Annotated in this window: 348 protein-coding genes, 9 tRNA genes, 1 rRNA gene and 4 pseudogenes (1 of these 362 running past the window's edge); 130 read left to right on the forward strand and 232 right to left on the reverse strand. The window is 56.7% G+C overall.

Features of this window, described 5'->3' with window-relative positions:
* The 3 genes in view from SPG90_RS10390 to SPG90_RS10400 are tightly spaced (each overlapping or abutting the next) and all read right to left on the reverse strand, a layout consistent with a single transcriptional unit that may run on beyond the window.
* Positions 1–1855 carry the 5' portion of a polysaccharide biosynthesis tyrosine autokinase gene (locus SPG90_RS10390; protein WP_322408117.1) on the reverse strand. Its footprint begins 326 nt before the window's first position, so the window shows 1855 of its 2181 coding nt (coding positions 1–1855); its start codon is at positions 1853–1855; its stop codon lies off the left edge, out of view.
* Positions 1855–2304: a protein tyrosine phosphatase gene (locus tag SPG90_RS10395; protein ID WP_163354013.1), complete on the reverse strand. Its 450-nt coding sequence runs from the start codon at positions 2302–2304 to the stop codon at positions 1855–1857. Before SPG90_RS10395 ends, SPG90_RS10390 begins: the two co-directional genes overlap by 1 nt.
* The gene (locus SPG90_RS10400) at positions 2304–3443 is read right to left on the reverse strand and encodes a polysaccharide export protein (RefSeq protein WP_322408162.1); all 1140 of its coding nucleotides are present in this window, start codon (positions 3441–3443) and stop codon (positions 2304–2306) included. The genes SPG90_RS10395 and SPG90_RS10400 overlap by 1 nt, the downstream gene beginning before the upstream one ends.
* Before the next feature lie 485 nt (positions 3444–3928).
* Between SPG90_RS10400 and SPG90_RS10405 the strand changes: the two genes are divergently transcribed.
* Together SPG90_RS10405 and SPG90_RS10410 are read left to right on the forward strand one after the other, a co-directional pair.
* Positions 3929–4261 carry an RcnB family protein gene (locus tag SPG90_RS10405; RefSeq protein ID WP_023336316.1) on the forward strand — a complete coding sequence of 111 codons (333 nt, stop codon included), beginning with the start codon at positions 3929–3931 and terminating at the stop codon, positions 4259–4261.
* Positions 4236–4691, forward strand: a complete 456-nt coding sequence (locus SPG90_RS10410) for a GNAT family N-acetyltransferase (protein WP_322408118.1) — start codon at positions 4236–4238, stop codon at positions 4689–4691. The genes SPG90_RS10405 and SPG90_RS10410 overlap by 26 nt, the downstream gene beginning before the upstream one ends.
* Before the next feature lie 95 nt (positions 4692–4786).
* On the opposite strand, the gene apbC is transcribed toward SPG90_RS10410, so the two are convergent.
* Complete coding sequence (gene apbC, locus SPG90_RS10415; protein WP_163354014.1) at positions 4787–5896, reverse strand: iron-sulfur cluster carrier protein ApbC; 1110 nt, start codon at positions 5894–5896, stop codon at positions 4787–4789.
* A 166-nt stretch (positions 5897–6062) separates the two neighbouring features.
* Between apbC and metG the strand changes: the two genes are divergently transcribed.
* Positions 6063–8096: a methionine--tRNA ligase gene (gene metG, locus SPG90_RS10420; protein ID WP_248201085.1), complete on the forward strand. Its 2034-nt coding sequence runs from the start codon at positions 6063–6065 to the stop codon at positions 8094–8096.
* Between the two features lie 106 nt (positions 8097–8202).
* Here metG and SPG90_RS10425 read toward each other — a convergent pair whose 3' ends face one another.
* Genes SPG90_RS10425 through SPG90_RS10435 form a run of 3 tightly spaced genes read right to left on the reverse strand, consistent with a single transcriptional unit; the run spans position 8203 to position 11118 of the window.
* A complete protein-coding gene (locus SPG90_RS10425; protein WP_045402911.1) occupies positions 8203–8673 on the reverse strand; it encodes a DUF1456 family protein in 471 nt (156 codons plus the stop codon).
* Positions 8674–8719: 46 nt separating this feature from the next.
* Positions 8720–9439, reverse strand: a complete 720-nt coding sequence (btsR, locus tag SPG90_RS10430) for a two-component system response regulator BtsR (protein ID WP_322408119.1) — start codon at positions 9437–9439, stop codon at positions 8720–8722.
* Positions 9433–11118 (reverse strand): sensor histidine kinase, encoded by a 1686-nt coding sequence (locus SPG90_RS10435; protein ID WP_213751412.1) that lies wholly within the window; start codon positions 11116–11118, stop codon positions 9433–9435. The genes btsR and SPG90_RS10435 overlap by 7 nt, the downstream gene beginning before the upstream one ends.
* A gap of 217 nt (positions 11119–11335) precedes the next feature.
* On the opposite strand from SPG90_RS10435, the gene mlrA reads away from it, so the two are divergent.
* Both mlrA and SPG90_RS10445 read left to right on the forward strand, forming a co-directional pair.
* Entirely contained in the window at positions 11336–12076 is a 741-nt protein-coding gene (gene mlrA, locus SPG90_RS10440) for an HTH-type transcriptional regulator MlrA (RefSeq protein WP_047174116.1), read from the forward strand.
* Between the two features lie 69 nt (positions 12077–12145).
* The gene (locus tag SPG90_RS10445; protein ID WP_008500895.1) at positions 12146–12259 is read left to right on the forward strand and encodes a protein YohO; all 114 of its coding nucleotides are present in this window, start codon (positions 12146–12148) and stop codon (positions 12257–12259) included.
* On the opposite strand, the gene SPG90_RS10450 is transcribed toward SPG90_RS10445, so the two are convergent.
* From SPG90_RS10450 to bglX, 5 genes are all read right to left on the reverse strand, one after another.
* A complete protein-coding gene (locus tag SPG90_RS10450) occupies positions 12234–12971 on the reverse strand; it encodes an ABC transporter permease (protein ID WP_322408120.1) in 738 nt (245 codons plus the stop codon). The two genes, SPG90_RS10445 and SPG90_RS10450, sit on opposite strands and share 26 nt — an antisense overlap.
* The gene (locus SPG90_RS10455) at positions 12955–13905 is read right to left on the reverse strand and encodes an ABC transporter ATP-binding protein (protein ID WP_045402898.1); all 951 of its coding nucleotides are present in this window, start codon (positions 13903–13905) and stop codon (positions 12955–12957) included. The genes SPG90_RS10450 and SPG90_RS10455 overlap by 17 nt, the downstream gene beginning before the upstream one ends.
* Positions 13898–15055 (reverse strand): ABC transporter permease, encoded by a 1158-nt coding sequence (locus SPG90_RS10460; RefSeq protein ID WP_126303459.1) that lies wholly within the window; start codon positions 15053–15055, stop codon positions 13898–13900. Before SPG90_RS10460 ends, SPG90_RS10455 begins: the two co-directional genes overlap by 8 nt.
* Positions 15056–15067: 12 nt before the next feature.
* Entirely contained in the window at positions 15068–15985 is a 918-nt protein-coding gene (locus SPG90_RS10465; protein WP_023312449.1) for an ABC transporter substrate-binding protein, read from the reverse strand.
* 145 nt (positions 15986–16130) lie between these two features.
* Positions 16131–18428 (reverse strand): beta-glucosidase BglX, encoded by a 2298-nt coding sequence (gene bglX, locus SPG90_RS10470; RefSeq protein ID WP_126303460.1) that lies wholly within the window; start codon positions 18426–18428, stop codon positions 16131–16133.
* 189 nt (positions 18429–18617) lie between these two features.
* Between bglX and dld the strand changes: the two genes are divergently transcribed.
* Positions 18618–20366, forward strand: a complete 1749-nt coding sequence (dld, locus tag SPG90_RS10475) for a D-lactate dehydrogenase (RefSeq protein WP_322408121.1) — start codon at positions 18618–18620, stop codon at positions 20364–20366.
* Between the two features lie 112 nt (positions 20367–20478).
* Entirely contained in the window at positions 20479–21033 is a 555-nt protein-coding gene (locus tag SPG90_RS10480) for a GNAT family N-acetyltransferase (protein ID WP_032658926.1), read from the forward strand.
* Positions 21034–21127: 94 nt separating this feature from the next.
* Here SPG90_RS10480 and pbpG read toward each other — a convergent pair whose 3' ends face one another.
* Both pbpG and SPG90_RS10490 read right to left on the reverse strand, forming a co-directional pair.
* On the reverse strand, positions 21128–22051 hold the full coding sequence (gene pbpG, locus SPG90_RS10485; protein ID WP_023312453.1) for a D-alanyl-D-alanine endopeptidase: 924 nt from the start codon (positions 22049–22051) through the stop codon (positions 21128–21130).
* A gap of 167 nt (positions 22052–22218) precedes the next feature.
* Positions 22219–22806, reverse strand: a complete 588-nt coding sequence (locus tag SPG90_RS10490) for a Yip1 family protein (RefSeq protein ID WP_023312454.1) — start codon at positions 22804–22806, stop codon at positions 22219–22221.
* Between the two features lie 157 nt (positions 22807–22963).
* Here SPG90_RS10490 and SPG90_RS10495 point away from each other — a divergent pair, with 157 nt between their 5' ends.
* Positions 22964–23536 (forward strand): DedA family protein, encoded by a 573-nt coding sequence (locus SPG90_RS10495; RefSeq protein WP_045402886.1) that lies wholly within the window; start codon positions 22964–22966, stop codon positions 23534–23536.
* A 49-nt stretch (positions 23537–23585) separates the two neighbouring features.
* Here SPG90_RS10495 and SPG90_RS10500 read toward each other — a convergent pair whose 3' ends face one another.
* The 7 genes and pseudogenes from SPG90_RS10500 to dusC form a co-directional block, all read right to left on the reverse strand.
* Positions 23586–24350: an SDR family oxidoreductase gene (locus SPG90_RS10500; protein WP_072254611.1), complete on the reverse strand. Its 765-nt coding sequence runs from the start codon at positions 24348–24350 to the stop codon at positions 23586–23588.
* Between the two features lie 50 nt (positions 24351–24400).
* Positions 24401–25819, reverse strand: a complete 1419-nt coding sequence (mdtQ, locus tag SPG90_RS10505; RefSeq protein ID WP_322408122.1) for a multidrug resistance outer membrane protein MdtQ — start codon at positions 25817–25819, stop codon at positions 24401–24403.
* 326 nt (positions 25820–26145) lie between these two features.
* Positions 26146–27540 (reverse strand): 6-phospho-beta-glucosidase, encoded by a 1395-nt coding sequence (locus SPG90_RS10510; protein ID WP_322408123.1) that lies wholly within the window; start codon positions 27538–27540, stop codon positions 26146–26148.
* A 12-nt stretch (positions 27541–27552) separates the two neighbouring features.
* Positions 27553–29519, reverse strand: a pseudogene (gene bglF, locus SPG90_RS10515) (PTS beta-glucoside transporter subunit IIABC).
* A gap of 24 nt (positions 29520–29543) precedes the next feature.
* Positions 29544–30377, reverse strand: coding sequence for a BglG family transcription antiterminator LicT (gene licT, locus SPG90_RS10520; RefSeq protein WP_045402873.1), 834 nt, complete (start codon positions 30375–30377; stop codon positions 29544–29546).
* A 155-nt stretch (positions 30378–30532) separates the two neighbouring features.
* Positions 30533–31879: a carbohydrate porin gene (locus tag SPG90_RS10525; RefSeq protein WP_045402869.1), complete on the reverse strand. Its 1347-nt coding sequence runs from the start codon at positions 31877–31879 to the stop codon at positions 30533–30535.
* Between the two features lie 301 nt (positions 31880–32180).
* Positions 32181–33113, reverse strand: a complete 933-nt coding sequence (dusC, locus tag SPG90_RS10530; protein ID WP_045402866.1) for a tRNA dihydrouridine(16) synthase DusC — start codon at positions 33111–33113, stop codon at positions 32181–32183.
* A gap of 167 nt (positions 33114–33280) precedes the next feature.
* Between dusC and SPG90_RS10535 the strand changes: the two genes are divergently transcribed.
* The 5 genes from SPG90_RS10535 (at position 33281) to SPG90_RS10555 (ending at position 37738) form a co-directional block, all read left to right on the forward strand.
* Positions 33281–33676 carry a CidA/LrgA family protein gene (locus tag SPG90_RS10535; RefSeq protein WP_023312463.1) on the forward strand — a complete coding sequence of 132 codons (396 nt, stop codon included), beginning with the start codon at positions 33281–33283 and terminating at the stop codon, positions 33674–33676.
* Entirely contained in the window at positions 33673–34368 is a 696-nt protein-coding gene (locus SPG90_RS10540) for a CidB/LrgB family autolysis modulator (RefSeq protein WP_029740398.1), read from the forward strand. The genes SPG90_RS10535 and SPG90_RS10540 overlap by 4 nt, the downstream gene beginning before the upstream one ends.
* Before the next feature lie 129 nt (positions 34369–34497).
* Positions 34498–35382 carry a cytidine deaminase gene (cdd, locus tag SPG90_RS10545; RefSeq protein WP_126303466.1) on the forward strand — a complete coding sequence of 295 codons (885 nt, stop codon included), beginning with the start codon at positions 34498–34500 and terminating at the stop codon, positions 35380–35382.
* Positions 35383–35508: 126 nt separating this feature from the next.
* Positions 35509–36225 carry an outer membrane permeability protein SanA gene (gene sanA / locus SPG90_RS10550; RefSeq protein WP_008500918.1) on the forward strand — a complete coding sequence of 239 codons (717 nt, stop codon included), beginning with the start codon at positions 35509–35511 and terminating at the stop codon, positions 36223–36225.
* Between the two features lie 124 nt (positions 36226–36349).
* Positions 36350–37738, forward strand: a complete 1389-nt coding sequence (locus SPG90_RS10555; protein ID WP_047635164.1) for a glutamine synthetase family protein — start codon at positions 36350–36352, stop codon at positions 37736–37738.
* Between the two features lie 49 nt (positions 37739–37787).
* On the opposite strand, the gene mglC is transcribed toward SPG90_RS10555, so the two are convergent.
* From mglC to SPG90_RS10590, 7 genes are all read right to left on the reverse strand, one after another.
* Positions 37788–38798, reverse strand: a complete 1011-nt coding sequence (gene mglC, locus SPG90_RS10560) for a galactose/methyl galactoside ABC transporter permease MglC (protein WP_008500921.1) — start codon at positions 38796–38798, stop codon at positions 37788–37790.
* A 15-nt stretch (positions 38799–38813) separates the two neighbouring features.
* Positions 38814–40334, reverse strand: a complete 1521-nt coding sequence (mglA, locus tag SPG90_RS10565; protein WP_248201090.1) for a galactose/methyl galactoside ABC transporter ATP-binding protein MglA — start codon at positions 40332–40334, stop codon at positions 38814–38816.
* Positions 40335–40414: 80 nt separating this feature from the next.
* Positions 40415–41413, reverse strand: a complete 999-nt coding sequence (gene mglB, locus SPG90_RS10570) for a galactose/glucose ABC transporter substrate-binding protein MglB (protein ID WP_322408124.1) — start codon at positions 41411–41413, stop codon at positions 40415–40417.
* Between the two features lie 294 nt (positions 41414–41707).
* Positions 41708–42730 (reverse strand): HTH-type transcriptional regulator GalS, encoded by a 1023-nt coding sequence (galS, locus tag SPG90_RS10575; protein WP_045402849.1) that lies wholly within the window; start codon positions 42728–42730, stop codon positions 41708–41710.
* Positions 42731–42885: 155 nt separating this feature from the next.
* The gene (yeiB, locus tag SPG90_RS10580; protein ID WP_045402848.1) at positions 42886–44043 is read right to left on the reverse strand and encodes a DUF418 domain-containing protein YeiB; all 1158 of its coding nucleotides are present in this window, start codon (positions 44041–44043) and stop codon (positions 42886–42888) included.
* A 19-nt stretch (positions 44044–44062) separates the two neighbouring features.
* Entirely contained in the window at positions 44063–44731 is a 669-nt protein-coding gene (folE, locus tag SPG90_RS10585; protein ID WP_023312471.1) for a GTP cyclohydrolase I FolE, read from the reverse strand.
* A gap of 102 nt (positions 44732–44833) precedes the next feature.
* Positions 44834–45982 (reverse strand): YbfB/YjiJ family MFS transporter, encoded by a 1149-nt coding sequence (locus tag SPG90_RS10590; RefSeq protein ID WP_126303469.1) that lies wholly within the window; start codon positions 45980–45982, stop codon positions 44834–44836.
* Positions 45983–46120: 138 nt separating this feature from the next.
* Here SPG90_RS10590 and fghA point away from each other — a divergent pair, with 138 nt between their 5' ends.
* Positions 46121–46948 carry an S-formylglutathione hydrolase gene (gene fghA / locus SPG90_RS10595; protein WP_047174133.1) on the forward strand — a complete coding sequence of 276 codons (828 nt, stop codon included), beginning with the start codon at positions 46121–46123 and terminating at the stop codon, positions 46946–46948.
* A gap of 111 nt (positions 46949–47059) precedes the next feature.
* Here fghA and cirA read toward each other — a convergent pair whose 3' ends face one another.
* From cirA to yieE, 3 genes are all read right to left on the reverse strand, one after another.
* Positions 47060–49030, reverse strand: coding sequence for a catecholate siderophore receptor CirA (cirA, locus tag SPG90_RS10600; RefSeq protein ID WP_322408125.1), 1971 nt, complete (start codon positions 49028–49030; stop codon positions 47060–47062).
* Between the two features lie 224 nt (positions 49031–49254).
* Positions 49255–50724: an amino acid permease gene (locus SPG90_RS10605; protein WP_047174135.1), complete on the reverse strand. Its 1470-nt coding sequence runs from the start codon at positions 50722–50724 to the stop codon at positions 49255–49257.
* Between the two features lie 180 nt (positions 50725–50904).
* Positions 50905–51771 (reverse strand): DNA-binding transcriptional regulator YeiE, encoded by an 867-nt coding sequence (gene yieE / locus SPG90_RS10610; protein WP_045402831.1) that lies wholly within the window; start codon positions 51769–51771, stop codon positions 50905–50907.
* A gap of 97 nt (positions 51772–51868) precedes the next feature.
* Between yieE and SPG90_RS10615 the strand changes: the two genes are divergently transcribed.
* The gene (locus tag SPG90_RS10615; RefSeq protein WP_045402829.1) at positions 51869–52915 is read left to right on the forward strand and encodes a YeiH family protein; all 1047 of its coding nucleotides are present in this window, start codon (positions 51869–51871) and stop codon (positions 52913–52915) included.
* A gap of 64 nt (positions 52916–52979) precedes the next feature.
* Positions 52980–53837, forward strand: a complete 858-nt coding sequence (nfo, locus tag SPG90_RS10620; RefSeq protein ID WP_045354228.1) for a deoxyribonuclease IV — start codon at positions 52980–52982, stop codon at positions 53835–53837.
* A 74-nt stretch (positions 53838–53911) separates the two neighbouring features.
* Here nfo and fruA read toward each other — a convergent pair whose 3' ends face one another.
* Genes fruA through fruB form a run of 3 tightly spaced genes read right to left on the reverse strand, consistent with a single transcriptional unit; the run spans position 53912 to position 57682 of the window.
* Positions 53912–55597: a PTS fructose transporter subunit IIBC gene (fruA, locus tag SPG90_RS10625; RefSeq protein ID WP_045402826.1), complete on the reverse strand. Its 1686-nt coding sequence runs from the start codon at positions 55595–55597 to the stop codon at positions 53912–53914.
* A 16-nt stretch (positions 55598–55613) separates the two neighbouring features.
* A complete protein-coding gene (gene fruK / locus SPG90_RS10630) occupies positions 55614–56552 on the reverse strand; it encodes a 1-phosphofructokinase (RefSeq protein ID WP_023312480.1) in 939 nt (312 codons plus the stop codon).
* The gene (gene fruB, locus SPG90_RS10635; RefSeq protein WP_322408126.1) at positions 56552–57682 is read right to left on the reverse strand and encodes a fused PTS fructose transporter subunit IIA/HPr protein; all 1131 of its coding nucleotides are present in this window, start codon (positions 57680–57682) and stop codon (positions 56552–56554) included. Before fruB ends, fruK begins: the two co-directional genes overlap by 1 nt.
* Positions 57683–58043: 361 nt before the next feature.
* Here fruB and setB point away from each other — a divergent pair, with 361 nt between their 5' ends.
* On the forward strand, positions 58044–59225 hold the full coding sequence (gene setB, locus SPG90_RS10640) for a sugar efflux transporter SetB (RefSeq protein WP_045402820.1): 1182 nt from the start codon (positions 58044–58046) through the stop codon (positions 59223–59225).
* Here the strand turns inward: setB and SPG90_RS10645 are convergent.
* The gene (locus tag SPG90_RS10645; RefSeq protein WP_023312483.1) at positions 59222–59476 is read right to left on the reverse strand and encodes a YkgJ family cysteine cluster protein; all 255 of its coding nucleotides are present in this window, start codon (positions 59474–59476) and stop codon (positions 59222–59224) included. The genes setB and SPG90_RS10645 overlap by 4 nt on opposite strands.
* Before the next feature lie 164 nt (positions 59477–59640).
* Between SPG90_RS10645 and yeiP the strand changes: the two genes are divergently transcribed.
* Positions 59641–60213: an elongation factor P-like protein YeiP gene (gene yeiP, locus SPG90_RS10650; RefSeq protein ID WP_008500940.1), complete on the forward strand. Its 573-nt coding sequence runs from the start codon at positions 59641–59643 to the stop codon at positions 60211–60213.
* Between the two features lie 121 nt (positions 60214–60334).
* Here yeiP and uxuA read toward each other — a convergent pair whose 3' ends face one another.
* Positions 60335–61525, reverse strand: coding sequence for a mannonate dehydratase (gene uxuA / locus SPG90_RS10655; RefSeq protein ID WP_248183808.1), 1191 nt, complete (start codon positions 61523–61525; stop codon positions 60335–60337).
* 205 nt (positions 61526–61730) lie between these two features.
* On the opposite strand from uxuA, the gene SPG90_RS10660 reads away from it, so the two are divergent.
* The 9 genes from SPG90_RS10660 (at position 61731) to yejF (ending at position 73327) form a co-directional block, all read left to right on the forward strand.
* Entirely contained in the window at positions 61731–63197 is a 1467-nt protein-coding gene (locus SPG90_RS10660) for a fructuronate reductase (RefSeq protein WP_322408127.1), read from the forward strand.
* A gap of 124 nt (positions 63198–63321) precedes the next feature.
* Complete coding sequence (locus tag SPG90_RS10665) at positions 63322–64308, forward strand: GTP-binding protein (RefSeq protein ID WP_322408128.1); 987 nt, start codon at positions 63322–63324, stop codon at positions 64306–64308.
* Between the two features lie 33 nt (positions 64309–64341).
* Entirely contained in the window at positions 64342–65043 is a 702-nt protein-coding gene (locus SPG90_RS10670; protein WP_322408129.1) for a phosphatase PAP2 family protein, read from the forward strand.
* A 427-nt stretch (positions 65044–65470) separates the two neighbouring features.
* On the forward strand, positions 65471–66040 hold the full coding sequence (gene mepS, locus SPG90_RS10675; RefSeq protein ID WP_008500946.1) for a bifunctional murein DD-endopeptidase/murein LD-carboxypeptidase: 570 nt from the start codon (positions 65471–65473) through the stop codon (positions 66038–66040).
* A 127-nt stretch (positions 66041–66167) separates the two neighbouring features.
* Positions 66168–67724, forward strand: coding sequence for a cyclic di-GMP phosphodiesterase (locus tag SPG90_RS10680; protein ID WP_322408130.1), 1557 nt, complete (start codon positions 66168–66170; stop codon positions 67722–67724).
* Between the two features lie 74 nt (positions 67725–67798).
* A complete protein-coding gene (locus SPG90_RS10685; RefSeq protein ID WP_322408131.1) occupies positions 67799–69604 on the forward strand; it encodes an extracellular solute-binding protein in 1806 nt (601 codons plus the stop codon).
* A 9-nt stretch (positions 69605–69613) separates the two neighbouring features.
* Positions 69614–70711, forward strand: a complete 1098-nt coding sequence (locus SPG90_RS10690) for a microcin C ABC transporter permease YejB (RefSeq protein WP_322408132.1) — start codon at positions 69614–69616, stop codon at positions 70709–70711.
* Positions 70711–71736 carry an ABC transporter permease gene (locus tag SPG90_RS10695; RefSeq protein ID WP_045402798.1) on the forward strand — a complete coding sequence of 342 codons (1026 nt, stop codon included), beginning with the start codon at positions 70711–70713 and terminating at the stop codon, positions 71734–71736. The genes SPG90_RS10690 and SPG90_RS10695 overlap by 1 nt, the downstream gene beginning before the upstream one ends.
* 1 nt (position 71737) lies before the next feature.
* Positions 71738–73327 carry a microcin C ABC transporter ATP-binding protein YejF gene (gene yejF, locus SPG90_RS10700; RefSeq protein WP_047174141.1) on the forward strand — a complete coding sequence of 530 codons (1590 nt, stop codon included), beginning with the start codon at positions 71738–71740 and terminating at the stop codon, positions 73325–73327.
* Between the two features lie 3 nt (positions 73328–73330).
* Here the strand turns inward: yejF and SPG90_RS10705 are convergent, their stop codons facing one another.
* The 3 genes from SPG90_RS10705 to rsuA form a co-directional block, all read right to left on the reverse strand.
* A complete protein-coding gene (locus SPG90_RS10705) occupies positions 73331–73675 on the reverse strand; it encodes a YejG family protein (RefSeq protein ID WP_045334337.1) in 345 nt (114 codons plus the stop codon).
* Positions 73676–73954: 279 nt separating this feature from the next.
* A complete protein-coding gene (locus SPG90_RS10710; protein WP_008500953.1) occupies positions 73955–75151 on the reverse strand; it encodes a Bcr/CflA family multidrug efflux MFS transporter in 1197 nt (398 codons plus the stop codon).
* 15 nt (positions 75152–75166) lie between these two features.
* Complete coding sequence (gene rsuA, locus SPG90_RS10715; protein WP_208763098.1) at positions 75167–75874, reverse strand: 16S rRNA pseudouridine(516) synthase RsuA; 708 nt, start codon at positions 75872–75874, stop codon at positions 75167–75169.
* A gap of 152 nt (positions 75875–76026) precedes the next feature.
* Here rsuA and SPG90_RS10720 point away from each other — a divergent pair, with 152 nt between their 5' ends.
* A complete protein-coding gene (locus SPG90_RS10720) occupies positions 76027–77787 on the forward strand; it encodes a DEAD/DEAH box helicase (protein WP_322408133.1) in 1761 nt (586 codons plus the stop codon).
* 125 nt (positions 77788–77912) lie between these two features.
* The gene (gene rplY / locus SPG90_RS10725) at positions 77913–78197 is read left to right on the forward strand and encodes a 50S ribosomal protein L25 (protein WP_023312497.1); all 285 of its coding nucleotides are present in this window, start codon (positions 77913–77915) and stop codon (positions 78195–78197) included.
* 52 nt (positions 78198–78249) lie between these two features.
* Here the strand turns inward: rplY and yejK are convergent, their stop codons facing one another.
* Positions 78250–79257, reverse strand: coding sequence for a nucleoid-associated protein YejK (gene yejK / locus SPG90_RS10730; RefSeq protein ID WP_021241524.1), 1008 nt, complete (start codon positions 79255–79257; stop codon positions 78250–78252).
* Between the two features lie 134 nt (positions 79258–79391).
* On the opposite strand from yejK, the gene SPG90_RS10735 reads away from it, so the two are divergent.
* The 3 genes from SPG90_RS10735 to SPG90_RS10745 all read left to right on the forward strand — a co-directional run bounded on the left by SPG90_RS10735 (position 79392) and on the right by SPG90_RS10745 (position 81548).
* Positions 79392–79619: a YejL family protein gene (locus SPG90_RS10735; protein WP_008500958.1), complete on the forward strand. Its 228-nt coding sequence runs from the start codon at positions 79392–79394 to the stop codon at positions 79617–79619.
* A 19-nt stretch (positions 79620–79638) separates the two neighbouring features.
* Positions 79639–81399, forward strand: coding sequence for an LPS biosynthesis-modulating metalloenzyme YejM (yejM, locus tag SPG90_RS10740; protein WP_322408134.1), 1761 nt, complete (start codon positions 79639–79641; stop codon positions 81397–81399).
* Between the two features lie 72 nt (positions 81400–81471).
* A tRNA-Pro gene (locus tag SPG90_RS10745) sits at positions 81472–81548 on the forward strand.
* A gap of 36 nt (positions 81549–81584) precedes the next feature.
* On the opposite strand, the gene SPG90_RS10750 is transcribed toward SPG90_RS10745, so the two are convergent.
* A complete protein-coding gene (locus SPG90_RS10750; RefSeq protein WP_322408135.1) occupies positions 81585–82772 on the reverse strand; it encodes an MFS transporter in 1188 nt (395 codons plus the stop codon).
* Positions 82773–82909: 137 nt separating this feature from the next.
* Entirely contained in the window at positions 82910–83170 is a 261-nt protein-coding gene (locus tag SPG90_RS10755) for a DUF2534 family protein (RefSeq protein WP_008500962.1), read from the reverse strand.
* Between the two features lie 209 nt (positions 83171–83379).
* On the opposite strand from SPG90_RS10755, the gene eco reads away from it, so the two are divergent.
* Positions 83380–83883 (forward strand): serine protease inhibitor ecotin, encoded by a 504-nt coding sequence (gene eco / locus SPG90_RS10760; protein WP_045402768.1) that lies wholly within the window; start codon positions 83380–83382, stop codon positions 83881–83883.
* A 135-nt stretch (positions 83884–84018) separates the two neighbouring features.
* Here the strand turns inward: eco and mqo are convergent, their stop codons facing one another.
* On the reverse strand, positions 84019–85668 hold the full coding sequence (mqo, locus tag SPG90_RS10765; RefSeq protein WP_029740950.1) for a malate dehydrogenase (quinone): 1650 nt from the start codon (positions 85666–85668) through the stop codon (positions 84019–84021).
* 187 nt (positions 85669–85855) lie between these two features.
* Here mqo and SPG90_RS10770 point away from each other — a divergent pair, with 187 nt between their 5' ends.
* Positions 85856–87145 carry a SulP family inorganic anion transporter gene (locus tag SPG90_RS10770; protein WP_248161802.1) on the forward strand — a complete coding sequence of 430 codons (1290 nt, stop codon included), beginning with the start codon at positions 85856–85858 and terminating at the stop codon, positions 87143–87145.
* On the opposite strand, the gene mgtE is transcribed toward SPG90_RS10770, so the two are convergent.
* The 6 genes from mgtE to SPG90_RS10800 form a co-directional block, all read right to left on the reverse strand.
* Positions 87108–88544, reverse strand: a complete 1437-nt coding sequence (mgtE, locus tag SPG90_RS10775; RefSeq protein ID WP_248161795.1) for a magnesium transporter — start codon at positions 88542–88544, stop codon at positions 87108–87110. The two genes, SPG90_RS10770 and mgtE, sit on opposite strands and share 38 nt — an antisense overlap.
* Positions 88545–88692: 148 nt before the next feature.
* The gene (locus tag SPG90_RS10780; protein WP_248161793.1) at positions 88693–90336 is read right to left on the reverse strand and encodes a multidrug ABC transporter permease/ATP-binding protein; all 1644 of its coding nucleotides are present in this window, start codon (positions 90334–90336) and stop codon (positions 88693–88695) included.
* A gap of 69 nt (positions 90337–90405) precedes the next feature.
* A complete protein-coding gene (alkB, locus tag SPG90_RS10785; protein WP_163354033.1) occupies positions 90406–91062 on the reverse strand; it encodes a DNA oxidative demethylase AlkB in 657 nt (218 codons plus the stop codon).
* Positions 91062–92120 carry a bifunctional DNA-binding transcriptional regulator/O6-methylguanine-DNA methyltransferase Ada gene (gene ada, locus SPG90_RS10790; protein ID WP_047744218.1) on the reverse strand — a complete coding sequence of 353 codons (1059 nt, stop codon included), beginning with the start codon at positions 92118–92120 and terminating at the stop codon, positions 91062–91064. The genes alkB and ada overlap by 1 nt, the downstream gene beginning before the upstream one ends.
* Positions 92121–92192: 72 nt before the next feature.
* Entirely contained in the window at positions 92193–93248 is a 1056-nt protein-coding gene (gene apbE, locus SPG90_RS10795; protein ID WP_023312507.1) for an FAD:protein FMN transferase ApbE, read from the reverse strand.
* Between the two features lie 114 nt (positions 93249–93362).
* Positions 93363–94475, reverse strand: a complete 1113-nt coding sequence (locus SPG90_RS10800; RefSeq protein WP_045402762.1) for a porin OmpC — start codon at positions 94473–94475, stop codon at positions 93363–93365.
* Positions 94476–95218: 743 nt separating this feature from the next.
* Here SPG90_RS10800 and rcsD point away from each other — a divergent pair.
* Positions 95219–97891, forward strand: a complete 2673-nt coding sequence (rcsD, locus tag SPG90_RS10805; protein ID WP_248196219.1) for a phosphotransferase RcsD — start codon at positions 95219–95221, stop codon at positions 97889–97891.
* Positions 97892–97907: 16 nt separating this feature from the next.
* Positions 97908–98570: a response regulator transcription factor RcsB gene (gene rcsB / locus SPG90_RS10810; protein ID WP_322408136.1), complete on the forward strand. Its 663-nt coding sequence runs from the start codon at positions 97908–97910 to the stop codon at positions 98568–98570.
* Here rcsB and SPG90_RS10815 read toward each other — a convergent pair.
* Positions 98458–98724, reverse strand: a pseudogene (locus tag SPG90_RS10815) (histidine kinase); the annotation flags it as partial. The gene rcsB and the pseudogene SPG90_RS10815 sit on opposite strands and share 113 nt — an antisense overlap.
* 135 nt (positions 98725–98859) lie before the next feature.
* A complete protein-coding gene (gene gyrA / locus SPG90_RS10820) occupies positions 98860–101496 on the reverse strand; it encodes a DNA topoisomerase (ATP-hydrolyzing) subunit A (RefSeq protein ID WP_045354270.1) in 2637 nt (878 codons plus the stop codon).
* A 146-nt stretch (positions 101497–101642) separates the two neighbouring features.
* Here gyrA and ubiG point away from each other — a divergent pair, with 146 nt between their 5' ends.
* From ubiG to yfaE, 4 genes are all read left to right on the forward strand, one after another.
* On the forward strand, positions 101643–102371 hold the full coding sequence (gene ubiG / locus SPG90_RS10825) for a bifunctional 2-polyprenyl-6-hydroxyphenol methylase/3-demethylubiquinol 3-O-methyltransferase UbiG (RefSeq protein WP_045402755.1): 729 nt from the start codon (positions 101643–101645) through the stop codon (positions 102369–102371).
* A 347-nt stretch (positions 102372–102718) separates the two neighbouring features.
* On the forward strand, positions 102719–105004 hold the full coding sequence (gene nrdA / locus SPG90_RS10830) for a class 1a ribonucleoside-diphosphate reductase subunit alpha (RefSeq protein ID WP_023312513.1): 2286 nt from the start codon (positions 102719–102721) through the stop codon (positions 105002–105004).
* Positions 105005–105053: 49 nt separating this feature from the next.
* Positions 105054–106184, forward strand: coding sequence for a class Ia ribonucleoside-diphosphate reductase subunit beta (nrdB, locus tag SPG90_RS10835; protein ID WP_023312514.1), 1131 nt, complete (start codon positions 105054–105056; stop codon positions 106182–106184).
* Entirely contained in the window at positions 106184–106438 is a 255-nt protein-coding gene (gene yfaE, locus SPG90_RS10840) for a class I ribonucleotide reductase maintenance protein YfaE (protein ID WP_008500234.1), read from the forward strand. The genes nrdB and yfaE overlap by 1 nt, the downstream gene beginning before the upstream one ends.
* 105 nt (positions 106439–106543) lie before the next feature.
* Here the strand turns inward: yfaE and glpQ are convergent, their stop codons facing one another.
* Positions 106544–107602, reverse strand: a complete 1059-nt coding sequence (gene glpQ, locus SPG90_RS10845; protein ID WP_047174149.1) for a glycerophosphodiester phosphodiesterase — start codon at positions 107600–107602, stop codon at positions 106544–106546.
* An 11-nt stretch (positions 107603–107613) separates the two neighbouring features.
* Positions 107614–108966, reverse strand: a complete 1353-nt coding sequence (glpT, locus tag SPG90_RS10850) for a glycerol-3-phosphate transporter (RefSeq protein WP_045354273.1) — start codon at positions 108964–108966, stop codon at positions 107614–107616.
* A 252-nt stretch (positions 108967–109218) separates the two neighbouring features.
* Here glpT and glpA point away from each other — a divergent pair, with 252 nt between their 5' ends.
* Genes glpA through glpC form a run of 3 tightly spaced genes read left to right on the forward strand, consistent with a single transcriptional unit; the run spans position 109219 to position 113241 of the window.
* Entirely contained in the window at positions 109219–110847 is a 1629-nt protein-coding gene (gene glpA / locus SPG90_RS10855) for an anaerobic glycerol-3-phosphate dehydrogenase subunit A (RefSeq protein ID WP_047174150.1), read from the forward strand.
* Positions 110837–112054 (forward strand): glycerol-3-phosphate dehydrogenase subunit GlpB, encoded by a 1218-nt coding sequence (glpB, locus tag SPG90_RS10860; RefSeq protein ID WP_047174151.1) that lies wholly within the window; start codon positions 110837–110839, stop codon positions 112052–112054. Before glpA ends, glpB begins: the two co-directional genes overlap by 11 nt.
* Entirely contained in the window at positions 112051–113241 is a 1191-nt protein-coding gene (gene glpC / locus SPG90_RS10865; protein ID WP_047174152.1) for an anaerobic glycerol-3-phosphate dehydrogenase subunit GlpC, read from the forward strand. Before glpB ends, glpC begins: the two co-directional genes overlap by 4 nt.
* 33 nt (positions 113242–113274) lie before the next feature.
* On the opposite strand, the gene SPG90_RS10870 is transcribed toward glpC, so the two are convergent.
* The 10 genes from SPG90_RS10870 to SPG90_RS10915 form a co-directional block, all read right to left on the reverse strand.
* Positions 113275–114474: a nicotinamide mononucleotide deamidase-related protein YfaY gene (locus tag SPG90_RS10870; protein WP_047174153.1), complete on the reverse strand. Its 1200-nt coding sequence runs from the start codon at positions 114472–114474 to the stop codon at positions 113275–113277.
* A gap of 93 nt (positions 114475–114567) precedes the next feature.
* Positions 114568–115107 carry a YfaZ family outer membrane protein gene (locus SPG90_RS10875; protein ID WP_029740927.1) on the reverse strand — a complete coding sequence of 180 codons (540 nt, stop codon included), beginning with the start codon at positions 115105–115107 and terminating at the stop codon, positions 114568–114570.
* A 124-nt stretch (positions 115108–115231) separates the two neighbouring features.
* Complete coding sequence (gene menE, locus SPG90_RS10880) at positions 115232–116593, reverse strand: o-succinylbenzoate--CoA ligase (protein ID WP_126303485.1); 1362 nt, start codon at positions 116591–116593, stop codon at positions 115232–115234.
* Positions 116590–117555 (reverse strand): o-succinylbenzoate synthase, encoded by a 966-nt coding sequence (menC, locus tag SPG90_RS10885; protein WP_047174155.1) that lies wholly within the window; start codon positions 117553–117555, stop codon positions 116590–116592. The genes menE and menC overlap by 4 nt, the downstream gene beginning before the upstream one ends.
* Positions 117555–118412 carry a 1,4-dihydroxy-2-naphthoyl-CoA synthase gene (menB, locus tag SPG90_RS10890; protein ID WP_023312524.1) on the reverse strand — a complete coding sequence of 286 codons (858 nt, stop codon included), beginning with the start codon at positions 118410–118412 and terminating at the stop codon, positions 117555–117557. Before menB ends, menC begins: the two co-directional genes overlap by 1 nt.
* Entirely contained in the window at positions 118409–119185 is a 777-nt protein-coding gene (menH, locus tag SPG90_RS10895) for a 2-succinyl-6-hydroxy-2,4-cyclohexadiene-1-carboxylate synthase (protein WP_126303486.1), read from the reverse strand. The genes menB and menH overlap by 4 nt, the downstream gene beginning before the upstream one ends.
* Entirely contained in the window at positions 119182–120852 is a 1671-nt protein-coding gene (gene menD, locus SPG90_RS10900) for a 2-succinyl-5-enolpyruvyl-6-hydroxy-3-cyclohexene-1-carboxylic-acid synthase (protein ID WP_126303487.1), read from the reverse strand. Before menD ends, menH begins: the two co-directional genes overlap by 4 nt.
* Before the next feature lie 88 nt (positions 120853–120940).
* Positions 120941–122236 carry an isochorismate synthase MenF gene (menF, locus tag SPG90_RS10905; RefSeq protein ID WP_126303488.1) on the reverse strand — a complete coding sequence of 432 codons (1296 nt, stop codon included), beginning with the start codon at positions 122234–122236 and terminating at the stop codon, positions 120941–120943.
* Between the two features lie 86 nt (positions 122237–122322).
* Positions 122323–122628, reverse strand: coding sequence for a stress response protein ElaB (elaB, locus tag SPG90_RS10910; protein ID WP_008500219.1), 306 nt, complete (start codon positions 122626–122628; stop codon positions 122323–122325).
* A 53-nt stretch (positions 122629–122681) separates the two neighbouring features.
* Positions 122682–123143 (reverse strand): GNAT family N-acetyltransferase, encoded by a 462-nt coding sequence (locus SPG90_RS10915; protein ID WP_045354297.1) that lies wholly within the window; start codon positions 123141–123143, stop codon positions 122682–122684.
* Positions 123144–123214: 71 nt separating this feature from the next.
* Here SPG90_RS10915 and rbn point away from each other — a divergent pair, with 71 nt between their 5' ends.
* A complete protein-coding gene (rbn, locus tag SPG90_RS10920) occupies positions 123215–124132 on the forward strand; it encodes a ribonuclease BN (RefSeq protein ID WP_023312529.1) in 918 nt (305 codons plus the stop codon).
* A gap of 64 nt (positions 124133–124196) precedes the next feature.
* Positions 124197–125201, forward strand: a complete 1005-nt coding sequence (locus tag SPG90_RS10925) for a chemotaxis protein (RefSeq protein WP_023312530.1) — start codon at positions 124197–124199, stop codon at positions 125199–125201.
* A gap of 92 nt (positions 125202–125293) precedes the next feature.
* On the opposite strand, the gene nuoN is transcribed toward SPG90_RS10925, so the two are convergent.
* The 14 genes from nuoN to lrhA form a co-directional block, all read right to left on the reverse strand.
* The gene (gene nuoN / locus SPG90_RS10930) at positions 125294–126751 is read right to left on the reverse strand and encodes an NADH-quinone oxidoreductase subunit NuoN (RefSeq protein ID WP_023312531.1); all 1458 of its coding nucleotides are present in this window, start codon (positions 126749–126751) and stop codon (positions 125294–125296) included.
* Positions 126752–126757: 6 nt separating this feature from the next.
* Positions 126758–128287, reverse strand: a complete 1530-nt coding sequence (gene nuoM, locus SPG90_RS10935) for an NADH-quinone oxidoreductase subunit M (protein WP_023312532.1) — start codon at positions 128285–128287, stop codon at positions 126758–126760.
* Between the two features lie 76 nt (positions 128288–128363).
* Positions 128364–130205 (reverse strand): NADH-quinone oxidoreductase subunit L, encoded by a 1842-nt coding sequence (gene nuoL / locus SPG90_RS10940; RefSeq protein WP_023325763.1) that lies wholly within the window; start codon positions 130203–130205, stop codon positions 128364–128366.
* Complete coding sequence (gene nuoK, locus SPG90_RS10945; protein WP_003861496.1) at positions 130202–130504, reverse strand: NADH-quinone oxidoreductase subunit NuoK; 303 nt, start codon at positions 130502–130504, stop codon at positions 130202–130204. The genes nuoL and nuoK overlap by 4 nt, the downstream gene beginning before the upstream one ends.
* On the reverse strand, positions 130501–131055 hold the full coding sequence (gene nuoJ, locus SPG90_RS10950; RefSeq protein ID WP_023312534.1) for an NADH-quinone oxidoreductase subunit J: 555 nt from the start codon (positions 131053–131055) through the stop codon (positions 130501–130503). The genes nuoK and nuoJ overlap by 4 nt, the downstream gene beginning before the upstream one ends.
* Before the next feature lie 10 nt (positions 131056–131065).
* Positions 131066–131608, reverse strand: coding sequence for an NADH-quinone oxidoreductase subunit NuoI (gene nuoI / locus SPG90_RS10955; protein ID WP_003861491.1), 543 nt, complete (start codon positions 131606–131608; stop codon positions 131066–131068).
* Between the two features lie 13 nt (positions 131609–131621).
* On the reverse strand, positions 131622–132599 hold the full coding sequence (gene nuoH, locus SPG90_RS10960) for an NADH-quinone oxidoreductase subunit NuoH (protein WP_008500211.1): 978 nt from the start codon (positions 132597–132599) through the stop codon (positions 131622–131624).
* Complete coding sequence (gene nuoG / locus SPG90_RS10965; protein ID WP_023312535.1) at positions 132596–135319, reverse strand: NADH-quinone oxidoreductase subunit NuoG; 2724 nt, start codon at positions 135317–135319, stop codon at positions 132596–132598. The genes nuoH and nuoG overlap by 4 nt, the downstream gene beginning before the upstream one ends.
* A gap of 55 nt (positions 135320–135374) precedes the next feature.
* Positions 135375–136712, reverse strand: a complete 1338-nt coding sequence (gene nuoF, locus SPG90_RS10970; protein ID WP_126303489.1) for an NADH-quinone oxidoreductase subunit NuoF — start codon at positions 136710–136712, stop codon at positions 135375–135377.
* The gene (gene nuoE / locus SPG90_RS10975) at positions 136709–137209 is read right to left on the reverse strand and encodes an NADH-quinone oxidoreductase subunit NuoE (protein WP_006176513.1); all 501 of its coding nucleotides are present in this window, start codon (positions 137207–137209) and stop codon (positions 136709–136711) included. The genes nuoF and nuoE overlap by 4 nt, the downstream gene beginning before the upstream one ends.
* Before the next feature lie 2 nt (positions 137210–137211).
* Positions 137212–139014: an NADH-quinone oxidoreductase subunit C/D gene (gene nuoC / locus SPG90_RS10980; protein WP_023312537.1), complete on the reverse strand. Its 1803-nt coding sequence runs from the start codon at positions 139012–139014 to the stop codon at positions 137212–137214.
* An 89-nt stretch (positions 139015–139103) separates the two neighbouring features.
* A complete protein-coding gene (gene nuoB, locus SPG90_RS10985; protein WP_003861482.1) occupies positions 139104–139778 on the reverse strand; it encodes an NADH-quinone oxidoreductase subunit NuoB in 675 nt (224 codons plus the stop codon).
* A 15-nt stretch (positions 139779–139793) separates the two neighbouring features.
* Positions 139794–140234, reverse strand: coding sequence for an NADH-quinone oxidoreductase subunit NuoA (gene nuoA, locus SPG90_RS10990; protein ID WP_014171000.1), 441 nt, complete (start codon positions 140232–140234; stop codon positions 139794–139796).
* Between the two features lie 631 nt (positions 140235–140865).
* Positions 140866–141804 (reverse strand): transcriptional regulator LrhA, encoded by a 939-nt coding sequence (lrhA, locus tag SPG90_RS10995; protein ID WP_029741933.1) that lies wholly within the window; start codon positions 141802–141804, stop codon positions 140866–140868.
* A gap of 937 nt (positions 141805–142741) precedes the next feature.
* On the opposite strand from lrhA, the gene alaA reads away from it, so the two are divergent.
* Together alaA and yfbR are read left to right on the forward strand one after the other, a co-directional pair.
* Positions 142742–143956 (forward strand): alanine transaminase AlaA, encoded by a 1215-nt coding sequence (gene alaA / locus SPG90_RS11000; protein WP_126303490.1) that lies wholly within the window; start codon positions 142742–142744, stop codon positions 143954–143956.
* Positions 143957–144050: 94 nt separating this feature from the next.
* Positions 144051–144650, forward strand: coding sequence for a 5'-deoxynucleotidase (gene yfbR / locus SPG90_RS11005; RefSeq protein ID WP_023312539.1), 600 nt, complete (start codon positions 144051–144053; stop codon positions 144648–144650).
* A gap of 81 nt (positions 144651–144731) precedes the next feature.
* Here the strand turns inward: yfbR and SPG90_RS11010 are convergent, their stop codons facing one another.
* The 4 genes from SPG90_RS11010 to yfbV form a co-directional block, all read right to left on the reverse strand.
* Positions 144732–146564, reverse strand: a complete 1833-nt coding sequence (locus tag SPG90_RS11010; RefSeq protein WP_047174247.1) for an SLC13 family permease — start codon at positions 146562–146564, stop codon at positions 144732–144734.
* Between the two features lie 75 nt (positions 146565–146639).
* Positions 146640–147299 carry a sugar phosphatase gene (locus SPG90_RS11015; protein ID WP_045402709.1) on the reverse strand — a complete coding sequence of 220 codons (660 nt, stop codon included), beginning with the start codon at positions 147297–147299 and terminating at the stop codon, positions 146640–146642.
* An 11-nt stretch (positions 147300–147310) separates the two neighbouring features.
* Positions 147311–147805 carry a YfbU family protein gene (locus tag SPG90_RS11020; RefSeq protein WP_023312542.1) on the reverse strand — a complete coding sequence of 165 codons (495 nt, stop codon included), beginning with the start codon at positions 147803–147805 and terminating at the stop codon, positions 147311–147313.
* 92 nt (positions 147806–147897) lie between these two features.
* Complete coding sequence (gene yfbV / locus SPG90_RS11025) at positions 147898–148353, reverse strand: terminus macrodomain insulation protein YfbV (protein WP_023312543.1); 456 nt, start codon at positions 148351–148353, stop codon at positions 147898–147900.
* A 337-nt stretch (positions 148354–148690) separates the two neighbouring features.
* Between yfbV and ackA the strand changes: the two genes are divergently transcribed.
* Together ackA and pta are read left to right on the forward strand one after the other, a co-directional pair.
* The gene (gene ackA, locus SPG90_RS11030; protein WP_023312544.1) at positions 148691–149893 is read left to right on the forward strand and encodes an acetate kinase; all 1203 of its coding nucleotides are present in this window, start codon (positions 148691–148693) and stop codon (positions 149891–149893) included.
* A 76-nt stretch (positions 149894–149969) separates the two neighbouring features.
* Positions 149970–152111 carry a phosphate acetyltransferase gene (gene pta, locus SPG90_RS11035; protein WP_322408139.1) on the forward strand — a complete coding sequence of 714 codons (2142 nt, stop codon included), beginning with the start codon at positions 149970–149972 and terminating at the stop codon, positions 152109–152111.
* A 72-nt stretch (positions 152112–152183) separates the two neighbouring features.
* Here pta and SPG90_RS11040 read toward each other — a convergent pair whose 3' ends face one another.
* The 5 genes from SPG90_RS11040 to SPG90_RS11060 all read right to left on the reverse strand — a co-directional run bounded on the left by SPG90_RS11040 (position 152184) and on the right by SPG90_RS11060 (position 156166).
* Positions 152184–153137: a transketolase family protein gene (locus SPG90_RS11040; protein ID WP_047174244.1), complete on the reverse strand. Its 954-nt coding sequence runs from the start codon at positions 153135–153137 to the stop codon at positions 152184–152186.
* Complete coding sequence (locus tag SPG90_RS11045) at positions 153130–153960, reverse strand: transketolase (protein WP_047174243.1); 831 nt, start codon at positions 153958–153960, stop codon at positions 153130–153132. The genes SPG90_RS11040 and SPG90_RS11045 overlap by 8 nt, the downstream gene beginning before the upstream one ends.
* Positions 153957–155348 carry a PTS ascorbate transporter subunit IIC gene (locus tag SPG90_RS11050; RefSeq protein ID WP_115875900.1) on the reverse strand — a complete coding sequence of 464 codons (1392 nt, stop codon included), beginning with the start codon at positions 155346–155348 and terminating at the stop codon, positions 153957–153959. The genes SPG90_RS11045 and SPG90_RS11050 overlap by 4 nt, the downstream gene beginning before the upstream one ends.
* Positions 155349–155369: 21 nt before the next feature.
* Positions 155370–155642: a PTS sugar transporter subunit IIB gene (locus SPG90_RS11055; protein WP_003861447.1), complete on the reverse strand. Its 273-nt coding sequence runs from the start codon at positions 155640–155642 to the stop codon at positions 155370–155372.
* Positions 155643–155722: 80 nt separating this feature from the next.
* Positions 155723–156166, reverse strand: coding sequence for a PTS sugar transporter subunit IIA (locus SPG90_RS11060; RefSeq protein ID WP_047174241.1), 444 nt, complete (start codon positions 156164–156166; stop codon positions 155723–155725).
* 234 nt (positions 156167–156400) lie between these two features.
* Between SPG90_RS11060 and SPG90_RS11065 the strand changes: the two genes are divergently transcribed.
* Entirely contained in the window at positions 156401–157420 is a 1020-nt protein-coding gene (locus SPG90_RS11065; protein ID WP_023312550.1) for a LacI family DNA-binding transcriptional regulator, read from the forward strand.
* A gap of 3 nt (positions 157421–157423) precedes the next feature.
* On the opposite strand, the gene yfcD is transcribed toward SPG90_RS11065, so the two are convergent.
* From yfcD to yfcF, 3 genes are read right to left on the reverse strand one after another with little or no spacing between them, the layout of a single operon-like run.
* Complete coding sequence (yfcD, locus tag SPG90_RS11070) at positions 157424–157978, reverse strand: NUDIX hydrolase YfcD (RefSeq protein ID WP_023312551.1); 555 nt, start codon at positions 157976–157978, stop codon at positions 157424–157426.
* A 55-nt stretch (positions 157979–158033) separates the two neighbouring features.
* On the reverse strand, positions 158034–158585 hold the full coding sequence (yfcE, locus tag SPG90_RS11075; protein ID WP_045402695.1) for a phosphodiesterase: 552 nt from the start codon (positions 158583–158585) through the stop codon (positions 158034–158036).
* 56 nt (positions 158586–158641) lie between these two features.
* On the reverse strand, positions 158642–159286 hold the full coding sequence (gene yfcF / locus SPG90_RS11080; RefSeq protein ID WP_045402694.1) for a glutathione transferase: 645 nt from the start codon (positions 159284–159286) through the stop codon (positions 158642–158644).
* A gap of 141 nt (positions 159287–159427) precedes the next feature.
* Here yfcF and yfcG point away from each other — a divergent pair, with 141 nt between their 5' ends.
* The 4 genes from yfcG (at position 159428) to SPG90_RS11100 (ending at position 161971) form a co-directional block, all read left to right on the forward strand.
* Positions 159428–160057, forward strand: coding sequence for a GSH-dependent disulfide bond oxidoreductase (gene yfcG / locus SPG90_RS11085; RefSeq protein ID WP_023312554.1), 630 nt, complete (start codon positions 159428–159430; stop codon positions 160055–160057).
* 75 nt (positions 160058–160132) lie between these two features.
* Positions 160133–160501 (forward strand): dihydroneopterin triphosphate 2'-epimerase, encoded by a 369-nt coding sequence (gene folX, locus SPG90_RS11090; protein ID WP_023312555.1) that lies wholly within the window; start codon positions 160133–160135, stop codon positions 160499–160501.
* A gap of 13 nt (positions 160502–160514) precedes the next feature.
* A complete protein-coding gene (locus tag SPG90_RS11095) occupies positions 160515–161408 on the forward strand; it encodes a TIGR01777 family oxidoreductase (protein ID WP_322408140.1) in 894 nt (297 codons plus the stop codon).
* A gap of 44 nt (positions 161409–161452) precedes the next feature.
* On the forward strand, positions 161453–161971 hold the full coding sequence (locus SPG90_RS11100) for a GNAT family N-acetyltransferase (protein ID WP_045402687.1): 519 nt from the start codon (positions 161453–161455) through the stop codon (positions 161969–161971).
* Positions 161972–162133: 162 nt separating this feature from the next.
* Here SPG90_RS11100 and hisP read toward each other — a convergent pair whose 3' ends face one another.
* The 15 genes from hisP to pdxB form a co-directional block, all read right to left on the reverse strand.
* On the reverse strand, positions 162134–162907 hold the full coding sequence (gene hisP, locus SPG90_RS11105) for a histidine ABC transporter ATP-binding protein HisP (RefSeq protein WP_045354320.1): 774 nt from the start codon (positions 162905–162907) through the stop codon (positions 162134–162136).
* Between the two features lie 8 nt (positions 162908–162915).
* On the reverse strand, positions 162916–163632 hold the full coding sequence (locus SPG90_RS11110) for an ABC transporter permease (RefSeq protein WP_008502590.1): 717 nt from the start codon (positions 163630–163632) through the stop codon (positions 162916–162918).
* Positions 163629–164315, reverse strand: a complete 687-nt coding sequence (locus SPG90_RS11115) for a histidine ABC transporter permease HisQ (protein WP_014832782.1) — start codon at positions 164313–164315, stop codon at positions 163629–163631. Before SPG90_RS11115 ends, SPG90_RS11110 begins: the two co-directional genes overlap by 4 nt.
* 88 nt (positions 164316–164403) lie before the next feature.
* Entirely contained in the window at positions 164404–165186 is a 783-nt protein-coding gene (hisJ, locus tag SPG90_RS11120; RefSeq protein WP_023336423.1) for a histidine ABC transporter substrate-binding protein HisJ, read from the reverse strand.
* 226 nt (positions 165187–165412) lie between these two features.
* Complete coding sequence (gene argT, locus SPG90_RS11125; RefSeq protein ID WP_047174239.1) at positions 165413–166195, reverse strand: lysine/arginine/ornithine ABC transporter substrate-binding protein ArgT; 783 nt, start codon at positions 166193–166195, stop codon at positions 165413–165415.
* 284 nt (positions 166196–166479) lie between these two features.
* Positions 166480–167049: a UbiX family flavin prenyltransferase gene (locus tag SPG90_RS11130; RefSeq protein WP_045354327.1), complete on the reverse strand. Its 570-nt coding sequence runs from the start codon at positions 167047–167049 to the stop codon at positions 166480–166482.
* Between the two features lie 89 nt (positions 167050–167138).
* Positions 167139–168656: an amidophosphoribosyltransferase gene (gene purF, locus SPG90_RS11135; protein WP_021241570.1), complete on the reverse strand. Its 1518-nt coding sequence runs from the start codon at positions 168654–168656 to the stop codon at positions 167139–167141.
* A 33-nt stretch (positions 168657–168689) separates the two neighbouring features.
* Positions 168690–169178 (reverse strand): colicin V production protein, encoded by a 489-nt coding sequence (gene cvpA, locus SPG90_RS11140; protein WP_000262116.1) that lies wholly within the window; start codon positions 169176–169178, stop codon positions 168690–168692.
* A 165-nt stretch (positions 169179–169343) separates the two neighbouring features.
* Positions 169344–170042, reverse strand: a complete 699-nt coding sequence (dedD, locus tag SPG90_RS11145) for a cell division protein DedD (RefSeq protein ID WP_045402682.1) — start codon at positions 170040–170042, stop codon at positions 169344–169346.
* Positions 170032–171300, reverse strand: a complete 1269-nt coding sequence (gene folC, locus SPG90_RS11150; RefSeq protein WP_126303493.1) for a bifunctional tetrahydrofolate synthase/dihydrofolate synthase — start codon at positions 171298–171300, stop codon at positions 170032–170034. The genes dedD and folC overlap by 11 nt, the downstream gene beginning before the upstream one ends.
* A 70-nt stretch (positions 171301–171370) precedes the next feature.
* Positions 171371–172276: an acetyl-CoA carboxylase, carboxyltransferase subunit beta gene (gene accD / locus SPG90_RS11155; protein WP_023312564.1), complete on the reverse strand. Its 906-nt coding sequence runs from the start codon at positions 172274–172276 to the stop codon at positions 171371–171373.
* Positions 172277–172430: 154 nt separating this feature from the next.
* Positions 172431–173090 (reverse strand): DedA family protein, encoded by a 660-nt coding sequence (locus SPG90_RS11160; RefSeq protein ID WP_045402676.1) that lies wholly within the window; start codon positions 173088–173090, stop codon positions 172431–172433.
* 28 nt (positions 173091–173118) lie between these two features.
* Positions 173119–173931 (reverse strand): tRNA pseudouridine(38-40) synthase TruA, encoded by an 813-nt coding sequence (gene truA / locus SPG90_RS11165; RefSeq protein WP_023312566.1) that lies wholly within the window; start codon positions 173929–173931, stop codon positions 173119–173121.
* The gene (locus tag SPG90_RS11170; RefSeq protein ID WP_126303494.1) at positions 173931–174944 is read right to left on the reverse strand and encodes an aspartate-semialdehyde dehydrogenase; all 1014 of its coding nucleotides are present in this window, start codon (positions 174942–174944) and stop codon (positions 173931–173933) included. The genes truA and SPG90_RS11170 overlap by 1 nt, the downstream gene beginning before the upstream one ends.
* 67 nt (positions 174945–175011) lie before the next feature.
* Complete coding sequence (gene pdxB, locus SPG90_RS11175) at positions 175012–176148, reverse strand: 4-phosphoerythronate dehydrogenase PdxB (protein WP_126303495.1); 1137 nt, start codon at positions 176146–176148, stop codon at positions 175012–175014.
* A gap of 113 nt (positions 176149–176261) precedes the next feature.
* On the opposite strand from pdxB, the gene flk reads away from it, so the two are divergent.
* On the forward strand, positions 176262–177266 hold the full coding sequence (gene flk / locus SPG90_RS11180) for a flagella biosynthesis regulator Flk (protein WP_126303496.1): 1005 nt from the start codon (positions 176262–176264) through the stop codon (positions 177264–177266).
* An 84-nt stretch (positions 177267–177350) separates the two neighbouring features.
* Here flk and SPG90_RS11185 read toward each other — a convergent pair whose 3' ends face one another.
* Together SPG90_RS11185 and fabB are read right to left on the reverse strand one after the other, a co-directional pair.
* Complete coding sequence (locus tag SPG90_RS11185) at positions 177351–178529, reverse strand: MFS transporter (protein WP_322408141.1); 1179 nt, start codon at positions 178527–178529, stop codon at positions 177351–177353.
* Positions 178530–178736: 207 nt separating this feature from the next.
* Positions 178737–179954 carry a beta-ketoacyl-ACP synthase I gene (fabB, locus tag SPG90_RS11190; protein WP_045402666.1) on the reverse strand — a complete coding sequence of 406 codons (1218 nt, stop codon included), beginning with the start codon at positions 179952–179954 and terminating at the stop codon, positions 178737–178739.
* Between the two features lie 158 nt (positions 179955–180112).
* Here fabB and mnmC point away from each other — a divergent pair, with 158 nt between their 5' ends.
* A complete protein-coding gene (gene mnmC, locus SPG90_RS11195; RefSeq protein WP_126303498.1) occupies positions 180113–182110 on the forward strand; it encodes a bifunctional tRNA (5-methylaminomethyl-2-thiouridine)(34)-methyltransferase MnmD/FAD-dependent 5-carboxymethylaminomethyl-2-thiouridine(34) oxidoreductase MnmC in 1998 nt (665 codons plus the stop codon).
* Between the two features lie 56 nt (positions 182111–182166).
* On the opposite strand, the gene SPG90_RS11200 is transcribed toward mnmC, so the two are convergent.
* From SPG90_RS11200 to prmB, 6 genes are read right to left on the reverse strand one after another with little or no spacing between them, the layout of a single operon-like run.
* Positions 182167–182445 (reverse strand): YfcL family protein, encoded by a 279-nt coding sequence (locus SPG90_RS11200; RefSeq protein WP_045402655.1) that lies wholly within the window; start codon positions 182443–182445, stop codon positions 182167–182169.
* Between the two features lie 13 nt (positions 182446–182458).
* Positions 182459–183004, reverse strand: coding sequence for an elongation factor P hydroxylase (locus SPG90_RS11205; protein ID WP_126303499.1), 546 nt, complete (start codon positions 183002–183004; stop codon positions 182459–182461).
* Entirely contained in the window at positions 183004–183813 is an 810-nt protein-coding gene (locus tag SPG90_RS11210) for a sulfite exporter TauE/SafE family protein (protein WP_045402650.1), read from the reverse strand. Before SPG90_RS11210 ends, SPG90_RS11205 begins: the two co-directional genes overlap by 1 nt.
* Positions 183813–184637, reverse strand: coding sequence for a penicillin-insensitive murein endopeptidase (gene mepA, locus SPG90_RS11215; protein ID WP_045402648.1), 825 nt, complete (start codon positions 184635–184637; stop codon positions 183813–183815). The genes SPG90_RS11210 and mepA overlap by 1 nt, the downstream gene beginning before the upstream one ends.
* A gap of 2 nt (positions 184638–184639) precedes the next feature.
* Positions 184640–185725, reverse strand: a complete 1086-nt coding sequence (aroC, locus tag SPG90_RS11220; RefSeq protein WP_047174231.1) for a chorismate synthase — start codon at positions 185723–185725, stop codon at positions 184640–184642.
* A 60-nt stretch (positions 185726–185785) separates the two neighbouring features.
* Entirely contained in the window at positions 185786–186718 is a 933-nt protein-coding gene (prmB, locus tag SPG90_RS11225; protein WP_023312578.1) for a 50S ribosomal protein L3 N(5)-glutamine methyltransferase, read from the reverse strand.
* A gap of 145 nt (positions 186719–186863) precedes the next feature.
* Between prmB and smrB the strand changes: the two genes are divergently transcribed.
* Positions 186864–187415 carry an endonuclease SmrB gene (gene smrB / locus SPG90_RS11230; protein WP_023312579.1) on the forward strand — a complete coding sequence of 184 codons (552 nt, stop codon included), beginning with the start codon at positions 186864–186866 and terminating at the stop codon, positions 187413–187415.
* Positions 187416–187460: 45 nt separating this feature from the next.
* Here the strand turns inward: smrB and sixA are convergent, their stop codons facing one another.
* The 4 genes from sixA to SPG90_RS11250 all read right to left on the reverse strand — a co-directional run bounded on the left by sixA (position 187461) and on the right by SPG90_RS11250 (position 192134).
* Complete coding sequence (sixA, locus tag SPG90_RS11235) at positions 187461–187946, reverse strand: phosphohistidine phosphatase SixA (RefSeq protein WP_023312580.1); 486 nt, start codon at positions 187944–187946, stop codon at positions 187461–187463.
* A gap of 209 nt (positions 187947–188155) precedes the next feature.
* Positions 188156–190303: a fatty acid oxidation complex subunit alpha FadJ gene (fadJ, locus tag SPG90_RS11240; RefSeq protein WP_126303500.1), complete on the reverse strand. Its 2148-nt coding sequence runs from the start codon at positions 190301–190303 to the stop codon at positions 188156–188158.
* Positions 190303–191613, reverse strand: coding sequence for an acetyl-CoA C-acyltransferase FadI (gene fadI / locus SPG90_RS11245; protein WP_047174229.1), 1311 nt, complete (start codon positions 191611–191613; stop codon positions 190303–190305). The genes fadJ and fadI overlap by 1 nt, the downstream gene beginning before the upstream one ends.
* A 236-nt stretch (positions 191614–191849) precedes the next feature.
* On the reverse strand, positions 191850–192134 hold the full coding sequence (locus tag SPG90_RS11250; RefSeq protein ID WP_126303501.1) for a YfcZ/YiiS family protein: 285 nt from the start codon (positions 192132–192134) through the stop codon (positions 191850–191852).
* Positions 192135–192506: 372 nt separating this feature from the next.
* Here SPG90_RS11250 and fadL point away from each other — a divergent pair, with 372 nt between their 5' ends.
* The gene (fadL, locus tag SPG90_RS11255; RefSeq protein WP_023312584.1) at positions 192507–193829 is read left to right on the forward strand and encodes a long-chain fatty acid transporter FadL; all 1323 of its coding nucleotides are present in this window, start codon (positions 192507–192509) and stop codon (positions 193827–193829) included.
* A gap of 44 nt (positions 193830–193873) precedes the next feature.
* Here fadL and mlaA read toward each other — a convergent pair whose 3' ends face one another.
* Positions 193874–194626: a phospholipid-binding lipoprotein MlaA gene (gene mlaA, locus SPG90_RS11260; RefSeq protein WP_023312585.1), complete on the reverse strand. Its 753-nt coding sequence runs from the start codon at positions 194624–194626 to the stop codon at positions 193874–193876.
* A 315-nt stretch (positions 194627–194941) separates the two neighbouring features.
* On the opposite strand from mlaA, the gene SPG90_RS11265 reads away from it, so the two are divergent.
* Positions 194942–195871, forward strand: a complete 930-nt coding sequence (locus tag SPG90_RS11265) for a formate/nitrite transporter family protein (protein ID WP_029740160.1) — start codon at positions 194942–194944, stop codon at positions 195869–195871.
* Between the two features lie 75 nt (positions 195872–195946).
* A tRNA-Arg gene (locus SPG90_RS11270) sits at positions 195947–196018 on the forward strand.
* A 49-nt stretch (positions 196019–196067) separates the two neighbouring features.
* Here SPG90_RS11270 and SPG90_RS11275 read toward each other — a convergent pair.
* From SPG90_RS11275 to SPG90_RS11300, 6 genes and pseudogenes are all read right to left on the reverse strand, one after another.
* Positions 196068–197399: a VasL domain-containing protein gene (locus SPG90_RS11275; protein WP_126303502.1), complete on the reverse strand. Its 1332-nt coding sequence runs from the start codon at positions 197397–197399 to the stop codon at positions 196068–196070.
* A 97-nt stretch (positions 197400–197496) separates the two neighbouring features.
* On the reverse strand, positions 197497–197973 hold the full coding sequence (locus SPG90_RS11280) for a hypothetical protein (protein WP_126303503.1): 477 nt from the start codon (positions 197971–197973) through the stop codon (positions 197497–197499).
* Positions 197974–197987: 14 nt separating this feature from the next.
* Positions 197988–198440 (reverse strand): type VI secretion system baseplate subunit TssE, encoded by a 453-nt coding sequence (gene tssE / locus SPG90_RS11285; RefSeq protein WP_023308683.1) that lies wholly within the window; start codon positions 198438–198440, stop codon positions 197988–197990.
* A complete protein-coding gene (tssJ, locus tag SPG90_RS11290; RefSeq protein WP_023308684.1) occupies positions 198433–198969 on the reverse strand; it encodes a type VI secretion system lipoprotein TssJ in 537 nt (178 codons plus the stop codon). The genes tssE and tssJ overlap by 8 nt, the downstream gene beginning before the upstream one ends.
* 151 nt (positions 198970–199120) lie before the next feature.
* Positions 199121–199576, reverse strand: a pseudogene (gene tssB / locus SPG90_RS11295) (type VI secretion system contractile sheath small subunit); the annotation flags it as partial.
* A gap of 633 nt (positions 199577–200209) precedes the next feature.
* Entirely contained in the window at positions 200210–200347 is a 138-nt protein-coding gene (locus tag SPG90_RS11300) for a hypothetical protein (protein ID WP_162184392.1), read from the reverse strand.
* Positions 200348–200359: 12 nt separating this feature from the next.
* Between SPG90_RS11300 and lpxP the strand changes: the two genes are divergently transcribed.
* On the forward strand, positions 200360–201280 hold the full coding sequence (gene lpxP / locus SPG90_RS11305) for a kdo(2)-lipid IV(A) palmitoleoyltransferase (RefSeq protein ID WP_322408163.1): 921 nt from the start codon (positions 200360–200362) through the stop codon (positions 201278–201280).
* A 356-nt stretch (positions 201281–201636) separates the two neighbouring features.
* Positions 201637–201708 (forward strand): membrane protein YpdK, encoded by a 72-nt coding sequence (gene ypdK, locus SPG90_RS11310; protein WP_099458937.1) that lies wholly within the window; start codon positions 201637–201639, stop codon positions 201706–201708.
* A gap of 52 nt (positions 201709–201760) precedes the next feature.
* Here ypdK and alaC read toward each other — a convergent pair whose 3' ends face one another.
* Together alaC and SPG90_RS11320 are read right to left on the reverse strand one after the other, a co-directional pair.
* Positions 201761–202999: an alanine transaminase gene (gene alaC / locus SPG90_RS11315; protein ID WP_023308710.1), complete on the reverse strand. Its 1239-nt coding sequence runs from the start codon at positions 202997–202999 to the stop codon at positions 201761–201763.
* Positions 203000–203017: 18 nt separating this feature from the next.
* The gene (locus SPG90_RS11320; protein WP_100245663.1) at positions 203018–203266 is read right to left on the reverse strand and encodes a hypothetical protein; all 249 of its coding nucleotides are present in this window, start codon (positions 203264–203266) and stop codon (positions 203018–203020) included.
* Positions 203267–203385: 119 nt separating this feature from the next.
* Here SPG90_RS11320 and SPG90_RS11325 point away from each other — a divergent pair, with 119 nt between their 5' ends.
* Together SPG90_RS11325 and SPG90_RS11330 are read left to right on the forward strand one after the other, a co-directional pair.
* A complete protein-coding gene (locus tag SPG90_RS11325) occupies positions 203386–205092 on the forward strand; it encodes a sensor histidine kinase (RefSeq protein ID WP_126303510.1) in 1707 nt (568 codons plus the stop codon).
* A 3-nt stretch (positions 205093–205095) separates the two neighbouring features.
* The gene (locus SPG90_RS11330) at positions 205096–205821 is read left to right on the forward strand and encodes a LytR/AlgR family response regulator transcription factor (RefSeq protein ID WP_023308712.1); all 726 of its coding nucleotides are present in this window, start codon (positions 205096–205098) and stop codon (positions 205819–205821) included.
* Positions 205822–205856: 35 nt separating this feature from the next.
* Here the strand turns inward: SPG90_RS11330 and glk are convergent, their stop codons facing one another.
* On the reverse strand, positions 205857–206822 hold the full coding sequence (glk, locus tag SPG90_RS11335) for a glucokinase (protein WP_023332935.1): 966 nt from the start codon (positions 206820–206822) through the stop codon (positions 205857–205859).
* Positions 206823–207027: 205 nt separating this feature from the next.
* Here glk and SPG90_RS11340 point away from each other — a divergent pair, with 205 nt between their 5' ends.
* Positions 207028–208263, forward strand: a complete 1236-nt coding sequence (locus SPG90_RS11340; protein ID WP_126303511.1) for an ion channel protein — start codon at positions 207028–207030, stop codon at positions 208261–208263.
* On the opposite strand, the gene ipdC is transcribed toward SPG90_RS11340, so the two are convergent.
* Complete coding sequence (gene ipdC, locus SPG90_RS11345; RefSeq protein ID WP_322408143.1) at positions 208264–209922, reverse strand: indolepyruvate decarboxylase; 1659 nt, start codon at positions 209920–209922, stop codon at positions 208264–208266.
* 184 nt (positions 209923–210106) lie between these two features.
* Here ipdC and mgrA point away from each other — a divergent pair, with 184 nt between their 5' ends.
* Together mgrA and SPG90_RS11355 are read left to right on the forward strand one after the other, a co-directional pair.
* On the forward strand, positions 210107–211105 hold the full coding sequence (gene mgrA, locus SPG90_RS11350) for an L-glyceraldehyde 3-phosphate reductase (RefSeq protein WP_045354374.1): 999 nt from the start codon (positions 210107–210109) through the stop codon (positions 211103–211105).
* 127 nt (positions 211106–211232) lie between these two features.
* Positions 211233–211586 (forward strand): DUF2502 domain-containing protein, encoded by a 354-nt coding sequence (locus tag SPG90_RS11355; RefSeq protein WP_023308717.1) that lies wholly within the window; start codon positions 211233–211235, stop codon positions 211584–211586.
* A 32-nt stretch (positions 211587–211618) separates the two neighbouring features.
* Here SPG90_RS11355 and SPG90_RS11360 read toward each other — a convergent pair whose 3' ends face one another.
* Positions 211619–212857: an Nramp family divalent metal transporter gene (locus tag SPG90_RS11360; protein WP_023308718.1), complete on the reverse strand. Its 1239-nt coding sequence runs from the start codon at positions 212855–212857 to the stop codon at positions 211619–211621.
* 348 nt (positions 212858–213205) lie between these two features.
* Here SPG90_RS11360 and SPG90_RS11365 point away from each other — a divergent pair, with 348 nt between their 5' ends.
* Positions 213206–214393 carry a NupC/NupG family nucleoside CNT transporter gene (locus SPG90_RS11365; protein WP_008501591.1) on the forward strand — a complete coding sequence of 396 codons (1188 nt, stop codon included), beginning with the start codon at positions 213206–213208 and terminating at the stop codon, positions 214391–214393.
* A 44-nt stretch (positions 214394–214437) separates the two neighbouring features.
* Here SPG90_RS11365 and SPG90_RS11370 read toward each other — a convergent pair whose 3' ends face one another.
* From SPG90_RS11370 to SPG90_RS11380, 3 genes are all read right to left on the reverse strand, one after another.
* The gene (locus tag SPG90_RS11370) at positions 214438–216630 is read right to left on the reverse strand and encodes an EAL domain-containing protein (protein ID WP_064790922.1); all 2193 of its coding nucleotides are present in this window, start codon (positions 216628–216630) and stop codon (positions 214438–214440) included.
* A gap of 213 nt (positions 216631–216843) precedes the next feature.
* Positions 216844–216919: transfer RNA gene (locus tag SPG90_RS11375), tRNA-Ala, on the reverse strand.
* A 41-nt stretch (positions 216920–216960) separates the two neighbouring features.
* A tRNA-Ala gene (locus SPG90_RS11380) sits at positions 216961–217036 on the reverse strand.
* Between the two features lie 217 nt (positions 217037–217253).
* Here SPG90_RS11380 and SPG90_RS11385 point away from each other — a divergent pair.
* Positions 217254–217616 carry a YfeC-like transcriptional regulator gene (locus SPG90_RS11385; protein WP_023308720.1) on the forward strand — a complete coding sequence of 121 codons (363 nt, stop codon included), beginning with the start codon at positions 217254–217256 and terminating at the stop codon, positions 217614–217616.
* 1 nt (position 217617) lies between these two features.
* On the forward strand, positions 217618–218010 hold the full coding sequence (locus SPG90_RS11390; protein WP_045402603.1) for a YfeC-like transcriptional regulator: 393 nt from the start codon (positions 217618–217620) through the stop codon (positions 218008–218010).
* 43 nt (positions 218011–218053) lie between these two features.
* On the opposite strand, the gene gltX is transcribed toward SPG90_RS11390, so the two are convergent.
* Positions 218054–219469, reverse strand: a complete 1416-nt coding sequence (gene gltX / locus SPG90_RS11395; RefSeq protein WP_045402600.1) for a glutamate--tRNA ligase — start codon at positions 219467–219469, stop codon at positions 218054–218056.
* A gap of 258 nt (positions 219470–219727) precedes the next feature.
* On the opposite strand from gltX, the gene SPG90_RS11400 reads away from it, so the two are divergent.
* From SPG90_RS11400 to SPG90_RS11425, 6 genes are all read left to right on the forward strand, one after another.
* A tRNA-Val gene (locus tag SPG90_RS11400) sits at positions 219728–219803 on the forward strand.
* Positions 219804–219844: 41 nt separating this feature from the next.
* A tRNA-Val gene (locus tag SPG90_RS11405) sits at positions 219845–219920 on the forward strand.
* Between the two features lie 29 nt (positions 219921–219949).
* Positions 219950–220025 (forward strand) — tRNA-Val (locus tag SPG90_RS11410).
* A 29-nt stretch (positions 220026–220054) separates the two neighbouring features.
* A tRNA-Val gene (locus tag SPG90_RS11415) sits at positions 220055–220130 on the forward strand.
* 4 nt (positions 220131–220134) lie between these two features.
* Positions 220135–220210: transfer RNA gene (locus SPG90_RS11420), tRNA-Lys, on the forward strand.
* A 180-nt stretch (positions 220211–220390) separates the two neighbouring features.
* Positions 220391–220732, forward strand: a complete 342-nt coding sequence (locus tag SPG90_RS11425; RefSeq protein ID WP_045355365.1) for a FlxA-like family protein — start codon at positions 220391–220393, stop codon at positions 220730–220732.
* On the opposite strand, the gene SPG90_RS11430 is transcribed toward SPG90_RS11425, so the two are convergent.
* Positions 220729–221664 (reverse strand): LysR family transcriptional regulator, encoded by a 936-nt coding sequence (locus SPG90_RS11430; protein ID WP_032668258.1) that lies wholly within the window; start codon positions 221662–221664, stop codon positions 220729–220731. The two genes, SPG90_RS11425 and SPG90_RS11430, sit on opposite strands and share 4 nt — an antisense overlap.
* An 89-nt stretch (positions 221665–221753) precedes the next feature.
* Between SPG90_RS11430 and SPG90_RS11435 the strand changes: the two genes are divergently transcribed.
* Positions 221754–222749, forward strand: coding sequence for a bile acid:sodium symporter family protein (locus SPG90_RS11435; protein WP_023308725.1), 996 nt, complete (start codon positions 221754–221756; stop codon positions 222747–222749).
* On the opposite strand, the gene SPG90_RS11440 is transcribed toward SPG90_RS11435, so the two are convergent.
* The 3 genes from SPG90_RS11440 to zipA all read right to left on the reverse strand — a co-directional run bounded on the left by SPG90_RS11440 (position 222746) and on the right by zipA (position 226019).
* Positions 222746–222961, reverse strand: a complete 216-nt coding sequence (locus SPG90_RS11440) for a DUF3820 family protein (RefSeq protein WP_045894690.1) — start codon at positions 222959–222961, stop codon at positions 222746–222748. The two genes, SPG90_RS11435 and SPG90_RS11440, sit on opposite strands and share 4 nt — an antisense overlap.
* A gap of 1 nt (position 222962) precedes the next feature.
* Positions 222963–224978: an NAD-dependent DNA ligase LigA gene (gene ligA / locus SPG90_RS11445; protein ID WP_045399767.1), complete on the reverse strand. Its 2016-nt coding sequence runs from the start codon at positions 224976–224978 to the stop codon at positions 222963–222965.
* Positions 224979–225047: 69 nt separating this feature from the next.
* A complete protein-coding gene (gene zipA, locus SPG90_RS11450; protein WP_045399764.1) occupies positions 225048–226019 on the reverse strand; it encodes a cell division protein ZipA in 972 nt (323 codons plus the stop codon).
* Positions 226020–226249: 230 nt separating this feature from the next.
* On the opposite strand from zipA, the gene cysZ reads away from it, so the two are divergent.
* The 5 genes from cysZ to crr all read left to right on the forward strand — a co-directional run bounded on the left by cysZ (position 226250) and on the right by crr (position 231043).
* Entirely contained in the window at positions 226250–227011 is a 762-nt protein-coding gene (cysZ, locus tag SPG90_RS11455; protein WP_045399761.1) for a sulfate transporter CysZ, read from the forward strand.
* Between the two features lie 163 nt (positions 227012–227174).
* A complete protein-coding gene (gene cysK, locus SPG90_RS11460; protein WP_014884739.1) occupies positions 227175–228146 on the forward strand; it encodes a cysteine synthase A in 972 nt (323 codons plus the stop codon).
* A gap of 317 nt (positions 228147–228463) precedes the next feature.
* The gene (gene ptsH / locus SPG90_RS11465) at positions 228464–228721 is read left to right on the forward strand and encodes a phosphocarrier protein Hpr (RefSeq protein ID WP_000487600.1); all 258 of its coding nucleotides are present in this window, start codon (positions 228464–228466) and stop codon (positions 228719–228721) included.
* Between the two features lie 44 nt (positions 228722–228765).
* Positions 228766–230493: a phosphoenolpyruvate-protein phosphotransferase PtsI gene (gene ptsI, locus SPG90_RS11470; RefSeq protein WP_023332954.1), complete on the forward strand. Its 1728-nt coding sequence runs from the start codon at positions 228766–228768 to the stop codon at positions 230491–230493.
* A 40-nt stretch (positions 230494–230533) separates the two neighbouring features.
* Positions 230534–231043, forward strand: coding sequence for a PTS glucose transporter subunit IIA (gene crr / locus SPG90_RS11475; protein WP_003861316.1), 510 nt, complete (start codon positions 230534–230536; stop codon positions 231041–231043).
* Between the two features lie 44 nt (positions 231044–231087).
* Here the strand turns inward: crr and pdxK are convergent, their stop codons facing one another.
* The 10 genes from pdxK to SPG90_RS11525 form a co-directional block, all read right to left on the reverse strand.
* A complete protein-coding gene (gene pdxK, locus SPG90_RS11480) occupies positions 231088–231924 on the reverse strand; it encodes a pyridoxine/pyridoxal/pyridoxamine kinase (protein ID WP_039263699.1) in 837 nt (278 codons plus the stop codon).
* A 5-nt stretch (positions 231925–231929) separates the two neighbouring features.
* A complete protein-coding gene (cysM, locus tag SPG90_RS11485) occupies positions 231930–232841 on the reverse strand; it encodes a cysteine synthase CysM (RefSeq protein WP_045399757.1) in 912 nt (303 codons plus the stop codon).
* 118 nt (positions 232842–232959) lie between these two features.
* Entirely contained in the window at positions 232960–234054 is a 1095-nt protein-coding gene (gene cysA, locus SPG90_RS11490; protein ID WP_045399754.1) for a sulfate/thiosulfate ABC transporter ATP-binding protein CysA, read from the reverse strand.
* Positions 234044–234919 (reverse strand): sulfate/thiosulfate ABC transporter permease CysW, encoded by an 876-nt coding sequence (gene cysW, locus SPG90_RS11495; protein ID WP_163354061.1) that lies wholly within the window; start codon positions 234917–234919, stop codon positions 234044–234046. The genes cysA and cysW overlap by 11 nt, the downstream gene beginning before the upstream one ends.
* Positions 234919–235752 (reverse strand): sulfate/thiosulfate ABC transporter permease CysT, encoded by an 834-nt coding sequence (cysT, locus tag SPG90_RS11500; protein WP_004123378.1) that lies wholly within the window; start codon positions 235750–235752, stop codon positions 234919–234921. The genes cysW and cysT overlap by 1 nt, the downstream gene beginning before the upstream one ends.
* Positions 235752–236765, reverse strand: coding sequence for a sulfate ABC transporter substrate-binding protein (locus tag SPG90_RS11505; RefSeq protein ID WP_023308734.1), 1014 nt, complete (start codon positions 236763–236765; stop codon positions 235752–235754). Before SPG90_RS11505 ends, cysT begins: the two co-directional genes overlap by 1 nt.
* Positions 236766–236937: 172 nt before the next feature.
* Positions 236938–237837, reverse strand: coding sequence for a Dyp-type peroxidase (locus tag SPG90_RS11510; protein WP_047173915.1), 900 nt, complete (start codon positions 237835–237837; stop codon positions 236938–236940).
* A gap of 92 nt (positions 237838–237929) precedes the next feature.
* Entirely contained in the window at positions 237930–238505 is a 576-nt protein-coding gene (locus SPG90_RS11515; protein WP_047173914.1) for an RpoE-regulated lipoprotein, read from the reverse strand.
* A 63-nt stretch (positions 238506–238568) separates the two neighbouring features.
* The gene (locus tag SPG90_RS11520) at positions 238569–239018 is read right to left on the reverse strand and encodes a DUF2919 domain-containing protein (protein WP_047173913.1); all 450 of its coding nucleotides are present in this window, start codon (positions 239016–239018) and stop codon (positions 238569–238571) included.
* Positions 239005–239430 carry a GNAT family acetyltransferase gene (locus SPG90_RS11525; RefSeq protein ID WP_023308738.1) on the reverse strand — a complete coding sequence of 142 codons (426 nt, stop codon included), beginning with the start codon at positions 239428–239430 and terminating at the stop codon, positions 239005–239007. The genes SPG90_RS11520 and SPG90_RS11525 overlap by 14 nt, the downstream gene beginning before the upstream one ends.
* 212 nt (positions 239431–239642) lie before the next feature.
* Here SPG90_RS11525 and amiA point away from each other — a divergent pair, with 212 nt between their 5' ends.
* Positions 239643–240518, forward strand: coding sequence for an N-acetylmuramoyl-L-alanine amidase AmiA (gene amiA, locus SPG90_RS11530; RefSeq protein WP_023308739.1), 876 nt, complete (start codon positions 239643–239645; stop codon positions 240516–240518).
* Positions 240518–241417, forward strand: a complete 900-nt coding sequence (gene hemF / locus SPG90_RS11535) for an oxygen-dependent coproporphyrinogen oxidase (protein ID WP_023308740.1) — start codon at positions 240518–240520, stop codon at positions 241415–241417. Before amiA ends, hemF begins: the two co-directional genes overlap by 1 nt.
* A 47-nt stretch (positions 241418–241464) precedes the next feature.
* On the opposite strand, the gene maeB is transcribed toward hemF, so the two are convergent.
* Complete coding sequence (gene maeB / locus SPG90_RS11540; RefSeq protein ID WP_023308741.1) at positions 241465–243744, reverse strand: NADP-dependent oxaloacetate-decarboxylating malate dehydrogenase; 2280 nt, start codon at positions 243742–243744, stop codon at positions 241465–241467.
* Between the two features lie 289 nt (positions 243745–244033).
* Between maeB and tal the strand changes: the two genes are divergently transcribed.
* Both tal and tkt read left to right on the forward strand, forming a co-directional pair.
* The gene (tal, locus tag SPG90_RS11545; RefSeq protein ID WP_023308742.1) at positions 244034–244984 is read left to right on the forward strand and encodes a transaldolase; all 951 of its coding nucleotides are present in this window, start codon (positions 244034–244036) and stop codon (positions 244982–244984) included.
* Positions 244985–245003: 19 nt separating this feature from the next.
* Positions 245004–246992 (forward strand): transketolase, encoded by a 1989-nt coding sequence (gene tkt / locus SPG90_RS11550; RefSeq protein WP_047173911.1) that lies wholly within the window; start codon positions 245004–245006, stop codon positions 246990–246992.
* A gap of 96 nt (positions 246993–247088) precedes the next feature.
* Here the strand turns inward: tkt and SPG90_RS11555 are convergent, their stop codons facing one another.
* The 3 genes from SPG90_RS11555 to aegA all read right to left on the reverse strand — a co-directional run bounded on the left by SPG90_RS11555 (position 247089) and on the right by aegA (position 250870).
* A complete protein-coding gene (locus SPG90_RS11555; RefSeq protein ID WP_045399741.1) occupies positions 247089–248132 on the reverse strand; it encodes a DUF1176 domain-containing protein in 1044 nt (347 codons plus the stop codon).
* Positions 248133–248233: 101 nt separating this feature from the next.
* Positions 248234–248827: a GDP-mannose pyrophosphatase NudK gene (nudK, locus tag SPG90_RS11560; RefSeq protein ID WP_023308745.1), complete on the reverse strand. Its 594-nt coding sequence runs from the start codon at positions 248825–248827 to the stop codon at positions 248234–248236.
* 66 nt (positions 248828–248893) lie between these two features.
* Positions 248894–250870, reverse strand: coding sequence for a formate-dependent uric acid utilization protein AegA (gene aegA / locus SPG90_RS11565; protein ID WP_126303514.1), 1977 nt, complete (start codon positions 250868–250870; stop codon positions 248894–248896).
* 152 nt (positions 250871–251022) lie between these two features.
* On the opposite strand from aegA, the gene narQ reads away from it, so the two are divergent.
* Both narQ and acrD read left to right on the forward strand, forming a co-directional pair.
* Complete coding sequence (gene narQ / locus SPG90_RS11570; protein WP_045399789.1) at positions 251023–252717, forward strand: nitrate/nitrite two-component system sensor histidine kinase NarQ; 1695 nt, start codon at positions 251023–251025, stop codon at positions 252715–252717.
* 142 nt (positions 252718–252859) lie between these two features.
* Positions 252860–255973, forward strand: coding sequence for a multidrug efflux RND transporter permease AcrD (gene acrD, locus SPG90_RS11575; protein WP_045399737.1), 3114 nt, complete (start codon positions 252860–252862; stop codon positions 255971–255973).
* A 109-nt stretch (positions 255974–256082) separates the two neighbouring features.
* Here the strand turns inward: acrD and ypfM are convergent, their stop codons facing one another.
* Positions 256083–256142 carry a protein YpfM gene (ypfM, locus tag SPG90_RS11580; protein ID WP_015572204.1) on the reverse strand — a complete coding sequence of 20 codons (60 nt, stop codon included), beginning with the start codon at positions 256140–256142 and terminating at the stop codon, positions 256083–256085.
* 387 nt (positions 256143–256529) lie between these two features.
* On the opposite strand from ypfM, the gene SPG90_RS11585 reads away from it, so the two are divergent.
* The 3 genes from SPG90_RS11585 to SPG90_RS11595 are packed head-to-tail and all read left to right on the forward strand — an operon-like array spanning position 256530 to position 258240.
* The gene (locus tag SPG90_RS11585) at positions 256530–256880 is read left to right on the forward strand and encodes an ArsC family reductase (RefSeq protein WP_023308749.1); all 351 of its coding nucleotides are present in this window, start codon (positions 256530–256532) and stop codon (positions 256878–256880) included.
* 10 nt (positions 256881–256890) lie between these two features.
* Positions 256891–258018, forward strand: a complete 1128-nt coding sequence (gene dapE / locus SPG90_RS11590) for a succinyl-diaminopimelate desuccinylase (RefSeq protein ID WP_045355343.1) — start codon at positions 256891–256893, stop codon at positions 258016–258018.
* Between the two features lie 24 nt (positions 258019–258042).
* On the forward strand, positions 258043–258240 hold the full coding sequence (locus tag SPG90_RS11595) for a hypothetical protein (protein ID WP_023308751.1): 198 nt from the start codon (positions 258043–258045) through the stop codon (positions 258238–258240).
* Positions 258241–258277: 37 nt separating this feature from the next.
* Here the strand turns inward: SPG90_RS11595 and ypfH are convergent, their stop codons facing one another.
* The 6 genes from ypfH to dapA all read right to left on the reverse strand — a co-directional run bounded on the left by ypfH (position 258278) and on the right by dapA (position 264738).
* Positions 258278–258973: an esterase gene (ypfH, locus tag SPG90_RS11600; protein WP_023308752.1), complete on the reverse strand. Its 696-nt coding sequence runs from the start codon at positions 258971–258973 to the stop codon at positions 258278–258280.
* Between the two features lie 73 nt (positions 258974–259046).
* Complete coding sequence (locus tag SPG90_RS11605) at positions 259047–260993, reverse strand: tRNA(Met) cytidine acetyltransferase TmcA (RefSeq protein WP_248161692.1); 1947 nt, start codon at positions 260991–260993, stop codon at positions 259047–259049.
* The gene (locus SPG90_RS11610; protein ID WP_322408144.1) at positions 260993–261865 is read right to left on the reverse strand and encodes a neutral zinc metallopeptidase; all 873 of its coding nucleotides are present in this window, start codon (positions 261863–261865) and stop codon (positions 260993–260995) included. The genes SPG90_RS11605 and SPG90_RS11610 overlap by 1 nt, the downstream gene beginning before the upstream one ends.
* 120 nt (positions 261866–261985) lie before the next feature.
* Positions 261986–262699: a phosphoribosylaminoimidazolesuccinocarboxamide synthase gene (gene purC / locus SPG90_RS11615; RefSeq protein WP_023308755.1), complete on the reverse strand. Its 714-nt coding sequence runs from the start codon at positions 262697–262699 to the stop codon at positions 261986–261988.
* Between the two features lie 109 nt (positions 262700–262808).
* Entirely contained in the window at positions 262809–263843 is a 1035-nt protein-coding gene (gene bamC / locus SPG90_RS11620; RefSeq protein WP_023308756.1) for an outer membrane protein assembly factor BamC, read from the reverse strand.
* A 16-nt stretch (positions 263844–263859) separates the two neighbouring features.
* A complete protein-coding gene (dapA, locus tag SPG90_RS11625; protein WP_023308757.1) occupies positions 263860–264738 on the reverse strand; it encodes a 4-hydroxy-tetrahydrodipicolinate synthase in 879 nt (292 codons plus the stop codon).
* A 145-nt stretch (positions 264739–264883) separates the two neighbouring features.
* Between dapA and SPG90_RS11630 the strand changes: the two genes are divergently transcribed.
* Positions 264884–265453, forward strand: a complete 570-nt coding sequence (locus SPG90_RS11630) for a glycine cleavage system transcriptional repressor (RefSeq protein ID WP_023308758.1) — start codon at positions 264884–264886, stop codon at positions 265451–265453.
* Positions 265453–265923, forward strand: a complete 471-nt coding sequence (bcp, locus tag SPG90_RS11635; protein ID WP_023308759.1) for a thioredoxin-dependent thiol peroxidase — start codon at positions 265453–265455, stop codon at positions 265921–265923. The genes SPG90_RS11630 and bcp overlap by 1 nt, the downstream gene beginning before the upstream one ends.
* A gap of 95 nt (positions 265924–266018) precedes the next feature.
* On the opposite strand, the gene SPG90_RS11640 is transcribed toward bcp, so the two are convergent.
* Positions 266019–267083 carry an AI-2E family transporter gene (locus SPG90_RS11640; protein ID WP_033146172.1) on the reverse strand — a complete coding sequence of 355 codons (1065 nt, stop codon included), beginning with the start codon at positions 267081–267083 and terminating at the stop codon, positions 266019–266021.
* 221 nt (positions 267084–267304) lie between these two features.
* Here SPG90_RS11640 and bepA point away from each other — a divergent pair, with 221 nt between their 5' ends.
* On the forward strand, positions 267305–268768 hold the full coding sequence (bepA, locus tag SPG90_RS11645) for a beta-barrel assembly-enhancing protease (protein ID WP_047652649.1): 1464 nt from the start codon (positions 267305–267307) through the stop codon (positions 268766–268768).
* An 18-nt stretch (positions 268769–268786) separates the two neighbouring features.
* On the forward strand, positions 268787–269143 hold the full coding sequence (arsC, locus tag SPG90_RS11650) for an arsenate reductase (glutaredoxin) (protein WP_023308762.1): 357 nt from the start codon (positions 268787–268789) through the stop codon (positions 269141–269143).
* Here the strand turns inward: arsC and SPG90_RS11655 are convergent.
* Positions 269140–269964, reverse strand: coding sequence for a helix-turn-helix domain-containing protein (locus SPG90_RS11655; protein ID WP_213751373.1), 825 nt, complete (start codon positions 269962–269964; stop codon positions 269140–269142). The two genes, arsC and SPG90_RS11655, sit on opposite strands and share 4 nt — an antisense overlap.
* A 146-nt stretch (positions 269965–270110) precedes the next feature.
* Between SPG90_RS11655 and celB the strand changes: the two genes are divergently transcribed.
* The 3 genes and pseudogenes from celB (at position 270111) to SPG90_RS11670 (ending at position 273848) form a co-directional block, all read left to right on the forward strand.
* A complete protein-coding gene (gene celB / locus SPG90_RS11660) occupies positions 270111–271430 on the forward strand; it encodes a PTS cellobiose transporter subunit IIC (RefSeq protein WP_219940073.1) in 1320 nt (439 codons plus the stop codon).
* 3 nt (positions 271431–271433) lie between these two features.
* Positions 271434–272391: pseudogene (locus tag SPG90_RS11665) on the forward strand (N(4)-(beta-N-acetylglucosaminyl)-L-asparaginase).
* Complete coding sequence (locus SPG90_RS11670) at positions 272391–273848, forward strand: leucyl aminopeptidase family protein (protein ID WP_322408164.1); 1458 nt, start codon at positions 272391–272393, stop codon at positions 273846–273848. Before SPG90_RS11665 ends, SPG90_RS11670 begins: the two are co-directional and overlap by 1 nt.
* A 48-nt stretch (positions 273849–273896) precedes the next feature.
* On the opposite strand, the gene SPG90_RS11675 is transcribed toward SPG90_RS11670, so the two are convergent.
* The 4 genes from SPG90_RS11675 to SPG90_RS11690 all read right to left on the reverse strand — a co-directional run bounded on the left by SPG90_RS11675 (position 273897) and on the right by SPG90_RS11690 (position 278352).
* Complete coding sequence (locus tag SPG90_RS11675; protein ID WP_211438414.1) at positions 273897–274598, reverse strand: DnaA inactivator Hda; 702 nt, start codon at positions 274596–274598, stop codon at positions 273897–273899.
* A 96-nt stretch (positions 274599–274694) separates the two neighbouring features.
* On the reverse strand, positions 274695–275984 hold the full coding sequence (gene uraA, locus SPG90_RS11680) for a uracil permease (RefSeq protein ID WP_045399708.1): 1290 nt from the start codon (positions 275982–275984) through the stop codon (positions 274695–274697).
* Positions 275985–276067: 83 nt separating this feature from the next.
* Complete coding sequence (gene upp, locus SPG90_RS11685) at positions 276068–276694, reverse strand: uracil phosphoribosyltransferase (RefSeq protein WP_023308769.1); 627 nt, start codon at positions 276692–276694, stop codon at positions 276068–276070.
* 227 nt (positions 276695–276921) lie between these two features.
* Positions 276922–278352: a 6-phospho-beta-glucosidase gene (locus SPG90_RS11690; protein WP_039263718.1), complete on the reverse strand. Its 1431-nt coding sequence runs from the start codon at positions 278350–278352 to the stop codon at positions 276922–276924.
* Between the two features lie 266 nt (positions 278353–278618).
* On the opposite strand from SPG90_RS11690, the gene purM reads away from it, so the two are divergent.
* The 4 genes from purM to ppx all read left to right on the forward strand — a co-directional run bounded on the left by purM (position 278619) and on the right by ppx (position 284104).
* On the forward strand, positions 278619–279656 hold the full coding sequence (gene purM / locus SPG90_RS11695) for a phosphoribosylformylglycinamidine cyclo-ligase (RefSeq protein WP_008501643.1): 1038 nt from the start codon (positions 278619–278621) through the stop codon (positions 279654–279656).
* Positions 279653–280294 (forward strand): phosphoribosylglycinamide formyltransferase, encoded by a 642-nt coding sequence (purN, locus tag SPG90_RS11700; protein WP_023308771.1) that lies wholly within the window; start codon positions 279653–279655, stop codon positions 280292–280294. Before purM ends, purN begins: the two co-directional genes overlap by 4 nt.
* 207 nt (positions 280295–280501) lie before the next feature.
* Entirely contained in the window at positions 280502–282562 is a 2061-nt protein-coding gene (ppk1, locus tag SPG90_RS11705; RefSeq protein ID WP_109845431.1) for a polyphosphate kinase 1, read from the forward strand.
* Positions 282563–282565: 3 nt separating this feature from the next.
* Positions 282566–284104: an exopolyphosphatase gene (gene ppx / locus SPG90_RS11710; protein ID WP_163354067.1), complete on the forward strand. Its 1539-nt coding sequence runs from the start codon at positions 282566–282568 to the stop codon at positions 284102–284104.
* 4 nt (positions 284105–284108) lie between these two features.
* Here ppx and SPG90_RS11715 read toward each other — a convergent pair whose 3' ends face one another.
* Entirely contained in the window at positions 284109–286349 is a 2241-nt protein-coding gene (locus tag SPG90_RS11715; RefSeq protein ID WP_248161666.1) for an EAL domain-containing protein, read from the reverse strand.
* A 352-nt stretch (positions 286350–286701) separates the two neighbouring features.
* On the opposite strand from SPG90_RS11715, the gene SPG90_RS11720 reads away from it, so the two are divergent.
* Positions 286702–286890, forward strand: coding sequence for a YfgG family protein (locus SPG90_RS11720; RefSeq protein WP_050582901.1), 189 nt, complete (start codon positions 286702–286704; stop codon positions 286888–286890).
* Here SPG90_RS11720 and SPG90_RS11725 read toward each other — a convergent pair.
* Positions 286887–287777 (reverse strand): LysR family transcriptional regulator, encoded by an 891-nt coding sequence (locus SPG90_RS11725; RefSeq protein WP_248183591.1) that lies wholly within the window; start codon positions 287775–287777, stop codon positions 286887–286889. The two genes, SPG90_RS11720 and SPG90_RS11725, sit on opposite strands and share 4 nt — an antisense overlap.
* 97 nt (positions 287778–287874) lie before the next feature.
* Here SPG90_RS11725 and SPG90_RS11730 point away from each other — a divergent pair, with 97 nt between their 5' ends.
* Genes SPG90_RS11730 through SPG90_RS11740 form a run of 3 tightly spaced genes read left to right on the forward strand, consistent with a single transcriptional unit; the run spans position 287875 to position 290383 of the window.
* On the forward strand, positions 287875–289104 hold the full coding sequence (locus tag SPG90_RS11730; RefSeq protein WP_322408145.1) for an MFS transporter: 1230 nt from the start codon (positions 287875–287877) through the stop codon (positions 289102–289104).
* A gap of 50 nt (positions 289105–289154) precedes the next feature.
* A complete protein-coding gene (locus SPG90_RS11735) occupies positions 289155–289628 on the forward strand; it encodes a DUF6130 family protein (RefSeq protein WP_322408146.1) in 474 nt (157 codons plus the stop codon).
* Positions 289629–289639: 11 nt separating this feature from the next.
* Positions 289640–290383 carry an alpha/beta fold hydrolase gene (locus tag SPG90_RS11740; protein WP_163354070.1) on the forward strand — a complete coding sequence of 248 codons (744 nt, stop codon included), beginning with the start codon at positions 289640–289642 and terminating at the stop codon, positions 290381–290383.
* 10 nt (positions 290384–290393) lie between these two features.
* Here the strand turns inward: SPG90_RS11740 and SPG90_RS11745 are convergent, their stop codons facing one another.
* The gene (locus tag SPG90_RS11745; RefSeq protein WP_045399683.1) at positions 290394–290837 is read right to left on the reverse strand and encodes a winged helix-turn-helix transcriptional regulator; all 444 of its coding nucleotides are present in this window, start codon (positions 290835–290837) and stop codon (positions 290394–290396) included.
* A 115-nt stretch (positions 290838–290952) separates the two neighbouring features.
* Between SPG90_RS11745 and SPG90_RS11750 the strand changes: the two genes are divergently transcribed.
* Positions 290953–292167, forward strand: coding sequence for an MFS transporter (locus SPG90_RS11750; protein WP_047173897.1), 1215 nt, complete (start codon positions 290953–290955; stop codon positions 292165–292167).
* Here SPG90_RS11750 and iolB read toward each other — a convergent pair.
* From iolB to SPG90_RS11800, 10 genes are all read right to left on the reverse strand, one after another.
* Positions 292133–292957, reverse strand: coding sequence for a 5-deoxy-glucuronate isomerase (gene iolB, locus SPG90_RS11755; protein WP_126303525.1), 825 nt, complete (start codon positions 292955–292957; stop codon positions 292133–292135). The two genes, SPG90_RS11750 and iolB, sit on opposite strands and share 35 nt — an antisense overlap.
* A 9-nt stretch (positions 292958–292966) precedes the next feature.
* Positions 292967–293857, reverse strand: coding sequence for a myo-inosose-2 dehydratase (iolE, locus tag SPG90_RS11760; protein ID WP_047647087.1), 891 nt, complete (start codon positions 293855–293857; stop codon positions 292967–292969).
* 11 nt (positions 293858–293868) lie between these two features.
* Positions 293869–295773, reverse strand: coding sequence for a bifunctional 5-dehydro-2-deoxygluconokinase/5-dehydro-2-deoxyphosphogluconate aldolase (locus tag SPG90_RS11765; RefSeq protein WP_126303526.1), 1905 nt, complete (start codon positions 295771–295773; stop codon positions 293869–293871).
* 12 nt (positions 295774–295785) lie between these two features.
* Complete coding sequence (locus SPG90_RS11770) at positions 295786–296919, reverse strand: Gfo/Idh/MocA family protein (RefSeq protein WP_063927751.1); 1134 nt, start codon at positions 296917–296919, stop codon at positions 295786–295788.
* A gap of 8 nt (positions 296920–296927) precedes the next feature.
* The gene (locus SPG90_RS11775; RefSeq protein ID WP_023308786.1) at positions 296928–297956 is read right to left on the reverse strand and encodes an ABC transporter permease; all 1029 of its coding nucleotides are present in this window, start codon (positions 297954–297956) and stop codon (positions 296928–296930) included.
* An 11-nt stretch (positions 297957–297967) separates the two neighbouring features.
* Positions 297968–299515 (reverse strand): sugar ABC transporter ATP-binding protein, encoded by a 1548-nt coding sequence (locus SPG90_RS11780; RefSeq protein ID WP_023308787.1) that lies wholly within the window; start codon positions 299513–299515, stop codon positions 297968–297970.
* 54 nt (positions 299516–299569) lie between these two features.
* A complete protein-coding gene (locus SPG90_RS11785; protein ID WP_023308788.1) occupies positions 299570–300499 on the reverse strand; it encodes a sugar ABC transporter substrate-binding protein in 930 nt (309 codons plus the stop codon).
* Between the two features lie 31 nt (positions 300500–300530).
* A complete protein-coding gene (gene iolG / locus SPG90_RS11790; RefSeq protein ID WP_047173893.1) occupies positions 300531–301517 on the reverse strand; it encodes an inositol 2-dehydrogenase in 987 nt (328 codons plus the stop codon).
* A gap of 300 nt (positions 301518–301817) precedes the next feature.
* Complete coding sequence (gene iolD, locus SPG90_RS11795) at positions 301818–303743, reverse strand: 3D-(3,5/4)-trihydroxycyclohexane-1,2-dione acylhydrolase (decyclizing) (protein ID WP_047173892.1); 1926 nt, start codon at positions 303741–303743, stop codon at positions 301818–301820.
* An 11-nt stretch (positions 303744–303754) separates the two neighbouring features.
* Positions 303755–305260: a CoA-acylating methylmalonate-semialdehyde dehydrogenase gene (locus tag SPG90_RS11800; RefSeq protein ID WP_047173891.1), complete on the reverse strand. Its 1506-nt coding sequence runs from the start codon at positions 305258–305260 to the stop codon at positions 303755–303757.
* 292 nt (positions 305261–305552) lie between these two features.
* Here SPG90_RS11800 and SPG90_RS11805 point away from each other — a divergent pair, with 292 nt between their 5' ends.
* Entirely contained in the window at positions 305553–306383 is an 831-nt protein-coding gene (locus tag SPG90_RS11805; protein ID WP_008502123.1) for a MurR/RpiR family transcriptional regulator, read from the forward strand.
* A gap of 57 nt (positions 306384–306440) precedes the next feature.
* Here the strand turns inward: SPG90_RS11805 and guaA are convergent, their stop codons facing one another.
* Together guaA and guaB are read right to left on the reverse strand one after the other, a co-directional pair.
* Positions 306441–308018 (reverse strand): glutamine-hydrolyzing GMP synthase, encoded by a 1578-nt coding sequence (gene guaA / locus SPG90_RS11810; RefSeq protein ID WP_006811514.1) that lies wholly within the window; start codon positions 308016–308018, stop codon positions 306441–306443.
* A 69-nt stretch (positions 308019–308087) separates the two neighbouring features.
* Positions 308088–309554, reverse strand: coding sequence for an IMP dehydrogenase (gene guaB, locus SPG90_RS11815; RefSeq protein ID WP_322408147.1), 1467 nt, complete (start codon positions 309552–309554; stop codon positions 308088–308090).
* Positions 309555–309712: 158 nt separating this feature from the next.
* Here guaB and xseA point away from each other — a divergent pair, with 158 nt between their 5' ends.
* Genes xseA through SPG90_RS11830 form a run of 3 tightly spaced genes read left to right on the forward strand, consistent with a single transcriptional unit; the run spans position 309713 to position 312515 of the window.
* Positions 309713–311086: an exodeoxyribonuclease VII large subunit gene (gene xseA, locus SPG90_RS11820; protein WP_047173890.1), complete on the forward strand. Its 1374-nt coding sequence runs from the start codon at positions 309713–309715 to the stop codon at positions 311084–311086.
* Positions 311087–311144: 58 nt separating this feature from the next.
* Positions 311145–312164: a M4 family metallopeptidase gene (locus SPG90_RS11825; protein WP_126303527.1), complete on the forward strand. Its 1020-nt coding sequence runs from the start codon at positions 311145–311147 to the stop codon at positions 312162–312164.
* Positions 312165–312515 (forward strand): protealysin inhibitor emfourin, encoded by a 351-nt coding sequence (locus SPG90_RS11830; RefSeq protein WP_023308795.1) that lies wholly within the window; start codon positions 312165–312167, stop codon positions 312513–312515. It abuts the gene before it with no gap.
* Here the strand turns inward: SPG90_RS11830 and SPG90_RS11835 are convergent.
* The 12 genes from SPG90_RS11835 to SPG90_RS11890 all read right to left on the reverse strand — a co-directional run bounded on the left by SPG90_RS11835 (position 312512) and on the right by SPG90_RS11890 (position 331051).
* Complete coding sequence (locus SPG90_RS11835) at positions 312512–312733, reverse strand: zinc ribbon domain-containing protein (protein ID WP_047173888.1); 222 nt, start codon at positions 312731–312733, stop codon at positions 312512–312514. The genes SPG90_RS11830 and SPG90_RS11835 overlap by 4 nt on opposite strands.
* Before the next feature lie 58 nt (positions 312734–312791).
* The gene (locus SPG90_RS11840) at positions 312792–314333 is read right to left on the reverse strand and encodes a peptide MFS transporter (protein ID WP_023308797.1); all 1542 of its coding nucleotides are present in this window, start codon (positions 314331–314333) and stop codon (positions 312792–312794) included.
* 300 nt (positions 314334–314633) lie between these two features.
* Positions 314634–316106 carry a ribosome biogenesis GTPase Der gene (der, locus tag SPG90_RS11845; RefSeq protein WP_023308811.1) on the reverse strand — a complete coding sequence of 491 codons (1473 nt, stop codon included), beginning with the start codon at positions 316104–316106 and terminating at the stop codon, positions 314634–314636.
* A 112-nt stretch (positions 316107–316218) separates the two neighbouring features.
* Positions 316219–317397: an outer membrane protein assembly factor BamB gene (gene bamB / locus SPG90_RS11850; RefSeq protein WP_008502135.1), complete on the reverse strand. Its 1179-nt coding sequence runs from the start codon at positions 317395–317397 to the stop codon at positions 316219–316221.
* Between the two features lie 10 nt (positions 317398–317407).
* Positions 317408–318028, reverse strand: coding sequence for a YfgM family protein (locus SPG90_RS11855; RefSeq protein WP_126303528.1), 621 nt, complete (start codon positions 318026–318028; stop codon positions 317408–317410).
* Between the two features lie 13 nt (positions 318029–318041).
* Positions 318042–319316 (reverse strand): histidine--tRNA ligase, encoded by a 1275-nt coding sequence (gene hisS / locus SPG90_RS11860; RefSeq protein WP_045399646.1) that lies wholly within the window; start codon positions 319314–319316, stop codon positions 318042–318044.
* A gap of 80 nt (positions 319317–319396) precedes the next feature.
* The gene (ispG, locus tag SPG90_RS11865; protein ID WP_047173885.1) at positions 319397–320515 is read right to left on the reverse strand and encodes a flavodoxin-dependent (E)-4-hydroxy-3-methylbut-2-enyl-diphosphate synthase; all 1119 of its coding nucleotides are present in this window, start codon (positions 320513–320515) and stop codon (positions 319397–319399) included.
* A gap of 26 nt (positions 320516–320541) precedes the next feature.
* Positions 320542–321555: a cytoskeleton protein RodZ gene (gene rodZ, locus SPG90_RS11870; RefSeq protein WP_126303529.1), complete on the reverse strand. Its 1014-nt coding sequence runs from the start codon at positions 321553–321555 to the stop codon at positions 320542–320544.
* 293 nt (positions 321556–321848) lie between these two features.
* Positions 321849–323015, reverse strand: coding sequence for a bifunctional tRNA (adenosine(37)-C2)-methyltransferase TrmG/ribosomal RNA large subunit methyltransferase RlmN (locus tag SPG90_RS11875; protein WP_014171168.1), 1167 nt, complete (start codon positions 323013–323015; stop codon positions 321849–321851).
* Positions 323016–323184: 169 nt separating this feature from the next.
* The gene (ndk, locus tag SPG90_RS11880; protein ID WP_003860625.1) at positions 323185–323616 is read right to left on the reverse strand and encodes a nucleoside-diphosphate kinase; all 432 of its coding nucleotides are present in this window, start codon (positions 323614–323616) and stop codon (positions 323185–323187) included.
* Positions 323617–323772: 156 nt separating this feature from the next.
* Complete coding sequence (gene pbpC, locus SPG90_RS11885; RefSeq protein ID WP_322408148.1) at positions 323773–326097, reverse strand: peptidoglycan glycosyltransferase PbpC; 2325 nt, start codon at positions 326095–326097, stop codon at positions 323773–323775.
* A gap of 1 nt (position 326098) precedes the next feature.
* Positions 326099–331051 (reverse strand): alpha-2-macroglobulin family protein, encoded by a 4953-nt coding sequence (locus tag SPG90_RS11890; RefSeq protein WP_126303531.1) that lies wholly within the window; start codon positions 331049–331051, stop codon positions 326099–326101.
* 286 nt (positions 331052–331337) lie between these two features.
* On the opposite strand from SPG90_RS11890, the gene SPG90_RS11895 reads away from it, so the two are divergent.
* The 4 genes from SPG90_RS11895 (at position 331338) to SPG90_RS11910 (ending at position 335971) form a co-directional block, all read left to right on the forward strand.
* Positions 331338–332882: a PTS transporter subunit EIIC gene (locus SPG90_RS11895; protein WP_126303532.1), complete on the forward strand. Its 1545-nt coding sequence runs from the start codon at positions 331338–331340 to the stop codon at positions 332880–332882.
* Positions 332883–332894: 12 nt separating this feature from the next.
* A complete protein-coding gene (locus SPG90_RS11900) occupies positions 332895–334262 on the forward strand; it encodes a 6-phospho-alpha-glucosidase (protein ID WP_126303533.1) in 1368 nt (455 codons plus the stop codon).
* A 90-nt stretch (positions 334263–334352) separates the two neighbouring features.
* The gene (sseA, locus tag SPG90_RS11905; protein ID WP_047173879.1) at positions 334353–335201 is read left to right on the forward strand and encodes a 3-mercaptopyruvate sulfurtransferase; all 849 of its coding nucleotides are present in this window, start codon (positions 334353–334355) and stop codon (positions 335199–335201) included.
* Positions 335201–335971 carry a MurR/RpiR family transcriptional regulator gene (locus SPG90_RS11910; protein WP_045399628.1) on the forward strand — a complete coding sequence of 257 codons (771 nt, stop codon included), beginning with the start codon at positions 335201–335203 and terminating at the stop codon, positions 335969–335971. Before sseA ends, SPG90_RS11910 begins: the two co-directional genes overlap by 1 nt.
* 17 nt (positions 335972–335988) lie before the next feature.
* Here the strand turns inward: SPG90_RS11910 and sseB are convergent, their stop codons facing one another.
* From sseB to trmJ, 11 genes are all read right to left on the reverse strand, one after another.
* Entirely contained in the window at positions 335989–336765 is a 777-nt protein-coding gene (gene sseB, locus SPG90_RS11915) for an enhanced serine sensitivity protein SseB (RefSeq protein ID WP_045399624.1), read from the reverse strand.
* Positions 336766–336839: 74 nt separating this feature from the next.
* A complete protein-coding gene (pepB, locus tag SPG90_RS11920; protein WP_047173878.1) occupies positions 336840–338126 on the reverse strand; it encodes an aminopeptidase PepB in 1287 nt (428 codons plus the stop codon).
* A 60-nt stretch (positions 338127–338186) separates the two neighbouring features.
* On the reverse strand, positions 338187–338387 hold the full coding sequence (gene iscX / locus SPG90_RS11925) for a Fe-S cluster assembly protein IscX (RefSeq protein WP_003860650.1): 201 nt from the start codon (positions 338385–338387) through the stop codon (positions 338187–338189).
* A 1-nt stretch (position 338388) separates the two neighbouring features.
* Positions 338389–338724 (reverse strand): ISC system 2Fe-2S type ferredoxin, encoded by a 336-nt coding sequence (gene fdx, locus SPG90_RS11930; protein ID WP_003860652.1) that lies wholly within the window; start codon positions 338722–338724, stop codon positions 338389–338391.
* A gap of 1 nt (position 338725) precedes the next feature.
* Complete coding sequence (hscA, locus tag SPG90_RS11935) at positions 338726–340576, reverse strand: Fe-S protein assembly chaperone HscA (RefSeq protein ID WP_126303534.1); 1851 nt, start codon at positions 340574–340576, stop codon at positions 338726–338728.
* Between the two features lie 14 nt (positions 340577–340590).
* Entirely contained in the window at positions 340591–341106 is a 516-nt protein-coding gene (gene hscB, locus SPG90_RS11940) for a co-chaperone HscB (RefSeq protein WP_024908642.1), read from the reverse strand.
* Between the two features lie 79 nt (positions 341107–341185).
* Positions 341186–341509 carry an iron-sulfur cluster assembly protein IscA gene (gene iscA / locus SPG90_RS11945; RefSeq protein WP_003860659.1) on the reverse strand — a complete coding sequence of 108 codons (324 nt, stop codon included), beginning with the start codon at positions 341507–341509 and terminating at the stop codon, positions 341186–341188.
* A gap of 13 nt (positions 341510–341522) precedes the next feature.
* Entirely contained in the window at positions 341523–341909 is a 387-nt protein-coding gene (iscU, locus tag SPG90_RS11950) for a Fe-S cluster assembly scaffold IscU (RefSeq protein ID WP_003860661.1), read from the reverse strand.
* A gap of 24 nt (positions 341910–341933) precedes the next feature.
* A complete protein-coding gene (iscS, locus tag SPG90_RS11955) occupies positions 341934–343148 on the reverse strand; it encodes a cysteine desulfurase (protein WP_008502157.1) in 1215 nt (404 codons plus the stop codon).
* A 119-nt stretch (positions 343149–343267) separates the two neighbouring features.
* Positions 343268–343759 (reverse strand): Fe-S cluster assembly transcriptional regulator IscR, encoded by a 492-nt coding sequence (iscR, locus tag SPG90_RS11960; protein ID WP_045399615.1) that lies wholly within the window; start codon positions 343757–343759, stop codon positions 343268–343270.
* A gap of 216 nt (positions 343760–343975) precedes the next feature.
* The gene (gene trmJ / locus SPG90_RS11965) at positions 343976–344701 is read right to left on the reverse strand and encodes a tRNA (cytosine(32)/uridine(32)-2'-O)-methyltransferase TrmJ (RefSeq protein WP_111965142.1); all 726 of its coding nucleotides are present in this window, start codon (positions 344699–344701) and stop codon (positions 343976–343978) included.
* A 131-nt stretch (positions 344702–344832) separates the two neighbouring features.
* On the opposite strand from trmJ, the gene suhB reads away from it, so the two are divergent.
* A complete protein-coding gene (gene suhB / locus SPG90_RS11970) occupies positions 344833–345636 on the forward strand; it encodes an inositol-1-monophosphatase (RefSeq protein ID WP_023308828.1) in 804 nt (267 codons plus the stop codon).
* Positions 345637–345695: 59 nt separating this feature from the next.
* On the opposite strand, the gene SPG90_RS11975 is transcribed toward suhB, so the two are convergent.
* The gene (locus SPG90_RS11975; protein WP_126303535.1) at positions 345696–346676 is read right to left on the reverse strand and encodes a nickel/cobalt transporter; all 981 of its coding nucleotides are present in this window, start codon (positions 346674–346676) and stop codon (positions 345696–345698) included.
* Positions 346667–347305: a DUF1007 family protein gene (locus SPG90_RS11980; protein WP_126303536.1), complete on the reverse strand. Its 639-nt coding sequence runs from the start codon at positions 347303–347305 to the stop codon at positions 346667–346669. Before SPG90_RS11980 ends, SPG90_RS11975 begins: the two co-directional genes overlap by 10 nt.
* A 125-nt stretch (positions 347306–347430) precedes the next feature.
* Here SPG90_RS11980 and csiE point away from each other — a divergent pair, with 125 nt between their 5' ends.
* On the forward strand, positions 347431–348708 hold the full coding sequence (gene csiE, locus SPG90_RS11985) for a stationary phase inducible protein CsiE (protein WP_045399600.1): 1278 nt from the start codon (positions 347431–347433) through the stop codon (positions 348706–348708).
* Here the strand turns inward: csiE and SPG90_RS11990 are convergent.
* Together SPG90_RS11990 and SPG90_RS11995 are read right to left on the reverse strand one after the other, a co-directional pair.
* Positions 348703–349848, reverse strand: a complete 1146-nt coding sequence (locus SPG90_RS11990) for a 3-phenylpropionate MFS transporter (RefSeq protein ID WP_045399597.1) — start codon at positions 349846–349848, stop codon at positions 348703–348705. The two genes, csiE and SPG90_RS11990, sit on opposite strands and share 6 nt — an antisense overlap.
* 116 nt (positions 349849–349964) lie before the next feature.
* Positions 349965–350456 (reverse strand): DUF2569 domain-containing protein, encoded by a 492-nt coding sequence (locus tag SPG90_RS11995; RefSeq protein ID WP_045399594.1) that lies wholly within the window; start codon positions 350454–350456, stop codon positions 349965–349967.
* A gap of 149 nt (positions 350457–350605) precedes the next feature.
* Here SPG90_RS11995 and SPG90_RS12000 point away from each other — a divergent pair, with 149 nt between their 5' ends.
* A complete protein-coding gene (locus SPG90_RS12000) occupies positions 350606–351028 on the forward strand; it encodes a DoxX family protein (RefSeq protein ID WP_032667909.1) in 423 nt (140 codons plus the stop codon).
* Between the two features lie 53 nt (positions 351029–351081).
* Here the strand turns inward: SPG90_RS12000 and glyA are convergent, their stop codons facing one another.
* Positions 351082–352335: a serine hydroxymethyltransferase gene (gene glyA / locus SPG90_RS12005; RefSeq protein ID WP_008502165.1), complete on the reverse strand. Its 1254-nt coding sequence runs from the start codon at positions 352333–352335 to the stop codon at positions 351082–351084.
* 304 nt (positions 352336–352639) lie between these two features.
* On the opposite strand from glyA, the gene hmpA reads away from it, so the two are divergent.
* Positions 352640–353830, forward strand: a complete 1191-nt coding sequence (hmpA, locus tag SPG90_RS12010) for an NO-inducible flavohemoprotein (protein WP_023308834.1) — start codon at positions 352640–352642, stop codon at positions 353828–353830.
* A gap of 79 nt (positions 353831–353909) precedes the next feature.
* Here the strand turns inward: hmpA and glnB are convergent, their stop codons facing one another.
* The 5 genes from glnB to purL form a co-directional block, all read right to left on the reverse strand.
* Positions 353910–354248, reverse strand: a complete 339-nt coding sequence (gene glnB / locus SPG90_RS12015; RefSeq protein ID WP_003860685.1) for a nitrogen regulatory protein P-II — start codon at positions 354246–354248, stop codon at positions 353910–353912.
* Positions 354249–354313: 65 nt separating this feature from the next.
* Complete coding sequence (glrR, locus tag SPG90_RS12020; protein ID WP_023308835.1) at positions 354314–355651, reverse strand: two-component system response regulator GlrR; 1338 nt, start codon at positions 355649–355651, stop codon at positions 354314–354316.
* A complete protein-coding gene (gene qseG / locus SPG90_RS12025; protein WP_023308836.1) occupies positions 355638–356375 on the reverse strand; it encodes a two-component system QseEF-associated lipoprotein QseG in 738 nt (245 codons plus the stop codon). Before qseG ends, glrR begins: the two co-directional genes overlap by 14 nt.
* 1 nt (position 356376) lies before the next feature.
* A complete protein-coding gene (qseE, locus tag SPG90_RS12030; protein ID WP_045355302.1) occupies positions 356377–357804 on the reverse strand; it encodes a two component system sensor histidine kinase QseE/GlrK in 1428 nt (475 codons plus the stop codon).
* 534 nt (positions 357805–358338) lie between these two features.
* Positions 358339–362226 (reverse strand): phosphoribosylformylglycinamidine synthase, encoded by a 3888-nt coding sequence (gene purL, locus SPG90_RS12035; protein WP_322408150.1) that lies wholly within the window; start codon positions 362224–362226, stop codon positions 358339–358341.
* Between the two features lie 267 nt (positions 362227–362493).
* Between purL and mltF the strand changes: the two genes are divergently transcribed.
* The gene (mltF, locus tag SPG90_RS12040) at positions 362494–364044 is read left to right on the forward strand and encodes a membrane-bound lytic murein transglycosylase MltF (protein WP_045399587.1); all 1551 of its coding nucleotides are present in this window, start codon (positions 362494–362496) and stop codon (positions 364042–364044) included.
* Here mltF and tadA read toward each other — a convergent pair.
* Genes tadA through murQ form a run of 4 tightly spaced genes read right to left on the reverse strand, consistent with a single transcriptional unit; the run spans position 363932 to position 367400 of the window.
* Entirely contained in the window at positions 363932–364438 is a 507-nt protein-coding gene (gene tadA, locus SPG90_RS12045; RefSeq protein ID WP_045399585.1) for a tRNA adenosine(34) deaminase TadA, read from the reverse strand. The two genes, mltF and tadA, sit on opposite strands and share 113 nt — an antisense overlap.
* A gap of 56 nt (positions 364439–364494) precedes the next feature.
* On the reverse strand, positions 364495–365130 hold the full coding sequence (gene yfhb / locus SPG90_RS12050) for a phosphatidylglycerophosphatase C (RefSeq protein WP_023308841.1): 636 nt from the start codon (positions 365128–365130) through the stop codon (positions 364495–364497).
* Between the two features lie 3 nt (positions 365131–365133).
* The gene (locus SPG90_RS12055) at positions 365134–366495 is read right to left on the reverse strand and encodes a PTS transporter subunit EIIC (RefSeq protein WP_045399583.1); all 1362 of its coding nucleotides are present in this window, start codon (positions 366493–366495) and stop codon (positions 365134–365136) included.
* Between the two features lie 11 nt (positions 366496–366506).
* The gene (murQ, locus tag SPG90_RS12060; RefSeq protein ID WP_045355297.1) at positions 366507–367400 is read right to left on the reverse strand and encodes an N-acetylmuramic acid 6-phosphate etherase; all 894 of its coding nucleotides are present in this window, start codon (positions 367398–367400) and stop codon (positions 366507–366509) included.
* A gap of 117 nt (positions 367401–367517) precedes the next feature.
* Here murQ and SPG90_RS12065 point away from each other — a divergent pair, with 117 nt between their 5' ends.
* Complete coding sequence (locus SPG90_RS12065; protein ID WP_023308844.1) at positions 367518–368366, forward strand: MurR/RpiR family transcriptional regulator; 849 nt, start codon at positions 367518–367520, stop codon at positions 368364–368366.
* 46 nt (positions 368367–368412) lie between these two features.
* Positions 368413–368673, forward strand: a complete 261-nt coding sequence (locus SPG90_RS12070) for a YfhL family 4Fe-4S dicluster ferredoxin (RefSeq protein ID WP_008502177.1) — start codon at positions 368413–368415, stop codon at positions 368671–368673.
* On the opposite strand, the gene acpS is transcribed toward SPG90_RS12070, so the two are convergent.
* From acpS to rseD, 12 genes are all read right to left on the reverse strand, one after another.
* On the reverse strand, positions 368670–369050 hold the full coding sequence (gene acpS / locus SPG90_RS12075) for a holo-ACP synthase (protein WP_047173869.1): 381 nt from the start codon (positions 369048–369050) through the stop codon (positions 368670–368672). The two genes, SPG90_RS12070 and acpS, sit on opposite strands and share 4 nt — an antisense overlap.
* Positions 369050–369781 carry a pyridoxine 5'-phosphate synthase gene (gene pdxJ / locus SPG90_RS12080; RefSeq protein ID WP_047173868.1) on the reverse strand — a complete coding sequence of 244 codons (732 nt, stop codon included), beginning with the start codon at positions 369779–369781 and terminating at the stop codon, positions 369050–369052. Before pdxJ ends, acpS begins: the two co-directional genes overlap by 1 nt.
* A 75-nt stretch (positions 369782–369856) precedes the next feature.
* Positions 369857–370564 carry a DNA repair protein RecO gene (recO, locus tag SPG90_RS12085; RefSeq protein WP_023308846.1) on the reverse strand — a complete coding sequence of 236 codons (708 nt, stop codon included), beginning with the start codon at positions 370562–370564 and terminating at the stop codon, positions 369857–369859.
* Between the two features lie 88 nt (positions 370565–370652).
* Positions 370653–371558 carry a GTPase Era gene (era, locus tag SPG90_RS12090; RefSeq protein WP_023308847.1) on the reverse strand — a complete coding sequence of 302 codons (906 nt, stop codon included), beginning with the start codon at positions 371556–371558 and terminating at the stop codon, positions 370653–370655.
* Positions 371555–372235, reverse strand: a complete 681-nt coding sequence (rnc, locus tag SPG90_RS12095; protein WP_003860711.1) for a ribonuclease III — start codon at positions 372233–372235, stop codon at positions 371555–371557. The genes era and rnc overlap by 4 nt, the downstream gene beginning before the upstream one ends.
* Before the next feature lie 222 nt (positions 372236–372457).
* Positions 372458–373432 (reverse strand): signal peptidase I, encoded by a 975-nt coding sequence (gene lepB / locus SPG90_RS12100; RefSeq protein WP_023308848.1) that lies wholly within the window; start codon positions 373430–373432, stop codon positions 372458–372460.
* A gap of 15 nt (positions 373433–373447) precedes the next feature.
* Complete coding sequence (lepA, locus tag SPG90_RS12105) at positions 373448–375247, reverse strand: translation elongation factor 4 (protein WP_109845519.1); 1800 nt, start codon at positions 375245–375247, stop codon at positions 373448–373450.
* 185 nt (positions 375248–375432) lie between these two features.
* Entirely contained in the window at positions 375433–375909 is a 477-nt protein-coding gene (gene rseC, locus SPG90_RS12110; protein WP_045399436.1) for a SoxR-reducing system protein RseC, read from the reverse strand.
* Entirely contained in the window at positions 375906–376859 is a 954-nt protein-coding gene (rseB, locus tag SPG90_RS12115) for a sigma-E factor regulatory protein RseB (protein WP_023308851.1), read from the reverse strand. The genes rseC and rseB overlap by 4 nt, the downstream gene beginning before the upstream one ends.
* The gene (rseA, locus tag SPG90_RS12120; protein ID WP_008502186.1) at positions 376859–377509 is read right to left on the reverse strand and encodes an anti-sigma-E factor RseA; all 651 of its coding nucleotides are present in this window, start codon (positions 377507–377509) and stop codon (positions 376859–376861) included. Before rseA ends, rseB begins: the two co-directional genes overlap by 1 nt.
* A 31-nt stretch (positions 377510–377540) precedes the next feature.
* Positions 377541–378116 (reverse strand): RNA polymerase sigma factor RpoE, encoded by a 576-nt coding sequence (gene rpoE / locus SPG90_RS12125; protein WP_006176728.1) that lies wholly within the window; start codon positions 378114–378116, stop codon positions 377541–377543.
* On the reverse strand, positions 378113–378196 hold the full coding sequence (gene rseD / locus SPG90_RS22380) for a rpoE leader peptide RseD (RefSeq protein WP_223605340.1): 84 nt from the start codon (positions 378194–378196) through the stop codon (positions 378113–378115). The genes rpoE and rseD overlap by 4 nt, the downstream gene beginning before the upstream one ends.
* Before the next feature lie 344 nt (positions 378197–378540).
* Between rseD and nadB the strand changes: the two genes are divergently transcribed.
* Positions 378541–380160 carry an L-aspartate oxidase gene (gene nadB / locus SPG90_RS12130; protein ID WP_047173867.1) on the forward strand — a complete coding sequence of 540 codons (1620 nt, stop codon included), beginning with the start codon at positions 378541–378543 and terminating at the stop codon, positions 380158–380160.
* On the opposite strand, the gene trmN is transcribed toward nadB, so the two are convergent.
* On the reverse strand, positions 380145–380882 hold the full coding sequence (trmN, locus tag SPG90_RS12135; protein ID WP_045399428.1) for a tRNA(1)(Val) (adenine(37)-N(6))-methyltransferase TrmN: 738 nt from the start codon (positions 380880–380882) through the stop codon (positions 380145–380147). The two genes, nadB and trmN, sit on opposite strands and share 16 nt — an antisense overlap.
* A gap of 132 nt (positions 380883–381014) precedes the next feature.
* Between trmN and srmB the strand changes: the two genes are divergently transcribed.
* Positions 381015–382343, forward strand: a complete 1329-nt coding sequence (gene srmB, locus SPG90_RS12140; RefSeq protein ID WP_023344704.1) for an ATP-dependent RNA helicase SrmB — start codon at positions 381015–381017, stop codon at positions 382341–382343.
* Positions 382344–382393: 50 nt separating this feature from the next.
* Here srmB and grcA read toward each other — a convergent pair whose 3' ends face one another.
* Positions 382394–382777, reverse strand: coding sequence for an autonomous glycyl radical cofactor GrcA (gene grcA, locus SPG90_RS12145; RefSeq protein WP_029741127.1), 384 nt, complete (start codon positions 382775–382777; stop codon positions 382394–382396).
* A gap of 314 nt (positions 382778–383091) precedes the next feature.
* On the opposite strand from grcA, the gene ung reads away from it, so the two are divergent.
* The gene (gene ung, locus SPG90_RS12150; protein ID WP_023308856.1) at positions 383092–383781 is read left to right on the forward strand and encodes a uracil-DNA glycosylase; all 690 of its coding nucleotides are present in this window, start codon (positions 383092–383094) and stop codon (positions 383779–383781) included.
* 48 nt (positions 383782–383829) lie between these two features.
* On the opposite strand, the gene SPG90_RS12155 is transcribed toward ung, so the two are convergent.
* Entirely contained in the window at positions 383830–384960 is a 1131-nt protein-coding gene (locus SPG90_RS12155; protein WP_029741125.1) for a tRNA/rRNA methyltransferase, read from the reverse strand.
* Positions 384961–385164: 204 nt separating this feature from the next.
* On the opposite strand from SPG90_RS12155, the gene trxC reads away from it, so the two are divergent.
* From trxC to SPG90_RS12185, 5 genes are all read left to right on the forward strand, one after another.
* Positions 385165–385584 carry a thioredoxin TrxC gene (trxC, locus tag SPG90_RS12160; protein ID WP_023308858.1) on the forward strand — a complete coding sequence of 140 codons (420 nt, stop codon included), beginning with the start codon at positions 385165–385167 and terminating at the stop codon, positions 385582–385584.
* A 69-nt stretch (positions 385585–385653) separates the two neighbouring features.
* Positions 385654–386352 (forward strand): tRNA-uridine aminocarboxypropyltransferase, encoded by a 699-nt coding sequence (gene tapT, locus SPG90_RS12165; RefSeq protein WP_126303539.1) that lies wholly within the window; start codon positions 385654–385656, stop codon positions 386350–386352.
* Between the two features lie 35 nt (positions 386353–386387).
* Positions 386388–389051, forward strand: coding sequence for a bifunctional acetate--CoA ligase family protein/GNAT family N-acetyltransferase (locus tag SPG90_RS12170; protein ID WP_045399420.1), 2664 nt, complete (start codon positions 386388–386390; stop codon positions 389049–389051).
* A gap of 110 nt (positions 389052–389161) precedes the next feature.
* The gene (gene pssA / locus SPG90_RS12180; protein ID WP_047173864.1) at positions 389162–390517 is read left to right on the forward strand and encodes a CDP-diacylglycerol--serine O-phosphatidyltransferase; all 1356 of its coding nucleotides are present in this window, start codon (positions 389162–389164) and stop codon (positions 390515–390517) included.
* Positions 390518–390562: 45 nt separating this feature from the next.
* On the forward strand, positions 390563–390886 hold the full coding sequence (locus SPG90_RS12185; RefSeq protein WP_032659514.1) for a YfiM family lipoprotein: 324 nt from the start codon (positions 390563–390565) through the stop codon (positions 390884–390886).
* On the opposite strand, the gene SPG90_RS12190 is transcribed toward SPG90_RS12185, so the two are convergent.
* Both SPG90_RS12190 and rrf read right to left on the reverse strand, forming a co-directional pair.
* Complete coding sequence (locus SPG90_RS12190; protein ID WP_045355288.1) at positions 390883–392178, reverse strand: MFS transporter; 1296 nt, start codon at positions 392176–392178, stop codon at positions 390883–390885. The two genes, SPG90_RS12185 and SPG90_RS12190, sit on opposite strands and share 4 nt — an antisense overlap.
* Before the next feature lie 209 nt (positions 392179–392387).
* Positions 392388–392503, reverse strand: a 5S ribosomal RNA gene (gene rrf, locus SPG90_RS12195).

The following is a 392503-nucleotide window of genomic DNA, read 5'->3' on the forward strand; positions in this document are numbered from 1 at the left end:
GTTGGGGTCCGCAGGTCAATACATCAAAACCGCCTTTCTCAACGCGTTGAACAGCCGCCTGCCATTCAACGTCTCCTCCGAGCACGCAGGATAATCCCCGATGATTGCTCAGTTTGAACACATTGTGGACATATCCCTTGCGCATATCCGCATCAATAAACAGCACACGCTGTCCAGCCTGAGAGGCAATCGACGCAAGTGACGTACTAACCAGCGTCTTTCCGCAGTCCTGCGTGGGGCCTGACACCACGACGATCCGGTTTGCGGCATCCATCATTGTAAAATGCAGGCTGGTGCGCAACCCGCGCACCGCCTCGACAAACATGTCTGCAGGACGGTCAATGGGCAGAAAAGGGATGTTCGACGTCCTATGCTTCCAGTGGGAATCAAACAGGTTTCTCCTGCGCAGGTGCGTTTTTTTCCAGAGCCACACCGAGCGCGGGAGCGTCGCCAGAAGCGGTATCCCCAGCACTTCCAGTTGTTCAGACGAGGTAATGCCCCGCTTAAAGGCTGAGCGGACTAAAACCGTTCCAGCAGAGAGCATCAAGCCCATCAGCATACCCAGCACGATAATGAGCGCTTTGCGCGGCTTGATTGGGGCCGGCTGCGTCACTGCCGGATCAATAATCCGCACGTTCCCGATAGCGCTGGAGCGCGAGATATTCAGCTCTTGCTGACGCGTCAGCAGCTGCAGGTAGATGGTTCGTCCGGATTCAACGTCGCGACTCAGGCGTAAGATTTCCTGCTGAGTGGAAGGCATGGATGAGACGCGGCTATTCAAACGTGCGCGCTCACGCTCAAGCGTTTGTTTCTTCTCCAGTAAAGCACGGTAGGTGGGATGGTCCTTTTTGAAAAGCTGGGAAACTTCTGCTTCGCGAAACGTCAGTTCGTTAAGCTGGTTTTCCACGTTAACTACCTGATCGAGAACCGACTTTGCCTCCAGAGACAAGTCGACAGAATCGCGCTGCTCTCTGTAGGCATTCAGTCGCGCTTCGGCTTCATCCAGCTCCCGGCTGATCTTAGGTAATTGATCCTGTAAAAACGTGAGGCTGCGGGAATCTTTCGCTTCCTGACGCGCAATATTCTGGCTAAGAAAATTTTCAGCAATCGTATTAAGCACCGTGGCGATTTTGCCAGGGTCTTCACCCGTTAACGTTAATGCGATCATACCACTCTGTTTCGACGACTCAACAACCGTAAGCTTGTTCTGAATGGCGTTGATCGCGTCAAGCCTTGCTACGGTTTCGAGGGTAAACTGGGTGCCGGGTTCCGCGCTGAGGGATGTCACCAGAAGCGATATGCTGTCTTTAGCCAGGGTTTTTCCCACAACGCCGTCTGCCTCAAGCGTTTTTCCCTCAAGATGATACCGCCCATGCTCCTGAACGGTGAGTATTAGCGTTTGTGGCTTCCCTTCCAGAAGAGGAATATTCAGCGCGCCAATCGTTATTTTGTCGGATTTACCTCCCCGCACGTGCTCCCAAAAAGGCCCAATTACAGGCAACACTCGCCGCTTAACGTTATAAGTCAGCCCTAACCGATCGACGGTTTCTCCCAGAATCATTCGTGATTTGAGGAGTAAAAGTTCTGGCGCGACATCTGGCGAGAGTTCGGCCCCGAACGAGGCCAGGTTCTTGAGCAGCGAGTTATCCTGCTTCGCTTCAACCTGTACCAGGGCATCAGCCTGATAAACTGGTGTGATGCTGAACGCGTAGATCCCTGCACATAACGTGAGCAGGAGCGTGACGCATGCGATCGTCACCCGGTTATCAAACATCTCAGCAAGCAACTGAAGAAGATCGATCTCATTATTCTGCGGTGTCGCAGCATTATATTTGTCTGATTTAGAAGACGACATTACTGCTTCATTCCTTGTTGACTCAAACGACGAGCCCATTCCTGACTGGCTTTTCCCAATTGCTCGAAAACATATTCATAGGCTTCACGACTTTTGTGGTACGGGTCGGGAATTTCCCTGGTTTCCAGCCATTGTCCAAAGAGCAACGATTTTCCCCGGTTCTCCGGGGCCATAGCGGCTATGTAACGGAGATGTTCCGGCTCCATCACCAGAATCAAATCGGATTTTTGCAACAGGCTGCGCGTAATTTTGCGGGCAACATGACCTTCCAGCGAAACACCATGACGCCGGGCCACAGCCTGCGCAGTCGCATCCGCCGGATACCCTTCAAGCCCCAAAATCCCTGCCGAGGTCACCTGCTTGCCGGGCAATTGCTGACGCAACAGCCGCTCACCCATCGGTGAACGGCAAATATTGCCGGTGCAGACCACTAAGATTGACTGGAACATTACTGCGGCCACGACCTAATGTAACGAACGGTTTCGGTCAGGTCATGAACGCCGCTGATGGTAGGCACCAGTTGGGAGATCACGCGATTCCAGCGAGATAACGGTGCGGTGGTGACGTAGACAATGTCATACGGTTCCAGCTGGAATTCCGTACCCAGCACCATGGCTGACGCATCTTCCGCATTCAGTTGAAAGATGTTGGCAATTTTGTCCGTGTCGCCTTTTTTAGATACCTGCCGAATAACAAAAATGCCGGTTGCATCTGCCATATTTTGGTTAATTCCACCGGCATTTCCCAGGGCTTCGGCCAGCGTCATACCGCTACGATCCATCTTAAGCGTACTCTGCTTGACCACCTCGCCCATCACAAACACCTTCAGCGCGTCGTTCCGGGGAATAAACAGGATATCGCCAGGATAAAGCAGCTTGTTTTGGGTCAAATCGCCATGCTGCATCAGCGCATAGAGCGAAAGGCGGGAGTCCTTGCCATCATGCGTGAGCACGACGTTACGCCAGTCGGCATCCGCAGAAAGACCGCCAGCGGCGTTAACCGCATCCATTACCGTCAGTGGAATATTGGTTATGGGTTGTTGGCCCGATTTTTCGACCTCTCCGGTGACATAGACTTTTTGGGAACGAAAGGCGGCAATGCTAACGTCCACCTGCGGGCTCTCAATGACTTTATCCAGTCGCGCTGTAATCTCTTCACGTACCTGTGAAACCGTTTTTCCCGCCACCCGCAACTTACCGACGTAGGGATAAAAGAGCGTACCATCGGCGTTGACCCAGTTGCCTGCATCGCTCGCACTACGATATTGTCCCGCGGGCGTCGTTAATTCAGGGTGATCCCAGACGGTGACCGTCAGGATGTCGCCTGTGCCAATGCGGTATTCCCAGTTTTTGATCTGCTCATCCAGATTAGGATTTGCCTGAGATTTCGATACCGCCGGACGTAGTTCTTCAATCAATCCCGGCGTCAGAGAAAAAACTTCCACGCGCTTATCAAGCTGATAACTGGCGTCTTCCGCAGCAATGACTTTTTTCCCGGATACACTTAAGTTCTGCCCGGGGGAAAATACACACCCTGTTAATTGGCTAACAGTAAGAAATAACAGCGAAAATGCAGTTGTACCTTTCATTATATAAAAATTTCTTTTTAACGTTGCGTTCATCGTCAGTCTTGCAAAAAGACTTAGAACAAGCCTTTGAAATTCAATAAATTATTATTCAGCAATATGAAATTCTGACAGTGTAAGATGTGACCAAATCGCTCTTCAGAAAACAAAAGCAATACTCATCCTTGTAAGAAAAACGGAATTAAGACCGCTTCACACGAAGGCAATATTAAATCTTCTTCTGCAGGAAAGCATTCATACAACAGTCCAATTTTAACGTTAAAAATTATTTTCAGAATTAATTGGTAAAATAATAAATATTAAAAATATAAAGCACAGATAATATTCACCACAATAATAAACATCATCCACGTCGACTACACAAAACCGTGTACTTTTGTTACATTTTTTTCAAACATACCTTGTGTTGATACTTAAAATGGACTGTCTGCTCCGCTTTGCACGACTTGCAGACGACAAGTATCTGTAACGATATCACTGGAGAAAAAATGGCTAAGCGTAAATTGCTGCTTCTGGGTGTATTACTGTCTCTGGCGGGATCCGCATTCGCTGCCCCGCAAACGGCCGCTGCGCCATCCGGCATCAAGGCCTATGAAGAACAAGAGTTCATCGCTGACTTTACGAAATTCAAGATTGGCGACACGGCGCCGGCGCAGTATCAAACGCCGGAGTACACCATCAAACAGTACCAGTTACGTAACCTGCCGGCTCCGGATGCCGGAACCCACTGGACCTATATGGGTGAGAACTACGTGCTGATCGGCGATGCTGATGGCAAGATCTACAAAGCCTACAATGGAGATATTTTCTATCACCGCTAACGCAATTGTGATTCGCCCCTGGCAGGAAAGTGACCGCCCTTTCCTGCGCACGCTCTACCTCCACGCCCGGCGTGAAGCCTGGCCATGGCTGGACAGTGCAGACTGGCAGCTTGAAGACTTTGACGCGGTCACCCGTGACGAAGTGATTTGGGTTGCCACGCAAAACGGCCATCGACTGGGTTTTGCTTCCATCTGGACGAACGATAATTTTCTGCACAACCTCTTTGTTGACCCGCAGTATCAAAGCCACGGCGTCGGGAAAATGCTCCTGGAACAGGTGCAGAAGACGTTTACCAGTATGGGTTCGCTTAAGTGTCTGGTGAAGAATGCGCGGGCTGTCGCGTTTTACCAGCGGCACGGCTGGCACATTGAGGCGACGGGGGATTCTCCGGACGGAGAGTATTATTTGATGCACTATCGGTTGGGTTAAAGTCGGGTGGCGGCTTCGCCTTACCCGACCTACGTGATAGTGCCAGTTGTAGGCCAGGTAAGCGAAGCGCCACCCGGCAATTCAACGCGAAGGCGTTACACCGCGCGGAACGCGATTTCGCCCGGGATCACTTCGCCCTGCCAGTAAAGCTGCGCCGCAACGCGACCCGCTAGCTGACGATACATCTCTGCAAATTCGCTGTCCGGACGTCTGACCACTGTCGGCTTTCCGCTGTCCAGATCTTCACGGAGGGTAATGTGCAGCGGCATCTGCCCCAGCAGCTGAGTGTGATACTTCGCAGCCAGTTTTTCTGCACCACCCGTACCGAAGATAGGTTCGTGGTGACCGCAGTTGCTGCAGATGTGCACGCTCATGTTCTCGACGATACCGAGCACCGGCACTTCCACCTTCTCGAACATCACGATGCCTTTTTTGGCGTCGATCAGCGCAATATCCTGCGGCGTAGTCACGACGACCGCCCCCGTGACCGGAATGTTCTGCGCCAGCGTCAGCTGAATGTCACCGGTGCCCGGCGGCATGTCCAGCACCAGATAATCCAGATCCGGCCACATCGTCTCCTGCAGCATCTGCAGCAGCGCTTTGCTGGCCATCGGGCCGCGCCAGACCATGGCGTTATCGTCGGTCACCAGGTAACCGATCGAGTTGGTCGCCAGACCGTGAGCCATAATTGGCGCCATATGGGTCCCGTCCGGCGAGGTTGGGCGCTGGTTTTCCGCGCCCAGCATGTTCGGAATAGACGGACCGTAGATATCGGCATCCAGAATACCGACCTTTGCCCCTTCCGCTGCCAGCGCGAGCGCCAGGTTAACGGCCGTAGAGGATTTCCCTACCCCGCCCTTGCCCGAGCTGACGGCAATGATATTTTTCACGCCGTTCACGCCAGGCTGGTTTTTCACGCGCTTCAGCGTGGCGATGCTGTGGCTCAACTTCCAGTCGATCGCCTTCGCACCGGTAATGCGCAGCAGCTCAGAGCTGGTCTGCTCTTTCAGCGCATCAAAGGCGCTGGTCCAGACGAACGGCATCTGCAGCTCAATGTGCAGGGTATCGTCCAGCCAGGCAACGTGGTGTAACGCTTTCAGCGTAGTGAGATTGTGCTTCAGGGTTGGATGCTGAAAGTTAGCCAGCGTCCCGGCGACCATTGCTCGTAAGGCTTCCGGTGATTTGGCCTGGGATTGAGAACTCATCCCGACTCCTTTGTAGTTGTTCTGAAAAAAGACGTGTAATTACCAAGTTTACCCCAGAGGTAACAATTATTCATTTATGGATTAATGCCCTTATCACTTGGCGTAGTTATTACCTTTCGGGTAACATCAAAAACCCTTTTCACAGTTAAAAGAAGTAATGCCTACTATGACTCAAGTCGCGAAGAAAATTCTGGTAACGTGCGCGCTGCCGTACGCCAACGGCTCAATCCACCTCGGCCACATGCTGGAGCATATCCAGGCTGATGTCTGGGTCCGTTACCAGCGAATGCGCGGCCACGAGGTTAATTTCATCTGTGCGGACGATGCTCACGGCACGCCGATCATGCTGAAAGCGCAGCAGCTGGGGATCTCCCCCGAGCAGATGATTGCCGAAATGAGTCAGGAGCATCAGACCGATTTTGCTGGCTTTGACATCAGCTATGACAACTATCACTCCACGCACAGCGAAGAAAACCGCGAGCTGTCGGAGCTGATCTACACCCGCCTGAAAGAGAACGGTTTTATCAAAAACCGCACCATCTCTCAGCTTTACGATCCGGAAAAAGGCATGTTCCTGCCGGACCGTTTCGTCAAAGGCACCTGTCCGAAATGTAAATCCCCGGACCAGTACGGCGATAACTGCGAAGTGTGCGGCGCGACCTACAGCCCGACCGAGCTTATCGAGCCGAAATCCGTGGTTTCCGGCGCCACGCCCGTCATGCGTGACTCCGAGCACTTCTTCTTCGACCTGCCGTCCTTCAGCGAAATGCTGCAGGCGTGGACCCGCAGCGGCGCGCTGCAGGAGCAGGTGGCGAACAAAATGCAGGAGTGGTTCGAATCCGGCCTGCAGCAGTGGGATATCTCCCGCGATGCGCCGTACTTCGGCTTTGAAATCCCGAACGCGCCGGGCAAATACTTCTACGTCTGGCTGGACGCGCCAATCGGCTACATGGGCTCCTTCAAGAACCTGTGCGACAAGCGTGGCGACACCGTCAGCTTCGACGAATACTGGAAGAAAGATTCCACGGCAGAGCTGTATCACTTTATCGGTAAAGACATCGTTTATTTCCACAGCCTGTTCTGGCCGGCGATGCTGGAAGGCAGCAACTTCCGCAAGCCAACTAACCTGTTCGTACACGGCTACGTGACGGTGAACGGCGCGAAGATGTCCAAGTCTCGCGGGACGTTCATTAAGGCCAGCACCTGGCTGAACCACTTCGACGCGGACAGCCTGCGCTACTACTACACCGCGAAGCTCTCTTCCCGCATCGACGACATCGACCTGAACCTGGAAGATTTCGTGCAGCGCGTGAACGCGGACATCGTCAACAAGGTGGTGAACCTGGCCTCCCGTAACGCGGGCTTTATCGCCAAACGTTTTGACGGCGTGATGGCGGCTGAACTGGCCGATCCTGACCTGTACAAAACCTTTACCGACGCGGCAGCCACCATTGGCGACGCGTGGGAAACCCGTGAGTTCGGCAAAGCGGTGCGCGAAATCATGGCCCTGGCTGACCTGGCGAACCGCTATGTGGACGAGCAGGCACCGTGGGTTGTCGCGAAACAGGAAGGCCGCGATGCCGACCTGCAGGCCATCTGCTCCATGGGCATCAACCTGTTCCGCGTGCTGATGACGTACCTGAAGCCGGTTCTGCCACAGCTGGCAGCCCGCGCCGAAGCGTTCCTGAACACCGAACTGACCTGGGATGCCATGGCGCAGCCGCTGCTCGGCCACAAGGTGAACACCTTTAAAGCGCTGTACAACCGCATCGAGATGAAGCAGGTTGAAGCCCTGGTGGAAGCGTCTAAAGAAGAGGTGAAGGCGGCTTCGGCACCGGTCACCGGCCCGCTGGCAGACGATCCGATTCAGGAGACCATTACCTTTGACGATTTCGCCAAAGTTGACCTGCGCGTGGCGCTGATCGAAAACGCGGAATTCGTGGAAGGATCTGACAAGCTGCTGCGCCTGACGCTGGATCTGGGCGGAGAGAAGCGTAACGTCTTCTCCGGCATCCGTTCAGCCTACCCTGACCCGCAGGTGCTGATCGGTCGTCAAACCGTGATGGTGGCGAACCTGGCGCCGCGCAAAATGCGCTTCGGCATCTCTGAAGGGATGGTGATGGCCGCAGGCCCTGGCGGGAAAGATATCTTCCTGTTAAGCCCTGACGAAGGCGCGAAGCCTGGCCAGCAGGTGAAATAACAAAAAAGCCGGAGATTCTCTCCGGCTTTTTTTATGGCGTTTTGTTTTCTCCCTCTCCACGTGGGAGGGGGTCGGGGTGAGGGCATCAGGTCGCACCCTACCGCCTTTACGCCTTGGGGTGATGCACCCGGTGGGTCAGCCCGCGCAGGAAATTTCGCAGAAACTGATCGCCGCACTCGCGGTAATTTTTATGATCCGGCGCGCGCATCATGGCGGTCACTTCCGGCACGGATACGCGGTATTTTTGCTCCGTCATGATCGCCACGATATCGTCCGTTTTCAGCGAGAACGCGATGCGCAGCTTTTTCAGTACCGTGTTGTTGTTCACGCGACGCTCCAGTGCCAGTTCTGGCGCAGCCGGATCTTTGCCACGCTTATCGTAAATCAGGCCGTTCAGGAAACCCGACAGAATAATGTCCGGGCAGCGAACGAAGCCCTCTTCGTCTTCTTTGGTCATCCAGGTATCGAAACCTGCAGACGTGGATTCCATGTGCGACAGCGCAAGAATGCGCACCATGTCATTATTGTTTGCTTTCAGGGTGTAGCGCAGGCTACGAAGAATGTCGTTACTTAGCATAGAGCCTTCGAATGTCGATGATGCAATGGCGCGCAGTGTACCAGTTTTACAGCCCAATCGCCTCTTTCAAACTCTTGAGATAGCGACGGCTGACGGGTACCGTTTGCCCGGCACGCAGCACCAGCTCGGCCTGGCCGTTATCTTCCAGGCGAATCTCTTTCAGGTGCGCCATGTTCACCAGATACTGGCGATGGCAGCGGATCAGCGGCGTGCGGCTCTCCAGCGTGCGCAGGGTCAGCTCGGTAAATCCTTCATTCCCTTCCGCGCTGGTGACAAACACCCCGCTCAGGCGGCTGCTGACAAACGCCACATCATCCATCTGCAGAAGATAAATCCGGCTGTGCCCGGTGCAGGGGATAAACTTCAGCAGCTGCTGGTTTTCCGGCAGCAGCGTGACGTCCTGTACGGTTCGCTCCTGGCGTAAACGGGTGAGCGTTTTTTCCAGACGCTTCTCTTCAATCGGCTTGAGTAAATAGTCAAACGCGTGCTCCTCAAAGGCCTTAACGGCATATTCGTCGAACGCCGTCAGAAACACGATATAGGGGCGATGCGCCGGGTCGAGCATGCCGACCATCTCCAGCCCGCTGATGCGGGGCATCTGAATATCGAGGAACAGCACGTCCGGGCGCAGCTTGTGCACCGCGCCGATGGCCTCAATGGCGTTCGCGCACTCACCCACAATCTCAATATCTGGCTGCTCCTGCAGCAGAACGCGCAGGTTTTCTCGTGCCAGCGGCTCGTCATCCACGATCAGCACTCTTAACATGCGTTTTCCTCCAGCGGCAGTCGTACGGTAATACGGGTAAATCGGTCTGGCTCACAGGCGACGCTAATCCCACAGTCGTCGCCAAAATGGGCGCGCAGGCGTTTATCCACCAGGCTCATCCCCAAACCGCCGGAGGCGGAAGGCTGATAAAGCCCGGCATTATCTTCAATATCCAGCACCAGATGGTGGTTGAAACGGCTGGCGGCAATGGTTATCTCCCCCGTTCCCAGAAGCTGTGACGTGCCGTGTTTAATGGCGTTTTCGACAATAGGCTGCAGGGTAAAGGCCGGGAGATGCTGATACGCCAGCTCGTCCGGAACGGAGAGCGACACCTGCAGGCGCGACTGGAAACGCGCCTGCTCGATCTGCAGATAGGCATTCACGTGCTCAATCTCATCGGCGAGTGTCACGATCTCGGACGGCCGTTTCAGGTTCTTACGGAAAAAGGTCGACAGAAACTGCACCAGCTGCGCGGCCTGATCGCTGTCGCGGCGGATCACCGCTTTGAGCGTGTTGAGGGCATTAAACAGGAAATGCGGGTTGACCTGAGCATGCAGCAGCTTAATTTCGGACTGCGTCAGCAGGGCTTTCTGCCGTTCATATTGCCCGGCGAGGATTTGCGCGGACAGCAGCTGGGCTATCCCCTCCCCCAGCGTGCGGTTGATGGAGCTGAACAGACGGTTTTTGGCCTCATACAGCTTAATAGTCCCCATAACCCGCTGATTTTCCCCGCGCAGCGGAATTACCAGCGTGGAACCCAGCTTGCACTGCGGATGCAGCGAACAGCGGTAAGGCACTTCGTTACCGTCGGCATACACCACCTCACCGGTTTCGATGGCGCGCAGCGTATAGGCTGAGGAGATCGGTTTACCCGGCAGATGGTGATCGTCCCCGGTGCCGGTAAAGGCCAGCAGCCGCTCGCGGTCGGTTATGGCCACCGCGCCGATATCCAGCTCTTTGTAGAGCACCTGCGCGACCTTCATGCTGTTCTCTTCGTTAAACCCCTGGCGCAGGATCCCTTCGGTCGAGGCGGCGACCTTCAGCGCCGTGGCGGAAAACGCCGAGGTGTACTTCTCAAACATGGCGCGCTTGTCGAGCAGAATGCGCATAAACAGCGCCGCGCCTACGGTGTTGGTGACCATCATCGGGGCGGCAATACTGCTGACCAGATGCAGCGCATCCTCAAACGGACGGGCAATGAGCAGAATGATCGCCATCTGCGCCACTTCGGCCACAAAGGTAATGGCACCGGCGGTAAGCGGGCTAAAGACTTTATCCGGGCGGCCGCGTTTGATCATGTAGCTGTGCACCAGCCCGCCGAGCAGCCCTTCCACGATAGTGGAGATCATGCAGCTGAGCGCCGTCATCCCGCCCATGGAATAGCGATGCAGCCCCCCGGTTAAGCCGACAAGCCCACCGACGACGGGACCGCCCAGCAGCCCGCCCATCACCGCGCCGATAGCGCGCGTGTTGGCAATAGAGTCTTCGATATGGAGACCAAAATAGGTCCCCATAATGCAGAAAATAGAGAAGGTAACGTAGCAGAGCAGCTTATGCGGCAGGCGTACGGTAACCTGCATCAGAGGGATAAACAGGCGCGTTTTGCTCATCAGCCAGGCTATGACCAGAAACACGCACATCTGCTGAAGCAACAGCAGCACCAGATTAAACTCGTACATACTCAAAACCGCACACGCTAAAAACGCGTAACATACACTGATGCGGGTTTACTTTCTTTGAAGCATCCCAAAAAAGCGCAAAATCGTGTCCGTTATCACACCTTTTTCTGAATATCGCGCATGCTTCGCATTGTTTGTTCAAAAATCAATCAATCCTTCCTGGTTCGTCAAAGTGGGTCTACAGTTAAGCTGGGAACGCGTAAGCCAGGGGGCGAATATGGCGCTTTACACGATAGGTGAAGTGGCACTCCTTTGTGATATCAATCCCGTTACCCTACGGGCGTGGCAGCGACGGTATGGATTGCTTAAACCGCAGAGGACCGACGGTGGGCATCGCCTTTTCAATGAGGCCGATATCGACCGCATCCGCGAAATTAAAAGCTGGATCGACAACGGAGTGCAGGTCGGCAAAGTGAAGTCCCTGCTGAGCCATAATGACCCGGACACGCAACACCTCTGGCGCGAACAACAGGAAACATTGTTGAGACTCCTCCAGGCGGGCAATCTTCAGCGCCTGCGCGGATGGATAAAAGAGCAGGGTCGCGATTATCCGGCGCAAACGCTGATCTCCCATCTTTTCATTCCGCTCCGGCGACGCCTGCAGTGCCAGCAGTCCACCCTGCAGGCGCTGCTCAGCATGCTCGACGGGGTGCTGATCAACTACATTGCCGTCTGCCTTGCCTCAGCGAAGAACAAGGCCGGAAAAGATGCGCTGGTTGTCGGCTGGAACGTGCACGATACCACCCGCCTGTGGCTGGAAGCGTGGATTGCGACCCAGAAGGGCTGGCGCGTGGATGTTCTGGCGCACTCGCTGGCGCAGCTCAAACCTGAGTTTTTCGACGGCCAGACCCTGCTGGTCTGGTGTGGAGAAGTGCCCTCCGCCTCGCAGCAGCAGCTGCTGACGGAATGGCGTGAGAATGGTTACCCGGTCTATTCCCTTGGCCCGGATGAGCCATAACGGCATTTAATGGTTCATTAACAGCTGCGCTTCACCGTATAATTGTTCCGTTAACAACAGGAGCACATGATGAAGGCAACCAAACTGGCCATTATTACCCTTTTTGTCCTGATGGCCGTGAGCGGTATCGGCGGCGTGATGCTGGCAGGGTACTCGTTTATTGTTCGCGGCGGTGTCGGCTGAGGTAAAGCGTCAGCCGCTCAAAAAGGCGATCGACGACGATGGCCGCCAGCGCGACCAGCACCGCCCCCTGCACAATATAAGCCGTATTAAACCCGCTTAAGCCGATAATGATCGGCGTCCCCAGCGTATTGGCACCGACCGTCGACGCAATGGTCGCCGTCCCGATGTTAATGATGACCGACGTGCGGATCCCGGCAATAATAACCGGCGCCGCAAGCGGCAGTTCAACCTTGCGCAGCCGCTGGCCGCGACTCATCCCCATCCCTTCTGCCACGCTCAGCACTGACGCCGGTACCGCCGCGAGGCCCGCCAGCGTGCCCTGCAGCACCGGCAATACGCCGTATAGAATCAGCGCAATGATCGCCGGCTGCTGACCAAAGCCCATCACCGGAACCGCTATCGCCAGCACCGCCACCGGGGGAAACGTCTGGCCAATCGCCGCTATCGTCTCCACCAGCGGGCGAAACTCCCGACCCGCAGGCCGCGTGATCGCGATGCCCGCCCCCACGCCCAGCACGATCGCGACAGCGCTTGAGAGCGCCACCAGCCAGAGATGCGCCAGGGCGAGATTAATAAAGCTCTCCTGCTGATAAACCGGCCGCGGCAGCCCCGGAAAAAGAGTGTTAAACAGCGCCGCGCTGTGGGGCATCAGAAACAGTAAGGCGACAAAGAGCGCTACCAGCCAGAGGAGCGGATCACGCAGTGCATTCACGCGTCACCTCCCCGGCTAGCAGATCGCGAAAATGTAAGGTTCCGCATGGCGTACCGCGCGAGTCCGAGACGGGCAATACCTCGCACTGGCGCGCGACAAACGCCGAGAGGGCATCCCGCAGGCTCATCTGCGCCTGCAGCGGTTCGCCGCTGACCGGCACCTCCTCCCGACGCATATAGTCGCTGACCGTCCGCAGGGAGAGCAGCCTCACGCCCAGCTCGCTGCGGCCAAAAAACTCGCGCACAAAGTCGTTCTTCGGCCATGTTAATAGCTTAAGCGGCGAGCCCTGCTGCACCACTTCGCCATGATCCATCAGCACCAGATGGTCGGCCAGGCGCAGGGCTTCATCAATATCGTGCGTCACGAGAACGATCGTGCGCCCGAGAATGCGGTGAATGCGGGTCATCTCCGCCTGCAGCGCGCCCCGTGTGACCGGATCCAGCGCGCCGAAGGGTTCATCCATCAGCAGCACCTGCGGGTTAGCCGCCAGCGCGCGCGCCACGCCCACGCGCTGCTGCTGGCCTCCGGAAAGCTGGTGCGGATAGCGATCGCGCAGCGCGGGCTCCAGGCCCAGGAGCGCCATGAGTTCATCCACCCGGTCAGCGATTTTTGTCCGCGACCATTTCTCCAGCTGCAGCACGGTGGCGATGTTCTGCGCCACCGTCCAGTGGGGAAACAGGCCGATAGACTGAATGGCATAGCCCATCCGGCGACGCAGCTCCAGCACCGGCAGGCTGCGGATCTCTTCTCCGGCAAAGCGGATCACCCCGCTGTCATGCTCAACCAGGCGGTTGATCATCTTCAGGGTGGTGGATTTTCCCGAGCCCGAGGTGCCAATCAGCACGGAAAACGCCCCCTCGGCAAAGTTCAGGTTCAGATGGCTCGCCGCCGGGCGACCGGCAAAGGTTTTACTGACATCATGAAATTCAATCATTGGCTCTTCTCCTGAGCAGCGCGAGCCATAAGGCAAACAGCGCGTCGACGACAACCGCCAGCGCAATCGTGGGCACCACGCCCAGCAACACAAGATCGAGGGCACTGCTGAGCAGCCCCTGGAACACCAGCGCGCCAAAGCCGCCCGCACCAATCAGCGCCGCAATCACCGCCATGCCGACGGTTTGTACCACCACCACCCGCAGGCTGCGCAGCAGCAGGGGCAGCGCCAGGGGGAGCTGAATTTTCCAGAAACACTGCCGCGCGCTCATCCCCATCGCATGGGCGCTTTCAAGCACATCCGGCGCGACCTGGCTCAGGCCCGCGACCACGCCGCGCACCAGCGGCAGCAGCGCATACAGCACCAGCGCGATAAGCGCGGGCGTTAACCCCGTTCCGGCTATGCCAAGCGTTCCCAGCACCGGAAATGACTTCACCAGCCCCGCCAGCGGGGCAATCAGCAGGCCAAACAGCGCGACGGAAGGTATGGTCTGGATCACGTTGAGCACGGCAAAGACCCCACCCTGGCGTGAAGGATGACGATAGCACCACATGCCGAGCGGTATCCCGATCAGCAGAGCCGGGATCAGCGTGCCAAAAAGGATCGTCAGGTGTTGCGCCAGGGCATCATCAAACACCTCCTGACGGTTGGCGTACTCTTTCAGCAACGAGAGATTGTTCAGCTCACCGCTGAACAGCAGGAACAAGGGAATACACCATATCTGCGCGTTGAGCACCCAGCGCCAGACGGCGCTGGAGATGAGTCGACGAATGGCATCGCTGCTGGCCAGCAGACACAGCGCCAGCCACAGCCAGAGGCCGCTGCCCACCGTGGTTCTCGCCAGCGGGCTTTCCGCCGACGCCATATGCGTCGCCGCCTGCCCGGCTCCCCAGAAGAGGAGGATAAACAGCCCTTCAGCAAGGAACAGCGTCAGCCACTGCGCCGTGCGCCCTTGCCAGAGCGATAGCGCAACCCACGCGCCCAGCGCCGCGGCCAGCCACCACGGCGTGAACGCCCACACTTCCCAGAGATAGCGCCCTTCCCCCGACATCAGGCGGTTTGGGGCAACGTTGACAAACGGTAACGCGACCGCCGCGATGGCCACGCAGGCCAGCAGCAGCAGTACGCGGTTATGACATTTTATTGGCACAGCCCTTTCCCGTTACTTCACAAGCCCTTGTTGTTTCAGGAAGTCGGCGGCCACTTTTTTGGCATCCAGCCCCTCGACGGCAATGCTGGCGTTCAGCTGCTGCAGCGTTTTTTCATCCAGTTTTTCGAAGACCGGTTTGAGCCAGTCGGCAATCTCCGGATAGGCTTTCAGCACCGACTCACGTACGACCGGGGTCGGAGCGTAAATCGGCTGTACGCCTTTTGGATCGGTCAGGGTTTGCAGGCCGAGCGCCGCAACCGGGCCGTCGGTGCCGTAGGCCATTGCCGCGTTAACGCCGGAAGTTTGCTGCGCCGCCGCCTTGATGGTTACCGCCGTATCCCCGCCCGCCAGCGAGAGCAGCTGCGCCTGGTCGAGCTTGAAGTCGTAGGCTTTTTCAAACGCCGGGAGCGCGTCAGGACGCTCGATAAACTCCGCGGACGCAGCCAGCTTAAAGTCGCCCTTCTCTTTCAGATAGCGGCTGAGATCCGCCAGAGACGTCAGCTTACCTTTCTCCGCCACGTCCTTGCGCACGGCGATAGTCCAGGTGTTGTTGGCCGGGGCCGGCGTCAGCCAGACCAGCTTGTTCTGTTCCGCGTCGAGTTTTTTGACTTTCTCATACCCGGCTTTGGCGTTTTTCCATGCCGGATCGTTTTCATCTTTGAAGAAGAATGCCCCGTTGCCGGTGTATTCCGGATAGATATCCAGCTCGCCGGAGGTGATCGCCCCGCGCACGACGGGCGTGGTGCCGAGCTGAACTTTATTGACGGTTTTCACGCCGTGGCTTTCCAGCACCTGCAAAATAATATTGCCGAGCAGCGCGCCTTCGGTATCGATCTTTGAGCCCACTTTTACCGGCTCCGCCGCCTGTAACGGCAGGCTTAGTGCCGCCAGCAGCACCGCAGATCCCAACATCCCCTTTGCAATCGTCATTCCGCTATCCTCATTTTTTTATCGCCTTTTTCAGAGGCTTGAGAGAAAAGCGTAGCTTAAAACAGCGGATTTACCCGGCAAAATGCCTTTTTAGCATAACGTAAGACGCATCCCCCGGAAGTCGGGGGATGCAAAGGAGGGAAGGTTACAGCAGCTCGAACTCGCCTTTATTCACGCGGGCGGAATCCACCCCGATAAAGACGTTAAACTTGCCTGGCTCCGCATCGTATTTCATCTGCTGGTTCCAGAACTTCAGCGCCTCCACGTCAATCGGGAAGCTGATGGTTTGGGTTTCGCCAGGCTTCAGATTGACCTTCTCGAAGCCGCGCAGCTGCTTAACAGGACGGCTCATCGAGGCGGTGACATCCTGGACGTACATCTGAATTACCGTTGCCCCTTCGCGCTTGCCGGTGTTGGTCACCTCAACGCTGGCGGTAACTTTGCCGTCACGCTTCAGGGTCGGCGCCGACATTTTCACGTCAGAAACCTTGAAGGTGGTGTAGCTCAGGCCGTAACCAAACGGATACAGCGGGCCGTTAGCTTCGTCGAAGTAACGGGACGTGTACTTGTTCGGCTTATCGGCGTTATACGGGCGACCGGTGTTCAGGTGGCTGTAGTAGACCGGGATCTGCCCGACGGAGCGCGGGAAGGACATCGGCAGCTTGCCCGACGGGTTGTAATCACCAAACAGCACGTCGGCGATGGCGTTACCGCCTTCGGTACCGGCAAACCAGGTTTCCAGAATGGCGTCAGCCTGCTGGTCCTCTTTCACCAGCGCCAGCGGACGACCGTTCATCAGCACCAGCACCAGCGGCTTGCCGGTGGCTTTCAGGGCGGCGATCAGATCGCGCTGGCTCTGCGGGATGGTGATGTCGGTACGGCTGGAGGCCTCGTGCGCCATACCCTGCGCTTCGCCCACAACTGCGACAACGACGTCAGACTGTTTCGCGGTATTCACCGCCTCGTCGATCATCTCCTTCGGCGTGCGCGGATCGACCTTCACCGCTTCCTCGTACTGGTTGAGGAAGGTGACGATGTCTTTGTCGTTGGTGACGTTCGCCCCTTTGGCGTACACCACTTTCGCGTTATCACCCACGGCACTCTTAATCCCGGTCAGCACGGTCACGGACTGATCGGCCACGCCTGCCGCAGACCAGCTGCCCATCACGTCGCGCTTGCTGTCGGCCAGCGGGCCCACTACGGCAATGGTGCCGGATTTTTTCAGCGGCAGCGTGTCGAGGCGGTTTTTCAGCAGCACCAGGCTTTCGCGCGCCACGTCACGCGCTTCTTTGCGGTGCAGGCGGCTTTCAGCGTTGGTATCTGCCGGGTCAGAGTCTTTCGGGCCCAGGTGGCTGTACGGATCGTTAAACAGCCCCATGTCGTATTTCACGTTCAGCACGTGGCGCGCGGCATCGTCCAGCTCCGCCATCGTTACCTTGCCGCTCTTCACCAGCCCCGGCAGGTATTTGCTGTAATACTCGTCGCTCATGCTCATGTTGATGCCGGACTTGAGCGCCACGCGCACCGCGTCTTCCGGATCGGACGCGGTACCGTGTTTAATCAGCTCTTTAATCGCGCCGTGGTCAGAAACGGTGATGCCCTTAAAGCCCCACTGGTCGCGCAGCACGTCTTTCAGCAGCCAGGAGTCAGAGGTCGCAGGCGTGCCGTTCAGCGAGTTCAGCGCTACCATCACCGCGCCGCTGCCCGCATCCAGCCCCGCCTTGTACGGCGGCATGTAGTCGTTGAACAGGCGCTGCGGGCTCATGTCGACGGTGTTGTACTCTTTCCCGCCTTCAACCGCGCCGTAGGCCGCAAAATGCTTCACGCTGGTCATCACCGAGTAGCGGTCCGCCGGACTTTTGCCCTGCATCGCTTCCACCATGGTTTTACCCATTGTGGCCGTTAAATACGTATCTTCACCAAAGCCTTCCGACGCGCGGCCCCAGCGCGGATCGCGCGAGACGTCCACCATTGGCGCCCAGGTCATGTTCAGGCCGTCGTCCGCCGCTTCATAAGCCGACACGCGCCCGACGGTTTTCACCGCGTCGAGGTTAAAGGAGGAGGCTAAACCGAGGCTAATTGGGAAAACGGTACGCTGACCGTGCACCACGTCATAGGCAAAGAACAGAGGAATTTTCAGGCGGCTGAGATCCATCACCTGATCCTGCATCTTGCGGATATCCTGGCGGGTGACGGTATTAAAGATGGCCCCAACCTGCCCGTCTTTGATCATCTCGCGGATGGCCTCTTTCGGGTTATCCGGACCGACGCTGATAAGACGCAGCTGGCCGATTTTCTCATCAACCGTCATTTTCTTGAGCAATTCAGTGACAAACGCGTCCCGTGCTTCAGGCGTGAGCGGGTGATTACCAAACAAATCCTCTGCCAGCGCAGGTTGCAGCGCCAGGCTGACGGCGACACCTACAGAACATAGCCATTTCATGTCGTTTTACTCTCTCATCAATAACCGCCGGACGATCTCGGCCATACCGTGCGAAAAGCGCAGTGTGCCACAAACCCTCGAAACGTTGCAGGGTTATTCTCTGATTTTTCTCGTGAATACTCGACCGCTTAACAGTTAATCGCGCTATGCTTTACAGCGAGAAATTTGCCCCACCACAAGGAGTGGAAGATGACTTCTGTTCGAAGAAACGATAACACGGCTTTTATTAACGAACTGTCGCGCCTGGTTGGCTCCTCTCACCTGCTTACCGACCCGGCCAAAACCGCCCGCTACCGCAAAGGTTTCCGCTCCGGTCAGGGTGAGGCGCTGGCGGTGGTCTTCCCCGGCACGCTGCTGGAGCTGTGGCGCGTGCTGAGCGCCTGCGTCGCCGCCGACAAGATTATTTTAATGCAGGCCGCCAATACCGGCCTGACCGAAGGCTCCACGCCGAACGGCAACGATTACGATCGCGACATCGTGATTATCAGCACCCTGCGCCTCGACAAGCTGCACCTGCTGGATAAAGGCGAGCAGGTGCTCGCGTTCCCCGGCACGACGCTCTACTCCCTGGAAAAAGCGCTTAAGCCGCTGGGCCGTGAGCCGCACTCGGTGATTGGCTCCTCCTGCATTGGCGCCTCGGTGGTCGGTGGGATCTGCAACAACTCCGGCGGCTCGCTGGTGCAGCGCGGCCCGGCCTACACCGAGATGTCGCTGTTTGCCCGTATTGACGAAAACGGCAAGCTGACGCTGGTGAACCATCTGGGAATCGATCTCGGCGTGACGCCAGAGCAGATCCTCAGCAAGCTTGACGACGATCGCGTGAAGGACGAAGACGTGCAGCACGACGGCCGCCACGCGCACGATCACGACTACGTGACCCGCGTGCGGGATATCGACGCCGATACGCCGGCGCGCTACAACGCCGACCCGGACCGCCTGTTTGAATCCTCCGGCTGCGCCGGGAAGCTGGCCGTGTTTGCCGTGCGTCTGGATACCTTCCCGGCGGAGAAAAAGCAGCAGGTGTTCTACATCGGTACCAATCAGCCTGAGGTTCTGACCGAAATTCGTCGTCATATTCTGGGCGAATTCACCCATCTGCCGGTGGCGGGCGAGTACATGCACCGGGACATTTACGACATCGCCGAGCGTTACGGCAAAGATACGTTCCTGATGATCGACAAGCTCGGCACCGACAAAATGCCGTTCTTCTTCACCATGAAGGGACGCACCGACGCGATGCTGGAGAAAGTGTCGCTGTTCAAACCCCACTTCACCGACCGCTTTATGCAGAAGCTGGGCAACGTTTTCCCGGCGCATCTGCCGGAGCGAATGAAAACCTGGCGCGATAAGTACGAGCATCACCTGCTGCTGAAAATGGCCGGAGACGGAATTACCGAAGCGCAGTCCTGGCTGACCGAATTCTTCAAAACCGCCGAAGGGGATTTCTTTGCCTGCACGCCTGAAGAGGGCAGCAAAGCGTTCCTGCACCGTTTTGCCGCCGCAGGTGCCGCCATTCGTTATCAGGCGGTGCATTCCGAAGAGGTGGAAGATATTCTGGCGCTGGATATCGCCCTGCGACGTAACGACACCGAGTGGTTTGAGCACCTCCCGCCGGAAATCGACAGCAAGCTGGTGCATAAGCTCTATTACGGCCACTTTATGTGTTATGTCTTCCATCAGGATTACATCGTCAAAAAAGGGGTCGATGCGCACGAACTGAAGGAGCAGATGCTCGCCCTGCTGCGTGAACGCGGCGCACAATATCCTGCGGAACATAACGTCGGGCATCTTTATAAAGCCCCTGACGCACTTAAGCAGTTTTATCGCGAGAATGACCCTACAAACAGCATGAACCCCGGCATTGGTAAAACAACGCGGAAGAAATACTGGAAAGAAGAGGCAGATGCGGAGCAGCGCGTAACGCAAGCGTCTGATTAATTCCTACAGCCAAATTTGAGAGATTGTTTAGCGTGCCTTAATCGTAATAGAGTAACCGTCTGACGCCGGAGGAACGTTTCTCCGGTTTTCTATAACGAGGAGCAGGCACATCATGTCGGCTATTGATGTTTTATCCGAGACCGAACTGGAAGTGCGCGATGCCCTTCCCGATGATGTGCATGCCATCGCCGCCATCTATGCCTGGCATGTGCTGCACGGGCGCGCGTCATTTGAAGAAGTCCCCCCTACCATCGACGAAATGCGTCAGCGTATGAAAAGCGTGGCTGAGAGCGGTTTGCCGTGGCTTATCGCGCTGTATCGCGGCATCGTGGTGGGCTACTGCTACGCCACGCCCTACCGCCCGCGACACGCCTACCGCTATACCCTGGAAGAGTCGATTTACGTGGATGCCAGCATCACCGGGCGCGGTTTTGGTTCGGCATTAATGGATGCGCTAATCGCCCGCTGCGAGCAAGGCCCGTGGCGGCAGATGATTGCCGTTGTGGGAGATGGCAACAATAATGCCGGCTCATTGCGGCTGCATAAAAAGCATGGCTTCGTGATTGTCGGTCAGCTGCGCAGCGTAGGCTATAAGAAAGGTGACTGGCGGGATACGGTGATTATGCAGCGCTCGCTCAACGATGGGGACTGGACACTACCGGAATAAACGCAAAACGGTAACCTGGGTTACCGTTTTTAGTGTTTTCTCCCTCTCCCTGTGGGAGAGGGTCGGGGTGAGGGCATCAGCGCACACAAACGGCTCAGTCGTTCTGCGCCGTCGCCATCTGTTCCGCTTTCTGCTTTTTATACGTCAATGCTGCGGCCGGAACGGGCTGCACTTTCCCGGTTTCAATCCAGGTACGCAGGCGGCTCGCGTCCGCGAAGTGGGTATATTTGCCGAAGGCATCCATCACCACCAGCGCCACCGGTTTACCGTTAAACACGGTGCGCATCACCAGGCAGTGTCCTGCCGCGTTGGTAAAGCCGGTTTTGGTTAACTGAATATTCCAGTTATCGCGGTATACCAGATGGTTAGTGTTGCGGAACGGCAGCGTATAGGCCGGGTTCGCAAAGGTCGCCATCTCTTCACGGGTGGTGCTGAGCTGACCAATCAGCGGATACTGTTTGCTGGCAATCAGCAGTTTCGTCAGATCGCGGGCCGTGGAGACGTTGTTGATCGACAGTCCCGTCGGTTCAACATAATGCGTATTGGTCATCCCCAGCGCTTTGGCTTTTGCGTTCATCGCGCGGATAAAGGCGTCGTAGCCGCCCGGATAGTGGTGCGCCAGGCTCGCCGCCGCACGGTTTTCAGACGACATCAGCGCCAGCAGCAGCATATTTTTACGGCTGATTTCACTGTTCAGACGCACGCGAGAGTAGATCCCCTTCATCTCCGGCGTATGGCTGATATCCACTTTCAATTTTTCGTCCAGCGGCAGATGTGCATCAAGCACCACCATCGCGGTCATTAATTTGGTAATCGAGGCTATCGGGCGCACCAGGTCCGGATGGCTGGCGTAGATCACCTTATTGGTGTTGAGATCGACAATCATCGCGCTGCCGGACGCAATTTGCGGCTGAGCGGCAGCGGCGGTCACCGCAGGCGTTTTAGCGACGGCCGGCACGGCAGCGGACGCGCCCAGCAGCAGCGCCAGGCTAAGTAAAGAGACTCGGAATTTCAGCATGGTGAGACTTCTGATAATTATTCACGCACGTCATGACGTACACCGCCTGTATCAACGGATAAACACAGGCTGGCTTCGGCATCATAGCGGTCACCGGGCGTTGTCGCCAGCGGATAATCGTGAACAGATGCTGCATTGCTGGCATTTACGCCAGCAATGCAGTGAACTCAGAAGAGACGGTATCCGTAACCCCAAAGAATAACCGTCAGCGCCAGTAGCGCCTCCAGTACCAGCACCCCAATAGCGAGTGTTGAACTGGAAAAACTCAGGCCTTCTTCTTTATTGATATTCAGGAAGGTTGGAACCCCCAGATACAGCAGATACCCGGTGTAAAAGAGGGCAATAGTACCGATCAGCGCGCACAGCCAGACCAGTGGATAGAGCGCAACAATACCGCTTAAGAACAGCGGGGTCGCGACATATCCGGCAAAGACCATACAGTGCGCCAGCGATGGACGTTGCGGGTAGTTACGCGCCATCCAGTGAATGACACGCCCCATTACCGCCACACCCGCCAGCATCAGGCCATAAAAAACGATGGCCAGATAGAGCCCGGTAAACCAGGAAAGCTGAACAACGGTGCCGTCACCGAAGTTCCAGCCGATTTGTGTTGTTCCGATAAAGGCGCATATTACCGGCACCGCAGCCATCAGCAGCACGTGGTGCGTGTAATGATGCGAGACCGTTTCGTTCTCACTTTTAATGACATGCATCTCACGATCGGGATGGGAGAAAAGTCCCCAGACATGGTTCATAGCGCCCCCTTGTTGTCGGCCCGTCAGCGATACCTTAAGTATAATGCAGGCTTTAGATTATTTTCTGTACAGTGGGAAATTTCCGTTGATTTCCCCGCTGTTGATTCATGGGGTATATGATTAAACGAGGTAAGCAGAGGGAGATTACATTTACGTAATGGATATTAACGCACTCATTGAACAATATGGATATGCCGCGCTGGTCGTCGGTAGCGTGGCAGAAGGTGAAACCATCACGCTGTTAGGCGGCGTCGCCGCGCATCAGGGATTGCTGAAATTCCCGCTGGTCGTCGCAGCGGTCGCGCTCGGTGGAATGATTGGCGATCAGCTGCTCTACTTTCTCGGGCTGCGCTTCGGGCCCACGCTGCTTAAGCGTTTCGCAAAGCATCAGAAGAAAATTCGTCGCGCTCAACGGCTCATTCAACGTCATCCCTATCTGTTCGTCATCGGCACGCGCTTTATGTATGGCTTTCGCATTATCGGGCCGATACTGATTGGCGCCAGCCATCTGCCGCCAAAAATTTTCCTGCCGCTCAATGTTCTTGGTGCGATTGCCTGGGCGATGATCTTTACGACGCTCGGCTACGTAGGGGGCGAAGTGATTGGCCCGTGGCTGCATAATCTCGACCAGCATCTGAAGCACTGGGCGTGGCTGATTCTGGTGGTGGTGGCGGTGATTGGGGTCAGGCTGTGGCTGAAGCATCGGGAAAAGACGCGGAATGAGGAGTAGCCGGGTGCGGCCTGATGCCCTCACCCTCTCCCACAGGGAGAGGGGAAAACTACCCCTCCTGCTTAAACTGCGGGTTCGCCAGCATAAAGCCCCCGTCAACAATAAACGATTGCCCCGTCGTGTAGCTGGCGTCGCTGTCGCACAGCCATGCCACCAGGCTGGCTATCTCTTTGGTGTGGCCCGGCCGCGCCAGCGGGATTTCCGGCATTGAACCCTCCTTCACTTCGCTGTCGTCCATGTCGTTCATCGGTGTGGCAATGGCGCCCGGCGCGACGGCGTTCACCAGAATGTTGTGCTTAACCAGTTCCATCGCCATGGATTTGGTTAACCCGCCGAGCGCGTGTTTTGCCGCCGTGTAGGCGCTCGCCTCTGGCAGCGGCGTGTGCTCATGCACCGAGGTAATGTTCACAATCCGCCCCCCTTCCCCTTGCTTCACCATCTGGCGGGCGGCAATTTGTGAACAGAGAAACGCGCCGTCCACGTCGACGGTGAAAATGTTCCGCCAGTCGTCAAACGGCATCTCAAGGAACGGCGCTTTGGTCATCGCACCCGCATTGTTGACCAGCACGTCCAGCCGACCAAAACGCGCAATCAGCGTTTCAATACCCTCTGCGCCTTCCGGCAGCGTGCTTAAATCAAGATGGATAGCCTCTGCGCGCTGCCCCTGCGCTTCAACTTCGCGGCAGGTTTCCAGCGCTCCTTTTTCATCCGAGTGCCAGGTGACGCCAATATCAAACCCGCGCTCTGCGAGCATCAGCGCCGTGGTTTTACCAATCCCGGAATCCGATGCGGTCACTATCGCTACTCTGGTCATACTCACCTCCTGAAAAACTGCAAAGAGGTAAGTATAGATAATGACCATTTTTAGCCATGATGATAACCGCCGCCCAGCGCCGAGGTGAGCTGCAGCGTGGCGTCGACATACTGGCCTTTCAGCATCAATCCGGCGAGGTCTTGCCTGAGGGCCGGGATCCTGGCTTCACTGACCCGCGAGCCCGCAACGATCCCCGCGCTGAAACGCGCCTGCGCCAGCGCCACAACCCGCGCCGCATCTTTTTCAACCTGCTGCTGATGGCGGTTCTTCGCCGTCAGCGTTTCGACTTCGCTGGCCGTGCGCGCCACCTGATTGACCGCTTCGACCACCGCTTTGTTGTAGTTTGCCACCGAGAGATTATTTTGCGCCTGGGCGATATCCAGACTGGCGTTCAGCCTGCCGCTGTCGAAGATCGGCAGCGTCAGCCCGGCGGTCACGCCCATCTGCTGCGCTGAAGCGCGAAACAGATCGCTCAGATGGAGGGCATCCTGCTGTAGGAACGCCATCAGGTTCACGTCAGGATAGAAAGCCGCTCTCGCGGCCTCCACCTCGCTCATAGAGGCTTCGATATACCAGTGTGCCTCCTGAAGATCCGGGCGGCGTGCCAGCAGTTCATAACCGAGCGTCGACGGTAGCGCGGCGTCGACCGTCGGCAGCGCATGCCGCGTAAGCGTTACGGAGGAAGAATTCGTCAGCGCGACCAGACGCGCCTCGACGGCTTTCATCTTCCCGTTGACTTCTGCCAGCTGCTCTTCGGTTTTGTTGGCGTTGATATCAGTTTCCACCCCCTCCACGGAGGAGGTGATCCCATGCTGATACAGTTCGCGATCGGCACCAATGATGTTGTCCTGCTCATGTTTGATCTGCGCGAGAACCTCCCCCGCGGCGGCCTGAGTTTGCCACTCCCAGTAGAGCCGCGCCACGCTGCTGGCCAGCAGCTGGCGGGTTTGCTCCAGCTCCGCTTTTTGCGCATTCACTTTGCCAATCCGGGCCTCGACCCGGGCGCGATTTTTTCCCCACAGATCGAGTTCCCAGCCTGCGGTCAGGCCAAAGGTGCCGTTGGTGTACCACGGCCCGGTGGTGCCTGCAGCCGGGTCGGTAAAGGCAAAAGGCCCCATCAGCCCTTCGGCGGACATTTTCTGGCGTTCCGCATCGGCGGAAAAATCAATCTGCGGACCGTCAGCGGCCATCGCGGCTTTGGCCTGGGCTTCGGCAAGCGTAATGCGCTGACGGGCAATCTGCATATCCGGTGCATCGCTCAACGCTTTCGCAATCAGCCCGTTAAGCTGGGGATCGTTATACGCTTTCCACCACTCATTTTTCGGCCAGTCCTGATGATTCAGAACCGTATTCACCGACGCCGCCGCGGTTTGCGTTTTAAGGGGAGATACCGTGGCATGTTCAGGCGCACAGGCTGCCAGAATAAAAGCGAAGGGAGCACTCAGAGATAAAATAAGAGAACGTTTCATTACGCCATAAACTCAAAAAATAAAGGCGCACGTTACGCTCGATATCGTTCATTTTTTTAGTAACGCGTGGCAATCCGCAAATTGTCATACATTTTAATACCCGGAAATTTATTCCCAAAGAGAATGATTAAATCCAATGCATTCACGCCAAATATAAATACGCTGCTACACTTATTCAGGACATCCATGAGCGGGAGAAAGGAATGAAAATATTACTGTGGGTTATTTTAATTATATTTCTGATAGGGCTCTTAGTGGTCACCGGCGTATTCAAGATGATTTTCTGATCTATTTGCCCGGCTCTGCGCCGGGCAAGGTTCCTGATATCAAACTTTCAGCGAAGCCCCTTTCGTAGCAATAACCTCTTTATACCAGTAGAAACTTTTCTTACGGCTGCGCGCCAGCGTGCCCTTTCCGCTGTCATCGCGATCGACGTAAATAAAGCCGTAGCGCTTAGAGAGTTCAGCTTTAGACGCGCTCACCAGGTCGATTGGCCCCCAGCTGGTATAGCCAATCACCTCAACGCCGTCGTCAATCGCTTCACGCACCTGCACCAGGTGGTCGTTAAGGTAGCTGATGCGATAGTCATCCTGCACCACGCCGTTCGCATCCGGTTTATCCTTCGCCCCCAGGCCATTTTCCACGATAAACAACGGCTTCTGATAGCGATCCCAGAGCACGTTTAACAGGGTACGCAGGCCGATGGGGTCAATCTGCCAGCCCCATTCGGAACTTGCCAGATGCGGGTTAGGCACCATGCTCAGGATGTTGCCGCGCGCCTGCTGGTTGAGGGCCTCATCCGCGGTGACGCAGCCCGTCATGTAGTAGCTGAAGGAGATAAAATCGACGGTCGATTTCAGCGCCTCGCGGTCGGCATCCGTTACCTCAAGCTGAATACCGTTGTCGCGGAAGAAGCGCTGCATATACCCCGGATAGGCGCCACGGCACTGCACGTCGCCAAAGAATTGCCACGCGCGGTTTTCCTGCAGCGTCTCCAGAACATCTTCCGGTTTGCAGGTCAGCGGGTACATCAGGCCGCCCAGCAGCATGTTGCCGATTCTGGCATCCGGGATAATCTCGTGGCAGGCCTTCACGGCCAGCGCGCTGGCCACCAGCTGATGGTGGATCGCCTGATACACCTCCCCTTTGCTGCTGGTTTCCGGCAGGCCCACGCCGGTCATCGGCGCGTGCAGAGACATATTGATCTCATTGAAGGTCAGCCAGAGCTTCACCTTCTCCTTGTAGCGCGCAAACACGGTGCGGGCGTAGCGCTCGAAGAACCCAATGGTCTGGCGGCTGCCCCACCCGCCGTACTGCTTCACCAGCCCCCACGGCATTTCGTAATGCGAGAGCGTCACCAGCGGGGTAATGTTGTGCGCGGCCAGCTCGTCAAACAGCCGGTCGTAAAACGCCAGCCCCGCTTCGTTAGGCTGCTGCTCGTCGCCGTTCGGAAAAATACGGGTCCAGGCAATGGAGACGCGCAGGCAGCTAAAGCCCATCTCAGCGAACAGTTTGATGTCTTCCGGGTAGCGGTGATAGAAGTCGATGGCGACGTCCTTGATGCCGCTGTCGCCCGCCACGCGCTCAACCACCGGGCCGAAGACACCCTGCGGCTGAACGTCTGAGGTGGACAGCCCTTTCCCCTCCTCCAGATACGCGCCTTCTACCTGATTCGCGGCAACCGCGCCGCCCCATAAAAAATCGTCCGGGAAAGTTTTCATCACGTTCTCCTGTTATTGATGGCTTACGCTGAGTAACGGCGCACCGGCACTGACGGACGTTGCCGCCACGGTCACCACGTCACGATACTCATCGCTGTTACTGATAATGATCGGGGTCGCCAGGTCGTATCCGGCATCGATAATCGCCTGTCGGTCAAACTCCAGCAGCAGATCGCCGGGCTGCACCCTGTCGCCCACCTTCACGTGGGCGGTAAACGGCCTGCCGTCGAGCTTCACGGTGTCGATCCCCACGTGGATTAACACTTCAATACCGCTGTCGCTGAGCAGGCCGATGGCGTGTTTGGTCTGAAACAGCGAGGCCACCACGCCGGCAAACGGGGCCACCACTTTGTTATCGGAGGGAATAATCGCGGCACCGCTGCCCAGCAGGCCGCTGGCAAACGTGGTATCCGGCACCTGGTCGAGTGCCAGAACGGTGCCGGTCATCGGTGCCAGCACATCGTTTTCACCCGCTGGCACAACCGCCTCGGGCGCTGCGCGTCCCGGCATGCCCGCCACCAGCGTCAGGCCGCAGCTCAGCACCAGCGCTACCGCGGTGCCGATCACGCCGCCCCACAGCGTGGCGTTTACCCCGCCCGGCGGAATCATCTGGGCGATGGTAAAGATATTGGCGAAGCCGAAGGAGTAAACTTGGGTATCGCTGAAGCCGACAATCGCGCCGCCGATAGCTCCCGCCACGCAGCCAAAGATAAACGGGCGGCGCAGCGGCAGGTTTACCCCATAAACGGCCGGCTCGGTAATACCAAATATCCCTGCCGTCACCGATGAACCCGCCAGCATTTTCTGACGGGCATCGCGGGTACGCAGGAAGATCCCCAGCGCCGCCCCCACCTGACCAAACACCGCGGGCAACAGCATCGGCAGCATGGAGTCATGCCCCAGCACCGCCAGGTTGTTAATCATCAGCGGCACCAGCCCCCAGTGCAGGCCAAAAATAACGCAGACCTGCCACAGCGCGCCCATCGCCGCGCCCGCCAGCCACGGTGCCAGAACGTAAATACTCTGATAGCCGTTCGCCAGCATCTGGCTCAGCCAGGTCGCCAGCGGCCCGATAACGAGGAAAGTCAGCGGCACGGTCACGCCCAGACAGATCAGCGGCGCGAAGAAGTTTTTCATCGAGGACGGCAGCAGCCTGGTGCTCTGTTTTTCCAGCCAGCAGCTCACCCACGAGGCGAGAATAATCGGGATCACCGACGAGCTGTAGTTAAACCAGGTGACAGGAATGCCCAAAAAGGCGTCCGATACCGCGCCCGGCTGCTGGCTGGCGTTAAACGCCGCAATCATCATCGGATGAGTGAGCGCCCCGCCGATCACCATGGTAATAAACGGGTTGCCGCCGAATTTTTTCCCGGCGGTATAGCCCAGCACCAGCGGGAAGAAGAAGAACAGCGCGTCGCTGGCGGCGAACCAGATTTTATAGGTGCCGCTTTCGGTGGTGAGCCAGCCGCAGACAACTGCCAGCGCCAGCAGTCCTTTCAGAATACCGGAGGCCGCGAGAATGCCGATAAACGGGGTGAAGATCCCGGAGACGATGTCAATCAGGCGGCCCAGCAGATTCCCTTTTTCTCCCTTCTCTTCCACGACGGGCGCGTCATCGGTAAGGCCTGCCTCATTGCGCACCGCCTGCCAGACGTCGTGGACGTGGTTGCCAATCACCACCTGAAACTGGCCGCCGCTTTCCACCACCATGATCACGCCCGGGTTTTTCTTGAGCCCTTCCGCATCCGCCCGTTGATTCTCTTTCAGTTTGAAGCGAAGCCGTGTCGCGCAGTGTACAAGACTGACGATGTTCTCTTTTCCGCCAACGTGGCCGAGAATATCCTTCGCTAAAGCCTGGTATTCCATCTCGATTTCCTTACATCCGATGCCTGCAGGCACCTGTTGACTGAGTACAAAAAATAAAAAAACCCGAGAACGTCCTTCTTACGAAAGCCGCGCTCAGGTTTTGCCTGCGTGATGCAGTAACAATCCTGTTTTGAGGCTTAACGCCCCTCTTTTCTCACCCGCTCGATATGAATGGCGAGGAACATAATTTCTTCGGTCGTCAGCTCACGCTGATAGCTTTTGTTCAGGTGCTGGGCGATTTTCTCGGCGCATTTCCACGCTTTCGCGTAGTTGTCTTTTACCGCCGTATGCAGCGAGACGTCGTCATCTTCCACCACGGTGCGGGTGAGCATCCGCTGGGCAAAAAACTTCAGGTGGGTGACGAAACGCTGATAGCTGAGCGAGTCTTCATCGTACTCAAGCTGCAGCTGATACTTCACCAGCTGCAGGATCTCCTGCATCACCCGCGTAACGTGCATCACTTCCGGCATTTCGCTGTTCAGCTGCGCGGTGACCAGATGCAGCGCGATAAACCCGGCCTCATCCTCCTCCAGCTCGACGTTCAGGCGTCTGGCGATAATGGCCCGCGCCTCCTGCCCTAATTCGAACTCCTTCGGATACAGCCGTTTAATATCCCACAGCAGCACGTTTTTGATGGCCAGCCCGTTCTTCTGCCGCTCAATCGCAAAGTAGCAGTGGTCGGTGAGGGTGATATACAAACTCTCCTGCAGCTTGCCCAGCCGCTGCGCCGCCAGCGCGATGATGCGGTCGCAGGTGGTCATTACCTCCAGCGGAATTTGACTCAGCAACTCCCCGAGTCGACGCACCAGTTCATCGCTTTGTAACGCAAACACCTTTTCAACCAACGCGGTATCCAGCGCTTCACCGACGCGCTTCTGAAAGGCCAGCCCACGACCCATCACCACCTGTTCGCGCCCGCGCTCATCCTGAACAACCACCACGTTATTATTGAGTATCTTGGCGATTTTCATCTGAACCCCAGAAACAAAAAAACCTGACCTCCGGCAGATGCCAGAAAATCAGGTTTTGCCTGCCTAAGCAGTAACAATCCAGTTCTGGCACTCTATCAGTTTCATTCATAGCCTCAATGCATCACGCGTCAGAAACGTGACGCGGATCGACATTGCTAGAACGTCACGACAGTTTTCAGCTCCGTCACCCAGGCATCCTGCGTCCGGGATACGCCGCCGGGATGGTGCCAGTACTGAATGCCCGGCTGCAGCTCCAGCCACGACACCGGACGGAAGCGATAATAAAACTCACCGTTCAGGGAGTGGCCCGGCACCGGGTGATACGCCGGATCGTTATAGTCCGACACGCCGCTCAGGCTGTTCATATAGCGCTGGTTGCGGGCGTACTGGCTGCTCATATCAATCCAGGTCAAGCCAAAGCCAATCCAGTCTTCCGGTCGCGCGTCAAACATCCCGCGGTAGCGCAGCGAGGCGGCGTAAACCTGGTGCATGTAGTTGGTACTCTGATCCGCAAGGCTCATGCTGAAAGAGGTGCTCAACCCGCGATTCGGATCATCCTGATGCTGCGTAAGCTGCTGGTTCAGCCCGGCGTACATGAACCAGGTCCGGCTGTGGGTATCAAAGCCGTTCGGGTCCGTCGCGCCCGCACCGCCGGATTTGCCGCGATAGAGATCGGTTTGCGGCGCGTTGGTAAACACCACGCCCAGGTTGTACGCGCCCGGCAGGCCGTTAATCAGCGGGCGCGCTTCGATTTCAACCGGCAGTAAAACCCCTTTGCTGCCCTTCGTCGACCAGCTCCAGGCGTGGCTGCGGCTGGAGGCCTCGGGATTTTGCTCCATCACGCCACCTTTTAAGGTCAGCGTCGGCGTTAATTTATACGCAAGCGTGGTGCCCCAGGTGTGAACGTTCCAGTTGTTCCACGTCAGCGAGTTGGCTGACTTGCCGCCGCACTGCGAAAGCAGCTGGAAATCACAGGGGATGATTTGATCGAAGGTTTGCACCTTGTTCATCATCCCGATGCGCCAGGTCAGACGCCGGTCGTCAAAGCTGCGGGCAAAGGTCAGCCAGCCCAGGCGGGTAATGGACTGTCCGCCCCAGCTCTCTTGGGTCAGATCGTTAAAGTTAACGCGCGGGTCCTGCACGCGTTTGGTGGTGAGGTCGTCATTGTGGTTACGGTTGACGATATTCCCTTCGATACGCGCGTCCGGGATACCGGTCCAGCGCTCAAGATCCTGGTTGAAGGTCAGCGCAAACTGGTCAATATAGGCCACGTGGGAGTCGTGGTTATAGCCACCGCCTCCGTTCCAGCCAATTTCATTCAGATATCCGAGATTCCAGGTAAAACCGTTATCGTTGAGGATTTTACGTATGCCGAGCATATCGCCCAGAACAGGCTCCGGAGGAGCCTCAAAACCTAATACCGTTCCATTCCAGTCCTGCGCCACCGACAGCGGGGATATCGTCAATAAGGCGAGCGCATAGAGTTTATTTTTATATGCCATGATAACAACCTGTGATTGAGTATTTTGTGCGTAACCGGCCGCAGGAAATTTTTCTATTTCCTGTCGATATTTCATTTTTTAAAATCAGTAAAAAGCGCTAAGCCAAATTTCTCTCCTGAGTAAACGAGAGGCAAAAAAAAACCTAAGCGCTCCACAGCGAAAATGCTGTGAAACGCTTAGGTTTTGCCTGTTAGCCAGTAACAATCCTGCGTTGAAAACAGTGGCACCTTAACACCGTCGCGCCACGTTGAAAACCAGAACTGTTTTCTGCTTTAAAAAAGTGTGAGCAATTTAACGCTTATTATTTTGACTGAATCACCCGGGCAATATCAGACGAAGTCTGTAATGTCCGAATCTCCTGAAATAATCCCAGCGCTTCATCGTACTCTTTGCGTAAATAACTCAGCCACTGTTTAATTCGCGCGACGTGATACAAACCGGTATCGCCCTGCTTTTCCAGTCGGCTGTATTTTTGCAGCAGCGTAACGACGTCTGCCCACGGCATTCGCGGCTCGTTATATTTCACCACCCGGCTGAGGTTCGGCACATTCAGGGCGCCGCGACCGATCATCACCGCATCGCAGCCGGTGGCCTGCAGACAGGCCTGCGCGCTCGCGTAGTCCCAGATTTCACCGTTGGCGATCACCGGAATGGAGAGGCGCTTGCGGATCTCGCCGATCGCCTGCCAGTTAATGCGCTCGGCCTTGTAGCCATCTTCTTTGGTGCGGCCATGCACCACCAGTTCGGTGGCCCCGGCCTGCTGCACCGCATCGGCGATTTCAAACTGCCGCGCGTCGCTGTCCCACCCCAGGCGCACCTTCACCGTCACCGGCAAATGCGAAGGCACGGCCTCACGCATGGCCTTCGCGCCGCGGTAAATCAGCTCAGGATCTTTCAACAGGGTCGCCCCGCCGCCGCTGCCGTTAACCAGCTTCGACGGACAGCCGCAGTTGAGATCCACCCCGTAAGAGCCCAGCTCAACCGCGCGGGCGGCGTTCTCCGCCAGCCATTCGGGATACTGGCCGAGCAGCTGAATACGCACCAGCGTACCGGAAGAGGTCCGGCTCTGGTTGTGCAGCTCGGGGCACAGGCGGAAGAAGGATTTTACCGGCAACAACATATCGACCACGCGCAGAAATTCCGTCACGCAGAGATCGTAATCGTTCACCTCGGTCAGAAGCTCGCGCACGAGGGAGTCGAGCACACCTTCCATTGGGGCCAGTAAAACACGCATAGCAGTACCTGTGGAAAAAGACGCGCTATAGTATCTGCTCTGTATGTATGTGGAAAGCGCGACTTTCCATTCTGGAATGTCTGGTATGCTCAAATTTCATGATGTGATCCGTGGCACATTTTTGAGTTTAATTGTATGATGAATGCGTTTCAGCAAGGACTATCACCATGAGCAAATCATTGAACATTATCTGGCAATATCTGCGCGCATTCGTCCTGATTTACGCCTGCCTGTATGCCGGGATTTTCATCGCGTCGCTGCTGCCGATCGTCATTCCCGGCAGCATTATCGGTATGCTGATCCTCTTTGTTTTGCTGGCGCTGCAAATCCTGCCCGCAAAATGGGTCAATCCCGGCTGCTTCGTCCTTATTCGCTATATGGCGCTGCTTTTTGTGCCTATCGGCGTCGGGGTCATGCAGTATTTTGATTTGCTCAAGGCCCAGTTCGGCCCGATTGTGGTCTCCTGCGCGGTCAGTACGCTGGTGGTTTTCCTGGTTGTGAGCTGGAGTTCGCATCTGGTGCATGGCGAACGTAACGTGGTCGGGGAGAAAACAAAAAAATGATGGCCAATATCTGGTGGTCGCTGCCGTTAACCCTGGCGGTGTTCTTCGCCGCGCGCAAGCTTGCCGCACGTTTCAAAATGCCGTTGCTGAACCCGCTGCTGGTGGCAATGGTGGTGATTATTCCGTTCCTGCTGCTCACCGGCATTCCCTACGAACGCTACTTTGCCGGCAGCAAAATTTTAAACGACCTGCTGCAGCCTGCCGTTGTGGCGCTCGCCTTTCCTTTATATGAGCAGCTGCACCAGATTCGCGCCCGCTGGAAATCCATCATTACCATCTGTTTTGTGGGCAGCCTGGTGGCGATGATCACCGGCACGTCGGTAGCGCTGTTGATGGGAGCCTCCCCGCAGATCGCCGCCTCTATCCTGCCTAAATCGGTGACCACGCCTATCGCGATGGCGGTCGGTGGCAGCCTTGGCGGGATCCCGGCCATCAGCGCGATGTGCGTCATTTTCGTCGGTATTCTCGGGGCGGTGTTTGGTCACACCCTGCTGAACGGGATGCGTATTCATACTAAAGCGGCACGGGGGCTGTCGATGGGGACCGCCTCCCACGCCCTGGGCACCGCCCGCTGTGCGGAGCTGGATTATCAGGAAGGGGCGTTTAGCTCCCTGGCGCTGGTGATCTGCGGGATTATCACCTCCCTGCTGGCCCCGTTCATTTTCCCGCTGATTCTGGCGGTGATGGGCTAAAATTTGCGATGCGTCGCGCAAATTTCATTTTGATTTCATAAGTTGCATACATAATGAGAAGTGGATCACATATAAAGCCCTGACGGCTCCGTAAACTACCGATCCATTAACCTTTATGAGGCATACGCCATGCACCCACGTTTTCAAGCTGCTTTCGCCCAGCTTGCAGAGAATTTGCAGTCAGCCCTGGCTCCCGTTCTGGCAGATGCACACTTCCCCGCCCTGCTGAACGCGGAGCAGGTCACGATGCTGAAACAGGCAACGGGACTGGACGAAGACGCGCTGGCTTTCGCACTGCTTCCTTTGGCCGCCGCCTGCGCGCGGGCCGATCTCTCCCATTTTAACGTCGGGGCCATTGCGCGCGGCGTCAGCGGAACCTGGTACTTCGGTGGCAATATGGAGTTCCTGGGCGCGACCATGCAGCAAACGGTTCACGCCGAGCAGAGCGCCATCAGCCACGCCTGGCTGCGCGGTGAAAAAGCCCTGAGCGCCATTACCGTTAACTACACCCCCTGCGGCCACTGCCGTCAGTTTATGAACGAGCTGAACAGCGGGCTGCAGCTGCGCATCAATCTGCCAGGCCGCGCGCCGCATACGCTGGGGGACTATCTGCCTGACGCGTTTGGCCCGAAAGATCTGGAGATCAAAACGCTGCTGATGGACGAGCAGGACCACGGTTACGCCCTGTCCGGCGATGACCTGAGCCAGGCGGCCATTCGCGCGGCAAACAAAAGCCACACGCCGTACAGCAAGTCACCAAGCGGCGTGGCGCTACAGTGCCGCGATGGCCGGATCTTTAGCGGCAGCTACGCGGAAAACGCCGCGTTTAACCCAACTCTGCCACCGCTGCAGGGCGCGCTTAACCTGCTGAGCCTGAACGGCTATGACTATCCGGACATTCAGCGCGCTATTCTGGCAGAAATTGCCGATGCGCCGCTGATTCAGTGGGATGCGACCGCCGCGACGCTTAAAGCGCTGGGCTGCGCGACGATTGACCGCGTACTGCTTGCGTAATCCTTCCGGCGGGCAGAAATGCCCGCCAGTTTGCTGAAAAACCCCTCAGTTGAGTCGCTGTTTCTTGCGCTAACCAGGCGGGTAAAGTAGCCTGAGTTAAATTTCATCCACGAACGAGCCATCTCCATGTTAAAGCGCGTTTTTTACAGCCTGTCTGTCCTGGTCGGCATACTGCTGTTGATCGTGCTGGGTCTCGACCGCTGGATGAGCTGGAAAACCGCCCCCTACATCTTTGATGACCTGCAGGACCTGCCATATCGTCAGGTTGGCGTGGTGCTCGGCACCGCCAAGTATTACCGCACCGGCGTGATCAACCAGTATTACCGTTACCGCATTCAGGGCGCGCTGAACGCCTACAATAGCGGCAAGGTGAACTACCTGCTGCTGAGCGGCGATAACGCCCTGCAAAGCTACAATGAACCGGTGACGATGCGGAAGGACCTGATTGCGGCGGGCGTGGACCCTGCCGATATCGTGCTCGACTACGCCGGATTCCGCACCCTGGACTCCATCGTGCGCACGCGTAAAGTCTTTGACACCAACGACTTCATCATCATCACCCAGCGCTTCCACTGCGAGCGCGCGCTGTTTATCGCGCTGCATATGGGGATTCAGGCGCAGTGTTACGCGGTGCCGTCGCCAAAGGACATGCTGAGCGTGCGCGTCCGTGAGTTCGGCGCGCGCTTTGGCGCCCTGGCCGATCTGTATATCTTCAAACGCGAACCGCGCTTTTTAGGCCCGCTGGTGCCGATTCCGGCGATGCACGAAGTGCCGGAAGACGCGCAGGGTTACCCGGCCGTCACGCCCGAGCAGCTGCTGGATATGCAGAAAAAAGAGAAATAACAGGGCCGCCTTTATACTTTCTTTACGCCGGGCCTGACGCTTTTTACCTCCCCTTTACGTCGGCTCTTTTAAGCTGAGTTCACTGCCGCTACGGCTTCATTGAAGAATGACTATGAACTCAATAATGAATGCGTTTTTCCTCAAAAGTCTCCGCCCGTATTTTAACTTTCCCGGTTTATCACTTCCTGGCGCACTCAATTCCGGTCTCTGGCTTGATGAAAAAATTGATGCCCTGCAGCACAACGTTTCAGTGGAAGTGGCAGATTATCTGGAACGTTACCCGCAGACGAAACATGTAGACGTTTACCTCAACGATATCAACGGCACGATGCGCGGCAAGCGTCTGTCGGTGGAGAGCATGCTGAGCCTGGAAAAAGGCTGTTATTTTCCCCTTTCGGTCTACTCGATGGATCAGAAAGGAAAAATCGCCGCCCCGCTTCATGATGAGCCGGACCGACTCTGCGTTCCTGTCGCCGGCTCCCTGCGCCCCTGCCCGCAGGATCCGCAGCACAACGCGCAGATCCTGCTGACGATGAAAGACAGCGACGATACCCCCTGCCCGCTTGAGCCGCGCGTGATACTGCAGAACGTGCTGGCCCGCTTCCACCAGCACGGCCTCTTCCCGGTGATTGCCCCGGAAATCGAGTTCTATCTGACGGGGCATGACGATCGGGATCCGCAAAATCAGGGCTGTTTTCATATGGATACTACGACGGCCCATGCGGTACTGTTTGACGAGCTGGAACAACTGGCGCACCTGCAGCGCATCCCGCTGTCCGGGATCGTGGCGGAAGCCGAGTCCGGTCAGTACGAATTAAACCTGAAGCACAGCCATCGCGTGGTTGAGGTCTGCGATAACGTGCTGGCGCTTCGTCGCCTGACCCGTTACGTTGCCGAGAAGCACGGCCTGCAGGCCAACTTTATGGCTAAACCTTTCAGCCAGCTGTCCGGCAGCGGCCTGCACTTCCATTTCAGCCTGAACAATCGTCACGGCGAAAACGTCTTTGCTTCCCCGGTGAACGCGCTTAACAGCATGATGCGTTTGTGCATCGCGGGGCAGCTGGCGCTGATGCCCGCCTCTGTCGCCATTCTTGCGCCGGGCGTTAACGCGTTTCGTCGCCTGCGTAAAAACCTGACGGAGCCCGTATTTAACTCCTGGGGCTATAACACCCGCTCCGCCGCCCTGCGTATTCCCTGCTCGGATGACCACAACCGTCGTATCGAGTACCGGCTGGCCGGGGCCGATGCCAATCCGTATCTGGTGGCAGCCACTGTCCTGACCGGTATGCTGTACGGGCTGGAAAACACCGACGACGAGGATTTGCCCGAACCGCAGCACGATCGTCCCGAGCTGCCGCTGTTTCAGCAGGAGGCGATTGAGACCTTTGCCCGCTGTCAGTACCTCACCGACAGCCTGGGCGACGCCTTTTCTGAACAGTGGGTCGCCTGCAAACTCTCTGAACTCGACTGGTTTGAGCGCATTGTGACCCGAGAGGAGTCACAGCTGGCATAAGGCATAAAAAAGCCCGCTCGGTGAGCGGGCTGGATAACGCGAGGAGCAATTACTTCTTACGCGCGTACTTCAGTGAATCCAGCGCAACCGCGAAGATAATGATGGCGCCTTTGATGATGTACTGCCAGTACGGGTTCACGCCGATATAGGTCAAGCCGTAGTTGATGACGGTGAAGATGATCACACCGGTCACCACGCCCAGTACCGTACCCACGCCGCCGCTGAAGGAGACGCCGCCCACCACGCAGGCTGCGATCGCATCCAGCTCGTACATGAAGCCAAGGTTGTTGGTTGCAGAGCCGATACGACCCGCTTCCAGCATCCCGCCGAAGGCGTAGAACACGCCGGACAGGGCATAAATGATGAGCAGGTTCAGGGCAACGTTCACGCCGGAGACTTTCGCCGCTTCCGGGTTACCGCCGATTGCGAAGATGTTTTTACCGAAGCGCGTTTTGTTCCACAGGATCCAGACGAAGGCCACCGCAATCAGCGCATAGAAGGTGATATACGACAGGCGGAAGCTGCCCAGCGCGATGAACCCTTGCGTAAAGGTCGAGAAGCCGCTGTCAAAACCCGAGATTGGGGAAGCACCGACAAAGTCGTAGTACAGGGAGTTGATACCGTAAACGATGATCATCGTACCCAGCGTGGTGATAAACGGCGTCACGTTCAGGTAGGCGATGATAATACCGTTGATCAGACCAATCACCGCACCGATGGCGCAGACAATCAGGATCACCACGAAAATCGGCATGGTGGCCATTTCCGGGAAGACCTTGTTGGCGTTTTCCATCGACTGCAGCAGGGTTGCCGCGATAACCGCCGCCAGCCCCACCTGACGACCAGCAGAAAGGTCGGTCCCCTGGGTTACGATCAGGCCCGCCACGCCCAGCGCAATGATAATACGCACGGAGGACTGGGTCAGAATGTTACTCAGGTTCAGCAGGCTTAAGAACGTAGGGTCCTGGAAAATGATGATAGCCAGCAGTACTAAAAGAACAACGTAAATACCGCCTTCTTTCAGGTAAGTGAGAAAACTTTTTTTATTTAACGCACTCATGAGGAGCCCCTGATCTTAAAGGTGCAAAGACGCAAGACGCAAAATTTCGTTTTGCGTTGTCGTTTTGGTGTCAACAATACCGGCGACGAGACCATTGCTCATAACCAGAATACGGTCCGTGATCCCTAACAATTCCGGCATTTCGGAAGAAATAATAATGATCCCTTTATTCTTTTTCGCCAGCTCGGCAATCAGCTGATAAATTTCAAACTTCGCGCCGACGTCAATACCGCGGGTCGGTTCATCCAGCATCAGAATTTCTGGCTGGGTTAATAACCAACGGCCGATAATCACTTTCTGCTGGTTACCGCCTGACAGCGAACCAATTTGGGTGCGATGGCCTGGCGTTTTCACGCGCATGGAGTCAATCACCCATTGGGTATCACTCTTCATGCGGGAGTTATCCAGCAGCCCGACTTTGTTTTTGTAATTGCGAATGTTAGAAATTAACGAGTTAAAGTTAATATCCAGATAAGCATAAATACCGGTCGACCGACGCTCTTCCGTCACCAGCGCGAAACCATTATTAATAGCTTCGTTGGCGTTGTGGTTGTTAATTTTCTTACCGTGCAGCGTAATGGTGCCTTGAGCCTTCTCACGGATACCAAACAGGGTTTCGACGATATCGGTACGTTTTGCCCCGACCAGGCCGGCAATCCCCAGGATTTCACCTTTATGCAGGTCGAAGGAGACATCGCGTATAGACGGCTGACGTAACGAGGTCAGGTTGCGCACTTCCAGAATCACTTCACCCGGGTTGTTTTCTTTGTCAGGGAAGCGCTGGTTCAGGGAACGGCCGACCATCATGGCGATGATCTTGTCCATGTCCAGCCCTTCCAGCGGCTGCGTGGCAATCCACTGACCGTCGCGCAGGATGGTGATCTCATCGCACAGCTGGAAGATCTCTTCCATTTTGTGGGAGATGTACACAATGCCGCAGCCGCGATCTTTTAGCTTACGAATAATGGTAAAAAGGTGGTTAACCTCTTTTTCCGTTAATGACGATGTCGGTTCGTCCATGATGACGATTTTCGCATCATAGGAGAACGCTTTGGCGATTTCGATCATCTGCATCTGGGAGACGGATAATGTTCCCACGCGGGCGCGCGGATCGATATCAATATCCAGCTCGTCGAAAATCGCTTTGGTGTCGCGATACATTTTGTCCTGATCGACAAAGACACCTTTGGTTGGATAACGTCCCAACCACATGTTATCCATAACTGAACGCTGCAGCACCAGGTTTAATTCCTGGTGAACCATCGAGATACCGTTTTCCAGTGCTTCTTTCGCTGAATGGAAATCGATCTCTTTCCCCTGAAAAAGAATGCTGCCAGAATCTTTTTGATAGATCCCAAAAAGACATTTTAATAATGTTGATTTACCCGCACCGTTCTCCCCCATTAAAGCATGAATAGAGTGAGGACGAACTTTTAAATTAACATTATCGAGTGCCTTAACGCCGGGAAATGACTTGTTGATACCGCTCATTTCCAACAGGTATTCACCGGATGACTGAGTTGTTGTGCTGACCATAATTATACCTTGTTGGCCTCGCATATCGCGTTATAAAAGGGCGCAACGAATTGCGCCCAGTGGAGACAGTACCGCTAAACTTATTTACCGATAAACTCAGCCAGGTTGGACTGGTCTACGCCCACGTAAGGTACGCGAACGATTTTGTTGTCAATTTTCCAGTTGGTGCCATCTTCCGCGCCTTTGCCATCGGCGAGGTTTTTCGCCAGATCGAAGGTGGCTTTCGCCTGGTTGTTGGCATCGTTCAGCACGGTACCGGCCATCGCACCGGATTTAACCAGCGCCAGCGCTTCTGGCAGAGCATCTACGCCGAACACAGGAATGGAGGATTTGTTGTGTGCTTTCAGCGCTTCTACCGCACCCATTGCCATCGCATCGTTGTTCGCGATAACCACTTCGATTTTGTTCGCGTTAGGGCCGGACAGCCACGCGTCCATCTTATCTTTCGCCTGAGCGGTATCCCACATCGCGGTATCTAACGCCAGCTGCTGGGTTTTCAGACCCTTGTCGTTCAGCTCTTTGATAACGTAAGTGGTACGGGCTTCAGCATCCGGGTGACCGGGTTCGCCTTTCAGCAGCACGAACTGAATCTGACCGTCTTTGTTAAGGTCCCAGTTCGGGTTCGCCGCCCAGTGTTTCGCGATCAGATCGCCCTGAATAATACCGGACTCTTTGGAGTCGGTACCGACGTAATACGCTTTGTCGTAGCTATCCAGCGCTTTACGGGAAGGTTCTTTGTTGAAGAAGACGATTGGCACGTTCTGGCCGCGCGCTTTTTCAATAACCGTGCCTGCTGCAGCCGGGTCAACCAAGTTGATGGCCAGGGCTTTCACGCCTTTCGCCAGCAGAACGTCGATCTGGTCGTTCTGTTTGGACTGGTCATTCTGGGAGTCGTTCATCAGCAGCTGAACGTCTGGCGCTGCTTTCGCATCTTTCTCAATCGCTTTACGCACAACAGACATGAAGTTGTCGTCGTATTTATAGATGGTCACACCAATACGGGTATCCGCAGCGTGCGCTGCTGCACCAAAAAGCATGCTTGCCATTACAGCAGACAGGGTCAACACCTTCTTATTCATGGTATCTCCGGTTTTTTTATGCAGGGTAGTTCTTGTGAATAACGATCGGCGGGCAGGTGTTAATAAAACGTTACTGACAGCCGAAGTTCACTTATAAAATTTCTATCTTCCGTGTTCGGTAACGCTCCAGAAATGCGTTTTATTCGTTGTTTGCGGCACATTGGCTATAGTGAAAGTGAATAATCACTGTTACATAGCGTTTCAGCCCCTAAAACGCTGACATCATAGTCAGCACCTTGTTAAGATACTGTGAATTTACTCACAGATTGAAAACGGTTACATCACCTGATCTAATCAGTTAGTGATCGGAACCACAATTTGCCGGGCCGCGACGGAGTGGCGACGTACTAAAGTCGGCATGAAACAGTGCGTTGCGCCCGGATCCAGCAGCCCTGCCGCTCCCTGTAATGCCAGCTCAGTCGCCAGTTTCGCCATAGAGGCAATGGGGTAGCGCACCGTTGTCAGCTGCGGGTCGGTGTAACGGGCAATCGGGATATCATCAAAACCAATGAGTGACAAATGCTGTGGCACCGCAATGCCGTTATCTTTCAGCGCCGCCAGGGCGCCTGCCGCCATGCTGTCGTTATAGGCAAACACCGCAGTAAGCTGCAGATTGCGGCCCAGCAGCTCCACCATTGCCGCCTCGCCGCCCTGCATGTCCGGCGTACCGGTGCCCGTCCAGCTTTCTGACGGCGTAATGCCGTGCTCTTTCAGGGCGTTTTGCCACCCCTCGCGCCGCAGGTCGTCATCTTCAATATGATGGCTGGAGGCCAGATAACCGATCCGCTGATGCCCGTTGTTGATGAGCATTTTCGTCGCCATCATGGCGCCGCTGACGTTATCCAGCCCGACGCAGCGGTGGGCATAGCCGGGGACGATGCGGTTGATCAGCACCATGCCCGGGATCTGATCCATAAAGCCGGTTAGCTCTTCATCGCTCAAAGCTTTTGAGTGGACAATCAAGGCGTTACAGCGCTGACGGATCAGCACTTCAATGGCATGTCGCTCCTTTTCCGCCTCATGATAGCTATTGCCGATCAGGACATATTTCTGATGCTGCTGGGCCACCACGTCGACCGCTTTGACCAGCGCGCCGAAAAAGGCATCCGAGACGTCCATCACCACCACGCCGATGGTGTCGCTGACCTGCGTCGCAAGCGCCTGGGCATTGGCATTTGGCCGGTACCCGAGCTGGGTCACGGCTTTCATTACGATTTCACGGGTTTCAGGGCTGACCAGCGCGCTATTGTTCAGCACGCGTGAGACGGTAGCCACAGAAACGCCCGCCTGACGGGCGACGTCACGAATGGTGATCATATTCACCATCCTTCAAAGGATTGCAGCAACTCACAGACACCCCCTGTGTTTAGCAAGGTGGCTATTTTGGCAGCGAGAGAGAGGGGACTACGTGAAGAAGCTCACACTCATGAAAACGCTTACATCCGTTTTGTTAATGATTGTGATCCAGATCGTTATCTGGATGTGTTCCTCAATGATACCCCTGAAGCATGTGCGGTTAACTGACGCCACACCCACTCCAGCGGTCCCTGGCGGAAATAGCGTAGCCAGAGAACAGAAAACGCCAGGTTAATCACCCAGACCGGAATAACAAACGCCAGCAGCGTGAGGCGGTCGAATTTCATAAACAGGCCAAATCGATAGAAAAGCGTGGTGCAGAGAAGCGTTTGCAGGAGGTAATTGCTCAACGCCATGCGGCCCACGCAGGCGATAGCGCTGACGATCCACAGGCGGGAAAGCGTTGGCCAGAAGCCATAGATCAGCGCCGCGTAGCCGATGGTCTGGAACGGCGCGCTCAGTTCGCGCGGCACCTGGAGCAGGAACGCGCACCAGCGGTAATCCCAGTGGATGTGCCACTGCGTGATTATCGCCGGGAGGTTAATCAGCACGCCGATCAGTACCAGCCCGACACCCGTTCGCCGATAGTGACGCAGGCTGAACTCCCCTTTCAGCCAGCCGGTGCGCATCAGTGACGCGCCCATCAGCATCATGCCCGCCAGCTGCCAGCCGTATTGCGCCCCCAGCGCAAGGAGGTTATCCCCCAGCATATCCGCGCGGTTGCTTATCGCTTCCGTACCGCCCTTCAGCTTCCAGTACTGTTCGTACTGCAGGTTAGCGGCATCCGGGATCCAGGAACGGTTTGTCGCTTCGCCGGAGATCATCCCCAGCAGCAGCAGGACCCCAAGCCCCATGACGTAGAGCATCACGCCGGTGTTAAACAGGCTTTTTACGCTGTGCGCATCGCGAATCAGACGCCAGCAGATGAGCCCGACTAACCCATACGCGAGAAGAATATCGCCGTCCCAGAAGAACAGGCCGTGGATAAAGCCGAGGAGAACCAGCAGCGTCAGGCGCGACTGGATCCAGCGCGTACCGCGTTTGAGGAGGAGTTGCAGACCTGCACCAAACAGCAGGGCAAACAGCGTGAGGAATTTAACCTGCGCGAAGAGATCGAGGACAGCCCAGGTCCAGGCATCGCTGCGCGTGATGTCGCCATACCAGGCAGGATTGAGGTAAGCCGCCTTCGGCAGGCCGAAGGCGCTGATATTAAGCAGCAGGATACCGAGAATGGCGACGCCGCGAACAAAATCGAGCGTGACGTTTCGCTCCATGGTTCCTGCCCTGTAAGACTTAGTTGTGGTGACGTACGGCGCGCAGGAACTCCTGGCGGGTATTCTGGCTAGATTTAAACAGGCCGCCCAGCGACGTCGTGGTCGTTGCACTGGTCGCATCACGCACGCCGCGCGCCTTCACGCAGTAGTGAACCGCATCGATAGAAACGGCCACGTTATTGGTGCCCAGCAGCGTTTGCAGCGCGGTCAGGATCTGCTGCGTCAGACGCTCCTGCACCTGCGGACGCTGGGCAAAGAACTGCACGATGCGGTTGATCTTCGACAGGCCAATCACCGTATCTTTTGGGATATACGCTACGGTCGCTTTACCGTCGATGGTCACGAAGTGGTGTTCGCAGGTGCTGGTCAGCGTGATATCGCGTACCGTCACCATCTCGTCCACTTTCATCTTGTTTTCAATGACGGTGATTTTCGGGAAGTTGGCGTAATCCAGCCCGGAGAAAATTTCGTCGACGTACATTTTCGCGATGCGGTGCGGCGTCTCCATCAGACTGTCGTCACTCAGATCGAGATTCAGCAGCTCCATGATCTCGGTCATATGACCGGCAATCAGACGCTTGCGGGTTTCATTGTCCAAATCCTGTACGGGCGGACGCAGTGGCGTTTCAAGACCGCGCGCAACCAGGGCTTCGTGGACCAGGGCAGCTTCTTTACTGAGTGATGACATTTTGTTCTCCTGCAGGTGTGGCGTCTTTTGCCCTCGTTGTGGCAAAAGTATGCGCTCATTGTGCGTGAGGCGACGCACATAATCCAGTATTCACGACGATAATTATTGCAATTGCTGTTGCCTTTCAGCGTGACGATTCCAGACCAGCGCTCCTCCAGCGAACAGCGCAATGCCCGCCAGGCCAAGCGCGGGCTCCAGCCGGTGGGTAAGCCAGGTTGATAACGCCGAGGTGACAGGCCCAATCAACTGACCTATTGCATACCCGGTGGTGAGCAGGCCGGCCATATAGCGCGTGTGGTTTGGCGCCAGCTCGCGACCGTACAAAAGCGAGAGCTGCACGGCACACAAAAAGCCGCCGCCCACCAGCAGCCCGCCCGTCAGCAACCCGCCAATCCCCGGCAGCAGCCAGGCCGCCAGCACGCCCGCCCCCTGTAACCACAGTACGATAGCCAGCCTGCGGTTAGCCGTTGAGGTGTGGCGTAAAAGAATACTGAGCGCTATCCCCACCACGGCGGCGATACCAAAAATCGGCCAGACGAACTGCGCAAACAGGCTGCCGGGAAAACGCACCGCCGCCATTTGCGACAGGAAGGTCGCGGGGAGGATATAGCCAAACCCGGCCAGGCTATAGCTCCAGACCAGGCGTTTTAAATCCGCCGTCAGCACCAGCGGCTCGGGTGCAGTGCCCGGTCGATGGAGCTGACCGGATCGCGGCAGGTAGCGCGCCACCAGCGCAATCAGCACCAGCGCCAGCACGCCATAGATTTGCCATGCCGCCCCGGCCGACAGGGACTTCGCCTGGATATAGACGGCGAGCAGCCCGCTCAGGGCAATGCCCGCTCCCGGTCCGGCAAATACGGCAGCGCTCAGGCCCGGTTTACCCAGCTGCCCAAGCCGTTCGTTAGTCCAGGCGGCAATCAGTACCATCGACCAGCCGCTCATGCAGCCAATCACAAAGCGCAGCAGGCCGTGTATGACGGCGTTGTCCGCCGCCGCGGAGAGCAGCGTCAGCGCCACCGCGCCGGTGATGCCAAGCCAGAGGCGCGTTTCCACAAAGCGGTGCGCGCGCATGGCATCCCATGCGCCCACCAGATAGCCCAGATAGTTCATCGCCGCGACCAGACCCGCGCTGGTCAGCGTAAGCTGTCCGGCAGCAATCATGAGCGGTACCTGAGGCGTAAAGGCAAAGCGCCCTATCCCCATCGCCACCACCAGAACGACAAACCCACTGAGCGCAATACGCAGCGCCATGACCGCTCCAATTGTTAAAGAAAAGTAAATTTATGATGCAGCATCTGGGCGTCAGGCGAAAGTGAAAGTTACTCACAGGTCAATGAAAAGGCTGTATTATGGTTTTTATGAATACGCATTCTCATTAAGGAGCCCTGCATGGAACTGCTCGAAGAGCACCGTTGTTTTGAAGGTCGACAGCAGCGCTGGCGGCATGACTCCACCGTCCTGAACTGTGCGATGACGTTCAGCATTTTCCTGCCGCCGACGGAAAATCCGCCGGTTCTGTTCTGGCTTTCAGGCCTGACCTGCAACGACGAAAACTTCACCACCAAAGCGGGCGCGCAGCGTATTGCCGCCGAGCTGGGTATTGCGCTGGTGATGCCTGATACCAGCCCGCGTGGCGATGATGTAGCCGACGATGCAGGATACGACCTGGGTAAAGGCGCCGGGTTTTATCTCAATGCGACCGAGCAGCCCTGGGCGCACCATTACCGCATGTATGACTACATTCGCGACGAGCTGCCCGCGCTGATTCAGTCCGGGTTTGCGGTAAGCGACCGCTGTGCCATCAGCGGACATTCTATGGGCGGTCACGGGGCGCTGATCATGGCGTTAAAAAATCCGGGAAAATACGCCAGCGTGTCGGCGTTTGCGCCAATTGTGAGCCCAACGCAGGTACCGTGGGGGCAGAAAGCCTTCGCGCACTATCTGGGTGAAGATGAAGCAAAATGGCAGGAATGGGACAGCTGTGCGCTGATGCTGGCCAGCAGCTCGGCAAATGCGATCCCGATGCTTATCGATCAGGGCGATGCGGACCAGTTCCTCGCCGGACAGCTGCAGCCTGCGGTGCTGGCAGAAGCGGCACGCCAGAAGGACTGGCCGCTGACGCTGCGCATTCAGCCGGGGTATGACCACAGCTATTACTTCATCGCATCCTTTATTGAGGATCATCTCCGCTTTCATGCGGAGCATTTGTTTGGGTAAGTGCGGCTGCGTGCGCTCTGATGACCTCACTCTGGCCCTCTCCCAAAGGGAGAGGGAACAAACACTAAAAACGGCAACTTACGTTGCCGTTTTGCTTTTACCCTGGCCGCATCAGAACTTATAATCCACGCCCACAAAGTAGCGACGGCCGTCTTCCGTATAGCTGTAATCGTCGCGGCTCAGATCTTTATCCAGCAGGTTCTGCACGCCAGCACGCAGCTTCACGCTTTTCGTCGCCTGCCACGCGGCGCCGGTATTCCAGATGACATAGCCACCCGGCGTTGGTGCACTGCTGGTCAGCGCGCGTTTCTCACCGGTGTAGTTGCCCTGAACGTAGAACGACCAGTCCTGCGTTGCCTTCCAGTCAACGGTACCGTTGGCGGTGTGGAACGGCAGATCCGACAACGGCTTGTTGCCGCCGTTGCTGATATCACGACCGTCGTTATAGGTATAGTTAAGGGTCAGTTTCCAGTCGTCCGCCAGCGGGAATTTCAGCTCGGTTTCCACCCCGCGGATGCGCGCCTTGTTAACGTTGTAGTAGCGGAAAATTGGTTCTCCGTCCGCATTCAGTCCAACGTAGTTAGGGTAGCCCTGGGCCTGTTTTGCATTGGCCGTACGGCTGATGCTGATGCGGTCATCCACGTTATTCTGGAAGGTGGTGACGCTGGCCTGCACGCCCTCTAACCAGCCCTCTTCCCCGCTGTAGTACAGTCCGAATTCGAAGCTCTCGCTGGTTTCCGGTTTCAGATCCGGGTTACCGACTATCTCACAGGCACCGCGACACGAGCCGGTGACCCAGTCCGGGCTAAGCTGGAGCAGCGACGGCGCTTTAAACGCGGTGGCCCAGCCCCCTTTCACCGTTACGGTATCGGTCGCGTTGTAAACCAGATAGGCGCGCGGGCTCCAGTGATCGCCGTAGGTATCATGGTCATCCATACGGATGCCGGTGGTCAGCGCCAGAGGTTCAAAGATACGCCACTCATCTTCAAGGAACAGGGCATACTGGCTTGTCGACGTACTGCTGCTGGAACCGCCCGTCAGGTTGACAGGATCCTTCAGCTTATCGTGACGCCATTCGCCGCCGAAGGTCATCAGCTGGTTGATTTCGCCCAGCGGCAGCACGTATTTTCCGTCCACCGTGTTGCTCTCGGAGGTGATAGGATTGCTGTTGCCGGGGTTTTTGTTATCCACCTTTTCGCCGTAAACCTTCAGCTCGCTGTTGCCGACGCCCCAACGACCGTTGTGGCTGAGAGAGTAGTTCTGACGCTCAAGGCGGTTTTTGTCGAGGGAATCCGAGTCGCGATCCTGACGGTCGAAACCGTAGCCCGCCGTAAAGTCGTGATTTTCAGACGGCGTCCAGGCGAATTCCACATTCGCATCGCGGCTGGTGAAGCCTTCAATGCGCGGCGTTTCACCGCTCGCCGTGGTGGAGGATTTCTGCTGACCGTCTTTCTCACGCTTCGCGAGGCTACCGTAGGCTTTCAGCCCCAGCAGGCCGTCAACCAGCGGACCGCTGGTATAGAACTGGCCGTTGTACGTGTCTCCACGGTCGCGGTGTTCCTGAATCGTGGAATCGGCGCTCAGGGTGCCCGTCCATTTCTGGCCGATTTTTTTGGTGATAATGTTCACCACCCCGCCCAGCGCATCGGAACCGTACAGAGAAGACATCGGTCCGCGCACCACTTCGATGCGTTCGATGGCGTCAACCGGCACCCAGTTGAGATCGAAATCATTATGGCGGAATACCGCGTTACGCGAGTTAACGCGCTTGCCGTCGATCAGGATCAGCGTATAGCTGCTGTCCAGTCCACGAATACTTACCCCTTTACGGTTGTCCCCTTCGCTCGTGAGCTGAACGCCCGGCACCTCCCGTAACACATCTTTCAGATTCTGAACGGGTTTGCGCTGCAAATCTTCCTGGGTAATTACGCTGATGCTTGCCGGTGCGTCTTTCAGGTTTTGCTCGGTCGCGGAGGCCGTTACAACCATTGTGTCGCCGGATTCCGCTGCGATAACAGGCAGGGCCAGGGACATTGCGGACGCACAAAGTCCTCCCCTGACGAAGGGATTCAACCTAAACATTCCATATCTCCATGAGGTAAATACAACTAAATCAAATCATCATTGCTCACAGCGTCTTCCTTTCCGCCCACGTCTGCGGTGGGTCGGTGACACGCTTATTTTTGATAACGATAAAGAAAACGATAATTATTATCAATTAAATTGTTAAGAAATATATCTTTGTTTCAGGATGCGGGCATAAAAAAACCCGCTCGAATGAGCGGGTTAAAAGAGAGGAAGTGCGATTATTGTTTAAATCTTTCCGGGAATTCCATTTCACTGTAGCGAACGAAGTGTGTTCCTTTCGTCAGCTTGTAGCCAAACCAGATGACGAGGAACAGCGGAATACCAATGTAGGTCGCCGTCACGGCGCCCCAGTCAATGGTGTCCGCCAGGAACGCTTCATAGTTCTGTCCCAGCGTAATGATCAGGCACAGAATGAAGGCGAAAATAGGACCCAGCGGGAAGAAGCCGGAGCGATACGGCAGCGAGTTAACATCGTGACCCTGCTTGACGAAGCCGCGGCGGAAACGGTAGTGGCTAATAGCAATCCCCAGCCAGGCAATAAAGCCCGTCATCCCGGACGTGTTAAGCAGCCACAGGTACACCGTCTGGTTGCCAAACATAGAGGTCAGGAAGCACAGACCGGCAATCACCGTTGTGGCATACAGCGCGTTACGCGGTACGCCGCCACGGGACAGCTTCGCGAAGATACGCGGGGCTTTACCGTCGCATGCCAGCGTGTAGAGCATACGGGTGGACGCGTACATCCCGGAGTTACCGGCTGAAAGCACAGCGGTCAGGATAACGGCGTTCATCACTGCCGCAGCTGAAAGCAGACCGGCGTGCTGGAAGACCAGCGTGAACGGGCTGACGCTAATGTCTTTTACGTCATTACGCAGCAGGCTTGGATCGGTGTACGGGATGATCAGGCTGATAATCAGGATCGCGAACACATAGAACAGCAGGATACGCCAGAATACCTGACGGACCGCACGCGGAATATTTTTCTCCGGGTTCTCTGACTCACCGGCGGCGATACCAATCAGCTCAGTCCCCTGGAAGGAGAAGCCGACAATCATCGCCACGCCAATCATCGCCGAAAGGCCACCGGCAAACGGCGCATCGCCTGTTGTCCAGTTACTCCAGCCCGCAGGTTCTGCACCTTTGAAAATACCAACGATCATCGCCACACCGACGACGATAAAGATGATGACGGTTGCCACTTTGATCAAAGAGAACCAGTATTCCGCCTCGCCGAAACCGCGCACGGAGATGTAGTTCAGCAGGAAGATGACGGCCAGGAACAGGGCGCTCCAGATCCAGCCCGGCGTATCCGGGAACCACCAGTTCATCACCAGCTGTGCGGCGACAAGGTCAACGGCGATAGTGACCGCCCAGTTGTACCAGTAGTTCCAGCCCAGCGCGAAGCCGAAGCCTTCTTCAACGTATTTTTGACCGTAGGTCGAGAACGAACCGGATACCGGCATGTACGCGGCCAGTTCGCCGAGACTGGTCATCAGGAAGTACACCATCAGGCCAATCAGGATATAAGAGAAGAGCGCCCCACCCGGGCCTGCTGCCGAAATCGTTGCGCCAGAGGCAACGAAAAGACCTGTACCGATTGAGCCGCCAATGGCGATCATCGTCAGGTGACGCGCCTTGAGTTCACGACGTAGCGTGGGCGCTTCTGTGGTTTTAATTTCTGAAACCATATGAAAATGCTGTCCATTTAATAAATGAGGCGCGATTGTAGCAGACGATCCGCGTTCCTTCCGGCAGAAATACTCAGTTATAAGAGAGCTTCATGACTCGGCCAGGATTATAAGTAAAGCATAAAAATGTGGGGTGACAGGCGCGCGTAGCACCGGTAAGCGAAGCGCCACCGGGGAACGTTAAATGGTGCAGTAGCGCAGAAAACGCTGCAGAGAGCTGGAAAGGTGTTTCTGACGATGATGGATGCACCATAGCGTGCGCACTAGCTTCGGCAATGGAACCGGAATTTCAACCAGCGACCCCGTTTCAAGCTGTTCGGCAATGACGCGCCGGGAAAGACAGCTGATTCCCAGGCCGTGACGCACCGCGTGCTTGATAGCCTCAGAGTTCCCCAGCTCCATCCCTAGCTGGAAATGTGGCAGATGGGAAAGCAGCAGATAATCGACAATTTCACGCGTGCCGGAGCCCTGCTCGCGCAGGATCCACTGCGCCTGCGCCAGGCGCTCCAGCGTCACCTCGCCCTGCAATAACGATGAGGCCGGGGATGCAAACACCACAAGTTCATCCTCCAGCCAGGGCTCGGCAATGATATCGACGTTATGGCAGGGCCCTTCGATGAGGCCGATATCCACCCGGAAATCGATCACCGCGTTGATAACGTCCTGGCTATTGCCCACGCTCATCTCCAGCGGCAGGGTCGGGAAATCCCGGCGGTAGCGCGCAATCACTTCCGGCAGAATGTAGTTCCCAATGGTGCTGCTGGCGTAGACGCGGATCGCACCGTTGTCTTCGCGGAACAGCTGTTCGATTTCGATAGCCTGCTCCAGCAGCGCCAGCGCGCGTGGATAAAGAAGACGACCGTGCTCGTTGACCACCAGACGCTTCCCTACCCTGTCGAACAGCTGCACGCCCAGCTGTCCTTCTAGATCGGTCAACGCCGCGCTGACCGCAGACTGCGAGAGCGCCAGCATTTGTGACGCCTGGGTCGTCGAGCCGCTTTTCAGCACCTCGGCAAACACTTCCAGCTGACGCAATGTAATGTGCATGGTTGCTTACCACTTATATAGATTGATTATAAGTATATAATCAATTTTATTTTTAAGCCAGAGCGCCGTAACCTTTAGCCAGACAAAGGAGAAGGTTATGTCAGAAATCACCTTACAACATCATCGTACAGTGTGGCACTTCGTGCCGGGCCTCGCGCTTAGCGCAGCAGTGACCGCCGTAGCATTATGGGGCGGCAGCATCCCGGCTATCGCGGGCGCAGGTTTCAGCGCGTTGACGCTGGCCATTTTGCTGGGCATGGTCGTGGGAAATACCGTTTACCCACACATCTGGAAATCCTGCGACGGCGGCGTGATCTTTGCCAAACAGCACCTGCTGCGTCTCGGGATCATCCTTTACGGCTTCCGTCTCACCTTTTCGCAGATTGCGGACGTGGGCGTGAGCGGAATCGCTATCGACGTCCTGACGCTGACCAGCACCTTTTTGCTGGCCTGCTTTATCGGCCAGAAAGTCTTTGGCCTGGATAAGCAAACCAGCTGGCTGATCGGTGCCGGGAGCAGTATCTGCGGGGCCGCGGCGGTGCTGGCAACAGAGCCCGTGGTTAAAGCCGAAGCCAGCAAGGTAACCGTGGCGGTGGCGACGGTGGTGATCTTCGGTACTCTGGCGATCTTCCTCTACCCGGCCATGTATCCGCTGGTTGCCCACTGGTTTAGCCCGGAAACCTACGGCATCTATATCGGTTCGACCATGCACGAAGTGGCCCAGGTGGTGGCGGCAGGACATGCTATTAACCCTGAAGCCGAAAACGCGGCGGTGATTGCCAAAATGCTGCGCGTAATGATGCTGGCACCGTTCCTGATTTTCCTTGCTGCGCGGGTTAAACAGCTTGCACCGGCGGACAGTAATCAGAAAAGTAAAATCACCATTCCGTGGTTTGCGATCCTGTTTATCGTGGTCGCTATCTTTAACTCCTTCCACCTGCTGCCCAAATCGGTAGTGGATATGCTGGTGACGCTGGATACCGTACTGCTGGCGATGGCCATGGCGGCCCTGGGGGTGACTACACACGTCAGCGCGCTGAAAAAAGCCGGTGCGAAGCCGCTGCTGATGGCGCTGGTACTCTTCATCTGGCTGATTGTCGGCGGCGGCGCGATTAACCTCGCGGTCCATAGCCTGATGGCATAAACCATCTCGTCCTTCTCCTGCTAACCCGCTATCATAAGCGTTTCGGGTTAGCAGGAGTTTTTTTATGAAATATGTTGGAGCGCACGTCAGCGCTGCAGGCGGCCTTGCGAATGCCGCCATTCGCGCCGCCGAAATCGAGGCGACCGCTTTCGCCCTGTTCACCAAAAACCAGCGCCAGTGGCGCGCCGCGCCGCTCACCGCTGACGTGATTGATGATTTTAAAGCCGCCTGTGAGAAGTATCACTATGGGCCAGGCCAGATCCTTCCCCACGACAGCTACCTGATCAACCTCGGTCACCCGGTTGAAGAGGCGCTGGAAAAATCCCGCGAGGCGTTTCTTGATGAAGTACAGCGCTGCGAACAGCTGGGGCTGACGCTGCTGAACTTCCATCCGGGCAGCCATCTGATGCAAATCGATGAAGATGCCTGCCTGGCTCGCATTGCCGAGTCCATCAACATCACGCTGGACAAGACCAAAGGCGTCACCGCGGTAATTGAGAATACCGCCGGTCAGGGCAGCAACCTCGGCTTTAGGTTTGAACATCTGGCGGCGATTATCGACGGCGTGGAGGACAAATCCCGCGTTGGCGTATGCATTGATACCTGCCACGCGTTTGCCGCCGGATATGACCTGCGCACCACCGAAGCAACGAAAAACACGTTCGATGAGTTCGAGCGCATCGTGGGCTTTAAGTACCTGCGCGGAATGCACCTGAACGATGCGAAAAGCGCGTTCGGCAGCCGCGTTGACCGCCACCACAGCCTGGGCGAAGGTAACATCGGCCACGATGCGTTTCGGTTTATTATGCAGGACGCCCGCTTCGACGGTATTCCGATGGTGCTGGAAACCATCAATCCGGATATCTGGGCAGAAGAGATAGCCTGGCTGAAGGCACAGCAAACCGCTGAACAGGCGGCATAAAAAAAGCCGGGTGCATAATGCAACCCGGCTTTTTTATAGGTCGGGTAAGGCGAAGCCGCCACCCGACACCTTGTTTACGCTGCTTTCGCCACAACTTCCGCTTCAGGACGTTTCAGCACTGCGTATGACAGACCCGCCACCAGCGTACCGGCAACGATGGCCAGCAGGTAGCCCAGGACCGGGGTGATAGCGCCTGGGATCAGCAGGACAAACAGACCGCCGTGTGGTGCCATCAGCTTCGCGCCAATCGCCATGGAGATCGCACCCGTCACTGCACCACCCGCGATACAGCACGGCAGTACACGCATTGGGTCACGAGCCGCGAATGGAATCGCCCCTTCGGTAATGAAGCACAAGCCCAGAACCAGCGCCGCTTTGCCGCCTTCCTGCTGCGCTTTATCGAACTTACGACGGGCAATAATCGTCGCCAGGCCGAGCGCCAGAGGAGGTACCATACCTGCCGCCATGATGGCTGCCATTGGCGCGTAGGTCTGGGTACTCAGCAGGCCAACACCAAAGGCGTACGCCGCTTTGTTCACCGGACCACCCATGTCGGTACACATCATGCCGCCGAGGATTGCACCCAGCAGAACCGCGTTCGCGGTACCCATGGTTTGCAGCCAGTGGGTCAGACCCGCCAGAATGCCCGCAACCGGCTTACCAATCAGGTAAATCATCGCCAGACCGACCACCAGGCTGGAAATCAGCGGGATGATCAGAATAGGCTTCAGCGCTTCCATACTCTGCGGCAGCTTGAGCTTCGAACTGATGAGCTTCGCGACGTAACCGGCCAGGAAGCCCGCGATAATACCGCCGATAAAGCCAGAACCGGTGCTCACGGCCAGCATACCGCCGATAAGGCCCGGCGTCAGGCCAGGACGGTCAGCAATGGAGAAGGCAATAAAGCCTGCCAGAACGGGGACCATCAGCGCGAACGCGGAACCGCCGCCAATCTGCATTAACGCAGCGGCCAGCGTGCCTTGCTCTTTAAACGCAGTAATACCAAATGCGAACGAGAGGGCGATACACAGACCACCCGCAACCACCATCGGCAGCATGTAAGACACGCCGGTCAACAGATGGCGATAGGCGCCTGCAGACTCTTTCTTACCTTCCGTCGCGGTTTGACGCGCGCCGGTAGCCTGATACGGCTTCGCTTCTACCAGCGCTTTATCAAACTCCTGCGCGGTCTTTTTCAGCGCCAGGCCGGTAGACGTGCGGTACATTGGCTTACCGGCAAATTTTGCCAGGTCCACTTCGATATCCGCCGCCACGATAACCAGATCGGCTTCAGCCACTTCTTCAGGGGTGATCGCGTTGCCGGCACCGACGGAGCCGCGCGTTTCAACTTTTACCCACCAGCCGCGTTTTTTCGCTTCGGTTTCAATGGCTTCTGCCGCCATAAAGGTGTGAGCCACGCCCGTCGGGCAGGCCGTCACCGCAACAACGCGTTTCGGACCCGTGGCCGCAGCCGGTGCCGTCGCGACAGGCGCGCTGTAGACAGACGCGTGCCCTTTCGCTTCGCTCAGGAAAAGTTCCGGGTGTGCCACCGCGCGATTAATATCGCCCAGCCACACTTTCTTGCCGTTCAGCGCACTGTCAGCCGGGATTTTGTCGCCCAGTACAATGGCCAGTTCTGCATCGCCTGGATTATCGATAATGTCCAGATGTGCTTTTTGTGCCGCCGCGCCCAGCAAGGTCTTCGCCATATAGGCGCGGGCCTGTCCGAGACCGGAGTCAATGATCAGCAGCGTTTTCATTATTCCTCTCCTGCTGTTAGTTAAAAGGTTTTAAGTCAACGCGCGCCATCATCGCGGCTAACTGGGTACGATCGGTAATACCGACATTGCTCTGGCTTACGGCCAGGGCAGCAACGGCGGTGGCAAGACGTAAAGTATGTTCACTGGATTCACGCATCAGCAGACCATAAATCAGGCCGCCAACCATGGAATCCCCTGCGCCAACGGTGCTGACAACTTCCATTGACGGCGGTTTGGCGATCCATTCGCCAGACGCGTTAACCCACAGCGCGCCTTCTGCACCAAGAGAGATCACCACGTGAGCGATACCCTGCTCGCGCAGCGCATGGGCAGCGTCAATCACATCTTTTAATTCTGGCAGCTTACGACCCGCCCAGATCTCCAGCTCGCGGCGATTCGGCTTCACCAGCCACGGAGAGGCTTTCAGACCCGCAACCAGCGCGTCGCGGCTGCTGTCAAAAATGATGCACGGGCACTGGCTGCGCAGGCGCGTCATCCAGTCGGTAAACGCTTCCGGGCTGACGCCGGACGGCAGGCTGCCGCTGACGCAAACCATGTCAAACTGACCGAGCCAGGTCAGAGAGTCGTTAACAAAACGCTCCCAGTCCGACGGCGTCACTTCGAAGCCAGAGAAGTTCAGATCGGTCACTTCACCGTCTTTCTCCGTCAGCTTGACGTTGATGCGGGTACGGCCCTGAACAATCTGAAAACGGTTGGCAATGCCCAGCTCGCTGAACAGCTGCTGGAAACCATCCTGGTTATCTTTACCGAGGAATCCACCCACGGTGACGTCGATACCGAGATCCTTGAGCACTTTCGCGACGTTAATCCCTTTACCCGCAGCATGCAGGCCAGTGGTACGCACGAGGTTGACTTCGCCGCGCTCAATTTCCGGGCAAAATCCTACCAGGTCATAAGCCGGGTTCAGCGTAATAGTCGCAACACGTCTGCTCATTATGCGCCCTCCCCCAGACCCGCCGCGATGGCGTCGCCAATCGCTTTCAGCGCCTGTTCAGCATCGGCACCCTGCGCGGTGAAACGCAGACGATGTCCTTTCTTCACGCCCAGCGCGACAACTTTCATCAGACTACGGCCGTTGGCCGGTTTGCCCGTGCCGTCAAGATTCGCCACGGTGATCTCACTCTCGAATTGTTTAATGGTATTCACCAGCATGGTGCCCGGACGGGCATGCAGGCCGTGCTCGTTGCGTACCACGAACTCAGCGGTCTGCACGTCTTCGGTCGGCGCATCATCACTGGTCAGAAGTGCCAGCACGGTGGAGGCATCAGCGTTCAGCAGTTTTTCAGCTTTGTTGTTCAGCAGCAGATCGCCCAGACGCTTCAGCACGGAAACCGGCTGATCGTCGTTCATCGCCACGGTCACCAGCATGGCCGCACGCTCGCCTTCCACGTCAAACGCATTGGCCGCGCGGCTCACGGCGATAGCGCTGCGCAGGTTGCCTTCAGCACTGTCGTTCAGCCAGATACCCTGACCCAGATTCAACGGCTTATCGTTAATCACGCGCGTCACAAACGTGGCATCCGCCGCGCCGGCTTCTTTCAGACGACCCGCGTTCAGCGCCTGCAGCGTCACCAGATCGGAGGCAATCACGTCCAGCGTCAGCGTTTCATTATCCAGTTTCAGCGCTTCGCTCTGTTTTTCGCCCATTAGCAGGGCGCGCAGCTCTTCAGCTGTGGTAGCGGACTTGAGCTGCTCAGCCACGTCGTCATCGCTCAGGACATGCGTCAGCTGACGCAGCAGGCCTAAGTGTTCGTCGCTGCTGGCCGCGATACCGATAGCCACATACGCCACCTGACCGTCGCCCCAGAGCACGCCCTGCGGGAACTGAAAAACCTGAACGCCGGTTTTCAGCACCTGATCGCGGGTGTCGGTTGTACCGTGCGGAATGGCAATGCCATTGCCGAGGAAGGTTGAGGTCTGCTGCTCGCGGGCCAGCATGCCGTTTACATAGCCGTCCGCGACGTTACCCGCCTGCACAAGCGCAGCGGCAACCTGGCGAATAGCCTCTTCTTTATCCCCGGCCTGAGCGCCCGGGTGGATATCCTGAACAGATAACTGGAACATGGTTCTCCACTCCTGCTGAACTTGAATCGTTTCAGCTTTAATGAGAAAAAATGCGCTAGCCTGCTCCGTTTGTTAAAACAAGATAGCGCTGAAACGTTTCAAAAAGTCTTGCGCTTTCTGCAATGTCTTGCAAGTAAACTCGTATTTCTGATATCAGAATTTAGAGATACAGCACATTTCTTCTTCATTGAGCTGAATTTTGCTGAAGTTCAGCAAGTCAGTTTCAGCTAAGGTCAGCCGACGAGGATGCAAGATGAAATGCCATTTTGATTTTTCGTGGCATCATTGACCGCACCCACTGTTTATTTTTTAGCTGACGGCGTACACTCCGCCCCTCTCTGCTACTCGCTAATTATAAAACATGCATAACACCCCTGCGGCCGTCTCGCCGAAGCCCTTTGACTTGACCTCAGCGGCCTTCCTGATTGTTGCCTTTTTCACGGGCATTGCCGGCGCGTTACAGACGCCGACGCTGAGCTTATTTCTGACCAATGAGGTTCATGTTCGTCCGGCAATGGTCGGCTTCTTTTTTACCGGAAGCGCCATCATCGGCATCCTGGTCAGCCAGTTTCTGGCGGGACGATCCGACAGAAAAGGCGATCGTAAAAGCCTGATCGTTTTCTGCTGTCTGCTGGGGGTCATGGCCTGCGTTCTGTTCGCCTGGAACCGCAACTATTTCATTCTGCTCTTCGTCGGGGTATTCCTGAGCAGCTTTGGCTCAACGGCGAACCCTCAGCTGTTCGCCCTTGCCCGCGAACACGCCGACCATACTGGGCGTGAAGCGGTGATGTTCAGCTCTGTCCTGCGTGCTCAGGTGTCGCTGGCGTGGGTGATTGGTCCGCCGCTGGCCTACGCGCTGGCGATGGGTTTTGGCTTTACGGTGATGTACCTGAGCGCGGCAGTCGCGTTTGTGGCGTGCGGCGCGCTGGTGTGGTTCTTCCTGCCGTCCATGCGCAAAGAGCCGAAGGTGGCAACGGGCGTGCTGGAAGCGCCGCGCCGTAACCGCCGCGATGCCTTGCTCCTGTTCGCGATCTGCACGCTGATGTGGGGCACCAACAGCCTGTATATCATCAATATGCCGCTGTTTATTATTAATGAACTGCACCTGTCGGAGAAGCTAGCGGGCATCATGATGGGCACCGCGGCCGGGCTTGAGATCCCGACGATGCTCATTGCGGGCTATTACGCAAAGCGCTTCGGAAAGCGTTTTTTAATGCGCATCGCCGCCGTCGCCGGTCTGCTGTTCTATATCGGTATGCTGACGGTAAATACGCCGGGGCTGTTGCTGGCTTTACAGCTGCTGAACGCCATCTATATTGGCATTCTCGCCGGGATAGGTATGCTCTATTTTCAGGATCTGATGCCGGGCCAGGCAGGCTCTGCCACCACGCTTTATACTAATACCACCCGCGTGGGCTGGATTATCGCGGGCTCAATGGCCGGTGTCGTTGCAGAAATCTGGAACTATCACACGGTGTTCTGGATTGCGCTGTTGATGTGTACCCTGACGATCGGCTGTCTGGCGAGAATTAAAGACGTTTAGGGCGCGGTGAGCGCTTCCAGCTCAAGAAGGTACGTCATCGCCTGCCCTCGCGTGCTGCCACACATTTCGGCAGTGGGCTGAAGCCCGGAGCACACTTTCGGGCGCAGCGGTGAGCCAAAGATCATGCACAGGTTCGTTTCCGAGAGCTGAACGCAGCGGGTATTGGCAGGCTTGCCCTCCGGCATTCCTGGAATGGGGCTTGAAATGGACGGTGCAGTACAGCACGCGCCACAATCGGGACGGCAATCCATAAATGCTCTCTTTCGCTGACGATCGCCCGCGCAGTCGGGCATCGCGCGCACAGTAACACCTTTTGCGTATTGATAGCAAAAGCCACGAATTCCTCTTGCCTGAAAGGCCGCGCGCGAGTAATTTGGCGCGATATTTTTTACCTCCCGTAAACAGGATTACTGCAATGCCAAGAGCGAACGAAATAAAGAAAGGTATGGTGCTGAATTACAACGGCAAACTGCTGATTGTGAAAGATATCGACATTCAGGCACCCAGCGCCCGTGGTGCAGCAACGCTGTACAAAATGCGTTTCGCCGATGTGCGTACCGGCCTGAAGGTGGAAGAGCGCTTTAAAGGTGACGATATCGTCGATACCGTGACCCTGACCCGTCGCTACGTTGATTTCTCCTACATTGACGGCAACGAATACGTGTTCATGGATAAAGAAGACTACACCCCGTACATCTTCACCAAAGATCAGATTGAAGAAGAGCTGCTGTTCATCCCTGAAGGCGGCATGCCTGACATGCAGGTCCTGACCTGGGACGGCGTGCTGCTGGCGCTGGAGCTGCCCCAGACCGTCGATCTGGAAATCGTTGAAACCGCACCTGGCATCAAAGGCGCATCCGCAAGTGCCCGCAACAAACCGGCTACCCTGACGACCGGCCTGGTTGTGCAGGTGCCGGAATACCTCTCCGCTGGCGAGAAAATCCGCATCCATATCGAAGAAAAACGCTATATGGGTCGCGCCGACTGATTGCGGCGTTTTTCGGGTGGCGGCTTCGCCTTGCCCGACCAACAAAAACACAAAAACCGGCTTTCAGGCCGGTTTTTTTTTTTGTAGGCCCGGTAAGCTTAGCGCCACCGGGCAACAGCGCTTACAGAAGCTCCGGATACTTCGTCATCTTCAGCGCCAGCTCGACGCCGCGCACTTCCGCCATCCCTTTAAGACGGCCAATCGCCGAATAGCCTGGGTTGGTTTTCTTACGCAGATCGTCCAGCATCTGGTGGCCGTGATCAGGACGGAACGGAATAGGACGCACATCGCCAATCTGCTTGCGACGCGCCTCTTCCGCCAGAATGGCGTCTACCACCGCCACCATATTCACATCGCCGCCCAGGTGCGCCGCCTCGTGGAAGGTTTTTGGGTTCTCCTCGCGGCAGGTCGCACGCAAGTGCGTGAAATGAATGCGATCGCCAAAGGTTTCAATCATCCGCACCAGGTCGTTATCCGCCCGCACGCCGTAGGAGCCGGTACACATGGTGAAGCCGTTATAGATGCTGTTTACCGTCTCTTTCAGCCACTGCATATCTTCAATTGTGGAAACAATGCGCGGCAGGCCGAGGATAGGACGCGGCGGATCGTCCGGATGCACGGCGAGGCGTACACCTGCCTCTTCAGCAACCGGCACGATAGCGCGCAGGAAATACGCCATGTTTTCACGCAGCTGCTGCTTATCAATATCGCCGTATTCCGCCAGGCGCGCGCGGAACTGATCCAGGGTATACCCCTCTTCAGCTCCCGGCAGGCCCGCAATGATATTACGGGTCAGCTTTTCGATGTCTGCGTCACTGGCGGCGTTAAACCACGCAAGCGCCTGCTGCTGCTCTTCCGCAGTGTAATCCGCTTCGGCACCGGGACGTTTCAGAATGTGCAGCTCAAACGCCGCGAAGGCGATCTGGTCGAAACGCAGCGCTTTCGAGCCGTCCGGCATCTGATATTCAAGATCGGTACGCGTCCAGTCGAGGATGGGCATGAAGTTATAGCAAACCGTATCAATGCCGCAGGCCGCCAGGTTGCGAATGCTTTGCTGATAGTTAGCAATCCAGGTCTGGTACTCCCCGGAATGGGTTTTGATGTCTTCGTGAACCGGGATGCTCTCTACCACAGACCAGGTTAACCCCTTCTCCGCCAGCAGCGCCTGACGCTGTTGAATTTCTTCAACCGGCCATACCTGACCGTTAGGAATATGATGCAGCGCCGTGACGACACCCGTTGCGCCAGCCTGGCGCACATCATCAAGAGAAACCGGATCGTTCGGCCCGTACCAACGCCAGGTTTGTTCCATTGCCTCACCCTCTAAAGTTGTTATACCAATATGCGTTACTGCAATGACGACTACCATACATGTTTGCCGCCAGGGGTCAATATACCGTCTCACATTGATTGATCAAACTCACAGAACGGGGATATTTACGGCTCACCAATTTTATTTGCTGTCATATAACTTTACACTGGCATTGTTAATTAATGGTTAATCAGGTGTGTATCTCATGAAGACAATTGCCTCCACCGCCCTTCCTGCCCGGGTTCAGCAACCTCGCTACGATCGCGCGCAATTACGCTCACGCATCGTCCATTTTGGCTTTGGCGCGTTCCACCGTGCGCACCAGGCATTGTTAACAAATCGGGTGCTGAATGAAAAAGGCGGCGACTGGGGTATTTGTGAGATTAGCCTCTTCAGCGGCGACGTGCTGATGAGCCAGCTGCGCGCGCAGGATCACCTGTTCACCGTGCTGGAGAAAGGGGCAGAAGGCAATGAGGCGATTATCGTCGGTGCCGTCCATGAATGCCTGAACGCAAAGCTGGACTCTCTGCCCGCCATTATTGAGAAATTTTGCGAGCCTCAGGTCGCTATTGTGTCGCTCACCATCACGGAGAAAGGCTATTGCATCGATCCCGCGACCGGGAAACTCGATCTGCACAACGCCCGGATAATCCATGACCTAGAAAACCCCTCAGAGCCACATTCCGCACCCGGGATCCTGGTCGAAGCGCTCCACCGCCGCCGCGAGCGCGGCTTGCCTGCGTTTACCGTGCTCTCCTGCGACAATATCCCTGATAACGGGCACGTGGTGAAAAACGCGGTGCTGGGCATGGCGCAAAAGCGTTCCGCAGCGCTTTCTGAATGGATTGACAGCCACGTGAGCTTTCCGGGGACGATGGTCGACAGAATTGTGCCCGCCGCGACGGAGGCCTCGCTGGCGGAAATCACCGACGCGCTCGGCGTTGAAGATCCGTGCGCCATCAGCTGTGAACCGTTTATTCAGTGGGTGGTGGAAGATAATTTTGTCGCCGGCCGTCCGGAGTGGGAAGTAGCGGGCGTTCAGATGGTGCTGGATGTTCTGCCCTGGGAGCAGATGAAATTGCGCATGCTAAACGGCAGCCACTCTTTCCTGGCGTATCTGGGATACCTCGCGGGCTACGCCCATATTAATGAATGCATGGAGGACGCTGCGTTCCGCGAAGCCGCCCGTCGGCTGATGCTGGACGAACAGGCGCCGACGTTACGCATTAAGGATGTCGACCTCACCGCCTACGCAGATAGCCTGCTGGAGCGCTTTGCCAACCCGGCACTCCAGCATCGGACCTGGCAAATCGCGATGGACGGTAGCCAGAAGCTGCCCCAGAGAATGCTTGACGGGATCCGCGTTCATCTTGAGCGAAATACACCGTGGTCGCTGCTGGCCCTGGGCGTGGCCGGCTGGATACGCTACGTCAGCGGTACCGACGACCATGGCAATGCGATTGACGTTCGCGATCCCCTCAGCGATAAAATCCGCGCCATCGTTGACGCCAGCAGCGATACCGACCGCGTTAACGCGCTGCTGGGGCTGAGCGAGGTCTTTGGTCACGATCTCGCGCAAAACAGCGCGTTTGTGGAGGCTGTCAGCCAGGCATACCAGCGCATCACCCGCCACGGCGCGCGTCAGGCTGTTATCGAAACGTTAAATGTTTAACGATTATTGCGCTTAACGCGAACGGATGAGATCTCCGTTCGCCCTTCCCCTTCTCACCGGTCACGTTTTTCGCCAGGATAGAGAGAATAGTGTTATAGCATCACCATTCTCATCTGGAGCGCATGTGACCAAAACCAACCTCATCACCGGTTTTCTCGGCAGCGGTAAAACCACCTCAATTCTCCACCTGCTGGCAAATAAAGATCCGGCCGAGAAATGGGCCGTGCTGGTCAATGAATTTGGCGAGGTGGGCATTGACGGCGCGTTGCTGTCATCCAGCGGCGCGATGATTAAAGAGATCCCCGGCGGATGCATGTGCTGCGTCAATGGCCTGCCGATGCAGGTCGGGCTCAATACGCTGCTGCGTCAGGGCAAACCTGACCGCCTGCTGATTGAACCCACCGGGCTGGGTCACCCCAAGCAGATCCTCGATTTACTCACCGCCCCGGTTTACGAGCCGTGGATCGATCTGCGCGCCACCCTGTGCCTGCTCGATCCGCGTCAGCTTCTGGATGACAAGGCGGTGGCCAATGAGAATTTCCGCGATCAGCTCGCCTCGGCTGACGTTATTGTCGCGAATAAAGCAGATCGCGCCACGCCTGAAAGCCAGGCCGCGCTGGACGCATGGTGGCAACATTTCGGCGGCAACCGCACGCGGGTGCAGGCCACACAGGGGAATATTGATAGCGCCCTGCTTGACCTTCCTCGTCTGAATCTCATCGAGCTGCCTGCCAGCGCGGATCATTCGCACAGTCATCCGGTTAAGCAGGGTTTAGCCGCTCTCAGCCTGCCGGAACATCAGCGCTGGCGTCGTAACCTGAACAGCGGCCAGGGATATCAGGCCTGCGGATGGATATTTGATGCTGAAACCGTTTTTGACACCATTGGGATCCTGGAGTGGGCCCGACTTGCTCCCGTCGATCGCGTGAAAGGGATCATGCGCACCCCAGACGGGCTGGTAAGGATCAACCGTCAGGGTGACGATTTCTTTATTGAAACGCAGAATGTGGCGCCGCCTGACAGCCGAATAGAGTTAATTAGTGCGGTTAACGCCGACTGGAATGCCCTCCAGTCCAGCCTGTTGAGGATTCGTTTAAGTTCGGGCGGCTAACGTTGCCCCAGTTTTCACTCTATGCAGAACGTTATGACAACTCGATTTCCCCTGATATTACTGCTTAATGTCGCCGGTCTGGCGCTTTTCTTCTCCTGGTATATCCCGGCGGATCATGGTTTCTGGTTCCCGCTGGATTCTGCCATTTTTCACTTCTTCAACCAGGAGCTGGTGAAGAGCAACGCGTTCCTGTGGCTGGTGGCAATTACCAACAATCGCGCCTTCGACGGCTTCTCGCTGCTGGCCATGGGCTGCCTGATGCTCTCTTTCTGGCTGAAAGAGGATAAAGCCGGGCGTCGGCGTATTCTCACTATCGGTCTGGTAATGCTGCTGTTTGCCGTCGCCATTAACCAGCTGGCAACCGCGATTATTCCGGTTAAGCGCTCAAGCCCAACGCTATTCTTCACCGATATTTATCGCGTCAGCGAACTGCTGCATATTCCAACAAAAGATGCGTCGAAAGACAGTTTCCCCGGCGATCACGGTATGATGCTGCTTATTTTTTCCGCCATTATGCTTCGCTATTTTGGCAGAAAAGCCTTTGCCATAGCCCTGATTATTTTTGTGGTTTTTGCCTTCCCGCGCGTAATGATTGGCGCTCACTGGTTTACCGATATTGCCGTCGGTTCGCTCTCCGTGGCGCTGATTGCGCTGCCGTGGTGTTTAATGACCCCACTGAGCGACAGGATAATAGCGCTGTTCGATCGCTATCTTCCCGGCAGGGCGCAACAATAATTAAACAAATAACTAACCTAAATTAACGTGAGCTATCAGGGATCGACATGATCCCTGATAGCGTTCTCGCCGCGATCGTTTCTCACTGTCATATTCCTGTCATCACATTCATGATAAAAATGAATCAATTACGCGATTACGCGGCGGATCTGCCGGTATTTTGAGCATTTCCATGTTTTTACTTTCTGTATCACATTTTCTTATAAAAAAAAGGCTTTTTTTACTCGCATTACCCCAGGCAATCGGTTAATCTCGAACTCGTTTTGCCCCATAGAGATAATTATTTCAATGGCAAATAATTTTGTGCGCTGAGCCACAAATGTGACCAGAAAGAATTGTCTCAATGTGAACAGATAATTAGTCTCGTCACGTTTGGCATTTTTATAACGATATTTGTCGTTAAGGACTTCAAGGGATAATAAACAAAATGGTCAAATCTCAACCGTTTCTGAGATATATCTTACGGGGGATCCCGGCGATAGCAGTCGCGGTACTGTTGTCTGCATGTAGTACATCTAACACCGCAAAGAATATGCATCCTGAGACGCGTGTTGTGGGAATGGAAGATTCCTCGTCACTGCAAGCCTCTCAGGATGAATTTGAAAATATGGTACGTAATCTGGACGTGAAGTCCCGCATTATGGACCAGTATGCTGACTGGAAAGGCGTGCGCTATCGTCTTGGCGGCAGCACAAAAACAGGTATTGATTGTTCCGGTTTTGTACAGCGTACGTTCCGTGAGCAATTTGGGTTAGATCTTCCTCGTTCAACCTATGAACAGCAGGAGATGGGCAAGTCGATTTCACGTACTAAACTGCGCACCGGTGATTTAGTCCTGTTCCGTGCCGGTTCTACAGGTCGACATGTTGGCATCTACATTGGTAATGACCAGTTTGTACATGCCTCCACCAGTAGCGGTGTGACCATTTCCAGCATGAATGAACCGTACTGGAAGAAGCGCTACAACGAAGCACGCCGCGTACTGACCCGCAGTTAATATGACTATTGTATCGTTGGTTATCCCTTGGCTGGCGATATGATGAAAAAAAGCACTGCTTCGGCAGTGTTTTTTTTTGCCCGTTACACTGAATACATCCAGCGGCATTTCAGGAATCACGACGTCTATGTTCACCCGCTATTTCTCCAGCAATCGCAAAATACTGATCCTCAGCATCATCACAGGCCTGATCGCCGCCCTGCTCCTGGGTTCGTTGCAATTTTTCTGGAGCTACCACAAGCGGGAAGTCAAATTCGACACCCTGATCCACGATGTGAGCATCTATATGAAGAGCTATTTCGATGAGTTAAAAAATTCTATCGATGTGCTCCAGCCGCTCACGTTAAACAGCTGTCACGACGTCAATCAGGAACTTACCTCGCGCGCTGCCTTTAGCGTTAACGTTCGCGCATTTCTGCTGGTCAGAGACAAAATGGCGTTCTGCTCTTCTGCCACGGGGCCGATGAATGTCCCCATGGAGGAGCTGATCCCCGAGCTGCACATCGACAAACAGATTGATATGGCGTTACTTCCAGGCACCCCAATGTTGCCCAACAAGCCAGCGATTGCCATCTGGTACCGTAACCCGCTAGTGAAGGACGGCGGCGTCTTTACCTCGGTGAATCTCAATCTGACGCCTTACCTGCTCTACACCGCTCGCCAGGACGAATTTGCCGGTATTGCCATCATTATTGGCGATCATGCGTTGTCAACGCGGTCCAGCACGCTGGTGCTTGCGCATGATCTACATGAAGCGCCGGCCCGTACCGCGACGCTGAAAGACGTTCCCCTGACCATCAACCTGTATGCGGACGCATGGACCAGCGATGAAATCCTCTACGCGCTGTTCTTTGGGCTGGTATGCGGCATTTGTGCCGGATCGCTCAACTACTATATCCTCAGCATTCGCCTCAATCCGGGTAAAGAGATTTTAAGCGCGATTAAGCGCGGTCAGTTTTATGTGGTTTATCAGCCCGTCGTCGATGCTAAATCGCTCCAGATGACCGGGCTTGAAGTGCTGATGCGCTGGAAACACCCGACGATGGGGGAAATTCCGCCGGACGCGTTTATCAACTTTGCCGAAGCGCAGAAGCTGATTGTCCCGCTGACGCTGCATCTCTTTGATCTTATCATTCACGATGCGCCAGTGTTACAAACCCTGTTACCTCCGGGGGCAAAGGTGGGCATCAACATTGCGCCGGGGCATCTGCATGCAGAAAGCTTCAAAGACGATATGCGCACCTTTAAAGCGTTACTGCCGCCGGATTACTTCCAGATCGTACTGGAAATTACCGAGCGCGACATGCTCAATCATCGGGAAGCCAACAGCCTTTTCGAATGGCTACACAACGAAGGGTTTGAAATCGCCATTGATGATTTTGGCACCGGCCACAGCGCGCTGATTTATCTTGAGCATTTCACCATGGACTACCTCAAAATCGACCGCGGTTTTGTTAATGCAATTGGCACTGAGACCGTGACGTCGCCGGTGCTGGATGCCGTCCTGACGCTGGCAAGACGACTGAATATGTCGACCGTCGCTGAAGGGGTGGAAACGCCGGAACAGGCCGCCTGGCTACGCGAACACGGTGTTAATTTCCTGCAGGGATACTGGATTAGCCGCCCGATGCCGCTGGCGCAGTTCCGCGAATGGCGGCCTGATATTTCGCCCGGGGGTGATTAATTTCACATTGCCCGTGACGTCACTTATTATTCAGCTTAACCGAGTCGGACTGTAAAAGAGGGAGCCGCCGCGAGATGCTTATGCGCTTCATGTTGCTGATGTTGGCACTAACGAGCCTGTCCAGCCAGGCGCAAGCCATCAAAGAAAATATCGCCTTCGCGGTGATTGGCGAGCCGAAATATGCGGTCAATTTTACGCACTTCGATTACGTTAACCCTGCCGCGCCGAAGGGCGGAAAGGTCACGCTTTCCGCCACGGGAACATTCGACAACTTCAACCGCTTCGCCCTGCGCGGCGTGGCGGCCGCGCGAACGGAATCGCTTTACGATACGCTCTTCGTCACCTCGGATGATGAGCCCGGCAGCTACTATCCGCTTATTGCCGAGAACGTGCGTTACGCCGATAACTTCGCCTGGGCGGAGATCTCCCTTAACCCTCGAGCTCGTTTTCATGACGGTACGCCGGTTAAGACCAGCGACGTTGCGTTCACCTTTCATAAATTTATGACCGAAGGCGTTCCCCAGTTCCGCATCGTGTATAAAGGCGCGTCGGTCAGAGCCATTGCGCCGCTTACCGTGCGCATCGAGCTGAGCGAACCAAATAAAGAGAACATGCTCAGCCTGTTCTCGCTGCCGGTGATGCCGGAATCGTTCTGGAAAAACCACAAGCTGAGCGACCCGCTTTCCACGCCTCCTCTGGCTGGCGGCCCCTACCGCATCACCGACTGGCGCATGGGGCAATATGTCGTCTATTCCCGCGTCAAAGACTACTGGGCAGCCAATCTGCCGGTAAACCGCGGACGCTGGAACTTCGACACCCTTCGCTATGATTACTACCTTGACGATAACGTGGCGTTTGAAGCGTTCAAAGCGGGGGCCTTCGATTTGCGGGTCGAGAGCAGCGCCAAAAACTGGGCGACCCGCTATATCGGCAAAAATTTCGCCAAAGGCTATATCGTCAAAGACGAGCATAAAAATGAGTCTGCGCAAGACACGCGATGGCTGGCGTTTAATATTCAGCGTCCGGTATTTAATGACCGCCGGGTGCGTGAGGCCATCTCCCTGGCCTTTGATTTTGAGTGGATGAACAAAGCGCTGTTTTACGGGGCTTACAGCCGCGCCAACAGCTATTTCCAGAACACGGAATATGCCGCGCGCGATTACCCGAAAGCCGACGAGTTGATTCTGCTGGCCCCCCTTAAAGCAGAGGTACCGCCAGAGGTGTTTACAACGGTGTTTCAGCCGCCTGCTTCAAACGGTGACGGCTACGACCGCGACAATCTGCTCAAAGCCAGCAAGCTGCTGGATGACGCGGGCTGGCATCTGAAGAATCAAAAACGTGTTGATGCCAAAACGGGAAAGCCTCTCAGCTTTGAGCTGCTGCTCTCGTCCGGGGGCAACGACCAGTGGGTGCTGCCGTTTAAGCACAATCTTGAGCGGCTGGGCGTGACCATGAACATTCGCCAGGTGGATAACGCGCAGATCACCAGCCGTATGCGCAGCCGTGATTACGACATGATGCAGCGCCTGTGGCCCGCCCAACCATGGCCCAGCTCGGACCTGCAAATCTCCTGGGCCTCCAGCTACATCGACTCCTCGTACAATGCGCCGGGGGTAAAAAGCCCGGCGATTGACGCGCTGATTGCGAAAATCGTGGCGGCGCAGGGGGATAAAGAAAAGCTCCTGCCGCTCGGGCGCGCCCTCGACAGGGTCTTAACCTGGAACTACTACATGCTGCCGATGTGGTATATGGGCGAAGATCGCCTTGCGCGCTGGGATAAGTTCTCCGTGCCTGCCGTGCGCCCTGTCTACTCCCTGGGCTTTGATACCTGGTGGTATGACGTTAACAAAGCCGCCAGACTTCCCGCTGAGCGGCGATAAGGAATCATCATGGTTGCCTATCTTATCCGTCGTCTTCTGCTGGTCATCCCCACCCTGTGGGCCATCATCACGATTAACTTTTTTATCGTGCAAATTGCTCCCGGCGGCCCGGTCGATCAGGCGATTGCCGCCATTGAATTTGGCAACAGCGGCGGCATGCCCGGCGGCGGCGGCGGTGAAGGCATGGGCGCAAGCCATGCGCGAACCGGCGTAGGGAATATCAGTGAAAGCCATTATCGCGGCGGACGCGGGCTGGATCCGGAGGTGATCGCCGAGATCACCCACCGCTACGGCTTTGACAAACCGATTCACGAGCGCTATTTCAAGATGCTCTGGGATTACATCCGCTTTGATTTTGGCGACAGCCTGTTTCGCAGTGCGTCAGTATTAACGTTGATTAAGCAAAGCCTGCCGGTTTCGATAACGCTGGGGCTGTGGGGAACGCTGATTATCTATCTGGTCTCTATACCGCTCGGGATCCGAAAAGCGGTGTATAACGGCAGCCGGTTTGATATCTGGAGCAGCACGTTCATCATTATCGGCTACGCCATCCCGGCGTTTCTGTTTGCCGTCCTGCTGATTGTCTTTTTTGCCGGGGGGAGTTATTTCGACCTCTTCCCGCTGCGGGGGCTGGTCTCCGCCGATTTCAGCTCCCTGCCGTGGTATCAGAAAATCACTGACTATCTCTGGCATATCACGCTGCCGGTGCTGGCCACGGTCATCGGCGGGTTCGCGGCCCTGACCATGTTGACCAAAAACGCCTTTCTCGATGAAATTCGTAAACAGTACGTCGTCACGGCCCGCGCCAAGGGCGTGAGCGAGAAGCAGATCATGTGGAAACACGTGTTCCGCAACGCCATGCTGCTGGTGATCGCCGGATTTCCGGCCACGTTCATCGGCATGTTTTTTACCGGCTCGCTGCTGATAGAGGTGATGTTCTCGCTCAACGGCCTGGGGCTGCTGGGCTATGAAGCTACCGTGTCGCGCGACTATCCGGTGATGTTTGGCACACTCTATATTTTCACCCTGATTGGCCTGCTGCTGAATATCATCAGTGATATCAGCTATACGCTGGTCGATCCCCGAATCGATTTTGAGGGCCGCTGATGTCGCGTTTAAGCCCCGTCAACCAGGCCCGCTGGGCCCGCTTTCGCCACAACCGCCGCGGCTACTGGTCGCTGTGGATTTTTGCCGTGCTGTTTGCCTTAAGCATGTGTTCGGAGCTGATCGCCAACGACAAGCCGTTGCTGGTGCATTTTAACGACCGCTGGTACGTGCCGGTTATCGCCAACTACAGCGAAAGCGACTTCGGCGGCCCGTTTGCAACACCGGCGGAGTATCAGGATCCGTGGCTTCGCCAGCAGATCGAACAGCACGGCTGGGCGCTCTGGGCGCCGGTGCGCTTTGGCGCCAACAGCATTAACTTTTCCACCACGACGCCGTTCCCTTCCCCGCCCTCCGCGCAAAACTGGCTGGGAACGGATGCTAACGGCGGCGACGTGCTGGCGCGCATCCTGTACGGCACGCGAATCTCGCTTCTCTTTGGGCTGATGCTGACAATATTCTCCAGCGTAATGGGCGTCGTGGCGGGCGCCGTTCAGGGCTACTACGGCGGGAAAATTGATCTGTGGGGCCAGCGGGTGATTGAAGTCTGGTCAGGCATGCCAACGCTGTTCCTGATCATCCTGCTTTCCAGCGTGGTGCAGCCCGGCTTCTGGTGGCTGTTAGGCATCACCGTCCTGTTCGGCTGGATGGCGCTGGTGGGCGTGGTGCGCGCGGAGTTCCTGCGTACCCGCAATTTCGACTACATTCGCGCCGCGCAGGCGCTTGGCGTGAGCGACCGGGGGATTATCTTCCGCCACATGCTGCCCAACGCGGTAGTGGCAACGCTCACCTTCCTGCCGTTTATTCTGTGCAGCTCGATCACCACCCTCACCTCACTGGATTTTCTTGGTTTCGGGCTACCGCTGGGTTCCCCGTCGCTCGGCGAACTGCTGCTGCAGGGTAAAAACAACCTGCAGGCGCCGTGGTTAGGCATCGCCGCCTTTCTTTCCGTGGCCGTGCTGCTGTCGCTGCTGATTTTTATTGGCGAAGCCGTGCGCGATGCCTTCGATCCGAACAAGGCGGTATAAAATGACCCAGCCTCTTCTCAATATTGATAACCTGTCGATTGCTTTTTCCAAGCAGGGCGAGACGCGCACCGTGGTCACCGACCTGTCGCTGAAGATCCAGACCGGTGAAACGCTGGCCCTGGTGGGCGAGTCGGGTTCAGGCAAGAGCGTTTCGGCACTCTCTATCCTGCGCCTGTTGCCGTCCCCGCCGGTGAGCTACCCGCAAGGGGATATTCTGTTTCACGGCAGCTCGCTGCTGCATGCCGACGAACATACCCTGCGCGGTATTCGCGGCAACAAAATCGCCATGATCTTCCAGGAGCCGATGGTTTCACTTAACCCTCTGCACAGCCTCGAAAAACAGCTTTATGAAGTGCTCTCCCTGCACCGAGGGATGCGCAAAGAGGCCGCGCGGGGAGAAATTCTGGATTGTCTTGAACGCACAGGCATACGCAATGCGCCCAAACGGCTGAATGATTTTCCGCATCAGCTCTCCGGCGGCGAACGCCAGCGCGTGATGATCGCCATGGCACTGCTCACGCGACCCGAGCTGTTGATTGCCGACGAGCCTACAACGGCGCTGGACGTGACGGTACAGGCGCAAATATTGACGCTGCTGCGGGAGCTGCGTGACGAGCTGAACATGAGCCTGCTGTTTATAACGCACAACCTGAGCATTGTGAGAAAGCTGGCCGACAGCGTCGCGGTGATGCAAAACGGACGCTGTGTTGAACAGAATACGGCGTCCGCGCTGCTGAGTGCCCCACAGCACCCCTATACGCAGCGCCTGCTCGACAGCGAACCCTCCGGCGACCCGATTCCTCTCGATGCGGACAGCACGCCGCTGCTGCGCGTTGAGGATCTGTCCGTCTCGTTCCCGATCCGCAAAGGTATTTTGCGACGCATCGTCGACCAGAATCCGGTGCTGAAACACATCCGCTTCTCGCTGCGCCCGGGAGAATCTCTGGGGCTGGTGGGTGAATCCGGTTCGGGCAAAAGCACCACCGGTCTGGCGCTGCTGCGCTTAATTGCCTCGCAGGGCGAGATCCTCTTTGACGATATGCCGCTGCACCGCTGGAACCGCCGCCAGATGCTGCCCGTGCGGCCCCGCATGCAGGTGGTGTTTCAGGATCCCAACTCCTCGCTTAATCCACGGCTCAGCGTGTTACAGATTATCGAAGAGGGTCTGCGCGTACATCAACCCGGCCTGAACGCTCAGCAGCGAGAGCAGGAAGTTATGCGGGTGATGGCCGAAGTGGGCTTAGATGCCGGGACGCGCCACCGCTATCCGGCTGAATTCTCCGGCGGGCAGCGCCAGCGTATCGCCATTGCCCGCGCGCTGATCCTGAAGCCGGAGCTGATTATTCTGGATGAACCGACGTCGTCGCTGGACAGAACCGTTCAGGCGCAGATCCTGGCCCTGCTGAAAGGGCTGCAGGAAAAGCACAGGCTGGCCTATATCTTTATCAGCCACGATCTTCAGGTGGTGCGGGCGCTATGCCATCAGGTGATTGTGTTGCGACAGGGAGAAGTGGTCGAGCAGGGTGAGTGCCAGCGCGTATTTAGCGCGCCAACGCAGCGCTACACGCGCCAGCTGTTGTCGGCAGACTAGCGGTCAGAACGGGTACTGGCCGGAGAAAGGCTCCGCGATGGCAACGCCAAAATTCTTCAGACGGCAGGTGGCGGCAAACTCGTCCTGGCTCTTCACAAACAGGCACGGCTCACCTTCACACTCCAGCACGGAGCTGTCCACTTCGATATCCGTCAGGGCCTGACTGAGACGCTCCATCACCCGCCATGCATTTTCGTCGCTCGGGCTCAGCAGCTTGAGTGCCACAAGGCAGTTTTCACAGCCCGCGACGTTTTGCGGAATCGGTTCAACTTTCGAACCTGCAAAACCCGTCGACCAGCGATAGCTCTGGGGCAAGCGATGGACAATGGAGAGTTGTAATGTATTCACGTTCGTTCCCCGGAAGCAAAATTTACTTCACAATTTATTTACATTTATAGTAACACATCATCGCCAGCCTGCACTATTCAGCGCTTTTTTATCCGTTTCCTGGCTCGCGTCGGCGCTATATGTACCCGTTTCTGCGATCTAACTCAACCTTTTTGAATACAATGATGTGACTTTTTACACAAATAGATTTTACATAAAATAAACAAACACGGAATAAACGAACGGGGGTTTGGTTGATATGCATCAACAAAAAAGGCCCTGCCGGGCCTTCTCTGTGTTTTAGTGGGCCGCTTTTCGCGGTCGACTGGCGTAAAGATAGAAGAGTATCGAGCTGGTTGCGCAAAAAGCCATCGCCCACAGCATGGGCCATGCCGTCGTAAAGGTGGCCATCGAAAGCAACGCGCCAACGATAGCGCCGATGCCGAAGCGGAACGTCCCTGCCAGAGATGATGCGGTCCCCGCCATGTGCGGGAACTCATCCAGGATCACCGCCATCGCATTGGATGACACCATCGACACGCAGCCGACAAAAGCCGCCACGCCGACCACCAGCGCCCAGAAGCCCACGCCCAGAAACGCGCTCACCACCAGCCAGATCGCCATCACAAACTGTATCCACAGCCCGGCGCGGAACATGTTCAGAGCCCCCACCCGCCGGACAAAGCGGCTGTTGATGATGGTCATGATGAACAGGAAGACGATGTTAAGCGCAAAGTAATAGCCGAAGTGCTGCGGCGAAACGTGGTTCAGTTCGATGTAGACAAACGGCCCGGCGCTCAGGAAGGAGAACATTCCGGCGAAGCTGAACCCGCTTGCCAGCATATAGCTGAGCACGCGCTTGTGGCGAAACAGCGAGGCAAAGTTGCCGATGGTGGTACGGATGTGGAATTTCTGACGGCGCTCGACGGGAAGCGTTTCATCAATAAAGAAGAAAATCATCGCGGAGGCCAGCAGCGCGGCCAGGGCCAGGATCCAGAAAATCACATGCCAGCTAAACCACACCAGCACCGCACCACCGGCCATCGGGGCCACCAGCGGCGCAATCGTCGTCACCAGCATGACAAACGACATCATGCGGGAGAACTCTTCTTTCGGGTAGATATCGCGCATCAGGGCGTTAATCACCACGCTTGCCGCTGCCGCCGCCAGACCGTGGAAGAAGCGCATGATAATCAGATGATCGATGGTCTGCGCCAGCGCACAGGCCACCGCTGCGGCTGCAAAGACCAGCGTCCCGCCCAGAATAACGGGCTTGCGTCCAAGGCTGTCCGCCATCGGGCCATAAAACAGCTGGCCGAGGGCAAAGCCGAGAATATAGGTGCTGAGCGTCATCTGCGCGCTGCCCGCCGGGACGCCAAACTGTGCAGAAATCACCGGCAGCGCAGGCAGGTACATATCAATAGACAGCGGCATCAGCATGGCCAGCAGGCCAAGAATGAAGACGATTTTGAACGACGAGTGTGGCCTGGTGGTCACAGAGTTCTCCTGAAATTAGTGCGAAGGCAGACCGACGCTGGCGATCTCTTCTTCCGTTAACGGGCGATATTCGCCTGGCGCCAGCTCGGGATCGAGTTCGATCGCACCAATCCGCTCACGATGCAGGCCAACAACGTGGTTCCCCACCGCGGCAAACATACGTTTCACCTGATGGTAGCGCCCCTCGCTGATGGTCAGGCGGACCTCCGTCGGGGTGATGACTTCGAGCACCGCCGGTTTGGTCAGATCTTTTTCATTATGCAGCTGAACGCCTTTCGCGAAGTGCTCTGCCGTGTCATCCGACACCGGCGACTCCAGCGTCACGAGGTAGGTTTTCTCGCAGTGGTGTCGTGGAGAGGTGATGCGGTGCGACCACTGCCCGTCGTCGGTCATCAGCACCAGACCGGTGGTGTCGATGTCGAGGCGGCCTGCGGCATGCAGCTTGTGCGCCACCGGTTCGTCGAGGAAATAGAGCACCGTCGGGTGATCCGGATCGTCCGTTGAGCAGACGTAGCCTTCCGGCTTATTGAGCATGAAGTAGCGCGGACCGTGCTGCTGGGTCAGAGGATTGCCGTCATACTCCACCTGATGGTCAGGTTGCAGTTTGAACGCGCTGTCTCTCACAATGTCGCCATCCACGGTAACGCGGCTGGCGCGAATTTCGCGCCCGGCAATAGCGCGGCTTACGCCGAGTTGCTGAGCGATAAACTTATCAAGTCGCATGAAATCTTTTTAGCCTTAATGGTGCAGGAAGTCGGACAACAGGTCCGATAAAAGAAGCAGTCTGGAACGGTTCAGTATAATGGTCTGGTTGCGCCACTCAAGGGAAAAAGTTTCGTGGCATACTATGTGCGGAATAACGAAACCGAGACCCCATGACTTTTACACTTCGTCCCTATCAGCAGGAAGCCGTTGACGCCACCCTCGCCTGGTTCCGTAAACATCGCGAGCCGGCGGCGATTGTGCTCCCGACCGGCGCAGGCAAAAGCCTGGTCATTGCCGAACTGGCGCGTCTGGCCCGCGGCCGCGTGCTGGTGCTGGCGCACGTTAAAGAGCTCGTCGCGCAAAACCATGCCAAGTATTGTGCGCTTGGGCTGGAAGCCGATATTTTCGCCGCCGGGCTAAAGCGTAAAGAGAGCCACGGCAAAGTGGTGTTTGGCAGCGTGCAGTCGGTGGCGCGCAATCTGGACCTGTTTCGCAACGAATTTTCGCTGCTGATCGTCGACGAGTGTCACCGCATCAGCGATGACGACGACAGCCAGTACCAGCAAATCCTGGCTCACCTGAAAGCGGTGAATCCTCACCTGCGCCTGCTGGGCCTGACGGCAACCCCGTTTCGTCTGGGTAAAGGCTGGATCTATCGTTACCATTATCACGGCATGGTGCGCGGCGATGACAAGGCCCTGTTTAGCGACTGCATCTACGAGCTTCCGCTGCGCTACATGATCAAACATGGCTACCTGACGCCGCCTGAACGGCTGGATATGCCGGTGGTGCAGTACGATTTCAGCCGCCTGCAGGCGCAGAGCAACGGGTTATTCAGCGAAGCGGATCTTAACCAGGAGCTGAAAAAGCAGAAGCGCATCACGCCGCATATCATCAGCCAGATTGAGGAGTTTGCCGCGACGCGCAAAGGGGTGATGATTTTTGCCGCCACCGTTGAGCACGCGCGAGAAATCACCGGATTACTGCCCCCCGGCGACGCGGCGCTCATCACCGGCGAGACGCCCGGCCCGGAGCGCGACCGCCTGATTGAGGCCTTTAAAGCCCAGCGGTTCCGCTATCTGGTTAACGTGTCGGTATTGACCACCGGCTTTGACGCCCCGCACGTCGACCTGATCGCCATTTTGCGCCCGACCGAATCGGTCAGTCTGTATCAGCAGATTGTTGGCCGCGGCCTGCGTCTGGCCCCGGGAAAAACCGACTGCCTGATTCTGGATTATGCCGGTAACCCGCACGATCTCTATACGCCTGAGGTCGGCGCGCCAAAAGGGAAAAGCGACAACGTGCCCGTGCAGGTCTTTTGCCCTGCCTGCGGGTTTGCCAACACCTTCTGGGGAAAAACCACCGCCGACGGTACGCTGATCGAACACTTTGGCCGCCGCTGTCAGGGCTGGTTTGAAGATGATGACGGGCATCGCGAGCAGTGCGATTTCCGCTTCCGGTTCAAAAACTGCCCGCAGTGCAACGCCGAAAACGACATTGCCGCCCGCCGCTGCCGGGAATGCGACGCGGTGCTGGTTGACCCGGACGACATGCTGAAAGCGGCGCTAAAGCTGAAAGATGCCCTGGTGCTGCGCTGTTCCGGCATGGCGCTGCAGCCCGGCGCCGATGAAAAAGGCGAGTGGTTGAAAATCACCTATTACGACGAAGACGGGGCGGACGTCAGCGAGCGCTTCCGGGTTCAGACGCCTGCCCAGCGAATGGCCTTCGAACAGCTGTTTATCCGCCCGCATACCCGCACGCCGGGCGTGCCCCTGCGCTGGATCACCGTGGCCGATATCGTGCGCCAGCAGATGCTATTGCGCCATCCGGATTTTGTCGTCGCCCGTAAGAAAGGCCAGTTCTGGCAGGTGCGCGAGAAGCTCTTTGACTACGAAGGTCGCTTCCGTCGCGCCAACGAATTGCGAGGTTAGCGGGACTTTTCATTGATGTGAGGGGCATTTGAGTATAAAATGCCGCCCGCTTCACATCCGTGAGGCAGAACACTCACCTGCTGCTGGGTCGCCTGTAGTAGGGTTTTAAATACAGAGAGAAATCAATGTTCACTATCGAAGCAGAAGTACGTAACGTGCAGGGTAAGGGTGCGAGCCGCCGCCTGCGTAACGCTAACAAGTTCCCGGCTATCGTTTACGGTGGCGAAGCTGCTCCAGTTGCAATCGAACTGGATCACGACAAACTGTGGAACCTGCAGACCAAAGCTGAATTCTACAGCGAAGTTCTGACCATCGTTGTTGGCGGTAAAGAAGAAAAAGTGAAAGTTCAGGCTGTTCAGCGTCACGCGTTCAAGCCAAAACTGACTCACATCGACTTCGTTCGCGCGTAATCGCAAACTCGTCGAAAAAAAACCCCGCTTCTGCGGGGTTTTTTTATGGCTGTTATTTCCCACCCGAGGTGCGGCGCTGAAGCTGATCGCGCAGGTTCGGCGGCGTACCTTTAATGGTCAGCGTATCGGTGGCCGGATCCCAAAAGATGCGTTCACCCAGCAACATCGCGTCAAAGTTGATGGTTAACCCACCGCCGCTGCCGGCAAACTTGGTTAACTGACGCAGCGTACTGCGATCGGCCGGGAAGCTCTCTTCAAGCTCATAGCCTTTCTCCGCGGTGAATTCCTGGAAGCTGACTTCGCTGACGCCCGCCAGCTCTTTTGACAGGGACTCCAGCTCGATCTCCTCCCCTGCCTGCAGCTGTTCGTTGCAGTAGCTGTAGACCTGCTGACGCACGGTCTGGCGCTCAGATTTATCGAGCTGCGCTTCAGCCGTGAAGTCGTCAACCGCCTGGAGCAGCCCTTTGTTCTGCGCCTTGGCGTTAAGACCTTCGCTGGCACCGAGGAAATCCATAAAGAAATCCGCCACTTTGCGGCCCACGCGCCCCTTCAGGAATGTCAGGTAGCGGGTCGACTCCGGGTTGGTTTCCCATTCGGTCAAATCAATACGCGCCACGATATCCGCATGGTTAATGTCCAGATAGTGCGTCGAGCTGATATCCAGCTGCTCGTTCACGCGCATGCTGCTTAAGTTATTCAGCACGGTAACCAGCAGATACTCGACCGCCAGGTAGCGATAGTGGCAGAACAGCACGATCCCGCCGTCGGCGAACGGATATTTCGCCAGTTCGTCGCGCAGACGCCCGGTTGCGGCACGGCTAAACGCCAGGAAATCCTCTTCGCCCTGACGCTGCAGGCGCAGACTATCGGCCAGTTCACTCTCTTCGTTGAACAGGCCATAGGCTTTATTTTTGGCGCTATAGACGCGATGCAGCTCTGCCATCATCTCCACCACGGTCGCCGTGGGTTCCAGTAACGAATCGCGCAGCACCACTTCAAGGGTTTGCTCATCACGCTTGATAAGCTGGTGCAAGGCAATCTGGTTGATTTCCAGACTCATGATAAACTCTCCTTTTAGACCGGGCGGTATTCAACCACCACCAGGACATGTGTGCAACAACAGATAAAAAAGGGGAAAAAAAGCTGTTGCTACGGTAATATGTTGCCCTTTCATCAACAAACTGATTTTGATTTATGCCACAACATTCCCGCTACAGTGATGAACACGTTGAACAACTGCTCAGTGAGCTGGTCAACGTACTGGAAAAACATAAAACGCCGACCGATCTCTCCCTGATGGTTTTGGGAAATATGGTCACCAACCTGATTAACACCAGCGTTGCTCCGGCTCAGCGTCAGGCGATCGCAAAATCGTTCGCCCAGGCTTTACAGTCGTCCGTCAGCAACGACCCGGCCCATTAAGGGATACGAACAACAGTTTATGGTGACGAATCGTCAGCGCTACCGTGAAAAAGTCTCCCAGATGGTCAGCTGGGGGCACTGGTTTGCCCTGTTCAACATTCTGCTGGCGACGGTCATTGGCTGTCGTTATCTGTTTGTCGCAGACTGGCCAACAACGCTAACCGGGCGTATCTACTCCTGGATGAGCGTTGTGGGTCACTTTAGCTTTTTGGTTTTCGCCACCTATCTGCTGATCCTGTTCCCCCTGACGTTTATCGTCATGTCGCAGCGTCTGATGAGGTTCTTGTCCGCCATCCTTGCGACGGTCGGGATGACGCTGCTGCTTATCGACAGTGAAGTGTTCACCCGCTTCCACCTGCACCTCAACCCCATCGTCTGGGAACTGGTGATTAACCCCGACCAGAACGAAACGGCCCGTGACTGGCAGCTGATGTTTATCAGCGTCCCGGTGATCCTGTTGATTGAGATGCTGTTCGCTACCTGGAGCTGGCAAAAGCTCCGCAGCCTGACCCGGCGACGCCATTATGCGAAGCCCGTCGCCGCGCTCTTTTTCGTCTCCTTTATCAGTTCGCACATCATGTATATCTGGGCGGATGCGAACTTCTATCGCCCTATTACCATGCAGCGCGCGAACCTGCCGCTCTCGTACCCGATGACGGCCCGTCGCTTCCTCGAGAAACACGGCCTGCTAGATGCGCAGGAGTACCAGCGCCGTCTTATCGAGCAGGGTAACCCGGAAGCCGTCAGCGTTCAGTATCCTCTGAGCGACCTGAACTACCGCGATATGGGGCGCGGGCAAAACGTCCTGCTGATCACCGTCGATGGCCTGAACTATTCCCGTTTCGAGAAGCAGATGCCGGCGCTGACCGCTTTCGCGAGTCAAAACGTCTCGTTTACTCAGCATATGAGCTCCGGTAACACCGCCGATGCGGGCATCTTTGGCCTCTTCTATGGCATTTCAGCTGGCTACATGGACGGCGTACTGTCTACCCGCACACCTGCGGCGCTGATCACCGGGCTGAATCAGCAAGGCTATCAGTTAGGGTTGTTCTCCTCCGATGGCTTTAACAGCCCGCTCTACCGCCAGGCGCTGCTGTCCGATTTCTCACTGCCGACGGCGCAAAAACAGTCCGACGCGCAGACCGCCAGCCAATGGATAAACTGGCTGCAGCGTTACGCCCAGGAAGATAACCGCTGGTTCTCATGGGTTGCCTTTAACGGCACAACGCTTGCTGACAGCAATAAGAGTGACTTTGCGCGCCGCTACGGTCGCGCGGCTGGCGATGTTGATGCGCAGATAGGCCGCGTGCTTGATGCGCTTCGCGAGTCGGGCAAGCTGGACAATACCGTGGTGATCGTGACCGCGGGCCATGGCGTGCCTTTAGGTGACGAGACGAAGAGTATGAGCTGGTCTCGCCCGAATCTGCAGGTTCCGCTGGTGATCCACTGGCCAGGCACACCGGCGCAGCGCATCAATATGCTCACCGAGCATAAAGATGTGATGACAACCCTGATGCAACGCCTGCTGCACGTCAGCACGCCAGCAAACGAGTATTCGCAGGGGCAGGATCTCTTCAGCGCCGCGCGCCGCCACAGCTGGGTGACGGCAGCGGGGAATAATACGCTGGTGGTGACCACGCCGAAGCTGACGCTGGTGCTGAACAGCAACGGGAATTATCAGACGTATAATCTGCAGGGTGAACGGCTGAAAGATCAGAAACCGCAGCTGAGCCTGCTGCTTCAGGTCCTGACGGATGAGAAGCGCTTCATCGCTAACTGATTAATAATAAACCAGTTAGCGACAGATTCCCTTGCATTCAAAACGGAATCGAGTAGTATTCTTTTTATGCGTCGGCACGTAGCGCAGCCTGGTAGCGCACCGTCATGGGGTGTCGGGGGTCGGAGGTTCAAATCCTCTCGTGCCGACCAAAAACACACTGAAAACCAGCCTGATGGCTGGTTTTTTTATTTCGCCTCGTCCGGCGTTTTGCGCAGATACACAAGCGTAGCCAGACAAATCACCGCTCCGGCATAAAACGTATATTCCGCGCCAAACGTTTCCCATATCGCGCCGGCTGCCACGCTGGCGATTAATAATCCCACGCCGCTTACCAGACTAAAAATACCGAAAGCCGTGCCGCGCAGATCGCGCGGTGCGGTTTTAGCGATCATTGCCGCCAGTAATCCCTGGGTCATACCCATATGTATTCCCCAAAGCGCAACGCCTAAAATGACTCCCATCCAGTGGCTGCTCAGCGCCAGAACAACATCTGCGCCAATCAGCACCATTAGCCCCCACTGCAGAAGTCGGGTGTGGCTCATGCCATCAGAAAGTTTGCCAAAAGGGTAAGCCGAAAGGGAATAGAGTACGTTCATGACCACCATCACCAGCGGAATAAGGGCCAGAGGAACGCCCGACTGCTGCGCACGAAGGACGAGAAAAGCCTCGCTAAACCGGGCAAGCGTGAGCACCGCACCAAGGCCAATCACCCACCAGCACGCTTTACCCAGCCGCCTTAAATTCTCTCGTTTAATGGGATTAGTACGTTTATGTTCGAGGGGAGTTTTCGGCTCCTGAAGGCCGAAATAGAGCAAGGCAACTGAAAGCAGACCGGGGATAAGAGCTATCCAGAAAACAGTGCGAAAATCATTGTCCAGCAACAGCATTAAGCTTACGGCCAGTAATGGGCCAAGAAATGCGCCTGTGGTATCCATTGACTGACGCAGGCCATATGCCGCACCACGCATTTCCGGCGGCGTGACGTCTGCAACCAGCGCATCCCGCGGGGCGCCCCGTATTCCCTTCCCCGTACGGTCCATGAGACGTGCGCCTAAAACCATCCCGGAAGAGGACGCTAATGCGAAAAGGGGTTTGCTTAGGGCCCCCAGGCCACACCCTAACAGGGCCAGCCCCTTACGTTGACCCAGGTAGTCGCTGATCGCCCCCGAAAAGACCTTAATAAAAAGCGCAGTGGCCTCCGCCAGCCCTTCAATCAGGCCGATTAACAGCACGCTCGTACCGAGGGTGGTCATCATAAAAAGTGGCAGCAGGCTGTGAATACTCTCTGACGAGATATCCATCAGCATACTGACGCCCCCCACAACCCAGACGCCTTTGGGGATCTGGCTGAGCACTGGAAATCTGGAACGCATCTACCGCTCCTGCTTTAAAAACAGTTGCCTGAATGCTTACAGGATAGGATATCGCGGATTAAAAAAACCTGAGGAGAGTGGGATGAGACCATAAAAAAGCCATCCGGCAGGATGGCTTAGCTATTGCGAGTCAGCGCTTAATGCTTCTCACGTCCGCCCAGGAAGAAAATGCCCAGCGGGATGGCCAGCAGAACGGTGAACACCAGGCTGTAGACGAAGATCATCGCCGACTGCAGGACATACATGCTGGTTGTCCAGGCAGAGAGGGGGATATTGTACTGTTCGATAACGCCAACAATGGTTGCCCGCCCCACGCACGCGGCAGCAATCATAAATACGACCAGCAGCGCCAGGAGGAACTTGCGGCCTTCAGGCGTTTTCAGTTTTGCACGAACCATCTCTCTTCCCTTTTACAGATGAATAACAATATACAGGGTCTAAAATAACACGAACTGACACCTGACTCCACACCAGCATAAACAACCACTAAACAGGCAAATTAAAAGCGTATAACGCTACCCATATTGAAAATGTAAGTAAATAACACCGTTCATTCATCGTTGTTATGTTAACCTGCGCAGGATCGTTTTGACATAAAGGAATGACAATGAAAAACGCACCTAAATTTGCCATCGCCCTCATTGCCGCCGCGTGCGTCAGCAGCAGCGCTTTCGCCAGCGAAACTCCAAAAGAGCAGCCGCTGGAAAAAGTGGCTCCTTACCCGCAGGCGGACAAAGGGATGAAGCGTCAGGTGATTCAGCTGCCGGTTCAGCAGGATGAAGCGAACTTTAAAGTGGAACTGTTAATTGGTAAGACGCTGGAAGTGGACTGCAACCAGCACCGTCTGGGCGGTCAGCTGGAAAGCAAAACCCTGGAAGGCTGGGGTTACGACTATTACGTCTTTGACAAAGTGACCTCTCCGGTCTCCACCATGATGGCCTGCCCGGACGGCAAGAAAGAGAAGAAATTTGTAACGGCGTATCTGGGTGACAACAGTCTGCTGCGCTACAACAGCAAGCTGCCGATCGTGGTCTATACGCCTGAAAACGTAGAAGTGAAATATCGCATCTGGAAGGCTGATGAGAACATCGGACAAGCCGTAGTACGTTAAAAATAAGTCGGGTGGCGGCTTCGCCTTACCCGACCCGGAAAGGGTGCGCTCTGGTGCCCTCACCCCAACTCTCTCTCACCGGGAGAGGGAGAAAACACTAAAAACGGTAACGGATGTTACCGTTTTGCTTTTACCTTACAGCGCGATATCCGCAACCGGTTTGTTTTCCGGCTGAGGCTTCAGCTCCGCTTTTGGCGCAGCATCCGCAGCCTGTGGCTTGATGTATTGCAGCTGCAGTACGCGGCTGGTGTATTCCAGCTCCTGCTCCGTCGCGCTCACGTTGCCGTTCAGCTTCGTGCCGTAGGATGGAATAATGGTTTTCAGCTTTGCCTGCCATTCCGGGCTGGCGACTTTGTCTTTAAACACTTTTTCCATCAGGTGCAGCATGATTGGCGCAGCGGTAGACGCGCCCGGCGACGCCCCCAGAAGCGCGGCAATGGTGCCATCCTTATCGCTTACCACTTCGGTACCCAGACGCAGCACGCCACCCTCTTTCGGATCGCGCTTGATGATCTGTACGCGCTGACCCGCCTGCCACAGACGCCAGTCTTCTTTCTTCGCCTGCGGATAGTACTCTTTCAGCGCCTCGAAGCGGTCGTCGTCAGAGAGCATCACCTGGCTGATCAGGTATTTCACCAGGTCGAAGTTATCCAGACCCACATCCATCATCGGCTTGACGTTAGAGGTGGTCGTGGCGCTGAGCAGATCCCACAGGGAGCCATTTTTCAGGAACTTCGTGGAGAAGGTCGCGAACGGCCCAAACAGCACCACGCGTTTGCCGTCAAGCATACGGGTGTCGATGTGCGGAACAGACATCGGCGGTGCGCCAACGGAAGCCTGGCCGTACACTTTTGCCAGATGACGGTTCACCACTTCCGGGTTTTCTGACACCAGGAACTGACCGCCGACCGGGAAGCCCGCGTAGTCGTCAGCTTCCGGAATACCGGACTCCTGCAGCAGCTTCAGCGCCGCGCCGCCCGCACCGATAAAGACAAACTTCGCCTTAATGACGTGCTCGGCTTCGTTGTTTTTCAGATCGGCAACGGTCACGCTCCAGCTGTTATCCGCGTTGCGCTTGAAACCGCGCACTTCGGTGCTGAGCTGCAGGTTGAAGTTCTCTTTTTTCTTCAGAGACGTCACCAGCTGACGGGTAATTTCACCGTAGTTAACGTCGGTACCAATTTCGGTACGGGTCGCCGCCACTTTCTGGTTCGGGTCACGACCTTCCATGACCAGCGGAGCCCACTCTTTAATCTGCGCGTGGTCTTCAGAGTATTTCATCCCGCGGAACAGCGTGCTCTGCTGCAGAGCGGCGTAGCGCGCGCGCAGGAAGTTGACGTTCTGCTCTCCCCACACAAAGCTCATGTGCGGCACGGTGTTGATGAAAGAGTGCGGGTCGTGCATCACGCCGCTGTTGACCTGATGAGACCAGAACTGGCGAGAAACCTGGAATGCTTCGTTGATCTCTACCGCCTTCTCGATACTAATGGAACCGTCCTTTTTCTGCGGCGTATAGTTCAGTTCCATGAGTGCCGAATGTCCGGTACCGGCGTTATTCCATCCGTTCGAACTCTCCTGCGCCACGCCATCAAGGCGCTCGACCATGGTCATAGACCAGTCCGGCTGCAGTTCTTGCAGATAGGTTCCCAGCGTGGCGCTCATGATACCGCCACCAATTAAAAGGACGTCCGTTTCCTGCTCTTTTGGTGCGTCAGCTTTCGCCGCCATGGAGACGGTGTTAAGCCCCACGGCCAGAGAAAAGAGCATGGCAGTCATTTTTTTCATAATTTATGCCTTAGTGTAAAAGTGCTTGATGCGTGGAAATTGCAGGTGAAAAAAGCTGCGGGGGCACGGTAACAACTTTTAAATATTGTTTAAAGGTTACGAAATTATTGTAATTGTGAAATTTAATGATGGATTGTTTGTGAGGAATTATCGATGCGTCTGGTAAAGCGCGGTTTTACTGGCTAGTATGTTGCGTTTTGTGATCGCGCGCACGGAAGCCTGCCCTAACCAGCGAACTGTTATGTCCTTACCCCATTCTGCTGTATCCCCCGAAGACCGCGTGGCCAACGTGCTGCGTTCCCCAAAGCAGCTGACGCGTGAAACGCTGGCAGGCGTGATTACCGCCCTGGCGCTGATCCCCGAGGTTATCTCATTTTCGGTGGTGGCGGGCGTTGACCCGAAGGTCAGCCTGATCGCCTCCGTGGTGCTGTGTCTTACCCTGTCGGTACTGGGTGGCCGCCCGGCGATGGTCACGGCAGCGGCCGGTTCCGTGGCGCTGGTCATTGGCCCGATGGTGCATCAGCACGGCGTACAGTACATTCTTCCCGCCGTGCTGATGGCTGGCGTGATTCAGATTCTGTTTGGCGTGCTGGGCATGGCAAGACTGATGCGCTTTATACCCCAGTCGGTCATGACCGGGTTTGTTAACGCCCTGGGCATTTTGATCTTCTTCGCTCAGGTACCGCATTTCTGGAGCCGAAGCCCGGTGATTGTGGGCCTATTCGTCCTGACGCTGCTGATCGTGCTGTGGGTGCCGCGCTATATCAAAAGCATCCCTTCCCCGCTGATTGCGATTGTTGTGCTTACCTTGTTTACCGTTTCAACCGGTCAAATCCTGCCGACCGTGGGCGATGAAGGCTCCATGAGCGGCGGTTTGCCGGGTCTTACCGAGCTGCTGGTCCCGCTCAATGTGCAGACGCTGAGCATTATCTGGCCGTGCGCGCTGAGCATCGCGTTTGTCGGCCTGCTGGAATCCCTGCTGACGGCAAAGCTGGTGGATGAGCTGACCGCAACGCCGTCGAGCAAGCGCCGTGAGAGCATCGGGCTGGGCGTGGGTAATATTCTGGCCGGATTTTATGGCGGAATTGCAGGCTGCGCGATGATCGGACAAACCATCGTCAACGTGGAGATGGGGAAAGGTCGAAGCCGCATTTCAACCTTTGCGGCGGGCATCGTGCTGCTGATCCTGGTGACGGCGCTCAGCGACGTGATGGCCAAAATCCCGATGGCGGTGCTGGCGGGTATTATGGCGATTGTCGCCGTCAAAACCTTCAGCTGGCACAGCCTTCAGCCAGCCACGGTGAAAACGGCCCCGATTGCAGAAACGGTCGTCATGCTGGTCACCGTAGCCGCCACGGTATCAACCGGCAATCTGGCGATTGGCGTGCTGGGCGGGATTATCGTCATGGCACTCCTCCCCGCCCGCATTAAGCGTCGGCTTAAAGCAGAAAAATCGTCGCCAGCCCAAGAAAAATAAAGAAACCGCCGGTATCGGTGATGGCGGTGATCATCACGCTCGACCCGACCGCGGGGTCGCGGCCCAGTTTGGTCATCGTCAGCGGGATAATCACGCCCATTATCGACGCTACCAGCAGGTTCAGCACCATCGCCAGCATCATCACGCCGCCCAGGGCCATATCGTCGTACAGCCACCAGGTGATGCCGCCCATAATCCCGCCCCACACCAGGCCGTTAATTAGCGCGACGCCCATCTCTCTAAAAATGAGCCACGAAAAGTTACCTGGCTGAATGTTTTCCAGCGCCAGCGCGCGAACGATCATGGTTATAGTCTGGTTTCCGGTGTTGCCGCCGATTCCGGCCACAATCGGCATCAGCGAGGCCAGCGCCACCAGCTGCGAAATGGTGTGTTCAAACCCGTCGATCACGCGGGAGGCGATAAACGCGGTGCACAGGTTAATGGCCAGCCACGCCCAGCGCGTTTTTACCGCCTTGCCGACGGAGGCATGGACATCATCTTCGGCGCTAATCCCGCCGAGCGCGCGCAGGTCGTTGTCGGTTTCTTCATAGACCACGTCAACGATCTCATCGATGGTCAGACGCCCCATCAGTTTGCCGACGGAATCCACGACGGCGGCACTCACCAGGTCGTCACGCTCGAAGGTACGCGCCGCTTTCTCCGCATCGTCTTCCGGGGAGAAGACCATCGGCTCGTTTTCCATCACCTCGCTCACCTTCCGCTGGGTGCTGTTAAGCAGGATGGTTTTCAGCTCAAGTTCGCCAAGCAGGGTTTTATCCCGGGAGGTGACAAACAGTTTATCGGTGTTGTCCGGCATTTTGCCCAGGCGACGCAGATAGCGCTGCACGGTACCGAGCGTCACGTCCGGTCGCACCGTGATAACGCCGAACTCCATGATCGCGCCGACGCTGTTTTTCTCGTAGTGCATCACCTGACGCACGCGCGCCCGCTCCTCCGCAGGCAGTGACGCCAACAGGCGGCCGGTCAGGTTTCGCGGCAGGTGCTGAACGAGGTAAATCTGCTCGTCGATATCCAGGGTTTGCACCGCGTCGAGAATATCCCGATCGCTCATCTCGTCGATCAGGTCGTCCCAGACGTTTTCGGAGGCCTCAAGCAGCACCTGCCCGCGCTCGTGATCCTGCACCAGACGCCACAGGGCGTGACGCTCTTCCGAGGGAAGCGCTTCAAGGGTATCCGCCAGATCCGGCGGGGGTAAATGAGCAACCAGCGCACCTACCTCAGCAATATCGTCGGTCAGGGTGCCGACATCATATTGCTCAGCCAGGGTGAGTTTGCCTAAAAGCGTAGAAGTGACCGCTTTATCGGTCGTGAGAAGCCAGATGAGTCGCGCGCGCTCCTGGTCACGCTGTCTGGCGCTGTTTTTCTTTAATACCGACATCAATCATAAATCCATTAAATGAGTTGGGGTTAAGCATAGCGCGGGGATATGTAAATAAGAATAAACAACGGGACGGGATGGGGAAAAAAGCGGCATTACGGCCACGATCTATCCCCTCTCCCTGTGGGAGAGGGTTAGGGTGAGGGCATCAGGCCGTACGCGCTACCGCGTCACGCGAGGCCGCATCTCGATCTTCACCGGTCAGCTCGCTCAGCTTGCCGTCGCGCATCTCCAGCAGGCGGTCAGCATGAATGAAGTAGTGATCGTCGTGGCTGATGGCGAAAATGGTTTTACCCATCTCCTGCATCAGCGGCAGCAGTACCTGATAAAACTCGCGGCGGAAATGCGGGTCCTGATCCGCAGCCCACTCGTCCAGCAGGATGATGTCACGCTCTTCCGCCAGCGCCAGCAGCAGCGCCACGCGCTTTTTCTGCCCTTTGGAAAGCTTCAGATTGAGAATTTTACCTTCCTGAAGTTCCAGCTTGTGCGACATCTGCAGCTGCGCCAGCCATTTTTCCACCAGCGCCGGATTGGCCTGTTGCCCTTCCGGCCCCAGCAGCCGATCGAACAGCCAGACGTCGGTGAACACCGCCGAGAAAAGCTTACGGTAATCCTCGGGCTTCTCAGCGCTTAGCGCCTTGCCGTCCAGCAAAATCTCGCCCGACTGCGGCTGATAGAGTCCGGTCAGCAACATCGCCAGCGTAGATTTACCGCTGCCGTTACCGCCGATGAGGAACAGCAGTTCACCGCGGCGGATCGTCAGGTTGACCGGTCCCACGGAGAAAGCGCTGTCCTGATAGCGGAACTTGACGTTACGCAGCTCCAGCGTCTGCCAGTTCGGGAAGGCCTGCGGGCGTGGGAATTCGGCCTTGAACGGCGCGAGATCGAATTTTTTGAGCTTATTAAAGGCCACCTGCGCACTCAGTAAGGTGGGCAACGCGCCGACCGCCGAGAGCAGCGGCGTGCGTAAAAACAGCAGCGTCAGCGAGTAAGTTGCCGCTACGTTGGTGTCGGCCCAGCCCAGGCCATTCGCCATCCAGAATACCAGGCCAATGGCACCCAGCATCATGATGTTTGACCAGTTCACCGCGCTCAGGTGGAAGGTGTCGGCGCGAATAATATGATGACGGTATTCGCGCGCGTCCGGGATATAGAGATGATTAAAGATATGCTCGGCGCGCTCGCGGTTCAGGGTGAGCTCTTTGCGCCCTTCCAGCACCGTCTGGTAATCGTTATAAAGCTTATCTTCGGTTTCGCGCAGTACCGCCATGTGTTTATAGACGCGCGACACCAGCATAAAGCCGCCCCAGATGGTAATGACAATCCACAGCGCGGTCACCGCCAGCATTTTGCTGGAGAGCCAGGCGAGATAGGCCGCCGAGCCAAAGGTCAGAATGATCCCCTGCACCAGCTCCGGCAGACGAACGAACGCGATGGTAATGGCGCGCACGTCGCTGGTCAGCCCCGCCAGCAGGGAGGCGCTGCCGAGCTGCTCAACGCGCTCTACCTGAGTATCGAGGATCCGCTTGATAAACTCACTGCGCAAACGGAAAACGAAATGGTGCCCGAGCGTGGTCAGTGCCAGCTGGGAACCGAGCGTAACCGCCATCAGCAGGAGCAGCAGGCCGAGAAACTCCGGCAGAACGGAGAGCGAAGTGTCGGTCATTTCAATCAACCGCACGTTAATAAACGCGATCAGGCCAATCCCCAGCGCGGCGCTGGCAAGGCTTAACGCCATTACTGCGATGAAGGGCCAGCGATACTGACGCCAGACGAGGAGAAGTAGTTGCATGCAGGCAATCCGGACAATAAAAATCAGCCAGCAGTGTAAACTGCCCTGCGTGTACATCAAGAATAATTCTTATTTTAGTTTACTGTGCCCCGCCTGACGGAAGGTCAGGTTGAAACGGTACTCGCCCGTGAGCGGGTGAACCCCGGGCTTCAGCGGCTGAATGCCGTGATAATAAAGCCGCGACTCCCTGCCCCACACCACCACATCGCCATGTTCCAGCATAATGCGCTTGAGCGGGTCGTTGCGGCGTAATCCCCCAAACTGGAAGACGGCAGGCAAACCTAACGATACCGAGACGATAGGCGCGCGAAGATCGGGTTCATCCTTATCCTGATGCAGCGAGAGCTTTGCGCCAACGGCATAGCGGTTAATCAGGCAGGCATCGGGCCGAAAATCAGGATACTCGGCTGCCCCGGCGGCCTCATGGCAAAGCGCCTGAAAAACCGCAGGCATCGGAGGCCAGGGCTGGCCGGTCGCAGGATCGTTCGGGGCATACAGATAGCCCCGCTCGTTCGTCGCCCAGCCCAGTTCGCCGCAGTTGGCCATGGCCACCGACATGGTGTAGCCGCCCGGCGTCACCATATGGCGAAACGGTGAAACCGCTGTGACTTCTTCAATTCCAGCAAGCAACGCCTCCGCACGGGAGAGAGCAAAGCGACGCAGAATAACCGCCCCCGGCGCAAGCGGCTCCTGCCAGGGTTCAGCATCCGCAAAAAGATCGAGCATTATCCCTCCTGACGTTTCGCCTCACGTTTCAGTAATAGCGCCTTTCGCGCCGAGCCCCAACGGTAACCCGACAGCGCGCCGTCGTTCCGAACCACGCGATGACAGGGGATCACAATCGCCAGCGTGTTTGCCGCACAGGCTCCGGCAACGGCGCGTACCGCACTGGGCTGGCCAATCGCCTGCGCCACCTGCCGGTAACTTGCCGTTTCGCCGCAGGGAATGTTGCGAAGGGCCTGCCAGACGCGCTGCTGGAACGCGGTTCCGCGAATATCCAGCGGCAGCGCAAGTGGTACATCGCGGTTATCAATACTGGCAATCACCTGCTGGATCCGCTGTGCGAAATCCTCTTCCAGCGGCGCATGCGCTGCTTTTGGAAAATGCGCGGCAAGCTCTTCGGCTAATTCTTCATCGCTGTCACCCAGCAGGATCGCGCAGATCCCCCGCTCGCTTTCTGCAACCAGACAGCGTCCTAACGAGCAGTCGCTGATGGCATAACGCACTGCCGCATCCCCTTTGCGGTACTGCTTCGCCGTCATGCCCAGGGCATCGTTGGCTTTGCGATAATAGCTGCTGCTGTCGGGAAACCCCGCCGCCAGCACGGCGTCGGTAATTTTGTCTCCCTGTGCAAGCGCGGTGCGCAGGCGCTGGCCTCGCGCCGCCTGCTGCCAGGCCTTTGGCGTCATGCCGGTCACGGACTTAAACAGACGGTGGAAATGGAAAGGACTCATGGCGACCTGCTGCGCCAGCCCCTCCAGGGTTAGCGTGGGATCCTGCTCCAGAAGACGGCAGGCGTGTTCCACTTTTGCCAACTTCTGCGCCTGCGGATCGCGTTTGTCCGGCATGCAGCGCTTGCACGGGCGAAACCCTGCCTGAACGGCATGGTGGGCATCGGGATAAAAGCGGACGTTTTTACGCAGCGCGTGGCGGGCGCGGCATGACGGGCGGCAGAAAATACCCGTCGTCTGCACGGCGAAGACAAACTGTTCGTCAGCGAGCGGATCGCGGGCCAGCACGGCCTGCCAGCGATCCTCATCGGTAATAAAGGTTGAGTTTCTCATTATCGGCTCCTCTTATAAGCATACATAGAGCCTGCCTGAGTGCCACTGATAAAAAACCCGCAACCTTGCTTTTTAATTTTTGTCGCGCACCAGGAAGCTATTGAACTGCGGCGAGCTCCAGGTTTTGAACCCGTCGCCCTCTTTGGTGATCATATAAACCGCCAGCCCTTCCTGGCGAACCACCTCTTTGGCTTTTTCCGGGCCGAGAACCATTAAGCCAGTATCCCAGGCATCCGCTTCCAGCGCGGTTGGGGCGATGACCGTCACCGAGACCAGGTTATGCGTGATGGGACGCCCGGTCTGCGGATCGATAACATGGGAAATACGCTTCCCGTCAAGCTCGTAATAGTTACGATAGCTCCCGGAGGTACTGATGCCATGTCCGTTGATATCCACTATCGCCTGTACGGCATTTTGCCGATCGGTCGGCTTTTGAATCGCTACGCGCCACGGCTTATCGCTGGCGTTCATCCCCCGGCTGACTAGCGCGCCGCCCACGGAGACCAGATAGCGGGAAATGCCTTCCTGGGCCATCAGCGCTGCAAGATGATCCGCCGCATAGCCTTCCCCTACCGTCGACAGATCGACAAACAGATCGGGGATATCCTTTTGCAGGTACTGTTGTCCGTACTGATTGATCACCGTCAGATGCTGCAGCCCTGTCCGGGCGCGGGCGTCATCAATGGCCGCCTGTTCGGGCGTGGTCACCGGCTGTTTGTTAGGTCCAAATCCCCAGAGGTTTACCAGGGGTCCGACGGTCACATCCATCGCGCCGTTGGTTTTATAACCCACGCGTATAGATTCGGTCACGATATCGGCCATCGCCTCGCTCACCGGCCACAGGGAGGTGCTGGTGGAGAGGTTAAAGCGCATCAGCGCCGAGTCATTTTTATAGGTTGAGAGCAGCTGATCGTCGGCATCCAGCTGAGACTGGATTTTGCCGCGTAGCTCATCTGTGCGTGTTTTATCGAGGTTCATCACGCTGACGCGCCAGAAGGTGCCCATCGTTTTGCCTTCGAGCACCGTCGCGGCGGGTGCGTCGGCTTTCGCCACGGGCGCGGAATCGTCACACGCGGTCAGGAAAAAAAGCATAGCCAGAAAGCTGGCGCGTAAAAAAGTCATGTCCATTCATTATTATCCTCATGCCAGGGCGGCAAGAGTACACCAAAACGGGTGAGTTGTTCGAATCTGCGAGACACAAAAAAGGGGCCAGCAGGCCCCTTACGTCACACGATGAAGCGATTAGAACTGGTAAACCAGGCCCAGCGCTACGATATCGTCAGTACCGATACCCGCCTGACGGGTGAATTCATTTTCATCAACCAGGTTGATTTTGTAATCCACGTAGGTGGACATGTTTTTGTTGAAGTAGTAAGTCGCACCAACATCAACATATTTCAGCAGATCCTGATCGCCGTAACCTTCGATGTCTTTCCCTTTAGACTGCAGGTAAGCCACGGACGGACGCAGGCCGAAGTCGAACTGGTACTGAGCAACCACTTCGAAGTTCTGCGCTTTGTTAGCGAAGCCGTAAGCGGTAGTCGGGCTGCTGCCGTTAGAGGTACCGAAACGGGTTGCGTTGTAGGTCTGAGAGTACTGCGCTGCCAGATAGATGTTGTTGGCATCGTATTTCAGGCCACCAGTATAGACTTCTGCGTGATCGCCATTACCGTATACGCCCGGTGCGTTCTGGTCAGCGGTACGTTTGGAGGAGGACATCGCACCACCTACGCTGAAGCCTTCGCCAAGGTTATAGGTCAGGGATGCACCGTAGCCGTCGCCGTTCTGTTTCAGGGTGCTACGACCGGTGTCGTTTTCACCGCTTACGCTGCCGTTTTTACCCTGATACTGCAGGGCAAAGTTCAGGCCATCCACCAGACCAAAGAAGTCCTGGTTGCGGTAGGTCGCCACGCCGTTAGCACGGGACTGCAGGAAGTTGTCCGCACCGTAAGTATCGCCGCCAAATTCTGGCAGAACGTCGGTCCAGGAGGTTACATCGTAGATTACGCCGTAGTTACGACCGTAATCGAAAGAACCCGCGTCAGCGAATTTCAGACCCGCGAACGCCACACGCGTCCAGGCCTGGTTGTCGCTTTCAGAGGTGTTGCCCTGGATCTGGTATTCCCACTGGCCGTAACCGGTCAGCTGATCGTTAACCTGAGTTTCGCCTTTGAAGCCAAGACGCATGTAAGTCTGGTCGCCGTCGGCACTCTTGTCGTCAGAGAAATAGTGCAGACCATCGACTTTACCGTACAGATCTAATTTGTTGCCATCTTTGTTATAAATTTCGGCCGCATTTGCTGCGCCTGCCACCAGGAGTGCTGGTACCAGGAGGGACAGTACTTTAACTTTCATTTTATTAACCCTCTGTTATATGCCTTATAATTGCCACTGCTTACTGGTTAACCCTCATTAACCAGTCGGCAATTTCATTCTCCGCAAAATTACAGAATAATCCAATGCGAATATGATACGAAAACTTTGAAGATGTTTCATTTACCTATCAACATGTTTCAGAATGTAAATATCGAGGAACTTTTACAAAGCACAAATAGCTTAGAAAATTAGCACTTATAATCAAACATGAAAATCACAACATACAAATCAAATAGTTACAATAAAACCCATTACAGCACTGAATGACAAAACAAGATTGCACCTAATCTCTAAAATAACTCTCGCTATCATCATTAACTTTATTTATTACCGTCATTCAGTTTTGAATGTCTGTTTATCCCTAATTGAACCGGATGCTTCGCATTCGGTTTTTTTTTACCTTTCTTTACGTAACTTCTCTTTTTTTGTGCTACCGCACCGTAATTGTAACGACTATTAACTAAATTCTCTTCGGGTATTCTTCGAAGTCCATAAATTGGTACAAGACTTAATTTCTTGTTAATTCGTGCTATTTATTGACGGCGTGGGTCGATTATTTGTACGCGCATGGCGAGTTTGTACATGTTTTCTGCACTCCCCGCCGCCGATATTGTCCGGAGAAAAAGTCGCCTCTTCCCGGACAGTCGCGCTGGAAATTCAGTTATTACCCTTTATACTGCCCTATCGCCACAGAGCACGACCATAACGGGTTAAAGATATCAATGAGTCAGACTGAAACTACCGCCCCGAGCAAATTCTCCCTTCTCCCCGGGAGCATCACCCGTTTCTTTCTTCTTTTGATCGTTGTGCTGTTAGTCACCATGGGGGTGATGGTACAAAGCGCGGTTAACGCCTGGCTGAAGGATAAGAGCTATCAGGTCGTGGATATCACCCACGCCGTGCATAAGCGCATAGACACCTGGCGCTACGCCACCTGGCAGATTTACGACAATATCGCGGCTGCCCCGACCTCCTCGTCCGGGGATGGACTTCAGGAGACGCGACTTAAGCAGGATGTCTATTATCTCGAAAAACCGCAACGTAAGACCGAGGCCCTTATCTTTGGCTCTCACGACAGCGCGACGCTTGAGATGACGCAGCGTATTTCGACCTATCTGGATACCCTCTGGGGGGCCGAAACGGTACCGTGGTCGATGTACTATCTGAACGGTCAGGACAACAGCATGATCCTGATCTCTACGCTGCCGTTAAAAGATCTCTCGTCCGGCTTTAAAGAGACAACCGTGGGCAGCATCGTCGATTCCCGCCGGGCAGAGATGCTGCAGCAGGCGAACGCCCTTGATGAGCGTGAGAGCTTCTCTTCCCTGCGTCGTCTGGCCTGGCAAAACGGTCATTATTTTACCCTGCGCACCACGTTCAACCAGCCAGGGCATCTGGCGACGGTGGTGGCCTTCGATTTACCGATTAATGATTTAATCCCGCCGGATATGCCGCTCGACAGTTTCCGCCTGGAGCCAGACAGCAGCACCCAGAACATGCGTGCGGCGTCCGACAAAGAGGCCGCAGAGAGCGTATCGATCTCCTTTAACGGCTCGAAAATCGAAATTGCCTCATCGCTGAACTCGACCGGCATGCGTCTCGTGTGGCAGGTGCCGTTTGGCACGCTGTTGCTCGACACCCTGCAAAATATTCTGCTGCCTCTGCTGCTAAATATCGGTCTGCTGGCGCTGGCGCTGTTTGGCTACAGCACCTTCCGTTTCCAGACGGGGCGTCAGAGCGACGCCTCTGCGGTTCCGGCCGGTACCAACAATGAGCTGCGCGTATTGCGTGCACTGAATGAAGAGATTGTTTCCGTGCTGCCGCTTGGGGTCCTGGTTCACGACCAGGAGGCGAATCGTACGGTGATGAGCAACAAAATTGCCGACCATCTGCTGCCTCATCTTAACCTGCAGAACATCACCACCATGGCGGATCAACACCAGGGGGTGATTCAGGCCACCATCAACAATGAACTGTACGAGATCCGTCAGTTCCGCAGCCAGGTGGCTCCCCGCACGCAAATCTTCATTATTCGCGACCAGGATCGCGAAGTGCTGGTCAATAAAAAGCTCAAGCAGGCGCAAAGGCTGTATGAGAAAAACCAGCAGGGGCGCGCCGCATTTATGCAGAACATTGGCGATGCCTTCAAGCAGCCGTTAAAAACGCTGGCGACCCAGGCGGCGGCGTTAAACACCTCTGAAAGCCACCAGCTTGCCTGCCAGGCCGATTCGCTGGTCAGAATGGTTGATGAGATCCAGCTGGCGAACATGCTGGAAAATGATTTCTGGAAGGGAACACCAGCCCTCTTCTCCATCCAGGATCTGATCGATGAAGTGGTGCCGGAAGTGCTGCCCGTCATTAAGCGCAAAGGGCTGCAGCTGCTGATCAATAACAATCTCCCTGCGAATGACGAACGCCACGGCGATCGCGAAGCGCTGCGCCGCATTCTGCTGATGATTATTCAGTACGCCGTGACCACCACGCAGATCGGCAAGATCACCCTTGAAGTCAGCACCGAGGAGTCGGCAGAAGATCGTCTGACGTTCCGCATCCTGGATACCGGGGAAGGCGTCACAACAAGTGAAATTGATAATCTGCACTTCCCGTTCCTGAATGACACGCAGAGCGATCGCTACGGCAAGGCCAATGCCCTGACCTTCTGGCTGTGCGATCAGCTGGCGCGTAAGCTTGGCGGCCACCTGAATATCAAAGCCCGTGAATCCCTCGGCACCCGCTATTCTCTGCATGTGAAAATGGCGGTCAATCCGCAGGAAGAGGATGAAGAACGTCTGCTGGATGACGTCGTGGTGATGGTCGATGTGACCTCGAACGAGATCCGCAATATTGTCGTTCGTCAGTTAGAAAACTGGGGTGCGGCCTGCATCACGCCGGATGAAAGACTTGCAAGTCAAGAATTTGATCTGTTTTTAACTGATAATCCGTCTAATCTTACTGCCTCCGGCTTGCTTTTAAGCGATGATGAGTCAGGCGTGCGGAAAATCGGCCCTGGCCAGCTGCGCGTCAACTTTAATATAAGCAATGCGATGCAGGAAGCTGTACTACAACTAATAGAAGAGCAGCTGGCGCAGGAAGAGATAACGGAGTCACCGTTAGGCGGCAATGAAAATGCCGAGCTTCACGCCAGCGGATACTATTCACTCTTTGTTGATACAGTACCAGATGATGTTAAGCGGTTGTATACTGAGTCCGCTGCGAATGATTTTGCAGCGCTGGCACAGACAGCACACCGGCTTAAAGGGGTGTTTGCCATGCTTAATCTGGTTCCCGGCAAGCAGTTATGTGAAACGCTGGAACATCTAATTCGTGAGAAAGATGCCTCTGGCATTGAAAAATACATCAGCGACATTGACGCCTACGTCAAAAGCTTGCTGTAGCAAGGTAGCCTTATACATGAACAATATGAACGTAATTATTGCCGATGACCATCCGATTGTACTGTTCGGTATTCGCAAATCACTTGAACAGATCGAGTGGGTGAATGTAGTCGGTGAATTTGAAGACTCTACAGCACTGATCAATAACCTCCCAAAGCTTGATGCACACGTGCTCATTACCGATCTCTCCATGCCTGGAGACAAATACGGTGATGGGATCACGCTCATCAAATACATCAAACGTCACTTCCCGGATATCTCGATCATTGTTCTGACCATGAACAACAACCCGGCGATCCTGAGCGCGGTGTTGGATCTGGACATTGAAGGGATTGTGCTGAAACAGGGCGCCCCGACCGATCTGCCAAAAGCGCTCGCTGCGCTGCAGAAAGGCAAGAAGTTCACCCCTGAGAGCGTCTCTCGTCTGCTGGAAAAAATCAGCGCGGGTGGCTACGGTGACAAACGCCTGTCCCCGAAAGAGAGTGAAGTTCTGCGCCTGTTCGCAGAAGGTTTCCTGGTGACCGAGATTGCCAAGAAGCTGAACCGCAGCATTAAAACCATCAAAGCGCAAGGATGCCGTTTTCCGCCGTCAGACGATTTTCGGCAATATACTTCAGCTCCTTCATCACGTCAGACGTTCGCTGAATGTAGCGCTGGGCCTGGTCGGAGCTTAAGTTAAACTCCTGGCGGATCTCCGCTTCTTTCTGGTGCAGCGCGTTAACGATGTAAAACACCGAGAACAAGGCCACCAGCAGCCAGAGCAAGAGCGCCAGCGCCCGAAACAGATAGCGAGAAACTTTCAGCGTAGTACGAAAGGAGACGAGGTATTTCAAGGGGGCGAGGCTCCGCCGTCGGGGTCAAAAGAATGTGGTTAAGGTAGCGGTAAACGCGCCAGGTCGCAACGTTGACTTATCTGCTTGTGCAAAAGAAAAGGGCCGGAATCCGGCCCTTTTTTGCATCAGGAGACATTACTCGTCAGCGTCATCCGCTACGTCATCGTCGGTGTCGGCTTCCGGCGCGATATCATCATCGCCTTCCGCAACGCTACCGTCGATGGAATCGAGCTCTTCGTCATCCACCGGCTCAGCAACGCGCTGCAGACCCACCACGTTTTCATCTTCCGCTGTACGGATGAGGATCACGCCCTGGGTGTTACGCCCCACCACGCTGATCTCAGACACGCGGGTACGCACCAGCGTACCGGCATCGGTGATCATCATGATCTGGTCGGCATCGTCTACCTGCACCGCGCCCACAACGGAACCGTTGCGCTCGGTCACTTTGATAGAGATAACGCCCTGCGTGCCGCGAGACTTGGTTGGGTATTCCCCTTCCGCCGTACGTTTACCGTAACCATTCTGCGTCACGGTCAGAATAGCCCCTTCACCGCGCGGAATAATCAGAGAAACAACGCTGTCTTCGCCAGCCAGTTTGATACCACGAACGCCCGTAGCGGTACGCCCCATTGCACGGACGGCGTTCTCTTTAAAGCGCACCACTTTACCGGCCGCAGAGAACAGCATCACTTCATCAGAACCGGAGGTCAGATCCACACCGATCAGCTCGTCGCCTTCGTTCAGGTTCACCGCGATGATCCCGGCGGAACGTGGGCGGCTGAACTCGGTCAGCGCGGTTTTCTTCACGGTACCGCTGGCGGTCGCCATAAAGACGTTCACGCCCTCTTCGTACTCGCGTACCGGCAGGATGGCGGTGATACGTTCGTTCGCTTCCAGCGGCAGCAGGTTGACGATTGGACGGCCACGCGCCCCGCGGCTCGCTTCCGGCAGCTGATAAACTTTCATCCAGTACAGACGACCGCGGCTGGAGAAGCAGAGGATCGTGTCATGGGTGTTCGCCACCAGCAGGCGGTCAATGAAGTCTTCTTCTTTAATACGCGCTGCAGACTTGCCTTTACCGCCACGACGCTGTGCTTCGTAGTCGGTCAGCGGCTGATACTTCACATAGCCCTGGTGAGACAGGGTGACCACCACGTCTTCGCGGTTGATCAGATCTTCAATGTTGATATCAGAGCTGTTCGCGGTGATTTCGGTGCGGCGCGCATCGCCGAACTGATCGCGGACCAGCTCCAGCTCTTCACGGATCACTTCCATCAGACGCTCTGCGCTGCCCAGGATATGCAGCAGTTCAGCAATCTGTTCCAGCAGCTCTTTGTATTCGTCGAGCAGTTTTTCGTGCTCAAGGCCGGTCAGTTTCTGCAGACGCAGATCCAGAATCGCCTGAGCCTGCTGTTCAGTCAGGTAATACTGACCGTCACGCACGCCGAATTCAGGTTCCAGCCACTCTGGACGCGCTGCGTCATCGCCCGCACGTTCCAGCATCGCGGCAACGTTACCCAGATCCCACGGACGGGAAACCAGGGCTGCTTTCGCTTCCGCCGGGGTTGGCGCACGACGGATCAGTTCGATGATCGGGTCGATGTTGGCCAGCGCAACCGCCAGCGCTTCAAGGATGTGCGCACGGTCGCGCGCTTTGCGCAGTTCGAAGATGGTACGACGGGTCACCACTTCACGGCGGTGACGCACGAACGCGCTCAGGATCTCTTTCAGGTTCATGATCTTCGGCTGACCATGGTGCAGCGCAACCATGTTGATACCGAAGGAGACCTGAAGCTGAGTCTGGGAGTACAGGTTGTTCAGCACAACCTCACCCACCGCGTCGCGTTTGATCTCAATCACGATGCGCATACCATCTTTGTCAGACTCGTCACGCAGCGCGCTGATCCCTTCAACACGTTTTTCTTTTACCAGCTCGGCGATTTTTTCAATCAGACGCGCTTTGTTCACCTGATACGGGATCTCGTGAACAATGATGGTTTCACGGCCGGTTTTAGCGTCCGCTTCCACTTCAGCGCGGGCACGGATGTAAATCTTGCCGCGGCCGGTGCGGTACGCTTCTTCAATACCGCGACGACCGTTGATGATCGCCGCCGTTGGGAAGTCCGGACCCGGGATGTGTTCCATCAGCCCTTCAATGCTGATGTCTTCATCGTCGATATAGGCCAGGCAGCCGTTGATCACCTCGGTGATATTGTGCGGCGGAATGTTGGTTGCCATACCGACCGCGATACCGGATGAACCGTTAACCAACAGGTTCGGGATCTTGGTTGGCATCACATCTGGGATGCGCTCGGTGCCGTCGTAGTTATCGACGAAATCAACGGTCTCTTTTTCCAGGTCGGCCATCAGCTCATGAGCGATTTTCGACATACGGATTTCCGTATAACGCATCGCCGCAGCGGAGTCGCCGTCGACTGAACCAAAGTTACCCTGACCATCTACCAGCATGTAACGCAAGGAGAATGGCTGCGCCATACGAACGATGGTGTCATATACGGCGGTATCACCATGCGGGTGATATTTACCGATGACGTCACCGACGACGCGGGCAGATTTTTTATAGGCTTTATTCCAGTCATTGCCCAATACGTTCATGGCGTATAGTACGCGACGGTGTACCGGCTTAAGGCCATCGCGGACGTCCGGCAGCGCACGGCCAACAATGACCGACATCGCATAGTCCAGATAGGAGCTCTTCAGCTCTTCCTCGATGTTAACCGGTGTAATTTCTCTCGCAAGGTCGCTCATCTAACCGCTATCCCTCTACTGTATCCCGGATTCAAAGGTCGCAAATTATAACACAGCCGAGGTGATTGAGGTAAACCTATACGCTTTATTCACGGGGATTGCCTGATATACTCCTTTGTCTTGCTAAATAAGGAGTAAAAGCGCCCATGAATGCCGAAAAATCCCCGGTGGCTCACAACGTTGACCACGAAGAGATTGCCAAATTTGAAGCGGTGGCGTCCCGCTGGTGGGATCTCGAAGGTGAGTTCAAACCGCTGCATCGCATTAACCCGCTGCGTCTGGGCTATATCGCGGAGCGTTCCGGCGGTCTGTTCGGTAAGAAAGTGCTCGACGTCGGCTGCGGCGGCGGCATCCTGGCTGAGAGCATGGCGCGCGAAGGGGCGAATGTTACGGGCCTGGATATGGGCTTTGAACCGCTCCAGGTTGCCCGCCTTCACGCGCTGGAGTCCGGCATACAGGTGGAATACGTGCAGGAAACCGTGGAAGAGCACGCGGCAAAACACCCCCATCAGTACGATGTGGTGACCTGCATGGAGATGCTGGAGCACGTACCCGATCCGCAGTCGGTGGTACATGCCTGTGCAAAACTGGTGAAGCCGGGCGGCCAGGTCTTCTTCTCAACCATCAACCGTAACGGTAAAGCCTGGCTGATGGCCGTCGTTGGCGCGGAGTATGTACTGCGCATGGTGCCGAAAGGGACGCACGACGTGAAGAAATTCATCAAGCCTGCGGAGCTGTTAAGCTGGGTTGACCAGACGTGGCTCAAAGAGCAGCACATCACCGGCCTGCACTACAATCCGCTAACCAATAAATTCAAACTCGCACCGGGCGTTGATGTTAACTATATGTTGCACACAACCGCCAAAAACGACTAACGTCATTCGTTATTCTTATAAAGATTGCGCGACATCATGTTGCGCAATTCTGACCTCCCGTTGAAGAAATCAGCACTCGATCAAATTTTGAATTTTTTTTCTTAATTATTGACATGTCTTCCAGGCCTTACGGTACGAGGACTTAGCCTTTTTTACCCTTTCACAACCTCAATTTAACGCCAAAATCAACCCTTGTGCTGAAAAGATTCGATACTAGAATACTCACCATATAGCGTTTTTCTTATCGCAAACCCCCTACATGTAGTATTTATCCACAGAGTTAGTCACAAGACGGATCTGTGGATAAACGGGGGATATTTTTTATTTCACGGACAGGTAAAACCCACATGAATCAGAGTCTGCTGGTGACAAAGCGCGACGGTACTACCGAGCGTATCAATCTGGACAAAATCCATCGAGTTCTCGACTGGGCAGCAGAAGGACTGAACAACGTATCTATCTCCCAGGTTGAACTGCGTTCTCACATTCAGTTCTACGACGGCATCAAAACGTCTGATATCCACGAAACGATCATTAAAGCAGCGGCAGACCTCATCTCCCGCGAAGCACCGGATTATCAGTACCTCGCTGCACGTCTGGCGATTTTCCACCTGCGTAAAAAAGCCTACGGTCAGTTTGAGCCGCCGAAGCTTTACGATCACGTGGTGAAAATGGTTGAGCTAGGCAAATACGACACGCATCTGCTGGAAGACTATACGGAAGAAGAGTTCGAGCAGATGAACGGGTTTATCGATCACTGGCGCGACATGAACTTCTCCTACGCGGCGGTGAAGCAGCTCGAAGGCAAATACCTGGTTCAGAACCGTGTAACCGGTGAGATCTACGAAAGCGCCCAGTTCCTCTATATTCTGGTGGCCGCCTGCCTGTTCTCTAACTACCCGCGTGACACCCGTCTGGAATACGTGAAGCGTTTCTACGATGCGGTATCCACGTTCAAGATTTCTCTGCCGACGCCAATCATGTCTGGCGTGCGTACTCCAACCCGTCAGTTCAGCTCCTGCGTACTGATCGAGTGTGGTGACAGCCTGGATTCCATCAACGCCACCTCCAGCGCCATCGTGAAATACGTCTCCCAGCGTGCCGGTATCGGCATCAACGCCGGTCGCATCCGTGCGCTGGGCAGCCCGATTCGCGGCGGTGAAGCGTTCCACACCGGCTGTATCCCGTTCTATAAACACTTCCAGACGGCCGTAAAATCCTGCTCTCAGGGCGGCGTGCGCGGCGGTGCTGCGACCCTGTTCTACCCGATGTGGCACCTGGAAGTGGAAAGCCTGCTGGTCCTGAAAAACAACCGCGGCGTGGAAGGCAACCGCGTGCGTCACATGGACTACGGCGTGCAGATCAACAAGCTGATGTACACCCGTCTGCTGAAAGGCGAAGACATCACCCTGTTCAGCCCGTCCGACGTTCCGGGCCTGTACGACGCGTTCTTTGCCGATCAGGACGAGTTCGAACGTCTGTACACCAAATACGAAAAAGACGACAGCATCCGCAAGCAGCGCGTGAAGGCGGTAGACCTGTTCTCCCTGATGATGCAGGAACGTGCCTCTACCGGCCGTATCTACATCCAGAACGTGGACCACTGCAACACCCACAGCCCGTTTGATCCAGTAGTTGCGCCAGTGCGCCAGTCTAACCTGTGCCTGGAGATCGCCCTGCCGACCAAACCGCTGGAAGACGTGAACGACGAAAACGGCGAAATCGCGCTGTGTACGCTGTCCGCGTTCAACCTGGGCGCGATTAAGAGCCTGGACGAGCTGGAAGAGCTGGCCGTGCTGGCGGTTCGCGCGCTAGACGCCCTGCTGGACTACCAGGATTACCCAATCCCGGCCGCTAAACGCGGTGCGATGGGCCGCCGTACCCTGGGTATCGGCGTGATCAACTTCGCCTACTGGCTGGCGAAAAACGGCAAGCGTTACTCCGACGGCAGCGCTAACAACCTGACGCACCAGACGTTCGAAGCGATTCAGTACTACCTGATGAAAGCCTCTAACGAGCTGGCGAAAGAGCAAGGCGCGTGCCCGTGGTTCAACGAAACCACCTACGCGAAAGGCATTCTGCCAATCGACACCTACAAGAAAGACCTGGATGCGATCGTCAGCGAGCCGCTGCATCTCGACTGGGAAGGCCTGCGCGAGTCCATCAAGACCCACGGCTTGCGTAACTCTACGCTCTCTGCCCTGATGCCGTCCGAGACCTCTTCGCAGATCTCTAACGCCACCAACGGTATTGAACCGCCGCGCGGCCACGTCAGCATCAAAGCGTCGAAAGACGGCGTGCTGCGTCAGGTGGTACCGGACTACGAAACGCTGGGCAACAACTACGAGCTGCTGTGGGAAATGCCAAACAACGACGGCTACCTGCAGCTGGTGGGTATCATGCAGAAGTTTATCGACCAGTCGATCTCTGCCAATACCAACTATGACCCGACGCGCTTCCCGTCCGGCAAGGTACCGATGCAGCAATTGCTGAAAGACCTGCTCACCGCCTACAAATTTGGCGTGAAAACCCTGTACTATCACAACACCCGTGACGGTGCGGAAGACGCGCAGGACGACATGGTACCGTCAATTCAGGACGATGGCTGCGAAAGCGGCGCATGTAAGATCTAATGAAGGGCGGGGATATCCCCGCCTTTATTTCGTAAGACAGGACACACTCATGGCATATACCACCTTTTCACAGACGAAAAACGACCAGCTCAAAGAGCCGATGTTCTTCGGCCAGCCGGTCAACGTGGCACGCTACGATCAGCAAAAATATGACATCTTCGAAAAGCTGATTGAAAAGCAACTCTCCTTCTTCTGGCGCCCGGAAGAAGTGGACGTCTCCCGCGACCGTATTGATTACCAGTCGCTGCCGGATCACGAAAAACATATCTTCATCAGCAACCTGAAGTACCAGACGCTGCTGGACTCCATTCAGGGTCGTAGCCCGAACGTGGCGCTGCTGCCGCTGATCTCCATTCCGGAGCTGGAAACCTGGGTGGAAACCTGGGCGTTCTCCGAGACTATCCACTCCCGCTCTTACACCCACATCATCCGCAACATCGTGAACGATCCGGCGGTGGTGTTTGACGATATCGTCACCAACGAGCAGATCCAGAAGCGCGCGGAAGGCATTGCCCATTACTACGACGAGCTGATCGAGATGACCAGCTACTGGCATCTGCTGGGCGAAGGTACGCACAACGTGAACGGTAAAACCATCACCGTGAACCTGCGCGCGCTGAAAAAACAGCTTTACCTGTGCCTGATGAGCGTCAACGCGCTGGAAGCGATCCGCTTCTACGTGAGCTTCGCCTGCTCCTTCGCCTTTGCCGAGCGCAAGCTGATGGAAGGCAACGCCAAAATCATCCGTCTGATCGCCCGCGATGAAGCCCTGCACCTGACCGGTACCCAGCACATGCTGAACCTGCTGCGCAGCGGTACGGACGATCCGGAGATGGCGGAAATCGCCGAAGAGTGCAAGCAGGAGTGCTACGACCTGTTCGTGCTGGCGGCTCAGCAGGAGAAAGAGTGGGCCGACTACCTGTTCCGTGACGGCTCCATGATTGGCCTGAATAAAGACATCCTGTGCCAGTACGTTGAGTACATCACCAACATCCGCATGCAGGCCGTCGGTCTTGACCTGCCATTCCAGACGCGCTCTAACCCGATTCCGTGGATCAACACCTGGCTGGTGTCCGATAACGTGCAGGTTGCGCCGCAGGAAGTGGAAGTAAGCTCTTATCTGGTCGGTCAGATTGATTCTGAAGTCAACACCGACGACCTGAGCAACTTCCAGCTCTGATGTCACGCGTCACGTTAAGTCTTTCCGGCACTGAGGTGCTGTGTCGGGAGGAGCACCCTTCTCTGCTGGTGGCGCTTGAGGCGCATCAGGTAGAAGTAGAGTACCAGTGTCGTTCCGGCTACTGCGGCTCCTGCCGCTGCCGCCTGGTCGCCGGCCAGGTGGACTGGCTGACCGAGCCGCTGGCCTTTATCAACGAAGGGGAAATTTTGCCCTGCTGCTGCCGGGCAAAAGGCGATATAGAGATCGAGATGTGATGTTGTCCTTATCCCCTCTCCCGGTGGGAGAGGGTTAGGGTGAGGGCATCAGGCCGCAGAGCCAGATTGTCGGGTGGCGGCTTCGCCTTACCCGACCTGCCAAACCTACTTCCGGTGAATGAATTCGACCGCTTTATCCGGGAAATCCGTAAACAGTCCGTCCACGCCCGCCTGGTTATACAACACCTCATAAAGCTGATTCACGTCCGTGGCATACGGCGGCAGCTGGTCTGCACGCACGGTATACGGATGTACCTGCATCCTGCTGGCGTGCGCCTCTTTCACCATCGCCGTCAGCTTCACGTGGCCCGGCGCTGAGCCTTCCGCCACCAGCATGTGGTAATCCGGCCCGATGCCGTCGGCGTACTGCGCAATCTGCTTCATCGCGCCCGGCTTAAACATCCAGTCGTAGTTATAGTTCACCCATTTGCCGTCCGGCTGCTTCTCCTGGGTTTCATTCCAGTCGGTATAGGCAATCAGCTGCACCAGATTGAGGTTCATCCCCATCTTCGGCTCCAGCTCGGTTTTGATGCGCTTCAGCTCGGCGGCGTCAAAACACTGCAGGTAGACTTTGTCCTTCTTGCTGGTGTAGCCGTACTGCTTCAGCACCTCCAGCGTCTTCGCGGCAATGTCTTTGCCTTCCTGATGGTGGAACCACGGCGCTTTGATCTCCGGGTAGATGCCGATATTTTTACCGGTTGAGTGGTTCAGCCCCTGAACAAACTCAATCTCTTCCTGGAAGGTATGGATCCGGAAGTCAGATTTGCCCATCGGGAAACGTCCCGGATAGACCTGCACCTTTTTGCCGTTTTCGATCTCGAAGCCTTCGGTAAACTTCAGGGAACGGATCTCCGCCAGGGTGAAATCAATGGCGTAGAAACGACCATCTTTGCGCGCGCGGTCCTGGAAACGCTCCGCCACGTCCGTCACGCGGTCCAGATAGTGATCGTGCAGGACGACCAGCTGGTCGTCCTTGGTCATCACCAGATCCTGCTCCAGATAATCCGCGCCCTGGGCATAGGCCATCGCTTTCGCCGGGAGCGTATGCTCCGGCAGATAGCCGCTGGCGCCGCGGTGGGCGATAACGATTTTATCCGCCGCCAGCGCGGAGCCTGTCATCAGGCCCGCCAGCAGCAGGCCGGTTGTTACGTAAGATAATTTCATCGCAATGCTCCTTATTGACGACGCGCCAGCACTTCCGCGTGGTGACGTTTCTCACCGATCATGACCACAATGAGCAGCAGTACCGCCAGCACGCTGCCGCCGATCATCACCATAAAGCCGCCGTCCCAGCCGAAGAAGTCTACGGTGTAGCCCACAATGGCGCTCGCCGCGACCGAACCGCCGAGGTAGCCGAACAGGCCGGTAAAGCCTGCCGCCGTGCCCGCCGCTTTTTTCGGCGCCAGCTCCAGCGCGTGCAGGCCGATCAGCATTACCGGACCATAAATCAGGAAGCCGATAACGATCATGCAGGCCATGTCTACTGATGGGTTGCCCGGCGGGTTGAGCCAGTAAACGACGGTCGCGATGGTGACCAGGGTCATAAAGAACACGCCCGTCGCCCCGCGGTTGCCTTTAAACACTTTGTCCGACATCCAGCCGCAAAGCAGCGTGCCCGGGATCCCGGCATATTCATACAGGAAATAGGCCCAGGAAGACTTATCCAGCGCGAAGTGCTTAACCTCTTTCAGGTAGGTTGGCGACCAGTCGAGGATGCCGTAGCGCAGCAGGTAAACGAACACGTTTGCCACCGCGATGTACCACAGCAGCTTGTTCGGCAGCACGTACTTCATGAAGATCTGTTTGGCGGTCAGCTCTTCTTCGTGCTCCTTGCTGTAATCATCCGGATAATCGTTTTTGTACTCTTCAATCGGCGGCAGGCCGCAGGACTGCGGCGTATCGCGCATCAGGGCGAAGGCAATAATCGCCACCAGAATGGCGCCAAAGGCAGGCATATAGAGCGCCGCGTGCCAGTCGTTGAACCAGGCCATCCCCAGCAGGAACAGCAGCGGCGGAATACCGCCGCCCACGTTATGCGCGCAGTTCCACACCGACACGATGCCGCCGCGTTCCTTCTGCGACCACCAGTGCACCATGGTACGTCCGCACGGCGGCCACCCCATCCCCTGGAACCAGCCGCAGAGGAACAGCAGCACGAACATAATCGCAATACTGGACGTCGCCCACGGCACAAAGCCCATGAACAGCATGACCGCGGCCGCCAGGATCAGGCCGGCGGGCAGGAACACGCGCGGATTCGAGCGATCCGACACGGAACCCATGATGAATTTGGAAAAACCGTAGGCGATTGAGATCCCCGACAGCGCGAAACCCAGATCGCCGCGGGAGAAGCCCTGCTCCACCAGATACGGCATGGCGAGCGCGAAGTTTTTACGTACAAGGTAGTACGCCGCGTACCCGAAGAAAATTCCCAGGAAAATTTGCCAGCGCAGACGGCGGTATAGCGGATCAATTTCTGCCTCTGGCAGACGCGCCCTGTGCGGCGCAGGTTTGAAGATACTGAGCATAACAGCCTCCGTGGCCTTGAATTGAATGGGCAGGTGGCTCGCACCTGAATTCCAGAGGCGGGGATGTTAAGAAATCACGGTGATTGTTACTGTGAATCAACGCACAGATTGTTACAGAAATATGACAGAATGCGCAAAAAAGCGCATGAAATCACGTTTCACTTTCGAATTTCGCGCGTTTATGTTCGAAATCAAACAAACCACACTATTGATATGGCTAAATGACAAAAAAACGAACATAGAGGGTAAACAATGACCATTCACGATCCTCGCTACAGCGATGTGATAATCATTGGCGGTGGCGCAACCGGCGCCGGGATCGCACGCGACTGCGCCCTTCGCGGCTTAAGCGTTACGCTGCTGGAGCGCCACGATATCGCCACGGGCGCAACCGGGCGTAACCACGGCCTGCTGCACAGCGGCGCCCGGTATGCGGTTACCGACGGTGAATCCGCGCGCGAATGTATTGCTGAAAACCAGATCCTCAAGCGTATCGCCCGCCACTGCATTGAGCCAACCAACGGCCTCTTTATTACTCTTCCCGAAGATGATCTCGCCTTTCAGGACACCTTTATTACCGCCTGCACTGCGGCGGGCATTCAGGCTGAGGCAATGGACCCGGCGCTGGCGCGGCGGCTGGAACCGTCGGTTAACCCGGCGCTTATCGGCGCGGTGAAAGTGCCTGACGGCACCGTCGACCCCTTCCGCCTGACCGCCGCCAACATGCTGGACGCCCGCGAGCATGGCGCGCGCATCCTGACCGGGCACGAAGTGACCGGCCTTATCCGCGAAGGTCACCGCATCTGCGGCGTGCGGCTTTTTAATGCGCAATATAATGAACACAGCGAGCTGTATGCCGCCGTGGTGGTCAACGCGGCGGGGATCTGGGGGCAGCGCATCGCGGAATACGCGGACCTGTCGGTGCGCATGTTCCCGGCGAAAGGCTCGCTGCTGATCCTCGACCACCGCATTAATAATCACGTGATTAACCGCTGCCGCAAGCCGTCCGATGCCGATATCCTGGTGCCGGGCGACACCATTTCGTTAATCGGTACCACCTCAACCCACATCGACTACAGCGAGATTGACTACAACCGCGTGACCGCCGAAGAGGTGGATATCCTGCTGCGGGAAGGGGAAAAACTGGCCCCGGTGATGGCGCAGACGCGTATTCTGCGCGCCTACGCGGGCGTGCGTCCGCTGGTTGCCAGCGACAACGACCCGAGCGGACGTAACGTCAGCCGGGGCATCGTGCTGCTCGATCACGCCGAGCGCGACGGCATGGACGGGTTTATCACCATCACCGGCGGCAAGCTGATGACCTACCGCCTGATGGCCGAGTGGGCGACCGATGCCGTCTGCCGCAAGCTGGGGAATACCGAAACATGCGTGACGGCAGACCAGCCGCTGCCCGGCTCGCGTCAGTCCACCGAAAAAACGCTGCAAAAAATCATCTCCCTGCCCGCGCCGCTGCGCGGATCCGCAATTTACCGCCACGGCGACAGAACGCCGCAGTGGCTCGGTGAAGGACGCCTGAGCCGCAGCCTGGTATGCGAGTGCGAAGCCGTCACCGCCGGTGAGGTGCAGTACGCGGTGGAGAGCCTGACGGTCACAAGCCTGCTCGATCTTCGTCGCCGCACCCGCGTGGGAATGGGTACCTGTCAGGGCGAGCTGTGCGCCTGTCGTGCCGCCGGGCTGCTGCAGCGTTTTCATACCACCACCGCCACCCAGTCGCTCGATCAGCTCAGCGCGTTTTTAAACGAGCGCTGGAAAGGCATTCAGCCTGTCGCCTGGGGCGATGCCCTGCGCGAAAGCGAATTTACCCGCTGGGTCTACCAGGGGCTTTGCGGTCTTGAGAAGGAGCAACGCGATGAAATTTGATACCGTAATCGTCGGCGGCGGGCTGGCAGGCCTGCTCTGCGGCATCAAGCTCTCGAAGCAGGGTCTTCGCTGCGCCATTATCACCCGGGGCCAGAGCGCCCTGCACTTCTCGTCGGGCTCGCTGGATCTGGTGGACGATGCGTACCGCGATAAGCTGCCGCCGGAGCACCCGTATCACCTGATTGGCGCCCAGCATATTGACCGCTTTGCGCTGGAAACCGAAGCGCTGCTGGCGGACTGCGGCGCGCGTCTGAAGGGAAGCGCCCGGCTCAATCACCAGCGCGTCACGCCGCTCGGCACCCTGCGCTCTGCCTGGCTCAGCCCGGAAGAAGTGCCCGTTGCTCCCTTCAATGCCGCACGCGTCCGGGTCGTGGGCATTAGCGGCTTTCTGGATTTTCAGCCCCATCTCGCGGCCGCGTCGCTCTGTCGCCAGGGCGTCAATGCCGAAACGGCAGAGATAGAGCTGCCTGAGCTTGATGTCCTGCGCGACAACCCGAGCGAGTTTCGCGCGGTGAATATCGCCCGTTTTCTGGATAACGAGGACAAATGGCCGCTGCTGTATGACGCGCTCAGACCGCTCAGCGATAGCTGTGATGCCCTGCTGATGCCCGCCTGCTTCGGTTTACGCGACAACCGGCTCTGGCGCTGGCTCTCGGATCGTCTGCCCTGCATGCTCGGCCTGCTGCCAACCCTGCCCCCTTCCGTACCCGGCATTCGCCTGCATACCCAGCTCCAGCGCCAGTTTGTCGCGCAGGGCGGCGTGTGGATGGCGGGCGATGAGGTGAAAAAAATCACCCTGACCGACGGCGCGGTGAGCGAAATCTGGACGCGCAACCACGACGATATTCCGCTTCGTGCCCGCTATACGGTGCTGGCAAGCGGCAGCTTCTTCAGCAACGGGCTGCTGAGCAGCCGGGAGGGCATCCGGGAAGCCATCATGGGGCTGGATGTTCGTCAGCGAGCCTCCCGCGCGGACTGGTATCAGAGCGATTTCTTCTCGCCGCAGCCCTGGCAGCAGTTCGGCGTGATTGTCGATAGCCAGCTGCATCCGCAACTTTCCGGGAAGCCCGCCAGTCATCTCTTTGCCATCGGCTCGCTGCTGGGCGGGTACGATCCCATTGCCCAGGGATGCGGTGGCGGAGTCTGCGCCGTCACGGCTCTGTATGTGGCAGAGCAGATTAGCCAGCGCACGGAGGCTGAACAATGAACGACACCCGTTTTGAAAGCTGCATTAAATGCACGCTGTGTACCACCGTCTGCCCGGTGAGCGGCGTGAACCCACGCTATCCCGGGCCAAAGCAGGCCGGACCGGACGGCGAGCGTCTGCGTCTGAAGGACGGCAAGCTGTACGACGAGGCGCTGAAATACTGCATTAACTGCAAACGCTGCGAAGTCGCCTGCCCGTCGGATGTGAAAATCGGCGATATCATCCAGCGCGCCCGGGCGCGCTACAGCACGCAAAAGCCGACGCTGCGTGACGCTATTCTGAGCCACACCGATCTGATGGGCAGCGTCTCGACGCCGTTTGCCCCGCTGGTGAATGCCGCGACCTCTCTCAAACCGGTGCGCCAGCTGCTGGATGCCACGCTGAAGATAGACCATCACCGCAGCCTGCCGAAATATTCTCACGGTACCTTCCGCCGCTGGTACAAGTCCGTTGCGGCGGAGCAGGCGCAGTACGCCGATCAGGTGGCCTTCTTCCACGGCTGCTATGTGAACTACAACCACCCGCAGTTGGGTAAAGACCTGCTGAAGGTGCTGAACGCCATGGGAACGGGCGTTCAGCTACTGAACAAAGAGAAGTGCTGCGGCGTGCCGCTGATTGCTAACGGGTTTACCGATAAAGCGCGCAGTCAGGCTCGAAGCAATGTCACCTCCCTGCGTGAAGCCATCGTCGACAAAGGCATACCGGTGCTGGCGACCTCGTCCACCTGTACCTTCACCCTGCGCGATGAGTATCCGCATCTGCTGGACGTAGATAACACCGGCCTGCGAAAGCACATCGAGCTGGCAACACGCTTCCTGTGGCGCAAGCTGGACAGCGGGCAGACGTTGCCGCTGGGGAAATTGCCGCTGAAAGTGGTGTACCACACGCCGTGTCATATGGAGAAGATGGGCTGGTCGCTCTATACGCTGGAGCTGCTGCGGTTAATCCCGGGGCTGGAGCTGACGGTGCTGGACTCGCGCTGCTGCGGGATTGCGGGAACCTACGGCTTTAAGCGTGAAAACTACGAAACGTCGCAGGCGATTGGCGCTCCGCTGTTCCGTCAGATTGAAGAGAGCGGCGCGGATATCGTGGTAACGGACTGCGAGACCTGCAAGTGGCAGATTGAGATGTCCACCAGCAAGCGCTGCGAACATCCCATCACCCTGCTGGCGAAGGCGCTGGGCTGAATATGGCCGGGGCAAAAGGCCCCGGCACAGGCGTTACTCCACGAACAGCGACTCAACCACGTTAATCCAGCCGTGCTCGCTGGCAACCTCTTTGCCATTCAGCCAGCGGCGCAGCATGTTCAGCGCCATCATGGCGCAAACCTCCTGACGCACCGCCAGGCTGTGGCGGGTGATGCTCATTTTTACCCGCAGGGCCCAGGTGCCTTCCGGCGTCGCCAGCGCGAAGTTAAGGTGTTCCTCGTCCAGCCCCCCGACGAACAGCGCCAGACCGGCAAAATGCTTCACCCTTCTCTCGGAAGCCCAGCGGGCGGTTTGCGCCAGGGTCTCCTGCTGGAACGGCACCACTTCGCTGGCCAGCAGCGGCGCGTTGACGCGCGACAGCTGCAGCGCCAGCAGGCCACCGGTGAACTGTTCGCTTAAGGTCACGCTCAGCTGACGCGACTGCAGATGCATCGCAATCTGCGCGGGCAGCCCTTCCGTCCCTTCAAAGATCAGGCTTTCGCCCGCCACGCGCTGCACCTCGGGCCACAGGGCCAGCATCGCCTCTTTCTGCTCGGCCGGGCCTGTCAGCTTGAGTTCAATGATCGGCATGGAGGAGCGGTAGCCCATGGAGACGCCCGGCGGCAGCGGGAGAGGGTCAAGGCTCTGGGCCAGATCGCTTTCCGAGCGGCCAAAGGTGGTCAGACGCAGGCACAGCGGCGGTTCAGGCAGGGTAAAACGATCGCGAAGGCGCGGCAGGATCTGCTGCTCGACCATCACTTTAAATTCTGAGGGCACGCCCGGCGTAAAGAACATCAGGCAGCGGTTCAGCTGCATGGCAAACCCGCACGCGGTACCCACCGGGTTATCGACCAGCTCGGCGCTGGCGGGAATTTCAGCCTGTTTGCGGTTGCTGGGGGCCATGACGCGGCCACGTTCGGAGAAAAAGCGCTCCATCTGCGAAAGCCACGCCTCGTGCAGCACCAGCCCTTCGCCTTTTGCGGTCGCGGCGGCCAGCGCGCTGAGATCGTCACCGGTGGGGCCGAGTCCGCCATTCACAATCAGCACGTCGCAGTGTTCGCTGCGCTCGCGCAGAATAGCGACCAGCGACTCAAGATTGTCGCCCACCGTATTGCGGCGCGTTAACGGTAATCCTTGCTCAAAGAAAAGATCGGCAAGCCAGGCAGCATTGGTATCAATAATTTGTCCATGCAGCACTTCGTCGCCGGTGGATAACATCTCCACGTTAATCATTATGTTCTCCCGCTTATTTGGTCAAAACACTATAGCGCAAACGCGGGGTGGAGAAGAGAGAAACTGGCGCGACAGAACGCCGCGCCGGAGTGATTAGAAGCCTGCGCTGACGCCCACGTACGGGCCGTCGGCCAGCGCGTTGTCGCGGTTGCCGTCTTTGCCGGCCAGGTTCAGATAGCGATAGCCCGCTTCGATGGTAATCGGACGCATGATGGTCCAGCGTGCGCCGGCGTTGGCCTCTTCATAGCTTTCGATACCGCTTGAGAGGGAGTCCGGCGAATAGTAGTACTCACCAAACAGGCCGAAGCTGTCGCCAATTTTCCACTGCAGGCCGCCGCCCACTGCCGCCGCGTACCCTTCGTCACCGTCATTTGGGTTGGTATAGATACCTTTACCGCCGACGGTGGCCAGGAACGGGCCAAGAGGAACGTTCAGACCCAGGCCGAGGCTCGCCGCGTCGCCGTCGTCATCGTTATGCGTCCAGCCGCCGGTCATCGCCAGACCGGAAGTCTCGGTACCCATGCCAAATCCCAGGTGGGTATAATCCTGACCCGCCGAGCCGTTAATGCTGATGGCGTTAGCCGCCGCAGATACAACCATCAGGCCGAAGCCCACTAATGCCACTTTTTTCATTGTCGTGATCCCGCACAATTATTATAAAGAAGTCCCAAAACCGCGAGATTTTAACCGGAGTCTCCCGGGGATCAAGCACTCTGCGTGCGGCAGGTCAGTAGATTGTAATTATTTGAAACGGCTATTATCCCTTCAGCGAGGCGTTCACCCACTGCTGCAACGCGCGGCGCGAGACTTTAATCCCGCCATTTTTGAGTTCGGTCGGCAACAGCAGCCAGCGGACGGGTTGCTCAAAACGCGCCACCTTATCCCTGACCCAGTCAGGTAAACAGCTGATATCCGTTCCCGGCTCGCACTCCACCACCGCCACCGGACGCTGTCCAAACTCGGCATCGTCCAGCGGGACGATAAACACCTGGTTAATCTGCGGATGGCGGGCGATAACACGCTCAAGGCTCTCCGGCTGGATCCCTTCTCCGCCGCTAAAAAAGAGGTTATCCATGCGGCCGAGGATCGTCAGGCGGCCGTCATGCCATTCACCGCGATCGCGGGTGGCGAACCATCCCTGCGCGTTGGTCAGCGGAACCAATTCGCCGTCCCGCCAGTAGCCTGAGGCCATACTCTCTGCCCGGATCCAGACCTCACCGTTAACTACCTGCACCTCTCTGCCCGGCAGCGCATAGCCTACGTCCGGCTCGCCGTCCGCCGCTTTTGCGCAGACGGTAGAGGCAAACTCGGTCAGGCCGTAGCCGCAGAAGGTGCGAATTCCCTGCTCGCGCGCCTGCTGCGTCAACTCCACAGGGATGGCGGCACCGCCCAGCAGCACCGCTTTCAGTGTGACAGGCTGACGGGTATTAAGCAGACGCCAGAGCTGGGTCGGCACCAGCGAGGCGTGGGTACAGTCGCGCAAAGCCTGCGCCAGCGGCTGTTTCTCGCGCACGGTTAACCGCGCGCCGGCCTGCAGCCAGCGCCATAAAATCCCCTGACCGGAAACGTGAAACAGCGGCAGCGAAAGCAGCCAGTCGTCGTCTTCGCCGTAGGGCATCAGCGCCAGCACGCCGCGCGCGCTGGCGAGATGGGCGTCGCAGGTATGCACCGCCGCTTTCGGCAGCCCGGTGGAGCCGGAGGTTAGCGTCATCGACGCCAGCCGCGCCGGCTGCCACGCAACGCGATATTCCCCCGCGCGCTCGCGCATGCTCAGGGCAGGAAGACCGTCAAAGGTACCGTCCAGCACCAGCGCAAAGCGCAGCGTCATCTGCGGGAGCAACACGTCCAGCAGCGGGCGAGGCAGCTGCGGATTAACGGGAAGAATACGCGCCCCGCACTGGAGCAGGGCCAGCCACGCAAGCAGGGTTTGCGGGTGGTTATGGGCCAGCAGCAGAACGCCGTTGCCCTCCTCCACGCCCTGCCGGTGAAAGCCTGCCGCAAGGCGGTCGATGCGCACGCACAGCTGTTGCCAGCTGAGCACCTCGTCGTTCAGCCTCAGGGCCGGTTTATCAGCAAACTGCGCGCGCCAGTGCCGCCACGGCCAGTCGGTAAAACTCATAACAACGGCTCCAGCGCCGTGACGTCGAGGCACGGCAGCGCGCTGTCCGGCCACGTGCGGATAAGCTGGGCCTGCATCAGGTTCAGCGTGTCGAGGCCGGGGATCGTATCCGGCGTTAGCCAGGCGGCAATGCGCGCCAGCTGGGTCAGCCCAAGGCTGGACTCAATCGACGAGCTGATGACCGCCGTCAGCCCCGAGGCGTGCGCCGCCGCGACCTGCTCGCGCACCTTCGCCAGGCTGCCGGTCAGCGTCGGCTTAATCACCACCGCGCTGACGCCGGGCTCGGCGATAAATTCAAAATCGTCCTCACGCAGGCTTTCATCCCAGGCGATGGCAATCCCCGTTTCGCGGGCAAACGCGCGCGAGTCATCGCGGGTTTTGCATGGCTCTTCCAGGAAAGCAATGCGGCTGCGGTACGCCGGGTTGACGTACTTTGCAAACTGCTGCGCCTTAAGCGGCGTCCAGGCGCGGTTAGCATCCAGACGCAGATGAAGGTCGGGGATCGCCTCCAGCAGCAGGTTAGCGACCATGCCGTCGCGCACCGCTTCGTAGAGACCGACTTTAATTTTCGCCACTTTCTCGCCCGGCATGGCGGAGAGCAGCGCGAACAGCTCGTCAGGATCGCCCGTACAGAGCGGTGCCGCGCGGTAGTTAGCCTCTTCCGGCAGGCTGTCGTCCAGCTCCGCCAGCGCGCAGCTGATACCAAAAGCCGCGGAAGGCACGTCCGGCAGCGCCGGATCCGCCCCCTCGCGCCACGCGTCCGCCCACGCCAGCAAGGCCGTCTGAGCGTCATCCAGCGACTCCTGGCTAAAGCCCGGCAGCGGTGAAATCTCGCCCCAGCCTTCCCGCTCGCCCTGCTGCAGATGCACGAAGAAGCCATCACGGGTTTTTAACCGCCGTTCACGCAGCACCACGCCCGCGTCCATCGGTATCTGCCAGCGGTAAACCTGCGCGCGACGCATTACGGATTCCGTTTGTATTTGCTGAAGTCCGGCTGGCGTTTTTCGTTAAACGCGTTGCGCCCTTCCTGACCCTCTTCGGTCATGTAGAACAGCATGGTGGCGTTACCCGCCAGCTCCTGCAGACCCGCCTGTCCGTCGCAGTCGGCATTGAGTGCCGCTTTCAGGCAGCGCAGCGCCATTGGGCTGTTTTGCAGCATTTCACGGCACCAGCGCACGGTCTCTTTTTCGAGATCGGCAATCGGCACCACGGTATTCACCAGGCCCATATCCAGCGCTTCCTGGGCGTTGTACTGACGGCAAAGGAACCAAATTTCGCGGGCTTTTTTCTGCCCGACGATGCGCGCCATATAGGAGGCACCCCAGCCGCCATCGAAGGAGCCCACTTTCGGGCCGGTCTGGCCGAAGATGGCGTTCTCGGCGGCGATGGTCAGATCGCACATCATGTGCAGCACGTGGCCGCCGCCGATGGAGTAGCCCGCCACCATCGCCACCACCGGTTTTGGACAGGTGCGGATCTGGCGCTGGAAATCGAGGACGTTCAGGTGGTGGGTACCCGCATCGTCCTGGTATCCGCCGTAGTCGCCGCGCACTTTCTGATCGCCGCCGGAGCAGAACGCTTTATCGCCTTCGCCGGTCAGGACAATCACGCCGATGTTGTCGTCATAGCGCGCATCCGCCAGGGCCTGAATCATCTCTTTCACGGTCAGCGGACGGAAGGCGTTACGCACCTGCGGACGATTGATGGTGATTTTGGCAATGCCGTCGGTGGATTTGTGGTAACGAATGTCGGTGTAGCCTTCGGAGCAGTCCTGCCATTCAACCGGGGCGTAAAGCATGTTTTCATCAGGGTAGATCATAGAGTGTCCTTTATTCGATAACGCATTATCTGAGCCAGACGCGCGATAACCGCATCGGGGTTTTCCCGGTGGGCGTTGTGTCCAGCGTTGGGAATGACATGGCGAACGGCGTTCACTTCCGCGGCAAGGGCCGCGAACTTCTCATCGCGTTCGCCATAGAGATAATCAAAAGTGAAATCACGTGCGCTAAGCGCGGCACGCAAATCTGGCTGCACGGCCAGCGAGGTCGCCTCGAGCATCATCGCCAGCGTCGCGCCGTTGTTCTGGCTGCGCAGGGTAATCAGCGCCTCGCGCTGTGCGGCCGTGAGGGAGGCGAACAAGGGCTGTTGATACCAGTCAGCGAACACCTTATCGAGCGGTTCGCTGCGGAAACGCGTTGCCCAGCGGCGGTCGGATTCCAGCCGCGCCTGTCGCGCATCGGCCGCCTGCAGGCCCGGATGCCCACCTTCAACAATCACCCCGAACAGCCCCTTCGGCTGCTGGCAGGCATGGAACATCGCAATGCGGCCGCCGAGGGAGTACCCGATGAGCCAGAATTTAAGTATGTTGTAACTAAGCAGAGTTTGAGTGAGCAACGTGCTCATCTCGTCAAACCCCGTCACGCCCAGATTCCGGGATCCACCGTGACCCGGCAGATCTAGATAGAGCCGGGGATAATCGTCGAGCCCTTCACCGACCCTCTGCCACTCGCGGCAATCTCCAGAAAAACCGTGCAAAAAGACCAGCCAGGGATAGCCTGTCTTACCGGCCTGCTGCACGCCCGAGAGGATCACAGCTGGCTCACCTGCGCCAGCAGGCTTTGCAGGGCCTGCGCACCGTCAGCCTCGTTCACCACCAGCTCAATCAGCGTCGCGCCCGGCTGTTTCCAGGCGCTGCTTAACGCCGCGTCCAGCTGTTCCCAGCTTTCCGGGCGATGGTATTTCAGGCTAAACATCGCCGCGGCGTGTTCGAACTGCACGTTCTGCGGCATCAGATAGAAGCGCTCGCGCTCGCTCTGGGGCGTTGGCAACAGGGAGAAAATCTGCCCGCCGTTGTTGTTGACCACAATCAGCACAAACGGGGCTGACGCCTGACGCAGCAGCGCCAGCGCGTTGAGATCGTAGAGCGCGGAGAGATCGCCCACGATCGCCAGCGTCGATTTCGCGCTGGCGCGCTGCACGCCCGCCGCCGTCGAGATCAGCCCGTCGATGCCGCTGGCGCCGCGGTTGCTGTACACCGGGTAGCCCGCGGGCAACTTCGAGAAAGCGTCAATCAGCCGCACGACCAGGCTGTTGCCGACAAACAGCTGCCCCTGTTCAGGCAGGTACTGACGAATGCGGTGCGCCAGCCCGGCTTCGCTAAACGCTTCACAATGCGCTTTGGTCAGTTCCCACGCCTGGCGCGAAAGGTCCGGTATAGCCACCGCCCAGGGCTTGCGTTTTTCAGCCGGATGAAGCGTCAGCCAGGCGTCGATGCTGCTGACCAGACGACGGCCGCGGTGGTGCGCCGGGTCAAGCCGTCCTTCCAGCGAATCCACCAGCCAGTACTCTTCCGGCGTGCAGGTGGCCTGCCACTGCAGTAACCGTTTGCCGGTTAAACTCGATCCAAGCTGGACCACAATCTGCGCCTGCGCAAGCTCGGTGACCGCTTTCGCGTTACCCAGCCAGAGATCGGCGCACGGCAGCGGCTGACCGGTCTGCGAAAGCACGTCGCCAATCAGCGGCCAGCCAAGGGTTTGCGCCCATTCGGCAACCAGTTTGCCTTCAGCGGCGCTCATGCGCCCGGCAATCACCACGCCGCGCTTCTGCCGCCAGAAGAACCAGTCGCGCTGTTTCGCGCTCTCAAGATGCATCTGCTCGCGCAGCCACGGTTTTTCACTCTGCCACCAGTCGCCGAGGGACTGCTGCCAGTCAAGACCCGTGTCGTCCAGCTCGCCGTACAGCGGCTCGGCAAACGGGCAGTTGATATGCAACGCCCCGCTGCGCAACGTCTCCATGGCGTGATCGACGGTGGAGACCAGCCAGCTTGCCGGAATATCCTGGGTGGGACGCGGTAACGAAATCGTCTGCGAAGGATGCGAAGAAAAGAGCCCCGGCTGGCGAATGGCCTGATTGGCACCGCAGTCGATAAGCTCAGGGGGACGATCGGCCGTCAGTAAGATCAGCTTTTCACCGGTTAACCCGGCTTCAATCAGGGCCGGATAGAGGTTCGCCACGGCGGTACCGGAGGTGACGATCACCGCCACAGGTTCTTTGCTGACTTTCGCCAGACCCAGCGCAAGATGCCCGAGACCGCGTTCATCAAAGTGGGTGTGGTGAATCAACGCCCGGTTTTCAGCGGCCGCCAGCGTCAGCGGCGTTGAGCGAGAACCCGGTGCAATACACACGTGCCTGACGCCATGGCGCGTCAGGGCTTCAAGGATCACCGCCGCCCAGCGTCGGTTAAAAGAACTTACTGACATGAGATTGTCCGGTATCAAGAATGCGACACAGTATAAATAATAGAAAAAATTGGAATTTTGATATGAATCGGGATTGCGCGAATCTGTATTAATCCCTTAGGAGCAGAGAGCGCAATCCGGCGGCTTTGTTTTCGATCTCCTGCCACTCCTGCTCCGGGTCAGATCCGCTGACAATACCGGCGCCGGCGTAGAGCCGCAGTGAGTCCTCCTGAACGCGCGCGGAGCGCAGCGCCACGCAGAACTCACTCTGTTCGGGGGATAAGTACCCGGCCGAACCGGCGTACCACTCGCGGTTAAAGGGTTCAACCTTCTGGATAAACTCGCGCGCGGGCTGTCGGGGTAATCCGGCAACGGCCGCGGTCGGCTGCAACATGAGCAGACACTGCTCGTCGTCGGCCTGTTTCAGCTCGGTCCAGATACAGCGGCGCAAATGCTGCACCTTACGCAGGCGTACCACCTGGGGGGGCAGTACCTCAAGCGTCTGCGTAGAGTGCTGAAGACGTTGGCAGATATCTTCCACCACCAGCATATTTTCGCGCTGGTTTTTATCATCATTCAGCAGCCACTCGCCGAGACGCTGCGCCTGGCTATCATCGCTATGGCTGGCGACGGTTCCCGCGAGCGCTTCCGTGCGCAGCAGCTTGCCGCGCCGCCGCCAGAGACGCTCGGGTGTAGAGCCGAGAAACGCGTTGCGGGCGTCGAATACCATGCAGAAATGATAGCAATGTAAATTGAGGGCGCGGCTGGCGGCCATTAGCGCGACAGGGTTAACGCGCTGCGTAAACTGCAGATCGGTTGCCCTGGCGAGCACCACTTTTTCAAAATCACCGCGCGCGATGGTCTCCGTCGCCCTGCGTATAAGCTTCAGCCATTCGGCCTGCTGCGGCTGATGGGTTTCGTGCTCAACCTGCACGGAGAGCGGACGGATAGATCTCGCAGGACGGAGCTGCTGTAAAAAATCCTGCGCGACGCGGGCATCCTCGACAAGCGAGCGGTCGCTCCACAGCTGCAGGCGCAGCGTGGCGTTGCCGGCGGTGCGTCGCCAGAGCAGTCGCGGTAAAAAGAGGCTGCCCTGTTCGGGATTAAAGGCGTTCAGGCCGCAGATGCGGGTATCACCTGCCGCGTTTTGCGCGCGCAAAAACTGCGAGGCTAATGCCAGAGAGGAAAATTGGGTGACCGCCCCCAGCGCGGCCAGCTCTTCATCGCCGTTACGCTGCTGCCAGTAAAACTGCGGATAACACTGCTGCTCGCCCAGCCAGGCGAGGGGATCGAAGGCGTCGTTTAACGGGAAAGAGACGTCGAAATGACGTATGCCGGGTGCTGCGGGTAACGCTTGCGAAAGCTGGGTACGCAGTTGCTCCAGCGCGAGGAAAATCGAATTCACGCGAACCTCTCCCTGTTAAAACCTCGTATTATACGGGGTACTGGCCATAAATAGCAGTACCCACGTATAGGGAGTGGTTAAGCGGCTTAACGACGGGCTAACAGCAGCCCCAGCACCAGCCCCACGGCAGCACCCACCCCAATACCCTGCCACGGTTTTTCATGCACGTAATCATCGGCACGATACACCGCTTTTTTGGCACGGTAGTAGTAAGTATCTGAGGCATGGCTGACGCGGTTTTTCACTTCATGCAGCGCCTGCTCGGCGCGGGCTTTTAGCTCAATATATTTCTGATCGGCAGGGTCACCAGAGGAACGTAACACCTCTTCCAGCGTTTCGCTCAGCAAGGCCAGGTCGTCGTCGATACGGGTATCCCAGGATTGAAATGACATATTTTTCTCCATGTTAGTACACCAGTCCGCTAACTATAGCCAACGACTCGCCATTACGCCTGCTTCGTTTCCCGCGCCATGCCGATATGCGGAATACCATCTTCATCGTATACCTCCGTTACCGGCGTAAAACCAAAATGGCCGTAGAAGGACTGCAGGTGCGCCTGCGCGCCCAGGTATAACGCCTTGTCCGGCCACTGTTTCCGGCACGCCTCCAGCGTTTTTTCCATCAGCTGATAGCCCAGCTTTTCACCGCGCGCCTTGCCGCTGATGATGACGCGGCCAATGACGACAGGCTCAAAATCGTCTTCGCTTTTCAGAATCCTCGCATACGCCACCAGCTCGTTATCCCGCCAGCCGAGGATATGGCGGTTCTCACCAACGAGGTCATCGCCGTCGATGTCCTGATACGGGCAGGTCTGTTCTACAACAAACACTTCACAGCGCAGCTTCAGCAGGGCATAAAGTGAATGAACGGTGAGTTCGCTATGATGTAAATCTTGCCACTGGATCATGTCAGTCTCCTTCCTGGGGTTCATCACGTTATACTAAACCCCTCCCCGTTCGGCAAAGGTCTGATTGCGTTATGGAACTGATTTTTCTGGGTACGTCCGCTGGCGTGCCAACCCGCTCACGAAACGTGACGGCGATCCTGCTGGATCTTAAGCATCCCACCCGCGGCGGGCTGTGGCTGTTTGACTGTGGTGAAGGGACGCAGCATCAGCTGTTACACACCGCTTACCACCCCGGCAAGCTGGATAAAATTTTTATCACCCATCTGCATGGCGACCACCTGTTTGGTCTTCCCGGCCTTCTGTGCAGCCGCTCGATGGCCGGTAACGCCAACCCGCTGACGATTTACGGGCCAGCGGGTATTCGTGAATTTGTTGAAACTACGCTACGCCTGAGCGGGTCATGGACCGATTATCCGCTGGAGGTCGTTGAGATTGCCGAAGGGCTGGTATTCGATGACGAGGATTATCGGGTTACTGCTCAACCGCTCAATCATCCTGTGGAGTGCTATGGCTACCGTATTGATGCGCATGATAAACCCGGCGCGCTGGATGCCGCCGCGCTGATGGCCGACGGCGTAAAACCCGGGCCGCTGTTCCAGCGTCTTAAGCACGGAGAGACCGTCACGCTGGAGGACGGACGCGTCATTAACGGCCAGGATTATCTCGCCGCACCGCAGCCCGGCAAAAAGCTGGCGATTTTTGGCGATACGGCCCCATGCCCGGCAGCGCTCACGCTGGCTCAGGGCGTGGACGTGATGGTGCATGAAGCGACGCTTGAAACGGCGATGGAAGAGAAGGCCAACGGCCGGGGCCATAGCTCCACGCGACAGGCGGCACAGCTTGCCCGTGACGCGGGCGTCGGGCGGCTCATCGTCACTCATGTCAGCTCGCGCTACGACGCGCGGGGCTGCGAAAAGCTGCTGGCAGAGTGCCGCGCGCTGTTCCCGGAATGTGAGCTGGCCGAAGATTTCGCTCAGGTTAGCGTTTAGTCCTTCATTTTTCCTTCAGGATGCCGATAACGATTAAAAGGTCAGCATTTCTCTCGAGGGTAGAATGGATAATTTCCAGAAAGATATTGATGACAGGGCGAATCTGACCCTGTCGAACCGTTTTGAACTGTTGCTGTTCCGTCTTGGCACCTCTCTGAACGAAAATAAATCTGAGCTGTTTGGCATTAACGTCTTTAAGCTGCGTGAAATTGTGCCGATGCCGGAGTTCACGAAACCCGCCGGGATGAAATCGCCGCTGATGGGAATGGTGAATATTCGCGATCAGGTGATCCCGGTGATTGACCTGGCCGCCGTGGCGGGCTGTAAGCCCACTACCGGGCTGAACATCCTGCTGATCACCGAATATGCGCGCAGCGTGCAGGCGTTTGCCGTGGAATCGGTTGAGAACATCATGCGTCTGGACTGGAAGCAGGTGCATGCGGCGGAAACCGCCGTCAGCGGTCGCTACATCACCAGCATTGCGTGTCTTGACGAGAAGACCGATACCAACGATCTGGCGATGGTGCTGGACGTTGAGCAGATCCTGTATGACATCACCCCGGCCAATCACGATCTGCACGCCACGAATCTAAAGACCACCAAATTCCATATCAAGCCAGGCGCTGTCGCTATCGTTGCAGAAGATTCCAAGGTGGCGCGCTCGATGCTGGAGAAAGGTCTGCAGGCGATGGAGATTCCCGCGCAGCTGCATATCACCGGCAAAGACGCGTGGGAGAAAATTGGCGTGCTGGCCGCACAGGCGCAGGCTGAAGGAGTTCCCATCACCGATAAGATCGCTCTGGTGCTGACCGACCTCGAAATGCCTGAGATGGACGGTTTTACGCTCACGCGCAAAATCAAAACCGACCCGGTATTGAAGGACATTCCGGTAGTGATCCACTCTTCCCTTTCCGGCAACGCCAACGAAGACCATATTCGCAAGGTGAAGGCCGACGGGTACGTGGCGAAGTTTGAGCTGAACGAGCTGTCGTCGGTGATTGAGGAAGTGCTGGACCGCTCGATGAAGAAGATTGACGGGCCGTTGATTAGCCGCAAGCAGCTGGCTTAAGCATGGTGCGGGCTGGTGCCCTCACCCCGGCCCTCTCCTACTGGGAGAGGGGGAAAACCATAAAAAAACCCGCCGAGGCGGGTTTTTTGTTTTTACATCAGCGGCATCGCTCGCTGCACGATATCAATCAGCGGCTGCGGATAGATACCGAAGATCAGCACCAGCAGTGCGGAGATAAGCACGACGATACCACCGGCGCTGTACTGCCAGTTGGTTGGGGCATCACGGTTGAGCTGCTGAGGCGCACTCAGGTACAGGCTCACGGCCACGCGCAGGTAGTAGTAGAGACCAATCGCGGAGCCGATAACCACGCCCGCGGTCAGCCACCACAGGTGCGCCTGCACACCGACGGCCAGCACGTAGAACTTACCGATGAAGCCAAGCGTCATCGGGATACCTGCCAGAGAGAGCATCATCACGGTCATTACCGCGGACAGGATCGGACGGTGCCAGAACAGACCACGGTAGGAGAACAGTGAATCGGCATCCGGGCCACGGTACGGGCTGGACATCAGGCTCACCACGCCGAAGGCGCCGAGACTGCTGAACAGGTAACCGGCCAGATACACGCCTACGGTTTCCATCGACATCTCGCCGCTCTGCAGCGCAATCAGCGCCACCATCAGGTAGCCCAGATGAGAGATAGACGAGTAGCCCAGCAGACGCTTGATGTTGGTCTGGCTCAGCGCCATCAGGTTACCGAAGATGATGGAGACGAACGCGATAATGCCCAGCACCACGCGAACCGCTTCGCTGTCACCCACAGGCGCGTACAGGAACAGACGCATGACCACACCGAAGATAGCGATCTTGCTCGCCGTCGCCAGGAAGGTCGACACCGGAGCCGGGGCGCCCTGGTATACGTCTGGCGTCCACAGGTGGAACGGCACCAGAGAGAGTTTGAAGCCGAGGCCAACAATCATCATGCCCAGACCTGCCAGCAGCAGCGGCTCATGCAGCATGCCGTCACCGAGGCTCTTGCCGAGCGCCATAAAGGAGAGGTTACCGGACTGTGCGTACAGCAGCGCAATACCAAACAGCAGGAACGAGGACGCAGCAGCAGACAGAATGGTGTACTTGATGCTTGCTTCCAGGGAGCGCTTCTGACGGAAGGCGTAACCAATCAGGCCGAACAGCGGCAGAGAGATCAGCTCAATACCGAGGAACAGCGCGGCCAGGTGGTTCGCATTCGCCAGCAGAATGCCGCCCAGCGCGGCAATCAGAACCAGCAGGTAAAACTCTTCTTTGTTGTCGTTGTAGCCTTCGAGCCACGGGTACGCAAAGGTACAGGTTGCCAGGCTCGCCAGCAGCACCAGACCGGTATACAGCATGGCGTAACCGTCAACGCGCATCAGCGGGGTGACGTCCATCGCCCCACCCTGGCCAACAAACCAGAGAGAGACTAACGCGGCGTTCAGGCCGATGACCGACAGCGTGGCATTCAGGAAGTGATTGCGTCGCCACGCAATGGAGAGCATCACAACCACCACCGTCAATCCGACGATCAGCAGCGGTAGCAGCGCGATCAGTTGTTGTGGAGTTATTGTCATGGCGAATTACGGCCTTGTAGTAGAAGCAGAATTAACAAACCACTGCTGGATGTTGCCCATCGCGCTATGCGAGGTATCCAGAATCGGCTGCGGGAAGAAGCCCAGCAGCACCAGCAGTACGACCAGCAGCAAGATGATGAACAGCTCACGCAGCGACATCCCCGGCAGTTCTTGTGCAGCAATTTCGCTCTTCGCTTTACCGAAGTAGGCGCGGTGCAGCATCGCCAGCGAGTACACGGAAGCGAACACCAGACCAAAGGTGGAGATCACGGTAATCACCGGTACCACTTTGAAGCTGCCGAACAGAATCATAAATTCGCCGACGAAGTTACCGGTACCCGGCATCCCCAGGGTAGCCACCGCGAAGAACATGGACAGCGCTGGCAGCCATTTAATTTTGCTCCACAGGCCGCCCATCATGCGCATGTCGCGGGTATGCAGACGCTCGTACAGCTGACCGCACAGGATGAAGAGGCCGGCTGCGGACAGACCGTGCGCAATCATCTGGATCACCGCGCCCTGGTACGCCAGCTGGCTGCCGGTGTAGATAGCAATCAGCACGAAGCCCATGTGGGAAACGGAGGTGTAGGCAATCAGACGCTTGATGTCGTACTGCGTGAAGGCCATCCAGGCACCGTAGAAGATACCGATCACACCCAGCCACATGGCAATCGGTGCGAACTCTGCGGAGGCATTCGGGAACAGCGGCAGTGCGAAACGCAGCAGACCATAGGCGGCCGTTTTCAGCAAGATGCCCGCCAGGTCAACGGAACCCGCCGTTGGTGCCTGAGAGTGCGCGTCTGGCAGCCAGCCGTGCAGCGGAACGACCGGCATTTTCACCGCGAACGCGATGAAGAAGCCCAGCATCAGCAGGTATTCAACGCCGTGGGACATTGGCGTCTTCAGCAGATCTTCGTAGTTGAAGGTCCAGGTACCGGTCGCGTTGTGGTGAACAAACACCAGCGCCAGAATAGCAATCAGCATCACCAGACCACTCGCCTGGGTATAGATGAAGAACTTGGTTGCCGCCGTGATACGCGTTTTACCGTCGGACGCCTTGTGGCCCCACAGCGCGATCAGGAAGTACATCGGCACCAGCATCATCTCCCAGAAGAAGAAGAACAGGAACATGTCGATGGCAAGGAACACGCCGATCACGCCGCCCAGGATCCACATCAGGTTCAGGTGGAAGAAGCCCTGGTATTTTTCGATTTCTCGCCAGGAGCAAAGTACCGCCAGAACGCCGAGCAGACCGGTCAGCACCACCATCAGTAGCGACAGACCGTCAATCGCCAGGTGGATCGTAATGCCGAAACGCGGGATCCACGGCAGGATGAACTCAGACTGCCACTGCGGAATGCCCGCAGACTGGGTCAGTGAGTAACCGCCCTGCAACCACAGTTGCAGGCCAAGCGCGAGCGTCAATCCCATGGTGATCAGCGCGATCCAGCGCGGCATCTTCACGCCAAAGCGTTCAGTCTGCCAGCACAGGAAGCCGCCGATGAAGGGAATTAATATTAGCCAGGGTAGTAACATGGCGATTTACATTCCTTTTTAAGGCCCCCAGCAGGGGCCTGATTTTCAACGAATTCGAATAAAATTCACTTAACGATCAACGCAACACCATCAGCAGCGCCAGCACGACAACCGCACCGATGCTCATGGACGCCACATACCAGCGCAGGTAACCGTTCTCGCTGTACAGCAGGCCTTTACCTGCAAAGCGGGAAAGGATCGCCGGGATATTCATCAGGCTGTTCAGTGGGTCGCGCTTCAGCAGCCACGCAATGCCCAGGAACGGCTTAACGAAGATCATGTCGTACAGCCAGTCGAAGCCCCACGCGTTGTACCACCAGGTGCCCAGCAGACGGCCCGGCGCACTGTTGGCAACGGCAGTCACCAGCGTACGTTTGCCCAGCCACAGCCATGCAGCGATCAGGATGCCCGCGATAGCGACCACACCGGAGGTGATTTCAAGCGTCAGAACGCGACCGTGCTCAAGCTCGGTGGTGTCTGGCAGTACGCCCTGCAGCGGTGGCACAATCATCGCGCCAACGAAGGTGGACAGTACCAGCAGCACAATCAGCGGCAGGTGGTGGGTAATCCCCTTCCCTGCGTGAGCGTGAATTTGTTCTTTACCGTGGAATACGATGAAAATCATACGGAAGGTATACAGGGAGGTCATGAACGCACCGACCAGACCCGCAACCATCAGATTGATATGACCATTCGCCATGGCACCCGCAAGGATTTCGTCCTTACTGAAGAAGCCCGCGGTGATCAGCGGCAGTGCCGCCAGCGCCGCGCCGCCTACCAGGAAGCAGACATAAACCAGTGGAATGGACTTACGCAGTCCGCCCATCTTGAAGATGTTCTGCTCGTGGTGGCAGGCCAGGATCACGGAACCAGATGACAGGAACAACAGCGCTTTAAAGAACGCGTGTGTCATCAGGTGGAAAATGGCTGCGTCCCATGCCTGAACGCCCAGCGCCAGGAACATGTAACCGATCTGGCTCATGGTGGAATACGCGAGAACGCGTTTGATGTCGGTCTGCACCAGCGCGGCAAAGCCTGCCAGCACCAGCGTGACCGCACCGACGATACCCACCAGATGCAGAATTTCCGGGGTCATCAGGAACAGGCCATGGGTACGCGCAATCAGGTAGACACCGGCGGTTACCATGGTCGCGGCGTGGATCAGCGCGGAGACAGGGGTTGGACCCGCCATCGCGTCGGCCAGCCATGTCTGCAACGGCAGCTGCGCGGATTTACCCACGGCGCCACCAAGCAGCATCAGCGTTGCCCACCACAGCATGTTGTTGCCTGCAGCGAAGTGCGCCGGCGCCAGTTCCACCATTTCGCGGAAGTTCAGCGTGCCCAGTTCGTTGTAAAGAATGAACAGCGCGAAAGCGAGGAAGACGTCACCCACGCGGGTCACGACGAACGCCTTCATGGCCGCTGCGCCATTCTTCGGATCGGTGTAGTAGAAACCGATCAGCAGGTAAGAACACAGACCTACGCCTTCCCAGCCCAGATACATCAGCAGCAGGTTATCGGCCAGCACCAGAACCACCATGCTGGCGATAAACAGGTTGGTGTAGGCGAAGAAGCGGGAGTAACCCTCTTCACCGCGCATATACCAGGAGGCGAACATGTGGATCAGGAAGCCAACGCCGGTGACCACGGAGAGCATGGTCAGCGAGAGGCCGTCCAGCACCAGGTTGAAGCCGATGTTGAAATCACCGACCGACATCCAGGTCCACAGCGGTACGCTGAAAGGCTGACGCCCGTTGTTAAAGAAGTCGATACCCGCATACGCCGTCACCAGCGCGGCCAGGCCAACAGAGCCCATGCCGACGGTCGCAGACAGATTCTCAGACCAGCGGCCGCGAGAAAACGCCAGCAGCACGAAGCCAATCAGCGGAAAAATAATGGTTAAGGCAAGCATGTTCATCCACGCAACTCACTTACTGAATCGATGTTCAGATTCTGGCGGCGACGATGGAGCTGCAGCAACAGCGCCAGGCCAATACTCGCTTCGGCAGCCGCGAGGCTGATGGCGAGAATGTACATCACCTGACCATCGGTCTGGCCCCAGTAGCTTCCGGCGACCACGAAGGCCAGCGCGGAGGCGTTAATCATGATTTCCAGACCGATCAGCATAAACAGCAGATTGCGGCGGATAACCAGACCGGTCAAACCCAGAACGAATAAAATCGCAGCGAGGATCAGTCCATGTGTTAAGGGGATCATGCGCGCTCCTCCGTTTTTCTTTTCGCGCGGTCGTCAGTGCGGTTGCTCAGCACCTCACCAGCACGCTCTTCGCGGCCAACGTGGAAAGCAACAACCAGACCTGCCAGCAGCAGCATTGAGGCCAGTTCAACCGCCAGAACGTATGGGCCAAAGAGGGTAATACCGACCTCTTTAGCGCCGATCGGCGTGCCGTCGATGCCCTGATCGTTGACGCCCAGAATGGCGTAAACAATCACCGCCAGCATGATGGCCGACAAAATTGCCGGACCAATCCACACCTGCGGTTTTAACCACTGACGTTCCTGCTCAATTTCAGAGCCGCCCAGGTTCAGCATCATCACCACGAACACGAACAGCACCATGATGGCCCCGGCGTAGACGATGATTTCCAGCGCACCGGCGAAGTGCGCGCCCAGTGCGAAGAACACCCCGGAAATGGCCAGCAGCGAAATGATTAAGTACAGCAGCGCATGCACCGGATTGGTGTGCGTAATCACTCGCAGCGTAGCCAGGATGGCGATAAGGCCACAGATATAAAAAGCGAATTCCATTGCCCTCTCCTTACGGTAACAGGCTCTTGACGTCGATAGGCTTAGCTTCGTTCTCTGCTTCGCCCTTATCTTTGCCGTCGATTGCCATACCCGCCATCCGGTAGAAGTTATATTCCGGGTATTTGCCCGGACCGGAAATCAGCAGATCCTCTTTCTCATACACCAGGTCCTGACGCTTGTACTCACCCAGCTCGAAGTCTGGAGTCAGCTGAATCGCCGTGGTTGGGCACGCTTCTTCACACAGACCGCAGAAGATGCAGCGTGAGAAGTTGATGCGGAAGAACTCAGGGTACCAGCGGCCGTCTACCGTCTCTGCTTTCTGCAGAGAGATACAGCCTACCGGACACGCTACCGCACACAGGTTACAGGCAACGCAGCGCTCGGAACCGTCCGGGTCGCGCGTCAGCACGATACGGCCACGGTAGCGCGGCGGCAGATATACCGGCTCTTCCGGGTACATCCGGGTTTCGCGTTTGGCAAACGCGTGCAGGCCGATCATCCAGATACTGCGTACCTGGGTACCGAAGCCTACCAGTAATTCTTTTAAGGTCATGGTCTATAGCCCCTTATGGCTGCTGCCAGAGAATGACAGCGGCCGTTACCAACAAGTTGACGAGCGTCAGCGGCAGGCACACTTTCCAGCCGAAGGACATTACCTGGTCGTAACGCGGACGCGGTAACGCTGCGCGAATCAAAATGAACATCATCATGAAGAACGCGGTTTTCAGCGCGAACCAGATGAACGGCGGTAAGAACGGGCCATGCCAGCCACCGAAGAACAGCGTTACCATCAACGCGGAAATGGTGACGATACCGATGTACTCGCCCACGAAGAACAGACCGAATTTCATACCGGAATATTCGATGTGGTAACCGTCCGCCAGTTCCTGTTCGGCTTCTGGCTGGTCAAACGGGTGACGGTGACACACCGCCACGCCCGCGATAGCAAAGGTAATAAACCCAAAGAACTGCGGGATAACGTTCCAGATGTCGGCCTGGTTGTTGACGATGTCGGTCATGTTGAATGAACCGGCCTGCGCCACCACGCCCATCAGGGAAAGTCCCAGGAACACTTCGTAGCTCAGCGTCTGCGCGGAAGCACGCATCGCACCCAGCAGCGAGTATTTGTTGTTACTGGACCAGCCTGCGAACAGCACCGCGTAAACCGCGAGGCCTGCCATCATCAGGAAGAACAGAATGCCGATGTTCAGATCAGCGACCACCCAGGTCGGGCTGACCGGAACGATAGCAAACGCCAACAGCAGCGAGGTGAAGGCGATCATCGGTGCCAGAGTAAAGATCACGCGGTCAGAGAAGCGCGGGATCCAGTCCTCTTTAAAGAACATCTTGATCATGTCCGCGACCAGCTGGAGTGAACCACCCCAGCCCACGCGGTTCGGTCCGTAACGGTTCTGGAACAGACCGAGCAGACGACGTTCACCAAAGCTCATGAACGCGCCGCAGGTGACCACCACCAGCAGAATAACAATCGCTTTCAGAATGCTCAGCAGGATGTCGATAAGATCCGGCGTTAACCAACTCATGCTTTTGCCTCCTGCAGATTATCAAGACGCGCACCCGCCAGAACCGGCGCGATGCCAGGCATACCCATCGGCAGACCCACCTGCCCTGCTGTCAGACCTTCGGAGATAATCAGCGGCAGGCTGATTGTCTGGCCGTCATAGCTAAAGGCAATGTTTGCGCCCGCGTTAACGCCAAGCTTCGCGGCATCCGCCGGGTTGAGCTTGATGTACGGCTGCGGCATACGAGTCTGGAAGACAGGTGAACGCTGGGACAGCTCGTCGCTACCGAACAGATGGTAGTACGGCGCGATACGCCAGCTACCGTCCTGCGCCTGGAAGCTCGCCGGCACGGTGGTGAAGAAGTCCAGACCGGTTTCGGAAGCTTCAATCAGACGCACGCCCGGATCGCCGTGGCGCAGGGAGCCACCCACTTCAGCCTGGAACTTGTTCCATGCCTGCGGGGAGTTCCAGCCTGGCGCCCATGCGAACGGGATTTGCGAACGCGGCGCAGACGGCTGGTTGTTCCCTTCCATGGAGAAGGCGAACATGGTGTCTTTATCCTGCGGCTGGCGCGGTTCGTGCACGCTGATGTTGGCGCGCATCGCGGTACGGCCGCTGTAGCGGTGCGGTTCACGCGCCAGTTTCTGGCCGCGAATGCGGAAGCTTGCTTCAGGTGCGGCATCTTTAATGCCTGCCAGCTGAGGCAGTTTTTCCACTACCGCGTCGATAACGTGGTCGAGCTGCGTCCAGTCCACTTCACGGCTCTGCACGGTGCTGTGCAGGGAGTGCAGCCAGCGCCAGCTTTCCAGCATCACGGTGTTGCTGTCGTAGTACGCCGGGTCGTAAACCTGGAAGAAACGCTGCGCGCGGCCTTCGTTGTTGATAACGGTACCGTCGCTTTCTGCGAAGCTTGCCGCAGAGAGCACCAGGTGCGCTTTATCCATAATCGCCGTGCGCTGATGGTCAATGACCATCACCAGCGGCGCTTTGGAGAGCGCGGCGTCAACGCGAGCGGCAGAGGCGTGGCGATGCAGGTCGTTTTCGAGCACCACAACGGCGTCAGCGGCACCGGATTCCAGTTCGCTTAACGCTTCTTCCAGCGAGCCGCCGCCGATCATGCCCAGACCAATGCTGTTCACCGCACGGGCAATCATGGTCACACCGACGTCCGCACCGCGGCCTTTCAGGGCTTTGGCAACGTTGGCTGCCGCCTGAATGATCTCGGCGCTACCGGCGTTGGTACCGGAAATAATCAGCGGTTTTTTCGCACCCGCCAGGGCCTGAACAATCACGTCGACCTTGTTCTGCAGGTCGCGATCCAGCTCAACGGCCGGCGAGCTGCTATCCAGCGCGTGGGCAATCGCAAAGCCAAGACGAGCCTGATCTTCAACCGGCGCGCAGTAGGTCCACGCCGCGATATCGTCCAGACGGGTGTTATCGACGTTGGTCACAAACAGAGGATGCTTCGCGCGCTGGCCGATGTTCAGGATCGCCGCAATCTGCCAGTCAGCCACTTTCTGCGCCGCTGCCATTTCACGTGCTTTACCCTTCACCGCCTGACGAACCGCCAGAGCCGCGCGTGCGCCCGTCTGCGTCAGGTCTTCACCCAGCACCAGGACCGCATCATAAGATTCGATTTCGCGCAGCGCAGGGGTATGAATACCGCCTTCACGCAGCACTTTCAGTACCAGCTGCAGACGTTCCTGCTCGCCCTGAGCGATACCGGTATAGAAGTTTTCCGCTCCAACCAGCTCGCGCAGCGCGAAGTTGCTTTCGATGCTGGCGCGCGGGGAGCCGATACCGATCACTTTCTTCGACTGACGCAGAATATCTGCCGCGCCCTGCATCGCCTGCTCAGCGTTCAGGGTAATGAAGTCGTCGCCACGGCGCTGAACCGGCTGACGCGGACGGTCTTTCAGGTTCACATAGCCATAGCCGAAACGACCGCGGTCGCACAGGAAGTAGTGGTTAACGGTGCCGTTGTAACGGTTTTCGATACGACGCAGCTCGCCGTAACGCTCACCCGGGCTGGTGTTACAGCCGAGGGAACACTGCTGGCAGATGCTTGGCGCAAACTGCATGTCCCATTTACGGTTGTAACGCTCGGAGTGAGTTTTATCCGTGAATACGCCTGTCGGGCAGATTTCTACCAGGTTACCAGAGAATTCGCTTTCCAGCGTACCGTCTTCCGGACGACCGAAGTAGACGTTATCGTGCGCGCCATATACGCCCAGATCCTGACCGTCTGCGTAGTCTTTGTAGTAACGCACGCAGCGGTAGCAGGCGATGCAGCGGTTCATTTCGTGAGAGATGAACGGCCCCAGGTCCTGGTTACGGTGGGTACGCTTGGTAAAGCGATAGCGACGGAAGCTGTGGCCGGTCATCACGGTCATATCCTGAAGGTGGCAGTTACCGCCCTCTTCACAGACCGGACAGTCGTGCGGGTGGTTGGTCATCAACCATTCCACAACGCTTTCGCGGAACTGTTTGGCTTCTTCGTCATCAATCGAAATAAAAGTGCCTTCGGTGGCTGGCGTCATACAGGACATCACCAGGCGACCACGCGTGTCTTCCGCGTTTTGATATTGCTTCACCGCACACTGGCGGCAAGCACCGACGCTGCCCAGCGCCGGATGCCAGCAAAAGTACGGAATATCGAGGCCAAGAGACAGACAAGCTTCCAGCAGGTTGTCCGCCCCGTTGACTTCGTATTCTTTGCCGTCTACATGAATCGTAGCCATTAGCATGCTTCCAGTTGGCTCGGTCGAAACCGAGCGTTAATCAAAATTCTTGTCGTTACCAGCGCGCTTTAAGCAGGTTCGGCTGAATCCCATTAATCGCATGGGTATTACTGAACGGCTGCTTGATACCTGCTTCGAACTCGTCGCGGAAATATTTGATCGCGCTCTGCAGAGGTTCGACGGCACCCGGTGCGTGGGCACAGAAGGTTTTACCCGGGCCTAAGAATCGACACAGCTGCTCAAGCGTCTCGATATCCCCTGGCTGGCCTTCGCCACGTTCGATTGCACGCAGGATCTTCACGCTCCACGGCAGACCATCACGGCACGGTGTACACCAGCCGCAGGACTCGCGGGCGAAGAACTCTTCCAGATTACGCACCAGCGAGACCATGCCGATCTCGTGGTCGACGGCCATCGCCAGCGCCGTACCCAGACGGCTGCCTGCTTTACCAATGCTTTCGAATTCCATTGGCAGATCAAGGTGGGCTTCGGTCAGGAAGTCTGTCCCTGCCCCACCCGGCTGCCAGGCTTTGAATTTCAGGCCATCGCGCATGCCGCCAGCGTAGTCCTCAAGAATTTCACGTGCGGTGGTACCGAACGGCAGTTCCCAGACGCCAGGATTTTTAACGCGACCAGAGAAGCCCATCAGCTTGGTACCAGCATCTTTGCTTGAGGAGATGCCCTGATACCACCCCACGCCGTTGGCGAGGATAGCCGGAACGTTACACAGGGTTTCAACGTTGTTTACGCAGGTCGGTTTACCCCATACGCCGGAGCTTGCCGGGAACGGTGGCTTGGAACGCGGGTTCGCGCGGCGGCCTTCCAGGGAGTTAATCAGCGCGGTTTCTTCACCGCAGATATAACGTCCTGCGCCGGTGTGCACGAACAGTTCAAAGTCAAAGCCGGTACCCAGAATGTTTTTACCCAGCAGGCCCGCTTCGGTGGCTTCGGCAATCGCGCGACGCAGGTTTTCCGCCGCTTCGATGTATTCACCGCGCAGGAAGATGTAGCCACGGTAGGCTTTCAGCGCAAACGCGGAGATCAGCATGCCTTCCACCAGCAGGTGCGGCAGTTGTTCCATCAGCAGGCGGTCTTTATAGGTGCCCGGCTCCATTTCATCGGCGTTACACAGCAGGTAACGGATGTTCATGGATTCGTCTTTCGGCATCAGACTCCACTTCAGACCGGTGGAGAAGCCCGCACCGCCGCGCCCTTTCAGGCCGGAGTCTTTCACCGCGTTAACGATGTCGTCCGGCGCCATGCCGCCAAGGGCTTTACGCGCGCCGGCATAGCCGTTTTTGCTCTGGTATTCATCGAGCCATACCGGCTGTTTGTCATCGCGCAGACGCCAGGTCAGCGGATGCGTCTCAGCAGTACGAATTACAGTTTTCATTTGTACTGCTCCAGCAGGTCAGGAATCGCTTCCGGCGTCAGATGGCTGTGAGTGTCCTCATCAATCATCATGGTCGGCCCCTTGTCGCAGTTACCCAGGCAGCAGGTTGGCAGCAGGGTAAAGCGTCCATCGAACGTGGTCTGGCCCGGCTTGATATTGAGCTTTTTCTCAATCGCAGCCTGAATGCCCTGATAACCGGTGATGTGGCAGACAACGCTGTCACAGTAGCGGATCACATGGCGGCCTACCGGCTGACGGAAGATCTGGCTGTAGAACGTGGCTACGCCCTCTACGTCACTTGCCGGAATACCCAGCACTTTCGCGATCTCATAGATCGCCCCATCCGGCACCCAACCACGCTGTTTCTGTACGATTTTCAGCGCTTCAATGGACGCCGCACGCGGGTCTTCGTAGTGGTGCATCTCGTGCTCAATGGCGGCACGTTCTGCTTCACTCAGCTCAAAAGCCTCGGTTTGTGGTTGTTGATTCTCGTGCATAATTAGCGGTCCACATCTGACATAACAAAATCGATACTACCCAGATACACAATCAGGTCGGAGACCAGACTGCCGCGGATGGCGGACGGGATCTGCTGCAGGTGCGCAAAGCTCGGCGTACGTACGCGGGTACGGTAGCTCATGGTGCTGCCGTCACTGGTCAGGTAGTAACTGTTAATACCCTTGGTCGCTTCAATCATCTGGAAGGATTCTTGCGCCGGCATGACCGGACCCCATGAAACCTGCAGGAAGTGGGTGATCAGGGTTTCGATATGTTGCAGCGTGCGCTCTTTCGGTGGCGGCGTCGTCAGCGGGTGATCCGCCTTGAACGGGCCTTCCGGCATGTTGTTGAGGCACTGCTCAAGGATGCGCAGACTCTGGCGCAGCTCTTCCACTTTCAGCATCACGCGGGTATAGCAGTCGGAAACACCGCCGCCCACCGGGACTTCAAAGTCGAAGTTCTCGTAGCCAGAGTAAGGGCGCGCTTTACGCACGTCGAAATCAATACCGGTCGCACGCAGACCTGCACCTGTCGTACCCCACTCCAGCGCTTCTTTCGCGCCGTAGGCAGCAACGCCCTGGGAACGGCCTTTCAGGATGGTGTTACGCAGCGCGGCTTTCTCGTAAGAGGCCAGACGTTTTGGCATCCAGTCGAGGAACTCACGCAGCAGACGGTCCCAGCCGCGCGGCAGATCGTGTGCCACACCGCCGATACGGAACCAGGCCGGGTGCATACGGAAGCCGGTAATCGCTTCGACCAGATCGTAAATTTTCTGACGGTCGGTAAAGGCGAAGAAGACCGGGGTCATCGCGCCGACGTCCTGAATGAACGTGGAGATGTACAGCAGGTGGCTGTTGATACGGAACAGTTCTGACAGCATAACGCGAATCACGTTAACGCGATCCGGCGTAACGATACCCGCCAGTTTCTCAACGGCCAGCACGTATGGCATTTCGTTGACGCAGCCGCCGAGGTACTCGATACGGTCGGTATACGGAATGTAGCTGTGCCAGGACTGACGCTCGCCCATCTTCTCAGCACCACGGTGGTGGTAGCCGATGTCCGGAACGCAGTCGACAATCTCTTCGCCATCAAGCTGAAGAATAATACGGAATGCACCGTGCGCAGACGGGTGGTTTGGACCGAGGTTGAGGAACATGAAGTCCTCGTTGTCGGTACCGCGCTTCATGCCCCAGTCTTCCGGTTTGAAGGTCAGCGCTTCCATTTCCAGATCCTGTTTGGCTTTGGTCAGCTCAAACGGATCGAATTCGGTTGCACGTGCCGGGTAGTCTTTACGCAGCGGGTGGCCGGTCCAGGTCTGCGGCATCATGATGCGCGTCAGATGCGGGTGGCCGTCGAAGGTCATGCCGAACATTTCCCAGGTTTCACGCTCATACCAGTTCGCGTTCGGGAAAAGTTTGGTGATTGTCGGCAGATGCATGTCGTTTTCAGACAATGCCACCTTGAGCATGATATCCGTATTACGGTCTATTGAGATCAGGTGGTAGAAAACGGAAAAATCCGCAGCAGGGAGACCCTGGCGGTGGGTACGCAGACGTTCATCCATGCCGTGTAAGTCAAACAGCATGACGTACGGTTTTGGCAATTTCTTGAGGAAATCGACAACTTCCAGCAATTGCTCACGCTTCACCCAAACAACGGGTACCCCGGTGCGGGTAGCCTGAACAGTAAAGGCATCCGGCCCAAAACGGTTGCGCAGTTCGCCAATGACTGGGTCATCCAGATGATCCCGGGTCTGCCAGGCGGCTTCTTGCGCGGTTAAGTCGGTCATATTGTTCACCATTGCAAATGGTCCGTGGTGACTGTTGAGCCTGGCTTCGCGCTATTTGAGTAGTGATATGCGAAGGTGTTCTCCAGGCCTACAGGCGCAAATTAAATTTCGTCAGGCGTACGCAGGTTGGTGACGGCAATACGTTCACCACGTTTACGCTCGCGCTCAGACTGCATGTTCGCGCGATACACACCCTGATCGCCAACAACCCACGACAGTGGGCGACGTTCTTTACCGATAGATTCCTGCAGCAGCATCAGCGCCTGCATGTAGGCTTCCGGACGTGGCGGACAACCCGGGATGTACACATCCACTGGGATAAATTTATCTACGCCCTGCACGACGGAATAAATGTCGTACATACCGCCAGAGTTTGCACATGCGCCCATGGAGATAACCCATTTTGGCTCCAGCATCTGGTCATAAAGACGCTGAATAACAGGTGCCATCTTGGTAAAGCACGTACCGGCTACCACCATCAGGTCAGCCTGACGCGGGGAAGCACGGAGTACCTCGGCCCCAAAACGCGCAACGTCATGCACCGCAGTGAATGACGTCACCATTTCAACGTAGCAGCAAGAAAGGCCAAAGTTGTAAGGCCAGATGGAGTTCTTACGACCCCAGTTGACCATATCGTGCATGGCATGTTCGAGCTTGCCCATGTACACGCTTTTATTGACTTCTTGCTCCAGGGGGTCGGTTACGATCTCCTGTTTTTGCAGGGGGTAACGGTCATTCTCACCGTTAGGATCTATGCGGGTGAGCGTATAATCCATCTTATTGCCTCGCTGTTACTGCTGACGATTAGAGATACTGTTTTCCGGGTTGATGTGTTCACGACGTGAACGCGCAGGCGTCCAGTCAAGCGCGCCAATACGCACCAGATAAACCAGACCGGCCAGTAGCACTAAAATGAAAATTGCGGCCTCGACAAAGCCCACCCAACCACTTTCGCGGATGGACGTTGACCATGCGAAAAGGTAAAGCGCTTCCACGTCGAAGATGACGAAGAACATGGCTACCAGATAGAACTTGGCAGACAGGCGTAAGCGAGCGGAACCTACTGAATCAATACCTGATTCGAAAGGTGTGTTTTTGTGCCTTGCACGGGCGCGACCGCCCAGGAACCAGCCGCCGACTAACATCAGGCAGCACAGGCCAATGGCTACAATAAGAAAGATTGCGAATGCCCAGTGATGAGCGATGACTTCTGTGGATGTTGACATACTCATTGCTTACTCATCAAAAGTGATACCAACGACACTGCTCTTGCTGGCAGATGGGCATCACATCGATTCATGGGGAGGAACAAATAACCTTACACTAACTGTCAGAAATGAGACGTAGACAGCAAAATGATGGGGTTTTTTACTCCTTTCTATAACCTATTGTCAACTTTAACAAAGGTTTCTTCACATTAAATTACATCGAGCGATTCTCATTAACATTTGGTGCCCTTTAACCCTGGTGGGTGCATGACTTTCCGTCAAATGTATGTTGTTGAATCGTGTCCGTTTCGGAAGTAAAAAAAATAACCCTCCTATTTTGACAGGATTTGCCAACGATTCCTCCCCCCAAATAGGAGTATTTTCTTGATCTGCGACACGCTTTTGTTAATTCAACATGGAAAACGGCAACATATTTCCTGTTTTTTTAACATGAGATGGATATGGGCGAAGTTAGAACGGAAAACGGACAAGTTTTAAGCAAAAGTATTCAGCTTATTGATAAATAAGAGAGTATCCTGAAAACCCTTGCGCCATAAGCGGGTATTATTGCGTAAAAAAAGCCACTGCATGTGAAAATCACACGAGTGGCTGTTTTTTACACTTACATTTTGTTACCAGAATATTGAGCTATCGATCACTCAAAATCCCCTTCGACGATCAGGGAGTCATCCCCCCCTTCGGAGGTAACGCGCTCGAACTGCCACGGGTTATGGTAATTTTCCATCGCCTCGAACACCACTTTTGCCAACTCGTTATGGCTGGACGAATTGTGGCAGAGCAGATACTCCGTATCCGGCAGCGCAGGAAGACCATCGGATTTCCCCAGAACGCGCAGATCGGGGCTCATCATCTCTACCGGACGGGCCGTTACGCCCAGACCGGCCTTCACGGCGGCACGAACCGCTGGCAGCGTGGAAGCCACATACGCCAGACGCCACGGAATGTTGGCCTCATTCAGCGCCGTGAGCACCATATCGCGGAACGGGCTCGGGTCATCCAGTAATACCAGCGGAACCGGCTCCCCTTTTTGCAGCACATACTCGGCTGCACAATACCAGTGCGTAGGCGATGTGCGCAGCGTCAGGCAATCAAACTGCCCGGGACGATGCGTCGTCACCACCAGGTCGACTTTATGCTCATTTAACATCTCAACCATAAAGGCATTACGTTTTACGCTAACGTCAAGCGCAAGCTTCGGATAAACCGAACTAATACGATTGAGAAGAAACGGCAATATAGTATCCGCTGACTCATCAGATGCGCCTAACGTTAGCACTCCTTGAAGGTTGCTAAACATTAATGACATACATGCTTCATCATTAAAGCGAAGAATTTTCCTGGCATAACCCAGTAGCTGAATACCGTGTTCCGTTAAGAGCTTATTACGTCCGTGACGTGCAAAAAGCTCTTTACCGACCAGCTGCTCCAGCCGCTGCATTTGCTGGCTAACGGCGGACTGAGTTCGGCAAACGGCGGCAGCAGCTGCTGCAAAAGTGTTGAGATCGGCGACCGCAACAAACGTTCTCAGCAGATCGAGGTCGAGATTCATTATCGGACGATTTGCATTTATCATATCTATTCACTTTCAGGTTGCTCGTGCGGAGCTGCCCGGGTTGAAGCTGTGTGTAACAGTTAAGCAATTCCCTCTGAAGGTTTTCCCTCGCATCCCGGCCCGGCAGACTGCCTGACAGATAGTTATTGTGCTGCTTTATATCAACAGTCAGAAAGCACGTTTCATGACGTTATTTTTATTCTCTTAAACGTTCAGGATATTTAGATGTTCGCAGGTTTATGTAAATTACATTAAAGGTATAACACCTTTTCTGCCATCTTTATCGCAGCGCTGTCAACGTAGCAGGAGATGTGCGACACATTCCAGCCAGAGATAACTCCAACAATAACAATCAATTAATTCGAAAAGCCAGTGCCAGATATACAAAATTCTTGCATCTGTCCTCTGCTTTCCTGAAAGACATCTTAACCCAAATCCACTTTATTTATAAGTCTTATTGCAATATTGAGGATTAAAGAAGAATGTTAAGCCTCTAAACTAATTTTATTAAAATTAACTAAAGTTGCATTTTATAGGTTAATAATAAATAAATTTTAATTTAGATTAAGACCATTCATTAATGGCACTTAACATTAATTTCACATGAGTAACTTTTAGCCACATTATGCTTTTACAGGAACATGTATCAAGCATTCAGGTTTTACGAAAAGTCACGCAGGGTGATTGCTACCCTTGTCAGGTTCACCACTTATTTTTCCCAGCACAATATACAGAATTTTGACAAATGAATAGCACGTTTAACCTATCATCGTGCTATGCGCACAACTTTAAGACAGTAAAAAAGCTAACGCACAGCGAAAAAGATTTATCAAAATTTTGCTTCCGGCACAAAATCTTCTACTGCACACCCTTCAAAACGAAGCGAGGGGGGAGTACATTATTCCGTGCTGACTTCCACGGCAGGGAGTGGCAATAATAGCGAAAAGGTTAAAGGTTCATGTCCCCTATCGAAAAATCCAGCAAGCTAGATAACGTCTGTTATGACATCCGCGGCCCGGTTCTGAAAGAGGCAAAACGCCTTGAAGAGGAAGGCAACAAGGTTCTGAAACTCAACATTGGTAACCCTGCGCCATTTGGTTTTGAAGCGCCGGATGAAATTCTGGTTGATGTGATCCGCAACCTTCCTACTGCACAAGGCTATTGCGATTCAAAAGGACTTTACTCCGCACGTAAAGCCATCATGCAGCACTACCAGGCACGCGGTATGCGTGATGTTACCGTTGAAGATATCTATATCGGCAACGGCGTTTCCGAACTGATCGTGCAGGCGATGCAGGCGCTGCTGAACAGCGGGGACGAAATGCTGGTGCCCGCGCCGGACTATCCGCTGTGGACGGCTGCCGTATCACTGTCGAGCGGTAAAGCCGTGCACTATCTGTGCGACGAGTCCTCCGGCTGGTTCCCGGACCTCGATGATATTCGCGCGAAAATTACGCCCCGCACGCGCGGGATAGTGATCATTAACCCTAACAACCCAACGGGCGCAGTATACTCAAAAGAGCTGCTGATGGAGATCGTCGAGCTCGCCCGCCAGCACAACCTGATCATCTTTGCCGACGAAATCTACGACAAGATCCTGTACGACGCGGCACAGCACCACTCAATCGCTGCGCTGGCTCCGGACCTGCTGACCGTCACCTTTAACGGCCTGTCTAAAACCTACCGCGTGGCCGGTTTCCGCCAGGGCTGGATGGTACTGAACGGTCCGAAAAAGCACGCCAAAGGCTATATTGAAGGGCTGGAGATGCTGGCCTCCATGCGTTTATGTGCCAACGTTCCGGCGCAGCACGCGATCCAGACGGCGCTCGGCGGCTATCAGAGCATTAGCGAGTTCATCGTTCCCGGTGGTCGCCTGTATGAACAGCGCAACCGCGCGTGGGAGCTGATCAACGATATTCCGGGCGTCTCCTGCGTGAAGCCGAATGGCGCGCTCTATATGTTCCCGAAAATTGACGCGAAGCGCTTTAATATTCACGACGACCAGAAAATGGTGCTCGATTTCCTGCTGCAGGAAAAAGTGCTGCTGGTTCAGGGTACGGCGTTTAACTGGCCGTGGCCGGATCACGTGCGTATCGTGACGCTGCCGCGCGAAGATGATCTCGAAATGGCCATCAGCCGCTTCGGGCGCTTCCTCTCCGGATACCATCAGTAATCTTAAAATCAGGCTACTTCGGTAGCCTGATTTGCATCTTCCCTCCCCTCCCCGCACAATGAACGCCTGTCGCAGTGAAGACAAAAGGTAACCTATGAGTCAGAGTCATTTCTTCGCCCACCTCTCTCGCCTGAAACTCATCAACCGCTGGCCGCTGATGCGCAATGTCCGCACGGAAAATGTCTCAGAGCACAGTCTGCAGGTTGCGATGGTCGCTCACGCGCTGGCCGCCATTAAAAACCGCAAATTCAACGGTCAGGTCAATCCAGAGCGCATTGCCCTGCTGGCGATGTACCACGATGCGTCAGAAGTGCTGACCGGCGACCTGCCTACGCCGGTGAAATATTTCAACTCGCAGATTGCGCAGGAATACAAGGCCATCGAAAAGATTGCCCAGCAGAAGCTGATTGACATGGTGCCGGACGAGTTGCGCGACATCTTTGAGCCGCTCATCGATGAGCATCAGTACACGGAAGATGAAAAGTCGCTGGTCAAACAGGCCGACGCGCTCTGCGCCTACCTGAAGTGCCTGGAAGAGCTGTCTGCAGGGAATAACGAATTTTTACTGGCGAAAACGCGTCTGGAAAAAACGCTGGAATCCCGCCGAAGCGAAGAGATGGACTATTTTATGCAGGTGTTTGTGCCGAGCTTCCATCTGTCTCTGGATGAGATCAGCCAGGATTCACCGTTGTAATCTGTTTGCCCCGCAGCGCTGCGCTTGCAGGGCCTACGGGTTGTTGGCCGGGTAAGGCGCAGCCGCCACCCGGCAAAATTATCAGAACGGGAACAGAACCGGTATTAATACCACGCACACCACCATCACCAGCACGGTGAACGGCACGCCCAGCTTCACGAAATCACTGAACCTATAATTCCCGGGCCCCAGCACCAGCGTATTCACCGGTGAAGAAACTGGCGTCATAAACGCCGCGGAGGCCGCCATTGCGACCATCATCGCAAAGGGATACGGCGACACGCCCATGGATTTGGCCATCGCCAGCGCAATCGGCGCCATCAGTACCGCCGTCGCGGTGTTGGAGATAAACAGACCGATGGTGGCGCACATGATAAACAGACAGACCAGCATCATGTACGGCCCATACCCGCCCCCAACATCCATTAAGCCTCTAACGATCAGATCCACCCCGCCGGTTTTTTGCAGCGCCAGGGCGAAGGGCATCATCCCGACAATGAGGATAATGCTCGGCCAGTGAATGGCTTTATAGGCGCTTTCGGCGTCAATGCAGCGGAATTTCCCCATCAACAGGCAGGCGATGATTGCCGCGACCGGATTGGGGATTTCATCGGTCAGCATCAGCGCCACCATCAGCACCAGACAAAAAATCGCGTGGGGCGCCTGGCTGTGCGCCGGGGAGGCGTCGCTCTCCTCGACAGGCATGTTGAGTACCACAAAATCGCGCCCTTTTTGCCCGAGCTGGCTTATCAGCTTCCAGTTACCGACAACGAGGAAGATATCGCCCAGCAGGATCGGCTCATCCACCACCGCCCCTTCCATCGCCACGCCATCGCGCTTCAGCCCCACGACATTCAGGCCATAGCGGGTTCGGAATCCCATTTCCCGCACGGTTTTGCCCAGCAGTTCCGATTCCGGGATCAGCGATACTTCGGCCATGCCGACATCCAGCGCCTGATCGGAGAAATACTCCCCGCGCAGCACCATCGGTTCCAGCAGCTGTTCGCTGCAAAACTCGCGCAGATCCACGTCCGCGGTGGACATATCAATCAGCAGGACGTCCCGCGCGCGGAATTCCGACACCCCGTTGACGTTGACGATCACCCGGCGAAAACGACGCCAGCGCTCCACGCCGATCACGTTCGCGCCATAGCGCTCACGCAGCTTCAGGTCGTCAAGACGCTGTCCCACCATCGGCGAGCCGGGGCGAATAGCCAGACGGCGCGCGCGCCCGGTGAGACGGTACTCTTTAATCAGATCGCGGAAGGTGCGTCGCTTCCACCCTTCTTTATTTTTGTCCTGTTTTTCACCTTTCAGGGCAAACCGGGTCAGCAGCATGTAGACCACGCCCAACACCAGAATGACCAGCCCAAGCGGGGTGACGCTGAAAAAACTGAAGCCCTGAAATCCTTCCCGGATAAGCTCGCTGTTGACGACCAGGTTCGGCGGCGTTGCCACCAGCGTCATCATTCCGCTGATCAAACCGGCAAAACTCAGGGGCATCATCAGGCGCGACGGCGAGATCTGCATCCGCATGGAGACGCTCAGCACCACCGGGATAAAGATGGCGACCACGCCCGTTGAGCTCATAAACGCCCCCAGCCCGGCGACGGTCACCATCAGGTAGATCAGCATTTTGGTTTCGCTGCTGCCCGCCACCCTCACCAGCCACGACCCCATGATGGTTGCCACGCCGGTACGCACCAGCCCATCACCGATAATAAACAGGGCGGCAATCAGGATAACGTTGGGATCGCTAAACCCGGAGAAGGCTTCCGGCAGCGTGAGCGTACCGCTCAGCACAAACGCGACGATGACAAACAAGGCGACGGCGTCCATGCGCACCTTGCCCGTTGCAAAAAGAAGGATGGCGATTAAAAGCAGGCTCAGGACCCAAATCAGTTCACCGTTCACAACATGTCCTTGTCAGTGGGGGATGAGGAATTTTGCCATAAAAAAGCCCCAGCAATGTGGGGCTATATCATGTGATTACATTTTTAGCGAGACGGTTACAACCCCGTCAGAGGCTTTCGAAACAGCCAGCGCCGTCAGTGAATCCAGCACAAAGTCTGCCTCCTCCAGACGGGGAGATCCCGCCGGAACGTTAACGGCGATAACGTGGCTTCCGGCGTTCAGCCCAGCCAGTACACCAGCGGCCGCATCTTCCACCACCACGCACTCTGCGGGCGCGAGGCCCAGCAGTTCAGCGCCCAGTAAAAACGCGTCGGGCTCCGGTTTACCGCGCTTTACGCGCTCCGCAGTGATAAACACTTCCGGCTTCGGTAAACCTGCCGCCTTATGACGGGCGTGGGCGACGGGAATGGAGCCTGAGGTGACGATAGCCCACGGGATCTGCGCCTCGTTCAGATGCTCAAGCAATTCGCGCGCGCCCGGTAACGCAGTAATGCCGTCCGTATCCGTGGCTTCAATATGTTCCAGGTATTTGAACTCCGCCTGAATTTCGTCCTCAGAGCGTCCGGCAAGGAAGTGCCGTAGCGAGGTGATGGCCTGTTTGCCATGGATAAAATTCAGCACGTCCTGATGGTCGATGCCATGTCGGTCAGCCCAATGGCACCACGAACGCTCCACAACCGGCAGCGAATCCACCAGCGTACCGTCCAGATCAAACAGAAAACCTCTACACTGCACACGCACCTCCGTCAGGCATTAATGATTTGTTGAATTTCGTTGCTGCTTAAATGGTACTGGCGCGGGCAGGCGTGCCACGCGCTTAGCATACGCTGATATTTTTCCCACATTGGGGTCTGCGCGTTGAAGCCGTGGGTGCCCGCGTCAAAGTGGGTATAACGCCCTTCTGTATTCACCATAAAGCGAACATAGCTCAGATAACGCGCTTCCGTTGCGGCATCAAAGCCTAAGAAAGTCACGCGGCGCTCGTCAATGGACTGCTGATCTTTGAGATTCGTCCAGGAGACGTGCAGAGCGTGATACATCTCCATAATGTCGATCACGATGCGACAGGTTTCTTCTTTCAGCTCGCCAAACTCGCGGTCCAGTTCGCGCATTTGCAAACCAAAACCGCGTTCGACGATGGTTTGCAGGCGGCTGTAGCGCGCAGCGTTATCGGGATCAAGCATAGTCATCATCTTGTACTGGTTAGACAAAATCAGACGTTGAGCATGGGTCATTTCCATCTTTCGACTCCTGTAGCGCATTGCACTTTAAAAAAAAGACACGGTAACTGATTGTTACTGTGCCTTCTTTTCGTCGTCGTTTCGATGATCAATCACAAGTCATCGAGGAATGTTTTATCCAGTTGCTTAAAAGCGCGCTTTAACGTGTCCGCCAGCGCCTGGTAGTCCGGCTTGCCTTCAACCGGGGCGAGCGCCTGCCCGGCCTCCTCCAGTTTTCCGCGCACTTCATAAAACCAGTGTAAAATAGATGGGGGAAGTGGCGTGATGGAGCGTTTACCTAACCACCACAGGCCCTGCATCGGCAGGCTTAATGCGAAGAGCGCCGTCGCGACGGCAGGGCCAAGCTGGCCGCCCAACGCAATCTGCCAGCACAGCGTAAAGACAGCGACTGGCGGCATAAAGCGAATCGCATAGCGCGTGGCGCGAATGGTGCGATTCTCAATGAACATCGGCGCAAGGCGCTTTTCCATCGGCCACGTCTTTGCGTAATGCTGTCCCCGACGAAACAGACTAAAGAAATTTACGGACGGGTTCTCTGGTGTCGACATGGCTGTACCTCAACTTCACATATAAAAATTAAAATTTTCGTGCAAAACCACAACAAGCTATGACAACGTTCAAAATATTTTGTCATCTCTACCCCGTATCGGGTATCCTGTGCCAGCCTGATAGGGCCTTAGACGAGAATCATTAACTCGTCAAATTATTGCATATTATGCCATTGGCTGAAAATTGTGCAAAATGGCATAAAATCATAGTTATTTCTTCCATCATGCCACAATGTTCGTTTGGCATGATGTTAATCATAAATGTCTGCGTCATCATGCGTTACGCTGTTAGACTCACTGACGTTTTTTTAGCCACGTATCAATAATAGGTACTTCCATGTCGAGTAAGTTAGTACTGGTTCTGAACTGCGGTAGCTCCTCACTGAAATTCGCCATCATCGATGCGCTCAACGGTGACGAATACCTCTCTGGTTTGGCCGAATGTTTCCATCTGCCTGAAGCACGTATCAAGTGGAAGATGGACGGCAGCAAACAAGAAGCGGCTTTAGGTGCAGGCGCCGCTCACAGTGAAGCGCTGAACTTTATCGTTAACACTATTCTGGCACAAAAACCAGAACTGTCTGCTCAGCTGACTGCGATTGGTCACCGTATCGTCCACGGCGGCGAAAAATACACCAGCTCCGTCGTCATCGACGAATCTGTGATCCAGGGCATCAAGGACTCTGCGTCCTTCGCACCGCTGCACAACCCGGCTCACCTGATCGGTATCGCTGAAGCGCTGAAATCCTTCCCGAATCTGAAAGACAAAAACGTGGCCGTATTCGACACCGCGTTCCATCAGACCATGCCGGAAGAGTCTTACCTCTATGCCCTGCCATACAGCCTGTACAAAGAACACGGCGTACGTCGCTACGGCGCGCACGGCACCAGCCACTTCTATGTGACTCAGGAAGCCGCAAAAGTTCTGAACAAGCCGGTTGAAGAACTGAACATCATCACCTGCCACCTGGGCAACGGTGGTTCTGTTTCCGCTATCCGCAACGGTAAATGTGTTGATACCTCCATGGGTCTGACCCCGCTGGAAGGTCTGGTGATGGGTACCCGTTCCGGTGACATCGACCCGGCGATCATCTTCCACCTGCACGACACCCTGGGCATGAGCGTTGACCAGATCAACAAAATGCTGACTAAAGAGTCTGGCCTGCTGGGTCTGACCGAAGTCACCAGCGACTGCCGTTACGTTGAAGACAACTACGCAGAGAAAGAAGACGCTAAACGTGCAATGGACGTTTACTGCCACCGTCTGGCGAAGTACATCGGCTCTTACACTGCGCTGATGGAAGGCCGTCTGGACGCGGTTATCTTCACCGGTGGTATCGGTGAGAACGCGGCAATGGTTCGTGAACTGTCCCTGGGCAAACTGGGCGTTCTGGGCTTCGACGTTGATCACGAGCGTAACCTGGCTGCCCGCTTCGGCAAGTCTGGCTTCATCAACAAAGAAGGCACCCGCCCTGCTCTCGTTATCCCAACTAACGAAGAACTGGTCATTGCGCAAGACGCGCACCGCCTGACTGCCTGATTCCACACCGCCAGCAATGCTGGCGGTGCTGTTTTGTAACCCGCCCAATTGCGGCGGTAACGAAAGAGGATAAACCGTGTCCCGTACTATTATGCTGATCCCTACCGGAACCAGCGTCGGCCTGACCAGCGTCAGCCTTGGCGTTATCCGTGCTATGGAACGCAAAGGCGTTCGTCTGAGCGTCTTTAAGCCAATTGCCCAGCCACGTGCCGGTGGCGATGCGCCAGACCAGACCACCACCATCGTTCGCAAGAACTCCAATCTGCCAGCGGCTGAACCGCTGAAGATGAGCCACGTTGAATCACTGCTGTCCAGCAACCAGAAAGACGTGCTGATGGAAGAGATCATCGCCAACTACCATGCTAACGCGCAAGACGCGGAAGTGGTGCTGGTTGAAGGTCTGGTCCCGACGCGCAAACACCAGTTTGCCCAGTCTCTGAACTTTGAAATCGCGAAAACCCTGAACGCAGAGATCGTTTTCGTGATGTCTCAGGGCACCGACACCCCAGAGCAGCTGAACGAGCGTATCGAACTGACGCGCAGCAGCTTCGGCGGCGCGAAAAACACCAACATCACCGGCGTGATCGTGAACAAACTGAACGCACCGGTGGATGAGCAGGGCCGTACTCGCCCTGACCTGTCCGAGATCTTCGACGACTCTTCCAAAGCGAAAGTCATCAAAGTTGACCCGGCTAAGCTGCAGGAATCCAGCCCGCTTCCGGTTCTGGGCGCGGTGCCATGGAGCTTCGATCTGATTGCCACCCGTGCAATCGATATGGCGCGTCACCTGAACGCCACTATCGTTAACGAAGGCGACATCAACACCCGCCGCGTGAAGTCCGTAACCTTCTGTGCACGCAGCATTCCGCACATGCTGGAACACTTCCGCGCTGGTTCCCTGCTGGTGACCTCCGCAGATCGTCCTGACGTGCTGGTTGCCGCCTGCCTGGCAGCGATGAACGGCGTGGAAATCGGTGCGATCCTGCTGACCGGTGCCTACGAGATGGACCCACGCGTCAGCAAGCTGTGCGAACGCGCGTTCGCCCCCGGCCTGCCGGTCTTCATGGTGAATACCAACACCTGGCAGACCTCCCTGAGCCTGCAGAGCTTCAACCTGGAAGTGCCGGTTGATGACCACGAGCGTATCGAGAAAGTTCAGGAATACGTTGCGGGCTACATCAACGCAGACTGGATCGAATCCCTGACTGCGACCTCCGAGCGCAGCCGTCGTCTGTCTCCTCCAGCATTCCGTTACCAGCTGACCGAGCTGGCGCGCAAAGCGGGCAAACGCGTTGTTCTGCCAGAAGGCGATGAACCACGTACCGTTAAAGCAGCGGCTATCTGTGCAGAGCGCGGCATCGCGACCTGTGTGCTGCTGGGTAACCCGGATGAGATCAACCGCGTAGCGGCATCTCAGGGCGTTGAGCTGGGCGCTGGCATCGAAATCGTTGACCCAGAAGTGGTTCGCGAAAGCTACGTTGCCCGTCTGGTTGAGCTGCGTAAGAGCAAGGGCATGACCGAAGCCGTTGCGCGCGAGCAGCTGGAAGACAACGTAGTGCTGGGCACGCTGATGCTGGAGCAGGACGAAGTTGACGGTCTGGTTTCCGGTGCGGTTCACACCACGGCGAACACCATCCGTCCACCGCTGCAGCTGATCAAAACCGCGCCAGGCAGCTCTCTGGTTTCTTCCGTGTTCTTCATGCTGCTGCCTGAACAGGTTTACGTTTACGGCGACTGCGCGATCAACCCGGATCCAACTGCAGAACAGCTGGCCGAGATCGCTATCCAGTCCGCGGACTCCGCGATTGCCTTCGGTATCGAACCGCGCGTGGCGATGCTCTCCTACTCCACCGGTACCTCTGGTGCAGGTAGCGACGTAGAGAAAGTGCGTGAAGCGACCCGTCTGGCACAGGAAAAACGTCCTGACCTGATGATCGACGGCCCACTGCAGTACGACGCCGCCGTAATGGCTGACGTTGCGAAATCTAAAGCGCCGAACTCGCCGGTTGCAGGCCGCGCTACCGTGTTCATCTTCCCGGATCTGAACACCGGTAACACCACCTACAAAGCGGTACAGCGTTCTGCCGACCTGATCTCCATCGGGCCAATGCTGCAGGGCATGCGTAAACCTGTGAACGACCTGTCTCGTGGCGCACTGGTAGACGATATCGTTTACACCATCGCGCTGACGGCGATCCAGTCTTCGCAGCAGCAGTAATGTTAAAAAGCCCGGTGGCGCTAGCGCTTACCGGGCAAGAAAGGCGACCACTTAACCGGTCGCCTTTTTTATTTACAGCAGCTCGCGCGCCGCCGATACAATGTCATGTGCCGTCAGGCCATACTCTTTCTGCAGAAAATCCTGCGTCCCCACCTGGCCGTAACGCTCCTTAACGCCCACCCGCCGCATCGGCACCGGGCAGGTTTCCACCAGCACTTCCGCCACCGCCGACCCGAGGCCGTTGTGAATGCTGTGGTTTTCACAGGTGACGATGCGCCCGGTCTTCTCGGCGTAGTTTTTCACCAGCATCCGGTCGATAGGCTTCAGGGTAAACATGTCGATGACCGCCGCGCTGACGCCCTCCTGCTCAAGCTGGCGCGCAGCTTCCAGCGCTTCCGACACCATGATGCCGTTGGCAATCAGGGTAATATCGGTTCCTTCGCGCAGCACGTTGCCTTTGCCGATTGTGAAGGTTGAGCCAGGCGCATACACGCTCGGAGCCTGCTTACGGATGGTCCGTACCCAGTAGAAGCCGTCGAGATCGATAAGCTGGCGCAGCACGTCCTCGAACATCACCGCGTCGGTCACCTCCAGCACCACCGAGTGCGCCAGACCGCGCACGATGCCCATATCCTCAAACGACATATGCGTTCCGCCGTTGTGGCAGGCCGTCACGCCCGCGTCTGAAGCAATCACCTTCACGTTGTTGCGCTGATAGTCCAGGGACATAAACAGCTGGTCAAAACAGCGGCGGCTGGCAAAGGCGGTGAAGGTGTGAACGAAAGGCTTGCGTCCGGTAAGCGACAGCCCCGCCGCCGTGCCGATGACGTTGGCCTCCATAATGCCGCAGTTAATCACGTGCTGCGGATAATCTCGCGCTACGCCGTCCATCGCCATCGAGCTCATCAGGTCTGCTTCGAGCGCAATGATGTCACTTCCGGCCTCAATCTGTTTTGCCACGAAGCCAGCGTAGACCTTACGCATCTCAACGGCGTCTTTCTGTCCTGCCGGTGCAACCTTAATCATGTGAAGCCTCCAGTTGGCGAATCGTCTCGTTGAGGGCCGCTTTGCTCTCCGCGGTCAATCGCAGGTGGTGCGAGTTGCTGAGCTGCTCCAGATACGGCACCCCCTGGCCTTTGATGCTGTCGAGGATGACGACTAACGGACGCGCATCGGCTGCCAGGATCCGCGACGTCACTGCCAGCAGACCCGGAATGTCGTCCCCCTTCACCGTCGCCACGTCAAAGCCAAAGGCGCGGAATTTCCCCTCAAGGTCGAACGCGCTGATGATCTCGTCCAGCTCGCCGTCGAGCTGCTGTTTGTTCCAGTCGACAAATACCGTCAGGTTGTTCAGGCGATGGTGAGCAATAAACTGGAATGCTTCCCAGCACTGCCCCTCGTTCAGCTCGCCGTCGCCGACGATGCAGAAGACCCGATTCGGTCGCCCGGCCAGCCTGTGCGACAGCGCCATACCGCCGGCGATGGAAATCCCCTGCCCCAGCGAACCGGTGGTAGCATCTACGCCGCGCGTTTTCAGACGGTCCGGATGGCTCGGCAGGCGCGTGCCGTTCTGGTTTAGCGTGCTTAGCTCTTCCACCGGGAAGTAGCCCTTGATTGCCAGCGTGCTGTAGAGCGCCGGGCCCGCATGGCCTTTCGACAGGACAAAATAGTCTCGCTCCGGCCAGTCCGGATCCGCCGGGTCGATTTTCATCACCGCGCCGTAGAGCACGGCCAGCGTTTCAACCACCGACATGCTGCCGCCATAGTGTCCAAAGCCCAGCTGCGTCAGAGACTTCAGCGTCTCAAGACGGATCTGACGCGCGAGTTCGGTTATCTCTTTCTCATTCATGATTTGGCTCCGGTGTTTTCCTGCGCGTTACCGCCTGCAGGTTTGTTTTTCGCGAAGATGTTGTACGCCACCAGCAGCGCAAACAGCGCCACGACCAGCCCGGTGATGGCCAGCGGCGACAGGAAGCGCGCCAGGTTGCCGAGCACAATCCCGACCGCGCCGAAGTCGGCGTCCGAGAAGGTGGTGTTGGCAAAACCAATGGCGCCCAGTACCGGCAGCAGCAGGACCGGCAGGAAGGTGATCAACAGGCCGTTGGCAAACGCACCGATCATCGCCCCGCGACGTCCACCGGTGGCGTTACCGAACACGCCCGCCGTTGCGCCGGTGAAGAAGTGCGGCACGACGCCCGGGAGGATCAGCACCCAGCTAAACTGACCGCAGATGAACAACCCCACAATCCCGCCGAGGAAGCTGAACAGGAAGCCAATCAGCACCGCGTTTGGCGCATAGGGGTACACCACCGGGCAGTCCAGCGCAGGACGCGCGTTCGGCACCAGTTTCTCCGAGAAGCCGGTAAAGGCCGGGACGATTTCTGCCAGAATCAGGCGTACGCCCTGCAGGATAATGAACACCCCCGCCGCAAAGGTGATTGCCATGATGATGGCGTAGACGAGGTAGTTCTGGCCGGCGCTGAAGGTAGCCTCGACGTACTCGCGCCCGGCGCTCACCGCCATGATCAGGTAGATAATCATCATGGTCAGGGAAATGGAGATCGAGCTGTCGCGCAGGAAGCTCAGATTCTTCGGCAGGTTCATCTCTTCGGTTGAGCGGGAGCCTTTGCCGACCTTGCTGCCAATCCAGCCCGACAGCACGTAGCCCAGCGTGCCAAAGTGGCCGAAGGCAATCTCATCGTTGCCGGTAATGCGCTTCATGTAGCGCTGCGCAATCGCCGGGAAGAAAGCCATGATCAGGCCGAGGATCAGCGAGCCGGTAAAGACCAGACCCACGCCCTCAAAGCCTGCTACCGTCAGGATCACGCCAATCATGCACGCCATGTAAAACGTGTGGTGCCCGGTCAGGAAGATGTACTTCAGGCGAGTAAAGCGCGCGACGATAATATTCGCCACCATGCCGAAGGCCATAATCAGCGCGGTCGCTGCACCGTATTTCTCCAGCGCAATTGACACAATCGCTTCATTGTTTGGAATAATGCCCTGAATCGTAAAGGCGTGCTCAAACATACCGCCCAAAGGATTTAATGACCCCACCAGCACCGTAGCGCCGCCGCCCAGCACAATAAAGCCGAGAATGGTTTTAATCGTCCCTTTCACCACGTCCGAAAACGCTTTTTTCTGCGCAACCAGACCAATAAGCGCAATTAAGCCGACCAGCACCGAAGGGACTTTTAAAATATCAACAACGAAATTCAGCGTTTCAAGGATAAACATATCCACCTCGCCTTATCAGGGTTATTGTCTTTCGAACCAGGCGCGCAGCTGCGCTTCAAGTTCGTTGATGTCGATGATGTTGTTAATCACCACCAGCTGGCTTTCCGGCACGCTGGCGCTGGCCGCAATGTCTTTTGCCATCACGAACAGATCGGCCGCGCCCGGCGTGGCCGAGGAGAGATCGGAATGTTCAACCTCAGCCTCAATCTCCAGTTTTTTAAGCACCTTTTTAATATTCATTTCGACCATAAAACTGCTGCCCAGGCCGGAGCCGCAAATAGCCATGATTTTCATTGTTGTCCCCTTATTTTGAGTAGAGCACGCCCCATCACGCTGTCGCGTAATGTTGTGAATAATCGGATTAAAGAATTAAATCAGAAGCGGTCAATAATCGTTTTAATTTCCTCCAGGGTATTCGCCTGATGCAGTTTCTCCATATCCTCGTCGCTGGAAAATAATTCTGCGAGTGCGGATATCATTTCGATATGGCTATGTTTATCCGGTGCTGCGAGCATAATAATCACATCGACAGGGTCAAACTCACCGGCACCAAACGAGACGCCCTGTTTTAGTTTTAATAAAGACAACCCCAGTCCTTTGGCGCCTTCCTCCGGCCGCGCATGCGGCATCGCCAGCCCTGGTGCCAGCACATAATAGGGTCCTAACGTGTGGTGCTGCTGGATGATGGCCGTGACGTATTCAGGCTCAATCACCTGCAAATCCAGAAGCGGCTTCGCGCACAGCTCCAGCGCCTGCGGCCAGTTTTCCACGCTATCCTGCAGCGCGATGGTTGTATCATATATCCATTTTTTGAGCACTTTTCACTCCCGCTACACGCTAAAGATGAGCAAACTTTATTCAACACATCGCTGGATGACTGCGATCGCGATCACAAAGATAGCGCTACCAATACTTAACATGCAGAAATGTGATAGCGCTATCAAATTGCAATCACGGCGCTAAATCACAGCAAAAAAAGGGATTTAAGGCGTATACTGCCTGTCACGTGAAGCGAAGGAAATGAAGAACGCGTCTGGTCAGCAGGAAGGTGTATGTCTCTAACCCGAAAACGGCGCAGTACTGGTAAAGTGACACTCGCCGATGTCGCACAGCTTGCCGGTGTGGGCACGATGACCGTGTCCCGTGCACTCCGCACGCCCGAACAGGTTTCCGATAAACTACGAGAAAAAATTGAAGCTGCCGTGCAGGAGCTGGGTTATATGCCGAATCTTGCCGCCAGCGCGCTTGCCTCGGCGTCATCGTGGACGATAGCCATGGTGGTGCCTAACCTCTCCGAAGCCGGCTGCTCGGAGATGTTCGCCGGGCTACAGCAGGTGCTACAGCCTGCCGGGTATCAGATCATGCTGGCAGAGTCCCAGCATCGTCTTGAGCAGGAGGAGAAGTTGCTGGAGACGCTGCTGGCGTCGAATATTGCCGCCGCTATCCTGCTCAGCGTTGAACATACCGACACCGTTCGCCACTGGCTGAAAAACGCCTCTATTCCGGTGATGGAGATGGGCGCCATGCGCGCCGACCCGATTGATATGAATATCGGGATTGATAACGTAGCGGCCATGTATGAACTCACGGAAATGGTGATTAAGCGCGGCTACCAAAATATTGGCCTGCTGTGCGCCAACCAGGAGCAGTGGATTTTCCAGCAGCATTTGCAGGGCTGGTACAAAGCCATGCTTCGCCACCATATGTCGCCGACCCGTGTAATTAACGCGGCGATGCCGCCAAGCTTCTCGACAGGCGCGGCACAGCTGCCTGAATTCCTGCTGGCGTGGCCGGAGCTGGATGCGCTGGTATGCGTCTCAGATGAGCTGGCCTGCGGGGCGCTGTACGAGTGCCAGCGCAGGCGAATCAAGGTGCCGGACGACCTGGCGGTGGTAGGTTTTGGCGATAGCGACGTGAGCCGCGTCTGTCAGCCGCCGCTGACGACGATGGCGGTGCCGCATCGTAAGATTGGAATTGAAGCCGGGAAAGCGTTGCTGGAGCGTCTGAATGACGGTGACTGGCGCGATCAAAAGCCCATCGCGTCCAGTCTGTGTCTGAGAGAAAGTTGCTGAATATTACTCAGCCTCTTCCTCTTTCTCTGATTTGGTCGATTCGTTTTTGGCGTTGCGGGTCATCCACAGCGCCAGCGCTTTTAACGAATCCGGCGTGAACTCGTCGCAGCGCGCGGTGATCTCTTCCGGCGTCATCCAGCTGACTTCACTCACCTCTTCTTCCTGCAGAGCGAACGGCCCGTGGGAGACGCAGCTAAACAGCCCGCCCCAGACGCGGCAGTTTTCGTCTTCGAAATAGAACTGGCCGTGCTCGGCAAACGGCACGCCGGCGATACCTAACTCTTCTTCTGCTTCTCGACGCGCGGAATCCAGCAGCACTTCATCTGCCTGGACAACACCGCCTGCGGTGGCATCCAGCATACCCGGGAGAAAATCTTTGGTGTCCGTGCGGCGCTGGACCAGAATTTTGCCCATACCGTCATGCACAACGATGTACGTTGCGCGGTGGCGCAGACGCTCCGCACGCATTTGTTCGCGGCTGGCCTGCGCGATCACTTCATTCTCTTCGCTGACAATGTCAACCCACTCTGTACTTGCCAAATGACTCTGCTCCACCATCGGGAAACCTTCTCTTCTAAGCGCTCTTTCGGCGCGTTTGCAGTTGAGGTGTAACTTACGGATTAATCGCTACCTGCGCAATAACTTGCTGATCATTAAGTGCGATAACGCGCAGGGTATTTCCATCCAGCATGCCATAGCTCGCTGGATAACCGCCTTTCGGTATGCTGACCGATCCCGGGTTGAAGTGATAAATCTCACCGCGCTTTTCAGCAACCGGAATATGAGTATGACCGTAAACCAGGACATCGCCAGCCGCGAGCGCCGGGAGATTATCCGGGCTAAAAAGATGCCCGTGCGTCAGGAACAGGCGGCTTTGTTTCAGCAGCACCTGCTGCCATGGCGCGGTAAGGGGAAAATGCAGCAGCATCTGGTCCACTTCGCTGTCGCAGTTGCCGCGAACGGCGATGATTCGTGAGGCGTACGGGTTGAGCTTTTCCGCGACCTGCGCCGGAGCGTAGCCGTCCGGCAGCGCGTTGCGCGGGCCGTGGTTGAGCACATCCCCCAGTATAATCAGCCACTGCGCGCCGCTTTGTGCAAACAGGGAAAGGACACGCTCGGTAGCGGGCAGCGATCCATGGATATCCGACGCAAACATCAGTTTCATCAGTCACTCCTCGGGAAAACAGACTGCCCCCATCATACCTGAAGCGTCCGGGCTTATCAGCCCGCGCGCCTGGCAGATAGTGCCACATAGCGCTGCACGGAGGCACGCTGCCACTGAAACGCGGCATAATCCACCAGCAGCTGCGGCACCTCATCGCCGTTGAGGATCAGGCGGTTTAGCATCAACGCAAGATCGGCGTCGGCAATGCACCACTCGCCGAACAGGTTCGGGTTGCCGTGTGCGAGGAGCGAGGTGGCGCTTTCAATGAGTTTTTGCGCGCTTTCACGACCTTCAGCGCTGAGCGCTGGCTTTTTCACCCCGGCGAACACGACGTCCGTTGAGCGTTCCACGCGAATTGGCACCAGATCGCTTCGCAGCCACGCCTGGATCTGCCGCGCCCGCGCGCGTTTTTGCAGGTCGTGAGGATAGATGCGCTCCCACTCGGGCGGCGCGAACCGATCTTCCAGATATTCATCAATCGCCGACGATTCGCTCAGGGCAAAACCGTCAATCTCCAGCACCGGCACGCGTCGGGTCAGGTCGTAACCCTGCCACTGTGGCTTGAGATGCTCACCGCCGTCGAGATCAACGGATTTCAGCGTAAAAGTGAGTCCTTTTTCGGCCAGCGCAACGTATACGCTCATAACATAGGGAGAAAAGAAATTCGCATCGGACCACAACGTGATTACGGGCTGGTTCATAACATCCTCATCGGCTGATCGGGTTTTTACTCAACATATAATCTCTTTGCGTCGCTGTCACTTGATGAAAACTCACGATTTACAACAACCACCTATACTCATTTGTCATGGCACCACTATTCGCATGGACAGGAGTTGAGAATGATCGACCTTTATTACGCCCCTACCCCAAACGGCCATAAGATCACCCTCTTTCTTGAAGAAGCCGAGCTGGATTACAGGATCATTCGCGTGGATATCAGCAAAGGCGAACAGTTCAGCCCTCTCTTTCTGGCTATATCGCCGAATAATAAAATCCCGGCCATTATTGATAACCAGCCGGCGGACGGGGGCAGGCCGCTGAGCCTGTTTGAATCCGGTGAAATTTTGCTCTACCTGGCGGAGAAAACCGGCAAACTGCTGAGCGGCGAACTGCGCGAGCGTCACCATACCCTGCAATGGCTCTTCTGGCAGGCGAGCGGGCTGGGGCCCATGCTGGGGCAAAATCATCATTTTACCGCTTACGCCCCGCAGCCCATTCCCTACGCGATCGAACGCTATCAGGTTGAGACTCAACGGCTGTATGACGTTCTGAACCGTCGGCTGAAGAAAACGCCGTGGCTCGGGGGCGATCATTACAGTATTGCCGATATCGCCTGCTGGCCGTGGGTGAATACGCATGAAAAACACCGAATTGACCTGGCCGCTTACCCGGCGGTGAATAACTGGTTTGAGCGCATTCGGACCCGCCCGGCCACCGAGCGGGCGATGCAAAAAATCCAGCAGATTTAACCCCCTATGAGGCTGGGTGCCCGCGAGCCTCTCATGTATGATGAGCGTGAAATACTGACACGGAGAAGACCTGCAATGTCACAGCCAGACGCTATTATTCGCATAAAAAATTTACGCTTGCGCACCTTCATCGGTATCAAAGAGGAAGAGATCGCCAACCGTCAGGATATTGTCATTAACGTAGTAATTCACTATCCCGCAGACAAAGCGCGGGCCAGCGAAGACATCAACGACGCGCTGAACTACCGCACAATTACTAAAAACATCATTCAGTACGTGGAGAATAACCGCTTCTCTCTGCTGGAAAAATTAACTCAGGATGTGCTCGATATCGCACGCGAACATCACTGGGTCACTTATGCTGAAGTTGAGATCGATAAACTTCACGCCCTGCGCTACGCCGATTCCGTCTCCATGACGCTAAGCTGGCGACGCCAGGCGTAACCCTGGAGGTTGTATGAAGATTTTGCTGACCGGCGGCACGGGCCTGATTGGTCGTCACCTCATTGCGCGTCTGCAGGCCTTGCATCACGACATTACCGTGGTCACGCGCAGCCCGGAGAAAGCGCGCCAGGTGCTGGGGGCGGGTATCGACATCTGGAAAAATCTGGCCGAGCAGCAAAATCTGGACGGCTTCGACGCCGTTATTAACCTCGCGGGTGAACCCATCGCCGATAAGCGCTGGACGGAAGAGCAAAAACAGCTGTTATGCAGCAGCCGGTGGAACATTACCGAAAAGCTGGTCGAGCTGATCCGCAATAGCCATACCCCGCCTTCGGTGCTGATTTCGGGTTCAGCGGTAGGCTATTACGGCGATCTCGGTGAGGTGGTGGTGACCGAGGAAGAGCCGCCGCATAACGAGTTTACCCACAAGCTTTGCGCCCAGTGGGAGCGTATCGCCTGTGCGGCGCAGAGCGATCGCACCCGCGTCTGCCTGCTGCGGACCGGCGTCGTGCTTGCGCCTAAAGGCGGTATTCTGGCGAAGATGCTTCCCCCTTTCCAGCTCGGACTCGGCGGCCCTATCGGCAATGGCCGTCAGTATCTGGCCTGGATCCATATCGACGATATGGTCAACGGGATTCTCTGGCTGCTGGATAACGATCTGCGCGGGCCGTTCAATATGGTTGCGCCGTATCCGGTGCGTAATGAACAGTTTGCTCACGCGCTGGGGCATGCCCTGCACCGCCCGGCGATATTGCGCGTGCCTGCCACGGTGATTCGCCTGATGATGGGTGAAGCGTCTGTGCTGGTATTAGGCGGGCAGCGGGCGCTGCCAAAACGGCTGGAAGCGGCCGGGTTTGCGTTCCGCTGGTATGAATTAGAAGAGGCCCTGGGGGATGTTGTGCGGTGAATATGTTACAGTGACAGGCCATGTTCCGAAGATATGGCGTAACAATGGCAACGATCACCACTCCCCGGCTTCACCTCACTCCTTTCGAACCCACTGACTGGGCCTTCTTCCGCTCGCTGCGTGAAGATCGCAGCATCATGCGCTACATGGCCGCCATCGCGCCGGAAAAAGAGACCCGCCGCGTGTTTGCCGCGCGGCTGATGGCGGAGCATGTCTTCGTGATCCGCTCTCTGGAGGACGATACGCCGCTGGGCGATATTGGCCTGCAAATCAGCCCTGAGAATAGTGAAGAGGCCGATATCGGCTATACGGTTGTGCCTGCCGCGCAGGGAAAAGGGATTGCCAGCGAGGCGCTGCGCGCGGTGTGTGATTATGCGTTCAACCAGACCGGCTTAAAGGCGATTAACGCGTACGTCCTGGCGGACAACGGCGGTTCGGTGCGCGTGCTGGAGAAAGCAGGGTTTGTGCGTACGCAGGTGCTGGAAAAGGCGTATGAAATTGACGGCGTGCGCTATGACGACTGGGTGTATCGGCTGGAGTATGCCGGCCGGCATCGGAATTAGTAGACCCGGTAAGCGAAGCGCCACCGGGCGATTAGGCTTCACTGCGGCCTGATGCCCTCACCCCGACCCTCTCCCACAGGGAGAGGGAGAACATCCAGCCCGCAGGCTCGGTAAGCGAAGCGCCACCGGGCGATTGGGCTGCACTGCGGGCTGATGCCCTCTTTACTTCAGAGATCCTTTGAGGAACTGCTGCAAACGCGGGCTTTGCGGGTTCGCCAGCACTTCGTCCGGGTGCCCCTGCTCTTCAATTTTCCCCTGATGCAGGAAGATGACGTGGTTCGAGACGTTTCGGGCGAAGCCCATCTCGTGCGTCACCACCACCATCGTTTTGCCCTCTTCGGCCAGCTTCTGCATGATGCGCAGCACTTCGCCGACGAGTTCTGGATCGAGCGCGGAGGTCGGTTCGTCAAACAGCAGCACTTCGGGCTCCATCGCCAGCGCGCGCGCGATAGAGACACGCTGCTGCTGACCGCCGGAGAGATGCACCGGGTATTTCATCTGCTGGCGCTCGTCGATACCCACTTTCGCAAGGTATTTCACCGCGCGCTCGCGGGCTTCCTGCTTGCTCAGGCCCAGCACCTGAATCGGCGCTTCCATCACGTTCTCCAGCACCGTCATGTGGCTCCAGAGGTTGAAGTGCTGGAACACCATCGTCAGGCGCGTACGCAGCAGTCGCAGCTGGTTCTTATCTGCAACCTTCAGTTGACCGTCTTTATCACGTACCAGATTGATATTCTGCCCGCTCACCACAATCGAGCCTTCACTCGGTTTTTCGAGGAAGTTAATGCAGCGCAGGAAGGTACTTTTCCCCGAGCCGGATGAGCCGATGATACTGATCACGTCGCCCGCATTCGCCTGCAGCGACACCCCTTTCAGCACTTCATGTTCGCCGTAGCGTTTGTGCAAATCAATAACGTTTAATTTGTTCTCAGCCATCATCTTTCTCAGTGCGTCGAAGAAGGTTTTATATGCTGCAACCAGCGTTTTTCAGCCTTACGGAACAGGCTTATCAGAACATAAGAGATAATTAAATAGAGCACCGCCGCAATGCCAAACGCGGTAAACGGCTGATAGGTCGCGGAGTTAATATCGCGCGCAATTTTGAGCAGATCCGGCACCGTCGCGGTAAAGGCGAGCGCGGTAGAGTGCAGCATCAAAATCACTTCGTTACTGTACGCCGGTAGTGCGATACGCAGCGCCGACGGCAGAATAATGCAGCGATAAAGCTTCACTGAGGAAAAGCCGTACGCGCGCGCCGCTTCAATCTCACCGTAAGGGACAGAGCGAATTGCTCCGGCGAAAATCTCGGTGGTGTAGGCGCAGGTGTTGAGCGTCAACGCCAGCACCGTACAGTTCAGGCCGCTGCGGAAGAACGCATTCAGCATCTCAGTGCCTTTTACGATCTCAAGCGTATACATCCCCGAATAGAACACCAGCAGCTGCACGTACAGCGGCGTACCGCGAAACACGTAGGTGAACAGCCAGATCGGGAACTGGATAAATTTATTGTTCGATACGCGGCCAATGGCAAGAAACACCGCCAGAATGCCGCCCATCACCACGGAGGAGATCAGCAGCCAGAGCGTAATCGCCACGCCGGTAAAGCGGTAGCCATCCGTCCACAGCAGCGACTTCCAGTATTCCTGAATAATCTCAATCACAGGTCAGCCCTCTTCACACCCACGGAGTAGCGACGCTCGAGCAGAAGCAGCACACCATTGGAGACGGTCGTAAAGACCAGATAAATCACGCCGCAGACCACCGCAAAGTAGAACGGCTCCCAGGTGCTCTTGCCCGCCAGCTGAGTCGCTTTCACGACGTCTTCCAGACCGAGCAGCGAGACCAGCGCTGTCGCTTTGAGGATAACCTGCCAGTTGTTGCCGATGCCCGGGAGCGCATAACGCATCATGGCCGGGAACATAATCCGACGAAACGTTTGTGAAGAGGTAAAACCAAATGCGGTTGCCGCCTCAATATGGCCTTTCGGCACGGCCATGTAGGCACCACGGAAGGTTTCGGTGAAGTAGGCACCGTAGATAAAACCGAGGGTAATAATACCGGCCACCATCGGGTCGATATCAATTTGTCCCATGCCCATCGCGTCCGTTACGCTGTTAAGCGCAATCTGCAGACCGTAAAAGATAAGCAGCATCAGCACCAGATCGGGAACGCCGCGAATAAGCGTGGTGTAGCCTTCAAATATGAGCGCCAGCGGTTTGTTAGCCGAAAGCTTCGCCCCTGCGCCCGCCAGACCTATCAGCACCGCCAGCACCACGGAGCTTATAGCCAGCTCAAGGGTGACAAGCGCGCCCTGTAAAATAACGCCAGAAAATCCGTACAGCATACCGCGAGCCCTGTCGTATCGTGAGTGGTGGAACCGTGTCTTTTCCCCTCCCACATCGGGAGGGGCCGCACGTTATTTGACGGGGCGATTAGCCGCCGTAAACATTAAAATCAAAGTACTTTTTCGCCAGCTTGTCGTAGGTGCCGTCAGCGCGCATTTCAGCAAACGCTTTGTTCAGCGCCTCACGCAGCTCGTTGTCTTCTTTGCGCAGGCCCATACCGGTGCCCACACCAAACAACTTCACGTCCTTAATAGACGGGCCGCCAAACTTGTAATCTTTACCCACCGGCGTTTTCAGGAAGCCTTCGCTTGCCGCAACTTCATCCTGGAATGCCGCATCAATTCGGCCTGCCGTCAGGTCAGCGTAGATATTTTCCTGACCCTGATAGGAGACGATTTCAATCCCCTTCGGCGCCCAGTGTTCGTTGCCGTAGGTTTCCTGCGTGGTGCCCTGCAGCACGCCGACGCGTTTGCCTTTTAGCGACTCCAGCGTTGGCTGAATATCAGAAGCTTTAGCCACCACCAGACGAGAATCGGCCGCGTAGAGTTTGTCGGTGAAGGCAATCTCCTGCTGGCGTTTTTCGGTGATGGAGAGCGAGGACATGATCACGTCGATTTTTTTCGCTTTCAGGGATGGGATCAGCGCATCCAGCGGGTTCTCAACGTAGGTACACTGTGCTTTGATGCGTTTGCACAGCTCATTGGCCAGATCAATGTCAAAACCGACCAGTTCACCCTTTGAATTCTTCGATTCGAACGGCGCATAGGTTGGATCGGTACCAATTCGGATTTTCTGCGGAATGGCTGCGAATGCCGCGGTGGCGCTGGAAAAGGCCAGTACCAGAGATAGTGACAACACGAGTTTTTTCATATTTATCCTCAACAAACTGTCTTCATACGGGATTTTTACGACGACGGGGTGGTGCTAATGTGCCATTAATCCCCTCAGTCAGGCAAAGATTAATGCCTTTCAGGCGGGAATTTTTGCATTATAAATGCGTAAGTATGCACAAAGCGATCCAGTACGGTGCAACACATGCACCGTACTGGGTCAACCGCTCCCGTAACGCACCTTTGCTGTGCGTTAGCGTCAGGTATTATTCACCGTATACGTTGAAGTCGAAGTATTTCTTCGCCAGTTTGTCGTAAGTCCCGTCTTTACGCAGCTCTGCAAAGGCTTTGTCGAAAGCGGCTTTCAGCTCGGTATCATCCTTACGCAGGCCAATACCGGTGCCGTCACCAAAGTATTTTTTGTCTTTTACCGACGGGCCAGCAAATGCATAGTCTTTACCCGCAGGCTGCTTCAGGAAGCCTTCGCTCGCGGCGACTTCATCCTGGAATGCCGCATCCAGACGGCCTGCCGCCAGGTCAGAATAAATCAGATCCTGGTTCTGATAGGCCACCACGTCTACGCCCTTCTCACGCCAGTTAGCATTGGCATAACCTTCCTGCGTCGATCCCTGAAGCACGCCGACGTGTTTGCCCTTCAGCGAATCGATGGTGGGCTTAATCGGGGAACCTTTCGCGGCAATCAGACGCGAATCCGCAGCGTAGAGCTTGTCAGAGAAGGCAATCTCCTGCTGGCGTTTTTCGGTGATGGAGAGAGAAGAGATAATGGCATCGATTTTCTTGGCTTTCAGCGACGGGATTAACGCGTCAAAGTCGCTGCCCACCCATGTGCATTTCACAGCAATGCGTTTGCACATTTCATTTCCCAGATCGATATCAAACCCCACGAAATCGCCTTTCGCATCCTTGGAAGAGAATGGCGCGTAGGTTGCGTCTGTACCGATACGAACCGTCTGTGGAAGCGCTGCGTAGCTACCTGCCGCCGCACTTAACCCCACGAGCAAAGACAGAGCCAGAACCGTCTTCTTCATACATTTACCCTCAAGTACCGTGATTTTATTATGTATTGTGTTGTGTTGCAGGCTTCATCTTGCAGGTCTTATGCCACATTGCCGTCTGGTCAAAACTTCGACGTTAAATATGTTAATAAAACGTTGCGATATTGCCTTAGTGGTGAAAGATAGCAGGTCTGCCGAACGAACCGGAAAGAGAAAAAGGGAAAAAACGAATTAAATGTCGAGGATATGATCGCCGTTGCATAATTGCCCTGAAACAGGGCAACGTCTCTTTTCATGCACTCTGTTTGTGCAAAGAATCAGGCACCTTGCCAGCGGGTGAAGAGATCTTCGGGCAGGTCGATGTCAAACTGATCCAGCACGCGGTTAACGGTCTGATTAATCACGTCATCCAGCGAGGTCGGGCGATGATAAAACGCCGGAACCGGCGGCATGATGATGGCCCCAAGTTCGGCGGCCTGGGTCATTAAACGCAGATGACCGAGATGCAGCGGCGTTTCCCGCACGCAGAGTACAAGAGGACGACGCTCCTTCAGCACCACATCCGCCGCACGCGTTACCAGGGTGTCGGTATAGCTGTTCACAATGCCGGAGAGCGTTTTAATTGAACAGGGCAGGATAACCATGCCGGCTGTTTTAAACGAGCCTGAGGAGATGCTGGCGGCGATATCACGGGCATCGTGAACCACGTCCGCCAGTGCCTGGACATCGCGCAGGGAGAGATCGGTTTCCAGAGAGAGGGTCTGCCGCGCCGCCTGGCTCATCACCAGATGGGTCTCGACTTCCGCCACGCTACGCAGAACCTGTAACAAACGTACGCCGTAGATCGCGCCGCTGGCGCCGCTGAGCCCAACAATGAGTCGTTTCATGATTTTCGCCCTTACTGATTTCAGGGCAGACTGTGCAGGATTTTGCGGGGAGTTGCAAGTGAGGGCATTCGCCCTCACCTGCCGGAGCATCAACCTTCGTTGTGCATCTCTAAGCTTTCGAGATCGTTCTGCAGCTGGACGGCTTTCGCATCGTCGTTGCGCAGCGAATCAAGATAGTCGAGGTACTGCTGGTCAACGTCTTTGGTTACGTAAATACCGTTGAACACTGAGCATTCAAACTGCTGAATTTCCGGGTTCTCGGCACGCACCGCGTCGATGAGATCGTTCAGATCCTGGAAAATCAGGCCGTCGGCACCGATGATCTGGCGAATTTCATCCACTTCACGGCCGTGAGCGATCAGCTCGTTGGCGGTTGGCATATCGATGCCGTACACGTTCGGGAAGCGAATCTCCGGCGCGGCAGAGGCCAGGTAGACTTTCTTCGCACCCGCTTCGCGCGCCATCTCGATAATCTGCTCAGAGGTGGTGCCGCGAACGATGGAGTCATCCACCAGCAGAACGTTCTTGTCGCGGAATTCCGCGCGGTTGGCATTCAGCTTGCGGCGCACGGACTTACGGCGCAGGTGCTGGCCCGGCATGATAAAGGTGCGGCCAACGTAGCGGTTCTTCACGAAGCCCTGACGGTATGGCTTATCCAGAATGCGGGCGATCTCCAGCGCGATATCGCAGGAGGTTTCCGGGATAGGAATAACCACGTCGATGTCGAGATCGTCCCACTCGCGGGCAATTTTCTCGCCCAGCTTCGTGCCCATGTTGACGCGCGCGCTGTAGACGGAAATCTTGTCGATGAAGGAATCCGGGCGGGCGAAGTAAACGTATTCAAACAGGCACGGGTTGCTGACCGGATTATCGGCACACTGGCGGGTAAACAGCTGGCCCTTCTCGGTGATATACACCGCTTCGCCCGGCGCAACGTCACGCAGGAACTCGAAGCCCAGGGTATCCAGCGCCACGCTCTCAGAGGCAACCATGTATTCGGTACGGCCATCGCCAAGGTCGCGCTTGCCGAGCACCAGGGGACGAATGCCGTTTGGATCGCGGAAGGCTACCATTCCGTGACCGATAATCATCGCTACGCAGGCGTACGCGCCGCGGATCTGGCGGTTGGTCGCGGCAATGGCAGCAAAGATGTTGTCTGCTTCCAGCGGGTAGTGACGGAAGTTATCCAGCTCGCTGGCGAACACATTGAGCAGGATTTCAGAATCAGAGGTGGTGTTAATGTGGCGACGTTTCTCTTCGAACAGCTTTTTACGCAGCTCATGCGCGTTGGTCAGGTTGCCGTTATGAGCAAGGGTGATGCCATACGGTGAGTTGACGTAGAAAGGCTGTGCCTCAGAGGCGCTGGAACTGCCAGCAGTAGGATAACGAACGTGACCGATCCCCATATTACCTTGCAGACGCTGCATATGGCGGGCTTCAAACACATCGTTTACCAGGCCATTCGCCTTGCGTAAACGGAAGCAGTTGTTTGCATCAATGGTGATGATACCCGCAGCATCCTGCCCACGGTGCTGAAGCACCGTTAACGCGTCATAAATCGACTGGTTTACCGGCATGAAACCGGCGATACCGACAATACCGCACATTCGTCTTTTCCTCGTTAAGCCACATCTCAGGGTTTATGCCCTGGGCAAAAAACTCGACGAGCTTTGCAGATAGTCAAAGAACCATCTGATGATGAAGCTGAACTCTGGAATGAGCTGCGATTTCTGCCAGTCTTCGCTTTTGGAGAACCCGGTGAAGGTATCCAGGAAGAACAGGATCGCGGCCACAATCAGCACGCCTCGCAACGCTCCGAAACAGATCCCGAGCACCCTGTCCGTTCCTGACAGACCGGTTTTCTCGACCAGCTGACCTATCACGTAATTCACGATAGCGCCGACAATCAGCGTTGCGATAAACAGCACCGCGATGGCAATTCCGTTTCGGACCAGTTCATCTTCAAAGCCCGTGAACCAGACAGACAGGTAAGTGTAGTAATGACTGGCGACAAAGAAAGCACAACCCCAAGTCACCAGCGATAACGCTTCACGAACAAAGCCACGGATCAGGCTAACCAGACAGGAAAAACCAATCACCGCAATGATGGCGTAATCAATCCAGACCATATGTGTCCCACGATTAAACGCCCTGTCATCCAGTTCGGGGCGAATTCTAACAGAAAAAGAAAACGTTTGCGTAGGGATTTCCTTCCCGCGCGTAAATAAAAAAGGCGCTGAAAAAATGTTCAACGCCGTGGCTTATCGCCTCTCTCTTAAAGGAGCAGGTCGTACTTAGTTTGCGCTGTAGCCCATCACCACACCGCTCAGGCCGGAGATCTGCTTCAGCTCACCCAGCGACCCTTTCAGTTTGTCTTTAGACGCTTCTGGCCCCACGAGGATACGGGTAATTTTACCCTGCACCGGCGTGGAAGGTGAAGTGTAAACACGGTATCCCGCACTTCTCAGTTTGCTCACGACCTCGTTGACTTTGTCGGCGTTTTTCAGCGCACCGAGCTGCACCACGTAGGCTTTACCCGTTGGGGCAGCAGCTTCCTGCTGCGCCGGTTTTGCTGGCGGTGGGGTTTCTGACGCCGCGGCGAGCTGTTCTGCCGTTTTATCGCGCTGCGGTTTCGGCTGCGGCTTCTCAACCGGCTTCGGTTTTTCAACCGGTTTAGGCTGCTCTACCGGCACCGGATCGATATCGCTGCTGCTCGCTGCCGCCAGGCGAGACGGATCGAGCGACGGTGCTGCGGCATCGCCCGCGCGCACCTCTTCCGCCGCGCCTTCCGGTGGCTGAGCAGGCAGCGCCTGCGTCGCCGCGGGCAGCATATCCGGCTCATCGCGGTCACCCGGTTTAGGCACCAGCGGAATAGCGGCAAACTCATCCTGATAATGCTTTTTCTGCCCGTCGAGCAGCCCGGGAAGAATAATCACCCCGAGCGCGACCAGCACAATGGTTCCTGTTAAACGGTTCTGAAACTTACTCGCCACCGGTTCTCCCCGCGTCCATCACTTCCATGACATGTGCCACCGTGTGGAATGAACCACACACCAGCACGGTATCTTCTGGTTTAGCATCCGCCATCGCGGCATGCCAGGCCTGAGCCACGCTACTGTAGATTGCGCCTTTGCCGAGATGTTCCATCAGCTGCTCGGCCGTCGCGCCGCGCGGCCCTTCCAGAGGAGCACAATACCAGCTATCGACCACACTCTCCATGCAGGCCAGCGTCCCGCCGATATCTTTATCATGAAGCATACCGATAACCGCCAGCACGCGCCCGATTTTTGGTAACGATTTGAGACGTCCCGCGAGATACGCCGCCGCATGCGGGTTATGCGCCACGTCCAGAATCAGGCGCGGTGACTCGCTGACAATCTGGAAACGCCCGGGCAGAATTGCGCTCTGAATGCCGTTGCGGATTGCCTGCTCGCTCACCACCAATCCGCTGGCGCGCAGTGCCGCCAGCGCGGTGGCCGCGTTCGGCTGCGGAACCTGCGGCAGCGGCAGGTTGTCCAGCGCACCCTGCCCATCGCTGAAGCGCCAGCCGTTATCCTGAACCTCATACTGCCAGTCAACGCCGCGGCGCAGCAGACGCGCGCCCTTCTCGTTTGCCACGTCAGCAATGGTGTACGGCATGTCCGGCTCGCCGACCACGGCGGGTTTATTCGCCCGGAAAATACCTGCCTTCTCGCGGCCAATGCTTTCACGATCCGGTCCCAGCCAGTCGATATGGTCCAGCGCGATGCTGGTGACCACCGCCACGTCCGCATCCACCATATTGGTCGCATCAAGACGTCCGCCGAGGCCGACCTCAAGGATCACGACATCCAGCTGCGCCTGTTTGAACAGCCACAGCGCCGACAGGGTGCCGTATTCAAAATAGGTTAATGAGATCTCACCGCGTGCGGCTTCAATTTCCGCGAACGACGCCGTATGCGCCGATTCCGGCAGCTCGCTGTTCTGCACGCGAACGCGCTCGGTGTAGCGGACCAGGTGTGGAGAGCTGTACACGCCAACTTTGTAACCCGCGGCCATCAGGACAGATTCCAGCGTGCGGCAGGTCGTGCCTTTACCGTTGGTGCCCGCGACGGTGAACACGAAAGGTGCCGGTTTGAGCACATCAAGACGCGCGGCGACCTGGCTTACGCGCTCAAGCCCCATATCGATGGTTTTACTGTGCAGGTTTTCCAGATAAGAAAGCCACGCGGCCAAGGGCGACGTGGCTTGGGGAATGCTTTTATTTTCCATAATGCCCGGTTGTCATTAACAGATTAGAAAGCAAAAGGGCAGCGCCAACCGGCCCTGCCCTTTTCAGTTATCAGGCCTCGGGTTCCTGATCCGGTACCACCACGCCTTCGCGCGGCTCATCCGGGTTCGGCGCTGGCAGATTCATCAGCTTCGCCAGGATGCTCGCCAGCTTCAGGCGCATTTCCGGACGGCGGACAATCATATCGATAGCGCCTTTCTCAATGAGGAACTCACTGCGCTGGAAGCCCGGCGGCAGTTTTTCACGAACGGTTTGTTCGATAACGCGAGGACCGGCAAAGCCGATCAGCGCTTTTGGCTCAGCGATGTTCAGATCGCCCAGCATCGCGAAGCTCGCGGAGACGCCGCCCATGGTTGGGTCGGTCAGCACGGAGATGTACGGCAGACCGCGCTCCTGCATCTTCGCCAGCGCAGCAGAGGTTTTCGCCATCTGCATCAGCGACATCAGCGCTTCCTGCATACGCGCACCGCCGGAGGCAGAGAAGCAGATCAGCGGACAGTTGTCTTCCAGCGCCTGCTCAACGGCACGCACGAAGCGCGCACCGACCACGGAGCCCATTGAGCCGCCCATAAAGGAGAACTCAAACGCAGCGGCAACAGCCGGCATCCCATGCAGGGTGCCTTTCATAACGACCAGCGCATCTTTCTCGCCGGTCTCTTTCTGTGCAGAGGCCAGACGATCTTTGTATTTTTTGGAATCGCGGAACTTCAGCACGTCTTTTGGCTCAAGTTCGCTACCCAGCTCTACCAGAGAGCCTTCGTCCAGCAGGCTATGCAGGCGGTTGCGCGCCGACATACGCATATGGTGGTCACACTTCGGACACACCTCAAGGTTGCGCTCCAGCTCTGCGCGGTACAGAACCTGACCGCAGCTATCACACTTCGTCCATACCCCTTCAGGAATGCTCGCTTTGCGCGTTGGGGTAATGTTGCTTTTAATTCGTTCAATCCAGCTCATTGATAACCTTTCTGCCTGAACCTGGTCGTATGCCAGTTTTGCTATAAGAGGCGAATAATGCCATTTTTGCCTCCAACAGACCATGAATGTTGCACATTAAAACATAACAGCCCGAAACTTTGGATAAAAAAGTGGTCGAACCGCCAGCGTGCATTTACTTCGCTTGTTTTGCCGCCGCACGTTTGTGACGAATGATTTCGATAACGCCCGGCAGTACGGAAAGCACAATAATCGCTACAATCAGTAACTTAAGGTTTTCCTGCACCACCGGGAGATCGCCAAACAGATAGCCTGCGTAGGTAAACAGCAGTACCCACAGCAGCGCGCCAACCACGTTGTATGCCGCAAAATGACGATAGGACATATGCCCCATTCCCGCCACAAACGGTGCAAATGTACGCACAATAGGCACAAAACGCGCAAGGATAATGGTTTTTCCACCATGGCGTTCATAAAACGCATGGGTTTTGTCTAAATAGCTGCGGCGGAAAATTTTCGAATCCGGATTGCTGAACAGCCGCTCACCGAATACCCGTCCAATCGTGTAGTTGACCGCATCACCGACAATGGCGGCAATCACCATCAGTATCACCATAAGGTGCACGTTCAGATCGTTAGTGGGCAGCGCCGAGAGCGCCCCGGCAACGAACAGCAGTGAATCCCCTGGCAGGAATGGGGTAACGACCAGTCCGGTTTCACAAAACAGAATGAGGAACAGAATGGCATAAACCCAGACGCCATACTGCGCGACCAGCTCCGCCAGGTGAACATCAATATGCAGGATGAAATCAATCAGAAAACGTATTACGTCCATATTGTCTAAGCCCTAATTGCACCTTTGTTTAGTCCGCTAAAAATAGCGGGCCCATTGGCGGTTTCGGCAGGTCAAATCGATCCGGATAGTCTACTGAGACCAGATACAATCCTTCCGCTTTCGCCGTGGCTGCCGCAAGCGTTCTGTCCTTCGCTGCCAGCAGGTCTGCAATCCAGCTCTCCGGCTGGTGTCCGGCACCCACTTCCATCAGGCTGCCCACAATATTCCTAACCATATGATGTACAAAGGCATTGGCTTTGATATCCACCACCACATACGCGCCAAAACGGCTGACGTTTATGTGCATGACGTTTCGCCACGGCGTGCGGGACTGACACTGCACCGCACGAAACGACGTAAAGTCATTTTCACCAATCAGACACTGCGCCGCGCGATGCATACGTTCCGCATCAAGCGGTTCATAAAAATGCGTCACGCCCTGGCTTAACACCGCCGGACGCAGGCGCTGGTTATAGATGACATAACGGTAGCGACGCGCCGTGGCGCTGAAGCGCGCGTGAAAATCATCCGGCACAGCTTTTACCCAACGCACCGCAATGTCACCAGGCAAATTCGCATTTACACCCAGCGTCCAGGCGGCATCCTTACGCACGGCGGTGGTTTCAAAGTGAACCACCTGCCCCGTACCGTGAACACCCGCGTCCGTACGGCCCGCGCACAGGACGTTGATCGGCTCGTTTGCCACCTGAGAGAGCGCTTTTTCCAGCTTCTCCTGGACGCTGCGCACCTCGTTCTGACGCTGCCAGCCATAATATTTACTGCCATCGTACTCAATTCCGAGGGCAATTCTATGGACCGGCTTTTGTTCCACGTCTGACATCAGTACAGGTACTCCTGCACCAGCTTTTCAGCGATTTTGACCGCCATCAGCGCGCCGCCGAAGCGAACGTTATCGGCAACGGACCAGAACTGAACCTGCTCCGGCATGCCGTAGTCGTTACGCACGCAGCCAACGGAAAGATGCGCGCTACCGGTGGCATCGCCAACCTGGGTCGGGAACTCGCTCTCTTCAGAGAGCACGATGTCTTCACCGCGGCCAAACGCGTCGCGCGCCTCTTCTGCCGCCAGCGGACGAAGGGCTTCAAAGCCGACCATCTGCGCGTGGCCGTAGAAGACCGGGGACTGCACGACGTTCGCGGAGATCATCAGGCCATCGTCCTGCAGAATTTTACGCACTTCATCGACGATACGACGCTCTTCGCGCACGGAGCCCTCGCGGTCCGGCAGCAGCGGCAGCATGTTGAACGCCAGCTGGCGACCAAAGAAATCATCTTCGTCAATCGGGATACCGTTCAGCAGCTTCGCGCTCTGCCCGGCCAGCGCGTCAACGGCCTTTTTGCCGTTCGCGGACGCGGACAGCAGGCTGGTGACGGTAATGCGCGACAGGCCGCCGTCGTCGATTAGCGGTTTCAGCGCGGTCAGCAGCTGGCTGGTGAGGCTGTTCGGAACCGCAATAACGTTACGGTTGCGGTAGTCAGCCAGCACAAACGGGTTCACGTCCGGCACCACCAGCGGCACATCCGCCTCCATTGAGAACAGACCGCTCAGGTCGATCACCAGGCAGCCTGCGTTAGTCGCCTCTTCAACGTACGCAGCCGTCGCTTCAGCGCCCGCGGCGAAAAACGCCAGCTGCGCCTGCGTCCAGTCGAACGCGGCCGCGTCCTGGACCATGACGGATTTACCGTTAAAACGCAGATGCTCACCTGCGCTGTCGGTACGGGCCAGCGCATAGATATCGCCCACCGGGAACTGACGCTCAGCAAGGGTTTCGAGCAGGGCTTCGCCCACGGCACCCGTGGCACCTAAAATGGCAATGTTCCAGCCTTCAGACATGGTGGTTTACTCCAGAAATAAAAAAGCGTCCCTGTCGGAGTATCCGACAGGGAGCATTAAGAAGACATTAATGCGCCGGGTGATGAACGGCGTTAAATCCCAGCTTATGCAGCAGCGTCGCCGCCGACGCGTCGTCGCACATTACATACAGGGAAGACCACTCGCGGCGCTCAACGTAGTTCTTGCGCAGCTTATCAAACTCACCCGGGATCCCCGCCACTTTACGCAGCAGCGCATCATCGCGGCGCACATCATACACCAAATGCACCAGCCTTTTCAGCGTTGCCTGATCGAGCGGGCCGTGCAGGGTAATGCGGCCAAATTCAGGCGCGGGGAGTAAGGTATCCAGCGCCACCTGCTGCGGATGGCCGATAAAAGCGCTGTAGGCTTCGAAGACCTGCGTGGTACCGCGTGCTTTGCCTTCCAGGGTATAACCGGCGATATGCGCCGTGCCCACGTCCACCTTGTTAAGCAGCTCAACGTTGAGATCCGGCTCCGGCTCCCAGACGTCCAGCACCACGCTGAGGTGTTGTCCTTCGTTCAGGCATGTCAGCAGCGCGGCGTTATCTACGACCGGGCCACGGCAGGCATTTATCAGAATAGTGCCAGCCTTCAGACGACGGATCAGCGCCCCGTCAGCAAGATGCAGCGACTTATACGGCCCCTCTTTAAACAGCGGCGTGTGGAAAGTCAGCACGTCACACTGTTCAACCAGCTCATCCAGCGAGCGGAAATCCCCGTCATCGCCGTTGTCTTTACGCGGCGGATCGCACAGCAGCGTGCGGATCCCTAACGCTTCCAGGCGCTTTTGCAGGCGCCCGCCGACGTTACCCACGCCGACAATCCCCACGGTGCGGTCCTTCAGCGCAAACCCGTCGCGCTCGGCCAGCATCAGCAGGGAGGAGAAAACGTATTCCACAACGGCGATGGCGTTACAGCCCGGCGCTGCGGAAAAACCGATTCCGGCCTGCTTCAGCCATTTATCATCCACATGATCGGTCCCTGCCGTTGCGGTTCCGACAAACTTAATCGCTTTACCGGCGAGCAACGCCTCATTTACTTTAGTCACCGAGCGCACCATCAGCGCGTCTGCGTCATCCAGTTCGTTGACCGGGATCGGGCGACCAGGGACAGCCTTAACGTTACCCAGGCGGCTAAACAGCTCACGGGCGTAAGGCATATTTTCATCAACGAGGATTTTCACGTCTGAGTACCTGTTTGAGAGGAAGAAAACCTGCCAAGTGTGCCATAATCTCGCCGCCAGGCATATATGTATGCCTGGTTTACGCTGAGTTTTGACTTTAAGGATTTTTGACGATGCAGCCCATTTCAGGTACGCCGCCACGCCCTCCGGGTGAAGGCCCTGTCACGCCAAACGTTGCCGGTGAACAACCGCTATCCACGCAACAGCGCACCGTGCTGGAGCGACTGATCACGCGCCTGATTGCGCTGACTTCACAGCAAAACGCGGAAGTCTGGGCCGGGGTAAAGCATGATTTAGGCGTGAGGAACGACGCACCTCTGCAGTCGCGCCATTTCCCTGCGGCCGAGCAAAACCTGAACCAGCGTATTAATACCGCGCAGCAGAACCACACCACGCGCCAGATTGTTGCTCAGCTGACGGAGCTGCTGGGCCAGGGTAATAACCGCCAGGCGGTGAGCGATTTTATTCGCCAGCAGTATGGTCAGACCGCGCTGGGCCAGCTGACGCCCGACCAGCTCAAAACCGTGCTGACCCTGCTGCAGAACAACGAGCTGTCAATCCCGCAGCCTCAGGTGCGCCCGGCAACCGAGCGTCCGCTGCTGCCAGCCGAGCACAACACGCTCAAGCAGATGGTGACGAAGCTGGCTGCGGCCACCGGCGAACCGACGAAGCTTATCTGGCAATCCATGCTGGAGCTGTCCGGCGTGAAGGCGGGTGAGTTAATCCCGGCCAAACAGTTTACTCATCTGGTGACCTGGCTCCAGGCGCGCCAGACGCTCAGCACCCAGAATACCCCTACCCTGCATACCGTCCAGGCGGCACTGAAGCAGCCGCTTGAGCCGCACGAATTTGAAGTCATCCTGGATTACGCCCAGCAAAACTGGCAAGCCACGCCGCAAACGGTACTGACCACCGCGCAGGTGCAGGATCTGCTCAATCAAATCTTCGTTCGCCGCGCCGAGCGCGAGGGCGGCGTGCCGGAGGTGAGAAACATTCAGCCGATCTACAGCCCGCTGTTTGCGCCGGTCGTCGAGACGTTCAGAACGCTCTCTGCGCGTCCGGGGTTGATGTTTATTGCGCTACTGATTGCGCTGGCGATTTTCTGGCTGGTTGCTTAACACTGCCGGGTGGCGGCTTCGCCTTACCCGGCCTACGGCTAGTGCGGTTGTAGGCCCGGTAAGCGAAGCGCCACCGGGCAAAAACTACGATCTGCGAAACGCCACCAGCGTGACCACGATCCCAACCACCGCAGAAACCGCACCGGCCAGAAAGACGGACGGATAGCCAAACGAGGTGGCTAACACCCCGGCCAGCGGTCCGGTTACCCCGTATGAGATATCCTGAAACGCCGCATAGCCGCCCAGCGCCGTACCGCGCACCTGCGGGGCCACGCGCTTCACCACTTCAACGCCCAGCGCCGGGAAGATCAGTGAACAGCCGCAGCCGGTTAGCGCCGCGCCGAGCAGCGCAACGGATGCCACGGGTGCATTCCACAGCAGCAGCAGACCGATAGTCTCAATCACCAGCGACGCCACCGCCATCTTCACGCCGCCGAAGCGATCCGGCATCCAGCCGAAGAAGACACGCATCAGCACAAACGCGCCGCCAAACGCGGTAAGCGTAAAACCGGCCATCGCCCAGCCGCGGCTCATAAAATAGAGCGAGACGAAGGTACCGATCACCGCAAAACCCACCCCCTGCAGCGCCAGGCCAAGACCCGGCTGCCAGATCTGGCCTACCACGCTCCACAGGGAAGGTCGCTCGCCTTTGTGCGCGGGCACCTTACGCACCGAGCCGTTAAACGCCCACGCCAGCAGGGGTAAAGCCATCGTGGTGGCAGCCAGCGCCGCAAACCCAAACTGGCTATTGATCAGCAGTCCAAGCGGTGCGCCTGCGGCCAGCGCGCCATAGATGGCCATACCGTTCCAGGACATCACCTTGCCGGAGCGTGCGGGCCCCACCAGCCCCATTCCCCAGGTCAAGGTGCCGGTCAGCAGCTGGCTTTCACCAAAGCCAAGGATTAAACGGCCCAGCACCAGCAGCGCAAACTTATACGCGGCATCTACCGGCAGGAGAGCAGCCAGCAGCCATGCGCCGCCCGCCAGCCCACAGGCAAACATTCCCTGTAACGCCGAGCGTTTTGCACCGTGCTGATCCGCCAGCCGTCCGGCGTAGCCGCGGGTCAATACCGTGGCTAAAAACTGAATGCCAACGGCAATGCCGACCATGGTGTTGCCATAGCCCAGCTCCTGATGAACGAACAGCGGGATCACCGGCAGCGGCAGGCCAACGGTCATATAGGTCAGAAATACCGCGAAAGCGATACGGAACAGCGAGACGTTCGCTGAAGGGGTTGTTTCTGTTTGAGTTACTGCAGTCATGCTTTACTCCGAAATGAAGAGTAAGGCGGGGAAATGCCACGCCCCCTCTACCTGATAATCAGGATTAAGGTGCGTTGGTTGACGTTAAACGCTTACGCATTATCGTGAGGATAATGTTGAGGGGTGAAGTTTGCCTGTGAGATCAGCCGCTTGTCAATGCATAAAAAAGGGAGCCTTATGGCTCCCTTCCGGAATCAAACGTAAAACTTATGCTTTCAGCTTACGCATAACCAGCGTGGCGTTGGTGCCACCAAAGCCGAAGCTGTTTGACATGACGGTGGTCAGCGTCGCGTCCATTGGTTTGGTCACGATGTTCAGGCCAGCAGCCTGCTCGTCCATCTCATCAATGTTGATGCTTGGCGCGATAAAGCCGTTTTCCAGCATCAGCAGAGAGTAGATCGCTTCCTGCACGCCAGCCGCACCCAGCGAGTGGCCGGTCATGGCTTTGGTCGCGGAGATCGCCGGGCTGTTGTCGCCGAAGACTTCACGGATCGCACCCAGTTCTTTCACGTCGCCTACCGGAGTAGAGGTACCGTGGGAGTTCAGGTAGTCGATTGGGGTGTCAACGCCGTGCATCGCCATCTTCATGCAGCGCACCGCGCCTTCGCCGGATGGCGCAACCATGTCGGCGCCGTCAGACGTCGCACCGTAGCCCACGATTTCAGCGTAGATATGCGCGCCACGTGCCAGGGCATGCTCCAGCTCTTCAACCACAACCATACCGCCGCCGCCCGCGATAACGAAACCGTCACGGTGCGCATCATAGGTACGGGAAGCTTTGTCCGGGGTCTCATTGTACCTGGTGGACAGTGCGCCCATCGCGTCGAATTCACAGGCCATTTCCCAGCCCAGCTCTTCGCCGCCGCCAGCAAATACGATGTCCTGTTTACCCAGCTGGATCTGCTCAACAGCATTACCGATGCAGTGCGCGGAAGTCGCACACGCGGAGCTGATGGAGTAGTTCACACCGTGGATTTTGAATGGGGTCGCCAGGCACGCGGAAACCGCAGAACCCATGGCTTTTGTTACCACGTACGGACCTACTGCTTTCAGACCACGCGGGCTACGCATTGCGTCAGCGCCGAATACCTGCGCTTTTGATGAGCCGCCGGAACCGGCGATCAGACCCACGCGCGGGTTGTTCTGATAAACCTCTTCGCTCAGGCCGGAATCTTTGATCGCTTCCTGCATGGAGAGATAAGCATAAATAGAGGCATCGTTCATGAAACGAACCACTTTGCGGTCAATCAAACCGGTGGTGTCCAGTTTGACGTTACCCCATACGTGGCTACGCATACCTGAATCTTTAAACTCTTCAGAGAAAGTGATCCCGGAGCGTCCTTCACGCAGAGATGCCAGGACTTCCTGCTGGTTATTACCGATGCTGGAAACAATGCCCAGGCCAGTAATCACTGCACGTTTCATTCAATACCTCTGTAAGTCGCACTATAGTAAGTTTCGAGTCGCACAATAGCGTACACTTGTACGCCGAACAAGTCCGATCAGACATTTTCTGCGGAAATTTGCACCGATGGACTCACATCGTTAAGATCGTGCCACTGCCTGTCAGACGAGTAACTTACGTGAAACAAAACGCTATACAACCCGCCAACCTCGAATTCAACGCTGAGGGTACACCTGTTTCCCGAGATTTTGATGATGTCTATTTTTCTAATGATAACGGACTCGAAGAAACTCGCTATGTTTTCCTCGACGGAAACCAGCTCAGCACCCGCTTCCCGGAGCATCCGCGGAGCCTGTTTGTGGTCGCGGAAAGCGGATTCGGCACCGGGCTCAATTTTCTGACCCTCTGGCAGGCGTTTGACCAGTTTCACGCTGCCCACCCTGAGGCTACGCTACAAAGATTACATTTCATCAGTTTCGAAAAATTCCCGCTCACCGCGCACGATCTGCGGCTCGCTCATCAGCGCTGGCCAGAGCTTGCAGCCTGGGCGGAGCAGCTTCAGGCGCAGTGGCCGCCCCACATCGGCGGCTGCCATCGTCTGATTCTGGACGGCGGACGCGTGACGCTGGATTTATGGCTTGGCGACATCAATGACCTGACCGATACGCTCGATGATTCGATGAATCAGACGGTGGACGCCTGGTTCCTTGACGGCTTTGCCCCCGCCAAAAACCCGGACATGTGGAGCCAGCATCTGTTTAGCGCGATGGCGCGGCTGGCGCGCCCGGGCGCAACGCTTGCCACCTTCACCTCGGCAGGCTTTGTCCGCCGCGGACTGCAGGAGGCGGGCTTTACCATGCAGAAAACCAAAGGTTTTGGCCGCAAGCGCGACATGCTGGTCGGCAGAATGGAGCAGACGCTGAATATCCCCGCCAGTGCACCCTGGTTTGCGCGCCGCGCCAGCGCATCCCGTGAGGTGGCGATAGTTGGCGGGGGGATCGCCAGCGCCCTGCTGTCTCTCGCGCTTCTCCACCGCGGCTGGCAGGTCACGCTCTACTGTGCTGACGACGCGCCAGCAAGCGGCGCGTCCGGCAACCGCCAGGGGGCGCTCTATCCGCTTTTAAGCGTGCACGACCCGGCCCTGTTCCGTTTTTTCCCGGCGGCATTTACCTTCGCTCGTCGCCTGTACGATGCCCTGCCGGTGGCGTTTGACCATGACTGGTGCGGCGTGACGCAGCTCGGCTGGGATGAAAAGAGCCAGCAAAAAATCACGCAGATGCTGTCGCTGGGTCTGCCTGACGAGATTGCCCGTGCGGTAAGTGCGCAAGAGGTGGCAGAGACCGCTGGCGTGGAAACCGGGTGTGGGGGCATTCAGTATCCGCTCGGCGGCTGGCTGTACCCGGCTGAACTGACCGCGGCAGCCATTGCCCTGGCGCAGTCGCGCGGGCTGACGGCGCATTATGCTCGCAAGGTTGAATCGTTGAGCCGGACAGAACGCTGGAATCTGCGTTTTGCCGATGGCAAAGAGGCGAGTCATGCCAGCGTTGTGCTGGCAAACGGGCATCACATCAGCCAGTTTATCCAGACAGAGTCATTGCCGGTTTATCCGGTCGGCGGCCAGGTAAGCCATATTTCCACCGCGCCTGCGCTCGGCAAACTGCGCCAGGTGCTTTGCTATGACGGCTATCTGACGCCGCAAAATCCGTCTAACGGCCACCACTGCATTGGGGCCAGCTATCATCGTGGCGAAACGGATATGCGCTACAGCGAAGCGGATCAGGCCCAGAACCGCCAGCGCCTGATTGACTGTTTCCCGGATGCGACGTGGGCGAAAGAGGTTGACGTCAGCGAGGGTGACGCGCGCTGCGGCGTGCGCTGCGCCACCCGCGATCATCTGCCGATGGCGGGAAATGTGCCGGACTATGATGCGACGCTTGAGGCCTATCAGGATCTTGCTGAACGCAAGGAAACGGCGGCGGCCTCGCCGGTGTATCCGGAGCTGTTTATGCTGGGTGGATTAGGATCTCGCGGGCTGTGTTCCGCGCCGCTGCTGGCAGAAGTATTAGCCGCGCAAATGAGCGGCGAGCCGATCCCACTGGACAGGGTTACGCTTGCGGGGCTGAATCCGAATCGATTGTGGGTACGGAAACTGCTGAAGGGGAAGAAGGTTAAGTAGGGTGCGGTCTGGTGCCCTCCCACGTCCCTCTCCCAAGGGAGAGGGACGTGAAACACTTACTTCGCTTTCGCCTGCTGGAACAAAGTGTCCCACATGCCTAACACCAGAGACTGATCGCGCGGAGAGAGCTCCCCGGCCTGAATGGCTTTCTCCAGACTGCGGGTCACTTCCTCATGAACAGCGTCGGCAGAGTGATCGTCACCTGCTTCCAGCTCGGCTACCGCGAGCGTCAGGTGACCACGCAGATAACCGCTGGCGAACAGCTCATCATCGCTGGCGTGTTCCACCATGTCATCAATTAACGCCAGAATGCGTGATTCAAATTCTGCGATCATCTTCTTTCCTCTGTTAAAGATCTTCCGGCCAAGGGAAGCATTCCGCCGTGATAACCGGCGTGTGGTAATAATTCTGTAAGGCCTCGATCAGGTGTGCCGGACGTGCCGGGATGCCTTTCTCAAGGTATTCCATCACCTGCGCGTGAACGCGGCGCTGGAAGACGATACGGTCTGGCTCGAAGTCGCCTTCGAGGTTGTCACAGCTGACGTTGAACGGGAAACCCGCCGCGACGCAGAATAGCCATTCCAGCGCCTGCGGTTTCACTTCCACATCTTCAAACTGGCCCTGAGTGGCGGCATCACGTCCGTCCGGGCAGTACCAGTAACCGAAGTCCACCAGCTCGCGCCGCGCTTTCCCCGCGATGCACCAGTGCGAAATCTCGTGCAAGCCGCTGGCATAAAAGCCGTGGGCAAAGACGATGCGGTTATACGGAACATCTGCATCAGCAGGAAGATAGATCGGTTCGTCGTCGCCTTTAATCAGACGGGTATTAAAATCGTCAGCAAAACAGCCGTCGAAAATCTCAATCAGCTGTTCGTATTTATGCGTACTGTTCATTAGTGCATCCCCAACCAGATGAGGATCTCCTGTCCATGGCTGTCATAAAGAAGTTTGGCGCTCATTACGGCCGAGACGATGACGATCATCGGGCGAATAAGTTTTTGTCCTTTGCTTAATACCAGACGCGAGCCCGCGCGAGCGCCCAGGAACTGCCCTGCCATCATCACAAATCCGGTTGCCCAGATAACCTTGCCGCCAATGATAAACAGCAGCAGGCCGCCGACGTTTGAGGTCGCGTTGAGCACTTTGGCATGGGCGGTGGATTTGGCGAGGTTAAACCCGGCCAGCGTCACGAACGCCAGCGCATAAAATGAACCCGCCCCCGGCCCGAAGAAACCGTCGTAAAAACCCACGCTGCCCCCGGCAACCAGGGCAAACGGCAGGCCGTACAGGCGACGCTGGCGGTCTTCTTCACCGAGCTTTGGCATCAGCAGGAAGTAAAGCCCGATGCAGATGACCAGAATCGGCAGGATCTGGCGCAAAATATCGGACTGCACGTGCTGAACCAGCAGCGCGCCCGACGTGGAGCCGATAAAGGTCATCAGGATATTGAGCTTCTGATCGGCCAGGCTCACCACCTTACGGCGGATAAAATAGAGCGACGCCGAGAGCGAGCCGCCGCAGGCCTGCAGCTTGTTGGTGGCAAGCGCCTGCGCCGGGCTCATGCCCGCCGCCAGCAGCGCGGGCACGGTTAACAACCCGCCGCCGCCCGCGAGCGCGTCGATAAAACCGGCCAGCATGGCCACAAAGAACAGCACCACCAGTAGCAGCGGTGACACCATAAACAGATCGACGAAATTATCCATTAAAGTACATGCTCATCCAGTAGCGCCTGGCAGGAAGGCGGCAACGGAGGCGGTGTCTTCTTCTCAGGCTTAGAGGTTCCAGGTTTTGCCGGTTCAAACCAGCTTTGCAGTTCGTAACCGCAACCATCGCCAGGCGGTGGCAGCGGCTGATCCTCACATTCCAGGCTGTTCGCCGGGCAGCGCAGACGAACGTGCATGTGCGCACGATGCTGGAACCACGGGCGCACTTTACGCAGCCAGTCGCGATCGGTTCCGGCATCCAGGCAGAGCTGCTGCTTGATGGCCGGGTTGACGAAAATCCGCGTGACGTCATTATCTTCTGCCGCCAGCTTGATCATGCTGGATACGTCCCGCGTCCAGAGTGATGGCACAACGCGCTTACCGTCGCTCGCCACCAGATCCAGCGCCTGCGGTTTCAGCAGTTGGGCGGAGGTCCAGCGGGCTTTCGGCAGCTGCAGGAAGATATCGACATCCAGTCCGGTCTGGTGGCTGGCGTGTCCACCGTTAAAACGGCCGCCGGCAGGCATCCCCATATCGCCAATCAGCATCGTGCCCAGCCCCAGGTTATGCACCTGATTGCCCAGCCGCTGGATGAACAGCACCAGATCCGGGTGGCCGAAATAACGTCGCTGATCGGTGCGCATCACCTGATAGGTATCAGACTGGAGAGGAAGCTCCTGGGCACCGACGATACAGCCGTTGGAAAAGGCGCCAATGGACTGCGCGCTCCCCGCCACCGGATGAGTGATTTTTTGCCATGGCGTCGCGGCCAGACTGGCTCCACTGGCAAGCAGCGCCAGCAGAGCAATTGCGGTTTTTTTCATGTTTACCAGCGTGGAATGGTGGTCGTCACATCCGCATTCTGCGCGCGCTGGCGCAGGAAGTGATCCATCAGCACGATCGCCAGCATCGCTTCCGCGATCGGCACCGCGCGGATCCCCACGCACGGATCGTGACGTCCTTTGGTGATCATCTCAACTTCTTCGCCATCGCGGTTAATCGTGTGGCCCGGCACGGTAATGCTGGAAGTTGGCTTCAGCGCGATATTGGCAACAATCTGCTGCCCGCTGCTGATACCGCCCAGGATGCCGCCCGCATGGTTGCTCTGGAAGCCCGCTTTCGTAATCTCATCGCGGTTTTGGCTGCCGCGAAGCTGAACCACGTCAAAGCCGTCGCCAATCTCTACGCCCTTCACCGCGTTGATGCTCATCAGCGCGTGGGCAATGTCGGCGTCGAGACGGTCAAATACCGGCTCGCCCCAGCCCGCCGGGACGCCGTCTGCCACCACGGTCACTTTCGCGCCAATGGAGTCGCCCTCTTTTTTCAGGCCGCGCATCAGTTCGTCCAGCGCCTCAAGCTTGTCGGCATCGGCGCAGAAGAACGGGTTTTGTTCAACCTGCTCCCAGTCCTTGATCGCCAGCGGAATGTCGCCCATCTGGGTCAGACAGCCGCGGATAACGATGCCAAATTTCTGCTGCAGGTATTTCTTAGCAATCGCCCCTGCCGCCACGCGCATCGCGGTTTCACGCGCGGAAGAACGTCCGCCGCCGCGATAGTCGCGGAAGCCATACTTTTGTTCGTAGGTGTAGTCGGCGTGGCCCGGACGGAAGACGTCTTTGATGGCGCCGTAGTCCTGGGAGCGCTGATCGGTGTTTTCGATCAGCAGACCGATGCTGGTCCCGGTGGTGCGACCTTCAAAGACGCCGGAGAGAATTTTGACCTGGTCCGGCTCGCGACGCTGCGTGGTGTAGCGAGAGGTGCCCGGGCGACGACGGTCGAGGTCGTGCTGTAAATCGGCTTCGGTCAGTTCGATGCCTGGCGGTACGCCATCAACGATACAGCCCAGCGCCAGCCCGTGTGACTCGCCAAAGGTGGTCACGCGGAATAACTGTCCAATACTGTTTCCTGCCATCACGGCTCCGATGTTGTTGTTTGTGTTTGAGCGTTGTGAAACGGGCCGAAGCCCGCTGGATTAATCTTTATAGATGCTGAAGTGTTCGCGCGCGTCGAGCAGCTGCGCTTTGGTCAGCATAAAGACGCCGTCACCGCCGTTGTCGAACTCAAGCCAGGTGAACGGCACATCCGGGTACTGCTCTATCAGATGTACCATGCTGTTGCCCACTTCACAAATCAGAACGCCGTCGTCGGTCAGGTAATCCGGCGCGCAGGCCAGAATGCGGCGCGTCAGCTTCAGGCCGTCAGAGCCTGACGCCAGACCGAGCTCCGGCTCGTGACGGTATTCGTTCGGCAGATCGGACATGTCTTCCGCATCGACGTACGGCGGGTTGGTAACGATCAGATCGTACTGCAGCGTCGGCAGATCGCGGAACAGGTCGGAGCGAATCGGCGTAACGTGATGGATCAGACCGTGCTCTTCAATGTTGTGCTCGGTCACGGCCAGCGCGTCGGTGGAGATATCGACGGCGTCAACTTCCGCTTCCGGGAAGGCGTAAGCACAGGCGATGGCGATACAGCCGCTACCGGTACACATATCCAGAATATGCTGCGGCTGATGGTTAATCAGACCTTCGAAATGGTTGTTGATCAGCTCGCCAATCGGCGAGCGCGGCACCAGCACGCGTTCATCGACATAGAACTCGTGACCGCAGAACCAGGCTTTGTTGGTCAGGTAGGCGACCGGAATGCGCTCGTTCACGCGGCGGATCACACGCTCAACGATGCGGTGTTTTTCGCTGGAGGTCAGGCGCGCGGTGCGCATGTCTTCAGGAATATCCAGCGGCAGATAGAGAGACGGCAGCACCAGCTGCACGGCCTCATCCCACGGGTTATCGGTACCGTGTCCGTACCAGATATTGGCGGCGCTGAAGCGGCTAACCGACCAGCGCAACATGTCCTGTATGGTATGCAGCTCGTTTACTGCTTCATCGACAAATATTTTATCCACTCTTTCCTCCAGGGCATGCTCGCATAATTTTCGGCGGCTAGTTTGCCATGAAGACGGCGATAAATCAGCAATGACGCGTACTGCTTGAGGTTAAAAAATGCGTTTAGTCGGGTACACTATCGGAAATACGAGATGAGAATGACGAATGAAAAAGAAAACATCGCTCAGCGAGGAGGATCAGGCGCTCTTCCGCCAGCTAATGACCGGGACGCGGAAAATCATGCAGGACACGATTGTCCATCGCCCGCAGCGCAAAAAAATCAGCGAAGTCCCGGTCAAGCGTCTGCTGCAGGAGCAGGCGGATAACAGCCACTATTTTTCAGATGAATTTCAGCCGCTGCTCAATACGCAGGGGGCCGTGAAGTACGTGCGCGAAGACGTCAGCCATTTTGAGCTGAAAAAGTTACGCCGCGGAGATTACTCGCCGGAGCTGTTTCTCGATCTCCACGGCTTAACGCAGATGCAGGCGAAACAGGAGCTGGGCGCGTTGATCGCGGCCTGTCGCCGCGAACACGTTTTTTGCGCCTGCGTGATGCACGGCCACGGTAAACATATTCTGAAGCAACAGACGCCGCTGTGGCTGGCTCAGCACCCACACGTAATGGCTTTTCATCAGGCACCGAAAGAGTACGGCGGAGATGCCGCGTTGCTGGTGTTGATTGAAGTGGAAGAGTGGCAGCCGCCAGAGTTGCCCTGACAGAATGGCGGGAAGCACATTGCCCCCGCCATATCGCACGTCACGTCAGATCGCTTTTGCCATCTTCAGGTTGCACGGGCTCATTTGCCAGTTGAAGACGCCTTTGCCCGTTTCGTCGAGAGAAACATTGGCAATGGCGGATGTCGTGAACATCGGCGGGGTCTCGCCCGGGCACAGCTCAGATACCAGATAGCCAACCAGTGGCAGGTGGGAAATGACCAGCGCGGAAGCGACACCTTCATTGCACAGCGCCTGAAGATAAGCGCTGACAAGGCCTACATCGCCACACGGGGTGAGTTCAGGCAGAACATCCACACTGGTCGGCAGGTTCATACACTCCCCTACCACCTCCAGCGTCTGTTCTGCACGCAGGAACGGACTCACCAGAACGCGTTCAATGTCCACTTTTTGACCGTTAAGCCAGGTCGCCATCAGACGAGATTCGTCGCAGCCGCAGACGGTCAAAGGACGTACTGAGTCACTGGCGGCATCGAGTGCCGCGTCGCCGTGACGCATGATAAAAACTTGCATATTGCACCGCTTTTGTTAACCAGAATCACCGGCGTTAACTACCCGCGATAAATGCTGAGAGGTAGAAAACCCGATGGCCGGGCATTGTGCCTGATCCATTCGGTGAATGAAACGCTGTTTTTTACCTCAATGGCGTAAGTATAGTCAATCTCTGTTTACAAAATCGCCAGAACAGGTCCATTCACTTCAGGATTTACCCTTCTTTGACCTCAGCTTACGAGGACAGTTTCCCTTGCAGGCCAAAATGTCTGGCCGCGTTCCGCCATCTGCAATAATTCGTCACACGGTGTAAACCGTGGACCATATTGCGAAGCCAGACGTTGCAGGATAGCAACCACTTCACCCGCGCCGAGCGTATCCATGTAACGGAACGGGCCGCCAAGGAACGGCGGGAAGCCAATGCCAAATACCGCGCCAATGTCGCCATCGCGCGCGCTCTTGATTACCTGCTCATCAAAACAGCGCGCCGCTTCATTGAGCATCATCATCACGCAGCGCTCAGCGCACTGAACGGCGGAGAGTTTTCCCTGACCCGTAGTCGAAATGAGTCCATATACCGAAGGGTCGACCTGTTTCCTGCTTTTACGCCCTTTCGCGCCGTAAAGATAGAAACCGCGTTCATTTTTTCTGCCTTTGCGATCGTCCTTCAAAATCGCAGAAACAATGTTTGCAGGTGGGCTAAAACGATCGCCATATGCGGCTTCAAGCACTGGTATAATTTTAGTGCCGGTGTCTATTCCCACCTCATCCAAAAGTTGGATTGGGCCAACGGGGAAACCAAACTTTACCAGCGCCTCGTCGACGTGCTCAATCTTCTCCCCTTCCGTCAGTAACCGCATTGCTTCATTAATGTAGGGAGCCAGAATGCGGTTGACGTAGAAGCCAGCTTTGTCCGCTACCACAATCGGGGTTTTGCCCTGTTTTTTCGCCAGCTTCACCACGGTGGCAACAGTTTGCGGACTGGTAGTCGCGTGCGGAATAACTTCCACCAGCGGCATTTTTTCGACCGGGCTAAAGAAGTGCAGCCCAATCACCTGCTCAGGACGCGCGGCTTTCGCCGCGATATCGCCAATCGGCAATGACGACGTATTGGAGGCAAAAATGGTATGCGGGGCGCAATGTTGCTCAACGTCTGCCACCATCTGTTGTTTAAGCGCCAGATCTTCAAATACGGCTTCAATCACCAGATCGCGGTGCGCAAAACCGCTGTAATCCGTCGTACCGGAGATCATCGCCAGGGTTTTATCACGCTCGCTTGCCTTGATATGGCGGCGCTTGACCTTTTGATCAAGGTTCTGCCAGCTGTACTGCAGGGCGTGGTTGATCCCCTTAGGATTAATGTCTTTGATTCGTACAGGCAATTTGCCTTTGCTGGCGGTAACAAAAGCGATACCACCGCCCATAAGCCCCCCACCCAGTACGCCAACGGCACGCAGCGGCGCAGGCTCAGCCTCGCTGCCCGGATCTTTTTTCACGTCCGTGCTGGCGAAGAAGATGCTGCGCAGCGCCTGTGACTGCGGCGTCATCGCCAGTTCGCCAAAGGCTTTGGCCTCCGCTGCATAGCCGCTGCTGCTGCCCTGCGACAGCCCGGTTTCGATCACTTCCAGGATCCGCTTTGCCGCCGGGTAATTGCCTTTGGTTTTTTGTTCGGTCTTTTTGCCCACCATGTTGAACAGGAGCGTTCTTCCCAGCGGACCGGCCAGCACGCGCTCGCGTACCGGCAGAGGACGTTTTGCCTGACGCCCTTTCAGCGCAAGCTCAACGGCGGCCTCCAGCAAAATGGACTGCGGCACGACGTCATCGACCAGACCGGCTTTCAGCGCCTGACGGGCACGCAGCTGTTTACCGGTTAAGATCATCTCCAGTGCCGTGCTAACGCCCACCAGACGCGGCAACCGTTGCGTTCCGCCGGAGCCAGGCAGCAGGCCCAGCTGCACTTCCGGCAGGCCCAGAATCGTTTTCGCATCGTCGGTGCAAATCCGGCTGTGACAGGCCAGCGCCAGCTCAAGCCCACCGCCCAGACAAGCGCCGTGGATTGCGGCAATGACCGGGATCGGCAGGCCGCCGATCTCCGCCATCACCTGCTGGCCCTGACGCGCCAGCTCTTCGGCTTCCAGAGCGCTTTGCGCCCGGGCGATCATGTTGATATCCGCGCCGGCGATAAAGTTATCCGGCTTGGCAGAGATAAAGACCAGACCACGAATCGCTTTGTTGTCGCGGATCTGCTTTAGCATCGCGCGCACCTGAACACCAAATTCGGCCTTCAGGGTATTCATCTTTTCATCAGGCACATCAATAGTGATAACGGCCACGTTATCGAGGCGAACCGTCAGATTAAATGCAGATGGCATATCCATTATTCAGCCTCCAGAACCATTGCTGCGCCAAGGCCACCCGCCGCACAGGCGGTAACGAGGCCAAACCCTCCGCCGCGGCGACGGAGTTCATGTAATGTTTGCGTGATCATCCTCGCCCCTGTGGCGGCAAACGGATGACCGTAGGCGATAGAGCCGCCCAGCACGTTGAATTTACTCTGATCCACTTCGCCCGTGGCATGGGCGCGGCCCAGCACATCGCGCGCGAAACGCTCGCTTGCCAACAGCTGTACGTTTGCCAGGGTTTGCGCGGCAAACGCTTCGTGCATATCAATCAGGGTTAAATCGGCCAGCGTCAGCCCCGCGCGCTCCAGCGCCAGCGGAGTGGACCACGCCGGACCTAACAGCATGTCCTGCCAGACATCAATGGCGGTGAAGGCATAGCTGCGTAAGTAGCCCAGGGGAGTGATGCCCAGCTCCTTCGCGCGGGATTCGGTCATCAGGATCACGGCGGCGGCGCCATCCGTCAGCGGCGTACTGTTCGCCGCCGTCACCGTGCCGTGCTTGCGGTCAAACGCCGGGCGCAGTTTGGCGTAATCCGCCAGCGTTGAGGTGCCGCGAATATTGTTGTCCTCCGCGAGCGGTTCACGGTAAGGGGGGATATAGGCGGTCATGACCTCGTCGGTCAGCTTGCCTTCCGACCAGGCTTTTGCCGCAAGCTGGTGCGAGCGATGCGCCAGGGCATCCTGCTGCTCGCGGGTAATGCCGTACGTTTTTGCCATCTGCTCGGCGGTATCGCCCATGCGCAGGCCGGTGGAGTATTCCGCTACGGCAGGCGGCACGGGCATGAGGTCGCGCAGGCGTAAACGCGAGAAGAGCTTGAGTTTCTGACCCGTCGTGCGGGCTTTATTGACATCCACCAGGATGCGCGCCAGCTTTTTACTCACGCCAATCGGCAGCACCGAAGAGGAATCCGCTCCACCCGCGATCCCGGCGCGAATCGTACCCGCCATCAGGCTTTCAGCGACGTTAGCCACGGCCTGGAAGCTGGTCGCGCAGGCGCGACTGACGCTGTAGGCATCGGTATGGACGTTCATCCCGGTACCCAGGACGATTTCACGCGCAATGTTGGGAGCTTCAGGCATCTGCACGACCTGGCCGAAGACCAGCTGTTCGATAACCTCCGGCGGAATTTCGCTGCGAGCCAGCATCTCCCCCACTACCATTTTGCCCAGGTCAACGGCCGGTATGCCATGAAACGCCGTTGCCTGACGCGCAAACGGCGTGCGCAATCCACTGACTATGGCAATGCGATCGCCCTGACGGGTAATAAGCGGTAATGCCTGACTCATAACACTCCCCTGTAAAAAATTTTCGCCAACATAAAGTGGTCTGACCTGATAATAGTCTTAACCATTTTTTTACATTCAGCCAATCGGGGAAACGAAAAAGTGCGAGCTAAAACACAGAGAAGAAAAAGAAAATGCCGGCGTGATAAAAGCAAAACGGTAACCCTGAGGTTACCGTTTTTGATGTTTGAGCCCTCTCCCGTGGCAGAGTGTTAGGGAGAGGGATCCGACCGCAGAAATTAACGCAGGCCCAGCTGGAAAATCAGCGTTTCCGCTTCGCAGGCGAAAACAAAGTCAATATCCAGCTTCACGCCGCCTTCCACTTCGGTAAAGGTTGACTTGATTTCACACGGATCGGATTCAACGTCACGCGCACGCTTGCTCAGCGCGGTCAGGGTCTCTTCCGCTTCAGCGTGGGTAGCGAACACGCGGCTGTAAGACGCGGTGCAATCGGAGTTGTCCATGATGGTCCCAACATCCATACAGCAGCAAACCGGGGTTTCATCAGCACTGCATTTACTCATAGCTCAATTTCCTCTGTATTCGCGCAGAGCGCGAGATAAACACGATGCTGATATTTTACGCCCCGGCGCGGGCTCTCTCCAGCCGTTAATGGCGCAAAACCGGTTAAGTGACCAATATCACACTAAAAAATGATCTAAAACAAAAACCACCCTTTTGGGTGAGTCGCGATGGTCACAATTTTGCCAACCAGATCTCGTTTCACGAAACATGTTTGAAAATATTAATAAACAAACTTGCAACATTCAGGCTGGTCGGACCTATACTCTGGCCACTGGTCTGATTTGTCTGTCATACCTCAGACCCTACACTTCGCGCTCCTGTTACGGTATGTAACAATTATTGAATAAAAATAACTCAATGAGGTTATGGTCATGAGCCAGAAAACCCTGTTCAACAAGACTGCGCTGGCAGTCGCAGTGGCACTCGTCTCCACTTCCGCCTGGTCAGCGGGCTTTCAGTTAAACGAATTTTCTTCCTCTGGCCTTGGCCGCGCGTATTCAGGGGAAGGCGCCATTGCTGATGATGCGGGTAACGCGAGTCGTAACCCCGCGTTGATCATGATGTTCGATCGTCCGACCTTCTCTGCCGGAGCAATTTTTGTCGATCCAGGTGTTGATATCTCGGGCCGTTCTCCGACAGGTGCCGATCTGAAATCGGATAACATTGCCCCAACGGCATGGGTTCCAAACATGCACTTTGTGGCGCCGATTAACGACCAGTTCGGCTGGGGCGCATCCGTGACCTCTAACTACGGTTTAGCAACCGAGTTCAATAACGACTATGCAGCTGGGGCGTTTGGCGGTAAAACCGACCTCGAAACCCTGAACCTGAACCTGAGCGGTGCTTACCGTCTGGATAATCACTGGAGTTTCGGCGTTGGCTTTGACGCTGTGTATGCTAAAGCGAAGATCGAACGTTACGCGGGCGATCTGGGCAAAGTCGTCGCTGGCTCAGGCGCACTTCCACCAGCCCTGGCACAGCGTGTGGCTGGTATCCCAGCAGATACTCAGATCGCTTATCTGAAGGGCGATGAGTGGGGCTTTGGCTGGAACGCCGGTATCCTTTATGAACTCGATAAAAACAACCGTTACGGCTTAACCTACCGTTCCGAAGTAAAAATCGACTTTGATGGAGATTACAAAAGCAGCCTCCCTTCTGCTTATAACCAGATCCTCGGCAACTTCGGTCTTCCGATGGGAACCAATGGACAAACCACTGGCGGCTCTCTGAGCCTGCACTTACCAGAAATGTGGGAATTGTCAGGTTATAACAAAGTGGCGCCACAGTGGGCAGTTCACTATAGCCTGACCTACACCAGCTGGAGCCAGTTCCAGGAGCTGAAGGCGACCAATAGCAACGGCGACACGCTCTTCTATAAAGATGAGAGCTTCCGTGATGCTTACCGCATCGCGCTGGGGACAACCTACTATATGGATGACAACTGGACATTCCGCACCGGTATTGCCTTCGATGATAGTCCGGTACCAGCAGACAAACGCTCTATCTCGATTCCCGATCAGGACCGCTTCTGGCTGAGCGCTGGTGCGACCTATGCATTCAACAAGGATGCTTCTATTGATGCGGGCATATCTTATATGCACGGTCAAAAAGTTAACTTCAAGGAAGGTCCGTATGAGTTCTCTTCCGAAGGTAAAGCCTGGCTGTACGGCATGAACTTCAACTACGCGTTCTAATCGCGCTGGAATCAAAAAAGGTGAGCATTGCTCACCTTTTTTATTTACTCCGAATCGATATCTTTTAGTTCGTTTTCGATCGCTTTCGCGTTTGGATTCTCTTCCGGCTTCAGCTTGCCGCCGTTGGCAATAAAGTCATGATTCTGGAAGTACGCTTCGCGCACCATAATGTACGGATCAGAAGACTGGCGCAGCAGACCATCAGAGTCGAGCAGTTGCGCGCGAGTTTCAATCCCTTCCACCGTCCATTTACCCACCGACAGCGGCCAGGTCAGCCACGACAGGACCGGATACAGCGTATCCACCATATCGCCGCCATCATCACGGAGGGTGAAACTACCGTAGAACGGTAAATGCACGTACGGACCATACCCGACGCCATAGTGTCCCATCGTACTGCCGAAACGGTGCGGCTGTTCACGCTGCAGCTTCTGGTTAGCCATACCTGCAACATCAATAAAGCCACCCATCCCCAGAATGGAGTTCAGGAAGAAGCGAGTAAAGTGGACCATCCCCTGATACGGGTCGCCCTGCAGGAAGTAGTTCACCATGACCGCAGGCTCTTCGAGGTTGCTGGTAAAGTTACTTAACCCGTTACGCGCGGGTTGTGGAACATAATCGCGCCATGCTACTGCCACCGGACGAACCACATACGGGTCCAGTACGTTGTAGTTGAAGCTATACATTGAGCGGTTAAATCCTTCGAGAGGATCGGAGCGTCCCGTTTGCTCCCCGGAGCTGGCGCAGCCCACAAGCATCGTCGCGCCAAGCGCAAGCGCCGACAGCCGAAGTTTCATAAATATCTCCCTGTTCAGTATGGCTATCGTTGATTGCCATCCGTAACGGAGCCGTTGACGCTCCGTCTGTAAACGTGCAAGTGATTGTAACAGCACGTTTACCGATGTCTATGAGCACAATTACGGGCAGTAACCACCGTGACTCTGATCTCAGCATAGCCTGGCTTTTGGAATTCGTTTCGCTGGCAATTTTATAATGTCTTTGAAAGAGATGTATCACCTTTGTTGTCATTGCAGCCAAATTAAGAGCATCCCCACAGGCATCCCGACAAAAGCCGCTACGCTTAACAGAAAGATCAACCTCCGGGAGCAGATATGAAAGATGTAGGCGAAGAAAAAATTGGCGAGAGCACTGAGGAGCTTGAAATTGAAAGCGAGGAGAAGGCGCGCGGCGAGAAGATAGAAATTGATGAAGATCGCCTCCCCTCCCGCGCAATGGCCATCCACGAGCATATACGCCAGGATGGTGAAAAAGAGATGGAGCGCGACGCGATGGCCCTCTTCTGGTCAGCCATCGCTGCCGGGCTATCAATGGGCGCATCTCTGCTTGCGAAAGGGATATTTCATGTGCAGCTGGAAGGCGTGCCCGGTGGTTTTTTACTGGAAAACCTCGGCTATACCTTCGGCTTTATTATTGTCATCATGGCCCGCCAGCAGCTGTTTACCGAAAACACGGTGACCGCCGTTCTGCCGGTGATGCAAAACCCCACACTCGGTAATTTCGGCTTATTGATGCGGCTCTGGAGCGTGGTCCTGCTGGGTAATATTATCGGCACGGGCATCGCGGCATGGGCGTTTGAATATATGCCGATCTTTGATGAACCCACCAGGGATGCGTTTGTGAAAATCGGCATGGACGTAATGAAAAACACGCCGGTCGAGATGTTCTCAAACGCCATCATCTCTGGCTGGATTATCGCCACGATGGTCTGGATGTTTCCTTCAGCGGGAAGCGCCAAAATTGTGGTGATCATATTGATGACCTGGCTGATTGCGCTGGCGGACACCACGCATATTGTGGTCGGTACCGTTGAAATCCTCTATCTGGTCTTTAACGGTACGCTTCACTGGAGCGATTTCTTCTGGCCGTTTGCCCTTCCGACGCTGGCGGGAAACATTTGCGGCGGAACGTTTATCTTCGCGCTGTTAAGCCATGCCCAAATTCGTAACGACATGTCGAACAAACGCAAAGCTGAGCTTAAGGCACGGGAAAATGATGATAAATCGACAAAAAAATCGACCTGAATGGTGACTCTTTGAGCAGTCAGGCGGCGATGCGCTTAACGCAAAGTGTAAATAAGGCTATACTCGTGCCGCCTCGTCCCCTTAGTTAAATGGATATAACGAGCCCCTCCTAAGGGCTAGTTGCAGGTTCGATTCCTGCAGGGGACACTTTACCCTCCCACTTTTTCCAGTACATTCGTTTGCCCACCGCCAGAATTCACTGAGCAGAAGAATCCTGTTTTATTTGAGCGTAACGCGTTGCCAGCTGTTTAAGACGCAACTCCAGTTGAGTCTTTTCTGCTTCAGGAAGCGCGTCTCCTGCTGGGTGCTGCGACAGGCGCCTGAGTTGTTCTTCAGCCGGTATCGTCTGGTTAAATGACTGTATAGTCGAAAAAACTACGGATTTAAGCTCGCTTACCGTGATGTATTTTCCTTTTTGCTCGTCCAGGCTACTCAGCCGATGACTCAGCTGTTGAAGCGTCATCATTCCCTGATACCAGCTGTTCATTGCGTCGACAGGTAACGCTGCCGCGTTAAATTTTTGCTTCCAATGCATTGTGAGCGGTTTCGCCTCCTCCGGCCATAATGTCTGGAGCTGCTTTAACAGCTGAAGGCTGTAGGAAATATTCCAGTCAGGAGGCAGTTTATCCAGGCGGGCAAGCTGCTGCTGCGTGTCTGTGATAAACGTGGACGGTAAAGTACCTCGCAGTGTTAACGCGTTTTGCTGCACAGGCGTGAGCGCTTCGGGTAACGGAGCCAGAGAGGCAAAAGCCTGAGTCGCCAGGGGGTCGGGTCTGGACAAAGAAACCCATCCCCACGCCACAGCGATACAAACCACCAGCGTGGAACACATCCCGGCAAAAAAGGGCTTCCACTGTCTGACAGACACGGGGGCTGTCGTGCGATCCTCCCCATTCGGCTGATTTTCCTGATGCACAACATATACCCATTTCACCTCTTCGATCGGTTCGGCTTTCTCCAGAGGCGATTCGCTATCGGGCTTCATGTTCACATTCAAATCGGACGTCTCATTACTGCTTTCCAGCCGTTCAGCATTTGAACGTATCAACGTTCGTAACGTATCGAGCTGGCTAAGGTGTTTAAGCTCAAGGCGCTGGAGCACCGCGCTCAGGCTGGTAAGTAACGCTTCAGCACGATAAAGCTCACTAAGATGGCTGCTGTTGAATGGAAGCATACGCATGCGCTGCTGCAGGCGCTGGCTCAGGCCGCTAAGGATTTCCATACGAGCGTGTTGTGTCTTCGGCCATAAAGTTTCCCACTGGCGGCTAATCAGGGCCTCCAGAATCGCCAGCCCTTCATTCAGGCCAGCTAATCCAGACTGGTGAGTACGGGCAAGGGTGTACCAGGCTGCTGTCTGCAACTCCACACCGTTCTGTTCAAACATTGATAGACAGAGTCTTTGGACATATTGCCAGTTCACATCAGGGCGAGCAGGATGTGTAAGCTTACTGAGTTCATCGCGGAGGGCGGCATAATCTGGCAGCGTACGCGGGTCGCCGCCGGTTTTTAACGTTATATGTTTGGTCATTCTGCAGGGCCTGCATATCCGTGTCGGTTAATATCGTCAGTTGATGTGTAAAGCAATTTTGCGTATAGAAACGCAATGACTAATAAAGGAATGTATGTTATTGCCAGGGCAGCAGCGCTAAAATCAGACCGAAAAAAACACCTTCATCAAATAGTTGTCCTGACTGAGGTGATGTATCAGGGGGAGTAAAGATCCAGTCATATACACTCCCCACCCGCATGAACAGGCGTCCTTGAGAAATCGAGCTGTACCCGGAAAAAAAAGTCACCTCGACACAGCCTGCAACTCCCTGTCCATACAGGAATATCGGCATAAACTTAACCGCCCGGTTACCATAACGCAGGACGATACCGGAAATATCAAAAGCCCCACCCTCCACCAGCAGGTCCGGAACATATACCGCCAGTGCCTCTGCATTCAGTCCGGTATCTGTCAGCCACGCGTCCATTTGATCCTGAAGCTGAGCCATTCGCTGGCGAAACGCTGCAATATCAGCCTGACTCTTGCTAACTGCGGGAACAGGTGAAGGTTGTCGCGCCTGCAGCTTCTTCAGGAACTGTGATTTTACTGACATGGTGTTATCTGACCTTATATACGGGGTGTTGTGTCGAGATACTGCTGTTGCCTGAGATGCCGCAACAGGACCCGTCCTTCGGGCATAAACTCAGTCCCGTAGCGCACCAGGCCAATCCCTTTAAGTTCAGCGTCAATGGCATAGCGCAGCTCGCCGGGAATGTTCTGATCCAGCAGAACAACGTCTATTTTTTTCAGGCGTGGCTCATATTTGAGCAGAACGGCAGACAATGTGCCCATAAGCTCATGAGCCGTTCCGGGCATCCCCTGCAGGATTTTTGTCATATCGGGCAGCCCGTAATCAGGCAGATGCGCCAGCGTGCCGGCGCGACAGTTGAGAACGCGCTGCATGTTGTCCAGAACCGAAAGGATGACCTGGTTTTCTTCACTGACCTGATGCAGATCGAACCCACCGGTAAAATTGCCAAATAGCGTCTCGTACAGCGAGGAACGGGGCGTCTCATTCATCTTTCAGTGCCTGCATGGTCAGCTGGTTGTTCCCCGCCTCAATGACGCGTGCCTTATCCGGATCAAGGTCATCCCGACTCATTACTACACGCCAGGTATTGTTCTCCTGGTCCGGTGACATAAACATCCCGGCCACCGCCACGTACTGCGCATTTTCCTCCATTGGCATATCGACCGTGACCGCCCCGCCCGGCTGCAGGAGGATATCTTTCTCCACCAGCAGGTCTGCTTTGATGACCTGACTGTCCTCTTTAAACAGTGACGGATAGTCAGTACTGTCGAACGTTTTGCGATCCTTAAGCTGGTAGATGCGCACCACCGTCGACAGTGCCACGCCGCCAGCATTGCTGTTAACGGCCTCACGGGCTCGAATATCCAGATGCAGGGCCTTTATCTGCTTATAAAAAATCGATTTGGTCACAGCAACGGTGCCATCTGTTACTTTTTGACTCAGCCCACAGCCAGCCAGCATCAAGGTGATACCAGCGGCCAGCGCAGCCAGAGGAAATTTACCAGCGGTAATCGCCATCTTCATCGGTCTCCCTGCGGTGAATATTTTCCTGTACCCGCTCATAGCGGCCAAGATTGATGGTTATGGTTTTGGAGTGCGTGACGGTGTTCGCTGCATTCAGCGGCCGCATCACTGCGGTGCGGCCCAGTTGCACTGCGCCAGCGTTGGGTTTACTGCTCATTGTCGCGTCCGGCAGCAGGCTACGGTCGACACACAGCTGCAGGCGTACATCGAAGCGGGAGCCAAGATAGACATGCAGCAGCGTCATCAGGTCCGTGTGGAGCTCCCCGCCCGGTATCTGAGCAGCCACCTGCTCTGGCGTGAAATCTTTCATGCTCTGAAAAGTCAGCTGAATAGAGTCCTCACCACCATCCTCGGACAGCGTATTTTTAACGGTTAGATTAAGTTTTGGGGAATATTCAGAAAGAACGCTGTCGAAATTATTTTTCGTGATGTTAACCTTCTCACGCTCAGATATTTGAGCAGACTCCTGACCATTACTGAAATCACCCGCAACCAGTAATTTCAACGGTAATTCCATTTTCTTACTTGCCCCGCCCGTATGCAGGTCAAGCTTCAGGTTTATACGTGCCTTAGGCACCTCATTTTGAAAACTGTCAGCCATTTCATCATCCCTCTGTGTTTTTGCTACGCCAACTTCACGGTATCGTTCTTGATGCGCAATATTAGAATAATGATCGACGTAAAATCAAATATGCAGATCATTTACCCTCAATAAGAAATTTCTTAAGAATTTTCCACTAAGACATTATTGCGAATTATCCTTTAGTCTTAGTAAAAGACACTGCCTTCTTCATGCAAAGCGAATATTTGTATCGTAAAAAGGATCACAAGCAGAGAGATGCTAATAAAACCATTTTGTTTTGATTTACATCACGGCATGATATCAAAAAAAGATGAATGAACAGCGACAGGTTATTGCGAGCAGATAAAAGACAGAGGTTAATGAATAAATACAAGCGACGAATTGATTTATGGCATGAATAATAGATAAGAATTTTCACAAAGAAAATTCTTATCTATTATTCGAAGGGAAAATAAAACGTATATTAAGGTCCGAAAATAAACACTGCTGCTCTTTTTTCGGCTCACTCCTGCTTACGCAAAGGCTTCAGTTCTCCCCTCAGGCATGAAAATCGCTCTCACTTCTTGAGCTTATACAGTGGAAAATCAAACACCTCCAGAATCGCCGCTTTTTTAATCAAAAACGAGTAATAGCACATATCGTATAACGGTGCTACATTACGCCGCCCACCCAAATCAGCAGTGGCCAGGCAACGCCGTAAAGTTCGGTAAAGCCTGCAACCATCACCTTGAAGAACGGTCTTATCGGCACGTCGTATCGCAAACTCTGCGCTACCTTTACAGGCTTCACATAGGTTCTACTATTTTGTCTCAATCCAAATTTCAACGTGCGTTTTTACACCCACGTTACTGGTTTACATGGTTTGGTCTTGGCGTGCTCTGGCTGCTGGTTCAACTTCCATACCCTGTCCTGCGCTTGCTGGGGTCAAAACTGGGCAGCGCTTCCCGCGTTTTTCTGAAACGTCGCGAATCGATCGCGCGTAAAAATATTGAGCTTTGTTTTCCGCAGTACAATGCCGAAGAGCGCGAGAAACTCATCGCGGAAAACTTCAAGTCTATCGGCATGGCGCTGCTTGAAACCGGAATGGCCTGGTTCTGGCCGGATGAGCGTGTCCGCAAATGGTTTGACGTGGAAGGACTGGATAACCTTAAACGCGCGCAGATGCAAAAACGCGGCGTGATGGTCGTCGGCGTTCACTTTATGTCGCTGGAGCTGGGCGGCCGGGTGATGGGGCTTTGTCAGCCAATGATGGCGACCTACAGACAGCACAACAGTGCGTTGATGGAGTGGGTGCAGACGCGAGGCCGCATGCGTTCCAATAAGGCGATGATCAGCCGTAATAACCTGCGCGGCATGGTCGGTGCCCTGAAGAAAGGTGAGGCCGTCTGGTTTGCGCCCGATCAGGATTATGGACGTAAAGGCAGCAGCTTTGCCCCCTTCTTTGCGGTGAAAGATGTTGCGACGACTAACGGCACCTTTGTCATTTCTCGTTTATCGGGCGCCTCCATGCTGACCGTGACGATGGTGAGAAAAGCAGATAAGTCAGGCTATCGTCTGCACATCTCTCCTGAAATGGCTAACTATCCGGAAAATGAGTGCGAAGCCGCGGCGTTTATCAATAAAGTTATCGAAACTGAAATCATGCGTGCGCCCGAGCAGTATCTGTGGATGCACCGTCGTTTCAAAACCCGCCCTCTTGGCGAAGCCTCACTCTATATTTAGCCCTTCATCAGGTTAGTTTCGCTAAGAAACTAACCTTTTCAATGACCTGTCTTCCCGCTGAGTAACTGTCTTTCAATGCGTCGCCCAAAGTGAATTTATTGCGAAGTGAAATCAAACTGTCGCCGTTCCACGACACTCGTAAGTGACGGAAATTATTTAAAAAAATCCCTCTTGTCACCTCTCATTTTTAAGCGTACATTAGCGCCGTCTGGCAACAGGAAAGCACAGAATTCTGAGCTGGAGTTAACGGCGTAACGGGAAAATTCTCATTTCCATTTTAACCGGATTTCAGTTCTCTATAATCAGGTGGACTCTGTTTTTAAATGCGTACCACAAGATACGCGGAGCGATGAAACGTGAAATATTTCTTTATGGGCATTTCGGTGATTGTTTTAGTCTGGGCCGGAACCTTTGCCCTGATGATCTAGTGAAGAACATGCTGTCAAAAAAACAGGAGCCATCGGCTCCTGTTTTTTTATGTCATGACGACGCGGGGTGTTCAGCGACGCTCTTTGAGGTCAGAAGACCGTCGGCCCGGAACATACTCTTGATGCCCCTCACCGCCTGACGAATACGGTCGCTGTTTTCAATAAGGGCAAATCGCACATGGGTGTCGCCATAATCACCGAATCCAATGCCTGGCGAGACACACACTTTTGCATCCTGAAGCAGCTTTTTAGCAAACTCCAGCGATCCCATCGCCGCATAGGGCTCCGGAATTTTTGCCCAGACGTACATGGACGCTTTCGGCATTTCCACCATCCAGCCCGCTTCATGCAACCCTTTTACCAGCACGTCGCGGCGGCGCTTATACTGGGCGGCAATCTCGTGAACGCACTGCTGGTCGCCTTCCAGGGCAGCGATAGCCGCGACCTGCAGCGGCGTGAAGGTACCGTAGTCGTGATAACTCTTAATGCGCGCCAGGGCACTCACCAGCGTTTTGTTACCCACCATAAAGCCAATACGCCAGCCCGCCATGTTGTAGCTTTTCGACAGGGTAAAGAACTCTACCGCCACGTCACGCGCGCCCGGGACCTGCATAATCGACGGGGCTTTCCAGCCGTCATAGACGATATCCGCATAGGCTAAATCGTGAACCACCAGCACGTCATAACGCTTGGCCAGGGCTACCACTTTCTCGAAGAAATCGAGTTCCACGCACTGCGCCGTTGGGTTCGACGGGAAACCGAGGATCATCATCTTGGGTTTCGGATAGCTTTCGCGAATCGCACGTTCCAGTTCGTTAAAGAAATCGACACCTTCCACCAGCGGCACAGAACGGACCTGCGCCCCGGCAATCACCGCGCCGTAGATATGGATCGGGTAGCTTGGATTCGGCACCAGCACCGTATCGCCGTGATCCAGCGTGGCCAGCATCAGGTGCGCCAGCCCCTCTTTCGAGCCGATGGTGACAATCGCTTCACTTTCAGGATCGATATCAACCTGATAGCGATCCTGATACCAGCGCGAGATCGCGCGGCGTAACCTGGGAATACCGCGAGAGGTTGAGTAGCCGTGCGTATCCGGGCGCTGGGCAACCGTGCAGAGCTTTTCAACGATATGCGGTGGCGTTGGGCCATCTGGGTTACCCATGCTGAAATCGATAATATCTTCGCCACGCCGACGCGCAGCCATTTTCAGTTCAGCAGTGATATTGAAAACATAAGGGGGGAGACGATCGATACGCGTAAAACGGCGTTCAGGACTGAATTCAGCCATAGATTCCTCAGATTAACGTTAGCGCCCGGACCGTCCGAGCGACGCTGCCACCGATGTGGCATGTTTAGAAAATAACCTGAAAAAAATCATGCTGTCGAGAGGGAAATGAAAAAAAAGCGCTCGACTAAAAACCGGAACCCGGCTGCGCCTAAAAGCGGAAGCCCCTGTTTCGGGATCGGCTGTCTGATAGCTGTTATTTAACAGGATGATATCAAACCAGTTACCTGATGATGCGCCGTTCAGAAAAAAACAGGACGCCTCGGTCATCGCCAGATAATCCCCTTTGTAAATTATGGTTTTTCCTCATTTGATAAACCTGACGGATAGCTGGTCAATACGCGCCAGGTTTTTTATCATGGTTCTTTCCCGTTTTCCCAGGTCTACTCGTGCACGAAATATTCACTATGCTGCTGGCGGTTTTTGACCGTGCAGCATTAATGCTGATTTGCCTGTTCTTCCTGATTCGCATTCGCCTGTTTCGCGAGCTGTTGCACAAATCGGCCCACTCGCCAAAAGAGCTGCTGGCCGTTACCGCCATCTTTTCGCTGTTCGCCCTGTTCAGCACCTGGTCAGGCGTGCCGGTAGAGGGTTCGCTGGTAAACGTGCGCATTATCGCCGTCATGTCCGGCGGGATTTTGTTTGGTCCTTGGGTGGGCGTCATCACCGGCCTGATTGCCGGGACGCACCGCTATCTGATTGATATCGGTGGCGTAACGGCGGTGCCGTGCTTTATCACCAGCATTATCGCCGGGGTGCTTTCCGGCTGGATCAGCCGCAAAATACCGAAAAAACAGCGCTGGCGCGCCGGGATCGTCGCCGGCATGGTGTGCGAAACGCTGACCATGATCCTGGTCGTCGTCTGGGCCCCCACCACCGAGCTGGGGCTGGATATCGTTTCGAAAATCGGTATTCCGATGATCCTGGGCAGCGTGTGCATCGGTTTTATCGTGCTTCTAGTGCAAAGCGTTGAAGGGGAAAAAGAGGCCAGTGCCGCCCGTCAGGCCAAGCTGGCGCTGGATATCGCCAACAAAACGCTGCCGCTTTTCCGCCACGTGAACGCGGAATCGTTGCGTCAGGTCTGCGAAATTATCCGCCACGACATCCACGCTGACGCCGTCGCCATCACCAATATTGATCACGTGCTGGCCTACGTTGGCGTCGGGGAGCACAACTATCGCGACAACGATGACACCATAAGCCCGACCACCAGACAGGCGATTAACTACGGTAAAATCATTATTAAAAACAATGATGAAGCCCACCGAACGCCGGAAATTCACTCGATGCTGGTCATCCCGCTGTGGGAGAAAGGCGTCGTGACGGGCACGCTGAAAATTTATTACTGCCACGCGCATCAGATCACCTCAACGCTGCAGGAGATGGCCATCGGCCTGTCGCAGATTATCTCTACCCAGCTTGAGGTTTCGCGGGCGGAACAGCTGCGCGAGATGGCAAATAAGGCAGAACTGCGCGCGCTGCAGAGTAAAATCAATCCCCATTTCCTGTTTAACGCGCTGAACGCTATCTCCTCGTCCATTCGCCTAAATCCGGACACCGCGCGCCAGCTGATTTTTAACCTGTCGCGCTATCTGCGCTACAACATCGAACTGAAAGATGACGAGCAGATCGACATCAAAAAAGAGCTTTATCAGATCAAGGACTACATCGCGATCGAGCAGGCCCGCTTTGGCGACAAGCTCACGGTCATTTACGATATTGATGAAGAGGTCAACTGCGTGATCCCAAGCCTGCTTATCCAGCCGCTGGTCGAAAACGCAATTGTTCACGGTATTCAGCCCTGTAAAGGCAAAGGCGTCGTCGCCATCAGCGTTACCGAAAGCGGCAACCGGGTGCGGATTGCCGTGCGCGATACCGGCCACGGGATTGATCCAAAAGTCATCGAGCGCGTGGAGTCTAACGAGATGCCGGGGAATAAAATCGGCCTGCTGAACGTACATCACCGGGTTAAGCTGCTTTACGGCGATGGACTGCATATTCAGCGTCTTGAGCCGGGCACCGAAATTGCTTTTTACGTCCCGAATGAGCGCTCGCGCGCGCATACGACGACATCACTATTGCCCCAGGTGGAGTAACCCATGAAAGTTATCATCGTAGAAGATGAATTCCTGGCTCAGCAGGAACTCACCTGGCTTATCAAAACCCACAGCCAGATGGAGATTGTGGGTACGTTTGATGATGGTCTGGACGTGCTGAAATTTTTGCAGCATAACCGGGTAGACGCCATTTTCCTGGATATCAATATCCCGTCGCTGGATGGCGTATTGCTGGCGCAAAACATCAATCAGTTTGCCCATAAGCCATTTATCGTTTTCGTTACCGCCTGGAAAGAGCACGCCGTAGAGGCCTTCGAGCTGGAGGCTTTTGACTATATTCTTAAGCCTTATCAGGAGTCGCGGATTGTCAGCATGCTGCAAAAGCTGGAGGCCGCCTGGCAGCAGCAAACCGCCCCCGCCAGCCCGACGGTACGCGAAAACGACACCATAAATCTGGTCAAAGACGAGCGCATCATCGTGACCCCGGTCAACGATATCTACTACGCCGAAGCGCACGAAAAGATGACGTTTGTCTATACCCGGCGGGAATCGTACGTGATGGCGATGAACATTACCGAATTCTGCAGCAAGCTCCCGGCTGCCCACTTTTTCCGCTGCCACCGGTCGTTTTGCGTAAATTTAAATAAGATCCGCGAGATCGAACCGTGGTTTAACAACACCTACATTTTACGTCTGAAAGATCTGGATTTTCAGGTGCCGGTAAGCCGCAGCAAGGTGAAAGAGTTCCGCCAGCTCATGCATCTGTAAAGAAAAAGCCCTCTCCTGCAGGAGAGGGCTTTGCGTCAAAGGATTTGACCGAGAACCTGACGCAGGTGAGCACCCGAGCCCAGCAGGCCTGGGTTATCATGCACGATCAGATAAACCGGAATGTCCTGCACGTAGCTTCTGAAGCGCCCTTTATCTTCAAACCCGCCGCGGAAGCCCGAGGCTTTAAAGAAGTCGAGGAAGCGCGGTACGATCCCGCCCGCGATATAGACCCCACCGAAGGTGCCCAGCGTCAGCGCCAGGTTGCCGCCGAAACGTCCCATGATCACGCAAAACAGCGACAGGGCACGACGACAGTCAATGCAGCTGTCCGCCAGCGCGCGTTCGGTGACGTCTTTCGGCTGCAGGTTTTCCGGCAGACGTCCGTCTGATTTCACAATCGCGCGGTACAGATTCACCAGCCCCGGACCTGAAAGAACGCGCTCGGCGGAGACGTGGCCGATCTCAGCGCGTAACTCTTCAAGGATAATGCCCTCTTCTTCGCTGTTAGGCGCAAAGTCAACGTGGCCGCCTTCACCCGGCAGGCTTACCCAGCGCTGAGCAACATGCACAAGATGCGACACGCCGAGGCCGGTACCGGCTCCGTAAACCGCAATCGGTTTGCCTTCGACCGGTTCAGCGCCGCCGAACTGGATCAGATGTTCAGGCTTCAGCATCGGGATCGCCATAGACACCGCGGTGAAGTCATTGATGATTTCAAGATGTGAAAAACCGAGGTTTTTTTTCATCTCGGCGATGGAGAATGCCCAGGTATGGTTGGTCATTGCGACCCAGTCGCCGGTTATCGGGCAGGCTATCGCGATGCAGCCGTCTTCAACGCTAACCTGATGCTCGTCCAGGTAGACGCGGACAACGGCTTCAAGGCTTGGATAATCCAGCCCGGAATAGGTTTTCGCCCGGGAAATCTCACCGCTACTAACATCGCACAATGCGAGGCGCGCGTTGGTGCCGCCCACATCACCTACCAAAGCATACTTTGTCATTCTTCTACTGCTCCGCTAAAGTCAGAATAAATCTTTGGGACACTGTAAATTCAAGGCGTGATAACAACAACGGCCATAAGGTGAATGCCCATGGATTATCGATCTTCGTCACAGAATAACTCTACCGTTTCAGCACCTTTTGCACTATTGCCATAAAGCTTAATGTGCAAAGTAACGTAATGCCGTTTTGTACAAGGAAATCATCATGCTCCACCCGCGAGCCAGAACCATGCTGTTGCTGGCAATTCCGGCGCTAATTATTGGCGTGGCCTCAAGTCTGGTGCTCATTGTCGTGATGAAAGTCGCGTCGGTGCTGCAAGCCATGTTATGGACGGCGCTTCCGACAAAACTGGGCGTCACCGCTGATTCTCCAGCCTGGATCGTTGTGATGCTGACGTTGACCGGTATTGCGGTAGGCCTGGTGATCCGCTTCAGTCCTGGCCATGCCGGCCCCGATCCGGCGCAGGAACCGCTGATTGGCGCCCCGGTTCCCCCTTCGGCACTGCCCGGGCTGCTCATTGCGTTGATTATCGGTCTGGGCGGCGGCATCAGCCTGGGGCCGGAGCATCCAATTATGGCGGTGAATATTGGCCTGGCGGTTTTCCTCGGTTCACGCATTTTGCCCCGCGTCGGCGCGCTGGACTGGACCATCCTCGCCTCCGCAGGCACCATCGGGGCGCTTTTCGGCACGCCCGTCGCTGCCGCACTGATCTTTTCTCAGACGCTCAGCAGCAATAACGACGTCCCGCTGTGGGATAAGCTGTTTGCCCCGCTGATGGCCGCAGCCGCCGGGGCGCTCACGACCAGCCTGTTTTTCCATCCCCACTTCTCACTCTCCCTCCCCCACTACGGCCAGATGCAAATAGCCGATATTTTCAGCGGCGCCATCGTCGTCGCCATCGCCATTGCGCTGGGAATGGTGGCGGTATGGTGTCTTCCTCGCCTGCACAGGCTGATGCATAAGCTCAAACACCCGGTGTTGATTCTGGGGGCCGGCGGTTTGATTCTCGGTATTTTAGGGGTAATCGGCGGGCCGGTGACGCTGTTTAAAGGTCTGGACGAGATGCAGCAGCTGGCCTTCAGCCAGGTGTTTAGCGTCTCCGACTATCTGCTGTTTGCCGTGATTAAGCTGGCCGCACTGGTGGTGGCTGCAGCCTGCGGTTTCCGCGGTGGACGCATTTTCCCGGTGGTCTTTGTCGGCGTCGCGCTGGGGCTGATGCTGCACGAGCATGTCGATGCGGTCCCGGCGGCGATTACCGTCTCTTGCTCTATTCTGGGACTGGTTCTGGTGGTTACGCGCGACGCGTGGCTCAGCCTGTTTATGGCTGCGGTGGTGGTACCGGATTCAACGCTTTTCCCCCTGCTCTGTATCGTGATGTTGCCCGCCTGGCTCCTGCTGGCGGGCAAACCGATGATGATGGCCTGGCGAAACGACAAGTAATCAGGCGCTATTGCGCGCTTCCAGCGCTTTGGTGATCGCCCCCAACAGCGGCGGGATATCCGCCTTCGGCAGCATCACCTCAATCAACGAGAGCCGCTCGTGGTGCGCCACTTTTTCAAGGACGTCCGCCAGCTGCTCCGCTTCACTGACCCGCCAGCACTGGGCCTGAGGATCAAGGCTCAGGGCCTGCGGGATTTGCGTCCAGTTCCATAGTGCAATATCGTTATATCGCTGTTCCGCCCCGTGAATCGCTCTTTCCACCGTGTACCCTTCGTTGTTAAGGACCAGGATGATGGGGTGTTGTTTATCCCGCAGCATCGAGCCAAGCTCCTGTATGGTGAGCTGCGCCGCGCCATCCCCCGTCAGCACAATCACGCGCCGGTTTGGGCAGGCGGTTTGCGCGCCAAACGCTGCGGCCAGGGTGTAGCCGATCGATCCCCACAGCGGCTGGACGATAAAATTCACATCAGCCGGAAGACGAAGGTCGATCGCGCCGAAGGCCGAGGTGCCCTGATCCGCAAGGATGATGTCTCCCGGGCGGATAAACGTCTGCAACGTTTTCCAGAAATTGTCCTGCGTCAGCGAGCCATCCGGCTGCGGATAGGCCATAGCGCTTTGAGACGACGGTGCCGGCGCATCGTGCACGTGCTGTTTACACAGCTCCACCAGCGTTTCGATTGCCTGAAGCATGGGGATGCCGGTAAACCAGACGGCACCAACGCGTGATGCATGAGGCTGAACTTCAATTGTTTGTGACGGGGTTAGCTGATGCGTGAAGCCGGCGGTCAGGGTATCGGTAAATCGCGTCCCGATGCACAGCACCGTGTCTGCCCCTTCAATCGCCTCTTTTACCGCCCCGGCGCTTGCCGAACCGCTATACGTGCCGTAAAACCCGGCGTGACGCTCGTCAAATATCCCTTTACCCATCAGCATAGTGGCGTGTGCCATCGGCACGTCCTTGACCCATTTCTGTAGGGCATGCTTCAGGCCGTGGCGCAGGACAAGGAAATCGGCCAGCAGCGCAGTACGCTTGCTCATGGCCAGCCTGTTCTCAGCGGCATCCCGAAACGCTTTCAGGCAGGCGCTATCGGCATGCGCGTGCCTGAGAGTGAGAGCGTTTACAGGAGGCGTGGCGGCTTTTTTTGCCACATCCGCAGGCAGCATCAGATAGCCGGGACGACGCTCCCGGAGCATGGTAGTCAATACCCGGTCAATCTCGTAACAGGCGTTTTGTTCGGTCAGAATCGCCTGTGCAACGGTGATCGGTTCGCTCATATGGTAAAAATGACGAAACTCACCGTCGCCCAGCGTATGGTGCAGCAACTCTCCTCTTTGCTGTGACGCCGTACCCGGCGCGCCCACAATATGCAGCACCGAAACGTGCTCGGCGTAGCTGCCCGCAATGCCGTTCATGGCGCTTAACTCTCCTACACCAAATGTCGTCAGCAGCGCGGCAAAACCCTTACATCGGGCGTATCCGTCCGCGGCATAAGAGGCGTTTAACTCGTTGGCACAGCCCACCCAACAGATATCCGGGCTGTCTATCACATGGTCGAGAAACTGCAGGTTATAGTCGCCCGGCACGCCAAACAGATGATCGGCTCCACAATCTGTAAGACGGTCCAGCAGGTAATCGGCGACGCAGTATGGGGTACGCATGAACAGGTATCCTTCTAATGTTGACCTCACCTTGAGTATTAAATAAGCGTGATAACTGTCCAGAATTGGCGATAAGAAGAGCATGGAAAGAATGCTTTACAAAAAAGGCTGCGCTATGCTGCTTTTTTTCGCGTTAATGTAAACGCATACACTGATTTTTTCTTCAGCGCCAGAGGTCATGAGAATGGGTTATCAGCCGGACAAAAATCGTTATCGGACAATGGAATATCGCCGCTGCGGGCAAAGCGGACTCAGGTTGCCCGCCATCTCGCTTGGGCTGTGGCATAACTTTGGCGACACCACGCTTATCGAAAACAGCCGTCAACTTTTACAGCGCGCGTTCGATCTGGGCATTACGCATTTCGACCTTGCCAACAACTATGGCCCGCCGCCGGGATCGGCCGAACGTAATTTCGGCCGTATTTTGCAGGAGGATTTCCTGCCCTGGCGAGACGAGCTGATCGTCTCTACCAAAGCAGGTTATACCATGTGGGATGGCCCTTACGGCGACTGGGGGTCACGCAAATATCTGCTGGCAAGCCTGGATCAGAGCCTGAAGCGCATGGGGCTGGAGTATGTGGATATTTTCTATCATCACCGTCCTGACCCACAAACGCCGCTGCTGGAAACCATGAAAGCGCTTGACCATGCGGTGCGCCAGGGAAAAGCCCTGTATGTCGGGTTATCCAACTACCCTGCAGAACTGGCCCGCAAGGCGATTGATATCCTTGACGATCTCGGTACGCCCTGCCTGATCCACCAGCCGAAATACTCTCTTTTTGAACGTGCGCCGGAAGAGGAACTGCTGAACGTGTTGCAGGAAAAAGGGGTCGGCTGCATCCCCTTCTCGCCGCTGGCCGGTGGACAATTGACAAACCGCTATCTGAACGGCATTCCGGCAGACTCACGCGCGGCAAGCGGCAGTCAGTTCCTGAACCCTGACCAGATCACCGAAGAGAAGCTGGAGAAGGTAAGAAAACTGAACGCCATGGCGGAAGAGCGCGGTCAGAAGTTGTCCCAGATGGCGCTGGCCTGGGTATTACGCCATGAGAACGTGACGTCAGTGCTGATTGGAGCAAGTAAAACGGCTCAGATTGATGACGCCGTGGGGATGCTGGAAAACCGCCATTTCTCTGCTGAAGAACTGGTCCGTATTGATACAATCCTGAACAGCTCAAAATAAAATCACTTTTAGCAAAAAGTGCTCTCATTCAGCAATTCGGAGTTGAGGCGATGAAACGAGGCTTTACCAACTCGTAATATTGCGTTAACAGGCTCCACAAGGGCCCCGATCGTGAAGGAGAAAGAGTATGTTCAGGTCACTGATTCTTGCAGCGGTATTACTGGCTTCAGCCCCGCTGATCGCCAATGCGGGCGAAATCACCCTGTTGCCATCAGTAAAATTACAAATTGGCGATCGTGACGACTACGGCAGATACTGGGACGGTGGCTACTGGCGCGACCGTGACTACTGGAACCGTCACTATGAGTGGCGCGGAGACCGCTGGTGGAAACATGATAACGGCAGACACCGCGGCTGGTATAAAGACAACGCGTATGAGCGCGGCTACCGCGAAGGCTGGAACGATCGTGACGACCGTCGCGGCGGCTGGGATCGCGGCGGGAAAGGACGCGGCCACGGTCATGGCCACGGTCACCATTAATGCAAAAAGGAGCCTCCCGGCTCCTTTTTCTTTTAGAGACCCAACGCGGTGCCAACCAGCAGCCACAGGTTCAGCGCCACCACCACCACCACGATGGCCCACCCGGTCCGTTTCACCAGGGTCGAGTTGACCAGTTCGCCCATCAGGTTTTTGTTGCTGGTAAAGATCAGCAGCGGCACCAGCGCCAGCGCGATACCAAAACTCAGCAGCACCTGGCTCATGACCAGAATTCGCGTAGGATCGAGCCCCATCAGGATCACGATAAATGACGGTAGCATGGTGACGGAGCGACGAACCCACAGCGGAATATGGAAGCGGACAAACCCCTGCATCACCACCTGGCCTGCCAGCGTGCCCACCACCGTAGAAGAGAGACCGGCAGCCACCAGGCTGAGACCAAATATCGTGGCGGCAGCATGGCTCAGTAAGGGCTCCAGCGTGAGATAAGCCTGGTCGAGATCGGCAATACCGGTGTGGCCGTTAAAGTGGAAAGCGGCGGCAGCGGTAGCCATCATCGCCAGATTGACAAACCCCGCGATGGTCATGGCAATCGCCACGTCCCATTTGGTGGCGGAGTAACGCTCTTTGCGCGTCCCACCGTGGAGATGCTGAGTCAGCGAGGAGTGCAGGTAAATCACATGCGGCATGATAGTCGCCCCCAATACCCCGGCAGCCAGGAACACCGCTTCCGAGGTTGGCAGGCTTGGGATTGCCATACCTTTACCGAGCTGCACCAGATTCGGCTGTGAGAAAATCAGCTCCACGATATAGGCCGCCGCGACAAACAGCAGCAGACCGCCGATAACCTTCTCCAGCGGCTTTTGACCTCGACGCTGCAGCATCAGGATCAGGAAAGTGGCAATCCCGGTCAGTACCGCCCCCTGCAACAGCGACACGCCCAGAATCAGTTTAAACCCGATCGCTGCGCCAATAAATTCAGCGAGGTCAGTGGCCATGGCTATGATTTCCGCCTGAACCCAATAGAGCCAGACGGCCGGACGCGGATAATGGTCGCGAATTTGCTCTGCCAGGTTTTTACCTGTGGCAATCCCCAGCTTTGCGGAGAGCATCTGAATCAGCATCGCCATCAGGTTTGCCCAGACGACCACCCACAGCAGCTTATAGCCGAAGCTGGCCCCGGCCTGAATATTGGTCGCAAAGTTACCTGGATCGATATAGCCAATGGCAGCGATGAACGCAGGTCCCATTAATGCGAACCGCAACTTGCGCGCGGCTCTGCCACTGCTACCCTCTACGCGACTGTTTGTCATTTCTGCCTCTGAAATATAGCCTTTGCTATGTTTAATCCTATCAAAATGAGAATGATTATCAAGATCATTTATGCTGTTTGCAGTGATTTCTCTGATAGCTTTGAACGATAGACGGGCGGGTAAGTGGGGCGATCTAACAGAAACTGAAATCGCGCGCGCTTTTGTGAAGACTAGCACACAAACTTAACTTTTCACTCATTTACCTAACATAACAAAAATGTATTGTGGATCACTATTTTTGAGACTCGTCACAGGATGTAACTATAGTGTGTCCTCGATCTCGTTTTCTTTTCGCTTGTTACATAGAATGTGCACGAAAATTAAACCTGCCTCATATTTGGAGCAAATATGGACCGCGTCCTTCATTTTGTCCTGGCACTTGTTGTCGTTACTGCACTTGCATTGCTGGTCAGCACAGACCGCAAAAAAATTCGTATCCGTTATGTTGTCCAGCTGCTGGTCATTGAAGTTTTACTTGCGTGGTTCTTCCTGAACTCCAACGTAGGCCTCGGCTTCGTGAAAGGCTTCTCCGAAATGTTTGAAAAACTGCTCGGATTCGCTAATGAAGGGACCAACTTTGTCTTCGGTAAAATGAACGACGAAGGCCTGGCGTTCTTCTTCCTGAAGGTTCTCTGCCCTATCGTCTTCATCTCCGCGCTGATCGGTATTCTGCAGCACATCCGCGTTCTGCCGTTCGTTATTCGTGGAATTGGTTTCCTGTTGTCCAAAGTGAACGGCATGGGCAAGCTGGAATCCTTCAACGCCGTCAGTTCCCTGATCCTCGGTCAGTCTGAGAACTTCATCGCGTATAAAGATATTCTCGGCAAAATGTCCCGCAACCGCATGTACACCATGGCGGCAACCGCAATGTCTACCGTTTCCATGTCTATCGTGGGCGCGTATATGACCATGCTGGAGCCAAAGTATGTTGTTGCGGCGCTGGTTCTGAACATGTTCAGCACCTTTATCGTTCTGTCGCTGATCAACCCGTACCGCGTTGATGCCAGCGAAGAGAACATCCAGATGTCTAACCTGCACGAAGGCCAGAGCTTCTTCGAAATGCTGGGTGAGTACATTCTGGCGGGCTTCAAAGTGGCGATTATCGTTGCCGCCATGCTGATCGGCTTCATTGCGCTGATTTCTGCGCTGAACGCCCTGTTCGCAGCGGTGCTGGGTATCTCCTTCCAGGGTATTCTGGGCTACATCTTCTACCCGGTTGCATGGGTGATGGGTGTGCCAGCTCACGAAGCGCTGCAGGTGGGCAGTATCATGGCAACCAAACTGGTTTCTAACGAATTCGTTGCGATGATGGATCTGCAGAAAATTGCCAGCACGCTTTCTCCGCGCGCGGAAGGCATTCTGTCCGTGTTCCTGGTCTCCTTCGCGAACTTCTCGTCCATCGGGATTATCGCGGGCGCGATTAAAGGTCTGAACGAAGAACAGGGCAACGTGGTTTCTCGCTTTGGCCTGAAGCTGGTTTACGGATCTACGCTGGTGAGCGTCCTGTCTGCTTCTATCGCGGCACTGGTGCTCTAACCTTTAGCGTTAAACAAAAACCGGGAGCCTGGCTCCCGGTTTTTTTATGCCCGCAATTCTTCCAGCGGCTGGGGTTTGCCTATCAGGTAGCCCTGCAGATAATCCACGCCGAAACGAAGCAGCATCTCCCGCTGCGCCGGTGTTTCGACGTATTCCGCTACGACGCACAGCGATTTCGTCTTCGCCAGATTACACATCGACTGCACGATCATCGCATCCATATCATCAGTACAAATGTCTTTAATAAAGCAGCCATCAATTTTAATGATGTCCGCCTGCAGGCGCCTGAGGCGCTCGTAGTTGGCGTAGCCGGTACCAAAATCATCAATGGCAATCCGGAAACCGTAATCCCGCAGCTGCTGAATATTGTGGATGCTGCAGCCTGAATTTGAGAAGGCCTGCTCTTCGGTAATCTCAATCACGACGGACTGAGGCGCAACGCCGTAGCGTTCAAAGAGCGCGCAAATCTCGGTCGCCACCTCTTTTTGCATCAGCGTGAGCGGCATCAGATTAACGGAGAAACGGGCGCCAGCCTGCGTTGAAGGGTGATCGCGCAGCCACAGCAGTAATTTCTCCATGACGCACATATCAAACCGGTGGCTGAGGTTGAACTGGGCAATCAACGGAATAAAGCGGTCAGGAGTGAAGATCTCTCCCTCGCTCTCCATACGCGCCAGAATTTCGTAGTAGCCGCTCCCGTCCGCCTTCTGGATCGGTTGCGCGTACAAATGGAACTGGCCCGCCTCCAGGGCATGCTTAATCCGCGCAAGCATCAGGACTCGCTCTGTCGTTTGCCCTGATGCCGCCTCGAGGCTATTCGTGAGCGCAAGCACGTTGTTTGTTGTTCCGCAGGATTGCTCGGCCAGCCAGCTCAGTTGCCCCAGCGTGTGGTGCAACTTTTCGCCGTTTTCCACCATTCCCCAGGACGCGCCAAATTCAATATCCAGCCCGGTGTTGTTCCAGAAAATCTTACGGCTGTTCAGCCGATCAACCATATGCTGTAAGCGCTCAGCGGTTCCCGGGCCCAGTAATACCAGCACAAGCTCGCTTCCGGGGAGCTGGAAGAGCGTCTCATCTTTTTGCAGGAGAGGCTGCAGCGACGTGGCGATCGTGCGTTTGCAGTGGACCCGCATCAGGATCCCATAGTGGCGACTCAAAAATTCCAGGTTATCCATACGCAGAATGCTCACTTTTGCATCCGGGTGAATCTCAAGATAATCCTCCAGCGCACGAATATTGGGCAATCCGGTCAGCGGATCGGTGAGCGCCCTCCCCTGCCAGCCCCGCTTAAGCCACTCGCTGCGCTGGTAAATACGCGACATATAGAGCAGGCAGATCGCGAACGAGATAAGCACGGACAGAATAAAAGAGAGCGAATGGCCCGATTCCACCCCGTTAAGGAAGTTGTAGTTGTAGGTCAACAGCAGGAGCGCAGATACAGCCCAGAGCAGAGAAATCAACGCATAGGTCAGTCGGCTTATCGCTAAGGTAAAAAGAATAAAAATCAGCGGCATCAAATAGCCCGCAATGACGGGAGATTCAAAAGGACCACATAAAATGATGAGAATGAAACTTAAAAGCAACAGCCAGGCAAAAATATATAATGAATTCTTGTGAAAAAACACGGGCTTCACGCTTCGTCGCCAGAAACTTATTGCATAACGAGGATTAATTATCATTCTTAACGGGTAATAGAACATCATGGTAAAAATCAATGCCGCACATATCAGGCTTTGTATATCCACAACGTTATAAATTACCGTTCCTTCACCGAAAAAGGTCGAAATTGTCACCGGAAAATCAAACAAATAGCCTGCCAAATACATTGACAGCTTAATCCCTATTGGCACCATAAAACCGAGCCAGAATATCCGTAATCCGATGTGCTTGTTAGGGATGCAGTAACGCCAACGCTTACCCAGCATGATACGCAGAAGGCCGCACGCCGCGAACAACGCAAAGGTCTGACAGAACAGTAATACTAAATATTGTAGCGGTGCTAAATTTATATAGAATAAATTAGTGACAGTAAAACCTAACAAAATGGGAAGAATAGCCCTGCGCCCAAATAGCAGGATTACCGCCAGCATCACGCTTAAAGGTAACCATGCTAAATAAACGTCGTGACCATTAACAATTGCGCGGGGAGAAAGATAACGGGAGACAGGCACCGCAATCAGGCATAAAGCCAGAGCAATCATAAATATCTTTACATTATTGTAAGCTTTTCTATTCATTAACCGGGGCGTTATTTTCCGAGAGAATTATTGACCGGATGGATAATAGGTTTATTAATTGCGCGAATCAAGTTCAAGTCTATTTTTAGACTGGTTAATTGATGCCGATTGAGGTGAGGTATGGGAATACCTTCTTTTTGATAACAAAATGCGGGAGAGTGTGTTACAAACACATAAAAAAAACCCTCGTCTTTTGACGAGGGTTTACAATTTTGGTGGAGCTAAGCGGGATCGAACCGCTGACCTCTTGCATGCCATGCAAGCGCTCTCCCAGCTGAGCTATAGCCCCACATGTTACTTTACTGACCGCACTCTGTTGGGTTCAGAGTTTGGTGGAGCTAAGCGGGATCGAACCGCTGACCTCTTGCATGCCATGCAAGCGCTCTCCCAGCTGAGCTATAGCCCCATCGTAAAGCTGTCATGTTGACGGGCGGCATAATATGAATTCCGCCGCGGGGTGTCAACGGCAAAATCAATCCCAGCCATTCAATCGCCGAAAAATCATGCAAATGAATCACTTTGCGAGCCTGCTCGCAGCCAGGAGTTAAGCCTGTCACGTTTTCACGTAAAACGGTGCTATAAAATGAGCCGTTAATTAACCCTACTGATATTCAGGAAATTGCATGATCAAGGAACGAATGACGCCAGAAGAGTTAGCCCTTCTCACTGGCTATAGCCGCCAGACCATCAATAAATGGGTACGCAAAGAGGGTTGGATTACGTCACCAAAACCAGGCGTCCAGGGCGGGAAAGCGCGCCTGGTACATGTGAACGACAAAGTCCGTGACTTTATTCGCAGCGCACGTCGGGCAAGCGAAACATCCGAACTGCCTGGAGGCAGCAGTCATGATAGTTCGCTTCACACGCTGCTCCTGACGCTGGCCAATGAAATGACGCCGGAAGAGCAGAAACAGATGACATCGCTGCTACTGCGGGAAGGGATTACCGGCTTGTTGCAACGTTTAGGGATTCGCGATCGGGACTGATATGAAAAAATTACGCAGCAAAATGACCACGGAAGAGCTGGCGGAGAGTTTGGGCGTTGCCAGACAAACGGTTAATCGCTGGATACGCCAGCAGGGATGGAAAACCGAAGGCCTCAACGGCGTGAAGGGTGGTCGCGCGCGGCTCATTCATATTGATGCGCGCGTGAAGGAACATATTATGAGCCTCCCTGCGATCCGTAACCGTCAGGCGGTTTACCATCTCGCTGAGGTCACCGCTTCATACAGTGAACCCTCTTCAAACCTGTCTCCGGGCATTATTGAGACGCTGGAGAGTATGACTCAGCCAGAACAGAGGCGTCTGGACGCCTTATTGAAACGCGAAGGCATACACGGTTTTCTTACGCGGCTCGGTATCGCGGAAAAAGAGGCATAAAAAAACGGCAGGTTCCCCTGCCGTTTTTTTATCTGAGACGTTATTACTGCTGATTTTCACGTTCAGCGATAAAGTCCAGCGCCTTGTTAATACGCGCCACGCTGCGTGATTTGCCGATCGCGTGAACCGTCACATCCAGCGCCGGAGACTGCCCCGCCCCGGTCACCGCAACGCGCAGTGGCATGCCGACTTTACCCATACCGACTTCCAGCTCGTCTGCCGTCGCCTGAATCGCTTGATGCACATTCTCAGCGGTCCACTCGGAAAGGGCCGCCAGCTTGTCACGCACCACTTCCAGCGGCTGACGCGCAACCGGACGGAGGTGTTTCTTCGCGGCGTCCGCGTCGAACGTATCAAACTCTTCATAGAAGTAGCGGCAGCTTTCGGCAATCTCTTTCAGCGTTTTGCAGCGCTCGCCGAGGAGTTTCACCAGGTCAGCCAGCTCAGGGCCAGTGCGGGTATCAATATTTGCCTGCTCAATGTGCCACTGCAGGTAAGTCGCCACATATTCCGGCGGCATGGTGTTGATGTAGTGATGGTTCAGCCACAGGAGCTTGTCGGTATTAAATGCGCTCGCTGATTTGCTTACAGAGCTCAGAGAGAACAGTTCGATCATCTCTTCGCGGCTGAAGATCTCCTGGTCACCGTGAGCCCAGCCCAGACGCACCAGATAGTTCAGCAGCGCTTCTGGCAGATAACCGTCGTCGCGATACTGCATGACGCTGACCGCGCCGTGACGTTTAGACAGCTTTTTCCCGTCGTCGCCGTTGATCATGGAGACGTGCGCATAAACAGGCACAGGGGCGTTCAGCGCCTTCAGGATGTTGATCTGACGTGGCGTGTTGTTGATGTGGTCTTCACCACGGACAACGTGAGTAATTTCCATATCCCAGTCGTCAACCACCACGCAGAAGTTGTAGGTTGGGGAACCATCGGTGCGGCGGATGATCAGATCGTCCAACTCCTGGTTGCTGAATTCGATCGGGCCACGGATCTGGTCGTCAAAGATCACAGACCCCTCTTGCGGGTTAGCAAAACGCACAACGCAAGGCTCATCAGCAGCATGCTCGCTGTGGTCATGGCGGCAGCGGCCGTCATAACGCGGCTTTTCACCATTCGCCATCTGCTCTTCGCGCAGCGCATCCAGACGCTCTTTGGAGCAATAGCACTTATACGCCGTGCCCGCGACCAGCATTTCATCAATGACGGCGTTATAGCGGTCAAAGCGTTTGGTCTGGAAATAAGGGCCTTCGTCCCATTCCAGATTCAGCCAGTTCATCCCATCCATAATGGCTTCAATTGCTTCCGGCGTGGAGCGCTCAAGATCAGTGTCTTCAATACGCAGCACGAACTCACCTTTGTTGTGGCGTGCGAAAAGCCAGGAATAGAGAGCGGTACGTGCACCACCGACGTGCAGATAGCCTGTCGGGCTCGGCGCGAAGCGAGTTTTGATTTTCATGAAATGGCCTTACGTTATAAAGATGCCGGCAATCGGCAAATCCTGGGGAAAAAACGATGGGCAATATTCTATCACTGTGGGGGGATTCCTCAATGTTGATCCCTTTATCGTGATCGAGTTTGCGATTTTTGTTTAGAAATCATGCGCCATTGCCCGTTTCGCGATCGTTTTGCTTAATTTTACGACGAACGAATAAAAACTTTAGAAAATGCGTTGACTCATTTTCAACTCTCCCTATAATGCGACTCCACACAGCGGGGGTGATTAGCTCAGTTGGTAGAGCATCTCCTTTACACGGAGGGGGTCGGCGGTTCGAGCCCGTCATCACCCACCATCTACTTCGGTAGACTCGCAGTGTAGATAAGAATTGAGATTGGGCGATTAGCTCAGTTGGTAGAGCATCTCCTTTACACGGAGGGGGTCGGCGGTTCGAGCCCGTCATCGCCCACCATTCTCACCTTATCGCAGTAGTTCCGAAATGGGCGATTAGCTCAGTTGGTAGAGCATCTCCTTTACACGGAGGGGGTCGGCGGTTCGAGCCCGTCATCGCCCACCATTCTCACCTTATCGCAGTAGTTCCGAAATGGGCGATTAGCTCAGTTGGTAGAGCATCTCCTTTACACGGAGGGGGTCGGCGGTTCGAGCCCGTCATCGCCCACCATTTCGGGTCGTTAGCTCAGTTGGTAGAGCAGTTGACTTTTAATCAATTGGTCGCAGGTTCGAATCCTGCACGACCCACCAGTGTAAAAAAGCGCCCTAAAGGCGCTTTTTTGCTATCCGCAGTTTGTCTACTTTCGACCTCCAGTAACGCATCATTAATACTGATTGCGTATCGATGTTACTCCCCGCCAGATATGGCAGTTTTGCTCAAGCTAATCCCGTTAGTGCCGATACCTCTGTTTTATAACGCGAGGAAAGACTATGACGACCATTCAGGCTTCAACCCAGATGATTCAAACCAGCAGCGGTGGGAGTGGTGCTTCTGGCAGTAACGACATCGCTTCCCAGATCAGCAGTATTATTGACAAGATCAAAAAGCTGACTCAGCAGTTAAAAGAGCTGGCGAACAGCACCGGCAGCGCTGATGAGAAGAAGAAGCAGCAGGAACTTATTCAGACCCAGATCAAAGTGCTTCAGGCGCAGCTCGCCTCACTGCAGCGCCAGCAGGCAGAAGAGGCCCAAAAGAAGCAGGATCAAAAGCTGGGCAAAGTGGAAGGTGTGAATAACCCTTCAGACAATAATCAGATTGATATCTACATCTAATCTTCTGATGCGTTAAACAGTGGGTCGCGTATGCGGGCTTCGGTTAATCGTTGTGCCTGGATACGCACCACTTCCCAGATAGCCTGCGCCGCCCCCGAGAGTGAGCGATTTTTTCGCCGCACCAGCATCAGCTTTCGCTCAACAACGGGCGCTAATCGCCTGACGGCCAGCCGGCTTCCCTGCGGCAGGGGAAGCGCCAGGGCGGGCAACACGCTGATGCCAATGCCGGCTTCCACCATGGGAAACAGCGTCGCCGGGTGACCAATCTCCTGCACGATCGTTGCTTTTACGCCCTGATTCACCAGCGCGGAATCAATCAGCGGACGACTGCCCGAGGCATAATCCTGTAAAACCAGGTTCGCGCCCGTCAGACACTGCCAGCTGACTTCCGGCAACGTGGCCAGCGGGTCGTCGTCACGGCAGAGCAGCAAGAATGGCTCGGAAAGTACGCTTTCACACGCCAGATCGCTCGCCTGGCCGGGATCGATCACAATACCAAAATCCACATCGCCCTGGCGGATGCTCTCCAGCACCCACTGCTGCGGCCTGTCATGCAGGACAAAATCAATATCCGGATAGCGGTGGCTTCCCTCGGCAATACACTGCGGGATAAGGTGCGCTGAGATCGTCTGGCTGGCCGCGACGCGCACGGTCCCCGAAAGCTGCTGCCCCAGCCTCCCCACGTCTCTGAGCGTGCTGTTTAGCTCATCCAGCAGCCGTTCGAGGCGCAGGGCCAGCTGCTGCCCCGCTTCGGTCAGCACCACTTCGCGCGTGGTGCGGTCAAGCAATTTCACCCCGGTCTGATTCTCCAGCTCTTTCACGCTGTGGCTGACCGCCGACTGGCTCAGGCCAATCTTCTCGCCTGCCCGGCTAAAGCTGCGGGCGTGGGCGACGGTGACGAAAATACGAAGCTGACGTAAGGAATAATTCATCTGTTTCATTCATGAATGGATGCAATAAATCAATTTTATTTCTCAAATAGAAAAAAGCACAATAGCGACATCTGATTTCAGGAGTCATTATGAAACTATTTCGTATTCTTGATCCGTTCACGCTTACCCTGGTGGTTACCGTTTTACTGGCCTCGTTTTTCCCCGCCCGCGGGGGCTTCGTCCCGTTTTTTGAAGGGCTGACGACGGCCGCCATCGCGCTGCTGTTCTTTATGCACGGTGCAAAACTCTCCCGCGAAGCCATTATTGCCGGCGGTAGCCACTGGCGGCTGCATCTCTGGGTGATGTGCAGCACGTTCATTCTGTTCCCAATCCTCGGAGTGCTGTTTGCCTGGTGGGCGCCGGTTAACGTCGACCCGGCGCTCTACACCGGTTTCCTGTATCTCTGTATTCTGCCGGCTACCGTGCAGTCCGCCATTGCCTTTACCTCTCTCGCGGGAGGAAACGTTGCGGCCGCGGTTTGCTCGGCATCGGCATCCAGCCTGTTAGGGATTTTCGTTTCCCCGCTGCTGGTGGGCCTGCTGATGAACATGCACGGCGCGGAAGGCAATCTCGAGCAGGTTGGAAAAATTTGCCTGCAGCTGCTGCTGCCGTTTGTCCTGGGGCATCTATCCCGTCCATGGACCGGGGCGTTCGTGGCTAAGCACAAGAAATGGATCTCAAAAACCGACCAGTCGTCGATTCTGCTGGTGGTCTATTCCGCCTTCAGCGAAGCGGTCGTTAACGGGATCTGGCATAAGGTGGGCGCAGGCTCGCTGCTGTTTATCGTGGTGGTCAGCCTCGTTCTGCTGGCGATTGTGATTGCGGTAAACGTATTTGTGGCACGCAGGTGCGGCTTCAGCAAAGCAGATGAAATCACCATTGTCTTCTGCGGTTCCAAAAAGAGCCTGGCGAACGGTATTCCGATGGCCAATATTCTGTTCCCGACCTCGGTGATTGGGATGATGGTGCTGCCGCTGATGATTTTCCACCAGATCCAGCTGATGGTCTGCGCGGTGCTGGCGCGTCGCTACAAGCGCCAGACTGAAAAGCTGGCGCAGAAAGAGACCCGCGCCGCGAAGGCTTAAGGACGTTTCAGGGGCTGAACCAGCTGGGTCAGCCCCTCGGTTTTGATCAGTAACGTGATAGCCATCAGCTCGCCCAGTCGCCCTGTCGGGAATTCATCCTTACGGGCAAACCACAGCAGATACTCCTCCGGCAAATCAATCAGCCTGCGGCCCTTGTATTTACCGAACGGCATCTCCGTATTGGCAATCTCAACGAGCTGTTCTTTCTCCACGTTACTCTCCTAACAGACGCATCATTTCCGCTTCGTCGATAACCTCAATGCCGAGCTCCTGGGCTTTCGCCAGCTTCGAGCCCGCCGCTTCCCCGGCGATCACCAGGTCGGTTTTCTTCGACACGCTGCCCGCCACTTTGGCCCCCAGCGCCACCAGGCGCGCTTTCGCATCGTCGCGTGAAAGCTGGCTCAGGCTGCCGGTCAGGACTACCGTTTTACCGGCGAACGGGCTGTCGATCTCTTCGGCGTTAACCACTACCGGCGCGGGCCACTTAATGCCCTCTTCCAGCAGCTTGCCGATAACTTCACGGTTGCTCTCTTCGGCGAAGAAGTTAAAGACGTGCGTGGCGACCACAATGCCAACGTCAGGGACTTTCTGCAGCTCGTCGATGCTTGCCTTTTCCAGCGCCTCCAGCGTACCAAAATACGCCGCCAGGCCCGCCGCCGTTGCCTCACCCACTTCACGAATGCCCAGCGCGTACAGGAAGCGGGCAAAGGTGGTCTCTTTGGCGGCTTCGAGCGCGTTAACCACATTCTGGGCTGACTTTGGCCCCATGCGATCCAGGCCGGTCAGTTTTCCTGCCGTCAGCCTGAAGAGATCCGCTGGCGTATGGACATACTCTTTCTCAACCAGCTGATCGATAATCTTGTCGCCCATGCCGTCGACGTCCATCGCCCGACGGGAGACGAAGTGCTTCAGCGACTCTTTACGCTGCGCACCACAGATTAAGCCTCCCGTACAGCGCGCCACCGCTTCGCCTTCCACACGCTCAACGTCGGAGCCGCACACCGGGCAGTGGGTCGGGAAGACGATCTCGCGCGTATCGGCAGGACGCTCTGACTCCACGACGTTAACCACCTGCGGAATAACGTCGCCCGCGCGGCGAATCACCACTTTGTCACCAATGCGCAGGCCGAGGCGTTCGATTTCATCGGCGTTATGCAACGTGGCATTACTCACCAGCACGCCCGCGACCTGCACGGGCTCCAGACGTGCGACCGGGGTAATCGCCCCCGTACGGCCAACCTGGAACTCCACGTCGCGAACGAAGGTCATCTGCTCCTGAGCAGGGAATTTAAACGCCACCGCCCAGCGCGGCGCGCGCGCCACAAAGCCCAGCTGCTCCTGCAGCGCCAGTGAATTCACCTTGATGACGACGCCATCAATATCAAAACCGAGCGTCGGGCGGTCCTCTTCCACCTTGTGGTAGAACGCCAGCACCGCTTCCGGCGAGTCGCAGAGCTGAACGCGGTTGCTCACCGGCAGACCCCACGCTTTAAACTGCAGCAGACGTCCGAGGTGCGTATCCGGCAGCTCGCCGCCCTCCAGAATACCGACGCCGTAGCAGAAGAAAGTAAGCGGTCGCTTCGCGGTGATACGTGGATCAAGCTGGCGCAGAGAGCCTGCCGCCGCATTACGCGGGTTAGCAAACACCTTTCCGCCGGTGCGACGCGCCTCTTCGTTAATTTTCTCGAAGCCCGCCTGGGGCAGGAACACCTCGCCGCGCACTTCCAGACGTGCGGGAATGTTGTCACCCTGCAGCTTCAGCGGGATCGCGCGGATGGTACGCACGTTGGTGGTGATGTCTTCGCCCGTTGTACCGTCGCCACGCGTTGCGGCACGCACCAGCACGCCGTTTTCGTAGAGAAGGCTGACCGCCAGGCCATCCAGCTTGAGCTCGCAGCACCAGGTGAGGGAGTCGCTGCTTTTCAGGCGATCCTGCACGCGCTTGTTAAACGCGAGGAAGCTCTCTTCATCGAAGACGTTATCCAGCGACAGCATCGGCACCTCATGGCGCACCTGGCTGAAAGCGCCCAGCGGCTCAGCGCCGACGCGCTGGGTGGGGGAATCCGGCGTGATGAGCTCTGGATGCTGCGCCTCTAACTCGCGCAGCTCGCGCATCAGGCGGTCATATTCCGCATCCGGGACTTCCGGCGCGTCCATAACATGATAGAGGTATTCATGATGGCGAAGCGTGGTTCGCAGTTCAGTGAGTTGTTTTTCGATTGAGTCCATATCGCACCATCAATGAGAAAAAACCCCCGACAGGCGGGGGTTGAGGAGGAGTTGAAGTAAACGCGACGATTACGCGTTAGCTTCCTTAACTTCGCGGATGCGGTCCTGATACTCGCGCAGCTTCTGCGGGGTCATCATTCGACGCTGATCGTCAAGCACCACGCCACCGACTTCGTCAGCGATGTGCTGAGCGGACTGCAGCATCAGCTTAAAGTTTTGCAGTTCGTCGCCGTAAGAAGGTACCTGCATAAAGATAGTGACGCCCGGGGTCACGAAATCACCGGTCATTTCCGGATCAAAGGTACCAGGGTTAACCATGTTGGCCAGGCTGAAAAGCGCCGGGCCGCTACCGTCAGGGCTCAGGTGGCGATGGAAAATGTTCATATCGCCAAACTTGAATCCTGCCTGTTGAATACTGTTGAGCAGCACATCACCGTTGAGATGGCTGCCGTGATGCGCGGCCACGTTCATGATGATCACCGCTTCTTTACGCTGTGGTTTTTCAACAACCGGCTCTGGCTCTACAACGGGCTCAGGCTCAACGTGCGGGGCCGGAGCAGGCTGAGGCGCAGGCTGTACGTGAACAGGCTGCTGCGGTTGTTGTACCGGCTGAGCAGGCTGTTGCTGCACGGGCTGCTGTTGAACCGGCTGTGGCGCAGCAGGCTGCTGATAAACAGGCTGTTGCGGCGGCTGGCGCACCGGTTCTTCCACAGGCTGCGGCGCTGGCTGGCGCGGCTGTGCAGAAGCATACGGCGGTTGATACTGGTGCTGCGAAGGACGAGGCGCTTCATGCTCCCCATGGCCTGCGCCGGGCGCAGTATTGACCCGATGAACACGAACTTCACCCACGCCGTCGTCATCGCTGCCGTCGATGTCATCTTCACTGTCATCGTCGTCACGACTGGACTTCATGCGCTTCAGTGGGCGATCGCGGAACATCGAGGAACGCTCTTTACGGCTGGTCCAGAAACCATGTACCAGTAAAGCGATTATGGCGATCGCGCCAACAATGATTAATATCAGACGCAAATCCTGCATCATTATATTCTCTGTTGTTCTAACACCTTGCCACCACGGCAAACATTTACTCACTAAGAGTATTTGCCGTTTACGTCAAGTGCAAGTGTGTGCAGAGCATTCACAGCATAAAGATGAAGGAAATCGTGCTTTTTGCTGGTTTTTCGAACATTTCCGAACTGGTCATTGCTCCGTAAGTGGATAATATAGGCGGGCAATTCCACTGGTTGTGTAAAAAGGAGTACAGCCTGGCTATGGTTTCAACATCTTCTTCTCCCCCGCGCAGCGGCGTCTGGTATTTTTCTCAGGGCTGGAAACTGGTCTCCCTGCCGGGGATTCGACGCTTCGTGATTCTGCCGCTGTTGATCAACATTATTCTGATGGGCGGCGCGTTCTGGTGGCTATTCACAAAGCTGGAGAACTGGATCCCGTCGCTGATGAGTTACGTTCCGGACTGGCTGCAGTGGCTTAACTACCTGCTCTGGCCGGTGGCGGTAATTTCCGTGCTGCTGGTGTTTGGGTACTTCTTTTCGACGATTGCCAACTGGATAGCCGCACCGTTTAACGGTCTGCTGGCGGAACAGCTTGAAGCGCGGCTTACCGGCGCGACGCCGCCGGACACGGGCGTACTGGGGATCATGAAAGACCTGCCACGCATCATGAAGCGCGAGTGGCAGAAGTTTGCCTGGTACCTGCCCCGCGCGATTGTGCTGCTTATCCTCTACTTTGTGCCAGGCATTGGCCAGACGGTGGCACCGGTGCTGTGGTTCCTGTTCAGCGCCTGGATGCTGGCCATCCAGTACTGCGACTATCCGTTCGATAACCATAAGGTGCCGTTTAAAGAGATGCGCACTGCCCTGCGCAGTCAGAAGGTCGCCAATATGCAGTTTGGCGCGCTGACCAGCCTGTTCACCATGATTCCCTTCCTGAATCTGTTCATCATGCCCGTCGCCGTCTGCGGCGCGACGGCGATGTGGGTCGACTGCTACCGTGCTAAGCACGCGTTATGGAAATAATGCAAAAATGTGTAAAGCAGGGGTGGCTTATGCCGCCCCTTATTCCATACTGATCCCCATTATTTCCTTGCAGTATATAGATATGCGAATTCCTTACTTCCCCCTACCTGCTCAACAGGTATGCTGGGTCGGTATCCCAATTTCATACAGTTAAGGACAGGCCATGAGTAAGATTTATGAAGACAACTCGCTGACTATCGGTCATACGCCCCTGGTTCGACTGAACCGTATCGGTAATGGACGCATTCTGGCGAAGGTCGAATCACGTAACCCGAGCTTCAGCGTAAAATGCCGTATCGGTGCAAACATGATTTGGGATGCTGAAAAACGTGGCGTACTGAAGCCTGGCGTTGAGCTGGTGGAACCGACCAGCGGTAACACCGGTATTGCTCTGGCCTATGTTGCTGCCGCACGCGGCTACAAGCTGACGCTGACTATGCCAGAAACCATGAGCATCGAGCGTCGTAAGCTGCTCAAAGCGCTGGGCGCGAACCTGGTGCTGACCGAAGGCGCGAAGGGCATGAAGGGCGCCATTCAGAAAGCTGAAGAGATTGTGGCCAGCGATCCGGCGAAATATCTGCTGTTGCAGCAGTTCAGCAACCCGGCTAACCCGGAAATTCACGAGAAGACCACCGGTCCGGAAATCTGGGAAGATACCGACGGCCAGGTTGACGTATTTATCTCCGGCGTGGGTACCGGCGGTACGCTGACCGGCGTGTCACGCTATATTAAAGGCACAAAGGGTAAAAAAGACCTGATCACCGTTGCCGTTGAGCCAACTGACTCACCGGTTATCACCCAGGCACTGGCGGGTGAAGAGCTTAAACCAGGCCCGCATAAAATTCAGGGTATTGGCGCAGGCTTCATTCCGGGCAACCTGGATCTGAAGCTGATCGATAAAGTGGTGACCATCACTAACGAAGAAGCCATTTCTACCGCGCGTCGCCTGATGGATGAAGAAGGCATTCTGGCGGGTATCTCTTCCGGTGCAGCCGTTGCGGCAGCACTCAAGCTTCAGGAAGATGAAGCCTTTACCAACAAGAATATTGTGGTTATCCTTCCTTCTTCGGGCGAGCGTTACCTGAGCACCGCACTGTTTGCCGATCTGTTTACCGAAAAAGAACTGCAACAGTAGTGCCAGCATGTTAATAACGCGTAAAAAAGCACCTTTTCAGGTGCTTTTTTGTGGCCTGCTTCAAACTTTTGCCCCTCCTGGCATTGCTTCACCCCGTTGGGTCTGGTATTTAAACCAGCAATTATTTTGATGCGTGAAATTAATCGGTGAATGAAATAGCCTTGCTGAATCGATTTTATGATTTGGTTCAAGTCTTGCTTTCGCTGCATAATGTTTAATGACGATCGAAACGTCAGCGCTAACAATACAGGCTAAAGTTCAGTCGCCAGGCTAGACTTTAGTTCCACAACACTAAACCTATAAGTTGGGGAAATACAATGTTCCAGCAAGAAGTTACCATTACCGCTCCGAACGGTCTGCACACCCGCCCTGCTGCTCAGTTTGTTAAAGAAGCAAAAGGCTTCACTTCTGAAATCACTGTGACTTCCAACGGCAAAAGCGCGAGCGCAAAAAGCCTGTTCAAACTGCAGACTCTGGGCCTGACTCAGGGCACCGTTGTCACCATCTCTGCAGAAGGTGAAGACGAGCAGAAAGCAGTTGAGCATCTGGTAAAACTGATGGCTGAGCTCGAGTAAGTTTCCGGGTTCTTTTAAATATCAGTCACAAGTAAGGTAGGGTTATGATTTCAGGCATTTTAGCATCCCCGGGTATCGCTTTCGGCAAAGCACTGCTGCTGAAAGAAGACGAGATCGTCATCGACCGGAAAAAAATTTCTGCCGACAAGGTTGATCAGGAAGTTGAACGTTTTCTGAGCGGTCGTGCCAAGGCATCTGCGCAACTGGAAGCAATCAAAACTAAAGCTGGCGAAACTTTCGGTGAAGAAAAAGAAGCCATCTTCGAAGGGCACATCATGCTGCTCGAAGATGAGGAGCTGGAGCAGGAAATCATAGCCCTGATTAAAGATAAAGGCATGACGGCCGACGCGGCTGCGCATGAAGTTATCGAAGGTCAGGCAACTGCCCTGGAAGAACTGGATGATGAATACCTGAAAGAGCGTGCGGCTGACGTACGTGACATCGGTAAGCGCCTGCTGCGCAACATCCTGGGTCTGGCCATCATCGACCTGAGCGCGATTCAGGATGAAGTCATCCTGGTTGCCGCTGACCTCACTCCGTCTGAAACCGCACAGCTGAACCTGAAAAAGGTCCTCGGTTTCATCACCGACGCGGGTGGCCGTACTTCCCACACCTCTATCATGGCGCGCTCTCTGGAACTGCCAGCCATCGTGGGTACCGGTAGCGTCACCTCTCAGGTGAAAAACGGCGACTATCTGATTCTGGATGCCGTAAACAATCTGGTTTACGTCAACCCAACCAATGAAGAGATCGATAAACTGCGCGCGGTTCAGGAGCAGGTTGCGACTGAAAAAGCGGAACTCGCTAAGCTGAAAGACCTGCCAGCCATCACCCTGGACGGCCATCAGGTAGAAGTGTGCGCAAACATCGGTACCGTCCGCGACGTTGATGGCGCTGAGCGCAACGGTGCGGAAGGCGTCGGTCTCTATCGTACAGAATTCCTGTTCATGGACCGCGACGCGCTGCCAACGGAAGAAGAGCAGTTTGCTGCTTATAAAGCCGTGGCTGAAGCGTGTGGCTCTCAGGCGGTTATCGTCCGCACCATGGACATCGGTGGCGACAAAGAGCTGCCGTACATGAACTTCCCGAAAGAAGAGAACCCGTTCCTGGGCTGGCGTGCAATCCGTATCGCGATGGATCGTAAAGAGATCCTGCGTGACCAGGTTCGCGCGATCCTGCGTGCGTCTGCTTTCGGTAAACTGCGCATCATGTTCCCGATGATCATCTCTGTTGAAGAAGTGCGTGCACTGAAGAAAGAGATCGAAATCTATAAACAGGAACTGCGCGACGAAGGTAAAGCGTTTGACGAGTCAATCGAGATCGGCGTGATGGTGGAAACACCTGCGGCGGCGACCATTGCGCGTCATTTAGCCAAAGAAGTTGATTTCTTTAGTATCGGCACCAATGATTTAACGCAGTACACCCTGGCAGTTGACCGTGGTAATGATATGATTTCACATCTCTACCAGCCAATGTCACCGTCCGTACTGAACTTGATCAAGCAAGTTATTGATGCTTCTCATGCAGAAGGTAAATGGACTGGCATGTGTGGTGAGCTTGCAGGCGACGAACGTGCTACACTTCTGTTGCTGGGTATGGGTCTGGACGAATTCTCTATGAGCGCCATTTCCATCCCGCGCATTAAGAAGATTATCCGTAACACGAACTTCGAAGATGCGAAGGTGTTAGCAGAGCAGGCTCTTGCTCAACCGACAACGGACGAGTTAATGACGCTGGTTAACAAGTTCATTGAAGAAAAAACAATCTGCTAATCCACGAGATGCGGCCCAAATTACTGCTTAGGAGAAGATCATGGGTTTGTTCGATAAACTGAAATCTCTGGTTTCTGATGATAAGAAAGACTCCGGAACTATTGAGATTGTTGCTCCGCTCTCCGGCGAGATCGTCAACATCGAAGACGTGCCGGATGTAGTGTTTGCTGAGAAAATCGTTGGTGATGGCATTGCTATCAAACCAACTGGCAACAAAATGGTTGCTCCAGTTGACGGCACCATCGGTAAAATTTTTGAAACCAACCATGCGTTCTCTATCGAATCTGATAGCGGTATCGAACTGTTCGTTCACTTCGGTATCGACACCGTTGAACTGAAAGGCGAAGGCTTCAAACGTATCGCGGAAGAAGGCCAGCGTGTTAAAGTTGGCGACCCGGTAATTGAATTCGATCTGCCACTGCTGGAAGAAAAAGCCAAGTCTACCCTGACGCCGGTTGTTATCTCCAACATGGACGAAATCAAAGAACTGATCAAACTGTCTGGCAGCGTCACCGTGGGTGAAACCCCGGTTATCCGCATCAAGAAGTAATTCTTGCCGCACAGAAAAATGGCGCCTTCGGGCGCCATTTTTGTTTATGCGGGGAGGATAAGCTCGTCGTAGCCTTTCGACTGGGTATAAAGCATCACGTCAGTCACCCGATCGCCGGCCATGCGGATAGCATCGGCAACGGTTTTCCCCTCTACAATTCCGCTCACCAGCTCTGAACAGAACAGGTCGCCCGTCCCTTTCAGATCGGTTTCTACGCGCGGATGCGCGCTGACGGTCACGCCTTCATTCGTCACCAGCACTACGTGGATGTTTTCCGGGTCATCGGCCACCGGCGCGCTGGTGATCGCCACCCATTTCAGGCTGTCGGAGAGCAGTCCCTGCGCCGCAGAGATGGCGCTCTCAGGCGTACGGCACGGTTTGCCGCTTAACACTTCCAGCTCATAGACGTTTGGCGTGATCCCCTGCGCCAGCGGCAGCAGGTGCTCCCGATACGCCTGCGGGATCTCAGGCTTCACGTACATACCGCTGTCGATATCGCCGATAACCGGGTCGACCAGCACCAGCAGGTCAGGATGCTGCGCTTTGACCGCCTTCAGCCATTGAGCCAGCAGGACGATCTGGCTGGCGCTGCCCATATAGCCGGTGGTGACCGCCTTAAGCTCGCGCAGGATCTCGCGCTCTTCCAGTGCCTTAAGATAGCCGCTGAACCACTCGTCGGGGATCACCCCACCATAAAACGTGTCGTAGTGCGGCGTGTTGCTAAACAGTACCGTCGGCACGGCGGTAACGTTCAGCCTGTGGGTACGAATATTCGGTACCGCAATGCTGTTCCCCACGCTGCCGTAAACCACCTGCGACTGCACGGCGACAATGTCGGTTTGCTGCGCCCGGGTGTTATCCCGGAATAGAATCATCTCCATGACGCTTAAATCCCCGCCCCCTGCGAATAACTCTCTTCACCAAAGACGCCGGTAGACAGATAGCGATCGCCGCGATCGCAAATAATCGCCACCACTACGGCACCCGGGTTTGCCTGCGCTACCCGAATCGCACCCGCTACCGCGCCGCCCGAGCTGACGCCGCAGAAGATACCTTCGCGCACGGCCAGCTCACGCATGGTATTTTCCGCCTCGCGCTGGTGAAGATCCAGCACCTGATCCACCAGCTGCGCATTAAAGATGCCGGGCATATACTCCGCCGGCCAGCGGCGAATGCCCGGAATGCTGCTCCCCTCTTCCGGCTGGAGGCCAACGATGGTGACGGCTTTTACCTGCTCGCGCAGAAAACGCGATACCCCGGTAATGGTGCCGGTGGTGCCCATGCTGGAGACAAAATGGGTGATACGCCCGTCGGTTTGCTGCCAGATTTCCGGGCCGGTGGTGGTGTAGTGCGCGTACGGGTTGTCCGGATTGTTGAACTGATCCAGCAACTTACCTTCACCGCGTTCAGCCATCTCCAGCGCTAAGTCACGCGCCCCTTCCATCCCCTGCTCTTTGGTCACCAGAATCAGCTCCGCACCGTAAGCTCGCATAGCCGCGCGGCGCTCCTGACTCATGTTGTCCGGCATCAGCAGCTTCATGCGGTAGCCTTTCAGCGCCGCAATCATCGCCAGGGCGATACCGGTGTTGCCGCTGGTGGCCTCTATGAGCACGTCGCCTGGCTTAATTTCTCCGCGTTTTTCGGCCTGGACAATCATCGACAGCGCCGCTCGGTCTTTCACCGACCCCGCCGGGTTATTGCCTTCGAGTTTGACCCAGATTTCGCTGCCGTTGTCCGGCCCCATGCGCTGAAGCTTGACCAGAGGAGTGTTGCCGATGGTGTGTTCGAGTGTATTCACGATTTTTACTCAATAAAAAAGCCGGGGCGCGCGCAGCGATCCCGGCCTACAAGACGCAGTGATAACTGTAGGCCCGGTCAGCGCAGCGCCACCGGGCGATAAACATCCTAATAACCTATCAGGCTGACTCCGCCAGAGCAATATCCTCGCGCGTCTCGATGCGCTCCTTCCCGTGATAAATCCGGGCATGCTGCAGCCCGACAAACAGGCGCTCACCCCGGTGCGGCGGCACGTCGTCGCGCATGACCACGGTCAGCGGCTCGGTATACCAGCCCAGCGGCTGTACCACCAGTTGGGTGTAGTGACCTTTAGGGCTCGCCTCCAGCACCTGCACCGGCAGCGGTGAATCCAGGCTGGTTCGACGGCTCACGTCCACTTCCCACGGACGCAGGAACAGATCGACCGGCCCCTGATGCGCGGAGGTATAGCCCAGCGGCCAGCGGTGCGCGCCCACGTGGAACTGTCCACCGCGAATAGTCCCCTGAAGACGGTTTACCTCGCCCATAAACTCCAGCACGAAGCGGGTCGCCGGTTCACGCCAGAGCTGCTCCGGCTCGTCAACCTGCTCAATGTTGCCCTGGCTCATGACCACCACGCGATCCGCGACTTCCATCGCCTCTTCCTGGTCGTGGGTCACGAAGACGCTGGTAAATTTCAGCTCTTCATGGAGCTGGCGCAGCCAGCGGCGCAGCTCTTTACGCACCTGCGCATCCAGCGCGCCGAAGGGTTCATCCAGCAGCAGAATTTGCGGCTCAACGGCCAGCGCGCGCGCCAGCGCCACGCGCTGTTTCTGCCCGCCGGACAGCTGGGCCGGGAAACGGTCCGCCAGGTGAGCCAGCTGCACCATCTCCAGCAGTTTGGTCACTTTGGCCTTAATGGTTACCGTATCCGGACGTTCGCGACGCGGCAGCACGGTCAGGCCAAACGCGATGTTGTCGAACACGGTCATGTGGCGGAACAGCGCGTAATGCTGGAATACAAATCCTACTTTACGATCGCGGGCGTGCAGGCGGCTCACGTCGGTGCCGTGAAAGCGGATGTGCCCGCTGGTCTGATGCTCAAGCCCGGCGATAATACGCAGCAGCGTGGTTTTGCCCGAGCCGGACGGCCCCAGCAGCGCCACCATTTGTCCGGAAGGGATATCCAGCGAGATATCATTCAGCACCTGGGTGCGACCAAAAGACTTCTTAATATTGGCAATCTCAATGCTCATGATTTCCCTCCTGATGCTGACGTTTTTCCTGATTTTCTAAACGCCACTGCACCACACTCTTCAAAAACAGGGTCAAAATGGCCATCAGCGTCAGCAACGCTGCGGCAGTAAACGAGCCGATGGTGTTGTAGTCCTGCTGCAGCAGCTCAATCTGTAGCGGCAGCGACAGGGTTTCACCCCGGATGGAGCCGGAGACGACGGAAACGGCACCGAACTCACCGATCGCGCGGGCGTTGGTCAGCACCACGCCGTAAAGCAACGCCCAGCGGATATTCGGCAGCGTCACGCGACGGAACATCTGCCAGCCGGAAGCGCCCAACAGCACCGCCGCTTCGTCTTCGTTGCTCCCCTGGCTTAACATCACCGGCACCAGCTCGCGCACCACAAACGGACAGGTCACGAAGATGGTGACCAGCACCATGCCCGGCCAGGCGAACATGACCTGCAGGTTATGTGCATCCAGCCAGCCGCCCAGCGGGCCGTTGGAGCCGTAAAAGAGCAGGTACACCAGACCCGCCACCACCGGCGATACGGCGAAAGGAATGTCCAGCAGGGTCAGCAGCAGCTGACGTCCCGGGAAGTTAAAGCGGGTTACCAGCCAGGCCAGCAGGGTCCCGAACACGAGGTTCACCGGCACGGTGATCAGCGCAATCAGCACCGTCAGCCAGATGGCATGCAGCATATCCGGGTTCGCCAGATTTTCCAGCGCGGGCATCAGCCCTTTGCTGAACGCCTGGACGAAGATATAAACCGTCGGCACGACGAGAATGAGGGCGGAAACCAGCACGCCCGCCCCAATCAGAAACCATTTACCCCAGTTGATGCGGGGTGCATCGTATCGCTTCAATTGCGTAACTTCCGCCATCAGTGACCTACCACACGTCGACCAAAGCGACTTTGCAGAGTGTTAATCGAGTACAGCAGCAGCAGCGAGGCCGCCAGGATCACCGAGGCAATCGCGCTCGCCGCCGGATAATCAAACTCCTGCAAACGGATGAAAATCATCAGCGAGGTTACTTCCGTTTTCCAGGCGATGTTCCCGGCGATAAAAATCACCGCGCCGAACTCACCGAGGCTGCGGGTAAACGACAGCGCAACGCCCGCCATCAGCGCCGGAGAGAGCTCCGGCAGAACCACCTTGCGGAAGCTCTGCCAGCGCGTGGCACCCAGCGTTTCCGCCGCTTCTTCGTATTCCGGACCCAACTCTTCCAGCACCGGCTGCACGGTACGGACCACAAACGGGATGCTGGTAAAGGCCATCGCCACCGCGATACCGAGCCAGGTGTAGGTCACTTTGATATCAAATTTCGCCAGCCACTCGCCGTACAGCCCGTTCACAGAGAAGAGCGACGCGAGGGTTAAGCCCGCCACCGCCGTCGGCAGCGCAAACGGCAGATCCATCAGGGCGTCAAGCAGCGTGCGGCCCGGGAAGCGATAGCGGGTTAAGATCCACGCCATCAGCAGGCCAAACACGCCGTTAAAAATGGAGGCAACAAACGCCGACAGCAGCGTCACCTTGTAGGCCGCCACCACCTGCGGGTTGGTGACCACGTCCCAGTACTGCGCCCAGCTCATCTGAGCAAGCTGCATCACCAGCGCGCTGAGCGGCAACAGCAGGATCAGGCAGACGAACAGCAGGCTTGTCCCGAGGCTTAAGGTAAAGCCCGGCAGCACGCGTTTTGTCGAAACTGCAAACATTACTTATGCCCCGCCGCCAGCAGTTTGTCTAACTCACCGCCGCTGGCAAAATGCGTTTTCATCACATCAGGCCAGGAGCCGAAATGATCTTCGACGCGGAACAAATCGGTCTGCGGGAACTTATCTTTCAGCTTGTTCATTACGTCCGGGTTGTTCACGCGGTAGTAGTAATCGGTAATGATGGTCTGCGCCTGCGGGCTGTACAGGTAGTTGAGATAGGCTTTTGCCGCTTTCTCGGTACCGTTTGCCTGCACGTTTTTATCCACCCACGCCACCGGGAACTCGGCCAGGATGTTGGTTTTCGGGATAACGACCTCGAAGCCCTGCGCTTCATACTGTTTGCGGATGTTATTCACTTCCGATTCAAAGCTGATCAGCACGTCGCCGAGACCGCGTTCCGCGAAGGTCGTTGTCGCCCCGCGGCCGCCGGTATCAAACACTTCGACGTTTTTCAGGAACTGGGTCATGAACTGCTCGGTTTTGGCTTTATCATTACCGTCAGCCTTGTCGGCCGCGCCCCACGCGGCTAAATAGGTGTAGCGCGCGTTACCGGAGGTTTTCGGGTTCGGGAAAATCAGCTTCACGTCGGAACGCACCAGGTCGCTCCAGTCGTGGATATTCTTCGGGTTGCCCTTACGCACCAGGAAGCCCATGGTGGAATAGAACGGGGAGCTGTTGTTCGGCAGACGACTCTGCCAGTCCGCCGGGATGAGCTTGCCTTTGTCATGCAGGATCTGCACGTCAGTCACCTGGTTGTAGGTCACCACATCCGCTTTCAGGCCCTGCAAAATCGCCAGCGCCTGCTTGGACGATCCGGCGTGGGACTGCTTGATGGTCAGCTTGTCGCCGTTATTGTCTTTAGCCCACTGCTGTTCAAACGGGGGATTAAGGGCGGCAAACAGCTCGCGGGAAACGTCATACGAACTGTTTAACAGTTCAGTCGCCTGCGCCTGTGCCACCAGCAGTAAACCTGCCAGCGCCAGAGTTCCTTTTTTCAGTACAGTAACGGCCATTGCGCACCCTTATAAATGTGATGACTATCTTATAGTCATAATATTTATAACGGGGATGAAAGGAGTAACGGTTTTATATACCGTTTGGTGATTTAGAAGCAGAAAAGGGAATAAGGGTGAGGCCTGATGCCTTCACCCCAGCCCTCTCCCGCAGGGAGAGGGAGAAAGGAAATTACAGCGCCAGCAGACGCTCAACGGACGGCGCAAAGTAATAGCCGCCGGTCACCGGTTTGGTGAAGCGCAGCATGGCGTCGCGCTTGCCGTCGGTATCACCGAACATGCTCAGCAGCTGCTGCTCAATGTTATACAGGCGCGCGCAGTACGCGCAGAAGTAGAGGCCGTGCGTGCCGCTTGCCGTGCCGTAAGGCAGGCTCTGGCGAACAATCTTCAGCCCTTTGCCGTCTTCTTTGAGATCAACGCGGGACAGGTGAGAGGTTACTGGACGGTCGTCGCCGTCGATCTCTTCGTTGGCTTCTTTAGTGCGGCCAATCATCATCTCCTGATCGTGCACGCTCATGCGGTTAAGCTGCTTGAGGTTGTGCTCCCAGCGCTGCACGAACACGTAGCTGCCGCCCGCGTCCACGCCGTCTTTGATCACCGCCACGTCGCGACGCGTCTCTTCACCCGCCGGGTTTTCGGTGCCGTCGACGAAGCCGCTCAGATCGCGCTCTTCCACCCAGCGGAAGCCGTGAACCTCTTCCTGCACCTCAATGCTGTCGCCAAAAGCCGCTACTGCCTCCTGGGCAACGGAGAAATTCACGTCGTGACGCAGGGAGAGAATATGGATCAGCACGTCGTATTGGGTCGCCGGAGCCAGACCTTTGCCGTAAGGGATGAAGTCTTTCAGCTCTTCCGCCCCTTCGCCACCGCTCAGCTGACGCCAGACGTTATTGCCAAAGGCAACAACGGCGCCGAGGTGGGCTTCCGGGAATTTGGCCTGGAAGGTTGCCAGCCTATCAACAAACGCTTTACTGGCCGCACGCAGGGCATCCACGTCCCCTTTAACATTGGCTTCAATCCAAATCGCCGCGCGGCAATGTTCTGGCAAAATGCCACTCTGAACCTGAGACATCGCTCCTCCTGAAATAAAGATGCCACGTCAGCGTGGCATTGATGGCGGCTATTATACCCGGATTTCAGCGAGGCGGTTTGTTCAGGCGCAAATTACTGCTTCCAGAGTATTTTGCTCACTTTCCAGCTCTTGAGCGTGTCGTCAGACGGCATCAGTCCTTCCGGACCGCTCCAGGTTCCGGTGAAGACATAGCTGATGTGCTGGCTGCCTTCAGCCTTACATTCCACCGCGACCTTGTCGTCAGACGGCAGGCTGGTGCAGTTGCCAAAAGCCTGCTTATAAAGTTCGCTGAACGACGTACCCACTTTTACACCGCTCGCCGTCGGAATATCTTCATCCATCACAGCGATACGGTTTACGGTGCCTTTGTCACCGTTGATCACCAGCGCAAGCTTGTCACCCTTCAGCGCTTCGTAATAGCGAACAATATTGCCATTCTCCGTTTTCATGCCGCTGCGCAGGCGGTAATCGCCGCTGAGCGCATCCTGAATAGCGTCCTGATCCAGCGCCGTCGCGGCGGTAATTTTCCCCACGCCCTGCTCGGTCACTTCCGTTGATGAGCCAAACCAGTTCCACGGATACGCGGCGGACCAGTTAATGGAGGAGAGCGTCGAACAGCCGGTCAACGCCAGCGGGAGAGCGCATAAAAATAAACGCAGCGATTTCATTGAAACGTCCTTTCTTGTTAAATCAACGCTTGTTGGAGTGCGACATCGGCAAAAAGTGCCGGATTAATCATTCTGATGCGCAAAACAGGCGCGAAGACGCGGGTTGGTCAGCAGCCACAGCAGGGCCACAATATCGGCAACCACCAGCGCAACGCCGGTGCCCGTCAGCGGTTCACCGTACCACCAGAGTACCGGCTGCCAGAAGAGCAGCGCAACCTGGGCGAGGACCAGCAGCCAGCGAAGCGCGCCCCAAAAACGGGGGATCGCATGCCGTCGTCCGCTGCATAAAAAAGCGACCACCGCCGGTACGCCCGGCAGCAAGCCGAGCCAGAAGGCGTCATGATCGGGATAAAAGAGATTCAGCAGCGTGTCGCCCTGCCCGCGCGACGCGGCGGCCATCACAAACAGCACCCAGGTCCGGGCCTGGAGCAGCAGAACGCACCAGAATAAAAAGGGCAGCCTGACGCGACCCTGCGCGTCATAGTCTGCCGGGTGGATCTCAGTACTCTTCATCTTCGATCAGACGCTTTCCTAAACTCAGCACGTCGGAATGCTCGTAGCCCAGGCGCTCATACATGCCCAGCACCACGTCGTTATCTTCCCGCACCATGATCTGGATTTTCGGGCAGCCACGGGCGATCAGCTTCTTCTCGAGCCGGTTCAGCAGCGCATTGGCGATGCCGCGGCCACGGTATTCGGGGTGGACGCCCAGATAATAGGCCGAGCCGCGGTGGCCGTCATAACCGCCCATGACCGTCCCCACAACCTCGCCGTTGACTTCCGCGACCAAAAACAGACTGACGTCGTGATTCACCTTACGTTCGATATCCATTTCCGGATCGTTCCACGGACGCAGCAGATCGCAGCGCTCCCAAAGGGTGATCACCTCTTCGAAATCTTCCTGGCGAAAAACGCGTATCTCCATGGTATTAACCGCCTTTTCGGGTTTAAAAACAGTGATTATGGCGCGAAGCTCGCCTTTCGCCAATAACCGGGGAAAATCTCGCCAAAATTTGGCATAATGTCACTTTGTCACGTATTGAAATGAAAAGTAAAACAATTATCAATATGGACTGTCGTAACGGGAAACACGATACGATATAACACCAGGACCCCATTTTTTAGTATTCAGGCCGCATGAGCACATTCAAACCATTAAAAGCACTCACATCGCGTCGTCAGGTTCTCAAAGCGGGGCTGGCGGCCTTAACGTTAACGGGCATCGCAAAGCAGGCTCAGGCAAAAGACGAGAGCACGCTCAAAACCAGTAACGGACACAGCAAACCGAAAACCAAAAAGCCGGGCGCGAAGCGCCTGGTGATGCTCGACCCGGGCCACGGCGGTATTGATACCGGCGCTATAGGCAAAAACGGGTCGAAAGAAAAACACGTCGTGCTGGCAATTGCAAAAAACGTGCGCGCAATTTTACGCAGCAACGGCATTGACGCCCGTCTGACGCGCTCTGGCGACACCTTTATTCCGCTGTATGACCGCGTTGAGATCGCCCACCAGCACGGTGCGGATCTGTTTATGTCGATCCACGCCGACGGCTTTACCAACCCTTCCGCGGCCGGAGCCTCGGTGTTTGCGCTTTCCAACCGTGGCGCCAGTAGCGCCATGGCAAAATACCTCTCCGACCGCGAAAACCGCGCGGATGAAGTCGCCGGGAAGAAAGCCACTGACAAAGACCACCTGCTACAGCAGGTGCTGTTCGACCTCGTGCAGACGGATACGATCAAAAACAGCCTGACGCTCGGCTCGCATATTCTGAAGAAGATTAAGCCGGTGCATCGTCTGCACAGCAAAGGCACCGAGCAGGCGGCGTTCGTGGTCCTGAAATCGCCGTCCATCCCGTCCGTGCTGGTGGAAACGTCCTTTATTACCAACCCGGAAGAAGAGCGGCTCCTCGGCACCACGGCGTTTCGTCAGAAGATCGCCAACGCCATCGCCTCCGGCATTATCAGTTACTTCAACTGGTTCGATAACCAAAAAGCGCACTCCAGGAAACGTTGATGAAACCCGATGCTCAACTGGTCAAAACCTTCCTGCTGCAGCTGCAGGATGAAATCTGCCAGAAACTCGCCGCCGCAGACGGCGGTGAATTTCAGGAAGATACCTGGCAGCGCGAGGCCGGTGGCGGCGGGCGCAGCCGGGTGCTGCGTAACGGCGGCATCTTCGAACAGGCGGGCGTGAATTTTTCCCACGTTCACGGCGACGCCATGCCCGCGTCTGCGACGGCGCATCGTCCTGAACTCGCGGGCCGCAGCTTCGAGGCGATGGGCGTCTCGCTCGTAGTGCACCCGCACAACCCGTTCGTGCCCACCAGCCATGCCAACGTGCGCTTTTTCATTGCGGAAAAACCGGGCGCCGACCCGGTCTGGTGGTTCGGCGGCGGTTTCGATTTAACGCCCTACTACGGCTTCGAAGAGGATGCCGTGCACTGGCACACCACCGCGCGGGACCTTTGCCTGCCGTTTGGCGAAGACGTCTACCCGAAATTCAAAAAGTGGTGCGATGACTACTTTTACCTGAAGCACCGCGACGAGCAGCGCGGCATCGGCGGGCTGTTCTTTGACGATCTCAACGCGCCTGATTTTGATACCGCGTTCAGCTTTATGCGCGCGGTAGGCGAAGGCTACACCGACGCCTATCTGCCAATTGTCGAGCGTCGTAAAAATACCGATTACGGCGTGCGCGAGCGCGAGTTCCAGCTTTACCGCCGCGGGCGCTACGTGGAGTTCAACCTGGTGTGGGATCGCGGGACGCTGTTCGGCCTGCAGACCGGCGGGCGCACGGAGTCGATTCTGATGTCGATGCCGCCGCTGGTGCGCTGGGAGTACTGTTACGAACCAAAAGAAGGCAGCCCGGAGGCTGCCTTGCGTGAGTTTATTCAGGTTCGGGATTGGGTGTAGCCCTTATCCCCTCTCCCTTTGGGGGAGGGTTAGGGTGAGGGTAAAAATTACAGCGGCTGCGTCTGCGCCTCAACCACCGCCAGCGCCACCATATTCACGATACGGCGCACAGAGGCAATCGGCGTTAACACATGCACCGGTTTCGCTACGCCCATCAGTACCGGTCCTACGGTCACCCCTTCAGAGCTGGAGACGCGCAGCAGGTTATAGCTGATACGCGCCGCTTCCACGTTCGGCATAATCAGTATATTGGCCGATCCCTTCAGCGGGCTGTCCGGCATACGTTCGTTACGGATGCTTTCCACCAGCGCGGCATCGCCGTGCATTTCCCCGTCAATCATCAGCTCCGGCGCACGCTCGCGCACCAGCTCCAGCGTCTGACGCATTTTGCAGGCCGCCGCGGATTTAGACGAACCAAAGTTAGAGTGCGACAGCAGCGCCACCTTCGGCTCGATACCAAAGCGACGCACGGTCTCGGCGGCCATCACCGTGATTTCCGCCAGCTCGTCCGGGGTCGGATCGTCGTTAACGTAGGTGTCCGCAATAAAGGTGTTGCCGCTTGGCAGCAGCAGCGCGTTCATCGCCCCGGCGGTATGGACGCCGTCGCGATAGCCGAAGATCTCCTGCACCACGCTAAAGTGCTCGTGGTAGTCGCCGATGGTGCCGCAGATCAGTGCGTCCGCCTCGCCGCGATGCACCATGATCGCGCCGATCACCGTCGTGTTGCTGATCACCGCTTTCTGCGCCTGCTCCTGGGTGATCCCCCGGCGCTTCATGATCGCGTAGTATTCGCTCCAGTACTCTTTGAAGCGCGGATCGGATTCGTTGTTAACGATCTCAAAGTCGACGCCCGGCTTAATCTGCAGGCCCAGCTTCTGGATACGCATCTCAATCACGCTCGGACGACCAATCAGGATCGGCTTCGCCAGGCCTAAGGTGATCAGCTCCTGGGTGGCGTGCAGCACGCGCGCCTCTTCCCCTTCCGCCAGCACCACGCGCTTCGCGTCGGCGCGCGCCTGGGAGAAGATCGGCTTCATGAACAGGTTCGTTTTATAGACGAACTCGGTGAGCTTATCGACGTACGCGTCGAAATCGTGAATCGGACGCGTCGCCACGCCGGAGTCCATCGCCGCTTTGGCAACGGCTGGCGCAATTTTAACAATCAGACGCGGGTCGAACGGTTTTGGAATGATGTAGTCCGGGCCGAAGCTCAGATCCTGATCGCCGTAGGCAGAGGCAACCACTTCGCTCTGCTCGGCGTGCGCCAGCTCAGCGATGGCGTGAACGGCGGCGAGCTTCATCTCTTCGTTGATCGCCGTTGCGCCGACGTCCAGCGCGCCGCGGAAGATGAACGGGAAGCAGAGCACGTTGTTGACCTGGTTCGGGTAGTCCGAACGGCCGGTACAAATGATGGCGTCTTCACGCACCGCTTTCGCCAGCGGCGGCAGGATTTCCGGTTCAGGGTTCGCCAGGGCCAGGATCATTGGCGCACGCGCCATCTTCTTCACCATCTCCTGGGTCAGTACTTTCGGACCCGAGCAGCCGAGGAAGATATCCGCGCCGTCAATCACGTCGTCCAGGGTGCGTTTACCGTCGTCGTCGACCGCGTACGCCGCTTTGGTTTCCGCCATGTTCGGCTCGCGGTCTTTATAGATAACGCCTTTGGAGTCGCAGACCACAATATTGTGTTTCTGCATACCCAGCGCCACCAGCAGGTTCATACAGGCGATGGCCGCGGCGCCTGCGCCAGAGACCACCATGCGCACGTCGGAGAGATTTTTCTCTACCACGCGCAGGCCATTAAGAATCGCGGCGGTGCTGATAATCGCGGTCCCGTGCTGGTCATCGTGGAACACGGGAATATTCATACGCTCGCGCAGCTTCTGCTCGATATAGAAACATTCCGGCGCTTTGATGTCTTCCAGGTTGATCCCGCCGAAGGTCGGCTCCAGCGCGGCCACCACGTTGATGAATTTGTCAGGATCGAGTTCGTCCACCTCAATATCGAACACGTCGATACCGGCGAATTTCTTGAACAGTACCCCCTTCCCTTCCATCACCGGCTTACCAGCCAGCGCGCCGATGTTGCCCAGCCCCAGCACCGCCGTGCCGTTAGAGATCACGGCGACAAGGTTGCCACGCGCGGTGTATTTGTAGGCCGCCAGCGGGTCTTTTTCGATTTCCAGACACGGTGCAGCCACGCCCGGCGAATAGGCCAGCGCCAGATCGCGCTGGGTTGCCAGCGGCTTGGTTGGGGAGACCTGGATTTTCCCCGGGACAGGAAACTCGTGAAAATCGAGGGCACTCTGTTTCAACTGCTCATCCATCTTATTTTTCCTTTCACGTATCGGTCAAAAGGGTGACGTAAGCGATCCTGATGCACACCCTGGTGTGCCGCCTAGTATCGCCTCAGGCCGCCTCCTAAACTTTGAAGGCAGCCAAACTCTCACCATCACACATTAAAAATTGTTATCAATTTATAACAGCCATGTTACCCGTCTCAAAAGCAATGCCTCCCCCGTCTGCTATGCTTTTTTGTTAAGTCCATCATGATTTTTTCAGAAGTGTGAACTAACGCACTCATCTAACTCTTTTATTTCCAAGGAGTAATCATTTATGAACCAGCTAGACGGCATCAAAAAATTCACCACAGTGGTTGCAGACAGCGGCGATATCGAGTCGATTCGCCACTATCAGCCGGAGGACGCGACCACCAACCCTTCGCTACTGCTCAAAGCGGCAGGGCTTGCCCATTTTAGCCATCTGATTGATGACGCCATTGCCTACGGTAAACAGCGCGGGAAAACGCAGGAGCAGCAGGTCGCCGAAGCCAGCGATAAGCTGGCGGTTAATTTTGGTGCGGAAATTCTTAAAAGCATCCCGGGCCGCGTCTCGACCGAAGTCGACGCCCGCCTCTCGTTCGATAAAGAAAAGAGCATTAATAAGGCGCGTCGCCTGGTGGAACTGTACGAGGAGCAGGGGATCGATAAATCACGCATTCTGATCAAGCTGGCCTCCACCTGGGAAGGCATCCGCGCGGCAGAGGTGCTGGAGAAAGAAGGCATCCACTGCAACCTGACGCTGCTGTTCTCGTTTGCCCAGGCGCGCGCCTGCGCTGAGGCGGGTGTGTTCCTCGTCTCGCCGTTTGTCGGGCGCATCTACGACTGGTATCAGGCGAAACAGCCGATGGATCCATACGTGGTGGATGAGGATCCGGGCGTGAAATCGGTCCGTAATATCTACGACTACTACAAACAGCACCGCTACGAAACCATCGTGATGGGGGCCAGCTTCCGCCGTACCGAGCAGATCCTCGCCCTGGCAGGCTGCGACCGTCTGACCATCTCCCCTAACCTGCTTCAGGAGCTACAGGACAAAGAAGAAACGGTGATCCGCAAGCTGGTGCCGACCTCCACCGTTCTGCCAAAACCAAAACCCATGACCGAAGCGGAGTTCCGCTGGGAGCACAATCAGGACGCCATGGCCGTGGAAAAACTGGCGGACGGCATCCGCCAGTTCGCCGTCGACCAGCGCAAACTTGAAGATCTTCTCGCCGCCAAACTTTAACCTTGCCACGGAGTGAACTATGTCCCGTAAAGAGCTAGCCAATGCCATTCGCGCCCTCAGCATGGATGCCGTGCAAAAAGCCAATTCCGGCCACCCCGGCGCGCCGATGGGCATGGCTGATATTGCCGAAGTGCTGTGGAACGACTTTCTGAAGCACAACCCCAATGACCCGACCTGGTACGATCGCGACCGCTTTATTCTCTCCAACGGTCACGCCTCAATGCTGCTCTACAGCCTGCTGCACCTTTCCGGCTACGATCTGCCGCTTGAGGAGCTGAAAAACTTCCGCCAGCTGCACTCCAAAACGCCGGGGCACCCTGAGATTGGCTATACGCCTGGGGTGGAGACCACCACCGGGCCGCTCGGTCAGGGGCTGGCCAATGCGGTTGGGCTGGCAATTGCCGAACGCACGCTGGCGGCGCAGTTTAACCAGCCGGACCACGAAATTGTCGACCACTATACCTACGTGTTTATGGGTGACGGCTGCCTGATGGAGGGGATTTCCCATGAGGTCTGCTCCCTGGCGGGCACGCTGGGGCTCGGCAAGCTGATTGGCTTCTACGATCACAACGGCATCTCCATCGACGGGGAGACCGAAGGCTGGTTTACCGACGACACGGCAAAACGCTTTGAAGCCTATCACTGGCACGTGGTGCACGAGATCGACGGCCATGACCCTGAAGCGGTGAAAAAAGCGATTCAGGAAGCGCAGAGCGTGAAGGACAAACCGTCCCTGATTATCTGCCGCACGGTCATCGGCTTCGGCTCGCCGAACAAGGCGGGCAAAGAGGAGGCGCACGGCGCGGCGCTGGGCGAGGAGGAAGTCGCGCTGACCCGGCAAAAGCTGGGGTGGAAACATCCACCGTTTGAGATCCCGAAAGAGATCTACAGAGCCTGGGATGCCCGTGAGGCGGGTGAAAAGGCCCAGCAGGCCTGGAACGAGAAGTTTGCCGCCTACAAAAAAGCGCACCCGGATCTCGCCGCCGAGTTTTCCCGCCGCATGAGCGGCGGCCTGCCGGAGGACTGGGACGATAAAACCCAGGCGCTGATTGAAAACCTGCAGTCCAACCCGGCGAAAATCGCCACCCGCAAGGCGTCGCAAAATACCCTGAACGCAATCGGCCCTCTTCTGCCCGAACTGCTCGGCGGCTCGGCGGACCTGGCACCGAGTAACCTGACCATCTGGTCGGGCTCAAAATCGCTTAAAGAGGACATTGCCGGGAACTACATCCACTACGGCGTGCGCGAGTTCGGGATGACCGCCATTGCCAACGGCATCGCCCATCACGGCGGGTTTGTGCCGTATACCGCCACCTTCCTGATGTTCGTCGAGTACGCCCGCAACGCGGCGCGCATGGCGGCACTGATGAAGGCGCGGCAGATTATGGTCTACACCCATGACTCCATCGGGCTGGGGGAAGACGGGCCTACGCACCAGGCGGTTGAACAGCTGGCAAGCCTGCGTCTGACGCCGAACTTCAGCACCTGGCGTCCGTGCGATCAGGTCGAAGCGGCGGTGGGCTGGAAGCTGGCGGTAGAACGCCACAATGGCCCAACGGCACTGATTCTGTCACGCCAGAACCTGGCGCAGATTGAGCGAACCCCGGAGCAGGTGAAGAACATCGCCCGCGGCGGCTACATCCTGAAGGACAGCGGCGGCAAACCGGACGTGATCCTGATTGCGACCGGGTCCGAGGTGGAAATTACGGTGAAAGCGGCGGAGAAACTGACTGCCGAAGGACACGCGGTGCGCGTGGTGTCCCTGCCCTCAACGGATATTTTTGATGCCCAGGACGAGGCGTACCGTGAATCGGTCCTGCCGTCCAGCGTCGCGGCTCGCGTAGCGGTGGAAGCCGGTATTGCCGACTACTGGTACAAGTATGTCGGGCTCAAAGGGGCGATTGTCGGCATGCGGGGTTACGGTGAATCCGCCCCTGCCGATAAGCTGTTCCCGTACTTCGGCTTTACCGTTGAGAACGTGGTGGAGAAGGCGCTGAGCGTGATCTAGCGCGGTCTGCGTTGCCGGGTGGCGGCTACGCCTTACCCGGCCTACAAAGCCGCCAAACCGTAGGCCGGGTAAGCAACAGCGCCACCCGGCATAAAACTAGCGCGTGATCCATAGCGTGGGCCAGGCATCTGGCCCGTTCCAGTTGTCGCAGCTGGGCTCCTCGGCGTAGCGCACCAGGCGGAAACGCTGGCCGTCAAAACGCCAGCGCGTCTGGATCCCGCAATCGCCCAAACCGCGCCCCAGCGCGAGCGTTGTCAGCTCGCGCGTCTTTTCATCGAAGCTGGCGTTCATCAACTCCATTTCGCTCCCGTCGCCTGACGGCGTAAACGGCAGACGCAGCCTGACGCTGCGTGCGGTGAACGGTTTTTTACGCGATACCAGCCACGCCAGATCGACCGTGTTATAGGCCCCCGCCTCGCAGCTAACGATCAGCAGCGCTTTGTCATCGGTTAACGCGGTGACGCGTACTTCCCGACGGTTAGGATCCAGCGAGCACTGGCTGGCGTTCATCCGCCCGGTGCCATAGTCCAGCAGGTCGTTCAGTTCGGCGTGGGAGAGCGGCGTCGGGGTCGGGTTGACGACCGCCACCTTTTTAAGGGCAGGAGCAGGCGGAACGCTTAACGGCGGATCGTCACCTTTCTTGATCCACGCGGTTTCGCTACCGACGCGCTTTTGCTGCGCATCAATGAACAGCAGCGCGGCTTTCAGACCGCTCAGTGAAATAACCTGCTTACCGTCGCTCAGGGTCAGGGCCTTCCCTTCCTGGATGTTTTTCAGAAAGGCGGTGATGGTGGCCGCATCGTCCGTTTTCAGATGCCAGGGCGTGAGCTGCCAGCGCTGTTTGTCCAGCTTCAGGGGAACGTTATCCAGCAGCAGCCGGGGGGCAATCTCTGGCTCTTTGACCGAGGGCGCATCAAGACCGCCGAGATCGATACGCAGCGTGGCGTCCGTTTTCGCCCCGGCGCTACGGGTGAGCGTCATTACCAGACCACGGTGTTCACCGGTATTGCGTGCGAGGCAAAAATTCTGGTTATTGCAGGTTACCTGCCAGTCGGAGAAGGCTTGCTGGGCAGGTGCAGCCCGCACCTGCGGCGCGAGGAGCACACAAAACAGGTAAAACAAAAAGACGCTGTAGCGCATGAATGACACAATCCCGGAACGAAAACGCTTAACTGGGCAGTATCTTCGTGTTCCCGCCGGGGCTGCTCAATCGGATTTATCAGATATACCCGAAAAACAGGCTATATCCGTTCGAAAGTGGTGTTCATCAGCCCGGTTGTCTGTAAATACTGCAGTAATATCACCGCTTTACCATCCCTGATTTCGCCTGAACGCATCATCTCCAGCGCCCGGGCAAAAGGAAGCTCCAGCACTTCGATATCTTCATCCTCCACGCCACCGCCGCGGTGAGTGCGCTGCGCGTCGCTGTATTCCGCGATGAAGAAATGCACAATTTCCGTTACGCCGCCCGGCGACATAAACAGCTCGAAGACCTTTTTGACCTCGCCCACTTCGAAGCCGGTTTCTTCCACGGCCTCTTTGCGGATACAAACTTCCGGCTCATCATCATCGAGCAGGCCCGCGCAGGTTTCAATCAGACGTCCGTCAGGGTTGCCATTAACCCATGTCGCCACCCTGAACTGACGGATCAGCACCACGCTCTGCTTTTCACGGTTATAGAGCAGAATGGTTGCCCCGTTGCCTCGGTCGTAGACCTCGCGTTTGTGGCGGATCACCTCACCGTTGTTACGCGTAAGGTCATAGGTGATGTTACGCAGGACAAAGTAGTTTTCAGAGAGAATTTTGTCTTTGATAACGTCAATTTTCAGGGTCATACGGGCTCCACAACACAATGAGTCGTCCTATACTACGCCGTGAATCCCGCTTTGTCGCCCGCCGGTTTAATGATGTTTTGGCGCGTTAACTCCAAGCCAGTCGAGTATCCCCTGCGCCGCATGACGTCCTTCCGCCATTGCGGTCACCACCAGATCCGCACCGCGTACCGCATCGCCTCCGGCGAAGATCTGTGGGTTAGTCGTCTGATAACGGTAGCGGCTCTCAACCGAAGCAACGATCCGCCCCCGGTCATCCGTTTCGACACCCTGCGCCTGCAGCCACGGCATCGCGTGCGGGTTAAAACCAAACGCCATGATGACCGCATCTGCCGCCATCTCGAACTCGCTGCCCGCTACCGGAACGGGCCGACGCCGTCCCTGCGCGTCCGGTTCACCGAGCTCGGTACGCAGCATCCGGATACCGTTGACCTTACCGTTCGGATCCAGCGTCAGCTCAACCGGCTGAACGTTAAATTCAAACGCCGCGCCCTCTTCTCGGGCGTTCTTCACCTCTTTCTTCGAGCCCGGCATATTGGCCTCATCCCGACGATAGGCGCAGGTTACCTTCGCCGCGCCGTGGCGTAACGCGGTGCGGACGCAGTCCATCGCGGTATCGCCGCCGCCAAGCACCACCACGTTTAAGCCATGGGTGTCGATGAACGGTTCGCTGGCCGTCGCCTCCAGCCCCATAACGTGTCGCGTGTTGCCCACCAGGAAAGGCAGCGCGTCATAGACCCCAGGCGCGTCCTCGTGCGGGATACCCGCCTTCATCGAGCGGTAGGTTCCCACGCCAATAAACAGGGCGTCGTAATCCTGCTTTAACTGCGACATCGACACGTCCTGGCCCACCTCGCAGTTCAGCTCGAAGCGGATCCCCATCGCGGTAAATATCTCTCTGCGCCGCGCGAGCAGCGATTTGTCCAGCTTGAATGCCGGGATGCCAAAGGTCAGCAATCCGCCAATTTCCGGATGCCGGTCATAGACCGTCACACTCGCTCCGCGGCGCGCCAGCACGTCGGCGCACGCCAGCCCGGCGGGCCCGGCGCCGACGATCGCGACTCGTTTACCTGACGGCGTGACGGCGGACATATCCGGTCGCCAGCCCATCGCCAGCGCCCGATCGGAGATATAGCGCTCGATGTTACCGATGGTCACGGATCCCGCCTCGTCACGTATTGTGCAGGCACCCTCGCATAATCGGTCCTGCGGACAGACGCGGCCGGTAATTTCAGGTAAACAGTTGGTCTGATGAGAAAGCTCGACCGCGCCGGCGATATCCCCCGCGTTGAGGCGCTCGATCCACTGCGGGATGTGGTTATGCAGCGGGCAGGTCCATTCGCAAATGCTGTGCTCGCCGCATTTCAGGCAGCGCGACGCCTCGCGGGCGGCCTGTTCGGCCCGAAACGGCAGGTAAATTTCGTTAAAATGGCCCACGCGCTCTGCGGCAGCGAGTTTATCGGGCTCGCCGCGTGGCGGGGTTGTTTGCATCTGCTGCAGTTTGGTGCGCGAAGCGTCTTCTCTGACGGCCTCCGCATGCCAGGGCTGCGCTTCCAGGCAGGCCGTGCGCTGGCGGCGCGATTTTGCCAGATTATCAAGGACAGCAGGCGTCGCCAGTGAGAGGACATCTGCCGGGCAATTTACGATACAGGCCGGGCCGCGTGGCCGCGTCAGACAGAGATCGCATTTATTCGCCGAGGCCTTCACGCCGCCGCTGTCGAGCGGGGTGACGATAATCTCCATCGTGCCAAACGGGCAGGCCACCGCGCAGGCCTTACAGCCGATGCATTTTTGTTGATTCACCTGTACGCTGTCATCGCATTTGCTGATGGCGCCGTTCGGGCAGCTTTGCGCGCAGGGCGCGTTTTCACATTGATGGCAGGTGACGGGGCTACTCTTCTCGCCGGCTCGCAGGACCGTAATACGGGGATGAAAATGGCGCTCGCTCAGGACGTGCTGCTCATCGTTGTGCGCCATCACGCAGGCCACTTCGCAGGCGCGACACCCGATGCACTGCTGGCTGTTAGCCATAATAAAACGATTCATAACCACACCTGTTTTTGGTTCAATAACCTTATTCTTTATATGAATATGGTATTTACGCATCACGGCACGATCGGGCAATGTTCAAATGCCCGGAATGCCGAATTATTTACAGTGAACCTGTAGCAGATCAATTTTATTCAGAGAGCCGTTCTGTGACCGTCAAACGACCCGTTTCCGGGAGCCTTGCCTGGGCTTTCTTTTCGATAATTGCCTTATCCGTGCTGACCAGCACCGTCGCGCTGCTGACGCTTGCCAGCAGCCAGCGTGACGCCGAAGCCATTAATATCGCGGGTTCGCTGCGCATGCAGAGCTATCGTCTGGGCTACGAGATGCAGCGCAACAGCCCTTCCCTTGCCGCGCATCGCGACAGCTGGCAACGGACGCTGAACGCGCCTGCCCTGCAGAAGCTGAACCGCTGGTACGTCCCGGACGATGTAAAAGCGCGCTACCAGCAGCTGCACGTGGCGTGGCTGGAAATGGATGCGCGCATCGCCCGCGGCGACAGCGCGTGGTATCAAACCCACATTGAGGATTTTGTCGGCCGCATTGATGCCTTTGTGCTCGCCCTTCAGCACTACACCGAACATAAAATTCAGACGGTGACCCTGCTCTCGCTGGCGGGCGCTCTCGGGATCCTGCTGCTGACGCTGTTTACGCTGCGACGCATCCGTCGCCAGGTGGTGTTGCCGCTTAACAATCTGGTGGCGGCCAGCGAACGGGTTGAGCGCGGGGAATTTACAACCCCGGCGCCGGATACCGCCCTGCCGAACGAGCTGGGCCAACTCTCCCGCGCCTTCAACCACATGTCCGCCGAACTGGCTACGCTCTACCGTTCGCTCGAAGCCTCGGTCGCGGAAAAGACGCGGCATTTGCATGAAGCCCACCAGCAGCTCGACATGCTGTTCAAATGCTCTCAGGCGCTGAATACCGGCCAGATAGACAGCCACTGCTTTCGGCATATCCTGCAGATTGTCCATGACTATACGCAGATGAATTATCTCGAACTGCGCACCAGCGACGACTGGCGGCTGTCTGAAGGGACGGAGTCACATGGCATTCCTCTGCAGCACCTGCCGGTACTGATGCAGGACACCCTTTATGGCGAGCTGCGCTGGCAAAGCGAGACGGACAGCGTTCCCCTTCCGCTGATGAGAAGCGTGGCGACCATGCTCGGGCGCGGGCTGTACTTTAACCAGGCGCAAAAACATTACCAGCAGCTGCTGCTGATGGAAGAGCGCGCCACCATTGCCCGCGAGCTGCACGATTCGCTGGCGCAGGTCCTGTCGTATCTGCGCATTCAGCTTGCGCTGCTCAAACGCGCAGTGCCCGAGGAAAATATCCCGGCGCAGACCATCATCACCGACTTCTCCCGCGAGCTGAACAATGCCTGGCAGCAGCTGCGCGGGCTGCTCACCACCTTCCGCCTGACGCTGAACCACGCGAACTTACCCGCGGCGCTGCAGGAGTCTCTCGACGTCCTTCAGAGCCAGACGCAGGCGAAGCTGCATCTCGACTGCCGTCTCTCCTCGCTGGCGCTGGACGCGCAAAAGCAGGTGCATTTGCTGCAGATCGTGCGTGAGGCCGTGCTGAACGCCATTAAGCACGCGCAGGCCAGCGAGATCACGGTCAGCTGCGTGACCGCCATGGACGGTACGCACAGCGTCAGCATTCGTGACAACGGCATCGGGATTGGCGAAGCCAGCGAGCCGCCGGGACACTACGGCCTGAACATTATGCGCGAACGCGCGCAGCGGCTCGGCGGGATGCTGCACTTCTCGCAGCCGCAAAACGGCGGCACGCTGGTCAGCGTGACGTTCCCGGCGCACGCGCCGTTAACGGGTAAATAACGGTAAAGGAGGACGCGCAGGAAAAAGCGCATGATAATTTACATTATCTCCTTTATTTCTCCACGTTTGGCCTGGGCCTTACCGCTAAAGTTATGCGGGCAATAAACAATAATGACGTGCAGCAAAACGAGGTCACTCTTTCATGGCGAATTTTTTCATCGATCGCCCCATTTTTGCCTGGGTGCTTGCCATCCTGTTGTGTCTGACAGGTGTCCTGGCGATTACTTCACTTCCCGTTGAGCAATATCCCGATCTGGCACCGCCTAACGTGCGCGTAACGGCAAACTACCCCGGCGCTTCCGCACAAACGCTGGAAAACACCGTGACGCAGGTTATCGAGCAGAACATGACGGGTCTGGATAACCTGATGTACATGTCCTCGCAAAGTAGCGCCACGGGCCAGGCGACGGTGACCCTGAGCTTTAAGGCGGGCACGGACCCGGACGAAGCGGTGCAACAGGTGCAAAACCAGCTGCAGTCGGCCATGCGCAAGCTGCCCCAGGCGGTGCAGAATCAGGGCGTGACCGTGCGTAAAACCGGTGATACCAACATTTTGACCATCGCGTTTGTCTCAACAGATGGCTCGATGGATAAACAGGACATCGCGGACTACGTCGCCAGTAATATTCAGGATCCTATCAGCCGTATCAACGGCGTCGGGGATATAGACGCCTACGGCTCACAGTACTCTATGCGCATCTGGCTCGATCCCAACAAGCTGAACAGCGTCCAGATGACGGCAACCGACGTGACGAATGCCATCAAGGCCCAGAACGCCCAGATTGCGGTGGGGCAGCTGGGGGGAACGCCGTCCGTCGATAAGCAAGCCCTGAACGCCACCATTAATTCACAATCTCTGCTGCAGACGCCGGACCAGTTCCGCAACATTACCCTGCGCGTGAATCAGGACGGGTCGGAGGTGCGTCTCGGCGATGTCGCCACGGTGGAAATGGGGGCGGAGAAATACGACTACCTGAGCCGCTTTAACGGCAATCAGGCCTCCGGTCTGGGAATTAAACTGGCATCCGGCGCAAACGAAATGGCCACGGCGAAACTGGTGCTGGACCGCCTGGACGAACTTTCACAGTATTTCCCGCACGGGCTGGAGTACAAAGTCGCCTATGAAACCACCTCCTTCGTAAAAGCATCGATTGAGGACGTGGTGAAGACCCTGCTGGAAGCCATCGCGCTGGTGTTCCTGGTCATGTACCTGTTCCTGCAAAACTTCCGCGCGACGCTGATCCCCACCATTGCCGTCCCGGTGGTGCTGCTGGGGACCTTTGCGGTGCTTTACGCGTTCGGGTACAGCATTAATACCCTGACGATGTTTGCGATGGTGCTGGCAATCGGCCTTCTGGTGGATGATGCCATCGTGGTGGTTGAAAACGTCGAGCGCATCATGAGCGAAGAAGGACTCTCGCCGCGCCAGGCGACGCGCAAATCCATGGGGCAAATTCAGGGGGCGCTGGTCGGTATTGCGATGGTGCTGTCGGCCGTCTTTATCCCGATGGCCTTCTTTGGCGGCACAACCGGGGCGATTTACCGTCAGTTCTCAATAACCATCGTCTCGGCGATGGTTCTCTCCGTGCTGGTGGCGCTGATCCTTACCCCCGCGCTCTGCGCCACAATCCTGAAGCCGCTGCACAAAGGAGAGCATCACGGTCAAAAAGGGTTCTTCGGCTGGTTTAACCGGATGTTCAACCGCAATGCCGCGCGATATGAATCTGCCGTCGGGCGAGTGCTTCACCGCAGCCTGCGCTGGATGATGATTTATGTGGTGGTGCTGGGCGGCATGGTCTGGCTGTTTATGCATCTCCCCACCTCGTTCCTGCCTATGGAAGACCGGGGCATGTTCACCACCTCGGTGCAGCTTCCGAGCGGCGCAACGCAGCAGCAGACGCTGAAAGTGGTTCAGAAAGTAGAGCAGTATTTCTTCACGAAAGAGAAGGATAACGTTGTGTCGGTCTTCTCCACCGTGGGCTCTGGCCCGGGCGGAAACGGGCAGAACGTCGCCCGCATGTTCGTCCGTCTGAAGGACTGGGACGAGCGCGATACCGAAACCGGAACGTCATTCGCCATCATTGAACGTGCGACAAAAGCCTTTGCGCATATTAAAGAGGCGCGCGTCTTCGCCAGCAGCCCGCCGGCGATAAGCGGTCTGGGCAGTTCTGCCGGGTTTGATATGGAGCTGCAGGATCACGCCGGTGCGGGCCACACGGCGCTGATGGCGGCACGCGATAAGCTGTTAGCGCTGGCGGGCAACGATCCTGACCTGACCCGCGTTCGCCACAACGGTCTTGACGACAGCCCGCAGCTGCAGGTGGATATCGATCAGCGTAAGGCGCAGGCGCTGGGCGTCTCGATCAACGATATCAACGACACCCTGCAAACGGCGTGGGGCTCGAGCTATGTGAATGACTTTATGGATCGCGGCCGCGTGAAAAAAGTGTATGTCCAGTCCGCCGCGCCGTTCCGCATGCTGCCGGACGATATTAACCGCTGGTTTGTCAGGAATAACGCTGGCGGCATGGTGCCGTTCTCTGCCTTTGCGACCTCGCACTGGGAGAGCGGTTCGCCGCGTCTGGAGCGCTATAACGGCTACTCTGCGGTTGAAATCGTCGGGGAAGCCGCGCCGGGCGTCAGTACCGGTACCGCTATGGATACCATGGAAAAACTGGTGCAGCAGCTGCCCGCCGGTTTTGGACTGGAGTGGACGGCCATGTCCTACCAGGAGCGTCTCTCCGGCGCGCAGGCTCCCGCACTTTACGCACTTTCTCTGCTGGTGGTCTTCCTCTGCCTTGCCGCACTGTATGAAAGCTGGTCAGTCCCGTTCTCAGTCATGCTGGTCGTGCCGCTTGGGGTTATCGGTGCGCTGCTGGCGACCTGGATGCGCGGCCTCGAGAACGACGTTTATTTCCAGGTGGGTCTGCTCACCGTAATTGGGCTATCGGCGAAAAACGCCATTCTGATCGTTGAATTTGCCAACGAGATGAATGCCAAAGGCCACGAGCTGATGGCCGCCACGCTGCACGCCTGCCGTCAGCGCTTACGCCCGATCCTGATGACGTCGCTGGCGTTTGTCTTTGGCGTACTGCCGATGGCGACCAGTACGGGCGCAGGCTCCAGCAGCCAGCATGCCGTCGGGACGGGGGTGATGGGCGGCATGATTTCGGCAACCATTCTGGCCATTTACTTCGTGCCGTTGTTCTTTGTGCTGGTGCGTCGTCGCTTCCCGCTAAAGGAACGCGCTGAGTAAGTGATTGAAATAAAAAAAGGCGGCTTTATCGGCCGCCTTTTTATTGTGTGATTAATTCACACTATGGTTATTTTACTTATTTTAGTGCTCTTGCAATTCTTACTGAATGTCATTTACGAAGCATGCCTTCGATAAAATCTTTCCAGTTCCCCAGTTCACGTTCAATCATAACAACCTCTCTTATTATTATGCGCATTCTACAAAAACGGACCATCATTGTGAAGACTATTTAACCAATTGCTGTGATTGTACCCCACGTCCTGCGGGGATTTATAATAAATATGAACGGAGAGGCCTCAATTTTTTGTGACGGCTAGCAATATTTTGAAATAACCCCACGGACGGGTGAGTTTTATTTTACCTACTGAGTTTATTCGAAATTTAAACCTTATGGACATCTATGCTTAAATGATGAAAGAATATTCAGCGTACAGATGTGAGTTGAATTAATAAGAAGTGTAAATCCAGACGATTCCTGAATGTGTTATATTCCACTTAAGGATATATCTTCGAATTTACTGAACATTTAATCATCATTAGGTCAAAAGGATTCACCATGATTGTGATGTACGGCATTAAAAATTGCGACACCATCAAAAAAGCCCGCCGCTGGCTGGAAGCAAACGGCGTGGAGTATCGCTTCCACGATTACCGTGCCGACGGGCTTGATGCAGAATTTCTGCATAGCGCGATCGGCGAACTGGGGTGGGAAGCACTGCTGAACACGCGCGGCACCACCTGGCGTAAGCTGGACGAATCTCTGCGCGCCAGCATCAACGACGCCGACAGCGCGGCAAAACTGATGCTCGAGATGCCGGCAATTATCAAACGCCCATTGCTCTGCGCGCCAGGGCAGCCTATGCTGCTGGGTTTCAGTGAAACCCTTTATTCCGACTTTTTTCGTTGAGGTGTAGTTTATGTCATGCCCGGTCATTGAGCTGACTCAGCAGCTTATTCGCCGTCCTTCCCTTAGCCCGGACGACGCAGGTTGTCAGGCACTTATGATTGAGCGCCTGCGTGCCATCGGTTTTACCGTTGAACGCATGGATTTTGGCGATACCCAGAACTTCTGGGCGTGGCGCGGCCAGGGCGAAACGCTGGCCTTTGCCGGGCATACTGACGTCGTTCCCGCCGGTGACGCGGATCGCTGGATCAACCCGCCGTTTGAGCCGACTATCCGCGACGGCATGCTGTTTGGTCGCGGCGCGGCAGACATGAAAGGCTCGCTGGCGGCGATGGTCGTGGCGGCAGAACGCTTTGTGGCTCAGCATCCAAACCACAAAAACCGTCTGGCGTTTTTAATCACCTCCGACGAAGAAGCCAGCGCCCATAACGGTACCGTGAAGGTCGTTGAAGCGCTGATGGCGCGTAACGAGCGTCTCGACTACTGTCTGGTTGGTGAGCCGTCCAGTACCGAAGTGGTGGGCGATGTCGTCAAAAACGGGCGCCGCGGCTCGCTGACCTGTAACCTGACCATTCACGGCGTTCAGGGGCACGTTGCTTATCCGCATCTGGCCGATAACCCGGTTCATCGCGCTGCGCCGATGCTGAGCGAGCTGGTGGGCATCGAGTGGGATAAAGGCAACGAATTCTTCCCGCCGACCAGCATGCAGATCGCGAACGTCAAGGCCGGGACCGGCAGCAACAACGTGATCCCGGGTGATTACTTCGTCCAGTTTAACTTCCGCTTCAGCACCGAACTGACCGATGAGACGATCAAGGCGCGCGTCGTCGCCCTCCTGGAAAAATATCACCTGCGCTACACCGTGGAGTGGTGGCTTTCCGGCCAGCCGTTCCTGACGCAGCGTGGCAAACTGGTGGATGCGGTGGTGAACGCCATCGAGCACTATAATGAAATTAAGCCACAGCTGCTGACAACGGGTGGCACCTCAGACGGACGCTTTATCGCCCGTATGGGCGCCCAGGTTGTCGAACTGGGTCCAGTGAACGCAACCATTCATAAAATCAATGAGTGTGTCAATGCGGCAGATTTGCAACTGCTGGCCCGTATGTATCAACGTATTATGGAGCAACTCGTCGCCTGACGAACGCTCTGAGAGGAATAGCGAATGGATTGGCTTTCAAAGTACTGGTGGATTCTGGTGTTAGTTTTTCTGGTTGGCGTACTGCTGAACGTGATTAAAGATCTTAAGCGCGTTGACCATAAAAAATTTCTCGCCAACAAACCGGATCTTCCCCCGCACCGTGATTTTAACGACAAGTGGGACGATGACGACGACTGGCCGAACAAGGACCAAAAGAAGTAATCGTTAAGTTTCCCCTCTCCCCGGGAGAGGGGAAACCTCACATAAACTCTACAATATCATCGTTATCCGGCTTACCGCCGCTGAGCGCTTCATCAAAGTAGTGCTTCGGTACGGTATAGCGCAAACGATCGAGCGCGAACTGCATGCTACGGTCGTCAATCGCGTGGCCCAGATCGTCCACGATATCCAGCGTCACGTCCCCACCTTCGCGAATCAGCGCTTCCTGGGCGGCAACCGCATGCGAGAGCTCAATCACCCGGTCTTCACCACCGTGGATCAGGTGGATCGTGGTCTGCGTGGTCGCGCTTGTCGGTAACGTCGCAAAGCGGCCGTTAAACGCGATGACGCGTGACGCCAGACCCGGCTTCGCTTTTACGCTTTCCAGCGACATGATTGACCCCTGCGAGAAGCCAATCAGCGCGGTCGCGTCGGCACCCACGCCGCTCTGCTGCTGCCAGTAGCGGACGATGTCGATAAAGGTGGGCATGATGGCGTCGATGCGAGCCTGACGATTCTCTTCCGTCACGCCCTGAACAGAGAACCACTGGCGTCCGTTCGGACCGCATGGCTCTACGCCACCGATGCTGACAATCAATGCCTCCGGAAAAACGGGCGCAAACCAGCTGCCAATCTGACCCATATTGACGGCATTATCGCCAACGCCATGAAACAGAAGCAGTAACTGTTTAGCCGGTTTGTCAGGGCTTTGAACAACAAAATGGTCGTGTTTCATGGTGGTCTCCTTAATAGATGACCTGGATTCTACGCCTCCCGACGTGAATGACCATGCCACTTTACTGAAGAAGTCATTGAAAAAATTGCCATTGCAAAATGTCTTCTTTCAACTGCTGGCAGCGCGGATAGTCAAGGCTTTCAATCGCTTGCGCAGTTTCACTCCGCAACGTTGCCAGCAACGCTTTTCGCCCGACGTCTTCCACTTTCCCTTCCATTTTCCCACGCAGGGCCGGAAGCGGCATGTCCACGGTTAACAACAGCCGCGTCAGCGCGGCAACCGAGGTTGAAAACGCCCGATGCGCAAAAGCAAACCCCGCCAGCTCCAGCCAGTCGTCCTTATTAAGGGTAGCTTCCCAGCCGTCTTCCACGGGGATCTTTTCACCGTTCCAGGCCGATAATACCCGCGCATCGCGCTTCAGACGCCGCTGTGCCTGCTCGCACAGCTGACGCCCGGCCTCGCTCTGCGGCCGCAACGCCATCGCGGTGTAGCATCCGCTGCTGGCTTCACGATGGCTGCCCATCCGCACCAGCACAAACCCGCATTGCTGCCAGAAACGCCAAAGCTCATCGGTATAGCCGAAGCTCACCGACAGATAATCTTCGCCGCTGGCGCTGCGAACAAGCGCCTGGCCAATCCCTTCCCGCTGACGGTGAGGATGTACGGCAATGCGGGTGACCCGTCGTCCTCTGAGCGTCGCCGCCAGCGGAGAGCCGCCGTGCGCCGCCAGAGACTGCGCCACCAGGTTACCGCGCGGACGCCGGTATCCTGCCCACACGGCGCGGCTAAGCTCAGGGGAGAGCCCGCCCTCCTCCACCAGCCAGAGCGCCCCGGCGATATCAGGGTCCGTTTCTGCAACGGCAAACTGCTGCCCGGGCGCGTCCATCATGCGGCGTAAATCGAGCGGCGAGGTGCGATAATGCGCCGCGCAGAGGAGCTCGTATACGCTCGCTGCAAGCGCCGGGCGGCGTTCCCAGGCCTCCGGGGTCAGGGAGGTTAAACGCACCTCTCCCTCCGGGCGGCGGTCGATCAGCGTATCGTCAAACAGCAGCGCGCTGGCGACAACCCGCTCAAGCGGGCAGCCCGCCGCCCAGCGTACCGGTGTAGATAAGCTGTAGCGCTGCAGCCCGGTAAATCGACCGCAGAATTTAAGCAGGAATCCCCGGCCCGTCCCTTCATAGCCCTGCACCGTGGTGGTCAACAACACGCGAGGGAAACGGACAGCCAGCTTTTCCAGCAGAGGTCCGGGGATAGCAGCGGCTTCATCAACAATCAGCCAGTCAGCCCGGCGTGAAGAGGCAAGCAGCGCGTCCGGGGCCATAAAATGAAAACGCTCTCCGGCGAAGCGGGCGATGATATCCGTCGCCCCTTTCGACGGCGCGGTAACCACGGCGCTGCCCGCAATGCGGTTCAGCAACATGCCTGCCAGGGCTGATTTTCCGCGCCCGCGCGCGGCGGTAACGGCCACGATGCCCTCCGCCATCCCCTGCAGCACATCCAGGATCTCAGCCTGCTCGCGCTGCGGTGCGCCGCTGGCAGGCTGCCAGTCTGGCGCGTCGGGTAAAGGCGGAAGGGAAAACGCGCGGCCCTGAAGCCAGACAATCGCGTCGGGATCGGCGGCAATCGTCCGGCAGAAATGGTGGACAAAATGCGGCGTGGCTATCGCTTCTGCGCCGTCGCTCCAGCGCAGTGAATCGCTGTCTGGCAACCCGGACCACGCGTCGAGCGGCGGAACCCGCAGCACCAGAAGGCTTCCGGCGCTTAGCGTTCCGCTCAGGGCGGCAAACGCGGCGACATCAAACCCGGCGCTGGCGTCAAAAACGGCATGCCGGAACTCGCGTCCCAGCAGACCGCTGATGGCTTTTGAAGGATGTTCGTCAAGCCTTACCCAGTCTCCGGGCAAGGCGTCACGCAGGGCCAGCGCCTGGGTTAACGTCCACTGCGCCTCGCCGCTGAGCACCACCAGCCGACGATGGCCGGTGCGCTCAAGCTCGCTTATCAGTTGTTCAAACTGCAGCATTACATCGCTTTGCCGAAGGTATTACACTGCGCCGGATCGCCGCTGTCGAAGCCGCGTTTAAACCAGCTATAGCGCTGCTGTGAGGTACCGTGAGTGAAGCTGTCCGGCACGACGCGCCCCTGGCTTTGCTGCTGAAGGCGGTCATCACCGATAGCCTGAGCGGCATTTAACGCCTCTTCAAGATCGCCGGATTCCAGCACGCCCTGCTGCTGCATGCTGTGGCCCCAGACGCCCGCGAAGCAGTCCGCCTGCAGCTCCATTTTAACGGAAAGGCGGTTCACTTCCGCCTGAGACGCATTTTGCTGGAGCTGGCGCACTTTTGGCTCAATCCCCAGCAGCTTTTGCACGTGATGGCCGACTTCATGCGCGATCACGTAGCCCTGGGCAAAATCACCGTCGGCGCCAAGCTTGCGTTTCATGTCATCGTAAAAAGAGAGATCGATATAGACGGTGCCGTCTGCCGGGCAGTAGAACGGCCCCATCACAGATTGCCCGGTACCGCATCCGGTGCGGGTTGCCCCCCGGTACATCACCAGCTTCGGCTGCTGGTAGGTACGCCCCATCTTCTCAAACAGCTGACTCCAGGAGTCTTCTGTTGTGGCGAGAATAACGGAGGTAAATTTGGCCGCTTCATCTTCATTCGGGCTGATGGAGCGCTGAGAATGCTGCTGCTGCTGCTGCAGCGGCTGACCGGTCATTAAACCGGTGAGATCGACGCCGTAGTACCCCGCGACTAAAACCATAATCAGCAGGATGATACCGCCCTTGCCGCTGGGTAACCGGAAGCCTGGCCCACCCATTGAAGGACCGCCACCGCCATCACTGCGTCTGTCTTCTACATTGTCACTTTCACGACGCCCTTGCCAGCGCATAACCACCTCGAACTATTCCATTTATAATAGCTATGATCGTAGGCGGTTAACGGCAAGATTACCATAGGAAACAAAGGTAAGACGCCAAAGGATGCAAACATCCTTTGGCAAGTGAGGAAGTTAGTCGAGCTTAACGCCTAAACGGTGAGCAACCGCTTCGTACGCTTCAATCAGACCACCCAGGCTCTGACGGAAACGGTCTTTGTCCATTTTATCCAGGGTTTCTTTATCCCACAGGCGGCTACCGTCCGGTGAGAACTCATCGCCCAGCACCACTTCGCCTTTGAACAGACCAAACTCCAGCTTGAAGTCAACGAGGATCAGACCCGCGTCATCAAACAGTTTTTTCAACACGTCGTTGGCTTTGTAGGTCAGCTCTTTCATGCGCGCCAGGTTCTTCTGGTTCACCCAGCCGAAGGTTTCGCAGTAGGATTCGTTGACCATCGGGTCGTGCATGGCATCGTTTTTCAGGAACAGGTCGAACAGCGGTGGATTCAGTTCGATACCTTCTTCAATGCCCAGACGCTTCACCAGGGAGCCCGCCGCACGGTTACGAATAACGCACTCAACCGGAACCATATCCAGTTTTTTCACCAGACATTCCGTATCGGACAGCAACGCTTCCATCTGGGTCGGGATGCCCGCTTCGGCCAGTTTGGTCATAATGAAGTGGTTAAACTTGTTGTTCACCATGCCTTTACGATCGAACTGCTCAATGCGTGCGCCATCCCCTGCTGACGTATCATTGCGGAACTCGAGCACCAACAGATCCGGGTTTTCCGTGCTGTATACGGTCTTCGCTTTGCCACGATACAACTCAGCTTGCTTCTGCATCTTCATTACTCCTGGTGTGATGATTTGTGTTCAAAACTGGGGATATTATGCCACGCACACGTTTGCGTAGCACTAAAATAAAAAGGGCTGGATTCACCAGCCCTCGTATTTATTTGCTGAATGCTGCCTGGAAGACAGCGACCAGCGCATCGTTCTGCGACTGGGTCAGCGTGTGACCTTTTGGATCGATAAACTGCAGACTGCTGCGGTTATCAAGGTCGCCTACCTGAATCTTGTAGTCACCGGAGGCAAGCTGAGGATCTTTCGCGCCCAGTTCCTGCCATGCGCTGTCGGAGAGCGGCTTATACGTTGCCGTCATGCTGCCGGTTGAACGCGTGCTGTCGGTCACTTTCATGCCCACTTTTTCCAGCGTCGCTGGCAGACGCTGCCAGGTCTGGTTAAACGGTGCACGCACCACCAGCATTGGCAGGCCGGTATCATCCGCACCGCTTTGTACATCGAAGGTCGCGCCGTTGCGGCTCTGCGCGGCGTTGGCGGCATCGGTAGCGGTCTTATCCAGACCCGCGGCAATCACGTTCAGCATTTCGGTGCTGTAACGCTGCAGGGACGCGGCATCCGCAACCGGTTTACCCGCCTGCTCCAGGTTCAACAGCTTAACGTTAACCGCCTGCTGGTAACCCTGTGGTTTAACGGAGACTTGATAGCGACCGCGGTACTGCTGGTCTTCATCCAGACGGTTCCATTCGATCCAGTCGGTGGTTAACGTCTGGCTGGCGTCATCGCGTTTATCGATGGTGTAGTTCTTCGACTGAATGACGCTGACAACCTGCGGCCACAGCGTGCTACCGCGCGCGCTCTCAACCATCAGAGACGCCGTATCACCGGTGAACTGGGTACGCGCCCCGTTGACCAGTGCCAGAGGCTGTGCTGGCGGACGAATATCAAGCGCTTTACCGACCGGGCCGCTGCCGTTGGTCACGGGAATATTATAATCGCCGTTCTGAATCGGCAGGATCATACCAGCCGGTGCGTGAAGTTCAGCAAGCGGGGTCGCATCCAGATAGGATTCATCACCGCTCACCTGGCGCTTGTAGCGCGAATCTGAACTACAGGCAGCGAGCAGCATAACAAGCGAAACACTCGCAACCTTCGCCAGGCGCGACTTCTGTACTGAATAAGCCATCAAATCTCCCTAAACTCTACAGCAAACCGGCATGCTTCAGCGCCGCCCTGACGATGTCACGACCGTGGTCGGTAATCGGTGTCATTGGCAGACGCAGCGTGTCGGATGCTACAAGTCCCAACTCCTTACATGCCCATTTCACTGGGATCGGATTGGGTTCGACAAATAATTTATTGTGCAGCGGCATCAGACGCTGATTAATGACACGCGCTTCATCAAAGTGACCGGCTGCGGCCAGTTTGCACATTTCTGCCATATCGCGCGCCGCAACGTTTGCCGTTACGGAGATCACGCCATGACCACCGAGCTGCATAAAGTCCAGCGCGGTCGCATCATCACCACTCAACAGGATAAAGTCGTCTGAAACCAGCTCTTTGATCTGATGAACGCGGCTTAAGTTCCCTGTCGCCTCTTTAATACCGATAATATTTTTTACTTCCGAGAGACGACCAACGGTTTCCGGCAGCATATCGCAACCGGTACGGGACGGCACATTATACAGAATTTGTGGCAAGTCAGTATGTTCAGCGATGGCTTTGAAGTGCTGGAACAAACCTTCCTGAGTAGGACGGTTGTAATAAGGGGTCACCGTCAGACAGCCAACGATGCCGCTGTCGTTAAAACGTTTGGTCAGGCTGATAGCTTCTGCGGTTGCATTAGCCCCTGTCCCCGCGATGACCGGAATACGTCCGTCCGCCAGTTCCAGGGTCAGCATCACCACATCGCCGTGCTCGTCGTGGCTCAGCGTTGCGGATTCACCGGTAGTCCCTACCGAAACGATCGCCGAGGTTCCGTTGGCGACATGGTAATCAATGAGCTTCTTCATGCTTGACCGGCAGACATTACCTTTTTCATCCATCGGTGTAACAAGCGCGACAATACTTCCCGTGAACATGAGCCATCCTCTGTGCGAACAAGAGCCTCAATGTTACGTTTGGAACTGTAATAAAAGCAAGCGACCTGAGGCTCTCAGGCGGTTGTATGCATGTTTTTTTTATGCTTTCCTTAGGAAGACTTAACCATGCAAAGGAAGAACAGGTTTGACAACCTCATCACAACATTACCTGGTTATCACTGCGCTGGGTGCCGACAGGCCGGGTATCGTGAACACCATCACCCGTCACGTAAGCAGCTGCGGCTGTAATATCGAAGACAGCCGTCTGGCGATGCTTGGCGAAGAGTTCACATTTATTATGTTGCTTTCCGGGACATGGAACGCCATTACGTTGATTGAATCGACCCTGCCGCTGAAAGGGGCCGAACTGGATTTGCTGATTGTCATGAAGCGCACCACCGCGCGTCCGCGTCCGGCACTGCCTTCTACCGTCTGGGTACAGGTTGAAGTGCCTGATTCTCCACATCTGATTGAGCGTTTCACGGCGCTTTTTGACAGCCATCAGATGAATATTGCCGAACTGGTTTCCCGTACGCAGACAAGCGATGACCATGGTCTTCCGGTGCTGTTTATTCAAATTACCGCGCACAGCCCTGCCTCACAGGATGCGTCAAATATCGAGCAAGCGTTCAAAGCCCTCTGTACAGAATTAAACGCGCAGGGCAGTATAAGCGTCGTCAATTATTCGCAGCACGAACAGGATGGAGTTGAGTAATGAACCCACTGAAAGCCGGTGACATCGCACCGAAATTTAGCTTACCGGATCAAGACGGCGAGCAAGTAAATTTGACCGACTTCCAGGGACAGCGTGTTCTGGTCTATTTCTACCCGAAAGCCATGACCCCCGGCTGCACCGTACAGGCCTGCGGCTTACGCGACAACATGGACGACTTGAAAAAAGTCGGCGTGGAAGTGCTGGGTATCAGCACGGATAAACCAGAAAAGCTGTCACGATTTGCTGAAAAAGAGCTGCTGAACTTCACGCTGCTTTCTGATGAAGACCATCAGGTATGCGAGCAGTTCGGCGTCTGGGGCGAGAAGACGTTTATGGGTAAAACCTACGACGGCATTCACCGCATCAGCTTCCTGATTGACGCTGACGGTAAAGTTGAACATGTGTTTGACGACTTTAAAACCAGCAACCACCACGACGTGGTGTTGAACTGGCTGAAAGAGAACGCCTGATAAACAGCAAAACGGCAACCCAGGTTGCCGTTTTTAGTGTTTTCCCCCTCTCCCATAGGAGAGGGTCGGAGTGAGAGCATCGGGCCGCACAAAAACTACTTCTCTTCCACCGCCGGCACATCCGGCCACGCGTGGACCACGGCTTTAATCAGCGTCGCCAGCGGAATCGCAAAGAACACGCCCCAGAATCCCCACAGCCCGCCGAAAATCACCACGGATAAGATAATCACGAGCGGATGCAGGTTCACCGCTTCGGAGAACAGCACCGGCACCAGCAGGTTACCGTCCAGGCCCTGAATAATCAGGTACACTGCAAAGCAGCTCCAGAACTCTGTGCCCAGCCCAAACTGGAACAGCGCGACCCCAACAACCGGAATGGTCACCACAAACGCGCCGATGTACGGAATCAGGACCGACAGCCCCACCAGCACCGCCAGCAGCAGCGAGTAGTTCAGCCCGAAAATCAGGAAGCCAATCCAGGTGGCTACCCCCACGACAATCATCTCCAGCACCTTGCCGCGAATATAGTTGGTGATCTGCTGGTTCATCTCTTCCCAGACCTGCCCTGCCAGACCGCGGTTGCGCGGCAGAATACGGCGCACGGCGTTGAGCATCTGATCTTTATCTTTCACCAGGAAGAAGACCATCAGCGGCACGAGCACAAGGTAAACCGCCAGCGTCAGCAGCCCTACCAGCGAGGCCAGAGAGTACTTCACCACCGAATCGCCCATCGTCATGATGCGGGCGCGCATATTTTCAGCCATCGCGTCGATAATTCCGGCATCCATCAGGGCCGGATAACGGCGCGGCAGCGTGGCGGCAAAATCAGACAGCTTGTTCAGCATGCCGGGCATGTCGCGGATCAGGTTAATTCCCTGCTGCCAGGCGACCGGCATCACCACAAAAGCCATTAACAGCAGGATGCCGACAAACAGCACCAGCACGATGCTGGTCGCCCAGCGGCGGGAACAGCCGATATGTTCCAGACGCGCCGTGGGCCACTCCAGCAGGTACGCCAGCACAATCGCCACCAGCAGAGGGGCAAGCAGGCCGCTGAAGAAGAACAGAATACCGAACCCGGCAACCAGAATAACCAACAAAGCAATGGCTTCCGGGTCGCTGAACCGACGCCGGTACCACTGCATTAACATTTCGAGCATACAACCCTTCCCTGAATCGAATGGCGGGAGTGAGACGGTGAATTGTATCTAACTGTCACAAAAAAGACTTTCGCTTTTTGTATCCCGATCGCAATCCGCAAAACCCTGATGAATGGGATTTTCTTCATGCTACAACACGGCTACACTCGCAGGGCAGCAGAGATGAACGATATGCCGGTTCATCGGTCAAATTAGCACATCCAACATACAGGACAGTGGTTATGTTCAGGCAATTGAGAAAAACACTGGTTGCAACACTGATTGCCGCGGTGACGGTCGGTCAGGTGTTGCCCGCTTTTGCTGACTCGTCCGATTCATTGCCGGACATGGGCACCACAGCAGGAAGCACGCTCTCTATTGGGCAAGAGATGCAAATGGGGGATTACTATGTTCGCCAGCTGCGCGGCAGCGCCCCGCTGATCAACGACCCTTTGCTGGTGCAGTACATAAACGGGCTGGGGATGCGTCTGGTAGCGCACGCCGACTCGGTAAAGACCCCCTTCCATTTCTATTTAATCAATAATGACGAAATCAACGCCTTCGCCTTCTTTGGCGGTAACGTGGTGCTGCATTCGGCGTTATTCCGTTACTCTGACAACGAAAGCCAGCTGGCCTCGGTAATGGCGCACGAAATTTCGCACGTAACACAACGTCACCTGGCGCGTGCGATGGAAGACCAGAAACGTAACGCTCCCCTCACCTGGGTGGGTGCACTGGGATCGATTCTGCTGGCGATGGCCAGCCCGCAGGCCGGGATGGCAGCGCTGACCGGTACGCTGGCGGGAACACGTCAGGGGATGATCAGCTTTACCCAACAAAACGAGCAGGAAGCGGACCGCATCGGGATTCAGGTGCTGCAGCGCTCGGGCTTTGACCCGCAGGCCATGCCGAGCTTCCTGGAAAAACTGCTCGATCAGGCGCGTTACTCTTCCCGTCCGCCGGAAATCCTGCTGACGCACCCGCTACCTGAAAGCCGACTATCGGACGCGCGTAACCGTGCAAACCAGATGCGTCCTGTGGTGGTCCAGTCTTCGCAGGATTTCTACATGGCGAAAGTGAGAACCCTGGGAATGTACAATTCCGGGCGTAACCAGCTCACCAGTGACCTGCTGGATACCCTGGCGAAAGGCAACGTGCGTGAGAAAAACGCGGCGCAGTATGGTCAGGCGCTCCAGGCGATGGAAGCCAGCAAATACGACGAGGCGCGTAAAGCGCTGCAACCGCTTCTGGCTGCCGACCCGAACAACCCGTGGTACCTCGATCTGTCGACGGATATCGATCTGGGCCAGAAGAAAACGGCCGATGCGATTAACCGTCTGAAGGGGGCGAAAGACGTCCGTACCAACCCGGTGCTGCAGCTTAACCTGGCGAACGCTTACTTACAGGGCGGTCAGCCTGGCGAAGCGGCGACCATTCTGAACCGCTATACCTTTAACAATAAAGACGATCAAAACGGCTGGGATCTGCTCGCTCAGGCGCAAGCCCAGCTCGGCAACCGCGATCAGGAGCTGGCGGCGCGTGCCGAAGGTTTTGCCCTGGTGGGCCGCCTCGATCAGGCGATTTCCGCGCTCAGCAGCGCCAGCTCGCAGGTCAAGCTCGGCAGCCTCCAGCAGGCCCGTTACGACGCGCGTATCGATCAGCTGCGCGGCCTGCAGCAGCGCTTTAAGCCGTACGAGAAGATGTAATAAAGGAGAATTCACGTCATGACAGACGCCGTAAAAATTTATCACAACCCTCGCTGCTCCAAGAGCCGCGATACCCTGAGCCTGCTGAAGTCTAACGGCGTGGAGCCGGAAGTGGTGCTGTACCTCGACACCCCACCTGACGCGCAAACCCTCCGCCAGCTGCTGCACATGCTGGGAATGGGCAGTGCAAGAGAGCTTATGCGCCAGAAAGAAGATCTGTATAAGTCGCTTAACCTGGATGACAGCCGCCTCACCGAGGCTGAGCTGATCCAGGCGATGGTTGAAAATCCAAAGCTGATTGAGCGCCCGATTGTGGTGGCGAACGGCCAGGCGCGCATTGGACGCCCGCCGGAAGACGTGCTCGAGATCCTCTAGTCCTTATGCCGCAGCGCTTCCAGAAAGGCCTGCGGCGTACTCTCTCCCAGCTTTTTCTGCGCTTTTCCGCGGTTGTAAAATTCGCACAGCTGGATCAACAGCTCGCCTGCCGGTTCGCTGTTCAGACGTGGAATGATTTCACATAGCGGCAGATCAACCTGAACGGCGGGATATTGCTGAGGATGCACTGTCACGGTGGTATTGCGTTTTTCAAGCTTCACCTTGAAACCAAAAGTCTCAACAGATTGAATATCTGCCGGACAGGCTTCCAGCGCGTCGTTCGCCCAGCGGGCCAGCAGCTGCGGAGAAATGCCCGCGTACAGCCGGGCGTAGCACCAGCCACTCACGGGTTCACGCGCCCAGAGCAGATACTGTTCTCCGCCATCGTCCATATGCAGCGACAGAGGCTGATAATGTAAAAGGAGTTTTTGCGGCACGATACCTGCCTTCAGCGCCTTTTTTCCCTGCAACGTCGCGCCCTTCTGCTTTATCGAAGCCGGTTTGAGGTAGCGGTTCAGGGTCGCTCGGGACACGGCGATCCCGAGTCCGCTATTGACCATCTGCAGCAGTTCGTCCAGCGGGGCGCCCGTGATATCCCGCAGGGCATTGACCAGCGCAACTTGTTCCTGTCTCAATGCTTTGTGTATCACTTTTGGCGTCGTGTGGTTATCCGAAACCTGCTCGCGGTTGCGCCAGCGCCTGACGGTAGTGACCGAAATGCCCAGCTCGGTAGCCAGTTCCCTGTCGCTTTTATCTGACTGCTGAAGATAGCGACGGATGCGCGGCGTCGTGGTGGCATTAGCATGCAGTTTAATTTCCATCGCAGGATCCTCAGAACCAATCTTATGAGATTTATACTACACCAGCGATTGCTTTGTGACCGATTTCACCTTTCGCTCGCCGCGCTTCACTGATAATCCCCAGACATAACATAAACCACCCCCCTCAATCTTGTACGGAGTTCACAATGAACAATGTTCTGGGATTTCTTGAAGCAAAACTGATGCCGCTGGCGGCCAAAACGGCCCAGCAGCGTCATCTCGGGGCCATTCGCGGCGCTTACGTGTCCTTCATGCCGTTTATCATCGTCGGCTCTATTCTGCTGGTGATTTCGTCGTTCCCGAATCAAGCCTACCAGCAGTTTATGTCTCAGGCCTTTGGTGAGAGCTGGAGCGCCATTATTGAAATCCCCTTCAACGCGGTGTTCTCCACCATGTCGCTGTTCATCAGCTTCCTGGTCGCCTTCCGCCTGGCGGAACACTACGGTGAAGACCGCATCTCCTGCGGTATCCTGGCGCTGGTCGCCTTTCTCATCCTGACGCCCTTTATCAAAGTGGCGGAAAACGGCGGTATTACCGTCATTCCGGTGGAGTGGATTGGCAGCAAAGGGCTGTTCGTGGCGATGATCGGTTCCCTGCTGTGGACGGAGCTGTTCTGCTGGCTCAAGCGCAAAAAACTGGTGATCAAAATGCCGGACGGCGTGCCTCCGGCGGTGCAGGAGTCGTTCGCCGCGCTGATCCCGGCCCTGCTGGTGATGATTCTGGTGCTGGGTATCCGCATCGTATTTGAAAACACCCACTACAACACCATCCACCAGTTTATTTACGAAGTGGTTGCCACGCCGGTGCGCCACTACGGCACCTCTTACTTTGGCGCGCTGATGACGGTATTCAGTATCACCATTCTGTGGTCAGTGGGCATTAACTCCGGCTCGATGATCAACGGCATCATTCGCCCGCTGTGGATGGAGAACCAGACCGACAACATCGCCGCGATTCAGGCAGGCACGACGCCGCCGCACATTATCACCGAACAGTTTTTTGACATGATCTGGATGGGCGGCGCGGGAGCCACGCTGTCGCTGGTGATTGCGATGCTGATTTTCGCCCGTAGCAAAAACATGCGTGAAGTGGCGCGCCTCGGCGCCGGGGCATCGGTGTTTAACATCAACGAACCGATCCTGTTTGGCCTGCCGGTGATCATGAACCCGATCATGCTTATCCCGTTCAACCTGGTGCCGCTGGTGCTGGTCACCGTGCAGTATGTAGCGATGAAGATTGGCGCGGTTGCCGTCACCACCGGGGTGTTTATTCCCTGGACGCTGCCGCCGGTTATCAGCGGCTTTATCGTTACCGGACACCTGAGCGGCAGCGTCATGCAGCTTATCAACCTGCTGATTGGCGCCATGCTGTACCTGCCTTTTATGCGTATCGTGGACAAACAGTACCGCGCGGCGGAAATGGCCACCGTTACGCAAACCGACACCACCCTTGCAAAACAGGAGTAAAGCATGTGGGGAATTATCGCGACCTGGAGAATGGCGCTTGAAGGCGTTACGGAGTCTGCGTCAGCGCTGGCTGCGGGAAAACCGGTCTCTGCAGCGGTGGTGGATGCAGTCGCCGCCGTCGAAGACTTTCCGTTTTATAAATCCGTCGGCTACGGCGGGCTGCCCACCGAAAATGGCGAGGTGGAGCTGGACGCCGCCTACATGGACGGCGATACGCTGGCGTTTGGCGCCGTGGGCAACCTGGTGGATATCGCCAACCCGGTGCGCGTGGCGCATGCGTTAAGCCGCCAGCGCTACAACAAGCCTGCTTGTCGGCCAGGGCGCGCGGGAATGGGCGCTGAGCCAGGGCTTCGCCGACAAAACCATGCTCACTGACCGCGCCATGCAGCACTACCGCAAGCGCTGCCGCGAGACGCTGGATAAGGGCTTAAGCCCTTACGACGGGCATGACACCGTCGGCATTATCGGACTCGATAAACAAGGGTCAATGAGCGTCGCCACCTCCACCAGCGGCCTGTTCATGAAGAAACGTGGTCGACTCGGGGATTCGCCCATTATTGGTTCCGGCTTTTACTGCGACAGTGAAACCGGCGCCGCCACCGCCACGGGCGTCGGTGAAGATCTGATGAAAGGCTGCACCAGCTACGAAATTGTCCGCCGAATGGCGCAGGGTATGACGCCGCAGCAGGCGGCGGATTCAGTGGTGTTCGAGCTGGAAGACAAGCTGATGTCGCGCTTTGGCCGCGCGGGCGATCTTTCCGTGGTGTGCATGAACAAGAGAGGCGAGTTCGGGGCCGCCACCAACATCAAAACGTTCTCGTTTGTGGTGGCGACGGCTCGCCAGCCCCTCACCGTTTTTCGTACCGAACGCCTGCGGGAGAAAACGCATTATTACGCCGTAGACGATGAGTGGATGCAGGCCTATGCCGCGCGGATCCGCGCGCCGATTGAGGAGTCATGATGATTACGTATCAGTTTATCACCGCGCTTTCTGACGCGGCTCCGCAAAGCCATTTGATTGCGTCCGCCTCCTGTACGCATTTTCCCGAAACGGCGCTTGTCGCGGAAATGCGCGAGTCTGCCAGCATCGCTGACACCCGCTTTGGCTGCGCCCCGTTTGCCCGGATCACCCTGCTGCCGGATGCCCTCTGGCAGGATAGCCTGACCGAAGGATTGCTGACGGCGCTGCGCCCGCTGCTGGCCTCGCCCGTCAGCCCCGAGCTGATACTGGACGTTACTGCTATCGACGATGTGGTGCTGGCGCAGGTGCTGCGTTTTCTCTTTAATCAGGCGCACAGGCTGAGCGACCTGAAGCTGAAGAAAACGGATGAATCGGCGGTGCGACTTGCGAACATCACCGCCCTCTGCCTGCCGGAACAGCAGGCAAAACTGGAGGGTGTTTTCCGCCAGCAGCAGGCCATCGCCCACGGCATGGTCGCGGCGCGACGTCTGGCGGATATCCCGTCCGACCGATGCACGCCGCAGTTTGTGGTGGAAGAGGCGCAAAGGCTCTGTGCCGCCTTCCCCGCCCTGCGCTGCGAAGTGCTGAACGAAAAGGCTATTGCTGAGCAGGGTCTGGGGCTGCTGCAGGCCGTTGGCAAAGGGGCGACCTGTCCGCCGCGCCTGCTGGCTATTCATTATGACGGCGTCAACGACGGCCCGGTGCGCTGCTATGTGGGTAAAGGCATTACCTTCGATACCGGTGGCCTGTGGCTGAAGGAAGGCGCGGGCATGTACACCATGAAATACGACATGTGCGGTGCGGCCAACGTGCTGGGGCTGATGCTCACCGTCGCAGAGCTGGCGCTGCCCGTGCGCATCATGGGCGTGCTGGCGCTGGCGGAAAACGCCATCGGCCCGGACGCCATGCAGCCCGGCACGGTAGCAACGGCCTGCAACGGCATCACGGTTGAAATCAACAACACCGATGCCGAAGGCCGACTGGTGCTGGCGGACGCCATCGCCTGGGCCAGCCAGCGGCACCCACAGGCTCAATATATTATTGATATAGCAACGCTAACCGGTGCAGTGGTTAAAGCGCTGGGGTATGAATTCAGTGGTTTAATGACGCAAAATGAGTTGATGCGCGATTTTCTCATCCGAGCCGGGAAAAGAAGCAGTGACGAAGTGTGGTCTTTACCCTTGGATGCCCGCTTGAAAAAGCAGACCGAGAGTACCATCGCCGATCTGTGCAACACGCCGACCAATAATGCAGCAATCAGTGCTTCGGCGGCGTGGCTGCTGCACCACTTTTGCCCGCCGACAATCCCGTGGGCGCATCTGGACATCAGCGGTACGGCGCTATGGCGCGAAAACGGACGGAGCGTGGCGTCGGGAAGACCGATTCCACTTCTGGTTGAGCATTTACAATACGATATTTTGATAATGGAGGAGATGATCAATAAGTACGGAAAATAACGGTTTTCGTAGGCCCGGTAAGGCGTAGCCGCCACCGGGCGAACAAACTCAAAGCTTAAGAATATCTTTCACGAACGGAATGGTCAGCTTGCGCTGGGCGGTAATGGAGGCGCGATCGAGCTGATCGAGCGTGTCAAACAGCGTGCGCATTTCGCGATCCAGCCGCTTGAGCAGGAAGCGCCCCACGTCCTCCGGCAGCTCAAACCCACGCTGCTTTGCGCGCAGCTGTAACGCCTGAAGCTTATCTTCATCCGACAGCGGCTGAAGCTTGTAGATTTGCCCCCAGTCCAGACGAGACGCCAGGTCCGGCAGCCCCAGATTGAGCTGTCTCGGCGGACGATCGCCGGTGATCAGCAGCCGGGTTTTGCCCGACTCCAGGATGCGGTTGTAGAGGTTGAAGATCGCCATTTCCCACGGCTCGTCCCCCGCCACGCACTCGATATTATCGATGCAGACCAGCGAGAGATGTTCCATTCCCTCCAGCACCTCAGGCACGAACCACGTACGCTTATCCAGCGGCACGTAGCCTACTGCATCACCGCGCGCTGAAAGCTCCGCGCAGGCGGCATGCAGCAGATGGCTGCGCCCCGCGCCTTCGCGTGACCAGATATAGATGTATCCGCTGTGATCCTGGCGCAGCACGTTTTGCAGTGCAGCCAGTAAAGAGGGGTTATCACCCGGCCAGAAACTCGCGAAAGTTTCGTCGTCAGGGAGATAAAGTGGCAGAGAGAGCTGTGCCGGTCCGTTCAGAAATACCTCAACCAGAGATCCTACGTAAAATCGGAAAGGAGTTTAACACGGAACCTGCAAGGAGAGAACCGGGCGATCCCTCGCCCGACTTTTCGATCAATGTGACGCTTTTTCGCTTTCGTCCGCGTCCAGTACCACCTCTTCAGGGCGGATCACCGAGATCAGCTTGAAGATCAGGCTCAGGCCCACGCCGACGATGGTCGCCAGCGCCATGCCCTTCAGCTCGGCCGCACCAATGTGCACCTTAGCACCGCTCACGCCGATGATCAGGATAACGGAGGTCAGGATCAGGTTTTGCGCCTTGCTGTAATCCACTTTGGATTCAATCAGCACGCGAATACCGGAGGCGCCGATCACGCCGTACAGCAGCAGAGAAACGCCGCCCATTACCGGCACCGGAATGATCTGAATCGCTGCCGCCAGTTTACCGACGCAGGAGAGCAGAATGGCGATAATCGCCGCGCCGCCGATAACCCAGGTACTGTAGACGCGGGTAATCGCCATCACGCCGATGTTCTCACCGTAGGTGGTGTTTGGCGTCGAGCCAAAGAAACCGGAAATGATGGTGGAGAAACCGTTCGCAAACATGGAGCGGTGCAGGCCCGGGTCGCGGATTAAATCGCGCTTAACGATGTTCGCCGTCACCACCAGGTGGCCGACGTGCTCCGCAATCACCACCAGCGCCGCAGGCAGAATGGTGAAAATAGCAAACCATTCAAAGCGTGGCGTATAGAAGGTTGGAAGGGCGAACCAGTGCGCCTCGGCAATCGGGGTGGTGTCCACCACGCCCATCGCGAAGGAGAGCGCATAGCCCGCCAGCACGCCGATCAGGATCGGGATAATCGCCATAAAGCCGCGGAACAGCACGGAGCCAAACACCGTTACGCCCAGCGTTACCAGCGAGATGATAATGGTTTTGGAATCCGGTGACTGACCGTCAGCAGGCAGCAGACCGGCCATATTCGCCGCGACGCCCGCCAGCTCAAGACCGATGACCGCAACGATTGCGCCCATCGCCGCAGGGGGGAACATCACGTCCAGCCAGCCGGTACCGGCTTTCTTCACAATGAAGGACACCACGCAGAACAGGACGCCACACATGATAAAGCCGCCCAGCGCGACTTCATAACCCAGCGGCAGCAGCAGCAACACCGGCGAGATAAAGGCGAAGCTCGACCCGAGATACGCCGGGATTTTGCCTTTACAGATAAAGAGGTACAGCAGCGTACCGATGCCGTTGAACAGCAGCACGGTGGCCGGGTTAATGTGGAACAGGATTGGCACCAGCACGGTTGCGCCAAACATGGCGAACAGGTGCTGCAAACTAAGCGGGATAGTCTGTAAAAGCGGCGGTCTTTCACTCACCCCGATAGCACGGCGCGTCATAGTGTTTTCCTCTGTGTAGTATTGTTGGTGTTTTATTCAAAAAAAAGCCGACTATCAAAGTCGGCTTATTTATCGTTATTCGATTATTTCGTACCAAAGATCTTATCGCCGGCATCGCCGAGCCCCGGGATGATGTACCCGTGCTCGTTCAGGCCCTGGTCGATAGAGGCGGTATACAGCTCAACGTCCGGGTGCGCTTTTTCCAGCGCAGCGATCCCTTCCGGAGCGGCAACCAGTACCAGTACCTTAATGCTGTTGCAGCCCGCGTTTTTCAGCAGGTCGATGGTGGCGATCATAGAGCCACCGGTCGCGAGCATTGGGTCAACCACCAGCGCCATGCGCTCGTCGATGTTAGAGACCAGCTTCTGGAAGTAAGGAACCGGCTCGAGGGTCTCTTCGTTACGGTAGATACCCACCACGCTGATACGCGCGCTTGGCACGTGCTCCAGCACGCCTTCCATCATGCCGAGACCGGCACGCAGGATTGGCACCACGGTAATTTTCTTACCTTTGATCTGCTCAACCTGCACCGGGCCGTTCCAGCCTTCGATGGTGACTTTTTCGGTTTCCAGATCAGAGGTCGCTTCGTAGGTCAGCAGGCTGCCGACTTCAGATGCCAGTTCGCGAAAACGCTTCGTGCTGATGTCATGCTCACGCATCAGGCCCAACTTGTGTTTAACGAGTGGGTGTTTCACTTCCACAATCTTCATTCTCTTTCTCCTCTGAGGTGGCGTCCGCAAAAAAATCGCGGGATTATACCGCTTTTTTCGGATTAGGCCATACCCATGTTGCTTGACGTATATCAAGCAAAGTGATTTAGAGACAAAAAAACCGGAGGCGAGACTCCGGCCTGGGGGCGGGGTTCTGCCCGGTGGCGCTGCGCTTACGCGGGCCTACGTGTAGTGTAGGTCGGGTAAGCGTTAGCGCCACCCGACAATTACAGGTTCTCGCCGTTGCTCGCAATCACCTGCTTATACCAGTCGAACGATTTCTTTTTACTGCGGTTCAGCGTGCCGTTGCCTTCATTGTCTTTATCCACAAAGATAAAGCCGTAGCGTTTTTTCATTTCGCCCGTGCCGGCAGACACCAGGTCGATACAGCCCCAAGGGGTGTAGCCCATCAGATCCACGCCATCTTCCACCACCGCTTTTTTCATCTCGCGGATGTGGGCGGCCAGATAATCAATACGGTACTGGTCGTTCACCGTGCCGTCGCTCTCCTGCACGTCGATCGCGCCAAAGCCGTTCTCAACGATAAACAGCGGCAGCTGGTAGTGATCCCAGAACCAGTTCAGGGAGTAGCGCAGCCCGACCGGGTCAATCTGCCAGCCCCAGTCGGATTTCTGGACGTACGGGTTAGAGACCAGGCTCTTGCTTTCGTCGTAATCCAGCTGCGGGTTGTCCGCCGTCGCCTTGGTGGCGAAGGACATGTAGTAGCTGAAGCCGATGTAATCGACGCAGCCCTGCTTCAGCGCGGCTTTATCCTCTTCGGTTATATCCAGCGCGAAGCCGCGACGTTCGAAGTAGTTGAGCAGATGCTGCGGGTACTTGCCGCGCACGTGTACGTCGGTGAACCAGTAGCGGCGATGCATGGCGTTCATCGCCATCATCATATCGTCCGGCGCACAGGTCAGCGGGTAGATAGGACACATGGCAATCATGCAGCCAATCTGCAGCGACGGGTTAATCTCGCGCCCCGCCTTCACCGCCAGGGCGCTGGCCACCAGCTCATAGTGCGCCGCCTGGAACATCACCGGTTCACGGTCTTCACCCGGCGCGTACTTCAGCCCGGAGTTCGTGAACGGCGCAAAGTCTTCGTGGAAGTTAGCCTGGTTGTTGATCTCGTTGAAGGTCATCCAGTACTTCACCTTATGCTGGTAGCGCTGGAACACCACTTTTGCAAAACGAACGAAGAAGTCGATCAGCTTACGGTTGCGCCAGCCGCCGTATTCGGTGACCAGATGGAAAGGCATCTCGAAGTGAGACAGGGTGATAACCGGTTCGATGCCGTACTTCAGGCATTCGTCGAACAGATCGTCATAGAATTTCAGGCCAGCCTCGTTAGGCTCAAGCTCGTCACCTTTCGGGAAGATCCGCGTCCAGGCAATAGAGGTGCGGAAGCATTTGAACCCCATCTCGGCAAAGAGTCTGATGTCTTCTTTATAGCGGTGGTAGAAATCAATGGCTTCATGGTTAGGATAATTTTTCCCCTCCAGCACGCCATTGGTGATTTCACGCGGCACGCCGTGCGCGCCCGCGGTCATGACATCGGCCACGCTCACGCCTTTGCCACCCTCTTTCCAGCCGCCTTCCAGCTGGTGCGCCGCAACGGCCCCACCCCACAGAAAATCTGCTTTAAATCCTGACATTCGCTTTCCCTCATTCTGCGTTATTTTCTGCAAAAACAATTACAGAAACCGGTTTCAGTTCGATGATGTGCAAAGGGAATAACCGTTGCAAGCAGTTCTCAGAAACCGGTTTCATTTTCGTGAACAGAGTCAAGTTTGGCTGCATTCACGGGGTGCACAGAAAAAAAGATCTCCACGTCCAGAATAGGCTCGCAAACGTTTGCCTGGACTGTTAGAATTGCGCCGATTTTTCTTACTAGCTATGCAATCGCGTGGGGATTTAAGCCGTGACCAACAAAACTTCTCTCAGCTACAAAGATGCCGGTGTTGATATTGACGCAGGTAATGCGCTGGTTGACCGAATCAAAGGTGTGGTGAAAAAAACCCGCCGCCCGGAAGTGATGGGTGGTCTGGGTGGATTCGGCGCACTGTGCGCGCTGCCGCAAAAATATCGTGAACCTGTTCTGGTCTCGGGTACTGACGGTGTAGGCACCAAGCTGCGCCTGGCGATGGATTTAAAACGTCACGACACGATCGGTATCGATCTGGTCGCGATGTGCGTGAATGACCTGGTGGTTCAGGGCGCAGAGCCGCTGTTCTTCCTCGATTACTACGCGACCGGCAAACTGGACGTAGATACCGCGGCAAGCGTGATTAACGGTATCGCCGAAGGCTGTCTGCAGTCTGGCTGCGCGCTGGTCGGTGGCGAAACCGCAGAAATGCCGGGCATGTATCACGGCGAAGATTATGACGTCGCGGGCTTCTGCGTCGGCGTAGTAGAAAAATCAGAAATTATCGATGGCAGCAAAGTGGCCGATGGCGATGTGCTGATCGCGCTGGCCTCCAGCGGCCCGCACTCTAACGGCTACTCCCTGGTGCGTAAAATCCTCGAAGTGAGCGGCTGTGATCCGCTGACCACCGAGCTTGACGGTAAACCGCTGGCTGACCATCTGCTGGCGCCGACCCGCATCTACGTGAAAAACGTGCTTGAGCTTATCGAGAACGTCGACGTTCACGCTATCGCTCACCTGACCGGCGGCGGCTTCTGGGAAAACATCCCGCGCGTCCTGCCGGACAACACCCAGGCGGTGATCGACGAATCGTCATGGCAGTGGCCAGCCGTGTTTAACTGGCTGCAGACCGCAGGCAACGTGAGCTCTCACGAAATGTACCGCACCTTTAACTGCGGCGTGGGCATGGTTATCGCCCTGCCGGCAAGCGAAGCGGATAAAGCGGTTAAGCTGCTGACTGAAAAAGGTGAAAACGCGTGGAAAATCGGTACGATTAAAGCTTCCGATTCCGAACAGCGTGTGGTCATTGAATGAAAAACATCGTGGTGCTCATTTCCGGCAACGGAAGCAATTTGCAGGCCATCATAGACGCCTGCAAGCAGAAGAAAATCAATGGCACCATTCGGGCAGTTTTCAGCAACAAGGCCGACGCGTTCGGCCTTGAGCGCGCGCGGGAAGCGAACATTCCCGCGCACGCGCTGGAAGCCAGCCAGTTCGCCGGGCGTGAAGCCTTTGACCGCGAGCTGGTGCATGAGATTGATGCCTACGCGCCGGACGTGGTCGTGCTGGCGGGCTATATGCGTATTCTGAGCCCGGCCTTCGTCGAACACTTCGCCGGTCGTCTGCTGAATATCCACCCTTCCCTGCTGCCAAAATATCCCGGCCTGCATACCCATCGTCAGGTTCTGGAAAACGGCGATGAGGAGCACGGTACCTCCGTGCATTTCGTTACCGACGAGCTGGACGGCGGTCCGGTGATCCTGCAGGCGAAAGTTCCGGTCTTTGACGGCGACAGCGAAGAAGACGTGACCGAACGCGTGCAGACCCAGGAACACGCCATTTACCCGCTGGTGGTCAGCTGGTTTGTCGACGGGCGTCTCGAGATGCGCGACGGTGCAGCCTGGCTGGACGGCGTGAAGTTACCCCCGCAGGGTTATGCGGCCGAAGAGTAGTTTGTTATGTCGGGTGGCGCTTCTGCGCTTACCCGACCTGCCTGATGCATTACCCGAATGTCCCCTCCCCAACCCTCTAAATTCCCCAACAAAAAAAATAACTGTCATACTTTTCTGGCACTGTTGGACATATCGTGGAAATGCTCGCCATAATAAGGACGAGACGGATTTACCACGTCCTGTGATTGAACTGGAGTGTGAGCTGTAATGGGTCAGGAAAAGTTATATATCGAGAAAGAGCTAAGCTGGTTAGCATTCAACGAACGTGTACTCCAGGAAGCGGCAGACAAAAGTAACCCGCTGATCGAGCGCATGCGTTTTTTGGGTATTTATTCGAACAACCTGGATGAGTTCTACAAGGTTCGCTTTGCCGAGCTGAAAAGACGCATCATCATCAGCGAAGAACAGGGCTTAAACTCGCACTCGCGGCATCTGCTGGGCAAAATCCAGTCCCGCGTGCTGAAAGCCGATCAGGAATTTGACGGCCTGTATAACGAACTGCTGCTGGAGATGGCGCGCAATCAAATCTTCCTGATTAACGAACGCCAGCTTTCCGTTAACCAACAAAACTGGCTGCGCCACTACTTCAAACACTATCTGCGCCAGCACATTACCCCCATTCTGATCAACCGCGAAACCGATCTGGTGCAGTTTTTGAAAGATGACTACACCTACCTTGCGGTGGAAATTATTCGCGGTGAATCTATCCGTTACGCGCTGCTGGAGATCCCATCCGACAAGGTGCCGCGCTTTGTGAACCTGCCGCCGGAAACCCCGCGCAGACGCAAACCAATGATCCTGCTGGATAACATCCTGCGCTACTGTCTGGACGACATCTTCAAAGGCTTCTTCGATTACGATGCGTTAAACGCCTACTCGATGAAAATGACTCGTGACGCCGAATATGACCTGGTGCACGAGATGGAAGCCAGCCTGATGGAGCTGATGTCATCCAGCCTGAAACAGCGCCTGACGGCTGAACCGGTGCGCTTCGTCTATCAGCGCGATATGCCGGACGCCATGGTGGAGATGCTGCGCGATAAACTGACCATTTCGCGCTATGACTCCATCGTGCCGGGCGGTCGTTACCACAACTTTAAAGACTTTATTGGCTTCCCGAACGTCGGCAAAGCCAATCTGGTGAACAAGCCGCTGCCGCGCCTGCGCCATCTGTGGTTCGATAAATTCCGCAACGGATTCGACGCCATCCGCGAACGCGATGTCCTGCTCTACTATCCGTATCACACGTTTGAGCACGTGCTCGAACTGCTGCGTCAGGCCTCGTTCGATCCGAGCGTGCTGGCGATCAAAATCAACATCTACCGCGTGGCAAAAGATTCCCGCATCATCGACGCGATGATCCATGCGGCGCACAACGCCAAAAAAGTCACCGTGGTGGTTGAGCTGCAGGCGCGCTTCGACGAAGAGGCCAACATTCACTGGGCGCGCCGTCTGACGGAAGCCGGTGTGCACGTCATCTTCTCCGCGCCGGGGCTGAAAATTCACGCCAAGCTGTTCCTGATTTCCCGTAAAGAGGGTGACGATGTGGTGCGCTATGCCCACATCGGTACCGGGAACTTTAACGAGAAAACGGCGCGAATTTATACCGACTACTCGCTCTTAACCGCCGACGCCCGCATTACTAACGAAGTGCGCCGGGTCTTTAACTTTATCGAAAACCCGTACCGTCCGGTGAGCTTTGACTATCTGCTGGTCTCGCCGCAGAACTCGCGCCGCCTGCTGTACGATATGATCGATAAAGAGATCGCCAATGCCCAGAAAGGGCTGTCGTCCGGCATCACGCTGAAGCTTAACAACCTTGTCGATAAAGGGCTGGTGGACAGGCTGTATGCGGCGTCCAGCTCCGGCGTACCGGTTAATCTTCTGATCCGCGGCATGTGCTCGCTGATCCCGGAACTGGAAGGCATCAGCGACAATATTCGCGTGATCAGCATTGTTGACCGCTACCTGGAGCACGATCGGGTCTATATTTTCGATAATGCGGGTGATAAACAGGTCTATCTCTCTTCGGCAGACTGGATGACGCGCAATATTGACTACCGTATTGAAGTCGCGGCACCGCTGCTGGATCCGCGTCTGAAGCAGCAGATCCTCGACATCATCGAGATTCTGTTCAGCGATACCGTGAAAGCACGCTATATCGACAAAGAACTCAGTAACCGCTATGTGCCGCGCGGCAACCGCCGTAAAGTGCGGTCGCAACTGGCGATTTACGACTATATCAAATCACTCGAGCAACCCGATTAACCTATGCCGATAAATGATAAGACCCCACGCCCGCAGGAATTCGCCGCGGTCGATCTTGGCTCTAACAGTTTCCACATGGTCATCGCCCGTGAGGTGGATGGCGCGTTGCAGATCATCGGTCGTCTGAAGCAGCGCGTACACCTGGCGGATGGTCTTGATGAACGCAGCATGCTCAGCGAAGAGGCAATGGAGCGCGGGTTAAACTGCCTGTCGCTGTTTGCTGAGCGCCTGCAGGGCTTCTCGCCCTCCAGCGTGTGCATCGTGGGCACCCACACCCTGCGCCAGGCCCTGAATGCCCCTGAGTTTCTCAAGCGGGCCGAAAAGGTGATCCCCTACCCGATTGAGATCATCTCCGGCAACGAGGAAGCGCGTCTGATCTTCATGGGCGTCGAGCACACCCAGCCGGAAAAAGGGCGCAAGCTGGTTATCGACATCGGCGGCGGTTCTACGGAGCTTGTGATCGGCGAAGACTTTGAGCCGCGCCTGGTGGAAAGCCGCCGTATGGGATGCGTCAGCTTCGCACAGATGTATTTCCCGGGCGGTAGCATCACCCGCGAGAACTTCCAGCGTGCGCGGATGGCGGCCGTCCAGAAGCTGGAAAACCTGGCCTGGCAGTACCGTATCCAGGGCTGGAACGTGGCGCTGGGCGCGTCAGGTACCATCAAAGCGGCGCATGAAGTGCTGCTGGCGATGGGTGAAAAAGACGGGTTTATCACGCCCGAACGCCTGACATTGCTGACCGAAGAGGTGCTGAAGCATAAAAGTTTTGACGCCTTAAGCCTGCCGGGGCTTTCCGACGAGCGTAAGGTGGTCTTCGTTCCGGGGCTGGCCATCCTGTGCGGCGTGTTTGATGCCCTCGCCATTAAAGAGCTGCGCCTTTCCGACGGCGCGCTGCGCGAAGGTGTGCTGTATGAGATGGAAGGCCGCTTCCGCCATCAGGATATTCGCAGCCGCACCGCACAAAGCCTGGCTAACCAGTACAACATCGACCGCGAGCAGGCGAAACGCGTGCTGGACACCACGGTACAGATGTACGAACAGTGGCAGGAGCAGAATCCGAAGCTCGCGCACCCGCAGCTTGCCGCGCTGTTGAAATGGGCCGCGATGCTGCACGAGGTGGGGCTGAACATCAACCACAGCGGGATGCACCGCCATTCGGCCTATATTCTGCAAAACAGCGATCTGCCTGGCTTCAACCAGGAGCAGCAAACCATGATGGCGACCCTGGTGCGTTATCACCGCAAAGCCATCAAGCTCGACGACCTGCCGCGCTTTACGCTGTTCAAGAAAAAACAGTTCCTGCCGCTTATTCAGCTCCTGCGCCTTGGCGTATTGCTCAATAACCAGCGTCAGGCGACAACCACACCGCCCACGCTGAAGCTTAAAACCGACGACCATCACTGGACGCTGAGCTTCCCGCACGACTGGTTCAGCCAGAACGCGCTGGTCCTGCTGGACCTGGAAAAAGAGCAGCAGTACTGGGAAGCGGTCACCGGCTGGCTGCTTAAGATTGAAGAAGAGAGCGCTGACGTCGCCGCGTAACGGTTCAGGCGTCCGCGCAGGACGCCTCTGCTTCCGGCAGTGACTCAAGCGGCACCGGTCTGCCAATCAGATAGCCCTGCACATAATCGATGCCTAGCGCGTGAACCGCGCTACGTATCTCTTCGCTTTCGACATACTCCGCCACCACCAGCATCTTTTTCATGCGCGCCAGATGGCAGATAGACGCCACAATCTGATAATCCAGACTGTTATTGACGATATTGCGAATAAAGCTGCCGTCAATCTTGAGAATATCCGCGTCCACGCTTTTCAGCCGCGCATAGCTCGCATAGCCGGTGCCAAAATCATCAATCGCAATACGTACCCCCATTTTCTGCAGCTGCCGGAGGATGTGTTGCGCCTGCTCCGCATTGCAAAAGGTGCTGCACTCCGTCACTTCAAAGATTAGCTGCCACGGCTCAATGGCGTATTTCGCCAGCAGGCGGCTCACCTCAAGCGGAAACTGCACCCGACACACGGTCGACGGGGCCAGATTAATGGCAAAGCGCTGGCCGGGCAGTCTTTCGCGATGCGCGGCGAGAAAGCGCAGGGTGTGCTCCAGCACCCACAAATCTACCCGGGAAGAGAGACCAAACTCCTGCGCGACGGGCAGGAACTGGTCGGGGGAGATCAATAGCCCGTTTATATCCGACATCCGGAGCAGGACTTCGTGATAGCAATCGCCACGCATGCCGCGAACGGGTTGAACCAGCAGGGTGAATTCGTCGTTATCAAGCGCCTTTTGCAGGCGGCTCATCATCGCGACCTTATCCTTCAGGTTGCGCTGCAAATGGACGGCACCCCGCTGCTGAAGATTTTCCGGATGGTTGGAGGAGAGCGAAAGGTCGGCAACCACGCCCAGCTCGCCCAGCACCAGGTAAAGATGGTTAACCGGGGACCGGACATAGCAATAGCTCACGCCCACCTGCGGCTGCAGCGGCATGCCGTCCCAGACAAAGCGGAACTGCTTGATATGCTCGTCCAGGGCTTCAATCCGCTGCTGGTGCGATTCCGCGTTGAGCCGTACCGCCAGGTCATACCCGGTCAGGTGATACACCAGCTCATTGGGCTGGAGAATGCCATTCACCCACTGCGCCAGCTGCTGCTTGTACTGAATCCGCAGCAACACGCCGTAATTTCGGCCCAGAATTTCCAGCTCCGGAATGCGCAGCAGACAGAGCGCCGACCACGGGTTTTTCGCCAGATCGCGCGACAGCGCCCGCAGGTTAGGCATATGGACGACCGGATCGAGCAGCGCCAGCCTGCGGGAGCGTTTGTTCGCCGCGCGCTGCCGGGTCGCCAGCATCGACATATAAATCACCACGAACGAGAAGACCAGGTAACTGGAAGAGGTGATCGCCAGCTGAATGTCATACCCCGGGTTCACCGGGATATAGCGGTAAAAATAGTGAATAGACACCAGCAGTATCGGCGTCCAGATAAGCGAAATCAGCTTATAGCCAAAACGCATCGCGCCCCAGAGCATCACCGGCATCAGCAGGGAAAGAGTGTAGTTGGTGGTGAAAATGGAGCTGTTCTCATTCATCGGAAGCAGCAGCAGCGAAAGCAGCCCGCCAAGCGCGATAGCCCACACCAGCAACTCAACGACCGTCACCTTTTTGTCTATCTCGGAACGGATCTGCGAGAGAAGGCTTTTGATATAGCGCGGATGTCGAAGCAGGCGGATCAGCAGATAGCTCAGCGGCACCCCCGTCAGACCGCTGACCAGCAGCGTCTGATAGTTGATGAGCGTACGAATATTGAGAGGATTTAATCCCGCAAGGCTCTGACGGCTCTCATACACACCTAAATACACCGCAAACTGAAACAGCACCAGAAATAGCGTCGCGGGGCAGAAGACTTGCCAGAAGATGCGCTGCGCCATCAGCCGCACGTCGCCGTACGCCGTCATATTCCGTCTGGGCGAAAATACCCGGTAGCCTCCCCAGCTGAGCACTAAAGGGACGACAAAGTGGAAGATCCCCGCGACGGTTTCAAACATCCCGACCGACGGGTAATAGCGGATAAACAGCGACAATACGATCCCGGGCAGCGCTTCCAGGCCAAAGAACATCATCAGCGAAAGCAATAATGAGAGGGGTAAATAATAGAGTGCCGCAATGCCGTCGCCCAGCTGCGTGAATGTATTCGCGATGCTCAGCACGGGAAGTAAAACCACAGGCAAAATAAGCGGTAATGCCCACCAGCGGTTTTCATTTTTTTTCAGGAAAGCCAGAATGTTCATAGATGCCCGGTTAAACCCCTTTCGCTCCAGAGGGAAAATAAAGACAGGCATCCAACCTGACGTACGCGCCGCCCGGCGGCGTGCGGGGCGAACAGTATGGAGGAAGGATTTTAAATATCAGGGCCGGGAAGCCGTTGACTTAAATCAAACTACTTTACGCAAATAACTTTTTGCGGCATTTTTTTGAAATTATTTTCTTCATATTATCAATATGGTAAATGCATTAATTAATTTCAATAACATTAATCAATGTAAACATTGACGGTTATTTACACACTTCAGAATTGACCCCATCTTCCCCCTGTGCCTTAATATCCTTGTCGCCCAAAAGGGCTTATCCAGGAAAAACAGAGTGAGTCAGGTCACGCGTATGCGCAAACGACATCAATTTAATACCCGAATGACCCGCATCATACTGCTCATCAGCTTCCTGTTTTTCTTTGGCCGCTTCGTTTACTCTTCAATTGGTGCCTGGTACCACCATCAGGACAAAACCCAGTCGCAGCAATCCAGCCTGACCGTCGACACCACCGATCGCTAAACTGCCGCAGGATGCTGCACGAGCCGAATAATGGCCGCGATCCCTTTGCTGAGGATTTTATCCTGTCGCATTACCACCGCCAGCTGCCGCTGCAGCATGGGCGTAAGCGACATCACGCATAGCCCTTCGCGATCGGCATCCTGTTCGACCGCCATTCGCGGCACAATACTGTAGCCCAGCCCCGCGCGAACCATGCGTTTGATCGCCTCGATGCTGCCAAGCTGCATCACCGGTGCGATCGCTAATCCATTAGCCGCAAACCAGCCATCGATCAGCGCCCGGGTACCGCTGCCTGATTCAAAGGCAATCAGCGGCTGAGCGTGCAGCGCCTCCGGGGTAAAGTCCCTGAAAGCATCCTGCTGCTCCCGCGACGCGATAAAGACAAACTCTTCGTCCATCACCGGCATGACGTCCAGCGCTCTGCCGCTCACCGGCAGCGTCACCAGCCCCATATCGAGCCGGTTCTCTTCGATGGCCCTGACGATGTCGAGGGTGTTGCCCGTCGTCACCCCCACGCTCAGGAGCGGATAGTCCTGGCGCAGCTTCTCCAGCAGCGGGGGCAGAAGATGGATGCAGGCCGTTGCCCCCGTGCCAAGCGTAATGGTGCCGCTCACATCGTGGCTGAATGCGCTCACGGACCGAATGGCGGCATCCACTGCCTGCTGAATACGCTCCCCATGCGCCATCAATGCTTCTCCGGCAGGAGTCGCCTTTATCCCTCGCCCGGTACGCTCCACCAGCCGCGTTTGCAGAAATTGCTCCAGCTGGCGTATTTGCAGGCTGACGGCGGGCTGGGAAATACCCAGCACATCCGCTGCCGCTGAAAAGCTGCCGCGCTGGATCACCAGACGGAACGTGGCGAGATAGCCCAGATTAAGCGTTGTCATTCAAAGTTTCTCTTATACCGCGCATAAGGTTGCTGCCCTGCCAGCACAATAGCGCGCGAGTTATGCTCAGGACAACTGCATAACGGAATGAAAAACAATGGAAACACCCGCCCTGCCACGCCGCCTCGCCCTCACGGCGGGATGTAATCAGCTTATCAACTGGGGGATCTCGTTTTATATGCCCGGCACCTTTGCAATGGCGATTTCAGCCGACCGGGGATGGTCATCACCGCAGATTTACCTCGGCCTGACGCTGGCGATGCTGGTGATGGCGGCGGTTTCTCCGTTTGTCGCCCGCCTGCTGGCACGCTTTGGCGGTCAGAAAGTGGTGATGAGCGGCACGTTGCTGATCGCCGCAGGCTGCGCAGGGATGGCGTATACCCAGACGCTTTTTGGCTGGTACTGCGCCTGGCTTATCGGCGGCACAGGGATGCGCCTGTCGCTGTACGACGCGCTGTTCGCCGCGCTGGTAAACCTCTACGGGCAGCAGGCGCGAAGAACGATCTCACGCGTCACGCTGGCGGGCGGGCTGGCCTCCGCCGTTTTCTGGCCGCTGGGTGATGCCCTGCTTCAGGTCATGAGCTGGCAGGAGGCGCTGCGCGTCTATGCTCTTTTCGGCCTGCTGAGCGCGATGCTGATTCGAACGCTTCCCCGGCAAAGGCTGACGGTGACGACAAAGGTCACCGCGCCGCCGCTGAACAACGAGCGGCATAACGCCTGGCTTTATGCCGCCTTCATTGCCCTCATCACCTTTGTCTCTAACGGCACATCCACCCATCTGCCGGAGTTTATTGCCCACTTTGGCCTGCCGGTCGCCATCGGCATGCTGTGGGGGATCGGCCAGACGGGCGCCCGCTCGCTGGAAGTGCTGGCGGGTGCCCGCTTAACCCCCTTCAAACTGACGCTTTTTACCGCGCTCGCCATGCCGCTCTGCTTTCTTCTGGGGATGAGCAGCGCCCTGTTTGCGTGGTGTGCAGCCGGGTTTGTGCTGGGCTACGGCGCCATCAACGGGCTGGTCACCATCGTAAAAGCCACCCTGCCGCTGGAGCTGTTTAGCACCGAAAGCTATGCCCGCCGCACGGGGATGCTGCTGATCCCCGGCCAGCTAATGGCGGCAGCCTCACCGTTTGCCTATGCGTGGCTGAATAAAACCCTGGGGATCGCGGGTGCAATGTGGGTTTCAACGGGGCTGACGCTGGTGATTGCCGGGCTGGCGATAGCGATTGTGCGCCGTCCACGCAGGCAAACTTTATCGCACTGTATCCAGAGCACCACGCTGACAAACGGGTACAAAACGCCGCCTCCGGCAAATATCTCCGATACATAAAAATGGTTTTCTTTCCCTGTCGCCATTCAGAACCGATGAGGAGAGAACCCATGATTCGTCGTTATGCACTTATCCCCCTGCTTGTCCTGGCATCTGTAGCCCATGCCCGGGCCACACCGCTGGACAACCTGAGCGCCGCGGACGTGAACGGCCCCGCCGCCGTTGCGCCGCTGGCGCAGCCGCAGCCGCAGCCGCCCGCAAAGCTGATAGTCGATCCCCCGCTTGCCGGGCCGCTGAGCAAAGGCGCGGTGTTTATTCAGTACCGTGCCGAAAACCTGCGCATCGAGCCGGTATTCGGCCCCGAAGCGCTCAAGGTTACCCCGCGCATCGGGCACATTCACGTGGTGGTGGATGACGCGCCGTGGCACTGGGCTGACGCCAGCGGAGAGCCGCTGATCCTGGTGGGGCTGCCCGCCGGTAAACACAAGGTGACAATTATTCTGGCCGACCCGACGCACAAGCCGCTCGACCACAAAACCGTTGAATTCACCGTCCCGCCCCACGCGGCGGTCCACCATTTTTAAGGAGTCTGAAGATGAAAGCACTGTCTGTAGTGACGGCAGGCCTGCTGGCGCTTTCCGCCAGCGCCTTTGCACAGAATAAAACCAGCGTGGTGCTGGTCCACGGCGCGTTTGCCGACGGCAGCAGCTGGAATAAGGTGATTACCCTGCTGCAGAAACAGCACGCCGAGGTCATTGCCGTCCAGCTCCCGCTCACGTCGCTTAAGGATGACGTTGCGGCCACGCGGCGGGCCATCGCCCGCGCCCAGGGTGACGTGGTGCTGGTGGGCCACTCCTGGGGCGGCACCGTGATTAGCGAGGCGGGCAACGATGCGCGGGTAAAATCGCTGGTGTACGTGGCGGCGTTCGCGCCGGACTCCGGCCAGTCGACGGTGGATCTGGCAGGAAGCTTCCCTGCCCCGCCGGGCAGCGCGGGCATTGCTAAATCGGCGGACGGCTATTTATACCTGCCGACAGGAGCCGTCAGAAAGGACTTCGCGCCTGACGTGAAGCCAGCCATTCAATATAAGATTGCGGCCACGCAGGGGCCGATTAAGGCCGAGGCGTTTGGTGAAAAGGTCGCCCACGCGGCGTGGCATGACAAACCGAGCTGGTATGTGGTCAGCAAGAATGACCGTATGATCAACCCCGATCTTGAACGGGCGATGGCGAAGACGATCCATGCGAAAACCGCCGAGGTGGCGGCAAGCCACGTGTCGATGGTAAGCCAGCCGCAGATCGTTGCCCGGACGATTGAGCAGGCGATAGGCGGTAATTAACCGGAGTGACTCATTCGGTCTTCTGCACTTCCGTATCCACCGGCAGCAGCGCAGTGCCGTCATGCGCTGCTGGCGCCATAAAGGGAACCGGCCTGCCCGTCCGCCTGTCAATCAGCAGCGAGTGACGCTCGCCCTGCGCAAACAGATTTTGCTCTCCCCACTGACGCAGCGCCACGATCACGGGGAAAAGACGTTCGCCTTTGTCGGTCAGAACATATTCCTGATAAGCCGTGCCGTCCGATGCTCCCTGTAACGTCAGGATTTCCGCCTCAACCAGCTTGCGAAGCCGGTCAGAAAGGATGTTGCGCGCCACCCCAAGGCTGCGCTGAAAATCCCCGAAGCGCGTCATGCCGTCAAACGCATTACGCACAATAAGAAGCGACCAGCGATCCCCGAGCAGGTCAACGCTGCGGGCAACGGGACAATATTCCTCTTTTACCGTATTTCGGGACATCACCTGTTTTCCTCGCAAAGGCCACTCTATAACTAGTTGCATTTTAAAACTGCTTAGCCTAGCATTCAACCAGTTTCATTTTAAAACCAGGTTATCACAGGCGAGGATTTTGAATATGTCACTGACGTCAGCCCTTCCTTCAGCCGACATGCCGCGCAGCATGGTCTGGCTGTTCGCCACCGCCAGCGGCCTAAGCGTGGCAAACGTCTATTACGCCCAGCCTTTGCTTGACGCGCTGGCGAACGATTTCGGCATCAGCCATGCGGCCGTGGGTGGCGTGGTGACCGCGACGCAAATTGGCTGCGCGCTGGCTCTTTTGCTTGTCGTTCCTCTGGGTGACAAAGTGGATCGTCGACGACTCATGGCAGTACAGCTGATTGCTCTGGTGGTGGCGCTGGTTTCCGTCAGCATGGCACAGTCCTCTTCAGCGCTGCTTATCGGTATGCTTGCGACCGGTATGTTGGGCACGGCCATGACGCAGGGGCTGATCGCCTACGCCGCCAGCGCCGCGTCGCCCCATGAACAGGGACGCGTTGTCGGCGCGGCACAGGGCGGCGTGTTCACAGGTTTGCTGCTCGCTCGCGTCTTTGCCGGTGGCATCAGCGATATCGCGGGCTGGCGCGGGGTTTATCTTTGCGCTGCCGCGCTGATGCTTATGATTGCGTTACCTCTGTGGTGGCGACTCCCCGCCCTGCCAGCCGTCACTGCCACGATGAGCTATCCGCACCTGATTGGCTCAATGCTCACGCTGCTGCGGCAGGAAAAAGTGCTGCAGATACGCGGCGTGCTGGCGCTGCTGATGTTTGCATCGTTCAACATTTTCTGGAGCGCACTGGTGCTGCCGCTGAGCGCACCGCCGTTTAACTTTTCGCATACAGCGATTGGCGCGTTTGGGCTGGCTGGCGCGGTGGGCGCGCTGGCGGCTGGCCGGGCAGGACGCTGGGCCGATCGGGGATATGCCCAACGCACCAGCGCGGCGGCGCTGAGTATCTTACTGTTAGCCTGGTGGCCCTTGTCGCTGATGGACCGTTCACTCGGGATCTTGCTTATCGGCATCATACTGCTCGATTTGGGCGGTCAGGCGCTGCACGTCACTAATCAGAGCATGATTTTCCGCACCCGTCCCGAGGCGCACAGCCGGCTGGTCGGGCTTTACATGCTGTTTTATGCCGTCGGCAGCGGGCTCGGCGCGCTCGGCACAACGATGGCGTATGCCTGTGCCGGCTGGCCGGGCGTCTGCCTGCTTGGCGCCTCGGTCAGCCTGCTGGCGCTGGTGTTCTGGTGGCTAACCCGCGCTAGCCACCGCTGTCCGCGGGATAATCCCGATTAATCCACGCGTGGTCCTCTTCCCAGGTGAACATCCATTTGCGCACCGGGCCGGCCATCACGTTGAGATAGTAGCTGTCATACCCGGCCATCGTCGCCACCGGGTGGTAGCCCTTCGGCACCATCACCACGTCACGGTTATAGACCGCCATACACTCATCCAGCGTTCTGTCGTCGGTGTAGACGCGCTGCATGCAGAACCCCTGCTCCGGGTTAAGGCGATGATAGTAGGTCTCCTCCAGGTAGGTCTCCTGAGGCGGGTTATCCGTGTCATGCTTGTGGCTCGGGTACGAGCTGGTGCAGCCCTCGTTGGTCCACACCTCCACCACCAGCAGGCTATCGGCGGGCCTGTCTTCCGGCAAAATGTTGTGCACGTAGCGCTGGTTGTGGCCTTTGCCGCGCGCTTCACCGTCGATATCCTGCGGGGCAATCAGCCGCGTCGGATAGGTGCCCTTGCCCGGCGCGGCGCAGACCGCCAGCTCCAGCGTCGTCAGCGCCTTCACCTGCACCGTCTCCTGCGGGGTGACGTACACCGCCCAGGGCTTGATGCGCTCGAACGGGCTCATCCGCTCGCCGATATCGTTAAACTGCGCGGAAGGCGTGCTGATGGAGGCCCGCCCGGCAACCAGCACCAGGCAGCGCTCTTCGCTGATGGCGGGCAGCATCAGCGTCTGCCCCTCCTGCAGCTCATACGCCTCAAAGCCGACGTAGCCCCACCCCGCGCTTTCCGGCGTAACGGACTGGGTGCGCCCCTCCGCGTTCGGCTGCTGCCAGCGTGATAACAGACGTGACATGTTCCCTCCTTAAATCAGTCCGGCGTCGCGGGCCAGACGGCTCAGGTTGTTATACCCCAGACGGGCGTAGGTCAGCGGATGGGCAATCGCCGGATCCTGCTCGGCCTCGACCACCAGCCAGCCGTGATAATCCTGCGCCTTCAACAGCCGCATAATCGGCGGGTAATCGACGCAGCCGTCGCCCGGCACGGTAAACACGCCGCTCAGCACCGCATCGAGGAAGCTGGTTTTGCGGTTTTTCACGTCCGCCAGCACGTCGGCGCGCACGTCTTTACAGTGAACGTGGTTGATGCGCGACGCCCAGCGCTGCGCCACCGCCAGCGGATCGGCCCCGGCAAAGGTGAGATGGCCGGTATCCAGCAGCAGTCCGACCGCCTCCCCGGTGTGGATCATCAGGTTGTCCACGTCCTCGGCGGACTCAATCACCGTGCCCATATGGTGATGGTAGGCAATCTGCACGCCCTGCTGCTGCGTATAGCGGGCAAATTCGGTGAGCTTCTCGCCGTACTCCTTCCAGCGTTCCTGCGGGAAGCGCGGACGCAGATGCACCGGGGTCTGCTGTTCGCCGTGAATGCAGCCGCTCACTTCCGCAAACACCAGCACCTTCGCCCCCAGCTCGCGCAGCAGCGTCAGGTGGGACTGCACGGCGGCGATCTCCTCCTCCACGCTGCGCTCCAGCAGGCGACCGGAGTACCAGCCGGAGACCAGCTGCAGGTCGTGACGCTGCAGGATGGGGCCAAGCAGGCGCGCTTCGCGCGGGAATTTATTGCCCAGCTCGAAGCCGGCAAAACCGGCCTCTTTACCTTCGCTCAGACAGGTCTCCAGCGAGGTTTCCGCGCCGAGAGAAGGCAGATCGTCGTTCGTCCAGGTCAGCGGGTTAATGCCTAATTGCACACTCATTGTCGTCTCCATTATGCGTGTCCGCGCTCGCGCCACCAGGCGATAAGCTGCAGGTAGTTGTCCCGGATGCGCGTCACCAGCTGCGCATCGTCAATATCGTGCTTCAGCCACGCGCGGGAGGCATCGCCAAACAGCGTGCGCCCCACGGCGAAGCCTTTTACCAGCGTCTGCCCCGCTGCGGCTTTGAAGTCCGCGCGCAGCTGTTCCGCCGGGGCGTCCAGGCCGAGGATCACCACCCCGCGGCAGTGCGGATCGCGGCGTTCGATAATCTCGCTCAGCGCCGTCCAGCCGTCGGCCGAGAGCGGCGGCAGCTTCCACCAGTCGGGATAAATGCCGAGGTTGTAGAAGCGGGAGATGGCGCGCAGGTAGAGCTCGTCGCTGCGCGGCATGCTGGCGGGCAGGATCACCTCCAGCAGCAGCTCGTGCCCGGACCGGCAGCAGGCGTGGTACACCTCGGCGATTTTCTGCTCCTGCTCCAGGCGCAGGCCGTGGGCATCTTCCGGGTGGAAGAAGACCAGGCACTTCACCACGTGCTCCTGCGGCCAGCTGATAAGCTGGGTGCCGATGTTGCCGTGCTCCATCTCCAGCGGCCTGGAGCCCGGCAGCTCGATGGGGCGGCCAATCCACCACCCTTCTCCGGTGATCGCGTTCAGCGCGTCCTGACCAAAGGTGCCGTCGCACAGCAGGCCGGCTTTGCCCTCCAGCCCGGCGCGGCTCGCCGCCTCGCGGCTGGCCTGCAGGATCAGCTGCTTCAGCGCGGGAATGCGCTTAAGCGACGCGCCGCACTGCATCGCCATATCCTCAAGCTGGCTGCGGTGATCGAAGGCCATCACGCACAGCTCCGGCCATTCGCGGCGGCGGGTGGTCACCCGGTGGAGATGGTTAAGACGCGGGTCAAGATCCGGGCGCGGAACATCTGCAGCGCGTAAAAGATAGTCATCCAGCTCGATTTTGCTCGGCATCGCCGGGGCGCAGCCGTGACGCGAGACCACCAGCGCGCCGCAGGCGTTGGCGTAGCGGCACGCCTGCTCCCAGCCCTCGTCGTTCAGGTAGCCGCGCAGCAGGCCGGACATAAACGCATCCCCCGCCCCAAGAACGTTCAGCACCTCCACGCGCACGCCGGTCACCGTCAGGCCGTCGTCCAGCCGGGACGGAATAGCGTCGGTATAGACCGAGCAGCCGAGCGCGCCGCGTTTGCAGACCAGCGCAGCGTCACTGACGGCGCGCACCTGCTCCAGCGCCTGCAGGGTATCCGTGCTGCCGCCCGCAATGTGAAACTCCTCTTCGGTGCCGACAATGACGTCGAAGAGGTGCAGCACCTCCTGCAGCTCGCGGGTGACCTTATCGGCGGCGATAAAGCGCGTTTCCCCGTCGCCTAAGGCGGTGAGCCCCCACAGCACCGGACGGTAGTCGATGTCCAGCACCGTGCGCACGCCGTGACGGCGGGCATAGCCCAGCGCCGTCAGCACCGCCTCGCGGGTCTGCGGATGAGAAAGGTGAGTCCCGGTGATGGCAAGACAACGTGCGGAGGCAATGTAGCTTTCGTCCACATCGCTGGCGGTAATCGCCATGTCCGCGCAGTTATCGCGATAAAAAATCAGTGGAAAGGTGTCCCGGTCTTTAATGCCGAGCAGCACCAGCGCCGTGAGGCGTTGTTTATCGGTAATCAGATGGCTGGTATCGCAGCCCACCTGGTTGAGCTCTTCCCGCAGGAAGCGGCCCATATGTTCATCGCCGACGCGCGCCAGCATCGACGAACGTAAACCCTGGCGCGCGGTGCCGTACGCCACGTTACCCGACGACCCGCCGAGATATTTGGCGAAGCTCGACGCGTCTTCCAGGCGGGCACCAATCTGCTGACTGTAGAGGTCTACCGCCACGCGGCCCATGCATATCACATCAAACTGCTTTTCCACGTTGATACCTCATCAGACAATGTCGTTCACATTCAGCCAGCGGCCTTCCTGGTGAGAGAGCGCGATCGCGTCCAGCACGCGCGACACCTTCCAGCCCTCTTCGAAGTCCGGCCACATCGGCGCGTCGGCGGCAATCCCGTCCACCAGGTCGCGCACCTCCACCGTTTTTTGATCGTTAAAGCCAATCCCGTGACCCGCGCCCATACAGAACGCGGCGTAGTCCGGGTGCGCCGGGCCGACGAGAAGCGTGCGGAACCCCTGACGGTTCACCGGATCGTCATGCAGATAGAGCTTCAGCTCGGCCATGCGCTCCTGGGTGAAGCTGATGGCGCCTTTCGTCCCGGTGATGACGTACGACAGCCCCATCTTGCGGCCGCAGGCAACGCGGGAGGTTTCAATAACCCCTTGCGCGCCGCCCGCAAAGCGCACCATCGCGTGGGCCTGATCCTCGTTTTCGACGGCAATCATTTCCGACGATCCGGCCTTCGCCGGGCGCGCCGGGACCACGATCTTCAGGTCGCCGCAGACCTGCTCGATCTCCCCGACCAGGTACTGGGCCATATTGACGATATGCGCCGCGAGGTCGCCCAGCGCCCCCAGCCCGGCGGTCTCTTTAAAGCAGTGCCAGTGAATGGGCGAGAGCGGGTCGGCCATATAGTCTTCGTTGTGGGTGCCGTAGAAGTGGATCACCTCGCCAATCTCGCCGCGCGCGATAATCTCCTTCGCCAGCTGCGCGGTCGGGTTCTTCATGTAGTTGAACCCCACCAGCGTTTTCACCCCGGCCCGCTTCGCGGCGTCGACCATCTCGCGCGCGTCGTGGGCGTTAAGCGCCAGCGGCTTCTCCGAGTAGACGTGCTTGCCGTGGCGGATCGCCTCCAGCGCCATCTCCTTATGCAGGTGGTTGGGTGAACAAATATCCACCACGTCAATAGCAGGGTCGGCCACCAGCGCCCGCCAGTCGCCGGTGGAGCGGTTGAAGCCAAACGCCTGCGCGCGCGCTGCCGCCAGCTCCGGCGTGACTTCCGCCACCATCTCGCGCACCAGCCTGCCGCGCAGGTTGAACACCGTCGGGGCCTGGGCGTAGGCGATAGCGTGCGCCTTGCCGATATACCCGGTGCCAATTAATCCAATACGAACCTCTTTCATCGTGATCCTCACAGTGCGCCGCGACGGCTCTTGGCATAGGTATCGAATGCCACCGCCAGAACGATAATTAATCCGGTGATAATCTGCTGGTAGTAGGCCGAGACGTTCATCAGCACCAGGCCGTTAATCAGAATCCCCATGATGATGGAGCCGATAATGGTGCCGCCGATCCGCCCGTAGCCGCCCATCAGCGAGGTGCCGCCGATCACCACCGAGGCGATGACGCGCAGCTCAAAGGAGATCCCGGCCACCGCCTCGGCGCTCCCCAGACGCGCGCTCAGAATGAAGCCCGCCAGCCCGGCCAGACAGCCAATCAGCACGTAGACGCTGACCAGCACGCGCTTGACGTTCACCCCCGCCAGGCGCGCCGCCTCCGGGTTACCGCCGATGGCATAGACGAAGCGGCCCCAGCGGGTTTTATGCAGCGCCAGATAGCCGCCGAGGGCGACGATGGCGAAGATCCAGATCGGAATGGAGATGCCGAGCAGCTCCCCGCGACCCCACCAGCGGTAGCCAGGGTCGAAACCGGCGATCGGCGCGCCGTCGTTAATCACCAGCGTCAGGCCGCGCCAGATGGTCATCCCGCCGAGGGTGACGATGAAAGGCGGCAGGCGCAGGCGGGTGACGCCCAGACCGTGCAGGAAGCCAATCGCCGTGCCCATGGCCAGACAAATCCCCAGACCAATCAGCCAGCTCATGCCGCCCCAGGCGTTCGGATCGACGGTGGTGAAGTTGTCGCCCTTGATCACGTACGCCGCGGTCATGGCGCAGACCGCCAGAATGGAGCCCACGGAGAGGTCAATCCCGGCAGTCAGGATGACGAAGGTCATCCCCACGGCCATGATCCCGTAGATGGAGACTTCGGTCAGGATGTTGAAAATATTGCGTTCAGAGAAAAAGTTGCTGTTCTGCGACTGGAAGAAGATCAGCAGCAGGATCATGAAAATCAACACCCCGAAGCGCTCGAAGAAGGCGATGGGATCGATGCGTCCGGCGCGTTTGACCGGGGCCTGCGTTTTAGAAATCATCTGCGTCATGAGAAACTCCGTTATGCCGCGTTCAGGGCGTTGTGGTTGATGGCCATCATCGTCATCAGCCGTTCTTCGTTAGCGTCGTCACCGTGGATCTCGCCGGTCACTCGGCCTTCGCTGAGGGTGATGATCCGATCTGACACCGCCATCACCTCAGGCAGATCGGAGGAGATCACAATCACCGCCACGCCCTTTTTCGCCATGTCAAACAGCACCTGGTGCACTTCCGATTTGGTCCCCACGTCGATGCCGCGCGTCGGCTCATCAACGATCAGCACCCGCGGGTTGAGCGCCATGCAGCGCGCGAGGATCACCTTTTGCTGGTTGCCGCCGGAGAGCTTGCGCACCTCCTGCGCGCTGTTGACCATTTTGATCTGCAGCGCCTTGCGGTAGGACTCAATCAGATCGTCCTCTTTGCGGGTGTTTACGAACCAGCGCCACTGCAGCAGCGAGGAGAGGCAGGAGAGCGACAGGTTGTCGCGAATCGACAGCCCCAGCACCGCCCCCTCTTTTTTGCGGTCTTCCGGCACCAGCGCCACGCCCTGATCGAGAGCATACAGCGGGTCGCGCGGCTGGTACGGCACGCCGTCCAGCTCAAAGCTGCCCGAGGTAAACGCATCAGCGCCAAACAGGCAGCGGGCCACTTCGGTACGTCCCGCGCCCACCAGCCCGGCAATGCCCAGAACTTCCCCGGCGTGGACGTGGAAGCTGATGTCGTGCAGGGCGATGCCGTGCGGATCCAGCGGCGGCTTTTCGCGGCTCAGCCCCTTTACCGCCAGGCGGACGGGTTTGTCCTCGTGATGGGTTTCGCTGGCGGGGCGGCGGTTAAAGGCCACGTCGCGTCCGACCATCAGGCGGATCAGCTGTTCAACGTTGGTCTCCGCCACCGCGCCGGTGCCGGTGAAGCGGCCGTCCTGGAAAACGGTGAAGCGATCGCAGAGCTGGAAAACTTCGTGCAGGCGGTGGGTAACGTAAATAATGCTCACGCCGCGGTTTTTAAGCTCCCGCACCACGCGGTGCAGGCTTTCCACCTCGCTGTCGCTCAGCGCGGCGGAAGGTTCGTCCATAATGATTAACCGGGCGTTGAGGGTCAGCGCCCGGGCGATCTCCACCATCTGCTGCTGGGCGACGCTCAGGCGGGCGACAGGCGTGGTCGGCGCAACGTTCAGCTGGAGGTAATCGAGAATGACCTGCGCCTCCTGGTTCACCGCCCTTTCGTCGACGATCAGGTTACGCCTGCGCGGCTCGCGCCCGAGAAACATGTTTTCCGCGACGGTCATGTTGGGCAGCAGGTTGAACTCCTGATAGATGGTGATAATGCCCTTGTTCTGGCGTTCCACCGGAGAGTCGTCCACCGGCAGCGTTTCGCCGTTGAACCAGATATCCCCGCGCGTTTGCGGCTGCGCGCCCGCGAGCGCCTTCAGCAGCGTGGATTTTCCCGCCCCGTTTTCCCCCAGCAGGGCGTGAATTTCGCCGCTACCGACGGTTAGCTGAGCGCTGCTCAGCGCCCAGACGCCGGAAAAGCTTTTTGCCAGGTCGGTCACTTTCAGTAAGGGTTGCGACATCGGTCTGCTCCTCCTTTAGAGTGAGCCGCCGCGCCAGCGGCGGCTGCGGATAAATCAGTTACCGGCCTCACCGATACGCTCAGCCTGCTGCAGGTTCTCTTTGGTGATCAGCGTCGGCGGGTAGTCGGCCCCGGTAATGGCTTTCTTCTCGCGCACGTTGGCCACCAGCTGGCTCATCGCCGTCTGCACCGCAAAGCCCGGACGCTGATCCGCCGTTACCGCCAGCCAGCCGTCGCGCACGCGGGCCAGCGCTTCCGGCACCGCATCAAACCCGGTCACGAGGATTTCGCCCGGCTTCACGCCCTGGCTCTGCAGGGCTTCAATCGCGCCCAGCGCCATATCGTCGTTGGCGGAGAGGATCACCTGCGGACGTTTCGGAAGCGAAGGCAGAACGCTTTCAACAATGCGCATCCCTTCAGAACGCATCCAGTTGCCGGTCTGATCGGCGACGATCTTGTATTTATCCCCGCCCGCCTTCAGGCTGTCGCGGATCCCTTTGGTGCGCTCAATATTGGAAGAGGAGCCCGGCTGGCCGGTGAGGAGAATGATGTCCGCGCCGTTAGGGAATTTGGTTTTGACGAAGTCGCCAATCGCCTGGCCGCCCTTGTAATTGTTGGCGCCGAAGTGCGGCACTTTTTTCTGGCTGTCGACGGATCGGTCAAGGGTGACCACCGGCAGCTTCGCATCCTGAATTTCATCCACCGCGCTGGAGACCGCGTTGACGTCGTTCGGGGAGACGATAAAGCCCTGCGCCCCGCGGGTGATGGCGTTTTCCAGGTCAGCTACCTGCTTCGGCGAGCTGCCCTGTCCGTCCAGCACCTGAAGCTTCACGCCCATCTCTTTTGCGGCTTTCACCGCCGTGCGCTGCATGTGAACTTCAAACGGCATGGCCAGGTTTGGCGTACTGAAAACGATTTGCTCGTTTTCGGCGAGTGCGGCCCCGGACGTCATGGCGATGAGGGCGGCTACGATCAGTTTTTTCATTATTATGTCTCTCTGTGTAGGGTTGTTGTGTTTAGAGGACGATCTCGCGCTGGCTACGCAGTGATTCCAGCGCTTTATCCGCAAGGTACAGCGCACGTTCACCATCATCGCCGCTGCAGTCAGGCACCGCTTCGCCGCGCAGGACCGCAACAAAGTGTTCCCATTCCGCGGCGTAAGCGGATTTGTAGCGCTGCAGGAAGAAGTGTTCAGGCAGCGCGCTGGTGCAGCCCTGTTTGCCGTAGTGCTGCACCTGGTTTTCCAGAATGTTGCCCGCGCACAGCAGCCCTTCGGAGCCGTGTAGCTCCAGGCGCTGGTCGTAGCCGTAAGATGAACGGCGGCTGTTGACGATGGTCGCCATCGCGCCGGAGGCATATTTCAGAACGATAAACGCGGTATCGATATCCCCCGCCTCGCCAATCGCCGGATCCACCAGGTTGCTGCCCTGGGCATACACCGACACCGGCTCTTCGCCCATGATGAAGCGGGCCATGTCAAAGTCGTGAATGGTCATATCGCGGAACATGCCGCCAGAGACGCGCACGTACTCCGCAGGCGGCGGAGACGGATCGCGGGAGATGATGAGCAGCGATTCCGGTTTGCCGATGCGCCCGGCCTGCGCGTCGGTTTTCACGCGGCGAAACTGCGGGTCAAAGCGGCGGTTAAAGCCAATGAACAGCGGCACGTCGTACTCTTTGACCACCTTCAGGCAGTCGCGCACGCGGGCGAGGTCAAGGTGTACCGGCTTTTCGCAGAAGATGGCCTTGCCGTGGCGGGCGGCCATTTCAATCAGATCCGCGTGGGTGTCGGTGGCGGAGGCGATCAGCACGGCGTGAACGTTAGGGTCGGTCATCGCCTCGTTCAGGCTCTGCTGACGGGCCTGATACTGCGCGGCGAGATGGGTGGCAAATCCCTGATTCGGGTCAACCACGGACCAGAGCGTGGTCGCGCCGTGGCTGGCGATGTTAGCTGCATGTACCTGGCCAATTCGGCCAGCGCCCAGTAAAGCAATGTTAAACATAACGGCTCCCGGTGTTGGTGAATGCTGTGAACTAACGACTCTATAAATAAAACATTTATTTCATTTTTATAAATAGTGAAAATTATGTTTTTGAGTGCGGGTTAACACTTTTGAGATGAATGAGATAAATTTTGTTATCAATCTCACAACATGGAAGAAGGTGCTGCTAGCCCCTCACCCCGGCCCTCTCCCCAAAGGGGCGAGGGGGAAAAGAGCGCACCGACCCTAACCCTCTCCCCATTGGGGAGAGGGTTAGAGTGAGTGGAAAATGAAATGAAAATTTCGTTACTTCGGGAAAACTCAATACTGACGGGCTTTTTTCACCTGCGCCTGCGTTTGCTCGGCGGCTTCACGCACGGCAGACGATTCCGCCACCTGCGCATCACCGGTTCGCCACCAGGAGGCGTAGTCGTGGGTCATGGTCTTCGGCAGCACCTTGATGTCCAGCAGCGTCGGGCCCGGATGGGCGCGTGACGCTTCCAGCGCCGCCAGCAGGCTTTGCTCATCGTTCACCCGCCACGCGCGGCAGCCGTAGCTTTCCGCGTTTTGCGCAAAATCGACCTTCACCAGCGGCCCGTCAAGCCGCCCGGTTTCCGGGTTGCGGTGGCGGTTTTCCGTGCCAAAGCTGCCCATGCCGTGCCCCATCTGCAGGTTGTTAATGCAGCCGAAGCTGGCGTTATCAAACAGCAGAACGGTGATCTTAATGCCCTCCTGAACGGCGGTTTGCAGCTCGGAGTGCAGCATCATGTAGGAGCCATCCCCCACCATGGCATACACCGGCAGTTCGGGTCTGGCGAGCTTCGCGCCGATGGCCGCCGCAATCTCGTAGCCCATGCAGGAGTAACCGTACTCCAGGTGATAGCTGTCCGGCGTTCTGACCTGCCAGAGGCGCTGTAAATCCCCCGGCAGCGAACCGGCCGCGCCCACCACAACGGCGCTATCTTCAATATGCTGGTTGATCAGCCCCAGCACCCGCGTCTGGGTCAGGCGGGTGTTGAGCGTCTCGCCGTATTCCGCCAGCTGCGTATCCATGTGCCCTGCCACTTCGGGTGCGTCGTCAGGGCGCCACTGGCGATCCCACAGGCGGCGGCATTCGTCGCGCCAGGCGGACTTCACCTGAGCGATCGCCTCTCCCCAGCCGCTGCGGTAATTCCCAAGCGCGTGGGTCAAGGCCTGCAGTCCGGTTTGGGCATCGGCAACCAGCGCGGTGGCGTCCAGCTTCATGGCGTCAAACTCGGCCACGTTCAGCAGCAGAAACTCAACGTCCGGGTGGGAAAAGAGCGCCTTGGAGCCGGTGGTAAAGTCGGTCAGGCGCGTGCCGATGCCAATCACCAGATCAGCTTGTGGCGCGAGCTGGTTGGCCGCCATTCCGCCCGTCACCCCTACGCCACCGAGGTTAAGTGGGTGGTCACTTACCAGCGCCCCCTTCCCGGCCTGGGTTTCGGCAAACGGCAGCTGCAGCGTCTCGACAAAGTCGCGAAACGCCTCATGCGCGCCGGAATAACGCACCCCGCCGCCGCACACCACCAGAGGGCGACGCTTGCGGGCGATCAGCGCCCGCGCCTGCGCCAGACGCTGCGGATCGGGCGGACGACGCTCGATGTGGTGCACGCGACGCGCAAAGAAGCTTAGCGGGTAATCCCACGCTTCCCCCTGCACGTCCTGCGGCAGGCAAATCGTCACCGCACCGGTATCTGCCGGGTCAGTAAGCGTTCGCATCGCGCTAAGCATTGCGCTCATCAGCTGCTCGGGACGGTTGATGCGGTCCCAGTAGCGGGAGACCGGGCGGAAGCAGTCGTTGGTGCTGATGCTGAGATCGTGATACTGCTCGATCTGCTGCAGTACCGGGTCCGGCTGGCGGCTGGCGTAGATATCGCCCGGGAGCAGCAGCAGCGGGATGCGGTTCGCCGTGGCGGTTGCCGCCGCCGTGACCATATTGGCGGCACCCGGCCCGACGGAGGAGGTGACGGCAAAGATGCGCTTACGGCGGTGCTGTTTGGCGAATCCCGTCGCCATATGGGCAATGCCCTGCTCGTTGCAGCCCTGCATGATGTGCAGATGTCCGGGGTCCTGCTCCAGCGCCTGGCCGATACCCAGCACGTTGCCGTGACCAAAGATGGTGGCGACGCCCTCTACGAAGGGCGTTTCGTTGCCGTCCACGCTGACGTACTGTTGATTAAGGAACCGGACCAGCGCCTGGGCCATGGTCATACGTTCGGTTTGCATAAAACCTCCTGTCAGCCCAGCGTTGGCATAGAGAACGCAGCGCCTGTCTCCTGCTGCATTTCCGGCCAGCGCGCGGTGATGGTTTTCATTCGGGTGTAGAAGCGCACGCCGTCGCTGCCGTGAACGTTGAGCGCGCCAAAGATCGAACGCTTCCAGCCGCCGAAGCTGTGGAATGCCATCGGCACCGGGATCGGCACGTTGACGCCCACCATGCCCGCCTGCACCTCTTCGCAGAAGCGGCGCGCGCAGCCGCCGTCGCGGGTGAAGATCGCTGAACCATTACCATATTCATGGCGGTTAATCAGATCCACCGCGCTGGCGTAATCTGCTACGCGCACCACAGAAAGCACCGGGCCAAAAATCTCTTCTTTATAGATGGTCATCTCCGGGGTGACGTTATCGAACAGCGTCGGCCCGACGAAGTAGCCCTGCTCGTGGCCCTTCACGCTGAAGCCGCGACCGTCCACGCGAAGCTTCGCCCCCTGCGCTTCCCCGCTGTCGATGTAGCCCAGCACCTTGCTGCGGTGCGCGGAGGAGATGAGCGGCCCCATTTCGTTTTCCGGCGTCTGGTCGAGCCCCGGCCCGACGCGCAGCGCGGCAATCTGTTTTTCCAGCCGGGCGCAGAGGTCATCGGCGGTTTTATCTCCCACTGCCAGCACCACCGAGAGCGCCATGCAGCGTTCGCCCGCCGCGCCGTAGGCCGCGCCCATGATGGCGTTGGTCGCCATCTCCATGTCGGCATCCGGCATCAGGATGCAGTGGTTTTTCGCGCCGCCCAGCGCCTGGCAGCGCTTACCGTGGGCGGAGGCGGTCTGGTAAATGTATTCCGCAATCGGCGTGGAGCCGACAAAGCTCACCGCCTGCACGCGCGGGTCGGTCAGGAGCACGTCAACGGACTCTTTATCGCCCTGCACCACGTTGAAGACGCCGTCCGGCAGGCCGGCCTCTTTCAGCAGCTGCGCCAGCGCGAGCGCCAGAGAAGGATCTTTTTCCGACGGCTTCAGCACGAAGGTGTTGCCGGTCGCCAGCGCAATCGGGAACATCCACATCGGCACCATCGCCGGGAAGTTAAACGGCGTGATCCCGGCGCAGACCCCGAGCGGCTGCATCAGCGAGTGGCTGTCGACGCCCGTGCCGACATTCGCCGAGTGTTCGCCCTTTTGCAGATGCGGGATGCCGCAGGCAAATTCCACCACCTCCAGGCCGCGGGTCAGTTCGCCCACCGCGTCGGAGAAGACCTTGCCGTGCTCTTCGCTGATGAGGCGGGCCAGGCGCTCCATGTTCTCTTCCAGCAGCGCCTTGAAGCGGAACATCACGCGCGCGCGCTTAAGCGGAGCATGGCGCGCCCACGCCGGAAACGCCTGCTGCGCGGCGGCAATCGCCTGCTCCGTTTCCTGCGCCGTACTCATCACCACCTGGCGGATCTGCTCGCCGGTGGCCGGGTTGAAGATCGCCTGAACGCGCTGGCCTGAACCGGTGACACATTCGCCGTGAATAAAATTCGCTACCGTCTCCATCCTTAACCTCTCGCTGTTGATACGTGACTGTTACCTGAACACTGTGTACTGAACACTATATATGAAACAAATATTCCATTTTAAGTTGAAATAAAATAAATGATGATTATTGTGATCAAGGATGGATTTTTATGTTAACAGCCAACAACACTGGTGCAGCGTGCGCTATTAAGGGATTTCGGGCGAGGAAATGACTGAAGCTTCTGTTTCATTTTTGCTGCCAGATGGATGGCCGACATTTAAAAGACGCGGTTTTGCGTTTAGAATCATATGACTGTATTTGGGGGATAACATGACGACAGCAACCAGCCTGAACGAACTGCAGCAGCAAATCCGCGATCGCTACGATAGCCTTAGCAAGAGGCTGCAGCAGGTCTCCCGCTACGTGCTGGATAACACCAACAGCGTGGCCTTTGATACGGTTGCCGTCATTGCCGAGCGCGCCGACGTGCCGCCCTCGACGCTGATCCGCTTTGCCAACGCCTTTGACTTCACCGGCTTCAACGAAATGAAACAGCTGTTTCGCATGAACCTGGTGGAGGAGACCGCCAGCTACAGCGACCGCGCCCGGCTGTTCCGCGAGATGGAGAGCGAGGCCGTGCCGGAAACGCCGCTCGATATTTTGCAGGAATTCGCCCGCTCGAACGCGCAGGCGCTGCAGCAGCTGGCCGCCCGCGCCGAACCGGAAATGCTGGAGCGCGCCGTGCAGCTGCTGGCCGACGCCGACACCATCTACATCGCCGGACTGCGCCGCTCCTTCAGCGTCGCGGCCTACCTCACCTACGCTCTAAGCCATCTGGAGTGCCGCCCTATCCTGCTCGACGGCATGGGCGGCATGCTGCGCGAGCAGATCAGCCGCATTAAGGCGCGCGACATCGTGGTGTCGATCAGCTTCTCGCCGTACGCGGAAGAGACGGTGATGGTCAGCGAAACCGCCGCCAGCGTTGGCGCGCGTCAGATCGTGATTACGGACAGCCAGATTAGCCCCCTGGCGACGTTCAGCGATCTCTGCTTTGTGGTGAAAGAGGCGCAGGTGGACGCGTTTCGGTCTCAGTCGGCAACGCTGTGCCTGGTGCAGTCGCTGGTAGTGGCGCTGGCGTATCGGCTGGGAGAGGGGAAGTAAGGCAATAAAAAAACCCCCTGCACAGGCAGAGGGTTTGGTTGTTAATTCAGCGGGAAATCATTCCCACTCAATCGTAGCCGGTGGCTTACCGCTGATGTCATACACCACGCGGGAAATACCGTTAACTTCGTTGATGATGCGGTTAGACACGCGGCCTAAGAAGTCATACGGCAGGTGCGCCCAGTGCGCGGTCATGAAGTCGATGGTTTCCACCGCACGCAGGGAAACAACCCAGTCGTACTTACGGCCATCGCCCATCACGCCGACGGAGCGAACCGGCAGGAACACGGTGAACGCCTGGCTCACTTTGTTGTACAGGTCAGCTTTGTGCAGCTCTTCGATGAAGATCGCGTCCGCGCGACGCAGCAGGTCGCAGTACTCTTTCTTCACTTCGCCCAGCACGCGCACGCCCAGACCCGGACCCGGGAACGGGTGACGGTAGAGCATATCGTACGGCAGACCCAGTTCCAGACCGATCTTACGCACTTCGTCTTTGAACAGCTCGCGCAGCGGTTCAACCAGGCCCATCTTCATCTCTTTCGGCAGGCCGCCCACGTTGTGGTGAGATTTGATGACGTGTGCTTTACCGGTTGCAGAGGCCGCGGATTCGATCACGTCAGGGTAGATGGTGCCCTGCGCCAGCCACTTCACGTCTTCCAGCTTCAGCGCCTCTTCGTCGAACACTTCCACGAACACGCGGCCGATGATTTTACGTTTGGCTTCCGGATCGTTCTCGCCTTTCAGCGCGTCCAGGAAGCGCTGCTCGCCTTCCACGTGAACGATGTTCAGACCGAAGTGGTCGCCAAACATGTCCATAACCTGCTGGGCTTCGTTCAGACGCAGCAGACCGTTGTCCACGAACACGCAGGTCAGGTTTTTGCCGATGGCGCGGTGCAGCAGCATCGCGGTCACGGAGGAGTCCACGCCGCCTGAGAGGCCGAGAATTACCTTGTCATCGCCAACCTGCTGGCGGATACGCTCAACGGCGTCGTCGATGATTTTTGCCGGGGTCCACAGGGCTTCACACTGGCAGATGTCACGCACGAAGCGCTCCAGCATGCGCATACCCTGACGGGTGTGGGTCACTTCCGGGTGGAACTGCACGCCGTAGAAGCGTTTTTCTTCGTTCGCCATGATGGCGAACGGACAGCTTTCGGTGCTGGCAACGGTCACGAAGTCAGAAGGGATGGCGGTAACTTTGTCGCCGTGGCTCATCCACACGTCCAGCAGCGGTTTGCCGTCTGCGGTCAGGGAGTCTTCGATACCGCGCACCAGCGCGCTGTCGGTGACGACTTCTACCTGCGCATAGCCGAACTCGCGCTCGTTGGAGCCTTCTACGTGGCCGCCCAGCTGCATTGCCATGGTCTGCATACCGTAGCAAACGCCGAATACAGGCACGCCAGCTTCGAACACGTACTGCGGCGCGCGCGGGCTGTTCTCTTCGGTGGTGCTTTCCGGGCCGCCGGACAGGATGATGCCGCTTGGATTGAATTCGCGAATCTGTGCTTCCGTGACATCCCACGCCCACAGCTCACAGTAAACGCCCAGTTCACGTACGCGACGCGCCACCAGCTGAGTGTACTGCGAACCGAAGTCCAGGATGAGAATGCGATGTTTATGAATGTTTTCCGTCATTGACGCTAATTCCGAGGCAAGTGAAACAGATGAAATAAATCGCCCGACACGAGGTCGGGCGAAGAAAAATCAGGAGCCCAGACGGTAGTTCGGGGACTCTTTGGTGATCGTCACGTCGTGAACGTGGCTTTCCTGGATACCCGCACCGCTGATGCGTACGAATTCCGCTTTAGTACGCAGCAGGTCAATGGTACCACAGCCGGTCAGACCCATACAGGAGCGCAGGCCGCCCATCTGCTGGTGAATGATCTCTTTCAGACGGCCTTTATACGCTACGCGACCTTCGATACCTTCCGGTACCAGTTTGTCAGCGGCGTTATCGGTCTGGAAGTAACGGTCAGAGGAGCCTTTGGACATCGCGCCCAGGGAGCCCATACCGCGGTAAGATTTGTAAGAACGGCCCTGGTAGAGTTCGATTTCACCCGGGGATTCTTCGGTACCGGCCAGCATGGAGCCTACCATTACGGCAGCTGCGCCCGCGGCGATCGCTTTGGCGATGTCGCCAGAGAAGCGGATACCGCCGTCAGCGATAACCGGAATACCGGTGCCTTCCAGCGCTTCAACCGCGTCAGACACCGCGGTGATCTGCGGAACGCCCACGCCGGTGACGATACGGGTAGTACAGATGGAGCCAGGGCCGATACCGACTTTCACCGCGCTGCAGCCAGCGTCAGCCAGGGCGCGAGCGCCTGCGCCGGTGGCCACGTTACCGCCAATGATCTGCAGATCAGGGTATTTGGCGCGGGTATCGCGAATACGTTGCAGAACGCCTTCGGAGTGGCCGTGAGAGGAGTCAATCAGCAGGACGTCAACGCCCGCAGCGACCAGCGCGTCAACGCGCTCTTCGTTACCGGCACCTGCGCCAATCGCAGCGCCGACGCGCAGACGGCCATGCTCGTCTTTACAGGCGTTAGGCTTACGTTCTGCTTTCTGGAAATCTTTAACGGTGATCATGCCGCGCAGGTGGAAGCTGCTGTCAACAACCAGCGCTTTTTCAACGCGTTTTTCGTGCATTTTTGCCAGCACCACGTCGCGGGTTTCACCTTCGCGAACGGTGACAAGACGCTCTTTTGGCGTCATGTACACGCTAACAGGCTGGTTCAGGTCAGTCACGAAACGCACGTCACGACCGGTGATGATGCCCACCAGTTCGTTCTCTTCGGTCACCACCGGGTAACCGGCGAAGCCGTTACGTTCGGTCAGGGCTTTCACTTCGTGCAGCGTGGTGGTTGGCAGAACGGTCTGTGGATCAGACACGATGCCGGATTCATGTTTCTTCACGCGGCGAACTTCTTCCGCCTGACGTTCGATAGACATGTTTTTGTGAATAAAGCCAATGCCACCTTCCTGTGCCAGGGCGATAGCCAGGCGCGCTTCAGTCACGGTGTCCATTGCCGCAGAGAGCATAGGAATGTTCAGGCGAATGGTTTTAGTCAACTGCGTGCTGAGATCGGCAGTATTCGGCAGAACAGTGGAGTGAGCGGGAACGAGGAGGACGTCGTCAAACGTCAGTGCTTCTTTAGCGATACGTAGCATGGGCAATATCTCTGACCTGGGTGGTTAAATATTGCCGTGGCATTATACAGAGCGTAACCGATTGCATCTACACTTTTTTATAAAAAAGCTTGCGATTGCCTCTCAGCAGGTTACTATCGACTGAATAACTTGCTGATTTAGAATTTGATCCCGCTCACATGTTATCCTCTCAATCCCCCTCAATTTATACCGTCAGCCGCCTGAATCAGACGGTGCGTTTGCTGCTTGAGCAGGAAATGGGGCAGGTCTGGATCAGCGGTGAGATCTCTAACTTCACGCAGCCGTCCTCCGGTCACTGGTACTTTACCCTAAAAGACGATACCGCCCAGGTGCGCTGCGCGATGTTCCGCAACAGCAACCGTCGCGTGACGTTTCGTCCTCAGCACGGCCAGCAGGTTCTGGTTCGCGCCAATATCACCCTGTATGAGCCGCGCGGCGATTATCAGATTATCGTCGAGAGCATGCAGCCCGCGGGCGAAGGCCTGCTGCAGCAGAAGTATGAACAGCTAAAAGCCAGGCTCTCTGCCGAAGGGCTGTTCGACCAGCAGTTCAAAAAACCGCTGCCCTCCCCCGCCCACTGCGTTGGGGTCATCACCTCGAAAACCGGTGCGGCACTGCACGATATTTTGCACGTGCTGAAGCGTCGCGACCCTTCCCTACCCGTCATCATCTACCCGACCGCCGTTCAGGGTGACGATGCGCCGGGCCAGATAGTTCGCGCCATTGAGCTGGCGAACGTGCGTCAGGAGTGTGACGTCTTAATCGTCGGGCGCGGCGGCGGTTCGCTGGAAGACTTGTGGAGCTTTAACGACGAGCGCGTGGCGCGGGCAATCTTTGCCAGCCTTATCCCCGTGGTAAGCGCCGTCGGCCACGAAACGGACGTGACGATTGCCGATTTTGTCGCGGATCTGCGCGCGCCTACGCCGTCCGCGGCGGCGGAAGTGGTCAGCCGCAACCAGCTGGAGCTGCTGCGCCAGATCCAGAACGTACAGCAGCGTCTTGAGATGGCGATGGACTACTTTCTTGCCAACCGTACCCGCCGCTTTACCCAGCTTCATCATCGTCTTCAGCAGCAGCATCCGCAGCTGCGTCTGGCGCGCCAGCAGACCGTGCTGGATCGTCTGCGTCAGCGCATGAACGTTGCGGTGGACGCGCAGCTTAAGCGCGCGGTATCGCGCCAGCAGCGCGTGACGCAGCGCCTGAACCAGCAGAACCCGCAGCCGAAAATCTATCGCGCGCAAACGCGGATCCAGCAGCTGGAGTATCGTCTGGCGGAGAGCGTCCGGGCGCGCCTGAGCACCACCCGCGAGCGTTTTGGCAATGCGGTGACCCACCTTGAAGCCGTCAGCCCCCTCTCCACGCTGGCGCGCGGCTATAGCGTGACGACGGCGACGGACGGCAAAGTGCTGAAGCAGACCAAACAGGTGAACGCCGGTGATGTCCTGACGACGCGTCTTTCCGACGGCTGGGTAGAAAGCGAAGTGAAATCAATTAAACCGGTGAAAAAAACGCGTCAGCGTAAAACCGGATAATTCTTCGCCGGTTACTTACTATACTGCTGCTATTCCCTTTTTTAATAAGGAGAGCAGCATGCCCCATCTTCATAGCGTTATTCCCCCTTATATTCTTCGTCGTATTATCGAAAGCGGTTCCGAGCCGCAGCAGCGCTGTGCCCGTCAGACCTTAACCCATGTCCAGACGCTGATGGCCCACATGCCGGGCAAACCCGCCGCGCCGCACGTGAATAAAGCCGGGCAGCTGGAGCGCGATATTTACGACGCGAAGCAAACCCAGGAGCTGCCGGGTACGCAGGTGCGTTACGAAGGCCAGCCGTCGAACGGCGATGTGGCGGTGGATGAAGCCTACGATTATTTGGGTATTACCCATGATTTTTTCTGGAAGGAATATCAGCGCGATTCGCTCGATAATAAAGGGCTTATTTTGACCGGCACCGTGCATTACGGCCGGGAATATCAGAACGCCTTCTGGAACGGTCAGCAGATGGTATTTGGCGACGGCGACGGGGAAATATTTAACCGCTTTACCATCGCCATCGACGTGGTGGCGCACGAACTCAGCCACGGTGTGACCGAGACCGAAGCCGGGCTTATCTATTTTGAGCAGTCGGGCGCGCTGAACGAGTCTCTGTCGGACGTGTTTGGCTCGCTGGTCAAACAGTACCATCTGAAGCAAACCGCCGATAAAGCAGACTGGCTCATTGGCGAAGGGCTACTGGCGAAAGGGATTAACGGCAAAGGGCTGCGCTCAATGTCTGAACCCGGCACCGCCTATGACGATCCCCTGCTTGGCAAAGACCCGCAGCCTGCGCACATGAAAGATTTCATTAAAACGCGCGAGGATAACGGCGGCGTGCATCTGAACTCCGGCATCCCCAACCGGGCATTTTATCTGGCCGCGGCGGCGATCGGCGGCTACGCCTGGGAAAAAGCGGGTTATGCCTGGTACGACACGGTTTGCGATCGCAATCTGGCGCAGGATGCGGATTTTGAGGCCTTCGCAAAACTGACGATCGCGCACGGAGAGAAACGCTCCGGCGGCGACGTTGGAGCGGCCATTAAACAAGCCTGGGAACAGGTGGGAGTGTTGTAAATGCAGGTTCCGGAACTGACGGATGACGCCGTGGTTGAGCTGGCCCGGGAAGGCGGCGTCGCTTTTATCCCCAGGCTGAGCGGACAGCGCACCATCGCGCTCTCCTCGCTCAATGAAGCCCAGCGCCAGCGCCTGGTGAGCATCCTGGAGCAGGCTTTTCCGCGCGGTCAGCCGCCGGGGCAAGCCTCTTCACCCGGCAGCGGCGACCAGCGCTATTTCCGCATCCAGATTATCTGGACCGGGCAAAATCAGGCGCACTACGCCGATATCGTCGTGCTGGTGCCGGAGCAGGAAGCGCCAGAGTCGCTGGTTGAGCTTTGGAAGAAAGGCGAAGGCTGCGTCTGCGATTAACCTTCGGCCCGAACAAACTCCACGCGTTTTTTAGAGATAAGGCCGTGGCCGTTCTGGCAGAAATAGTCCACCGCGCCGCAGGCTTTTAATACCTGGAGTGGCTGATGGCACTCCGGGCAACGGGCTACAAGCGCAATATCTTTATTACAGCTGTCGCAGTGCGCCACGCCGTTCTGGGGCTCCAGCGGTGACTGGCAATCCGGGCAGGTAATCGACATATTCTCTCCTGTTGGGTTTTACCGGGACAGGATAACTGCCCCGGTAGGCTGAACATTATCAGGCTTCAGCTGCCGGTTTAGTCTGCGCATTTTCCAGCATGCGGCGCACCGGAACAATAAGGACGATCAGTACCGCGGCACAGATCAGCAGCGCGATGGAGCAGCGCGCAAAGAGATCCGGCAGCATATCCAGCTGATCGGCCTTCACGTGGCCGCCAATCAGGCCCGCCGCCAGGTTACCCAGCGCGCTGGCGCAGAACCACAACCCCATCATCTGTCCGCGCATTCTCTCCGGCGCCAGCAGCGTCATGGTCGCCAGGCCAATCGGACTCAGGCACAGCTCGCCGAGCGTCAGCATCAGGATGCTGCCCACCAGCCAGAACGGCGATACGCCCGCTCCACCGCTGCTCAGCACGTTCTGTGCCGCCAGCATCATCAGGCCAAAGCCCGCCGCCGCGCACAGAATACCAATAACAAACTTGGTAATGCTGCTCGGACGAATGTTTTTGCTCGCGAGCTTCGGCCATGCCCAGCTAAACACCGGTGCCAGCAGGATGATGAACAGGGCGTTGATTGACTGGAACCACACCGCCGGGATTTCAAAATCACCAATCATGCGGTTAGTGTAGTCGTTGGCAAACAGGTTGAATGAGGTTGGCTTCTGCTCAAACGCGGACCAGAAGAACGCCGCGGAGATCAGCAGAATAAAGCAGACCAACAGCCTGGCGCGCTCTTTACGATTCAGGCCCGCAAAAACAAACAGATAAATAAAGTAGAGGGCAACGGATGCCGCAATCACGTAGACCAGCACGCTGGCTACCGCGACCGGGTTAATCACAATCACGCCCTGCGCAATCAGCGTCACGATCGTTGCCACGCCTGCCGCCAGCGCCAGCAGCCAAACGCCCACGCCGTTACGCTTCACCACCGGGCTGTTCCAGGTGGAGTCGAGGCCGACTTCGCCGTCATAGCGTTTCATCGCCGGAACGGCAAACACGCGGAAGATAATCAGCGCCACCAGCATCCCGATGCCGCCAATACCAAAGCCCCAGTGCCAGCCGTGGGTTTTAATCAGCCAGCCGGAAATCAGCGGCGCGATGAACGAGCCCATGTTGATGCCCATATAGAACAGCGAGAAACCGCCGTCACGACGCGCGTCGCCTTTTTTATACAGGGTGCCGACCATCACCGAGATACAGGTCTTAAACAGCCCGGAGCCAAGCACGATGAACATCAGGCCGATAAAGAACAGGTTGTTCCCCATCACCGCCGAGAGCGCAATCGACAGGTGACCGAGCGCAATCAGAATTGAACCGTACCAGACGGCTCTCTGCTGACCGAGCCAGTTATCCGCCAGCCAGCCGCCCGGCAGCGCGGCCAGGTACATGGTACCGGCAAAGATACCGACAATCGCCGAGGCGTTTTCACGCGCCAGGCCCATCCCGCCGTCATAGACGGTGGCGGCCATAAACAGGATCAGTAACGGACGAATGCCGTAAAATGAGAAACGCTCCCACATCTCGGTGAAGAACAGGGAACCGAGCGGATACGGATGGCCGAAGAACGTTCGGCTCTCTTTTTGATTAACAGTGGATTGCATAATTCTCCCGAAAGGTATGTCGTCGTGCTTGTAAACACCAGCAGGTACGCCGGCCAGTTACGTATCTGGCCGATTTTTTACATGCGGCGAAAAGTTAGTTAACCATTTGATAACCAGGCGCTAGTTTTGTCTAGTACCGGACCCTGGACTTTAAGATGAAAATTCGACGATTGTCTACTTTCTTAGATTTAAACTTGGTTAAAAGTGAATAGTGATTGACTTCACACAGAGAAAATCGGCGGTATGATTGGGCAAAAAAAAGCCCGCGATAAACGCGGGCTTTCGTGAAGCACGTAAAGCTTATTTGCTTTTCTTAATGTGCTTAATCAAGCGCTTACGCTTACGCATCTGGTTCGGCGTCAGGGTGTTGCGCTTGTTGGCAAACGGGTTTTCCCCTTCCTTGAACTGGATACGGATAGGCGTGCCCATCACGTCCAGCGATTTACGGAAATAGTTCATCAGATAGCGCTTGTAGGAATCCGGCAGGTCTTTCACCTGGTTGCCGTGAATTACTACGATTGGCGGGTTGTAACCACCGGCGTGAGCATATTTCAGCTTCACGCGACGGCCGCGCACCAGCGGCGGCTGATGGTCTTCTGCAGCCATATTCATGATGCGGGTCAGCATGGCGGTGCTCTGACGACGGGTTGAGCTGTCGTACGCTTCACGCACGGATTCGAACAGGTTACCCACTCCGCTGCCGTGCAGCGCAGAGATGAAGTGCACGCGGGCAAAGTCGATAAAGCCCAGACGGAAGTCGAGGGTCTCTTTCACCTGCTCGCGCACTTCATTGCTCAGGCCATCCCACTTGTTGACTACGATAACCAGTGAGCGCCCACTATTGAGGATAAAGCCGAGCAGAGAGAGGTCCTGATCGGAGATACCTTCGCGTGCGTCGATGACCAGCAGCACTACGTTAGCATCTTCGATCGCCTGCAGGGTTTTGATAACGGAGAATTTTTCCACCACATCGGTGATTTTCCCGCGCTTACGCACCCCGGCGGTGTCGATGAGGACATACTCACGCTCATCGCGCTGCATAGGAATGTAGATACTGTCACGGGTGGTGCCCGGCATGTCGTAAACGACCACGCGCTCTTCACCCAGAATACGGTTAGTAAGCGTAGACTTACCTACGTTTGGACGACCCACGATGGCCAGCTTGATCGGCAGGTCCTGCGGGTTGAAGTCGTCTTCAGGCTCTTCTTCGCCCTCTTCTCCGTCTTCGAACTGCGCCCAGTATTCAGCGTCTTCGTCCACCTCTTCCGGCGGGTTTACTTCGTCCACCCACGGCAGCAGAACGGTTTCCAGCAGGCTGGTGACGCCACGGCCATGCGATGCCGCAATCGGGTAGATCTCACCCAGGCCCAGAGACCAGAAATCCGCGACGGCCTGATCGGCATCGATGCCGTCAGTTTTGTTCGCCACCAGGAAGGTCGGCTTTTCGCGTGAACGCAGGTGTTTGGCAATAGCGGAGTCCGCCGGCATCAGGCCAGCGCGCGCATCCACCATAAACAGCACCACATCCGCTTCTTCAATCGCCAGCAGCGACTGTTCCGCCATGCGGGTTTCAACGCCGTCTTCTGTGCCGTCAATACCACCGGTATCGATACAGATGAACTCACGTCCTTCCACCTCTGCACGACCGTACTTACGGTCACGCGTCAGCCCCGGGAAATCCGCAACCAGCGCATCACGGGTGCGTGTTAAACGGTTAAAAAGAGTGGATTTTCCAACGTTAGGGCGCCCGACAAGCGCGACCACAGGTACCATGTTTGAAGCCTCATAAAATTCAAAATAACGTCGCTTTTGCGGCGTTTTTAAAAATGTCAAAACGGCTCCTGAGTGAACAGGAGCCGTTTAGTATACTACAACCGCCGGGTAATTAACGCGTGATCGCGTACAGCGTGCCGTCTTTTGCCTGAATCAGCAGTTTGCCGTCGGCCACAACCGGATCGGTCAGGAAACCAGAGCTGTCGACTTTTTGCTGTGCAACAAAGCGGCCGTTATCCGGATCGATCCAGTGCATATACCCTTCGCTGTCGCCAACCACCAGGCTACCGTTGTACAGTGCCGGAGCAGTCAGCAGACGGTGCAGCAGATCGCTTTGCGTCCACAGCGTCACGCCGCCTTCGGTGCTCAGAGCCAGCAGACGGTCGTTCTGATCGACCATATAGATGCGGTTGCCCTCAACGATGAAATCGTTCACAGAGCCCAGCTCACGTTTCCACATGATCTGGCCGCTGCGCAGATCCAGCGCGGTCAGGTTGCCGTTATAGGCCAGCGCGTAAACCACACCGTTAACGATGACTGGCGTTGTGTCTACGTCGCTCAGACGGTCAATTTCCGTTGAGCCAGTAGCCTGAGAGATACGCTGCTGCCAGATCATCTGGCCCTGCTGCATCAGCACTGCGCTCACGCGACCGTTGTCACCGCCCACAATGGCAGCACCAAATGCGGTAGCCGGCGCGGATTCGCCGCGCAGAGAGAGCGCAGGCATATCCAGGTTAACGGTCCATTTCACCAGACCGTCCGCTTCGTTCAGCGCCTGCAGCTGGCCGTTGCTGGTATGAATCAGCACCAGACCGTCGCTTACTACCGGACGAGACAGGGATTCACCCGCTACGGTTGTTTGCCAGGCAATGGAGCCGTCGCTGCTGTTCAGCGCATAAACCTGCGCTTTTTCGCTGCCCACGTAGACATGACCACCGGCAACGGTCAGACCGCCAGACAGCAGTGCAGGCTTACGGGAGAACCAGCCGTCTTTTTCCGCCAGGTTAACGGACCACACTTCTTTCCCGTCATCGGCGTTCACCGCTTTCACGGTACCTTTGCGGTCAGCGGCATAGACAACGCTGTCTGCATACGCTGGATGAAGGTTGGAATAGAAATCACCAATCCCATTGCCCACGGAGACATCCCACGCGGTGGATGGGGTAAACTGGTTTTCAACCGTCGGCAGTGGGGACATTTTCACAACGTCTTCTTCGCCACTGAACAGTGAACAACCACTCAATAACGTAACAGAAAGCAGTCCTGGCAGAAGTAATTTACGCAATTGCATCGGGTCCCTCTCAGACGGACAAATTATTTATTTTCATCTGCATCATTTCGCTCAGCGCAGGTGAAGCATTGCTCTCTACGCCAGCTTGCCACGCTTTACGCGCGCCAGCTTTGTCACCTTTGCTCAGCAGTGCTTCACCGCGCAGATCGGCAACGATGGCAGCAAAACCTTCGCCTTTGATGGTATCGAGCGTTTTCAGCGCATCGTCAGCTTTTTTCTGCTGAACCTGAATACGTGCCAGGCGCAGATTGATCACCGCTTTCAGGTTCTCATCGCTGGCCGCAGCAAGGCTCTGCGAGAGCTGTGCAGCGGCTTTATCCAGTTCGTTCTTATCAACGTACAGCTGAGCCACTTCCAGCGCAGCCAGTGCACCGTAGGTGTTTTTGTTGTCAGCCGCAAATTTTTCTGCCGCAGCCAGCGTTTGCGGCTGATCGGCACGAATTGCGCTCACGGTATTTTCATAGGACAGGGACGCGCCACGCGCGGAATCTGCCTGATGATTGTTCCAGTAACGCCAGCCCACCAGCGCACCGATACCTAAAATAACCCCAACAACCAGCGCTTTGCCGTTTTCAACAAAGAAGCGCTTAATCGCGTCGACCTGATCGTGTTCGTTCTCGTAAATTTCCACGCAGTCCTTCTCCTTAGCCCAATAGAGTGCGCAAGTGCGCCGCAACGCCGTCCTGCGTTACCGTTGTCTGCTCACCAGAGCGCAGGTCTTTCACCACCACTTCACCGTTAGCCACTTCGGACTCGCCCAGCACCAGTGCAATACTTGCGCCCCACTTATCGGCACGAGCAAACTGTTTTTTGAAGTTGCCGCCGCCATGGTTGGTCATCAGCTTAACGTCCGGCAGCGCATCGCGCACGCGTTCGGCAAGCTGCATCGCCGCAGACTGCGTTTCCGCGCCTGAAGCCACCAGGTATATATCGACAACGGAATCTGCTTTAAATTCCGGATTAACTGCCTGAACCAGCAAAACAAGTCGCTCAAGGCCCATTGCGAAGCCAACAGCAGGGGCTGCGCGACCGCCAAGTTGCTCAACCAGACCGTCATAACGACCGCCCGCGCACACGGTGCCCTGAGAACCGAGGCTGGTGGTCACCCACTCAAACACGGTGCGGTTGTAGTAGTCCAGACCGCGCACCAGGCGCTGATTCACGGTATAGGCGATGCCTGCCGCTTCAAGCAGCTTGCACAGGCCCGCGAAGTGTTCGCGAGATTCTACATCCAGGTAGTCACCCAGAGCAGGCGCATCGTTCAGCAGTGCCTGAACATCCGCGTTTTTGGAATCCAGAACGCGCAGCGGGTTGCTGTACATGCGACGTTTGCAGTCTTCGTCCAGCTTCTCTTTATGCTGTTCCAGGAACGCCACCAGCGCATCGCGGTAGTTAGCGCGGGCTTCCAGAGAACCGATAGAGTTCAGCTCAAGGGAAACGTGATCGGCGATACCGAGGGCGCGCCACCAGCGGGCGGTCAGCATAATCAGTTCGGCGTCGATGTCCGGGCCCTGCAGACCAAAGACTTCCACACCCAGCTGATTGAACTGGCGATAACGACCTTTCTGAGGACGTTCGTGGCGGAACATCGGGCCGATATACCACAGGCGCTGCTCCTGATTGTACAGAAGACCATGTTCGATGCCGGCGCGTACGCAGCCCGCCGTCCCTTCCGGACGCAGGGTCAGGCTGTCGCCGTTGCGGTCCTCAAAGGTGTACATCTCTTTTTCAACCACGTCGGTGACTTCACCGATCGCGCGTTTGAATAACGGGGTCTGCTCTACAATCGGCAAACGGATTTCGCTGTAACCGTAGCTGCCGAGCACCTGCTTCAGCGTGCCTTCAATGCGCTGCCAGATGGCGGTTTCGCCAGGCAGATAATCGTTCATGCCGCGGATGGCTTGAATGTTTTTTGCCACGTTTATTCTCTTTCTATATACAAAAAAAACCCAAAGAATGGGTTCAATCATACATGGGAAGCGGCACGCTTCCCATCACGTTATTTTTCAACCTGCTGGATGCTGATACGCTGTGTCTCGTCCATCATGGCGGCTTTGGCGCGGATGCGGGCTTCAAGCTGGTCGATCATGTCGCTATTATCCAGACGATCTTTACGAACGCCATCTTCATAGAGACCACTTTTCTTGTTACCGCCGGTCACGCCCAGGGTTGACACCAGCGCTTCACCCGGGCCGTTTACCACACAGCCGATGATGGAGACGTCCATCGGGGTGATAATGTCTTCCAGGCGTTGCTCCAGGGCATTCACCGTCCCGATCACATCAAACTCCTGACGTGAGCAGGTTGGGCAGGCAATGAAGTTGATCCCACGCGCGCGAATACGCAGCGACTTCAGGATATCGAAACCGACCTTGATCTCTTCGACCGGATCGGCCGCCAGCGAGACGCGCAGGGTGTCACCGATCCCTTCGGAGAGCAGCAGCCCCAGACCGATCGCAGATTTTACAGAGCCGCTGCGCAGGCCGCCCGCTTCGGTGATCCCGAGGTGCAGAGGCTGGTCGATCTGTTTTGCCAGCAGACGATAAGACTCTACCGCCAGGAACACGTCGGACGCTTTTACGCTGACTTTGAACTGATCGAAGTTAAGACGATCGAGATGATCGACATGACGCATCGCGGATTCGAGCAGCGCCTGTGGCGTCGGCTCGCCGTATTTTTCCTGCAGGTCTTTTTCCAGGGAACCGGCGTTAACGCCGATACGGATAGGAATATTTTTATCGCGGGCGCAGTCCACGACCATGCGGATACGCTCTTCGTTACCGATGTTGCCCGGGTTAATGCGCAGGCAATCGACGCCGTATTCGGCTACTTTCAGCGCGATGCGGTAGTCGAAGTGAATATCAGCCACCAGCGGAACGCTGACCTGCTGTTTGATCAGTTTGAACGCCTCAGCGGCATCCATGGTCGGGACGGAGACGCGAACAATGTCCGCGCCTACACGTTCTAATGCTTTGATTTGATTGACCGTCGCTTCTACATCGGTAGTGCGCGTGTTGGTCATCGACTGAACGGCGATAGGTGCCCCATCGCCGATTGGCACATTCCCAACGTAAATCCGTTTCGATTTTCTACGTTGAATCGGAGCCTGGTTATGCATGAAAAATCTCCCGCGTTGCCCGTCTGTTACTGTGCTGCTGATTGTTCGGCATTAACGGTAAGACGTGCAACCTGGTTAGTTCTGATAAAGCGGCTCAGGTCGACAGGTTTTCCTTGATACTGGATCTGTACCGCTGCCGGAGCGCCGATTTTAAGTTTATAGGGAGCCTGGCCGGTTAGGTTTAACGTGCCATCTTTACGCTGCAGGCCGCTGAACAGTTTTTTACCTGTCGCGTCAGTCACTTCCAGCCAGCAGTCGGCGCTGAAGTTCATCACCAGCGCGTTGGGATTGGCTGCTGTCGCCGTACCCGCCGGGCTGGTTGGCAGAGTCGCTGCGCTATTGTCCGCAGGCTGAGCAGCCGCAGGCGCATTCGCCGCAGTATCAACATTAGCCTGAGAAGGGGCAACAACCGCGTTTTGATCCTGAGCCTGCGGTGCAGCGGTGTTAGCCGTTGCTGCCGGAGCCTGTACAGCATCGGTCGCCGACGCGTCTGGCGCTGCGGTCTGTGGCTCGCTTGAGGAAGCTGCGCCGTCGGTATTCAGCGGCACGTTCTGGGCATTCTCACTTCCGGCCTGGTTGAGTTCGGCGGAGGATTGATCGGCCATGGTGGTGATCTCTTCCTGCTGGGCCTTGTGGTTTTGCCACCACCATGCGCCGGTCAGACCGATCACCACAAACAGCACCAGCCAGGTAAAGCTCATCAGCCAGCCATCGCGTTTTTTACGACGTTTCCCCAGGGAGAAAGTCTGCATCGGCGCAACTTTTGCTGCACGGACCGGTGCCTGCTTCTCCATCATTGGCAGTAATTCGTTTTCGGGGATATGCACCAGTTTTGCGTAAGAGCGGATATAACCGCGCAAGAACGTTGAAGCCAGATCGGCAGGTGCCTTATCTTCTTCAATATCGCGAACCGTGGAAACCTTCAGGCACAAGCGTTCCGCAACGGCTTGCTGGCTGAGTCCGAGTTGTTCACGGGCGTTGCGAAGACGAACGCCAGTGGAGAGTGCTTCATGTTGGTCGTGAGTGGCTTCAGTATTCATTCGCTACAACTACTGGTACGTGAAAAATAAGGGTTCAGGTGCCGGTGAGTCACAATGCCACCCGCACCGCGAAACTTCTGGTCAGTTAACCTTGAACAGAGAGTATAAGACTGTCAGCCCGGAGATGACAGTACAGCCCTGCCCTTACGGCTAAACTGTTGTTACGTCGTTACATACTGCCCGAAAGTCGGATGAAACGCACCGTAATTATTGTTCAGTCATCACGAATCTGACTGATTATTCAGTAAGAGTATGCTTCACGGCGCAGATAATGCGCCGTGAGTGCATAATAATCAAACAGCTTTAACCGCGATCGTCTCGCCCTGCATGCGTTTACGCAGGGTACGTTTGGTACGGTCAATAACGTCACCTGCTAGCTGTCCGCATGCTGCATCAATGTCATCACCACGGGTTTTACGCACGATGGTGGTGAAACCATACTCCATCAGCACCTTGGAGAAACGGTCGATACGGCTGTTTGAGCTTCGGCCATACGGCGCGCCCGGGAACGGGTTCCATGGGATCAGGTTGATTTTGCATGGCGTATCTTTCAGCAGTTCAGCCAGCTGATGCGCATGTTCGGTACCGTCGTTGACGTGGTCAAGCATCACGTACTCGATGGTAACGCGGCCCTGGTTGGCGTTGGATTTCTCCAGATAGCGACGCACCGCAGCGAGGAAGGTTTCGATATTGTACTTTTTGTTGATCGGCACAATTTCGTCACGAATTTCGTCGTTTGGTGCATGCAGGGAGATCGCCAGCGCAACGTCAATCATGTCGCCCAGCTTGTCCAGCGCAGGCACAACGCCAGAGGTAGACAGCGTGACGCGACGCTTGGACAGACCAAAACCGAAGTCATCCAGCATGATTTCCATCGCCGGAACGACGTTGGTCAGGTTCAGCAACGGCTCACCCATCCCCATCATCACCACGTTGGTGATAGGACGCGTACCGGTTACTTTTGCCGCACCGACGATTTTCGCGGCACGCCAGACCTGGCCGATAATTTCTGACACGCGCAGGTTACGGTTAAAGCCTTGCTGCGCGGTAGAGCAGAATTTGCACTCCAGCGCACAGCCAACCTGAGAGGAGACACACAGCGTGGCGCGGTCTTCTTCCGGGATGTAGACGGTCTCAACGCGCTGATCGCCTACCGCAATCGCCCATTTGATGGTGCCATCCGCCGAGCGCTGCTCTTCCACCACTTCCGGTGCGCGGATTTCAGCCACTTCCTTAAGCTTGTTGCGCAGGACCTTGTTGATGTCAGTCATGTCATCAAAATTGTCGCTGCAGTAATGGTACATCCACTTCATGACCTGATCGGCACGAAACGGCTTTTCGCCCATCTCTTTAAAGAACTCGCGCATCTGCTGACGGTTCAGATCCAGCAGGTTGATTTTTCCATTTTTATTGGGAACCGCAGGAATGGCGACTTCGGAGGTATTCACTAATTCAGACATAATATTTTCCGGCCTCGTTGTTACACGTTATGGCCCATGGAGGGTTGAATAGAAACGCCCCGGAAAGCAGTCTGCTCGTCCGGGGCGTTGCATTGTACAAAGTCTGGCGCAGGGATGCCACGTCTGGACGCGGCATTTACGAAAATAATGTGTAAACGAAACCGTTAAATTAACGGGTGCGTGGACACACTTCGCCTTCTGCGAAGAAGAAAGCGATTTCGCGTGCAGCAGATTCAACAGAGTCAGAACCGTGGGTACCGTTCTCGGTGAAGCTGTCTGCGTAGTCAGCGCGCAGAGTACCTGCCAGCGCGTTGTCCGGGTTGGTTGCGCCCAGCAGGTCACGGTGACGCTGTACTGCGTTTTCGCCTTCCAGCACGGATACCACGATTGGACCGGAGGTCATGAACTCAACCAGGCCGTCAAAGAATGGGCGACCTTCGTGCTCAGCGTAGAAACCGCGAGCCTGCTCAACGGTCAGGTGCAGCATTTTGGTGCCAACAATTTTGAACCCTGCTGATTCAAAGCGAGCGAAGATGCTGCCAATAACGTTTTTTGCCACCGCGTTTGGTTTGATGATGGAAAAAGTACGTTCAATAGCCATGATAACCTCTGTCAATGTTCTGTTGTTTTGCATACCTGAGTATGGTGTGGCGCGGATTATAATGAGCAATAGCGCCATTGCCTATGGATTCAGGTAACATTTTTTTAAAATAAGACGAGTTTTAGCAACAGCTCACATCTGAAAGCTGTTTTCAAATCACTGCAGCGTAAAATTCACCGTCGCGACCTGCCCGGTCTCATCCATAACGAGTAACTGATAATCGCCCGATTTATCAAGCAGTAATGTGTAAACTCTTCCCTTCACATTCAGCGGTTCACCGTTCAAAAACCACCAACGCTCACCGCTATTACCGGTCGCCTGAAGCGGCAGCGAAACGCGGGATTCCCCTGGAAGACGTTTGATGACGGCCCCTTCGCGCACGCCTGTCAGGATGAGTGGCGCAGGTGCGTCCTGCGACAGCGGAGGACAGGTGGCTGATGAAGGAGGGACCCGTACCGCGCGACGTTCGGTCGCCGGCAGCCAAGGCTCCAGCGGCAGCGGCCAGACATCAAGGACTTTTTCAGTTGCATCAGGGCAATCTGCCGCCACGCGTTTACCCGTTTTATCCAGCCAGACCGGGAAACGAATGCCGCGTATCCCTTCCTGTTCGGGCAATAGCAGCGTGGGCGGTTCACTCCCTTCCAGCAGCCAGGTCGACAGGCGACGCCGACAGTTTTCACTCCCTTCCGGCAGCGACTGGCCGCCCGGCCAGCAGATCACGCCCCGCCCGACGTTCTCCGGACGCGGGTCGCGCGGCAGGCGGGCCTCGTCTACCGATGAGCGTGACTGAAGCAGGTTATTTACCTGATTTAAGAGTGGAACCGCGCTGGCGAAACCAAACTGCCCCGCTACGGGCGTGCCGTCCGGTCGTCCTGTCCAGATGCCTATTACGTAACGGGCATTCAGACCAATCGCCCAGGCATCACGGTAGCCGTAGCTGGTGCCGGTTTTCCACGCCAGCGGCGCGATTTGCGGTAGCGCATTATCCGGCAGCGGCTGCGCCTCGTTCGCCAGAATACGGCGAATAATCCACGCCGAGCCTTGCGAAAGCAGCGGACGGTCAATGAGCGGAGCGCCCGGCCGTAAACGCAGCCTTCCCGCCTTACCGTGTCGGGCAAAGGCGCTGTAGGCCGCTGTGATATCCGCCAGCCGGGCGCCTGCCCCGCCGAGGATCAGGGACAGATTCGGCTGCGCCCCCGCGGGCAGGATCAGCGGCAATCCCGCGTTGCTCAGCATCCCGGCAAAACGTTTTGGCCCGTAGGCTTCCAGTACCTGTACCGCGGGCAGGTTGAGGGAGCGCACCAGCGCTTCACTCATGCTGACCGGTCCGTGGAACCCACTGTCAAAATTCCCGGGGCGATAATCACCGGTTTTTCTGGGAACGTCCTGGAGCAGCGAGGCGGGATGGATCAGGCCATCGTCCAGCGCCATACCGTAAATAAAGGGCTTTAACACCGATCCCGGGGATCGGATCGCATTGACCATATCCACGTGGCTGAAACGCGTGTCATCGTTAATATCCACCGAGCCGACCCAGCCGCGCACTTTCATATCCGTATGATCCACGACGATCATCGCCAGCGAGCTACGTGCCGGCAGGCGAGATTTCCAGTTCATCGCCAGCTCTTCCAGCTGCCGCTGTAGCCCGGCATCCAGCGTGGTGACAATTTTAGTGTCGCGGCTTTTGCCTAGCATCATGCGTGCAAAGAGCGGCGCCAGCTGCGGCATCTGCCGGGGCGCCAGCCATACCGATTCCTCCCATGATTCTTTGACCTGCTTCGCGGACCAGACGCCCTGCGTGACCATGCGGTCTAGCACTTTGTTGCGCGCCGCCTCGGCCCGTTCAGGCCAGCGGTCCGGACGCAAGCGGCTGGGTGCCTGCGGCAGTACCGCCAGCAGCGCCGCTTCGGAATAGCTGAGCTGCGACGGCGGTTTGCCAAGATAGGTCCAGCTTGCCGCTCCGACGCCCTGCAGCGTGCCGCCAAACGGAGCGCGGTTGAGATAGAGGGTGAGAATGTCTCGCTTGGAAAGATGCCACTCCAGCTGCATCGCCCGCCAGAGCTGACGAACTTTGCCGCCAAAGGTGCGCGGATGTGGGTCCAGCAGGCGTGCCACCTGCATTGTGAGCGTGCTTCCGCCAGAGACGACTTTGCCAGAACTGAGATCCTGCCAGGCAGCGCGCAGGACAGAAAGCGGGTTTACGCCAGGGTGATCCCAGAACCAGCGATCTTCATACTGGATCAGCGCCTCAAGGTAGCGGGGAGAGACCTCTTCAATGGTAACTGGGTAGCGCCAGATACCGTCGCTATCGGCAAAACGCCAGAGCGGCGTGCCCTTCTCATCCACCACCACCCGGGCGGGGTTAACCTCTTTCAGAGGCAACGGCCACAGGCGGTCGGCGGCGACAATCAGCCCCCATAAAACGAGAAGCGCTCCCGCCAGCCATAGCCAGCGGGAGCGTGTCAGACGTGCCATTCGCATATTACGGAACAACAATCAGCGGGCCGCTGGCCGCCCCCGTTGCCCGCCACTGCGGAACGTACATAGACTCCACCATCGGGACCGGCACCTGATAGGTTCCCGGCGTCACGGCGCGCGCCAGATAGACCAGCGTGACTGGCTGACCTTCATTTACCGGCACGGCGGCCACAAAGCGGTCGTCGCGGAATTCCATATGCTGAATGTCCGCCTGCTGCATCTGGCTGAGCAGGTTCTGTACTTCGCTACCGCTGTCCTGCAGGCTGGCGCTGCTGCTTGCCAGGTTCTGGTTTTCCAGCTCCAGACCCGCAGGGAGGAGATCCACCACCAGCGCATCCGGCACGTTCTGGCTGGCTTTAACTTCCAGCCACACCAGCACCAGCTCACCGCTCTTCAGGGAAGAGAGTGATTTAGTGCTGCCGTCGGTTGCCAGGATATGACGTTCAACCTGCAGCACGTTCGCGCTCGGCTGAGGCGCGTATTCCGGATAGCCGGTGCTGTCCAGACGCACCCACAGCGGAGTCGTGCCAGTATTGGCCACCTGCAGCGCGCCAAGCTGGTCGCCGCTCACGTTTTGTACCAGTGACTTATCGCCGCCAGATGCGGTCTCAGACAGAGAGGTTTTCGCCTGCCATGTACCGGACAAGGTTTGCAGCGAACGTCCGGCCAGGAACAGCGCATTGCTCTCCTGCGTTGACAGCCAGCGCTGGCTGAAGGCCTGTTCAGACAGAGCATTCAGCAGCGTATTCTGCGCATCCGGCAGCAGCTTGTACTCCTCCAGCAGGGAGAGCATCAGAGCGTTATCGCGAAGCTGGCTGCCGTAATCGGCCATCCAGGTTTTGCTGTCGTTACGCGGCGTTTTGAGTGCCAGGTCCAGCGCCTGCTGGCTGCGCGGTGCATCGCCCATCAGCTTGAGCGCCATGCCCAGCTGCATCAGCGGCAACCCGGAAGCCGCCTGCTCGTGGCGATCCCAGATTTCACGCAGCGCGCCCAGCGGCGCTTTTTGCTGACGTGCCAGCACCAGCGCGGCATAGGCCTGCACGGCGAACTTGCTGGCCTGAGTATCATCGCTGTAGCGAATGGACATCATTCCCGGATCCTGCAGGTAGCGCAGCAGGCGGTTATTGGCGTTATTCACCGCATCGGCAGGTACGCTGTAACCCTGCTCGCCCGCGCGCACCAGGAAGTCGGTCACGTAGGCCGTCAGCCAGTACTCTTCCGGGCCGTTTTTATCCCATAGCGCAAAACCACCGTCCTCACGCTGCATCTGCAGCAGACGGGAGATGCCAATATCAATCGCCGCACGGCGCTTATCATCGGTGTCGCCTTTGATGCCAAGTGCAGTCAGCTGCGCCGCGTTGGTGTAGAGCGACGGGAACAGACCGCTGGTGGTCTGTTCCAGGCAGCCATACGGATACGCCTGCAATTCGCGAATATAGCGCGCCAGGTTAAGCGGTGGTTTGCCGCTCAGCAGCAGCTGTCCCTGCAGGGTAGCAGGAGAGAAACCGTTACTATGCTGCGCCGGTGCGGTCCAGGACTCGCCGGTATTCAGCATGGCACCGGTATTCACCGTCTGCGCCGGGAATGCCGGACGCACGCCGATTTTCCAGCTCTTCTGCTGCGGGGCGAAGGTCTCACCCGGGAGCTGCAGGCCGGTCACCTGAGCGATTACTTCACCGTCACCATAACCGTCCAGCGCACGCACCGGAATAAACAGGGTGTTGCGTGCGCCAGGAGACAGCTGAATCGGCTGCGGCTGCCCCCCTTCCAGCGACAGTTTTCCTGTCGCGGTCAGGGCGACGTTCAGCGTTTGCGGCTGGTCGGTGAGGTTAGTGATATCCAGCGTCAGCCGCGAGGTATCCCCGCTTGCCAGGAAGCGCGGCGTATTAAGCTCGGCAATGACCGGCGCGGCCACCACAACCTTGCTTTCACTGCTGCCGAAATCGTCCTCCGTCCAGGCCTGCGCCATCAGACGCAGCTCACCGTTGAAGTCTCCTATCGGCAGCGCAACCGTGCCTTCTCCGTTGGCATCCAGCGTGACCGGCTGTGCCTGCTGGGCAATAATGGTGACGTGGTTCACCGGCGGCTTACCGCCGCGCTTAAGCTCATCACCGTCACCACCAAAGCGCAGCGCGGCCAGGCGGCCCTGCCCTTCGATGACCTGGCCATAGATATCGTAAATGTCCGCGCCATAGCGCTTCTGGCCGAAGAAAGCCTGCCACGGATCGGGCGTAACGTAATCGGTAATATTCAGCACGCCGCTGTCCACCGCAGATACAAGCACATTCACTTTCTGCGGCACCGCCCCCTCTTTCACGCTGGCTTTCACCTTCACTGAGAGCGTCTGGTTTGGACGCATTTTCTGCGGGTTATCGAGCGCAATGTTCAGACGGCGATTTTCGTCGCCCATCGGCAGATGCAGCAGGCCGACCGCGCGTTTCGGCGTGGCGGATTTGGATTTATCACCCGGACGTACCACCAGCGTGCTGAGGTAAAGATCGTGACGTTTCCAGGCTTTGTCGACCGGGATAGCGAGATCAAGCCCGTTTGCCGGTACGTCGATCTCTTTCCACCACAGCGGCCCTTCGCTGGACTCAATCATCGCATAGCCCTTACCTGCTGCCGGCGCTGCAATGTGCAGGTTAATGGTATCGCCTGGCTGATAGGCTGGCTTATCCAGCTTCAGCGTCACGCGGTCAGGGCGTGCAGCCCCTGTGCCGTCGCTGTTATCCTGCCAGCTGTATCCCGCCCAGAAGCGTACGCTGCTGACCATCTCATCAGGCGCTTTCACCTCCAGACGATAAGAACCCCACTCCACCGGGAAGGTGACTTTACCCGTCTCATCGGCCTTGAGAGTCAGCTCCTGCTCGCCTTCGACCAGGTCTTTCTGATCGAACTGAGACTGCCAGCCTTCGCTCTCAGACCAGTTCCAGAAGTAGTCGCGGCGCTCGCGGATCAGGCGAACCTGTAACCCGGAAACGGCCTTTTTCGCTCCGCTGGCATCGGCGTAAACAATGTCGAAGCTGGCGTTACCGTTCTCGTCAACAATCGGCTGGTTGACGGTGGTATCGGTGCGGTAGTCGTAAACGGCTTTACTGGCGAACTGAGGGCGGATACCCGGCAGCTCAGCCGCAGGCCAGATTGCCTGCTCGGTGCGACGCGTCACCGGACGACCGCCGGATTCCAGCAGGCTGGCCTGCAGGATCAGCTGCAGCGGAGAGTGCACCTCTTTCCACTGGCTTTCGGTAGAAACCTGTCCACGCCCCTGCTCATCAAGCGTAAGCTGAACTTCATCCAGGCTGCGGCTCAGGTTCTCCTCGGCGATATCGCCAAACTGGAAGCCCGGCAGCGCAGCCACCGCGTCACGCAGCGGACGCAGGAAAAGCTGGCCCTGCAGGGAATTACCGTTGGCCGGTGCGCCATACAGGTAATAGCCTACCACGTTAAAGTCCACGTTATCCTGCGGTGAAACCGGCGATTTTTGTCCGCTCAGGTTCAGCGCCATACGCTCGGGCATGAAGTCTTCGACGTGGAAGTCCCACAGGCGCTGCAGGTTATCGCCCGTGTTGGCGCGGATATGCCACATGCCGGTCTGCGCCCCGCTGTCCAGCGGATAGTTAAAGCGATAGAGCCCATTCTCTGGCTTGACGACAATCGTACGCGCGACCTGTCCATCCGGGCGCAGCACGTCAAGCTTCACGGGCTGATCGGGAAGCGGCTTACCGTCACTGTCGCGCAGTAAGCCGTTGAGGATCACTGTTTCACCCGGACGATAGAGATCGCGCGGGCCAAACATGAAGAATTGCTTGCTGTAGCCGGGGCTACCGGCAATATCGAACTCCGCCAGATCCAGCGCCGGAAGCTTGAGGTCAAGCAGCGTGGTCTGGCCGTCTTTGCTCGCCAGAATCAGCGCGGCTTCTTTGTCCGTTTCAAGCTTCGCATGACCGTCGGCATCGCTCTTCGCCTCAGCGAGAGTCTGGCCTTTGTCGTTCAGCAGCGTGACGGTCACGCCGGACTGCGCCGCACCGTTTTCCAGACTCTGAGTGAAAATATCCAGGCGGTTATGGTAACGGTGAGCGGACAGACCAATATCGCTTAAGGTAAAGAGCGTTGCGGCGTTGCTGTAGTTGTAGTGCCCCGCCTGGTTCATGACCGCGATGTAAACGCCAGACTGCTGGAGCGGTTTAATATCCTTCAGGGGCAACAGCAATTTTTCGCGCGTATTGCGCGCCGGATTAAGATCGAATCGACCGGTGTAAACCAGCTCCGCCATCTTCAGCAGGTTATCGGATTCCCAGTTGGTCAGCGAGTTACGGTACTCCCACTGGCTGACAAGGGAGGCCAGCGATTCCGGCTTCACGCGGTAAAAGTTGACATCGACATTGTTGACGTTGAGCGCCATCACCGGCAGACCTTCCACCACCTTACCCGGCAGCAGCGAGCCGCGGCTGGCAAAACCAACGGTGGGTTCAATGTCACGGGTGGTCAGGGCTTTTTCATAATCAATGCCAAACGTCGCCTTGTTCAGCGCCTGCAGGTCACGTTCAACGGTGACGACCAGATTGCGGTTAGGTTCCAGATGGCGCAGCCGAAGCTCTTTCAGGTTAGGCGCAAGTTCCCACGCCCCGTCAACCTTGCCGCTTTTCTTATCCACGACATGCACCGTTTTGGCGAAATCCTGATCGGGATTTAGCGGAACAGAAAAGGTCAGCACCAGCGTGGCGGCACCGTCGAGCTGAACTTCAGAGGTATCCAGCAACGTCAGCGCTTTTCCCTGACTCTGGGCAGCCAGTTTAGCCAGCGTGTCAGCATTGGGCTTTTCCGCGGCTTTCGGTGTCGATGCGGTGGATGCCGCGGGAGCCGCAGCCTGGGGTTTATCGTCGCTGTTATCACAGCCGACAAGCGTAAACGTGGTAAGCAGCGCAAGAGAAAGCGCGGCTAAGCGAAACGGTTTCATCCTTTATCCCTGGCCCATGGAGCCTGTTGGTCGTCGTCCGGATAAGTATTATCCGCAAGTTTCATTAATTCAAAAAGGCCAATTTTAAAAACTGGAAAGCGTCTCGCAGAATGGCATCACGTCGCTACGCCGTGATGGAACCGCGATCACAGCACATAACGTCACATGTTACCTTTCAAGTCATTTGTTTTTAAAACAAGAAGATAGCTGGCTAAGCTCGCCTGAAGGCTGCTAGTTTTATGACCATGACGCACCCCGAGTGCGCGGTTCAAAAAGAGAGAAAGCCATGAAACGAGCCGTGAACGCCCTACAAAATTTCGGAAAATCATTGTACGGACCGGTACTTATCTTACCGATCGTCGGTCTGTTTATCGCCTTTGGTAACGTGCTGGGTAACGGTAATCTCGCTGAATACCTGCCGTTTCTGGGCCATCCGCTGATTCAGCATATTGGTCAGCTTATCGCGAAATCTGCCGTGTCGGTACTGGTCAACCTCGCGCTGGTGTTTGCCGTCGGGATCCCGATTGGTCTGGCGACGCGTGATAAAGGCTATGCCGCGCTGATTGGTCTGGTGACCTTCGTCGTGTTCATCAACGCCATGAACGTCACGCTGCAGCTGCAGGGCGCGCTGGCGCCAGCGGCCCAGATGAAAGCGGCCGGACAGACCATGGTGCTGGGCGTGCAGGTGCTGGAGATGGGCGTTTTTGCCGGGATCCTGACCGGGGCGCTCTCCGGATATCTGTACAACAAATACTCCGGCGTACAGTTTAACGGCGCGATGGCAATTTACTCCGGCCACTGTTTTGTCGCCATCGTCATGCTTCCCGTCTCCATGCTGCTCGGCGTGGTGATGAGTGAACTGTGGCCGTTTGCCCAGCACGGCATTAGCGCCCTGGCGCTGGCCATCAAAGGCTCCGGGCCGTTTGGCGTGGCAATCTACGGTTTCCTGGAACGTATTCTGGTCCCCACCGGCCTGCACCATCTGGTTTATACCCCGTTCCTCTATACCGAGCTGGGCGGCACGCAGGAGGTTTGCGGCGCAACCTATCAGGGCGCGCGCAATATTTATTTCGCCGAGATGGCCTGCCCGGACGTGAAGCAGCTCAGCAGCACCGTGGTGTGGGACGCGCGCGGCATCAGCAAGATGTTCGGCCTGCCTGCCGCAGCCCTGGCGATGTATATGACCGCAAAGCCGGAGCGTAAAGCCATTGCGAAAGCCATTCTGATCCCGGCGGCGCTGACCTCGCTGCTGGTCGGCGTAACCGAGCCGATTGAGTTCTCCTTCCTGTTCGTCGCCCCGCTGCTGTTCGTGGTGCACGCGGTGCTGACCGGCATCGGCATGATGCTGTTCTCGCTGCTGGGCGTTCACGCCATCGGCGCCAACGGGATTATCGACTTTATCCTCTATAACCTGCCGCTCGGCACGGAGAAGTCCAACTGGCCGATGTACCTCGTGGTCGGGCTGATCATGTTCGCCCTCTACTTTGTGGTGTTCCGCTTCCTGATCCTGCGCTTCAACATGAAGACGCCGGGCCGTGAGGATGACGATCGGGAGACGCGCCTCTACAGCAAGCAGGAGTACCAGGCGAAGGGCAATAACGACGGGCTGGGCGAATCCATCGTGACGGGTCTGGGTGGCAGGGAAAACATTGAGGTGGTGGACAACTGCTACACCCGCTTACGCGTCACGGTGAAGGACGTCGCCATTATCGACGAGCCGCGGCTCAAGGCGACCGGCGCGAAAGGGATTATCAAACAAGGTAACAACGTTCAGGTGGTCTACGGGCTGCACGTCAAAAAAATGCGAGAAGCCGTTGAGACGTTTCTCTGAAAGGAGCTAAAGATGTTTACACCCCCATTCATTCTGTCGATTGCCGGCGGCGGTAGCACCTACACGCCGGGCATTGTGAAAAGCCTGATGGTGCGCCTGCAGGATTTCCCGCTGGCTGAAATCCGCCTTTATGACATCGACGAGGCGCGCCAGAACACCATTGCGCCCGTCGTCGAAAAGGTCATTCGCGACCACAGTCAGAGCATCAAATTTACCGTCACCAGTGACCCGGAAGTGGCGTTCAGCGGCGCGCATTTCGTCTTCGCCCAGATGCGCGTCGGCCAGTACAAGATGCGCGAGCAGGATGAGAAGATCCCGCTGCGCCACGGCGTGGTCGGGCAGGAAACGTGCGGGCCCGGCGGCCTGGCGTACGGGCTGCGCACGATCCTGCCAATGGTGGAGCTTATCGATCTGGTCGATCGCTACGCGCACGAAAAAGCCTGGATCGTGAACTACTCCAATCCGGCGGCGATCGTCGCAGAGGGCGTGCGCCGCCTGCGGCCAAATGCGCGGGTGCTGAACATCTGCGATATGCCGGTGGCCGCGATGCGCAATATGGGGGCGATTCTGGGTGTCGATCGCCGCAGGCTGGAGGTGGACTACTTCGGCCTGAACCACTTCGGCTGGTTTACCCGCGTGCTGGTGGACGGCGAAGACAAGCTTCCCGAGCTGCGTAAGCATATCGCGAAGTTTGGCCTGCTGACGGAAGATGCGGCCAAAACCGATCCACAGCATTCCGATCCTTCGTGGGTAAAAACCTGGCGCAACATTAAGCCGATCATGGACAACTTCCCGGAGTACCTGCCGAACCCGTACCTGCAGTACTACCTGATGCCGAACCAGATCGTCGAGCATCAGAACCCGGACTATACCCGCGCCAATGAAGTAATGGACGGGCGCGAGAAAAAGCTGTTCGCCGCTGCCGAAGAATACAAGCGCACCGGGATCCTGCCGGACGCCTTCCACGTGGGCGTCCACGGCGAGTTTATCGTCGATGTCGCCTGCTCGCTGGCCTTTAACCTGCGAAGCCGCCATCTGGTAATGGTGGAAAACCGCGGGGCGATTACCAACCTGCCTTACGATGCGGTGGTGGAAGTGCCCGCTTATATCACCTCCGAAGGCCCGGAACCGATTCGTGTCGGTCAGGTGCCGCTGTTCCATCGGACCCTTTTGCAACAGCAGCTCGCCTCTGAACAGCTGCTGGTTGAGGCGACAATCGAAGGAAGCTATGAGAAAGCCCTGCAGGCGTTTACCCTCAACCGCACCGTGCCGACCATGGAACACGCGAAAGCGATTCTTGATGAGATGATCGAGGCCAACCGCGACTACTGGCCAGCGCTGCAAAAAGCCTGGCAGGACGGCGAACCGGTGAAAAAATAGGGGCTTGCTCGCGAGTTGAACGTGGTTTGCTTGTCGGTGTCAGAAAAAACACCGACAATCCTTTTTTACGGAAAAGAATGGAGGCAACCCATGTCCACCTCATATTTTGTCGCCGCCGACTGGCTGATTGAGCACGGTGACGATCCGGAAGTTCAGATTATTGACGCGCGTATGGCCCCGGCCGGGCAGGAACACCTTCGCGATATGGTCGCGGAATACCGTGCCGGACATCTGCCTGGCGCGGTATTTTTTGATATCGAAGCCCTCTCCGATCGCAACTCTCCCCTGCCGCACATGCTGCCGCGCCCGGAAGCGTTTTCTGTGGCGATGCGCGAGCTGGGCGTCAGCAAAGACAAACACCTCGTTGTTTATGATGAAGGTAACCTCTTCTCCGCACCGCGCGCGTGGTGGATGCTGAAAAACTTCGGTGTGGAAAAAGTCTCTATTCTGGCGGGCGGGCTGGCGGGCTGGAAGCGCGACGAGCTGCCGCTCCAGCATGGTGACGTGACGCTGCCGGAAGGCGAATTCGACGCCACGTTCGACGCGCACGTGGTAAAACGTCTGACCGACGTGCTGGTCGTGAGCCATGAAAAAACGGCGCAAATCGTCGATGCCCGTCCTGCTCCGCGCTTCAATGCCGAAGCGGATGAACCGCGTCCAGGGCTGAAGCGCGGACATATTCCGGGGGCGCTGAACGTGCCGTGGGGCGATCTGGTGTTTGAGGGCGAGCTGAAAACCACCGACGAGCTGCGGGCTATTTTTGACCGTGCTGGCGTTGATTTACATCGTCCGATTATTGCCAGCTGCGGCTCCGGCGTAACGGCCTGCGTGGTGATCCTGGCGCTCGCCACGCTCGGCGCGCGCGACGTCACGCTTTACGACGGCGCCTGGAGCGAATGGGGTGCGCGGGACGATCTTCCTGTCGCACCCGCGAAATAATGGATAACCGCCTGGCCACGCTGTTAACGCGAGGTGCGTCGCTGACCCGCGCGGAGTATCGCGTCCTCGCCCACCTCACGGAGCACCCGATGCTGGTGGGCAACATCACGGTGCGAGAGCTGGCGCAGGCGACGTTCGTTTCTACCGCCACCATTATGCGGCTGTGCCAGAAGCTGGGGTTTAGCGGCTTTAGCGAGTTTATCTGGCACTGCAAGCAATTGCTCTCCGACACGCCGCATATTGCCGCCCAGGCGCCCTCCCTTCCAGAACTCCCGGTGCTGTTTAATCAGTTTATCGCCAACTATCAGCACACCTTCCAGTGGGTCACGCAGGAGAAGCGCCAGCAGTTTGCCGACCTGCTGCGCCAGAAAGAGAGCTTCTTTCTCTACGGGGCCGGTTTTTCCTATCTGTTTGCGGAGTACCTGACCAAGAAGCTGCAGGTGCTGGGCAAAACGGCGTTTATCTCCGGGCCGGGAGACAGCCGGAATATTTTCCTCAGCAACGCCTCACGCTATCAGGTGTTTATTGCCGTCTCGCGCAGCGGCGAAACGGAGCAGGTGCTGGATAAAGCGCGGATTGCCAAAAACGTCGGTATGACTATTGTCGCGTTTACCCGCGCCTCGGCCAATACGCTGGCGGGGATGGCGGACGTGCATTTTGCCCTCTATGACGAAGCGGTACACTTCGCCGCCGAAGCCGCGGGGGTGACGTCGTTTGAGTCGAATCTGGTGCTGCTGATGGATTTACTGCTGCTGGAAGCAACGGGGTGATATTCACCCCGCCGTAATCAGATGATGCGGTTGGTTTTGAGATCGCGCAGGAAGCCGCCCCAGCGACGCTCGTAGAACGGGGTGATGTGCTCGGTAATAAAGTGGCTGATGCCCTTTTCACCGTTCTTCACCTGGCAGATATCAATCGGCTCGTCGCCCGGCAGCGTGTCGGTCGCCACGCTTCCCGCCGCCTGAATGATGTCGTCGATATCGCCGTCCGCCTCAATACCAATCAGCAGCACCGGCTGCTCGTCCGCACGCTCTTTAATGGAGCAGAGAAACGCGCGCCGGACGGGCTTGAGCGTTTTGAACAGCGTCGTCAGGGAATCAATCATCTGCGCGGGTGGCTCGGCCACCTCAGAGAGCAGCAGCGTTTCGCCCCCTTCCAGCACTTCCTGCGTGCTGAGCGGGTTGCCCTCTTCGCCAATCAGGTGGCTGATTTCACGCGGCGTAAACTCTTTCCCGGTCGGCAGCTTCGCGTTGAGGAATAGCGTCTGGCCGAGCGTCATTTCAAACAGAGTACGCACCGGCATCACCACGAACGCCTGTTCATCTTCTACCGCTTTCTGAAGCGCTTCCAGCGAGGTGAAGAACGGGATCACCGACGTGCCGTCATCTTTCTCCCAGTGCAGCAGATCCAGCGCGCTGTCTTCTACGACCTGCTCACCTTCCGCGGCGGTACCCGGCACCCAGACGGTGGATTCCAGCAGGGTACGGAAAAATGCCGGACGGTGGGCGGGCTCGGTCGCCGCCTGCTCCAGCAGGGTTTCTAATTCGTTTTTGGTTTCGGACATAGCAATTCCAGATGATGCATTTCCCCACCCAACCCTCTCCCCGTGGGAGAGGGTTGGGGTGAGGGCAATGAAGATTACTCAGCCGTCAGCAGGTTCGCCACGGTACGCACGCCCAGACCGGTCGCGCCCGCGGACCACTGCTCTACCGCCGCTTTACGATACGTCGCGGAGCAGTCAATGTGCAGCCAGCCTTCGTGATAATTCTCAACGAAGTGGGACAGGAACCCTGCCGCCGTACTTGCACCCGCCGGGTACGCCGCGCTCGCGGTGTTGTTCAGCTCGGCAAAGTTGGACGGCAGCTGGCTGCGGTGGAACTCGGCCAGCGGCAGACGCCAGAACGGTTCGTTTTCCGCAGCGGCGCTTGCCAGCAGGCGAGCAGCCAGCTTGTCGTCAAAGCTGAACAGCGCATGGTAATCGTTGCCCAGGGCGGTTTTCGCCGCGCCGGTCAGGGTCGCCATGTCGATGATCAGCTCAGGCTTCTGGGCAGACGCGTCGATCAGGCCATCGGCCAGCACCAGGCGGCCTTCGGCGTCGGTGTTCATCACCTCAACGTTTTTACCGTTGCGGTAGCGAATGATGTCGCCCAGCTTGAAGGCGTTACCGCTCACCATGTTGTCCGCGCAGCACAGATACAGCTTCACGCGCTTTTTCAGACCGCGGGTGATGGCAAACGCCAGCGCGCCGGTGATGGTTGCCGCACCGCCCATGTCGGACTTCATGGAGTCCATGAACGCGCTCTGCTTCAGGCTGTAGCCGCCGGTGTCGAAGGTGATGCCTTTACCTACCAGGCAGGCAAAGACTGGCGCTGCTTTATCGCCGGTTGGGTTGTAATCCAGCGCCAGCAGGACCGGAGGACGCTCGGAGCCGCGGCCCACGGTGTGGATACCCATGTAGTTCTGCTCGCGCAGGTCTTCACCCTTGGTGATGCGGTAGGACATTTTGTCGCCCGCCACGCCGCACAGCAGGTCAACCGCGCGCTGCGCCAGCTGCTCAGGGCCTAACTCTTCCGCCGGAGCGTTAATGGTGTCGCGCACCCAGTCGATGATTTGCAGGCGGCTTTCCAGCTCTTTTTGACCGGCTTCGTCGAGGTTCGCCCACTCAATTTTGCGGCTGCCTTTCGGCCCTTTGTAACCTGCCCAGAATGCCCAGCTGCGGTCGGTGTCCCACCCTTCGCCTTCCAGCGAGACATGCTTAATGCCCAGACCGTCAATTTTACGCGCGGCGCGCTGGATCAGGCCCAAATCATCGTTGCCCGTCAGGTGCAGGGTAATACCGTCGTTGTTGATGCTGTAGCTGGCTTTTTCGCCCCAGCGCGCGTCGGCGGGCTGCGTAGAGAGCGTAATCTTCATCGCTTCGGTCATTTTATTTTTCCTTATTAGCAACTAGCAAACGGGCCGCCTGAAGGCAGCCCGTTTTGTTATTTATTCTGCTTCATCTAACCAGACTAACAGAATCGCCTCCAGAATTTTTTCATTGGATGCGTTTGGATCGTCGTCGAAATCCTCTAAATCGCAGATCCACTGATGCATATCGGTGAATCGTACGGTCTTCGGATCGAGATCCGGGTTCGCGTCGTAGAGCGCTTCGCCGATTTCACGGCTGTCTGTCCACTTCAGTCCCATATTAATGCTCGCGTGCGTGGTTGATGGTGTAGCGTGGGAATTCCACGACCAGATCTTCATCGGTCACCGCGGCCTGGCAGCTCAGGCGGCTGTCTGGCTCCAGACCCCATGCTTTATCCAGCATGTCGTCTTCGTCTTCGGTGCTCTCGGCGAGAGAGTCAAAACCTTCACGCACGATGCAGTGGCAGGTGGTGCAGGCACAGGATTTTTCACAGGCGTGTTCCACTTCGATACCTGCACGCAGGGCAACATCGAGAATGGTTTCACCGGTCTTCGCTTCCAGAACAGCGCCATCCGGACAGAGGTCCGCATGAGGCAAAATAACAATCTTTGGCATATTAAACCTCGTCCACGGACTGGCCTTTCAGCGCGACGCGGACAGATTTGTCCATGCGGCGAGCAGCGAAGTCCTGGGTTTGTTTATCAACGTTTTTAATGGCTTCTTCTATTGCGTCAGCGTCATTGCCTTCGGCCACGGCGCTTAAGCGCGCGGCAGCGTCGTCAATCACCTGGCGCTCAGCGGCGCTTAACAGCGCGGCGTCGGCAGCGAGCGCGCCGTTCAGGCTCTCCAGCACGCGTGCGGCTTCCACTTTTTGTTCCGCCAGCATACGCGCCTTCACATCCTGCTCGGCGTAGCTCATTGAGTCCTGAATCATGGAGGCGATTTCGCCATCGGTCAGGCCGTAGGACGGCTTAACCTGAATAGACGATTCCACGCCGGTGGATTTTTCCATCGCCGTGACGCTCAGCAGGCCGTCGGCGTCCACCTGGAAGGTGACGCGAATGTGCGCCCCGCCCGCAGGCAGCGCTGGAATTCCGCGCAGCGCAAAGCGCGCCAGAGAGCGGCAGTCCTGCACCAGCTCGCGCTCACCCTGCATCACGTGGATGGACATCGCGGTCTGGCCGTCTTTAAAGGTGGTGAACTCCTGCGCGCGCGCCACCGGAATGGTGGTGTTACGCGGGATCACTTTCTCCACCAGGCCGCCCATGGTTTCTAAGCCCAGCGACAGCGGGATGACGTCCAGCAGCAGCATTTCGCTGTCCGGCTTGTTGCCGACCAGAATATCGGCCTGGATCGCGGCGCCCACGGCAACCACTTTGTCCGGGTCGATGGAGGTCAGCGGCGTGCGGCCAAAGAATTCGCCCACGCGCTCGCGTACCAGCGGCACGCGGGTCGAACCGCCCACCATGACCACTTCCAGCACCTCGTTCGCCTCAACGCCCGCATCTTTCAATGCGCGACGGCAGGCCAGCAGGGTCCGCTTCACCAGCGGGGCAATCAGATCGCTGAACTGGTCGCGGGTGATATCACCCTGCCAGCCCGCAACGTTTACGGTAAACTTCTGCGCATCGCTCAGGGCGATTTTAGCGTCGATGGCCGCATCCAGCAGTTCACGCTGCACGCGCGCATCGCTGCGATCGCTGATGCCTGCCTGCTCGCGAATATAATCCGCCAGCAGATGGTCGAAGTCATCGCCGCCCAGTGCGGAATCCCCGCCGGTCGCCAGCACTTCAAATACCCCGCGGCTCAGGCGCAGGATGGAGATATCAAAGGTCCCGCCGCCAAGATCGTAAACCGCGATCACCCCTTCCTGACCGGAATCGAGGCCGTAGGCAATCGCCGCCGCCGTCGGTTCGTTCAACAGACGCAGCACGTGCAGGCCCGCCAGACGCGCGGCGTCTTTGGTGCCCTGGCGCTGTGCGTCGTCAAAATAGGCCGGAACGGTAATGACTACGCCGTCCAGATCGCCGCCGAGCGTCGCCGTAGCGCGCTCAGCCAGCGCTTTGAGGATGTCGGAGGAAACGCGAATCGGGTTCAGCAGACCGGCCGCGGTCGCAATCATCGGCAGGCCGTTTTCACTGGCCTGCAGCTGATACGGCAGATGCGGGTAGCGGGTCTGAATATCGGCCAGCGAGCGGCCCATCATGCGCTTGACGGAGCTGATGGTGTTGGCCGGATCGCGCGCGGCGTTAGCGCGGGCGTCATAGCCTACCGCGTGACCCTGCTGCTGGTAGTGGACCACGGAAGGCAGCAGATGGCGGCCCTGCTCGTCAGCCAGCGTTTCCGCCTGGCCGCTGCGCACGGTCGCCACGAGGGAATTGGTGGTGCCCAGATCGATACCCACCGCCAGACGACGCTGGTGCGGTGCGGCACTTAAGCCAGGCTCACTAATTTGTAATAAGGCCATAATTGCTTCCGAAATTAAAAATCGAGCAGCTTTTCTTCGAGTTGTTCAGCACTGCTTCGCAGTTTATCGAGAAAACGGAGTTTGCGCACAGTGTCTGCCGCCACGTCCCAGGTCTCGTTGTTCAGTTGCTCCACCATCTGCTGATGGCGGGTATCGAACATGCCCTTCACGCGCGTGATAAAGCTTTCCAGACGCGCTTCGTCTTTGGCCTGTTCAATCTCATCGAGCTCTTCGCGAAGCTCCAGCTGCTCCATCAGAAACGCCGTGTCGCGCACGGTGTGCTGTTCGCTCGCCAGATCAAAACCGTGGAGCGAGAGCAGATATTCAGCGCGCGCCAGCGGGTGGCGCAGCGTCTGCCAGGCCTGGTTGATGGTGGCAGAGTGGGAAACCGCAGCCAGCTGCTCTGCCTGAGTACCGCTCGCGAATTTGTCCGGATGGTACTGACGCTGCAGATCCTGAAAACGGATCGTCAACGCCTGGAGATCGATCGGGTATTGAGCGGGTAGTCCGAAGAGAGTGAAGTAATCCATAACAATCTCAGGGGTAGCCTGTTAGAACAAACCCCACGCGCAGCGGGTACGCCACGGTGGGGTTTCGGATGACGCGCGGTTAAACGTGGAAGCTTTCGCCGCAACCACACTCGTCTTTGACGTTCGGGTTCGTGAATTTAAACCCTTCGTTCAGGCCTTCTTTAACGAAGTCCAGCTGAGTGCCGTTGAGGAATTGCAGGCTTTTGCCATCGACCACCACCTTCACGCCCTTGTCTTCAAACACGGTGTCGTCAGACGCCGGTTCGTCAACAAACTCCAGTACGTAAGCCATACCAGAACAGCCGGAGGTACGTACGCCCAGTCGCAGGCCAAAGCCTTTACCACGGTTCGCCAGAAAAGAGCTTACTCGCGCGGCAGCGCTGTCGCTAAGGGTAATCGACATACTCAAACCTCAATTATTTTGCTTCACGTTTGCTTTTGTAATCCGCAATGGCGGCTTTGATCGCGTCTTCTGCCAGAATTGAACAGTGAATTTTCACCGGTGGCAGTTCGAGTTCTTCAGCAATATCCGTGTTCTTAATTGCCTGTGCTTCGTCCAGAGACTTGCCCTTAACCCATTCGGTAACCAGGGAGCTGGACGCAATTGCAGAACCGCAGCCGTAGGTCTTGAAGCGCGCGTCTTCAATGATACCTTCATTGTTGACTTTAATCTGCAACTTCATCACGTCACCACACGCTGGCGCACCGACCATGCCGCTTCCAACAGATTCATCGCTGTTGTCAAAAGAGCCAACGTTGCGTGGGTTTTCGTAATGATCGATGACTTTTTCGCTGTATGCCATGATTGAATTCTCCTTATGTACCGATTAGTGATGTGACCATTCAATGCTGTTCAGATCCACGCCCTGCTTGAACATTTCCCACAGTGGAGAAAGGTCGCGCAGACGGCCAATGGAGTTGCGAACCAGCTTGATGGTGTAGTCAATCTCTTCTTCGGTAGTGAAACGACCTAAAGAGAAACGGATAGAACTGTGTGCCAGCTCGTCAGTCATACCCAGCGCACGCAGCACGTAGGATGGCTCAAGGCTTGCAGACGTACAGGCAGAACCGGAAGAAACCGCCAGGTCTTTCAGCGCCATGATCAGCGATTCGCCTTCAACATAGTTGAAGCTGACGTTGAGGATGTTCGGAGCACCCTGCTCGAGATCGCCGTTCAGATACACTTCTTCCATATCTTTCACGCCGTCCCACAGACGGTTACGCAGCGTGCGCAGGCGTGCCATCTCGGTTTCCATCTCTTCTTTTGCAATGCGGTAGGCTTCGCCCATGCCCACGATCTGGTGAACAGGCAGCGTACCGGAACGCATGCCGCGCTCGTGACCGCCGCCGTGCATCTGTGCTTCGATACGGATACGCGGTTTACGACGAACGTACAGCGCGCCGATCCCTTTCGGGCCATAGATTTTGTGGCCGGAGAAGGACATCAGGTCCACTTTCAGCTGGCTCAGGTCGATAGGCAGTTTGCCCACGCTCTGAGTCGCGTCCACATGATAGATGATACCGCGCGCGCGGCACATTTCGCCGATGGTCGCGATGTCCTGAACGACGCCGATTTCGTTGTTAACGTGCATGATGGAGACCAGAATGGTGTCATCACGCATGGCCGCTTCGAGCTCTTTCAGATCGATAATGCCGTTGCTCTGTGGCGCCAGATAGGTGACTTCGTACCCTTCACGCTCCAGTTGACGGCAGGTGTCCAGCACGGCTTTGTGTTCGGTTTTGCTGGTGATGATGTGCTTGCCTTTTTTCTGATAAAAGTTGGCTGCACCTTTGATCGCCAGGTTGTCGGATTCGGTCGCGCCGGAGGTGAAAACAATTTCACGCGGGTCGGCACCGACCAGGTCGGCAATCTGATTACGGGCGATATCAACCGCCTCTTCAGCATGCCAGCCAAAACGGTGTGAACGGGAAGCTGGGTTACCAAAGTTTCCGTCCAGGGTCAGACACTGCATCATTTTCTCGGCAACACGCGGGTCCACCGGCGTGGTTGCGGAGTAGTCGAGATAAATCGGTAATTTCATTGCTCTATAAACTCCGTACATCGCTTCAATGCAAGGAATCAGGCAACCGGCTGGATGTACGACCGAGTACACGGGGCGAGTCTTCGCCCCGGCCTGATTCTGAAATACTTATCGTTTTATTACGCGCGCAGTTTGACGTCGATAGCGTCCTGCGCGCGGGTGCTGCGTTGGGAATCATGGCCGTGCTGACGGCCCGATACGTCCAGAACTTCCTGGTTATTCACCAGCTCACCGAGGGTGATGTTGTTGAGGAAGCCGGTCAAACGGTCGCTCAGATCGCGCCACAGCGCGTGGGTCAGGCATTTGTCGCCGCCCTGACAGCCGCCTTTACCCTGGCAACGGGTCGCGTCAACGGATTCGTCAACTGCGCTGATCACTTCGCCAACTGCAATACTGCCCGCGTCTTTACCCAGCAGATAACCGCCGCCTGGGCCACGAACGCTGGAAACCAGTCCATTTTTACGCAGTCTGGAGAACAGCTGTTCCAGGTAAGAGAGGGAGATCCCTTGTCGTTCAGAAATATCAGCCAACGGAACCGGGCCCGCTTCGGAGTTGAGCGCAACGTCCAGCATCGCGGTCACGGCATAACGCCCTTTAGATGTCAGTCTCATGTCTTACTTAACCTCAAACTCGCCCCTGCCCGGGGTTTTTTATTGTAAAATGGGGGTATTGCATAGCAGGGCCAAGTCTGACATTCCTGACTAAAATGGTCAACTATTTACTTGACTGTTTTAGTCAGGTATTTAACCTTCTGTGCCTTCATAACCCAGGTGCGGGCTGATGCCCTCACCCCGCCCTTCTCCCACAGGGAGAGGAGGAAATCGACACTACTCTTTATTCTTCTGCTCAATCGACGCAAGAATCCCGCGCAGGATGTTCAGCTCCTGACTTTCCGGACGCGCGCGGGTAAACAGACGGCGCAGCTTGTTCATCACCTGCCCCGGGTGGCCTTCGCGAATAAAGCCGGTTGAGAGCAGCGTCTGCTCCAGGTGACCGTAGAAGCGCTCAAGGTCATCCACCAGCGGGTAAGCCGTCTCTTCTTTTGGCTCGACCTCTTTCTCCTGCGTCGCCAGCCACGCCATTCGTACTTCGTAAGCGATAACCTGCACCGCCATCGCCAGGTTCAGCGAGCTGTACTCCGGGTTTGCCGCAATCGCGACGTGATAATGACACTTCTGCAGCTCGTCGTTAGTCAGGCCTACGCGCTCGCGGCCAAACACCAGCGCAACCGGTGCCTGTGCTGCTTCCGAGACACTTTTCAGGCCGCATTCACGCGGATCGAGCATTGGCCACGGCAGCGTGCGTGAACGCGCGCTGGTACCGACAACGAGGCTGCAGCCGGCCAGCGCTTCGTCAAGGGTATCGACGATCTGGGCATTGCCGATTACGTCGCTGGCACCAGCCGCCAGAGCAATCGCCTGAGAGTCAGGCTTCACCAGCGGGTTAACCAGCCACAGGTTCGTTAAGCCCATGGTTTTCATAGCGCGGGCAACGGAGCCCATGTTGCCGGTATGCGATGTTTCAACCAGCACAATTCGAATGTTTTGCAGCATAATTTTTAATGTCTGAATTCAGCGTCTGAAGAATATTCCGGCATATTATCATAAACGGGAGACATAATCCGATCCCACTGCTATACTCTGCGCCGATTTTCCTGTTCTTTAACATCCAGTGAGAGAGACCGATGCATCCGATGCTGACCATCGCCGTGCGCGCAGCGCGCAAGGCGGGTAATGTAATTGCCAAACACTACGAAACGCCAGACTCCGTAGAAACCAGCCAGAAAGGCAGCAATGATTTCGTGACTAACGTCGATAAAGCCGCAGAAGCGATTATTATCGAAACGATCCGCAAATCTTACCCGCAGCACACCATCATCACCGAAGAAAGCGGTGAACATGAAGGTACCGATCAGGATGTTCAATGGGTTATCGATCCACTGGATGGCACCACCAACTTTGTTAAACGCCTGCCACACTTCTCTGTGTCTATCGCAGTACGCATTAAAGGCCGTACTGAAGTCGCCGTTGTTTACGATCCAATGCGTAATGAACTGTTCACCGCTACCCGCGGTCAGGGCGCACAGCTGAACGGCTACCGTCTGCGCTGCAGCAACGCACGCGATCTGGACGGCACCATCCTGGCGACCGGTTTCCCGTTCAAGGCGAAACAGCACGCGACCACCTATATGAATATCCTGGGCAAACTGTTTACCGAATGCGCTGACTTCCGCCGCACCGGTTCTGCCGCGCTGGATCTGGCCTACGTGGCGACCGGCCGCGTTGACGGTTACTTCGAGCTGTCTCTGAAGCCGTGGGACTTTGCTGCGGGCGAGCTGATCGCACGTGAAGCAGGCGCCATCGTGTGTGATTTCACCGGCGGCCATAACTATATGTCTACCGGTAACGTCGTTGCGGGTAATCCACGCGTTGTTAAAGCCATGCTGGCAAACATGCGTGATGAACTGAGCGATGCGCTGAAGCGTTAATCCAGTTAGTTAAGCCCGGTGGCGCTACGCTTACCGGGCCTACAAAATCCCTCAGTACGCTAGAAAGGCCGCAATCCCCTTCCCACCGGCACCGCGCTCATCCACATCGTCACCGCCGCCACCAGCAGAATCACTCCGCCCGCCAGCGCAAGCGTTGTCCACCCTACCTGCCGCCACAGCACCGGCGTTTTATTGCCGCTCAGTTTGACCGCCAGCTGACGGAAGCTGTGAACCAGCAGCGCTAAAGACGAAATGGTGAGAGACGTTCCTGCCGCCATCGCCAGCGCAGAGAGCATTCCCCAGCCAAACACGCCAATCACCTTACTGAACAGCAGCACCATGATGGCCCCCGAGCACGGGCGCATGCCCATCGAGAGAACAATCATCAGCCGCGCGCGCCAGTCGTCGCCGTTCTGCAACTGTTCCTGCGTGGGCAAATGCTGATGTCCGCAGCCGCAGTGTTCATCATGAACGTGGTGCGGCGTAAATGTTTTGAATTTCGGTTTTTGCAGCAGCACGCGCAGCTTTTTCAGCGCCCGCCAGCAGAGGATCACCCCCAGCACGCCAACCAGCGCGTAGCTCCCCTTCTCCAGCCAGAAACTGCTCATGTGCAGCTGGCGCGCGGGAAGCTGCAACAGCGAAAGCACGACAACGACGAGCGCAATCGCCACGCTGCCCTGAAGCAGCGAGGAGGCCAGCGTCAGCCCGATACTCGATTTCAGCTTCGACGGATGGGTGGCGAGCCAGGTCGCGATCACGATTTTGCCGTGCCCCGGCCCCAGCGCGTGCAGAACGCCATAGATAAAGCTGAACGCCAGCAGGGATCCGCCCGCTTTGGTCGGGTTCTCCGCCACCGCCTTCAGCAGGCCGCTCATCTGCTGGTTGACCTCACGCTGCCAGACGATGCTTTTCATCATCACCTGCGGCCAGGCCTGCCATAGCCAGAGCGAACCGCAAACGGCGAGCAGGAGAAAGAGCGCAAGCGGCCAGAGGTGCAGCCAGCGGCGCGGTTTACGAACCGAAGAGGAGATCACTGACATTGTAACGTCACCTCCTGCGCGAACTGTTTACCCAACTCCATGTCCTCAGGGGGTGCATCTTCTTTATCAAGCGAGATAGCAAAGTTCAGCATCTCTTCGCTGGGCTTCGGGGTATGAACGCCAATTTTGCAGTTTTTTTGCAGAGCGTCCGGTAGCCGTACGTCGCCGTCTTTGTCATAGCGCATGTCGACATAGTAGGTAGGATCAAAGGTAGAAAAGCGGTACGTTTGCCCCGCCAGCGGCTGCGGATGCGCCAGCGGAAGCACAAACGTCAGCACCGCCTGATGCCCGTCACGCGTCATACCGTATTCCGTTGGCCGGTTCAGAAATTTGACCTTCTGCCCGTTGTGCCAGAATTCCGTGAAGTAGTGCTGGCCGAGCACGTTAGCCATCACTTCCGCCGCCAGCTTTTTCCAGATTTCATCGCCAGGCTTAGCGTTTCCCGCATCATAGAGCAGATCGGCCGAGGTGATTTCATCCATCGTCCAGCGCATCTTCAGGCCGCTCAGCTGCGTGCCGTCGGTAACCAGCTCGGTCTGGAGGTCAATAAAACTGTGAGGATGTGCGCTGGCGGTGAAGCTGATAACCGCCAAAAATAACGCCATCGCACTTTGTTTAACTGTTTGCATCAATTCCTCACGTCAAAAATTCTGTGATGTTCCCCAGCAATCCTGAGTGAAAGGCCTGCCGGCGCGCTTTTCAGCGCTCATCCTTTAGCTATTCTTATCAAACATTCACACTGGATACCCGACAGATGATGACGACGCTTGAAATTCCATCTGTGCTTTCCAGTTCGCAGCGCCGCTGCCAGGTGCTTTTGATGCTTTACCTGCCCGATGCTGCCGTCACCGCACAGAGCATAATTGCTGCCAACGGGGTGGACGACGCGATGGCACGGCAAGATATAGCCGAGACGCGCGATGAAATCCAGCGCTATCACCGGCTGGACATCGTCACGCACCACGACGGCAGCTACCGGATTGAAGGCACAGCCCTGAATCAGCGTTTATGCCTGCTGCACTGGCTGCGCCGGGCGCTGCGGCTTTGCCCGCAGTTTGTCTCGCACCAGTTTACCCCCGCATTAAAAACCGCGCTTAAACAACACGGCATTGCGCGGCCGCTTTACGATGATGCGAACCTGCGGGCGCTGATCGGCTTCTGCTCCCGCAAGCTGCAGCGCCAGTTTGAATGCCGCGACGTCCAGTTTTTACAGCTCTATCTGCAATACTGTCTTATTCAGCACCAGCTCGGGAATACGCCGCAGTTTTCTCACGTTCAGCGCAGCTGGACCCAGTCGAGAGGGGAGTATTTTACGGCCCAGGAGATCGTGCGTCACTGGAGACGTCGCGTGCCGCAGGGTGCGCACGGGGATGAACAGCTGTTTCTGGCCCTGCTGTTTATGATGCTCCGCACGCCCGATCCGGTGCTCGATAAACACCAGCAGGATCAGCGCTTGCGTCGGGCCATCGTGCGCATGGTCGCTCGTTTTCGCGCGCAGACCGGGATGAACTTCAGCGATGAGCAAGGGCTGACCGATCAGCTGTATATCCATCTGGCTCAGGCGCTGGACCGCTCGCTGTTTGAGATCGGCATCGACAATAGCCTGCCGGAGGAGATCCATCGCCTTTATCCCCGGCTGTTACGCACCACAAAGGAAGCGCTGTTTGAGCTGGAAGCGGAGTTTGGGCTGCGTTTTTCAGATGAAGAGATGAGTCTTGTCGCGGTGATTTTCGGTGCCTGGCTGATGCAGGAGACCGATCTGCACGAAAAACAGGTGATCCTGCTGACGGGAGACGATAAAGCCAGCGAGGATCTGATTGAACAGCAGCTTCGCGAGCTGACGCTGCTGCCGCTCAACATTCGCTATCTGACGCTGCAGGCTTTTCAGAAAGAGGGGGCACCGCGCGAAGCCGCGCTGGTTATCACCCCCTACCCTACCGTCCTGCCGCTGTTCTCGCCGCCGCTGATACATGCCGTTGAGACATTGAACGCGCAGCAGCAAGAACATATTCGCGCCATGCTGGAATCATAGCGAGGCGCGAGCGGCCACTTTAGGACGAACAACGATGGCGGGTAAGGCGACCATCGCCATCACCCAGAAGACCCCATGCCCCAGATGCTGGTAGAGGAACCCCGCAAAGACCGTCATGATCGCGATACTGCCCCCCATCGCGACCGCCGAATAGACGGCCTGCAGGCGAATAACGTCTCCGCCCTCGCGCGCTGCGATATAGCGCATGGCCGCCAGATGGCACACGGTAAAGGTGCCGCAGTGAAGGATTTGCGCCACTATCAGCCATGGCAGATCGGTCGTCCAGCCCATAATCCCCCAGCGCGCCACGCCGCACACGGCGGAAAGCAGCAGCAGGTCTCGCGCGCCAAAGCGGCGGAACAGCTTCTTGCTCAGGGCGAAGATAATGACTTCGGCCACTACCCCCAGCGACCACAGATAGCCCACTGCGGAAGCTGAGTATCCCGCCCCCTGCCAGTAGATGGCGCTGAAGCCATAGTACGCCGCATGCGCCCCCTGAAGCAGACAGACACACGCCAGAAAACGCCAGCTCTGGGCCACCAGGCTCCGCCAGGCGGGCCAGCCTGCGCTCTCCTGATGGCGGCTTTCCCCTTGCGGCATCACCGACGGACGCAGCAGCATGCCCAGCAGCATTGAGGCAATACCGATACTCAGCAGGGCGAGAATGGCGCGGTAATCGTAAAGGCTGACCAGTTTGCCCACCAGCGCGGAACCTATCACAAAGGCAATAGAGCCCCACAGGCGCACGCGGCCATAGTCCATGGTGATCTGCTTTTGCCAGGTGTTCGCCAGGGCATCCGTTAGCGGTACCAGCGGTGAGAAGAACAGGTTAAAGCCGACCATCACCACCATCAGCCAGGCAAACTGGTGGCTGACCCAGAAGCAGGCAACAAAGACCAGCGTCAGCAGAGCAAGAATACGCACGGCCTTGATCAGCAAGGAGGGATCGCTGACGCGCGGGGCAATTAGCAGGCTGCCGAGGAAACGCGCTACCAGCCCGGCCCCCAGCAGGACACCGATAGTCTCAGGAGTCAGGCCGATACCCTTGAGCCAGACGCTCCAGAAGGGCAGAAAAATACCGTAGCTAAAGAAATAGGTGAAATAACTGAGCGCCAGCCAGCGCGTGGAATGCAAGACCATGAATCCCTCCCGAAATCGAGGCCATAGTCTGGCGTTAAATCAAAGCCTGCGCAAGCAACTATTAACAAGTGAATAACACGCACATTTCACAGGGCCATGGCGGCCCTGCGAAACGTCTAGCGTACAAAGACCTGATTAATGCGTTTGGAAACCAGGAAGTAGGGGATCCAGATCGATGCGCCAACAATGGAGGAAAGCGCATTGCGAATATCAGCCGTATCCAGCCTTGCGTCGAAGAGCCAGGCTGGTATGCCCACAAAATAGAGCATAAAGACAACGCCCATTAAATAGTAGGGAATGATGATCTTACGGATACCCGACTTTCTTTTAAAGAAATACCAGCCTGCGGCCGCGGTCAGTGCCACATCAATTATCATTACCGCGATACCCACGGCCCCAAACAGGTTAATTCCCCCTGACTGGAAAAAGTGGAACATCGCCGCAAAGTAATTCCATGCTCCAATAGGCGTCATGATGAGGTTAATCATCAGGCCCGCCGCCGGGAGATAAAGCAGCCCGTTAATTTTCTTTTCGTCTACACGCTCACACTGATTACACAGCCCGGATTCTTTATTTGCCTCTTCTTGCTGACATGATATGCACTGCATAAATTTCCCTTGCCAAAGAAAAGAGACAATTTTACACGAAGTCTGAATTTAACATCACGCGAACGCCTGATTTATGAAGAAAAGCTGAATGGAAGACTATGGATTTGTGTATTAATTTTAGATTGGGTCCCCTGAAAAATGAGCCAGCTATGAACACTCTACGTTATTTAGATTTCGGTCAGTCACGTCACCTGCTGCTGCTGATTGGCCGCATCGCGCTTGTCGTGCTGTTTATTATCTTTGGTTATCCAAAACTGACGGGGTTTAGCGGCACCGTACAATATATGACCTCGCTGGGTGCGCCGATGCCCATGCTGGCGGCCATTATTGCGGTGGTAATGGAAGTGCCTGCCGCTATCCTGATCGTCCTGGGCTTTTTCACCCGTCCTCTCGCGGTACTGTTTGTATTCTATACCCTCGGAACCGCGGTGATTGGGCACCACTACTGGGATATGACAGGTGATGCGGTCGTGCCGAATATGATTAACTTCTATAAGAACGTCAGTATTGCTGGCGCCTTTATTTTGCTGGCGATTGTCGGACCTGGAGCCATTTCCCTCGACCGGCGTTAAGCCATAAAAAAGGCCGCAAGCGCGGCCTTTTTTATTTCTGCCAGGCAGAGGAATTATGCGTAAACCGGGAAGCGTGCGCAGATATCCAGAACTTTACCTTTGACGCGCTCGATAACCGCTTCGTCATTGATGTTGTCCAGAACGTCACACATCCAGCCAGCCAACTCTTTCACTTCCGCTTCTTTAAAGCCGCGGCGAGTTACGGCCGGAGAACCGATACGGATACCGGAGGTCACGAACGGGCTCTTCGGATCGTTTGGCACGCTGTTTTTGTTCACGGTGATGTTGGCGCGGCCCAGGGCTGCGTCAGCTTCTTTACCGGTCAGGTTCTTATCAACCAGATCCAGCAGGAACAGGTGGTTTTCAGTACCGCCGGATACCACTTTGTAGCCACGGTTCAGGAACACTTCCACCATCGCTTTGGCATTCTTAGCAACCTGCTGCTGATAAACCTTGAACTCAGGCTCCATCGCTTCTTTCAGCGCGACCGCTTTTGCCGCGATAACGTGCATCAGCGGGCCGCCCTGCGCGCTTGGGAATACAGCGGAGTTCAGTTTTTTGTACAGCTCTTCGTCACCGCCTTTCGCCAGGATCAGGCCACCGCGTGGACCCGCCAGGGTTTTGTGGGTGGTGGTGGTCACAACGTGAGCGTGTGGAACCGGGTTCGGGTAAACGCCAGCGGCAATCAGGCCCGCAACGTGCGCCATGTCGACGAACAGGTAAGCACCGATGCTGTCCGCGATTTCACGCATTTTTGCCCAGTCAACGATACCGGAGTAAGCAGAGAAGCCACCGATGATCATCTTCGGTTTGTGCTCTTTAGCCTGCTTCGCCATGTCTTCGTAGTCAATTTTACCGGACTCATCAATACCGTAAGGGATGATGTTGTACAGTTTGCCGGAGAAGTTAACCGGGGAGCCGTGAGTCAGGTGGCCGCCCTGCGCCAGGTTCATACCCAGAACGGTATCGCCCGGCTGCAGCAGCGCGGTGTAGACCGCGAAGTTAGCCTGAGAGCCAGAGTGCGGCTGCACGTTCGCGTAGTCAGCGCCAAAGAGTTCTTTCGCACGGTCGATAGCCAGCTGCTCAACGATATCAACGTACTCGCAACCGCCGTAATAGCGCTTGCCCGGGTAACCTTCAGCATATTTGTTAGTTAGCTGAGAACCCTGCGCCTGCATGACGCGCGGGCTGGTGTAGTTTTCGGAGGCGATCAGTTCGATGTGCTCTTCCTGACGTACTTTTTCCTGCTCCATAGCCTGCCACAGTTCGGCATCATAATCGGCAATGTTCATTTCACGCTTTAACATCCGCATCTCCTGACTCAGCTAACAAGTAAATTTTGGCCTGAAAAGGCAGTCCTGTTGGACGACGGGCAACAGTATAACTGATTAGTTCTGTGATAACAGGTCTTGACAAACGATTTTACGCAAACGTTTTCCTACCCGCCACGCAAGGGTTTGAGGAATAAAGCTCTCGCTCTTTCCAGCGGATTTCTTTTCAGGTTTGTGATGCATATTTTTCATCTTGCAAAGAACCATTTACAACGCAGGGGTATTTTTTATAAGATGCATTTAAAATACATCATTAAAGTCACATCAGAAGGATGCGCTCATGCTCGACGCTCAAACCATCGCTACCGTTAAAGCCACCATTCCCCTGCTGGTGGAAACCGGCCCTAAACTCACCGCCCATTTCTACGATCGCATGTTCACGCACAACCCGGAGCTCAAGGAAATTTTCAACATGAGCAACCAGCGTAACGGCGATCAGCGCGAAGCGCTTTTCAACGCCATCGCGGCCTACGCCAGCAATATTGAAAACCTGGCGGCACTGCTGCCCGCGGTGGAAAAAATCGCGCAGAAGCACACCAGCTTCCAGATCCAGCCCGAGCAGTACAACATTGTGGGTGGCCACCTGCTGGCAACGCTGGACGAGATGTTCAGCCCGGGCCAGGAGGTGCTGGACGCGTGGGGGAAAGCCTACGGCGTGCTGGCAAACGTGTTTATCAACCGCGAAGCGCAGATCTACAGCGAAAATGCCAGCAAGAACGGCGGCTGGGAAGGCACGCGCGCCTTCCGCATCGTTGAGAAAACGCCGCGCAGCGCGCTGATTACCAGCTTTGAATTTGAGCCAGTGGACGGACAGCCGGTTGCCGATTACCAGCCGGGCCAGTATCTGGGCGTGTGGCTGAAGCCTGAAGGTTTCCCGCATCAGGAGATCCGCCAGTATTCTCTTACCCGCAAGCCAAACGGCAAAGGCTACCGCATTGCGGTGAAGCGTGAGGACGGCGGTCAGGTATCCAACTGGCTTCACAGCGAAGCTAACGTGGGCGACGTGGTTCATCTGGCCGCGCCGGCGGGCGATTTCTTCATGGCCGTTGAAGCGAATACCCCGGTTACGCTGATCTCTGCGGGCGTAGGCCAAACGCCAATGCTGGCGATGCTTGATACGCTGGCGAAAGCCAACCACGGTGCGCAGGTCAACTGGTTCCACGCTGCGGAAAACGGTGACGTGCACGCCTTTGCTGATGAAGTGAAAACGCTCGGGGCGTCCCTGCCGCGCTTCACCGCGCACACCTGGTATCGCCTGCCGACGGATGCAGACCGCGCGGCCGCACGATTTGACAGCGAAGGTCTGATGAATTTAAGCCTGATGGAAGGGGCGTTTAGCGCGCCGGACATGCAGTTCTACGTCTGCGGGCCGGTGGCGTTTATGCAGTATGCCGCGAAGCAGCTGGTGGAGCTGGGTGTGAACAAAGACAACATTCATTATGAATGTTTCGGGCCCCATAAGGTGCTGTAATGAAAAAGCCCCTCGTTCGAGGGGCTTTTTTTTCGCCGGGTGGTTGCACCTTACCCGGCCTACAAAACCGTTGGCATTGTTAAATCGCGGCGTCGTCTTCTTCGCCGGTACGAATACGGATCACGCGCGCCACGTCAAAGACGAAGATTTTACCGTCGCCGATTTTGCCCGTCTGCGCCGTGCGGATAATGGTATCCACGCAGGTATCGACGATATCGTCGCTGACCACGATTTCAATTTTTACTTTCGGCAGAAAGTCGACCATGTACTCTGCGCCACGGTAAAGCTCGGTGTGGCCCTTCTGACGACCAAAACCTTTCACTTCCGTCACGGTCATCCCGGTGATGCCGACTTCCGCCAGCGCTTCACGCACGTCATCCAGTTTGAAAGGTTTAATAATCGCATCAATCTTTTTCATGGTGGGTCCTTAAACTCTTGCCTGTAAGCTGCCTCGTAATCGATTGCTCACAGTACCATACGGCATTACTCTTTAAAATCGTTTGCTTCCAGCTCGTGGCGCGACAGCAGCTTGTAGAACTCGGTGCGGTTGCGTCCGGCCATGCGCGCCGCGTGGGTCACGTTGCCTTTGGTGATCTGCAATAGCTTACGCAGATAGTTCAGCTCAAACTGATTCCGCGCTTCCGCAAACGTCGGCAGGGCCGTGTTTTCCCCTTCCAGCGCCTGCTCCACCAGCGCATCGCTGATCACCGGTGAGGAGGTCAGCGCCACGCACTGCTCAATCACGTTCACCAGCTGGCGCACGTTACCCGGCCAGCCTGCGGCCATCAGCCGCTTCATCGCGTCGGTGGAAAACGCGCGCACGAATGGTTTATGGCGATCGGCCGCCTGGCGCAAAAGATGGTTCGCCAGCAGCGGAATGTCTTCCGCACGCTCCGCCAGCGCCGGGATCTTCAGATTCACCACGTTCAGACGGTAGTAGAGATCTTCGCGAAACTCGTTGCGGGCCATCACTTTTGGCAAGTCGCGGTGGGTAGCGGAAATAATGCGTACGTTAATATCAATGTCGCGATTGCTGCCCAGCGGGCGAACTTTTCGCTCCTGCAATACGCGCAGCAGTTTGACCTGCAGCGGCGCGGGCATGTCGCCAATCTCGTCCAGGAACAGCGTGCCCCCTTCCGCGGCCTGGAACAGCCCTTCCCGGCTGCTCACCGCGCCGGTGAATGCGCCGCGGGCGTGACCAAACAGTTCAGATTCGAGCAGCTGTTCTGGAAGCGCGCCGCAGTTAATGGCGATAAAGGCGTTTTTACTGCGCGGGCTGGCGTTATGGATCGCCTGCGCCAGGATCTCTTTCCCGGTTCCGCTCTGGCCGTTGATGAGCACGCTGACGTCGGACTGCGCCACCATCCGGGCCTGTTCAAGCAGACGCAGCATAATGGGGCTGCGGGTGACGATGGACTCCCGCCACGCTTCATCCCCCGCCGGGGCGGCGTGTTCCAGCGCGCTGTCGATAGCCTTATAAAGCGCGTCTTTGTCCACCGGCTTGGTCAGGAAGCTGAAGACCCCCTGCTGCGTCGCGGCAACCGCATCCGGGATCGACCCGTGCGCCGTCAGGATAATCACGGGCATACCCGGCTGCTGCTTCTGGATCTCCGCGAACAGCTGCAGACCATCCATTTCGTCCATCCGCAGGTCGCTTATCACCAGATCGATTTTCTCGCGGCTGAGGATCTTCAGTCCTTCCAGCCCGCTTTCAGCGGTGACGACGCTGTAGCCTTCGCTCACCAGACGCATCCCCAGCAGCTTTAACAGTCCGGGATCGTCATCCACCAGTAAAAGATGGGCAGGTTTACGGCTCGTCATGCTTCACATCCTCTTGTTTCGGCGTATCGCTGTCCGGTGCAGCGGATGAACTCCCCGGCTGATATTTACGCGACGAGAGCTGCCTTTCGATATCCGTCAGGTTTTCCAGCTTGCGCGTCGTGGTATCCAGCTGCGTACGTAAATGTTGCTGCTGTTGACGCAGCGTATCAAGCTCGCTGTCGGTTGACTGCTGCAGCTTGCTGTAGCGGGAGCGCTCTTCAGAAAGCTGAAGCTGTAATGTCTGTCCATCGCGCCAGAGCTGGTATACCGGGCGTACCTGCACAGGAAGATTGACTACAAACGTGTCCAGCCGGGTGACATTGACGCGGCGTTCAACGGGGGTGATTTTCGCATCTGCGAGTAAAATTCCGCGCTTGAAAGCGTCCTGCCAGGTGTCGTCATCCAGCATCGCCGCCTTCGAGCGGGCGTCTACCGGCGCAAGACGCTGGGCGCAATCTATTCCTCGCAGCCAGAACAGCGGGTTGCTTTCAACGTCATGTCCTGACAGGTTCCAGATGTCGTCGCAGCGGGTTGAGAGGAAATCTGCCAGCTGGTTATCGGGCCATTTATCTTCTTGTTTATCGCTAATTGCACTTTGTGGCGCATGGGAAACACACCCTGCCAGAAATAAACAGGGCAGGCTCAGGCGAAGCGTGTTGCAGGAAAACACCGCGCGTACGGCGCGGAAAAAGACGTGTGACATACTCACCAGACATAGATTCATTTTATTGATTTTTCCGGCTCACGGGCAGTTCGATACGGAAGCAAACGTCTGAACGTTCGTCCGCGGCAATGTTTAGCTCACCCTGCATGCGTCGTATGCAGTCCCGGGCGATGCTCAAGCCCAGCCCGCTTCCTTTAACCGCGCCTTTCCGCTGATGACTCCCCTGGAAAAAGGGTTCGAAGATCATGGTTTTTTCGTCATCGGGGATCGGGGTGCCGGTGTTTGCGACGTCAATAAACACCCGTGAACCATTCGTATTACTTCGGATATAAATGTTACCGGATTCAGTACCATAGTGCACCGCATTGGAGTAAAGATTATCCAGAACGCTCATCAGCAACATGGGTTCAGCCAGGCACGCAGGCGCATTCAGCTCAACGCCGGTATGCATCATTTTAGCTCTTGCTGGCAAGCTGTGGGCGGAGATCACCATATCCACCAGCGGCTCAATTTCAACGTTTTCCAGTACGACCGCCCCGTCAGCCAGCTTGCGGTTGTAATCCAGAAGTTGCTCAATCAGCTTTTGCAGATTGCGGCTGCTGTTATCCAGGATCTCGACAATTTCTTTCTGTTCTGGCGTAAGGGGCCCGGCTACTTCGTCCGCCAGCAGTTCCGTCCCTTCGCGCATGCTGGCCAGCGGCGTTTTAAGCTCATGGGAGATATGGCGCAGGAACTGATGGCGCTGTGATTCGAGCCACGCCAGGCGCTCGGACAGCCAGATAATGCGCTGGCCTACGGATCGCAGCTCGCGGGGACCTTTAAAGGCTACCGTATCCCCGAGCGATTTCCCCTCCCCCAGACGGTTGATCATACGCTGAATGCCCTTCACCGGGCCGATGATCATGCGGGTAAAGAGCAGAACCAGCCCCAGGCTCACCAGGAACAGCACCAGCGCCTGCCAGCCGAAGAACTGGCCACGCTCGGCAATCTCCTGCTGGAGCTGCTGGCCGCGAGAGAAAATCACCGCGCGCGTTGACTGCACCATCTCGGTGTTGGCGCTGGCAAATGCTTCGAGGCGCGCGGCGGCGGCGGCATCCGGGCCGCTGTTGCTGCACTGCAGCTGCGCGAGATCGTTCAAATCCTGACGTAACGCCTGATACAGCTTGTCATCAGGCAAGACCCCCGCGTGAGCGTCCAGCATTTCGCTGTAGCGTTTACGCTGACTCTGATAAACCTTTTCCAGCGTCCGATCGTCAAGCACGCAATACTGACGATAGCTACGCTCCATCTCCAGCGCGGCGTTGGTCATTGCTTCACTGCGTCTGGCGTCGATGAGCGTCGTGCGGTTGGTCAAAGCCGCCTGCGCGCTCAGTGCGTTCAGGCTTTGCCACGCCTGCCAGGCAAGGATCAGCAGCGGCAGCAGGATCAGCAGGAAGGCCATCATGACGAGCTGCCGCAGGGAGCGGGGGAAAACGGGCCAGCGTTTCAACGCATTACTCTCTTTATGGGGATTTACGCAGAGCGTAACTGAGTCTGCCCTTCAGATACAACAAAGCCGGGTAAAAACCCGGCTTTGTCATGGAATGAGGCGGTGCCTAACTCGACGTTTCGCCCTGGCCTGATAAAGCATCGCTATGATCAGTAGTTGGACGGCAGGCACCTTTTTGTGCGTCATTCGAAGTTTATGTAGCGCGTCCCGAAGGGGCTGACATAAGAAGGTGAATGAGCCACTGGTTAATATTATGCAACACCCATGCCAGAATGCAAAACAAAATATTAACAGTTTGAAATATATGAGTTTTACTCGTTTAGCCTGTTAATTATCGGTTGAATGATTTCCAGGCTAAGTGTCGCTGTTAAGCAACACCTTAACGGGAACCTTTACTGCCACATATAAATCAATGAGTTAAATGTCGCCTTTTGGAGACAGTTGGATTACGGGTCTGTCGCGTAATTGCGACACAAATAAAAAAGCCCGGTGGAGCTTTCGCTTACCGGGCCTGGAAGGGTGTGTGGCTAAAACTTAACCCAACTGCTTACGCGCGTTGCGGAAGATACGCATCCACGGGCTGTCCTCGCCCCAGTTGTCCGGGTGCCAGGAGTTGCTCACGGTACGGAATACGCGTTCCGGGTGCGGCATCATGATGGTCGCGCGACCGCTTTCGCTGGTCACCGCCGTAATACCGTTGGCGGAGCCGTTCGGGTTAGCCGGGTAAGTTTCAGTCACCTTGCCGAAGTTATCGACAAAGCGCAGCGCCACCAGGCCTTTGCTCTCCAGCTGAGCCAGATGCGCAGCATCACGTACTTCTACCTGACCTTCACCGTGGGAAACGGCGATTGGCATCTGAGAACCGACCATTCCCTGCAGCAGCAGAGACGGGCTTTGGGTCACTTCCACCAGGCTGAAGCGCGCCTCGAAGCGGTCAGACTGGTTGCGCACAAAGCGCGGCCAGGCTTCGCTGCCCGGGATCAGCTCGCGCAGGTTAGACATCATCTGGCAGCCGTTACACACGCCCAGCGCCAGGGTCTGCGGACGGTGGAAGAAGGTTTCGAACTCGTCGCGCACGCGGCTGTTGAACAGGATGGACTTCGCCCAGCCTTCGCCCGCGCCCAGCACGTCGCCGTAGGAGAAGCCGCCGCACGCCACCAACGCCTGGAAATATTCCAGACCGGTACGTCCGGCCAGCAGGTCGCTCATGTGGACGTCGATAGCGTCAAAGCCCGCGCGGTGGAAGGCAGCCGCCATCTCAACGTGGGAGTTGACGCCCTGCTCGCGCAGCACGGCCACTTTTGGACGCGCGCCGGTCGCAATGTACGGCGCAGCGATATCTTCGTTAATGTCGAAGGAGAGCTTCACGTTCAGGCCTGGATCCTGGTCATTCGCTTTCGCGTTATGCTCCTGATCGGCACATTCCGGGTTATCACGCAGGCGCTGCATCTGCCAGGTGGTTTCCGCCCACCACATGCGCAGCGTGGTGCGGCTTTCGCTGAATACCGCGTGACCGTCTGCTTCAATCACGAAGCGGTCGCCCTGAACGGCTTTACCCAGATAGTGCACGCAGTCTGCCAGACCGTGCTTCGCCAGAATCGCTTCAACCGCGTCGCGATCCGCCGCGCGCACCTGAATCACGGCGCCCAGCTCTTCGTTGAACAGCGCCGCCAGACGGTCTTCGCCCAGCGTCGCAATGTTCGCTTCCACGCCACAGTGGCCGGTGAAGGCCATCTCTGCCAGGGTCACCAGCAGGCCGCCGTCGGAACGGTCGTGGTAGGCCAGCAGCTTACGCTGCGCCACCAGCGCCTGAATCGCGTCGTAGAAGCCTTTCAGCTGGGCCACGTCACGCACGTCGGCTGGCTTATCGCCGAGCTGGCGGTAAACCTGCGCCAGCGCGGTGGCACCCAGCGCGTTGTGGCCTTTACCCAGGTCAATCAGCAGCAGGGCGTTGTCTTCGGTCGCAAGCTGCGGCGTAACGGTGTGACGCACGTCTTCCACGCGGGCAAACGCGGTGATGACCAGCGACAGCGGAGAGGTCATCTCGCGCTGCTCGCTGCCTTCCTGCCAGCGGGTTTTCATCGACATGGAGTCTTTGCCCACCGGAATGGTCAGGCCGAGGGCAGGACACAGCTCCTCGCCCACCGCTTTCACGGCTTCATACAGGCCAGCATCTTCGCCAGGGTGGCCGGCAGCGGCCATCCAGTTGGCGGAGAGCTTGATACGTTTGATATCGCCAATCTGCGTCGCGGCGATGTTGGTCAGCGCTTCACCGACCGCCAGACGGGCAGAAGCAGCGAAGTCCAGCAGCGCCACCGGGGTACGTTCGCCGAGAGCCATCGCTTCGCCGTAGTAGCTGTCGAGGCTCGCGGTGGTCACGGCGCAGTTAGCGATAGGGATCTGCCACGGGCCGACCATCTGATCGCGCGATACCATACCGGTCACGGTGCGGTCGCCGATGGTAACCAGGAAGGTTTTCTCTGCCACAGCAGGCAGGTGCAGCACGCGGTTGACCGCTTCTGCCACGGTGATGCCCTGGCGATCCAGCGCTTTGCCCGCCGCTTTACGGGTGGTTACGTCGCGGGTCATCTTCGGCGTTTTACCGAGCAGAACGTCGAGCGGCAGATCGATTGGCTGGTTGTCAAAGTGGGTGTCGCTTAAGGAAAGGTGCTGCTCTTCGGTCGCTTCACCGATGACGGCATACGGCGCGCGCTCGCGGCGGCACAGCTCGTCAAACAGCGGCAGCTGGTCGGCAGCAACCGCCAGCACGTAACGCTCCTGGGATTCGTTACACCAGATTTCCAGCGGGCTCATGCCCGGCTCATCGCTCAGGATATCGCGCAGGTTGAAACGCCCGCCGCGGCCGCCGTCGCTTACCAGCTCCGGCATGGCGTTGGACAGGCCGCCCGCGCCCACGTCGTGAATGAAGAGGATCGGGTTAGCGTCGCCCAGTTGCCAGCAGCGGTCGATCACTTCCTGGCAGCGGCGCTCCATCTCAGGGTTGTCGCGCTGCACGGAGGCGAAGTCGAGATCCGCATCAGACTGGCCGGAGGCCATAGAAGAGGCCGCCCCGCCGCCCAGGCCGATGTTCATCGCCGGGCCGCCCAGTACGATCAGCTTCGCGCCGACGACGATCTCGCCTTTCTGCACGTGATCGGCACGGATGTTGCCGATCCCGCCCGCCAGCATGATCGGTTTGTGGTAGCCGCGCAGCTCTTCGCCGTTGTGGCTGTCCACTTTCTCTTCATAGGTGCGGAAGTAACCGTTCAGCGCCGGACGACCAAATTCGTTGTTAAACGCCGCGCCGCCCAGCGGGCCTTCGGTCATGATATCCAGCGCGGTCACGATACGCTCTGGCTTGCCGAAATCTTCTTCCCACGGCTGTTCAAAGCCCGGGATACGCAGGTTAGAGACGGAGAAACCGACCAGACCCGCTTTGGGTTTAGCGCCACGACCGGTCGCACCTTCATCACGGATTTCACCGCCGGAGCCGGTCGCCGCGCCCGGCCACGGGGAGATCGCCGTCGGGTGGTTGTGGGTTTCCACTTTCATCAGGATATGCGCGGGCTCCTGATGGAAGTCATAGCGCCCTGCTTCGCGATCGGCGAAGAAGCGGCCCACCTCGGAACCTTCCATTACCGCGGCGTTGTCCTTATAGGCAGACAGCACGTGGTCAGGGGTTTGCTCCATGGTGTTTTTGATCATTTTGAACAGCGACTTCGGCTGCTGTTCGCCGTCAATAATCCAGTCGGCGTTGAAAATCTTGTGGCGGCAGTGCTCAGAGTTAGCCTGCGCGAACATGTAGAGTTCGATGTCGTTCGGGTTACGGTTGAGCTTAACAAACGCATCCTGCAGGTAATCAATTTCGTCTTCAGCCAGCGCCAGGCCGAGACGCAGGTTGGCGTCAATCAGCGCCTGACGGCCCTGCCCCAGCAGGTCTACGCTCTGTACCGGCGCAGGCTGATGGTGAGAGAAAAGCTTCTGCGCGTCATCGAGAGAGGCAAATACGCTCTCCATCATGCGATCGTGCAGTTCAGCCGCAACCGCCTGCCACTGCGCGTCGCTCAGGGTAGAGGCTTCCACGTAGTACGCCACGCCGCGTTCCAGACGGTTAATCTGGCTCAGGCCACAGTTGTGGGCGATGTCGGTGGCTTTGGAAGACCAGGGGGAGATGGTGCCCGGACGAGGCGTCGCAAGGATCAGTTTGCCGGTTGGCGTATGGCTGCTCAGGCTTGGGCCATACTTGAGCAGGCGTTCCAGCTGTACGCGCTCCTCTGCATTCAGGGGGGCATTCAGGTCAGCAAAATGGACATACTCAGCGTAAATATTGCTTACCGGAAGGTCGGCCGCCTGAAAACGTGCCAGCAGTTTAGTGATACGGAAGGCAGACAGTGCAGGCGAACCACGCAGAATTTCCATCATAAGTCTCTCGTCTTCGAAGCGCCGGGGCGCTTACAGTGTGCGCAAGGGGGGAAAACGGGCGTCATTATAGAGAATCCTGAGCGCCGACGAAACCGTTTGCGTCGAAATAAAATTTGCACAGAGATTTAACAATAGATGTGACCTGTCTCTCTAATTGGTTGCCAAGTGGCGTAAGTTTACGCAAAATGCCGCTCATTCAATGGCAAACCTTATGATTAACATGGCTACAGCAAACTGAGGCAACCGGCGTCGCAGAGAATTAACTAATTGAAAAAATTAAAGATTAATTATCTGCTCATCGGCATTGTAACGTTGCTGCTGGCAGTGGCCCTCTGGCCTTCCATCCCCTGGTTCGGCAAAGCCGAAAACCGTATCGCCGCCATTCAGGAGCGGGGGGAATTGCGCGTCAGTACCCTCAACTCCCCGCTGATTTACAGCGACGTCAACGGCAAAATCATTGGTCTGGATTATGAACTTGCACAACAGTTCGCCGACTATCTTGGCGTGAAGCTTAAAATCACCGTCCGCCAGAATATCAACGAGCTGTTTGACGACCTCGATAACGACGATGCCGATATGCTCGCCGCCGGGCTGGTGTATAACAGCGAGCGCAGCAAGAACTACCAGCCAGGCCCGACCTACTACTCCGTTTCTCAGCAGCTGGTTTACCGCGTCGGGAGCCTGCGCCCGCGCTCGCTGGCTTCAATTAACGATCGGCAGCTGACGATTGCGCCCGGCCACGTGGTGATTGACGATCTGCGGGAGCTCAAGGAGAAGAAATATCCCGACCTGAGCTGGACGGTGGATCCGAAACTCGGCACGACGGAGCTGCTGGAGCAGGTAAAAGATCAGAAGGTGTCCTACACCATCGCCGATTCGGTCGCGATCAGCCTGTTCCAGCGGGTGCATCCTGAAATCGCCGTGGCGCTGGACGTCACCGACGAGCAGCCCGTGACCTGGTTTAGCCAGCTTGATGACGATCAGACCTTCTCTGCCGCGATGCTTGATTTCTTCAACACCATCAATGAAGACGGTACCCTGGCGCGTCTCGAAGAGAAGTACCTCGGGCACGGCGATGACTTTGACTACGTTGATACCCGCAGCTTCCTGCGAGCAGTAGACAGCGTCCTGCCGGATCTGCAGCCGCTGTTCGAAAAATACGCCCAGGAGATTGACTGGAAGCTGCTGGCGGCTATTTCGTATCAGGAATCCCACTGGGATACCCAGGCCACGTCGCCCACGGGGGTACGCGGTTTGATGATGTTAACCAAAAATACCGCGCTGAGCCTTGGCGTCAATGACCGTACCGATGCCGAACAGAGCATCAGCGGCGGTGCGCGCTACCTGCAGGATATGATGGCCAAAGTACCGGAAACGGTGCCGGAAGAAGAGCGGATCTGGTTTGCGCTGGCGGCCTACAATATGGGCTACGCGCATATGCTTGATGCGCGAGCGTTGACGGCCAAAACGAAAGGTAACCCGGACAGCTGGTCAGACGTTAAGCAGCGCCTGCCGCTGCTGAGCCAAAAGCCATGGTATAACAAGCTGACATACGGCTACGCGCGCGGGCATGAAGCCTACGCCTACGTGGAAAATATCCGTAAATATCAGATTAGCCTGGTCGGGTATCTGCTGGAGAAAGAGAAAGAGGCGACGGAGGCCAAACAGCTGGCTCAAAGTTACCCGGTCGTGGCGCCGGACGAGCTTAATCGTCCGACAGCTTCAATTCTGCCTTTTGCTGCTTTTTCTGCTGACGGCGCATTCGAAAGAAATCGCTTAATAGCCCCGAACACTCTGGTGCAAGCACCCCACCGATAGTCTTCACCTGGTGGTTCATACCAGGGTGACCCAGCACGTCCATCAGCGAACCGGCCGCACCGGTTTTTTCATCCCGCGCGCCGAAAACCAACGTCCCGATCCGGCTGTGCACCATCGCGCCGGAGCACATCACGCACGGCTCCAGCGTCACATACAGCGTGGTATCAAGCAGACGATAGTTTTGCAGCACCAGACCGCCCTGGCGAAGCGCCATAATTTCGGCATGCGCGGTAGGATCGTGGCGACCAATAGGCCGGTTCCACCCTTCGCCAATCACCTGATTGTTATGGACCAGCACCGCGCCCACGGGCACTTCGCCCTCGTCCCAGGCGCGTTGAGCCAGCGTCAGCGCGTGGCGCATCCAGTATTCATGATTGTGTACAGGGTTGGACAAAGGCGATACTCCAGTCGAAAAGCGGGCGGCATTATACACGCCAGTTTTAGAGAAGACTATTCGAGTTGCTGAAGTTCGCCTGATGGCGTGACGCGCCAGCGGTGCTGGCAAAAATAGAGCAGCGGGTTGTCCTGCTTGCTGTCGCTGTAGCCGCTGTACAGGCGCAGCGGCGTACCGATGCGTTTTTCCAGCTGAACCACTTTTTCATGCCCCAGGCAGCGCAGGGTCAGCACCCAGCCGCCGTAGCCGCGGCTAATTTGCGTGGCGATAAGATTCACGCGCGGAAGCCAGGGGGTATCAAAATAGACCTGCTCCACCAGCGTCTGCGGGGAGCCCGTAATCAGCCAGATGTCGGCATCGTTAGCGTCGAGGTAGCTGGTCAGGCGCGCCTGCACAACCGGAAAGGCGGCGACGTGGCCGCGAAACCAGTGCGCAAAATCCTTTTCGAGCTGCTTGAGCCGCGCTTCGCTGTGCCCAAAGGTACATCCCCACAGCAGCAAACTCATCGGCCATCGCGCCGCACGGCCTTTCACCAGCAGCGCGATACCGATAACCGGTAAGAGCGGCAGCACGAGCAGCGCATTCAAAGGCTGACGCCGCAGCAGGTAACGCATAAACGTACCAAACATATCCTGCTGATGCAGCGTTCCATCCAGATCGAAAAAGACAACGCGACGCGCGTGATTTGCCAAACCTTACTCCTCTGGGTCGTTGAAACCTAACAGCCAGGTAAACAGGAACCCGGCGATCACCGCTACTAAATAGCCTAACAGATAGAGCATCACTTTTCCGGTCACGATGGTTAATGCCAGCGGTAAACCGGAAAGCCCAAAGGTGATAACGGTAGCGACTTTCCAGTAGCTGATCAGCGCCCCGCCTACCGCGCCCCCCAGACAGGCGGCGAGGAACGGTTTACCCAGCGGCAGCGTAACGCCGAAAATCAGCGGCTCGCCGATGCCGAGCAGTCCGACCGGGAGCGCGCCTTTAATCATTTTTTTCAGACGCGCGTTGCGGGTTTTCATCAGTACGGCAATTGCCGCGCCGACCTGCCCCACCCCCGCCATCGACAGGATAGGCAGCAGCGCGTTATAGCCGTGCGCCTGTACAAGCTCGACGTGGATCGGCACCAGCCCCTGGTGCAGGCCGGTCAGCACCAGCGGCAGGAAGGTACCGGAAAGCACAGCGCCAACCAGCAGCCCGCCTCGGTCGATAGCCAGAGACGCACCGTGAGCGATGGCTTCAGAGATCCACCCGCCTAGCGGCTGGAGGGCCACAATCGCTACGCTACCGGTAATGAGCGTGGTCAACAGCGGGTTGAGAATCAGCTCGATCGAGCCAGGCAGAACCGCGCGCAGCCTTTTCTCGATCCAGCTCATCAGGATGACCACCAGCAGCACGGCGATCACCCCGCCGCGGCCCGGTTGGAGCGCCTCGCCAAACAGCGTGATCTGCGCCAGCTGCGGGCTGGACAAGATGCCCGCCATTACCCCGCCCATCGCCAGCGATCCGCCAAACACCTTCGCGGTATTCACCCCGACCAGAATGTTCATGATGGCGAAAACAGCGCTGCCGAAGATCCCGAGAATCCCCAGCAGGTTCGGATACTGCGTGGCGAAATCCCCCACAATATCCGGTCGCTTGAGGATGTTGATGATCCCGGTGATCAGGCCTGAGGCAATAAACGCCGGGATTAGTGGAATAAAGACGTTTGCCAGCTGACGCAGCGCATCGCTCATGGGGGCTTTGTATTTGGCCTTTGCCTGCGCCCTGGTGCGCTCCGCATCGTCCATCGACGCGCTCGCGCTAACGCCCATCAGCGCGCGCATGGCATCGACAACCTGCGCCGCTTTCCCCGGCCCGACGATCAGCTGATGCTGCTGCCCTTGTTTCACGTAGCCGCTGACGCCGGACAGCTGCTTAAGGCGCGGTACGTCAAGCTGGTCGTCGTTATGTACCTCGACTCGCACGCGCGTCATGCAGTTTTCGAGACGCTGAATATTTTTTTCCCCACCGATCCCCTGCAGGATATCGCTGGCGAGCGCTGCTGTTTTGTCCATAGACGCCTCTGTTAGTTTTCTAATGCCGCCCGTAAGAAGCCGTTATGCGCAGCGAGTTTGGCCCTCGCGGCCGCCGCATCCAGCCCGCTCAGGATCATCAGAATGGCCGGTTTAACATCGTGCGCGGTCTGCCTGAGCACCGCTTCTGCCTCTTCACGGCCTGCGCCTGTCGCCTCCATCACCATGCGGCAGGCTCTGTCCACCAGCTTGACGTTGGTGGCCTGCATATCCACCATCAGGTTCTGATAAACCTTGCCGAACTTCACCATCGCGCCGGTGGAGATCATATTGAGCACCAGCTTTTGCGCGGTCCCGGATTTCAGGCGCGTGGAGCCGGTGAGCGCTTCCGGCCCGACTACCGGAGAGATAGCGATAGCGGCCACCTGCGCAATCGGGGAACCCGGATTACAGGAGATGGCGACCGTCGTGCAGCCCGTCCGGTTGGCGTATTCCAGCCCGCCAATGACGTACGGGGTGCGCCCGGATGCCGCCAGCCCGACCACCAGATCCTTCGCGGTCAGATTCAGATCCTTCAGGTCATCCTCGCCCAGCTGTTTATTGTCTTCCGCTCCCTCAACGGCTTTCAGCAGCGCGCCGGGTCCACCGGCAATCAGCCCAACGACCAGACCGTGCGGCACCCCAAAGGTGGGCGGACATTCTGACGCATCCAGAACCCCAAGACGCCCGCTGGTACCCGCTCCCATGTAGATAATGCGACCGCCGGCCTTAAGGGCTTCCGCCGCCGCATCGACCGCTTTCGCCACCTCGGGTAAAGTCTCTTTCACTGCCTGCGCGACCAGCGTATCCTGTTGATTAAAGCGGTTAACCAGCTCCAGGGTGGAGAGCGCATCCAGATCCATGGTTTGTGGGTTACGCGTTTCAGAAACAAGTGAGCCAAGATTCATTTTTGTACCTCAAGAATTTTTAATTCATAATAATCACACTATAATGGAATATAAAATTCATTCAGGCGAGCAAAATTCGTATTTGCGCAGATAATCACATTTTCGCCAGGAGACCCTATGAACTGTTTAATTCGCATTCGCCAGCGTTATGCAGGCTTTGCCCAAAGCGACAAGAAGCTGGCGGATTTTCTGCTTTCTCAACCCGATCATGCACGCCACCTCAGCTCGCAGCAGCTGGCGAGTGAAGCCGGCGTGAGCCAGTCCAGCGTGGTGAAGTTTGCCCAGAAGATTGGCTTTAAGGGGTTCCCCGCCCTCAAGCTGGCGATCAGCGAAGCGCTGGTGAGCAACCCCAACCCGCAGTCAATGCCGGTGCATAATCAGATCCGCGGCGATGACCCGATGCGGCTGGTTGGCGAAAAGCTGATCAAAGAGAACGTGGCGGCTATGCACGCGACGCTCGACGTGAATACGGAAGAGAAGCTGCTGGAGAGCGTAGCGATGCTGCGCGGCGCGCGGCGCATCATCCTGACCGGTATCGGGGCGTCCGGACTTGTGGCGCGTAACTTTGGCTGGAAGCTGACGAAAATTGGGCTTAACGCCATCGTCGAGCAGGATATGCACGCCCTGCTGGCGACCGTACAGGCGATGGATCCTGACGATCTGCTGCTGGCTATCTCCTACTCCGGCGAGCGTCGAGAGATCAACATGGCAACCGATGAAGCGCTACGCGTCGGCGGTAAAATTCTGGCGATCACCGGTTTTACCCCGAATGCCCTGCAGCAGCGGGCCACGCGCTGTTTATATACCATTGCCGAAGAGCAGGCCACGCGCAGCGCGGCTATCTCGTCCACCAGCGCGCAAATGATGCTGACGGACCTGCTGTTTATGGCGCTGGTGCAGCAGGATCTGGAGCGCGCGCCCGAACGCATTCGTCACAGCGAAGAACTGGTAAAGAAACTGGTTTGACGCTTATAATGCCCGCCCGGTTTGTGTTGTTTCTGAGAATTTCCTGATGGCGCTGTTAATTACCAAAAAATGCATTAATTGCGATATGTGCGAGCCCGAATGCCCGAACCAGGCGATTTCGATGGGCGACAGCATTTATGAGATTAACAGCGACCGCTGCACGGAATGCATCGGCCACTATGAAACGCCGACCTGTCAGAAAGTGTGCCCGATCCCGAATACCATCCTGAAGGATCCGGCCCACGTTGAGAGCGAAGAGCAGCTATGGGATAAGTTTGTCCTGATGCACCACGCGGACAAACTTTAACTTTCGATGATCACCGTCGCGCTGGCATAGTGGCGTTCATCCGCGATCGTCACGTGCATGTGATTCACCCCCAGCTTTTCCGCCAGCTTTTGCGCTTCTCCCCACAGACGCAGGCTCGGTTTGCCCAGCTCATCGTTAAACACTTCGAACTGATTAAACGCCAGGCCGTTACGAATGCCGGTTCCGAAGGCTTTGGCCGCCGCCTCTTTTACCGCAAAGCGCTTTGCCAGAAAACGCACCGGCTGCTGATGCGCTTCCCAGATGGCCCACTCGTTATCGCTCAGCACGCGTTTTGCGAGGCGATCGCCGCTACGGGCGATCACCGCTTCAATACGGGCTATTTCAACGATATCGGTGCCTAAGCCCAGAATGGCCATTACTGACGCGCTTCCTGCATCAGGCGTTTCATTTCTGAAACCGCCTCTTTCAGGCCGCTCATCACCGCGCGGCCAATGATGGCGTGGCCGATGTTCAGCTCGTGCATTTCCGACAGCGCGGCAATGGCCTTCACGTTATGGTAGGTCAGGCCGTGACCGGCGTTAACCTTCAGGCCCAGGCTTGAGGCGTACGTGGCCGCTTTGGCAATACGCTCCAGCTCTTTGGCCTGCTCGGCGTCGTTTTTGGCATCGGCATAGCAGCCGGTGTGGATTTCGATATACGGTGCACCCACGTCGGCCGCCGCTTTAATCTGGGCGAAATCGGCGTCGATAAACAGAGAAACCAGGATACCGGCATCCGCCAGGCGCTTGCAGGCATCGCGCATTTTGTCGAGCTGACCGGCCACATCCAGACCGCCTTCGGTGGTTACTTCCTGGCGTTTTTCCGGCACCAGGCAGCAGAAATGCGGCTGGGTCTCGCAGGCAATCGCCAGCATCTCTTCGGTGACCGCCATCTCCAGATTCATACGGGTGTCCAGCGTCTGACGCAGAATGCGCACGTCGCGATCGGTGATATGGCGACGGTCTTCACGCAGGTGAACGGTAATACCGTCAGCGCCAGCCTGTTCAGCGATAAACGCTGCCTGAACCGGATCGGGATACGCCGTGCCGCGCGCATTACGCAGCGTGGCGATGTGGTCGATGTTGACGCCTAACAGTAATTCAGCCATGACAATCCTCGGTATTTTGGTTCATTTCTCTTCCCCTCTTCCCTCCGGGAGAGGGCTGGGGTGAGGGGTAAAACATTAACGTTTCGGCACAAACTGCCTGAATAATTCGCGGCTCTTTAAGGGCTTGCCGCCAAGATAAGGCTTGAGGGCAATCCGGGTAAAGCGTTTTGCTGCGCGCAGGGTGTCCAGATCGGGAAACTCGCGCTCATACAGCGCCCGGAGCTGGCGCCCGGTAAAGGTGCTGTTGTCTATCACGATACTGGCAATGAAGCCTTTTTCTTCGCGGTAGCGGTAGGTCATGGTGTCTTCTATCTCGTCACCGCTGCCCGCGCAGTGCAGAAAATCTACGCCGTATCCGAGGTGGCCCAGCAGCGCCAGTTCAAAACGACGCAAGGCGGGTTCGGGCGTGCCGGTTCCGCCAGCCAGCGCCTGGATACAGTGCAGATAATCGAAGAAAAGTTCAGAGAAGCGGGTCTCATGTTCAAGAACGCGTGAGATGAGTTCGTTGACATACAGACCGCTATAGAGCGTGATGCCGGAAAGAGGAAGCGCCAGGGAGACGGCTTCAGCGCTGCGCAGGGTTTTCACTTCCCCTCGCCCACCGAAGCGTACCAGCAGCGGCGTGAAAGGCTGTAGGGCACCTTTCAGGTTAGAACGTTTGGAACGTGCGCCTTTCGCAACAAGGCGCACGCGGCCCGACTCTTCCGTGAAGACGTCCAGCATAAGGCTGGTTTCGCTCCAGGGACGACTATGCAGGACAAAGGCGCGCTGCCATCCATCCATATGCTCNGCATAAGGCTGGTTTCGCTCCAGGGACGACTATGCAGGACAAAGGCGCGCTGCCATCCATCCATATGCTCGTCGTCTTAAGTTACTGGTCTTCGCCGTAACCGAGGCTGCGCAGAGCACGCTCATCATCGGCCCAGCCAGATTTCACTTTCACCCACAGTTCGAGGTGAACCGGCGCTTCGAACATCTCCATCATGTCCTTACGGGCTTCAATGCCGATGGTTTTGATCTTGGCCCCTTTGTTGCCGATCACCATCTTCTTCTGCCCTTCGCGCTCAACGAGGATCAGGCCGTTGATATCGTAGCCACCGCGCTCGTTGGTCTGGAAACGCTCGATCTCCACCGTTACGGAGTAAGGCAGTTCAGCACCCAGGAAACGCATCAGCTTTTCACGGATGATTTCAGACGCCATAAAGCGCTGAGAGCGATCGGTGATGTAGTCTTCCGGGAAGTGATGAATCGCTTCCGGAAGGTGCTTACGCACGATGCCCGCGATGGTATCAACGTTCAGACCGGTCTCAGCAGACAGCGGAACGATGTCGAGAAAGTTCATCTGGCTACCGAGCCACTGCAGATGCGGCAGCAGGTCGGCCTTTTCCTGCACGTTATCAACTTTGTTGACCGCGAGGATGACAGGCGTTTTGCCGTCACGCAGCTTGTTCAGCACCATCTCGTCGTCCGGCGTCCAGCGGGTGCCTTCCACAACGAAAATCACCAGCTCTACATCGCCGATCGAGCTGCTCGCCGCCTTGTTCATCAGGCGGTTGATGGCACGCTTCTCTTCCATGTGCAGGCCAGGGGTATCGACGTAGATCGCCTGATACGCGCCTTCAGTATGGATGCCGACGATGCGGTGACGCGTGGTCTGCGCCTTACGCGAAGTGATAGAAATCTTCTGCCCAAGCAGATTATTCAGCAGGGTGGATTTGCCAACGTTCGGACGTCCGACGATGGCAATAAATCCGCAATAGGTTTTATCTTCGCTCATTCCAGCTCCAGCATTTTTAACGCCTGTTCGGCGGCAGCCTGTTCAGCCTTACGACGGCTTGAACCTGTGCCCACCACCGGTTCACTCAGGCCACTGACCTGGCAATGGATGGTAAATTCCTGATCGTGCGCTTCGCCACGCACCTGTACCACCAGATAAGACGGCAGCGGCAGATGACGACCCTGCAAATATTCCTGCAGACGCGTTTTCGGATCTTTTTGTTTATCGCCCGGGCTGATTTCGTCCAGACGGGTCTGATACCAGTTCAGGATCAGCTTTTCTACGGTCTGGATATCGCTGTCCAGGAACACACCACCAATTAATGCTTCGACCGTATCGGCAAGAATAGATTCACGACGGAAGCCGCCGCTTTTCAGTTCACCCGGTCCAAGACGCAGACATTCGCCCAGTTCAAACTCGCGCGCGATTTCCGCAAGGGTATTACCCCGAACCAGCGTGGCACGCATGCGGCTCATATCACCCTCGTCCACACGCGGGAAACGATGATAAAGCGCATTCGCAATCACGAAACTTAAAATAGAGTCGCCTAAAAACTCGAGACGCTCATTATGTTTGCTGCTGGCACTGCGGTGGGTTAATGCCTGTTGCAACAACTCCTGATGATGAAAAGTGTAGCCCAGCTTCCGTTGAAGCCGATTAATTACGATGGGGTTCATGCGATACCAATAAATGAATGCGTCAAAAATGCAGCACACGAAACCGACCTGAGAAAACCAACGCGGTTTCGTGTGCCGTGGCACCCTTGCAGGGCCAACCTTAAACTTCGGGGGAATATTCTATACACAACGACAGGGGATGTCGTTAGTTCGAAGAGATTTATCGTGGAAATAATTCACGTAGCCGCTAATAAAAGCGGCTACGCGTTCATTTATTGAGAATTAATGGATTCCGCCGATACGATTCAGGCGTACACCGGTCGGCCATTCGCCTTCCTGCTTCTCAAAACTCATCCAGATGGCGGTGGCTTTGCCGACCAGATTCGCTTCCGGCACAAAGCCCCAGTAACGGCTGTCCGCAGAGTTATCGCGGTTGTCACCCATCATGAAGTAATGTCCTGGCGGTACAATCCAGCTAGCCAGCTGCTGGCCCGGCTGGCGATAGTACATACCCAGCTGATCCTGCGCGATTGGCACGGTGAGGATTCGGTGCGTCACATCGCCCAGCGTCTCTTTGCGCTCAACCAGACGGATGCCGTCCTCTTTGGTTTCACCTTTCGGTACCTGGAAGAATCCGCTGGTCGCTTCGCCGCCGTTACGACGGGCAAAGGTCTGCACAAAATCACTTGGCTCAACGTTTGAGTAGGTGATTGGCAGCGCGTTTTCACATGCGGTACCGGAGCTGCAGCCCGGCTGAACGGTGACTTCTTTCGCAACCGGATCGTAAGTCACTTTATCACCCGGCAGACCTACCGCGCGCTTGATGTAGTCCAGGCGCGGATCTTCCGGATATTTGAACACCACGATGTCGCCACGTTTCGGATGACCGGTTTCGATCAGCGTTTTCTGGTAGATAGGATCTTTAATGCCGTAGGCAAACTTCTCTACCAGAATAAAATCACCAATCAGCAGCGTTGGCATCATTGACCCTGATGGGATTTGGAACGGCTCATAAATAAACGAACGCACCACCAGAACAATTGCCAGCACCGGAAATACCGAGGCGCCCGTTTCCAGCCAGCCCGGTTTCGGGCCGACTTTCTTCAGGGTTTTCGCGTCAATCCCATCTCCAGTGGCTGCCTGTGCGGCAGCCTGACGTTCACGACGTTTTGGGGCGAAGATAAACTTATCCAGACACCACAGCAGACCTGTCACCAGGGTAGCAATGACCAGGATCAGGGCAAACATGTTCGCCATGCCAACTCCTTAGGGTTATTTGCCGTCTTTACCAACATGAAGGATGGCAAGGAATGCTTCCTGCGGCAGCTCGACGTTACCGACCTGCTTCATACGCTTCTTACCTTCTTTCTGCTTCTGCAGCAGCTTTTTCTTACGGCTGACGTCACCGCCATAGCACTTCGCCAGAACGTTTTTACGCAGCTGTTTCACGGTTGAACGCGCGATAATGTGGTTGCCAATCGCCGCCTGAATCGCGATATCGAACTGCTGACGCGGGATCAGATCTTTCATCTTCTCAACCAGCTCGCGGCCACGGTACGGCGCATTGTCGTTGTGGGTGATCAGCGCCAGCGCATCCACGCGCTCGCCGTTGATCAGCACGTCCACACGCACCATGTTGGAAGCCTGGAAGCGTTTAAAGTTGTAATCCAGTGACGCATAGCCACGGGAGGTCGACTTCAGACGGTCGAAGAAGTCGAGTACCACTTCCGCCATCGGGATTTCATAGGTCAGCGCCACCTGGTTACCGTGGTAAACCATGTTGGTCTGCACGCCACGCTTCTCAATACACAGCGTAATGACGTTACCCAGGAATTCCTGCGGCAGCAGCATGTGACACTCTGCGATAGGCTCACGCAGCTCCTGAATGTTGTTCAGCGGCGGCAGCTTGGACGGGCTATCGACGTAGATCACTTCTTTCGAGGTGGTTTCAACTTCATAGACTACGGTCGGCGCCGTGGTGATCAGATCCAGATCGTATTCACGCTCCAGACGCTCCTGAATGATCTCCATGTGCAGTAGACCAAGGAAGCCACAGCGGAAACCGAAGCCCAGCGCCGTTGAGCTTTCTGGCTCGTAGAACAGTGAAGCATCGTTCAGGCTCAGTTTACCGAGCGCGTCACGGAAGTTTTCGTAGTCGTCAGAGCTGACCGGGAACAGACCCGCGTAAACCTGCGGTTTCACCTTTTTAAAGCCTGGCAGCGCTTTGTCCGCCGGGTTACGTGCGCCGGTCAGGGTATCGCCCACCGGCGCGCCGAGGATGTCTTTGATGGCGCAGACCAGCCAGCCTACCTCGCCGCATCTCAGCTCGGTACGGTCAACCTGTTTTGGCGTGAAGATGCCCAGACGGTCGGCGTTGTAGACCTGTCCGGTACTCATTACCTTGATTTTGTCGCCTTTGCGCATGGTGCCGTTTTTAATACGCACCAGGGAGACAACGCCCAGATAGTTATCGAACCAGGAGTCGATAATCAGCGCCTGCAGCGGGGCATCCGGATCGCCTTCCGGGGCCGGAATATCACGCACCAGACGTTCCAGCACGTCGGTGACGCCGACACCGGTTTTCGCGGAGCAGCGCACGGCATCGGTCGCGTCAATGCCGACAATATCTTCAATCTCTTCCGCTACGCGCTCAGGATCGGCGGCTGGCAGGTCGATCTTGTTCAGAACCGGCACAACTTCGAGATCCATTTCCATCGCGGTGTAGCAGTTTGCCAGGGTCTGGGCTTCAACGCCCTGCCCGGCATCCACCACCAGCAGCGCGCCTTCACAGGCCGCGAGCGAGCGTGAAACTTCATAGGAGAAGTCAACGTGGCCTGGGGTGTCGATAAAGTTCAGTTGATAGGTTTCACCATCAGCCGCTTTGTAATCAAGCGTAACGCTCTGCGCTTTAATGGTGATACCGCGTTCGCGTTCCAGGTCCATGGAGTCCAGAACCTGGGCTTCCATTTCACGATCAGACAGGCCACCGCAAATCTGGATAATACGGTCAGACAGCGTCGACTTACCGTGGTCAATGTGAGCAATGATCGAAAAGTTACGTATGTTCTTCATATAGTTAAATAATTATGCCTTACGAATTCCTGGAGGCCGCTGTTCTTAGCCTGACGTTTTTCAGTGCGAAAACGCAGCATTCTACACTACATCCTCGCTACCTGGAAATGCACTTAGAGACTGGTATAGCGTGAAGAAAGGACGTTTTCTGTTTTAGGGTGTAAAAAAAGATAAAGCCCGATGGATCACCGGGCCTCAGAAGAGAGCGTTTCAACACGAAGCTGGTCTGGCGCCAGCCCAACGCTGAGAATGACAGGCTGCCACTCTTCGCGTGCGGCGAGCGTCGGAGAGAGCCCTTTGGCAAGCCAGAATCCCCCCACGCCACCCAATGCGGCACCGCACATAGCGGCCACATCGGTACCAAACAGCATCTGAAACAGGCCGCCCATGATAAACAGGCCGACCAGCGGAGAGAGATACACAAGCATAGCGGAGCCGAGCAGGCTGCCTTCCGCGATGCCCAGTTCCACCTTCTGCCCCGCCATCAGCGGCTGTTCGCTTGGCACAGAAATCGTGTGCGATGTTTGCGGCCCGAGCTTATTCAGCACGCGACTGCCGCAGCCGGCGCGGGATGCGCAGCTATTACATGAGGCTTTAACATCGCAGCTCACCAGCGCAATGCCGTTCTGCCATGAGACAACCGTCGCCCACTCTTTGATCATTGTGCAGCCCTGAATTTAATGCTGTCGGAGATGCGCTTCGCCGTCTGCGGAGGGAGTTCTCCCACAATGGTGATCTCTGCGTTATCGCGTACCGTTGTACTCACCGTACGGCGCCCGGTACGCAGCATTTGTTCAGCGCTATTTGCCGTTGCGCGATTAATATTCACCGAAAAGCTGAACAAACCATCCGAATAGAGGCGCGATTCTACCGGCGTTTCAATCGTTGGCAGCTGACGTCGGCTGCTGGACACTTCGCTAAACCCTTGCGGGATCCAGGCAGGTACCCAGTTGAAATTAACGGAATCCCCGGCAGGAACAGAAAGCAGCGGCGGCAGGCTGGCCTTAGCCAGATTCTGCATGCTGTTGCCAACCTGATTGTTCACGCTGAAGGAGATAACCCGGAACTGTTCCAGCGTTTCACCGTCACGGTCGAGCAGGTCAACACGCATGGGGAGTTTGGTTTCGGCATCAATCCAGACGATATAGCTGTAGCGCGTTCCGTCCCGGGCAACAACGCGAATTACCTCGCACAGTCTGTCCGCGATGCGGGTACGCCCTACCGAAATAAAATCGTAGTAAGGGGCAAGCCGTTTAAAGTCGGTGTAAATGAGTGACGGCAGGGAATCAACGATATAGTCGCCATTCAGCGTGAAAGGCTCCAGCCCTGGCTCGAAATAGCTGATTTCGTTACCACGCTGGACAACTTCCCGACGCGGGCCATCCATCTGTAAAAGCTGGGCGAGCGGCTGGTTATCAAGACGGGCATGGCGATAGCGTAACGACTCGACGCCCTGCTTGTTGATGCTGATAAATGCCAACTCGTAATTGAGTGACTGGCTGGCCAGATTCATTTGCTGCAACAACGCCCCGGATGATACATCAGCCGAGGCGTTGGCAGAGAAGAACAGGCTACCCGCCATCAGAGACATGGCGAACCAAAGTTGCTTCATTACTGCGATTGCGTTCCTAAAGTTTGGTTTCCGGGCACCTGCACAGCAGCTTGCTGTGTCTGCGCCTGCTCAAACTGAAGCTGTTCAGAGTGCAGACGACGCTGCAACTCATAATCCTGCAACATCGCATTAATGCGACGGCGCTGCTCCTGAACCTGCTGTTGCTGGCCGCCGCTGGCGGAAGCATCAGCCGGTACGCCCAGGCTTACCGGGCTAGCTTTGCCCATCATCGGCAGTGTGTTAAACACTGGCGCTTCTGGCTGCTGATTAGTTTCAGACTGAGTATTATAGTGCTGGACGCCAACAATAACTGCAAGCGATACGCATGCAGCCACACCCATTTGGGTAAGCTGGCTGGCCCACGGGCGCACCTTTTGCCAGAATGGCATTTTCTGCCACTGGTGAGGCGCGGGTTGAGCTTCAGGAATCAGCGGAGTGGTCTGATGAACAGGCTCATTCTCGATCGCCGCCATGACGCGGGCTGAGATATCGAAATGGAGAACCTCGCCGGTGTCACCGCGAAGGGTGTCACGGATGAGATGGTAACTCTCCCAGGTCTCTTGCATTTCGGGTGAATGAGACAGCTCGTTGAGCAGCTCACTATCCACCGTTTCACCATCCATTAAAGCGGAAAGTTTTTCTTTCTGCATGCCTAATACCTTTTCCAGTATCCCGCTATCGTCAACGCCTGATAAGCGGTTGAACTTTATTATCAATAGCTTCTCGCGCACGGAAAATTCGTGAACGTACCGTGCCGACCGGACAATCCATGATAGCGGCTATCTCTTCATAGCTCAGACCATCCAGCTCCCGTAACGTAATTGCCATACGTAAATCTTCCGGGAGCGACTCGATCGTGCGAAAAACGATTTGTCTCAGTTCTTCTGACAACATTAAGTTCTCAGGGTTCGAAATTTCTTTCAATGCGCCGCCACTTTCGAAGTTTTCGGCGTCGATTGCGTCCACATCACTTGAAGGCGGACGACGGCCCTGAGCGACCAGATAATTCTTTGCCGTATTGACCGCAATACGGTACAGCCAGGTATAAAAAGCACTATCTCCCCGGAAAGAATCCAGCGCGCGATAGGCCTTAATAAAAGACTCTTGCACCACATCAGGCACATCGCCTGACGGTACATAGCGGGAAACCAGGCTCGCCACCTTATGCTGGTAGCGCACCACCAGTAGGTTAAAGGCTTTCTGATCTCCCTTCTGGACCCGTTCAACCAGGACCTGGTCCGTTAACTGCTCGCTCATCCGAGGTAATGTCTCCCCAAACCTAAATTCCACGCGTTATCGAAACGCCACTCTAAAAATACCGCACTTTGAGCAAGCACCGTATTAGAGTGTCTGATCTTCAATAAGTTCCGTAACGCCTTTGTTTTTGTTCATCGCGCCGCAGACCGTTCATTTTCTCTCATTATAAGTCTGTTCACGATACGCACCACTTTCTGACAAGAAACATCTTTTTCCCGCCAGAAGAGTAACGCAACACAGGCTTTATTTCACCACAAAATCTGACGCTAACGATCTGCTTCGCAAAATAATTTCACTCATTTACCCTCCATTTACCTCCGCTTACGCGTTTAGCCATTGCGACAGCCTCTAAAAAAATACGTGCGATATATCGCATTCAGGTGCTATTCTGCCCCAACACTGTTTAGTAAATTAAACAACAATCATGAACACAACACCTGAACTCCATTGTGATGTACTGATTATCGGTAGCGGCGCTGCCGGTCTCTCTCTGGCGCTGCGCCTGGCCGAGCATCAAAACGTAATCGTTCTGAGTAAAGGACCGATAAGTGAAGGTTCCACGTTTTATGCCCAGGGTGGCATTGCCGCCGTGTTTGATGAGACAGACAGCATTGCGTCTCACGTCGAAGATACGCTCATTGCCGGAGCAGGGATCGTGGATGCACACGCCGCAGAGTTTGTCGCCAGCAATGCCCGTCACTGCGTTCAGTGGCTCATCGACCAGGGCGTCTTGTTCGATACTCAGGTTCAACCCAACGGTGAAGAGAGCTACCACCTGACTCGCGAAGGCGGCCATAGCCACCGCCGCATCCTGCACGCAGCGGATGCCACCGGCAAAGAAGTAGAAACCACGCTGGTCAGCAAAGCGCTGAGCCATCCTAATATTCGGGTTCTCGAGCGAAGTAATGCCGTTGACCTGATCATTTCTGACAAGATTGGCCTGCCCGGCACGCGTCGCGTGGTGGGCGCCTGGGTCTGGAACCGCAATAAAGAGAAGGTGGAGACCTGTCAGGCGAAGGCTGTGGTGCTGGCGACGGGCGGCGCCTCCAAGGTGTATCAATACACCACGAACCCGGACATTGCCTCCGGCGACGGTATCGCGATGGCCTGGCGCGCTGGCTGCCGGGTGGCGAATCTCGAATTTAATCAGTTTCACCCCACCGCCCTGTTCCATCCCCAGGCGCGCAACTTCCTGCTGACGGAAGCCCTGCGCGGTGAAGGCGCTTATCTGAAACGCCCTGACGGCTCCCGCTTTATGCCCGACTTTGACGCCCGGGGTGAACTGGCCCCGCGTGACATCGTTGCCCGCGCCATCGATCATGAAATGAAGCGTCTTGGCGTGGACTGCATGTATCTCGATATCAGCCATAAGCCAGCAGAGTTCATTCGCCAGCATTTCCCGATGATTTACGAGAAGCTGCTCAATCTTGGCATTGATTTAACGCGCGACCCGGTGCCCATTGTGCCAGCGGCCCACTATACCTGCGGTGGCGTAATGGTTGACGATCATGGACGTACTGACGTAGACGGTCTGTATGCTATCGGTGAGGTCAGCTATACCGGACTTCACGGCGCGAACCGTATGGCCTCTAACTCGCTGCTTGAGTGTCTGGTGTACGGCTGGTCGGCGGCGGAAGATATCACAAAGCGCATGCCTTACGCCCGCGAGACAGAGCACCTGCCAGCCTGGGATGAAAGCCGGGTGGATAATCCGGACGAGCTGGTCGTGATCCAGCATAACTGGCATGAGCTACGGCTATTTATGTGGGACTACGTGGGGATTGTGCGCACCACGAAACGCCTGGAACGCGCCTTGCGCCGCATCACCATGCTGCAGCAGGAAATTGATGAGTATTATGCCAACTTCCGCGTATCCAATAACCTGCTGGAGCTGCGCAATCTGGTGCAGGTGGCCGAGCTGATTGTCCGCTGCGCGATGATGCGTAAAGAGAGCCGCGGGCTGCACTATACCCTGGACTACCCGGATCAGCTTGCTGAGTCCGGCCCGTCGATACTCGCCCCGCAGGTTTACATAAACAGATAAAACGCCTGGGTCAGAGCAGTGTAATCTTCGGAATAACGCTGGTCTGGCCCACGGATCACCATCCGGTCATTAAAGCATTCACCCTCTTTTGGCGAGAGCGCCAGCAGCACGCGGTGCGGCAGTCGTCCTTCCGTATCCGAAATATCGGTACGCAGACGTAACGTCCAGCCGATCTCCTGCGCGATGCCGATAAACATGTTGCCGGTACTCTCAGGCAGGACCACACAGAAAAAACCTTCTTCGGAGATGAGTTCTGCCGCACTGGTGAGCAGCGCTTTATGATCGAGGGAGCCGGTATAACGCGCCTGTTCACGCTCGGGTGTCCCGCACTCAACGCCGGGTTCGTAGTAGGGAGGGTTGCTGACGATCAGATCGTAACGCGCGGTTTGTTCAGGCGCCCAGGCGAGCACATCTGCGCATTCCACTTTCATTCGGGCTGCCCAGGGAGATTCGGCCATATTGTCACTCGCCTGCTCTGCGGCCTGCGCATCCAGTTCGACGGCATCAATGATGACATGTTCTTCCGTACGCTGCGCCAGCATCAGCGCCACCAGCCCGCTACCGGTACCGATGTCAAGAATACGCTTAACACCTGCGACAGGCGCCCACGCTCCCAGTAAAATACCGTCTGTACCGACCTTCATGGCACAGCGATCGTGAGCGACAAAAAATTGTTTGAACGTAAAACCATCGCGGCGCAGCTGCGCTTTGAGTTGAGACATGTCAGGGCAACCTTCTAAGTGAAACTGGAGTAGCATAGGGGAAAGCGAAGTGGCCGAAAAGCGATATCCATACAAACAGATGAAGATTACAGCCGTAACGTCTATAATCAGCGCCCCACACAGAGGTAGAACATGACTGTAACGACTTTTTCCGAACTTGAACTCGATGAAAGCCTGCTCAATGCACTTGAGAGCAAAGGCTTTACACGCCCGACCGCCATTCAGGCAGCGGCCATTCCGCCTGCGCTTGAGGGCCGCGATGTGCTCGGTTCTGCGCCAACCGGCACGGGGAAGACAGCAGCCTATTTGCTGCCTGTGTTGCAGCATCTGCTCGACTTTCCGCGTAAAAAATCTGGCCCGCCGCGTATTTTGATCCTGACGCCGACGCGCGAACTGGCAATGCAGGTTGCCGATCACGCGCGTGAACTCGCGGCAAATACTCATCTGGATATCGCCACCATCACCGGCGGCGTTGCGTACATGAACCACGCCGAAGTGTTCAGCGAAAACCAGGACATCGTCGTTGCGACGACGGGCCGCCTGCTGCAGTATATTAAAGAAGAGAACTTCGACTGCCGCGCGGTTGAAACGCTGATCCTCGACGAAGCCGACCGCATGCTGGACATGGGCTTCGCTCAGGATATCGAGCACATTGCTGGCGAGACGCGCTGGCGCAACCAGACAATGCTGTTCTCTGCCACCCTCGAAGGGGAAGCGATCAAAGACTTCGCGGAGCGTCTGCTGGAAGATCCGGTGGAAGTATCGGCGACGCCGTCCACCCGTGAGCGTAAGAAGATCCACCAGTGGTACTATCGCGCGGATAATCTCGAGCACAAGGTCGAATTGCTGAAACACCTGCTGAAGCAGGAAGATGCGCTGCGCACAATCGTGTTTGTGCGTAAGCGCGAGCGCGTGCACGAGCTGGCAGAAATGCTGCGTAACGCCGGGATCAATAACTGCTATCTTGAAGGCGAGATGGCGCAGATCAAGCGTACCGAAGGCATTAAGCGCCTGACCGATGGCCGCGTTAACGTGCTGGTTGCCACAGACGTGGCCGCTCGCGGGATCGACATTCCGGACGTCAGCCACGTGATCAACTTCGATATGCCGCGCAGCGGCGATACCTACCTGCACCGTATTGGCCGTACCGGTCGCGCGGGCCGCAAAGGTATTGCTATCTCACTGGTTGAAGCGCATGACTACCTGCTGCTGCAGAAAATTGGCCGCTATGTTGACGAGCCGCTGAAAGCGCGCGTTATTGATGGCCTGCGCCCAACCACGCGTGCGCCGAGTGAAAAAATGACGGGTAAACCGTCCAAGAAAGCGCTCGCAAAACGTGCTGAGAGAAAAGAGAAAGAAAAAGAGAAACCGCGTGTGAAGCAGCGCCACCGCGATACCAAAAATATTGGTAAGCGCCGTAAGCCAAGCTCTGCCGCACCAGAGACGAAAACTGAAGAGTAAAAAAAAGCCGGGGAAATCCCCGGCTTTTTTATTCCCCCCTGCTGAAGCCGTTACAGGCTTTCAGTAAAGGTACGGGCGATAACGTCGCGCTGCTGTTCTGGAGTCAGTGAGTTAAAGCGAACCGCATAGCCAGACACGCGGATGGTCAGCTGTGGGTATTTTTCTGGGTGCTCAACGGCATCCATCAGCGTTTCGCGGCGCAGCACGTTAACGTTCAGATGCTGACCCCCTTCCACGCGCACTTCAGGCTGCACTTCCATAGGAACTTCACGGTACTCAATTTCGCCCAGTTTGTTTACCGGTACGATTTCATCTTCAGCAAAACCCGCTTTCGCAACGACGCAGCGCGCTTCGTTCTTCTCGCTGTCCAGCAGCCAGAAAGAATTGAGCAGATCGTCATTTGCAGCTTTAGTAATCTGGATACCTGTAATCATGTGTTGCCTCCCTTAGGCTACATTAACTGGTGTCGGCCTGTTGCGGCCAATTGGTAAAACCATTGTTTCTTGTGTGTATATATAACATTCACACCCCGGTGATTTATTGATTTAAATCAACAAAAACACCAACCATATAAAGAGTGTGGTTTGAATTTATTGTTTCAGATCAATTTCACAGTTTTACCAATTCAACTTACCCTGCATCTTTTCAAAATAAATTTAGCCACTTAGCACGTATTTCAGCGCGTAATTTTGCTCACCGGAGTGAAACAGGTAAGCTAGTCAGAGATTGAGATTCGCAGGAGAGCGAGATGACGACACCTTTAACCTGGCATGACGTGCTGGCAGAAGAAAAGCAGCAGCCTTATTTTATCAATACGCTCAGCACCGTTGCCGCTGAGCGTCAGTCCGGACAGACGATTTACCCGCCGCAGAAAGACGTGTTCAACGCCTTTCGCTACACCGAACTGAGCGATGTGAAAGTGGTCATTCTGGGTCAGGATCCCTATCACGGCCCCGGGCAGGCGCATGGGCTGGCGTTTTCCGTTCGTCCGGGCGTGGCTATACCCCCTTCTCTGCTCAACATGTATAAAGAGCTTGAAGCAACAGTGCCCGGTTTTACCCGGCCAAACCACGGTTACCTGGAAAGCTGGGCGCGCCAGGGCGTGCTGTTGCTGAATACGGTGCTTACCGTACGGGCGGGTCAGGCGCACTCGCACGCCAGTCTGGGCTGGGAGACGTTTACCGATAAAGTCATCAGCCTTATCAACGAGCATCGTGAAGGGGTGGTGTTTTTACTCTGGGGTTCTCACGCGCAGAAGAAAGGGGCGATTATTGACCGTCAGCGTCATCACGTGCTGAAAGCACCGCACCCGTCACCGCTGTCTGCGCATCGCGGTTTCTTTGGCAGTAATCATTTTGTTCTGGCGAATGAATGGCTGGAAAAACGTGGCGAAAAGCCAATTGACTGGATGCCTGTATTACCGGCAGAGAGCGAGTAGTTTGAGTTTGTATGCCCGGTTCACCGGGCATACAAAAAGCACAATGGATTATGCCTTATTCTGGCGCCACCATTCGGCCAGCAGTACGCCGGTCGCAACGGATACGTTCAGGCTTTCCACATTGCCTGTTCCGTCGATAGAGACGCTCAGATCCGCACTGGAGAGCGCCGCGTCAGACAGACCATCACGTTCCTGACCCAGCACCAGCACCATTTTGCGCGGCAGCGTCGCTTTAAACAGCGGCGTACCGGCATGGCTCGAGGTGGTCACGATGGAATAACCTGCTTTACGGAACTGCTCGAGGGCGTCCAGAACGCTGTCGCCGGTGATCGGCTGTACGTGCTCGGCTCCGCCTTCCGCAGTACGGATCGCTGCGCCGGATTCCAGCAGCGCGGCATCCTGCAACAGCACGCCTTTCACGCCAAAGTGCGCGCAGCTGCGCATCATTGCGCCCAGGTTGTGCGGGTTGCCCACATCTTCCAGCGCCAGCACGCAGTCATCGGCATCCGCCTGGCTGACCCACTGCTGCACGGTCGTGCCGTTACGCTTTTTGATCAGGAAGCAGACGCCGCCGTGGTGTTCAGTACCGGACGCTTTGGTCAGCTCAGCATCATCAACCACGTGGTAGGCTTTACGGTTCGCAGCCATCCAGCGCAGCGCTTCTTTGAAGCGCGGGGTCACGCTCTGGATAAACCAGGCGCGGACGATACACTCAGGACGGCTCAGGAACAGCGCCTGGCAGGCGTTCTCGCCGTACACGCGGGTCTCTTCCGCACGCTGACGGCGCAGCACTTCCGGGTCGATGAAGCTTTTACCGCTGATACCGCCGTGATCGGCTTTTTCCGGTGTCTCATCGCCAGGGGCGCGAGAAACGGTGCGCCACGGGGAGGCGTTATCACGTGAGAAGTCATCGCGCGGACGATCGTCGCGTGGACGGTCACTGCGTGGGCGGTCGGAACGCGGACGGTCATCGCGTTTGCGATCGTCACGTTTGCGGTCATCACCGCGGTTATTTCTGTCATCGCGGGCGGGGCGACGGCCACCGTCTGCACGAGAAGACGCCGGACGCCCGCCACCTTTTCCGGTACGCGGATTTTGGGTGCGTTTATCAGAGTCATCATCACTGCGGACATACATCACTTTGACCTTGCCGCTTTTGTTTTTCATTTCGTCGTTCATGCTTTTCTCCACCAGCGCTGCGCGAAGCGCGCAGATTACCCGATGTGCCAGCGCATAGCCATAATTTCGTACAAAAGCCTGTGACTATTGTTCTCATTGAATAAAACGCATTGTTGTTTCAAACAGGCTCATTGATAATATGTAACATATTAGAAACATTATCGGCGTTGTGCCGCTGTCCCACGGCTCTATCAGAGGTTAGTTATGAATACCGTATGTGCCAACTGTCAGGCTCTTAATCGCATTCCGGACGATCGGATGGAAGATGGTGCGAAATGTGGACGTTGTGGCCATGAATTATTTGATGGCGATGTCATTAACGCGACGGGTGCTACGCTGGACAAACTCCTCAAGGACGATCTTCCTGTCGTGATCGATTTCTGGGCGCCATGGTGCGGCCCATGCCGTAGCTTCGCGCCGATTTTCGAAGATGTGGCCGAAGAGCGCAGCGGAAAAATGCGATTCGTTAAGGTCAATACCGAAGCCGAACCCGAACTGAGCGCCCGTTTTCGTATTCGCAGCATACCGACCATTATGATTTTTAAAAATGGTGAAGTAATCGATATGCTCAACGGCGCGGTTCCAAAAGCGCCTTTTGAAAGCTGGTTAAACGAGTCTCTGTAACATTCTCGGGGCACGTCTTGTGCCCCGCTCCCGCCTCTGCGAAAATAGCGTTTTTCCTGCATTTCGCCCATGACTGATAACGCCGTTCTTAAATTACGCGCCGAACGCCTTGCGCGCGCCACCCGACCGTTCCTCGCCCGAGGCAACCGTATTCGCCGCTGTCAGCGCTGCCTGCTGCCGCTGAAGGTTTGTCTGTGCGAGACGCTGGCACCGAGTACGGCACAAAGCCGTTTTTGTCTGGTCATGTTCGATACCGAGCCGATGAAACCCAGCAATACGGGGCGTCTTATTGCCGATATTCTGCCGGATACCGCCGCGTTTCAGTGGTCTCGTACAGAACCCCCTCAGGCGCTGCTCGATTTAGTTACAAACCCCGACTACCAGCCAATGGTGGTATTTCCGGCGTCCTACGCGGGAGAACAGCGTCAGGTTCTTTCTGCGCCGCCGTACGGTAAACCACCTCTGTTTATCATGCTGGACGGTACATGGACCGAAGCGCGAAAAATGTTTCGCAAAAGCCCCTATCTCGACGCGCTGCCGGTCATTTCTGTCGATCTTTCCCGCGTCTCCGCCTACCGCCTGCGTGAAGCGCATGCTGACGGGCAATACTGCACCGCCGAAGTGGCAATTGCGCTTCTGGATTTAGCGGGAGATACCGCTGCGGCTGGGGCTCTGGGCAACCATTTCTCATGCTTCCGGGAGCGCTATCTGGCGGGAAAAACCGTTCATAAGGGCAGCGTCACAGCGCCCGAGCCAGAAAGCGTTTAAAATCATCAGGTCGCTTGCATTCACAGGAGGCCTGCATGAGCCAGCGAGGGTTAGAAGCGCTACTTCGTCCTAAATCCATTGCCGTTATCGGCGCATCAATGAAACCGGATCGTGCTGGCTATCTGATGATGCGCAATCTGCTGGCCGGGGGATTTAATGGCCCCGTCCTGCCCGTCACACCGGCATATAAGGCGGTTCAGGGAGTGCTTGCATGGCCTGATGTACAGAGCCTGCCTTTCGTGCCGGATCTTGCCGTACTCTGTACGAACGCGAAGCGCAACCCGGAGCTGCTGGAATCGCTCGGCAAGAAAGGGTGTAAAACCTGCATTATTCTCTCGTCTCCGCCTGAACAGAAAGCCGAGCTTCTGGCCTGCGCCAGCCGCTATCAAATGCGCATTCTCGGGCCAAACAGTCTGGGCCTGCTCGCCCCCTGGCAGGGGCTGAATGCCAGTTTCTCCCCGGTTCCAATCCGCAAAGGCAAACTGGCGTTTATCTCGCAGTCGGCTGCGGTATCGAACACCATCCTCGATTGGGCGCAGCAGCGTGAAATGGGATTCTCCTACTTCATTGCCCTGGGCGACAGCCTGGATATCGACGTTGATGAGCTACTGGATTTTCTGGCGCGTGACGGCAAAACCAGTGCGATCCTGCTTTATCTTGAGCACCTCAGCGACGCGCGTCGTTTTGTCTCGGCTTCGCGAAGCGCTTCGCGCAATAAGCCGATCCTGGTGATCAAAAGCGGACGCAGCCCTGCGGCACAGCGTCTGCTGCATTCTCATTCCGGCATGGATCCCGCCTGGGACGCCGCCATTCAGCGCGCGGGGTTGCTGCGGGTACAGGATACGCACGAGCTTTTTTCCGCCGTTGAGACGTTAAGCCATATGCGCCCGTTGCGCGGTGAGAAGCTAATGATTGTCAGTAACGGTGCGGCCCCTGCCGCGCTCGCGCTGGACGAGCTGTGGCGGCGCTTCGGCAAGCTGGCAACGCTGAGTGAAGAGACGCTGCAGCGCCTGAAAGAAGCGCTTCCGACCAGCGTGACGCCCGGCAATCCGCTTGATTTGCGCGATGACGCCAGCAGCGACCGCTATATCAGGGCGATATCCATTTTGCTGGATAGCCAGGATTTCGATGCGCTGATGATTATCCACTCCCCCAGCGCGGTCGCGCCGGGCAGTGAAAGCGCGCGCTCGCTTATTGATGCCGTGCGCAACCATCCACGCGGTAAATACGTTACCCTGCTCACCAACTGGTGCGGTGAGTTTTCCTCTCAGGAGGCACGGCGCTTGTTCAGCGAGGCCGGGCTGCCAACCTACCGCACGCCGGAAGGCACCATCACCGCATTTATGCATATGGTGGAATATCGCCGCAACCAGAAACAGCTGCGTGAGACGCCGGCTTTGCCGGGGAATCTGACGGCGAACACCGTCGACGTTCACCGGCTGTTGCAGCAGGCCATTGAAGAAGGCGCGACCTCGCTTGATACCCATGAGGTCCAGCCCATTCTGGGCAGCTACGGGATGCAAACCCTGCCGACCTGGATCGCCAGCGACAGCGCAGAGGCCGTGCATATAGCCGAACAGATTGGCTATCCGGTGGCTCTGAAGCTCCGCTCCCCGGATATCCCGCATAAGTCTGATGTTCAGGGGGTTATGTTATACCTGCGTACGGCGACTGAGGTGCAGCAGGCAGCTGATGCTATTTTCGACCGGGTAAAAATGGCCTGGCCGCAGGCAAGGATCCACGGATTGCTGGTGCAAAGCATGGCCAACCGCGCAGGAGCCCAGGAATTACGGGTGGTGGTTGAACACGATCCCGTCTTCGGACCGCTCATCATGCTGGGGGAAGGTGGCGTTGAGTGGCGCCCGGAGGAGCAGGCCGTGGTGGCGTTACCGCCGCTGAACATGAACCTGGCGCGGTATCTGATCATCCAGGCGATCAAAAGTAAAAAGATCCGTGGCCGGAGCGCGCTGCGCCCGCTTGATATTGCCGGGTTAAGCCAGTTCCTGGTGCAGGTCTCTAACCTGATTGTGGATTGTGCCGAAATCCAGCGGCTGGACATTCATCCGCTGCTCGCCTCGGGCAATGAGTTTACGGCGCTGGACGTGACCCTGGATATCGCACCATTCGAAGGAGACAGAGAGAGCCGTCTGGCGATCCGCCCGTATCCCCTGCAGCTGGAGGAGTGGGTTGAGATGAAGAATGGAGAACGCGCCTTGTTCCGCCCTATTCTGCCGGAAGATGAGCCCCAGCTGCGGGCCTTTATCTCTCAGGTCACGAAAGAGGATCTTTATTATCGCTATTTTAGCGAAATCAACGAATTTACCCACGATGATTTAGCCAATATGACCCAGATCGACTACGATCGAGAAATGGCGTTTGTTGCCGTTCGTCGCTCCGATAAGGGGGATGAGATCCTCGGCGTCACGCGTGCGATTTCTGACCCGGATAACGTCGATGCGGAGTTTGCGGTGCTGGTGCGCTCCGATCTTAAAGGCCTGGGTCTGGGGAGACGGCTGCTGGAAAAACTCATCAGTTATACGCGAGATCACGGATTGTTACGCCTTAATGGCATTACTATGCCTAACAATCGCGGTATGGTGACCCTGGCGCGAAAACTTGGGTTTGACGTTGATATTCAGCTGGACGAAGGTATTGTGGCCTTGTCCCTCAGTCTGAGATCATCAGACAAACGCGAGTAAGCTACTGGAAATGTTACCCACTTTGGACGGGACTGGTGGTATCATTGTCCGCTTATGTTGTTTGCATGGTACAGACAACCCTTCAATGAACAGAGAAGAAACGCACTGTGATGTTGTCAAAATTTAAGCGTAATAAACATCAACAACACCTTGCTCAACTACCGAAGATTTCTCAGTCAGTTGATGATGTAGAGTTCTTTTACGCTCCCGCTCATTTTCGGGAGACGCTTCTGGAAAAGATTGCCAGCGCCACGCGACGCATTTGCATTGTGGCGCTCTATCTTGAACAGGATGAAGGCGGGCGCGGGATCCTGAACGCGCTCTATGAAGCCAAACGTCAGCGACCAGAACTTGATGTTCGCGTGCTGGTAGACTGGCATCGCGCTCAGCGTGGCCGTATTGGCGCTGCCGCCTCAAACACTAATGCCGACTGGTATTGCCGTACGGCGCAGGAAAATTCTGGCGTTGATGTGCCTGTTTATGGCGTCCCGGTAAATACCCGTGAAGCGCTCGGCGTCCTTCATTTCAAGGGGTTCATCATTGATGACAGCGTGCTGTACAGCGGTGCAAGTCTGAATGATGTTTACCTGCATCAACTCGATAAATATCGCTACGACCGCTACCATCTGATCCGTAATCCGCAGATGGCCGATATCATGTTTAACTGGGTTGATAAAAATCTGGTCCATGGACGCGGTGTTAATCGCCTTGACGATCCCGAGCGTCCTAAAAGCCCGGAAATCAAAAACGATGTTCGCGCCTTCCGTCAGGAGCTGCGTGATGCGGTCTATCATTTCCAGGGCGATGCGAACAACGAAGAGTTATCCGTTACCCCGCTGGTAGGGCTCGGCAAATCAAGCCTGCTTAACAAAACGATCTTCCATCTGATGCCGTGTGCAGAGCAGAAACTTACCATCTGTACGCCGTACTTCAACCTTCCTGCCGTGCTGGTGCGTAATATCATTCAGCTGCTGCGCGACGGTAAAAAAGTGGAAATCATCGTTGGTGATAAAACTGCAAACGACTTCTTCATTCCTGAAGATCAGCCGTTCAAAATCATCGGTGCGCTGCCTTATCTCTACGAGATTAACCTGCGCCGTTTCCTGAGCCGTTTACAGTATTACGTAAACACTGACCAGTTGGTTGTGCGTCTCTGGAAAGATGAAGACAACACTTACCATCTGAAAGGAATGTGGGTCGACGATGAGTGGATGCTGCTGACCGGTAACAACCTGAACCCACGCGCGTGGCGACTGGATCTGGAAAACGCTATCCTAATCCATGACCCGCAGCATGAGTTAGCCGCAAAACGTGAACGTGAGCTGGAGCTGATTCGCACACATACCACTGTGGTGAATCATTACCGCGAACTGCAGAGCATTGCCGATTACCCGGTGAAAGTCCGCAAGCTTATCCGCCGCTTGCGTCGTATTCGTATCGACCGACTTATCAGCCGTATTCTGTAATGTCCAGGCCCTGCCACACGCAGGGCTTTTTTATGGAGCCCGTTGATGCGTATTCCTCTGTTACTGAGCGTCCTTTTTCTGAGTGGCTGTAGCCATATGGCCAACGATAGCTGGTCAGGACAGGATAAAGCCCAGCATTTCCTCGCTTCCGCGATGTTGTCTGCAGCCGGTAATGAATATGCGCAGCATCAGGGATACAGCCGGGATCGCAGTGCGGCAATTGGGTTGATGTTCTCAGTCAGTCTTGGAGCATCAAAAGAACTGTGGGATAGCCGCCCCGCAGGGAGCGGCTGGAGCTGGAAAGATTTCGCCTGGGATGTCGCCGGCGCAACGACCGGCTATGCCGTGTGGCAGATGGCGCGCTATTAAAGTCGAATGCCTTTCCCTTTGCGATGCAGCATCAGGGAAACAACAAAGGCCAGTGCACCCATTATCGTTACGTACCAGAAGAATGTCGTTTCACTTCCCCATGATTTAAGCGATAACGCAACGTACTCCGCCGATCCGCCAAACAACGCATTAGCTACCGCATAAGAGAGCCCTACCCCTAAAGCACGTACCTGCGCCGGGAACATTTCGGCTTTCAGTATTCCGCTAATAGAGGTATAGAAACTGACAATCACCATCGCCAGCATCACCAGCGCAAACGCGGCATACGGCGAAGTCACGTGCTGAAGGGCAGACAGAATAGGTACGGTACATAACGCCGACAGCCCGCCAAAAATCAGCATCGACGTTCGTCGACCGATTTTATCCGAGAGCGCACCGATAATAGGTTGTATGAGCATAAAGACAAATAGCGCCACGGTCATGACTACGCTGGCAACGTTTGCATGCATGCCGGTGGTGTTCACAAGGTACTTTTGCATATAGGTGGTGAACGTGTAGAAACTAAGAGAGCCGCCCGCAGTAAAGCCCAGTACCATAAGGAAAGCTTTGCGGTTACGCCATAACCCTTTGAATGTTCCAGCCTCCTTCAGCGTTCTGACTTCCTTCTGAGAGGTTTCATCTAACTGACGGCGTAGCCAAAGTGCGACAACCGCCAGTACTGCGCCCATCGCGAAAGGAATTCGCCATCCCCAGGCGTGAAGTTGTTCGTCCGTCAGGATTTGCTGCAGGATCACCACCACAAGAATGGCCAGCAGTTGACCACCAATCAGCGTGACATACTGGAATGAGGCGTAAAAACCTTTACGGCCTTCCAGTGCAATCTCACTCATGTAGGTCGCACTGGTACCGTATTCTCCGCCCACCGATAATCCCTGAAATAAGCGGGCCAGTAAAAGTAGCGCCGGTGCCCAGGTACCTATCGATTCATATCCCGGTAAGCAGGCGATCACCAGAGAACCAAAGCACATCATGCACACCGAGATCAGCATAGAAGTCTTACGGCCACGACGATCCGCAATGCGACCGAACAACCAGCCCCCGATGGGCCGCATTAAAAACCCTGCGGCAAAAACCCCCGCCGTTTGTAGCAGCTGCGTTGTGGTGTTGCCAGATGGGAAAAAAATATGTGCGAAGTAGAGTGAACAGAATGAGTAGACGTAAAAGTCGAACCATTCAACCAGATTCCCTGAAGAGGCGCTGACTATTGCCCATACCCTTCTTCGGGTATCACTGTTAGCCAGCGTCCCGTTTGATGTAATGCTTTCTGTCATTGTGATTATGCTCCTGCCATAAACAGCGGCGTATTGAGTCAGGAGACTCAATTACCTCGTAAATGAAATGTTATAATTTTGTTATAAATAACATTGCGACAGGGATCACACATTCCATTAGCAGGATAAGGGATTAAGAGGAAGGCCAGAGAGGATAAGCACAAAGCAAAAAACCCCGCACCTTACGGTGCGGGGTTCTTCTATTTGGTGCCTGGCAGTTCCCTACTCTCACATGGGGAGACCCCACACTACCATCGGCGCTACGGCGTTTCACTTCTGAGTTCGGCATGGGGTCAGGTGGGACCACCGCGCTAAAGCCGCCAGG

The organism is Enterobacter sp. D2, assembly GCF_034427575.1.
Classification (GTDB): Bacteria; Pseudomonadota; Gammaproteobacteria; order Enterobacterales; family Enterobacteriaceae; genus Enterobacter; species Enterobacter cloacae_M.

Bases quoted from the DNA above. Each gene is read 5' to 3' on its own strand.
- SPG90_RS11805 (WP_008502123.1), top strand. From the start codon at position 305,553: ATGACGACAGCAACCAGCCTGAACGAACTGCAGCAGCAAATCCGCGAT.
- cysT (WP_004123378.1), bottom strand. From the start codon at position 235,752: ATGTTTGCAGTTTCGACAAAACGCGTGCTGCCGGGCTTTACCTTAAGC.
- SPG90_RS11840 (WP_023308797.1), bottom strand. From the start codon at position 314,333: ATGCAATCCACTGTTAATCAAAAAGAGAGCCGAACGTTCTTCGGCCAT.
- SPG90_RS11320 (WP_100245663.1), bottom strand. From the start codon at position 203,266: ATGACCGAGGCGTCCTGTTTTTTTCTGAACGGCGCATCATCAGGTAAC.
- mgrA (WP_045354374.1), top strand. From the start codon at position 210,107: ATGGGTTATCAGCCGGACAAAAATCGTTATCGGACAATGGAATATCGC.
- recO (WP_023308846.1), bottom strand. From the start codon at position 370,564: ATGGATGGATGGCAGCGCGCCTTTGTCCTGCATAGTCGTCCCTGGAGC.
- rseB (WP_023308851.1), bottom strand. From the start codon at position 376,859: ATGAAGCAACTTTGGTTCGCCATGTCTCTGATGGCGGGTAGCCTGTTC.
- SPG90_RS11265 (WP_029740160.1), top strand. From the start codon at position 194,942: ATGAAAGATGTAGGCGAAGAAAAAATTGGCGAGAGCACTGAGGAGCTT.
- bglX (WP_126303460.1), bottom strand. From the start codon at position 18,428: ATGAAATGGCTATGTTCTGTAGGTGTCGCCGTCAGCCTGGCGCTGCAA.
- ispG (WP_047173885.1), bottom strand. From the start codon at position 320,515: ATGCATAACCAGGCTCCGATTCAACGTAGAAAATCGAAACGGATTTAC.
- fdx (WP_003860652.1), bottom strand. From the start codon at position 338,724: ATGCCAAAGATTGTTATTTTGCCTCATGCGGACCTCTGTCCGGATGGC.
- mlrA (WP_047174116.1), top strand. From the start codon at position 11,336: ATGGCGCTTTACACGATAGGTGAAGTGGCACTCCTTTGTGATATCAAT.
- mqo (WP_029740950.1), bottom strand. From the start codon at position 85,668: ATGAAAAAAATGACTGCCATGCTCTTTTCTCTGGCCGTGGGGCTTAAC.
- SPG90_RS11750 (WP_047173897.1), top strand. From the start codon at position 290,953: ATGTCACTGACGTCAGCCCTTCCTTCAGCCGACATGCCGCGCAGCATG.
- nrdA (WP_023312513.1), top strand. From the start codon at position 102,719: ATGAATCAGAGTCTGCTGGTGACAAAGCGCGACGGTACTACCGAGCGT.
- gltX (WP_045402600.1), bottom strand. From the start codon at position 219,469: ATGAAAATCAAAACTCGCTTCGCGCCGAGCCCGACAGGCTATCTGCAC.
- srmB (WP_023344704.1), top strand. From the start codon at position 381,015: ATGACTGTAACGACTTTTTCCGAACTTGAACTCGATGAAAGCCTGCTC.
- SPG90_RS11425 (WP_045355365.1), top strand. From the start codon at position 220,391: ATGACGACCATTCAGGCTTCAACCCAGATGATTCAAACCAGCAGCGGT.
- SPG90_RS11275 (WP_126303502.1), bottom strand. From the start codon at position 197,399: ATGACCAAACATATAACGTTAAAAACCGGCGGCGACCCGCGTACGCTG.
- bamB (WP_008502135.1), bottom strand. From the start codon at position 317,397: ATGCAATTGCGTAAATTACTTCTGCCAGGACTGCTTTCTGTTACGTTA.
- iolB (WP_126303525.1), bottom strand. From the start codon at position 292,957: ATGTCACGTCTGTTATCACGCTGGCAGCAGCCGAACGCGGAGGGGCGC.
- iscS (WP_008502157.1), bottom strand. From the start codon at position 343,148: ATGAAATTACCGATTTATCTCGACTACTCCGCAACCACGCCGGTGGAC.
- nuoM (WP_023312532.1), bottom strand. From the start codon at position 128,287: ATGTTACTACCCTGGCTAATATTAATTCCCTTCATCGGCGGCTTCCTG.
- SPG90_RS11330 (WP_023308712.1), top strand. From the start codon at position 205,096: ATGAAAGTTATCATCGTAGAAGATGAATTCCTGGCTCAGCAGGAACTC.
- iolD (WP_047173892.1), bottom strand. From the start codon at position 303,743: ATGCAAACCGAACGTATGACCATGGCCCAGGCGCTGGTCCGGTTCCTT.
- cysZ (WP_045399761.1), top strand. From the start codon at position 226,250: ATGGTTTCAACATCTTCTTCTCCCCCGCGCAGCGGCGTCTGGTATTTT.
- maeB (WP_023308741.1), bottom strand. From the start codon at position 243,744: ATGGATGAGCAGTTGAAACAGAGTGCCCTCGATTTTCACGAGTTTCCT.
- hemF (WP_023308740.1), top strand. From the start codon at position 240,518: ATGAAACCCGATGCTCAACTGGTCAAAACCTTCCTGCTGCAGCTGCAG.
- crr (WP_003861316.1), top strand. From the start codon at position 230,534: ATGGGTTTGTTCGATAAACTGAAATCTCTGGTTTCTGATGATAAGAAA.
- SPG90_RS11655 (WP_213751373.1), bottom strand. From the start codon at position 269,964: ATGGAAATTAAACTGCATGCTAATGCCACCACGACGCCGCGCATCCGT.
- SPG90_RS11715 (WP_248161666.1), bottom strand. From the start codon at position 286,349: ATGAACATTCTGGCTTTCCTGAAAAAAAATGAAAACCGCTGGTGGGCA.
- yfbV (WP_023312543.1), bottom strand. From the start codon at position 148,353: ATGTCGACACCAGAGAACCCGTCCGTAAATTTCTTTAGTCTGTTTCGT.
- cdd (WP_126303466.1), top strand. From the start codon at position 34,498: ATGCACCCACGTTTTCAAGCTGCTTTCGCCCAGCTTGCAGAGAATTTG.
- celB (WP_219940073.1), top strand. From the start codon at position 270,111: ATGAACAATGTTCTGGGATTTCTTGAAGCAAAACTGATGCCGCTGGCG.
- mglC (WP_008500921.1), bottom strand. From the start codon at position 38,798: ATGAGTGCGTTAAATAAAAAAAGTTTTCTCACTTACCTGAAAGAAGGC.
- yfaE (WP_008500234.1), top strand. From the start codon at position 106,184: ATGTCACGCGTCACGTTAAGTCTTTCCGGCACTGAGGTGCTGTGTCGG.
- SPG90_RS10695 (WP_045402798.1), top strand. From the start codon at position 70,711: ATGTCGCGTTTAAGCCCCGTCAACCAGGCCCGCTGGGCCCGCTTTCGC.
- tssJ (WP_023308684.1), bottom strand. From the start codon at position 198,969: ATGGCGATTACCGCTGGTAAATTTCCTCTGGCTGCGCTGGCCGCTGGT.
- flk (WP_126303496.1), top strand. From the start codon at position 176,262: ATGCAGCCCATTTCAGGTACGCCGCCACGCCCTCCGGGTGAAGGCCCT.
- apbE (WP_023312507.1), bottom strand. From the start codon at position 93,248: ATGGACATGACTTTTTTACGCGCCAGCTTTCTGGCTATGCTTTTTTTC.
- cirA (WP_322408125.1), bottom strand. From the start codon at position 49,030: ATGTTTAGGTTGAATCCCTTCGTCAGGGGAGGACTTTGTGCGTCCGCA.
- SPG90_RS10455 (WP_045402898.1), bottom strand. From the start codon at position 13,905: ATGATTGAATTTCATGATGTCAGTAAAACCTTTGCCGGTCGCCCGGCG.
- menE (WP_126303485.1), bottom strand. From the start codon at position 116,593: ATGAGTTTTACCGACTGGCCGTGGCGGCACTGGCGCGCGCAGTTTGCT.
- SPG90_RS10435 (WP_213751412.1), bottom strand. From the start codon at position 11,118: ATGTACGAGTTTAATCTGGTGCTGCTGTTGCTTCAGCAGATGTGCGTG.
- yfcD (WP_023312551.1), bottom strand. From the start codon at position 157,978: ATGGTGGAGCAGAGTCATTTGGCAAGTACAGAGTGGGTTGACATTGTC.
- SPG90_RS11690 (WP_039263718.1), bottom strand. From the start codon at position 278,352: ATGTCAGGATTTAAAGCAGATTTTCTGTGGGGTGGGGCCGTTGCGGCG.
- yejM (WP_322408134.1), top strand. From the start codon at position 79,639: ATGGTGACGAATCGTCAGCGCTACCGTGAAAAAGTCTCCCAGATGGTC.
- ligA (WP_045399767.1), bottom strand. From the start codon at position 224,978: ATGGACTCAATCGAAAAACAACTCACTGAACTGCGAACCACGCTTCGC.
- mepA (WP_045402648.1), bottom strand. From the start codon at position 184,637: ATGAAAAAAACCGCAATTGCTCTGCTGGCGCTGCTTGCCAGTGGAGCC.
- SPG90_RS11775 (WP_023308786.1), bottom strand. From the start codon at position 297,956: ATGACGCAGATGATTTCTAAAACGCAGGCCCCGGTCAAACGCGCCGGA.
- ppx (WP_163354067.1), top strand. From the start codon at position 282,566: ATGCCGATAAATGATAAGACCCCACGCCCGCAGGAATTCGCCGCGGTC.
- SPG90_RS11390 (WP_045402603.1), top strand. From the start codon at position 217,618: ATGAAAAAATTACGCAGCAAAATGACCACGGAAGAGCTGGCGGAGAGT.
- dld (WP_322408121.1), top strand. From the start codon at position 18,618: ATGACTTCTGTTCGAAGAAACGATAACACGGCTTTTATTAACGAACTG.
- SPG90_RS11895 (WP_126303532.1), top strand. From the start codon at position 331,338: ATGAAACGAGCCGTGAACGCCCTACAAAATTTCGGAAAATCATTGTAC.
- SPG90_RS11890 (WP_126303531.1), bottom strand. From the start codon at position 331,051: ATGAAACCGTTTCGCTTAGCCGCGCTTTCTCTTGCGCTGCTTACCACG.
- glpQ (WP_047174149.1), bottom strand. From the start codon at position 107,602: ATGAAATTATCTTACGTAACAACCGGCCTGCTGCTGGCGGGCCTGATG.
- lepB (WP_023308848.1), bottom strand. From the start codon at position 373,432: ATGGCGAACATGTTTGCCCTGATCCTGGTCATTGCTACCCTGGTGACA.
- hscB (WP_024908642.1), bottom strand. From the start codon at position 341,106: ATGGATTACTTCACTCTCTTCGGACTACCCGCTCAATACCCGATCGAT.
- grcA (WP_029741127.1), bottom strand. From the start codon at position 382,777: ATGATTACAGGTATCCAGATTACTAAAGCTGCAAATGACGATCTGCTC.
- alkB (WP_163354033.1), bottom strand. From the start codon at position 91,062: ATGCTCGATCTTTTTGCGGATGCTGAACCCTGGCAGGAGCCGCTTGCG.
- glk (WP_023332935.1), bottom strand. From the start codon at position 206,822: ATGACAAAGTATGCTTTGGTAGGTGATGTGGGCGGCACCAACGCGCGC.
- SPG90_RS11980 (WP_126303536.1), bottom strand. From the start codon at position 347,305: ATGCAAACAGTTAAACAAAGTGCGATGGCGTTATTTTTGGCGGTTATC.
- xseA (WP_047173890.1), top strand. From the start codon at position 309,713: ATGTTATCCTCTCAATCCCCCTCAATTTATACCGTCAGCCGCCTGAAT.
- trmJ (WP_111965142.1), bottom strand. From the start codon at position 344,701: ATGCTGCAAAACATTCGAATTGTGCTGGTTGAAACATCGCATACCGGC.
- gyrA (WP_045354270.1), bottom strand. From the start codon at position 101,496: ATGAGCGACCTTGCGAGAGAAATTACACCGGTTAACATCGAGGAAGAG.
- arsC (WP_023308762.1), top strand. From the start codon at position 268,787: ATGACAGACGCCGTAAAAATTTATCACAACCCTCGCTGCTCCAAGAGC.
- SPG90_RS11610 (WP_322408144.1), bottom strand. From the start codon at position 261,865: ATGCGCTGGCAAGGGCGTCGTGAAAGTGACAATGTAGAAGACAGACGC.
- SPG90_RS10495 (WP_045402886.1), top strand. From the start codon at position 22,964: ATGGATATTAACGCACTCATTGAACAATATGGATATGCCGCGCTGGTC.
- yfcF (WP_045402694.1), bottom strand. From the start codon at position 159,286: ATGAACCAGCCCGTAATCACGTTGTGGTCCGATGCGAATTTCTTTTCT.
- hscA (WP_126303534.1), bottom strand. From the start codon at position 340,576: ATGGCCTTATTACAAATTAGTGAGCCTGGCTTAAGTGCCGCACCGCAC.
- nuoC (WP_023312537.1), bottom strand. From the start codon at position 139,014: ATGGTGAACAATATGACCGACTTAACCGCGCAAGAAGCCGCCTGGCAG.
- SPG90_RS11160 (WP_045402676.1), bottom strand. From the start codon at position 173,090: ATGGACGTAATACGTTTTCTGATTGATTTCATCCTGCATATTGATGTT.
- SPG90_RS11065 (WP_023312550.1), top strand. From the start codon at position 156,401: ATGTCTCTAACCCGAAAACGGCGCAGTACTGGTAAAGTGACACTCGCC.
- suhB (WP_023308828.1), top strand. From the start codon at position 344,833: ATGCATCCGATGCTGACCATCGCCGTGCGCGCAGCGCGCAAGGCGGGT.
- SPG90_RS10535 (WP_023312463.1), top strand. From the start codon at position 33,281: ATGAGCAAATCATTGAACATTATCTGGCAATATCTGCGCGCATTCGTC.
- SPG90_RS10590 (WP_126303469.1), bottom strand. From the start codon at position 45,982: ATGGCGCTGCGTATTGCGCTCAGTGGGTTTGTCGTTCTGGTGGTGGCG.
- tssE (WP_023308683.1), bottom strand. From the start codon at position 198,440: ATGAATGAGACGCCCCGTTCCTCGCTGTACGAGACGCTATTTGGCAAT.
- dusC (WP_045402866.1), bottom strand. From the start codon at position 33,113: ATGCGTGTTTTACTGGCCCCAATGGAAGGTGTGCTCGACTCCCTCGTG.
- SPG90_RS11555 (WP_045399741.1), bottom strand. From the start codon at position 248,132: ATGCGCTACAGCGTCTTTTTGTTTTACCTGTTTTGTGTGCTCCTCGCG.
- rseA (WP_008502186.1), bottom strand. From the start codon at position 377,509: ATGCAGAAAGAAAAACTTTCCGCTTTAATGGATGGTGAAACGGTGGAT.
- fghA (WP_047174133.1), top strand. From the start codon at position 46,121: ATGGAACTGCTCGAAGAGCACCGTTGTTTTGAAGGTCGACAGCAGCGC.
- era (WP_023308847.1), bottom strand. From the start codon at position 371,558: ATGAGCGAAGATAAAACCTATTGCGGATTTATTGCCATCGTCGGACGT.
- SPG90_RS12190 (WP_045355288.1), bottom strand. From the start codon at position 392,178: ATGACAGAAAGCATTACATCAAACGGGACGCTGGCTAACAGTGATACC.
- nuoA (WP_014171000.1), bottom strand. From the start codon at position 140,234: ATGAGTATGTCAACATCCACAGAAGTCATCGCTCATCACTGGGCATTC.
- apbC (WP_163354014.1), bottom strand. From the start codon at position 5,896: ATGAGTTCTCAATCCCAGGCCAAATCACCGGAAGCCTTACGAGCAATG.
- SPG90_RS11725 (WP_248183591.1), bottom strand. From the start codon at position 287,777: ATGACAACGCTTAATCTGGGCTATCTCGCCACGTTCCGTCTGGTGATC.
- SPG90_RS12155 (WP_029741125.1), bottom strand. From the start codon at position 384,960: ATGAACGACGAAATGAAAAACAAAAGCGGCAAGGTCAAAGTGATGTAT.
- galS (WP_045402849.1), bottom strand. From the start codon at position 42,730: ATGATCACCATTCGTGACGTCGCCCGTCAGGCGGGCGTTTCTGTGGCT.
- trxC (WP_023308858.1), top strand. From the start codon at position 385,165: ATGAATACCGTATGTGCCAACTGTCAGGCTCTTAATCGCATTCCGGAC.
- SPG90_RS11505 (WP_023308734.1), bottom strand. From the start codon at position 236,765: ATGGCCGTTACTGTACTGAAAAAAGGAACTCTGGCGCTGGCAGGTTTA.
- licT (WP_045402873.1), bottom strand. From the start codon at position 30,377: ATGAAAATCGCCAAGATACTCAATAATAACGTGGTGGTTGTTCAGGAT.
- glpA (WP_047174150.1), top strand. From the start codon at position 109,219: ATGACCATTCACGATCCTCGCTACAGCGATGTGATAATCATTGGCGGT.
- SPG90_RS10875 (WP_029740927.1), bottom strand. From the start codon at position 115,107: ATGAAAAAAGTGGCATTAGTGGGCTTCGGCCTGATGGTTGTATCTGCG.
- SPG90_RS11785 (WP_023308788.1), bottom strand. From the start codon at position 300,499: ATGAAAAAACTGATCGTAGCCGCCCTCATCGCCATGACGTCCGGGGCC.
- SPG90_RS11340 (WP_126303511.1), top strand. From the start codon at position 207,028: ATGCTCCACCCGCGAGCCAGAACCATGCTGTTGCTGGCAATTCCGGCG.
- glpC (WP_047174152.1), top strand. From the start codon at position 112,051: ATGAACGACACCCGTTTTGAAAGCTGCATTAAATGCACGCTGTGTACC.
- amiA (WP_023308739.1), top strand. From the start codon at position 239,643: ATGAGCACATTCAAACCATTAAAAGCACTCACATCGCGTCGTCAGGTT.
- alaA (WP_126303490.1), top strand. From the start codon at position 142,742: ATGTCCCCTATCGAAAAATCCAGCAAGCTAGATAACGTCTGTTATGAC.
- yfcG (WP_023312554.1), top strand. From the start codon at position 159,428: ATGATCGACCTTTATTACGCCCCTACCCCAAACGGCCATAAGATCACC.
- nfo (WP_045354228.1), top strand. From the start codon at position 52,980: ATGAAATATGTTGGAGCGCACGTCAGCGCTGCAGGCGGCCTTGCGAAT.
- SPG90_RS10925 (WP_023312530.1), top strand. From the start codon at position 124,197: ATGGATAATTTCCAGAAAGATATTGATGACAGGGCGAATCTGACCCTG.
- hisP (WP_045354320.1), bottom strand. From the start codon at position 162,907: ATGGCTGAGAACAAATTAAACGTTATTGATTTGCACAAACGCTACGGC.
- SPG90_RS10660 (WP_322408127.1), top strand. From the start codon at position 61,731: ATGAAGACAATTGCCTCCACCGCCCTTCCTGCCCGGGTTCAGCAACCT.
- pbpC (WP_322408148.1), bottom strand. From the start codon at position 326,097: ATGCGAATGGCACGTCTGACACGCTCCCGCTGGCTATGGCTGGCGGGA.
- SPG90_RS11640 (WP_033146172.1), bottom strand. From the start codon at position 267,083: ATGCTCGAAATGTTAATGCAGTGGTACCGGCGTCGGTTCAGCGACCCG.
- sseB (WP_045399624.1), bottom strand. From the start codon at position 336,765: ATGTCCGAAACCAAAAACGAATTAGAAACCCTGCTGGAGCAGGCGGCG.
- SPG90_RS11825 (WP_126303527.1), top strand. From the start codon at position 311,145: ATGCCCCATCTTCATAGCGTTATTCCCCCTTATATTCTTCGTCGTATT.
- SPG90_RS10490 (WP_023312454.1), bottom strand. From the start codon at position 22,806: ATGAACCATGTCTGGGGACTTTTCTCCCATCCCGATCGTGAGATGCAT.
- SPG90_RS11045 (WP_047174243.1), bottom strand. From the start codon at position 153,960: ATGAATGAGAAAGAGATAACCGAACTCGCGCGTCAGATCCGTCTTGAG.
- rcsD (WP_248196219.1), top strand. From the start codon at position 95,219: ATGAGTCAGACTGAAACTACCGCCCCGAGCAAATTCTCCCTTCTCCCC.
- purL (WP_322408150.1), bottom strand. From the start codon at position 362,226: ATGATGGAAATTCTGCGTGGTTCGCCTGCACTGTCTGCCTTCCGTATC.
- rnc (WP_003860711.1), bottom strand. From the start codon at position 372,235: ATGAACCCCATCGTAATTAATCGGCTTCAACGGAAGCTGGGCTACACT.
- bepA (WP_047652649.1), top strand. From the start codon at position 267,305: ATGTTCAGGCAATTGAGAAAAACACTGGTTGCAACACTGATTGCCGCG.
- SPG90_RS11280 (WP_126303503.1), bottom strand. From the start codon at position 197,973: ATGTCAGTAAAATCACAGTTCCTGAAGAAGCTGCAGGCGCGACAACCT.
- mglA (WP_248201090.1), bottom strand. From the start codon at position 40,334: ATGGTCAGCACAACAACTCAGTCATCCGGTGAATACCTGTTGGAAATG.
- eco (WP_045402768.1), top strand. From the start codon at position 83,380: ATGAAAAACGCACCTAAATTTGCCATCGCCCTCATTGCCGCCGCGTGC.
- SPG90_RS11585 (WP_023308749.1), top strand. From the start codon at position 256,530: ATGATTGTGATGTACGGCATTAAAAATTGCGACACCATCAAAAAAGCC.
- fruB (WP_322408126.1), bottom strand. From the start codon at position 57,682: ATGTTCCAGTTATCTGTTCAGGATATCCACCCGGGCGCTCAGGCCGGG.
- ipdC (WP_322408143.1), bottom strand. From the start codon at position 209,922: ATGCGTACCCCATACTGCGTCGCCGATTACCTGCTGGACCGTCTTACA.
- cysW (WP_163354061.1), bottom strand. From the start codon at position 234,919: ATGGCGGAAGTTACGCAATTGAAGCGATACGATGCACCCCGCATCAAC.
- guaB (WP_322408147.1), bottom strand. From the start codon at position 309,554: ATGCTACGTATCGCTAAAGAAGCACTGACGTTTGACGACGTCCTCCTC.
- SPG90_RS11115 (WP_014832782.1), bottom strand. From the start codon at position 164,315: ATGCTGTACGGATTTTCTGGCGTTATTTTACAGGGCGCGCTTGTCACC.
- SPG90_RS10445 (WP_008500895.1), top strand. From the start codon at position 12,146: ATGAAGGCAACCAAACTGGCCATTATTACCCTTTTTGTCCTGATGGCC.
- aegA (WP_126303514.1), bottom strand. From the start codon at position 250,870: ATGAATCGTTTTATTATGGCTAACAGCCAGCAGTGCATCGGGTGTCGC.
- pdxK (WP_039263699.1), bottom strand. From the start codon at position 231,924: ATGGAGATGATTCTATTCCGGGATAACACCCGGGCGCAGCAAACCGAC.
- yieE (WP_045402831.1), bottom strand. From the start codon at position 51,771: ATGCACATTACATTGCGTCAGCTGGAAGTGTTTGCCGAGGTGCTGAAA.
- iolG (WP_047173893.1), bottom strand. From the start codon at position 301,517: ATGTTTAACATTGCTTTACTGGGCGCTGGCCGAATTGGCCAGGTACAT.
- SPG90_RS10915 (WP_045354297.1), bottom strand. From the start codon at position 123,143: ATGATCCAGTGGCAAGATTTACATCATAGCGAACTCACCGTTCATTCA.
- iscU (WP_003860661.1), bottom strand. From the start codon at position 341,909: ATGGCATACAGCGAAAAAGTCATCGATCATTACGAAAACCCACGCAAC.
- SPG90_RS10465 (WP_023312449.1), bottom strand. From the start codon at position 15,985: ATGACGATTGCAAAGGGGATGTTGGGATCTGCGGTGCTGCTGGCGGCA.
- fabB (WP_045402666.1), bottom strand. From the start codon at position 179,954: ATGAAACGTGCAGTGATTACTGGCCTGGGCATTGTTTCCAGCATCGGT.
- rsuA (WP_208763098.1), bottom strand. From the start codon at position 75,874: ATGCGACTTGATAAGTTTATCGCTCAGCAACTCGGCGTAAGCCGCGCT.
- ptsI (WP_023332954.1), top strand. From the start codon at position 228,766: ATGATTTCAGGCATTTTAGCATCCCCGGGTATCGCTTTCGGCAAAGCA.
- SPG90_RS10425 (WP_045402911.1), bottom strand. From the start codon at position 8,673: ATGCTAAGTAACGACATTCTTCGTAGCCTGCGCTACACCCTGAAAGCA.
- metG (WP_248201085.1), top strand. From the start codon at position 6,063: ATGACTCAAGTCGCGAAGAAAATTCTGGTAACGTGCGCGCTGCCGTAC.
- SPG90_RS11040 (WP_047174244.1), bottom strand. From the start codon at position 153,137: ATGATTAAGGTTGCACCGGCAGGACAGAAAGACGCCGTTGAGATGCGT.
- pbpG (WP_023312453.1), bottom strand. From the start codon at position 22,051: ATGCTGAAATTCCGAGTCTCTTTACTTAGCCTGGCGCTGCTGCTGGGC.
- bcp (WP_023308759.1), top strand. From the start codon at position 265,453: ATGAACCCACTGAAAGCCGGTGACATCGCACCGAAATTTAGCTTACCG.
- truA (WP_023312566.1), bottom strand. From the start codon at position 173,931: ATGTCAGACGTGGAACAAAAGCCGGTCCATAGAATTGCCCTCGGAATT.
- yfbR (WP_023312539.1), top strand. From the start codon at position 144,051: ATGAGTCAGAGTCATTTCTTCGCCCACCTCTCTCGCCTGAAACTCATC.
- hmpA (WP_023308834.1), top strand. From the start codon at position 352,640: ATGCTCGACGCTCAAACCATCGCTACCGTTAAAGCCACCATTCCCCTG.
- SPG90_RS11780 (WP_023308787.1), bottom strand. From the start codon at position 299,515: ATGTCGCAACCCTTACTGAAAGTGACCGACCTGGCAAAAAGCTTTTCC.
- uraA (WP_045399708.1), bottom strand. From the start codon at position 275,984: ATGACGCGCCGTGCTATCGGGGTGAGTGAAAGACCGCCGCTTTTACAG.
- SPG90_RS11975 (WP_126303535.1), bottom strand. From the start codon at position 346,676: ATGTCAGTGATCTCCTCTTCGGTTCGTAAACCGCGCCGCTGGCTGCAC.
- SPG90_RS11210 (WP_045402650.1), bottom strand. From the start codon at position 183,813: ATGGATAATTTCGTCGATCTGTTTATGGTGTCACCGCTGCTACTGGTG.
- fadL (WP_023312584.1), top strand. From the start codon at position 192,507: ATGAGCCAGAAAACCCTGTTCAACAAGACTGCGCTGGCAGTCGCAGTG.
- SPG90_RS10480 (WP_032658926.1), top strand. From the start codon at position 20,479: ATGTCGGCTATTGATGTTTTATCCGAGACCGAACTGGAAGTGCGCGAT.
- mdtQ (WP_322408122.1), bottom strand. From the start codon at position 25,819: ATGAAACGTTCTCTTATTTTATCTCTGAGTGCTCCCTTCGCTTTTATT.
- nudK (WP_023308745.1), bottom strand. From the start codon at position 248,827: ATGACCCTGAAAATTGACGTTATCAAAGACAAAATTCTCTCTGAAAAC.
- SPG90_RS11385 (WP_023308720.1), top strand. From the start codon at position 217,254: ATGATCAAGGAACGAATGACGCCAGAAGAGTTAGCCCTTCTCACTGGC.
- SPG90_RS11735 (WP_322408146.1), top strand. From the start codon at position 289,155: ATGATTCGTCGTTATGCACTTATCCCCCTGCTTGTCCTGGCATCTGTA.
- mglB (WP_322408124.1), bottom strand. From the start codon at position 41,413: ATGAATAAGAAGGTGTTGACCCTGTCTGCTGTAATGGCAAGCATGCTT.
- SPG90_RS10680 (WP_322408130.1), top strand. From the start codon at position 66,168: ATGTTCACCCGCTATTTCTCCAGCAATCGCAAAATACTGATCCTCAGC.
- mgtE (WP_248161795.1), bottom strand. From the start codon at position 88,544: ATGTCGGTATTAAAGAAAAACAGCGCCAGACAGCGTGACCAGGAGCGC.
- purF (WP_021241570.1), bottom strand. From the start codon at position 168,656: ATGTGCGGTATTGTCGGTATCGCCGGTTTCATGCCGGTAAACCAGTCG.
- SPG90_RS11205 (WP_126303499.1), bottom strand. From the start codon at position 183,004: ATGAACAGTACGCATAAATACGAACAGCTGATTGAGATTTTCGACGGC.
- SPG90_RS10645 (WP_023312483.1), bottom strand. From the start codon at position 59,476: ATGGATTGCCGTCCCGATTGTGGCGCGTGCTGTACTGCACCGTCCATT.
- rodZ (WP_126303529.1), bottom strand. From the start codon at position 321,555: ATGAATACTGAAGCCACTCACGACCAACATGAAGCACTCTCCACTGGC.
- der (WP_023308811.1), bottom strand. From the start codon at position 316,106: ATGGTACCTGTGGTCGCGCTTGTCGGGCGCCCTAACGTTGGAAAATCC.
- folX (WP_023312555.1), top strand. From the start codon at position 160,133: ATGTCACAGCCAGACGCTATTATTCGCATAAAAAATTTACGCTTGCGC.
- SPG90_RS10720 (WP_322408133.1), top strand. From the start codon at position 76,027: ATGACTTTTACACTTCGTCCCTATCAGCAGGAAGCCGTTGACGCCACC.
- SPG90_RS11370 (WP_064790922.1), bottom strand. From the start codon at position 216,630: ATGAATAGAAAAGCTTACAATAATGTAAAGATATTTATGATTGCTCTG.
- folE (WP_023312471.1), bottom strand. From the start codon at position 44,731: ATGTCATCACTCAGTAAAGAAGCTGCCCTGGTCCACGAAGCCCTGGTT.
- SPG90_RS11995 (WP_045399594.1), bottom strand. From the start codon at position 350,456: ATGCAGTGCATATCATGTCAGCAAGAAGAGGCAAATAAAGAATCCGGG.
- nadB (WP_047173867.1), top strand. From the start codon at position 378,541: ATGAACACAACACCTGAACTCCATTGTGATGTACTGATTATCGGTAGC.
- murQ (WP_045355297.1), bottom strand. From the start codon at position 367,400: ATGAATCTTGGCTCACTTGTTTCTGAAACGCGTAACCCACAAACCATG.
- tal (WP_023308742.1), top strand. From the start codon at position 244,034: ATGAACCAGCTAGACGGCATCAAAAAATTCACCACAGTGGTTGCAGAC.
- rplY (WP_023312497.1), top strand. From the start codon at position 77,913: ATGTTCACTATCGAAGCAGAAGTACGTAACGTGCAGGGTAAGGGTGCG.
- SPG90_RS10780 (WP_248161793.1), bottom strand. From the start codon at position 90,336: ATGCAACTACTTCTCCTCGTCTGGCGTCAGTATCGCTGGCCCTTCATC.
- csiE (WP_045399600.1), top strand. From the start codon at position 347,431: ATGATGACGACGCTTGAAATTCCATCTGTGCTTTCCAGTTCGCAGCGC.
- nuoH (WP_008500211.1), bottom strand. From the start codon at position 132,599: ATGAGTTGGTTAACGCCGGATCTTATCGACATCCTGCTGAGCATTCTG.
- SPG90_RS10870 (WP_047174153.1), bottom strand. From the start codon at position 114,474: ATGATTAACGTGGAGATGTTATCCACCGGCGACGAAGTGCTGCATGGA.
- sixA (WP_023312580.1), bottom strand. From the start codon at position 187,946: ATGCAAGTTTTTATCATGCGTCACGGCGACGCGGCACTCGATGCCGCC.
- cysA (WP_045399754.1), bottom strand. From the start codon at position 234,054: ATGAGCATTGAGATTGCCAATATTAAGAAGTCTTTTGGTCGCACCCAG.
- iolE (WP_047647087.1), bottom strand. From the start codon at position 293,857: ATGAGTGTGCAATTAGGCATTAACCCGCTGACCTGGACGAACGACGAT.
- ada (WP_047744218.1), bottom strand. From the start codon at position 92,120: ATGAGAAACTCAACCTTTATTACCGATGAGGATCGCTGGCAGGCCGTG.
- nuoI (WP_003861491.1), bottom strand. From the start codon at position 131,608: ATGACCTTAAAAGAATTACTGGTAGGCTTCGGTACCCAGGTACGCAGT.
- glyA (WP_008502165.1), bottom strand. From the start codon at position 352,335: ATGTTAAAGCGTGAAATGAACATTGCCGATTATGATGCCGAACTGTGG.
- ptsH (WP_000487600.1), top strand. From the start codon at position 228,464: ATGTTCCAGCAAGAAGTTACCATTACCGCTCCGAACGGTCTGCACACC.
- SPG90_RS10395 (WP_163354013.1), bottom strand. From the start codon at position 2,304: ATGTTCCAGTCAATCTTAGTGGTCTGCACCGGCAATATTTGCCGTTCA.
- SPG90_RS10800 (WP_045402762.1), bottom strand. From the start codon at position 94,475: ATGAAAGTTAAAGTACTGTCCCTCCTGGTACCAGCACTCCTGGTGGCA.
- SPG90_RS10405 (WP_023336316.1), top strand. From the start codon at position 3,929: ATGGCTAAGCGTAAATTGCTGCTTCTGGGTGTATTACTGTCTCTGGCG.
- SPG90_RS12185 (WP_032659514.1), top strand. From the start codon at position 390,563: ATGCGTATTCCTCTGTTACTGAGCGTCCTTTTTCTGAGTGGCTGTAGC.
- mepS (WP_008500946.1), top strand. From the start codon at position 65,471: ATGGTCAAATCTCAACCGTTTCTGAGATATATCTTACGGGGGATCCCG.
- SPG90_RS11365 (WP_008501591.1), top strand. From the start codon at position 213,206: ATGGACCGCGTCCTTCATTTTGTCCTGGCACTTGTTGTCGTTACTGCA.
- SPG90_RS11360 (WP_023308718.1), bottom strand. From the start codon at position 212,857: ATGACAAACAGTCGCGTAGAGGGTAGCAGTGGCAGAGCCGCGCGCAAG.
- zipA (WP_045399764.1), bottom strand. From the start codon at position 226,019: ATGATGCAGGATTTGCGTCTGATATTAATCATTGTTGGCGCGATCGCC.
- SPG90_RS10770 (WP_248161802.1), top strand. From the start codon at position 85,856: ATGTTGCGTTTTGTGATCGCGCGCACGGAAGCCTGCCCTAACCAGCGA.
- acrD (WP_045399737.1), top strand. From the start codon at position 252,860: ATGGCGAATTTTTTCATCGATCGCCCCATTTTTGCCTGGGTGCTTGCC.
- SPG90_RS11910 (WP_045399628.1), top strand. From the start codon at position 335,201: ATGGATAACCGCCTGGCCACGCTGTTAACGCGAGGTGCGTCGCTGACC.
- SPG90_RS11170 (WP_126303494.1), bottom strand. From the start codon at position 174,944: ATGTCTGAAGGCTGGAACATTGCCATTTTAGGTGCCACGGGTGCCGTG.
- rbn (WP_023312529.1), top strand. From the start codon at position 123,215: ATGGAACTGATTTTTCTGGGTACGTCCGCTGGCGTGCCAACCCGCTCA.
- glrR (WP_023308835.1), bottom strand. From the start codon at position 355,651: ATGACGAGCCGTAAACCTGCCCATCTTTTACTGGTGGATGACGATCCC.
- rpoE (WP_006176728.1), bottom strand. From the start codon at position 378,116: ATGAGCGAGCAGTTAACGGACCAGGTCCTGGTTGAACGGGTCCAGAAG.
- nrdB (WP_023312514.1), top strand. From the start codon at position 105,054: ATGGCATATACCACCTTTTCACAGACGAAAAACGACCAGCTCAAAGAG.
- SPG90_RS11520 (WP_047173913.1), bottom strand. From the start codon at position 239,018: ATGAAGAGTACTGAGATCCACCCGGCAGACTATGACGCGCAGGGTCGC.
- ung (WP_023308856.1), top strand. From the start codon at position 383,092: ATGACGACACCTTTAACCTGGCATGACGTGCTGGCAGAAGAAAAGCAG.
- alaC (WP_023308710.1), bottom strand. From the start codon at position 202,999: ATGGCTGAATTCAGTCCTGAACGCCGTTTTACGCGTATCGATCGTCTC.
- rseC (WP_045399436.1), bottom strand. From the start codon at position 375,909: ATGATCAAAGAGTGGGCGACGGTTGTCTCATGGCAGAACGGCATTGCG.
- purC (WP_023308755.1), bottom strand. From the start codon at position 262,699: ATGCAGAAGCAAGCTGAGTTGTATCGTGGCAAAGCGAAGACCGTATAC.
- SPG90_RS11355 (WP_023308717.1), top strand. From the start codon at position 211,233: ATGTTCAGGTCACTGATTCTTGCAGCGGTATTACTGGCTTCAGCCCCG.
- sseA (WP_047173879.1), top strand. From the start codon at position 334,353: ATGTCCACCTCATATTTTGTCGCCGCCGACTGGCTGATTGAGCACGGT.
- aroC (WP_047174231.1), bottom strand. From the start codon at position 185,725: ATGGCAGGAAACAGTATTGGACAGTTATTCCGCGTGACCACCTTTGGC.
- elaB (WP_008500219.1), bottom strand. From the start codon at position 122,628: ATGTCATTTCAATCCTGGGATACCCGTATCGACGACGACCTGGCCTTG.
- pepB (WP_047173878.1), bottom strand. From the start codon at position 338,126: ATGACCGAAGCGATGAAGATTACGCTCTCTACGCAGCCCGCCGACGCG.
- SPG90_RS11100 (WP_045402687.1), top strand. From the start codon at position 161,453: ATGGCAACGATCACCACTCCCCGGCTTCACCTCACTCCTTTCGAACCC.
- SPG90_RS12000 (WP_032667909.1), top strand. From the start codon at position 350,606: ATGAACACTCTACGTTATTTAGATTTCGGTCAGTCACGTCACCTGCTG.
- rcsB (WP_322408136.1), top strand. From the start codon at position 97,908: ATGAACAATATGAACGTAATTATTGCCGATGACCATCCGATTGTACTG.
- SPG90_RS10735 (WP_008500958.1), top strand. From the start codon at position 79,392: ATGCCACAACATTCCCGCTACAGTGATGAACACGTTGAACAACTGCTC.
- SPG90_RS11990 (WP_045399597.1), bottom strand. From the start codon at position 349,848: ATGGTCTTGCATTCCACGCGCTGGCTGGCGCTCAGTTATTTCACCTAT.
- SPG90_RS11605 (WP_248161692.1), bottom strand. From the start codon at position 260,993: ATGCTGCAGTTTGAACAACTGATAAGCGAGCTTGAGCGCACCGGCCAT.
- menC (WP_047174155.1), bottom strand. From the start codon at position 117,555: ATGCGTCGCGCGCAGGTTTACCGCTGGCAGATACCGATGGACGCGGGC.
- SPG90_RS11095 (WP_322408140.1), top strand. From the start codon at position 160,515: ATGAAGATTTTGCTGACCGGCGGCACGGGCCTGATTGGTCGTCACCTC.
- smrB (WP_023312579.1), top strand. From the start codon at position 186,864: ATGAAAAAGAAAACATCGCTCAGCGAGGAGGATCAGGCGCTCTTCCGC.
- SPG90_RS11250 (WP_126303501.1), bottom strand. From the start codon at position 192,134: ATGAGTAAATGCAGTGCTGATGAAACCCCGGTTTGCTGCTGTATGGAT.
- glpT (WP_045354273.1), bottom strand. From the start codon at position 108,966: ATGCTCAGTATCTTCAAACCTGCGCCGCACAGGGCGCGTCTGCCAGAG.
- SPG90_RS11835 (WP_047173888.1), bottom strand. From the start codon at position 312,733: ATGTCGATTACCTGCCCGGATTGCCAGTCACCGCTGGAGCCCCAGAAC.
- SPG90_RS12055 (WP_045399583.1), bottom strand. From the start codon at position 366,495: ATGGACAAAACAGCAGCGCTCGCCAGCGATATCCTGCAGGGGATCGGT.
- nuoG (WP_023312535.1), bottom strand. From the start codon at position 135,319: ATGGCTACGATTCATGTAGACGGCAAAGAATACGAAGTCAACGGGGCG.
- SPG90_RS11435 (WP_023308725.1), top strand. From the start codon at position 221,754: ATGAAACTATTTCGTATTCTTGATCCGTTCACGCTTACCCTGGTGGTT.
- SPG90_RS10410 (WP_322408118.1), top strand. From the start codon at position 4,236: ATGGAGATATTTTCTATCACCGCTAACGCAATTGTGATTCGCCCCTGG.
- ackA (WP_023312544.1), top strand. From the start codon at position 148,691: ATGTCGAGTAAGTTAGTACTGGTTCTGAACTGCGGTAGCTCCTCACTG.
- trmN (WP_045399428.1), bottom strand. From the start codon at position 380,882: ATGTCTCAACTCAAAGCGCAGCTGCGCCGCGATGGTTTTACGTTCAAA.
- SPG90_RS11740 (WP_163354070.1), top strand. From the start codon at position 289,640: ATGAAAGCACTGTCTGTAGTGACGGCAGGCCTGCTGGCGCTTTCCGCC.
- pdxJ (WP_047173868.1), bottom strand. From the start codon at position 369,781: ATGGCTGAATTACTGTTAGGCGTCAACATCGACCACATCGCCACGCTG.
- tkt (WP_047173911.1), top strand. From the start codon at position 245,004: ATGTCCCGTAAAGAGCTAGCCAATGCCATTCGCGCCCTCAGCATGGAT.
- acpS (WP_047173869.1), bottom strand. From the start codon at position 369,050: ATGGCCATTCTGGGCTTAGGCACCGATATCGTTGAAATAGCCCGTATT.
- ppk1 (WP_109845431.1), top strand. From the start codon at position 280,502: ATGGGTCAGGAAAAGTTATATATCGAGAAAGAGCTAAGCTGGTTAGCA.
- SPG90_RS11830 (WP_023308795.1), top strand. From the start codon at position 312,165: ATGCAGGTTCCGGAACTGACGGATGACGCCGTGGTTGAGCTGGCCCGG.
- yejK (WP_021241524.1), bottom strand. From the start codon at position 79,257: ATGAGTCTGGAAATCAACCAGATTGCCTTGCACCAGCTTATCAAGCGT.
- uxuA (WP_248183808.1), bottom strand. From the start codon at position 61,525: ATGGAACAAACCTGGCGTTGGTACGGGCCGAACGATCCGGTTTCTCTT.
- fruK (WP_023312480.1), bottom strand. From the start codon at position 56,552: ATGAGCAGACGTGTTGCGACTATTACGCTGAACCCGGCTTATGACCTG.
- bamC (WP_023308756.1), bottom strand. From the start codon at position 263,843: ATGGCTTATTCAGTACAGAAGTCGCGCCTGGCGAAGGTTGCGAGTGTT.
- SPG90_RS11595 (WP_023308751.1), top strand. From the start codon at position 258,043: ATGGATTGGCTTTCAAAGTACTGGTGGATTCTGGTGTTAGTTTTTCTG.
- btsR (WP_322408119.1), bottom strand. From the start codon at position 9,439: ATGTTAAGAGTGCTGATCGTGGATGACGAGCCGCTGGCACGAGAAAAC.
- cvpA (WP_000262116.1), bottom strand. From the start codon at position 169,178: ATGGTCTGGATTGATTACGCCATCATTGCGGTGATTGGTTTTTCCTGT.
- yeiB (WP_045402848.1), bottom strand. From the start codon at position 44,043: ATGGAGCGAAACGTCACGCTCGATTTTGTTCGCGGCGTCGCCATTCTC.
- SPG90_RS10400 (WP_322408162.1), bottom strand. From the start codon at position 3,443: ATGAAAGGTACAACTGCATTTTCGCTGTTATTTCTTACTGTTAGCCAA.
- nuoL (WP_023325763.1), bottom strand. From the start codon at position 130,205: ATGAACATGCTTGCCTTAACCATTATTTTTCCGCTGATTGGCTTCGTG.
- yejF (WP_047174141.1), top strand. From the start codon at position 71,738: ATGACCCAGCCTCTTCTCAATATTGATAACCTGTCGATTGCTTTTTCC.
- SPG90_RS12065 (WP_023308844.1), top strand. From the start codon at position 367,518: ATGAACTGTTTAATTCGCATTCGCCAGCGTTATGCAGGCTTTGCCCAA.
- nuoJ (WP_023312534.1), bottom strand. From the start codon at position 131,055: ATGGAATTCGCTTTTTATATCTGTGGCCTTATCGCCATCCTGGCTACG.
- SPG90_RS11800 (WP_047173891.1), bottom strand. From the start codon at position 305,260: ATGGAGACGGTAGCGAATTTTATTCACGGCGAATGTGTCACCGGTTCA.
- SPG90_RS11055 (WP_003861447.1), bottom strand. From the start codon at position 155,642: ATGAAAATCATGGCTATTTGCGGCTCCGGCCTGGGCAGCAGTTTTATG.
- SPG90_RS11670 (WP_322408164.1), top strand. From the start codon at position 272,391: ATGATTACGTATCAGTTTATCACCGCGCTTTCTGACGCGGCTCCGCAA.
- menD (WP_126303487.1), bottom strand. From the start codon at position 120,852: ATGTCAGTAAGTTCTTTTAACCGACGCTGGGCGGCGGTGATCCTTGAA.
- SPG90_RS11900 (WP_126303533.1), top strand. From the start codon at position 332,895: ATGTTTACACCCCCATTCATTCTGTCGATTGCCGGCGGCGGTAGCACC.
- SPG90_RS10750 (WP_322408135.1), bottom strand. From the start codon at position 82,772: ATGCGTTCCAGATTTCCAGTGCTCAGCCAGATCCCCAAAGGCGTCTGG.
- SPG90_RS10525 (WP_045402869.1), bottom strand. From the start codon at position 31,879: ATGGCATATAAAAATAAACTCTATGCGCTCGCCTTATTGACGATATCC.
- SPG90_RS11130 (WP_045354327.1), bottom strand. From the start codon at position 167,049: ATGAAACGACTCATTGTTGGGCTCAGCGGCGCCAGCGGCGCGATCTAC.
- ypfH (WP_023308752.1), bottom strand. From the start codon at position 258,973: ATGAAACACGACCATTTTGTTGTTCAAAGCCCTGACAAACCGGCTAAA.
- nuoE (WP_006176513.1), bottom strand. From the start codon at position 137,209: ATGCACGAGAATCAACAACCACAAACCGAGGCTTTTGAGCTGAGTGAA.
- cysK (WP_014884739.1), top strand. From the start codon at position 227,175: ATGAGTAAGATTTATGAAGACAACTCGCTGACTATCGGTCATACGCCC.
- SPG90_RS12070 (WP_008502177.1), top strand. From the start codon at position 368,413: ATGGCGCTGTTAATTACCAAAAAATGCATTAATTGCGATATGTGCGAG.
- folC (WP_126303493.1), bottom strand. From the start codon at position 171,300: ATGGAAAATAAAAGCATTCCCCAAGCCACGTCGCCCTTGGCCGCGTGG.
- SPG90_RS10690 (WP_322408132.1), top strand. From the start codon at position 69,614: ATGGTTGCCTATCTTATCCGTCGTCTTCTGCTGGTCATCCCCACCCTG.
- SPG90_RS10670 (WP_322408129.1), top strand. From the start codon at position 64,342: ATGACAACTCGATTTCCCCTGATATTACTGCTTAATGTCGCCGGTCTG.
- SPG90_RS11430 (WP_032668258.1), bottom strand. From the start codon at position 221,664: ATGAATTATTCCTTACGTCAGCTTCGTATTTTCGTCACCGTCGCCCAC.
- glnB (WP_003860685.1), bottom strand. From the start codon at position 354,248: ATGAAAAAGATTGATGCGATTATTAAACCTTTCAAACTGGATGACGTG.
- SPG90_RS11515 (WP_047173914.1), bottom strand. From the start codon at position 238,505: ATGAAATCGCTGCGTTTATTTTTATGCGCTCTCCCGCTGGCGTTGACC.
- tapT (WP_126303539.1), top strand. From the start codon at position 385,654: ATGACTGATAACGCCGTTCTTAAATTACGCGCCGAACGCCTTGCGCGC.
- SPG90_RS11875 (WP_014171168.1), bottom strand. From the start codon at position 323,015: ATGTCTGAATTAGTGAATACCTCCGAAGTCGCCATTCCTGCGGTTCCC.
- lepA (WP_109845519.1), bottom strand. From the start codon at position 375,247: ATGAAGAACATACGTAACTTTTCGATCATTGCTCACATTGACCACGGT.
- SPG90_RS11770 (WP_063927751.1), bottom strand. From the start codon at position 296,919: ATGAAAGAGGTTCGTATTGGATTAATTGGCACCGGGTATATCGGCAAG.
- upp (WP_023308769.1), bottom strand. From the start codon at position 276,694: ATGAAGATTGTGGAAGTGAAACACCCACTCGTTAAACACAAGTTGGGC.
- nuoB (WP_003861482.1), bottom strand. From the start codon at position 139,778: ATGGATTATACGCTCACCCGCATAGATCCTAACGGTGAGAATGACCGT.
- SPG90_RS10685 (WP_322408131.1), top strand. From the start codon at position 67,799: ATGCTTATGCGCTTCATGTTGCTGATGTTGGCACTAACGAGCCTGTCC.
- SPG90_RS10500 (WP_072254611.1), bottom strand. From the start codon at position 24,350: ATGACCAGAGTAGCGATAGTGACCGCATCGGATTCCGGGATTGGTAAA.
- SPG90_RS10540 (WP_029740398.1), top strand. From the start codon at position 33,673: ATGATGGCCAATATCTGGTGGTCGCTGCCGTTAACCCTGGCGGTGTTC.
- fruA (WP_045402826.1), bottom strand. From the start codon at position 55,597: ATGAAAACGCTGCTGATCATTGACTCCGGTCTCGGACAGGCCCGCGCC.
- yfcE (WP_045402695.1), bottom strand. From the start codon at position 158,585: ATGAAACTGATGTTTGCGTCGGATATCCATGGATCGCTGCCCGCTACC.
- fadJ (WP_126303500.1), bottom strand. From the start codon at position 190,303: ATGGATATGCCATCTGCATTTAATCTGACGGTTCGCCTCGATAACGTG.
- hisJ (WP_023336423.1), bottom strand. From the start codon at position 165,186: ATGAAAAAACTCGTGTTGTCACTATCTCTGGTACTGGCCTTTTCCAGC.
- dapE (WP_045355343.1), top strand. From the start codon at position 256,891: ATGTCATGCCCGGTCATTGAGCTGACTCAGCAGCTTATTCGCCGTCCT.
- ndk (WP_003860625.1), bottom strand. From the start codon at position 323,616: ATGGCTATTGAACGTACTTTTTCCATCATCAAACCAAACGCGGTGGCA.
- nuoF (WP_126303489.1), bottom strand. From the start codon at position 136,712: ATGAAAACTGTAATTCGTACTGCTGAGACGCATCCGCTGACCTGGCGT.
- guaA (WP_006811514.1), bottom strand. From the start codon at position 308,018: ATGACGGAAAACATTCATAAACATCGCATTCTCATCCTGGACTTCGGT.
- ubiG (WP_045402755.1), top strand. From the start codon at position 101,643: ATGAATGCCGAAAAATCCCCGGTGGCTCACAACGTTGACCACGAAGAG.
- SPG90_RS11745 (WP_045399683.1), bottom strand. From the start codon at position 290,837: ATGTCCCGAAATACGGTAAAAGAGGAATATTGTCCCGTTGCCCGCAGC.
- accD (WP_023312564.1), bottom strand. From the start codon at position 172,276: ATGAGCTGGATTGAACGAATTAAAAGCAACATTACCCCAACGCGCAAA.
- SPG90_RS10555 (WP_047635164.1), top strand. From the start codon at position 36,350: ATGAATGCGTTTTTCCTCAAAAGTCTCCGCCCGTATTTTAACTTTCCC.
- purN (WP_023308771.1), top strand. From the start codon at position 279,653: ATGAAAAACATCGTGGTGCTCATTTCCGGCAACGGAAGCAATTTGCAG.
- glpB (WP_047174151.1), top strand. From the start codon at position 110,837: ATGAAATTTGATACCGTAATCGTCGGCGGCGGGCTGGCAGGCCTGCTC.
- dapA (WP_023308757.1), bottom strand. From the start codon at position 264,738: ATGTTCACGGGAAGTATTGTCGCGCTTGTTACACCGATGGATGAAAAA.
- pssA (WP_047173864.1), top strand. From the start codon at position 389,162: ATGTTGTCAAAATTTAAGCGTAATAAACATCAACAACACCTTGCTCAA.
- yeiP (WP_008500940.1), top strand. From the start codon at position 59,641: ATGCCAAGAGCGAACGAAATAAAGAAAGGTATGGTGCTGAATTACAAC.
- nuoN (WP_023312531.1), bottom strand. From the start codon at position 126,751: ATGACAATAACTCCACAACAACTGATCGCGCTGCTACCGCTGCTGATC.
- SPG90_RS11050 (WP_115875900.1), bottom strand. From the start codon at position 155,348: ATGTTTATCCTTGAAACGCTGAATTTCGTTGTTGATATTTTAAAAGTC.
- SPG90_RS10605 (WP_047174135.1), bottom strand. From the start codon at position 50,724: ATGGTTTCAGAAATTAAAACCACAGAAGCGCCCACGCTACGTCGTGAA.
- fadI (WP_047174229.1), bottom strand. From the start codon at position 191,613: ATGAGTCAGGCATTACCGCTTATTACCCGTCAGGGCGATCGCATTGCC.
- setB (WP_045402820.1), top strand. From the start codon at position 58,044: ATGCATAACACCCCTGCGGCCGTCTCGCCGAAGCCCTTTGACTTGACC.
- SPG90_RS11730 (WP_322408145.1), top strand. From the start codon at position 287,875: ATGGAAACACCCGCCCTGCCACGCCGCCTCGCCCTCACGGCGGGATGT.
- argT (WP_047174239.1), bottom strand. From the start codon at position 166,195: ATGAAGAAGACGGTTCTGGCTCTGTCTTTGCTCGTGGGGTTAAGTGCG.
- qseG (WP_023308836.1), bottom strand. From the start codon at position 356,375: ATGAATCTATGTCTGGTGAGTATGTCACACGTCTTTTTCCGCGCCGTA.
- iscR (WP_045399615.1), bottom strand. From the start codon at position 343,759: ATGAGACTGACATCTAAAGGGCGTTATGCCGTGACCGCGATGCTGGAC.
- menB (WP_023312524.1), bottom strand. From the start codon at position 118,412: ATGATCTACCCTGATGAAAACATGCTTTACGCCCCGGTTGAATGGCAG.
- SPG90_RS11510 (WP_047173915.1), bottom strand. From the start codon at position 237,837: ATGTCTCAGGTTCAGAGTGGCATTTTGCCAGAACATTGCCGCGCGGCG.
- mlaA (WP_023312585.1), bottom strand. From the start codon at position 194,626: ATGAAACTTCGGCTGTCGGCGCTTGCGCTTGGCGCGACGATGCTTGTG.
- lrhA (WP_029741933.1), bottom strand. From the start codon at position 141,804: ATGATAAATGCAAATCGTCCGATAATGAATCTCGACCTCGATCTGCTG.
- SPG90_RS10615 (WP_045402829.1), top strand. From the start codon at position 51,869: ATGTCAGAAATCACCTTACAACATCATCGTACAGTGTGGCACTTCGTG.
- SPG90_RS11185 (WP_322408141.1), bottom strand. From the start codon at position 178,529: ATGACTGCAGTAACTCAAACAGAAACAACCCCTTCAGCGAACGTCTCG.
- sanA (WP_008500918.1), top strand. From the start codon at position 35,509: ATGTTAAAGCGCGTTTTTTACAGCCTGTCTGTCCTGGTCGGCATACTG.
- nuoK (WP_003861496.1), bottom strand. From the start codon at position 130,504: ATGATCCCCTTAACACATGGACTGATCCTCGCTGCGATTTTATTCGTT.
- SPG90_RS12170 (WP_045399420.1), top strand. From the start codon at position 386,388: ATGAGCCAGCGAGGGTTAGAAGCGCTACTTCGTCCTAAATCCATTGCC.
- iscX (WP_003860650.1), bottom strand. From the start codon at position 338,387: ATGGGACTGAAGTGGACAGACAGCCGTGAAATCGGCGAAGCGCTCTAC.
- SPG90_RS11525 (WP_023308738.1), bottom strand. From the start codon at position 239,430: ATGGAGATACGCGTTTTTCGCCAGGAAGATTTCGAAGAGGTGATCACC.
- SPG90_RS11020 (WP_023312542.1), bottom strand. From the start codon at position 147,805: ATGGAAATGACCCATGCTCAACGTCTGATTTTGTCTAACCAGTACAAG.
- SPG90_RS11200 (WP_045402655.1), bottom strand. From the start codon at position 182,445: ATGATCGCAGAATTTGAATCACGCATTCTGGCGTTAATTGATGACATG.
- SPG90_RS10755 (WP_008500962.1), bottom strand. From the start codon at position 83,170: ATGGTTCGTGCAAAACTGAAAACGCCTGAAGGCCGCAAGTTCCTCCTG.
- iscA (WP_003860659.1), bottom strand. From the start codon at position 341,509: ATGTCGATTACCCTTAGCGACAGCGCTGCCGCGCGAGTAAGCTCTTTT.
- SPG90_RS10510 (WP_322408123.1), bottom strand. From the start codon at position 27,540: ATGAAAACTTTCCCGGACGATTTTTTATGGGGCGGCGCGGTTGCCGCG.